The 461,373-nt window shown below is 45.6% G+C and carries 404 protein-coding genes and 3 tRNA genes (1 of these 407 only partly in view); 156 read left to right on the plus strand and 251 right to left on the minus strand.

Annotated elements, in window-relative coordinates; translation table 11 throughout:
- The 6 genes from SEDOR53_RS16620 to rpsL all read right to left on the minus strand — a co-directional run.
- Positions 1–1,103, minus strand: a 1,103-nt coding sequence (locus SEDOR53_RS16620; RefSeq protein ID WP_037360213.1) for a hypothetical protein, incomplete at its 3' end; no start/stop codon positions are given.
- Positions 1,104–1,162: 59 nt separating this feature from the next.
- Positions 1,163–2,002: a hypothetical protein gene (locus tag SEDOR53_RS0100010; RefSeq protein ID WP_026767862.1), complete on the minus strand. Its 840-nt coding sequence runs from the start codon at positions 2,000–2,002 to the stop codon at positions 1,163–1,165.
- A gap of 268 nt (positions 2,003–2,270) precedes the next feature.
- On the minus strand, positions 2,271–2,774 hold the full coding sequence (locus SEDOR53_RS0100015) for a T9SS type A sorting domain-containing protein (RefSeq protein ID WP_157576643.1): 504 nt from the start codon (positions 2,772–2,774) through the stop codon (positions 2,271–2,273).
- 19 nt (positions 2,775–2,793) lie between these two features.
- Positions 2,794–3,240, minus strand: coding sequence for a hypothetical protein (locus SEDOR53_RS0100020; RefSeq protein ID WP_026767864.1), 447 nt, complete (start codon positions 3,238–3,240; stop codon positions 2,794–2,796).
- Between the two features lie 421 nt (positions 3,241–3,661).
- Positions 3,662–4,129 carry a 30S ribosomal protein S7 gene (rpsG, locus tag SEDOR53_RS0100025; RefSeq protein ID WP_026767865.1) on the minus strand — a complete coding sequence of 156 codons (468 nt, stop codon included), beginning with the start codon at positions 4,127–4,129 and terminating at the stop codon, positions 3,662–3,664.
- 29 nt (positions 4,130–4,158) lie between these two features.
- Positions 4,159–4,539, minus strand: coding sequence for a 30S ribosomal protein S12 (gene rpsL, locus SEDOR53_RS0100030; protein ID WP_026767866.1), 381 nt, complete (start codon positions 4,537–4,539; stop codon positions 4,159–4,161).
- Positions 4,540–4,709: 170 nt separating this feature from the next.
- Between rpsL and SEDOR53_RS0100035 the strand changes: the two genes are divergently transcribed.
- Positions 4,710–7,553, plus strand: a complete 2,844-nt coding sequence (locus tag SEDOR53_RS0100035; RefSeq protein ID WP_026767867.1) for a T9SS type A sorting domain-containing protein — start codon at positions 4,710–4,712, stop codon at positions 7,551–7,553.
- 61 nt (positions 7,554–7,614) lie between these two features.
- Here SEDOR53_RS0100035 and SEDOR53_RS0100040 read toward each other — a convergent pair whose 3' ends face one another.
- Positions 7,615–8,679, minus strand: coding sequence for a branched-chain amino acid aminotransferase (locus SEDOR53_RS0100040; protein WP_026767868.1), 1,065 nt, complete (start codon positions 8,677–8,679; stop codon positions 7,615–7,617).
- A 53-nt stretch (positions 8,680–8,732) separates the two neighbouring features.
- Here SEDOR53_RS0100040 and SEDOR53_RS0100045 point away from each other — a divergent pair, with 53 nt between their 5' ends.
- Both SEDOR53_RS0100045 and rdgB read left to right on the plus strand, forming a co-directional pair.
- Positions 8,733–9,284 (plus strand): hypothetical protein, encoded by a 552-nt coding sequence (locus SEDOR53_RS0100045; protein ID WP_026767869.1) that lies wholly within the window; start codon positions 8,733–8,735, stop codon positions 9,282–9,284.
- The gene (gene rdgB / locus SEDOR53_RS0100050) at positions 9,281–9,868 is read left to right on the plus strand and encodes an RdgB/HAM1 family non-canonical purine NTP pyrophosphatase (protein ID WP_198018752.1); all 588 of its coding nucleotides are present in this window, start codon (positions 9,281–9,283) and stop codon (positions 9,866–9,868) included. The genes SEDOR53_RS0100045 and rdgB overlap by 4 nt, the downstream gene beginning before the upstream one ends.
- A gap of 6 nt (positions 9,869–9,874) precedes the next feature.
- Here rdgB and SEDOR53_RS0100055 read toward each other — a convergent pair whose 3' ends face one another.
- The 3 genes from SEDOR53_RS0100055 to SEDOR53_RS0100065 all read right to left on the minus strand — a co-directional run bounded on the left by SEDOR53_RS0100055 (position 9,875) and on the right by SEDOR53_RS0100065 (position 12,869).
- Positions 9,875–10,612 (minus strand): shikimate dehydrogenase, encoded by a 738-nt coding sequence (locus SEDOR53_RS0100055; protein WP_026767871.1) that lies wholly within the window; start codon positions 10,610–10,612, stop codon positions 9,875–9,877.
- A 5-nt stretch (positions 10,613–10,617) separates the two neighbouring features.
- Positions 10,618–11,382 (minus strand): phosphosulfolactate synthase, encoded by a 765-nt coding sequence (locus SEDOR53_RS0100060; protein ID WP_026767872.1) that lies wholly within the window; start codon positions 11,380–11,382, stop codon positions 10,618–10,620.
- Between the two features lie 65 nt (positions 11,383–11,447).
- A complete protein-coding gene (locus SEDOR53_RS0100065) occupies positions 11,448–12,869 on the minus strand; it encodes a tetratricopeptide repeat protein (RefSeq protein ID WP_026767873.1) in 1,422 nt (473 codons plus the stop codon).
- Between the two features lie 133 nt (positions 12,870–13,002).
- Here SEDOR53_RS0100065 and SEDOR53_RS0100070 point away from each other — a divergent pair, with 133 nt between their 5' ends.
- Positions 13,003–13,392: a hypothetical protein gene (locus SEDOR53_RS0100070; RefSeq protein ID WP_026767874.1), complete on the plus strand. Its 390-nt coding sequence runs from the start codon at positions 13,003–13,005 to the stop codon at positions 13,390–13,392.
- A gap of 1 nt (position 13,393) precedes the next feature.
- Here the strand turns inward: SEDOR53_RS0100070 and SEDOR53_RS16625 are convergent, their stop codons facing one another.
- Together SEDOR53_RS16625 and yidC are read right to left on the minus strand one after the other, a co-directional pair.
- The gene (locus SEDOR53_RS16625) at positions 13,394–14,029 is read right to left on the minus strand and encodes a hypothetical protein (protein ID WP_157576645.1); all 636 of its coding nucleotides are present in this window, start codon (positions 14,027–14,029) and stop codon (positions 13,394–13,396) included.
- A 46-nt stretch (positions 14,030–14,075) separates the two neighbouring features.
- Positions 14,076–15,923: a membrane protein insertase YidC gene (gene yidC, locus SEDOR53_RS0100080; RefSeq protein WP_026767875.1), complete on the minus strand. Its 1,848-nt coding sequence runs from the start codon at positions 15,921–15,923 to the stop codon at positions 14,076–14,078.
- A gap of 191 nt (positions 15,924–16,114) precedes the next feature.
- Between yidC and SEDOR53_RS0100085 the strand changes: the two genes are divergently transcribed.
- Positions 16,115–17,317, plus strand: a complete 1,203-nt coding sequence (locus SEDOR53_RS0100085) for a DUF4407 domain-containing protein (protein WP_026767876.1) — start codon at positions 16,115–16,117, stop codon at positions 17,315–17,317.
- Here SEDOR53_RS0100085 and SEDOR53_RS0100090 read toward each other — a convergent pair whose 3' ends face one another.
- The 6 genes from SEDOR53_RS0100090 to gap form a co-directional block, all read right to left on the minus strand.
- Positions 17,318–19,519, minus strand: a complete 2,202-nt coding sequence (locus SEDOR53_RS0100090; RefSeq protein ID WP_026767877.1) for a DPP IV N-terminal domain-containing protein — start codon at positions 19,517–19,519, stop codon at positions 17,318–17,320.
- 28 nt (positions 19,520–19,547) lie between these two features.
- The gene (locus tag SEDOR53_RS0100095) at positions 19,548–20,324 is read right to left on the minus strand and encodes a YgcG family protein (RefSeq protein WP_026767878.1); all 777 of its coding nucleotides are present in this window, start codon (positions 20,322–20,324) and stop codon (positions 19,548–19,550) included.
- Between the two features lie 48 nt (positions 20,325–20,372).
- A complete protein-coding gene (locus SEDOR53_RS0100100) occupies positions 20,373–20,834 on the minus strand; it encodes a TPM domain-containing protein (protein WP_037326796.1) in 462 nt (153 codons plus the stop codon).
- Positions 20,835–20,843: 9 nt separating this feature from the next.
- Positions 20,844–21,434 (minus strand): LemA family protein, encoded by a 591-nt coding sequence (locus SEDOR53_RS0100105; RefSeq protein ID WP_026767880.1) that lies wholly within the window; start codon positions 21,432–21,434, stop codon positions 20,844–20,846.
- A gap of 72 nt (positions 21,435–21,506) precedes the next feature.
- Positions 21,507–22,718 carry a phosphoglycerate kinase gene (gene pgk, locus SEDOR53_RS0100110; protein ID WP_026767881.1) on the minus strand — a complete coding sequence of 404 codons (1,212 nt, stop codon included), beginning with the start codon at positions 22,716–22,718 and terminating at the stop codon, positions 21,507–21,509.
- 73 nt (positions 22,719–22,791) lie between these two features.
- A complete protein-coding gene (gene gap, locus SEDOR53_RS0100115; RefSeq protein ID WP_026767882.1) occupies positions 22,792–23,805 on the minus strand; it encodes a type I glyceraldehyde-3-phosphate dehydrogenase in 1,014 nt (337 codons plus the stop codon).
- A 181-nt stretch (positions 23,806–23,986) separates the two neighbouring features.
- Here gap and SEDOR53_RS0100120 point away from each other — a divergent pair.
- Positions 23,987–24,058, plus strand: a tRNA-Glu gene (locus SEDOR53_RS0100120).
- A gap of 354 nt (positions 24,059–24,412) precedes the next feature.
- Complete coding sequence (locus SEDOR53_RS0100125; protein ID WP_026767883.1) at positions 24,413–25,549, plus strand: Fic family protein; 1,137 nt, start codon at positions 24,413–24,415, stop codon at positions 25,547–25,549.
- A 671-nt stretch (positions 25,550–26,220) separates the two neighbouring features.
- Here the strand turns inward: SEDOR53_RS0100125 and SEDOR53_RS19270 are convergent.
- Entirely contained in the window at positions 26,221–26,670 is a 450-nt protein-coding gene (locus SEDOR53_RS19270; RefSeq protein ID WP_070415545.1) for a Crp/Fnr family transcriptional regulator, read from the minus strand.
- Between the two features lie 189 nt (positions 26,671–26,859).
- Here SEDOR53_RS19270 and SEDOR53_RS0100135 point away from each other — a divergent pair, with 189 nt between their 5' ends.
- Positions 26,860–27,291, plus strand: a complete 432-nt coding sequence (locus SEDOR53_RS0100135; RefSeq protein ID WP_026767884.1) for a nuclear transport factor 2 family protein — start codon at positions 26,860–26,862, stop codon at positions 27,289–27,291.
- 25 nt (positions 27,292–27,316) lie between these two features.
- On the opposite strand, the gene SEDOR53_RS0100140 is transcribed toward SEDOR53_RS0100135, so the two are convergent.
- From SEDOR53_RS0100140 to secA, 23 genes are all read right to left on the minus strand, one after another.
- Complete coding sequence (locus SEDOR53_RS0100140) at positions 27,317–28,318, minus strand: sugar phosphate isomerase/epimerase (protein ID WP_026767885.1); 1,002 nt, start codon at positions 28,316–28,318, stop codon at positions 27,317–27,319.
- Between the two features lie 117 nt (positions 28,319–28,435).
- The gene (locus SEDOR53_RS0100145; RefSeq protein WP_026773499.1) at positions 28,436–30,574 is read right to left on the minus strand and encodes a beta-N-acetylhexosaminidase; all 2,139 of its coding nucleotides are present in this window, start codon (positions 30,572–30,574) and stop codon (positions 28,436–28,438) included.
- A 48-nt stretch (positions 30,575–30,622) separates the two neighbouring features.
- The gene (locus tag SEDOR53_RS16635; protein WP_198018753.1) at positions 30,623–31,762 is read right to left on the minus strand and encodes an SGNH/GDSL hydrolase family protein; all 1,140 of its coding nucleotides are present in this window, start codon (positions 31,760–31,762) and stop codon (positions 30,623–30,625) included.
- Between the two features lie 111 nt (positions 31,763–31,873).
- The gene (locus tag SEDOR53_RS0100155) at positions 31,874–32,131 is read right to left on the minus strand and encodes a hypothetical protein (protein ID WP_026767887.1); all 258 of its coding nucleotides are present in this window, start codon (positions 32,129–32,131) and stop codon (positions 31,874–31,876) included.
- Between the two features lie 96 nt (positions 32,132–32,227).
- Positions 32,228–32,698, minus strand: coding sequence for a hypothetical protein (locus tag SEDOR53_RS16640; protein WP_051347822.1), 471 nt, complete (start codon positions 32,696–32,698; stop codon positions 32,228–32,230).
- A 79-nt stretch (positions 32,699–32,777) separates the two neighbouring features.
- On the minus strand, positions 32,778–33,581 hold the full coding sequence (locus tag SEDOR53_RS0100165) for a S1/P1 nuclease (protein ID WP_026767888.1): 804 nt from the start codon (positions 33,579–33,581) through the stop codon (positions 32,778–32,780).
- Positions 33,582–33,638: 57 nt separating this feature from the next.
- Positions 33,639–34,658 carry a LacI family DNA-binding transcriptional regulator gene (locus SEDOR53_RS0100170; protein ID WP_026767889.1) on the minus strand — a complete coding sequence of 340 codons (1,020 nt, stop codon included), beginning with the start codon at positions 34,656–34,658 and terminating at the stop codon, positions 33,639–33,641.
- Between the two features lie 44 nt (positions 34,659–34,702).
- A complete protein-coding gene (locus SEDOR53_RS0100175; RefSeq protein WP_026767890.1) occupies positions 34,703–37,042 on the minus strand; it encodes a GH92 family glycosyl hydrolase in 2,340 nt (779 codons plus the stop codon).
- 136 nt (positions 37,043–37,178) lie between these two features.
- Positions 37,179–37,958: an SDR family oxidoreductase gene (locus SEDOR53_RS0100180; protein ID WP_026767891.1), complete on the minus strand. Its 780-nt coding sequence runs from the start codon at positions 37,956–37,958 to the stop codon at positions 37,179–37,181.
- A gap of 12 nt (positions 37,959–37,970) precedes the next feature.
- Positions 37,971–38,801: an amidohydrolase gene (locus tag SEDOR53_RS0100185; RefSeq protein WP_232214689.1), complete on the minus strand. Its 831-nt coding sequence runs from the start codon at positions 38,799–38,801 to the stop codon at positions 37,971–37,973.
- The gene (locus SEDOR53_RS0100190; protein ID WP_026767893.1) at positions 38,788–39,645 is read right to left on the minus strand and encodes a fumarylacetoacetate hydrolase family protein; all 858 of its coding nucleotides are present in this window, start codon (positions 39,643–39,645) and stop codon (positions 38,788–38,790) included. The genes SEDOR53_RS0100185 and SEDOR53_RS0100190 overlap by 14 nt, the downstream gene beginning before the upstream one ends.
- A gap of 43 nt (positions 39,646–39,688) precedes the next feature.
- The gene (locus tag SEDOR53_RS0100195) at positions 39,689–40,453 is read right to left on the minus strand and encodes an SDR family NAD(P)-dependent oxidoreductase (RefSeq protein ID WP_026767894.1); all 765 of its coding nucleotides are present in this window, start codon (positions 40,451–40,453) and stop codon (positions 39,689–39,691) included.
- 12 nt (positions 40,454–40,465) lie between these two features.
- Positions 40,466–40,795 carry an L-rhamnose mutarotase gene (locus SEDOR53_RS0100200; protein ID WP_026767895.1) on the minus strand — a complete coding sequence of 110 codons (330 nt, stop codon included), beginning with the start codon at positions 40,793–40,795 and terminating at the stop codon, positions 40,466–40,468.
- A 9-nt stretch (positions 40,796–40,804) separates the two neighbouring features.
- Entirely contained in the window at positions 40,805–42,076 is a 1,272-nt protein-coding gene (gene fucP, locus SEDOR53_RS16645; RefSeq protein WP_051347823.1) for an L-fucose:H+ symporter permease, read from the minus strand.
- Positions 42,077–42,181: 105 nt separating this feature from the next.
- A complete protein-coding gene (gene galK / locus SEDOR53_RS0100210; protein WP_026767896.1) occupies positions 42,182–43,336 on the minus strand; it encodes a galactokinase in 1,155 nt (384 codons plus the stop codon).
- Positions 43,336–44,190: a hypothetical protein gene (locus tag SEDOR53_RS16650; protein WP_051347824.1), complete on the minus strand. Its 855-nt coding sequence runs from the start codon at positions 44,188–44,190 to the stop codon at positions 43,336–43,338. The genes galK and SEDOR53_RS16650 overlap by 1 nt, the downstream gene beginning before the upstream one ends.
- A 13-nt stretch (positions 44,191–44,203) precedes the next feature.
- A complete protein-coding gene (locus SEDOR53_RS0100220) occupies positions 44,204–45,610 on the minus strand; it encodes an MBL fold metallo-hydrolase RNA specificity domain-containing protein (RefSeq protein WP_026767897.1) in 1,407 nt (468 codons plus the stop codon).
- Positions 45,611–45,662: 52 nt separating this feature from the next.
- Positions 45,663–46,400, minus strand: a complete 738-nt coding sequence (locus SEDOR53_RS0100225) for an ABC transporter permease (protein WP_026767898.1) — start codon at positions 46,398–46,400, stop codon at positions 45,663–45,665.
- Positions 46,401–46,406: 6 nt separating this feature from the next.
- On the minus strand, positions 46,407–48,749 hold the full coding sequence (locus SEDOR53_RS0100230; protein ID WP_037326926.1) for an NADP-dependent malic enzyme: 2,343 nt from the start codon (positions 48,747–48,749) through the stop codon (positions 46,407–46,409).
- A gap of 161 nt (positions 48,750–48,910) precedes the next feature.
- Complete coding sequence (locus SEDOR53_RS0100235) at positions 48,911–50,089, minus strand: M20 family metallopeptidase (protein WP_026767900.1); 1,179 nt, start codon at positions 50,087–50,089, stop codon at positions 48,911–48,913.
- A 9-nt stretch (positions 50,090–50,098) separates the two neighbouring features.
- Positions 50,099–50,551 carry an SPOR domain-containing protein gene (locus SEDOR53_RS0100240; protein WP_026767901.1) on the minus strand — a complete coding sequence of 151 codons (453 nt, stop codon included), beginning with the start codon at positions 50,549–50,551 and terminating at the stop codon, positions 50,099–50,101.
- Positions 50,552–50,591: 40 nt separating this feature from the next.
- Entirely contained in the window at positions 50,592–51,299 is a 708-nt protein-coding gene (gene deoC, locus SEDOR53_RS0100245) for a deoxyribose-phosphate aldolase (RefSeq protein ID WP_232214690.1), read from the minus strand.
- The gene (gene secA / locus SEDOR53_RS0100250; RefSeq protein ID WP_026767903.1) at positions 51,278–54,583 is read right to left on the minus strand and encodes a preprotein translocase subunit SecA; all 3,306 of its coding nucleotides are present in this window, start codon (positions 54,581–54,583) and stop codon (positions 51,278–51,280) included. Before secA ends, deoC begins: the two co-directional genes overlap by 22 nt.
- 167 nt (positions 54,584–54,750) lie before the next feature.
- On the opposite strand from secA, the gene atpG reads away from it, so the two are divergent.
- From atpG to SEDOR53_RS0100285, 7 genes are all read left to right on the plus strand, one after another.
- Complete coding sequence (gene atpG / locus SEDOR53_RS0100255) at positions 54,751–55,632, plus strand: ATP synthase F1 subunit gamma (protein WP_026767904.1); 882 nt, start codon at positions 54,751–54,753, stop codon at positions 55,630–55,632.
- Between the two features lie 36 nt (positions 55,633–55,668).
- Positions 55,669–56,397 (plus strand): SMC-Scp complex subunit ScpB, encoded by a 729-nt coding sequence (gene scpB / locus SEDOR53_RS16655; protein WP_037326807.1) that lies wholly within the window; start codon positions 55,669–55,671, stop codon positions 56,395–56,397.
- Positions 56,398–56,410: 13 nt separating this feature from the next.
- Positions 56,411–57,625, plus strand: a complete 1,215-nt coding sequence (lysA, locus tag SEDOR53_RS0100265) for a diaminopimelate decarboxylase (RefSeq protein WP_026767905.1) — start codon at positions 56,411–56,413, stop codon at positions 57,623–57,625.
- A 24-nt stretch (positions 57,626–57,649) separates the two neighbouring features.
- Positions 57,650–58,426 carry an ABC transporter ATP-binding protein gene (locus SEDOR53_RS0100270; protein ID WP_026767906.1) on the plus strand — a complete coding sequence of 259 codons (777 nt, stop codon included), beginning with the start codon at positions 57,650–57,652 and terminating at the stop codon, positions 58,424–58,426.
- On the plus strand, positions 58,423–58,938 hold the full coding sequence (locus SEDOR53_RS0100275) for a hypothetical protein (protein WP_037360230.1): 516 nt from the start codon (positions 58,423–58,425) through the stop codon (positions 58,936–58,938). Before SEDOR53_RS0100270 ends, SEDOR53_RS0100275 begins: the two co-directional genes overlap by 4 nt.
- A 70-nt stretch (positions 58,939–59,008) precedes the next feature.
- Positions 59,009–59,938, plus strand: a complete 930-nt coding sequence (gene mdh / locus SEDOR53_RS0100280) for a malate dehydrogenase (protein ID WP_026767908.1) — start codon at positions 59,009–59,011, stop codon at positions 59,936–59,938.
- A gap of 183 nt (positions 59,939–60,121) precedes the next feature.
- Positions 60,122–62,554, plus strand: coding sequence for a TonB-dependent receptor (locus tag SEDOR53_RS0100285; protein WP_026767909.1), 2,433 nt, complete (start codon positions 60,122–60,124; stop codon positions 62,552–62,554).
- A gap of 57 nt (positions 62,555–62,611) precedes the next feature.
- Here SEDOR53_RS0100285 and SEDOR53_RS0100290 read toward each other — a convergent pair whose 3' ends face one another.
- The 4 genes from SEDOR53_RS0100290 to SEDOR53_RS0100305 are packed head-to-tail and all read right to left on the minus strand — an operon-like array spanning position 62,612 to position 66,812.
- Positions 62,612–63,607 (minus strand): glycosyltransferase family 9 protein, encoded by a 996-nt coding sequence (locus SEDOR53_RS0100290; protein ID WP_026767910.1) that lies wholly within the window; start codon positions 63,605–63,607, stop codon positions 62,612–62,614.
- Between the two features lie 18 nt (positions 63,608–63,625).
- Positions 63,626–64,858, minus strand: a complete 1,233-nt coding sequence (locus SEDOR53_RS0100295) for an MFS transporter (protein ID WP_026767911.1) — start codon at positions 64,856–64,858, stop codon at positions 63,626–63,628.
- 13 nt (positions 64,859–64,871) lie between these two features.
- The gene (locus tag SEDOR53_RS0100300; protein WP_084220252.1) at positions 64,872–65,552 is read right to left on the minus strand and encodes a DedA family protein; all 681 of its coding nucleotides are present in this window, start codon (positions 65,550–65,552) and stop codon (positions 64,872–64,874) included.
- Positions 65,553–65,561: 9 nt separating this feature from the next.
- A complete protein-coding gene (locus SEDOR53_RS0100305) occupies positions 65,562–66,812 on the minus strand; it encodes a dicarboxylate/amino acid:cation symporter (protein ID WP_026767913.1) in 1,251 nt (416 codons plus the stop codon).
- A gap of 166 nt (positions 66,813–66,978) precedes the next feature.
- Here SEDOR53_RS0100305 and SEDOR53_RS0100310 point away from each other — a divergent pair, with 166 nt between their 5' ends.
- The 3 genes from SEDOR53_RS0100310 (at position 66,979) to SEDOR53_RS0100320 (ending at position 69,741) form a co-directional block, all read left to right on the plus strand.
- On the plus strand, positions 66,979–68,478 hold the full coding sequence (locus SEDOR53_RS0100310; RefSeq protein ID WP_026767914.1) for an amino acid permease: 1,500 nt from the start codon (positions 66,979–66,981) through the stop codon (positions 68,476–68,478).
- A gap of 141 nt (positions 68,479–68,619) precedes the next feature.
- Positions 68,620–69,342, plus strand: coding sequence for a YebC/PmpR family DNA-binding transcriptional regulator (locus tag SEDOR53_RS0100315; RefSeq protein WP_026767915.1), 723 nt, complete (start codon positions 68,620–68,622; stop codon positions 69,340–69,342).
- Between the two features lie 3 nt (positions 69,343–69,345).
- On the plus strand, positions 69,346–69,741 hold the full coding sequence (locus SEDOR53_RS0100320) for a thiol-disulfide oxidoreductase DCC family protein (protein WP_026767916.1): 396 nt from the start codon (positions 69,346–69,348) through the stop codon (positions 69,739–69,741).
- A 2-nt stretch (positions 69,742–69,743) separates the two neighbouring features.
- Here SEDOR53_RS0100320 and SEDOR53_RS0100325 read toward each other — a convergent pair whose 3' ends face one another.
- Positions 69,744–72,134: a thiamine pyrophosphate-dependent enzyme gene (locus SEDOR53_RS0100325; RefSeq protein ID WP_026767917.1), complete on the minus strand. Its 2,391-nt coding sequence runs from the start codon at positions 72,132–72,134 to the stop codon at positions 69,744–69,746.
- Between the two features lie 224 nt (positions 72,135–72,358).
- On the opposite strand from SEDOR53_RS0100325, the gene SEDOR53_RS0100330 reads away from it, so the two are divergent.
- The 5 genes from SEDOR53_RS0100330 to SEDOR53_RS0100350 all read left to right on the plus strand — a co-directional run bounded on the left by SEDOR53_RS0100330 (position 72,359) and on the right by SEDOR53_RS0100350 (position 78,265).
- Positions 72,359–72,754, plus strand: a complete 396-nt coding sequence (locus SEDOR53_RS0100330; protein WP_026767918.1) for a DUF1573 domain-containing protein — start codon at positions 72,359–72,361, stop codon at positions 72,752–72,754.
- Between the two features lie 81 nt (positions 72,755–72,835).
- Complete coding sequence (locus SEDOR53_RS0100335; protein ID WP_026767919.1) at positions 72,836–74,029, plus strand: pyridoxal phosphate-dependent aminotransferase; 1,194 nt, start codon at positions 72,836–72,838, stop codon at positions 74,027–74,029.
- Positions 74,030–74,443: 414 nt separating this feature from the next.
- The gene (locus tag SEDOR53_RS0100340; protein WP_026767920.1) at positions 74,444–75,865 is read left to right on the plus strand and encodes a hypothetical protein; all 1,422 of its coding nucleotides are present in this window, start codon (positions 74,444–74,446) and stop codon (positions 75,863–75,865) included.
- A gap of 147 nt (positions 75,866–76,012) precedes the next feature.
- Positions 76,013–76,912 carry a PfkB family carbohydrate kinase gene (locus tag SEDOR53_RS16660; RefSeq protein ID WP_051416412.1) on the plus strand — a complete coding sequence of 300 codons (900 nt, stop codon included), beginning with the start codon at positions 76,013–76,015 and terminating at the stop codon, positions 76,910–76,912.
- Between the two features lie 36 nt (positions 76,913–76,948).
- Positions 76,949–78,265 (plus strand): gluconate:H+ symporter, encoded by a 1,317-nt coding sequence (locus SEDOR53_RS0100350; protein ID WP_026767921.1) that lies wholly within the window; start codon positions 76,949–76,951, stop codon positions 78,263–78,265.
- On the opposite strand, the gene gndA is transcribed toward SEDOR53_RS0100350, so the two are convergent.
- From gndA to SEDOR53_RS16665, 7 genes are all read right to left on the minus strand, one after another.
- Positions 78,260–80,164: an NADP-dependent phosphogluconate dehydrogenase gene (gndA, locus tag SEDOR53_RS0100355; RefSeq protein WP_051416413.1), complete on the minus strand. Its 1,905-nt coding sequence runs from the start codon at positions 80,162–80,164 to the stop codon at positions 78,260–78,262. The two genes, SEDOR53_RS0100350 and gndA, sit on opposite strands and share 6 nt — an antisense overlap.
- 84 nt (positions 80,165–80,248) lie before the next feature.
- Positions 80,249–80,322: transfer RNA gene (locus SEDOR53_RS0100360), tRNA-Met, on the minus strand.
- A gap of 58 nt (positions 80,323–80,380) precedes the next feature.
- Positions 80,381–82,447, minus strand: a complete 2,067-nt coding sequence (locus tag SEDOR53_RS0100365) for a thiamine pyrophosphate-dependent enzyme (RefSeq protein ID WP_026767923.1) — start codon at positions 82,445–82,447, stop codon at positions 80,381–80,383.
- 33 nt (positions 82,448–82,480) lie between these two features.
- Positions 82,481–83,092: a fumarylacetoacetate hydrolase family protein gene (locus tag SEDOR53_RS0100370; RefSeq protein WP_026767924.1), complete on the minus strand. Its 612-nt coding sequence runs from the start codon at positions 83,090–83,092 to the stop codon at positions 82,481–82,483.
- A 112-nt stretch (positions 83,093–83,204) separates the two neighbouring features.
- Positions 83,205–83,780, minus strand: coding sequence for an aminoacyl-tRNA hydrolase (gene pth, locus SEDOR53_RS0100375; protein WP_026767925.1), 576 nt, complete (start codon positions 83,778–83,780; stop codon positions 83,205–83,207).
- Between the two features lie 98 nt (positions 83,781–83,878).
- Positions 83,879–84,469 (minus strand): 50S ribosomal protein L25, encoded by a 591-nt coding sequence (locus SEDOR53_RS0100380; protein ID WP_026767926.1) that lies wholly within the window; start codon positions 84,467–84,469, stop codon positions 83,879–83,881.
- Positions 84,470–84,507: 38 nt separating this feature from the next.
- The gene (locus tag SEDOR53_RS16665) at positions 84,508–85,464 is read right to left on the minus strand and encodes a ribose-phosphate pyrophosphokinase (protein ID WP_037360235.1); all 957 of its coding nucleotides are present in this window, start codon (positions 85,462–85,464) and stop codon (positions 84,508–84,510) included.
- 74 nt (positions 85,465–85,538) lie between these two features.
- Here SEDOR53_RS16665 and radC point away from each other — a divergent pair, with 74 nt between their 5' ends.
- Positions 85,539–86,231, plus strand: a complete 693-nt coding sequence (gene radC / locus SEDOR53_RS0100390; RefSeq protein WP_026767927.1) for a DNA repair protein RadC — start codon at positions 85,539–85,541, stop codon at positions 86,229–86,231.
- Here radC and SEDOR53_RS0100395 read toward each other — a convergent pair.
- The 4 genes from SEDOR53_RS0100395 to SEDOR53_RS0100415 form a co-directional block, all read right to left on the minus strand.
- On the minus strand, positions 86,228–86,536 hold the full coding sequence (locus tag SEDOR53_RS0100395; protein WP_026767928.1) for a DUF3467 domain-containing protein: 309 nt from the start codon (positions 86,534–86,536) through the stop codon (positions 86,228–86,230). The two genes, radC and SEDOR53_RS0100395, sit on opposite strands and share 4 nt — an antisense overlap.
- Positions 86,537–86,677: 141 nt before the next feature.
- Positions 86,678–88,138 carry a SusD/RagB family nutrient-binding outer membrane lipoprotein gene (locus tag SEDOR53_RS0100400; protein WP_026767929.1) on the minus strand — a complete coding sequence of 487 codons (1,461 nt, stop codon included), beginning with the start codon at positions 88,136–88,138 and terminating at the stop codon, positions 86,678–86,680.
- Positions 88,139–88,158: 20 nt separating this feature from the next.
- A complete protein-coding gene (locus tag SEDOR53_RS0100405; RefSeq protein ID WP_037360239.1) occupies positions 88,159–91,389 on the minus strand; it encodes a SusC/RagA family TonB-linked outer membrane protein in 3,231 nt (1,076 codons plus the stop codon).
- A 446-nt stretch (positions 91,390–91,835) separates the two neighbouring features.
- The gene (locus tag SEDOR53_RS0100415; protein ID WP_026767931.1) at positions 91,836–92,603 is read right to left on the minus strand and encodes a hypothetical protein; all 768 of its coding nucleotides are present in this window, start codon (positions 92,601–92,603) and stop codon (positions 91,836–91,838) included.
- A gap of 258 nt (positions 92,604–92,861) precedes the next feature.
- On the opposite strand from SEDOR53_RS0100415, the gene SEDOR53_RS0100420 reads away from it, so the two are divergent.
- Together SEDOR53_RS0100420 and SEDOR53_RS0100425 are read left to right on the plus strand one after the other, a co-directional pair.
- Positions 92,862–93,785, plus strand: coding sequence for a bifunctional 5,10-methylenetetrahydrofolate dehydrogenase/5,10-methenyltetrahydrofolate cyclohydrolase (locus SEDOR53_RS0100420; RefSeq protein WP_369751273.1), 924 nt, complete (start codon positions 92,862–92,864; stop codon positions 93,783–93,785).
- A 42-nt stretch (positions 93,786–93,827) separates the two neighbouring features.
- Complete coding sequence (locus tag SEDOR53_RS0100425) at positions 93,828–94,409, plus strand: 7-carboxy-7-deazaguanine synthase QueE (protein WP_026767933.1); 582 nt, start codon at positions 93,828–93,830, stop codon at positions 94,407–94,409.
- Positions 94,410–94,433: 24 nt separating this feature from the next.
- Here the strand turns inward: SEDOR53_RS0100425 and SEDOR53_RS0100430 are convergent, their stop codons facing one another.
- Positions 94,434–95,090 (minus strand): hypothetical protein, encoded by a 657-nt coding sequence (locus SEDOR53_RS0100430; protein ID WP_026767934.1) that lies wholly within the window; start codon positions 95,088–95,090, stop codon positions 94,434–94,436.
- Between the two features lie 61 nt (positions 95,091–95,151).
- On the opposite strand from SEDOR53_RS0100430, the gene SEDOR53_RS0100435 reads away from it, so the two are divergent.
- Together SEDOR53_RS0100435 and dprA are read left to right on the plus strand one after the other, a co-directional pair.
- Positions 95,152–97,062 carry an OmpA family protein gene (locus SEDOR53_RS0100435; RefSeq protein ID WP_026767935.1) on the plus strand — a complete coding sequence of 637 codons (1,911 nt, stop codon included), beginning with the start codon at positions 95,152–95,154 and terminating at the stop codon, positions 97,060–97,062.
- A gap of 92 nt (positions 97,063–97,154) precedes the next feature.
- Positions 97,155–98,267: a DNA-processing protein DprA gene (gene dprA / locus SEDOR53_RS0100440; RefSeq protein ID WP_026767936.1), complete on the plus strand. Its 1,113-nt coding sequence runs from the start codon at positions 97,155–97,157 to the stop codon at positions 98,265–98,267.
- A gap of 6 nt (positions 98,268–98,273) precedes the next feature.
- Here dprA and SEDOR53_RS0100445 read toward each other — a convergent pair whose 3' ends face one another.
- The gene (locus SEDOR53_RS0100445; protein WP_026767937.1) at positions 98,274–99,467 is read right to left on the minus strand and encodes an MFS transporter; all 1,194 of its coding nucleotides are present in this window, start codon (positions 99,465–99,467) and stop codon (positions 98,274–98,276) included.
- Between the two features lie 40 nt (positions 99,468–99,507).
- Between SEDOR53_RS0100445 and guaB the strand changes: the two genes are divergently transcribed.
- Entirely contained in the window at positions 99,508–101,007 is a 1,500-nt protein-coding gene (gene guaB, locus SEDOR53_RS0100450; protein ID WP_026767938.1) for an IMP dehydrogenase, read from the plus strand.
- A gap of 2 nt (positions 101,008–101,009) precedes the next feature.
- On the opposite strand, the gene SEDOR53_RS0100455 is transcribed toward guaB, so the two are convergent.
- A complete protein-coding gene (locus SEDOR53_RS0100455) occupies positions 101,010–102,329 on the minus strand; it encodes a deoxyribodipyrimidine photo-lyase (protein WP_232214691.1) in 1,320 nt (439 codons plus the stop codon).
- A complete protein-coding gene (locus SEDOR53_RS0100460) occupies positions 102,322–103,173 on the minus strand; it encodes an aminotransferase class IV (RefSeq protein WP_026767940.1) in 852 nt (283 codons plus the stop codon). Before SEDOR53_RS0100460 ends, SEDOR53_RS0100455 begins: the two co-directional genes overlap by 8 nt.
- Before the next feature lie 34 nt (positions 103,174–103,207).
- On the opposite strand from SEDOR53_RS0100460, the gene SEDOR53_RS0100465 reads away from it, so the two are divergent.
- From SEDOR53_RS0100465 to SEDOR53_RS0100485, 5 genes are all read left to right on the plus strand, one after another.
- Positions 103,208–104,302, plus strand: coding sequence for a Nif3-like dinuclear metal center hexameric protein (locus SEDOR53_RS0100465; protein ID WP_026767941.1), 1,095 nt, complete (start codon positions 103,208–103,210; stop codon positions 104,300–104,302).
- A 23-nt stretch (positions 104,303–104,325) separates the two neighbouring features.
- Entirely contained in the window at positions 104,326–105,081 is a 756-nt protein-coding gene (locus SEDOR53_RS0100470) for a zinc ribbon domain-containing protein (protein ID WP_026767942.1), read from the plus strand.
- Positions 105,082–105,084: 3 nt separating this feature from the next.
- Positions 105,085–106,572, plus strand: coding sequence for a lipopolysaccharide assembly protein LapB (locus SEDOR53_RS0100475; RefSeq protein ID WP_026767943.1), 1,488 nt, complete (start codon positions 105,085–105,087; stop codon positions 106,570–106,572).
- Between the two features lie 64 nt (positions 106,573–106,636).
- Positions 106,637–108,310 (plus strand): DNA repair protein RecN, encoded by a 1,674-nt coding sequence (gene recN / locus SEDOR53_RS0100480; protein ID WP_232214692.1) that lies wholly within the window; start codon positions 106,637–106,639, stop codon positions 108,308–108,310.
- A 46-nt stretch (positions 108,311–108,356) separates the two neighbouring features.
- The gene (locus tag SEDOR53_RS0100485; protein ID WP_026767945.1) at positions 108,357–109,175 is read left to right on the plus strand and encodes an enoyl-ACP reductase; all 819 of its coding nucleotides are present in this window, start codon (positions 108,357–108,359) and stop codon (positions 109,173–109,175) included.
- 54 nt (positions 109,176–109,229) lie between these two features.
- On the opposite strand, the gene SEDOR53_RS0100490 is transcribed toward SEDOR53_RS0100485, so the two are convergent.
- Complete coding sequence (locus tag SEDOR53_RS0100490; RefSeq protein WP_026767946.1) at positions 109,230–109,451, minus strand: DUF2795 domain-containing protein; 222 nt, start codon at positions 109,449–109,451, stop codon at positions 109,230–109,232.
- Positions 109,452–109,593: 142 nt separating this feature from the next.
- Here SEDOR53_RS0100490 and SEDOR53_RS0100495 point away from each other — a divergent pair, with 142 nt between their 5' ends.
- Positions 109,594–110,244 (plus strand): ABC transporter ATP-binding protein, encoded by a 651-nt coding sequence (locus SEDOR53_RS0100495; RefSeq protein WP_026767947.1) that lies wholly within the window; start codon positions 109,594–109,596, stop codon positions 110,242–110,244.
- Between the two features lie 117 nt (positions 110,245–110,361).
- Here the strand turns inward: SEDOR53_RS0100495 and SEDOR53_RS0100505 are convergent, their stop codons facing one another.
- The 3 genes from SEDOR53_RS0100505 to gatC are packed head-to-tail and all read right to left on the minus strand — an operon-like array spanning position 110,362 to position 111,940.
- Entirely contained in the window at positions 110,362–110,925 is a 564-nt protein-coding gene (locus SEDOR53_RS0100505) for a cob(I)yrinic acid a,c-diamide adenosyltransferase (protein WP_198018754.1), read from the minus strand.
- A gap of 12 nt (positions 110,926–110,937) precedes the next feature.
- On the minus strand, positions 110,938–111,645 hold the full coding sequence (locus SEDOR53_RS0100510) for an ABC transporter ATP-binding protein (RefSeq protein ID WP_026767949.1): 708 nt from the start codon (positions 111,643–111,645) through the stop codon (positions 110,938–110,940).
- Between the two features lie 4 nt (positions 111,646–111,649).
- Positions 111,650–111,940: an Asp-tRNA(Asn)/Glu-tRNA(Gln) amidotransferase subunit GatC gene (gene gatC / locus SEDOR53_RS0100515; protein WP_026767950.1), complete on the minus strand. Its 291-nt coding sequence runs from the start codon at positions 111,938–111,940 to the stop codon at positions 111,650–111,652.
- A 366-nt stretch (positions 111,941–112,306) separates the two neighbouring features.
- Here gatC and SEDOR53_RS0100520 point away from each other — a divergent pair, with 366 nt between their 5' ends.
- The 3 genes from SEDOR53_RS0100520 to SEDOR53_RS0100530 are packed head-to-tail and all read left to right on the plus strand — an operon-like array spanning position 112,307 to position 116,463.
- On the plus strand, positions 112,307–114,682 hold the full coding sequence (locus tag SEDOR53_RS0100520) for a 3-hydroxyacyl-CoA dehydrogenase/enoyl-CoA hydratase family protein (RefSeq protein WP_026767951.1): 2,376 nt from the start codon (positions 112,307–112,309) through the stop codon (positions 114,680–114,682).
- Between the two features lie 46 nt (positions 114,683–114,728).
- A complete protein-coding gene (locus SEDOR53_RS0100525) occupies positions 114,729–115,622 on the plus strand; it encodes an ABC transporter ATP-binding protein (RefSeq protein ID WP_026767952.1) in 894 nt (297 codons plus the stop codon).
- A gap of 10 nt (positions 115,623–115,632) precedes the next feature.
- The gene (locus tag SEDOR53_RS0100530) at positions 115,633–116,463 is read left to right on the plus strand and encodes an ABC transporter permease (RefSeq protein ID WP_026767953.1); all 831 of its coding nucleotides are present in this window, start codon (positions 115,633–115,635) and stop codon (positions 116,461–116,463) included.
- A gap of 79 nt (positions 116,464–116,542) precedes the next feature.
- Here the strand turns inward: SEDOR53_RS0100530 and ftsZ are convergent, their stop codons facing one another.
- The 13 genes from ftsZ to mraZ all read right to left on the minus strand — a co-directional run bounded on the left by ftsZ (position 116,543) and on the right by mraZ (position 132,714).
- Positions 116,543–118,420, minus strand: a complete 1,878-nt coding sequence (gene ftsZ, locus SEDOR53_RS0100535) for a cell division protein FtsZ (protein ID WP_026767954.1) — start codon at positions 118,418–118,420, stop codon at positions 116,543–116,545.
- A 54-nt stretch (positions 118,421–118,474) separates the two neighbouring features.
- Positions 118,475–119,842 carry a cell division protein FtsA gene (gene ftsA / locus SEDOR53_RS0100540; protein ID WP_026767955.1) on the minus strand — a complete coding sequence of 456 codons (1,368 nt, stop codon included), beginning with the start codon at positions 119,840–119,842 and terminating at the stop codon, positions 118,475–118,477.
- Positions 119,839–120,840 (minus strand): cell division protein FtsQ/DivIB, encoded by a 1,002-nt coding sequence (locus SEDOR53_RS16670; protein ID WP_051416415.1) that lies wholly within the window; start codon positions 120,838–120,840, stop codon positions 119,839–119,841. Before SEDOR53_RS16670 ends, ftsA begins: the two co-directional genes overlap by 4 nt.
- A complete protein-coding gene (gene murC / locus SEDOR53_RS0100550) occupies positions 120,837–122,198 on the minus strand; it encodes a UDP-N-acetylmuramate--L-alanine ligase (RefSeq protein ID WP_084220266.1) in 1,362 nt (453 codons plus the stop codon). The genes SEDOR53_RS16670 and murC overlap by 4 nt, the downstream gene beginning before the upstream one ends.
- Positions 122,195–123,283 (minus strand): undecaprenyldiphospho-muramoylpentapeptide beta-N-acetylglucosaminyltransferase, encoded by a 1,089-nt coding sequence (gene murG, locus SEDOR53_RS0100555; RefSeq protein WP_026767957.1) that lies wholly within the window; start codon positions 123,281–123,283, stop codon positions 122,195–122,197. Before murG ends, murC begins: the two co-directional genes overlap by 4 nt.
- On the minus strand, positions 123,280–124,599 hold the full coding sequence (locus tag SEDOR53_RS0100560) for an FtsW/RodA/SpoVE family cell cycle protein (protein WP_026767958.1): 1,320 nt from the start codon (positions 124,597–124,599) through the stop codon (positions 123,280–123,282). Before SEDOR53_RS0100560 ends, murG begins: the two co-directional genes overlap by 4 nt.
- Before the next feature lie 3 nt (positions 124,600–124,602).
- The gene (gene murD, locus SEDOR53_RS0100565; RefSeq protein WP_026767959.1) at positions 124,603–125,946 is read right to left on the minus strand and encodes a UDP-N-acetylmuramoyl-L-alanine--D-glutamate ligase; all 1,344 of its coding nucleotides are present in this window, start codon (positions 125,944–125,946) and stop codon (positions 124,603–124,605) included.
- Between the two features lie 99 nt (positions 125,947–126,045).
- Positions 126,046–127,365, minus strand: coding sequence for a phospho-N-acetylmuramoyl-pentapeptide-transferase (gene mraY / locus SEDOR53_RS0100570; protein WP_026767960.1), 1,320 nt, complete (start codon positions 127,363–127,365; stop codon positions 126,046–126,048).
- A 6-nt stretch (positions 127,366–127,371) separates the two neighbouring features.
- Positions 127,372–128,835, minus strand: a complete 1,464-nt coding sequence (locus tag SEDOR53_RS0100575; protein ID WP_026767961.1) for a UDP-N-acetylmuramoyl-L-alanyl-D-glutamate--2,6-diaminopimelate ligase — start codon at positions 128,833–128,835, stop codon at positions 127,372–127,374.
- Between the two features lie 3 nt (positions 128,836–128,838).
- Entirely contained in the window at positions 128,839–130,950 is a 2,112-nt protein-coding gene (locus SEDOR53_RS0100580) for a penicillin-binding protein (protein WP_026767962.1), read from the minus strand.
- Between the two features lie 2 nt (positions 130,951–130,952).
- Positions 130,953–131,273 carry an FtsL-like putative cell division protein gene (locus SEDOR53_RS16675; protein WP_051416416.1) on the minus strand — a complete coding sequence of 107 codons (321 nt, stop codon included), beginning with the start codon at positions 131,271–131,273 and terminating at the stop codon, positions 130,953–130,955.
- A gap of 81 nt (positions 131,274–131,354) precedes the next feature.
- Positions 131,355–132,266 (minus strand): 16S rRNA (cytosine(1402)-N(4))-methyltransferase RsmH, encoded by a 912-nt coding sequence (rsmH, locus tag SEDOR53_RS0100590; RefSeq protein WP_026767963.1) that lies wholly within the window; start codon positions 132,264–132,266, stop codon positions 131,355–131,357.
- Position 132,267: 1 nt separating this feature from the next.
- Positions 132,268–132,714 (minus strand): division/cell wall cluster transcriptional repressor MraZ, encoded by a 447-nt coding sequence (mraZ, locus tag SEDOR53_RS0100595; protein ID WP_026767964.1) that lies wholly within the window; start codon positions 132,712–132,714, stop codon positions 132,268–132,270.
- A 239-nt stretch (positions 132,715–132,953) separates the two neighbouring features.
- On the opposite strand from mraZ, the gene SEDOR53_RS0100600 reads away from it, so the two are divergent.
- Positions 132,954–134,180 (plus strand): S-adenosylmethionine:tRNA ribosyltransferase-isomerase, encoded by a 1,227-nt coding sequence (locus tag SEDOR53_RS0100600; RefSeq protein ID WP_026767965.1) that lies wholly within the window; start codon positions 132,954–132,956, stop codon positions 134,178–134,180.
- Here SEDOR53_RS0100600 and SEDOR53_RS0100605 read toward each other — a convergent pair.
- Entirely contained in the window at positions 134,166–135,494 is a 1,329-nt protein-coding gene (locus SEDOR53_RS0100605; protein WP_026767966.1) for a sensor histidine kinase KdpD, read from the minus strand. The genes SEDOR53_RS0100600 and SEDOR53_RS0100605 overlap by 15 nt on opposite strands.
- A gap of 53 nt (positions 135,495–135,547) precedes the next feature.
- On the opposite strand from SEDOR53_RS0100605, the gene SEDOR53_RS0100610 reads away from it, so the two are divergent.
- Positions 135,548–136,099: a YqgE/AlgH family protein gene (locus SEDOR53_RS0100610; protein WP_026767967.1), complete on the plus strand. Its 552-nt coding sequence runs from the start codon at positions 135,548–135,550 to the stop codon at positions 136,097–136,099.
- 36 nt (positions 136,100–136,135) lie between these two features.
- Here SEDOR53_RS0100610 and SEDOR53_RS0100615 read toward each other — a convergent pair whose 3' ends face one another.
- The 5 genes from SEDOR53_RS0100615 to SEDOR53_RS0100635 all read right to left on the minus strand — a co-directional run bounded on the left by SEDOR53_RS0100615 (position 136,136) and on the right by SEDOR53_RS0100635 (position 139,156).
- A complete protein-coding gene (locus SEDOR53_RS0100615) occupies positions 136,136–136,378 on the minus strand; it encodes a hypothetical protein (RefSeq protein ID WP_026767968.1) in 243 nt (80 codons plus the stop codon).
- Positions 136,379–136,622: 244 nt separating this feature from the next.
- Positions 136,623–136,868, minus strand: coding sequence for an ATP synthase F1 subunit epsilon (gene atpC / locus SEDOR53_RS0100620; RefSeq protein WP_026767969.1), 246 nt, complete (start codon positions 136,866–136,868; stop codon positions 136,623–136,625).
- A gap of 5 nt (positions 136,869–136,873) precedes the next feature.
- The gene (gene atpD, locus SEDOR53_RS0100625) at positions 136,874–138,379 is read right to left on the minus strand and encodes a F0F1 ATP synthase subunit beta (RefSeq protein ID WP_026767970.1); all 1,506 of its coding nucleotides are present in this window, start codon (positions 138,377–138,379) and stop codon (positions 136,874–136,876) included.
- A gap of 164 nt (positions 138,380–138,543) precedes the next feature.
- On the minus strand, positions 138,544–138,810 hold the full coding sequence (locus tag SEDOR53_RS0100630; protein WP_026767971.1) for a hypothetical protein: 267 nt from the start codon (positions 138,808–138,810) through the stop codon (positions 138,544–138,546).
- Positions 138,797–139,156 carry a hypothetical protein gene (locus SEDOR53_RS0100635; protein ID WP_026767972.1) on the minus strand — a complete coding sequence of 120 codons (360 nt, stop codon included), beginning with the start codon at positions 139,154–139,156 and terminating at the stop codon, positions 138,797–138,799. The genes SEDOR53_RS0100630 and SEDOR53_RS0100635 overlap by 14 nt, the downstream gene beginning before the upstream one ends.
- 53 nt (positions 139,157–139,209) lie before the next feature.
- On the opposite strand from SEDOR53_RS0100635, the gene SEDOR53_RS0100640 reads away from it, so the two are divergent.
- Positions 139,210–140,229 carry an AI-2E family transporter gene (locus SEDOR53_RS0100640; protein WP_051416417.1) on the plus strand — a complete coding sequence of 340 codons (1,020 nt, stop codon included), beginning with the start codon at positions 139,210–139,212 and terminating at the stop codon, positions 140,227–140,229.
- A gap of 134 nt (positions 140,230–140,363) precedes the next feature.
- Here the strand turns inward: SEDOR53_RS0100640 and SEDOR53_RS0100645 are convergent, their stop codons facing one another.
- The 3 genes from SEDOR53_RS0100645 to dut form a co-directional block, all read right to left on the minus strand.
- The gene (locus tag SEDOR53_RS0100645; RefSeq protein WP_026767974.1) at positions 140,364–141,719 is read right to left on the minus strand and encodes a murein hydrolase activator EnvC; all 1,356 of its coding nucleotides are present in this window, start codon (positions 141,717–141,719) and stop codon (positions 140,364–140,366) included.
- Positions 141,720–141,744: 25 nt separating this feature from the next.
- Positions 141,745–142,581, minus strand: coding sequence for a DUF4292 domain-containing protein (locus tag SEDOR53_RS0100650; RefSeq protein ID WP_026767975.1), 837 nt, complete (start codon positions 142,579–142,581; stop codon positions 141,745–141,747).
- Between the two features lie 126 nt (positions 142,582–142,707).
- Positions 142,708–143,157, minus strand: a complete 450-nt coding sequence (dut, locus tag SEDOR53_RS0100655; RefSeq protein WP_026767976.1) for a dUTP diphosphatase — start codon at positions 143,155–143,157, stop codon at positions 142,708–142,710.
- 39 nt (positions 143,158–143,196) lie between these two features.
- On the opposite strand from dut, the gene SEDOR53_RS0100660 reads away from it, so the two are divergent.
- From SEDOR53_RS0100660 to SEDOR53_RS0100725, 14 genes are all read left to right on the plus strand, one after another.
- Positions 143,197–143,871 (plus strand): hypothetical protein, encoded by a 675-nt coding sequence (locus SEDOR53_RS0100660; protein ID WP_026767977.1) that lies wholly within the window; start codon positions 143,197–143,199, stop codon positions 143,869–143,871.
- Positions 143,872–143,893: 22 nt separating this feature from the next.
- Entirely contained in the window at positions 143,894–144,844 is a 951-nt protein-coding gene (locus SEDOR53_RS0100665; protein WP_198018755.1) for a class I SAM-dependent methyltransferase, read from the plus strand.
- 20 nt (positions 144,845–144,864) lie between these two features.
- Entirely contained in the window at positions 144,865–146,088 is a 1,224-nt protein-coding gene (locus SEDOR53_RS0100670) for a lipopolysaccharide biosynthesis protein (protein ID WP_026767979.1), read from the plus strand.
- On the plus strand, positions 146,085–147,002 hold the full coding sequence (locus SEDOR53_RS0100675) for a glycosyltransferase family 2 protein (RefSeq protein ID WP_026767980.1): 918 nt from the start codon (positions 146,085–146,087) through the stop codon (positions 147,000–147,002). The genes SEDOR53_RS0100670 and SEDOR53_RS0100675 overlap by 4 nt, the downstream gene beginning before the upstream one ends.
- A gap of 14 nt (positions 147,003–147,016) precedes the next feature.
- Entirely contained in the window at positions 147,017–148,387 is a 1,371-nt protein-coding gene (locus SEDOR53_RS0100680) for an O-antigen ligase (RefSeq protein ID WP_026767981.1), read from the plus strand.
- Entirely contained in the window at positions 148,384–149,514 is a 1,131-nt protein-coding gene (locus SEDOR53_RS0100685; RefSeq protein ID WP_026767982.1) for a glycosyltransferase family 1 protein, read from the plus strand. Before SEDOR53_RS0100680 ends, SEDOR53_RS0100685 begins: the two co-directional genes overlap by 4 nt.
- Positions 149,515–149,548: 34 nt before the next feature.
- Positions 149,549–150,724, plus strand: coding sequence for a glycosyltransferase family 4 protein (locus SEDOR53_RS0100690; protein WP_026767983.1), 1,176 nt, complete (start codon positions 149,549–149,551; stop codon positions 150,722–150,724).
- Between the two features lie 141 nt (positions 150,725–150,865).
- Positions 150,866–151,471: a hypothetical protein gene (locus tag SEDOR53_RS0100695; RefSeq protein WP_026767984.1), complete on the plus strand. Its 606-nt coding sequence runs from the start codon at positions 150,866–150,868 to the stop codon at positions 151,469–151,471.
- Positions 151,472–151,473: 2 nt separating this feature from the next.
- Entirely contained in the window at positions 151,474–151,851 is a 378-nt protein-coding gene (locus SEDOR53_RS0100700) for a hypothetical protein (RefSeq protein ID WP_026767985.1), read from the plus strand.
- Between the two features lie 26 nt (positions 151,852–151,877).
- Complete coding sequence (locus SEDOR53_RS0100705) at positions 151,878–152,654, plus strand: WecB/TagA/CpsF family glycosyltransferase (protein ID WP_037360258.1); 777 nt, start codon at positions 151,878–151,880, stop codon at positions 152,652–152,654.
- Between the two features lie 100 nt (positions 152,655–152,754).
- Entirely contained in the window at positions 152,755–154,158 is a 1,404-nt protein-coding gene (locus SEDOR53_RS18420) for an undecaprenyl-phosphate glucose phosphotransferase (RefSeq protein WP_051416418.1), read from the plus strand.
- Between the two features lie 135 nt (positions 154,159–154,293).
- Entirely contained in the window at positions 154,294–155,937 is a 1,644-nt protein-coding gene (locus SEDOR53_RS0100715) for a capsule assembly Wzi family protein (RefSeq protein WP_026767987.1), read from the plus strand.
- Between the two features lie 45 nt (positions 155,938–155,982).
- The gene (locus SEDOR53_RS16685; RefSeq protein WP_051416419.1) at positions 155,983–158,280 is read left to right on the plus strand and encodes an SLBB domain-containing protein; all 2,298 of its coding nucleotides are present in this window, start codon (positions 155,983–155,985) and stop codon (positions 158,278–158,280) included.
- A 119-nt stretch (positions 158,281–158,399) separates the two neighbouring features.
- Positions 158,400–159,452: a hypothetical protein gene (locus tag SEDOR53_RS0100725; RefSeq protein ID WP_026767988.1), complete on the plus strand. Its 1,053-nt coding sequence runs from the start codon at positions 158,400–158,402 to the stop codon at positions 159,450–159,452.
- Here SEDOR53_RS0100725 and SEDOR53_RS16690 read toward each other — a convergent pair.
- From SEDOR53_RS16690 to SEDOR53_RS0100935, 42 genes are all read right to left on the minus strand, one after another.
- Complete coding sequence (locus tag SEDOR53_RS16690; protein ID WP_198018756.1) at positions 159,449–161,035, minus strand: capsule assembly Wzi family protein; 1,587 nt, start codon at positions 161,033–161,035, stop codon at positions 159,449–159,451. The genes SEDOR53_RS0100725 and SEDOR53_RS16690 overlap by 4 nt on opposite strands.
- 28 nt (positions 161,036–161,063) lie before the next feature.
- On the minus strand, positions 161,064–162,683 hold the full coding sequence (locus SEDOR53_RS0100735; RefSeq protein WP_198018757.1) for a capsule assembly Wzi family protein: 1,620 nt from the start codon (positions 162,681–162,683) through the stop codon (positions 161,064–161,066).
- Positions 162,684–162,737: 54 nt separating this feature from the next.
- Positions 162,738–164,678, minus strand: coding sequence for a nucleoside-diphosphate sugar epimerase/dehydratase (locus SEDOR53_RS0100740; RefSeq protein WP_026767990.1), 1,941 nt, complete (start codon positions 164,676–164,678; stop codon positions 162,738–162,740).
- Between the two features lie 9 nt (positions 164,679–164,687).
- On the minus strand, positions 164,688–165,659 hold the full coding sequence (locus SEDOR53_RS0100745) for a hypothetical protein (protein WP_051416421.1): 972 nt from the start codon (positions 165,657–165,659) through the stop codon (positions 164,688–164,690).
- Entirely contained in the window at positions 165,649–166,575 is a 927-nt protein-coding gene (locus tag SEDOR53_RS0100750; protein ID WP_026767992.1) for an NAD-dependent epimerase/dehydratase family protein, read from the minus strand. Before SEDOR53_RS0100750 ends, SEDOR53_RS0100745 begins: the two co-directional genes overlap by 11 nt.
- The gene (locus SEDOR53_RS0100755; protein WP_026767993.1) at positions 166,572–167,741 is read right to left on the minus strand and encodes a glycosyltransferase family 4 protein; all 1,170 of its coding nucleotides are present in this window, start codon (positions 167,739–167,741) and stop codon (positions 166,572–166,574) included. Before SEDOR53_RS0100755 ends, SEDOR53_RS0100750 begins: the two co-directional genes overlap by 4 nt.
- Complete coding sequence (locus SEDOR53_RS0100760; RefSeq protein ID WP_198018758.1) at positions 167,738–169,177, minus strand: heparinase II/III family protein; 1,440 nt, start codon at positions 169,175–169,177, stop codon at positions 167,738–167,740. Before SEDOR53_RS0100760 ends, SEDOR53_RS0100755 begins: the two co-directional genes overlap by 4 nt.
- Before the next feature lie 151 nt (positions 169,178–169,328).
- The gene (gene wecB, locus SEDOR53_RS0100765) at positions 169,329–170,420 is read right to left on the minus strand and encodes a non-hydrolyzing UDP-N-acetylglucosamine 2-epimerase (protein WP_026767995.1); all 1,092 of its coding nucleotides are present in this window, start codon (positions 170,418–170,420) and stop codon (positions 169,329–169,331) included.
- Positions 170,417–172,552 (minus strand): bi-domain-containing oxidoreductase, encoded by a 2,136-nt coding sequence (locus SEDOR53_RS0100770; protein WP_026767996.1) that lies wholly within the window; start codon positions 172,550–172,552, stop codon positions 170,417–170,419. The genes wecB and SEDOR53_RS0100770 overlap by 4 nt, the downstream gene beginning before the upstream one ends.
- Before the next feature lie 99 nt (positions 172,553–172,651).
- Positions 172,652–173,416: an AglZ/HisF2 family acetamidino modification protein gene (locus SEDOR53_RS0100775; protein ID WP_026767997.1), complete on the minus strand. Its 765-nt coding sequence runs from the start codon at positions 173,414–173,416 to the stop codon at positions 172,652–172,654.
- A 2-nt stretch (positions 173,417–173,418) separates the two neighbouring features.
- Positions 173,419–174,033, minus strand: a complete 615-nt coding sequence (hisH, locus tag SEDOR53_RS0100780; RefSeq protein WP_026767998.1) for an imidazole glycerol phosphate synthase subunit HisH — start codon at positions 174,031–174,033, stop codon at positions 173,419–173,421.
- Between the two features lie 25 nt (positions 174,034–174,058).
- Entirely contained in the window at positions 174,059–175,192 is a 1,134-nt protein-coding gene (locus SEDOR53_RS0100785; RefSeq protein WP_026767999.1) for an N-acetyl sugar amidotransferase, read from the minus strand.
- Positions 175,193–175,216: 24 nt separating this feature from the next.
- Positions 175,217–176,386 carry a glycosyltransferase family 1 protein gene (locus tag SEDOR53_RS16695; protein WP_051416422.1) on the minus strand — a complete coding sequence of 390 codons (1,170 nt, stop codon included), beginning with the start codon at positions 176,384–176,386 and terminating at the stop codon, positions 175,217–175,219.
- A 43-nt stretch (positions 176,387–176,429) separates the two neighbouring features.
- The gene (locus SEDOR53_RS0100795) at positions 176,430–177,416 is read right to left on the minus strand and encodes a methyltransferase domain-containing protein (RefSeq protein ID WP_026768000.1); all 987 of its coding nucleotides are present in this window, start codon (positions 177,414–177,416) and stop codon (positions 176,430–176,432) included.
- Positions 177,417–177,420: 4 nt separating this feature from the next.
- Positions 177,421–179,289: an asparagine synthase (glutamine-hydrolyzing) gene (gene asnB / locus SEDOR53_RS0100800; RefSeq protein ID WP_026768001.1), complete on the minus strand. Its 1,869-nt coding sequence runs from the start codon at positions 179,287–179,289 to the stop codon at positions 177,421–177,423.
- An 11-nt stretch (positions 179,290–179,300) separates the two neighbouring features.
- Positions 179,301–180,602 (minus strand): lipopolysaccharide biosynthesis protein, encoded by a 1,302-nt coding sequence (locus SEDOR53_RS0100805; RefSeq protein WP_037360267.1) that lies wholly within the window; start codon positions 180,600–180,602, stop codon positions 179,301–179,303.
- Between the two features lie 11 nt (positions 180,603–180,613).
- A complete protein-coding gene (locus tag SEDOR53_RS0100810; protein ID WP_026768003.1) occupies positions 180,614–181,504 on the minus strand; it encodes a hypothetical protein in 891 nt (296 codons plus the stop codon).
- Complete coding sequence (locus SEDOR53_RS0100815) at positions 181,504–182,955, minus strand: MBOAT family protein (RefSeq protein WP_026768004.1); 1,452 nt, start codon at positions 182,953–182,955, stop codon at positions 181,504–181,506. The genes SEDOR53_RS0100810 and SEDOR53_RS0100815 overlap by 1 nt, the downstream gene beginning before the upstream one ends.
- Complete coding sequence (locus SEDOR53_RS19190) at positions 182,936–183,115, minus strand: hypothetical protein (protein WP_026768005.1); 180 nt, start codon at positions 183,113–183,115, stop codon at positions 182,936–182,938. Before SEDOR53_RS19190 ends, SEDOR53_RS0100815 begins: the two co-directional genes overlap by 20 nt.
- A 121-nt stretch (positions 183,116–183,236) precedes the next feature.
- A complete protein-coding gene (locus tag SEDOR53_RS0100825) occupies positions 183,237–184,103 on the minus strand; it encodes a class I SAM-dependent methyltransferase (protein WP_026768006.1) in 867 nt (288 codons plus the stop codon).
- 50 nt (positions 184,104–184,153) lie between these two features.
- Positions 184,154–185,656, minus strand: coding sequence for an O-antigen ligase family protein (locus SEDOR53_RS0100830; RefSeq protein ID WP_026768007.1), 1,503 nt, complete (start codon positions 185,654–185,656; stop codon positions 184,154–184,156).
- On the minus strand, positions 185,637–187,205 hold the full coding sequence (locus SEDOR53_RS0100835) for a lipopolysaccharide biosynthesis protein (RefSeq protein ID WP_037360270.1): 1,569 nt from the start codon (positions 187,203–187,205) through the stop codon (positions 185,637–185,639). The genes SEDOR53_RS0100830 and SEDOR53_RS0100835 overlap by 20 nt, the downstream gene beginning before the upstream one ends.
- Positions 187,206–187,236: 31 nt before the next feature.
- Complete coding sequence (locus SEDOR53_RS18425; RefSeq protein ID WP_051416423.1) at positions 187,237–188,067, minus strand: glycosyltransferase family 2 protein; 831 nt, start codon at positions 188,065–188,067, stop codon at positions 187,237–187,239.
- Between the two features lie 114 nt (positions 188,068–188,181).
- Positions 188,182–189,438 carry a hypothetical protein gene (locus SEDOR53_RS0100845; RefSeq protein ID WP_026768009.1) on the minus strand — a complete coding sequence of 419 codons (1,257 nt, stop codon included), beginning with the start codon at positions 189,436–189,438 and terminating at the stop codon, positions 188,182–188,184.
- Between the two features lie 70 nt (positions 189,439–189,508).
- On the minus strand, positions 189,509–190,246 hold the full coding sequence (locus tag SEDOR53_RS0100850) for a cytidylyltransferase domain-containing protein (protein ID WP_026768010.1): 738 nt from the start codon (positions 190,244–190,246) through the stop codon (positions 189,509–189,511).
- A complete protein-coding gene (locus tag SEDOR53_RS0100855) occupies positions 190,243–191,274 on the minus strand; it encodes a Gfo/Idh/MocA family protein (RefSeq protein WP_026768011.1) in 1,032 nt (343 codons plus the stop codon). Before SEDOR53_RS0100855 ends, SEDOR53_RS0100850 begins: the two co-directional genes overlap by 4 nt.
- Before the next feature lie 18 nt (positions 191,275–191,292).
- Positions 191,293–192,120 carry a class I SAM-dependent methyltransferase gene (locus tag SEDOR53_RS0100860; RefSeq protein ID WP_037360273.1) on the minus strand — a complete coding sequence of 276 codons (828 nt, stop codon included), beginning with the start codon at positions 192,118–192,120 and terminating at the stop codon, positions 191,293–191,295.
- A gap of 94 nt (positions 192,121–192,214) precedes the next feature.
- Entirely contained in the window at positions 192,215–193,654 is a 1,440-nt protein-coding gene (locus tag SEDOR53_RS16705) for a glutamate-1-semialdehyde 2,1-aminomutase (RefSeq protein WP_051416424.1), read from the minus strand.
- Positions 193,655–193,667: 13 nt separating this feature from the next.
- Positions 193,668–194,561, minus strand: coding sequence for a Gfo/Idh/MocA family oxidoreductase (locus SEDOR53_RS16710; RefSeq protein WP_051416425.1), 894 nt, complete (start codon positions 194,559–194,561; stop codon positions 193,668–193,670).
- A 51-nt stretch (positions 194,562–194,612) separates the two neighbouring features.
- Positions 194,613–195,689, minus strand: coding sequence for a GNAT family N-acetyltransferase (locus SEDOR53_RS18430; RefSeq protein ID WP_026768013.1), 1,077 nt, complete (start codon positions 195,687–195,689; stop codon positions 194,613–194,615).
- Positions 195,690–195,700: 11 nt separating this feature from the next.
- Positions 195,701–196,537: an N-acetylneuraminate synthase family protein gene (locus tag SEDOR53_RS16720; RefSeq protein WP_051416426.1), complete on the minus strand. Its 837-nt coding sequence runs from the start codon at positions 196,535–196,537 to the stop codon at positions 195,701–195,703.
- Positions 196,538–196,571: 34 nt separating this feature from the next.
- Positions 196,572–197,345, minus strand: a complete 774-nt coding sequence (locus SEDOR53_RS0100885) for an SDR family oxidoreductase (protein ID WP_037360275.1) — start codon at positions 197,343–197,345, stop codon at positions 196,572–196,574.
- 1 nt (position 197,346) lies between these two features.
- Positions 197,347–198,117 carry a DUF692 family multinuclear iron-containing protein gene (locus SEDOR53_RS0100890; protein ID WP_026768015.1) on the minus strand — a complete coding sequence of 257 codons (771 nt, stop codon included), beginning with the start codon at positions 198,115–198,117 and terminating at the stop codon, positions 197,347–197,349.
- The gene (rffA, locus tag SEDOR53_RS0100895) at positions 198,110–199,240 is read right to left on the minus strand and encodes a dTDP-4-amino-4,6-dideoxygalactose transaminase (RefSeq protein WP_037360278.1); all 1,131 of its coding nucleotides are present in this window, start codon (positions 199,238–199,240) and stop codon (positions 198,110–198,112) included. Before rffA ends, SEDOR53_RS0100890 begins: the two co-directional genes overlap by 8 nt.
- A gap of 58 nt (positions 199,241–199,298) precedes the next feature.
- Entirely contained in the window at positions 199,299–200,285 is a 987-nt protein-coding gene (locus SEDOR53_RS0100900; protein WP_026768017.1) for an SDR family oxidoreductase, read from the minus strand.
- The gene (locus SEDOR53_RS0100905; protein ID WP_051416427.1) at positions 200,282–201,613 is read right to left on the minus strand and encodes a nucleotide sugar dehydrogenase; all 1,332 of its coding nucleotides are present in this window, start codon (positions 201,611–201,613) and stop codon (positions 200,282–200,284) included. Before SEDOR53_RS0100905 ends, SEDOR53_RS0100900 begins: the two co-directional genes overlap by 4 nt.
- Before the next feature lie 71 nt (positions 201,614–201,684).
- On the minus strand, positions 201,685–202,752 hold the full coding sequence (locus SEDOR53_RS0100910; RefSeq protein WP_026768019.1) for a Wzz/FepE/Etk N-terminal domain-containing protein: 1,068 nt from the start codon (positions 202,750–202,752) through the stop codon (positions 201,685–201,687).
- Positions 202,753–202,762: 10 nt separating this feature from the next.
- Entirely contained in the window at positions 202,763–205,222 is a 2,460-nt protein-coding gene (locus SEDOR53_RS0100915; RefSeq protein ID WP_026768020.1) for an SLBB domain-containing protein, read from the minus strand.
- A gap of 43 nt (positions 205,223–205,265) precedes the next feature.
- A complete protein-coding gene (locus SEDOR53_RS0100920) occupies positions 205,266–206,201 on the minus strand; it encodes a GDP-L-fucose synthase (protein WP_026768021.1) in 936 nt (311 codons plus the stop codon).
- 94 nt (positions 206,202–206,295) lie between these two features.
- Positions 206,296–207,405, minus strand: a complete 1,110-nt coding sequence (gmd, locus tag SEDOR53_RS0100925; RefSeq protein ID WP_026768022.1) for a GDP-mannose 4,6-dehydratase — start codon at positions 207,403–207,405, stop codon at positions 206,296–206,298.
- Positions 207,406–207,412: 7 nt separating this feature from the next.
- Positions 207,413–207,949, minus strand: a complete 537-nt coding sequence (locus tag SEDOR53_RS0100930; RefSeq protein WP_026768023.1) for a hypothetical protein — start codon at positions 207,947–207,949, stop codon at positions 207,413–207,415.
- A gap of 299 nt (positions 207,950–208,248) precedes the next feature.
- On the minus strand, positions 208,249–208,713 hold the full coding sequence (locus SEDOR53_RS0100935; protein WP_026768024.1) for a hypothetical protein: 465 nt from the start codon (positions 208,711–208,713) through the stop codon (positions 208,249–208,251).
- 69 nt (positions 208,714–208,782) lie between these two features.
- Here SEDOR53_RS0100935 and SEDOR53_RS0100940 point away from each other — a divergent pair, with 69 nt between their 5' ends.
- Positions 208,783–209,889, plus strand: a complete 1,107-nt coding sequence (locus SEDOR53_RS0100940) for a hypothetical protein (RefSeq protein WP_026768025.1) — start codon at positions 208,783–208,785, stop codon at positions 209,887–209,889.
- 199 nt (positions 209,890–210,088) lie between these two features.
- Positions 210,089–210,709, plus strand: a complete 621-nt coding sequence (locus SEDOR53_RS0100945; protein WP_026768026.1) for a hypothetical protein — start codon at positions 210,089–210,091, stop codon at positions 210,707–210,709.
- Positions 210,710–210,767: 58 nt separating this feature from the next.
- Here the strand turns inward: SEDOR53_RS0100945 and SEDOR53_RS18965 are convergent, their stop codons facing one another.
- A complete protein-coding gene (locus SEDOR53_RS18965) occupies positions 210,768–210,926 on the minus strand; it encodes a hypothetical protein (RefSeq protein ID WP_157576651.1) in 159 nt (52 codons plus the stop codon).
- A 42-nt stretch (positions 210,927–210,968) separates the two neighbouring features.
- Positions 210,969–211,094 (minus strand): hypothetical protein, encoded by a 126-nt coding sequence (locus tag SEDOR53_RS19360; RefSeq protein WP_255346336.1) that lies wholly within the window; start codon positions 211,092–211,094, stop codon positions 210,969–210,971.
- Positions 211,095–211,286: 192 nt separating this feature from the next.
- On the opposite strand from SEDOR53_RS19360, the gene SEDOR53_RS0100960 reads away from it, so the two are divergent.
- On the plus strand, positions 211,287–211,604 hold the full coding sequence (locus tag SEDOR53_RS0100960; RefSeq protein ID WP_026768027.1) for a nucleotidyltransferase domain-containing protein: 318 nt from the start codon (positions 211,287–211,289) through the stop codon (positions 211,602–211,604).
- Positions 211,601–212,011, plus strand: coding sequence for a HEPN domain-containing protein (locus SEDOR53_RS16725; protein WP_037360285.1), 411 nt, complete (start codon positions 211,601–211,603; stop codon positions 212,009–212,011). The genes SEDOR53_RS0100960 and SEDOR53_RS16725 overlap by 4 nt, the downstream gene beginning before the upstream one ends.
- A 186-nt stretch (positions 212,012–212,197) precedes the next feature.
- On the opposite strand, the gene SEDOR53_RS0100975 is transcribed toward SEDOR53_RS16725, so the two are convergent.
- A complete protein-coding gene (locus tag SEDOR53_RS0100975; RefSeq protein WP_232214694.1) occupies positions 212,198–213,463 on the minus strand; it encodes a nucleotide sugar dehydrogenase in 1,266 nt (421 codons plus the stop codon).
- 195 nt (positions 213,464–213,658) lie between these two features.
- On the opposite strand from SEDOR53_RS0100975, the gene SEDOR53_RS0100980 reads away from it, so the two are divergent.
- Both SEDOR53_RS0100980 and SEDOR53_RS0100985 read left to right on the plus strand, forming a co-directional pair.
- Positions 213,659–213,991, plus strand: coding sequence for a type II toxin-antitoxin system HigB family toxin (locus SEDOR53_RS0100980; protein ID WP_026768029.1), 333 nt, complete (start codon positions 213,659–213,661; stop codon positions 213,989–213,991).
- Between the two features lie 10 nt (positions 213,992–214,001).
- Positions 214,002–214,397 carry a type II toxin-antitoxin system HigA family antitoxin gene (locus SEDOR53_RS0100985; RefSeq protein WP_026768030.1) on the plus strand — a complete coding sequence of 132 codons (396 nt, stop codon included), beginning with the start codon at positions 214,002–214,004 and terminating at the stop codon, positions 214,395–214,397.
- 8 nt (positions 214,398–214,405) lie between these two features.
- Here the strand turns inward: SEDOR53_RS0100985 and ispF are convergent, their stop codons facing one another.
- The 5 genes from ispF to porU all read right to left on the minus strand — a co-directional run bounded on the left by ispF (position 214,406) and on the right by porU (position 220,276).
- Complete coding sequence (gene ispF / locus SEDOR53_RS0100990; protein ID WP_026768031.1) at positions 214,406–214,888, minus strand: 2-C-methyl-D-erythritol 2,4-cyclodiphosphate synthase; 483 nt, start codon at positions 214,886–214,888, stop codon at positions 214,406–214,408.
- Between the two features lie 33 nt (positions 214,889–214,921).
- Positions 214,922–215,089 (minus strand): hypothetical protein, encoded by a 168-nt coding sequence (locus tag SEDOR53_RS18970; protein ID WP_157576653.1) that lies wholly within the window; start codon positions 215,087–215,089, stop codon positions 214,922–214,924.
- Positions 215,090–215,093: 4 nt separating this feature from the next.
- Positions 215,094–215,546 carry a hypothetical protein gene (locus SEDOR53_RS0101000; RefSeq protein WP_026768032.1) on the minus strand — a complete coding sequence of 151 codons (453 nt, stop codon included), beginning with the start codon at positions 215,544–215,546 and terminating at the stop codon, positions 215,094–215,096.
- Between the two features lie 92 nt (positions 215,547–215,638).
- Positions 215,639–216,781 carry a type IX secretion system outer membrane channel protein PorV gene (gene porV, locus SEDOR53_RS0101005; RefSeq protein WP_026768033.1) on the minus strand — a complete coding sequence of 381 codons (1,143 nt, stop codon included), beginning with the start codon at positions 216,779–216,781 and terminating at the stop codon, positions 215,639–215,641.
- A gap of 132 nt (positions 216,782–216,913) precedes the next feature.
- Positions 216,914–220,276, minus strand: a complete 3,363-nt coding sequence (porU, locus tag SEDOR53_RS0101015) for a type IX secretion system sortase PorU (protein WP_026768034.1) — start codon at positions 220,274–220,276, stop codon at positions 216,914–216,916.
- Between the two features lie 224 nt (positions 220,277–220,500).
- Between porU and SEDOR53_RS0101020 the strand changes: the two genes are divergently transcribed.
- From SEDOR53_RS0101020 to SEDOR53_RS0101035, 4 genes are all read left to right on the plus strand, one after another.
- Entirely contained in the window at positions 220,501–222,066 is a 1,566-nt protein-coding gene (locus tag SEDOR53_RS0101020) for an SUMF1/EgtB/PvdO family nonheme iron enzyme (protein ID WP_026768035.1), read from the plus strand.
- Between the two features lie 215 nt (positions 222,067–222,281).
- Positions 222,282–222,872 carry an NYN domain-containing protein gene (locus SEDOR53_RS18435; RefSeq protein WP_051416429.1) on the plus strand — a complete coding sequence of 197 codons (591 nt, stop codon included), beginning with the start codon at positions 222,282–222,284 and terminating at the stop codon, positions 222,870–222,872.
- A 57-nt stretch (positions 222,873–222,929) separates the two neighbouring features.
- Positions 222,930–224,216: a UDP-N-acetylmuramoyl-tripeptide--D-alanyl-D-alanine ligase gene (murF, locus tag SEDOR53_RS0101030; protein WP_026768036.1), complete on the plus strand. Its 1,287-nt coding sequence runs from the start codon at positions 222,930–222,932 to the stop codon at positions 224,214–224,216.
- A gap of 30 nt (positions 224,217–224,246) precedes the next feature.
- Positions 224,247–224,708 (plus strand): hypothetical protein, encoded by a 462-nt coding sequence (locus SEDOR53_RS0101035; RefSeq protein WP_026768037.1) that lies wholly within the window; start codon positions 224,247–224,249, stop codon positions 224,706–224,708.
- 223 nt (positions 224,709–224,931) lie between these two features.
- On the opposite strand, the gene SEDOR53_RS0101040 is transcribed toward SEDOR53_RS0101035, so the two are convergent.
- The 8 genes from SEDOR53_RS0101040 to SEDOR53_RS0101075 all read right to left on the minus strand — a co-directional run bounded on the left by SEDOR53_RS0101040 (position 224,932) and on the right by SEDOR53_RS0101075 (position 237,712).
- Positions 224,932–228,231, minus strand: a complete 3,300-nt coding sequence (locus SEDOR53_RS0101040; RefSeq protein ID WP_026768038.1) for a TonB-dependent receptor — start codon at positions 228,229–228,231, stop codon at positions 224,932–224,934.
- A gap of 167 nt (positions 228,232–228,398) precedes the next feature.
- Complete coding sequence (locus SEDOR53_RS0101045) at positions 228,399–229,571, minus strand: ATP-binding protein (RefSeq protein ID WP_026768039.1); 1,173 nt, start codon at positions 229,569–229,571, stop codon at positions 228,399–228,401.
- Between the two features lie 41 nt (positions 229,572–229,612).
- Entirely contained in the window at positions 229,613–230,908 is a 1,296-nt protein-coding gene (locus SEDOR53_RS16735) for a voltage-gated chloride channel family protein (protein ID WP_037361551.1), read from the minus strand.
- Positions 230,909–230,910: 2 nt separating this feature from the next.
- Positions 230,911–233,511 carry a glucosidase gene (locus SEDOR53_RS0101055; protein ID WP_026768040.1) on the minus strand — a complete coding sequence of 867 codons (2,601 nt, stop codon included), beginning with the start codon at positions 233,509–233,511 and terminating at the stop codon, positions 230,911–230,913.
- A 14-nt stretch (positions 233,512–233,525) separates the two neighbouring features.
- A complete protein-coding gene (locus tag SEDOR53_RS0101060) occupies positions 233,526–234,335 on the minus strand; it encodes an SDR family oxidoreductase (protein ID WP_026768041.1) in 810 nt (269 codons plus the stop codon).
- Positions 234,336–234,371: 36 nt separating this feature from the next.
- Positions 234,372–234,626 (minus strand): SemiSWEET transporter, encoded by a 255-nt coding sequence (locus SEDOR53_RS18795; protein ID WP_026773633.1) that lies wholly within the window; start codon positions 234,624–234,626, stop codon positions 234,372–234,374.
- A gap of 78 nt (positions 234,627–234,704) precedes the next feature.
- The gene (mgtA, locus tag SEDOR53_RS0101070) at positions 234,705–237,227 is read right to left on the minus strand and encodes a magnesium-translocating P-type ATPase (RefSeq protein WP_026768043.1); all 2,523 of its coding nucleotides are present in this window, start codon (positions 237,225–237,227) and stop codon (positions 234,705–234,707) included.
- 35 nt (positions 237,228–237,262) lie between these two features.
- Entirely contained in the window at positions 237,263–237,712 is a 450-nt protein-coding gene (locus SEDOR53_RS0101075) for a pyridoxamine 5'-phosphate oxidase family protein (protein ID WP_026768044.1), read from the minus strand.
- 174 nt (positions 237,713–237,886) lie between these two features.
- Between SEDOR53_RS0101075 and SEDOR53_RS16740 the strand changes: the two genes are divergently transcribed.
- On the plus strand, positions 237,887–238,168 hold the full coding sequence (locus SEDOR53_RS16740; RefSeq protein ID WP_051416430.1) for a hypothetical protein: 282 nt from the start codon (positions 237,887–237,889) through the stop codon (positions 238,166–238,168).
- A gap of 151 nt (positions 238,169–238,319) precedes the next feature.
- Here SEDOR53_RS16740 and SEDOR53_RS0101085 read toward each other — a convergent pair whose 3' ends face one another.
- From SEDOR53_RS0101085 to SEDOR53_RS0101105, 5 genes are all read right to left on the minus strand, one after another.
- On the minus strand, positions 238,320–239,174 hold the full coding sequence (locus SEDOR53_RS0101085; RefSeq protein WP_026768045.1) for a nucleotidyl transferase AbiEii/AbiGii toxin family protein: 855 nt from the start codon (positions 239,172–239,174) through the stop codon (positions 238,320–238,322).
- Positions 239,155–240,171 carry a type IV toxin-antitoxin system AbiEi family antitoxin gene (locus tag SEDOR53_RS0101090; RefSeq protein ID WP_026768046.1) on the minus strand — a complete coding sequence of 339 codons (1,017 nt, stop codon included), beginning with the start codon at positions 240,169–240,171 and terminating at the stop codon, positions 239,155–239,157. The genes SEDOR53_RS0101085 and SEDOR53_RS0101090 overlap by 20 nt, the downstream gene beginning before the upstream one ends.
- Positions 240,172–240,653: 482 nt before the next feature.
- A tRNA-Ser gene (locus tag SEDOR53_RS0101095) sits at positions 240,654–240,743 on the minus strand.
- Between the two features lie 37 nt (positions 240,744–240,780).
- Positions 240,781–241,548 carry a TatD family hydrolase gene (locus SEDOR53_RS0101100; RefSeq protein WP_026768047.1) on the minus strand — a complete coding sequence of 256 codons (768 nt, stop codon included), beginning with the start codon at positions 241,546–241,548 and terminating at the stop codon, positions 240,781–240,783.
- Positions 241,549–241,605: 57 nt separating this feature from the next.
- Positions 241,606–242,223 carry a polysaccharide deacetylase family protein gene (locus SEDOR53_RS0101105; protein WP_026768048.1) on the minus strand — a complete coding sequence of 206 codons (618 nt, stop codon included), beginning with the start codon at positions 242,221–242,223 and terminating at the stop codon, positions 241,606–241,608.
- A 180-nt stretch (positions 242,224–242,403) separates the two neighbouring features.
- On the opposite strand from SEDOR53_RS0101105, the gene gltX reads away from it, so the two are divergent.
- Genes gltX through SEDOR53_RS0101125 form a run of 4 tightly spaced genes read left to right on the plus strand, consistent with a single transcriptional unit; the run spans position 242,404 to position 246,319 of the window.
- Positions 242,404–243,942: a glutamate--tRNA ligase gene (gene gltX, locus SEDOR53_RS0101110; protein ID WP_026768049.1), complete on the plus strand. Its 1,539-nt coding sequence runs from the start codon at positions 242,404–242,406 to the stop codon at positions 243,940–243,942.
- Between the two features lie 31 nt (positions 243,943–243,973).
- On the plus strand, positions 243,974–245,065 hold the full coding sequence (locus tag SEDOR53_RS0101115; protein ID WP_026768050.1) for a glycoside hydrolase family 18 protein: 1,092 nt from the start codon (positions 243,974–243,976) through the stop codon (positions 245,063–245,065).
- A gap of 28 nt (positions 245,066–245,093) precedes the next feature.
- Positions 245,094–245,510, plus strand: coding sequence for a cobalamin B12-binding domain-containing protein (locus SEDOR53_RS0101120; protein ID WP_026768051.1), 417 nt, complete (start codon positions 245,094–245,096; stop codon positions 245,508–245,510).
- Between the two features lie 32 nt (positions 245,511–245,542).
- Positions 245,543–246,319 carry an enoyl-CoA hydratase/isomerase family protein gene (locus tag SEDOR53_RS0101125; protein ID WP_026768052.1) on the plus strand — a complete coding sequence of 259 codons (777 nt, stop codon included), beginning with the start codon at positions 245,543–245,545 and terminating at the stop codon, positions 246,317–246,319.
- 44 nt (positions 246,320–246,363) lie between these two features.
- Here the strand turns inward: SEDOR53_RS0101125 and SEDOR53_RS0101130 are convergent, their stop codons facing one another.
- Positions 246,364–249,303: a pitrilysin family protein gene (locus SEDOR53_RS0101130; RefSeq protein ID WP_026768053.1), complete on the minus strand. Its 2,940-nt coding sequence runs from the start codon at positions 249,301–249,303 to the stop codon at positions 246,364–246,366.
- 125 nt (positions 249,304–249,428) lie between these two features.
- Between SEDOR53_RS0101130 and fumC the strand changes: the two genes are divergently transcribed.
- Positions 249,429–250,829, plus strand: coding sequence for a class II fumarate hydratase (gene fumC / locus SEDOR53_RS0101135; RefSeq protein WP_026768054.1), 1,401 nt, complete (start codon positions 249,429–249,431; stop codon positions 250,827–250,829).
- Here fumC and SEDOR53_RS0101140 read toward each other — a convergent pair.
- Entirely contained in the window at positions 250,822–252,444 is a 1,623-nt protein-coding gene (locus tag SEDOR53_RS0101140) for an amidohydrolase (RefSeq protein WP_026768055.1), read from the minus strand. The two genes, fumC and SEDOR53_RS0101140, sit on opposite strands and share 8 nt — an antisense overlap.
- A gap of 427 nt (positions 252,445–252,871) precedes the next feature.
- Here SEDOR53_RS0101140 and tnpA point away from each other — a divergent pair, with 427 nt between their 5' ends.
- The gene (gene tnpA / locus SEDOR53_RS0101145) at positions 252,872–253,306 is read left to right on the plus strand and encodes an IS200/IS605 family transposase (protein ID WP_026768056.1); all 435 of its coding nucleotides are present in this window, start codon (positions 252,872–252,874) and stop codon (positions 253,304–253,306) included.
- Positions 253,307–253,326: 20 nt separating this feature from the next.
- Here tnpA and SEDOR53_RS0101150 read toward each other — a convergent pair whose 3' ends face one another.
- Positions 253,327–254,250, minus strand: a complete 924-nt coding sequence (locus SEDOR53_RS0101150; protein WP_026768057.1) for an AraC family transcriptional regulator — start codon at positions 254,248–254,250, stop codon at positions 253,327–253,329.
- Positions 254,251–254,404: 154 nt separating this feature from the next.
- Between SEDOR53_RS0101150 and gyrB the strand changes: the two genes are divergently transcribed.
- Together gyrB and SEDOR53_RS0101160 are read left to right on the plus strand one after the other, a co-directional pair.
- Positions 254,405–256,387, plus strand: coding sequence for a DNA topoisomerase (ATP-hydrolyzing) subunit B (gene gyrB / locus SEDOR53_RS0101155; RefSeq protein ID WP_026768058.1), 1,983 nt, complete (start codon positions 254,405–254,407; stop codon positions 256,385–256,387).
- A gap of 96 nt (positions 256,388–256,483) precedes the next feature.
- Positions 256,484–256,690, plus strand: a complete 207-nt coding sequence (locus tag SEDOR53_RS0101160; protein ID WP_026768059.1) for a hypothetical protein — start codon at positions 256,484–256,486, stop codon at positions 256,688–256,690.
- 66 nt (positions 256,691–256,756) lie between these two features.
- Here SEDOR53_RS0101160 and mfd read toward each other — a convergent pair whose 3' ends face one another.
- Both mfd and SEDOR53_RS16745 read right to left on the minus strand, forming a co-directional pair.
- Positions 256,757–260,155 (minus strand): transcription-repair coupling factor, encoded by a 3,399-nt coding sequence (gene mfd / locus SEDOR53_RS0101165; RefSeq protein ID WP_026768060.1) that lies wholly within the window; start codon positions 260,153–260,155, stop codon positions 256,757–256,759.
- Between the two features lie 32 nt (positions 260,156–260,187).
- Positions 260,188–260,607 carry a hypothetical protein gene (locus SEDOR53_RS16745; protein ID WP_051416431.1) on the minus strand — a complete coding sequence of 140 codons (420 nt, stop codon included), beginning with the start codon at positions 260,605–260,607 and terminating at the stop codon, positions 260,188–260,190.
- Between the two features lie 144 nt (positions 260,608–260,751).
- Between SEDOR53_RS16745 and SEDOR53_RS18440 the strand changes: the two genes are divergently transcribed.
- Together SEDOR53_RS18440 and SEDOR53_RS0101180 are read left to right on the plus strand one after the other, a co-directional pair.
- Entirely contained in the window at positions 260,752–264,579 is a 3,828-nt protein-coding gene (locus SEDOR53_RS18440) for a S8 family serine peptidase (protein ID WP_051416432.1), read from the plus strand.
- Between the two features lie 15 nt (positions 264,580–264,594).
- Positions 264,595–265,305: a hypothetical protein gene (locus SEDOR53_RS0101180; protein ID WP_037360295.1), complete on the plus strand. Its 711-nt coding sequence runs from the start codon at positions 264,595–264,597 to the stop codon at positions 265,303–265,305.
- 4 nt (positions 265,306–265,309) lie between these two features.
- Here the strand turns inward: SEDOR53_RS0101180 and SEDOR53_RS0101185 are convergent, their stop codons facing one another.
- From SEDOR53_RS0101185 to SEDOR53_RS0101275, 19 genes are all read right to left on the minus strand, one after another.
- Positions 265,310–266,614: an ABC transporter permease gene (locus SEDOR53_RS0101185; RefSeq protein WP_232214695.1), complete on the minus strand. Its 1,305-nt coding sequence runs from the start codon at positions 266,612–266,614 to the stop codon at positions 265,310–265,312.
- A gap of 50 nt (positions 266,615–266,664) precedes the next feature.
- Positions 266,665–268,053, minus strand: coding sequence for an NADH-quinone oxidoreductase subunit N (locus SEDOR53_RS0101190; protein ID WP_026768063.1), 1,389 nt, complete (start codon positions 268,051–268,053; stop codon positions 266,665–266,667).
- Positions 268,054–268,059: 6 nt separating this feature from the next.
- Positions 268,060–269,487, minus strand: a complete 1,428-nt coding sequence (locus SEDOR53_RS0101195) for a NuoM family protein (protein WP_026768064.1) — start codon at positions 269,485–269,487, stop codon at positions 268,060–268,062.
- 3 nt (positions 269,488–269,490) lie between these two features.
- Complete coding sequence (gene nuoL, locus SEDOR53_RS0101200) at positions 269,491–271,407, minus strand: NADH-quinone oxidoreductase subunit L (protein ID WP_026768065.1); 1,917 nt, start codon at positions 271,405–271,407, stop codon at positions 269,491–269,493.
- A 7-nt stretch (positions 271,408–271,414) separates the two neighbouring features.
- Positions 271,415–271,750 carry an NADH-quinone oxidoreductase subunit NuoK gene (nuoK, locus tag SEDOR53_RS0101205; RefSeq protein WP_026768066.1) on the minus strand — a complete coding sequence of 112 codons (336 nt, stop codon included), beginning with the start codon at positions 271,748–271,750 and terminating at the stop codon, positions 271,415–271,417.
- Between the two features lie 10 nt (positions 271,751–271,760).
- The gene (locus SEDOR53_RS0101210) at positions 271,761–272,264 is read right to left on the minus strand and encodes an NADH-quinone oxidoreductase subunit J (protein ID WP_026768067.1); all 504 of its coding nucleotides are present in this window, start codon (positions 272,262–272,264) and stop codon (positions 271,761–271,763) included.
- Positions 272,265–272,276: 12 nt separating this feature from the next.
- The gene (gene nuoI, locus SEDOR53_RS0101215) at positions 272,277–272,813 is read right to left on the minus strand and encodes an NADH-quinone oxidoreductase subunit NuoI (RefSeq protein WP_026768068.1); all 537 of its coding nucleotides are present in this window, start codon (positions 272,811–272,813) and stop codon (positions 272,277–272,279) included.
- A 48-nt stretch (positions 272,814–272,861) separates the two neighbouring features.
- Entirely contained in the window at positions 272,862–273,914 is a 1,053-nt protein-coding gene (gene nuoH, locus SEDOR53_RS0101220) for an NADH-quinone oxidoreductase subunit NuoH (protein ID WP_198018759.1), read from the minus strand.
- Positions 273,915–273,927: 13 nt separating this feature from the next.
- Positions 273,928–275,022 (minus strand): 2Fe-2S iron-sulfur cluster-binding protein, encoded by a 1,095-nt coding sequence (locus SEDOR53_RS0101225; protein ID WP_026768070.1) that lies wholly within the window; start codon positions 275,020–275,022, stop codon positions 273,928–273,930.
- A 45-nt stretch (positions 275,023–275,067) separates the two neighbouring features.
- Positions 275,068–276,426: an NADH-quinone oxidoreductase subunit NuoF gene (gene nuoF, locus SEDOR53_RS0101230; protein ID WP_026768071.1), complete on the minus strand. Its 1,359-nt coding sequence runs from the start codon at positions 276,424–276,426 to the stop codon at positions 275,068–275,070.
- Between the two features lie 42 nt (positions 276,427–276,468).
- Entirely contained in the window at positions 276,469–276,906 is a 438-nt protein-coding gene (locus tag SEDOR53_RS16755; protein ID WP_037360300.1) for a nuclear transport factor 2 family protein, read from the minus strand.
- Complete coding sequence (gene nuoE / locus SEDOR53_RS0101240; protein WP_037326277.1) at positions 276,907–277,404, minus strand: NAD(P)H-dependent oxidoreductase subunit E; 498 nt, start codon at positions 277,402–277,404, stop codon at positions 276,907–276,909.
- A gap of 32 nt (positions 277,405–277,436) precedes the next feature.
- Positions 277,437–278,663 carry an NADH-quinone oxidoreductase subunit D gene (locus SEDOR53_RS0101245; protein ID WP_037360306.1) on the minus strand — a complete coding sequence of 409 codons (1,227 nt, stop codon included), beginning with the start codon at positions 278,661–278,663 and terminating at the stop codon, positions 277,437–277,439.
- Positions 278,664–278,729: 66 nt separating this feature from the next.
- On the minus strand, positions 278,730–279,236 hold the full coding sequence (locus SEDOR53_RS0101250; protein WP_026768074.1) for an NADH-quinone oxidoreductase subunit C: 507 nt from the start codon (positions 279,234–279,236) through the stop codon (positions 278,730–278,732).
- An 8-nt stretch (positions 279,237–279,244) separates the two neighbouring features.
- Positions 279,245–279,832 (minus strand): NADH-quinone oxidoreductase subunit B, encoded by a 588-nt coding sequence (locus SEDOR53_RS0101255; RefSeq protein ID WP_198018760.1) that lies wholly within the window; start codon positions 279,830–279,832, stop codon positions 279,245–279,247.
- Between the two features lie 93 nt (positions 279,833–279,925).
- The gene (locus SEDOR53_RS0101260) at positions 279,926–280,327 is read right to left on the minus strand and encodes an NADH-quinone oxidoreductase subunit A (RefSeq protein WP_051416433.1); all 402 of its coding nucleotides are present in this window, start codon (positions 280,325–280,327) and stop codon (positions 279,926–279,928) included.
- A 94-nt stretch (positions 280,328–280,421) separates the two neighbouring features.
- A complete protein-coding gene (locus tag SEDOR53_RS0101265; RefSeq protein WP_037360308.1) occupies positions 280,422–282,170 on the minus strand; it encodes a tetratricopeptide repeat protein in 1,749 nt (582 codons plus the stop codon).
- A 24-nt stretch (positions 282,171–282,194) separates the two neighbouring features.
- A complete protein-coding gene (locus tag SEDOR53_RS16760) occupies positions 282,195–283,115 on the minus strand; it encodes a PstS family phosphate ABC transporter substrate-binding protein (RefSeq protein WP_051416434.1) in 921 nt (306 codons plus the stop codon).
- A gap of 3 nt (positions 283,116–283,118) precedes the next feature.
- Entirely contained in the window at positions 283,119–283,352 is a 234-nt protein-coding gene (locus SEDOR53_RS0101275; RefSeq protein WP_026768078.1) for a hypothetical protein, read from the minus strand.
- A gap of 194 nt (positions 283,353–283,546) precedes the next feature.
- On the opposite strand from SEDOR53_RS0101275, the gene SEDOR53_RS0101280 reads away from it, so the two are divergent.
- Genes SEDOR53_RS0101280 through SEDOR53_RS0101290 form a run of 3 tightly spaced genes read left to right on the plus strand, consistent with a single transcriptional unit; the run spans position 283,547 to position 285,937 of the window.
- Positions 283,547–284,017 carry a low molecular weight protein-tyrosine-phosphatase gene (locus SEDOR53_RS0101280; protein ID WP_037361561.1) on the plus strand — a complete coding sequence of 157 codons (471 nt, stop codon included), beginning with the start codon at positions 283,547–283,549 and terminating at the stop codon, positions 284,015–284,017.
- A gap of 26 nt (positions 284,018–284,043) precedes the next feature.
- Complete coding sequence (gene hisS, locus SEDOR53_RS0101285) at positions 284,044–285,411, plus strand: histidine--tRNA ligase (protein WP_198018761.1); 1,368 nt, start codon at positions 284,044–284,046, stop codon at positions 285,409–285,411.
- Between the two features lie 46 nt (positions 285,412–285,457).
- Positions 285,458–285,937, plus strand: coding sequence for a hypothetical protein (locus tag SEDOR53_RS0101290; RefSeq protein ID WP_026768081.1), 480 nt, complete (start codon positions 285,458–285,460; stop codon positions 285,935–285,937).
- Between the two features lie 5 nt (positions 285,938–285,942).
- On the opposite strand, the gene SEDOR53_RS0101295 is transcribed toward SEDOR53_RS0101290, so the two are convergent.
- Complete coding sequence (locus tag SEDOR53_RS0101295) at positions 285,943–287,136, minus strand: acetyl-CoA C-acyltransferase (RefSeq protein WP_026768082.1); 1,194 nt, start codon at positions 287,134–287,136, stop codon at positions 285,943–285,945.
- Between the two features lie 61 nt (positions 287,137–287,197).
- Between SEDOR53_RS0101295 and rlmN the strand changes: the two genes are divergently transcribed.
- The 3 genes from rlmN (at position 287,198) to SEDOR53_RS0101310 (ending at position 290,110) form a co-directional block, all read left to right on the plus strand.
- The gene (gene rlmN, locus SEDOR53_RS0101300; protein WP_026768083.1) at positions 287,198–288,241 is read left to right on the plus strand and encodes a 23S rRNA (adenine(2503)-C(2))-methyltransferase RlmN; all 1,044 of its coding nucleotides are present in this window, start codon (positions 287,198–287,200) and stop codon (positions 288,239–288,241) included.
- 72 nt (positions 288,242–288,313) lie between these two features.
- Positions 288,314–289,351 carry a pseudouridine synthase gene (locus SEDOR53_RS16765; protein ID WP_070415546.1) on the plus strand — a complete coding sequence of 346 codons (1,038 nt, stop codon included), beginning with the start codon at positions 288,314–288,316 and terminating at the stop codon, positions 289,349–289,351.
- 48 nt (positions 289,352–289,399) lie between these two features.
- Positions 289,400–290,110 (plus strand): RluA family pseudouridine synthase, encoded by a 711-nt coding sequence (locus SEDOR53_RS0101310; RefSeq protein WP_026768085.1) that lies wholly within the window; start codon positions 289,400–289,402, stop codon positions 290,108–290,110.
- Here the strand turns inward: SEDOR53_RS0101310 and SEDOR53_RS0101315 are convergent, their stop codons facing one another.
- From SEDOR53_RS0101315 to SEDOR53_RS0101345, 7 genes are all read right to left on the minus strand, one after another.
- Positions 290,111–291,388: an amidohydrolase family protein gene (locus tag SEDOR53_RS0101315; protein ID WP_026768086.1), complete on the minus strand. Its 1,278-nt coding sequence runs from the start codon at positions 291,386–291,388 to the stop codon at positions 290,111–290,113.
- 99 nt (positions 291,389–291,487) lie between these two features.
- Positions 291,488–292,123: a peroxiredoxin gene (locus SEDOR53_RS0101320; protein WP_026768087.1), complete on the minus strand. Its 636-nt coding sequence runs from the start codon at positions 292,121–292,123 to the stop codon at positions 291,488–291,490.
- Positions 292,124–292,194: 71 nt separating this feature from the next.
- Positions 292,195–293,358 carry a DNA polymerase IV gene (gene dinB, locus SEDOR53_RS0101325; protein ID WP_026768088.1) on the minus strand — a complete coding sequence of 388 codons (1,164 nt, stop codon included), beginning with the start codon at positions 293,356–293,358 and terminating at the stop codon, positions 292,195–292,197.
- Between the two features lie 32 nt (positions 293,359–293,390).
- Positions 293,391–293,909 carry a ribosome maturation factor RimM gene (gene rimM / locus SEDOR53_RS0101330; protein WP_026768089.1) on the minus strand — a complete coding sequence of 173 codons (519 nt, stop codon included), beginning with the start codon at positions 293,907–293,909 and terminating at the stop codon, positions 293,391–293,393.
- A gap of 62 nt (positions 293,910–293,971) precedes the next feature.
- Positions 293,972–294,430, minus strand: coding sequence for a 30S ribosomal protein S16 (gene rpsP, locus SEDOR53_RS19405; protein ID WP_037360314.1), 459 nt, complete (start codon positions 294,428–294,430; stop codon positions 293,972–293,974).
- A gap of 118 nt (positions 294,431–294,548) precedes the next feature.
- Positions 294,549–295,871, minus strand: coding sequence for a signal recognition particle protein (ffh, locus tag SEDOR53_RS0101340; protein WP_026768090.1), 1,323 nt, complete (start codon positions 295,869–295,871; stop codon positions 294,549–294,551).
- A gap of 87 nt (positions 295,872–295,958) precedes the next feature.
- Entirely contained in the window at positions 295,959–296,825 is an 867-nt protein-coding gene (locus SEDOR53_RS0101345) for an RNA polymerase sigma factor RpoD/SigA (RefSeq protein ID WP_026768091.1), read from the minus strand.
- Between the two features lie 315 nt (positions 296,826–297,140).
- Between SEDOR53_RS0101345 and SEDOR53_RS0101350 the strand changes: the two genes are divergently transcribed.
- The 7 genes from SEDOR53_RS0101350 (at position 297,141) to SEDOR53_RS0101380 (ending at position 303,124) form a co-directional block, all read left to right on the plus strand.
- Complete coding sequence (locus SEDOR53_RS0101350; protein WP_026768092.1) at positions 297,141–297,524, plus strand: START-like domain-containing protein; 384 nt, start codon at positions 297,141–297,143, stop codon at positions 297,522–297,524.
- 153 nt (positions 297,525–297,677) lie between these two features.
- The gene (locus SEDOR53_RS0101355) at positions 297,678–299,126 is read left to right on the plus strand and encodes an LptF/LptG family permease (protein WP_026768093.1); all 1,449 of its coding nucleotides are present in this window, start codon (positions 297,678–297,680) and stop codon (positions 299,124–299,126) included.
- 10 nt (positions 299,127–299,136) lie between these two features.
- Entirely contained in the window at positions 299,137–299,868 is a 732-nt protein-coding gene (locus SEDOR53_RS0101360; RefSeq protein ID WP_026768094.1) for a superoxide dismutase, read from the plus strand.
- A 53-nt stretch (positions 299,869–299,921) separates the two neighbouring features.
- On the plus strand, positions 299,922–300,335 hold the full coding sequence (locus SEDOR53_RS16775) for an OsmC family protein (protein ID WP_037360317.1): 414 nt from the start codon (positions 299,922–299,924) through the stop codon (positions 300,333–300,335).
- Entirely contained in the window at positions 300,335–301,321 is a 987-nt protein-coding gene (locus tag SEDOR53_RS0101370) for a cation diffusion facilitator family transporter (RefSeq protein WP_026768095.1), read from the plus strand. Before SEDOR53_RS16775 ends, SEDOR53_RS0101370 begins: the two co-directional genes overlap by 1 nt.
- Before the next feature lie 39 nt (positions 301,322–301,360).
- Positions 301,361–302,728: a dipeptidase gene (locus SEDOR53_RS0101375; RefSeq protein ID WP_026768096.1), complete on the plus strand. Its 1,368-nt coding sequence runs from the start codon at positions 301,361–301,363 to the stop codon at positions 302,726–302,728.
- Between the two features lie 6 nt (positions 302,729–302,734).
- Entirely contained in the window at positions 302,735–303,124 is a 390-nt protein-coding gene (locus SEDOR53_RS0101380; RefSeq protein WP_232214696.1) for an RNA-binding S4 domain-containing protein, read from the plus strand.
- Positions 303,125–303,129: 5 nt separating this feature from the next.
- On the opposite strand, the gene SEDOR53_RS0101385 is transcribed toward SEDOR53_RS0101380, so the two are convergent.
- The 9 genes from SEDOR53_RS0101385 to SEDOR53_RS0101425 all read right to left on the minus strand — a co-directional run bounded on the left by SEDOR53_RS0101385 (position 303,130) and on the right by SEDOR53_RS0101425 (position 315,023).
- Entirely contained in the window at positions 303,130–304,257 is a 1,128-nt protein-coding gene (locus tag SEDOR53_RS0101385) for an aldose epimerase family protein (protein WP_037360321.1), read from the minus strand.
- A 39-nt stretch (positions 304,258–304,296) separates the two neighbouring features.
- Positions 304,297–305,838: an alpha-N-arabinofuranosidase gene (locus tag SEDOR53_RS0101390; RefSeq protein WP_026768099.1), complete on the minus strand. Its 1,542-nt coding sequence runs from the start codon at positions 305,836–305,838 to the stop codon at positions 304,297–304,299.
- Positions 305,839–305,856: 18 nt separating this feature from the next.
- A complete protein-coding gene (locus tag SEDOR53_RS0101395) occupies positions 305,857–306,546 on the minus strand; it encodes an NUDIX domain-containing protein (RefSeq protein WP_037360324.1) in 690 nt (229 codons plus the stop codon).
- Between the two features lie 64 nt (positions 306,547–306,610).
- Positions 306,611–308,302, minus strand: coding sequence for a sodium/solute symporter (locus SEDOR53_RS0101400; protein ID WP_026768101.1), 1,692 nt, complete (start codon positions 308,300–308,302; stop codon positions 306,611–306,613).
- 22 nt (positions 308,303–308,324) lie between these two features.
- Positions 308,325–309,827: an L-arabinose isomerase gene (araA, locus tag SEDOR53_RS0101405; protein ID WP_026768102.1), complete on the minus strand. Its 1,503-nt coding sequence runs from the start codon at positions 309,825–309,827 to the stop codon at positions 308,325–308,327.
- A gap of 22 nt (positions 309,828–309,849) precedes the next feature.
- On the minus strand, positions 309,850–311,850 hold the full coding sequence (locus SEDOR53_RS0101410; RefSeq protein WP_026768103.1) for a glycoside hydrolase family 127 protein: 2,001 nt from the start codon (positions 311,848–311,850) through the stop codon (positions 309,850–309,852).
- Positions 311,851–311,880: 30 nt separating this feature from the next.
- Positions 311,881–312,576: an L-ribulose-5-phosphate 4-epimerase gene (locus tag SEDOR53_RS0101415; protein ID WP_026768104.1), complete on the minus strand. Its 696-nt coding sequence runs from the start codon at positions 312,574–312,576 to the stop codon at positions 311,881–311,883.
- A gap of 11 nt (positions 312,577–312,587) precedes the next feature.
- Entirely contained in the window at positions 312,588–314,264 is a 1,677-nt protein-coding gene (locus SEDOR53_RS0101420; RefSeq protein WP_037361563.1) for a ribulokinase, read from the minus strand.
- 99 nt (positions 314,265–314,363) lie between these two features.
- Positions 314,364–315,023, minus strand: coding sequence for an HAD family phosphatase (locus tag SEDOR53_RS0101425; RefSeq protein WP_026768106.1), 660 nt, complete (start codon positions 315,021–315,023; stop codon positions 314,364–314,366).
- Positions 315,024–315,116: 93 nt separating this feature from the next.
- Here SEDOR53_RS0101425 and trmD point away from each other — a divergent pair, with 93 nt between their 5' ends.
- The 5 genes from trmD (at position 315,117) to SEDOR53_RS0101450 (ending at position 321,613) form a co-directional block, all read left to right on the plus strand.
- Positions 315,117–315,794, plus strand: a complete 678-nt coding sequence (gene trmD / locus SEDOR53_RS0101430) for a tRNA (guanosine(37)-N1)-methyltransferase TrmD (protein ID WP_026768107.1) — start codon at positions 315,117–315,119, stop codon at positions 315,792–315,794.
- A 129-nt stretch (positions 315,795–315,923) separates the two neighbouring features.
- On the plus strand, positions 315,924–318,146 hold the full coding sequence (locus tag SEDOR53_RS18445) for a carbohydrate binding family 9 domain-containing protein (protein ID WP_084220276.1): 2,223 nt from the start codon (positions 315,924–315,926) through the stop codon (positions 318,144–318,146).
- Positions 318,147–318,185: 39 nt separating this feature from the next.
- Positions 318,186–319,850 carry an adenine deaminase gene (gene ade / locus SEDOR53_RS0101440; RefSeq protein WP_026768108.1) on the plus strand — a complete coding sequence of 555 codons (1,665 nt, stop codon included), beginning with the start codon at positions 318,186–318,188 and terminating at the stop codon, positions 319,848–319,850.
- Positions 319,851–319,859: 9 nt separating this feature from the next.
- Complete coding sequence (upp, locus tag SEDOR53_RS0101445) at positions 319,860–320,513, plus strand: uracil phosphoribosyltransferase (protein ID WP_026768109.1); 654 nt, start codon at positions 319,860–319,862, stop codon at positions 320,511–320,513.
- Between the two features lie 83 nt (positions 320,514–320,596).
- Entirely contained in the window at positions 320,597–321,613 is a 1,017-nt protein-coding gene (locus SEDOR53_RS0101450; RefSeq protein WP_232214697.1) for a PorP/SprF family type IX secretion system membrane protein, read from the plus strand.
- Between the two features lie 4 nt (positions 321,614–321,617).
- Here SEDOR53_RS0101450 and SEDOR53_RS0101455 read toward each other — a convergent pair whose 3' ends face one another.
- The gene (locus SEDOR53_RS0101455) at positions 321,618–322,259 is read right to left on the minus strand and encodes a DNA-3-methyladenine glycosylase (RefSeq protein ID WP_232214698.1); all 642 of its coding nucleotides are present in this window, start codon (positions 322,257–322,259) and stop codon (positions 321,618–321,620) included.
- A 52-nt stretch (positions 322,260–322,311) separates the two neighbouring features.
- Here SEDOR53_RS0101455 and SEDOR53_RS0101460 point away from each other — a divergent pair, with 52 nt between their 5' ends.
- Positions 322,312–323,085 (plus strand): EI24 domain-containing protein, encoded by a 774-nt coding sequence (locus SEDOR53_RS0101460; protein WP_026768112.1) that lies wholly within the window; start codon positions 322,312–322,314, stop codon positions 323,083–323,085.
- Complete coding sequence (locus tag SEDOR53_RS0101465; protein ID WP_026768113.1) at positions 323,072–323,776, plus strand: SAM-dependent methyltransferase; 705 nt, start codon at positions 323,072–323,074, stop codon at positions 323,774–323,776. Before SEDOR53_RS0101460 ends, SEDOR53_RS0101465 begins: the two co-directional genes overlap by 14 nt.
- Before the next feature lie 14 nt (positions 323,777–323,790).
- On the opposite strand, the gene SEDOR53_RS0101470 is transcribed toward SEDOR53_RS0101465, so the two are convergent.
- Entirely contained in the window at positions 323,791–324,183 is a 393-nt protein-coding gene (locus SEDOR53_RS0101470; protein ID WP_026768114.1) for a hypothetical protein, read from the minus strand.
- 1 nt (position 324,184) lies between these two features.
- Positions 324,185–325,552, minus strand: coding sequence for a M20/M25/M40 family metallo-hydrolase (locus tag SEDOR53_RS0101475; protein ID WP_026768115.1), 1,368 nt, complete (start codon positions 325,550–325,552; stop codon positions 324,185–324,187).
- Between the two features lie 116 nt (positions 325,553–325,668).
- Between SEDOR53_RS0101475 and bshA the strand changes: the two genes are divergently transcribed.
- Positions 325,669–326,805 (plus strand): N-acetyl-alpha-D-glucosaminyl L-malate synthase BshA, encoded by a 1,137-nt coding sequence (gene bshA, locus SEDOR53_RS0101480; protein WP_026768116.1) that lies wholly within the window; start codon positions 325,669–325,671, stop codon positions 326,803–326,805.
- Here bshA and SEDOR53_RS0101485 read toward each other — a convergent pair whose 3' ends face one another.
- The gene (locus SEDOR53_RS0101485; protein ID WP_026768117.1) at positions 326,806–328,005 is read right to left on the minus strand and encodes an aspartate aminotransferase family protein; all 1,200 of its coding nucleotides are present in this window, start codon (positions 328,003–328,005) and stop codon (positions 326,806–326,808) included.
- A 56-nt stretch (positions 328,006–328,061) separates the two neighbouring features.
- Here SEDOR53_RS0101485 and SEDOR53_RS0101490 point away from each other — a divergent pair, with 56 nt between their 5' ends.
- Positions 328,062–328,592, plus strand: coding sequence for a gamma carbonic anhydrase family protein (locus SEDOR53_RS0101490; protein WP_026768118.1), 531 nt, complete (start codon positions 328,062–328,064; stop codon positions 328,590–328,592).
- Here the strand turns inward: SEDOR53_RS0101490 and rsgA are convergent.
- Positions 328,586–329,512 (minus strand): ribosome small subunit-dependent GTPase A, encoded by a 927-nt coding sequence (gene rsgA / locus SEDOR53_RS0101495; protein ID WP_026768119.1) that lies wholly within the window; start codon positions 329,510–329,512, stop codon positions 328,586–328,588. The two genes, SEDOR53_RS0101490 and rsgA, sit on opposite strands and share 7 nt — an antisense overlap.
- A 53-nt stretch (positions 329,513–329,565) precedes the next feature.
- On the opposite strand from rsgA, the gene ubiE reads away from it, so the two are divergent.
- The 5 genes from ubiE (at position 329,566) to SEDOR53_RS19195 (ending at position 334,668) form a co-directional block, all read left to right on the plus strand.
- Positions 329,566–330,306, plus strand: a complete 741-nt coding sequence (gene ubiE, locus SEDOR53_RS0101500; RefSeq protein WP_026768120.1) for a bifunctional demethylmenaquinone methyltransferase/2-methoxy-6-polyprenyl-1,4-benzoquinol methylase UbiE — start codon at positions 329,566–329,568, stop codon at positions 330,304–330,306.
- On the plus strand, positions 330,279–330,998 hold the full coding sequence (locus SEDOR53_RS0101505) for a porin family protein (protein WP_037360329.1): 720 nt from the start codon (positions 330,279–330,281) through the stop codon (positions 330,996–330,998). The genes ubiE and SEDOR53_RS0101505 overlap by 28 nt, the downstream gene beginning before the upstream one ends.
- Positions 330,999–331,081: 83 nt before the next feature.
- Positions 331,082–332,425 carry a dihydroorotase gene (locus SEDOR53_RS0101510; RefSeq protein ID WP_026768122.1) on the plus strand — a complete coding sequence of 448 codons (1,344 nt, stop codon included), beginning with the start codon at positions 331,082–331,084 and terminating at the stop codon, positions 332,423–332,425.
- Between the two features lie 5 nt (positions 332,426–332,430).
- Positions 332,431–333,744 carry a DNA mismatch repair protein MutS gene (locus tag SEDOR53_RS0101515; RefSeq protein ID WP_026768123.1) on the plus strand — a complete coding sequence of 438 codons (1,314 nt, stop codon included), beginning with the start codon at positions 332,431–332,433 and terminating at the stop codon, positions 333,742–333,744.
- Positions 333,745–333,819: 75 nt separating this feature from the next.
- On the plus strand, positions 333,820–334,668 hold the full coding sequence (locus tag SEDOR53_RS19195) for a YifB family Mg chelatase-like AAA ATPase (protein ID WP_084220277.1): 849 nt from the start codon (positions 333,820–333,822) through the stop codon (positions 334,666–334,668).
- On the opposite strand, the gene SEDOR53_RS19200 is transcribed toward SEDOR53_RS19195, so the two are convergent.
- Positions 334,652–334,870, minus strand: coding sequence for an ATP-binding protein (locus tag SEDOR53_RS19200; protein WP_369751274.1), 219 nt, complete (start codon positions 334,868–334,870; stop codon positions 334,652–334,654). The two genes, SEDOR53_RS19195 and SEDOR53_RS19200, sit on opposite strands and share 17 nt — an antisense overlap.
- Between SEDOR53_RS19200 and SEDOR53_RS19205 the strand changes: the two genes are divergently transcribed.
- Positions 334,864–335,361 carry an ATP-binding protein gene (locus SEDOR53_RS19205; protein ID WP_369751275.1) on the plus strand — a complete coding sequence of 166 codons (498 nt, stop codon included), beginning with the start codon at positions 334,864–334,866 and terminating at the stop codon, positions 335,359–335,361. The two genes, SEDOR53_RS19200 and SEDOR53_RS19205, sit on opposite strands and share 7 nt — an antisense overlap.
- A 412-nt stretch (positions 335,362–335,773) precedes the next feature.
- On the opposite strand, the gene SEDOR53_RS16790 is transcribed toward SEDOR53_RS19205, so the two are convergent.
- From SEDOR53_RS16790 to SEDOR53_RS19420, 4 genes are all read right to left on the minus strand, one after another.
- A complete protein-coding gene (locus SEDOR53_RS16790; protein WP_198018763.1) occupies positions 335,774–337,870 on the minus strand; it encodes a peptidase domain-containing ABC transporter in 2,097 nt (698 codons plus the stop codon).
- 10 nt (positions 337,871–337,880) lie between these two features.
- A complete protein-coding gene (locus SEDOR53_RS0101530; protein WP_026768124.1) occupies positions 337,881–338,390 on the minus strand; it encodes a thioredoxin family protein in 510 nt (169 codons plus the stop codon).
- On the minus strand, positions 338,387–339,034 hold the full coding sequence (locus SEDOR53_RS0101535) for a hypothetical protein (protein ID WP_026768125.1): 648 nt from the start codon (positions 339,032–339,034) through the stop codon (positions 338,387–338,389). Before SEDOR53_RS0101535 ends, SEDOR53_RS0101530 begins: the two co-directional genes overlap by 4 nt.
- A 1,428-nt stretch (positions 339,035–340,462) precedes the next feature.
- On the minus strand, positions 340,463–340,906 hold the full coding sequence (locus SEDOR53_RS19420; RefSeq protein WP_369751276.1) for a helix-turn-helix domain-containing protein: 444 nt from the start codon (positions 340,904–340,906) through the stop codon (positions 340,463–340,465).
- Here SEDOR53_RS19420 and SEDOR53_RS0101545 point away from each other — a divergent pair.
- Positions 340,840–341,397 carry an ATP-binding protein gene (locus SEDOR53_RS0101545; RefSeq protein WP_232214699.1) on the plus strand — a complete coding sequence of 186 codons (558 nt, stop codon included), beginning with the start codon at positions 340,840–340,842 and terminating at the stop codon, positions 341,395–341,397. The genes SEDOR53_RS19420 and SEDOR53_RS0101545 overlap by 67 nt on opposite strands.
- A gap of 133 nt (positions 341,398–341,530) precedes the next feature.
- On the plus strand, positions 341,531–343,219 hold the full coding sequence (locus tag SEDOR53_RS0101550) for a phospholipase D-like domain-containing protein (RefSeq protein ID WP_026768127.1): 1,689 nt from the start codon (positions 341,531–341,533) through the stop codon (positions 343,217–343,219).
- Between the two features lie 5 nt (positions 343,220–343,224).
- Here SEDOR53_RS0101550 and SEDOR53_RS0101555 read toward each other — a convergent pair whose 3' ends face one another.
- Complete coding sequence (locus tag SEDOR53_RS0101555) at positions 343,225–343,590, minus strand: CoA-binding protein (protein WP_026768128.1); 366 nt, start codon at positions 343,588–343,590, stop codon at positions 343,225–343,227.
- A gap of 12 nt (positions 343,591–343,602) precedes the next feature.
- Positions 343,603–344,553, minus strand: coding sequence for a TIGR01777 family oxidoreductase (locus tag SEDOR53_RS0101560; RefSeq protein ID WP_037360341.1), 951 nt, complete (start codon positions 344,551–344,553; stop codon positions 343,603–343,605).
- A gap of 42 nt (positions 344,554–344,595) precedes the next feature.
- Here SEDOR53_RS0101560 and SEDOR53_RS16810 point away from each other — a divergent pair, with 42 nt between their 5' ends.
- Positions 344,596–346,461: a PQQ-binding-like beta-propeller repeat protein gene (locus SEDOR53_RS16810; RefSeq protein WP_037360344.1), complete on the plus strand. Its 1,866-nt coding sequence runs from the start codon at positions 344,596–344,598 to the stop codon at positions 346,459–346,461.
- Between the two features lie 82 nt (positions 346,462–346,543).
- On the opposite strand, the gene SEDOR53_RS18980 is transcribed toward SEDOR53_RS16810, so the two are convergent.
- Positions 346,544–346,945, minus strand: a complete 402-nt coding sequence (locus tag SEDOR53_RS18980; protein WP_157576658.1) for a hypothetical protein — start codon at positions 346,943–346,945, stop codon at positions 346,544–346,546.
- Between the two features lie 109 nt (positions 346,946–347,054).
- Here SEDOR53_RS18980 and SEDOR53_RS0101575 point away from each other — a divergent pair, with 109 nt between their 5' ends.
- Positions 347,055–349,466, plus strand: coding sequence for a zinc-dependent metalloprotease (locus tag SEDOR53_RS0101575; RefSeq protein WP_026768130.1), 2,412 nt, complete (start codon positions 347,055–347,057; stop codon positions 349,464–349,466).
- Positions 349,467–349,602: 136 nt separating this feature from the next.
- Here the strand turns inward: SEDOR53_RS0101575 and SEDOR53_RS0101580 are convergent, their stop codons facing one another.
- The 3 genes from SEDOR53_RS0101580 to SEDOR53_RS0101590 form a co-directional block, all read right to left on the minus strand.
- Entirely contained in the window at positions 349,603–351,249 is a 1,647-nt protein-coding gene (locus tag SEDOR53_RS0101580; RefSeq protein ID WP_026768131.1) for a pyruvate dehydrogenase complex dihydrolipoamide acetyltransferase, read from the minus strand.
- 70 nt (positions 351,250–351,319) lie between these two features.
- Complete coding sequence (locus SEDOR53_RS0101585; protein WP_037360347.1) at positions 351,320–352,774, minus strand: NADP-dependent isocitrate dehydrogenase; 1,455 nt, start codon at positions 352,772–352,774, stop codon at positions 351,320–351,322.
- Positions 352,775–352,851: 77 nt separating this feature from the next.
- The gene (locus tag SEDOR53_RS0101590; protein ID WP_198018764.1) at positions 352,852–355,260 is read right to left on the minus strand and encodes an SLBB domain-containing protein; all 2,409 of its coding nucleotides are present in this window, start codon (positions 355,258–355,260) and stop codon (positions 352,852–352,854) included.
- Positions 355,261–355,581: 321 nt separating this feature from the next.
- On the opposite strand from SEDOR53_RS0101590, the gene apaG reads away from it, so the two are divergent.
- On the plus strand, positions 355,582–355,968 hold the full coding sequence (apaG, locus tag SEDOR53_RS0101595; protein WP_026768134.1) for a Co2+/Mg2+ efflux protein ApaG: 387 nt from the start codon (positions 355,582–355,584) through the stop codon (positions 355,966–355,968).
- A gap of 43 nt (positions 355,969–356,011) precedes the next feature.
- Here the strand turns inward: apaG and SEDOR53_RS0101600 are convergent, their stop codons facing one another.
- A complete protein-coding gene (locus tag SEDOR53_RS0101600) occupies positions 356,012–357,016 on the minus strand; it encodes a hypothetical protein (RefSeq protein ID WP_051416439.1) in 1,005 nt (334 codons plus the stop codon).
- A 70-nt stretch (positions 357,017–357,086) separates the two neighbouring features.
- Between SEDOR53_RS0101600 and SEDOR53_RS0101605 the strand changes: the two genes are divergently transcribed.
- Positions 357,087–358,769: an NAD+ synthase gene (locus SEDOR53_RS0101605; protein ID WP_026768136.1), complete on the plus strand. Its 1,683-nt coding sequence runs from the start codon at positions 357,087–357,089 to the stop codon at positions 358,767–358,769.
- Here SEDOR53_RS0101605 and SEDOR53_RS0101610 read toward each other — a convergent pair whose 3' ends face one another.
- Together SEDOR53_RS0101610 and SEDOR53_RS0101615 are read right to left on the minus strand one after the other, a co-directional pair.
- On the minus strand, positions 358,770–359,597 hold the full coding sequence (locus tag SEDOR53_RS0101610) for a universal stress protein (RefSeq protein WP_026768137.1): 828 nt from the start codon (positions 359,595–359,597) through the stop codon (positions 358,770–358,772).
- 1 nt (position 359,598) lies between these two features.
- Positions 359,599–360,774, minus strand: coding sequence for an acetyl-CoA C-acyltransferase (locus SEDOR53_RS0101615; RefSeq protein WP_026768138.1), 1,176 nt, complete (start codon positions 360,772–360,774; stop codon positions 359,599–359,601).
- Between the two features lie 89 nt (positions 360,775–360,863).
- Here SEDOR53_RS0101615 and SEDOR53_RS0101620 point away from each other — a divergent pair, with 89 nt between their 5' ends.
- From SEDOR53_RS0101620 to SEDOR53_RS18455, 3 genes are read left to right on the plus strand one after another with little or no spacing between them, the layout of a single operon-like run.
- A complete protein-coding gene (locus SEDOR53_RS0101620) occupies positions 360,864–361,913 on the plus strand; it encodes a quinone-dependent dihydroorotate dehydrogenase (protein WP_037360350.1) in 1,050 nt (349 codons plus the stop codon).
- 55 nt (positions 361,914–361,968) lie between these two features.
- Positions 361,969–362,331 (plus strand): diacylglycerol kinase family protein, encoded by a 363-nt coding sequence (locus tag SEDOR53_RS0101625; protein WP_051416440.1) that lies wholly within the window; start codon positions 361,969–361,971, stop codon positions 362,329–362,331.
- The gene (locus SEDOR53_RS18455; RefSeq protein WP_051416441.1) at positions 362,328–362,978 is read left to right on the plus strand and encodes a DUF1361 domain-containing protein; all 651 of its coding nucleotides are present in this window, start codon (positions 362,328–362,330) and stop codon (positions 362,976–362,978) included. Before SEDOR53_RS0101625 ends, SEDOR53_RS18455 begins: the two co-directional genes overlap by 4 nt.
- 22 nt (positions 362,979–363,000) lie before the next feature.
- On the opposite strand, the gene SEDOR53_RS16825 is transcribed toward SEDOR53_RS18455, so the two are convergent.
- The gene (locus tag SEDOR53_RS16825; protein WP_232214701.1) at positions 363,001–366,411 is read right to left on the minus strand and encodes a hypothetical protein; all 3,411 of its coding nucleotides are present in this window, start codon (positions 366,409–366,411) and stop codon (positions 363,001–363,003) included.
- A gap of 62 nt (positions 366,412–366,473) precedes the next feature.
- Between SEDOR53_RS16825 and SEDOR53_RS0101640 the strand changes: the two genes are divergently transcribed.
- Positions 366,474–367,118 carry an MBL fold metallo-hydrolase gene (locus SEDOR53_RS0101640; RefSeq protein ID WP_026768141.1) on the plus strand — a complete coding sequence of 215 codons (645 nt, stop codon included), beginning with the start codon at positions 366,474–366,476 and terminating at the stop codon, positions 367,116–367,118.
- Positions 367,119–367,142: 24 nt separating this feature from the next.
- On the opposite strand, the gene SEDOR53_RS16830 is transcribed toward SEDOR53_RS0101640, so the two are convergent.
- Positions 367,143–369,338: a hypothetical protein gene (locus tag SEDOR53_RS16830; protein WP_051416442.1), complete on the minus strand. Its 2,196-nt coding sequence runs from the start codon at positions 369,336–369,338 to the stop codon at positions 367,143–367,145.
- A 141-nt stretch (positions 369,339–369,479) separates the two neighbouring features.
- Here SEDOR53_RS16830 and SEDOR53_RS0101650 point away from each other — a divergent pair, with 141 nt between their 5' ends.
- The 5 genes from SEDOR53_RS0101650 (at position 369,480) to galE (ending at position 374,167) form a co-directional block, all read left to right on the plus strand.
- Complete coding sequence (locus SEDOR53_RS0101650; RefSeq protein WP_026768142.1) at positions 369,480–370,160, plus strand: response regulator; 681 nt, start codon at positions 369,480–369,482, stop codon at positions 370,158–370,160.
- Positions 370,161–370,208: 48 nt separating this feature from the next.
- On the plus strand, positions 370,209–371,258 hold the full coding sequence (locus SEDOR53_RS0101655; protein WP_026768143.1) for a cell wall metabolism sensor histidine kinase WalK: 1,050 nt from the start codon (positions 370,209–370,211) through the stop codon (positions 371,256–371,258).
- A gap of 106 nt (positions 371,259–371,364) precedes the next feature.
- The gene (locus SEDOR53_RS0101660) at positions 371,365–372,012 is read left to right on the plus strand and encodes a DUF47 domain-containing protein (RefSeq protein WP_026768144.1); all 648 of its coding nucleotides are present in this window, start codon (positions 371,365–371,367) and stop codon (positions 372,010–372,012) included.
- A 42-nt stretch (positions 372,013–372,054) separates the two neighbouring features.
- Positions 372,055–373,083: an inorganic phosphate transporter gene (locus tag SEDOR53_RS0101665; protein WP_232214702.1), complete on the plus strand. Its 1,029-nt coding sequence runs from the start codon at positions 372,055–372,057 to the stop codon at positions 373,081–373,083.
- 43 nt (positions 373,084–373,126) lie between these two features.
- Positions 373,127–374,167 (plus strand): UDP-glucose 4-epimerase GalE, encoded by a 1,041-nt coding sequence (gene galE / locus SEDOR53_RS0101670; RefSeq protein WP_026768146.1) that lies wholly within the window; start codon positions 373,127–373,129, stop codon positions 374,165–374,167.
- A 2-nt stretch (positions 374,168–374,169) separates the two neighbouring features.
- Here the strand turns inward: galE and prfA are convergent, their stop codons facing one another.
- Entirely contained in the window at positions 374,170–375,234 is a 1,065-nt protein-coding gene (gene prfA, locus SEDOR53_RS0101675) for a peptide chain release factor 1 (protein WP_026768147.1), read from the minus strand.
- Positions 375,235–375,449: 215 nt separating this feature from the next.
- Here prfA and SEDOR53_RS0101680 point away from each other — a divergent pair, with 215 nt between their 5' ends.
- From SEDOR53_RS0101680 to SEDOR53_RS0101695, 4 genes are all read left to right on the plus strand, one after another.
- Complete coding sequence (locus tag SEDOR53_RS0101680) at positions 375,450–376,400, plus strand: sensor histidine kinase KdpD (protein WP_198018765.1); 951 nt, start codon at positions 375,450–375,452, stop codon at positions 376,398–376,400.
- A 37-nt stretch (positions 376,401–376,437) separates the two neighbouring features.
- The gene (locus SEDOR53_RS0101685; RefSeq protein ID WP_026768149.1) at positions 376,438–377,076 is read left to right on the plus strand and encodes a response regulator transcription factor; all 639 of its coding nucleotides are present in this window, start codon (positions 376,438–376,440) and stop codon (positions 377,074–377,076) included.
- 72 nt (positions 377,077–377,148) lie between these two features.
- The gene (locus tag SEDOR53_RS0101690; protein WP_232214703.1) at positions 377,149–378,669 is read left to right on the plus strand and encodes an amidohydrolase family protein; all 1,521 of its coding nucleotides are present in this window, start codon (positions 377,149–377,151) and stop codon (positions 378,667–378,669) included.
- 1 nt (position 378,670) lies between these two features.
- Positions 378,671–379,849: a dipeptidase gene (locus tag SEDOR53_RS0101695; RefSeq protein ID WP_026768151.1), complete on the plus strand. Its 1,179-nt coding sequence runs from the start codon at positions 378,671–378,673 to the stop codon at positions 379,847–379,849.
- Between the two features lie 13 nt (positions 379,850–379,862).
- Here SEDOR53_RS0101695 and SEDOR53_RS0101700 read toward each other — a convergent pair whose 3' ends face one another.
- The 4 genes from SEDOR53_RS0101700 to SEDOR53_RS0101715 all read right to left on the minus strand — a co-directional run bounded on the left by SEDOR53_RS0101700 (position 379,863) and on the right by SEDOR53_RS0101715 (position 385,250).
- On the minus strand, positions 379,863–381,404 hold the full coding sequence (locus SEDOR53_RS0101700; protein WP_157576660.1) for a serine hydrolase: 1,542 nt from the start codon (positions 381,402–381,404) through the stop codon (positions 379,863–379,865).
- A 17-nt stretch (positions 381,405–381,421) separates the two neighbouring features.
- Entirely contained in the window at positions 381,422–383,431 is a 2,010-nt protein-coding gene (locus SEDOR53_RS0101705) for a thiamine pyrophosphate-dependent enzyme (protein WP_026768153.1), read from the minus strand.
- 87 nt (positions 383,432–383,518) lie between these two features.
- Positions 383,519–384,286, minus strand: coding sequence for a Bax inhibitor-1/YccA family protein (locus SEDOR53_RS0101710; RefSeq protein WP_037360357.1), 768 nt, complete (start codon positions 384,284–384,286; stop codon positions 383,519–383,521).
- An 88-nt stretch (positions 384,287–384,374) separates the two neighbouring features.
- Positions 384,375–385,250, minus strand: a complete 876-nt coding sequence (locus SEDOR53_RS0101715) for a polysaccharide deacetylase family protein (RefSeq protein WP_026768155.1) — start codon at positions 385,248–385,250, stop codon at positions 384,375–384,377.
- A 90-nt stretch (positions 385,251–385,340) separates the two neighbouring features.
- Here SEDOR53_RS0101715 and SEDOR53_RS0101720 point away from each other — a divergent pair, with 90 nt between their 5' ends.
- Positions 385,341–387,188, plus strand: a complete 1,848-nt coding sequence (locus SEDOR53_RS0101720) for a 2-oxoacid:acceptor oxidoreductase subunit alpha (protein ID WP_026768156.1) — start codon at positions 385,341–385,343, stop codon at positions 387,186–387,188.
- Between the two features lie 5 nt (positions 387,189–387,193).
- Here the strand turns inward: SEDOR53_RS0101720 and SEDOR53_RS16835 are convergent, their stop codons facing one another.
- Complete coding sequence (locus tag SEDOR53_RS16835) at positions 387,194–389,425, minus strand: FUSC family membrane protein (protein ID WP_051416443.1); 2,232 nt, start codon at positions 389,423–389,425, stop codon at positions 387,194–387,196.
- A gap of 51 nt (positions 389,426–389,476) precedes the next feature.
- Here SEDOR53_RS16835 and SEDOR53_RS0101730 point away from each other — a divergent pair, with 51 nt between their 5' ends.
- Positions 389,477–391,060, plus strand: a complete 1,584-nt coding sequence (locus tag SEDOR53_RS0101730; protein ID WP_026768157.1) for an FMN-binding glutamate synthase family protein — start codon at positions 389,477–389,479, stop codon at positions 391,058–391,060.
- A 121-nt stretch (positions 391,061–391,181) separates the two neighbouring features.
- Here SEDOR53_RS0101730 and SEDOR53_RS16840 read toward each other — a convergent pair whose 3' ends face one another.
- The gene (locus SEDOR53_RS16840; protein ID WP_037360361.1) at positions 391,182–391,514 is read right to left on the minus strand and encodes a hypothetical protein; all 333 of its coding nucleotides are present in this window, start codon (positions 391,512–391,514) and stop codon (positions 391,182–391,184) included.
- A gap of 227 nt (positions 391,515–391,741) precedes the next feature.
- On the opposite strand from SEDOR53_RS16840, the gene SEDOR53_RS16845 reads away from it, so the two are divergent.
- From SEDOR53_RS16845 to SEDOR53_RS0101760, 4 genes are all read left to right on the plus strand, one after another.
- Positions 391,742–392,332, plus strand: coding sequence for a glycoside hydrolase family 19 protein (locus tag SEDOR53_RS16845; RefSeq protein WP_051416444.1), 591 nt, complete (start codon positions 391,742–391,744; stop codon positions 392,330–392,332).
- Between the two features lie 19 nt (positions 392,333–392,351).
- Positions 392,352–392,741, plus strand: coding sequence for a hypothetical protein (locus SEDOR53_RS18985; RefSeq protein ID WP_157576662.1), 390 nt, complete (start codon positions 392,352–392,354; stop codon positions 392,739–392,741).
- Positions 392,668–393,788, plus strand: a protein-coding gene (locus tag SEDOR53_RS16850; protein ID WP_369751278.1) for an IS3 family transposase whose coding sequence is annotated in 2 segments (ribosomal slippage) — positions 392,668–392,929 and positions 392,929–393,788 — 1,122 coding nt in all. Because the reading frame shifts where the segments join, the coding sequence is not laid out codon by codon here. Before SEDOR53_RS18985 ends, SEDOR53_RS16850 begins: the two co-directional genes overlap by 74 nt.
- Before the next feature lie 302 nt (positions 393,789–394,090).
- Positions 394,091–394,525: a hypothetical protein gene (locus SEDOR53_RS0101760; protein ID WP_026768160.1), complete on the plus strand. Its 435-nt coding sequence runs from the start codon at positions 394,091–394,093 to the stop codon at positions 394,523–394,525.
- Between the two features lie 38 nt (positions 394,526–394,563).
- Here SEDOR53_RS0101760 and SEDOR53_RS0101765 read toward each other — a convergent pair whose 3' ends face one another.
- Complete coding sequence (locus SEDOR53_RS0101765; protein WP_026768161.1) at positions 394,564–395,076, minus strand: ATP-binding protein; 513 nt, start codon at positions 395,074–395,076, stop codon at positions 394,564–394,566.
- A gap of 146 nt (positions 395,077–395,222) precedes the next feature.
- Between SEDOR53_RS0101765 and SEDOR53_RS0101770 the strand changes: the two genes are divergently transcribed.
- Positions 395,223–395,555, plus strand: a complete 333-nt coding sequence (locus SEDOR53_RS0101770; RefSeq protein ID WP_026768162.1) for an MmcQ/YjbR family DNA-binding protein — start codon at positions 395,223–395,225, stop codon at positions 395,553–395,555.
- A 60-nt stretch (positions 395,556–395,615) separates the two neighbouring features.
- Here SEDOR53_RS0101770 and nth read toward each other — a convergent pair whose 3' ends face one another.
- From nth to SEDOR53_RS0101805, 7 genes are all read right to left on the minus strand, one after another.
- Positions 395,616–396,266 carry an endonuclease III gene (nth, locus tag SEDOR53_RS0101775; protein ID WP_026768163.1) on the minus strand — a complete coding sequence of 217 codons (651 nt, stop codon included), beginning with the start codon at positions 396,264–396,266 and terminating at the stop codon, positions 395,616–395,618.
- A 42-nt stretch (positions 396,267–396,308) separates the two neighbouring features.
- On the minus strand, positions 396,309–396,533 hold the full coding sequence (locus tag SEDOR53_RS0101780) for a hypothetical protein (protein WP_037326085.1): 225 nt from the start codon (positions 396,531–396,533) through the stop codon (positions 396,309–396,311).
- A 100-nt stretch (positions 396,534–396,633) separates the two neighbouring features.
- Positions 396,634–396,936 carry a septum formation initiator family protein gene (locus SEDOR53_RS0101785; protein WP_026768165.1) on the minus strand — a complete coding sequence of 101 codons (303 nt, stop codon included), beginning with the start codon at positions 396,934–396,936 and terminating at the stop codon, positions 396,634–396,636.
- A 165-nt stretch (positions 396,937–397,101) separates the two neighbouring features.
- Positions 397,102–398,394: a phosphopyruvate hydratase gene (gene eno / locus SEDOR53_RS0101790; RefSeq protein ID WP_026768166.1), complete on the minus strand. Its 1,293-nt coding sequence runs from the start codon at positions 398,392–398,394 to the stop codon at positions 397,102–397,104.
- A 77-nt stretch (positions 398,395–398,471) separates the two neighbouring features.
- Complete coding sequence (locus tag SEDOR53_RS0101795) at positions 398,472–399,170, minus strand: ATP-binding cassette domain-containing protein (protein ID WP_026768167.1); 699 nt, start codon at positions 399,168–399,170, stop codon at positions 398,472–398,474.
- A gap of 9 nt (positions 399,171–399,179) precedes the next feature.
- On the minus strand, positions 399,180–399,401 hold the full coding sequence (locus SEDOR53_RS0101800; protein WP_026768168.1) for a DUF6814 family protein: 222 nt from the start codon (positions 399,399–399,401) through the stop codon (positions 399,180–399,182).
- Between the two features lie 10 nt (positions 399,402–399,411).
- Positions 399,412–400,938 (minus strand): MFS transporter, encoded by a 1,527-nt coding sequence (locus SEDOR53_RS0101805; RefSeq protein WP_026768169.1) that lies wholly within the window; start codon positions 400,936–400,938, stop codon positions 399,412–399,414.
- A 198-nt stretch (positions 400,939–401,136) separates the two neighbouring features.
- Between SEDOR53_RS0101805 and SEDOR53_RS0101810 the strand changes: the two genes are divergently transcribed.
- The 12 genes from SEDOR53_RS0101810 (at position 401,137) to SEDOR53_RS0101865 (ending at position 417,197) form a co-directional block, all read left to right on the plus strand.
- Positions 401,137–401,523 carry a hypothetical protein gene (locus tag SEDOR53_RS0101810; RefSeq protein WP_026768170.1) on the plus strand — a complete coding sequence of 129 codons (387 nt, stop codon included), beginning with the start codon at positions 401,137–401,139 and terminating at the stop codon, positions 401,521–401,523.
- 8 nt (positions 401,524–401,531) lie between these two features.
- The gene (locus SEDOR53_RS16855) at positions 401,532–401,849 is read left to right on the plus strand and encodes a helix-turn-helix domain-containing protein (protein WP_051416445.1); all 318 of its coding nucleotides are present in this window, start codon (positions 401,532–401,534) and stop codon (positions 401,847–401,849) included.
- 141 nt (positions 401,850–401,990) lie between these two features.
- The gene (gene acs, locus SEDOR53_RS0101820) at positions 401,991–403,916 is read left to right on the plus strand and encodes an acetate--CoA ligase (RefSeq protein ID WP_026768171.1); all 1,926 of its coding nucleotides are present in this window, start codon (positions 401,991–401,993) and stop codon (positions 403,914–403,916) included.
- A gap of 247 nt (positions 403,917–404,163) precedes the next feature.
- Positions 404,164–404,763 (plus strand): RNA polymerase sigma-70 factor, encoded by a 600-nt coding sequence (locus tag SEDOR53_RS16860; protein ID WP_051416446.1) that lies wholly within the window; start codon positions 404,164–404,166, stop codon positions 404,761–404,763.
- A gap of 51 nt (positions 404,764–404,814) precedes the next feature.
- On the plus strand, positions 404,815–405,924 hold the full coding sequence (locus SEDOR53_RS18460; protein WP_051416447.1) for a FecR family protein: 1,110 nt from the start codon (positions 404,815–404,817) through the stop codon (positions 405,922–405,924).
- A gap of 140 nt (positions 405,925–406,064) precedes the next feature.
- Positions 406,065–409,382, plus strand: coding sequence for a TonB-dependent receptor (locus SEDOR53_RS0101835; RefSeq protein ID WP_198018767.1), 3,318 nt, complete (start codon positions 406,065–406,067; stop codon positions 409,380–409,382).
- 17 nt (positions 409,383–409,399) lie between these two features.
- Positions 409,400–410,881 carry a RagB/SusD family nutrient uptake outer membrane protein gene (locus SEDOR53_RS0101840; protein WP_051416448.1) on the plus strand — a complete coding sequence of 494 codons (1,482 nt, stop codon included), beginning with the start codon at positions 409,400–409,402 and terminating at the stop codon, positions 410,879–410,881.
- A gap of 27 nt (positions 410,882–410,908) precedes the next feature.
- On the plus strand, positions 410,909–411,745 hold the full coding sequence (locus SEDOR53_RS0101845; RefSeq protein ID WP_026768174.1) for a LamG-like jellyroll fold domain-containing protein: 837 nt from the start codon (positions 410,909–410,911) through the stop codon (positions 411,743–411,745).
- Between the two features lies 1 nt (position 411,746).
- Positions 411,747–413,414 (plus strand): glucoamylase family protein, encoded by a 1,668-nt coding sequence (locus SEDOR53_RS0101850; protein WP_026768175.1) that lies wholly within the window; start codon positions 411,747–411,749, stop codon positions 413,412–413,414.
- A 27-nt stretch (positions 413,415–413,441) separates the two neighbouring features.
- A complete protein-coding gene (locus SEDOR53_RS0101855; protein WP_026768176.1) occupies positions 413,442–414,761 on the plus strand; it encodes a glucoamylase family protein in 1,320 nt (439 codons plus the stop codon).
- A 3-nt stretch (positions 414,762–414,764) separates the two neighbouring features.
- Positions 414,765–416,510: a family 43 glycosylhydrolase gene (locus SEDOR53_RS0101860; RefSeq protein WP_037360370.1), complete on the plus strand. Its 1,746-nt coding sequence runs from the start codon at positions 414,765–414,767 to the stop codon at positions 416,508–416,510.
- Between the two features lie 27 nt (positions 416,511–416,537).
- Positions 416,538–417,197 (plus strand): Crp/Fnr family transcriptional regulator, encoded by a 660-nt coding sequence (locus SEDOR53_RS0101865; protein WP_070415548.1) that lies wholly within the window; start codon positions 416,538–416,540, stop codon positions 417,195–417,197.
- 33 nt (positions 417,198–417,230) lie between these two features.
- On the opposite strand, the gene SEDOR53_RS0101870 is transcribed toward SEDOR53_RS0101865, so the two are convergent.
- From SEDOR53_RS0101870 to SEDOR53_RS0101890, 5 genes are read right to left on the minus strand one after another with little or no spacing between them, the layout of a single operon-like run.
- The gene (locus SEDOR53_RS0101870; protein ID WP_026768179.1) at positions 417,231–417,413 is read right to left on the minus strand and encodes a DUF2892 domain-containing protein; all 183 of its coding nucleotides are present in this window, start codon (positions 417,411–417,413) and stop codon (positions 417,231–417,233) included.
- A gap of 17 nt (positions 417,414–417,430) precedes the next feature.
- Positions 417,431–417,742, minus strand: a complete 312-nt coding sequence (locus tag SEDOR53_RS0101875; RefSeq protein WP_026768180.1) for a hypothetical protein — start codon at positions 417,740–417,742, stop codon at positions 417,431–417,433.
- Between the two features lie 17 nt (positions 417,743–417,759).
- Positions 417,760–420,957: an efflux RND transporter permease subunit gene (locus SEDOR53_RS0101880; RefSeq protein ID WP_026768181.1), complete on the minus strand. Its 3,198-nt coding sequence runs from the start codon at positions 420,955–420,957 to the stop codon at positions 417,760–417,762.
- Positions 420,958–420,969: 12 nt separating this feature from the next.
- Positions 420,970–422,025: an efflux RND transporter periplasmic adaptor subunit gene (locus SEDOR53_RS0101885; protein ID WP_026768182.1), complete on the minus strand. Its 1,056-nt coding sequence runs from the start codon at positions 422,023–422,025 to the stop codon at positions 420,970–420,972.
- 53 nt (positions 422,026–422,078) lie between these two features.
- The gene (locus tag SEDOR53_RS0101890; RefSeq protein ID WP_026768183.1) at positions 422,079–423,374 is read right to left on the minus strand and encodes a TolC family protein; all 1,296 of its coding nucleotides are present in this window, start codon (positions 423,372–423,374) and stop codon (positions 422,079–422,081) included.
- 193 nt (positions 423,375–423,567) lie between these two features.
- On the opposite strand from SEDOR53_RS0101890, the gene bglX reads away from it, so the two are divergent.
- Positions 423,568–425,835, plus strand: a complete 2,268-nt coding sequence (gene bglX, locus SEDOR53_RS0101895; protein WP_026768184.1) for a beta-glucosidase BglX — start codon at positions 423,568–423,570, stop codon at positions 425,833–425,835.
- A 26-nt stretch (positions 425,836–425,861) separates the two neighbouring features.
- On the opposite strand, the gene SEDOR53_RS0101900 is transcribed toward bglX, so the two are convergent.
- From SEDOR53_RS0101900 to moaA, 8 genes are all read right to left on the minus strand, one after another.
- Positions 425,862–427,124 carry a DUF1501 domain-containing protein gene (locus SEDOR53_RS0101900; RefSeq protein WP_026768185.1) on the minus strand — a complete coding sequence of 421 codons (1,263 nt, stop codon included), beginning with the start codon at positions 427,122–427,124 and terminating at the stop codon, positions 425,862–425,864.
- Between the two features lie 26 nt (positions 427,125–427,150).
- Positions 427,151–429,037, minus strand: coding sequence for a DUF1800 domain-containing protein (locus tag SEDOR53_RS0101905; protein ID WP_026768186.1), 1,887 nt, complete (start codon positions 429,035–429,037; stop codon positions 427,151–427,153).
- A 115-nt stretch (positions 429,038–429,152) separates the two neighbouring features.
- Positions 429,153–430,064, minus strand: coding sequence for a bifunctional molybdenum cofactor biosynthesis protein MoaC/MoaB (gene moaCB / locus SEDOR53_RS0101910; RefSeq protein ID WP_026768187.1), 912 nt, complete (start codon positions 430,062–430,064; stop codon positions 429,153–429,155).
- Between the two features lie 2 nt (positions 430,065–430,066).
- Positions 430,067–430,513, minus strand: coding sequence for a molybdenum cofactor biosynthesis protein MoaE (locus SEDOR53_RS0101915; RefSeq protein WP_026768188.1), 447 nt, complete (start codon positions 430,511–430,513; stop codon positions 430,067–430,069).
- Between the two features lie 20 nt (positions 430,514–430,533).
- Positions 430,534–430,764, minus strand: coding sequence for a MoaD/ThiS family protein (locus SEDOR53_RS0101920; protein WP_026768189.1), 231 nt, complete (start codon positions 430,762–430,764; stop codon positions 430,534–430,536).
- Between the two features lie 4 nt (positions 430,765–430,768).
- Entirely contained in the window at positions 430,769–431,506 is a 738-nt protein-coding gene (locus tag SEDOR53_RS0101925) for a sulfite exporter TauE/SafE family protein (protein ID WP_026768190.1), read from the minus strand.
- 9 nt (positions 431,507–431,515) lie between these two features.
- Positions 431,516–432,700: a gephyrin-like molybdotransferase Glp gene (gene glp / locus SEDOR53_RS0101930; RefSeq protein WP_026768191.1), complete on the minus strand. Its 1,185-nt coding sequence runs from the start codon at positions 432,698–432,700 to the stop codon at positions 431,516–431,518.
- A gap of 12 nt (positions 432,701–432,712) precedes the next feature.
- Positions 432,713–433,693 carry a GTP 3',8-cyclase MoaA gene (gene moaA, locus SEDOR53_RS0101935; protein WP_026768192.1) on the minus strand — a complete coding sequence of 327 codons (981 nt, stop codon included), beginning with the start codon at positions 433,691–433,693 and terminating at the stop codon, positions 432,713–432,715.
- Between the two features lie 88 nt (positions 433,694–433,781).
- Between moaA and SEDOR53_RS0101940 the strand changes: the two genes are divergently transcribed.
- The gene (locus tag SEDOR53_RS0101940; RefSeq protein ID WP_026768193.1) at positions 433,782–434,081 is read left to right on the plus strand and encodes a SelT/SelW/SelH family protein; all 300 of its coding nucleotides are present in this window, start codon (positions 433,782–433,784) and stop codon (positions 434,079–434,081) included.
- 16 nt (positions 434,082–434,097) lie between these two features.
- On the plus strand, positions 434,098–434,682 hold the full coding sequence (locus SEDOR53_RS0101945) for a molybdenum cofactor guanylyltransferase (protein WP_037360378.1): 585 nt from the start codon (positions 434,098–434,100) through the stop codon (positions 434,680–434,682).
- Here the strand turns inward: SEDOR53_RS0101945 and SEDOR53_RS19425 are convergent.
- The 6 genes from SEDOR53_RS19425 to nirB form a co-directional block, all read right to left on the minus strand.
- On the minus strand, positions 434,668–436,167 hold the full coding sequence (locus SEDOR53_RS19425; protein ID WP_051416449.1) for a rubredoxin: 1,500 nt from the start codon (positions 436,165–436,167) through the stop codon (positions 434,668–434,670). The two genes, SEDOR53_RS0101945 and SEDOR53_RS19425, sit on opposite strands and share 15 nt — an antisense overlap.
- A 6-nt stretch (positions 436,168–436,173) precedes the next feature.
- Positions 436,174–439,719: a nitrate reductase gene (locus SEDOR53_RS16870; protein WP_037360382.1), complete on the minus strand. Its 3,546-nt coding sequence runs from the start codon at positions 439,717–439,719 to the stop codon at positions 436,174–436,176.
- 38 nt (positions 439,720–439,757) lie between these two features.
- Positions 439,758–441,056 carry a NarK family nitrate/nitrite MFS transporter gene (locus SEDOR53_RS16875; protein WP_051416450.1) on the minus strand — a complete coding sequence of 433 codons (1,299 nt, stop codon included), beginning with the start codon at positions 441,054–441,056 and terminating at the stop codon, positions 439,758–439,760.
- A gap of 38 nt (positions 441,057–441,094) precedes the next feature.
- Complete coding sequence (locus SEDOR53_RS0101965) at positions 441,095–441,502, minus strand: hypothetical protein (RefSeq protein ID WP_051416451.1); 408 nt, start codon at positions 441,500–441,502, stop codon at positions 441,095–441,097.
- A gap of 111 nt (positions 441,503–441,613) precedes the next feature.
- Positions 441,614–441,967, minus strand: a complete 354-nt coding sequence (gene nirD / locus SEDOR53_RS0101970; protein ID WP_026768197.1) for a nitrite reductase small subunit NirD — start codon at positions 441,965–441,967, stop codon at positions 441,614–441,616.
- A gap of 34 nt (positions 441,968–442,001) precedes the next feature.
- On the minus strand, positions 442,002–444,497 hold the full coding sequence (nirB, locus tag SEDOR53_RS0101975) for a nitrite reductase large subunit NirB (protein WP_026768198.1): 2,496 nt from the start codon (positions 444,495–444,497) through the stop codon (positions 442,002–442,004).
- 183 nt (positions 444,498–444,680) lie between these two features.
- Between nirB and cobA the strand changes: the two genes are divergently transcribed.
- Positions 444,681–445,457 carry a uroporphyrinogen-III C-methyltransferase gene (cobA, locus tag SEDOR53_RS16880; protein WP_037360385.1) on the plus strand — a complete coding sequence of 259 codons (777 nt, stop codon included), beginning with the start codon at positions 444,681–444,683 and terminating at the stop codon, positions 445,455–445,457.
- Between the two features lie 37 nt (positions 445,458–445,494).
- A complete protein-coding gene (locus tag SEDOR53_RS0101985) occupies positions 445,495–446,184 on the plus strand; it encodes a Crp/Fnr family transcriptional regulator (protein ID WP_026768199.1) in 690 nt (229 codons plus the stop codon).
- Positions 446,185–446,189: 5 nt separating this feature from the next.
- Here the strand turns inward: SEDOR53_RS0101985 and SEDOR53_RS0101990 are convergent, their stop codons facing one another.
- Positions 446,190–448,244, minus strand: a complete 2,055-nt coding sequence (locus tag SEDOR53_RS0101990) for an OPT family oligopeptide transporter (RefSeq protein ID WP_026768200.1) — start codon at positions 448,242–448,244, stop codon at positions 446,190–446,192.
- Between the two features lie 91 nt (positions 448,245–448,335).
- On the opposite strand from SEDOR53_RS0101990, the gene SEDOR53_RS0101995 reads away from it, so the two are divergent.
- The 8 genes from SEDOR53_RS0101995 to SEDOR53_RS0102030 all read left to right on the plus strand — a co-directional run bounded on the left by SEDOR53_RS0101995 (position 448,336) and on the right by SEDOR53_RS0102030 (position 457,837).
- Entirely contained in the window at positions 448,336–449,757 is a 1,422-nt protein-coding gene (locus tag SEDOR53_RS0101995; RefSeq protein WP_037360388.1) for an MFS transporter, read from the plus strand.
- A gap of 38 nt (positions 449,758–449,795) precedes the next feature.
- Positions 449,796–451,079 (plus strand): phosphoribosylamine--glycine ligase, encoded by a 1,284-nt coding sequence (purD, locus tag SEDOR53_RS0102000; RefSeq protein WP_026768202.1) that lies wholly within the window; start codon positions 449,796–449,798, stop codon positions 451,077–451,079.
- A gap of 87 nt (positions 451,080–451,166) precedes the next feature.
- On the plus strand, positions 451,167–452,192 hold the full coding sequence (locus SEDOR53_RS0102005; RefSeq protein WP_026768203.1) for a rod shape-determining protein: 1,026 nt from the start codon (positions 451,167–451,169) through the stop codon (positions 452,190–452,192).
- A 4-nt stretch (positions 452,193–452,196) separates the two neighbouring features.
- Positions 452,197–453,048, plus strand: coding sequence for a rod shape-determining protein MreC (gene mreC, locus SEDOR53_RS0102010; protein ID WP_026768204.1), 852 nt, complete (start codon positions 452,197–452,199; stop codon positions 453,046–453,048).
- On the plus strand, positions 453,045–453,578 hold the full coding sequence (locus tag SEDOR53_RS0102015; RefSeq protein WP_026768205.1) for a hypothetical protein: 534 nt from the start codon (positions 453,045–453,047) through the stop codon (positions 453,576–453,578). The genes mreC and SEDOR53_RS0102015 overlap by 4 nt, the downstream gene beginning before the upstream one ends.
- A gap of 34 nt (positions 453,579–453,612) precedes the next feature.
- Complete coding sequence (mrdA, locus tag SEDOR53_RS0102020) at positions 453,613–455,727, plus strand: penicillin-binding protein 2 (RefSeq protein WP_026768206.1); 2,115 nt, start codon at positions 453,613–453,615, stop codon at positions 455,725–455,727.
- A 5-nt stretch (positions 455,728–455,732) separates the two neighbouring features.
- Entirely contained in the window at positions 455,733–457,076 is a 1,344-nt protein-coding gene (gene rodA, locus SEDOR53_RS0102025; protein ID WP_026768207.1) for a rod shape-determining protein RodA, read from the plus strand.
- Positions 457,073–457,837, plus strand: a complete 765-nt coding sequence (locus SEDOR53_RS0102030; protein ID WP_232214704.1) for an MBL fold metallo-hydrolase — start codon at positions 457,073–457,075, stop codon at positions 457,835–457,837. The genes rodA and SEDOR53_RS0102030 overlap by 4 nt, the downstream gene beginning before the upstream one ends.
- On the opposite strand, the gene SEDOR53_RS16885 is transcribed toward SEDOR53_RS0102030, so the two are convergent.
- From SEDOR53_RS16885 to SEDOR53_RS0102045, 3 genes are read right to left on the minus strand one after another with little or no spacing between them, the layout of a single operon-like run.
- The gene (locus SEDOR53_RS16885; protein WP_037360392.1) at positions 457,834–458,304 is read right to left on the minus strand and encodes a hypothetical protein; all 471 of its coding nucleotides are present in this window, start codon (positions 458,302–458,304) and stop codon (positions 457,834–457,836) included. The two genes, SEDOR53_RS0102030 and SEDOR53_RS16885, sit on opposite strands and share 4 nt — an antisense overlap.
- 6 nt (positions 458,305–458,310) lie before the next feature.
- Entirely contained in the window at positions 458,311–458,940 is a 630-nt protein-coding gene (locus SEDOR53_RS0102040; RefSeq protein WP_026768210.1) for a hypothetical protein, read from the minus strand.
- Between the two features lie 36 nt (positions 458,941–458,976).
- Positions 458,977–459,522: an RNA polymerase sigma factor gene (locus SEDOR53_RS0102045; RefSeq protein WP_026768211.1), complete on the minus strand. Its 546-nt coding sequence runs from the start codon at positions 459,520–459,522 to the stop codon at positions 458,977–458,979.
- A 188-nt stretch (positions 459,523–459,710) separates the two neighbouring features.
- Here SEDOR53_RS0102045 and SEDOR53_RS0102050 point away from each other — a divergent pair, with 188 nt between their 5' ends.
- Positions 459,711–461,373: the 5' portion of a phosphoenolpyruvate carboxylase gene (locus tag SEDOR53_RS0102050; RefSeq protein WP_026768212.1), read on the plus strand. Its footprint extends 923 nt past the window's final position; only the first 1,663 of its 2,586 coding nucleotides appear in the window; it begins with the start codon at positions 459,711–459,713; its stop codon lies beyond the right edge, outside the window.

Here is a 461,373-nt window from a genome sequence, read left to right on the forward strand (position 1 = left end):
GCATAAGGACTCAACATGTTTGCAGTATCCGTCTTACGCAACAGGTTCAATACCATTGAAGCTGTATCGGAATACTTCACAAATTGGCCACTCTTTGCGTAACCACTCAACATATTCGATGTATCACTGATCTTCAATCGGTTCGTCAACATAGAAGAGGTGTCACTCTTACGTAAGAGATTCAATACCATAGAGGCTGTATCGGAGTACTTTACCAACTGACCGCTCTTCGCGTAACCACTCAGCATATTCGAAGTATCGCTGATTTTTAGCCGGTTTGATAGCATTGAAGCTGTGTCGCTGTACTTCACTCCAGACGAGCTGCGCAAATAAGGTGACAACATCGTTGTTGTATCGCTGTATTTGGCTAACCTGCTGAATAAAGAAGTACTGTCTGATAAAAACATGATGTCCGAAGACGCTATCTTCCTTAAAGCCCCGTTTAAGGTGGTTACAAATGAATCTGATTTAGCACCATTAGGAAGTGTAAGATTATTCAAGGTATTCATAGAAGTCGGCTGCCAACTCTGACTTGCATCGTTCCACATCAGTACCTGGCTGTTGGCAGGGATGCCGGCGGAGATATTTTTACCCATCAATTTATTGGCATTCCACAATGCAACCTTATTTGCAGCAGCAATGGTAATATTACTACCCGTTTGTGATAAAGTAATGGTATTAGTGGTATCTCCTGCAATGGTAATGCTTCCTATTTTCCCATTGATAGCAGTCACACCCCGATTAGTTAAACCAAACGCCTGCCAAATACCAGCCTGACAAGCATAGAATTGATGATCAGCATTACTATAGATCAACATACCATCTACACGATTGGCAATGGCCGAGGTATCCGATACCCTGGAGAGCAGCAACGCCTTGTCCGTGGCTTCTATTTGCAGTGCAACACTGTTATTCAGGAAAGCATAAGTGCCTATGGTAATGCCTCCAGCCTGGAGAATATTGAACCCTCGCATGCGCAAGGTATCCGTAGCAGTATGATTGCCCAGGTTATCACCAAAAGTTTGGGCCCGGGATGTTGTTGCTGTGAACGTAAAAGCCAGCAAGCATATGAAGCCGGCAATTTTGTGTAAATTTCTTCTCATAACATTATCTTTTAATCCAACCAATTCATCCTATTCTACACGATCTCTTATCTTATCTTTTATTTTATAACAACGATCTTATACTGACTACCCAATACCGATACCACATTATTCGTATAATTGGCCAATCGCACCGCTACTGTATCGGGATTACTTACCCATGAACTGTAAATCGACCAATTCGTGTAATCGTCATCTGGCGTTACAACAATGGGGTCTCCTTTTTTTACTCCCGGAACAAACACTTTTACCATTCCTGTAGTATTGGGTTGAATCATAACCGATTGACCAAATGTTGAAGTGACTGTAAGCCGGACGTCGGAGATATGGGTCACATTGACTTTTGCAGCCTGCGGTACAGCCCAATTTACCTGCCCTGTGCTATCCGTAACAAGGAATGAATTCGCGGGACCGGCCTTTATATTTGTATTGACATTAGTTACACTGGCATTGCCCGCATACAATGCATAAGGGGCACTCCACAATTGCATCGTTCCCATGTCTACATAGTTGTCTTTTGCAACCCACCACGATGCCGGTATAGAAGGGGCTACTGCAATTTTCAGGTTGAAGAAAAAAGGTCCGCTCGCCCAGGGAATGGTAGACAGGCTTTGGTTAAGGCTTGTGGGGGGTTTGGTTCCCTGGCCGATGATGATCTCGAATACACCATCGTTATTTGATTGTACCTGGTGTGTTTCTTCCAGCACCGTTGTACCGCCTACTGCTGCCGTTTGTATGATTGCACATTGCACATATACCGTCCGGTTGCGGGCCGGGTTGCCTATGTTGTCTTTGGCAACAAATTGATAAGGGATACCCGCAGGAGGCTGTGCTACAGCTATATCTTTTATACAAGCAAACGCAAGCACAACGAGTATTTTGATGAACTTTGTTTTCATATACAGTATTTTAGATAATTCGTTAGGTTAACTTTTTTTACATTTTTACAGGATATTAATTTAAAAAGGTTCTTCATGGGTTTAGTTTTTAATAGTCCTTCATAGGATAGGACTTCCGGTCTTTCATGGTTTAGTTTTTAATAGTTTTTCATAGGATAGGACTTTGGTCTTTCACAGGATATGGATTTTAATGGTCTTTCTCAGGACACTGCGCATTGATGCGCTTCAATAGACAATAGTATCTTCAACCAGTTGCCTGGTAATAATTTTATAACCTGATCAGTTTCAGATTATACTGCTGGCGTATCAATTCCACGTTAACCATATAAGTGCCGGAAGTATAATTACTGAGATCAAATGTCCATCCGGTAGCCATCGCCGTCATAGGCACCACCTGCGACAACATAACCCTTCCGTCAAATGCAATCACCCGCACCATGCACGACAACCCCGCATCAAAATTTCCTTTGCATTTCAAAGTGCTCATTCCCCTGGTAGGATTGGGATATACCGAGAGCGACAGCGAGAATTCCGGTATGCCGGGTCCTACTGGAGGTATTTCCCTGCAGCTTGCATCGAAATGTCCATTACCGTTATTGGCAATATCCAAAACACCCAGACCGTTGGAAACTGTTAAACATTTTGTTTTGCTGTACACAAGAAGGGGACTGGCAACTCCCACAGAACCATTATTACCTCCACCGATAGAAGAAAAAGAACAAGAAGTAGACAGCTGTGCCATGCCTGCGGAGCAGACAAGCAGCAAAGCCATCAACAATTGTATTTTTCTTTTAAAACCCATAATAGACGATCCGTGTTGTTGTTCCGTTATTCGTAGTTTCTACATCCATCGTATTGGCATCGAGCTTATTGATGATCCATTCTGTTTTGATATCACCTGCCGTGTTATTGGTGATCACTTCAACCAATTGCGATACAGAAGTCAGCATCCATTTACCTGAGAACCCGTCAGAATCTGTAAAAATGCCTGTGTAAGCTTGTCCTGCTGTTTGAGTATACGTCTTGGTATACCGAAGTTGATTAGCCGTTAACTGCTGCAGCACCCTGTTCTGATATACTTCTTTGATACGCCATACCCGATTACCAACTTCGCCAGTGAGATACTTCACCAGCTGGTCTTCAGGTTTGATGCTATTCCCATCGTCCTTTGTACAACTGCCCAGCAGGAGTACACAGAAGAAGAGGAAAGAAGCAATGATTTTGCAAGATGCCGTCATGTTAGTTGATATCCAGATTTCAATAGGTCCATTGCTCAGGATCCAGATACACGCGTTTTTGAAAGGGATTGGATAGACGAATAGGATGGCTTTTGCCGGAGGAATTGGAGATGGATTTGGTTAAACAGAGGACAAAAAAGTAGACATATCAGTATCGCAGCGGATAATGATCAGTCACAAGATTACAATTGGATGTAATGGTTTAAAAAAAGGATTTTGGAAACTGGATTAATAGTCAGAGGGTAACGACTAGCCACGAAAACTGGCTTCATACTGAAGATTTCAGCAGGAATTGGATTAGTGGGGTTTGGTGATCCAAAATTACAGTTTCGGTTCTGATAATGTGTCTTTTATGAAGGTTTTTTTGCAAAAAAAAGCCCCCCAAAATGGGGGGCTTTCTAAACGCTTGCGCTCACTTTTTTTATACTTTAAAATGCGAGAATGCTTTATTGGCTTCTGCCATACGGTGGGTATCTTCTTTCTTCTTGAAAGCAGCACCTTCACCCTTGCTGGCAGCTACGATCTCATTGGCTAATTTATCTGCCATGGTGCGGCCATTCCTTTCGCGACTGTAACGGATCAACCATTTCATGCTCAAAGAGATCTTACGATCGGGACGAACCTCTGCAGGGATCTGGAATGTTGCACCACCGATCCTGCGGCTGCGTACTTCTACAGCAGGCGTTACATTGGCGATGGCTTTTTTCCATATCTCATATCCGTCTTCACCAGTCTGCTTGCTCACTTTATCCACTGCATCGTAAAAAATGTTGATGGCAGTGCTTTTCTTACCCTGCCACATCAGGTTATTGATGAAACGGGTAACCAGTTTATCATTGAAACGTCCATCAGGAGCGAGGGGTAATTTTTTAGCTTGTGCTTTACGCATGACGTATAGTAATTAACGATTAATTGGAATTATTTTTTTGCCTTTTCTTTCTTCGTACCGTATTTAGAACGGCTCTTCTTACGATCTTTCACACCAGCAGTATCCAGGCTTCCGCGAACGATGTGGTAACGTACACCCGGTAAGTCTTTCACACGACCACCACGGATCAATACGATCGAGTGCTCCTGCAGGTTATGCCCTTCACCAGGGATATAAGCGATCACCTCCACCTTATTGGTCAAACGCACTTTCGCTACTTTACGCAAGGCTGAGTTCGGTTTTTTGGGGGTAGTGGTATATACCCTGGTACAAACCCCGCGACGCTGGGGGCATGCATCCAAAGCCCTTGATTTACTCTTAGCCCTGATAATTTCGCGGCCTTTTCTAACTAATTGCTGTATTGTAGGCATTCTGAACCATTTAAATTTTGGGACGGCAAAGGTAACAGTTGAAACCGAAAATCCAAAAAGTTTTCACAAGTTTCTGGTTTTTTGTCTACTCCGTTCCTGCCGGAGCATCCGCACCTATTTTAGCCTGTTGCCCACTTCCGGGCCGTTTTAAAGACCCAAAAATAAACACTATGAAGCGTTTTACCATGCATCAATTGCTTTATGGCCTGCTCCTACCCCTGGTTTCCGTCGCCCAGCCGCCGGTTCAGGCACCGCTTTCTTATACCCTTGCCGGCCAGGTATACCGCCAGGATTTTGATGGTCTGCCCCTCTCCGGTACGATACTATTTCCCGGCGGTAAAGGGCCTTTTGCCCTGGCTAATTCCCCGGTCAACGCAGCCGGGATGGAAGGCTGGTTCATGCTTCAAACAGGCAGCAGCAGCGCCAATGCCCAATTGCTAACCGGAACCGGATCGGGTACGGCAAGCGGAGCCTATAGTTTTGGAGCTTCCAAAAACACCAACCGGTCCCTGGGTTCCCTCGCATCTGGAAGCGGGGTATATGCATTCGGATTGCTCCTCAGCAACCAGACAGGCATTACGCTCGACAGCTGTACCCTTTCCTTTACCGTTGAACAGTGGCGCAAAGGCGGCTCCGGAAATCGTAATACCTACACTTTCAACTACGCTACAGGTAACCTGTCACCTCCTTTTTCATCGGCCCTTACAGCCGTTCCCGCATTGAACCTGCAATCTGTCGTGTATACCACAGGGGCTTCGGCTCTCAATGGGAAGTTACCTGCGAACCAATACCTCATCCGGCACACCATTCGCAATATCCACTGGAAACCCGGCGAACAACTGTTGCTCCGTTGGGATGATCATGACGAGCCGGGTAACGATGACGCCCTGGCCATTGATGATTTCTCTTTTGCTGCCTTCGTTACGGCGCCTGTATTTGTAGAAGATTGTACCGTCTCGCCCGTTCGTGAAAATACGATTGAAGCCAATCAACGGATCTGTGCAGGGAGCAAGCCTTCGGCGCTCGTTGGCTCGATTATCTCAAGTGAACAATCCCCCATCGCTTATGCATGGGAATACACTACGGTCTCTGCATCGAACGGCTTCCTGCCTGCACCCGGCATCAACAACCTGCCCCATTACGCACCACCCGTCATTGAAACCAATACCTGGTTCAGGCGAAAATTCACAATGGGCGCTTGTTCATCCTATTCTGCGCCTGTATCCGTCACGGCAATGAAAGAAGGCTTATGGCTGGGTAATATCAATCGCGACTGGAACAATGCCAACAACTGGTGCGGAGCAAATATCCCCGGTAGCAGCACTGATGTGTTCATTCCTGCTTCCTCACCATATTCCCCGCAGATCACCAGTTCAGCATCCTGCAATCACCTCACACTCTCAGATCAATCGGCTTTGCAGATCAGCGGCGTATTACAATGCAGTGGCTCCATTAACGCCCCTACTCAAAGCATCGATGCTACCAATGGCAGTATCGAACTGAACGGCCTCCAACCGCAGGCGCTCTCTTCAACTGCATTGTTGCAGCATACCATTCACCACCTCACCATCAACAATAACAAAGTGTATTTGAAAGATTCATTGAATGTTTCCGGTATGCTCAGTTGTCGCAAAGGAATGCTTGAAACCAATGGATGGCTTGTATTGAAGGAAGGTAGCAGGATCGGCCCTGTTGCCGCAGAGAGCGGCATCAACGGCATTGTTCATGTGGAATATCGTCTTCCCGATAGTGGTATACACCTGCTGGCACATCCTTTCTCAACGGCGCTGGATACAAAATTGTTAACAGAGCTTTCCAACATTGCATCTTTTTCTTTTTTCGATGAAAACGCCGGGTACTTATCATTTGACAAAGCAGCCGCCTGGACATCTTTTGACAGCAGCGCGAACATGCCGGAACCCAGATGGGAAAAGCACCAGGGGCTTCGCATGCAAATCAAAGGACCTCCAACCATCATTGTTCTATCTGGCCGCATAAACCAGGGCAGTCAGGAAATCTTTCTTCCACCAGATCAATACACAGGCTACCGGCTTGTTGTGAACCCCTATCCATGCCCGGTTGATATGCTGCATAGTTCCCCAAGCAACAACATCGCTCCTTATTTCTGGATATGGGATAGCCAGCAAGGTCTGCATGGCGGTTATACTTCAATTCCTTTTAAAAGTCATTTTATGATGCCCGCTTTCGCTTCTTTTTTTATCAAAACTTATGCGTTTACTGAAAACCATCTCCTGTTCACAGAGCAGGCAAAACTAACGGGTGAACCTTCCAATGGATTCATGGAGACCGCCGATGATCCTTATCATCTTGAATTGAGATTGGAAAGTGATGGTCGATTCTGGGATAGGATATTGCTCTTTCATATCGACAGTGCACGTGATGCAACCGATCCGCTGGATGCAGAAAAGATCATGAACCCCGACATCAGTTTTTATAGTTTCAGTACCGATAAAAATGCATTGTCTGCCGATGCGCGGCCTTTTCATAAAAAAACAGTGGTTCCATTGGGTATCCGTTCCAATGTATCCGGACTCTTCCGCATACGAACAGCCAGAAAATTTTTACCTGAAAAACTGGTTTTATACCTGCACGATAAATTGCTCGACCGGTGGATGCAACTGGAAAAAGACAGCAGTTATTATTTCAGGCTAAGCCATGATACATTGAATGGATCAACTGATCGCTTTGAGGTTACAGCTTTCAAAAAAGAGCTCGCAACCATTAGCATCCCTTCGAGGATCCGGTTGCTGGCCGGACCTGTTCCCGCCAATGACCGGCTTTTCGTTGATTTCAAAGCCATTCAACCTGGCAACTGTTCGCTGCATTTGTTTTCCCTGCAAGGGCAACAGGTAAGATCATTCATGTTAGGTTTTCGCCAGGAAGGTCGTTTTACCATTTCACTGGCAGGCATGCCCAAAGGGCTGTATATACTTGAATTAAAATGCGGTAGTGATACAGTCGTTAAAAAAGTTATGATCGGAGATGCATTATAAAAATTTGCACGTCATCCCTCGACTCGCTATGCTCGCTCGGGATGACGCACAACACAAGACATTAAATCTTAAACATCCAGTTGTGTGTATCAGCTATGCGGCAATCCCTGATGTCATTGAGCAGGTTCCTGATAGCAGGCGCCACTTTCCATTTGTCCAGATCGAACTGCATCACATGGTCTTTGTATTTCAATTCTTTGATGTAAGCAATAGTGGCTGCCGTTCCTGTTCCGAATACTTCCTGCAACTGGCCGGCTTTGTATGCCTCAATCAATTCATCGATGCTGATGCGGCGTTCTTCTACTTTGATACCTGATTCCTGTAACAATGTAGCAACGCTGTCTCTTGTAACACCTTTCAGGATCGTACCTTCTTCCAGTGAAGGTGTTACTGCTACCCCATTGATCAGGAAAAACACATTCATCATACCTACTTCCTGCAACCACTTGTGCTCGAAAGCATCGGTCCATAATACCTGGTCGTATCCTGATTTGTTGGCTTGCTTGGCTGCCATCATGCTACCGCCGTAGTTACCGGCATTTTTGGAGAAGCCCACACCACCGGGAGCAGCACGCGTGTACCTTTCTTCCACACTGATCTTCATGGGAGCGGCGAAATAAGGGCCGGTGGGACTGAGTATGATCAGGAACTTGTATGTTTCAGAAGGCCTCACTCCCAGCATAGAATCTGTTGCGATCATGAAAGGCCTGATGTATAAAGAGTGATCCTTTTTAGCGGGTATCCAGCTCTTATCCAGGTCTATCAACTGGCGCATGCCTTCTATGAAAATTTCTTCCGGCACAACCGGCATGCACATGCGTTCTGCTGAAAGATTGAATCGTTTAAAATTATCGTAAGGACGGAAGATGAAAGCTTCTCCTGCTTCGTTCCTGTATGCTTTAATGCCTTCGAAAATGGCTTGTCCGTAATGAAAAGCAGCCAGTGAAGGTTCGAACAGCAGCGGCTGATACGGTTTAATTTCTACATTCTTCCACTCTCCGTTTTCATAATCCGCCTCCAGCATGTGGTCGGTAAAGACACGACCAAACGGTAAATTTTCCAGGCTCATGCTTTTCAACCTGCTCGTTTCCACTTTCGTAACGTTTATCTCGGGTGCTGCTGTCATAGTTTCTATATTTGCTACAAAGAAACGAAAAAAATAAAAACTAACAATCGTTAATGGAGCAGCGGTTACCTGATTTTGTGCTGGCGGGACTGTATAAGAACAGCCTGGTGATTACTGAGGACGCTATTTCTCTTGCAAACACATTAACAAAAGATGGCACGTCTCCGGTAGAGAAACCCCTGCCTGCAGCACCCGCAGCTCTACCGAAACAATGGTACCTCGGCAATAATGGTAAACACATCGCCATCATTGTCAACGATGCCGGGGCCGTTTACCTGAACGATGAATCGCTGCAGTTCCTTTCCAGCATACTATCGGCCTGTAAATTGAACCTGGGCGACGTGGCCATCATCAACAGGCACCAGGAGCCCGTATTGTTTTCTTTCCTCAAAAGCCACCTGCAACCTGTGGTATTGCTGGCTTTTGATGTGAACCTGCAGCAGCTCCAATTACCTTTTACCATTCCGCATTACCAAGTGCAGCCATACGACCAGTGCCAGTTCCTGTCGGCCCCTTCCCTGCAAACCATGTTGGGCGAAAGCAAGGAAGCGAAGCTGGAAAAAACCAAACTCTGGCTCAGCCTGAAAAAGATATTCCAGCTATGATGCCTCCGATCATTTTTGCCACCAATAATCAAAACAAGGTGAATGAAGTCCGTTCTGTATTGGGAGAAGGTTTTGCTATCATCACATTGCAGGAAGCGGGTATCTACATCGATATCCCCGAACCGCACGATACCCTTGAAGCGAATGCAACGGAAAAATCGCAAACCATTCACCGGATGACAGGTAAAGATTGTTTCAGCGAAGACTCCGGATTGGAAGTATACGCACTGAACGGTGAACCGGGCGTGAAGAGCGCGCGTTATGCCGGTGAGAGCAGAAGCTTCCAGCAGAATATCGACAAGTTGTTATTGAATATGCAGGGCATCGATCAACGGAATGCCCGGTTTCGTACGGTGATCTCCCTCATTTTTCAAAGCAAGGAATACCAGTTTGAAGGTATCTGCGAAGGACGCATCATCGATGTGTGCAAGGGCGGGGAAGGTTTTGGGTATGATCCTATTTTCGTGCCGGATGGCGCCGAGAAAACCTTTGCAGAAATGAGCGTGGAAGAAAAGAATACATTCAGCCATCGCAAAAAAGCCGTCGCACAACTCATTGCATTTCTCAAAGAACACGCATCATGAACTGGATCAATCGGCACTGTTCCATATCCGCCAACTCTCTTCGGCTTGCAGCACCAGCATTTCCTCTCCGTTTTGAATGGTGGCGCCCATTGCTTTGCCCTTAGCAAGAAATTGGGTTTCTGCCGGGTTATAGACCAGGTCGTACAAGTGATGATCCGGTGTGAGGTATTGATAAGGGATAGCAGGATATTCTTCCGTTTTGGGGTACATACCCAGTGGCGTAGTGTTAATGACCAGGTGATGCGAAGAAAGCACCGATGCATCCAACTCATCATAACGCATGGTATCGTCTCCGGCCGTTCTCGATACAAACCGGTAATCGATATGCAGTTCCTTCAATACAAATTCTACTGCTGCCGAAGCGCCCCCCGTACCCAATATCAATGCATTGCGGTGATGAGGTTTCAGGAAAGGTTGCAATGATTGTTTGAAGCCCACCACATCGGTGTTATAACCGAACAATGATCCGTTGGTGATCTTAACGCAGTTACAAGCGCCCATTTGCTGTACGGCAGGTGTGTATCCTGATAGAAAAGCCAGTACCTGTTTTTTATACGGAATGGTAATATTGAATCCGCGCAGATCGCTGTGTTGTTTCAATACAGCATGCAGTTCTTCGATCCGGGGCAGGGAAAAATTTTCATAGACCGCATCGCGGATACCTTCCCGGCTGAACTTCCCGGTGAAATAATGCTGCGAGAAAGAATGTGACAGCGGGTATCCCAGCAAACCAAAGCGGCGCATAGTTATCAGGCTTTATCGAGGTAAAGTTCAAACGTATCTCCCCGCAATCCAACACGCATTGCTTCCAATGCGATCACTTCTTGCGGTGCGATATTTCCAAGGTTTACGTTGCAGCCGATGAGTTCCAGGAAGTATAATTGCTGCGCTTTCTGCGGCGCTTCCCAAAGGATCTTTTCTTCCGGTATCTGTGTGAGTATCTCCTGCACCAAACCTTCCCTTACTTCACCCGAGCCGCGGTAGATACCCACATTACCCGCTTCGCGTGCTTCTGCGATCACGTAAGAAGAGCCCGCTTCCAGTTCGGCGCGCATCAGTTCAATCCATTTATAAGGAGGAATGATATGCGCAGCGTCTTTACTTCCCACTTCACTCAATACAGTACCGTGCTGTGTGAGTTTCTCAATGTAGCCGCATTTCTCTGCATGCGGGATGGTGATGGAGCCATCACTCACTTCCATATAATCCACTCCATAGTCCTTACACACGGAGATATAATCATTGAACTGGTTCCGCACCAGGAAAGCTTCGAATAAAGTGCCGCCGAAATAAATAGGCACGTTGTATGATTTGTATGCTTCGATCTTCTCACGGAGTTTGGGCGTAACGAATGAAGTGCCGAAGCCCAGTTTGACAATATCCACATGCGGACCCGACACGCTCATAAAATTATGGACTTCCGTGATGCTGAGTCCTTTGTCCATTACCATTGTTATACCTGAATTCCGGGGTTGCTGCGTACGGGTAGGGATCTGCGTCAGATTAAAATTCATGCTCTTATTCGTTTTCTTGTCGGGTGCAAAAATAGGCTAATCGTACATGTGCAGCGGGAAGGAGTCTATATTTTTTTGCCCTTCTTGTAGCGGGCTACTATATCTACCACGTGGTTGTTTTGCAGTATGGACGGGTTGATCTCTACAAATTTTTTCAGGAGCCTGGGCGCTTTTTCCATCGCTGTTTCCAGTTTCACCAGGGCTTCTTTGCTCTTACCCATGATGAAAAGAACGGCGCTGTGATAGAACAGGAATACCGGTTTGCCTTCTGTGGCTTTCGATGCCGCCATGCATTGCTCTATCGCTTCATCGTAAAATTCCGCTTTGATCAGGCAGCGGATCAAAGCTTCCCATCCGGCCACATTCTTGGTTTTATAGCGCACTACTGCTCCGAAATATTGGATGGCATCCTTGAACTGGTTGAGGTTCATCTTGCATTCCCCCATGGCCAGGTTATATTCCGGCACCGAGCGGTGAATGCGCATGGCATTCTCCAGTTGCTTCACGGCGCTTTGCCACTGTTGTTCCAGCATATAGGTAACGGCTATCTTGTAGTGCAGCTTGCTGTCATCGGGGTTCAGGTGCACCGCTTTCTTGTAATGAAAGCGCGCCTGTGCATAATTGCCCATACGGTGATAGCAATGGCCGATGGCTTCATAGATCACATCTTCGGGGCGCGTTAGTTCCAGTACTTTTTCCAACACTTCAATGGCTTCCTTGTATTTTCTCAACCGCAGGTAAGCATCACCCATGTTGCGGTAAGCATAGTCGAACTTTTCATCGATGGCCACCGCATACTGGTATGCATCGATGGCTTTTTCATAGAGTTTCAATCCCTGGTAAGCCGCCGCCAGGTTGAACCAGGCCAGCTCGCTGAACGGATAATCTTCGATGATCTGCTGGTGCAGGCGTATGCTTTCTTCATTACGGCCGGTAAAATCTGTCCAGAAACAGATCTTGTACAGCGCCTCTTCATTATTGGGCTCTTCTTCCAGTATCAGTTTGAGGCAATCGAATACCTTATCGAACTCTTCATAATCGTCGTACACATCGGCCAGCTCAAAGAGCAGGTCAAGCCGCTCTTCCCCCTCAAAAAGGCGCAAGGCCGATTCGAGCAGTTCCACGGCTTTGGCTTGCTGGTCGAGCGCGAGGTAAGCATCTGTTTTGAGGATATAGAGGTTGATATCACTGCTGTCGTACAATTCCGCCATTTCCAGCACATCGAGCGCCTCCCGGTATTTACGGGTAGCCAGCAGCAAATCTGCCTTTTTGATCATCAACTGGGAAGAATAAGGGAATTGTTCCAGGCCGGTCTCGGCCGCTTCAAGTGCTTCAGGGAGATTATCTTTATCATCAAAATAATCTATAATACGTTCAAAAGCCTCTTCTTCAAGGAAACTATGGCTACGGCCCTGTTTCAGATTCTGGTATTGTCTCAATAGCTCCTTCAGTTCCTCTCGGTCTTCACGATACGGGTTTTCTCTCATCTGTCTATTGGTTTACCCAATTTAGAACAAAAATCAGCTTTTTCCAAGTTTCGGGTAACTTTTTTAATCCCTTAACGTTTAGCTAACAGAAGCTTAATTTGTAATTTTGTTAAAATTATTTACATTTGTGTTAATGAGAGGGCCAAAACATATTAAAACAGTTGCTATTGCATTCGTCCTTACCCTGGGCGTTAAGATAGCATTTGCTGCTTTTTCATTTACCGGCATTACCGACGAAAAAGGCGGTACCAAGAACAACAGCAAATATTCGTTGAAGAACGTAAATGCCGTATCATCTCACAAATCCCTTTCAGCGATTTCTTATTCTTCCCTCAAATCCAGCATGCAGTTCAAAGGAACGCAAGTCATGCATTCATCTTCCGTGAGTGAAGCCCTCAACGGAGGTGGAGAAGTGAGTTCCATGCTCAAATTTGACAATGGGAATACTACTTATATCTATCCTTATAAGTTCAAGGTAAGGGTTCCCAAATTCAAAACCCCTGCTCCTCCCGAGCACCACTAATTCAATTGATGATCCTGTAACCCGAAGTAGGTATCTCGAATTTTGATACCGGCACGGGACTTATGTTCACTTTCGTAGCTGTATACGTTATTTTCTTGTTCTCTCCTTCCATCGACTCATATTCCAGCACAAAACCCGGTATGTCTTTGAACTCGTATTGAAATTCCCTCACAGAAGGAATAATATTAGTGGCATAATACAGGCTGAATGTGGTGCCGTTTTTCAAACGCAACACAGCCTTTTTACACTCGTAGCCGAGTATATTCTTGGTCTCACCGGAATAGGCGATGGTCATGCTGTCGTACATTTTTTTATTGGCAGCGATCCATTGATCGTGATTCAGTTTGGTCATGAGTTTATGGTTGCCGAACTCACGCAATATCACTGCACTGGCAGCTGTTTTATCGTACAGCAGGGATTGTTTGAAAGCTGGACTTACCAGGTCTACCCGGCTGTTATTGCCGCGGATATACACTGTTTTTGTTGTAGCGCCGAATGATTCGGTAACATCTTTATCGCCACCCTTTTCTTCCAGGTTCACGCGGTAGGTAACGGTACAATCCGCCACCACCCGTTGTTGTGCATACAGCACTGCGGAGAACAACAATAAACCTATCAATGAAACATAAGCACGCATGGCCATTCTGTTTTGAATAGTACCATCAAATCTATGCCAAAAAAACTCAGTTATTGCGACGCTGGTTCTTCTCTTTCAGGTCCTGCAACTTTTTCTGGCTTTCCATCATCTGCTCATAGCGATCCTGCCATTTGCTTTTGGTCTTGGGCGCTTTACGCTTTTCTTCGATCTTGGCCAGTATCTTATCATGGTTGATGATATAATTCTGGATCACGAACTGCAGTCCGAGTGTGATGAGGTTCGATACCGTATAATACCAGGTCAGCGCCGAAGGCAACCTGTTAAAGATGAACAGCAGCATGAAAGGGAAAATATACGGCATGTACTTCATCATCGGATTATCCTGTGTTGGCGTCATGCTCATATTGTAAATAGAGATCAGGAAGCTCGTTATTACGGCTGTAATAGTGAACAAACTGATATGATCTCCGAATCCCAACGGTACATTGAAAGGCAGTTTGGCAATCACATCATAAGAAGAAAGGTCCTGGCTCCAGAGGAAGGATTGTCCGCGCAGCGCAATATTGGAATTGAAGAAACTATACAATGCAAAGAAGATGGGAATCTGCAATAAAGCCGGGATACAACCACCCAGTGGGTTCACACCCGCTTCGCGGAATAATTTCATTTGCTCCATGGCAAAGCCCTGCTGGTCGCTGCCGAATTTCTTTTTGATCACATCCAGCTCGGGGCGCAACACTTTCATCTTGGCGCCGCTCAGGTAACTGCTGTAAGTAAGCGGTGATGTTACCAGCCTGATGAACAAAGTCAGCAACAATACCACCCATCCGTAGTTCTTCACAAAACCCGCAAAGAAATCGAATACGGGCATGATGATGAATTTGTTGATAGGCCTTACAAAAGAATACATGTCACGGCCCAGGTTCACAATGCGGTCCATTTCAGGAGCCTGGTGCTTGAGGATCGAATAGTCGCTGGGACCAAAGTATAATTGAAGCGGTACAGATACCGATGCTGTCACCGGCAGTTTGGCCTGCAGGTTCATCTGCGCCGTAGCCAGTACATTGCTGGAATCGGTCTTGCGTTGCCATTGTACATCGCCACTGCCGAAGCCGTTCTTTGCCACGAGCGTGGTATTGAAGAACTGTTGCACCATACTCACCCATTGTACATTTTTTTCAAACTTGCGTTCCGTTTTGGCAGACATATAATCGAACTCGTTGCCTTCTGAAAAACAGATATTCGACATCTGCCTTTCATAAGTAGCTGTCCTTTCCTGCTGAAAAGTTTCGCCGTTCCATTGCAGGTTGAATTGCCCCTGGCTCAGCAATTTATCTGCACCGGTCAGGGATACATTCCAATCAACCATATAAGCGCCTTTCCTGATCACAAACTGGTGTATGATACTCTCTCCATTCGCGGCGTTGATGCTGAAGTTGATAGATTGGCTGCCATCGGCCTGGGTTACGGGAGCCGAAGGCGTGAAGAATAAACCGGTGGTGGAAGCCGATTGGTTGGCCGCCGTATTTACATTATATCCCAGTTGGTTCTGGTTAAAAAGCACCACGGGACTGCCCTGGGCTGAATGGTAGTTTTTCAGTTCTACCGATTTTACCTGCCCGCCTTTGGTGGTAAAAGTTACTTTGATCACGTCGTTTTCCACGCTCACCAGCTGTTCCTGTCCAATGGCAGCCGTGGTAAAATCACCTGCAGCCGCTACGCGGGAAGCAGAATCACGCTTCAGGGAATCGATGCGCGCAAGGGCTTTATCCTCCGGTTTAATGCGACTGGCGGCTATACGGGCAAGGGAATCTTCCTGTTTTTTCCTCGCTTCCAATAATGTGGCCTGTTGTTTGTTATTGTACCAGAAAAAAATAAAAAACAGGACTCCCAGCAAGATGAATCCAATGACCGTATTCTTATCCGTCTTCATAGAAACTTTTATTGAGCGGCAAAGGTAGGGCATGGATCGAAAACTGGAGGTTTTCCCTGTTATATTCCGTTAAAATAGCTTTAAAACGGCTTTTTCTACGGGCCGTACCGGTTTAAAATCGTTCCTTTACCATTCCGACTCCAACCAGGTATTCCCCTACTTCAACCGTTTTTCTGCTCCAAATTGTAATTATGAAGGAAAAGACCAGTCCTGCTGCCTATGTACATAGGGGTGCGGGTGCCCCCAGCAGATGGAACCGTTTTTTATGGTGGTTGGCAACAGCCGAAGAAGAATTGATCAGGGATTGCATGATCGATCGCAACCGTTACGCCATTATAGGTATGAGCGTGATGGGCACCTGGTTATTTGCCACTTTTGCCTGGACCTATTTTTTCAGTACCGTTACCTCTAACCTGCCAATCGCTTGTTTCCTGGGTTTTTTTATGGGTTGCATCATCCTTTCCATAGACAGGGCCCTGATCAAGGGTATCACCCGCAGCAACAAACGCAAGTTCATTCCCCTGGTTTTCCGTGGACTGCTGGCAGTGACCATTGGTGTTTTCATGGCACAACCTGCTTTGCTTTACTTGTTCGATAAAGAGATCCATGTACAGACTTCGCTGGATAATGAGCACCGGAAAAAAGAAAAGCGCATGCGCCAGGACTCGCTTTACCAGGCATCGCGTGCTGATCTGCTGCGTTCTAAAAATGAGCTGGAACAACAACTCTCCACAAAATATGGTGAAGTGAGCCAGGCCAGGCAGACATTCATTGCTGAAACCGATGGTACTGGTGGAAGTAAAAGACCCGGATTGAAAGATGTGGCGAAGGCCAAGCAGGATGAATACCAGAAACTGGGTATCGAATACCAGCAAATGGAAGGACAACTGCGGCCACGGCTCCGCATGGTTGATAGTTCATTGCACGCCATCGATCTCACTGTTCAAAAAGAGCAACAGGCTTTTGAAGCGTTGTTAAACGACGGTTTCATCACGCGCATTGAAGCGCTCAATCACCTGGTGAAAGACAATCCGGCCGTGGCTTTCCGTTATTACCTGCTCGTAGCATTGTTGATGCTGATCGAGCTCATGCCTGTGATCGCAAAAACATTGTTGCCTACCGGCTCTTACGATGAAAAAGTGCGGTTACGTGAAGAGCTGGAGAAAGAGACCATCCAGAAAGACCACGATCGCGAGCTCTCTGTGAGGCAGATATATGGTGAAGGGGCCCTTGAGCAGGACAGCCGTTTCATTAAAGACTTTTTTGCCACTGCATCACGCAACCAGTACGAGAACATGCGCCAGTACCTTTCTACCTGGGTGGATGACGGCCGGAGTCTCGACCAGGTATGGTATGATGTGAAGAAAAACATGTTCACCAAACAGCACAACTGATCAGCGGGCACCGGGCCCCGGCGGGCAATACATGCGCAGGTAATCGGTGTACAAATGCGAAAGATGTGCCGTAGTTCCTTTGCCTTCAAAAATGCCGTGTGACCGGTTGGGATAACTCATCAGTTGGAATTGTTTGCCATTTGCAATCAATTCATTGATCAGCATTTCTGCATTGTTGTAATGCACGTTGTCGTCGCCCGTACCATGGATATAGAGCAGATGTCCTTTCAGGTTTTTGGCGTGTGTGATGGGTGAACCATTCACAAAGTCTTCCCTGTTCTCCTGCGGCAACCCCATGTAACGTTCCTGGTAGATATTGTCGTAAGTCAATTGATTACCTACACCGGCTACCGCAATGCCTGTTTTATAAATTTCAGGATACTGGAACATCAGGTTGAGTGTGGCCGAACCGCCACCGCTCCAGCCCCATACGGCCACACGCGAAGTGTCTGTAAAAGGCCATTTGAGTATCTCTTTTGCTGCCAGTGCCTGGTCGCGGATATTGACCTGTCCTATTTTCCGGTACACAGATTTACGCCACTCTCTCCCTTTGGGTACAGGCGTTCCGCGGTTATCAATTGAAATATAGATATATCCTTCTTCGGACATGTTTCCATTGAACAGGAAATTATGGCCAACACCGTATTGGTCTTTTACGTTTTGTCCCCACGGCTCTGTATACACATAAAATACAACGGGGTATTTTTTTGTAGAATCAAAATGGTTTGGCTTTACCATCCAGGCATCCATCTCTACTCCTTCCGCAGTTTTCACTTTGAAAAAGTTGAGATTCGATTGAGCGGGGCTTGTCTTTGCCAGTGCATTGTTTACATTGTCGCCATTGAATGCTTTGTGATCGGGCAATGATACCCATTCTTCAACAGGCCTTGTATAATAATTGGAGAATGAATGTATGGCAAAATGCCCCGTTGGCGACACTTCATAATCGTGTGTACCCGGTTGGTTCATGGGCGTCAATCGCTCTGCTGTTCCGGTACCGTCGAGTTTGGTGCGATACAAATATTTCTGTGTGGCGTTATCGGGTGAAGCAAAAAAATAAACATACCCGCCTGGCTCATCGATGGAGCTGATGTCCATCACATCATAATTGCCTTTTGTAACCAGCGTTTCTTTTTGTCCATCGCGACTAACGCGATACAGGTGGCGCCACCCGTCTTTTTCACTTGCCCACAGGAACTCCTTGCCATTGTTGAGCCAGTCCCATCCACCGTAAGCATAATCATCATCCCACAAAGGCAGTATATCGATCCATGTTTTTTCTTTTTCACTGTAGATCGCATTGGATGCACCCGTAGCAATATTGCAAACCAAGAGGTTTGATTCGTTTTGTTTGCGGTTCAGGTGTTGCACAATCAGTTCATGGCTGTTGGCTGCCCATTCCATCCGCGGAACATAAGATTGCAATACCGGGTCTGTAGGAATGTTCATCCATTTTGTGTTGGCAGTGGTAATATCTGCTACGCCGATCCTGAAAGGAGAAGGCGCTTCACCTGCAACCGGATATTCTACAGGCTTTACAAAAGGATAGATAGAATCGGTATTGTTGATCATCAGGTAATCCTTTGTGCGGGAAGCATCTATCTGCCAGTAAGCGATCTTACGGCCATCGGGACTCCACCTGAATCCATCCCTGCAAAAGAATTCTTCTTCATAGGCCCAGTCGAATGTGCCGTTGATCTTTTTGCGGGTACCACCGCTGGTGAGTGCAGTGACTTTACCGGTAGCAATATCTTCTACATAAATATTATAATTACTTACATAGGCAAGTTTCCTGCCATCGGGAGAGAATTTGGCGAACATGAGGGAAGAAGCCGGGAATTGCTTGCCCATTTTTTTCAGGCTGCCGGTTGTAAGGTTGAGTATCCAGTAATCGCCGCGGGTATCGTAGCGCCATACTTTCTTGCTGTTGTTATAGATCAGTACCTGGGTATTGTCGTTGGAAAAGAAAAAATTGCGGATGCTGATGGGATTATTCTCACCGGCAGGCGTTAATTTTTCTTTCGAAGCGATGACTGTTTTGATGAAGGCAGGCAATTCATATCGAACGATCTCTCCATTTTCTGCCGCGAAATAACCGTTGCCATCTTTGGTCCATTTGTATCCATGAGGGGGTTGGGCATGGATGATGCGTACGCATGTTGCCAACAACAAAGTAAGCAACAACAATTTGTTCATTTTCATAGCAAGCAATCTTAGTTCATTGAAAAAATTACCAGCCACCGCTGGCGCCGCCGCCGCCGCTGCTTCCGCCGCCGAAACCGCCGAAGCCACCGCCGCCGCTGTCACCACCACCCCAGCCGCCGCCACCGCGACCGCCGCCGCTCAGGAGGGATGTCCAGAAAATAGTTTGTGCAATATCGCCATAACCGCGCCGGCTTACCATACCACCACCTCCTCCGCCACCGCGGCCTAGTATTACCAATACCACTACCAGTATGATAATGAAAGTAAAGATCGATTTAGCGCTGGTGCCACTGCTATTCTGCCGTTCGCGTTTTACTTTGTATTCTCCCACTGCTGCTTTGGCAATGGAGTTGGTGGCCTGGTCGATGCCGCGGTAATAATTACCATCGCGAAAATTGGGAGCGATATCATTGCGGATGATGCTGGCGCTAACAACATCGGGAATGGCGCCTTCCAGTCCGTACCCTACTTCAATGCGTACCTTCCGGTCGTTGATAGCTGCAATCAGCAATACGCCGTTATTGGTTTTCTTATTGCCGATGCCCCAATCGCGGAAAAGCTTTACGGCGTACTCTTCTATGGGGTAATCGTTCAGTGTTTTAACCAACACCACAGCGATCTGGTTGGAGCTGCTGTCGTCCAGCGCCACCAGTTTCTGCTCCAATATCTCGCGCTGTTCGGGCAATAATACACCGGCAGCATCGTTCACCAGCCTCGGCGGGTTGGGTTTGGGAAGTATGTTCTGCGCCATCAGGGTATGCATCCCCAATATCGCCAGGAGTAAAAATACGATCCGCTTCATGGTTGTTCGTTAAAGCGCCCCGCCTGCACAAGCCGGTGGGGCGCTTATTTATTTTCCGAATACAATATCGTCGGGCAACTCGTTCTTGTCTGTTTGTTCATCATAAGGGAAATGCTGCGCGAGCGCTTCTCCTATTTCCGTAACGATCTGAACGATGCCTTCTGTGTAGTTGTTCTTATTAAAATGCTGCAGCATTTGTTGTACTTCCTGGTTCCAGAAAGCAGACCCCACGCGCTGGTGAATGCCTTCATCGCCGAAAACAGCCAGTTGCCGGTCTTTCATGGCAATATAGACCAGCACAGCATTACGCGCCGCCGTCTCGTACATTTTCAGTCCGCCGAATATTTCATGCGCCCTCCGCAAAGGGTCAACGAAACGGCAACGACTTTCGATGAATACCCGCAGTTCGCCACTGGTCCTGCGTTCTGCATGCTGGATGGCTGCAACGATGCGCTTCTGTTCATCGGCAGAAAAATAACGGTCGGGTCTTTTACTGAATAATCGCAACATGTATCGCGGTTAGAATTTTACTTCAGGCGCTTTTTCGGCACCGGCTTCGGCCTTGAATCCTTCCTTGGTTTTAAAGCCGAACATACCGGCCAAAATATTCATCGGGAAAGAACGGGCTTTCACATTGTAATCGGCCACTGCCTGGTTGAAATCGTTGCGGGATACTTTGATCCTGTTCTCCGTTCCTTCCAGTTGCGCCTGTAATCCGCGGAATGCATCATTGGCGCGCAGGTTGGGATAATTCTCGCTCACCATCAGCAAACGGCCGAGGGCTTGTGAAAGTTGACCTTGTGCCTGCTGGAACTGTTGTAATTTCTCAGGAGTGAGGTCTTTAGGATCTACTTTTATCTGTGTAGCGCTGGCCCGGGCCTGTATCACGTTCTGTAAAGTGGTCTGTTCGAAATTGGCTTCTCCTTTTACGGTGTTCACCAGGTTAGGGATCAGATCGGCACGACGCTGATAATCGCTTTGTACGTTATTCCATGCTTTATTCACGGTTTCATCCTGAACTACCAGGCCATTGTAACCGCGACAGCCGCATCCGCCCAGTATCAATACCAATGCCGCTATAACAATCAGGGTAAGACTTTTTGTACTCATTTGACTTGATTTTGTTTTGAAATTACGTTTTTATATGTAATTGTCCGATGGGTTGTGGTAAACGGGAAAATATCAGGCCTGGATGGCTGCAATACCCGGTAATACTTTTCCCTCGAAATATTCCAGCAGGGCGCCGCCTCCTGTTGATACATAGCTTACTTTATCTGTAAAGCCAAACTGGTTCACGGCGGCTACGCTATCGCCTCCGCCTACCAGTGAGAAAGCGCCGTTCTGTGTTGCGTTTGCCACTGCAGTAGCAATGGTTTTGGTACCATGCTGGAACTTTTCCATTTCAAATACACCCATGGGGCCGTTCCACAAAATGGTCTTTGAACGTTTGATGCAGTTGCTGAATTGCTCACAGGCATTTTCTGCAATATCCAGTCCCATCCAGCCATCGGGAATCTGGTTGCTGGGAGCGGTGGAAGTATTGGCATCGGCTGCAAATTTATCGGCGATCACAGAATCGGATGGCAGGTGAATGCATACGCCTTTTTCTTCGGCTTTCTTCAGCAGGTCGAGCGCCGTTTGCAGGCGGTCTTCCTCGCAGAGTGAATTACCAATATTTCCTCCCTGCGCTTTCATGAAAGTATAGGCCATGCCACCTCCGATGATGATGTCTGTGGCGCGCTCCAGGAGGTTCTCCAGGATGAGTATCTTATCACTCACTTTCGCCCCACCGATGATGGCCGTAAAGGGTTTGGATGCCTGGTGCAATACTTTCTCCGCGCTGGACACTTCACCTTCCATCACCAGTCCGAACATTTTTTTATCGGCAGGAAAGAATTGCGCGATCACGGCTGTGGAAGCATGCGCCCTGTGTGCGGTACCGAATGCATCATTCACGTATACATCACCCAGCTTACTCAGTTTTTCGGCAAAAGCAGGATCGCCTTTTTCTTCCTCTTTGTAAAAGCGGAGGTTCTCGAGCAGCAACACTTCACCGGGCTTCAGGGCAGCAGCAGCCTGTATGGCGCTTTCGCCAATACAATCATCTGCAAAATGAACAGGTACCGCGTGGCCTGTGGCTTTGCTCAATAATCCTTGTAAATGAGCAACCAGGTGCTTCAGCGAATATTTTTCTGTAGGGCCGTCTTTCGGGCGTCCGAGGTGACTCATTAAGATCACGCTTCCGCCATCGTTCAATATTTTTTGGATGGTAGGAATGGTGGCCCTTATCCTCGTATCATCGGTGATCTCGAAATTGGCGTTCAGGGGTACATTGAAATCTACGCGGATCAACGCTTTTTGTCCGGCGAAAGAGTGATGGGTAAAACGGCTCATGGTAGTGTTTATTAATAGTGTATGCAAACTAAAAATGCCGGATCAGCGTCCGGCATTTTTTTTCTTGTCTTTTTTATTTGCTGATCAGACCGGCGAAATACTTAACAGTACGCACCAGCTGACTTACATAACTCATTTCGTTATCGTACCAGCTAACTGTCTTCACCAGTTGTGTATCGCCAACGGTGATCACTTTGGTTTGTGTACCATCGTACAAAGAACCGAAGTGCATACCGATCACATCCGAGCTAACGATCTCGTCTTCAGTATAACCGAAGCTTTCGTTGCTGGCGGCTTTCATAGCGGCATTTACTTCTTCGGCCGTTACTTTTTTGGTGAGGATGGTAGTCAGTTCTGTGAGTGAACCGGTAATGGTAGGCACACGCTGTGCAGCTCCGTCGAGTTTACCTTTCAGTTCGGGCAGTACCAGTCCGATGGCTTTGGCCGCCCCGGTACTGTTGGGAACGATATTGGCTGCTGCAGCCCTTGCGCGGCGCAGGTCGCCTTTGGCGTGGGGCGCATCGAGGGTATTCTGGTCGTTGGTATAAGCGTGGATGGTAGTCATGAAACCAGCTACGATGCCGTACTGGTCGTTCATTACTTTGGCCATCGGCGCCAGGCAGTTGGTAGTACAGGATGCGCAGGAAATGATGGTTTCGCTGCCGTCCAAGATATTATGGTTTACATTGAATACTACGGTTTTCAGGTCACCGGTAGCGGGGGCAGAGATCACTACGCGCTTGGCCCCGGCTGTGAGGTGCGCTTCCGCTTTGGCTTTATCGGTAAAAAATCCGGTTGACTCAATCACCACGTCTACACCATGTGAACCCCAGGGAATTTGTGCGGGATCTCTCTGTGCGTATATTTTTACGGTTTCTCCGTTCACTACGATGGCGTCTTCTGTAGAAGTAACGGTAGCATCAAAACGGCCTTGTGCACTGTCGTATTTCAATAAATGAGCTAATACTTTGGGACTTGTCAGATCGTTGATAGCAACCACTTCGATTCCTTTCATATTATAGATTTGGCGAAACACCAAACGGCCTATGCGTCCGAATCCGTTAATGGCAACTTTAACTGTACTCATGAATAATTGGTTTAATGATTGGTATAAATGCTAAAATGAGATGCGAATTTACGTGATTATCGGGATTGATGAAGTCTTTAAAATTAATTAATGCGACCGGGATCCAAATGTGGTAGGCAAAAAAAAATTTTGTTATACCCCCTTCCCATCCTATTTTTGCGTCCCGATTGAAAAAATAGACGGCCCGTTCGTCTATCGGCTAGGACATCTCCCTTTCACGGAGGAAAGACGGGTTCGATTCCCGTACGGGCTACAAACAAAAATCGAAAAGCCTTGATACTACTCAGTCTCAGGGCTTTTTTGTTTTTACGTAAGAATGTTTAGGGGAAGAATGTCAAATCTAAGCAGCCTCCAATAACAGATACTATTTTTTCTCATCATTACTAATATCACCTCTTTACAGGCACACTATAGTTCCAAGGAGTATTATAGAACAGGATGTGCAGGATATCATTCAATCTGAGATGGAAAGGCTGCTGAATGATCCGGGGTTGAGCCATTTAATAGCAAAAAAGGGATAAAATACATCTTTGACTATAGATCTTTATAGTCAAAGAAATCAAAATTTCATTGACTATGCGTTTTTATGGTAAATTTGAACCAGCGTATGAATATAAAAGAATATAAATCAGGGGCTTTTACGAAACAGCACGGTTACAAGAGTTTTAGTCCTAATCCTATAAACAAGGAATGGGGCATAAACAACCCTGAGATCAATACCCTTTTGGAGGAGGCAAATTTAAGGCTGGGGGAGCTTAATGCATTCTCGACTTTTGTGCCGGATGTGGACGTTTTTATCAGGATGCACATTGTGAAAGAAGCAACTCAATCCAGCCGTATTGAGGGAACACGTACCCGTATGGATGAGGCAGTATTGGAAGCAAAAGATATCAGCCCTGAATTAAAAGATGATTGGCAAGAAGTGCAGAATTATATCGAGGCCATGAATCATTCAATCAAGAGCCTTGAAAAGCTTCCCTTGTCTTCCCGACTAATCAAGCAAGCCCACAAAATCTTATTAAAAGGAGTAAGAGGCAAGAATAAATTGCCCGGAGAGTTTCGTACAAGTCAAAATTGGATTGGCGGAGCCACAATTATTGACGCTGCATTTGTTCCACCACATCACACACTTGTGCCGGATTGCATTAGCGACTTGGAGAAATTTCTAAACAATGAAGAAATACAAGTCCCACATCTAATCAGAATTGGCATGGCTCATTATCAATTCGAAGCAATTCATCCGTTTCTCGATGGCAATGGCAGAATTGGTCGGTTATTAATTACACTGTATTTGATAACACAAAAAGTGTTGAATAAACCAACGCTATATCTGTCTGACTTTATTGAGAAAAACAGGCAGCTCTACTACGATAATTTAATGGCTGTTTCAATTAACAGCAGGATGGAACAATGGCTAAAGTTTTTTTTGGTAGGCATTATTGAAACATCAAAAAATGCAATAGACACCTTTACTAAAATCATTGCACTAAGAGATAAACTTGAAAAGGATAGCATTGTGTCATTAGGGAAAAGACTCCCCAATGCAAAAGCATTGCTTACTTATCTGTATAGTAAACCAGTAGTGACTGTTTCGGATGTAATGACAAACCTGGATGTAACAAAACAGACTGCAAATACATTGATTAAAGATTTTCACAATCTCGGAATACTTAAAGAACAAACCGGATATAAACGTAACCGGGTTTTCATATTTGAAGAATACCTGAGATTATTTGAAAGATAAAAATTTACTATGGCAATCTTGTTGTAAATAAAGCGCATTTTAGGACAATTAACGAAACAAAAGCAAGCATTATGTTTCATCAATTCTATGAGCCGCATCCTGCTTTAAGAGGATTTGTAAATCACATAATGATACACCAGGTAAGATTGGATTCAACACGACCCCGGTTCAATTTCTCAATTCCTCCCAGTCCTGAACATGGCATATTCTTTTATGTGAGGGATAGTATAGTTGTCCAAAATATCGTTACAGACAAAAAAGAAACACATTCTTCCACCATCGTAGTTGGTCCGCATACTAACGGGCACATTCTTACACCTGGTTTTAATCATTTAATGATTAAAGTTGGCTTACAACCCGGTACTCTTTCGAGTCTAATTCCTTACTGTCCTAAAAACACGGAAGGCTACAAAAACACGGAAGGCTACATACCCAAAGGGCAACTTCCCCATGTGTCGTTTTGCCTTTGAATTTATCAACAATAAAGGAAGGGCTTTTTTGGTTGTTGATATATAGATAGGCTTTATCCGTTTCTCTCCTGAGTTTATCAAACTTGTAATCGGGATGTTACTGAGAAATTCAGGTGTGATGCCGATGTAAGAAGCGATTTGAGTGTTTGGCAAACGATTGGAGAGATGAGGGTAATGATGCAGGAAATATTCATACCGTTCCTAAGCTGAGGAGCTGATATTTTGAAGTACCCTCTCTTGCAATGCTATAAATTTTTGTTCGATGATGACCCGGAAGTTATGATCGAATTTGTGAAAATGGGTATATAAATAGAGCACATCATCATGTTTGATTTGCAATACGATACAAGGTTCTATAGCTTCTATATAAAGCTTACTTGATTTCTCTGAGTAAAAGCTGCTCAGATCCATTGCCCAATCATTTTCTGCAATGAATTGAATGTTGTGTTCTTTTCCATTATCATCGATGGCAAACATTCTCAAACAACCGGAAACCACGAACGTGAAGTGCTTACAAATAGCACCCTGCTGCAAGATAAACTGTCTGCGTTTGATTTTTCTTTCAACAAAGAGCGTGGGTAAGACATCTCGCTCGCTGGAATCAAGCGGAAAGTAATTATCAAAGTACAGGTTCAGTCTTTCTATAGACACGTGGTATACTATTGCTTTTCGTTAGATTCAAAATTAATCAATTTGAACTGCGTCGATATCTTTTAATGATTGTAATCCTGTGCTCTTCATTTGGCATCTTCTTCGATTCCGTTCCTCATTTTGGATCCATCGTAACGAATCCGAGCTGGACTTCATATTATTTTATATTTTCTATATATTTAGTAAAAAATGATGGGGCCAGAAGATTTGCTGGAAGCTTATGCTACAGCAGTTTTACATAAAGATGCAGCTGCTTACACTTCCATTTTCGACGAGAACATACGCGCCTTTGATATGTGGCAGGAATGGCGATACGACGGCATTACGGCCTGGCGTGAAGTGGCAAAGGGTTGGTTTGACGCGTTAGGTGCGGATAAAGATGTGGTAACTTTCAGCGATATTGAAATTACAGAAAAAGGGGAATGGGCGCTCATTACTGCGATAGCGAGATTTACTGCAACTTCGGAACAGGGGGAAGCGCTTCGCTACCTGGAGAACCGCCTTACATTGGTAGCTGTAAAGAAAGGGCTGGTTTGGAAAATCATTCACCAGCACACTTCTTCGCCAATCGATTTTAATACCATGCAGGTGGTGTTACAGAGAGATAAAAAGCCCCGCTAGTTCATTACTAACGAGGCTTTTAATGTTATGCGTCCAGTAACTGCTGTGCGTAGTCCCGGCACTTCTTTGTTTCTTTCACTGCATCGGAACCTGTCGGGATATCATATTCCAGTTCGATGGTAGCGGGCATTTTATATTTCTTTGTTTTGAGCAAAGTCAGTATGTCTTTCAAAGGCGTGTCACCTTCACCCCATGGCGTGTTCTTGCCGCCGTTGGCTTTGCTTTTACGGTCTTTGAGGTGCATACTGGTAATTTTTTTGTGTTTAGCCTCAATAAAAGACAGCAGGCTCTCTTTGGTATTACCCGCAGCTATATAATGCCCGCAATCGAGGTTGATGGTATTATTGGGCGATTGGGCCAAAGCTGTATCCCATGCAGTTTCTGTTGCCTGCAGGTGGGCATGGTAGCCAACATATACTTTATTTTTTTCGGCCAGTTCGCCCAGTCTTTTGGTTTGTGCAGGATCTGAGGGCAATTCAACGGATACCGAAGTGGCGCCCAGCGCTTTTGCAGCACGCATGGCATAAGTTACTTCGCCATCTGTATTGTCAGCCGCCAATGCGTTTGGCTTATACGCAAAAATGTAAACACCGGCTGCATTAAATTTTTTGCGGAGTTCAGTGAATCCATCCATTGATACAGATTCCCGCCAGGCAGCTACTTGTTCCTTATATTGTTTCAGTTGGGCTTTGACCTCTTCGCTCAATTCCTGCTTTGGTTGTCCGGGTACGCGTGGCTGCATTTTTACCGGGTTAACGGGCTTGCCTAAATAGTCTTCCACTTCATCACCCTTTAATTCAACTGCATTGATATTGCTATCGATGCAATATTGCAACAGTTTATCCGGATGTACCGGCATGCTTCTGAATGAATAAGTAGTTACTCCGATCTGAACTCCCCGGATCAATGAGTTGGGTTTGGACAGGAAGAAATTACGTGCCAAAGCAGATTTTCCGGCAACCAATATACCTAAAGATGCAAGCGAACTTTGGTAAAGGAATGCCCGGCGTGAAGAATTTGATGACATGATGAGTTGGTTTAATTGAATAGGTGCATTAAAAATAGATTATTCCCGTATTAAGGGAATATCAATTGTCAAGCCAAGTCTTAACTCATATATTCATCAACACACATTCGCTCCAATTTATTTTAATACAGAACCATCCTCTACCCATCTGCCGGCAGCATTCATTCGAACAGGTACGAATGCAAACATCCAGGCCTGGTCCGGATAGGTACGCGGTACCCGCACCAGGATGGTATTCGATCCTTTTTTTAATTTGATGGTAGCCGGCGGACGGCTCCAATAGAATTCTTCATCAGTAAACGGAATTTCATTGGCTGGTGTTTCCCAGGTGGGTTTCAGGTAACGGTATCCACCAGGATGTTGCCATTGCGGCCCAGGCAGTTCTTTACCATTCACAAAAATGGCTCCTCCATTGGCATCCCACCGGCCGTTGGCCGGTATACCTGCGCTGCGCCGGTTGGAACGAACAGCAGCTTCAAAACCCGTCATCACATGGATTGTCTTTGCCTCGCTGCTGTTGATATACATTTTAAGATAAACTGTTTCATTGGCATGCCCGCCTGTGATGATGCTTCGATCCAACCATCCTTCCATACGTACCACCCCCCCTGTTATCTTGCGGACTTTAACCGTATCAACACCTCCATCACTTTTTTCGGGTGCAAAAGCTGTTGATGGTTCTTGTTGACTGCTTCTGTAATAGGGGCCTGTCATCTCCCATTCAATATTGCCAAAACGCGCGTAAGGAAAAGGTTCTCCGGTAAAAAAACGATCGCGGTGACTGGCCAGCCGCATTTCAAATTCATGAAAATATTGGCCAGCTGTTGATGTTGCAGCCGGTAAAGCTGCCATATAATGCTCACCAGGTTGCGGTCTTCCACACCATACCGCTTCACTGTATGCAAGCGCTCCGGGCCATACAGGGTTATGGAGGAATATCTTTCTTTTATCATCTACCTTGGTATCGGGCCAGCAGCAAAGGATGCCTCCCAACGCAACAGCATCGCCCTGTTCCTTATTACAAACCTGCTGAAAAAAATAACGCTGCACCAGGCTCAGTGCATCATAGGAGTTCAGGTAACCTGCATAAGAATCTACATAAGGATTATCATCCCTGCGCAGACTGCCACTGGTGAGATCGTCCCGCCAGACTTGTTCAATAGTGCCTTTTTCAGGCGGCAGGCCTGGATTCCAAACCATTACTTTTCTTCCATTTGCTTTTACGCGGGCGGCCATGCGCGCGATGAATGCAGTGGGGTTGGGCACATGCACTTCATCCGAACCAATGTGGATCACAGGGCAATCAGCTACCGGCAATTCATTGCAGAATTCGTCAATCAGTTTTTCCAATACCTGCATGCCTTGTTCCGATTCCATTCTGAAACCGAATGTGCGCTGAAAATAAGCACTATGACCCGGCATATCGAGTTCTGGTATGATGGTAATGGCGCGCTTTTTTGCATAACGTACCAGTTCACGGATATCGTCGAAGCTGTAAGATTTTTCCGGATCCCTTCCTCCTTTACGATACCTGGCTTCGTTGAGCTGCGGATAAATTTTACTCTGTGGCCTCCAGGCTGGATTGTCTGTCAGATGCCAGTGAAAAGTATTGAATTTATAAGCAGAAAGACGGTCGAGTTGCTTTTTAAGCGAACTGATCTCTTGAAAATTACGCCCATTATCGTGCATGAATCCCCTCACCGCAAATGCCGGCCAGTCGGTAATCATACAGGCAGGCAGGTAATGGATATTACCGGTATGTTGCATCAACTGGTGAAAAGTCTGTACACCATAATATAATCCTGCAGCATCCTTACCGGTGATGGTTACCCATTGCTCATGCACCTGAAGCGTGTAGCCTTCGTGTTTCAAATGCATGTTGGAATCGATCAATAATACGATGCCATTTCTTTTCGTTGTCCGATTCATGTTATCCGATGGCAATGACCGAACAACAATATCACCGGCAGGCAATTGAGTACGCAATGAACGAAGCGCGCCAGAGACCGCTGCGCTGTCTTTTCTTATATAATAAACAATTGAGGCAGCATTGATCAGGTAACGGCCTTTTCTCCATGTTACCTGTTGCGGAAAAGGGATCAATGGTACCGGGGCTGAATGTAACGTCTCCAAAGATTGCGGTCCACGCCAGGATGCACGAGCATCCGCCGGTTGCGCAGGAAGTTTATCAAAACAAAAAAACGTTCCCGCCAGTATGGGTAATACCATCCACAACTTGCCTTTGTTTATCATCATACAATATTATGTATTACATATAAATTTGAGGCACGCAACCGTTTGTGTTCAATTTGCTTTATGATATTTGGCCGTAATGATTTCCCTGATGATTTTTTCGTAGGCAGCAGCATATTGTATCATACCCATATCATTGGGGTGCGTACCATCTACTGTGCTCTCCGGGCCAAAGCCAATTGCTGCATCTGTTAGCAGGTAAATGTGAGGCACACTTTCCTTCACCAGGTTATGAAATGTCTCACTAAGAATGAGACTGGCATTTTTGTATTCATTCGTCATAGTACTGTCCATATCGGCGCCAGGAAGTCCGCCACTGTGCGCTGCCAACAGAATAGGCGTTGACGCATGTTTCAATCGTATTCCTTTTACTGCCGCAACAATCCTTCGCTGCACTTCTTCTTTGGGGAAACGTGTCCGGCTGGCGAGATTGGGCATACAATCCAGCACAAAAACCTGTGCATCGATTTCATTGATGAGATCGATCAGCGGAGTTTCCAGCTGCCCGTTGCCGGAAAATCCGAGGTTGATAACCCGTTTGTTTATTTTCCTTCCCAGGATGCTGGGCCATGCTAGGCCTGGTCTGCTGGCACAAGCGCCTTGCATGATCGATGTACCGTATACTACAATAGGTTTTTCAGTACCCACCGGCATAGCAGCAAAGATTGCATCGGCCGGTACGCCGATATTCATCCAGGTGATTGTATTGTACAGCGGTAGATATAGTCTGAATATGGCTTCCTTACCAGGAGGTACCAGGTTTGTGAAGCGGTATTCAATCGTATCTCCAAAACGATAATTCCCTCTTGCCCATTGCCAGCTTCCATTGGTATTCTTCGCATACAGGTCTACTCCACTTACTCCGGTAGCAGGCATGTGTGGCATGGCATGAGTGCCGGTTACTTTATACTTTACGATAATAGTAGTAGCTGTGGTTTTAAAATTAATGTATTCTCCTGCCGTATTATGTGAAAGATTCCATAACGGGAGACGCACGAGTTTTTCCATTTTTTGGGGAAGGCGATCATAAGATGCTGCCAGTCCTTCTTGCCAGCCCCTGCCTTCAATTACAGGCGACGCTGCTGTGGCAGGATCAAACCACTTGTAGACTGTAACCTGTTGTGCCACCAGGTTTTGCGGAAAACTTATTACACAAAAAAATGCTGCAAAAAAAAGAAAGGTTTGCTTCATGTCACCAAGGTATTCATTTTTGATTTTCATTCCGGTGACCAGACAATAAAAAAGAAGGCGCATCCTGGATGTGCCTTCTTTTCGGGTATGCCAATGCTATTTTGCCGAGGGTTATTTGCCAGTCAGTTTATCCCAGAAACCTTTAGCCTTGTCTTTCAGTTCATTCATTTTCCCGCTTGCTTCGTCTTGCAAATGCGACAAGTCGTCTTTGATCTCTCCCGATTTGATATGATCCATTACCTCTCCTGCCTTTTGTTTTAGTTCCTCTCCTAATTCGCCCGATTTGTTTTTCAGTTCTTCCAGTTTTTCAGCCGCCTGGTTTTTGAACTCATTGGCCTTGCCGGCCAGTTGATCTTTCAAGTCTGACATGATGATTGGTTTTAGTAAAATAATAGTGTACCAATGTTATAACATGCACAGCAGTTTATTGGATGATGATCAGGTAGGAATAGTGCGTTGTTGCACTTATTGCTTTTTAACGTATTCTTTGTTTCCGTTCTTGTTGATGTAATAATGTCCGCCGCGGGGTCCTTCGTAAATGGTGCGTCCTTTTGCATCGGTTCCTACTACTTTATCGGCTGTTTTTGCAGCAGGGGCAGCAACTTTGGGTGCCGGGGCTGGAGCAGCTGGCTTGGCAGTAGCTGGAGCTGGGGCTATTGGCTTGGCTGCAACAGGTGCCATCTTTTTTACAGTAGCAGCTTTCGCTTCTTTGGCAGCGGCGGCTTTCTGGGCTTTTTCAGCGGCTTTTGCTTGTTTGGCAGCAGCAGCTTGCTGGGCTTTATCTGCCTCCGCTTTTGCTTTGTCGGCAGCTGCTTTTTTCTTATCAGCTGCTTCTTTTTTAGCCTTTTCTTTGGCTGTTTCTTTTGTTTGGGCAAATGCTTGTACGCTACCTAATAAAAGCGCGAAGGCAAGTGAGAGTGTGAATATCTTTTTCATGTTATGGAATTTGAATTTGAAAATAAATCTAATAAAAAAACATGCCAAATTCAGGCCTATTCCACTTTTTTTGCCGTTTTTAAGCTTTCTGCGAGAAAATCTCGTTCAAAACCCCGGCCAGTCTTACTCCTCCTTTCAGCAAACGTTCATTGAGGGTATTGATGTGATCGAAATTATAACGGTAACTTAATTTCAGTTCAGGTGAGCGGCCGGCTTCGTCGTACAGTTTCCGGCTGATCTCGTAAGATTCGAAAAGCCAGTTGGCAATGGGTGCCGACTGCCATAGTTTCCGCTCCTGCAGTGTGGTGAAATTAATGGCTTTCACATATTCGGTATAACTCAGTTGCTGGTAGTCGATCAACTTTTCATCCCATACCGCATGTAGGTTAGTGGGTTCACCGAACCATTGTAATCGAATGCGGTTGCCGCCCAGGTCTGACTGCCTGCCCGTGTGCATCGGTTGGTGCACGTCTCCCACAATGTGCACCAGTAAGCGCAGGTACAATTTTTTCTTTTCCTGGTCCAGTCCTTTTTTCTTCAGTTCCCTGATCAGGAAATTCAATTTGGTATAGGCGTCTACAGCTGTGTCTTTGGCAAGATATTCTTTCATCATGTCCAAGGTATACCCATCATCAAAATTGATATAATGCCAGGGGCCGAGGTAGTTGAAAGAAGGGTCTGACTTGATGAAATCGGGCCAGTTAGCAGTCATGGCCAGCGATTCGTTGCCTAAAATAGCCCTTACCTCTTTGCGTGCCTGGGCGGTGAGATATGTTTCAGCAATTTCCCCTACGATCCGGTGTCCGAGCATGCCCCAGGCATTCGATTCAAAAGGCAAGTAAAGCAATGCTGCAATGATGAATAGTTTTTTCGCAATTGTCATGGTTCAATATGTGTTTGGTTTCACAAAAATATCTTCTCCCATGCAAATACGAACAGGTCAGGTTGATTTGCGCACCACAAATTCCGGGTCGATCTCAACTTGTATACGTTGTACTTTATGCTTCCCCGCACCCAGTTGATCCATCAGTATGGCCACGGAAGATTTTGCAATTTTATCTATGGGCTGCCTGATCACTGTAATGGCAGGTGTATGCAGCCTGAAAATATCATTATCATCAAAACAAATCACGGCAATATCCCTGGGGATCTCAAGTCCCATCTGCTGTATGCTTTCCAGTCCCAGGATACCCAGGTAATTCGTAGCAAAAAACACAGCGTCCAGCTCAGTATCCCTGATAAAAGAAGTGATCGTCTGCATAGTTGCTTCTCTATCATCTGTGCAATTGATGGGTAACTTTAGCAGGAGTTTTTGTTTCGAAGCCGGTTGTTCTTTTTTCTGGGCATCTTTATAAGCCTGTTCCCGCATGTCCATCTGTATCATCTTCAAATCGACGGTTACGAAACCGATTCGCTTATATCCTTTCCTGATGAGGTGCGCCATTCCTTTCTCAATTCCCGAATAATTATTCACTAACACATACGGCGTATTGATCTCCGGGAAATAACGGTCCATCAAAACAAAAGGTTTCTTATACTGCACCAGTTGTTCGATGTCTTTATTCATCTTTACCGTAGGCGTGATGATAAATCCATCCACTTGCTGGTAATTGAGGATATTGAGCAGGGTCCTTGCGCGATGGGCATCATTTTCCGTACAACAAAAGATCACTTTGTATCCGTATTCATTAGCTTCATCCTCGATGAATTTGGCGCAGGATGCAAAAAACTGGTTGGAAATATCGTCTACCAATAATCCAATGATCTTTGACTTTCCTGTTCGCAAACTCACCGCTACCCGGTTGGGCTGATAACCTGATTTCTTAACAATCTGGTGGACTTTGTCTACTATCGGCTTGCTGATGCGCATCTGTTCAGCCTTTCCGTTGAGTACAAAAGAAACCGTAGAGGTAGATACCCCGGCCATTTTCGCTATATCCTTCAGGGATATTTTCTTCATGCAGGTTGAGCAGTTTTGTTTTTTACAAACATGAAGATAATTATTTACTTCTTCAGGAAAGGATTCTCTTTATCTGTTGAAAAAGAATAAGGGAAGGAAGTTTCCGATATCCCTCTTTGCTTATTCGGTTGGTCACCCATGGTGAATTTCAACACTGCACCCTGTTGCAGGGCGCTGTGGCCAAGCCAGTTTTTATTATAAGAGGTATTATTCCATTGCAGTTGCTGTACATAAAGATTCTCCTTGCTGTTCGCCGGCGCATCGATCACAACCTGTTTGCCATTTTCCAGTTTGATGGTCGCTTTCCTGAACAAAGGAGCACCCAATACATATTGGTCGGATGCAGGCGTAACAGGATAGAAGCCCAATGCCGAAAACAGGTACCAGGCAGATGTCTGGCCATTGTCTTCATCGCCACAATAACCATCGGGTGTGGCCAGGTACAAACGGTTCATGGCTTCCCGCACCCAGTATTGTGTTTTCCAGGGTTCGCCAGCATAGTTATACAAATAGAGCATGTGCTGTATAGGTTGGTTGCCATGTGCATACTGTCCCATGTTCACCAATTGCATTTCCCTGATCTCGTGTATCACGCCACCATAATAGCTTTCATCAAATACCGGTGGCATGATGAATACCGAATCCAGCATCTTCACAAATGTTTGCCTGCCTCCCATCAGGTTGATCAATCCCTGTATATCGTGAAAGACCGACCAGGAATAATGCCAGCTGTTTCCTTCTGTGAAAGCATCTCCCCATTTGAACGGGTTGAAAGGTTTTTGAAAGTTGCCGTCTTTGTTTTTACCCCGCATGAGTTTGGTTTCCGGATCAAAAAGGTTCCGGTAATTCAGGCTTCTTTTTGCATACAGGTCTGTTTCTTCTTTCGGCCTGCCCAATGCTTTTCCGAGTTTGTAAATGGCGTAGTCATCATACGCATATTCCAGCGTGCGTGCGGCATTTTCATTGAGCTTTACATCGTAAGGCACATAGCCCAGTTCATTGTAGTATTTTACCCCTGCGCGGCCCACTGCGGTGAGCGGTCCTTCGTTATTGGCTCCGTGCAGCAGTGCCTGGTAAAGTGTGTGGATGTCGTATCCCCTCAATCCTTTGAGCCATGCTTCCGATACCACTGAGGCGGAGTTGTTACCCACCATTACATTAGCATAACCCGGACTGGACCATTCCGGCAACCAGCCTCCTTCTTTGTAATCATTGAGGAGCCCCTCCTGCATTTCTTTGTTGATGGAAGGATATACCAGGTTCAGGAAAGGATACAGCGCGCGGAAAGTATCCCAAAAACCAGTGCCTGCATACAGGTAGCCAGGGTAGGTCTGTCCTGTATACGGACTGTAATGCACAACCTTATTCTCGCTGTTGATCTCATACATTCTTTGCGGAAAGCAAACAGCGCGGTAAAAGCAGGAATAAAAAGTACGTACCTGGTCAACGGTTCCGCCTTCAACAGCAACACGTCCTAATGTATTGTTCCAGGCTTGTTTTGCTTTTGCCAAAGTAGCATCAAAAGCATCATTCGCCAGTTCTCTTTTCAGGTTCAGTTCGGCCTGTTCAAAGCCGATGAAAGAAGATGCCACTTTCAGGTGCACTTTTTCGCCACGGGCGGTTTTAAAGCCCACTACTGCTCCTGCGTGATTGTCATTCATTTCAAGTGCATCTTTCACCAACTCATTGCCACGCCATACATACTGCACGTCGAAAGCTTTGTCGATATAGATGACAAAATAATTTTTGAAGTTTTTAGGTACGCTCCTGCTGGTGCGGGTAGTATAACCGATGATCTTATGTTCTGCGGGAATGATCTTGACATAGCTTCCTTTATCAAAAGCATCTATCACAATAAAGGAACTGTCTGCCGCCGGATACGTAATACGGAACTGCGCCGCACGTTCTGTGGGTGTGATCTCTGTTGTGATATCGGCATCGGCCAGGTAAACGCTGTAATAATAAGGCTTGGCCGTTTCTGCTTTGTGTGAGAACCAACTGGCCCTGTCATCCTGGTTGAATTTCAGTTTGCCCGTCACCGGCATGATGGAAAATTGCCCGTAATCATTCATCCAGGGTGATGGCTGGTGCGTTTGCTTGAAACCCCTGATCTTATAGCTGCCATTTGATTTAGGCGATGCTTCGGGATTATAAGTGTACTGCCATCCACTGCCCATAGGGCCTGTTTGCGGTGTCCAGAAATTCATTCCCCAGGGCACTGCAATGGCGGGATAGGTATTGCCGTTGGATAAGGCTGGTCTTGAATCCGTTCCCATGAGCGGGTTCACCCAGTCGGCAGGATCTGTTACTTTATGAACCATCTGTGCAAATGAAGCCAGGCTATTGATCAGCAGGGCCAGCAGGAAGAGCGTTTTTCTTTTCATACTTTCTTTATTGGTAGCGATCGCTTATAAAATTCCCTGCCAATTTACATAGCTAAATCGATTTTGTAAATTTTTTATAAAGAAACCCCGCACTGAAGGTGCGGGGCAAAGATTTGGTGCATGTTCCGGATGCAGGTTATAGGGCGCGGTCGAGGTGTACATAGCCGCCATCTACATGGATCAGTTGGCCGGTGGTATGGCTGGAGCGTGCCGACAAAAGAAAAGCCGTCATATTGGCGATCTCTTCGGTCGTGGTCATTCTTTTTTCCAGCGGGATTTTTGCTGTGATGGATGCCAGCTTTTCTTCCGGATTGGGCAGGCTGTTGATCCATTTTGCGTATAGCGGCGTCCAGCTTTCTGCTACAATGATGGCATTGACACGAATACTGTAGGGTAATAATTCAACGGCCCATTCCCTTGTCAGTGCATTACGGCCGCCATTCGAAGCAGCATAAGCAGAAGTGCCTCCCTGGCCTGTTTCCGCTGTTTTGGAACTGATATTCACAATAGACCCTTTCGATGATTTCAAGGCTGGTAAAGCATAATGCGCCAGCAGGTAATAATGTACCAGGTTTCTGTGGAGGGATTCTATGAAAGCCTCATAATTACCTTTCTCCAGTCCCACACCGTCGTTCACACCGGCATTGTTCACGAGTCCGTCGATCTTTCCATACTTGCTCAATACCTCTTTTACCGCATGTTCACAGGCTTCTGGCTGGGTAAGCTCGGCCACCACATGGGAAGCTTTTCCACCTTCGGCAGTGATGGCATTAACCGTTGCCGTGTTATCGGCTTCGCTCCGGCCAATGATCACGGGAATGGCGCCCTCTTTTGCCAGCACACGTGAAATCCCCTCGCCTATTCCTTTGGCTCCGCCGGATACAATGATGATTTTGTCTTTTAATTGAAGGTCCATATTCAATGCTGTTTAACTAAGCTGATAAAATTGAATCGCATTGCCTCCGAAAAAACGGTTTTGTTCTTCGGCGCTGAATGACGAAAAATAATGTTTTACGATGTTGATATTTGCCTCGTAATCGGCCGCCAGCAAACAAACCGGCCAGTCCGACCCGTACATCAACCGGTTCATACCGAAGGCACCCACTACCACATCGAGGTAAGGTTGGAAAGTTGCCTCGTTCCATTGTTGCCAATGGGCTTCGGTTACCATGCCCGACACCTTACAATATACATTGGGGAGCCCGGCTATCTTTCGAATATCCTTGGCCCATTCTGCTATTTCTCCCTGTTTGATCGCAGGCTTCGCAATATGATCTATCACAAAGGGCTGATCGGGAAAAGCTGCCGCCAACTGTGCAGCATGCTTTAATTGATGTGCATAGATCAGCACATCATAAGTAAAACCAAATTGCCGAAGGCGGTTGATGCCTTTCATGAAAGCATCTTCCAGCATGAACTGCGGGTCTTCTGCCTGCAGGATATGCCGGAAACCTTTGAGCAAATTGAACTGGCTATAATGTGCGAGTCTTTCTTCTAAAGCAGGTGAACGCAGGTCCACCCATCCTACCACTCCTTTGACAAAAGGATGTTGAGCAGCCTGTTGCAGCAAAAAATCCGTTTCTGTTTCCGACTGATCGGCCTGCACCGCTACGCAACCATCTACCTGGTTCTTATTCAATAAAGGCAGAAGGTCTTCCGGCAGAAAGTCTCTGCGGATCGCCGTCATGGTATCATCGATCCAGGTATCACGCACCGGATCGTATTGCCAGAAATGCTGGTGTGCATCAATGCGCAGCATACGCTACCACCTTTTGTGTTGAGGTTCCCAAGCTGTCGATGCCCAATTCCACCACATCGCCCGGTTGGAGATAAATGGCAGGATTGAATCCCAATCCCACACCTGCGGGTGTTCCGGTAGAAATAATATCACCGGGCAATAAGGTCATGAACTGGCTGATATAGGAAACCAGGAACGGCACATCGAAAATGAGGTTGGCAGTGGTACCATCCTGCATTTTTTTACCGTTCACAGATAACCACAAACGCAAATTATTTACATCGGCTATTTCATCCTGTGTTGCCAACCAGGGGCCGATCGGTGCAAAAGTGTCGCATCCCTTTCCTTTATCCCAGGTACCATTTCGCTCCAACTGGAAAGCGCGTTCCGATACATCGTTGTGCAATGCATAGCCCGCTACATAATCCAAAGCCGCTTCCTTTGAAACATAGCTTGCTTTCTTTCCTATTACTACTGCCAGCTCCACTTCCCAGTCTGTTTTTTCCGATCCTTTGGGGATCATGATCGCATCATTCGGACCAACGATGGCAGTAGTTGACTTCATGAAAATGATCGGTTCACTTGGTGTGGCTGCTCCGGTTTCTTTTGCATGATCGGCATAATTCAATCCGATACAAACAATCTTAGAAGGCTTTGCTACCGGGCATCCCAGGCGGGTACCGGCGGGCAATTCCGGCAAGGCTGTTATTCCTGCGTTCAGTTTCTTTTGTAAAGTGGCCAATTCTCCGTTGGCAAAAAAATCTTCGTCGTAATCGCGCACCCATCCTGATGCATCGTAATAACGTCCATCTACACAAACACCGGGTTTCTCTTTTCCTGCTTCACCAAAACGTATCAGTTTCATATACTATCTCACTTTATTTTTTACTTTAAAATTTTCGTTCACGTTACCCGTTGAGTTTGATAAACCCACCATCGATCGGGTAATCCGAACCCGTGATAAACGAAGCTTCATCTGAACACAGGTACAGGATCAGGTTGGCTATTTCTTCGGGCTTACCCATCCTGCCGATCGGTTGCGACTGTGAAAGTTTCTCAAACATTTCCGCTTCTTTGCCCGGGTAATTCTTTGCGAGGAACCCGTCTACAAAAGGAGTATGCACACGTGCCGGGGAAACGCAGTTGCACCGGATTCCGTGTTTTAAATAATCTTTCGCAACAGATAGCGTCATGGCATATACCGCTCCTTTCGTCATGGAATAAGCGAAACGGTCGTTCAGTCCCGTTACAGCAGCGATCGATGACATATTCAGGATAACTCCTCCGTCATGCTGTTTCATCAACGGAACTGCAGCATGCAGACAGTTATACACTCCTTTGACATTTACATTGAACAGCTTCTCAAAATCTGCTTCGGAAGTGGTCTCCACATTTCCGATATGCGATATCCCTGCATTGTTCACCAGTATATCGTGCCGGCCTATCTGGCCAAAAACTTCCTTAACCTGCTGCTGGTTACTTACATCACAGGCGTACACCGTTGCTTTCCCGCCTTGCGTTTTGATCTCTTCCACTACAGATGCTGCATGATCGGCATTCAGTTCCAGTATGCATACTTCTGCACCCTGTTTGGCGAATACCACCGACACGGCTTTGCCTATGCCGCTCCCACCGCCGGTTACCACGGCTTTTTTTCCTTTCAGACTTAACATATCAGTTACAAATTACAATTGGAATATTTTGTTCATCAGCAACCATTTCTCCCCGGGCTTTGCCTGTGGCAATGCCTGCTGGTATTTCCACATGAGTTGTTCCCACTCCTGTACTTTGGGGTTGTTCCTGTCCATCTCCGATTTGGCATCAAAGCTAAAAAGATCTGTGGTATCCATGATCATGAAAAGCCGGTTTCCCAGGCGGTATATCTCCATGTTGGTAATTCCCGAATCAAGGATGCTTGCTTTGATCTCAGGCCAAACTGCCTGGTGATAAGCTTCGTATTCGGCAATCAATGCCGGATCATCTACCAGGTCCAGCGCCAGACAATATCTCTTCATGCTTAATGATTAATGCGTATTCTTTACTTGAACATTGTTTCCTTTCGTATCCTGGCTCCTGGCAAAAAACAGGATCACCGCAAAGCATATTGCAGGTACCATGTATGCCAATTGGATATTACCGCCGGTAAGGTCTGAAATCTTGCCCATAACGAGCGGCACAAAAGCGCCTCCAACGATCGACATCACCAGGAAAGAAGATGCGATCTTGGTTTCTTCTCCCAGGTCTTTGATACCCAGTGCAAAGATGGTGGGGAACATGATGGACATAAAGAAAGGAACCGCCATCAGTGCATAAGCAGCCGTTGCCCCATGCGCAAAAATTGACACGAGCAACAAAATGATGTTAATGCAGGCATACAACGAAAGCAGCCTGGCCGGGCGGATGTATTTCATAAAGAAAGTTCCGGTAAACCGTCCTACCATGAATCCAACCATGGCAATAGAGCCCCAACGGAAAGCTGCGTCTTTTTCGGGCATGTTCATGACATATTTAGAGAAGCGGATGAAAAAACTTCCCACCCCTACCTGTGAGCCTACATAAAAAAACTCTGCTATCACAGCACCCCGCAGGTGTTTGTGCCGGAAGACTTTCCATGAAAAACTGCTTTCACTTTTTTCATCGGCTTCTTTGATCTCCGGTATATGTGTTACAAAGAACAAGGCCAATACCACAAATACAATTGCCGCTATAACGATATAGGGTATTTTCACCATCCCTGCTTCGAAACTGAGGTAATCGCTCAGGGCCTGCGGTGTCATGGCAGCCAGTTCCTGCGGTGTATGCTCTATACCCGACAAAATGAATTTACCTCCAATGATCGGTGCAAGGAATGCACCCACACCATTGAACGATTGCGCGAAGTTGAGTCGTTGTTCTGCGGTAGCTTTATCGCCCAACTTGGTAATATAAGGGTTGGCTACTGTTTCGAGGAATGTAGCGCCGCTTGCAATGATAAAAAGCGCTACGAGAAAGAATTCATAACTGCGGGCGCTGGCAGCCGGCACAAACAATATGGTGCCAATGCCATATAACAGTAATCCGAAAAGGATTCCCTTTTTGTATCCATAATGGTGCATGAACCATCCGGCAGGGAGAGCGATGGTAAAATAACCCAGGTAAACTGCCGAGTCGATCAGCGCCGATTCGGTATCTGTTAAACGGCATGCTTTTTTCAGGTGTGGAATCAATATGGGATTGATGTTGTGCAAAAAAGCCCATAAGAAAAAAAGGCTCGTAACAAGCACAAACGGAAGGAGGTAATTATTCGACTTTTTCATCGGCAGCTATTCATTTTAATAAGCGGGCACAATATTCGTCATTCATTCGTTTTCCTGAAAAAAATATGCGCTAACAACCGTTAGGAACAATCTTGTCCTGTCTGTTTACAGCAACGAGGTCCCATTGTCAATGGCTACAATATAGTGCTGTGGCCGTTTTTCAAATATTTTGGCATATTGTTCAGCTATAAATGCAATGGTTTCATCCACCTGATCTTCTTTTACCAGATTGATGGTACAACCGCCGAAACCGCCTCCCATCATACGGGCGCCGAGTACCCCTTTGCAGTCTCTCGCGAGTGAAGCCAGCACATCTAACTCCTTACAGCTCACTTCATACAATTTACTCAATCCCTCATGTGTTTCAAACATGTATTCGCCAAAACCCGCCATATCGCCCTGCTCCAGCCGGGTGCAGGCTTTTTGCAGCCGGTCTATTTCTTCCACCATGTACTTGCAGCGATGGTATACCGCCACCTCTTTACCGGCAAGACAGGTCTCCACCATTTCGATACTAGCATCGCGGAGACTTTTTACTTCAGGGAATTTTTGCTGTATCAATGCCACTCCCGCTTCGCATTCTTCCCTTCGTTTGTTATAAGCCGATGATGCCAGCGAATGCTTTACTCCTGTATCAAAAAGGATGATCCGGATTCCCTCCATGTTGAAAGGGATATAGGCATATTCAAGAGAACGGCAATCGAGTTGGATCACTTTACCGGTTTGTCCGAACATACTGGCAAACTGGTCCATGATACCGCATTTAACGCCTGCAAATTCATGCTCTGCTTTCTGTGCCATCTTAACCATGGAAAGACGGTCCAGTCCGAGCGACCACATTTCATTCATCGCAAAAATCGTAGCGCATTCCACTGCAGCAGAGGAAGACAGTCCGGCTCCCAGCGGCACATCACCTATCACTACTGCGTTGAATCCGGCCAATCTGTGTCCGTTCTTTTCCAATTGGTCTGCCACACCCAATAAATAATTGGGCCATTGCTTTGCAGTGGGCTTCAGGTCATGCAGGGATGAAGTGAACGATTCTTCCAAATCGCCGGCATATAAATGAATGGCTTCATCATTGCGTGGGCCGATGGCTATGTATATAGCTTTATCAACTGCGGCGGGTAATACGAATCCAAGGTTGTAATCGGTATGTTCTCCTATCAAATTGATCCTTCCGGGTGATCTTACAATAACAGCGGGTTCTCCGAACTGTGCGCGGAATAATTCCGCTACTCTTTCTTTCATAAGGCTCATCAACGCTTATTTTCTGCAATTTTAGTCATAGAAGCCCGGATAATAAAATCCGCAATGGCTTCGGGGTTTTCAATGGTTACGTGGTGTCCGTTGGCTTCCTGCTTGCCTTTGGTCATGGGGCGAAGCGTAACGGGACCGCCCAGTTTTACATAATTATTGGCTATCACCAATGCGTTCTGATCCATGGGTATCAGTTGGTCGTGCAGGCCGAAGCTGAAATAAAGCGGCACCTGGTGATCGGCAAGTTGTTCGAGGTTGTCTTTGGGATTGTCGTGATATTGCAGGGCCTCTTCCTCTGTAAACCCATAAGCGCTCTTGAGTTGGTTCCAGTTATCGGGCGCTCCGCTTCCCTTGAAGGCAGCGTCTTTTAATTTACCGCCCGGCCAGCTTTTGATCTCGCTCACGGGGTTCTCTGAATAAATGCAACTTACTTTATCGGGATGTTTTTTAGCCCAGGCGAATTCACACAAAGTGCCGCGTACGGCTCCCTCTAATGCCGGCGTAGCGGCAAAATGTTTTTCGTTAACGAGGTAGTCATAAAATTTTTCCCACTGTTGCATCAGTGCGGGTTGTCCGTATAACAGTTTGTTATTTACATCCAGGAAACCAATATGAAAGCCTTTGGCCACCAATATGCTGTCGATCTCTATGTGAAAGTCGGGTGAATAGGATCGCCAAAGCCAGGGATTGCCTGGCAATGCTTTTGCCGGTACTACCATATAAGCCGGCGTGCTATCGATCGTAAAATGGAGCCGTTTGAATCCATGCCATGTATTCGGATCGGTTTCTTTTTTCTGTGCCCATATTGCAGCGGGCAATAATAACACACAAATGATCAAAAAATAATTTCGCATATAATGGAGAGAATCAGGTTAAAGCTGTTTCATAATGCATTTCGGGGATCACCACTTCTTTGAAGCCTTTGCGCAAGAGGCGACTGGCAAAGTCTTGCTGCACATCATATTCTCCATGTACCAGGAATAATGTTTTAACAGCAGCGGGATCTTGTTTACTGATGAACTGGCTGAGATCATCATAATCGCCATGGGCGCTCATGCTGCGCATTTGTCCTACTTCAGCTACTACATTGTACATCTCACCGAATATTTTAACTTCTTTCGCGCCGCTGGCCAATCGTCCGCCCAACGAATGCGGCTCGCAGTAACCCACCATCAAAATGGTATTCTTTTGATCGCTGATATTGTTCATGATATGGTGCTTCACCCGTCCGGCATCGGCCATACCGCTGGCCGACATGATCACGCAGGGTTGCGGAAGATCGTTCAGGGCCTTGCTTTCATCCACTGTTTTAATGAATTTCAGTCCTTTGAAGTCGAAGGGATCATCGTCTTCCTGCATTACTTTTTTGATGCGTTTGTTGAAATATTCGGGGTATGACTTCAGCACTTCGGTGGCTTCGCGGCTCAGCGGACTATCCACATAATATGGAATGGCCGGCAAGCGGTGTTCCAGCTCCAATTGATTGAGTGCATACAGCAATTCCTGTGTGCGTCCCACACTGAAGGCAGGTATGATCAGTTTCCCTTTTTTCTGGATACAGGTTTTTTCGATCCATTGCAGCAAGGCATCTGAGGTGCCGGTCACATCATCGTGCAGCTTATTACCATAAGTGCTTTCCAATATGATATAATCTGCCTGGTGCGGGAAATCCTGCGGTGATCGCAGGATGGCATCGTTATAACGCCCTACATCACCGCTGAAAGTGAGGTGCGTTTCTTTTCCGTCTTCCTTTATGCGCAGGTGTACTGCAGCGCTTCCAATGATATGGCCTGCATCGGTAAACATTACTTCCACCTCTTCTGTGATGTTTTTCCAATTACCGTATTCAACTATTTCGAACAAGTCGGCGGCTTTGGCTGCATCGTCGAGATCGTATAATGGCTGATAGGGAGGCAATCCTTGTTTGGCCCTTCGCTTGTTGATGAACTTGGTATCATCTCTTTGTATCTGCGCCGAATCTTCCAGTAAGATGATGGCCAGTTCTTTGGTAGCAGGCGTGGAAAATATTTTTCCTGCAAACCCGTCTTTCACCAACTTGGGTATGAGCCCGGAATGGTCTATATGTGCGTGCGACAATACGAGATAATCGACAGAAGACGGATCGAAACCGAAACTTCCATTCAGTGTTTCGGTATCTTTTCCCATTCCCTGGAAAAGACCGCAATCAAGTAATATCTTCTTCCCGTTCTTAAGGGTAAGCAAATGTTTGGAGCCGGTAACGGTACGCGCAGCTCCGTGAAAAGCAATTTTCATGTGTAACAGATTCGTGCTTAAATGTAGCAAGTGTACCGCACATGAAAAAACATTATAACAATAGTGCCGCCAGTGCATAGTCTGCGAGCAGGATCAGGATACAGCTCACCACCACAGCACTGGTACTGGCCCTTCCTATTTCCAGTGCCCCTCCTTTCACATGGTAGCCGTAATAAGCAGAAATGCTGCTGATGATAAATGCAAAAGTGTAGGATTTATACAGGGCGAAAGTGATATTATATAAATTGAGGTTTTGGCGAAGACCAATGTCAAAGATATCTGTAGCCAGTATCCCAGCCATGCTGCCGGCTGTACGTCCGCCCCAGATACCAAGGACCGCCGAAATAACGATGAGGCAGGGGATTACAATAAGCGCACCCAATATTTTCGGCATCACAAGATAGCTCTTGGTATTGATGCCCATAATCTCCAGCGCATCAATCTGCTCGCTGATACGCATATTCCCCAACTCACTCGCAATTTTACTGCCGATAACACCCGCCAGCACAATACTCACAACGGTAGGCGCCAGTTCCAGTATCATACTGTCTCTCACAATCTGGGCAATGGTTGCCTGCGGCACCAATGGACTCACCAATTGGTATGCAGTCTGCACCGTAGTTACCGCTCCCAGGAACAACGAAATGATGATGACGATAGGCAAAGCTCCAACACCTATTTCCACGCATTGGGTCATGAATTCCTTCCAGTACATGCGCCAGTTCTCGGGCTTGGTAAACATGCCCTTCAACATTAAAAGATAAGAACCGAGATGAGTGAAAAAAGACATGTCTGATTATTTCTTTTTCTTTTTTAAACGTTTCCACCAGCTGCTTTGCTCCACAGGTGCTACTACATGATTGCGGCACCTGATCTGCGCGTCCACCACTGCTACCGTAGCCATATTCACAATGCTTCTCACGGCGCTGCCCAATTGCAATACGTGTACCGGCTTTTTAATACCCAGCAAAATCGGACCGATCGCATCGGCGCCACCTACTTCTTTCAGCAGGTTGTAAGTTACATTCCCTGCCGTTAAGTTAGGGAATATCAGCACATTAACATCTTCATCCACGAGTTCGCTGAACGGATAATTATCCCGCAGTATTTCTTTATTGAAAGCGAGGCTTGCCTGCATTTCTCCATCTACGATCAGGGAAGGATTGCGTTGCTTCAACAAACGCGTTGCCTCGGCTACCAGCCGCGCTTCGGGTGAATCGCTGCTACCGAAATTGCTATAGCTGAGCATGGCAATACGGGGTGTGATATTGAAGTTGCGTACTTCTTTGGCCACCATCAGGGTAATATCGGCCAACTCTTCTGCAGTTGGATTGAAGTTCACCGTAGTATCTGCGAGGAACAAAGGCCCTTTCTTGGTGAGCAGCAGGTACATGCCTGCGATTTTCTTCACCCCTTCTTCGGTGCCGATGATATGCAATGCTGGACGGATCGCTTCTGCATAATTTTTGGTCAGGCCCGACAACATCGCGTCTGCATCTCCTGTTTCCACCATCATACAACCGAAATGGTTGCGGTCTTTCATCACTTTCAGGCTCTCGTACTTATTATATCCTTTGCGTTGTCTTTTATTGAAGAATATCTCGCCGTATTCCTCTCTTTTCTTTTCCATCTCATCGCTCCGCGGATCGATGATGGGAATATCGGCCAGATCAATATCATGTGCTTCTGCAATCTTTTTGATCTTCTCCCCGTTACCCAACAGGATCGGGTATGCAATACCATCATCATACAATATGCTGGCCGCTTTGAGTATTTTATGGTTATCCGCTTCGGCAAATACCAGTCGCCGCGGATCTTTCTTGGCTTTATTGCCAATGGCCCTTACCAATTGGTTATCGAGGCCAAGCCTTTTGTTCAGTTCCAGTTCATACGCTTCCCAATTGGCGATCTTTTTCTGCGCCACACCACTCTCTACTGCCGCCTTCGCTACCGCAGGCGCTACGGTGGATAACAAGCGTGGGTCTACCGGTTTGGGAATGATGTATTCCGGTCCGAATGACATGTGTGTCTGGTTATAAGCCAGGTTCACCATATCGGGCACCGGCTTTCGCGCCAGTTCGGCCAATGCTTTTACTGCGGCCAGTTTCATGGCTTCATTGATCTGCGTAGCCCGCACGTCCAGTGCACCACGGAAAATATAGGGGAAGCCGAGTACATTGTTTACCTGGTTGGGATAATCGGTACGCCCAGTGGCCATGATGATGTCTTTGCGGGCTTCTGTAGCCGCTTCATAACCAATCTCAGGATCGGGATTGGCCATCGCAAACACGATAGGATTCTTGGCCATGGCTTTTATCATATCCTGTGTGATCACATTACCCACGCTCAATCCCACAAATACATCCGCATCTTTCATTGCAGTCTCCAGCGTCCAGTCGCTCTTCTTCACTGCATATTTTTTCTTTGTTTCACTCAGGTCATTTCTTCCCTGGTGAATGGCACCGCTTTTATCGAACAGGATGAAGTTTTCGTATTTGGCGCCGAGTGCTACATATAATTCAATACAGGCCATGGCTGCAGCTCCTGCACCATTCACCACAAACCGGGCTTTCTCAATTTTTTTCTTTTGCAGTTCCAGTGCATTCAGTAAGGCGGCGGCACTGATGATAGCTGTTCCGTGCTGGTCATCGTGCATCACCGGAATCTTCATTTGCTTTTTCAGCTCGCGCTCGATATAAAAGCATTCCGGCGCTTTGATGTCTTCCAGGTTGATGCCGCCAAATGTTGGTTCCAGCGCTTTCACGATCTGTACAAATTTCTCAGGATCCTTTTCATTGATCTCGATATCGAACACATCGATATCGGCGAATATTTTGAACAATACTCCTTTCCCTTCCATCACGGGTTTACCGGCTTCGGGACCAATATCGCCCAATCCGAGCACGGCTGTTCCATTACTGATGACTGCTACGAGGTTGCCTTTGGCAGTGTATTTATAAACATCTTCGGGATTGTTGGCGATCTCTTTGCAGGGTTCTGCTACGCCTGGACTATAAGCAAGTGAAAGGTCTCTTTGTGTTTTTGATTCTTTGGTAGGAATTACTTCAATTTTCCCGGGGCGGCCGCTGGAATGATATTCCAATGCCTGCTCCCTCCTGAGGTCGTTCTGTTTGGCCATATTTGCTTTTTTGGTTATCAGCAACACCACCACGGTCGACTGCAGTGGTGCAACTGCCCATCAGCGTTTTATCCGCTGCGGAACTATCCTGATATGCTGGCAGCTATAGAGATGCTCCGGGGCTGCAAAAATACAATTTAATGCGTATTGGCGGCTGTCAATTACTGTACGCTGGATCCCAGCCAGGCCATCATTCCCATACCTGTTTCAATGGCGCGCTCATCGATATCGAACTTGGGTGTATGTACGTTGTGAATAATGCCTTTGGCTTCATTGCGTACACCCAGGCGATAAAAACATCCCGGTATCTTCTGCGTATAATACCCAAAATCCTCGGCGCCCATACGCATTTCGGTTTCTTCTACCTTTTCTTTTCCCATATAAGCTTCCGCCAGGCGCCAGGCTTTTTCTGTGAATACAGGATCATTATCTACGGTAGGATAGCCCACATCGATATGCAGGTCTATTTCTCCACCCATCGATTCTACCAGCCCTACGGCCTGCTTGCGTATGAGCTCATGCGCTTTGAATCGCCACTGTTCATCCATGGCGCGGAAAGTACCCATCAGTTTTACTTCGCTGGGAATAACATTGGTGGTATGTCCGCCTTGTATGGAACAGATAGATAATACAGAAGGTGTGAGGGGGTTCCTGTTCCTCGAAATGATCTGTTGCAGGCTCACGATCAGGTGGGAGGCAATTAAAATAGTATCTGCTGTGAGGTTCGGAGCCGCCGCATGTCCGCCCTTACCCCTGATGGTAATATAAATTTCATCTGCGCTGGCCATTACCCTGCCTTTGCGAAAGCTCAGTTTACCCTCATCCAGGCCCGGATGCACATGCAATCCTATGATACCGGCAGGCTGCGGATTTTCCAGCACGCCTTCCTTAATCATATAGCTGGCGCCTCCCGGGTTTCTCTCTTCGCCGGGCTGAAAAATCAGTTTGATGGTTCCTTCCCATTCCGATTTCAACTCATTCAATATTTTAGCAGCGCCTAATAATATGGTCGTATGTACATCGTGACCGCAAGCGTGCATAACGCCCGGGTTCTGTGATCTGTACGATGTTTCATTTTCTTCCTGGATGGGAAGCGCATCCATATCGGCACGCAAAGCGATTACCCTGCTGCCGGGATTTTTTCCTTCAATGATACCCAACACCCCTGTTGTAGCTTTTACCGTAAAGGGTATTCCGAAATCTTTCAATTTTGATTGCACGAATTGACTGGTCTCAAATTCGTGGTAACTCAGCTCAGGGTGAGCATGTAAATGTTTTCGAACCGAAATAAACTCTTCTGCATATTTGCCTGCCAGGTCTTTGATCTTTTGCTGTAACATGCGCTTGCTTTATTGTGGAATGATCTCTTCTTCATCTTTAGGCGTATACTCTATGGCATCTTCCACCACATATACTCCTTGTGGGTAAAACTTCATCAATTGTTTTCTCAATCGCTCTGCCTCTTCTTTCCTGATGAAATTTCCAATGCGTACTTTAAAATAGGGCGATTGGAACATGGTATAACTCTTCTGATCGGGAAATCTTGCCAGTAACTCTGCCTTGGTCTTGAATGCGAGGTCGCGCTTATTGGTGCTGACCACTTGTATCCGGTAACCCTTGTATAAACCGGAACTGGTCATCATGGCCGTCCGCTTATTGATCTGTACCTGTTTGGTTGTGAGGATATCCAACCGGTGATCCTTACTCAGGATAACGGAGTCGGCAGACAGGTCGTTTGCCAATGCCTGTACACAGTATGCAGCCAGGAGTAGCAATATGATTGTGTGTTTTATCCTGCCCATACACCAAAAATACCAATTCTGCACCGTAGATATCAGTCATTTATTTTCCGTAGCCGTCTGTTGCAGGTGCTCCCCGTACAATGGCTACGCTGGCGCTGCAACCCAGGCGGGTGGCACCGGCTTCTATCAACTGTTTGGCAAAGGCATAATCGCGTATCCCGCCCGATGCCTTGATCTGTACCTGCCCGGGCAAATACTGCCTGAAAAGTTGTACAGCTTCTACCGTAGCGCCTTTTTCTGCATAACCGGTAGAAGTTTTCAGGTAGTCGATACCAGCTGCACCATAAATATCGCAGCATTTGATGATCTCATCATTGGTAAGCACACCACTTTCAATGATCACTTTGATGATCTTGTGTTTGCTTTTGATCACCGGCATGAGGTGATTGATCTCATTGGCTATATATAACCAGTCGCCGTTTTTAATGGCCGAAATATTGGCCACCACATCCAGCTCATCCGCCCCGTCTACCATGGCCAGCACCGTTTCTGCGATCTTGGCTTCTACTGCGGAATAACCAAATGGGAAACCAATCACTGTGGCTGTTTTCACTGTGCTTTCCTGCAACAAAGATTTGGCAGTCTTTACAAAATTCGGTGGAATACATACTGCGGCAAAAGCATATTGCCTGGCTTCCGCACAGAGCTTCTCTACATCGGTTATCAATGTAGTGGGCTTGAGTATGGTGTGATCGATATACCGGTTGATATGCATATCCTTATCTGTTATGCCTCTCTGCCATGGCATGCTTTGTACTTCTTACCGCTTCCGCAAGGACATGGATCGTTCCTTCCGATCTTCGGCGCTACATGAACAGGCTGTTGTTTAACAGGTGTAGGATCGTAGTAATCATTCTCTGAAGGAGCGCCATCTGCATTGTCTTTATTGGCATTCATGCGGCTCATATCGGTCTTTTGCTGACGGCCTTCTTTCAACTCATCGCCTTCATTCAAAGGAATGCCCGCGTGACAAAGGAACTGAACGATATCGCGGTTCACTTCGCTGTCCATTTTCTTGAACAGTCCGAATGCTTCCATTTTATAGATCACCAGCGGATCTTTTTGTTCGTAAGTCGCTGTCTGCACACTCTGCTTCAGGTCGTCCATCGCCCGCAGGTGCTCTTTCCATGCATCGTCGATAAGGCCCAATGTAACAGACCTTTCCAATGCATTGAGCAGTTCGGCGCCTTGCGTGTGCAGGGTCTTTTCCATATTGGCCAATACCTGCATGCCTTTTCTTCCATCAGTGAAGGGCACGATGACATTCTCGATATGCGTTCCCTGCTGCTGGCGTATATTCTTGAATACCGGTAAAGCCTGTACCATCAGTTCGCGTTTTTTGCGCTCATAGTTGGCAATCACTTCGCCGTATAATTTTTCGGTCAGTTGCTGATCGGTAGACTTGTTCAATTCTTCCGCGGTAATGGTTGTATCGATACCGAAATCCACGATGGCTGCCAGGCGGAATCCTTCGTGATCATTCTGTTCTTTGAACGATATCACCAGGTCTTCTGCTACGGTATAAAATGCATTGTCCAAATCAAGCGCCAGCCTTTCTCCGAACAACGCGTGGTTGCGTTTGGTATAGATCACGGTACGCTGCTTGTTCATCACATCATCATATTCCAGCAGGCGCTTACGGATACCAAAATTGTTCTCTTCTACTTTCTTCTGTGCACGTTCGATAGATTTGGTGATCATGCTGTGCTGTATCACTTCACCTTCTTTGTATCCTGCAAAATCCATCACTTTGGCAATACGTTCACTGCCGAACATACGCATGAGGTCGTCTTCCAGTGATACAAAGAATTGAGAAGAACCGGGGTCTCCCTGGCGACCGGCACGTCCGCGCAACTGCCTGTCTACCCTGCGCGACTCGTGTCTTTCCGTACCCAGGATGGCCAATCCACCTGCTTCTTTCACACCGGGCCCGAGTTTGATATCGGTACCACGGCCGGCCATGTTGGTTGCAATCGTAACAGCGCCGGCCAATCCAGCTTCCGCAACGATCTGTGCTTCGCGAGCGTGCTGTTTGGCGTTGAGTACATTGTGCGGGATCTGTTTCTGCCGTAGCATACGGCTGAGCAATTCACTCACTTCCACCGAAGTTGTACCCACGAGCACGGGGCGGCCCCCATCGCGCAGCTTTGCGATCTCATCGATCACAGCGCCGAATTTCTCGCGCTTGGTCTTGTATACCAGGTCGTGCTCATCTTTACGAATGATCGAAATATTGGTGGGGATAGAAACCACATCCAGTTTATAAATATCCCACAACTCTGCCGCTTCTGTTTCTGCTGTACCCGTCATACCCGCGAGTTTGTGGTACATACGGAAATAATTTTGCAGGGTAACAGTAGCATAGGTTTGCGTAGCCGCTTCGATCTTCACATTTTCTTTCGCTTCAATGGCCTGGTGCAAACCGTCTGAATAACGGCGGCCATCGAGGATACGTCCGGTCTGCTCATCCACGATCTTTACCGCACCATCCATTACTACGTACTCTACATCTTTATCGAACAGCGTATACGCTTTCAATAATTGTTGTACGGTATGGATGCGGTCGGCTTTCACTGCATATTCGCTGATGATCTGCTCTTTCTGATGCAGCTTTTCTTCTGTAGTAGCTTGCGCATTGTTATCAATTGCCGCGAGCGATAAGCTGATATCGGGCAGGATAAAGAAGTTGGGATCTTCTCCTGAACGGGTGATCAGTTGAATGCCCTTATCGGTTAATTCAACCGAATTATTTTTTTCGTCGATGTAGAAGAAGAGTTCTTCATCGGCCTTGTGCATTTCGCGTTGCTGATCGGCGAGATAATGGTTCTCTGCTTTCTGCAATTTCACACGCATGCCGGGCTCGCTGAGGAATTTGATCAGCGCATTATTCTTGGGCAGACCACGATGGGCACGGAAAAGGGCCAATCCGCCGTCTTTCGGGTCGTCGTTGCCTTCTCCAATTTTTTTCTTGGCTTCATTCAGAAACTGGTTGGTGGCTCTTTTCTGTGCTTCCACCAGCTTCTCGATCCGGGGTTTCAGTTCAAAGAACTGTTGTTCACCTGTATTGTGACCGATAGGGCCCGATATGATCAACGGCGTTCTGGCATCATCGATCAATACTGAGTCCACCTCATCCACCATAGCAAAATGGTGTTTGCGTTGCACCATTTCTTCCGGTGTGTGCACCATGTTATCGCGCAGGTAGTCGAAACCAAATTCGTTGTTGGTACCATAAGTGATATCTGCGAGGTAAGCATTGCGCCGCGCTTCGCTGTTGGGTTCATGTTTATCGATGCAATCTACGCGCAGGCCCAGCCATTCGAAGATGGGGCCATTCCACTCACTATCCCTCCGGGCCAGGTAATCGTTCACGGTAACAATATGAACCCCCTCTGCTGCAAGCGCATTCAGATAGGCAGGCAGGGTAGACACCAATGTTTTACCCTCACCGGTGGCCATCTCGGCAATTTTACCCTGGTGCAGCACGCTACCACCGATCAGCTGCACGTCGTAGTGCACCATGTTCCAGGTAACTTTACCACCGGCTGCTAACCAGGTATTATTAAATACCGACTGGTCGCCCCTGATCTGCACATAATCTTTCTTCACACTCAGTTCCCGGTCGAAATCGTTGGCCGTAGCGGCTATTTCGGTATTATGGGTGAACCGGCGGGCTGTTTCCTTTACTACGGCAAAGGCTTCGGGCTGGATTTCCACCAGTATTTCTTCCAGTTTTTTATCGCGGTCTTTTTTCAGTTTGTCCACCTCCTGGTAAATGGCGTCGCGGCCATGGATATCTCCCTCAGGAAGGGCTTCGGCAGATTGCCTTTTGGCTTCGATCTCGGTATCGATCTCGCTGAGGTATTCGCGGATACGCTGCCTGAATTCAACTGTTTTATGGCGCAGTTCGTCGTTCGTGAGCGACTGGTACTGTTCGTAAAACTGGTTCACCTTCTCAACGATGGGCAATATCTGCTGTACATCTTTTTCGCTCTTACTGCCGCCGAATAATTTAGCAATGAATTTCAACATATTATGGTTGGATCTGGTCTATTATAAAACAATGATACAGTCAAAAAGGGTGCTCAAAAAATTACAGGTCATTTTGACACCCCAACTGAAAGCGGCCAAAGGTAAAGAATTTGGGGAGACGCGCCATTTCTGCTACTTTTGCAGCCAAATTCGAAATCAACCTAACAATGGCAGGTCAGTTAAAAGAAGTCCGTAACCGTATCAAAAGTGTACAGAGCACCCAGCAAATCACCAAAGCAATGAAAATGGTGAGTGCCGCCAAGTTGCGCCGCGCACAGGAAGCCATTATACAAATGAGGCCTTACGCCCAGAAGTTACAGGAAGTGCTGAGCAATATTGTAAGCAGTACGGAAGGTGATATGAGCATCAAACTGGCCGAAGAAAGAACGGTTGAAAAAGTATTGTTAATTGTGATCACCAGCGACCGCGGACTTTGTGGCGGATACAATGCCAACCTGATCAAACTGGCCAAGACAACCATTGCCGATAAATACAGCGCGCAATACCAAAAGGGTAATGTTACGATCTGGAATATTGGTAAGAAAGGTTTTGAAAGTCTTTCCAAAGCTGGTTATAAGACCGACGCTACCTATAAAGATATTTTCCTGAACCTGAAATTCGAACAGGTGCAGGCTGCTGCCCAGGCTGCCATGAAGGCATTTGAAAACAGGGAGTTTGATGCCGTGGAGATCATCTACAGCGAATTTAAAAACGCCGCTTCACAGGTTTACCAGGCAGAGCAGTTCCTACCCATTCCCAAAGTAACTGCTACCGGCAGTGCGCGCAAATCGGATTTCATCTTTGAACCCGCGAAGGAAGAACTGGTTGCCGAGCTGATGCCTAAAATATTGAATACCCAATTATACAAAGCCGTGCTGGATTGCAATGCCAGCGAACATGGCGCACGCATGACTGCCATGGACAAGGCCAGTGAAAACGCCAACGAGTTGCTGAAATCGCTTAAGATCAGCTACAACCGTGCAAGGCAGGCGGCTATTACCACTGAGTTGACTGAGATTGTGAGCGGAGCAGCTGCATTGCAAGGATAAGTTTATTATCTTTCAACTTTAACATTGAACGCTCTTATGGATCTCAGCGAAATCATCCCTCATATAGAAGTACTCATTTTTGCAAGTGAGAAACCCCTTACAGCCCTGGATATTGTGGAACTCATCAATAATGCATTCGGGTTCCTGGAAGAAAGGGTTACCCTCGACCAGATAGAAGCAGCGCTTGATGGTATCCGGGAGAAATACAATTCCGAATTTTATCCTTTTGAAGTGAAAGAGAGCGGCGGCGGATGGCAGTTCCTCACTAAAAAAGATTACCACAAGACCATCGCACAACTGAATGGCGATAAGTTCCTCAAGCGTTTATCCAATGCAGCTTTGGAAACCCTGGCCATCATTGCCTATAAACAACCCATCACCAAAGGAGAGATCGAATCGATCAGGGGTGTTAACAGCGATTACAGCATACAGAAGCTGCTCGAAAAAGAACTCATTGTGATCAGTGGCCGGAATGAAAACCTTCCCGGCAAACCACTGGTATATGCCACTTCGCGGAATTTCATGGATTATTTCGGCATCAATTCTGCCGATGACCTTCCCCGCATCAAGGAAGTACTGGCAGAACAGGCGGTAGAAGGCACCGTTATCAACCCCGAAGATTTTACCGACCACCATGCCGCAGCCATCGTTGCCGATGAGCACGCACTGACCGTAAACGAAAACGGGGAACTGGTGGAGAAGGAAGAGCAGGAAGATAATCCTTCCACCGAATCTGCAGAACCGGGAGAAGAAACGCCGCAATGATTATCTTCGCAGCATGTCACAAACATTATCGACCGAGCAATTAAACCGTATTGCAGATCATTACGGCACACCTGTTTATGTGTATCATGCCGAAAAAATAACCCAGCAATTTTCCAGGCTTACCAGGGCTTTCGCATCATCCGACAGTCGCTTTTTTTACGCCTGCAAGGCGCTGACCAATATCAATATCTTAAAACATATCCGCACCCTGGGCTGCAATGTGGATTGCAGTTCTGTGAACGAAGTGCACCTGGCCGTTAAGGCAGGCTTTGATCCGAAGAACATCCTGTACACCAGTAATGGCATTGCTTTTTCAGAAATAGAAGAAGCAGCCGGGCAAGGTGTGAACATCAATATCGACAGTCTCTCCAACCTGGAGAAATTCGGTCGCCGTTATGGTGGCACTTACCCGGTAGGTATTCGCCTGCGGCCTAATATCATGGCCGGCGGCAACCTCAAGATCTCTACCGGTCACGAAAAAAGTAAATTCGGTATCCCGGTTGAACAACTCAATGCCATATTAGCGCTGGTAGAAAAGTATGATCTGCGCATTGCCGGTCTGCACATCCATACCGGCAGTGAGATCAGAGATGTGGAAGTATTCATGAAAGTGGCTGATATTTTCTTTGAGCTGGCGCCGCATTTCAAAGACCTGGTTTACCTCGATCTGGGCGGTGGGTTTAAAGTGCCATATAAAGAAAATGAGACCGGCACGGATATTGAACTACTCGGACAAAAAGTAGCAGAAGTGTTGAACAAACTTCAGCAGGTATATGGCCGCCGCTTACAGGCCTGGTTTGAACCCGGTAAATTCCTGGTGAGCGAAGCGGGTTATTTCATCACGCAGGTGAATGTGCTCAAAGAGAGCGCCGCCGCTACTTTCGCTGGTGTCAACAGCGGGTTCAACCATCTTATCCGCCCCATGTTCTATGAGTCGTATCATCGCATCACCAATATCAGTAACCCTGAAGGAGATAAAAAACATTATGCGGTAGTAGGAAATATTTGTGAGACCGATACGTTTGCGTGGGACAGGGAGCTGAATGAAGTGCGGGAAGGCGATTTTCTGGTCTTTCACAACGCCGGTGCTTATGGGTTTGAAATGGGGAGCAATTACAATTCGCGCTACCTGCCTGCACAGGTACTGGTTAAAGACGGCGCCCATCACCTGATCAGGAAGCGGGATGTTTTTGAGGATTTATTAAGAAACCAGGTAGAGGTCTTATAGAACAAAACAGTAGTTTGCATTGGCATGATCGAAATAAGGAACATACAAAAATCATTTGGCGACAGGGTGATCCTGAGTGATATCTCTGCAGTGATGGAGGCTGGTAAATGTAACCTGATCATTGGCATCAGTGGCAGTGGCAAAACGGTACTGACCAAATGCATAGTAGGTCTTTTTGAACCCGACCAGGGAGATATTCTCTATAATGGTGAGAATATGTTACAAATGCAAACCGAAGAGTTGGCATTGCTGCGCCAGAAAATAGGTATGCTTTTCCAGGGAAATGCCCTTTTCGATTCCATGACTGTTGAGCAGAATGTACTCTTCCCGCTCGATATGTTTACCAGCCTCTCCTATTCCGACAAAAAGAAAAGAGTGGATGAAGTACTGAACCGCGTGAACCTGGAAGGCGTCAATAAAAAATATCCTTCCGAGATCAGCGGTGGTATGAAAAAAAGAGTGGGTCTCGCACGCTCTATCGTACTGAACCCCCGCTTTCTCTTTTGCGACGAACCGAATTCAGGCCTCGATCCCCAGACTTCTCTCGTGATCGATAAACTCATCAAGGAGATCACCACCGAATATAATATTACTACCATTGTTGTAACGCACGACATGAATAGTGTAATGGAAATCGGCGACCACATCGTCTACCTGCATCAAGGGCACAAACAATGGGAAGGATCTAATAAGGATATCATATTCAGCAAGGATGAATTACTGAACAAATTCATTTTCGCATCTGAGTTCCTGCAAGATGCCAAACAAATGCGAATGATGGAGTTAAATAAAAAAATATGAAGCAGTTTTCGTTATTACTGGCATGCCTGTTCTGCGCGGCTTTTGCTATGGCGCAAACAAATAACCCCGGAGACGATGCCCCTTATAAAAAGGATCCTGTATTGCCTGCCTTCCGCATTCTTCAAACCGACAGCGCTACCTGGTTCACTAAAAACGAGCTTCCCAAACGCGATTTCACCATCATCATTTATTTCAGTCCGGATTGCGGCCACTGCCAATACGAGGCCAAAGAAGTGATCAAAAATATAGACAGCCTCGGCAATACCTTCATGGTATGGGTGAGCTATAAAAGTATTACAGAGATCCGCGAGTTTGCCCAGCACTACGGGCTCGATCAACACAAAAATATACGCATTGGCCGGGACCCTCTCTATGCCCTGCCCAGCTTTTACCAGGTACGTTTCACGCCTTTTGTGGCCGTATATGATAAGAAGGGCATGTTCGTTAAAGCCTATGAAACAGGGGTTGAAATGGCTGAACTGAATGCCCTTTTAAGGGAATCGAAAAAATAAAGGCCCAGCATTATTTATAACTACCTTTGCCCCGTTAAAAATCTTCATTTCCAATAAATCATTTAGACACATGAAAGTTACCGTAGTAGGTGCCGGAGCCGTAGGCGCTACCTGTGCCGATAACATCGCCCGGAAAGAGCTGGCCCAGGAGCTGGTATTACTGGATATCAAAGAAGGCGTTGCCGAAGGCAAGGCCCAGGACATGATGCAGACTGCCGCCCTGCTGGGTTTCGATACCCGTATCAGCGGAAGCACCAATGATTATGCTAAAACTGCCGGTTCTGATGTAGTGGTGATCACATCGGGCTTACCCCGTAAACCGGGCATGACCAGGGAAGAACTGATAGGCACCAACGCCGGTATTGTGAAAAGTGTTTGTGAGAACATCCTCAAATATTCTCCCAATGCCATCATCATTGTGATCAGCAACCCGATGGATACGATGACTTACCTGGCGTTGCAATCTACAGGATTACCCAAGAACCGCATCATTGGTATGGGCGGTACACTCGACAGCGCCCGTTTCAAATATCAACTGAGCCAGCACCTGGGTTGCAGTCCCGCTGATCTCAATGCAGTAGTGGTAGGCGGTCACGGTGATACTACCATGATCCCCCTCATTCGCTTGGCAACATGGAACAGCGTACCTGTTACCAAGTTTCTGAGTGAAGAGCAACAAAAACAAATTGTAGCAGATACCATGGTAGGCGGCGCAACACTGACCAAGCTGATCGGCACCTCTGCATGGTATGCACCTGGCGCTGCCGGAGCCGCACTCGTGGAAAGCATTCTCCGCGATGAAAAGAAATTGTTCACTTGTTGTGTAAGTCTCGATGGCGAATACGGGCAAAAAGATATTTGTCTCGGCGTTCCTGTAGTGATTGGAAAGAACGGATGGGAGAAAATCGTTGATTTCAACCTCAACGCAGAAGAGCAGGCTGCTTTCAACAAAAGCGCCGATGCCGTTCGCAGCATGAATGATGTGCTGAAAACCCTGTAAACACAAGCATTCAGCAGTTTTGCTGTAAAAATAAATCCCCGGCGTTTTTTGATAACGCCGGGGATTTTTATATCCGTAGCAGTTACCGCTCGTCCTGTGATTCCAGCATTTCGTCCTGATTTGCCGTTCTGGTTTGTAACAATTGTAAGTGCTTTGCGTCTGATAGAACATAAAACTACTACCATGAGACGGCTTATTAGTATGACAGTATGGGGATTGTTGATGACTACTACCCAAATTTCTGCACAGAACAAATCTACAGTAGACGGAAACGTAAAAGACAATAATGGCAAGGCATTAGAATCAGTAACCGTATCCCTCTTAAAAGCAAAAGACAGCACCCTTGTAAAGACAGATATCACCGATGGCAACGGCCAATTTGAATTGTCTGCATCCGCCGGCGGAAAATTTTTACTCAGTTACACCATCGTTGGATACGATAAAAAATTTTCAGATCGTTTTGAATTGCAGGCTGGACAAAGCTTTCATGCCGGTGCAGTAAGCCTCAACGCTGCTCCTAAAAAATTACAGGACGTAACGGTCACTTCACGCAAGCCTATGATTGAAGTGAAGGCAGATAAAACCATTTTCAATGTTGAGAACAGTATCAATGCTACCGGCAGCAACGCACTCGAACTGTTGCAGAAGAGTCCGGGTATGCAGGTCGACAACAACGACAACATCAGCATGAAAGGAAAAACCGGTGTTAAAGTGTATGTTGATAGCAAGATGATGCAATTGAATTCGAAAGACCTGGCTGCTTATCTCCGCAGCATCAACAGCAACGACATTGAAGCCATTGAAATGATCAGTAACCCCAGCGCCAAGTACGATGCCAGTGGTAACGCAGGTATCATCAACATCCGCCTGAAGAAAAATAAAAAGTTCGGCACCAACGGAAGCATGACCGCTGGTTTCGTGCAGGGCGTTACGCCCAAAGGCAATGGATCTGTGAACCTCAACTACCGCGATAAAAAAGTGAACCTGTTCAGCAATGTCAGCGGTAATATCGGCCGTTATGAGAACGATATGAACCTCTATCGTATCCAGCGAGATACGTTATATGATCAGCACGCCGTTAACTACAACAACAATAAGAGCATCAACATCAAGACCGGCGCCGATTTTTTCCTGGATAGCCGGAACACTATCGGCGGCTTGATCACTACCAATTTCAGTACCAACGATTGGACCAGTACCAGTAATACGGATATTTCCTACTATCCTACCAACACTTACCAGAAAACATTGAAAGCTTTCAATAGCGTTCCCGGTAACAGGAACAATATAGATGCCAACCTGAACTATCGTTATGCCGATACCAGTGGCAAAGAGATCAACTTCGATGGAGATTACGGTCAGTTCCGCGGCAGGGGCAACAGTTACCAACCCAACTATTACCAGGATGTGAATGGCAATATCCTTTCACAGGTGATCAACCGGAATTACACACCTACCAACATTGATATTTATACAGCTAAAGTGGATGTAGAGATGCCTAAGTGGAAGGGTAAGCTCGGATTTGGTGCCAAGTTCTCTTATGTAAAGACTGACAACACTTTTGATTTCTTTACAGATGCAAATGGTTCGCCTGTTAAAGTGCTAAGCCGCAGCAACAGCTTCTCTTATAAGGAAAATGTAAATGCCGCTTATGTGAATTACCAAAGACAGTTCAATCCGAAATGGAGCTTACAGGCAGGTCTTCGCGCAGAACAAACCAACAGTGAGGGCATACTCACCAGGGCAGATGGCTTTGTGCAAGATGATAACAATGTAAAGCGTAATTATTTCGATCTGTTCCCCAGCGCTGCATTGACCTGGACAGTAAATAAAAAGAACACCCTCAACCTTACCTATAGCCGCAGGATCGACAGGCCTACTTACCAGGACCTGAATCCGTTTGAGAATAAACTCGACGAACTGACCTATGAAAAAGGTAATGCTTTCCTGAGGCCACAGTATACTGATAATGTGGAATTATCGCACACGTTCATGTACATGATCAATACTTCGATTGGTTACAGCCATGTGAAAGATTATTCTACCATGACTACTGATACCATCAAGAACGCCACGTTTGTACAACAAAAAAACCTGGCTACCCAACAGATACTGACTTTCAGCATCGGATCTCCGCTGCCTATTAAAAAATGGTGGAATGGTTATGCCAATTTCTGGTACAACTATCAGATGTTCAAAGGCATGATCGGAAACAATGAACTGAAAACAACCATTCCATTGTTCGGAGCCTATATGCAGCACAGCTTTACACTGGGTAATGATTATACGGCCGAAGCAAGTGGTTGGTTCAATGGACCTTCTATCTGGGGTGCTACCTGGAAAACCAAATCACAAGGTGCGCTTGACCTGGGCATACAGAAAATGTTCCTGCAGAAGAAAGCCACTCTTAAACTCAGCGCTACCGATATCTTCCATACGGCCAGTCCCTGGAGGGCACACAGTGTTTTCGGTGGCCTGAACATCAGCGGCAACGGCAGTTGGGAAAGCCAGACATTCCGTGTGAATTTCACTTACCGTTTTGGCAGCAACCAGGTGAAAGCTGCAAGGCAGCGCCAGACCGGTCTCGAAACCGAATCGAAACGCATCAAAGGATAACAGTTGATTGTGTGATTGAAACTTTGCCTTTGCCTTGGGCTTAAGCCCAGGGCAAAGTTATTTTAGCAGGTATTGATGCGCTTTTTTTACGATAGCGCTGATGTCTTGCTGCTGCATACATTTAAAATGACCCTTCGGGCAGGTATTGATTCCGAAATTGGAACAGGGCTGGCAGCGCAACCCAGGTACGATGAAATTGGTATAACCAGGTTGTAATTGGTTCGCACCATAATATGGTTCCACATCGAGCAAGGGAGAGGTGCCACCCCAGATGGCCAGTACCGGTTTGCTCAACGCGCAGGCAATGTATTGCAGGCCGGTATCGTGCGAGATCACCAACTTCGCTTTGTCTACCAGGTCGGCCGATTCGTGCAGGCTGAACTTACCACAAGCATTGTAAATACTTACCGGATCTACACTCGCGATCTGCTCTCCTTCCAGCACATCTTCTTTTCCACCGACCAGTATAACAGGATATTTCAATTCCAGGCAGAGCTGCTGCAGTTTGGCAACAGGTAATTTCTTTGTATAGTAAGAAGCACCGATCACAATAGCTACAAACCCTGCGGAATGTGCGGTTGGTATATCTTTCGCAGAAGTACGCTGTTCTTCCGGGATGAAATAGTCCATCCCCTTTCCATCGTCCCTTACCCCCAGCGATTGCAATGCATCCAGGCAGCGGTCAACAATATGCCTGCCTGTCATCCAATTGATATGAAGCCTGGTGAGTAAGAATTTCCGGATGCTTTCTTTGTGATAAGCCAGTGTTTTTGTTCTTAGCGACCAACGAATACGATAGGTTCTGAAATTCTTGTGCAGGTCAATGATATAATCATATCGTTCCTGTTTAAGCTGATGGATCAATTCACCCAGGTTGTCCTGGTAATAAAAAAACCGATCAATATAAGGATTGGCTTCTGTTACGGCTTTGAATGATCGTTTGGTAAGAAAATGCACTTCCGCATCCGGCACCTGTTGTTTGAGACAGCGGATGGCGGGGGTGGTGAGCACGATATCACCAATAGATGAAAAGCGGATAACTAGAAACTTCATAACATTCAACAACTGCGGTTAGCTTTCCACATAATTGAGGTCTTTATGATAAGTATCCTCTGTAAAATAATAAGCGACCAATGCAATACCCATCACCACCACACCCGTTACAATACCACTTTTCACCAGCGGCCAGCCCCAGCTTTTCTGAAAAACATCGAGAAACAGGATGTTGATCAATGGCAATGCACCGCGCACCATATTCGGAATGGTGGTGGCAGCAGTAGCGCGCAGGTTAGTGCCGAACTGTTCAGCGCCCATGGTAATGAAGATGGCCCAGAAGCCGGTGCTGAATCCCAGCAGTGCTGAAATGGTATACATGGAAGCATCGGAACGGTTATACCCGCTGAAAAACAAGATCAGCGATACAATGCACAGCAAATAATATAGCAACAACGCTTTCTTCCGGCTTTTAAAATACTGACTTACGAAGCCCACAAACATATCGCCCACTGCAATCGCTGCATAAGCAAACATGATGGCGCGGCCCGAGTCGATGGTGGTGCTGCCAAACATGGCTTTACCAAATCGATCGCTCTGGTTCACTAGTATGCCAATCACATACCAGGTGGGTAAGCCTATCAATATGGCACATACATATTTTTTCAATCTTGGTCCGTTGTTGAAGAGCATAAAGAAATTACCACGTGTTACTTCCTGCGCTTTTACTTCTTTGAACATACCCGACTCGGCAACGCTTACACGCAACAGCAGCAGCGCAATGCCCAGGCCGCCTCCTATCTTATAACAAAGCCGCCAGTCGTTGGTATATTGGAAAGTCAGGTAGGCAAATATGGCTCCACTCAATCCAATACCCGCTACCATTGAAGTGCCGAGGCCCCTTTTATTTTTAGGCAGCAATTCACTTACCAAAGTAATACCCGCACCTAATTCACCTGCCAGGCCCAATCCACCAATAAAACGGCAGATCGCATATTGGTTCACCGTTTGCACAAACCCTGTTGCGAAATTGGCCATTGAATAAAGTATGATTGAACCGAACAATACTTTCAAACGTCCTTTTTTATCGCCCAATACACCCCACAAGATACCGCCCAGCAACAGTCCCACCATTTGCCAGTTGATCACCCTGGTACTGTCAGACAGCATGGTAGCATCAGTGGCGCCTACTGCCAGCATACTGGGTTTCTTGACAATCGTAAACAACAGCAGGTCGTAGATATCTACAAAATAACCCAGTGCAGCAACGATCACCGGGAGTGAAAAAACGCCGTATTTTTTTTCTGTCATATTGTGATTGGTATTAAACTTTTGTTTTCCTGACTGAGAACAACTTGATCAATACCGGCGCTGTGGTCACCAGTACAATACCCAATACAATCACTTCCAGGTGTTGTTTCAAATCGAAACCGAATTGTGTCAGTATCCATTTCTGCAGGAAATGGCCGGCGAACAGCATGCTGAACACCCATGACACGCATCCTATGATATTAAAAAAAGTGAATTTTTTCCCATCCATTTCAACGATCCCTGCAATGATGGGTGCGAAAGTGCGGATGATAGGAATGAATCGTGCGATGATGATAGCCCTTCCGCCATATTTTTCATAAAAATCATGCGCCTGCGTGAGGTAGTGTCGTTTGAACAACAGGTTTTCCTTCCATCCGTACATAGCGGGACCTACTTTTTTACCGAACCAATATCCCGTAGCATTACCAATGATACCGGCTGCAGCAATCAATACCAATAATACCACCAGGTCGAGGTATTCGTTTCCGGTTGGAAATATTTCATTGGCAAGATTGGAACTGTAGATACCTGCTACAAAAAGCAGGCTGTCGCCCGGCAGGAAAAAACCTGCGAACAGTCCGGTTTCCGCAAACACCACAAACAACAGGAGCCATAGTCCGCCATGTTCTATATAGAATTGTGGTTGCAATAACTGGCTCCAGTGAAATCCCGCCGCTAACATCGTATCTAACATAAAATGGTATTATTGGTTGGTAACAGAATGTTCAAGCGCTCCTTCCCATTTGCTTACAACGGTAGTAGCCAGTGCGTTCCCCAGCACGTTGGTGGCTGTACGGAACATATCGCAAAAATGATCGATCGGAAGTATGAGTGCAATTCCTTCCGGCGGGATATTGAACATGGCACAGGTAGCTGTTACCACTACCAGTGAAGCGCGGGGAACACCTGCAATTCCTTTGCTGGTCAGCATCAGCACAATCAGCATGGTCAGCTGCGTGCCCAGGTCAATGTGTACGCCATAAGCCTGTGCAATGGCCAGGCTGGCAAAAGTCATGTACATCATGCTGCCGTCGAGGTTAAAAGAATAACCCAACGGCAATATGAAGGAAACGATCTTGTCTTTACAACCAAAGCCCTCCAGTTCTTCCGTGAGTTTGGGGAATACCGCTTCGCTGCTGGTGGTACTGAACGCCACGATCAATGGCGATACAATTCTTTTAAGCAGCGCAGGTAGCCTGTTCTTAAGAATGAGAAAACCGGCGAGCAATAACACCAGCCATAGCGATGCGATACCTATTATAAAGAATAAAAGATATTTCCCATAGAACCAGAACACTTCGAGTCCTTTGGTAGCAATGACTGCAGCGATAGCTCCGAAAACGCCAATGGGTGCGAAGTTCATCACATAGCCTACCATTTTCAATATCACATGGGCCACGGCATCCAAACCCTTCACCACTATTTTGGCTTTTTCTCCCAAAGCCGCCGTTGCAATACCAAAGAAAATACTGAAGATCACCAGTTGCAGTATTTCATTGGTGGCCATGGCTTCTATCACACTCTTGGGAAAAACATGCTCCACAAATTTGGCCAGGCTGAATTCCTGTGTCTTGCCCACCAGGTCTTTTGCGCCACTCACGTCTGCATTACTCAGATCGATACCTGCGCCCGGTTTAAACAGGTTCACCAACAGCATCCCCAGTAAAAGACTGACCAACGATGCCGATACGAACCACAGCAATGCCTTACCCCCTACCCGGCCTACGGTTTTAAGGTCGCCCAGTTTGGCAATCCCCACTACCAGGGTGGAAAATACCAGGGGCGCAATGATCATCTGCACCAGCCGCAGGAAAATGGTGGTGAGTAATTTGATATTTTTTGAAAAGACCTGGATAGTATCTGTGGAAGCGTTGAGGTGAACAAGGTACCCGAGTGCGATACCGGCTAACATGGAAATAATAATATATATGGTAAGCTTGTTAGATTGCTTCATAGGGGGGACCCTTGATTAGGGTCGCAATATAAGACTTATGTTGAAACAGCCTCATTTATGTAGCTGCCGGCAGTATTTGCAAAAGTTTTCCATAGTGAAATGGAGGTGAAATAAAGAAATCATTACTTTTCCGAAACTTTTTATTAAAAAACAACTAACTATTACTATGAGTTTATTCAGAAAGAAGTCTTTGGACGCTTTAATAGCCCAGGCTGCTGACTCGGAAAAAGGACTGAAGCGAACGCTGGGTCCCGGTAGCCTGGTAGCGCTGGGTATTGGGGCCATCATTGGCGCTGGTCTCTTCGTGAGGACCGCTGCTGCTGCGGGTGAGCATGCCGGCCCGGCCGTTACTTTCTCCTTCCTCGTTGCAGCCATCGGATGTGCTTTTGCAGGGCTATGTTATGCAGAATTTGCATCCATGATCCCTATTGCCGGTAGTGCTTATACCTATGCATACACTACCATGGGCGAACTGGTTGCCTGGGTCATCGGCTGGGCGCTCATATTGGAATATGCCCTGGGCGCTGCCACCGTTTCCATTGCCTGGAGTGAATTCCTGAATAAGTTATTGGAGCAGTTCAACATCGGTTCGATACCATACGAGTGGTGCCATTCTCCTTTTGAAAAGGCGCTGGATGCCGCTAACGTCATGCACCAAGGCATTATGAACATACCTGCTCTGTTTATTCTCTTGTTGTTGTCTCTCCTGCTTATTAAGGGTACCCAGGAATCGGCTATCGTTAACGGCATCATTGTATTCATCAAGGTTACGATCGTACTGGTATTCATTTTTGTAGGATGGCATTTTGTAAAAAGCGCCAACCATACGCCTTACCTGATCCCTGCCGATGCACCACCTGCTATGAAACCTGATGGTACCATGTACTCCTATTCCGGCTTCTTCAAACACGGATGGGGTGGTGTACTCACCGGTGCAGCAATCGTATTCTTCGCATTCATTGGATTCGACGCGGTATCTACTGCCGCCCAGGAAGCCAAGAACCCCAAGAAAGACATGCCTGTTGGTATATTGGGTTCGCTGGTGATCTGTACTTTATTATATGTATTGTTCTCCTGGGTACTCACCGGCGTGGCCCCTTATACCGATTTCGTAAAATCTGGCAAGGAAGCATCTGTTGCTTATGCTATCGAGACCTATATGCACAATTACGGCTGGCTGGCCAAGGCAGTAACCATTGCAATCCTGGCTGGTTTTTCTTCGGTGATATTGGTGATGCTGATGGGACAAAGCCGCGTATTCTATACCATGTCTACCGATGGATTGCTCCCCAAAGTATTCTCAGACCTGCATCCGAAATTCAGAACGCCTTATAAATCCAATCTCATTCTTTTTGTTTTTGTTGGCGCTTTCTCTGCATTTGTTCCGGGTAGTGTGGCGGGCGACCTGACCAGCATCGGTACACTCTTTGCATTTGTGTTGGTGTGTGCAGGTGTATGGATCATGCGTAAAAATGATCCTGACAGGGTACGGCCTTTCACAACCCCGTTGGTGCCGCTGGTACCCATCCTGGGTATGCTGGTGTGTACAGCGATGATCATTTCTTTGCCCAACCAGACTTTGCTCAGTGCATTCCTGTGGATGATCATTGGCCTGGTGGTTTATTTTGGATACAGTAAGAAAAACAGTAAACTGCTGGGACAGTAACCATTCTTTCCCATCAATCTTATTCAGACAGTCCGCCATAGCTTTAGTGAAGGCGGGCTGTTTTTTGTTGGATGGGCCCGTAAGCGTTAATTTTGCACGTTTCCAGACATTATCACCAGATAACAAGATCATCATTTAATTATGGGAAGGATTTTTGAAGTTCGTAAAGCCACCATGTTTGCCCGTTGGGACCGGATGGCCAAGCAGTTTACACGTGTTGGCAAAGAGATCGTGATAGCCGTTAAAGCCGGCGGCCCCGACCCTGCCACCAACCCCGCCCTTCGCCGTTGTTTCCAGAATGCCAGAAGCGTGGGTATGCCCAAAGACCGCGTGGAAGCGGCCATCAAAAGAGCGCAGGGAAAAGATACCAGCAACTACGAAGAAATTTTATACGAGGGTTATGCCCCTCATGGGGTGGCTTTATTGGTGGAGACCGCTACCGATAACCATGTACGCACAGTAGCCAATGTGAAGAGCCATTTTAACAAAGGGAACGGAGCCATGGGCAATACCGGCAGCGTAAGTTTTCAGTTTAAAAAGATGGGCGTATTCAAATTGAAGCCCGAAGGATTGGATTCCGACGAGCTCGAACTGGAACTGATCGATCATGGCCTGGAAGAGCTCGGTGAAAGTACCGACGATAATGGCAATGCAATATTGGTACTCCGTTGTGCTTTTGTTGACTTCGGCAAATTGCAGAAAGCGCTGGAAGATAAAGGCATTACGCCTATCAGTGCTGAGTTGGAATGGATACCTACTACTACCGTACCCGTAAGTGATGCGCAGGCAGAAGATGTGAGCAAACTGATTGAACGCCTGGAACAAGATGAAGACGTGAACAAAGTGTTCCACAATATGGCATAAGCCATGAACGATGTGATTCTCTTTGACGGACTATGTAACCTGTGTAATAACAGTGTGCAGTTCGTGATCCGCAGGGACCCCGGGAGGCGGTTTCGTTTTGCCTCTCTGCAAAGTGAATTCGGCAAAAAATTTCTGTTGGCACATCATTTACCGGAAAACGATTACAACAGTTTTATTTTATTTGAAAATGGCAGCGTATTTACCCGTTCTACCGCAGCGCTGCGCGTTATAAAAAAACTAAACGGGGGGTGGCCGGTCTTGTATGCATTGATCGTCACCCCCCGTTTTTTACGTGATGGGATATATAATGTTGTTGCACGCAACCGCTACCGATGGTTTGGAAAAAGGAACGCCTGCTGGGTTCCTACATCGGAATTAAATGATCTTTTTTTCGATTGAGGTTATTCCGCCATCACTGCACGGATAACATTGATGATCTCTTCGGCATTGGGTTTACCAAAATAATCACCATCGCTTCCATAACCCGTCCTGTGTGCTTTGGCGGTGATGGTACGCGGCGCTGCATCGAGCCACTGGTATCCTTTCTGTTCCTCCATCACTTTGTTGTACATATAGGCTGAAGCGCCGCCCGGTACGTCCTCATCAATGAAAACAATGCGACTTGTTTTTTTCAAAGATTCAACGATCTGGTGATGGATATCGAAAGGCAGCAAGGTTTGCACGTCGATCACTTCGCAACTGATACCTTCTTTAGCAAGCCTGTCTGTCGCATCCTGTATGATGCGCAGCGTAGAACCATAAGATACTATTGTGATGTCTGTTCCTTCCCTGATCACTTCGGGTATTCCCAGCGGAACAGTGAACTCAAGCAGATTGGAAGGTAATTTTTCTTTCAAACGATACCCGTTCAGGCATTCCACCACAATGGCCGGATCGTTCGATTGCAATAAAGTATTATAGAAACCGGCGGCCTGCACCATGTTCCGGGGAACACAGATATAGAGACCACGCAGTGCATTGATCATCATGCCCAACGGCGAACCACTGTGCCAGATGCCTTCGAGCCTGTGACCGCGGGTACGTATGATGAGCGGACAGCTATGCTGTCCTTTAGTACGGAAATGCATGGTAGCTACATCATCGCTCAACGGCTGCAATCCGTACAGGAGATAGTCGAGGTACTGTATTTCTGCAATCGGTCTCAAACCGCGCAAAGCCATACCAATACCCTGTCCAACAATGGTCAGTTCGCGGATACCGGTATCCAGTATCCTGTCTTTCCCGTGTTTATCCTGCAATCCCGCAAAACCCTGGTTCACATCACCGATATGTCCAACGTCTTCACCAAAAGCATAGACTTTGGGATTGGATGTAAACAAAGCATCGAAATATTTATTGAGCACTTCGTAGCCGTTCACCAACGGAGCGTCGGACGGAATAAGTGGTTTTACTTCCTGCACGTTCATGGCGCTCTTGGGCCCTTCGTTGTACAGGTGGCTGTTGTACAATTCTTTGCTTTCTTCCCATAACGACTGGCTATATGCTTTCAACTCAGCAACAGAAGGCGATTGCGGCGCCAGTTCCATGGCCAGTGCGAGTGTGCGAAGCACATCCCTGCGCAACGGCTCTTTATTGTTCTGCAAATCTTTTGCCTGTTGCTGCAACTTGCCATAGAGATCGATATCATTGACCATAGTGCCCCTGATGAGCTCAGCAGCTTGGGCTGCCTGTGCTTTGATGGGCGCTACGTATTTTTCCCAGGCCAGGTTCCTGCTTTCGCGCACATGGGTTTTGGCTTCGGCTTCCAGTTCGGCCAATTCATCTGCCGTTGCCAGTTCGTTTTCAATCATCCACTCTTTCATCTTCTTCAAACAATCCCATTCCTTTTCCCATTCCAACCGCTCAGGCGATTTGTATCTTTCGTGACTTCCGCTGGTTGAATGCCCTTGCGGTTGTGTTACTTCTTCTACGTGAAATAAAACTGGTACATGAGTATCTCTCAACTGATGCAATGCTTCTTCAAACACTTCACACATACCGGCATAATCCCAGGCCTTCACTTTGTATATGTTGATACCGTTGGTATCTTCTCCTTTCTGAAATCCTCTCAACGCAGTGGAAATGGAGCCTTTAGTAGTTTGTATATTCTTGGGAACGGAAATACCATAACCATCATCCCACACAAAAACAGCGAGTGGTACTTGTAGTACGCCGGCAGCATTCATGGTTTCCCAGAAATGACCTTCAGTAGTACTGGCATCGCCAATGGTACAGAAACAAATTTCATTCCCATTGTTACTCAGGTGCTCCAGTTCTTTTTTGTGTGTAGAACTGCGGAAACATTTGGAAGCGAATGCCAATCCCAATGAGCGCGGCATTTGTCCGGCTGTTGGTGCAATATCTGATGAAATATTTTTTCGATTGGCCAGGTCTAACCAATTGCCCGCTTCATCCACAAAAGGCGTTGCAAAATGCGCATTCATCTGCCTGCCTGCACTGAACGGATCGTGTTCGAGATCCGGATCGGCATAGAGTTGTGCAAAATATTGTTCAACCGTTGCCAGTCCTGTTGCGAACATAAAAGTCTGGTCGCGGTAATACCCGCTTCTGAAATCGCCCTTCTGAAAAAACTTGGCCATGGCTACCTGCGCCACTTCTTTGCCATCACCAAAAATGCCGAACTTGGCTTTGCCGGTAAGCACTTCCCTTCTTCCTAAAAGGCTCACTTCCCTGCTTACCACAGCAATGCGGTAATCCTGCATTACTGCATTTCTGAAGCCATCGAAAGAAAGCATATCGGTTCTTTGTTCAACTGTGGTCGTCGATTCCATAAAACAAAAATAATACTACAAGATGAAAGGCTAACAGAAATTAGTTTTGGCCTGTCCCGCCCGGCATTAAAATGGCTTTAAAATACAAAATGACTTGGAAATAGCACTAATTGTATGCCATAAATAAGGGCTTCTGCAGCCATCCAACATTATTTTTCCGGTAGTTGGATGAAAGGGGTTAGTTTTACGGAAGATTCATTCTTCAACACAAATAAAATCATACTATGAAAAAAGTGCTCACATTTGTTCTTATGCTGACTACTATTGCTGTCTTTGCACAGAATGAAGTGAAAGACGCTAAGTTCAGCGAATCTGTTTACAAGTTCGGTAAGATCAAGCACAATGTTCCTGCCACACATATTTTCACTGTTACCAATACGGGCGACAAACCCCTGATCATTGAATTCGCAAGTGCTTCCTGCGGATGCACCACGCCTGAGTATTCAAAAGATCCGATTCTCAAGGGCAAAACTGCGACCATCAAAGTAACTTACAATGCTGCCAACATGGGGGCTTTCAAAAAAGATGTAACCGTTAAGTTTGCCAGCGCGCAACAGCCGGTGGTATTAAGTATTGAAGGAGAAGTAGTAGACGCCGCTACTACCAAATCATCTAAATAATTGCGTCATTCATTTACGCTGAAAAGCAGCCTCCGGGCTGCTTTTTTGTTGGTGTAGCTTCGGGCATGTTATCTTTGCGCCATGCTTAAAGTCAGTCAACGCGGACAGGCCATGCCGGCCTCTCCCATACGAAAATTGGTGCCCTTCGCAGAAGCTGCCAAGAAAAAAGGCACTACTGTTTACCACCTCAACATAGGTCAACCCGATATTGAAACCCCTCCTTTGATGCTGGAAGCGGTGAGGGAAAGTCATTTGAAAGTACTCGAATACAGCCACAGTGCGGGCAATGAAAGTTATCGGCGCAAGCTCACAGGTTATTACAAAAGCGTGGGTATTGATGTGGATTACAACCAGATCATTGTAACCACCGGCGGCAGCGAAGCCATCCTCTTCGGCTTTATGGCCTGCCTGGATGCTGGCGATGAAGTGATCATCCCCGAGCCCTTCTATGCCAACTATAACGGTTTTGCAGTAGCGGCGGGCGTTAAAGTGGTTCCCGTGACATCCAGCATCGACACTGGTTTTGCGCTTCCGCCGATTTCAGCTTTTGCCGAAAAGATCACCCCGCGTACCAGGGCCATTGTTATTTGCAGTCCCAATAACCCTACCGGTTATTTGTACAGCGAAGCGGAAATGCAGCAGTTGAAAGAGATCATCCTGCAATACAATCTCTACCTGTTCTCCGATGAAGCCTACCGGGAATTCTGTTATGAAGGACACCAGGTAAGTGCCATGCATTTAAAAGGTGTGGAAAATCATGTGGTGCTGATGGATACCATCAGTAAAAGATACAGCGCCTGCGGCGCGCGGCTCGGTGCATTGGTTACAAAAAATACGGCTGTACTGGAAGCTGTAATGAAATTCGCCCAGGCCAGGCTCAGTCCCCCCAGTTTTGCCCAGATCGCCGCTGAAGCTGCGCTTGATCTACCTGCCGATTATTTTAATGTTACCCGTTCAGCATATAAAGAAAGGCGTGACCTGCTGGTGCGGCGCCTCAATGCCATGGAAGGCGTTGTTTGTCCCACCCCTGGAGGCGCATTCTATGCCATGGCCCAATTACCGGTTGACGATACGGATGTCTTTTGCCAGTGGTTACTGGAAAAATTCAGCCATAACAACCAAACGGTGATGCTGGCACCGGCCAGCGGATTTTATGGAACACCCGGTTTGGGCAAGCGTGAAGTGCGTCTGGCGTACGTATTAAATATAAATGATATTAATTTGGCAATGGATTGCCTGGAGGAGGCGTTAAAGGTATATAATCAATCTAAATAATTGATTATAAATAATTTAATTGCTTGTTTGCAGGTCCGGACAGGGATAAAAAAACTAAAAAGCGTGGAAAATAGTTAAATTATACTTTTTAACATATTTTGTTTTATATCTTAAACTTTAGCTTTTCATTAATTTTTTGGAAACATTAAATTAATTACACAAAAAAATACTTTGTTTCAATTTTTCCTTTATCTTCGTTTTGGCTTCAAACATAAGCGCATACTTTATGCCAGATTTGAAGTGGCTGTTAAGTGATTTTTATCTTTTTTCATATGGCAAGCAATCGAAGACGCCCTCTGTTTCTACAGGGGGCTTTTTTTATGTAGCCTTTTGAGTTTTCCCCTATCTTTCCATTGGATAACCAAAACCGTATCTCCAGGCAACTAATACCAAACCAACCGACTCTTTGCTTCAATGAAACCATTACGCGGTATTATTTTATGGGTCCTGTTCATCCTGTTTTCCTATAGCGCAAAGGCACAGAGCTATCATGCCATCAATGGGTCTCCTTTTGCAGGCAGCGCCGGCATCCGTAATAATCCTGCGTCGCCGGTCAATTCGGCTTACCGGTGGGATCTTAACCTGTTCTCTTTACAGGTTACCCAAAGTACCAACACCCTGGCATTGGGTAATTTTTCGCTCTCTTCGCAAGACAGTACTTTTCTGCAATTCGGGAATAAATATTCAAGCAGGTTTATCCATACCAACGCCGATGTTGACCTGCTTCAATTCCATTATAAATTGTCCGACACAAAAGCCATAGCGGTTGGACTGCGTGCCCGAACCTACAACCACATCAAAACACAACCACTCTGGTCGTCCGACAATGTGTATAGTTTCAATGAGTTTTTTAAAATGAACCGCACCACCCCTTACCTGGAAGGTTTCGCTATCCATACCGGCTGGCTGGAAGGCAATCTCAATTACTCGCAGGTACTGAGCGAAACACCCAGTGGAAAATTAAGCGGGGGCATTACATTACAGATCATGCGCGGGTTATCGGGGGGATTCGGAAAAGTAAGGCGTTTTACTTACCAGGAGCTGACCAATGGTACAGATACCGCCTACAAGCTTACCAATGCTTATGCCATTTACGGCTATTCGGCCAATTACGATAATACTACTTCCAATAATCCTACAATAAAAGATTTTCTGCGGAATACATCTACCCATTTAGGACTCAGCTTTGGTGTGGAATACTTGGTTTACGATATAGAAAACGATGATCCCGACATCAATAAAAACCTGAATTATACCTGGAAGATCGGCGCTTCCATCATGGACCTCGGATCCAATGCATATAAGGCCAGTACTTATTCCGGTGAGTTCAGCAATGTCAATCCCAATATCACCGACACCATGATTGCCGTTAAGATGCGCGGTGTTCAATCTATCAACGGATTGCACGACACACTGGCTACCATCTTCAGTTCCGCATCATCAATTGGTGAAAACTTTATCATCAGTAATCCAACCAGGCTCGTGATCAATGTTGACAGGAAGCTGGCTAACAATTTTTATGTCAATGCCGACCTTAGCCTGAATTTCTATTCTACTTCCAGCTACAACAAACTGCGCACAAGGGAATTGAACCTGCTTACGATCACACCACGATGGGAAACATTGGCCTGGGGCGCATACCTGCCCATTCAATACAACACTCAAGGACAACTTTGGATAGGAGCGGCAGTCAAGCTGGGTCCGCTTTTATTGGGTATCCACAACTTTGGGTTATTGAAAAAAGACCCTTCCCTGAATGGAGGCGGATACCTGATGCTCAGCATCCACCCTTTCAGCAAAAAGAAAGTAGTATCCCGGCTTGACTGCCCCCAATAATCCGTATTCATTCTGCCGCTCTTGGAGCATTCGTACAGATACATTATAATGAGTGGTTGCATCACACACAAATCCTGCCAAATTGATGCCGAAAACGATATAACTCGTTAACTTACCAGTTCAAAGTAAAACACTTGTTTATTCATCATGTACGATATCTGCTGCATTGGACATATTACACTCGATAAAATCGTAACACCACACCAGGTAACCCATTTGCCTGGCGGCACTGCTTTTTATTTCTCCCACGCCATTGGAAACCTGCCTGTCCGTTATCACCTGGTTACCGCGCTGGCGGAAAAAGAATCGGCCCTTCTTTCTTCGCTGCATGAACGAGGGATCGCCATTACGGCTTGTCCCAGCAGGCATACCGTTTATTTCGAGAATATTTATACAAGTAACCAGAACCACCGGGAACAGAAAGTAGCCCAGCAGGCCGATGCTTTTTCTGTTGAACAAATAACAGGTCTCAACGCCCGCATATACCATCTTGGCCCATTATTATCCGGCGATATACCCACTTCAGTGATCGAAACTTTGTCCCAAAAAGGAATCGTTTCTCTTGACGCACAAGGTTACCTGCGAAATGTAAAAGATGGAAAAGTGTACCCTGTCGATTGGAGCGATAAGAAAACTGTTCTTCCGTATATAAGTATTTTGAAACTGAATGAAACCGAAATGGAAGCCATCACCGGTCACACCCATATAGCATCTGCGGCACAGGCATTATGGAATTGGGGTGCTAATGAAATAGTGATCACGCTTGGAAGTAACGGATCGGTTATTTGTAAAGATGGAGCATTCATTGCTATTCCGGCATACAAACCAAGTGCTGTTGTAGATGCCACCGGGTGCGGAGACACTTACATGGCAGGCTATCTGTACATGCGTACAAAAGGAGCAGCCCTGGAAGACGCTGGTAAGTTTGCCGCTGCAATGGCCACTTTGAACATTGAAACATCCGGCCCTTTTACCGGCAGTGAATCGGATGTATTGAAAACACTATCAGCAGGCGTTTCTTTCAATACTGCAACACACTATTTATAAAATTCAATTTTACCAAAAGCCTGAATAACATTCATTATGTCTTTGCTTGCCACCCTCCTTGCTACAATTTTACTATTGGTATTGCTGATTAGTTTTTGTAAGATCAATCCTTTCATTTCTTTTTTGATCGTTGCTTTTATAGCCGGCCGCTTGTTGGGAATACCTTTCCAACAACTCGCCTCCTCTGTTCAGAAAGGGATCGGCGACATGGCCGGCTCTACATTGATCGTATTGTGTTCGGGTGCCATGATTGGCAAACTGGTGGCTGTCAGCGGTGCCGCAGAAGTCATCGCAAGCAGGATGATGCGTATTTTTGGAGAACGCTACATCCAGTGGGGCATGCTGTTTACCGGTTTCATCATCGGCATTCCCATCTTTTACAATGTAGGATTTGTTTTAGTGGTGCCCATCATATTTACATTGGCACATCAATATAAATTACCCATTGTTTTTGTTGGCTTACCCATGCTTGCTTCCTTATCTGTAGCACATGGTTTTTTACCACCACACCCCTCGCCCTCTGCCCTGGTTTCTATATTTCATGCAGACCTGGGCAAGACCTTGCTATGGGGACTGATCGTTGCTTTCCCCACGTTGGTTCTGGCCGGACCTGTTTTTTCTTCTATCATCAAAAATATTCGACCGGTTGGTGAACCGCCACTGATAGCCCATTTAAAAAAACCAGATCAGCTTCCTTCGGTATTCAACAGTTTTTTTTCTGCCTTGTTGCCTGTTTTTTTATTGATACTCACTTCTTTTATCAAATACCTGGTGCCAGATCAGTCATTAGCCGGACAGGCCGCTTCATTTATCAGTGAGCCTTCTGTTTTAATGATATTGTCGGTTTTGTTTTGCAGTCTCTCTTTAGGTGTTTTTTTGGGTAAAACCATGAAGCAGGTAATGAGTTTATTTGAAGAAGCCATTAAAGAAATAGCGGTACTTATTTTAATCATCGCTTGTTCGGGTGCTTTAAAACAAGTAATCACCGATAGTGGAGCCGGCAACCAGATCGCTGAGTTCTTTAAGCAATCACAGGTGAATCCACTTTTATTGGGCTGGATCATTGCTGCAACATTACGGGTATGCATCGGTTCGGCTACTGCTGCCGGTTTAACTGCTGCGGGGATTATTTTACCATTGATGAGCCACTCGTCTATCAACCCCAGTCTCATGGTATTATCCATCGGCTCGGGGAGCCTGATGTTTTCTCATGTCAACGACCCTGGATTCTGGATGTTCAAAGAATACTTCAATCTCTCTCTGAAAGATACCTTCCGCTCCTGGTCTTTAATGGAAACCATTGTATCGGTAGTTGGTTTAGCGGGCGTGATGTTATTGAATACCTTCTTATGATTTTTTCCATTGGTAATGAAAAAAATTGCCGCCGGGAGCATCGTAACGCTGAAATGTATGTGCCCCGAAATAATCCCGCTGTGCCTGTAATAAATTGGCCGGTGATTGGGCCGTTGTAATTGCATTGAATGCATTGATGGCTTCGCTGAGACAGGGAACAGCTATTTCATTTTCTATTGCATAGCTCACCGCTTTACTTAAGGAAGGTTTTAACCGCCCGATCCTTTGATGCAACAGGTCTGATAACAGCATATTATCTGTAGTGTTGAAGACTGTTATCAATTCCTGCATCAAACCCGAGCGGATAATGCACCCATTTGTCCATATCCGGGCGATCTCACTCATATTGGTTTGCCAGCCGTGGTTTTTGAAGGCTTCGGTAATGACCCAGAAACCCTGGAAATGATTAATGATCCTTGCCAGTTCGTATGCTTCCCTCAACAGATCAACAGCAATGGGACTTTTAATATTGTGAGGAACCGGGTACAATGCATTCAATGCTACCCTGAGGTCTTTGTATGCCGATTCATACCTCGCATAAAGTGATGTGGCAATTAATGTAGCAGGAACATGTTGTTTGGTTATTTCAATAGCAGCCCAATTACCGGTTCCCTTACTTTGGGCTTCGTCGACGATCTGATCGAGCAGCCATTTATCCCCTTCCTTTTCTTTTAAAATATCAATGGTGATGTCCAATAAATAACTGTCCACCCCCTCTTTTTTCCATGCTTCAAAAACAGCAGCAATGGCATCGGGGTTCTTTCCGTCCTGTCTCAATACCTGGTACACTTCAGCCAGCAATTGCATTTCCACGTACTCGATCCCATTATGGATCATTTTTACAAAATGACCGCTGCCTCCTTCACCAATATAAGCGCAACAGGGGTTCTGTTGGTGATCCTTTGCAGCAATGGCTTCCAAATAAGGTTGTACCATTTCATATCCTGCTTTATTACCGCCGGGCATCAGGGATGGTCCCTTTAAAGCGCCTTCTTCTCCGCCCGATATACCACAGCCGATGAAGAAAACATCTTGCCGGCTGAAAGAGGTCTGTCGCCTTTCCGTGTCTTCAAAATAAGTATTCCCCCCATCCACCACCACATCGCCCGCGGAAAGATAGGGTGTAATTTTTTGGATCACATCATCTGTTGCAGCGCCTGCATTCACCATGATGATGATTTTCCTTGGTGTCTGCAGCGAGTTGATGAATGGTTCGATACTATCGAAAGGCAAAGCCTTATTTAATTCGGGGTATTGCTGTTGAAAACGAACCGCCACATTTTCTTCAACACCTTGCAGGTGGCGGTTGTACATGGAAATATTGAATCCATGTCCGGCAAAATTCCGGCACAAACTTTTACCCATCACCCCCAAACCAATGATCCCTATTTCAGATTTGCTGAACAATTGCTGATGAATTTCTTCTACCATAACCGATGGATTTTGATCAATTGAAATATGAATAGCGTTAACCGGGTTCTCTAACGCATCAAACTGCGACTGAAGTAAAGAAGGAGAAATAAAATGATCTTTCCTTGACTTCATTTGTGCAGAAATCTTTTCAAATGAACCAAATAAATGAATGAATTTTATTTGGCTTGTACAATTAGCAGATAAAGTATCCCTGTATGTCTGTTTTAATGAAGAACAGGCCAATATGCAGGAGTCTTGTTGCAATTGTTTCAGCAGCATAGCATTCAACTTATGCAACCAGTCGCTGCGATCCTCATCGGTAAGCGCTTCCCCTGATCTCATTTTTGCAATATTTTCCTCGCTGTGAAAATCATCTGCATCAAAAAAAGGGATATGCGTTTTTTGAGATAACAGCTTACCAATGGTTGTTTTGCCTACGCCTGAAACACCCATGATAATGAATGCAACATTTCTTGAATAACTCATAGATTGTAAATATATCATGGAAACTGACGTCCGAATATAAACTAAAAAAGACCCACGATTCAACGTGCGTCTTTTTTAGTTATGTAGCGGGATCGGGAGTTGAACCCGAGACCTTTGGGTTATGAATCCAACGCTCTAACCACCTGAGCTACCCCGCCTTGTTCCGCGTTCTTTAACGGGGTGCAAATATAGGGGTGTTTGGGGGCTAAAAAAAGCCTAAGACTGCAAAAGTTTGGCAATTCTTTCCGCCACTTTGGCCGGGCTGGGCAACATTTCGGCTTCCATTGCAAGGTTGATGGGTACTGCCGGCAAATCCAGCGCCCCCAGTACTTCAATCCTGGCATCCAGGAAATGGTAGCAATGGTTATAGATACGCAGGGCCAGTGATTCGGCAAATGAATGAGACTGTTGTTCTTCGGTTAATACCAATACTTTACCATGCTTTTGTACCAGTTCATACACTGCTTTTTCATCCAGTGGATACAGTGTACGCAGGTCCATCACTTCTACCTGTCCGGGGTATTTTTCTGCGGCTGCCTTTGCCCAGTAAACACCCATGCCATAAGTGATGATACAAACCGTTTCTCCTTGTTGTATCTTATCTGTGTTGGCTTGTAACACCAGGCTGGCCTGGCCCAATGGTAAAATATAATCCTTATCCGGCTCAATGGTACGGGCTTCTTCTGTTCCGGGCACTTTACTCCAGTACAAGCCTTTGTGCTCGAGCATAATAACGGGGTTGGGATCAAGAAAGGCAGCTTTCATCAATCCTTTCATATCGGCGGCGTTCGACGGATAAGCTACTTTGATACCCTTGATGCTAAGCAGGGTACTCTCAATGCTGCCACTATGATATGGTCCGCCACCTCCATAAGCTCCAATGGGTACGCGCAAAACCATTTGTACGGGGAACTTGCCATTGGTGAGGTAACAGGATTTCGACAATTCAGTCACCAGTTGGTTCAAAGCAGGATAGATATAATCGGCGAACTGTACTTCCACTATAGGTTTCAGGCCAAGGGCCGATAGTCCGGCAGTAGAGCCTGCGATATACGCTTCCTGTATAGCTGTATTGAATACCCTGTGCGCGCCGAATTTTTCTCCCAGTGTAGCCGCCTCTCTGAAAACGCCTCCAAGGCGGGCGCCTACATCCTGACCATACAAAATCGCTTCGGGGTATTTTTCCATGATCTCTTCCACCGCATGCAGTGCCGCATCAACCATCATCACTTTTTCTCCGCCTGCGGGTGTTCTCTCACCAGTTTCTTTTGTTACCATCGTTGGTGCGAATACATGATCCGTAACAGTGCCGGGTAAAGGCTCTTCTGCCTGCATCGCTTTTTCAAAATCCTGTGCCACTTTGCAAATGGCTTCTGTTTCTATCAGCTCCAGTTCCCACTCCGTAAAACCGATGGCCAATAATATATGTCTGAGTTTGGCAAAGGGATCATTCAATGTATGTGCAGCAAGGTCTTCCTTGCTGCGATAAAATTCTTTTCTTACGCCGCTGGTATGATGTCCCAGTAAAGGCACCGTTGCATGAACCAATACCGGCTTCCGTTCTGTACGGGCATAGACAACCGCTTCCTGCATGGTTGCATAAGCCTGTTCAAAATCGCTGCCATCGCATTGCAGGCGCTTCAGTCCTTTGAAGCCGGCCACATAATCAAATACATTCATAGCCCTCACTTCATCCACCGAAGCGCTGATGCTCCATTGATTGTCCTGCACCAGGTATACAATGGGCAGTTGTTTCAAAGCGGCGAATTGAAGGGCTTCGCTCACCTCTCCTTCTGTTGCGCTGCCATCTCCAAAAGAACAAAGTGCAATAGGTAAATATCCTTCGGTAGTTCTGCCCAATTTTTCAGGAAAGGTTTTTTCCAGGAACTGTATGCCTTGCGCCAGTCCGGTTGTAGGGATGGTTTGCATGCCCGTAGCGCTGCTCTGGTGTATGATCGATGGTTTATCCGGAGCTTTGCTGCTGGGATGGCAATAATAGGACCGGCCGCCAGAGAATGGGTCGTCCTTTTTAGCCAATAGCTGCAGCATCAATTCATAAGACGTGAAGCCTGTTGCCAGTAAGAGGCTGTCATCGCGGTAATACGGGCTCATCCAGTCACAAGCCTGCAATTGCATGCCTGTTGCCAGTTGAATGGCTTCATGCCCGCGTGAAGTGGAGTGAACGTATTTGCAAACAGTGCGGTTGGTATCGTATAGATCACTCATAGCCCTTGCGGTAGCCATGAGTTCATAGGCCTGCAATAGTATCGCGGGTTTCAGCATGTTGAAGTGTGTATCTTGGCAGGCAATATTAAGTTATTTTACCTCGAGCGTGAACATTTGCTGTTCGCCCAGGTATCCTTCCAGCAGGTCTCCTACCACGCATTCGCCTACTCCTGCGGGGGTGCCTGTAAAAACCAGATCGCCTATGTTGAGTGAGAAATAATGAGAGATATTGGCTACGATCTGTTCGAATGAAAACAACATATCGACCGAGGAGCCGGACTGTACAATTTCTTTGTTCTTTTTAAGCGAGAAGAGCAAGGGGTTTTTGAGCATTTCGGGTTGCAGCGGTACCCAGGTTCCGATCACGGCAGAATAGTCCCAGGACTTGGCTTTTTCCCAGGGCAGGCCTTTTTTCTTCAGTTCATTTTGTATATCGCGGGCAGTAAAATCAATACCTACGGTTACGGCATCATAATAACGCGCCGCATGTTTCTCAGATACATACCTGCCATTCTTCGAGATGCGCAATACCAGCTCTGCTTCGTAGTGAAGCTCATTTGAAAACTCAGGGTAATAAAAAGGGATATTAGGTTGTAGGAGTGCTGTTTTGGGTTTCATAAAAAGAACCGGTTCATCCGGAATGGAATTGTTCAGTTCTTTTGCATGCTCGGCATAATTTCTGCCTACGCAAAAAATCTTCATAAGTCGTTTCGTTTAGAATACTATCAAGTGATACAGGGTAAAGCATCCTCGATCGAGTTTCCATCGATTGTATTATACTTCCTTCCAATATAATTGTGAAATACGTGCTTTTTTACTTGAATGCCAAATTATTTAACAGATTCATCGTCTTTTCCAAACCCACTGTTGCGAACTGTTCGATGGCTTCTACACACTTGGCAATTTTCTGTTCTACGATGGGTATTTCCACTGAATCCCACCTGCCCAAAACGAACTCCACCTGCCTGCCCCTGGGAAAGTCATTCCCTATTCCAAACCGTAATTTAGGGTATTGGTCGGTACCGAGTGTGAGCTGTATATCCCTGAGCCCGTTATGCCCGGCATCTGAGCCGCTGCCCCTCAGGCGCAGCCTGCTCAATGGCAGGGCCAGGTCGTCTACAATGGTCAGGGTAGCGTCCAGTGTTATCTTTTCTTTATCGAGCCAATATTTAAATGCCTTGCCACTCAGGTTCATGTAAGTGGTGGGTTTGATGCAGGTGAACTGTCGTCCCTTCCATTTGACTTCAGCTACTTCTGCCAACCGGCCGGTCTGAAAAAGGCCGCCATGCTTCAGCACGAAGGCCGAGACCACATCGAATCCTATATTATGCCGGGTATGATGATACTCCGCACCAATATTTCCCAGTCCAACAATCAGAAATTGATTCATACTACGGGTAAAAATACAATATATCGCTCAATACAAAAGCCCGGCAAATCAGTGTTGCCGGGCTTTTTCAAGTATAACCGCTACTTAAAAAATTTAGACTATTTCTTCTTTTCTTCTTTTACTGCTGTAGCTTCTTCCTGTTTCAGTTGACGGGTCATTACTACAGAAGCGATGGGAATACGGGGTGAGTTCAATATTTCCATATTCTCTGCTTTTACATCTTCAACGCGGATGTTACCATTCAATTCGAGGCTGGTAATGTCTACATTGATGGTTTCTTTCAGGTCTTTGGGTAAAGCTTTTACTTTCAAAGACTTCATTTTGGTTACCAGTTTACCACCGGCTTTCACGCCTGCAGAAGTACCTACAAATTTCAGCGGCAGTGTGGCAACCACTTTCTTGTTATCTACCAGTTCCAGCAGGTCAACATGTGTCAGGGAATCATCTACTTTGTCGAACTGCAGGTCTTTCAGGATACATTTGTACGCTTTGCCGTCTACTTTTACTTCGGCCAATTGGAATTCACCGGTGTATACCAAAGGCTTGAAAGCCTTAGCAGAAGCATAAAAATTGATCTCCTGCGCACCCCCGTAAATTACACCTGGCACGTTTTCCTGAGAGCGAATCTGACGGGCGGCTTTTTTGCCATAATCGGTCCTCAGTTGTCCTTCGATTGTAATCGTTTTCATTAAAATAAAATTTTGGACGGCGAAGGTAAGAAAATTTTCTATTTATCCCTTCCTTTGAGCTGGGAATGTATAAAAAGGCTCGTAATACTCTTATTTTCATAGGCATTACGTATAGCGATCGCAAATAAATCCGCTACCGAAACCACCTTGATCTTCCTGGATTCCTGTTTCAGCGGAATGGTGTCGCATACCACCAGTTCTTCGAGTACACTGTTTTCGATGTTCTCATAGGCTTTTCCGCTGAGTACCGGGTGGGTAATCAGCGCCCTTACGCTGCGGGCTCCTTTTTCTTTCAGCAATCCGGCGGCTTTGGCCAGTGTACCACCTGTGTCGCAGATATCGTCAATGAGTACAATGTCTCTGTCCGCCACATCACCGATAACCACCATGCTGGCGATCTCGTTGGCTCTTTTGCGGTGTTTATCGCAAATGACCATTTCCGAATTGAAATAGCTGGCCACTTCACGTACCCGGTTGGTACTGCCTACGTCCGGCGCTGCGAATGTGAGGTTGGCAAGTTTCAGTTGTTCAATATACGGGATGAAGATAGCAGAACTGTCGAGGTGGTCAACCGGCACATCAAAGAAAGCCTGTATCTGTGGAGCGTGCAGGTCCATTGTAATGATCCTATTGGCCCCGGCCGCCTCTAGAAGTGTGGCAATTAATTTCGATCCGATTGCCACACGTGGCTTATCTTTCCGGTCCTGCCGCGCGAAACCGTAATAAGGAATAACTGCTATGATCTTGTAAGCGCTGGCTCTTTTAGCCGCATCGATCATCAGCAGCAGTTCCATGAGGTTATCGGTGGGCGCAAAAGTACTCTGCACAAGGAACACATAATCGCCTCGGATGCTTTCGAGGAAAATGGGTTGAAACTCACCGTCGCTGAATTTCTGGATATTGATTTTGCCAATGGGGGCACCAAAGCGCTGGGCAATTTTTTCTGCCAGTTGCTGCGACCCGGTGCCGGAAAAAATCTTAACGGAAGGGTTCATATATAGCGGGAATATGCGGCGAAGATATAGATTAGGTTAAGAAATTATGATTTGATTTTTTAGTAATTTTTATTATGGTGAAATTAAAAATCAAGGACTGGGCGCCTGCCGAACAACCGCGCCAGAAGCTGCTCCTGAAGGGTGCCGAAGCCCTTACAGACACGGAATTACTGGCCATCCTGATCAACAATGGTACTCCTGGAAAAAATGTGATGGAGCTTTGCCGGGAATTATTGTCCCATGTGCACCATGATCTCTCTTTACTGGCCAGCCTGTCTGTAAAGGATCTCCAAAAACTGCAGATTAAGGGCTTGGGGGAAGCCAAAGCCATTGCACTGGCTGCGGCTTTGGAATTGGGTATCCGGCGCAATATGGCCGCCAGCTTCAGGCCCCGGGTGAAACAGAGCGCAGATATAGCCCATTACCTGCGGGCCAGGCTGGAACACCGTAAAAAAGAAGCCTTTGCTGTAGTGTGCCTCAACAACAGCAATAAAATATTGCGTTTTGAGATTGTTAGTGAGGGCGGCGTCACCGGCACCGTTGCCGATCCACGGGTTGTTTTAAAAAAAGCCCTGGAATACGACGCTACCAGTATCATTCTTTGCCACAATCATCCCAGTGGCAACCTTCGTCCCAGTACGGCCGACGAAACGCTGACGCAGAAAATAAAAGCTGCGGCCGCTTGTCTCGACATACGGTTGCTGGATCACATCATTGTAAGCAATGAGGGGTATTTCAGTTTTGCCGATGAGGGGTTGCTGCGTTAAGCCTGGGCGTTGGGGCCACCGAAGTTCATGGGAATCTCAATATGTTCCAGGTCTTTAATGGGGCCGTTGGCCGCTTCGAACCTTTCGATATTTTCCTCCAGCGCTTTCATAAAGCGTTTGGCATGCATGGGCGTAAAAATGATCCTGGATTTCACCCGGCTTTTGGGAGTACCCGGCATTACGTTCACAAAATCGATCACGAATTCGGCATTGCTGTGGGTGATGATGGCCAGGTTGGCATAAGAACCTTCTGCCGTTTCTTCACTGATCTCGATATTCAATTGGTTGGGTGGTTGTTGGTCCATGCTTGATGATTGAAGCCACAAAAGTATTTCAAATATCCAATACCTCAATTCGCCGATGTTGTAGCATCAATAAAAGAGGCTACTCTTTCGAGTAGCCTCTTTTATTGATGGATGGGATGTAGTTATCCCCATAGAACATGTTTATTTATCCCACCAAACCTTACCGTACTGAGAATCGGGGCCCGATGCATCAGTATACTTAGCAGCTGCTGCTGCATAATTCACAGGGTTTAGTTGTGGTTCATTCGGACCATAAGGTGTCCTTCTGGGAATGCTTGTCAGTCCGGGTGCAGGTACTAAAGCCGGCACACCATTCCTGCGCCATTCTGCAAAGCCTTGTGTTCCATCAGGATAATAGGCCAGCCATTTTTGCAGAGCAATTTTCTGTATGTTGTTTACACCCAGTAAAATATTGGGTTGCGCTATGTATGCAGCAAATTTAGTAGCATCATACACACCCCATCTTGTCCAGCTATCCTGAATACCGCCATTGTATAATGTAATCATGTTCTCTGCTGTCCATCCCAGAGCAGCAGCTTCTGCCCTCGCCAGTTTCACCTGTTCAGATGCAACCAGTACGATGGGAGTAGTTTCTTTCCTGCGTGTAGGCTCAAGAATCCTTGCATAGTTCACATTGGCATTAGCAAAACTAACCGCATCAGCTCTTGTCAGTCCATAAGGGAACCCAACAGTGGATGAAGCAAAAGCATTAATGCGCTCATCGTTGTTAGATGAAAGAATATCCATTATGGTTTTGCTCACGGCATAGTCTTTCCGCTGTACCACTACATAATAGTCATAAAATGGGTTCGTGTAAGTACCACCGGGGGCAGTCAGCTTGGCGTTATCAGATGCTGCATCTATTACACCAGCAGGATCTGCCAGGGCAGCTGCAAACTCCGTTTTACCTGTTGTCGGATCGGCTTTTGACATACGCAACGCAATGAATAAACGAAGTGAGTTGGCAAATTTTTTCCAGCCGGCAGTGTTGCCACCATAAAGGATATCACCTTTAAAAGGTATAGCAGAATTTTCAAACTGGGCTACTGCTTCCTTCAACTCCTTCAACAGGTCCTTATAGATCGCATCTTGCCCATCATAAGGGATTGCGCCTACTCCTTTCAATGCCTGGCTGTAAGGAATATCACCCCAGGTATCTGTAATAGTCCAGAAATAGTAAGCTTTCAGGATGCGCGCAATAGCAATCTGATTCTTGTTGGAACCGTTTGCTGCCGCTATTGCTGCTGTTGCAGGGTCTGAATTATAATTGATGATATTTTGCAGGTCGTAAATAGGACCGGAATAAAAACCATCAAAATTAGTCGTAGGTCTTGCATAACGCGACGCATCGGTGTACTGTGTTTCTGAAAAGTACTGTGCATACAATCCATTCACTGTTCTAAAACCACCCTCGTCCCAAACACCACCGTTCAAGGTAACCAATACATTGGTTAGCAGGGCGGAAGTAACAGGCGAGGTAGTCGCATTGGGGTTACTATTCATTTTTCCATAATCTCCCAACTGCTTGAAACAACCGGTTGAGCCAATGAGTGTTGAACCCAGTCCCAACATCAATATAATTTTATTTATTTTCTTAGTCATGATCATTGAGTTTATAAGGGTTAGAAATTGAGTCTCAGGTTAACGCCCAGTGAACGAGTACCCGGATACTGTCCATCTTCACCCTGTATAGCAGAAATTTCGGAGGGGTCAAAGCTCTTGGTCTTCGTGTAAATGAGCCAGGGGTTACGAGCTATAACTGAGAAATTCGCAGATTTCACGTATTTAGCTAATCCCCACTTTTCTACAGGCAGGTTTACGCCCAGATTTACTTCCCTCAGTTTGATAAAGGTCAAGTCATGTACATAAGGTTCCGCAATCCTGTTGAAATAGAACTGCTGGAAATAAGCATCGGCAGGTACGTATGTATCTACCACCGTTTTCAGGTCAACGGAACTTACGCCTTTAACATGTACACCACCGCCGGCAGATACAGCATCACGTACATTCTTTCCTTTATCATTGGTAGCGGCAGTAGCCTCCGTAATGCCGGAGAAACCACCCCACATTTCAGATAAAGAGAAGAACTTGCCGCCTGACTGGAAATCAAGGTTGAATCCTAAAGTAAACCGCTTGTAGGTGAATGTGTTCACGATACCACCGTTGGTTTTAGGTACAACCGAACCCCAATGTTTACTCACATCTGCCACATAGTTACCGTTATTCGGGTTGATTACCAGGTCACCGGCATCATTACGTTTGATACCGCCACCAATCAACTGACCCCAATCTGAACCCAACTCCTGGAAGGCACGTGCAAAACGGGTACCGAATGCACCGCCAGCAAGTAATTGCCTGGTTCCCGCAGCCGCACCGGGTTGCAAAGCAACCACAGGGTTATTTATCAGGTAGCTGTAGTTCAGGTTGACCTGCCAACTGAAATTCTGCTTGTTGATCGGCGTTGCACTCAGGATAACCTCTATCCCTTGTTTCTTAATACGCGCTGCATTGATCAGTTTAGAAGTAAATCCACTCACACCGCTTTGAGCTACACTTACTGGTTCTCCGTTGTTGTCTTCATTATAGTAAACCAAATTCAAACCCAGTTTATTCTTGAAAAACCGGAGATCTATACCAGCTTCATAGGTAGTGATCAAAGAACCTTTCAATGCGGGATCCAATAATTGGTCAGGAGTTGTCATCAAGAAGTTGCCATTCCAAGGATTGGGGTTTACAGCATACAGGAAGTTATTCTTGTACACATCCAAATCCCTGGGTTTCTTACCCCAGCTGCCAAACACTTTACCAAAGCTCAGCCATGGTAAAGAATTTTTGGTAAACTCGCTGAATACCAATCCAGCACCCAGTGAAGGAGATATGAGCCTATTGTTACCCTGGGGTACTTGTGGCAAAGTTGAGTACCAGTCGCTCCTGATAGCCCAGGTAATACTGGCAAATTTGCGATATTCAAAGTCACCGGTAGCAAACAGTGATTTGGTTTCCCAATTTTTACGGGTACTGCCAATGTTGGGTTGCGCCACAGAGTTAGAGATGGAGTAAAGATCCGGTACGTTCAATCCTTTCGAAGTGGAAGCCGAAAGCTCATAATCGCGGATGGATAACTTATTGCCACCAATGGTAGCGCTTACGTCCAGATCGCCAAACCTTTGAGTATACCCTGTCAGCAATTCGAAGTTGTCTTCCTGGTAGTTCGAATAAGTGTTGCCAAACGAGGCAAGGTCTCCTGTTTGCGTGGCACTGGCAGCCAGTTTAGAACTAAAGATGGTTTCCACAAGTTTTGTCAACTGGTTTTTACGAACAGTTCCTTTCACATAGAAGTGATTGTTGAACTTGTATTTCAATGAAACATCTCCAAACAAACGTTGTCTGTTTTGAGTGGTAGTATTGTTTTGGAGACGGGTATAGTGGTTGTACCAATAGTTTCCACCATAAAAATTCAACGGGTTAGAAGGATCATAACCATCGGGGTTGGAAGAGAAGTTCCAGCTTGCATAAGTGCCGATGGGAGTAGTAAGGTCCTTTAACTCCTTCATGATCTTGAAATCCAGATCGCGGTGAAACCACTGGTTAAAGTTACCAGAAGAAGCGTTAGCGTACCCGTCGTTGAAGATACCATCGATCTGCTGCTGTGAATAAGTGATATTAGTAGAAGCAGTCAGGTGCTGGTCTAAATCAAATGACGCAGACAGGTTAATGTTGTTTCTGTCGGATTTAGAGTAAGGCAATATACCTTTCACGTATTGCTTGGTATAAGACAAACGTACATTGTATCCTTGCCCGCTCTTGGTAAAGTTGATGTTATTATTGGTAGTAACACCAGTTTCCCAGAAATCCCGGACGTTATTCGGCTGAGGTACCAGTGAAGCAGTTTTGAATGAACGGCTGTGACCGCCAATCCACGCATACCAGGGTACGTATTCAGAGCCATCCATAGCAGGCCCCCAGCTGGAGTCATCTGTATAATCGGGGAATTTCTTACCGTCCAATGCCTTCCATTCTACCGGATCGCCGGCTTTCCAGGTATAAGTCATCAGGGTTGGACTTGCACCGCCAGCATATTTATTCTGGTACCTGGGAAGTACATACACCCTGTCAAAAGTAACACCAGTGTTCACTTCAACACCAATACCATTGCCGCTTCCTTTTTTTCGGGTAGTAATTACTATGGCACCATTAGCAGCACGACCACCAAACAGCGCAGTCGCATTGGCCCCTTTCAGCACAGTCAGCGATTCAACATCGTCAGGGTTAATATCTATAGAGTTCACAATCGTTCCGTCCATTACATAGATCGGACCCGCATCGCCACTCAGTGTAGAACCACCACGAATACGCAGCAATGCATCCCTGTCGAGCGCAATGGGCGATTGACCTCTGAACTGCACACCGGCTACTTTACCAGCCAAAGCATTGTTCAGGTTAGGCTGACGAATCAGGTTCAAATTATCGGAACTGATGGTTTGCGCACTGTAAGGAGTAGTTCTTGCACTTTTCTTGATTTCAAAAGCAGTCGTTACTACAACTTCTGCCAGCGTTTCTTTCTCATTTCTATCCATCACTATTGTTACAGAATTGTCGCTGGTAACGGATATTTCTTTTTTGATCAGCCCTTGGGACTCTATCTCTAAAACGTCCCCTGCTTTGGCTTTGATGATAAACCTTCCTTCCGCATCAGCAGTAACACCTGTTCTGGTGCCCTTCACAATGATCGATGCAAACGGAATAGCTTGTCCTTTCTTGTCGGTCACGGTTCCTGTAACCGGTCTTGTCTGAGCGCTAGCCATGATGCAAATACATAGCAGCAGCACAAACAATGATGACATTTTCTTCATGTGCTTTAGTTTTTATTAATTAGTTACTGTAACGTGTAACGAAAAATACGCTAAAACGACTTAGTAAACAAACGTTCGTATAGGCCGAGTTAACAAAACCTTAATTTTCGTACTTCAAAAAGACTGATTTTATTTCAAAAAGGCTGCGTATTTCATCAAATAGTTTTGTTTTTAATCAAATTTTAATCTTTTAGGCTCTAACTAAATATTAATGAGCGACTTAAGAAAATGATTCTGCAGATATAAAAACAAATTTTACTGCGAATATGCGCAATTCAACAATCGTAAATGGGTATAAATATGGTCACAAATTTCTGTGCGGCCAGCAAAGTGAAAAACTGTGCTATCTGTTGGCTATCACTAACAAAAAAGCCTATACCATTTTGTTTGTATGGTGATGTGTTTTGATTCCGTCGTTATCTATGATTAAAAACTTCATTCCATAACTACGGACAATGGATATCATCAGGATGAGCTAGACAATAAGGGCATGTGGTACAATATTGGGGTGGAGGCGGAGGTGCCGGTATAGGGTAGTCTTCTCGGGCTATAGCAAATGTGGATCCCGTCGAAATTCTAATGAGTTTTCCTGTTATTGTACGAAAGCCAGCTCCACCAGATGTTGGTGCTGTCTTCAAATAATCAATTACCCAGGGTGGATTGAATTGAGGGGGCGGTGGATTATTACTCGCACTCGAATTATATTGGAGCTGCCAAGCTGAGTAGGCTAAAGTAAAATTATTATATGCGTCATTAAACGCTGCATTGTATTTATCAAAATCGGGACCACCGTCACTCCAATTCACATATCCTTGCTGTATTGAGAAGTGATTTTGAAGAGGATTCGAAGGTTGCAACTGCACAAATTCAGTTGGGGGGTTACTGGTGCTGATTGTTCCATAGAAAGGGTCTCCATTCCTTGGAGCCAATGGCATGCCATAGTCATCCTTCGTTTTATAAGTAATATTAGTAACTTGAATTTGTATGGCATACGTATAGCTATAAACACATTGATATACGCCGCCACCCATATCAGTCAATTCATATACACCATTAGTTGTTGTTGTAGAAGTTGAAGTACCTCCTACCGCACTATCCACTTTTTGAGTTAACGGCGGATCGGTTAAAGCACGAGGAGGGGTGCTTTCATGCGACGTAGGGCTTTTTTTACAAGCAGAAAAAATAAGAATGAATGCAAAAAATGAAAGAACCATTCTTTTTGGGTAATAAAAACCCAACTGAAAGAATCTCTTGGGTGATAGACAAGGTTTAAGTATAATAAATAATTTATTCTTTAAATATAAACTATTTTTACTGCTTATTTACCATACAAAACACCAAATCTACAGGGAAAAACACTGGTTTTTTTATGCTGAAAACACCGGTAACGTGATCAAAACACCCGATTTGCATAAGAAGTCCTCTCTATCTGACGATATGTTTATTGTTTCGCACTCTTGCATAAAACATTTATGCACCTGACAGTGTTACAACGAATTAAGATTAGTTTTGCGCCCATGTTGATACTCGACGGAAAAATCGCCTCTGCGGCAGTAAAAGCAGCATTGACCCAGCAAACTTCAGCCTTGGTACAAGCAGGTAAACGCGCCCCGCATTTAGCCGCCATACTGGTGGGAACCAATGGCGCCAGTGAAACCTATGTGGCCAGCAAAGTGAAAAACTGTGAAGAAACCGGCTTCAGGTCTACCCTGGTCCGTTTCGATGAAAACATTGAAGAGCCGGTACTGCTGCAAAAAATTGCCGAACTCAATGCCGATCCTTCGGTAGACGGTATTCTCGTACAACTGCCCCTGCCCAAACAGATCCGCGAACAGAAAGTCATCGAAGCCATAAACCCTTCCAAAGATGTGGATGGCTTTCATCCCATCAGCGTAGGTAAACTAGTACAAGGACTGCCCACATTCATACCGGCTACTCCTTATGGCATCATGCTGTTGCTGGAACATTTTCGTATTGAAACAAAAGGCAAGCACGCTGTGGTGATCGGCAGAAGCAATATTGTTGGCCGCCCCATGAGTATCCTGCTCAGCAGCAATCTTCCGCAAGGCAATTGCACCGTTACTATCTGTCATTCACACACACCCGATATTAAAGCCGTTTGCGCCAGTGCAGATATACTGGTAGCCGCATTGGGCAAACCCGGTTTTGTAACAGCCGATATGATCAAGCCCGGCGCTGTAGTGATCGATGTAGGCATTACCCGCGTAGCCGACCCTACCGCTAAAAAAGGATTCCGTATCAAAGGCGATGTGGCTTATGAACAAGCCGCCGAAAAAACCAGTGCCATTACACCTGTACCCGGTGGTGTAGGCCTGATGACCATCGCCGGCCTGTTGAAAAACACTATGCAGGCTTATCTCTCATCCAACAACTAACAACTGATAACTCACAACTCCCATACCACCCTCCTCCCCGTTATGGAGTCCTTCTACACTTTACAAGGTGAAGGCTTCCACCAGGGCCGTGCCGCTTATTTCATCAGACTTGGCGGATGCGATGTGGGCTGTTTTTGGTGTGATGTGAAAGAAAGCTGGGATGCATCCAAACATCCATTGTTATCGGTAGAAGCCATCGTTGCCGAAGCAAAAAAATATCCCGGCCGGCTCGCCGTTATAACAGGCGGAGAGCCTTTGATGCATCCGCTGGATGAACTTACGCATACATTACAGGCAGCCGGCTTCGAGACCAATATCGAAACATCCGGCTCTTCTCCGCTCAGTGGTAACTGGAACTGGATCTGTCTCTCTCCGAAAAAATTCAAAGCACCATTGCCCGAGATCGTACCCCTGGCCCATGAACTCAAAGTGATCATATACAACAAACACGATTTCACATGGGCGGAGACTTATGCTGCGCAAGTAAATCCCACTTGCAAGCTTTACCTGCAACCTGAATGGGATCAGTCCGACAAAGTAACGCCGCTCATCATCGATTACATCAAGTCAAACCCTCAATGGGAATTGAGTTTGCAGGTACACAAATACATACATGTTCCCTGATGCAGCAGGTCTTCACTGTTGCTGTTATTTCAATTCGAAAAAAACCATAGGCACAAGCCCGGCTCCCTTGTAGTTAAGATCAATGGATTGGCCTGCATCGATAAAACTGAAGTCGCCTCTCTTTTTACACTGTTTGCCGTTCACATTCACCTCGCTTCCTTCATCTGTTAATCTGATGATCAGAACAGGTGTTCCCCGCTTCGTCAGGTGCAGGTTGGTATGCGCGTCCGCTATTATCCGGTAAGCCCTTACAGGTGCTTCATCAAACAACAAATGGAAAGAAGCCATCTCCGGGAGCGAACTTGCATCGCCATGTGTTTTACGCAACAATTCAATGTCCATCGCATGAAACTCGGAAGTATCATTGTTCCATACACGATGCACTCGTGGTTTCTCTTCAAAACTTTCATACCAGATATTGCCCGAAGAAAGGTTTGGCCTGGCCGGCTCCACAATTGCCTGGGAACCCGTTTTGGTTTTGGTCAGCACCAGGAATACTGAAGGTATTTCATGCCTGTGATAAAGTGAAGTATCGCCGGGAGGAATGCGCACATCCAGTACCCGTATCCAGGCGTTCTCAAATACATTGTGATGCCGGGGTTCTTTACTTACCGGCAGTTGCGCATGGCAGCAATATATTGTTGCAAGCAGGCAATAAACAATTGTATAAAATTGTTTCATCTTTTTTTATAAAGTTAAAATATTTTGACTTCTTGGTTTAAATCTCTACTTTCAAATCCCTATGAAACCAATTCTCTTTTATATTACCCTCTTTATTGGCATTGGCAGTTTTGCGCAATCATACCAGCCTCAAAAAATCAATCCAAAAGCAATTCCCTTATACGAAAAAGCGCTCGACCTGCTACAGGCAGGTGATGCACGCGATGCCATACCCATGCTTACCGACTGCATCAAGATCGACAGTAATTATATGGAAGCTTATCTCTCATTAGCGGGCGCATGCGGCGAATTAAAAAAATACCAAAAGGCTGTTACACTATATGAGAAAGCAAGAAGCATCGACAGCAATTATTTCAAAGTATTCAACCTGCCTTATTCCATCAACCTGGCCGGGTTGGGCCGCTTTGAAGAAGCCTTGAAAGCCGTAACGGTCTTTGCCAATATTCCACGCATCAGTGAACGCGGACAAAAAAGCGCCGCTTACCGTAAACGTTGCTACGAGTTCGCTATTGATTATGCCAAAAAACATCCCAACAACAATTACAACTTTATACCCATTAATCTGGGCGATAGTGTTAACACGCCCTTGAACGAATATTATCCATCGGTTACAGTTACCGACAGCCTGTTGGTATTTACCAGGCGAACAGGAGCGCAACGCGAAGATTTTATTGAAAGCCGCATTACCAAACAGGGATTTGCTGCATCCCAGCTGATTAAAGGCGACATCAACATCGAGCCTGCCAAAGGAGCCATCACCGTATCGCAAGATGGTGAATGGATGCTGTTTGCCGCTGATATCTCTGGCAAGGGATATGGAGGCTTCGATATTTATATTTCGTATTACACACCGCAGGGATGGAGCGAGCCACAAAATATGGGAGAAAGCATCAACACCGAATTCTGGGAAAGTTCGCCATCATTGAGTCCGGATAAGCGCGCACTGTATTTCAGCAGCAACCGTCCCGGTGGTTATGGAGGCCGCGACCTGTATGTAAGCTACCGGCAAGCCAATGGCAAATGGACACCCGCTGTGAACATGGGACCGGCGATCAATACAGCCGGCGATGAGTTCGCACCATTCATCCATGCCGATAACCAAACCCTTTACTTTCATTCTGATGGATTACCCGGTTATGGTGGTTCGGATCTGTTTGTATTGCGCAAAGGTTCCAATGGAGAATGGGGAACACCTGAGAACCTGGGCTACCCCATCAACACTATTGAGAACGAAGGAAGTCTGGCTGTATCGGCAGACGGCCTCACCGCTTATTATGCCAGTGACAGAAGCGATAGCAGGGGTGGATTGGATCTCTACAAATTTGAATTGAGACCCGATATCCGTCCTTATCGTACCATCTATGTAAAAGGAAAAGTGACAGATGCACAAACTAAAAAACCACTTCCCTCTAATATCGAGCTCATCGATAACAGCAGCAACCAGTCGTTCATGAAAGTGCAGACCGATGAAGTGGGCGATTATTTCATCACCTTACCCATTGGCAAGGACTATACTTTTACCGTTAACCGCAAAGGATACCTCTTTTACAGTGAAGTCTACGGCCTGAGTAAAAAAGAGGCCGACAGTACTTATAGAAAAGACATTTTCTTACAGCCTGTTGCACTCAATGCCTCTTTCACTTTCCACAATATCCTGTTCGCCAACAACGAATACCGCTTGCCTGAAACGGGACTCGCCGAGCTCGATCAACTGGTGCAGGTGTTGAAAGACAACACAAGCTTGCAGGTGCAGATCAGTGGACATACAGACAATGTGGGCAAAGCTGAAGACAATCTTGTGCTGTCTACCAATCGAGCCAAAGCCATCGTAGATTACCTGGCAAGCAAAGGCATCGATGCCAAACGCCTCAGTTATAAAGGATATGGCGCCGGCAAACCTGTTGCCGACAACAGTACCGAAGCGGGAAGAGCCCTCAACAGGCGTACTTCCTTCACTATTACCGGCATGTAAAGTTCCAACGCTTGAAGAATGAAGTTGTCATACAAATATTCAGGTATTAATACCTGATCTGAACAACTATGCCATAACAGATCTTCGCTGGCATGAGCCAGGAACTATTATACCAGGTAGCACTTACGCAAGTACCCGAACTGGGGCCTGTTCAAGCCAGGCTGCTGATTGAACACCTGGGATATGCATCGCAGATATTCAAAGCACGTAAAAAAGAACTGAGCCTTGTACCAGGCATCGGTGAAATAAGAGCTGCGCAGATCAAAAGATACCAGCAATTCGAAGCAGCGGAAAAAGAAATCAAATTCTGTCAAAAACATGGAATCCATCCTTTGTTCTTGTTGAATCCGGATTATCCGCAACTGTTGCTTCATTGCTACGATTCACCTGTTTTGTTATACTATCGCGGCACAGCGCCGCTTAATCAACAACGGATCGTGAGCATTGTTGGAACAAGGAGCAATACTGCTTATGGTAAACAGGTAACAGAAAAACTCATTGAAGAATTAAAACCCTGGCAGCCTTTGGTCATAAGCGGGCTGGCCTTCGGCATTGATGCCATTGCACACAAGGCTGCACTCAAACAGCAACTAGAAACGGTAGGCGTTCTGGCACATGGCTTCAATACAATCTATCCATCACAGCATCATGCGTTGGCCAGAGAGCTAATCGAAAAAGGAGGTCTCTTAACAGAGTTTGGAAAAGATACAGCACCCGACAAACACAATTTCCCCCGACGGAACCGTATAGTAGCAGGCATCTCCCATGCGACCATTGTTATAGAAACAGCCATCAAAGGAGGCAGTATGATTACCGCAAATCTCGCCTGTAATTATCATCGCGATGTGTTTGCGCTTCCTGGCAAGATATCCGATGCGAAAAGCACCGGCTGCCTGCAGCTCATCCAGCAAAACAAAGCCATATTATTAACAGATGCCGCTCAACTCGCAGCCTCTATGGGATGGGAAGAAATTAAAAAGCCAACAATAAAAATGCAAAATGAATTGTTCCCTTCTCTCTCTAACGAAGAACAAAAAGTGTTGTCGGTTTTGCAGGACAAGAAAGCGCCTGTATCACTGGATGAAATATGCAAACAAACAGCGCTCACTTACAATACCGTCATCGCTATTTTGTTGACGCTTGAACTATATCGACTGATCATCTCCTTACCAGGCAAACTCTATCAACTGACATCTACCAACTAACAACTATCATCTTACAACCAACAACGCTTGTTTCTTTCTCCATACCATCAACAATCCAAACGATACCAACGCCAATACAGATGGCATCATGAAAGCATACACAAAATGAGAGGACAGGTTTTGGTAAATCAAGGCCGACAAATAAGCGCCTACACCAATACCTGCTTCAAGCGCTATGTACATGGAGGCAACCGCCTTCCCCCGGTTCTCCGATGCGCAGCGGTCTACCGTCCAGGCTGCAATGGTAGGGCCGTTCATACCCCAGCTCAAACCAAATATGGTAGCGCTCAATAACAACATGAATGGCGAATGCGCCAATGCCAGTATGGCCATCGCAGCAGCCAACACAAGGGAGGAAACAATCAGCACAGGTACTCTTCCATATTTATCGGAAGACTTACTGGCAAACAACCTGATAAGTAAAGAAGAAACCGTATACCATGCAAAGAACAATCCTTTGTTCTGCACGCCCAGCCATTCACTCATATCCGGCGCCAGCGTTAAAGTGCTGCCGGTAGAAAAAGCCAGCAGGAACATGATGATAGCCGGCTTCAACGCCGTTCTTTCGAACACTTCATGTTTTTGTACACGTATTACCTGTAATGAAAATTTTTGCGGTTCGGGAAGCGTTTCACGGATATTATACAGGATGATCACAGAACCCAGTGCCAGTCCGGCCGATGCATAGAACATAATGTTATAAGAAAATGCATTCACCAGGTAACTTCCCAGCAATGGTCCGAGCGACATACCCACCGTATAACCAATGGATAACGCACCCAGCGCTTCACCCCTTCTCGACTCATGCACTACATCTGCCCCATAAGCCGAAGTGGCGGTAGGCTTGAATCCTGTAGAAAAGCCATGAAAAAAACGCAGCAATAAAAACCCGGAAACGGAAGTCAGCACGGGGTACAACAAACTGCATATTACACATACCAGTGACCCAAAGATCATGACCGGTACACGCCCTACCGTATCGGTTAATTTACCGCTGAAAGGCCTGGATATACCCGCCATCAATGTAAAGAGCGCGATGATGAGTCCTTTGTATTCGGCTCCTCCCAGTTTGGTGAGGTATCCCGGCAATTCAGGAATCATCATGGTAAAGCTGGCCGCGAATAAAAAGTTACTGGTACACAGCAACGCAAACTGCAAATTGAAATAGGGCTGATCGGGCGCTGCAAGGGTTTTTTCCATGGTGCAAAGCTAAGTTTAAAAATTTGGCCTATCTTTGCACATGGCAACAAGAAATATTTCCCCTACTAACAAGACGGCAGCATACAGGTTATTCGGCGAAGGGCTCACCTTCGATGATGTATTATTAATGCCCGCTTACAGTGAAGTACTTCCCCGTGAAGTGGACATCCGCTCACAGCTTACCAAAAACATTACCCTCAACGTTCCCATGCTCTCGGCAGCAATGGATACCGTTACCGAAGCCAGCCTGGCTATTGCGCTGGCGCGCGAAGGCGGCCTGGGTATCCTCCACAAGAACATGAGCATAGAACGGCAGGCAGATGAGGTTCGCAAGGTAAAGCGCAGTGAAAGCGGCATGATCATCGACCCGCTCACCCTCCTGGTAGAAGCTACCATCGGCGATGCACTGAAGCTGATGAAAGAATACAGGATCGGTGGTATCCCCATTGTGGATGCCAAAGACAAGCTGGTAGGTATCCTTACCAACCGCGATCTGCGTTTTGAAACAGATAAAAGCAGGCAGGTGAAAGAAGTGATGACCAAAGACAACCTCATCACTGCACCTGAAGGCACCGATCTGAAAAAAGCCGAGAAGATCCTGCGCCAGTATAAGATAGAAAAACTGCCCGTCGTAAACAGGCAGGGTAAACTGATCGGACTCATCACCTACCGCGACATTCTCCAGGTACGCAACAACCCCAATGCCGTTAAAGATTCATTGGGCAGATTGCTGGTAGGCGCTGCACTGGGTATTACCCGCGATCTCATGGATCGCGCCGCAGCATTGCAACAGGTGGGTGTTGATGTAGTTACACTCGATAGCGCCCACGGTCATAGTAAAGGAGTGATCAATGCGCTGAAATCGTTGAGAAAAAATTTCAAGCACCTTCAAATTATCGCCGGTAATGTAGGCACTGCTGCGGGTGCCAAAGCACTCGCCGATGCAGGTGCCGACTGCGTAAAAGTGGGCATCGGCCCCGGTTCTATCTGTACTACCCGCATTGTTGCAGGTGCAGGTGTACCACAGCTCACAGCCATTATGGAAGCCAGTCACGCACTGAAAGCCAAAGGCATTCCGCTGATAGCCGATGGTGGTATCCGTTATACCGGCGATATGGTAAAAGCACTCGCGGCCGGCGCCAATGTGGTGATGATGGGCAGCGTGTTTGCAGGAGTGGAAGAGAGTCCCGGTGAAACCATCATCTACGAAGGCCGTAAATTCAAAGAGTACCGCGGCATGGGCAGCCTCGGCGCGATGAGCCAGGGCAGTGGCGACAGGTATTTCCAGGATGTGGAAGACGATGTAAAAAAATTCGTTCCCGAAGGCATAGAAGGACGGGTAGCTTATAAAGGCAATCTCAGCGAGATCGTTTACCAGTATGTAGGCGGACTCCGCGCCGGCATGGGTTATTGCGGCGCCAAGAACATACAGGAATTGCAAAAAGCCACTTTTGTAAAAATATCCAATGCAGGCATGAAAGAAAGCCATGCACACGACATAGATATTACCAAAGAGGCGCCGAACTACAGCAGAAAATAAATTCATTTCAACGCGAGCGCATAAGCAGCCAACGCACGTTGCCTCGCCAGTTCATGCGGCACAATGGGTGGCGGATAATGGAACCCGTTCCTTTCCGGCACCCATTTTTCAATATACTGCTGCGCTTTGTCGAACTTCTCCGCTTGCAGGGCCGGATTGAATATCCTGAAATAAGGCGCGGCATCACAGCCGCTGCTGCTCGCCCACTGCCAGCCGCCATTGTTCGCAGCCAGGTCAAAATCGAGCAACTGTGTTGCGAAATACGCTTCACCCCATCGCCAGTCGGTGAGCAAATGCTTGCACAGAAATGAAGCCGTGACCATGCGCAGCCGGTTGTGCATATAGCCCGTAGCATTGAGCTCACGCATACCGGCGTCTACCAGCGGGTAGCCCGTTAATCCCTGGCACCATCGCGTAAATTCTCCTTCGTTATTCCGCCAAACAATGCGATCGTATTCCGGTTTGAAAGCGGCGCCTTTACCCACCTGTGGAAAATGCCAGAGGATGGCATGATAAAAATCACGCCAGATCAGCTCATTGAGGTACACTTCACTCGTAGCTTTCGCCGCCCTGGCCAGTTCCCGTATGCTGATGGTGCCAAAACGCAAATGCACGCCCAAACGCGAAGTGCCCTTGTCCATCGCCGGAAAATCGCGGGTAGCCCCATATTGTTGCATCCTCGCCAGGTCCCACGCTTTCAACGGAAAATCATTTCCACTCCATTCAAAGCCTATCTGTGCCAGGCGGGGCAACGCCATGGCCTCCTGCCGGTAAAACCGGTCATACAAAACCGAATCGGGATAAGAGCGCAGGTAAAAATCATTCAGCAGTGTTTTCCATTTGCGGCTGTAAGGTGTAAACACCGTGTAAGGCTTTCCATCGTCTTTCAGCACTTCATTCTTTTCAAAAATCACCTGGTCTTTATACGTATACATCAAAACACCGGCACCCGATAACTGCCGCCCTACCAACGCATCCCTTTCTATGGCATACGGTTCATAATCGTGGTTGGTGAATACAGCGCCTATATCAAATTGCTGCAACAGCTTATCGAATACGTCTACAGGATACCCATGGTATACGGCGAGGCTGCTGCCCATCGTCACCAGCTCTTGCTGCATGGCTTCCAAAGCCTGGTATATAAAAGACAGCCGCCGGTCCTGCCTGTTCTCCAGCTTGTCCAGGATATGCCGGTCGAAGATAAAAATGGGTAGCACGGGCCGGTCGCTTTTCAAGGCATGGTACAACGCTGCATGATCGCGCAGCCGCAGGTCTCTTCTCAACCACAGGATATTGACAAGCGGTTTCTTCATCTCATTCATGAATGTTGGTAATGAATTGATCATATAATGCTGGCGCCAGCTGGCAACCGTATTCGCTTGCGCCCACACGCTTCACCCATTTAATACCCGCGATGGCATTCGTGAGAAAAACTTCCGATGCTTCCAAAAGTTCCTGCACCGTGATCTGTTTTTCTTCAACAGGCATATCCGCCTGGTGTAAACAATGCAGCAGGTGCCTGCGCATCACGCCGTTGACCGCCCCTTCTGCAAGGGAAGGCGTTGCAATAACCCCATCCTTCACTATGAATATATTGGCGATGGTCGCATCCGCAATACGGTCATACGGATTGAGTAAAACAGCATCGTTCAAGCGGTGTTCCTTCGCCCATAAAGCTGCCATCACATTGGGCAGGTAATTGTTGCTCTTGAGCATCGAATAACGGTCGCACACTTTCCTGGCATCTGGAAAAATATCCATTTCCACGCCGTTCTCATTCAAACCCGTTGCCAGTTTTTCCAATGCCCATGTCTGTATAAGATGGTTGGGAAAATGATTTGCCGCATCGTACAAACCCCCATTCCCCCTGGCAATCGTAAGCCGCACACGGCCACATGCAGTGTGTTTGTTTTTTTCCGCTACCGTCAAAATGCGCTGCTCCAGGTAGGCCGGTGTAAAATGTGCAGGACATTCAAACCGTAACAGGTCCAGCGCGCTGAACAGCCGTTCAAAATGATAGGATGCGAGACATAATTTTCCGTTCACCATTTTCATCGTTTCAAAACAGCCATCTCCATACCGGAATGAACGGTTGGAGGCGTCGATCAACGGCCCGTTGTCGCGCATCAGTTTGCCATTGTAAAAAAGAAAATCTCCGGTTCCCATGCAATAAAGATAGAATGAAGGTAAATTAGCAACCATGAAAATAATGGAAGCGATACAGGTGTTGGAGCAGACCGCTCCCCTTTCTTACCAGGAGGGATATGATAATGCGGGATTACTCACCGGTAACAGCAACTGGAACTGCACCGGCATACTCTGTACCCTCGATGCCACTGAGCAGGTGATCATGGAAGCCAAAGAAAGAGGATGCAACCTGGTCATAGCCCACCACCCTATTATTTTCGGCGGACTGAAAAAAATAACCGGAAGAAATTATGTGGAGAAAACCATCATCAGCGCCATCAAGCACGATATCGCCATCTATGCCATCCATACCAACCTCGATAATGTATTGCACGGGGTGAATGACCGGATGGCCGATCGACTTGGACTGGTTTCCAGGCAAATCCTCGCCCCTAAAAGCGGACAACTGATGAAACTCTGCAGTTTTGTGCCCCTGGCGCAGGCCGATGAAGTACGCACCACCCTGTTCGAAGCAGGCGCCGGGCATATTGGCCGGTACAGCGATTGCAGTTTTAATGTGGAAGGCACCGGTACTTTCAAAGGCGGAGCCGGTACCAACCCTTTTGCAGGTAAACCGGGTGAGCTGCACAGGGAAAAAGAGGTCAAACTGGAAGTAATTTTCCCGGCCCATCTCCAGTCAAGGCTGGTGGCAGCCCTGCTGAAGGCCCACCCTTATGAAGAAGTGGCCTATGACATCATCCCCCTGGCTAATGAGCACCCCGAAGTGGGGAGCGGCCTTATAGGAGAACTGCCCGAACCGGTAACCGAAGAAGGCTTTCTACATATACTAAAAAATGCTTTTGAATTAAGCGTTGTCCGTCATACACCCTTGCTGGGGAAAAGGGTGCAAAAAGTGGCCCTTTGCGGGGGCGCCGGCAGCTTTTTAACCGGCCGGGCCCTGGCGGCAGGAGCCGATGTGTATGTTACGGCCGACGTTAAATACCACGAGTTTTTCGATGCCAACGGCCGGCTGGTCATTGCCGATATCGGCCACTGGGAAAGTGAACAATATACCAGCGAGCTCCTGGTTGAACTTTTACAGGCTAAATTCCCTACCTTTGCCGTCCTCAAATCAGCAATCAATACCAACCCTGTTCGGTATTTTTAAAGCTACAAACGACAAAACACTATATGGCTTCAGTTAAAGATTTCTCTGTTGAAGAAAAATTGGTAGCCCTCTTAAGGTTACAAAAGATTGACAGCAAACTGGATGAGATCCAGATCCTGAAAGGCGAACTGCCCATGGAAGTGAGCGACCTCGAAGATGAAGTGCATGGTTTACAGAGCCGCCAGACCCGTGTTGAAGAAGAACTCAACGGTATCACCGAGTTCATTGAAAGCAAAAAAACTGCTATCAAAGAAAGCGAAGCCCTCATCAGCAAATACGAAAAGCAAAGCGAGAACGTAAAGAATAACCGCGAATTCGAAGCCATCAACAAAGAGATCGAAATGCAACAGCTCGAGATCAAATTGGCCGAGAAACATATCCGCGACGCCAATGAAGAACTAGCCGATAAAGTAAAGGCGCTGGAATCTGCCAAAAAACAACTGGGCGTTAAAGAAGGCGTTCTCAATCATAAAAAAGGGGAACTGCAGAAGATCATCGCAGATACCGAAAAAGAAGAATCTCATTTTGCCAAAGACAGCGACCAGGCACGCAGCCATATCGATGAAAGGTTACTGTACAGCTATGACCGCATCCGCAAAAGCTACCGCAATGGCCTGGCCGTTGTACCGGTAGAAAGAGATGCCTGCGGTGGTTGCTTCAATGCCATCCCTCCTCAACGCCAGAGCGAGATTCGTTTACATAAAAAGATCATCGTGTGCGAGAACTGCGGCCGCATTCTCGTTGATGCCGACCTGAACGACAGCGTTGAAGTAAAATAGGAAATGAAACACTACCTGTTTCTCCTGTTACTGTGCTGCGGCTGCCTGCAAGGGCAAACACAGCAAGTGTATGAATTCAATACCACCTGTCAACAGGCTTACCAGGAAATCACCAGGTTAAAGATCAACAGCGGACTGGCACTGATAGAAAAAGCCAGGCAACAGAATCCACATAACCTCATACCGGTTATGTTGGAAAGCTATGCCGATTTCTATCTTCTCTTTTTCAACGAAGACCCCGCTGAATATGCCACCCGCTATCCGCGGTTTGCGCAACGCATCAGCCAATTGGAGAAAGGTCCGCAAAGCTCCCCCTTTTATTATTTCTGCCTCAGCACCGTACGTACCCATAAAGCAGCCGTATCCATCAAGTTCGGTCATTTCTGGGATGCAGGCTGGGAATTCAGAAGAGCCTATCAGGCCATTAAAGAAAACAGGAAAGCGTTTCCCACTTTCATGCCCAACGACCTCATGTATGGCGCATTGCAAGCCGTGGTGGGCACTATTCCAAAGGGATATAAGTGGCTGGCTTCCCTGTTTGGCATGAAAGGCTCGCTTACAGAAGGCATGCGCATCGTGCACGGCTTCGTTTACAGCAACGATCCCTGGGGAAGATTGATGTCAGCCGATGCCAACTTCATATATCCCTACCTCCTCTTCTATCTCGAAAACAAAAAAGAAGAAGCTTTACAATTTATCAACCAACGTAAGCTCGACCTGGTGAACAACCACCTGCACGCTTATATGGCTGCCAACCTGGCCCTGAATAATAAGCAGGCCGATTTGACCAGGAACATCATTCTCAACAGGAATAAGTCCGACGAATACCTGCATACCCCTGTATGGGATTTTGAAATGGGCTTTGCCCGGCTTTATCACCTTGAATTACCCGAAGCCACTTCCTGTATGGAAAGGTTTGTATCCGGCTTCAAAGGAAAATTCTATCTGAAAGACGCTTACCAGAAACTGAGCTGGTGTTATTACCTGCAAGGCAATATGCAGGCGGCAGAAGCTGCGCGGAAAAATGTACTGTCACGCGGCGCTACCGATTCCGATGCCGATAAGCAGGCGTTGAAAGATGCCCAATCGGGCAGATGGCCCAATGTATTATTATTGAAGACCCGCTTGCTGAATGATGGCGGTTACCATCACGATGCGTTGGCACTGTTGCATGGAAAAACAGAACGCGACTTTACGCGCGAAGAAGAGAAACTGGAATTCGTTTACCGCATGGGCCGCATTTATGACGACCTGGGCAGGGATGCAGAAGCCATTACATTTTACCAGCAAGCCATACACATCGGTGCAAACAGGACCGAATATTTTGCGGCCAGGGCTGCGCTGCAGGCCGGTCAGCTCTATGAATCCAAAGGCAATAAAGCCACTGCCATCTCCTATTACCAGCAATGCCTCGATATGGGTGACCATGAATACAAAAATTCGCTCGACCAAAGAGCGAAATCAGGCATCGCCCGGTGTAAAGGAGAGTAAGAGAAATTGCTGATACCGTACTTTTACTTTTGACTTTTGACTTTTTGCTTTTTAATTTTGATTTTTGTTTTTCATCATTGCTGTGTTAAAGAAACTCATCATACAGAATTACGCGATCATCGACGAGATTGAAATTGATTTCTCGTCGCAGTTGAATATGATCACCGGTGAAACCGGTGCAGGGAAAAGTATATTGATGGGAGCGCTCAGCCTGATACTGGGCGAACGGGCAGATAGCAATGTGCTGGTGAACAAAGAAAAAAAATGTTTCATTGAAGGATATTTTGCAGTGGAAGACCGCAAACAGGTACTGACTTTTTTACAGGAGCAGGAACTCGATGCAACGGAAGAACTGATCCTGCGCCGGGAAATCGCTGCCAATGGCAAGTCCCGCGCTTTCATCAACGACACACCGGCTACCCTGCAACAGTTGAAAACATTGGCTTCCCTGCTGGTTGACCTCCACCAGCAATTCGATACACTCGAGCTGGGCGACACCGATTTTCAACGCGAAGTACTGGATGCGCTTGCCGGCAATAACCACTCGCTCGACCATTACCAATCGCTCTTCCGGCAATGGCATGCAGTGAGTAAAGAACTCACCGCATTGCAGGATCAAAAAAAGGCCTTCACCAAAGAAGCCGATTACCACCAGTTTCTTTTCGATGAACTGAATGAAGTTGGTCTACGCGAAAATGAATTGGAAGAGCTGGACCAGGAGTTGAAATTATTAAGCCATTCAGAAGGCATTAAAATGGTGCTGGACAAGGTTTGTTATGAATTGAAAGAAAGCGAGCAGCCGGTGACCACTGTTTTAAAACAACTCATCCAGCAACTGCAGTCCTACACATCGTATCACGCTGATATTGCGGTGCTCATTGCGCGTTTGCAGAGCAGCCAGGTAGAGTTACAGGATATTGCGGCAGAAACCGTTCACCTGAATAATGGCGTTCATTTCGATGAAAAAAGAATTGAGTGGATCAACAACCGCTTAGCCGAAGGATATAAATTATTGAAAAAACACGGGGTGCAAACCACAGCCGAATTGCTCGAATTGCAAACATCGCTCGAAAATAAATTACAGGCTGTGCTGGACATCGATGATGCCATCGCCGCCAAAGAAACAGCACAATCCCGTTTATATGAGTCGGCCAGCCAGTTGGCTGCCGCCATTTCCAAAGCAAGACACCAGCAGGTAAAACCTCTCGAGGAAAAAGTAAACCATTTGCTGAAACAGGTAGGCATGCCCAACGCGCGTCTCAAAGTACAGATCAGTGATACGGCATTACAATCTTCCGGTAAAGACCAGGTTGAATTTTTATTCGATGCCAATAAAAGCAACCGTTTCGAGCCTGTTCGCAAAGTGGCCAGTGGCGGCGAATTGAGCAGGCTCATGCTCTGCATCAAATCATTGGTTGCCCAATCGATCAACCTGCCTACCCTGATCTTCGATGAAATAGATACGGGCATTTCAGGTGAAGCTGCCAAACAGGTAGGACTTATCATGAAGGAATTGGCAGCGAGCCGGCAGATCATCTGTATCACGCACCAGCCACAGATCGCAGGCAAGGCCCATGCGCATTTCTTTGTGTACAAAGAAGTGGTCAACAACCAGGTCAAGACCAATATCAGGCTGCTCAGCCAGGATGAACGCATTACCACCATTGCCCAGATGCTCAGCGGCGAAAAGCCTACGGCGGCTGCATTGGAGAACGCAAAGGAATTGATTGCCGATTAATAAAACATATATTTCCTATTTTTACACCCAACCTATAATAACAGCTATGGCATACAACCTATTAAAAGGAAAACGAGGAATCATTACCGGTGCATTGGATGAAAATTCCATTGCCTGGAAAGTAGCAGAGAAAGCACACGAAGAAGGCGCCAGTTTTGTATTGACCAATGCACCCATCGCCATGCGCATGGGCGAGATCAAGAAGCTGGCGGAGAAAACCGGTTCCGAGATCATCCCGGCCGATGCAACCAGCGTTGAAGATCTTACCAACCTGTTTACCAAATCGCAGGAAATATTGGGCGGCAAAATAGATTTTGTATTGCACTCCATTGGTATGAGTGTCAACGTGCGCAAGAATGTTCCTTATGTTGAATCCAATTACGAGTATTTCCAGAAAGGGATCGATGTATCGGCCATGTCTTTACACAAGATGCTGTCCGTTGCCTGGAAGCTCGATGCCATCAACGAATGGGGCAGCGTGGTAGCGCTTACTTATATGGCCGCACAGCGTGTATTCCCTTTTTATACCGATATGGCCGATATCAAAGCCATGCTGGAATCCATTGCACGCAGCTTTGGTTATCAGTATGGCCTGTCAAAAAAAGTACGCATCAATACGGTTTCTCAATCACCCACCAAAACTACCGCTGGTACCGGTATCAAAGGCTTTGGTGATTTTTACGATTATGCGAATGCCATTGCTCCGTTGGGCAATGCCACCGCCGAAGATTGCGCCAATTATTGCATCACCCTTTTCTCTGATCTCACGCGCATGGTAACCATGCAGAACCTGTTCCACGATGGCGGGTACTCAAACACGGGCGTAAGTATGGAAGTGATGCAGAAATTAGGTATCACAGGATAACAACAAAAAAGCCATTCACATAAATGAATGGCTCACTAACTATTTTAAGGGATCTTAGTACTCGTCTTCGTTGAACATAAAATCTTCCTGGCTGGGATAATCGGGCCAGATATCTTCAATGCTCTCGTACACTTCTCCCTCGTCTTCGAGTTCCTGAAGATTCTCTACCACTTCAATAGGCGCCCCGCTCCGGATGGAATAATCGATCAACTCATCCTTGGTGGCGGGCCAGGGAGCTTCTTCCAGGTAACTTGCTAATTCTAATGTCCAGAACATATTTACCTCTAATTTTTTGCAAATGTAGCCGTATAAATGATATCACCAAACCCCAGTTTTTGACCTGTGCAAAGAAATGTTTAAAAATTAACCAATATACTCCCCCTGTTGTACGTTTGCAGGGCTAATACATACCATCCAGATGCTGAAAGCAGAACAGATCACTAAACGATACGACAGCCTGCAAGTATTGAAAGGCGTAGATCTCACCGTTTCCAAAGGTGAGATCGTAAGCATTGTAGGCTCTTCAGGGGCCGGAAAAAGCACTTTGCTCCATATCCTGGGTACGCTTGATAATGCCGATAGCGGCACCATCACGCTGAACAACCAGCAGATCGGCCTCCTCAAAGGCAAAAAACTGGCCGCTTTTCGCAACCAGCACATCGGGTTCGTGTTCCAGTTCCATCACCTATTGCCCGAATTCACCGCCCTTGAAAATGTTTCTATCCCGGGCTGGGTAGCCGGAACCCGTAAAAAAGAAGTAGCTGAAAGGGCTACGGCCCTTTTAACCCGGTTGGGTCTTGAGGACCGGCTCCACAATAAACCCCAGCAATTATCGGGCGGCGAACAGCAACGCGTTGCCGTAGCCAGGGCGCTCATCAATCAACCCGATATCGTATTTGCCGATGAGCCCACCGGTAATCTCGATAGTACCAATGCCGCAGCACTACACGAGCTATTCGTTCAACTGCAAAAGGAATTCCAGCAAACATTCCTGATCGTTACCCATAATGAAGAACTCGCTGCGATGAGCGATCGGGTATTGCATATGAAGGATGGGAGAATGTTATGAACGTCATCCTGAGGTCGTCATCCTGAGCGAGCGAAGCGAGTCGAAGGACCTGCTGAACATTCGTGCAGATCCCTCGGCTACGCTCGGGATGACGATCGAGAGTAATCGGGATGACGGTTAAATGGTTCTCGGTTTCCAGGGTATTTCAGCCACTCCTAGCAAATGCCCCAGGTAGCGGGCAAGCATGAAAAGATAATCACTCAACCGGTTCAGGTATTTGATCACCAGAGCTTCTATGAACATTGCCTGCTCCTGCATGTGCACACAACAACGCTCTGCGCGGCGACAAATACAACGTGCCACATGTGTATGAGAAATGGCCGGATGGCCGCCCGGCAGTATAAAAGATTTCATAACCGGTAATACATCGTTCATCCTGTCGATCTCCCGTTCAAGGAAACTGATGTCGGCCTCTTTCAGATCAGGTACTTTCATCAACGGCTCCTTATCGGGATCACAGGCCAGCGAGGCGCCGATGGTAAACAATCGGTCCTGCACTTCTTTCAACACTGTTTTGGAATGCGCATCTGCAACCAGGTCGTTCACCACCCCAATATAAGAATTCAATTCATCTACCGTACCATAAGCTTCTATGCGTATATGACTTTTGGGAACCTTGGTTCCACCAATAAGCGAGGTCTTGCCAAGATCACCCGTCTTCGTATATATTTTGATAGCCATAGATGACGTACATTAATGATGGATCATCATTGCTTCCTTCAACTTATCACTTTCAATGACGCCGTCTCGCATACGTACGATCCTGTGCGCATAAGCTGCGATGTCTTCTTCGTGTGTTACCAGCACCACCGTGTTTCCTGCTTCCTGTATTTTGGAAAATATTTCCATTACTTCAGCAGAGGTCCTGGTATCGAGGTTTCCGGTTGGCTCATCGGCCAGTAACAGTGAAGGGTTATTTACGAGGGCACGGGCAATGGCCACACGCTGTATCTGTCCGCCGCTCAACTCATTCGACTTGTGATGGCTTCTCGTTTCCAATCCCACTTTCTGCAGCGCTTCCATGGCTCTTTCCGTTCTTTCCTTACGGCCTATCCCCGCATAGATCAACGGCAGCGCCACATTTTCAGCCGCCGTGAGCCTGGGCAGGAGATTGAACTGCTGGAACACAAACCCTATTTCCGTATTGCGCACACTGGCCAGGCTGTCGTCCGGCATCTTGCTCACGTCGAGCCCATTCAAAATATACCTGCCGCCGGTTGGAGAATCGAGGCAGCCTAAAATATTCATCAATGTACTCTTGCCGCTGCCCGACGGACCCATCAGGGCCACGTATTCATTTTTGGATATCTCCAGCGATACGCCTTTCAATGCCTGTATCGCCTGGTTGCCCATGAAATAGCTTTTTTCAATCGATTCCAACTGGATGATCGGGTTGCTCATACGATTATTTTTTGATGACCTTCGGCACTTTAAAGAATGCTTCGTCTTTCACAGGCGCATTCATCAGCGCTTCGCCGCGTGTTACCGATCCGCCCAGTTCATCATTACGTAACACATTGGCCGCATCGCTGATGTGCAGCAATGGCATTACACCTCGTGTATCCGGTTCCTGCAGCTTTTCCACAAACGCTACTATCTTCTGTAAATCGGCGCCAATAGATCGCTTTTCCGCTTCGCTGAATTCCAGCCTTGATAAATGGGCCAGGTTATTGATCATTTCAGGGGTGATGTCCATGTGAACAAAAATAATTGAAAGCCAGCCATTTCTCCCCGGTTTCTTGTTAAACGGCAAGGCGATATTAACATTGGGTTAATAAATGCTTGCCCAGCATGGCGACAAATCGTGCTTTTAAGTGTATATTAGTAGTAACTAATCCCCCCCCTGATTATGTTAGTTTACGTATTGCTGGTTGTTTATCTCGTGTGCCTATACATGGCATACAAAGGTGCCGCCACCTCGGAAAGATAGCTCATCAGTACCCTGTATCGCCCCGAATGGCTAATATCCAACATCAGTCCCCTGCAATCGGTGTTGGATATTTTTTTGCTACCTTCGATTGAAATAGTTGCATAACTAACTAATTTTATACAAAGTTTAGCTATGATCCGATCCATTAAAAAAGTGGCCGTCCTGGGCAGTGGTGTGATGGGTTCACGCATTGCCTGTCATTTTGCAGGTATTGGCGTTCAGGTATTGCTGCTCGATATGCTGGCCAAAGGCGCTGAAACAAGTACCAAACCTGCCGAACGCAACAAACTGGTGAACGATGCTTTGCAGGCCGCCATTAAAAGCAACCCCTCTCCCGTTTTCACCAAAGAAGTGGTGAAGCGTATTACCACGGGTAATTTCGAAGATAACCTGAAAGAAATTGCCCATTGCGATTGGATCATTGAAGTGGTGGTGGAAAGGCTCGACATCAAGCAGCAACTCTATGAAAAAGTAGAGCTGTTCCGCAAACCCGGTACCCTCATCACTTCCAATACTTCCGGTATTCCTATCCATCTCATGGCCGAAGGCCGGAGTGAGGACTTTAAAAAACATTTCTGCGGCAGCCATTTTTTCAACCCACCCCGCTACCTGCGGCTGCTGGAGATCATACCTACGCCACATACCAGCCGGGAAGTGGTGGATTTCCTGCTTCACTATGGCGATCTGTTCCTGGGGAAAACAACCGTATTGTGTAAAGACACCCCTGCCTTCATTGCCAACCGCATTGGCGTGTTCGGCATCATGAGCATTTTTCATATCATGGACCAGATGCAACTCGGCATTGATGAGATCGATGCGCTTACCGGGCCACTCATCGGCCGTCCCAAGTCGGCTACTTTCCGCACGGCCGACGTGGTAGGCATCGATACCCTGGTAAAAGTGGCCAGGGGTGTTGCAGAGAACTGTCCGGCTGATGAGACGCGCGCCGTTTTCAATATTCCCGCCTGGCTCGATACCATGGTAACCAATAACTGGCTGGGCGATAAAACCGGACAAGGCTTCTTTAAAAAACTGCAGTCTGCCGGGAGCAAAGAGATCCTTACGCTGAACCTCCAAACCATGGAATACGGCCCCAGGACCAAGCCCAGGTTTGCAAGTCTCGATGCAGCCAAGCCCATAGATGATCTCAAGCAACGGCTGGTTATGCTCGTAGCGGCGCCGGATAAAGCCGGTGAATTCTATCGTGCCTTTCATTATTCCCTCTTCTCTTATATTTCTTTCCGCATCCCTGAGATCAGCGATGAACTCTATCGTCTCGACGATGCAATGAAAGCCGGCTTCGGTTGGGAGATCGGCGCATTTGAAAGTTGGGATGTTTTGGGAGTAGCCAAAACAGTGGCGGCCATGAAAGCGGCTGGTCATCAACCGGCCCCATGGATAGAAGAGATGCTGGCAGGCGGCGCCGCCAGTTTTTATAAAGTGGAGAATGGCAAACGTTTGTATTATGATGTGAGCAGTAAAACTTACCAACCCTTACCCGGCGGTGAGTCATTCCTCGTATTGAATAACCATCGCGATCAACTGGTATGGAAGAACAGCGCCTGCCGCTTGTACGATATCGGCGATGGCGTTGCCGGTTTTGAATGGAGCAGTAAGATGAACAGCATCGGCGGTGAAGTGCTCGAAGGACTCAACAAAGCGATTGGTATTGCAGAAGAAAAATTCAAAGGTCTCGTCATTGCCAATGAGAGCGCCAATTTCAGCGCTGGCGCCAACGTAGGCATGATCTTCATGCTGGCCATTGAACAGGAATACGATGAACTGGATATGGCCATACGCTTGTTCCAGAACAGCATGATGCGGGTACGATACTCCGCTGTGCCGGTGGTTACCGCTCCGCATGGACTGACGCTGGGCGGCGGTTGTGAAATGAACCTGCATGCCGATAAAGTATGTGCGGCAGCAGAAACCTATATCGGACTGGTGGAACTGGGCGTAGGCCTGATCCCCGGCGGTGGCGGCACCAAAGAGTTTGCACTGCGTGCCGCTGATGAGATGCATGAAGATGAGCCCGAAACCATCACGCTCAAGAACCGCTTTTTCAATGTAGCCACTGCCAAAGTAGCTACTTCGGCATTCGAAGCTTTCGAGATGGGTATTTTGCGAAAGGGACACGATGAGGTAGTGATGAATGTCAGCCGCCGTATCAACGAAGCCAAAAAATCAGTGATCGAAGCATACGAACAAGGTTATATTACACCGGTACAACGAAAAGACATCAAGGTATTGGGCCGTTCGGTATTAGGCGCTTTGTATGCAGGCATCAATGGCATGTGGCGCGGCAATTATGCTACCGATCACGATGTGGTGGTAGCTAAAAAACTCGCTTATGTGATGTGTGGCGGAGACCTCAGTGAACAATCACTGGTGAGCGAACAATACCTGCTAGACCTGGAACGCGAAGCATTCCTGAGCCTTTGCGGAGAAAAGAAAACATTGGAGCGAATACAGAGTGTACTGAAAACCGGCAAGCCCATCAGGAATTGACGTCGTCATATTAGTCATTTCCCTATCTTTAAACAAATAACTGCTCATGTCAGTGCTCTCGCTACAGGCCATCAGTAAATCTTATGGCCCCATCAAAGCGCTTAACGAGGTATCATTCGATGTGCCGCAAGGATCGGTGTTTGGTATCCTTGGCCCCAATGGCAGCGGCAAAACCACATTGCTCAGCATCATACTCGATATTCTCCGGCAGGATGCCGGCAGTTTCAGTTGGTTCGGACAACCAGGCTCAGCCGAAACACGGAAACAGATTGGTGCACTGCTCGAAACACCCAATCTCTATCATTATTTATCGGCCGTAGACAACCTGCAGATCACCCAAGCCATCAGTGGCAGGGGCGTGCCTGAAGACATCGATAAAGTAATCGACATCGTTGGACTCACAGCTAGAAAAAAAAGCAAGTTCAGCACGTATAGCCTGGGTATGAAACAACGGCTCGCCATCGGCGCCGCTTTATTGGGTAGTCCGCAGGTGCTGGTCTTCGATGAACCTACGAACGGACTGGACCCTGTAGGCATTGCCGAGATACGCGAACTCATCAAAAACCTGGCAAAACAGGGCAAGACCATTATCATGGCCAGCCACCTGCTCGATGAAGTAGAGAAAGTATGTACCCATGTGGCCATCCTCAAAAAAGGAACCCTCCTCACAGCCGGGCAGGTAGATGAAGTACTCGCGAATGAAGACATTGCCGAAGTATCTTCCTCGCAACCCGACCAGCTGCGCGCAGCGCTGGAATATTTTCCGGGCTACACTTCTATTAAACAGGATGGAAAGAATATACAATTGTATTTCCCCGTAGGAACGGCAAGGCTTGAAGACATCAACCGCTTCTGTTTTGAAAAAGGTGTTGCCCTCAACCTGCTGGTGATGAAGAAGAAAAGCCTGGAAGCTAAATTCTTTGAATTAACAAACGAATAAGACCAACACTATGTTCGCTTTACTGAAAATTGAATGGCTGAAGCTGAAAAAATACCGCGCATTCTGGTGGATGCTGGCGATCGTGATGCTCACGTATCCCGGCATCAACCTGATGATGTATAACCTGTATGACACCATCACTTCCGGCAAAGACATGACCAATATGCTTGCCAAAATGCTGTTGGGTAACCCGTATGCATTCCCTGAAACCTGGCATACGGTGGCTTATTTTTCTTCTTTTTTTCTCATGTTGCCCTCTATATTGGTTATCATGCTTATTGCCAACGAATACCAGTTCCGCACACATCGCCAGAATATTATTGACGGATGGAGCCGCCGGCAATTCATCACAGCCAAAATGATGGGGGTGCTTACTGTGTCGGTGATCATAACAATCGTATATACACTGGTAGCCTGTGCTTTCGGCTTCGCATCGGATAAAATGTACTACTACCGGTGGAGCGAGCAACTGCAATATATACCACTGTTCCTGCTACAGTCTTTCGCCCAATTGTCCATCGCTTTCCTGCTGGGTTTCCTCATCAAAAGAGCCTTTATCGCATTGGGAATTTTTGTTTTCTATTACCTGATCATCGAGAACATCGCGGCCAGTTATTTCAAATACAAACTGCACCTCGATATCGTAGCGAGATTGCTTCCTTTCAAAATATCTGACCGCATGATCATCCCACCTGCATTTGTAGGGCATTGGGGTAAAGATGCCAAACAGGGTTACGATAATGCGCTGAGCAATGTTCCCACACAGATCCTACTCACCATCGCGCTAACGGCCATCATCTGGTACGTCTGCTACGCCGTGCAGAAAAAGCGCGACCTGTAAATAAAAAAACCCCCGACTTTCAGCAATCGGGGGCAAACAACTAAAATCACCAGGCTAAACAAAAATTCTTACACCATCTTTAGTCAGGCTTCTTTCCATCCAAAAAAGTATTGATGGTTGATATCTGTGCTTGGTTGTTCTCGTCCTTACTTACCGTGTACTTGCTGTAAAAGTTTTCTACCGAAGTAAGTGTATTACCAAACAGTTCCATATTACGGCGTACGTAAGCCGGAACTGTATCAAATTCATTGTTGGCATCTGCTGCACTGTTCATGTTGTAAGAAAGATTGCGCAGCTTATGTATCCTTTCTGCTGCCCTTCTTTTCTGCTCTTCCACATCATCCAACACATCGTCAATCACTGGCTGGGGCTGGGCTTGCGGCGCTTTTTTCTCCTCACGCTCTACCAACTGCATTTCCATCGGCAGCTCTTCCTGTACAGGTTGAGGCTGCTGTTGCACCTGCGGCTGTGGTTGAGGTTGAGGCTGCGGCTTTGGCGCAGGCGCCTGGGCTACCGGCTCTTCCGATGCATAAATATTAGATGGCTTGCTGAGGTATGACACAGCAGCCGGTTCAGTAGCAGCAGCGGCAGGCTGGGCCGGATGTTCCGTTACTTTGAATTGCAGCATCTCATCTGCGATCACTTTCCGCGGAACATGTACTTCTTCCTGCACAGTGTCGGGTACTTTTACCTCGTCGGTTATTTCAGGATTCAGTTCGAACTGCAATACCATCGTTTCCTTTTCTTCTTCCCGAACAGGTGTAACCGGCTGTACGGTTTCAACAACTGTTGGGAAAATATTCAGCACAGGTTCCTGTACCGGCACTTCCTGCATCTGCGGAGCGAAAGGATCTACTTCTTCCAACGGTAACACCTGTTGTACAGGCTGTGGCGCTGCTTTGGGCGCTTCTGCATCTTCGCCCAATGTCATCATGATCTTTTCAGGTTGCGGCTCTGCTTTTTTAACGGCTACGGGTTTGGCAAAAGGATCTTTGTGTTCAAAACCGGTAGCGATCAAAGTGATGCCTATTTTCCTGTCGAGCGATTGATCGTATCCCATACCTACAATCACATCGGTATCGGGTCCTGCCTGCAAACGCAGGTAATTATTGATGGTTTCCAGTTCATCCATCGTACATTCATGATCACCTTCGGCGCTATTGATATTGATGAGGATCCATTTGGCTCCCCTGATATCGTTATCATTCAATAAAGGAGAAGCCAGCGCTTCTTCGATGGCGCGCTCGGCCCTGTCCTCACCTTCTACTTCGGCTTTACCCAATATGGCTACGCCTCCGCTCTTCATCACGGTGCATACATCGGCAAAGTCAACAATGATATGGCCTTTACTGTTGATGATATCGGTGATACACTTAGCTGCAGTGGCCAATACATTATCGGCTTTGCAGAAAGCTTCTTTCATTTTCAGGTTGCCGTATTGCATGCGCAGCTTGTCGTTGCTGATCACCAGCAAAGTATCTACATAAGGTTTCAGCTGGCGGATGCCTTCTTCGGCCTGCAGTTGCCTGCGCGGACCTTCAAAGCCAAATGGCGTGGTAACAATACCCACGGTAAGGATGCCCAGGTCTTTACAGATCTGTGCAACGATGGGAGCGCCGCCGGTACCGGTACCGCCGCCCATGCCTACTGTAATGAATGCCATTTTGGTATTCACTTCCAGTATGCGTTTGATTTCTTCGAGCGACTCTTCCGTAGCTCTCTTACCAATCTCGGGATTGGCGCCTGCACCTAAACCCTGTGTAAGATGTGGCCCCAGTTGGATCTTGTTCGGCACTTCACTCTGTTCAATGGCTTTCGCATCGGTATTGCATATAATAAAATCAACGCCTTCTATGTGCTGCTCGAACATGAAGTTAACCGCGTTGCTTCCCCCACCCCCTACACCGAGGACCTTGATGATGGAGGATTTTTGTTTGGGAAGATCAAAATGAATCATAGCGTATTATTTGGGTTAGGTAGATGTTAGTGGTACATAGGATATGGATTGAAGTTATCGGATGACTTGATCTTCTTCTTCTTTGAAAAGTTCTATCAGGTTGTTCTTGAACTTGTCCCAGAACTTCGGCTTTCTTTCGCCGGCTTCCGCGCGTACATTCATCAACGGCACTTCCGGTTGTTCTGCCGCTATTACCGTCAGCGATCTGGGCACTTCCACTTTCTTGAATTTCTCTGCAAACTCTTTGTATTGATGATCGTAATCGCTGTAACCTTTCAATATCAGTCCCAGGCAGGTAGCATACATCGGCTTCTTCAGTTCCTCTATATGATTAGGCGCCAGGTGCTCATTGGGCAACCCGATGCGTGCATTCAGGCCTGTTGTATATTCTGTTAATTGTATCAGGTGCTTCAGCTGCGAACCACCACCGGTTAAAATGATACCGCCGTTCAGGGCGCGGCTGTCGAGACCCACTTGTTTGATATGATAGGTAACAAAATCCAGTATCTCGCTCATGCGCGCCTGTATGATGGCCGCCAGGTTCTTCACACTGATCTCTTTGGCAGGCATGCCTTTCAACCCAGGTATGGTGATGAAGGCGTTGCTCTTGGCTTCATCGGCCAAGGCACTGCCGAACTGCACTTTCATGGCTTCGGCCTGGCTCTTGAGTACACCCAGTCCCATCCGGATATCGTTGGTGATGTTCTCTCCACCGAACGGTATCACTGCTGTGTGTTTCAATATGCCTTCATAGAAAACTGCCAGGTCGCTCGTGCCACCACCGATATCCAGTATGGCCACACCGGCTTCCATATCTATATCACTCATCACCGCACTTGCCGATGCCAGCGGTTGCAATACCAGGTCTTTGGTTACCAGGCTGCTTCTTTCAACAGCACGGTTGATGTTGCGGATGGCATTTCGGTCGCCCGTGATGATGTGGAAATTCGCTCCCACTTTCACACCATTATATCCAACAGGGTCTTTGATGTTCTGGATATTGTCTACATGGAAATCCTGCGGTATCACGTCGATGATCTGGTCACCTGCGGGAATAAAGGTCTTGCGCTGGTTGTTGAGCAGTTGATCGATTTCCCAGCGTTGTATCTCGGTTTCAGGATCCTGACGAACAATGTCGCCGCGGGTTTGCAGGCTCTTGATATGATGTCCGGCAATACCCACGTACACTTCATTGATCTCCAATTCCGGGTTGCTCTCGTAACAGTTCAACAAAGCCTGCTGAATGGCTTTGATGGTCTGGTCGATGTTCAATACCTGCCCGTGCTGCACACCATTGCTGTTGGCGCGGCCGAAACCCAATATCTCCAGTTTGCCGTGTTCGTTCTTGCGGCCGGCAATAGCTGCGATCTTGGTAGTTCCGATGTCGAGACCAACAATGATGGGTGGTTCATTGTGATTCATAGCGTATGTGTTTTAGTTGTTGTTTGCTTTTTCATAACGGCCTTTGCCTTTCGCTCCTTCGTTAACGAATTATTACTTCTTTTATTGCTTGCAGTCCCAACAGATTTTGTTGTACTGTTCTTTTTTGCTGCGGGTTTAACATTTACTGGCGCCGCCGCAGGAGTCGTATGTGTTACAGGAGCAGTTGTCACAGCCAGCGAATCCTTCACAACCGGCTTCGTATAATTTCTCTTGGTGGCCACTACCTCATTGTGAAATTGCACATCGAGGTGGGAATAGGTTTGCATACCATTCTGCAACCAGGCTTGCCGGTAAAACGTATACAACCTGTTGAATTTGCTGTCCAGCTCCGAAGCATTGCCCAGCGCCACTGTATGGTTACCGATCACGGGCACCAGCTCAAAATTTGCTTCGGGCGTGATGTCTATCTGTGCTGTTTGTGCCATCCAGAAAGAATCTGCCAGCACATAACGGCCCAGGCTCACTACGTTTTTCAGGAGGGCGCTATCGGGTTTTGATAGGTTCACTTTCTCCGAAGGGAAATTGGTGAATACCGGTACGCGGGCCGATAACTTTTCGCTGAGCGGCAATCGAAGTCCTTCCCTGTCTACATAGAACGAGCCGCCCTGCTTCGTAAAAACACGCGCCACAGGTTCTCTTTCTTCTATGCGAACATCCAGCACCTGTTGGTTATCAAAGAACATTTCTGCATTCTTTACCCAGGGATCTTTTTCAATCAGTGTTTCCATATTACGCAGGTTCAGCATGGCCACCGGTTCTCCTATCACTTCGCCGTTCTTTTTCAACAGATCGGCAATGTCTTTTTCATCAATGAACATCTGCTGTTCTGTTCCCACGATCTCGATCCTGATATCCGTACAAAGCTTCTGGTCTTTTTTCCGCATAGCGGCGCCCATCAGCACGATGGCGCCGATGCCGGCGAGCAGCCACAAAACCTGCTCCAATCGTTTTTTCCAGTTCGCTTTGTTTTCCATCATGCTTGCAACAGCAATTCTTTTACTTGCAGCACCTGTGCATCAATATCTCCTGCACCCGCCATCACTACCAGTCCGGGCCTGTGCTCCTTCATCCATCCTTTCATCATTTCTTTATCGAGCACCTGTTTATGTTTCAATTTCATTTTGTTCAATATCAATTCACTGCTCACTCCCTCCATCGGCAATTCCCTTGCAGGGTAAATGGGCAGGAGGATCACTTCATCGGCCACATCAAGGCTCTCTGCAAATGCATCGGCCAGGTCTTTTGTTCTGCTGAACAGGTGAGGTTGAAATACCAGTACCAGCCGCTCTTTTCCAAACAAACTCCGTACACCGCTGATCAGCGCTCGCAGTTCTTCCGGGTGGTGCGCGTAGTCATCTATTAATATATGGTTCCCACTTTTCAGTGCATACTCAAAGCGCCGGTGTACACCTTTGAAGTCGGCCACTGCCGCTTTGATCTGCTCATCGCTTATCTGTAAGTATTTCGCTACGGTAATCGCCGCCAGCACGTTTTCAATATTGTGCAATCCGCCTACATGCAATACCACATCGTTCAGTTTCCAGTTTTCTGCTACCACATCAAAGCGGTAACTGCCTTGTTCTACTTTGATATCTGCCGCATGCACGCCGGCAGCCGTATTATCCACACTGTATTCAAAATGGTGCGCCGCTTTCAGGTCGGCGCCCCGCTTCAATCCGTATTTGGTTACCAGGCATCCGCCCGGTTTTACTTTCTGTGAGAACTGGATGAAGGCTTTCTCCACTTCTTCCGCCGTACCATAGATATCGAGATGGTCGGGATCCATCGCTGTGATCACCGCTACATCAGGTACCAGTTTCAGAAAGCTGCGGTCGTATTCATCGGCCTCTACCACCACTACATTTCTTTCGCTGCTCCAGAAATTGGTTTGGTAATTAGCCGATATACCTCCCAGGAAGGCATTACATCCATAACCCGAGTGGCGCAGCAAGTGTGCGATCATGGTGGTAACGGTTGTTTTACCGTGCGTGCCCCCCACACAGATATTGAAAGAACTTTCGGTAATCCATTGCAATACATCGCTTCGCTTCACCACTGTGTAACCATGTTCTTTGTAATACACCAGCTCTGCATGCTGCGCAGGAATGGCAGGCGTGTACACTACTACATCGACGTCTTTGGGCGCCAGGTCTACCCGCTCTTCGTAATGAATCTTTATCCCGCTGTCTTCCAGGGCTCGTGTCAGTGGCGTGGATGTTTTGTCGTACCCGCTCACATCCACTCCTTTTGCATGGAAATAACGGGCCAGCGCACTCATGCCAATACCGCCGATGCCTATGAAATATATCTTTTGTATGGTTGCCAGTGGGTTCACTTCAAATGTTTTAATATTTCGGTTGCGATCACTTCATCTGCATTGGTAACAGCGAACTGACTAATGCGCTCGTGCAGTTCATGTTGTTTTTGTTTGTCTTTCGCCAGTTGAACGATGGTAGAGAACAGTTTCACCCGCACTTGTTCATCTTTCACCAGCAAAGCAGCCTCTTTATTCACCAGGTATTTTGCATTCACAGTCTGGTGATCTTCCGCGGCGTGCGGATAAGGCACGAATATCACCGGCTTGCCTGCCACACACAATTCGGCTACCGACATAGCCCCGGCCCTCGATACCACCAGGTCGGCCGCAGCATAGGCTTTGTCCATCTCCGTAATGAATGCATCTACCCATACATTGGGAAATGGTTTGCCTCTCTCTTTGTATCCTTCGGCACCGTTCTTACCGGTTTGCCAGATCATTTGTAAATCCAATGACAACAGATCGGTAACATGCGAAGCCACTACTTCGTTTATGCTGCGGGCACCCAGGCTACCGCCCACCACCAGCACGGTGGTCTTGTTCGGATCGAGTCCGAAAAAACGGATGGCTTCCTCGCGCGCCATAGCAGATTGAATAATGGCTTTTCTAACCGGGTTACCTGTTACCAATAACTTAGCTGCCGGAAAAAACTTTTCCATTCCCGCCGATGCCACAAATATTTCCGTAGCGTTCTTTCCTAACAGGATATTGCTCTTGCCTGCAAAGGAATTGCTCTCATGGATGAACGTGGGTATTCCTTTCGACTGCGCATAACGCAATACCGGGAAACTGGAATAACCACCTACACCTACTGCTGCATCTGGTTGAAAAGCGTTTACGATCTTCCGTACCTGGTAAAAACTCTTTACCAGTTTATAAGGAAGACTGATATTTTTGATCAAAGAACTTCTGTTGAATCCTGCTATATCCAGTCCCTGTATAGCATATCCCGCCTGCGGCACTTTCTCCATCTCCATCTTACCCTGCGCACCTATGAACAATATTTCCGTGTCGGGCGCTTGCTGCTTCAACGCATTGGCAATGGCAATGGCTGGGAAAATATGTCCGCCGGTGCCGCCACCGGCTATGATGATTCGTTTCATTTTTTTACTCCTTGTTGGTCAACGATTCCTTCTTCCACCGGCGCCAAATGATCCACCACCGGCTCCTGCACTTTTCCTTCCTGTTGTTCCACATTTCTCGCCACACTTAAAATAATACCAATAGCCGCGCAGGTGAACAGGAACGAACTACCTCCCATACTCACCAGCGGAAGTGTTACACCGGTTACCGGTACAATGTTCACGTTCACAGCCATATTGGCCACCGCTTGTATCACAAGGGTAAAGCTCAGTCCCAGTGCCAGGAAAGCGCCAAACGCATACGGACATCGCCTGAATATCCTGATACACCTGAACAGGAATACCAGGTATATGAATATCATGAACGCCCCGCCCAATAAACCATATTCTTCTATGATGATGGAATAGATGAAGTCGTTATAAGCCTGTGGCAAGAAATTCCGTTGGCGACTATTACCAGGGCCCAATCCTACCAGCACACTGCCATTGGCAATAGCGATCTTGGCTTGCTGTACCTGGTATGGGGTTTCGGTGTCTTTGGCATACACAAAGTCCTGCACACGTTTTACCCAGGTACCAAATCGTCCGAATGATTTTACTTTCTCTGCCGCCGTTGTTTTTTTATTGTCTTCTTTTTGTTTTCCATCGTAGGTAACAACCGCTACCAATACAATCAATGCCACAGGAATCAACGCTACGCCGATGGTCAGCAGGATATGCCGGATGCTTACCCTGCCAATGAACATGAGCAGTAAAGAAGTAGCGCCGGTGAGCAAGGCATTGGAAAGATTCGCCGGCATGATCAGCGCGCAGATGATGAGCACGGGTGTTACCACCGGAAGGAATCCTTTTTTGAAGTCCTTGATCATTTCCTGCTTTTTACTCAGCATCCTGGATATATACATAAACAATGCCAGCTTGGCCAGGTCACTGGTCTGTATGGTAAGGTTGATGATGGGCAGTTTGATCCAGCGGCTGCCATCGTTGATCTTCGCTCCGAAAAACAATGTATAGATCAGCAGGGGGATGGAAAGCAGGAACAGGATCGTAGCCACACGCGAGAACAACGTATAGTTGATGCGATGCAGGAAATAGATCAGCAACACACCTATCATGGTAAATGAAACCTGCTTGAACAGGTAAATGCTGGTATTCCCTTTATACATCTTATAGGCCAACGATCCCGTAGCGCTGTATACCACCAGTATGGAAACCAGTGATAACAGCACTACGATGCCCCAGATAAACTTATCTCCCCTCGTGCGGTACACGAGCTGGTTGCGCATGCCTTCCACCGAAGGCATTTGAGAGAACAGTTTATCTTTTGTTTCAATCATGTTTTATAGTTCTTTTACAGCATCTTTAAACTGCTTACCTCTGTCTTCATAATTTTTGAACAGGTCGAAGCTGGCGCAGGCCGGACTCAACAATACCACATCACCTTTTGCAGCCAGTTTGAAAGAAGCGTTCACCGCTTTCTTGGCACTATCGGTTTCAATGATCACCGGAACAATATCTTTAAAAGCGGCTATGATCTTTTTGTTATCAACCCCCATACATACGATCGCTTTTACGTGATCCTTTACCAGGTCGTTCAGTAAAGCGTAATCGTTTCCCTTGTCCGTACCGCCCAATATCAGTACGGTGGGTTTGTTCATACTTTCCAGCGCATACCAGGTGCTGTTCACATTGGTTGCTTTGCTGTCGTTGATGAATTCAACGCCCCTTACCATGGCCACGAATTCCATCCGGTGTTCCAGGCTATGGAAATCCTTCACGGCTTCGCGTATCTTTTCCTTTCGGATACCAATGGTGGTTGCGGCAATACCTGCTGCCATAGTATTGTAGTTATTGTGTTTACCTTTTAACGCAAAGTCATAAATGCTCATGCTTACGCGTTCGTCCTGTATTCTTAGCATCATCTGGTCGCCTTTGATGTAGCCGCCTTTTTTTACTTCGTGTTTCATAGAGAATGGTAATGGGTTAGTATGGATGGTTAGTAAAGTCAAATGGTTCATGATCACTTCATCGTCTGCACAGTAAATGAAATAATCGTTCATGGTCTGGTTCTGGATGATCCGAAACTTACTGTTGATGTAATTCTCGAACTGGTATTCATACCTGTCGAGATGGTCTTCCGTGATATTCAACAACACACTTACATCGGGCCGGAAATCTTTGATATCATCCAGTTGAAAAGAGCTGATCTCAGCTACATACCATTGTTTAGGATCTTCTGCCACTTGTTTGGCAAAAGAGTAGCCGATATTGCCTACCATGGCGCAATCGAGACCCGCTGTTTTGCAGATATGATAAGTAAGCGCCGTAGTGGTACTCTTTCCATTGCTGCCCGTGATGGCAATGATCTTGCTATCGCCTTTGAAACGGTACGCCAGTTCTATCTCGCTGATCACCGGTATTCCTTTGGCCCTGATCTGTTTTACCAGTTCGTTTTTTTCAGGAATACCCGGACTCTTCATCACTTCACTGGCGTTCAGTACCAGTTCCACAGTATGCTGCCCTTCTTCAAATGCTATATTGTTTTCAATGAGCTCTTGTTTGTATTTGTCTTTGATGGCTCCTCCATCGCTCACAAACACGTCGTATCCTTTTTGTTTACCTAGTAAAGCAGCACCTACACCGCTCTCTCCTCCACCTAATATGATTAGTCTGTGTTTGTTCATTTTTTCTTTTTTTCTCCCGTCATCCTGAGCGAGCGAAGCGAGTCGAAGGACCTGCTGAGCATTCGGTCAGATCCCTCGGCTGCGCTCGGGATGACGATCCTATCTAATTTTCAACGTCACAATCGAGGCAATCATCAGCAATACCGTTACAATCCAAAACCGCAGCACGATCTTATTTTCATGAAACCCTTTTTTCTGGTAATGGTGATGGAGCGGACTCATCAGGAACACCCGCCTGCCTTCCCCGTATTTCTTCTTCGTGTATTTGAAATAAGAAACCTGTATGATCACGCTCAGGTTCTCTACCAGGAACACACCGCAGAAAATGGGTATCAGCCATTCTTTCCGCACGATCACCGCCAGTGATGCGATGATACCTCCCAATGCCAGGCTGCCCGTATCACCCATGAACACCTGCGCGGGATAGGCGTTGTACCAGAGAAACCCGATGCACGCACCTACAAAAGCGCCCACGAATATGGACAGCTCACCCAGGTTAGGTATGTACATGATGTTGAGGTAATCGGCGAACTTATAGTTACCACTCAAATACACGAACAAACCGATGCCCGCACCAATGATGGCGCTGGTGCCCGCGGCGAGTCCATCAAGTCCATCCGTAAGGTTAGCGCCGTTACTCACTGCCGTAATGATCAGCGTGATGATGATGGTATAAATGATCCATGTGTATTTCTCCGCGCCTTCACCTATCCAGGTGAGCAGCCTGCTGTAGTTGAACTCGTGGTTCTTTACAAAAGGAATGGTAGTGATGGGCGTTTTCACTCGAACGAATTTTCTTTCCACCCCATCTATCTTCTTCACTACAATGTTGGAGTCTTTGGCAAAATGTTCCCCCCTGTGCAGCACGCTGTCTTTCACAAAGACATTCCCAATCACTTCCCGCTCTACCGTAACCGCATTACTGAAGTAAAGGGTAGTGCTGATGATGATACCCAGACCGATCTGCCCGATGATCTTGGAAACACCGGCCAGTCCGTCGCTGTCTTTCTTTTTATAGGTTTCGCCCTTGGCCTGTGCCGCTTTGCGTGCGCGTATTTTGAAGTGGTCATCCAGGAAACCGATCACACCCAGCCATACCGTACACAATACCATCAGGCGTATGTACACTTTATCGAGGTTGGCGAACAAAAGTGTAGGCACCAGGATGCTCAGCAATATGATGATGCCCCCCATGGTGGGTGTTCCTTTTTTCTGTGTCTGTCCTTCCAGTCCCAGGTCACGCACACTCTCGCCAATCTGTTTTCGTTGCAGGAATAGAATAACTCGTTTACCATATACCGTAGCAATCAACAGCGACAACAAAATGGCCATCGCAATCCTGAACGTAAGGAACTGGAACATCCCCGCTCCGGGAACGTTGAATGTTTGTTTCAGCCAGGTGAATAATTGGTACAGCATAAGGTTTTATTTATTCAACAGTTCGAACATTTCTTGTAACACTTGTTTATCATCAAACGGATGTTTCACGCCGCCGATGTCCTGGTACTTCTCATGTCCTTTTCCTGCCACCAGTATGATATCATCTTCATTCGCAAAACTCACCGCCGTTTTGATCGCTTCTTTTCTATCCACTATGGAGATGTATTTTCTTTTCGCTGCACTCGACAACCCCTCTTCCATATCCCTCAATATCTGTGAAGCGTCTTCTGTGCGGGGGTTGTCGCTGGTGAAGATCACTTTGTCGCTCAGGTCACAGGCAGACTGCGCCATCACCGGCCGCTTGGTCTTATCCCTGTCGCCACCACAACCTACTACCGTAATGATCTGTTCGTGTCCTTTGCGCAGTTTGCGTATGGTGGTCAATACATTTTCCAATGCATCGGGCGTATGTGCATAGTCAACAATACCAATGATCAGCCCGCCGCTGATGATATAATCGAACCGGCCTTCCGCCCCGGTGAGCATACTCAGCTTCACCAGCACTTTCTCCTTGTCTTCTCCCAAACACATCGCCGCGCCGTATACTGCCAGCAGGTTGTATGCGTTGAACTCACCAATCAGCCTGAAATGCACTTCCTGGTCATTCACCAGCATCACCAGTCCGGTCAGCGCATTCTCCAGTATTTTTCCTTTGAAGGCAGAAAGCGTTTTCAGGCTGTAGAAATATTTTTTAGCGTGTGTGTTCTGCAGCATCACTTCCCCCCGCTTATCATCGGCGTTTGAAACGGCGAAAGCGGTAGCCGGTAAATGATCGAAGAAACTTTTCTTCACACGTATGTATTCATCGAATGTTTTATGGTAATCGAGGTGGTCGTGTGTGATATTGCTGAACAAGGCCCCGGTAAACTGCAGCCCGGTAATGCGATGCTGGTGGATGGCGTGGCTGCTGCACTCCATAAATACATGCGTACATCCTTCGTCGTGCATCTGTTTGAGCAAAGCATTCAGGCTCACCGCATCGGGTGTGGTATGTGTTGCGGGGATGATCTTGTCGCCGATCTGGTTTTGCACCGTGCTTACCAACCCGCAAGTGTATCCCAGCTGTGTAAACAATTTGAACAACAGGGTGGCGATGGTTGTTTTGCCATTCGTACCGGTAACCCCCACCAGCTTCATTTTCAGCGATGGCTCCCCATAGAACTGGTGCGCCATATAAGCCACCGATTCATGCGTGTTGCTGGTTTGCAGGTACGTCACGCCGTCTGACATCACTTCCGGCATCTCTTCGCATACAATAGCAACAGCTCCTGCTTCCACCGCGTTGTAAATAAAGCGGTGTCCGTCAGACGCGGCGCCGCGGATGGCTACGAACACAGAGCCTGCACTTACATGGCGCGAGTCGATCTGTATGTCTTTCACTTCAACTGCCGTGCTACCATGCACCTGGGTCAGGTGCACTTTATACAATATGTCTTGCAGTTTTGCCATTGTTTAATTCAGTTCTATTGTTACCAGTTGCCCTTTTGCGATCATTTGTCCGGCTGCAATGGATTGGGTAGTTACTTTCCCTCTTCCATTCGCTTTTATTTTCAAACCCATGTTCTCGCAGAGGTATACCACATCTTTCAGTCCCATCCCTTTCAACTGCGGCATCAATTTTTCGTCAACGGTTTTGGGTTGCATCACCGCCCCCATAGGCTTGCCACCGAAATCAACCCACTCGTTCACGCTCTCGGGAGTATCTTTATATGGTATCTTCAAGGTTCTCGCCACACAGGCCATCTCTTGTTTCAAACCAGTATAATTAAAGCTGCTGCTGTCATTTTTCTTCCATTCACTTTCTTTCTTCACAGGCTGCCGCACATAACTGCTGTACAACCTGTCCGCTATCTCTTTGAACACCGGCGCCGCTACAGAAGCGCCATGGTGAAACAATGCATGCGGCTTGTTCTTGATCACTACTACGCAGGTAAACTGCGGGTCATCGGCAGGGAAATAACCTGCAAAGGATGACTGGTATATCTGATCTGCATACCCCCTGTTGTTATCCGCCATCAGCGCTGTACCTGTTTTACCGGCCACTGCATAAGGTGTGTTCTTGAAAACGCCCGCCGCCGTTCCCGCTGTGCAAACGCCTTCGAGACAGGATTTCAGTTCCTGCAGGGTTTGATCGCTGCATATCTTTTCTTCCACTACCACCGGTTCAACACTGCGCAGCAATAAGCCTTCTTCTTTGATGGCGCTTACGAGATAAGGCTTCATCATTTTACCACCGTTGGCGACTGCGTTGTACAACACCAGGGTTTGGAGCGGACTTACCGACAGGTTATAACCGAAAGCCATCCAGGGTAATGTAGTAGGCCCCCAGTACCTGCTGCCGGGTTTGTAGATCACCGGTCTTTTTTCACCCGCCAAGTCAATACCTGTAATGGTATCAACACGCATTCTTTTCAGGTGGCGGATGAACTGACCGGGCGCAGATCCAAAACCTGCAAGGGTAAGTTTTGCCATACCTACATTCGAACTGAGTTCAAAGGCGCGCTTCACCGTTACTTCTCCCGGCGGATGCTCTTCGCTGTCGAACACTGTTTGACCTGCTACTTTCCAGCTCCCCTGCTCGAGGTTCACCATTTGATTCAAAGAAACTTTTCTGTCTTCCAGTAAAGCCATCAGCGTGGCCAGCTTAAAAGTTGATCCGGGCTCCGAAGGCGTGATGGCATAATTGAAATCTTCCCAATAACTACCATCACTGCGCTTGCCCAGATTGGCAATGGCTTTGATCTTGCCTGTTTTCGTTTCCATCACAATAGCGCAACCATGTTCCGCTTCATTCTTTATCAACATCCGCATCAATGCATTCTCCGCCACTTCCTGTATGAAAACATCTATCGTGCTTACAATGTCCTTGCCGGTTTCAGGCTCTACTTCATAGTTATCATTCACCGGCACATTCACGCCTCCTGCTATGGAGCGCACCAGCTGCTTGCCATTCCTTCCTTTGAGCACGCTGTCGTAAGTCATTTCCAATCCTACCTTATTCGAGTCACGCGCCAGGCCGATCGTTCTGAACGCCAGCATCTGGTATGGGTTGAGTCGTATGGTGCGTTCACTGGCAATCATCCCGCTCTTGTATTTGCCCTGTCTGAACAGCGGAAAACTGCGCAGGGTCTGGTATTGCCTGAAGGATATTTTTTTCTTCAGGGGGAAATAAGCGCTGCTCTCGCGATAACCTTGCTTAAGCAATTGCTTGTATTCACCGGCCGACATATCTCCGAAGAGATTGGATAAACAATAACTCAAAGAGTCTATATTCTCGCGAAAACGCTGACCGTTCTTTTCGCGAAGGGCCGCCACCCTGAAATCCATGTAGATGTCGAATTGCGGAATGCTGGTGCTCAGCATCTGACCGTCTTCACTATAAATGGTTCCGCGCTCCGCATCTATCTCCACTATTTTCTGGTGCAGACTGTCGCTCATGCTGCGCCAGTATTTTCCCTGCACCTGTTGGATGTACACCGCTTTGGCAAACACTGCAACACATACCACTACCACCAGTATATAACTGAGGTAGACTCTCCATAGTATGTCGCGTTTTACTTCCATGTTTACTTTTCCGCCTTAAGACGTTGCGGCATTTCCCTCACTACTTTCAACCCCAACGGCTCGGCCGCTTTCACTACTTGTTCTTCCTCACTTCTGTACATCACTTCACTCTTGATCGTTTTGTATTCGTATTGCAATTCTTTCAGTTCACTCGTGGTGCTGGTGATCTTGCGCATGGTTCTGTCTGCCAGGTGACCGTTTGCGATGTATGCTACAGCCAATACCGACAAGAACAGGAAGAAGGGAATATTCTTCGTGATCCACTGGTAATTCAATAACCCTTTCAGCGGGTTCTTGTTGGTGGTATTGTTCGTTTTTTCCATGTTTCATTCTTATCGTCACCCCGAGCGCAGCCGAGGGGCCTCATGAAGCATTCAGCAGCTCCTTCGACTCGCTTCGCTCGCTCAGGATGACGTTCTTTCAGCCACTCTTAACTTCGCACTCCTGCTCCTGCTGTTCCTCTTCAACTCTTCATCATTTGCAGTGATTGGTTTTTTGGTAATCACTTTCAACACTTCTTCTTTCACCACAGGCAACAAGGGGTTATCGGGTGTTTCATCGAAACTTCCCTGGCGGAAAAAATTTTTCACCATCCTGTCTTCTATGGAATGAAAAGTGATGATGGCTACACGGCCACCCGGTTTCAACACAGCAGGGACCTGCTGTAACATTTCCTGTAATGCACCCATTTCGTCGTTCACTTCCATCCGGAGAGCCTGGAATACCTGTGCCAGGTACTTATTGGGATTTCCCTTTACTACCGGAGCGATCAGTGATTTGAATTGTTCAATAGTGGCCACCTGCAAATGACTTCTTTGTTGTACGATCTGGCGCGCCAGCGTTTTGGCGTTCGACACTTCACCATATTGCTCAAACAACTTGTGCAGCCGCTGCTCAGTGTAGGTACGAATAATATCAGCAGCAGATACGGGCTGCCGCCTGTCCATACGCATATCGAGCGGACCGGCAAAGCGCGTTGAAAAGCCGCGGTCGCCTTCATCGAACTGGTGACTGCTCACACCCAGGTCGGCCAGAATACCATCTACTGCAGTCACTTTGTGCAATCGCAAAAAGCGTTGCAGGTGACGGAAATTCTGCGGCACAAAAACCACGCGTTCATCGTTCGGAATATTTCGCTGCGCATCTGCATCCTGGTCAAACGCAAACAATTTCCCGTTTTCGTTCAACTGTTCCAGGATACCCCTGCTATGCCCACCGCCGCCAAACGTGCAATCCACATACACGCCATCGGCTTTAATGGCCAAACCGTTCAACGTTTCATGATAGAGGACGGGTATGTGATAATCGTTGTTCATATCACAGGTCCTTCATCACTTCGTGTGCCAGATCACTGAATCCTTCCGGAGAAAAATCCTCAAAGAGCTGTTTGTACTTACCGGCATCCCAGATCTCAAACCGGTCAAGGGCCGCGGCCAGGACTATATCCTTGCTCAGGCTGGCGAATTCCTTCAGCGAAGCGGGCAGCAACATACGGCCGGCGCTATCGAGCTCCACCTCTGTTGCCCCGCCCAGGAACTGACGACGGAATTGGCGTACCTTGGGGTCGAAATCATTCAACTGGCTGATCTTGGCAATAATCAATTCCCAACTTTTGAGCGGGTACAGCGTGAGGCATTTTTCGAAACCACGGCTGATGATGAAACGCCCTTCTCCTTCCGGTAACTGTTTTTTCAGTCCGCCGGGAAGCAGGAAGCGACCTTTCGCATCTACCGTAGCCTCATATTCGCCGTGAAAACCGTTCATTTGTTGATAAATATTACCAAGATTACCACTTGTTGACACAAAATAACACTTTTTCCCACTTTTAGCGAAGAAATGGGACATTTGTATTTATCCACAAAAAGGATAAGCCTCAAAGGCTTACAGGTATTGAATTTGCTCGATTTTTGGGCGTTTCACCCCTGCGCAAATTGTGAATTAGTGTGAATAACCGGTGAATTACCACCATTTTTATGTGATTAACCTCATCAGGTCCGCGTTTTATGCATCCAAAAACATTGTCCATACTGGATTTTACCTATGAATTGCCGGAAGACCGTATTGCCCGCTTCCCCCTGGAAACCCGCGACCAGAGCCGTCTCCTGGTATACCGGGGCGGCCAGATCAGTGAAACGGTCTATGCTTCATTGGCCGGGGAATTGCCCGAGGGCAGTCTGCTGGTCTTCAACAACACCAAAGTGGTGGAGGCCCGCTTACTGTTTCAGAAGAATACCGGTAGCACCATTGAGATATTCTGCCTGGAGCCACACGAGCAGTATCCCGATATTACTTCAGCCATGCTGGAGAAAGGAAAAGTGTGGTGGAAATGCCTGGTAGGTGGCGCAAAAAAATGGAAAGAACCGTTGCTGCACAAAGCACTCAGCGACTCCGGTATTGTTTTATCGGCAAAAAAAATTGAACAGAGAGCCGATCATTACATCGTTGAATTAAGCTGGAGCGATGCAACGCTTTCATTTGCCGAACTGTTGCATCTGGCGGGCGCATTGCCTTTGCCTCCCTATCTGAACCGTGCTGCAGAAGAAAGTGATAAAGAACGTTACCAAACCATCTATGCCAGGCACGATGGTTCTGTAGCAGCACCCACTGCCGGCCTGCATTTTACAGAGGCAGTGTTTGCATCGCTTGCGCAAAAAAATATCCGTCACGAATTTGTTACGTTGCACGTAGGAGCGGGTACTTTCAAGCCAGTGAAATCGGCTACCATGGAAGAACACGATATGCACGCTGAGTTTATTGATGTGCCTTTATCAGTGATCGAAAAATTATTGCAGCAATGGCCGAGCACCATTGTTCCTGTGGGCACCACTTCGTTGCGAACCATTGAAAGTCTTTATTGGTTAGGGGTGAAAACGATATTGCATCCGGATATACAACCGGCCGCATTGCATCTTACCCAATGGGAGCCTTACCAGTTGAAACATGAAGCCATCAGTGCATCAGTTGCTTTACAATCTCTGATCCATTGGATGCAAGAACATCAACTGCAAAAGTTGCTGACCAAAACACAGATCATCATGGCACCGGGTTATCAACTAAAAATAGCCAGGGGGCTTATCACTAATTTCCATCAGCCGCAGTCTACGCTGTTATTACTTGTTGCAGCCATTGTAGGAGATGACTGGAAGCGCATATACAACTATGCATTGGAGCATGACTTCAGGTTCTTAAGCTATGGCGATGGATGTTTGTTGATGTCAGACATTGCTTAACGGCATCTCTACTGTGAAGCTGCTCCCTTGTCCTACTACACTTTCTACTTTGATCTTTCCTTTGTGTCCGTCGATCACGGTTTTTACGTAGTTCATGCCCAGGCCAAAGCCTTTTACGTTGTGCAGGTTGCCGGTATGCGCGCGATAGAATTTTTCGAAAATGCGTTTGAGGGTTTCTTTACTCATGCCTATGCCATTGTCTTCAATCCTGATCACCAGGTAATTGGTTGTACTATGGGTAGATATTTTGATTTGCAGTTTTTCTTTTGAATACTTGATGGCATTGTCTACCAGGTTGGAGATCATATTGGTGAAATGCACTTCATCGGCCAATACCAGGTCGTTCTTTGCATTGAGCAATAAACTGGATGTTCCATGCTTCTCTTCCAGTTGCAATTGGTAGTTGTCCATCGTACGCCGGATGATCTCATGCACATGCAGTTCACTCAGGTGGAGGTTCAGTTCCTGCCTTTCTGAAATAGCCGCCTGCAGTATGGTTTCAACGTGTTTGTTCATCCGCCTGTTCTCTTCTTTGATGATACCACTGAAATACTGCATCTTATCGGGATCGCGCTGCACTTTTTCATTCCGCAATGCGTCTACCGCCAGTGAAATAGTAGCCAGCGGCGTTTTGAATTCATGCGTCATGTTGTTGATGAAATCACTCTTGATCTCACTCAGCTTTTTCTGATTGATCAGGGTCTTCACCGTTACATAAAAAGCTGCGATGATCACGATCATGAACAATGCAGCGCCAAACACTACCCATCGCTGCGATTTCCATACCTGGTATTTAAAGCCCGGAAATACAACCACCAGGTGTTCAAAGGAGGCCAGTCCCTCCATGTCCGATCCACTGTCGGGAATGATAGCAATAATGAGTTGCCGGTTATTGATCGTATCGGCGCTTTCTTTTTCAAAGCCGGTGGTACCCATTTCAAAATCAGCATTACTGTTCAGTACTGCAAATTCAAATTTGGTATTCCTGATCTCTTCAATATCAAAAGCATGCTTCAGCCGCGTTGTCACATCCTGCATTGAAAACTTTTCCTTGACCGTGAGAGGTCTTAAATCGTACAGCGGGAATTCAGCGCCCAGGCGCATAGCGCTTCTTCTGCGGGGCCTGATGCTCTGGCTGCCATACACCACTTTACTCAGGTCATTGGCCACCATGGTACCGGCTTCATTCAATTTAGTGATCAGTTGTGCTTCCCGAAGTTCCAGCAGGTTACGCAGCCAGGATACCTGCAGCCAGATCAATCCGAAGAGCGACAGGGTAATGAGTATGATGATGACCGGGAAAGTTTTTTTCATTGCAGCAAATATAACAGGATCGGGGATTATGTAAAATGTTGTAACTTTTCCTTATGACTCCTCCCACACCCGGTATATTGTTGATCTCAGACCCTTTTTTGAAGGACCCTAATTTTACCCGAACGGTGATATTGCTTTGCGAGCACCAGGATGAAGGCAGTTTCGGGTTCGTGCTCAATAAAACCGTTCATGCCAAACTGGAGGATGTGGTCAAAGAAGCGGAGGGACTCGATCTTCCACTTTACGAAGGTGGCCCTGTTCAGAAAAACACCCTGCATTTCCTGCACCGCCAGCCGGTTCTTATACCGGGCGGAACAGAAGTGATCAAAGGCGTGTATTGGGGCGGGGATTTTGAAGAAGTGCTGGGGCAGTTAAGGGATGGTACTTTAAATCCGGACGATATCCGTTTTTTCGTTGGCTACAGCGGCTGGAGCGCCGGGCAACTGAATGATGAACTGGAACAGAAAACATGGATTACGCGGCAGGCTAATCTGCAGCTGGTGTTCCACCATGATAAAGACCTGGTATGGCAGGAAGCGCTGAAAGAGCTGGGTGGCGAATACCGGCAAATGATCAATTACCCCATCGACCCCCAATTAAATTAAAAAACCCCGGGCTTAAGCCCAGGGCAAAGATTTTTATTATTTATTCTCTTTTTTCTCGCTCTTTGCATCTTTATCGTGCTTGTGATGCTTCTTCATATCTTCTTTCATGTCTTCTTTTTTATCCTCTTTCATATCTTTCTTCCACTCTTTTTTGTCATTCATTTTGTCTTTTTTCCATTCTTTCTTCTCTTGTTTAGGCATTTCTTTTTTGCCATCCTGTGCCATTACCGGAACGACAAAAAAAGCGGACAGAACAGCCAATGCAAAAATTTTTTTCATGGTACAATCGTTTTAAGGGTTTAATTAAGACGATTAAATTACCCTTTTAAAAATGCCTTTCAAACTGAGCCCGTTTGAATTAATTTTTTTTTAACAAAAAGCCCCATGACTAATGCCTGGGGCTTACTATCGTCATCCCGAGCGAGCGAAGCGAGTCGAGGGACCTGCTTGAAGGTTCGGGCAGGTCCCTCGGCTGCGCTCGGGATGACGAGCGAAAAATGTTCGGGATGACCAGTAATTAAAATTATTCGCAGCCTTCTACTAATACGGTCACTTTATTGTTCAGCACTTCTACAAAGCCGCTCTGGATTTTATAACTCTCGGTGCTGTTCTTGTCTTTTAATATTTTCAACTGTCCTTTTCCCAATGCACTTACCAACGGTGCATGCTTATCCAATACTTCGAACAACCCTGTGATACCGGGCAGTTGAACGCCCAGCACATCGCCGCTGTATACTTTTTTATCGGGAGTCAGTATTTCTAAAATCATGTGTTTTATCCTTTCGCTGCAGCCAATAATTTTTTACCCTTTTCAATAGCATCTTCCAAAGTACCTACCAGGTTGAAGGCCGCTTCGGGATACTCATCTACTTCACCATCCATGATGGAGTTGAAACCGCGGATGGTATCTTCGATGCTCACGAATACACCTTTCAGACCGGTAAACTGCTCAGCCACGTGGAAGGGCTGTGACAGGAAACGCTGCACTTTACGTGCACGCTGAACGGTCATCTTATCTTCTTCACTCAATTCATCCATACCGAGGATGGCGATGATGTCCTGCAATTCTTTATAACGCTGTAAGATCAGTTTTACACGGTTCGCAGTTTCATAGTGCGCTTCTCCTACTACGGCTGGCGTAAGGATCCTTGAAGTAGAATCCAGCGGATCCACCGCAGGATAGATACCCAGGTCGGCAATCTTACGGCTCAATACCGTAGTAGCGTCGAGGTGGGCGAAGGTAGTTGCCGGAGCGGGGTCGGTCAGGTCATCCGCAGGTACATATACTGCCTGTACGGAAGTGATTGAACCATTTTTGGTTGAAGTGATACGCTCCTGCATCAGTCCCATTTCAGTAGCCAGTGTAGGCTGGTAACCTACGGCTGAAGGCATACGTCCCAGCAGGGCCGATACCTCAGAACCCGCCTGGGTGAAACGGAAGATATTGTCTACGAAGAACAGGATGTCTTTACCCTTACCGGTACCATCGCCGTCGCGGAAATATTCCGCAATGGTCAAACCAGAGAGCGCCACACGTGCACGGGCTCCGGGGGGTTCGTTCATCTGTCCGAATACGAATGTTGCTTTTGACTCTTTCAACCCTTCCAGGTCCACCGAGCTCAGGTCCCAGCCGCCTTCTTCCATGCTGTGCTTGAACTTGTCGCCATATTTCATGATACCCGCTTCGATCATTTCACGCAGCAGGTCATTTCCTTCACGGGTACGCTCGCCCACACCTGCAAATACCGACAAACCACCGTGTCCTTTCGCGATGTTGTTGATCAGTTCCTGGATCAATACGGTTTTACCTACGCCGGCGCCACCGAACAGACCGATCTTACCGCCTTTTGCATAAGGCTCGATCAGGTCGATCACTTTGATACCGGTGAAGAGTACTTCTGTAGAAGTGCTCAGGTTCTCAAATAATGGGGGTTTATTGTGGATAGGACGTCCGTTCGCTTTGCTCACTTGTGGCAGACCATCGATCGCATCGCCGGTAACGTTGAAGAGACGGCCGTTGATGCCCTCTCCGGTAGGCATGGCAATGGGTTTTCCGGTATCAGTTACATCCATACCGCGCACCAGGCCTTCGGTACCGTCCATCGCAATGGTACGTACACTGTCTTCACCCAGGTGTTGCTGTACTTCCAGCACCAGTTTTTCACCGTTTTCTTTGGTCAGTTCCAACGCATTGTAGATCTCGGGTAATGCATTATCATTGGGGAAATGCACGTCTACCACGGCACCAATGATCTGTTTGATCTTACCTTTTGTAGCCATATTTGGAGAGATAAATGAGGTTTAAATTTCGAATTGGCCGCAAAAGTAAGGGAAATGTGCGAAGTGTGTATGCAGAGAAGGGGGATTTTTTCGATCGTCATCCCGAGCGCAGCCGAGGGATCTGCCCGAACCCGCCAGCAGGTCCTTCGACTCGCTTCGCTCGCTCAGGATGACGGGCCTAAAAACTTGTCCAGCAGCTTGTAAACCACTTTTTTCCCCATCCGCAGCGCTACCGATGCCAGGCGGTTTCCCAGGAACATGGGCACTGCTGCTTCTATCATGGTTTGGGCGGCGGCTTCGGGGAGCTGTTCCCAGCGTTCTTCCAGGTCTTCTTCCCGCTTCCTGATGCGCTGTTTTACCAGCGATACAGCCCTTTGCAGGTCTTCCTGGTTGCGGATGGGCATTTGTTGTATGGGATCAGTCACGGTCATCGTCTTTGGGGTTATCCAGCACTATCGCAATGATCAGGTTAATGATCTTTTTCTCGTATTTCCGGCGTACTATCACCAATACTACCAGCGCCAGCACATAAAAGCCCGCCACCAGGCCAAAGCCTTTGTACAGGCTGCCGGTGAGGTCGGCAAAATAATAGCCTGCCATGATGCTCAGGAACAGGATGATCAAAGCAGCCAGTATGGCCATCACCAATACCGAAAACAGCACCGCCACCAGCCTGGCCAGCCGGCCGGTACCCTGCAGCTTCATGAGTAAGAGGCGGTCGAGCAGGTATTGTTCCAGCTCTTTGCGCGACTCGGTAAAGAAACGGTTCTTTTCCATCGGTGCGGGGTTTGAATTATATTCGTGAGGGGCTTTACGAAAATACGATAAGCATGCTACAACGACAAGATTATAAGATCAACCGGTATTTTTTGCTGGCCATCATCATCCTGTTTGCCATTTTCCTGCTGTACAGCCTGGTGCAGTTCCTGACGGCATTCCTGGCGGCGATCATGTTCTACGTACTGAGTAAATCGCCGGTGGAATGGCTCATCAAAAAGAAGCGCTGGTCCAAGCCCATGGCCGCCCTGCTGGTCATTGTGGTGTCGTTCTTCATCATCCTCCTGCCCATTTCATTACTGGCAACGATGTTGTATTCCAAGATCATTTCCGTAACCAGCAACACGCAAATGATCATCGGCCCGCTGAAGAGCCTCGATGCTTACCTGCAGGTGCATTTTCATTTCACCCTGTTATCGTCTAAAAATATCGACCAGCTCACTGCCTGGCTCACCAATTTCATTTCTTCGGCCCTTAACCAGGGCCTCAACCTGGTGAGCGATATCTCCATGATGTATTTCTTCCTGTACTTCCTTATCGTGAACATCAACCGGATGGAGGCGGCCGTTATTTTTTACCTGCCTTTCAAACGATCCAAGATCAAGATGTTCGGGCATGAGCTGAAAGCCCAGACCCTCAGCAATGCCGTAGGTATACCGTTGATTGCTGTGGTACAGGGACTGGTCATTTATATTTCTTTCCTGATTGCGGGGATGAACGAGGCGGGTTTCTGGGCGGTGATCACCGGGTTCTCTTCTATCGTGCCGGTGGTGGGCACTGCGCTGGTATGGGTGCCGGTGGCTGTTTATTTAATAGCAACGGGTCATACCTGGCAGGGTATTTTTATTCTGGCCTGGGGATCTGTAGTGCTCAGTATAGTGGACAATTTCGTTCGTTTTGCGCTGGCCAAGCGGATGGCCGATGTGCATCCTATTGTAACGGTATTGGGAGTGATCATCGGGCTGCATTATTTCGGCATCACGGGGCTCATATTCGGGCCTTTGCTCATCTCCTACTTCATCATCTTGTTGAAGATCTATTATTTGGAATTTCAATCGTCATCCCGAGCGTAGCCGAGGGATCTGCCCGAACCCGCCGGCAGGTCCTTCGACTCGCCCTTCGACTCGCTTCGCTCGCTCAGGGTGACGTTCTGCGCTCGCTCAGGATGACGAACGGAGGGGTGCTCAAGATGACGTGCGAGGGAGGGTTACCTTCTCCGCTTTAACCACTGCTCCGGATCGAGGGGGGTGTTTTTTTCGTTGTTGATCATCAGCAGCAATGCGCCTTCTCCGTCGATGTTGGTGCCTGAGTGGCCCAGCACGGAGCCGGCTTTTACCTGCTGGCCGCGTGAAACGGAAATAGTGGAAAGATGGCTGTAGATGCTGAAGTACTTACCATGCCGCAGGAACACGGTAGGCTCTCCCTGTACTTCTCCTGCATACGATACTTCTCCATCTGCAATACTTCTCACTGTTGATCCTTGCGGAAGGGATATTTCAATTCCATCGGTCTTACGTGTGAGTTTGGTACCCGGGATCGTCTCCACACCAAAATGCGCTTCGATATTACCCACATCTACCGGCCAGGGCAGGTGGCCTTTGTTGTTCTCGAATTTGATAGAGGTTTCGCGGCCCTCCGGAGTGGACTCCAAAGGTGTGTATACCCGGTCACGGGCTGGCGCATCGGCCACTTTGGGTTCTATTGCCTTGGGTTTAGCCGTAGCCGTAGCAGTGTTACTCTTAGGCTCCGCTTCTTTGGGTGCAGCAGCAGCCGCTGCCGCTTTTTTGGCGTCTTCAGCCGCTTTCAGCCTGGCCAGTCTTTCCCTTCTGGCCGCCTCTTCTGTTTCGCGGCGTATCACCGCCAGGATGGCTTCCCGCATTTTCTGCCGCTGCCTTTCTTTGTCGTGTATCTGTTTGGCAATCTCTTTTTCCTTTCCTTTTAGCTGCGCTACTACTTCATTCTGATCCCGGCGGTCATCCTGCAAGGCTTTTAATTGCTCGCTCTGTTTTTGCAGGGTCACCACCTGTTCTTTTTTGTTGCTGTTCAACTGTCCGATCTTTTCGTGCAGCAACTGGTCAGACTTTACGATGGCATCAGCCTGCGCTTCCCTGTTCTGGCGATAACTTTTCAGGTAAGTAATGCGCTTAACGGCGTCGTTGAAGCTGTTGGCCGAGAAAAGGAAGTTGAGGTATTCATAACCGCCCCGGCTCTTGTAGGCAAACACAACGCTCTTGGCGTATTTCAGTTTGAGGGTATCGAGTTCTTTGCCCAGCCGGTAAATATCGCGTTCGTTGGTGAAGATGGTCTCGTCGAGTGCACGTATCTGTTTGCTGATGCTGTTCACCAGCTCTTCGCGGGCCCTTACTTTTCTTTTGATGATGGCGAGCTGACTGAGCGATAGCTTCTTGTTTTTCTGTATTTCCAATTGCTGGCGGTTCAGGTCGGCCAATTCTTTTTTCAGGTCCTGTTCTTTTTTCTGCAATTCTTCCCTGGTCGTTTGCGCGTAGGCGCAACCCGTTGCAAGGCCAAGCAAAAGAAATACAGTCAACAGTCTTTTCATCATGTCCGGCTCGGTTTAAGAAGGAAATTTACTTACGCTTTATTCTTTTAGGGATCTCGAAAGAATATTTTAACGGTTCGTTTAGGGAAAATTCCTTGAAATCGAGGTAAATATCCAGTTTAGATTTTTCTGCCACCGAAATTTTCCTGTAAGCAGCAAACTGGTAATTACCCAATGGCTGGTAATTATTGAATGTGATATCGCAGGTCCTGTTGCGTTGCAGGTCGGCATCATCCAGCTTGCTGTGCAGTATCCTGCCGCTGTTATTGTCTATGCTCAGCAGGTGTTTGAACAGGTCGCCCACCATGAGTACCAGCAATTGCGAAGGCGTATTCTTATAGGATACGATGTTGCCGTCGATGAATACGGGGTTACCGATGATGAGGTCTTGCAGGGTATTGAAATCGAACGGTATCTGTGTTACATCCTGCAGGTAGCTGATGGAGCGATAGCTTACCGATGCACCCTGCACCAGTTTCACCAGCACCACGCTGTCTTTCGTGATCTTGGTTTCCAGTCCCACTTTGCTGATGCCTAAAAATTTGCCCGCTATCTTAATCAGTATTATGCTGTCTTTCTGCATGCTGAGGTACGCGGTGTAGTTATCGCTGTTCTCGGAGCTCTCGTAGGTTACTTTTACTTTGGCGTTGAAAGTGGAAAAATCAATTTTGTTTTTCGCCACTCTGCTCACCAGGTCTTTTACGATGGCGGCTGAGTCTACTTTAGGCGCTTCGCTGATCACTACGGTCTGTGCGGTATCCTTCCTGGTAATAGCAGATTGGATGGTCTGCACTTTTTTAGCGGTCTTGCAACCAAAAGCTACCAACAAAAGAAACCCTACAACAAGAACACTATTTTTAGTCATTGTCATCATTTATTTTCCGTACGTCACCCTCAATTTGCAACGTCATCCCGAGCGCAGCCGAGGGATCTGCCCGAACTCGCCAGCAGCTCCTTCGACTCGCTCCGCTCGCTCAGGATGACGTGATAATTATTGTTTTCCACTATGGCCGAAGCCTCCACTGCCTCTTTCTGTTTCGTTCAGTTCCTGCACCTCTATCCACTCCACTTTCTCCACTTTCTGAAACACCAACTGCGCAATACGATCTCCGGGATGAATCACCTGCGACTCACCAGACAAGTTGATCAATATCACTTTCAGCTCACCCCTGTAATCTGCATCGATGGTACCGGGCGTATTCAGGCAGGTAATACCCTGCTTGATAGCCAGCCCGCTGCGGGGCCTCACCTGGGCTTCATGATTCTCTGGTATTTCCAGGAAAAGACCTGTAGGCACCAACACCCTTTCCAAAGGCGCCAGCGTTAGTGGCGCTTCCAGCCAGGCCCTGATGTCCATACCCGATGAACCACTGGTGGCATAGGCAGGCAAAGCATTATTCGAGTGGTTGATGATCCTGATGGTTAAACGATTTTCCGGCATGGTGGCAAATGTAGGAAATGATGCCTTATTTTTGGCCCCATGAAGAACAGCAGGAGCACATTACTTCCCCTTTCGTTGATATCTTTTGTAATAACCTGCCTTTTTTCTGCCTGTTTCAAAGACCTGCCCGTTAAAAGACAAGTATACTTTAACGATTTCGAAACATTGTCGAAATCCAATCTTAAAGTGTACAATTTTAACGGGCTCGATACTTCCCTAAAGATCTTCTTCTTTAACAACAGCCATGTGTTCGGCAACTTCAACAACAACCGTTTTGAGCTGCACCTCGATACCCTGCCCGAGCACAATGCCATCAAAATAGAGTTCGACCTGTTCATTCACGATAAGTGGGACGGCGATTTTATCCTGGGCAGCAATAATATTCCCGATGTATGGCAAATGACGCTGGACGACTACCCCTTTTATCAAACTACTTTTTCCAACGGGATACATGGCCAGTCTTTCCCTAATAATTACAAGGCAGGTAATGCTTCCAGCCCTGCGCACAGCGATGCCTGGAATATCAGCCTGCCGGGCGTGTGCGTGCTGAAAGACTCAGCCAATGGAAGCAGTTTGTATAAAATAGAGATCACCACTTCACATAATGCCAATGCGATGACGCTTGCCTGCAGCGATGCATTGCAGCCTTTTAACAGTTTATGCCAGAAAAGCTGGTCTGTCGATAATATCCGCATCACGGCCATCAAATATTAATCCGCACATGAAAATGAAGAGTATGTTTAAAAAGGCGGCCTTGCGTATCTATGACGTAATCACCAGTCCTCTTACATTCCTGTACCTGCCTTTGTTGCGTGTGATCAAACTGCATGGTATTCATAAGTTCCCGCTCAACAGGGCGGTATTCCTTCGCCAGGGCATCTACCCGGTGAGGGATCATTATTACGAGCCGCAGATCAAATATTCCGCTCAATTCGATGCGAAAAAAATCCGCAACCTGCATTTAGATCTCCGGGAGCAGGTGCAATTATCTCAACTGAAACAACTGCAGCATACAGAAGAATTGCGTTCATTGTCTCAACACAAAAGTGAAGCGCAACGGCCGGCTTATTACCTGCAAAACGGCTCTTTTGCAGCAGGCGATGCCGATCTGTATTACCTGATGATCCGTAACCTCAAACCTAAAAAGATCATCGAGATCGGTTCCGGGTTCACCACCCTGCTGAGTCTCGAAGCCATCCGCAGGAACAAAGCGGAAGGTCACGATACCAGGCTCATCTGCATCGAGCCTTATGAATTCCAATGGCTGGAGCAATTCGAAGCAATTGAATTCAGGAAAGAAAAGGTAGAGAACATTGACCCTTCTTTTTTCGCCCAACTCGAAGCAGGTGATTTTCTTTTCATCGATTCATCGCACGTGATCCGTCCCGAAAACGATGTCTTGTTTGAGTACCTGGAGATCCTTCCAACACTTGCCAAAGATGTGATCATTCACATCCATGATATCTTTACACCACGCCATTACCGCAAGGAATGGCTGGTAGATGAAATCAGGCTTTGGAACGAACAATACCTGCTCGAAGCATTCCTGTATTTCAATGAAAGTTTTGAAATCCTTTTTACATTGAACCACCTTAAAAACAGTTATTTTCCTCAAACGCAAGCGGTACTAACCAACCTTACAGCAGATGCCGAGCCGGGTTCTTTCTGGCTGAAGAAAACGAAATAACTTATCTATATCATTGCACCATGATCAAAAGCAAGCCTTTCCTGGCCAATTTTTTCAACCTCGGTTTTATCCAGGTGTCCAATGCAGTGATCCAGATCCTCCTGTTTCCCATCATCATCCGTATCATCGGACTGCATGAATTCGGTTATGCCATGGTGGCCAATGCCTATGCGGCGCTTGCCGGTTTATTCATTAATTATGGCACCAACCAATCGGGTATCAAAGACGTAGCGATCAATAAAAACAATGGCAAGGCGCTGAATGAGATCTTTTATACGGTTTACTATACGCGTTTCCTGCTTTTCTTATTATCGATGATGGTGCTCGCAGGTCTTTATGGTTTTTCTGTTCCGCATGCCCGTTATTTTCTCTTTGCCAGTACCATCGTATTTGCAGAAATGCTTAATCCGCTGTTCTTTTTCATCGGTATCGAAAAATTATTTTTTTACAATGTAGCCAACCTGTTGGCCAAATTGCTTTCTGCGCTGCTCATCATTGTACTGATACATGCCAACACGCCCGGCTGGTGGGTTAATTTCTACCTGGGTCTCAGCAGTACTATTTTCTTTATTCCCCTGCTGGTATACCTGGTGCGTCAATATCAATTGACCCGGTACCGTATTTCCATTGAAGCGATGCGGCAATTCCTGAAGCATAATTTTTTCCTCACGGGCAACAACCTGTTTGTGCAATTGCAACAGTCTTTTTTTCTGTTTACCCTTTCAGGTGTGGTTTCCCCGCTCGTTCTCGGCGCTTACTCCTTATGCGATAAGATCGTATGGTCGTTCCGCCTGCTCATCGTTTCTTTTTCCAGTGCCGTATATCCGCGTGCAGCGGTCCTGTTCCGCGAGCAAAAAGAATTATGGCACTCGTACAAAACCACCATCAATGGCTGGCTGGCTGTTTGCTTCCTGCTGGCTGCCGGCGGTCTCCTGTGGCTTGCTCCCTGGATCGTTACCCTGCTTACAAGTAAACCAGATGCACTCACTACCCTGTATATCCGCTCCGTTGCATTCGTGCCTTTTGTAGCCGCACTCAATGCCATGAATGTGATCGACCTGCTGGTTAAAAACAGGTACAGCTACCTGTTTACCATCGGGGTGATCCTTTGCTCTATTGCCATCATCACTTCCTTCCTGTTCGTAAAGCTGGGTCATGAAAACTGGTATGGGTATTTCCCCATTATCATCGAAGTTTGCAGTTTGCCTTTGTATTTTCTGTTCATCCGCAAAACACATGCATGAATTCTTCTGTTGCCATCATAGTGCTCAACTGGAACAGTTTCGATGTAACGAACGATTGCCTGCATTCGCTGGCCGGTCTTAATCATCCGTCTTACAAAGTGATCCTGGTAGATAATGCTTCTGCCGATGGTTCAGCCGATCAGCTTGCTGCGGCGCATCCTCAAGTTATCTGCTTACGTTCTTCTGCTAACCTGGGCTTTACCGGCGGTAATAATATCGGTTTACGGTATGCATTGCAAAACGGGTTCACGTATTCACTCATACTCAACAATGATACCCTGGCAGAACCTGATTTTCTTGCAAAGCTCACCGCCTATATGGACGCCCACCAGGAAGCCGGCGCTGTGCAACCGCGCATTTTTTACCAGCACAACCGGCAACTACTTTGGAACGGTGGCTCTTATTACAACCGGTTCCTCGGTTGGAGTTATACCCTGGGAGAAGCCAGGCATACCCATCCCAAATACGCTATTCGTAAAGAGGTAGACTGGATCACAGGATGTGCCTTCCTGGTTCGTAACAGCGTATTACAACAGAGCGGGTTGTTTGCCGACAAGTTTTTTTTATACAATGAAGATGTAGACCTTTCGTTCCGCATTCGTAAGCTGGGTTACCCGCTGGTATACGAACCCGAAGCGGTGATCTATCATATCGCCGGTATGTCAACCAAAAGCAAGACCAAGTCTAAAGAAGGCTATGTTCACCCGCTTGCTCATTATTATAACCAGCGCAACCGGCTGTGGATCATTAAGCAATATACGCCCTGGTATTGTGTTCCCAGCGTAGTGCTGTTTAATTTTGGTTATCTTGTTATGGTATTGGGGTATTTCACCGTGAGGGGCCGTTTTCAAAAACTAAAAGCCGTAACACGCGCCATTAAAGACGGCATTTTTGATTCCATTCAATACCCATAAAGCAAAGACTGCCCATGTTCCTGTTTCCTGTCATATACCTGGTTTTCTTTTTCTTATCGGTTTATTATGTATTACAGGGTAAAACAGACCGCTTCCTGATCTTCGTCATTTTTTCACTGCCCATTTATATTACATCGTTATCTGTCAGTTTCATGTATGGTTTCGGCAGCCTGATACCTCTTTTGCAGGCTTGCAAAGAATTCCTCGTACTGCTTACATTAGGTTGTTTGATCTACCGGCTCAAAGAGCGCATTCAATTCCATACGGTTGACTGGCTCATCATCGCTTATCTTTCTTATAACCTGTTATATGTAATCTTACCCATTGGCAGTTACAGTGTAATGGAGAAACTGCTCTCTTACAAGAGCAGCTGTTTTTTTGCATTGGTCTATTTTATCGGCCGCTTATCCTCAGGCGCCAGCGTTGACCTTAACAAGTATTTCAGCTATATCTGTATGGTGGCCATAGCAGCAGCCGTGGTGTTGCTGTTCGAACTGATCAACGGCCAGCACCTGCAAACCCATACCGGTTATGCCGATTATAATTTTTACTATTTCAACGTAGATCCTTCAGGTAATTATGGCCTTACCTGGACATTCGAAACCTCCAATGGCATCAAACGCTTCGCCAGTTTTTTCTCTATGCCCCTGGAGCATGCGGCAGCTACCCTCGTTACCCTTTCTGTATTAATAGCCCTCATAACAGAAAGGAACAACAATAAGTTCAGGGTGAACAACTTCATCATCATTGCCTTTTGCTGCACCTTATTCTCCGTGCTCTTTGCTTTTTCAAGGGCCTCTTTTGTGAGCTATTTCATCATGTTGTATGCCTATGCCATTCTCACCAAAAAGAAACTGTTGCTGAATATATTTCATTGGGGACTGGTGGCGCTTGCATTGATCACCCTGGTGTGGACAAAAGGCGATGTGTATGATTTCATTGCGTCTACCATCGACTTTACCGACAGCTCCAGTGTAAGTCACTTGTTAGAGTGGCTCGACGGGGTGCAGGCCATTGCCAGCCACCCGCTAGGACTTGGCCTTGGCGCATCGGGCCGTGTAGCAGGTGAGCTTAAAGCCAATATCGGCGGAGAAAACCAGCTCATCATCATCGGTGTGCAAACCGGACTGGTATCTGTACTGCTTTATTTATGGATATATGTACTGGTCATTGGTAACGCAGCAAAACTATTCACGCAGCAATCACATCTCAAATACCGCAAGCTGGGCATTGCCCTGGTATTACTGAAAGTGGGACTTATTATCCCGTTGCTCACTTCGGAAGTAGAATCGTATATATACATCAGTTATTTCACCTGGTTCTTGTCCGGACTGATGATTAGCATGGTTTCACAAAATAATTTATCATTGCGGCACCAACTATGACAAGACCCATCAATATCGGCATTGATATACGCAACTTAAAGGCCGCTGCTACCGGCCAAAAGACTTACCTCGAAGAGTTGTGCAGGGAGTTGAAACTATTAGATGACAACCATTGCCGTTTTTTCTTTTTCGATACCTGGATACCTGTCTATTCCGGCAAGAATAAATTACTGAAGTTGCTCGAACACTTCAACCTGCAATGCTGGAAACAGGTATCGCTGCCTTTTAAAGCCTGGTCGAAGAAAACGGATATTATTTTTTGTATCGATTATTTTGCCCCTTATCTGCATTTGGGTTATCAAACCGTAGAGGTTTTTCACGATGCATTTTTTTACGAATATCCCCAACACTATAACCGCATCTGGCTTAAACTATTTAAACTTACCGCCATTCCTGCGGCCAGGCGTTCTGCATGCATTGTAGCGCCCAGTCATTATGCCCGGCAAAGGATCCATCATTATACAAAGATCCCGCTCGAAAAGATCGTTACGATCTATGAAGGTCCGAAGACACTGCATAACCGGCAAACTACGGCAGCGCTTCCTTCCTGGCTTCCGGTTAACGAGAGCTTCCGGTACATCCTGCATGTAGGTGTGATGGAAAAAAGGAAAAACCTTCCCGCGCTGATACGCGCATTCAAACAATTACGCGATCATGGATACGAGCAATACAAATTAGTACTGGTAGGAAAGGGTGATGGAAAAATGCACTCCGATGATACGGCACAGATCATGGCTGCCATCAGGGAGCACCAGCTCGAAAATGAAGTGATCACACCCGGTTACCTGCCAGATGACCAGCTGGGCATGATTTACCAGCACGCGGCCCTTTACATGTTCCCTTCTGTCAACGAAGGCTTTGGCATTCCCATACTGGAAGCATTCAGTTACCAGGTACCGGTACTGGTGGCCAATAATACCTGCTTACCGGAAATAGGCGGACCCGCGGTGTTAACGTTCGACCCTTATGATACGGCTGATATGGTTTCGAAAATGCGTATGGTGATCGACAACGAAGCCCTGCGGACCAGCCTGGTACAAAAAGGAACAGAACGCCTACAGCAATTCTCCTGGAAGATCACGGCACAGGAATTGGTGGCGCTATTTAAAAAGCTCCAGCGTTCCTGATTTAGCTATCTTTGTGCCTTTCCAAACTACACCAATGGGTCCTTTGAAGCCTTCTGTATTGTTTGTTCACAATAAGTACCTGCACAAAGGCGGGGAAGACAGTGTGGTACACAACGAAATGGAAGTGCTAACCAGGAATGACTATACCATCCACTACCTTGAATTTCAGAACCAACAACTGAGCAAAGCAGGCTTCGGCGCTTTTTCAATGCCTTTGAAGCTTTTTTATAACCTGAATGCTTTTTTGAAAGTATACCGGCTGGTGAGGAAACACAGGATACAGGTGGTACACGTGCACAACTTCTTTTATACGGCATCGCCTTCTGTGTTCTGGGCGGCAAAAGCTGCCGGCGCCAGCACGGTAATGACCCTGCACAATTACCGCTTGTTTTGTCTCAATGGCGTTTTCTTCCTCAATGGCAAAACCTGCTTCGATTGTCATACAGAGAAAAGCTTCAATAAGGGAATTGCCGGTAAATGCTTCAAATCTTCCGGCGTGTTTTCGGCTGCCCTGGCCCTGTCAACCCGTTTTCACCGTTTGCTGGGCACCTGGGTTAAAAAAGTAGACCGTTTCATCGCCGTCAATCCGTTCATGCCTCACTTACTGGAAGAAATAGGCGTGCCTGCCGGTCGTATTGTAGTGAGACCGAATTTTTTGCCCATGGCCGGCAATGGCAACTACCAGCATTACGATCAACGGAGCGACTATTACCTCTATGCAGGCAGGCTCAGTGAAGAAAAAGGCATCCAGCACCTGGTAGCAGCTTTCACAAAAGCGAAGAAAAAGCTGGTGATCTTTGGTGAAGGGGAACTGGCTGATTTTGTGCAACAACATACTTCTGAATACATCCGCTATGAAGGCGCCCAGCCTCCCGAAGTACTGTTCAAATACTATGCGCAATGCCGCGCCCTTGTTTTCCCTTCTCTCTGGATCGAAGGAATGCCCATGACCCTGATCGAAGCGCGGAGCACCGGCGCCATTCCTATTGTAGCCACCACCATCAACAGCCGTGGGTTCGTAAACAATGAAACAGATGGTTTCCTCTACGAAGCCGGCAACGCGAACGACCTCATCAGGGTGATCAATTTATTTGAAGGACTCTCCAGGGAAACGCTCAACAAGCTTTCCGCCGATTCATACAACCGCTTTCAGCAGCACTATTCTGAAATGCGTTACCTGCAAACCCTCGAGCAGGTTTATCATTTTTGATACCGGCGCTTTAGGCACTATCCACTTGAAATGGAAGCGCATCTGTATTATTCTGCATCTAAACAAGAGTAGAAAAACTCTTTTTGGGATTTAGTTTCCCCTCTACATTTGATTCAATCATTACAAATATTCTGGATACATATGAATGCCATCAGAAAGGTGTTATTGTTGTTTCTCTCCATTCTGTTTGTATCAGTCTTACTTTCGTATCTCTGCTGGCACTGGTTTGGCTATGAATATCATCTATGGGAAAGTGGAGTTCTTGAAATAAATTTCTTTGCTACAGTCTGTAATTTCTTTACCATTATTGGGTTGGTTATGACTGTATTCCAGGTGTCTAAATTAGAAAGCGATCAGATAATCAGAGATAAGGCGCTGGAGGATATTCGAGAGCAGGATTACAAAACTAATTCGCTGGTTAAATGTGGATACATTAAGAGAGTACTTGAATCTCTGAACGACCGGATGGAAACGGACATCAATATTTCCAGAAGCACTGTTACTGATTACGGATATGAAATAAACCGTGCCTATACCTATCTGCAGTCCATGTTACAAGGGCAGGGAGGTTTAAAGGGAGTATTGATAGATGGCAAAAAGGCATTAGTTTTGTTAGAGCAAATGGAGCAAGAATTGATAGCAATGGATGAAACAACGATTAAAAATTTTCCACGTAGCCGTCATCAACTCCATATCCAAAAAGTACTCCTCGAATTCGAATCCTGTGAAAACACGTTAAAGTCGTAGTTATGTTCAATGAACAATTTATATTACTAGCCAATACAGTGAAAGATGCTACCACTCATGGATTACTTCAGTGGCAGAAGGGAAAGGGGCTATTTTCTTATGAATCTGCCTTTAATAACCAAGTCCTAAGGGTGGACAAATATTTTTATGGTGATGAAAAATTGCCATGCGTCAACTTTTCCATTTTTAATGCAGGTAAAAGTGAGCTGATCTCAGAAACTGTTCGATGCAAGGATGCAGTTGTAGTGCAGGAATTTGATTTTTTGGAAGGATTATACCATACCATTGAATTAAAGTACACACAGCTACAAAGTGAACAATTCTCCCCAGCCTTAACAGCACTTACTGCCTCTTTGCAAAACAAGTTGCAGGAACAATAGGAGTAAAACCAACCCTACACCAGGTTATGAACGAGCAAACTGCCGCTAAAGTGAATATTGCCGGAACGGGCATCAGCAATGTTAGTTTGCGGGAAACGATGGATATCTTCAACCGGTGGGTGGAGGCCGGTGAGAAAAAAAGGGTTTGCGTTACGCCTGTCAACTGCGTGGTGTGGGCACACCGCAACGAGCCGCTCAAAGCATTGTACAACAGCGCCGATCTCACTTTGTGCGACGGCGTTCCCCTGATCTGGGCCTCCAAACTGCTGGGCAGCCCCCTGAAAGGCCGCGTAACGGGCCTCGACCTGCTTCCCCAATACATGGAAGAGTGTTCGCATAGAAATTATAGCATGTTCCTACTGGGCGCTAAAGAAGGGGTGGCCGAACAGCTCAAAACAGCCTATGAACAGCGCTTCCCCGGCATCCGCATCACCGGCCTGTACTCCCCTCCCTTTGCCGAACAGTTCAGCGAGGCCGAAAACCAAAAAATGATCCGGCTCATCAATGAGGCCAAACCCGATATCCTCTGGGTGAGCCTTACGGCCCCCAAGCAGGATTTCTGGATATATGATCACCTGGACCAACTGGAGGTGAAAGTAGCCATTGGCGTGGGCGGCGCTTTTGAAGTAGCGGCCGGACTGATTCCTCGGGCGCCCCGTTTCATGCAACAGAACGGACTGGAATGGCTGTACCGCTTTTACAAAGAACCCCGGCGCCTGTTCAACCGTTATTTTGTGGAGGCGCCCCGCTTCATCCCCCTGGTAGTGAGGCAGAAAATCAGCAAGCAGCGTTTTATCCCCTAAACCGGGTCTTTCTTAGGTGGCTATTAAATATTCAACTATTTTAGCATGAAAATTGTTGGTATCCCCCCTATCAACGCGCTAATATCCTTTTGAACGCATTATGACCAAGTCGTATAACCGGTACACGCTCATTAAATACATCATCGACGGTCCTGTGATCGGGATCTCTTTTATAGTGGCAAGACGCCTGGTTCTCAAACAAAGTATTTTCGCCAACGATGCCAGCAATTATCTTTTTTTATTGATCGCCCTCACCACCTGGTATGTTGCCACCGCTTTTTCCAAACTATACAAAGACCGGCGGTCTAACAAGTATTCTGAAGAGATCGTCTTTATTGCTTACACACTGGTCATCTACAGCATCCTGCTCAGTTCCATTTCTTTTTTCCTCCAGGATTATTTTCAATTCAGCAGCTTGTTCTTCGTCACTTTCATCGCCCTGCTCTTTGGGTTCTTCACCATTACCAAATACATCATCCGTAAATACCTGCACTCGGCCCTTTTCCAGGGCAAGCTGCTCGACAACCTCTTGCTGGTAGGCGCCACCAACAGCGCCCTCGATTTTTACGAGACCATCAATAAATATTATTACTACGGCTATAAATGCATTGGGTTCATCGACGACCATACGCCTAAAATGAACGGCTGTACTTATCACGGGGGGCTTTCTCAACTGCCTGCCCTTTTACAAGGTAAGATGGTAGATGAAGTGGTCATCGCCCTGCCCAACGCCCAAAGCAAAATGATCCAGGAATGTATCCAGATCTGTGACTATTACGGTACCAAAGCAAGGATCATTCCCGATGCGCAACAGTTCGCTACCTCTTCCATACAGGTCAATAATATCGGTCAGTTATCGGTGATCAATATCCGCGAACTGCCGCTCGACAAAGAAGAGAACAAGCTTCTCAAACGCAGTTTCGACGTGTTGTTTTCCCTTCTTTTCTTCCTGTTGATCGGTAGCTGGCTGCTCCCCCTGATTGCGATAGCCATTAAACTTACCTCCAGGGGGTCTGTTATTTTCAAGCAGGAAAGATGGGGTCTCAACAACGAAAAGATCACCTGTTATAAGTTCCGTACCATGGTAAATGAAAGCCGCGATACGGATAGTAATGGGCGTTATAACCAGGCCTTAAAAAATGATCCGCGCGTTACCCCGCTGGGAGCTGTGTTACGCCGCACCAACCTCGATGAACTGCCACAGTTCTGGAATGTGTTGCTGGGTAATATGTCGGTGGTGGGTCCGCGCCCGCACCCCACACCCCTGAACCTGGAATCTATGCAAACGGTAGACAATTACATGTTACGCCATGTGGTGAAGCCGGGTATTTCAGGATGGGCACAGGTGAATGGTTGCCGTGGTGAAACACGCAGCCCCGGTTCCATGCAGCGGCGTGTGAATTTCGATCTCTATTATATCCATCGCTGGACGTTCTGGCTCGATTGCCAGATCATCCTGCAAACGGTGATCAATATCTGCCGGGGGGATCAGAATGCGTATTAGTCAATAGTGCGTCATCCCGAGCGCAGCCGAGGGATCTGCCCGAACCTCCAGCAGGTCCTTCGACTCGCTTCGCTCGCTCAGGATGACGAACGGAGGGGCACTCAAGATGACGGGTAATTGTAAAATTTTTTTTGAATGAGAAAGGCGTTTCTTACAGTAGCATTGGTGTTGTTTTATATGGCAGTTCAGTCGCAGTCGGTTTGGGAAGACCACCGCAGTGAAGTGTACAATTACCTTTCCCGTATGGCGCAGAAGGGATTGATCGTTTTCAACGATAATATCCGGCCGCTCAGCCGTATTTATATTGAACAATGTCTCGACAGCCTGACGGCCCACAAAACACAGCTCAGCCGCGTAGAACAAAAAGAACTCGATTTCTACCTGCAAGAGTATACCGATGAAAGAGAACTGTATCGCGACTCATCGGCCATCGATAGCAAACCTACCGTTTTCAAAAAAGACGGCTACTCCCGCTGGCGCCTTTTTTCTTATACCGGTAAACAGTTCCTGCTCAGGGTCGATCCGGTGATCACCGCCGCTTATATACGCGGCAGCGGCAAGGATGTGAAGCAATACAGCTCCGGGTTCAATATTTACGGGTATGGCGGTAAGCATTGGTCGTGGTACATTACCCTGAACGATATCAACGAAAAAGGCCCGGGTATGGATACTACCAGGCAAAACACGCCCGAAACCGGTATCGTGGGCCGCATCGCCGACAATAAAAAAAGCCAGAACTACACCGCCATACGCGCCGGGCTGGCCTATACCTGGAAGAATGGTTCCGTGAGCATCGGGCAAGACCACCTGCTATGGGGCTATGGCGAGAACGGGCGCATGGTGCTGTCTGATAAAGCCCCTACCTATCCCTATATACGCCTCGATTACCGGCCCCTGCCCTGGCTCAGCTTCAACTATACGCATGCCTGGCTGCATTCAGATATTATAGACTCTACCCGCTCCTACCGTACCGGCAACACCGTTTATGGTGGCATTCGCGAGTTCACCATCGCCAAATACATGGCCACGCATAGCGTACAGATCACACCCACAAAAGGATTGGATATCAGCTTAGGCGAATCGATGATCTACAGCGACCGGCTGGAGCTGGGCTACCTGATCCCTATCATGTTCTTCAAAGCTTATGACAACCTGGTCAATGACAACAACAATAACAACGGCTCAAACGGTCAGTTCTTTTTCCAGGTGAGCTCGCGCAACCAGTTGCCCAAAACCCATTTGTATTCGACCCTGTTCATCGACGAGATACTCCTGTCAAAGGTGTTCGATAAGGTAAAAAACCGCAATCAGGTAGGTATGAATATCGGCGCTTCCGTTACTGATGCGTTCATCCCTTATCTCACCATCGGCGCCGAATATACCAAGATCAGGCCCTTTGTGTACAGCAACCTGATACCCGCCCAACTGTATACGCACGACAGTTACCTGCTGGGCGACTGGATGGGCAATAATGCCGACCGGTGGATCGCTTTCCTCAAATACACCCCTGCTCCCCGCCTCCAGTGCATGGTGCGCTACCAGTACATCCGCAAGGGCGGACCCGGCACTGTAGACCAGCAATATTTTGCACAGCCGCAACCGCCCTTCCTGTTCGACCTGCAAAACCATCGGCAGGAATGGTATGGCAGCCTCTCTTATCAATGGGTGCACAAACTGTACCTGCGCGGCTCTATCAGCAACCTGCATGTAACCGATTATAAAACAGGACAGTCATACAACGACCATACCCTGAACCTCGGCGTCAGTTACGGGCTCTAAGCCTCTCCCTCAAAACCTATATATTTGTCGCACTTATTCCATACTATGAAGCATTTTCTCCGTGGCCTGGGCTGGCTGTTGTTTACTTTAATAGGTACCGCCGCCCTGGCGCAGAACGGCAGTTTCTCGGGCAAAGTATCGCAACTGTCCGACCAGCAGATCATTCAACTGTGGCAGCAGGCGCAGAAGTCGGGCATGTCTGAAAGCGATGCCGTTCGTTTACTGGTGCAGAAAGGGATGAGTCCTACTGAAGTGAATGCTTTCAAAAAAAGACTCATTCAGTTACAGTCCGGCTCCAAATCGCCGCGGTTCAACACCAACAACATCATCAAGGATACTAGTAATTTCATGCGCGACTCTACCTGGATCTTTGAAATGCCGCAGCTGAAAAAAAATTCTCCTTACTATGGGTTTGATTTTTTCAATAGTCCGGAAATGTCTTTTGAGCCCAATTTCAATGTGGCCACCCCGGCCAGCTATGTGCTGGGCGCCAATGATGAATTAACGCTTTCTCTTTCGGGCCTCAATGAACTCACCAATACGGCTGTGATCAGCCGCGAAGGCAATTATGAATTGCCCCATGCCGGTTTTGTGAACCTGAACGGCCTCACCATCGACCAGGCCATGCAGCAAATCAAAAACCGGCTGCGCGTTCCTTACCCCGGGCTGGCATCGGGCCGCACCCGCTTGTACCTTTCTCTGGGCAATGTGCGGAGCATCCGGATCAGTGTGATCGGCGAAGCCGAGAAGCCGGGTAATTATACGGTAACAGCCCTGGCCAGTTTTTTCAATGTATTGTATCTCTCCGGCGGTCCTTCACAGAACGGCTCTTTGCGAAAAATTGAGCTGATCCGCGACAATAAAGTATTGCAGACGGTTGACTTTTATGAATTCTTACAAAAGGGCACATTACCCAATATCCGTTTGCAGGACCAGGATGTGATCCGTTTTCCTGTGTACGAGAAAAGGGTGATGCTGGCGGGTGAAGTAAAGCGCCCGGCGATCTATGAGCTGCTGGGCAAAGAAACCCTGGCCGATCTCGTTAGCTATGGCGGCGGCCTGGGCGATCATGCTTTCAAAGACGCGGTGAAGCTGGTACAGTTGGGCGATAAAGAAAGGAAAGTGCGTGATGTGGCTGCCGCTGATTTTGCTTATTTCCTTCCCCGCAACGGCGATTCGGTGCAGGTAGAAAAAATACTCAGCCGTTTCAGTAACCGGGTCGTTATCAGCGGTGCGGTGTACCATCCCGGCAATTATGAATTGAGCCAGGACCTCACCCTTACCCAACTGATCCGTAAGGCCGATGGCCTGCGCGAAGACGCGTTCCGCAACCGGGGATATATTGTGCGCTTCCGCGACAATGGCGCTGTGCGCGAGCTGGTCTCTTTCGACCTCAACCAAATACAATCGGGCAAAACCAATGATATTGCACTGATCCGTGAAGACTCTGTTTACATACCTGCGCGCGACAGCATACGGGATGTACTGAGCGTTACCGTTGGCGGTAATGTGCGCAACCCGGGCTCATTCGAGTTCCGGCAGGGCATTTCAGTAGAAGACGCTATTGTGATGGCGGGCGGCTTTACGGCCGATGCCGCTACCCACAAAGTGGAGATATCACGATTAGAGAAAAATAAATCCGATACACTGGCCAACCAACTGCTCAGCCTGTTAAAGGTAGATGTAGATTCTACCCTACAGCAAAGCAGTCATACCCTGTTGCAGCCGCTCGATTATGTATTCGTTCCCAAACTGCTCAACTACCATACCCTGGGCAATGTGAAGCTCCGGGGTGAAGTGTTGTACTCAGGCGATTATGCGCTGGAGCGGAGAGATGAAACCGTGCAGGAGCTGCTGGTACGCGCCGGAGGTATTACACCTTATGCATCGATGGCCAATGTGCAGGTGTACCGCAACCATTTGCGGGTAGGCACCAATTTGTTTGAAGCGGGCAACCGCAGCAATGAAAAATTCCTGCTGCTGCCCGATGATAGTATCTATGTGCCACGCAACGTGCCTTTTGTAGAAGTACAGGGAGCTGTGTTCACGCCGCAAATCCTGAGCTATGGCTCCGGCCGCATGTTGTCTTATATTTCCGATGCGGGTGGTGTTACCGATAAGGGGAACCTGCGCAAAGCGTATGTGGCGTACAGCAACGGCATCAACAAAAAGATCCGTCATTTTCTTTTCTTCCGCCATTACCCGCGTGTAATGCCCGGCAGCAAGATCATTGTGCCTGAGCGGATCGAAGGAGAAAAGCACGGCTTATCGGTGATAGAAATTTCAGCGCTCACCGGCTCTTTCACTGCGCTGATTAGTTTGATAGCAGTACTCAGAAAATAACCGAAAAAAAAACGTCATCCTGAGCGAGCGAAGCGAGTCGAAGGACCTGCTGAACATTCGGGCAGCCCCTTCGACTCGCTTCGCTCGCTCAGGGTGACGAGTAAAAAATAAAATAAATCATGCTACCCGAAGACGAACCCTATTCATTCCAACCCCAATGGCAACAAGCCCTGCAACGCATAAGGGCAGCCTTAGGCCAGGTACGCACCTGGATGCTGGTAACCATAGCAGGTATTGTAGTGGGATTGGTATTAGCCTGGTTAAGACCGGTCACCTACACAGCCCGCCTCAGCTTTGTGGTAGAAGACTCCAAAACAGGCGGCGGCTCCATCATGAGCGCCCTGGCGGGACAATTCGGCTTCGATATCGGCAGCCTCTCTGGCGGCGCCAGCGGTGTGCTGGCCGGCGATAACGTGCTGGAGCTGGTACGCAGCCAGCACCTGATCAAAAAAACCCTGCTCACGCCTATCGACAGCAACAAACAATATTCCCTGGCCGACCTCTACGCCGATACTTACGGATGGAAAGAAAAATGGAAGAACAGCAGCAAGGTAGGCAAACAGGTAGATTTCACACCCGGCCACAGCACGTTCGGCCGGCTGGGAGACAGTCTGCTGCAACGCATCATCAAGCAGATAGGAGAAAAAGAGCTGAGCATTGCCAAGCCCGACCGAAAGCTGGGCTTTTTTGAAATGCAAACCACCATGCGCAATGAGCAACTGAGCCAGTTGTTCTGTAAAAGACTGTTACAGGAGTCGGCCGATTTTTATATTGAAACCAAAACGCGCAGGTTGTCTACCAATGTAAAGCGTTTACAGGCCAAGGCCGACAGTTTACAATATGCCCTGAACCGCAAAACCTATTCGGCAGCCGATGCCAGCCGCATGTTGCTCGATGTAAACCCGGCTTATACGGCGCCGGAGGTAACAGCGGAAATTTCTTCGAGGGATAAAGTGGTGCAGGGAACGATCTATGCAGAAATAGTGAAGAACCTGGAGATCAGCAGAACGGCGCTGATACAGGAAACGCCCACCGTGCAGGTGGTAGACACGCCGGAGTTACCATTGAAGAAAAATGAATGGCATTGGTGGATGGCGGCCGCGGCGGGAGGAACCATTGGGTTTGTGGGAAGCGTGCTGTTGCTGGCCTGGTTTTACCGGAAGCCCGTTTAAAACCGGTAGCCAACACCTATTTTAGCGGCGATATTCAAATACTCGTTACCCGGTGCAAAATAGTTGCGGGGGTCTATCTGTATTACCAGCCATTGGTAGTTGAGGGAGCGGATGATGCCGAGCTGGCCGGAGAAGAAGAAACGCTGGTAGTTCCAATCGGCTTTGAAGGTGGTAGAGAGGTCTACCCAGTTGCGGCGGAAGTCGCCGATCGATTCAAAAGCATAATAGTAAAAATCGCCGTTGTGGCGGAGGCGTTCAAACTGGATGCCTATTTTTTTCAGTCCTTTTACCCAGGCTATTTCCAGTGTCTCGCTGTTGCTGCCAGGGCCTATGCCGGCGCCCAGCGGACGTCCCAGTTGCGTATAGCCCTGCCGCACGTAGGCATGGGTGTACCAGCTATCGGGGTTGCGTATGAGGGTGGCATCGGAGGCCTGTAATTGCGTTAGTTCTACTGCCAGCAGAATGTGGCTTTGGTTTTTCCAATTGAAGAGTTTGCGGAAGCCGCCGGTGAAGGCCCTGCGGTAGGGAGCGTTCTGCAGCACGTTCCATGGCATCATGGAAATGTCTTTGCGGCCGTATTCCAGGTACATTTCAGCCTGTTCTTTGGGCATGATATAGCGCATGAACAAAGAGCCCAGGGAAGCTTTTTTACCGGTGCGTTCGGCCTGGGTACGGCTGTGTCCCAGGAAGCCTTCAAAAGGCAATACATCTAACGGGTTGGTGATGTCGCTGTGGTAGAGGTAAGAGGCTTTGGCGAAGCCCAGGAAGAGGTTGGGCGTCCACTTGGGTCGCCAGGTGAGCGCCATCCCGGCCAGGTAGCGCCATTCATCGTTTTTGGGCTGGTACAGGAACTGGCCGTTGTACACACTGTAGATGCGGGGTGGCAATACATCACTGCCATCCAGTTTGCCGGCAATAATCTGCCCTTCAAAATCGCCTATGCCGGTGTGCAGCGGGCGGATGGTATTGATGGTAGCGTGCAGGAAGCCGGGGGCGTTGCTGCTCATGATGAGCGCATTGCGGTAACCGGGACCCCACCATAGGCTTTGCGTAGAAATACCGAAGGAAAGGGAGCGGGTATTGTAGCGGATGAATGACTGGCCGGGGAACAGTTTCTGGTAATGGCCGTTGCCGAAACGGTCGGGCATGTCGATGGTGTTCCAGAAACGGTATCGCGCCGCCCAGGATTTATCGCTCAATTGAGAAGAGAACTGTTCAAAGGATTTGTTTTCGGCGAGTACCGCTTCGGGGGCCAGTTGTATTTCGAGGTGGCGGCCCAGTTGTGCGTGCACACCTACAGAAGCTTGTAACTGGTAACCGCGGGCGGGTATCATGGTGCCATTGTTCCAGTCGTAAGGTAATTGGCTGTTGTATTGCTGTACCAGTTGGGCCGGGAGGAACTCTATAAGAGGTTGCTGTGCTTTTATGTCCAGCGCCGAATCCAGGTCGGTCAATGGCACCTGGTTGGCATTCACCAAGAGTGAATGGTTGGGTTGATAAGTACCCAATAATTGCTGGTTGCGGAACAGCTCTTTAATCCGGTCACTAGTGAAAGACTGCCCCCAACCTTCATTAATTGTCAAAAAGGATAAAGCAAAAAATAAAAATAGCTTAGAATACATAAGTGAGGTTCAGGGTTCCATAAAAGTTGAAGCGGTCTTTTCCGGCTTCCCAGGTATAGTTTTTCGACTGGATGAATTGCAGGAGTGAACTCGCTATCCATTTACCGAAACGTTGCTGGCCGGTAAAGCCTACAGAATAATCTGACCAGTACACGGGGTAACTGTTAGGATCGTGCTGGAGCCGTTCCAATTTTATACCCAACCGTTTCCAACCGTGTACCCAGGTGGTGGCGAAGGTTTGTACATTGTTGCCAGGGCCAATACCGGCGCCGATTATGCGGCTTTGCTGAGTATAGCCACCTTGGTATCCATACCAATTACCAGCAGTTCGCGGAATATAGTCCGAAGGCTGTGAAAGCCTGGTCAATTCTGCTTGTACGTCCAGCCATTGATTCTTCGCGTTTAGAGGAACCATTTTTCGGGCACCCAGAATATATGCAGTTGAATGGGGTACATTAAGCACAAAGTCGCGGATATTGAGCAGATTATCTCCCCAGCCATATTCAGCATAAATTTCGGTATGAGCTTGGGGGAATAGATAACGTGCGTGCAAGCTTAGCATTTGTTTGTACCTTTTTTTTACCCCTTGTCGTGTTCCGTAAGCATAGCTCTCTCTAAATACACCAAAGATCACAGGCATATAGCTGTGGAAGAAATTGCTATTCCCACTTTGCAAACTATCATTGTATGCATAGGCTATTCTATTAATGCCCAGGAAGAGCCCTTTGATCCATTTGGGTTGGTAAGTGATAGTAACACCATTGAAATATCGCCATTTTTGATGCGGGTCATAGGGACCACTATAACCACTACCATCATAATTTTTGGGATTATAATACGTAGTAGTCAGGTTCTTATCTTCCCTTAATAGCATAGTATCCTCATAAAGTTTCCCACTCACCAATTGCCATTCAAAACTACCGATGGGAGTTTTTACAGGCCTTGTAGAATTGAAAGTAAGGTGCAGGAATCCGGGTGCGTTATTGCTCATCAGCAAGGAATTAAAACTACCCGGCCCCCACCAAAGATTTTCCGTAGAAATACCTAATGAAACAGCTCCGGCATTCAGCCGGATACTGGATTGGCCGGGTAAGACACGCGAGTAACTACCTCTTGTTACCGCACCATAGGTGTTAGTATGTTCAAACCCGGTGTTAGCAGCGTATACTACTACAGGCTTTACCTGTATGCTCAATGGCCCAATAGCAGTATAAGCGCCGGCAGTAATAAGCCCCTGCCATCCATTCGCCTGTACAAACCCAGGTTGATTCCATCCATAAGGGTGATGTGTATTCAACTGACTGTTGATGGTAAGAGGGAAAATTTCTAATACCCCTTTGTCTCCTATTCGTTTCCTGGTCACATTTATACTGGCACTATCATCAATCAGTTTATAAATGCTGTCAGTTGTAATGGCCCCTTCCGCAAAAAAAGGTCGTGCCATTAGAGAATACTTTGCATTCAATTTCCCTTGCAATTGCAACATCCGCAGTGCCTGATCATTTACCGATCCTATCTCCACTCCCTGGGCAGCTGCCTGCAATCCACCCATTAAAAAAACAAAAAGCTTACCTAATTTCAGTAAGCTAACTCTATACTTGTTCTTCATATCCTTATTAATCGTCATCCCGAGCAAGCGAAGCACGCCGAGGGACCTGCCCGATTACGAAACAGCTCTATTCATCTCAATAACCGCCGCCTTATCCCCATCCAACTGCTCAAACACCGAATTATTACTAACAAACTCCGGAACCAGTTCTTTCATTTTCGCTACCATCTGCATCATGCCGTCCTTTTGTTTGGCTAATGCAAATAAGTCCTCAAAATGATGCAGCATATCATCCAGATGATTTTGCCTTACTTTCGCTATCATGATCTTTTCATGATAGGTCGGCAAAGTATTTTCAGAGTCTGTCAGTAATTCTTCATATAATTTTTCACCTGGTCTTAAGCCAGTATATTTTATATCAACATCAATGCCAGGTACCAATCCGTATAATCTAATCATTTTTTTAGCCAAATCCACAATAGGAACAGGTTTCCCCATGTCAAACACAAAGATTTCTCCCCCCTTCCCCATAGACCCAGCTTCTAACACAAGCTGACAAGCTTCAGGGATGGTCATGAAGAAACGAGTAATATTAGGATGTGTCACTGTTACTGGCCCTCCCTTCTGAATCTGCTCCTTAAATCTAATAATTACTGAGCCATTAGACCCTAATACGTTTCCGAAACGAGTAGTAATGAATTTTGTGGTAGTGTGATGGTTATTGTTAATCAGATTCGCGATCTGGTGATAATGCAATGATTGTACATAAGTTTCAGCTAGTCGTTTAGAAGCTCCCATTACATTGGTAGGATTGACTGCTTTATCAGTAGACACCATTACGAATCGCTGTGCTTTATACTTTACAGCAAGATCAGCTATAATTCTTGTCCCCAATACGTTAGTTAAAATTGCTTCAGAAGGGCAAAGTTCCATCATAGGAACATGCTTGTAAGCTGCCGCATGATACACATAATGTGGTTCAAATAGGTTAAAAAGTTCTTCCATTCGATCCCTATTCGTTACATCTCCCAGGTAAGAAACATAGTTAGTAGAGGTCTTTATATCTTGTAATTCTAGTTCTAATTGATGTAAAGGCGTTTCTGCCTGATCACAAAGTACAATTGTCTGAGGATCAAATTTTAGGAGTTGTCGAACGATCTCACTACCAATTGACCCGGCAGCACCTGTAACCAATATCCGCTTATTCTTTATCTGATTACCAATCTCTTCATTATTAATGCGGATAGGTTCTCTTTCTAAAAGGTTTTCAATCTTAATAGTTTGAAGTTGACGAGCCGAGAACTGACCATTAATCCATTTATCTAAAGGAGGAACATTTAACACGGTAATATCATGGTCTAAACAAAAGTCAACCAGTTCATTCTTTTTTGCCGGAGGGAGGTTAAAGGCAGCTATAATAATTTCATCAATTTTCTGCGTCAATGAAAGAGTTTGAAGATCCAACGTATGGCTAATTTTAATGCCATCAACTACTTTACCCACTTTACGTAAGTCATCATCTACAAAAGCCACAATATTAACATTTGAAGTAGTATCATGTTCTAATACTCTTTTAGTTGCAAATCCTGCTTCTCCTGCACCGTATATAATTACATTCTTCCGGTCCATTTTATAGTTTCGGAAGTACGCAAAAGTATATTTTACCAATACTCTGTAAGAAATCAAAAATAAAAAACTAAAGAATGCATAAATGATCAGAGTTACATTAGAAAAGAAAAGTGCGCTGCCCGAATTGGAAGACACGAGACTAATAAAAAACAATACACTGGTCGACATAGCTATTGCATAGCAAATTCTTAAAGCATCTTGTACTCCTGTATAGCGGATAATGCCTGCATAAGTCCGGAAATTGATAAATACAATAGAATTAATGAGTATAATGATGAGTAAATTGCCACTCAAGTCATGTAAATTGAGTCCACCAAGAGTTAGGTTGTATTTAATCAGTGAAGAAAAAATGAACGAAAAGCAGCAAATAACAAGATCAATCAGAAAGATGATCCAACGTGGAACAATGTTTATGTGTTTAAACATGTTTATAGTTTAGCAGTTGTAAGTAGCAAATAAGCGATGTTTACCTTCAAATCGGAGTCTAAATATAACATATATTATAAGAATTACAAATAGTGCTACGATCGGAAGTAAATATAGCTGGCTTAGGTATGCATAGATCAATAAAATATCAACTATCGCCTGAACGCCTGCGTACAATAAACTAACGATCCAATGATCCCATCCAGCTTCATTAGTTAAGTATTGATAAAAATGAGAGCGATGAGCTTTCATTAACGGTTCCTTTCGTAAAATACGACAAAAGATTGTAAACACGGTATCAATACCATAAACACTTAATAACAATATCCAATATGGAAACGAGGTAGAGATAATCAATGATAATACTAAAAAACAGATAATAAAAGCAAGAGAAACACTACCTACATCCCCTGCGAAGCATTTAGCACGCTTACGCAGGTTAAAAAAAGAGAATATTGTCAATGCTGCTAAAATTGAAAGAAAAAACAAGCTGTTTTGTAAAAACTGAACCTGTTCACTAATCCAAAATAAGCTGGCAATAGTTACTATAGAGTATAGTGCAGTAACGCCATTGATACCATCCATAAAATTATATGCATTGATCACTCCTGTAATGATAACAAAAAATACCAATAGCCATCCTACCGATAATACGCCAATAAATGAGTACAATAAACCGATCACTGCTATACTTTGTATAACAAGTCGAATCTTGCTATCAACACTTTTTATATCATCTACAAAACTTAACACCGAGATTAATAATAAAGATCCTATCAATAGCAGCTCATTTAAACTACTAAATGGCAGAAAAATAACAGAAGCTATTGGGAAAATAATACCTCCACCCCTAATAGTAATATACTGATGGGAGCTTCTATTATTTGGCTTGTCAACAATATTTCGCTTTGTTGCAATGACAAAATATAATAATTCGAGTAACAGGAATACAATACTCAATCCTATATAATCAATCCACATAAGTAAAAGAAGAAATAGTTTTTTTTAATCCAGTTCCCGCATCCACTGGTAACTTTTTTTGCAATGCTTCAATTAACTTCCGGTTGTCTACTACATAGTCTTCTGTAAGCTTTTGTAGTCTTTCTGTATTCAACGGCAAAGGAAGATAATTGCCTGCTCTTGCTATAGCGCGAATCCATGAAGCAGGAATTGCGATCAATCGCTTTCTCTTGCCCAAAACATCCGCAATGATCTCGACTACCTCATTCGTACTTAAACATTGATCATCCGCAATATGGTAAACTCCTGGTGCAATATCCTTCCTTTGCAGCAACTCCTGAATCACAAAACAAAGATTCTCCACAGATAAGAAAGATCGCTGGTTGTCAAATGCTGCTAATGGATACGGAATACCTCTTTTTACTACTTGGTATAAAAGATTCAGATTACCCTTATTTCCTGGCCCATGTATCATACAAGGCCTTAGAATATAAACTCTTTTGCGAGGGGGTAATATAGCTTGTTGCAAATATGTCTCTGCAGCCAGTTTCGATTTTCCATAATCTGTTAATGGTTTTGGTATATGAGTTTCTGTCAATGCCCCTTCCACTCTGTCTGCTATTGCTTTCACTGAACTCAGATAAACGAAAACTTCCGAATCTGATTCTAGGAATGCATCAAACAAACGCTTCGTCAGCTCCGTATTGACTTCATAATACTCTGCCGAATTAACCTCTTTACGCAAATCATGCGCCTTTCCTGCAAGATGAACAATTCCATAAACGGACTGCTGGTTCAAGAATACAGCATCAACAGCATCATATCCAGGACCAAATGTCCGAGACAAGGGTATAGTATCCACTCCCCTTTCTTTCAAATACGGCAGCAAATTTGCGCCTACAAATCCGCTGACACCAGTAATAGCAATACGCTTCATAGGTAACTGGCAATGGATTGTGCCATCTCTTTATTTATCTGCTTTCTATTGAACTGATTTATGAATTCATTACGATGTGGCAATTCATAGCTATAGCTTTCTAACTTTTTAACTAATTCCTTAGCATCAGTTGGATTAAACACAATACTGTTTGGTACATGCTGTTTTATAAAGCTTCTTGCATATCCGTTTACTCCTGCTATTACTGGTCTGGGGAAAGCTCCTAGTTCAAATAACTTTGATGGAAGTACTTTCTCAAATGCTGCATAATCGTTTAAATGCATAAATAGAAAATGAGAGCGTTTGTATATTTCAATCAAAGCATCTCTTTTAACCGGTTTTTCCAAAACAACATTTGATAGTTGTTGCTCATGGATCGCAGTCTCTAATAAAACCTTAGCGCCCCCATCTCCGATTATCCGAAACAAATACCCTTTACCCAATTGCTTTGCAACTTCAGGAATAATCTTATGTAACCCCTGCCCTTCTCCAATATTACCTGCATAGGTAATCGTAATAGGGTCGGGAGACAATAAGGTACTATAATCCTCATCATGTACAAATTCCTCATCAATGCCATTGGTATAATGGCTATAAACCGCCGTTTCATATTTCTTAAAATAAGGCTCAAATCCACCAGATATAAGATTTATATGCGTTGCATAACGAAATACTTTTCGTTCGATCATTCTCAAAATAGGCAGGAGCAAAGCCTTCACCCCTTTATTCGAGATAACATCGTTTAATGTGTCTGTAAAAATATCCCTGATATCGAGGTATAAGGGGGCTCTCATATTTTTAGCAATCCGATATCCCAGATAGGCAGTAAACAATCGTGACGAAGAAGCAAAAACCAAATCATATCGCTTAGTGGCAACAAGTTTTTTTACAGTGAAGAAATAATGTGTGAAAGCACTTACCTGGTCCATAAAGCCACTTTTATGTGGAGGTAATAATATTCTATGAACCGATAAATTTCCCAATTGCTCCTTTTCTGGCGTTTCAACAGAAAAACTGCTATACCTATTTGGCATCGTGGTAATTACTTCTACGGTTGCATTGCCTTTAATTTGTGTTGCAAGCTCTCGGGCTAAGGGTGAATTTCGAAAGGAACCTGCACAAAGATCAGGTTCAAAATAAAAACTCAAATAAAGTATATGTTTCATAAAAATTCAAACCTAAGCTTCGCTTCCCCTAAAGCACTGTAAGTAACCCTTTTTGTGGGAGTCACCTGATTAAATGTTTCCGCTGTTATCGTCGCAACTATCTCTTTTGGTGCATTACAATATATACAAACAGAATCAAGCAAGATATTCACATCTTGCTCAACCACATTAATCCCTGGTTTCAATAATAGAGACCCTTCGAACTTTATAGGTCCTTCATGTAGCTTAGAAGCAGTATCTTTTAATTCTAAACTATTTTCATTCGCCTTAAATTCTCTAATATGTTGAATAGGTAATCCTGCATAATTGTTTACACAAGCGATAATCAATCCATCTTCTTCTTTTATCAGTTGACATTTTGCTCTCTTTCCAATTCTGAATCCTCCCCATACATCGCTTTGATTTTTTTTATTAATAGTTATCGTATTATGGGCTGTCGTTCCTCTTTCCCATAAACGTTGCTGAGTAATGGCATAAGTAGATGTTCCAGGGTCTACTACAACCTGTTGATCTTTATGCCATATGCAAAAACTAAGCATATCGGCATGTGTATGTCCCGGCTGATAGCTTGGTAGTATATTACCCACATTTAGTAACATTTCCCAACTCTTACCTTTCAACTTTCTGAAACCGGATTCCCTTAACTCTATTTGCTTCCACTCCAGTTGCAAATAATCTGAAGCTCGATTCAATTGATTTGTTTCTGGGGCTACCCCTTTTGCTGCATCATTCATTAACGCCCAGCTACCATCCGGGAAACTAAAAGCATTTATCCAACCCAACATCTTTGATGCTGTTGTTTCTAAAATTGGAAGTATCGAGGATTCAAATAAGTTATGATTTCGCTCAATCTCAATGCATAGCAACAGTCTCGACAATAAAATACTATGATACATTGGCGTTCGTTCATAATGTCCTCCATCCGAAAGCACTTGTTCCTTCAGCTGTTTCGTTAACAAGCGAGAACTCCTGTGGTATAGTTGCTGATTGTTCAATGCATGGGCCGCAATAAACAGTGCGTAACAATTTTCCAATAAATGATTGCCCAATAAATGGTATTCTAAATTATGATTGAGGTAATCAACCTGAAACTTCAATGCCTTGAGTGTATTGACGTCTAAAATGCCATGTCTACTGTGAAATAAAAGGCTATTTATGATCCGAAGAGAAACGGGATAGGGTTCCGGTTTTATCACCCCATTCAGTAATGCAATAGATAAATCATCGAGTAATCCTCTTCTTGTGTTTACAGGGATATCTTCATCCAGTAAATAGTTTAAATATTGAAGATTGTAATTCCATAGTTTTCCATGGCCATTAAAGTTCCAGTCTATCCCATTTACAAAGCAGTGATCTAGCCCTATGAAACAAAACTGTCCTTCTTTTTTGTATTCACCTTGCCCAGTTAATAGCATTTCATGAACTGAGCAGTTCAATGGAGAGATATCCGTTCTATAATAAGTTTTATACCAATGTATCGATAAGAACCTGTTTTTGATCCTATACCATATTTGAAAAAAAAACTGGTTTGCCTGCAAGTGTCGGACGGTGTGAATTAATCGAATTAATTTTTTCAATACTAACATTTCAATTATATAATCGGTTCAATACCGATACTATGCGTTCACTTGTTTTACCATCCCATAATGGAGGAATAGTTCCTTTTTTCCATTTGCCATTGAAAAGCTTTTCAAACGCAGGAGGCAAGTTGCCAGGGTCTGTGCCAATTAATTCATTAGTGCCAATGTCAACTGTTTCCGGACGCTCAGTATTATTCCTCAATGTAATACAAGGAACCCGCATTACTGTTGTTTCTTCTGTAATACCCCCACTATCGGTAATAACTGCTTTGGCATATTTTACCAAATAGTTAAATTCCAAATACGACATTGGATTTATCATCAGCAATTGATCTGTTTGGATACCTATTTTTTGTAAATTTTTACCTGTACGTGGGTGAACAGGGAAAATAATGGGCAGGCCTCTTGAGCTATCTATAATTGTTTGTATAAGCTTTTTTAATTTTTCCTCCACATCTACATTAGCCGGTCGATGCAGGGTCAGTACAAAATAGTTACCAGCTACCAACCCAGATGCTTCCCATATTGGTGGTTTTATAAAACGCTTTTCATTTTTTAACAGGGTATCAATCATAGTATTACCTACAAAGTGAATTCTATTTTCTCTAATCCCTGCTTTTTGGAGATTCATATTAGCAACATCAGAGGTAGTAAAATAATGATCGGTGATGGCATCAGTTACCAGTCTATTAATTTCTTCTGGCATAGACAGATCAAAAGACCTAATACCTGCTTCAACATGTACGACATCTATATGCATTTTTTTAGCAACAATGGAACAGGCAAGGGTTGAAGTCACATCACCAACAACTACAACAACATCACTTGGATGATCTGCCAATTCCTTTTCAAAACGGACCATAATAGCAGCAGTCTGTTCGGCTTGTGTTCCGCCACCACTTTCAAGATTTACATGTGGCTGTGGTATACCCAGCTGTTCAAAAAAACTGTCGCTCATATTCTTATCATAATGCTGCCCTGTATGCACCAGTCTGTATTTAATATTAGCTGCTTTTTCATTATGTTTTTCAATTGCTTCGATAATAGGCGCAATCTTCATGAAATTCGGTCGTGCGCCAGCTATAATTGTAATTCTCATAAAATTTTTTGGTCAACTTTTACCCAACCTCCTTGCATCATGCTTTTTAGTGCAGCGAATGAAGTTCTCGTTGTGTTTATTAATTCTTCAAACGGGACCAGCGAAGGGCCCCCTTCCTTTACCAATTTTACAAGCTGGTTAAATTGTTCTTTATGCCCTTTATTCAAAGTGCCCCTGTAAGAGTTGAACCCTTTAAATCCATAACCAGTCATTTTTCTAAAATTATCTATTATTAGTGTTTTCCCTTGGCTGAAAATTTCTATCCTTTCTTTGGCATATGCCTTACTTCCATTTGAGAAATAATTGATAGTTCCTTGTGAACCATTATTGAATTTGAGAACAATGATGGCGTTATCGGTATTATTTGCGGGATTATTCCCCAACCCACTCATCATTACTTCACTTATTTTACTTCCTGCCAGGTAAATCATCAGATCAATAAAGTGACATGCTTCACCAATGATCCTGCCTCCGCCAATATTCATGTCATGCACCCAAACCTCCGGTGGGATAAAGCCCGCATTCATGGTTGCAATCATATTCAGCGGAACAGGATCTTCGCCTATTAGTTTTTTAGCTTTCTGTATAAAAGGAGAAAAACGGCGGTTGAAGCCAACATTGATTGTTAGAGTCGATTGTTGTTGCCGGTACGCTTTTATGATAGCGTCCAATTCTTTCTCATTTATTGCTAGAGGTTTCTCCACAAAAACATGCTTCCTGGCATTCAACACCTCGATTGCCATTTGAGCATGCATGTTATGCCTGGTTGTTATCATTACCAGGTCAACTGAACTATCATTGAGTATTTGTTTGTAATCGGTAGTACTAAATTCGAACCCGTATTTATTTGCCAGTGATTTTGCAGTTAATCCTCCGGCACTGGAAATATATTTATAATGTGCCCCTGCATTCTTCAGTGCTGGCATTACAGTCATTTTGGTAAAATTTCCTGCTCCAATAACGCCAAGGATGCCTTTTGAAGGCCGTTCATTATAGCTTTTAACAGATACAACTGTTTTTTCGTAATCAACACTATTAGTATACTCCAGGATGGAGGCAATGGAGCCATGCCCGATATTATCATAAATACTTAAATAGTCCTTTAAAGCCACTCTTTCGGTGATGAGCGGTTGCACTTTCAGCTGACCTCTTGAAATAGCGTTTAATATTGTTTCAAAATTTCGCTTTTCGGTCCAGCGTACATACCCCAAAGGATAATCAATTCCCTTTTGTTCGTATTCTTCATCATACCTTCCAGGGCCATAAGAACATGACACCTGGAATGTCAACTCCTTTTTGAAGAAGTCTGCTCGCTGAATATCAAGTCCAACAACACCAACTAGCACGATACGTCCACGTTTCCGGCTCATTTGTGCCGCCTGGCTTATCACGTCATTGCTTTTGGTTGACGCCGTGATAATCACAGCATCAGCCCCAGTGCCTTCAGTAATTGCTTCAACCGTTTTAATCACGTCAGCTGCAGAAGCAATGAATGCTTTCACGCCTTTTTGGTTGGCTAATGATACTTTTTGCTGATCAAAGTCAAATCCAATTACATTACAGCCATTAGCCAGCAATAGCTCTGCTGTAATTAACCCGATCAATCCCAGTCCAATCACTACTACAGTTTCTCCCATGGTTGGGTTAACGAGGCGTAGCCCCTGAAGTCCTATAGCTCCGATCACTGTAAAAGAAGCTTCTTCATACGATACATTATCGGGAATTTTTGCAACAAGATTTTTGGGCACACATACAATTTCTGCGTGGTTGCCATTGCTCGCAACACGGTCGCCAATAGCAAATTCAGAAACACCTTCACCAACAGCAATTACCTCCCCGGCATTGCAATAACCTAAAGGAAGTGGTTCGTCGAGCTTATTAAAAACTGCTTCCAAGGTTGGCATCAGTCCTTCAGTTTTAATTTTGTCGAGTACTTGTTTTACTTTGTCCGGTTGTTGCCTTGCCTTTGAAAGCAGATTGCCTTTTCCAAATTCTACAAGCATTTTTTCTGTTCCAAGGCTCACAAGGCTTCTATGTGTTTTTATAAGCACCTGTCCTCTTCTTACCAAGGGTACCGGGATTTCTTCAAGCAAAGTATTTCCTTTTTTCAGGTCCTGTATAATTTGTAGCATAAAGCGATTCCTATTTATATTACTTATGGTAACGGTTGAACAAGCATCTATTATAAAGTATAAATAGTTGGAGTATAATATGGCCTTTAAGTGTATGACTTAGCTCAGTAATTGTTTTTTTTCGACACTGTTAGGGTAATTGATCAATACAGCTTTGTACTTTCCTTTAAATACAAAAATACTCCCTGCGGCAACTCCTATTACTTTAAATTCGTCGATCACTTTTTTTACATCATCCAATGATGCAGCACCACCCAGAATAGTTAGCGGAATAGTCGTTTTCGCTCTCACCTCACGCAATAGTTTAATGTCATATCCATTCATCATACCATCTCTGTCAACAGCATTAATAACTATCTCCCCCGCGCCGGCCGTTTCACACTGTACTGCAAAGTCAACAGGGCTCAACCCAGCTGATTTAATGCCGTTATAGATTACAACCTCAGCTTTATTGAACAGGCCTCTGTATTTTACGTCTATCACAACGATCACACTTTGTGATCCTATCGCTCGTGCCATTTCACTTACAATGGCAGGGTTTTCTACCGCAATCGAACTGATGGCTACTTTTTCTGCGCCCAGTGATATGATCCGTTTTGCATCTTCTACAGTTTTTACACCTCCACCATAACATAAAGGCATACGGCTTTCGATTGCAATATTACGGATCATTTCAAAATTCGGACCTCTGCCATCTTTAGTAGCATCAATGTCCAATAGCATTAATTCATCGACTGCTTTTTCATTAAATATTTTGACAGCATTTATAGGATCTCCAACATATTTTCCGTCTTTAAACTGAACTGTTTTCACTAATCCTTTATTTCTTACTAACAAGCAGGGAATCACACGTGGACGGAGCATAATTATAACTTTACAAAATTCTCAAATACACTAATCCCGTTTTGATGGCTTTTTTCTGGATGAAACTGCATCCCAAATATATTATCATGATGAACTGCTGAGGCGAAATTAATACCGTAGTCAGTAGTGCCTATAATGTCTTCTTCATTCGTTGCATCAAAATAATAACTGTGTAAAAAATAGAAACCTAGTTCAGGATCAACATTATTGAATATGAGATGGTTTTTCTTAGTGGTAACAGTATTCCATCCCAAATGAGGCAAATGAGGCTTTTGCCTGAGTTTTGTGCTGTCAAATTTCCTTACCCTTCCTTTGATCCACCCAAATCCTTCCAGGTCGCCTTCTTCACTGCTTTCTGCCAGCAATTGCATACCAACACAGATTCCCATAACAGGTATTTTTTTATCCAGGACCATTTCGTCGAGAAAGTTCTTCAACCCTGAATCTATCAGGATATTCATTGTCTCGTCAAAAGCGCCGACGCCCGGCAGAAGCAGGTGCGTTGCTGTTTGTAGCTCGCGATGGTTATTTGATATAATATGCGGAATATTTGCTCTCTTATAGATATTAGAGATAGCATAAATATTACCAGACCCGTAATTCACAATTCCGACCATTATTTGTATATTTTTATATCAACACTTAGCGCTTCCCGGCTCGCTCAATGCCTAGCCATTTAAGCATTTTGGCACCCACCTTATAAATGCTTTCCTGAGAAGCGTAATCCTTATATGTTTTGTTCGGGGCATTGAAATAAGATGCCAGCTCTTCGTTAGTAATTCCAAGCTTATTTGCTATAAATTCAAAATCCTGGTGTATGGTCTCGTCATCATAAGGTGGGTGCTTTAACTTTTCGATCGCTTCTTCTCGTGTCATTTGGTTGGTAAGAATCAGACTTGAATACTGCACTCTTCTGACATCATATCCAAATTTTTTAGGCAGCCAATAACTTTCATAAAATTTAGTGAACCGCGATTCAAAATGTTTCTGTGGATACGGTTGCCAACCAAATTTTTCTTTCAGGAGTTTCATTGCTTCCTGCTTGATATAAGGCACATTGTTAAGGGGCCTTATCACTTTTATTCCTTTGATATAAGGCAAATATATTTTATGCCACAATATTTTTGTTATCGGGTATTGTTTAAGAGGCTTTGTGCCGAATTTTTTATGTATGTCTTTCAGCTGGATGCTATCAGACTGATAATACATCCATTCAACAGGGTTACGTACGCATTCAGTTGAATAATTCGCACCGGTAAGAATGTATTTCACATTATACTTGGAAGCGAAATTATACATAGTAGCAAAAAAAGCATGATCCTGTGGTGTATCGATATGAGGTACTCCCGATTTGAAAAAAGAGAGCTGAAGGTCTTTCATTTCTTCCCAGTCTATTACATGCGTATAAAGATCAAGACCAAGCTTGTCTACAATTCTCTCAATGTTATTTACAGCAATCTGAGAATTCCATCCTGCGTCTACGTGAAATACAAGCGGACGTAGTCCCAACTGTTCTTTTGCAATATAAACCAGGAATGAGCTGTCTATTCCGCCACTCATTCCAATAATGCAATCAAAATCCTTCCCCTCGCCTTCCTTTTTAATCTTGTCCACCATGATTGTCAATTCATGCATTCCGCGCTCATCCGTATGCCATGATGGCAATGTGTTATCGTAATAATTTTTGCAATGGTCGCAAATTCCTTTTTCGTCAAATACGATTGCAGAGTCGGAAGTGTCCATCACGCAATTCGTGCATATCTGGTAGTTTCTCATATTTTGTAATTGGCCTGATTATTCTCAGGAAAATTGTTTTTTGTTATTTTTGTTTCGGGCTGTTAAAAAAGCCATTTCTGTGACATATTCCAGTGTTTCATTGGCGCATCTTTTCCATGAATATTGTTCAGATAATACCTTAGCCTTATTAGCAATCGACATCCTTAATTCTTTATCCGAAATAATTCTCTCTATGGCATCTGCAATTTGTATAGGATTTTCAGGATCAAAATAAACTCCGCCATCCTTAAGTACTTCAGGCATTGGTCCCCTGTTTGAGCAGGCGACCGGCAGTCCACCGGCCATTGCCTCTACCAGTGTATTCGGCATATTCTCACAGCTTGAGGCAAATACAAATATATCCGCAGTAGCCAGTATTCCCGGTAACTCATGATGCTTCATAAAAGCGGTCTGTTCCACAAATTTTCGTTGTGGATCCACTTCTTGGATGGTGTGCTCCAGTAATTTTTGCGCAAGCCCTTTTCCGCCGCCAACCAATAAGATCGACACATTATACCCTTTATCCCTGAGTTTCCTAATGGCTTTTACAACATGCCATTGATGTTTATACATCGATGCATTCGAAACATATACGCAACGGATTTCCTCACCAGCGGTTTTAGTCCAGTTGCCACCTGTGGTCGTTTGTTTGAATGCAGCACCAACACCGTGAGGTATTATTTTTAATTGCTTGATCTTTCCTGTAGTTTTTTGTATTACTTCTGCAGCGTATTTGGTAAGAAAAATAACTCCATCCGCTCTCTTCATGGAAAAAGCCTGAACGTATTTCAAGGCGATCAGTCTAAGTCGCGCGAAGGAGAGACCAAATCGTTTCATTTCTCCTTTCTCATAAGACAGCATATCACGACTCATTACAACAGACGGATGATATCCACAAACCGTACCAGCATCCGTATTTAACAAAACATCACATTTATTGTTGCGAACTTCTTTTGGCAGATGTCGGTTTTCCCATAGCATCTGTTTTAGAAGCGACTCTTCCAATTCAGGAGGATTATGCTTAATCAGCCAAGGGCGATCTGGCAATGCATCAAGCAATGATTTATATGACCAGACATGTATCCTGTCAATTCCCTGTAACAATGGATCACATTCGGTTAATATTCCGCAAAGATGCGCTTTGGCCCCACCGGACCTGTTTCTTGAGGCATTAATGCCGAGCACTATTCCCATCTTTTAAAATTTATCGTCGAGCGCATGTCTAAAATTTTCTATGCTATTTTTTAATCCCTCTTCCTACAAGATGGCCTGCTTTTAATACTTCAATATCTGAGATTTGAGCTGTTTCCAGCCACCCCCTGACTGTAGGGGCGTTTTGGGGGTTGTCGAATTCTGGAGAAAGCCAATCGAATGTATCAAGCAGTGCCCATTCTTTTTGTTGTTGCCAGTTCAGTGGTAACTCTCCAACATAATTTGCTACAGGAATAATTCTTTTAATTGTTTTGCCAACAAAGGGGATTTTACCAAGGCCAATACTGACAGGAAGCATTACAGGCACCATGAATTCCAGCATGGAAAATAATCTCATTTTGGGAATATGTCTTGTGAGAGGACGTAACCAATATTTGGGGAGCATGGCGCTCTTCCATGACTTTTCATAAAAATCCACGCAGAGCTTTCCATTTTTCGCCAGCATTTTTACAAGAGAAAAAAACGACTTTTCTACATCCGGTGTATGTTGTAAAACACCTAATGAATAGATATAAGGAAATGATTCTTTTACAAAAGGCAACTGATACACATTTCCCTGTAAGACATGAAGGTTGGGGTAATGGCCGAGATTGGCATAACAGGCATCCACCGCTGTAGAATAATCAAGCGCAACCACATTCGCACCTGCTTGTAAAGCTACTTCTGCAAATCTTCCTGCACCACAGCCAATATCCAATACCCATTTACCTTTGAGCTCTTCAGTTGTCCATTTTGTTGCATTGTAAAAACGTTTTGTTGATATGGCACATCCTGTATGACTGTCGAGTTGTGTTTTGCTAAATTTATTCCATTGCATTCCAAAACTATCGGCATAATTCACTTCAGGCACAAAACGTGGAATAAAGTTTTTGATCGGGTACCGTTGCGTACCGTCTTCAGAAACAAGCCAGCCACTTTCGATTGTTCCTTTTTGATCGTAAACAGGATCCTTGGTTTGCAGCTTTTGTCCCGTTACTGGACAGCAAAGCAGCTGAAGTAATTCAGTTTGCATGAAATTAATTTTTTATATTATATTCTTTTCGCCATAATTCAAACATAACAAGTCCAAACAGTCGTTCTCCATTATTACGGCCTTTTGCCTGCCCTTCGAATAAACGCTGAATATATTGATGATTGAATATTTTCTGATTCCGGTCCAATAAAATCTCACGGAAATATCCTGCCCATGTTTCAGAACTCAACCATGAGGAAAGCGGTATTGAGAAGCCTTGTTTTCTTTGGTAATCAAATTCCGGAGGTAATATCTTCTCAGCCAGTCTCTTTAATAAAATCTTCCGCTCTTCGGGTAAGGTTTTCAAAGAAGAAGGGACTTTACCATAAGCAAATTCAATTACCCTGTAATCCAGCATGGGGGCTCGTACTTCCAATGAATTAAGCATGCTTGCCCGATCTACCTTTACCAATATATCTTCTGGAAGATAATTTTCAAAATCCGTTCTTGTGGCACGCTGTAAAAGATCCTCACCCGGGCTTATTCTTTCTTTCCAGGAACGTTCAGCTGTACTTAATGCCGTTTGGGAGTTCAGTAGTTTTGAGCGGCTAGGCAAATCATAATAACTCGCTATCAGTGGCAATCCATTTTTGAAATCCCATCCTATCGCTTGCAACCAATTCCTGCCTTTATATCCGATCGGTAATAAGTTCTCTGCATAACCAGCTATTGCCCTTCGCAGCCATAAAGAGATATTTTTTGCTTTCGCTTGCAGGCTCAGCAGCCTGTTATAGTGAGAATAACCACCAAATAATTCATCACCGCCATCGCCTCCAAGTGCAACAGTGCAATGCTTTCGTATCATCTGTGAAACCAAGTAAGTGGGTATCATCGATGAATCGATTATTGGCTCATCGAACTGTCGCGCCAGTACAGGCAGAAGATCTATTGTGCCCGGTTCTGCTTCGAGTTCCATATGGGTTGTTCCAAAATGATGCGCTATCAAACGGGCATGCGCAGTCTCATCAAATTTGGCATGTCCGGGAAATCTGATCGTGAACGTTTTAAGATTGCTATTCGAACGGGCAGCCAATGCTGTAACCAGGCTGGAGTCGACACCGCCACTTAATAATACACCAACAGGTACATCTGCAATCAATTGTCGTCTCACAGCATCGCTTAGTAAGAATTCCAATTCTTCAAGCAATGTCTGCTCATCTGGAACTGCTTTTCCATTATCTTCATTGAATGCAGGAATTTGCCAGTAACGCCATACCCTAGCCGTTCCACTGTTCATATTAAAAGTCATGGCATGAGCGGCTGGAAGTTTTTTAGTACCTTTTAAAATACAGCGTTCTCCAGGCACATAACCTTCTGCTAGGTAACAATCCAGAGCCTCTTGGTCTATTTCTTTCTCAAATAAAGGGTCGGCCATCAACGCCTTTAATTCAGAAGCAAATTTCAGCTGTTTATCTTGTATTGTATAAAAGAGTGGTTTTTCTCCCGCCCTGTCCCGCGCAAGAAATATCAGCCGAGAACGCATATCGTAGATCGCAAACGAGAATATCCCATTTAAATGTGATAGACAGCCAGTTCCCCATTCCTTATATGCAGCTAAAATCACTTCTGTATCGCTCTGTGAATTAAATGTCACTCCTTTTGCCTTCAGCTCATTTTTTAGATCCAGGTAATTATAAATCTCCCCATTAAATACAATACATAAATCGTTTGCAATATTCCGCATGGGCTGATTCCCGTCGGAAGAAAGATCTATGATAGCAAGTCTTCTATGTCCTAAGCCAATATTTTCTTCAGGCGACCACCAAATTCCTTTACCATCTGGTCCACGGTGGGCTAATGTATCACAACCTATTGCTAGCCAATCTTTATTTTCAATTCTTTTTTCGGAGGCAATTCCTATAATTCCACACATAACGCTTTGATTTAAAGAAAGGAAACTAATAAGCCAAGCAGAACAATTAAAATGCTCCAAATCAGCTTAAAAAAACTGTATTTTAACGCCCATATTTTCCGGGCAACAACAAATATTCCCACTGAACGTATTAACATCTGTACCAAAAACCCCATATATATTCCAATAGAGCCAAAGTTCCATATCAACATTAACCATATTAAAATACCTACGATACCTGTAAAGACTACAATTTTCATTATCATATGCCCTTTGTCATATACTAGAAAATAATTATAGCAATACCACCATGGAATTAATAATAAGTAAGATATAGTCAGAAGAAAAATCTCGACCCGCATATTCTGATAGTTAATGAGATTTCCGCCTAACAATCTCATTACATAAGGGAATGTGGCAACCAATATAGCTCCTACCAACCCAAGTCCCAGATTTAAGAATCCGAATATCCGCTTATTATTTTTCTCCACTTCATCAAAAGACTGCTCATGTGCGATACGATAAAAACGGGGTGCCCACACTTGGTTCAAAGCAGACGCTACCAATTGCATCACAGAAGCCAAGGAAAGAGCAAATGTAAATCTGGCAACTTGAGATGGGTCAAAAAAAATTTTAACCACATAGTTGTTACCAAATCCACTCAACCAACCGAAAAAAGCGATTGCAATGAATGGAACAATTCTGATTAAAATCAACTTGGTTTCATCTACCGATTCTTTGTTTGAATAAAATCCTATTTGACATATTTTGAATATCAAAAGTATGATCGCGATCCCTATAAGAGAGCCAATATAAAAAGATGCTACCGTTCTTCGAATAAAGAAAGCCACCAGTGCACCAACAAATCCAGCAAGTGGTGGAAAAAAATTAAACAATAACGAGTGTACATGCCTTTCTTCTATCCTTACCAGTTGAGCCTGCAAAGAAGCAAATGCTAACAGAGCACCGGAAACCAATACGCAGGTTAGCGTAAAAAAAGAATTAACGGTATTTTTTTCAGAAACAAATAAAATTATTGCTGCTATTGCTATTACAATACCCGTTATTATAAAAAAAGAAATATTAGCAGCAGAAAAAAGTAATTTCCTTTTTTCCTCCATCTGGTACTTTTTTAAAAGCCCTACTACTGCTTCAATGATGCCTGCAAGTGCAAATGTCGTAATCCCTGTCTGTAGTGCATAAAGAAGACCAAATTGTGCATAATCATCTACAGTTAGCACTCGAGCGAGCCACATTATTAAAAAAAACCCAACTAATTTCAGAAAAGCAGTGGAGCCAACATAAAAGCTGGAAAATATTATTAATTTTTTCAAATAAATATTTCTTAGTTTAATTGATTAGCAATTGCTTTAGCTACATCCCATCTTGCTTCGTTGTTCCAATGAGGGTCAAAACCAAAATCGATTAGCTTACTACTATGTTTAATTTCTACGCCTCTTGTACCTAAATAATTACTATAAAATGTCAGCAATCTATCCTTTTCATATAGAAAAAAAACATTTTTTGGAAAGTCCTCAAAATACGATCTTCTATCTAATTTAATATCCACTAGGTGATTACCTTCATAATATTTGTCATGAGAACTACTGGGTTCACCTTTTTTTTCACAAAAAATATCCTGTAAACTCTTAAGGAACCCAAGCTGAATATTTATAAAACGTAAAAAAGATGACATGTAATATAATTTTCGTATAAAACTATTAGTCACATTATTACCTCTACTTGTAATGACAGAATGGGAAGTATCAAATAGATCCTCATCTTTCATTATGATAAATATTTTATCATATCTTCCTGCACAATATTTCCAATATAAGTCTTTATAATCTTCCGATCCAGCACCCGACCTCCCATATTCATGGACCGTAACATCATGACGAAGTACCTCTATCTTTCTGCCGATTGAACTATCAGGAGGTACATGCAACCCTTCAATATAAGAGTCTCCGATTAATGCAATATATTTTTTATTTTCTCCAAAAAAATATTCTTTACTGCTATTCCATCCTGCAGAGTTAATATTGAATTCACTTTTGATTTCTGCATCACTTCCCCTTATCCATTTTCCTTTTTGTCCTGGCTTGTATAAAAAGCTCCCGCTAATTACTTGTTCTATCAAAGGATCCGTTGCCTTATTACTAATACGCAATAGAATCTCCATTGCAATTAACAAATAGATGATCATTAACGTAGCCAATATTAAAAATCTCTTCATCAGAACTGAAAATATATAAACGCTTGTTTCACATCCAGGTGAATTGTAGTTAGAATAAAAAAAATAATTGTTGTCGTAGCTGCTATTGAGACTAATTTATACTTCCACAAATTGCAGGCAAATTCTTTGTTTGAGATAATGTATTCGGCCAAGTAGAATAGAATGATAAGTATATTTTCCCTGGTCATGGGCAAATTGTTATATGGATTCAGATAACCCGTACTATACGACTTATGAAATAACCCTTTGATAAAACCGAAGGCATTACCCGTCGTATCAGCGCGGAAAAAAATCCACGTTAAAGTAATTAAACTAAAAGTTATTGCTACTTTAAAGAATGAAATAACAGTAGCAAAAACAGGGTGGCTATTAGTAACATCGATTTTTATACTCGAAGCGCCTTTTTTTAGAAAGGAAGGAAGGAATAAAATTGCATGCATCATGCCCCATATTATAAAAGTGAGGTTCGCGCCATGCCAAAACCCACTCAAAATAAAAACAATAAGAACATTCCTAATTGTTTTAGCTCTGGTTGTTCGTGAGCCTCCTAAAGGAATATATAAATAATCACGAAACCAACTTGACAAGCTAACATGCCACCGCTTCCAGAAATCAGAAATTGATCTACTAAAGTAGGGAAAGTTAAAATTCAGGAATAAGTCAATACCTAATAATTTAGAAGTTCCACGAGCTATATCGGAGTAGCCGCTAAAATCACAATATATTTGAAATGAAAAATATATTGCTCCTAAGGCTAGCACACCACCTGGATATTGGTTGTAATTGTGGAATATGTCATTCACTGCAGGCGCAAGTGAATCTGCAATCACTATCTTCTTAAATAATCCCCACAAAATGAGTCTGCAACCCTCAAGGGCTTTGTCATATCGAAATAACCTTGGTTTCTCAATTTGTGGTAATAAATGTGTTGCCCGTTCAATGGGACCTGATACTAAGAGTGGAAAATAACAAACGAACACACAATAATTAATTAAACTTTTTGTGGGCTTGCATGTTCCACGATAAATGTCAATCACATAAGAAAGCCCATGAAAAGTATAAAAACTGATACCTACTGGTAGCACTATTTGCAATATCCATGGATTAATATGAATATTAATTGAGTCGAGTGCGTTAGTAAAACTTGTTATAAAAAAATTGCAATATTTAAAAAAACATAACAAGCTGAGATTTATAATAATACTAATCCAAAGTAAGTATTTTTTGGAAGCGGTTTTTGGAGTTTTATCAATCTTGAGTCCTATTAAAAAATCTAACCCCGTTGAAAACATTAACAAAAACAGAAAGCGCCAATCCCACCAACCGTAAAATAGGTAACTTCCCAGAAGTAGAAGCAAATTCTGGCAACGAAGATCATTATTAAAAACAAACCAGTATAGAAAAAAAAAGAGGAAAAAGAAAAGGAAAAACTCAATCGAATTGAAGAGCATTTTTAACGTTTTTCATTATAACAAAGGCCTTTTCTTCATGTGAAAGATAATTAATTAATGCTGCCTTATATTTCCCTTTGAAAACAAACATACCTCCTGCGGCTGCATCTAAGATTCCATACTTGTTTATGGCATTTTCTATATCCACTAAAGAACTCATACTGTCGGCTCCCCTATAACAGTTATTGGCACTTTATCTTATTGCTTCACTTGCAAAACAACTTTATTTTCAACATAACCAATGCAGTGTTTATAATTTTGAATAATTTATTCTTGCATTGTTAGGCTCTCCGTTTTTTGAAAACAAAAAAATAAGAACTTGGTCCTAATTTTTTATACCACCTGTTACGCCAATAATGATCATTAATGGAAAGCAATTTTGATAAAAGCCTGTCTATCACAAAGAGAAACTTCAGCGAAACAAATTGATATCCAATCGTCTTACGTAGAATCTTGTTAATTGGCTCAAAAAGAATAGGAACAGGTCTTTTTATTAATTCTAATCCTACTCTTTCTCCCATTTCTATCATTAATCTACGACTTATTCCTCTTTCGTTTGGTGTTGCTGATCTAATGTATCTCCAATCGCCACACGAAGAACATGGCTCCCTGACCAAGAGGATTCCACCAGGAATCAAGACACGTGATATTTCAGAGAGAACTTTGCTTACATTGGGAATATGATGAAGGACGGAAAATGAGCAAACCGCATTTAAGCTATTACTTTCTAATAAAATATCCCCATCTATTGAAGGGTCAATTAAAAAAGCATCTGGGAAATTAATTTTAAGCTGTTTCTTAAAATTATTTGACGCTTCTATAAAATATAGCAACCAATGAGGATTGTCTCGATAAAACCTGTCGATTTCTGTTGCAGGGCCAGGTCCGATTAATAAAATTTTTCCCTTTTGATTTTCCGCTGTATTAATAAATGGGAATCCAAGCTTTTCATTTACCACTCTCATATATGCATACCAAGGATCTGTTTCGCCATTTCCTGCATCATCTTCATAATATGCTTCTTTTTCTTGTTCAAACCATATTTTTCTCTGTTCGTGATTATAATCATCGCCAGCCAGTGAGCTTCCATTCTTAATTTTATCAGAAATAACATCGGGTAAGCTTGTAATATTTTTTGCTCGTCTCATAATAAATTCATCTCTTTTTCATAATTAAATTGTCACTATGCTCCCGTGATTTATGCTTCATTTAGTAAGACATTCGTCATACCAGAATAATCATTAGCTTTATAACTAAGTCCAAATATAATCAGTTGAAAAGGCAACCAGCAAGTTTTTGTATACCCAAGCATTTGAGTTGACATAGCTATTAGTGTAAATAGAAGACTCAAAAAAACACAAAATGGGATAAAACCTGCACTAGATCTTCGGCGATTGATGAAATTCTTATATGCAGTAATCATGCTTTTAAAATAGACAACTATCAAAATTGTAAAGGCCAAAACTCCAAGTTCTATTAAATAAGATATCCATCCTGAGTCTACAGTCCCTTCAATATGCCCTGTTTCGGCAGATTTTTTAAACTCAACAGCCAGGTCAATAACACCTGAATTATCCAAAAAATCTGGGCCCATTCCCATAAATATCTGAAAGGGGTATAGAATCCATTGGCTTAAAGCGGTTCTATACACTTCCGTTCTGGCAAAAAAAGAACTCGGTTCAGTAAATCTGTTGATCATTAAACTGAGTTGATCCGAGTCAAAAAAATTCATCACTAAAGGAAACATTCCAAAACATAAAAGGCATACAACTACAAGAGAATTGATAAGAAATTTTCTTTTATTAATAATTCCATTTTTGATAAGCAAAAAAATGGAATAACATATAATTATCAAAAGTGAAAAAATGACAGTTTTATTGTTCATTAGTATCAGTGCAAGTAAAAGCACGAATAATACGAATAGATATAGAATAGTTTTTTTCTTATACCCTGTAAAAAAAATTTTCACACTCATTATGATCACCGAAATTCCAACAAGGAAAATAAATCCAGAATAATAATAAGTCGCCCTAAATAAGTATTCGAGGCCATGCTCTTCGTAATACTCTCTTATATCTATAACAGAATCGGTTACTGCAAAATCTTGAAGCACCTTACCAGTCAAAAAAGAATAAATAAGAATTATTCCTCCCAGAAAAGTCGCAAAAATCCATTCTTTGATAATGCTTGACTGCTCTTTTTCTGTTTGAGCATATGTTTTAGTATAGAAGTAGATTATTTGAAGTTGAAATAAAAACAATAGAGGCTTTAGTGACTCCAATGTATTAAATATTAAGCCGGTGACAAAACTTGCAATAAAAAATAAAAATAGCAATGTCAATAACTTATTGAATATAATTAATTTATTTTTTACCCTCTGAACAACTAGGAAAAGAAATTGAATAAATAACAAAATAAATAAGAAATCTGACAATAGAAATTTGCCGCCCAAAGCATTAAAGAATCCGGCTATTGGCGAGAGGATAACAAAATATGGCAATGCCAACAATGCATTCTCAGGCTTTTTAATAATTTTAAAACTACAAATTAAAAAAACAAACAACGAAAGAATAGCAATCTTGGAATCTTCTAGTACAAGTTTAAGAATTGCTGGAATTGTCCATATTATTTTAAAAAAATAATCTTTTTTTTGATCCGACAGTAACCTCTCCTCTATTGTATTAATAGTTATGCTTTTCACTTACTATCTTTTCTTTATGTTCAATTTGAAATTCAAAAAAATTCCTTGTTATGTAAAAATATCTTAATTTTTTTCTATACAATATAGCAATACAAATAAGTATTAAAAAAAAGATAATTGAAAACAATGAGATGGTCAAGTGATGATTATGCTCGAAAAAAAACCTTGTTAAAATTCCTTTTTGAAAGAGAAAAGACATAGCTATTCCAGCAAAAGCAATGTTAATAAAATGCACAAACTCTTTTCGTATATAAAAGTTTTTTTTGTCGAAAAAGGCATTTAAGCACACAATTATATATCCACAACAAAGAATTATTAAAACAAGCACATAAGAAATCATTCCCCCAATTTCTCCTCCAAGCAAAATTCCAATCCATATAAATGGGATCTGAATCAAAGTCAAAATGCTTAGTAATAAATTTCTCTTGTTTAGTGCCCCTACATAATCTGTAAGTGGGTTAATCAATACGGAGACAGACGTTGTTAAAATAGTGCAGGTTAGGATAGCTATGAGTACAATATTAATATTATGATTTCCAAATAATAATTTGGCAAATATATCCGTACCGATTAAAGTAGTTGCCCATAGAATAATCGCTACTGAAATTAATCTAAACAAAGTATCCCATAATACCATTACAGATCCATTTCCCTTCTTAATTACTTCTCTTGCCCTTACAGAAAGAGCATTACCAACAACTGCAAACGGGAATGTAATTAGATCAACTATTCGTGAAATTGTACCTACTATGCCCACAATTTCAGAATTGAAAAAACGACCAAATAAAAAAGGGGGAATTGCTTGAAAACACCTAGTTGCAAATCGCAGCCATAAAAAGCTCAAGCTTTCTATGAACATATTTTTTCGGCTCGACTTTTCTTTAACAACTGCATTCTCATAATTAGTTTCCTTTCCCAGTTTTCTTAGTTGTTTTATTAAAATTAATACAGCAACCAAGGCTACTAAAGCTGCCGTTGAAAATAATGCAACCGCTAGGCCTACGACCGTTGGCATAATAAATGCAACCAACAAAAAAGAGGAAGATCTAGAAATCGATTCAATGCTGTCAACTAAAGCAAGAGATTTGAATGAAAGGGTAGCAGTCAAAATCGATCTTACAAAATTAGTCATAATTGTAATCCAAGATGTAGCAATAGAAATCATCAAGATATCAAAGCCAACAGGAATACTTTGATTATTTTTAATAATCAAATAAGAGATAATAAACATCGGGATAATCCCAAACGTTGCAACCCCAAACTGAAATCTCCACCATGAAGAAATTTCCTGTCTAAGTAATTTTTCAGAGCTTACTCTAATAGCAGCGATACATTTACCAGCAGCAGAAGAAACTCCAAAATCAGCCAGAGATTCTACAACAGCAATAATAGATGTTAAATAAACGATTACTCCATATTGGCTAGCTCCCACTTTTCTAAGCATAAGTGGAAAGCTAATCAACGTAAATAAAAAAGAAACGATCCTAGGTATTCCACTTAATCCTAATACTTTTAATAAAAAGTTTTTTTCGTTGTTTGTGTTTTTCATAAACGGATTTACGGCAGACTATGACTTAAATCTATTCCGTCATAGAATCAAAATATTGTTTTAAAGTTCTTCTTTTTGCTATTCGGTAAGAAAATGTAATAAAATAGTATCCGTTAAAAATTCTCAGCCAAACCTGTAGCATTCTAGCAACAATTTTGTTAAAAAGAGCGCTACCTTTAAATCCATATTTTGTTTGGGTTAATTCTGTTTCTTTTAAAGAGATCTCGAGGAAATGTTTTGAATGCCCTTTTTGAGCTGAATACCTCCTAAACTTAGCATGATATCCATTTGTGCTATAAAAAGAGATACCTGAAAATAAAAAATTGCAAAAGAGGTCATAATCCATTCCATATTTTAATTTAACATTGATCCCCCCAATTGAATTATAAACATTTTTCCCAAAAAAAGTACCAGGTTGGCATATTGTTGGCCCAATTGTTTTAGAAATAAAATAATTAAACTTACCATATTTATAACGTTCTTGGGGTTGTCCTTTGTCATTGATAATATAAACTCCGCCATAAAATACTCCGTCTACACTTTTAACTTGAATTGATTTGCGATAAATCAATTCAAGCGTATTAGGCATAAGCAAATCATCAGAGTTGATCCAAGTAATAATTTCTCCGGTACATATTTTAAACCCTTTCACAATGGCATCTGATTGCCCATTATCTGGTTGGCTTACCCAATAATGAAAATATTCTTTATATTTTTTGATTATTTCTAGACTATCATCTGTTGATCCTCCATCTATAAGAATAATTTCTTTATCTATATAATCCTGGTTAATCACCGATAAAATAGTTTCTTCTAAAAATTTGCCTTGATTATACGAAACTATAACAACAGATATTTTCATACTTTATAAATTCTTTCACCTTTATTAAAATGAGATGAGCAATAAGTCGCCACTTTAAAGATTCAGAAGCCTCTTGAAATTGAAAGAATTGTTAACCAACTTAAGGTCAAAAAACTATCTTCTTCTTATCATTTCGCATACAGTTTCTGTAACTCTATCAGGCATTTCTTGTGCGGGAAGTGGTCCAGAGTTTTGTTCTATCCAATATCGGACTTTATCGATATTCAAATTTTTCTTTTCGTTCTCCAGTAATGTCATTATTTCAGTGAGATTGTAAATAGGAATAGCTCTGGGATATGTTGCTAAAATTTCTCCGAATGGGCTTCCAGTTACTTTGCCATATTGTGCAAGCATAACCGGCATTCCAGTTAAATTTGGCAACAGGGCTATAGTAGAAGGTTCAACAATACATGTTAGACACTTTTGAAGTCTATCAATGAAATCATTATCGGTACAAAGATCACATCCTGCTTGGATTAACCTTGAAGCTATTCCAGACTCTAAATGAAGCGGATGTGGTTTCAAAACGAAATGTTTCCCGTTCTGTTCAATTATTTCTTTTGTTGAAATTATATGTTGAATAAATTCGTCTGGAGAAGAAAAGGCCCACCCTGTATATATGAGCCCAGTATCAATATACATTATATCATTATGTGAAACACCTCCATTCCTTATATATGAACCGATTGCAGTTTCAGGCATCTTAAATCTTATCAAATCCGGGTTACCCACGACAATGATTTCCTCCTTAGTATAGCCATATTTATTAATGGCATGTTCTACATCTGCTTTAATAAATACGCAACATTTATCTGTTTTAGCGTCAGGAGCTGATCTAAAAGAAGGAAAACCTAATGCTCCGCTAAAATTGTCCCGAATAAACCTGATCCAATCATTTAATGGAGCTTTGGTAACAATTAAAGATTTAACATATGTTGGATACACTTTTTTTAGGGCTCTCCCAAAACTTGATAAAACATAAGCAATATGTGTCGTCAGTTTTAACTTATAGCGAGAGCCTTTTCCAATAGCTTGAACACGTCCTAATCCATTAGACAAATGAAGTGTTGGAATGTGCCTTTTTTTGCAATATCTATTGAATGCCCTATGCGCGAATGCATCTGTAGAAAGAAAAATTACTGCCGCCGGTTTTTCGAGGTCAAGTATTTCCAAAAATGTTTTTCCTTTGTAAAACCTGATGTCTTTTACAGATAATTTGTCAATAACCTCTTCAGTAGGTCTTCCTGGCTCAGTACCCCAAGATCCTAAATGAATAAGATCAAAATCTATTCCTTTTTCTTTAAAAGAATCTACTAACCTATTATAATTTCGCCAACCTTGTGTCCAACTATCAAATCCTATGACCTTCAAAACGAGAAATTAAAATGTTAAACAGTATTTACAAAAATGGGGTGTTATATAAACAATTCCCGACTTTGAGTTATTCATCAAAACCTGAGTGCAAGTGTTTATTCCCTATAATAATTTCCCCACTGTCATACAGATCTATTAGTTCTGATTGGGAAAATGTAAAGAGTTTCTCTTTTTTAGAAAAAAAATGACAGATATCTTCAATAAGTTTGATATCCTCATTATAATCTACAGAAACATAGATATCGGGCCTTATTAAGGAGTCTTCGTTTGGAGAAATTTTATATTGACTGAATTTATTGTTTCCCTTAATATAAGGAACGGTGTGCTCCTTTTGCACATCATCCAAAGAATCTTTAATCGCTTCTTCTAAAACTTTTATAGAAATAAGTTCAGCAGCAGTTCCATATATCCAACCGGTTCTATGACTTGCATAAATAAAATCTGCAGGTTTTGTAGCATGAGCAGATATTAAAGCAGATATACAACCGGGATCAATCAAAGGATCATCCCCTCCAACACGTACCATATTTTGAATATTGTAAGATTGGCACGTGTCATAAAATCGCCTGATTAGATTAGTTTCACTACCACGAAAACACTTAATTTCACTTTTTTCTGCCAGCGCTTGCGTAATATCATCTTCTTTTTTATCGCTAGTCGCAACGAAAATATTGTTTATCCCATTACTTTTTAATCTCTCTAATTGAAGCCGTAGCATTTCAAACCCTTCAATTAAATGTGAAATTTTCCCAGGCCTCCTACTAGACCCCATTCGTGCTTGTATTACTACACCGTATTTAATCATAATTTTATTTCTTGTCTTTCCTCAAAACTCTTTTCTGCCGCATACAAAATATTAAGAACCTCATGATCATCTTCAATCGAGTATGTAGGCTTAACGACTTCAAAGCTTATTTCGATAAAATTTGTAATTTCCAAAACATACATTTCTTCCGTACTTGTTGTTTTAGATAATCGTGCTTTTGTAAAATATTCCCAAGAATTGGAGTCAGAAGAATAAACAGATAGTTGGCCTTTATTAAAGTCTATCTCCATGTTACCATTTTGAAAAATCACCTTAGTTTCCCTATATGGTACTTTAGAAACTACATCAATAACAACGTTCAAGCAGGTTCCAGTGTCTGTTTCGCAAATCAGCGAATAAATATCATCAATTTCAACACCTAAGGTTTGAGTGTTTTTCAGAAATGCTTTTACATTTTTAACTTTCCCAAACATCCATGTCAAATACACTAAATCAAAAGGTACAATTTCTCTTGCTCCTCCTGTCTCTTTTTTTGAAACGTAAAAATCGTTTATCCTTTCATATGGATGCCAATTAGGCAAATACTGTCCAAAATGATGATTTGCCAATAAAACTCTCCCTAACTTACCGGAATCAATTATTTGTTTCGCCTTATTGATTATCGGGTCAAATCTCATGGTGCATGATGGAACGAGCGCAACCTGGTTTTTAATTTTTACTTCATTCAGCAGATCTTGTAACTCTAATAATCCGTCGCTTAAAACACTTGCCTCAATAAAAACATGAAGTCCTCTTTTCACTCCTTCCATTGCATAAAAAACATGTTCATCAGGTGGAGTAGAAACAATAAGATGTGAAAAGTCTTCCTTATTAACATCAGCAAATTCTTTTAAAATGTTGATCCCGTATTTTGACACCGCTTCGTTCTTCCTGTCCTCTCTTATATCATATCCAGTGATTTTCGTTACTCCTATGTGTTGTAAATTCCTAATTCTCCTTTTACCCATTGAACCAAGTCCAATAATTAAAACACTTATATTTTCGAGATTGTTATTTGTATGTCCCATATGATTTATATAAACTGATTAAAATTGAAATACTGCCGTCATCATATTATCAAAAAAAGGAGGGCATTTCACCTTAGTCGCAGGATTAATCAGTTTTTGTAATACTAAATTTAAATCACTTTCGAAATTTGCATAAGGTGTTTCGAGGTACAGGTTTTTTTCCGCGAAAAACTTTAATCCAAATTTACGAAAGTAGTTAACAAAATCTTTTACAGAGAAATGATATAAGTGTTCTTTAGGTAAGTGCATATTCCAATCACTTTTAAATAGCTCACATAAAACTGAATCTCTATTTTGTGTTGCACTAATAAAAATAATACCCCCTTCGTTCAAAAGTGACATTGCCTTTTTCAGGTAGGCTCTCGGATTATCGACATGTTCAATGCAACCTCTAAAAACAATTATATCAAACTTGTGGGGAATTGTAATTTCCGGGAATTCGCCTATGTATACTTTAAAATTTTTCATTGCTTCTTCAGCAGCCTCTTTTCCGAATTCAACCCCTTCGCATTCAAATCCTCTAGCATGGAAATGGTTTAGAAATTGTCCACCACTACATCCTACATCCAATACTTTCCCAGACATTTTATATTGAGAAAGATAAGTGAGTTCTAGCTCATACATTATTTCTCTTTGCATGTTTAAAACTTGGTTTTCTTGATGCATCGAAGAATAATAGTTCTTGTAGAATAATTGCAACGACTCTTTGTCGTAAGGGTTCCGTACAAAAATCAAACTGCAATCATTACATTTAACAGTTTCAAAGCCATCTGAATCAATTTCGCACCATTTCTCAAAATTTTTTGAATCACACATTGGGCATGCAAGCAAATTTTTATGTGTCATATTTATCATTTTAATAAAATCTTTTAAGGACTACAATACAGAAATTAATTTTTTACGGCAACCACTAGGTAACCTTTTTATTCTCTCACTCTAATTATTTACAACAAGAAAGTTTTTCGACATCAGTATAAATTCGCCCACACCGACCTTGTTTGCATTTGTTAAATGGCCGGAAGACTGGCTTCACAGCTTCTCCTACAAAGGAATCTTCTATGTTTTCCATTTCAACCGATTTTTTAATTTTTCTTAATCCTTCTCGCAATGCTTGCAATGTAATATCCAATTCTAAGTTGGTATGAGCATAGGTAATGGATATCCAAGGAATTAAAATACCTTGATCAATTACTTCTTCATGAAATGAAGTATGAAGTTCCGGCCAATAAGTTCCATTCTCTTTTGTGCAAAGTATATGTGGGTTACAATCAAAGCCAATTAATTTTATATACTTTCCAACACCTTCTTCTTTTATTAATTGTTCGAATCCTTTCCGTAGTTGACCTCCTAAATTCCAGATATGTTCATTTACATTGACGCGTTCACATTCTTTCAATGTTGCTAAAGCTGCCGCCAAGCCAACTGTTTCGGATCCGTGCGTTTGTGAAAGAAGAAACACCCTCTCCCTGTCATGCATGATCCCTCCTAAATTTAATATATCTCTTTTGCCAGCTAACATAGAAAATGAAAAACCATTGCTTATACATTTTCCATAAGTTGCCAAATCCGGATAAACTCCCCATAAATGATGAGCACCTCTAATATCAAATCTGATTCCGCTAATCATTTCATCAAAAATCAGGATAGTTCCATTTTTTGTACATATATCTCGCAATTCAGTTAGAAAGTTCTTCTTTCCTTTTGCACAAATTCCTTTTTCGCATTGTTCTTTACAGGTTTCATCCTTATCGTAATTACAAGGATGATCATTCTTAACCGGTTCTAAAATTAAACAAGCTATTTTATTGTGGTATTGATCAAACATTTTTTTTACACCCTCAATATCATTATAATCAAAACCAATTGTATACTGTCTTTCAGATTCTATAACGCCAGCATTCATATTTGTTGATCCAATAAACCAGTCATGAATACTAAAAAAAGGATGTTGCTTGCAAACAGCAACATGTGTTCTATTAGTATATGCTCTTGACAATTTAACTGCAGCAGTGGTCACGTCTGAACCATTTTTTCCAAATTTCACCATTTCAGCTACTGGAAAAAAATCAACCGCAAACTGCGCCACTTCATATTCCAATATACCTGGTCGAGTATAATTTGTACTATTATCAATTGCTTTTTTTACAGCATCATTGACAACTTTATTATTATGCCCTAAAATAAAGACTCGATTCCCCATAGCCCAATCTATGTATTGATTGCCATCAACATCCCAGCAATATGCCCCATCAGCATGCGTAATAATTTGTGGAGACATTTGAGGAAACTGGTCATTTCCTTTTGAGTATGTGTGGCTTCCTCCTGGAACCAGTTCGTGAAAATGTTTAGAGATTTGCATCCCTTTTGTGTATTTTCTCATAAAAAATATTTAACTAAACAAGTATATTTCCTTTTTGAATTATATCTACTACTTTCAACGTCTCTTTTATCGGTATATTTTCTTCGGCTTTTTTTATAACATTTATAAATTTTTTTAGCGACGTTTTAAATGCTTCAAAACTATTCTCAAAAACCATTTCATGGAAACCATTATTCCCACTTAACAAGATAGAGATAGGGCTCTTGGACTCAGTAATTGCTTTGATAACACAAGTAATATTTTTAGAAAAAACAATCGTTACAATCTTCCCTTCATTTGTGTCAATAACATTGTATTTAAGTACATCAACATCAAATCCAATAATTTGCAAAATAGGTTCTATCACATGAATGGCATATTTATTCCAACTTTTAGGTACTTCTGCATCAATAAACTTTATTACCCCTACTTTTTTTGATATTTGCTCATCAATCATAAACTCTTTTGCATACCTTAAGGAAGTACAGGAAAAAATTTGATGATCATATCGCTTCAAGTGCAAAATGCGCTCTGCTGTAGGCACATCATATGCGATTGGCTTATCAATATATATTGGCAGGCCAGCTTCAATGAAAGGTTTACTCATTTCATAATGATTTTCCGCATCATCACGCGCCAGAAGCACTCCATCAACATGACCAATCATATCCTCATATTTATCACTAATGTGAGTAATTTCAGATGCATTTGCAATATGCTCTGAGAGCAATCTATCGGCGGTCCAAATATGAGTTACAGTAGCTTCATTAATAGTATCATCAGGGAAATGCTGTTTTTTTAAATAATTATAGATCGCTGGAAAAGGGCAATCTTTCATATATTGATCTTTATATCCATTAAAAATGGCAGACCATGAATATGGATGCCCATTTCCTTCACTCATTCCCAAGATACCTAGCTTAATCATTCAACAATTACAATTATAAACTACTCCTAAATATATAAATTCCGCTGATACTTATATCCATTTATGATACCATAGTTGTGTAGATAGCGTTTTAAAACCTACACTTTGATACAGCCTTTGGGCAACATAATTCCTACCTTGTGTAACAACATTAACGTTTTTAATTCCTTTTTTTATCAATTCATTAAAAACATTTAATATCAATAATTTCCCCAGCCCTTTTCCAGCATATCGTTGATCCATTCCAAAAAGGCCAATATTTGCAGAGGCTGCTTTTGAATATTTGACCGTACAAAAACCTATAGGAAGGCCGTTTTCGTACAAACAAAAACAACAATCATCAAAAGTTCCTAAAATTGCTTTCTCTATCCAACTTGCATAAAACTCATTTATTTTATTAAGCTCGAAATTTCCATCATAGAAATATCTGCTATCTTTATACAAAAAATTAGTCAACTCTTTTAAATATTCAATATTCTCTGGAGAGGCGACGCCTAGTTGATAAGGTAAATCATCAATTTGATATGGTTCTTTCAAACTTATGTTGAAAGTCAATCTAATATCAGTAAAATGAAAATTGTTTCTTTCAGCTACTTTCACACTTCTGTCGTCATGGCAATTACATAAGTACTGCAATAACCTAATATTATTCTCTTTTATGAAATACTCAATATGATGTTGAATATTGTCAGTAAGATACCGAGAACCGATTAAAGCTATTGGAAAGCCAAAAAAATCAGAATCCCACTTTAGAATACATACAAGATTTGAAACCTCTTCAAAATCAAAATCAGGGTTAGATAAGGAATAAGAATGTCCAGAAAAATATTTAACAGAGTCTGTCCCTTTAAAATCAATTACAATATCGGCTTTATGATGATATTCTTGAGCATCCCCAAAAACGAGGCTAACTATCCTCATCCCTCGCAGTATATATATCCATTGTTCTGAAAGGTTTCCGGTTATTACCAGAGAAATATGATGTTTTTTTAAATACTCAATGGTCAATTCATGGGAAAATATTTGATGAAGTAAATTTTTCTTTTTCCCTTGTAATTTTTGATATGCTATGTTAAGTTCATTTTGATATTCATCGTTTACATTGCTAAATACAAAAAGAATATTCATTTTTTGTTTGCTTATGATTTAAACCTTCTATACTGTTCTGTACCTTTTTGCGCATTTGTTAATCCTGGAATCCCATTCCCTAAAATTTTTTCTAACGTTCTTGTTTCCAAAACGAGGTTATGCATTTGATTTTCAGAAATTGACACTGGTGCATCGACACATTCCATATCGTCGGTTATTTTATAATGCTTTTCCAATATCTTAGCTCCAGCTGCTACTGCAAATAAAGGCACTTTAATATCATTAGTGTGGTCAGATTGTCCAATCACGCAAGATTCAAAATGATCTTTCAGAGAAAATATAGCGGCTAAATTGGCATCTTTCTCATTAGTTGGATACGCAGATATACAATGCAGTAATGCAACTTTGCTTGTATGCTCATTAAGTATTTTTAATGCACTTCTGATTTCATCTATGTTTGACATCCCAACAGATAAAATAACAGGTTTCCCTGTTTTCGCTATTTTTTTAAGCAAAAAATTATTCACAACATCAAAAGATGCTATTTTATATAATTCAACACCGATAGATTCTAAGTAATCGACGCTTTCAGCATCAAATGGGGTCGAAAAAAATATAAGGCCCTTGTTCTCTGAATATGTTTTTAACTCTTGAAAGGCATCAAAAGGAAGTTCACATTTTTTTAAAATGTCGAATATTGGGGAACTTTTCTCAACTCTATTTTCAGTTATATAGGTCTGAAATTTTACTGCATCAACTCCCGCCTTATATGCAGAATCAATCATTTCTTTTGCTAAGTCAAGACTACCGTTATGATTAATTCCAATTTCTGCTATTATAAAAGTCTTATTTTGACAGTTAATACCAAAATCTTTAATTGTTTTCATGTTATTTTATTTAAAATTTATTAAAGAAATTTGCTTACCACGAACTCATTCCGCCGTCAATAATTAAATTTTGACCAGTTGTATAAGATGATGCATCGCTAGACAAATATAAAATCCCCCCAATCATCTCTTCAACATTAGCCATCCGTTTCATTGGGCAACGAAATGCGTAATTGTTTAAAAAACCTGTTCCCTGAGGTGCCGCGGGATTGAAAATCCCTCCAGGAGAAAGCGTATTAACACGAATATTTCGATCAGCTAAGTGTACTGCAAAATATTTTGACATTTGGATAACCCCTGCTTTTGTAGCTCCATATATTTCGGAGTTTTTTCGATCACAATCAGTATAAATTCGAAAATCAGGGCTGATAACTCCATAAAAAGACCCAATATTCACAATTACAGCCGCCTTTTGAAAAATCTTATCAAACTTATTTACGAATGATTGGATACACCAAAAGGTTCCTTTTAAATTAACGTTCATTACCCAATCGATTTTTGCCTCTGTTCGTTCCTCAAAGGGCTCAAAAGTGCTTACTCCAGCGTTGTTAATAAGTATATCAATCTTTCCATACTTTTCATAAATATCTGAAAATATTTGATCAACCTGTTCCTGGTTGCTTATATCTGCTTCATAGTACTTGACAGTGGGTAAATTATTTTGAGTGGTTTTAACATCTACTCCAAATACCATACACCCTACATTGACAAAAGCTAAACATATTTCTTTCCCAAGTTGCCCGCAAGCTCCTGTTACTAAAACAGATTTACCAGAAAAATTAAAAAGTTTATTCAAATAGTTATCCATATTATAAAATTGCTTTTTTTAACTCACTAATTGCACTTACAAGTTCTTCAGTATTCTTATAATATTCAATAGTTAAGAATTCAATTCGAGGATATTTCTTTACTAGAAAATCAGTTTCATTCCATTCTTCATGATCGGGTAAATTATGTGCATCAAATGCCATTTTCTCATTTTTCCCCCATTTACAAATATGTAATTGAATGCATTCATTTAGCGGCAATTCATCTCGATATTTCTCATACGGTATTTTCATATTATGCGCAGATACATGAGCATGAGCAATATCAAATAAAAAATTAATGTTATTTTCTTTAACAATAGAAGTAATAAAATATGGCTCAGCAATATAATCATATGCAATAGAGGGGTAATAATTATTATTCTCTATAGCTATTGAAACATGCTCTCCCATTATTTCTCTTATTTTCTGAAAATTTGTTTTGGCATTCTCTTTTAGCTCATCGATAGAATACTTGTAACTTCCTGATACAAATATTCCGTTCTCAATGATAGGATCATGAAAACAAGAAGCCAGATGAAATGAAATAAGCTTAAGATTTGGCTTGTTTTTTTTAAGCTCTCCCACATATTCTAGCTCACTTTCTGTCCATCGATGTATTGGCTGCAAATCACAATGAAATAAGGCTTGTAGCGTAACATCCGTTTTTGGGGAATGATCTCTACATTCTAAAAAATCAGAATTTTCTGTTATTATAGAAGCAAATAATTCATTTTTAAATAAATGGGATATTGGAGTCGCAATACTAGGCATTATAGAAATTAAGTATATTTTCGCTTATATAATCTACTTCATCATAAGTAAGATCCGTAAACATTGGAAGACGAACTAAGCAGTCAGCCCATTTGTCAGCCTGTGATAATTCCCTTCCATCATGTTTATCCTTGTAATAGTTAGATTTATGTAATGACAAATAATGAAAAGTAGATTTAATTCCTTTACTTGATAAAGTCTTCATCAACTTTGTTCGTTCCTCAATATCTTCACATGTCAAGTAAAACATATGAGCATTATTAGTAGCATACTCAGGAATAATAGGTAATAAGTTTTCATTGCTTGCCCCGAGGTTGCTTAAATTGTTATAATATCTATTCCAGAGTGACCGCCTTTTCTGTTGAATATCTTCTTTTTTGTTTAACTGTGCCATTAGAAATGCCGCAATCAATTCCGACGCAAGAAAAGAGGACCCAATATCTACCCACCCATATTTATCAATTTCGCCTCTAAAAAACTGAGATCTGTTGGTTCCTTTCTCACGTATAATCTCAGCCCTCATTATATACTCGGGTCTATTAATTGCAAGCAATCCCCCTTCTCCTGAGGTTAAATTCTTTGTTTCATGAAATGAGAAAGTGGACAAGGCTCCTATAGTACCAAGGGGCTGATTCTTGTAATAAGAATCTATGGCCTGCGCTGCGTCTTCGATAACGATAAGATTATATTTTTCTGAAAGAGAATTGATTTTATCCATGTCGCACGACGCTCCTGCATAATGCATTGCCACAATTACTCTTGTTTTTTCAGTAATTAGTTCTTCAATTTTATTTACATCTATATTCGGTGTTATCCTTTCGCTATCTGCAAAAACTATTTTTGCCCCCCGAAGTGCAAATGCATTTGCTGTTGAAACAAATGTGTATGAAGGCATAATAATTTCGGATTGAGAATCAATATTCGCTAATAAAGCACACATTTCCAGGGCATCTGTACAAGATGTAGTTAACAAAGTTTTTTTAAATCCGTATTTATCCTCCATATATTTTTGGACACTTGCAGTATATTCGCCATCGCCGGCTAACTTCTTTAGTTCGATTACTCTTGCGATATTCTCAATTTCCTGTCCCGTAATATAGGGTTTATTAAAAGGGATTTCCATTAATGATATTTTCTTTGAACAGTATTAGTTAGAAATAACCAGATTCTATTTAACAATTCTATTTTGATAGTTGAGTGTGAGTATTATCCTTTATATACCACTCAAAAACTTTTTCTAGCCCCTCATAAAAATTTGTTTCAGGTTTATACCCAAGTAATTCGATTATTTTATTAATATCAGCTTTTGAATGTCGTACATCTCCATCCCTTTCTGCCTGATAAGTCAGTTGCACGTTCAGTTTTGATATATTTTTTAAACATTTAATAACCTGATTTAAAGAAATTTGCTCTCCGCACGCAACATTATATACCTGATTCATTGCTAATGGATTTTTTGAAAACAGTGCCAAGTCATTTGCTAGTATAACATTACTCACATATGTAAAATCTCTAGTAGTCTCCCCATCACCATTTATTACAACTGGCTTGCTTTCAAGAAATGCCTTACAAAATGTCGGAATAACAGCTGCATATGCCCCATTGGGGTCTTGACGGGGACCAAATACATTGAAGTATCTTAGTCCTATATAATTGAGTCCATAATTTCTATTAAAGGTATCGGCAAAAACTTCAGTAACATATTTAGTCACTGCATAGGGACTTAATGGCTTTCCTATTTGGCTTTCCACTTTAGGCAATTCCTTACTATCTCCATATGTAGATGAAGAACACGCTAATATAATTCTATCAACTTTATTTATATGACACGCATGCATTAGATTAACAGTTCCTAAAATATTAACCTCCGTCGTTTTCATAGGATTTTTTATCGAACGAGGAACGGAACCAAGAGCTGCCTGATGTGTTACTTTATCGATATCTTTTGTAATAGAAAGACACGTTTCATAATTACAAATATCCCCTTCTATAAATTCAAATTTTGGGTTTGAAAAAAAACTCTTTATGTTGTTAAAGTATCCAGTTGAAAAATTATCAATCACTCGAATCAATTCGATTCGTTCATCATTTATATATTTTTCAACTAAATTGGAGCCGATAAATCCAGCCCCGCCGGTAATTAATAATTTAACTTTATCTGTTATCATAACCCTCCATCTACTATATCAAGTGATAAAATACCTTTAACATCATAAACAACCGATTCCGTCTTTAAAAGATCTCGTATGTTTATTGATATAAAAGAGCTATGGCTAACTGCTAAAATTATTGCATCAAACTTTTTGTTATTAGGAATATCAATTTTAGTCATTATATCATATTCTCTCTTAACATCTTCTGGTTTTGCCCAAGGGTCAACTATTGTCAAGCTGACATTGTATGTTTTAAGCTCATTGATGATATCGATGACCCTTGTATTTCTAACGTCTGGACAATCTTCTTTAAAAGTAAACCCAAGTATCAGAATCTCTGCATCCTTTACTTTTATATTTTTTTTTATCATTAATTTAATAGTCTCATTAGCTACATATTTCCCCATCTCATCGTTTAGCCTCCTTCCAGCTAAAATTATTTCAGGATGATAACCTAATTCTTGTGCTTTTTGCGCTAAATAATAAGGATCCACTCCGATGCAATGTCCGCCAACCAACCCTGGTTTGAATTTTAGAAAGTTCCATTTTGTACCTGCTGCTTCTAAAACAGACTTAGTATCAATCTTTAATAAATTAAATATTTTAGAAAGTTCATTAACAAAAGCAATATTAATATCTCTTTGCGCATTCTCAATTACCTTAGCGGCCTCTGCGACTTTGATACTTTTGGCTTTATATGTTCCTGCAGTAATTATTGACTTGTATAACTGATCAACTATTTCTGCAGTTTCTGGTGTAGAACCAGAAGTCACTTTTAAAATTTTGGTTACTGTATGTTGTTTGTCGCCTGGATTAATTCGTTCGGGACTATAGCCAACAAAAATATCTTTATTTAATTTTAACCCACTGTTTTCTTCGAGCACAGGAACGCATTCTTCTTCAGTTACTCCAGGATAAACAGTAGATTCGTAAATTACAATATCTCCACTTTTCAAACATTTGCCTACTGTTTCGCTCGCCCTATATAGAGGAGTCAAATCAGGGTTGTTCCTTTTATCTATCGGGGTTGGCACAGTAATAATATAAATGTTACAAGATTTAATACTTTCAATCTCTGAAGAAAGTTCTAATCCTTTATTATTGACATTTTTCTGTTTTTCTTGTTGCTCAAATCCCAATAAAACATTTTGAAGGACATCATTTTCAACTTCTAAAGTATCATCAATACCAAGTTTCAAAGTATTGATTCTTTTTCTATTAATATCAAACCCAACGACTAAATATTTTTTTGCAAATTCAACTGCTAAAGGAAGTCCCACATATCCAAGGCCGATTACTGCTATTTTCTTTTCTGTCAAATTTATCTGCTCATTATTTCGCATAAATTACTTCATTATTATGATGTCTAAACAATTTTAATATCATAGAGAGCTATCCACTAACAATCAATTATTTAATTCCACCAACGTTTTAATATCAGTATCAGCATTGCTATTGAACTAAATATTAAAGTTCCGCTTATTGCAAATAAGATTTTGCTGGTCTTTTCTTTAAATAAAGGTAAGATAGGTGTGTCGATAACTTGTATTAATGGCGTGTCTTTACGTAATGTTACTTTTGCTAATTCTAAATTTTTTACTAACTCTGTCAATATGGCCACATTTGTCTGAACATCAATTTGTCTTTTTGTTGACGGTGTTTTGCGAACATTAAGCGCAGGATTAAGATTATATGTATTATCATTAGCTGCAGCTACACCAGTTATGGCATCATTTAATTCCCTACGTACTGAATCTGCTTGCCTTTCTAAGATTAAGACATTCATTTTAGATTTTCTACTTTTCGTATCAACATAAAAATCTGAAACCTCTTTTGCGAGAGCTTCAGCAAAAAGTTTAGAAAACAATTCATTTTCTGTTCGCACATCAATACTAATAATCGAGACCTTTTTATCTTTTTGTGCTACGCTAAGATTTTTTTTAATCAAGTTCGAATATATTATCCCTAATATACTGTCTTGTTGTAATGAAAATCTGTTCCTGTCTGAATTAGAAACGAACTTAATTTTTTCAGAAAACTCCGGTTTGCTTGATTCCCATCGCTTTCTCCATCCTTTCATCCGTATATACATTTCGGCTAAAGTGATCTCTTCGTCATTTATTCTTTCCTTAGTCAATAATGTTCTCTCAACTAATAATCTACTTTTCATTAGCTCACTCAAGTTTGAGCCACTGAAAGCTCCGCTTGTACCTGTTCCTAAATCAATGCCAAAAGTGCTTGCTAAGCTCAATGCCCCACTTAGACCTCCTCCGCTCTTTTCATCTTCTAATGCAAAACTCAAAGTAGCTGTATAATATGTTTTTTGAAGATATGCATACGTAAATCCTATAATAGCGCCAATAAAACTGCATAGTAAAATGATTTTCCACTTACTAATCAAAAAACGGAAATAGTCTTTAATGTTAGCAATTAATTCTTTAAACCCTACTTCATTTGAGAAACTATTTTGTGGCATATCCATTATCAATTTTTTATAACCTTAAAACTGCTATGACTACTCCTGCTAAACTTGCTAGAGCACTGGAAATACCAATAATCTCTCCAGTAGTTAGCGACTTCTTTTCAGCTTTTTTGGGAACTATTAATTCGCTACCAGGCAATACCTTGGGGTAAAATTTGACAAATAAAAAATGATTAGTTGTTGCTGCTTTACCGTTAGCATATACAATATATGTTCTCTTCCGCCAGGCATCCGCCGCATACCCTCCCGCATCACTAATATAATCCCTGACTGTGCTTTTTTTCTTAAAAGGCACTTGTGTTGCCATTAATACAGCACCAGTGATCTTCACTTGGCCATCGAATTTGGGTATATATAGCTCATCTTTAGATCGTAAAACTAAATCCTCCACTGAACCGGGGTTTTTCATAATTGATGCCATATCTAAAGGTATCTGATCATAATCACGTCTAATGTCCTGTAGCACTTGCTGTGCTTTAAGGCTATCTTTATCCTTTATATTTTTTTGCAACTTACGAGCAGTTTCTTCAGATTGTTGTCTTTCTATATCTGTTTTATATCGTTTAACATAAGCACCAGCGGGATTGGCATCCGGCGTATAACCGCCTGCTCTGCGCAAGACATCACTCACCCGTTCTATCCTGCTTATCAATGCATAAGGACCGGGGTATTGTATCTGACCACTTACTATTACTGATTCAGGTAAGGTATAACCCGCTTTGCGACGAATAGTAACTACATCAAAGGGTTGAATTGGAATATTGGCAGAAACACTACTCAAATCACCATTTATCTCGGTATTGATCACTACACTGGCACGATTATCCGTCGGGGCAACACTGTCCCTGCGTATCAATCGGGCAATTTCTATGTTCTTATACGCAGCATCAGTAAAACCACCAGCCTGCAGGATTAGATCTTTCAGAGTCAGTTGGTTGACATAATCATATTGCCCTGGAATGCGTATTTCGCCTTGTATAGTTACTTTAAAAGAGTCCCGCAGATCCTGCAAAGAACTAATCAGTACTTCATCTTCTCGCTTCAATATGGGATTATTCTCTCCATTTAATACTTTTCTTACGTCAAAAGAAACAATCGATCTAGTAAGATCATCTTCCAAACGTAGGATCTGCCCTCTGCCTGTATAAGCATCCTCTTTTAATCCGTCGGCTTTCTTGATTAAATCGGCCACATTCAAACCTGGTGTTAATTCATAAGCGTCTGGCCTGAAAACAGCACCAGATATTTTCACCCTGTTCTGAAAACGGTTGAGTATTTTAGACGCCACAAATACATCGCCCGTATGGGGTATATAATCATTGTACGCAATTGATTGTAAATCATGCACCTGCCTTTCAGTTTCGTTGCGTTGAAAAACTTTCACGGAAGCTTCGTAAGCCGAATCGGTAAAGCCGGACGCAAAAGCAACAATATCTGAAAACTTTTCAGATGGTAATACCTCAAAAATGCCAGGTCGTTTAAACTGCCCCTGCAACTGGATCCTGGTTTTATAAGGAGGTATACGGATGACATCATTGTCTTTTAATCCCACATTATCTGACTGATCTCCATGCAGCAAAAAACGATAAAGGTCTATCTTACGCTCTACTCGGTTATTTCGAACTAATTCTATTTCTCGGAAGCTACCAAAAGCGTTAGGACCACCACTGACAAACAGAGCATTGAATACAGTAGACAAGGAAGAAAGAGTAAAAATACCCGGTCTGTTGGCACCAATAATGATGACTTTGATACTGCGTATTTTACTGAGTGTAACTGATAATCTTGACCCACCTGATTTAAGATAAGGGTACACTGAATTACCCATAATAGTTTTGAGCTTTTGTGTAGCTACTTCAATAGTAAGTCCCGCTACCTTTACCTGTCCAACGTTGGGTATGGAAACAAATCCTTCAGTAGACACCAACAAATCTCCACTATACTCCTGTACTCCATACACAGATACCAATATTTGATCATCAGGACCTAACACATAATTCAATGGGGTAGCCAGCCTCAAATTGGGTTCAAAGCTGGGGGCAATGGAAGTATACAACTCAGAACCAAAGATCAAAGAATCGATCAGCGGTTTGGCGTGTTCATGGTATTTTTCGGTACTGAGCGAATCGGAACTGTTGTTAACTTTTTCGGCCGACACCAAATTTTGTGCTTTCAATCTGCCTGTTACTGGTGAAGCATTGCTTGTTCCTGAAATACGCGCTTTAAGCTTAGCAAATTCTGCAGGTGACATTCCCTTCGAAAGCGCCATTTGCTCTGCCTGGTCAATAGTCATACCCGAACTGCTTAACTGAGTTTTGAGCCTGACTATATCGGCATCACTCATTTGGTCTACCCGAATCTGACTGAGGTCCTTTCCTTTTAATAAGTCCTGGGCCTGAACTACTCCAACCGATAGTAACACAACAAGGGTCATTAAGAACCTGAAAAAACACTTGATATTTCTCTTCATTTACTTAACTGTAATTAACAATAACTGAAATTCCTATTCTCACTTATGATTTCCAATCGAAATCTTTTACCTGTTCATATACTTTCGTAATACCATTTGCTAATGTGATTTTTGCTTCCCAACCCAATTGTTTTAACTTACTCACATCCATCAATTTCCGCGGTGTACCGTCGGGTTTAGCAGTATCCCAAACAATGCTTCCCTGGTATCCTGTGTTTTTTTTAACCAGTTCTGCCAGGTCCTTAATGGTTAGATCGTCTCCAATACCAATATTCACCAACCCTGCTTCGTTGTACTGTTCCATTAAAAAAAGACAGGCATCGGCCAGGTCATCTACATATAAAAACTCGCGCCTGGGGCTGCCGGTGCCCCATAAAACCACCTGGGGATCATTATTTTTTTTTGCGGTGATGAATTTACGCAATAAGGCAGGTAACACATGAGATTTTTCCAGATCGTAATTGTCGTTCGGGCCGTATAGGTTGGTGGGCATGGCTGAAATGAAATTACACCCGTATTGAGCTCTGTACGCATCGCATAATTCAATACCCGCTATTTTGGCAATGGCATAGGGTTGGTTGGTAGGCTCTAAATACCCCGACAATATGGAATCTTCTTTTAAAGGTTGAGGGGCAAGCTTTGGATAGATACAAGAAGAACCCAGGAAGAGTAGCTTCGTAACTTTGTTCACATATGCAGCATGGATCACATTGCTTTCGATCATCAGGTTTTCATAAATGAATTCGGCGCGGTAGGTATTATTAGCTACAATGCCTCCTACTTTGGCTGCTGCCAGGAAAACATAATCAGGTTTTTCTTTGGCGAAAAAATCGTTTACTGCCTGCTGGTTGCGTAGGTCAAGTTCCTGGGAGGTACGTAATAAAAGATTATTGTAGCCCTCGGCTTCTAGTTTTCGTACGATGGCGCTGCCTACCATTCCGCGGTGGCCGGCTACGTATATTTTGGCGTTTTTTTGCACTTGGTTGAAGGCTTTGTGAGGCCCCTCGGCTACGCTCGGGGTGACGGGTTAAATTAACTTGCTCGCTACGCTCGCTCGAGATGACGGTCAAATATTATTCAAATTCGTTTTTGATGTCAAAGCCGCTATTTTTTAGTAGCTGGTCTTTTTCGAAAAGTTTGATATCGCTGGCTACCATTTCTTTAACCATTTCTTCCAGTGTGTATTGAGGTTGCCAGCCTAGCTTTTCTTTTGCTTTGGAAGCATCTCCTATTAAAAGATCTACTTCTGTAGGGCGATAATAACGGGGGTCTACTTTTACTACGATTTGTCCCATCGGTATTTTGTATTTGCCTTTACAGGCCACCACTTTGGCTATCTCATGTTTTGCTTTTCCTTCGAATGACAGCTCCACACCTGCTTCAGCAAATGCCATGCTTACGAAATCGCGGATTCGGGTGGTAATCCCTGTTGCCAACACAAAATCTTCTGGTTGATCATGTTGCAATATGCGCCACATACCCTCTACATAGTCTTTGGCATGCCCCCAATCACGCTGGGCATCGAGGTTACCCAGATATAAGGTATCCTGCAAACCCAGTATTATTTTGGCAACGGCGCGAGTAATTTTACGGGTTACAAAAGTTTCGCCGCGTAACGGAGACTCGTGATTGAATAAAATTCCATTGCAAGCAAACATGCCATAAGCTTCCCGGTAATTCACCGTGATCCAATACGCGTATAATTTGGCCACCGCATACGGAGAACGCGGATAAAAAGGAGTTGTTTCACTTTGCGGAACAGCTTGCACCAAGCCATATAGTTCAGAAGTTGACGCCTGGTACACCTTTGTTTTCTTAATCAATCCTAATAACCGAACAGCTTCCAATATGCGCAAAGTGCCTATACCATCGGCATTGGCGGTGTATTCAGGTGTTTCAAAACTCACATGCACATGGCTCATGGCTGCCAGGTTATAAATCTCATCTGGTTGAACTTCCTGAATAATACGGATCAGGTTCGTTGAATCTGTAAGATCGCCATAATGCAGGATCAAGTGTTTATGCGGTACATGCGGATCCTCATAGAACGGGTCAATTCTTGCTGTATTGAAAAGTGAACTTCTCCGCTTGATACCATGCACTTCATATCCTTTTTTCAATAAAAGCTCAGTCAAATAAGCTCCATCTTGCCCTGTAATACCTGTAATTAAAGCTTTTTTCATCAAACTGCTATGTTTCAATTAAATTGATTACTACACCCAGGTCTTTTAACTGCTCTTCGCCAAACTCATTCTCTGCAAAAACGGCCACCCGAATTTTTTTACCGATCATGGGTTCTACCCGGTCTATCAATTGGTGTAAATAGGTTTTATCTACATCGCCCACCAGCACCAGGTCTATTACATTGGAATTCTTACCCTCAGCCAGGCCACCAGTAAGATACACTTTCCGGAGATTACCAAGCTTCTTCACTACTTTCTCGAGTATCTGGTCGAGCCCCACGTGCTGCAAAATGATGGAACGCAGCGAAGTATACAATGGGTGATCAGTATTTACCGAATAATGCTTCACCTTGGTTTGTGCATCATTATTATCTGCTTCAATCAGGTGCATCTCCGATAACTTGGCCAGCTCCAGCCGAACGGTATTGCTGCTCACATCGAGCTCGCGCTCCAGTCCACGCAAATACACTTTGGCCGCCGGGTTGAGCAGCAGCTTGGTGAGTAAACGGATACGGATTTTACCGGTGAAAAGCTGGTCTAACAAGGTGAAACGTAGGTGATAAAACGGCTTCGCCACCCTCACCCCCAAAGATTAGGGAGCCAGGTGATACAAAATTGAGTAGCTAAAGTAAAGCATTTCCGGAAAACTAATATTAAGGAATCCTGAATATTTTATTATTTGTTCTATATAGTTTAATCATTCTTCTATCCATTCAACATTATTTGAGAACGAAAAACATTTTTATTGATCTCAACGGATTAATTGATGACTGAAAAAACATACCGGACCCCGCCAGATAACTATCCGGTGGAAAAAAATAGTGCACGGACGCCGCCAAATAACTATTTCTTCCGGAAAATATAATCCCAATACCGGAGATTACAGAAAGGCAGCACAATCCCCATCATAATCCCCATGCCCGTGGTGATCATGAGCAGATGCGCGATCGCATCCCACCGGAAAACGCCGTATTCCCCCCAAAGCGTGCCGGAAAGATGGCCCATCGCGAGCAACCAAATGGCGGTAGCATACACCGCCAGCCAGTGCACCCTATTGCGCAAGGGCAGGGGCAGGCCGGTAAAAGCGCTCGTGATGATGAAACGCCTCATCCTGTTAAGCAAAACCAGTATAAACCATTCAATCAATAACAGGTACACCTGCATAACACCCCGCTCATCGAGGTAAGCCGGCAGGGCCTCGGGCACCAGCTTGTGCATACCATAGCGCATTACCCGGTACATGATCCTGGCCGCTATGGTCATAATAGCCAGGATACCGGTGAATAGCAACCAATACCTGAAAAGCATAAAAAAGCGTTTGATTTTTGTAAATATAAATTAATATCATTATATTCATGTCACCTAAATTACTGCCTTATGGAAAAAAACCACACCCTCTCTACTGTTAATCGTATGCTCATCAGGTTCGTGACAGACGAAAACGCCCACCAACACTTAAGCAACGAAGCGCAGGAAGAAATGCTGAAAGAAACGGAAAAGCTGTCTGCACACTGGCTGCTGCATGCCTACAGGAAAACAAAGAAAGCTTCACTGGATACACTAGTGCAGCTAACGCAGAAAGTGGCCGTATACCTGATGGACCAACTGTTTGACAAAGACAGCCAGCTGCTTTCGGGCTTCAGCGTGATCATGCAGCGCAACCTGCTTCGCTTCCTTGACTTCTTACAGACGCAGTTTAAAAACCATTTTGATTTCGATGCCCCCCTGCCTAAACTGACCTGGGAACAAATGCGGGAAAAGATAGTATCGGGGCTGGAGCCCTGCAAAAAGTACGGCCTGCGGGATACAGATGCGGCCCTGGTAGAGATATTGTACAAACACTGTTCAGCCCTGTCAGGCGGCAAGAGCCAGCCCAGCTTTAAGCAGGGATTTTACTGGATGAAACTAACGGAAATCATTGGCTTCCAGGTAGTCCCTACTAACCAGGCTACCTTGCGCACCATCTATACATTGATCTCCTGTAATTTCAACAGCGCCGACTTTGTACAATATGTGATACAAACCTACGGCCAAGCCCTGCCTGCCGAAACAGACGCCACAGATTACTGGGCAGAACACATACGGCTCATCAACGGGATAGCAGAAGAGCCGGGTATGATCATGGATCCGCTGATGCCCGGCTGCAAAACCATGCTGTTCACCGCTATGGACAAACTGATACAGTCTTACCGGTACTCGCAGCATACAGAGCGCCTGAACCTGGCCGTGCTGAACCTGCCTACCGCCCTGAATGGGGCGGAACTGGCTTTGTGGCAGCGCCTGGAGATAGAAGCCAAAATGAAGCCTGTTGACATTATACGCGACCATTTGCGCAAAATAGCCCAGGTATACGGCACAGACAGTAAGCCCCTCAACGATGGATACCTGTATGAGAAATACTATAAGATCGATGCCTCTACGAAAAGACACCTGATGGACTACCTGTCGGAGATGCGCGCCATCCTGGCCCGCTTAACAAACTGATCTTCCCGGCCCGGCATAAAGATAATTATTTGTTCTATGAGCTGCTAACCAGTTGGTTAGCAGCTGCCATATGGTAGGTATGGTATAAAACCGGCGGCCAGCCGCTATAGCTTTGTTTTTGTTGATGAACCACCGGTGGGCCCGACTGCAGCGGGCAGGTCAACACAAACCAATTTAATCATTTCTAAAAACAAAGAACATGAAAGTATTTGCACCATACCTGCCTGTACCGGACGGAAACCTGGCCATCTGGGCAAGCACGTATAAAGAAAAACTGGGACAGCTGGGCGGCAGCCTCGGACTTACCGAACCCGAAATAGCCGAACAGCAAACATCGGCCCAGGCAGTGATCGACAGCATCAACAGAGCCGACCTGAGAAAGGTGGAGCTGAAAGAAGCGATCGCAGCCAAGGAAGAGGTCAGGATGCGCCAGCTGGTCAGCATCCGGAATATGGTCGTCCGCATCAAGCGCTCACCGCTTTACACCGTGAGCATGGGTAAAGAGCTGAACATCATCAGCTCCGGGCAACTGGTAGATGCCAGCAACCTCAAGCCTGTGATCAACGCAATAGCCTTCCCAGGCTATGTAAGCATCTCGGTTAGAAAACAGCGCAGTTTCGGCATCAGTATCTATACCCGGTTAAAAGGCCAGCAAGAATGGCAACACCTGGGTTTGGCCAAATCCGGACCCGTACTGGACGACAACCCGCTGATGGAAACGGATGTACCCGAGATGCGGGAATACATGGCCCGTTGCTACGACGGACTCGAAGAAGTAGGGCATGCCAGTAATATTGCCGTTGCTGTCTTTGGAGGGTAATGTAACGGATGGTAATGAAAAGGGCTGCCCACCAGGGCGGCCTTTTTTTGTGGCGTCATCACACCTCACCCGGTTTTACATCATGGTTTTTGTCTTTGTATGCTACCGGCGGCTCATTCAGGATCATTCCCAAATTACTATACAGCACTTCATGCTGGGCTTCAATGTTATGGTGAAAACTTTCGGGCAGGCGTGCCCAGTCAAACAGCTCTACCACAATGGGTATATGGCAAAAATTGCCAACAAACTTTCTTTGTCTTTATTCCTTAGAATCATTGTTTTGCTGATTAATGGCTTCCGTCAACAGTTTGGCTTTTAACAATAACCCATATGCCTTTTCCAGTGTGCCGATGCAACGTTCATAATAGGTAGTATCTATTTTCATACTGATTTTAATCGCAATGTCCGATTCTAATTTCGATCATTCAAATTTAAAACTTGAAACGACTATTTACCTCTTGTATTAAACTTTTTTCACCTTTTCCAATATGAATGGCTCAATGCCCATTTAAGGCTTACCACCATAGCTTCAGCGAAGGTGGCGAGCTTTTTACTTTTGAAAACAGTATATTTGTATATGTCAACGCGGCAAACCTACGATATCATCAAATCGACCGTCCATTCCTTTTTGCCGGATGCGCGAATTTTATTGTTTGGCTCCAGAGCAAGGAATACGTTCAATGATCAAAGCGATTACGATCTCCTGATTGTCACCAACGACACCCTTGCCCCACGCGTAAAAATGAATTGGGAGAGTAAGATCCGAAAAGCATTGATTCAAACCCTCAATGCCCCTTTTGATGTAATTCTGCAAAGCAATCGTGAGGTTCAGGAAAAAAAGAACCTCATTGGACATATTGTCTATTATGCCTATAAAGATGCCCGGGAAATATGAGCTCCGCATCTGAAAAATACCTTTCCCAATGGCTTGAAAAAGCCGGGCATGATTTACTGGCAGCCAGGTTGATACTGGATCATAATCCTATCATATTGGACATTGCTTGCTTTCATTGCCAACAGGCAGTGGAAAAATATCTAAAAGCATTTCTTGTATTTAAAAATGAAGCGTTTCCCCAAACGCATAACCTTGATCTTCTTTTACAATTATGCCGTAAACACGATAACAATTTTGATGATATCGATCTGAAAAACCTGGAAGATTTCGCTGTAAGGGGAAGATATCCCCACGATTTCATTTCCCCGGAACCCGAGGAAAGCGAGTTATTCTATCAAGATGCTGTTATTGTTAAAACAATTGTCTCAAAGAAAATCCAGGAAAAATATCCGGCCATCCAGGGTTGACATTCCAGTTGTCAAAGGGTCGAGAACCGGCAGATGAAAACTACATTAAATACAACAACCACATCTCAAAACAACAAAGGAAAGATGTTAGCTACAAAATCAATCAGTGGTATGCTAAAGGGTAAAGTCTCTGCAAAATTGGATTGGAGAAAAATGAAGTTAAGCTGCCTGATCAAAAAGCATAGCTTATAATCTCTCGTCTACCAGGTCTCTTTCAATAAATCCCTGCGCATCGAAGATCAGCGCGCCCTGCTGTTTGAAGCGCGAAAAATCTATCTCCCTGAACTGTTGATGAGCCACCGCGAGTATTACTGCATCGTAATTGTAAGTTAGCTCACCCACCATGTGTATTCCTTCCATCTGACCAACCCAGGGATCGTACACTGCAACTATAAGCCCGGCCGTTACAAGCGTTTGATAAATATCCACCACTTTGGTATTACGCGTATCGGAACAATTTTCCTTGAAAGTGATACCCAATATCAATACCCGGCAGCCTTGCAAACGGCCTTGTTTTTTGGCTGCGAGTAAAGCAATCAGTTTTTCTGCCACAAACACACCCATCTGGTCATTCACCTCCCGGCCCGATAAGATCACTTTGGGCTGATAACCCAGCACCTGCGCTTTATGCGCCAGGTAATGCGGGTCTACGCCAATGCAATGACCGCCTACCAGGCCCGGACGGAAAGGCAAAAAATTCCACTTGGTCTTTGCCGCTGCCAGCACATCATAAGTATCAATGTCCATGCGGTCGAAAATAAAAGCCAGCTCATTCATGAAAGAAATGTTCACATCGCGCTGGGCATTCTCAATGGCTTTGGAAGCCTCCGCCACTTTGATGCTGGGCGCCAGGTGGGTGCCCGCCGTAATAATGCTGGCATACAAAACATCTATCTCGGCGGCAACAGCCGGCGTGGAGCCCGACGTAACTTTTTTAATCGTAGTAACGGTGTGTACCCGGTCGCCAGGATTGATGCGCTCGGGCGAATAACCGCAAAAGAAGTCTGTATTGTATCGAAGTCCGCTGGCCCGCTCCAGCACCGGCACACAGTCTTCCTCGGTGCAGCCAGCATATACAGTAGATTCATAAATTACGATATCGCCTTTCTTCAGCACACTGCCCACCATTTTGGAAGCTTTCAGCAGGTAGCTGAGATTGGGGCGTTTATGCGCATCGAGCGGCGTAGGCACAGTAATGATGAACACATTGCAATCTGCAATTGCCTGCAGTTGGCTGGAAAAACCAATATGCACGGCTGCCTGTATATCTTCGGGTGTAAGCTCCTTCGTTTTATCTATACCCTTACTCAATTCCTTTACCCGCTCCTCATTGGTATCGAACCCCAGTACCCGGTAATGCCTGCCAAAAGCTACCGCCAGCGGCAATCCTACATAACCCAATCCTACAACAGCAATCTGGTAACGGGAAATCATCGATTCGGGAACGGACATATCAACAATTATTACTTAGGCGTCGAAATTACGGAAATAGCCGAAGATCACTCAACCTAGTCACCCTGCAATACCTGTTCAACAAAATGCGAATAAACACCTAATCGCATCACACGCTGCACGATTTACCTTTCAAAAATCAGGATAACAAATATTCACTTTTTGTGAAGATTTCATAACTTTACATTGCAGGTCATGAGGGTAAGGCTGATTAAGTGTAAGTCCATAGAAGATTTTGCAGCAAACAATGCAAGGAGTAGAAGCTCTTTCAAAATATGGTTAGCTCTTCTGCAGCGTGCAGACTGGTTAACACCTAACGATATCTGCACCACTTACGGATCTGCTGATTTGTTAGGTGATGGTACAAAAAGAGTTGTATTTGACATAGCTGGCAATAACTATAGAATGATCTGCACTTATCATTTTGGAATCTCAAGAGTGCATTTGTATGTAAAATGGATAGGCACGCACGCGCAGTACACAGCATTATTCAGAAACAACGAGCATTATACAGTGAACGATTATTAAAACTTCAATAATGGAAACTTTATCACATACAGTTATTAAAACAACTGCCCAGTACTACAGGTATTGCAACCGGTTAGAGGAACTGGTGGACCTGAACAAAAAAACCAGGCCTATCAAAGACGAAATAGAATTGTTGACCCTACTCATTGAAAAGTACGATGAAGAACACAATACTTTTAGTGATGTCGATCCGGTTGAATTACTGAAATCACTGATGAAAGATCATAAAATGAAGGCTGTTGAACTTGCCAGACTCTTGCATGTTAGCGAAGGCCTGGTTTCTGACATGCTGAACTATAAAAAAGGCATGTCAAAAGAAACGATTCGCATTCTTGCTGAAAAATTCAAATTAAACCAGGAGGCATTCAACCGGCCTTATGAATTACGTATACCTGTGTACGTTTGACGGCCTATTTATTGCGCCTTATACAGCAAGCACACCGCATGCGCCACCAACCCCTCTTTCCGGCCCACAAACCCCATCTTCTCTGTAGTAGTAGCTTTAACCGAAACATCCTTAATAGTGATCTCTAAAATAGAAGCAATCACTTCCTGCATTTGCGGCACATAAGGTTTGATCTTTGGCGCCTCCAGGCAAAGCGAAGCATCGATATTCACTACTTTATAACCCTCAGCACGAATAAGCGCATAAGTTTTAGCCAGTAATATTTTACTGTCGATATTCTTGAACTCAGCAGCAGTATCAGGAAAGTGCACACCAATATCACCCAAACACAAAGCCCCCAGCATCGCATCGCAGATCGCATGCAATAATACATCGGCATCGCTATGCCCCAACGCCCCCTTATCGTGCGGGATCTTTACTCCGCCGATGAATAAATCACGCCCTTCTACTAATTGATGAAAATCGATACCGTAACCTATTCTAATATTCATAGCAGCCTGATTGCTTAGACGACAAAATTGAGTTTAATTTCTACTTGGTTTTACAAATTTGTCAGGCAGGCCCACTTCCCTCAAAATAGCATTGGCTTTCTCAAGTTTATCCTTGAAATACTTATTTCCCAAGTAATTATCAAGCGTTTCATCTACTTTTTTAATTCGGGGCTTCAATATTGTTTTTTTAACTGGTTTCATGGTGTTATAAAGGTACTTTTTTTCTTTTTACAATAAATGCTTCATAATCTGTATTCTTCTCAAAAAGAGTCCATCTCCCATGATATGAACCATACACTTCAAAATCTGCTGATATCAATCGAAAATGATTACTGATAGCTATTCTATAAAGCCTTGTCCTGCTTTTACTACTACCAGCCAGGAAAACCAACACATCTTTAAATCTTTCTGTAAAGAAATACAACGTAGAAGCCACCGTCAATAACACCTTATGTGCATCTCCGTTGTTTGTGATAACAGTATCGCTGATCTTATTCGTACGAGGGTCTTTATCACCAAATCCTAGATTATAAACTTTTTCGAATGCTGTTTCACTATAAATAACCAGCTTATCTATACTACCTTTTGTTCCAATACTCACAAATTTGTAAGCCATTGCTGTTTTACTAATCGTGAGGGGATAAATGTCTTCCTGCATTATTGCTCTACTGATTGACTTATAAAACTAATAGTCAACAGTCGCTATTAAATGCGTATTCATACCTGTTTTGCCAGCAATGAAAAAGCGTACTATTCTTTACCAATATTAAACACCAACCCCAACCTCAATGTGTTGGAAAGCGGGTTGCGGGTAATGCCACTACCCTGGGGCGCAAGATAAGAGAAATTAATCTGCACAAAATCGTAGTGGAAACCGGCGCCCATGGTAAGGTACTTGCGGTTGCCGCGCGATTTGTCTTCATAGAAATAACCTGCCCGCAGGAAGAACTGGTTGTTATAACTGTATTCAGCGCCCAAAGAAAATTGCAGCGAACTGAGCTGGTTGGTGCCATCATGGAATGATTTCAGCCAGCTCGACACCACTCCCGAACTACGAAAATCCGCCAGGCTCGCCGAATCTGCAGAAGCATTACCCGTAGCCTGTGGCGCCGCAGGTACCAGCAACTTATTCATATCAAGCGCAATATTGAGCTTGTTGCTTTCATCAAAAACCTTGGTATACGATCCGCCAATTCCCAAATTGGCCGGGATATAATCCTTATTGCGCGCATCATTGGTATAAGAGATCTTGCTGCCCAGGTTGGAGAGCGTAACACCCCAGTTCCATCCTTCACCCGAACCGTTCAGTCCGTTATAAAACAAAGAAACATCACCCGCCAGGGCATTACCGGCCTTGTACGAAACGCCGTTGTAATCGCCTACCACCAGTCGCGAATTGATGTAACGCAAAGCCACACCGATGTTCAGCTTGCTGGTGAGCTTGCGCGAATAACCCGCATCGATGGAAAACTCCGTTGGCTTGGTATTGAACAAAGGGTTACCGGAATAATCGGTGAGCTGTATATTACCCAGGCTGAAGAAACGCATGGAAGTTGAAATGGCCTGCTCATCGTCCAGTTTATGGTAAGCAGCCATGCTGGCGAGGTACACATCATTCAACCCCAGGTCTTTGAGCCAGGGCGTGTAGTTAAACGCAACAGCCGACCGTTTGGGCGCCGCCAGCACTTTGGCCAGGTTCCAGAAAGGCGCATTGGCATCGGGTGTTGTTGCAATACCCGCATCGCCCATACCTCCGGCGCGTGCATCGGGGGAAATACGAAGAAAGGGAACGGCGGTGGAAACAATGTTCACGGACTCTGTTGTTTGAGCCATGCCTGAAAAAGCGAACGATGCCAACAATGCAGTTAGTGCAAGTTTTGTGAAATACTTCATGCGGTTTTTTTATTACGTCATCCTGAGTGAGCGAAGCGAATCGAAGGACCTGCTGGAGTTTCGGGCAGATCCCTCGGCTGCGCTCGGGATGACGGATAGTTTAAGTAGATTTCACTTCATCAAGCAAATTGTTTAAAGTAAGATCATCTGCCCCGCACCTGCATAACGTTCGTCCCCTAAGGCAATGATAACCCGGTAAATATAAATACCTTTTTCTAATTTCCTGCCATGGGCATCGGTGCCATCCCACCCCACCTGGCAGTTGCGCGATCCGGCCGACTCGACCACCGATTCCAGGCGCCGCACCAACTGTCCGTTCGAAGCGTAGATACCGATCTGCACCTTGAATGCTGCCCCGGGTTGGTTGTGTTCGAAAGAAAAATTGGTATGATTCGAAAACGGGTTCGGATAATTCATCAAACGGGTAATGCTGAGCCGCTCGCGCTTGACCACCGTAAAGTCCAGGCTGGCAGTAGCCGATTGGTTGGCCACATTCCAGGCCCGCAGGCGGATCGTATGACGGCCCGGTGTAAGTCCGGATAGCTGGTAGCGCAAGGCTCCGCGCTGATAACTGTCTTTATCGGCCGTATAAAAATTGTTCAGCACCAGGGTATTGTTTTCGTTGCCATCGATCACCGCAATGATATCATGCCCGATACCATTACCCGATGTGTTGATGCCCGATGTATCGAACAGCCGCGCAATAAGCAAAGGATTTTCATTGGTCAATCCGCCGTTGAGAAACAACGTATCGTTGAGATATAACCGGATCGCTGGCCCTGCAACATTCCCCAAAACACCGTCATCCCGAACGAAGTGAGGGATCTCACAAACCCCCGCACCATCTCTCACCCCATCCTCTGCATACAAACTGATGCGACCATTGCCTTGCTGATTAACGCTGATATCTTTCGGCATCACAAAAGAAAACTGGAATTGTCCGTTCGTAACCGTAGCGCTGCCCTTATACAATACCTGTGTCTGTTGCTGAAAAGGGGTAACCGGACTGGCCGGATCGTTACCCAGTGTTTTCACGGTCTGCGGTTTATCGTACACAGTAGGGTAGACCGTTCCGTTGAAATCATTCACCGGCGCTCCATTGGCATCGGTAACCACGCCACCGAACTGGTAGGTATGCAGTGTTTTCAGGGTATCGTTACCCGTGAGCGGCTTGCCATTGAGTGTTGTGAGTTTCAGTTGCAATGTGGGAATGGCCAGGTACATGGCCGGATCGCCCAGCAAAGCGAACTTGCGGGTATTCACCACATCGCCAAAGCCTTGCACGGTAAGGTTCTTCGCCCGGCGCACCGATTCGCCCAGGCTGAGCCGGTTGCCATTCATTGCAGGCTGCAATGCCGTTTTCAAATAATTATCGTTGATGAGCCGGTTGCTGTAGGCAAAGACCAGCCGCGTGGTGGTTAACAAAGCAATGGCGCCGTTAGCGCTACCCGTTAACACCGCAGCGCCCAATGAATTTTTCTGCGGATCATCGTGCGGCGCAAAATCGCAGCTCGCTGTAATGAACAGCGGCAGCTTATTGGCATTGTTGAAACGGTTCACTTCATCCATGCCCAGCACCGCCGCTTCTGACAGTCGCTCGAAACTGCCATGGCCACTGTAATTGAACAGCAAAGTACCATTGCCCATACGGTTCACGATGGCATCGTTCACAGCGGGATAACGCGCGCCACCGCTGCTGCTCACTAACGGATAAGCATCGAGATAGATCTTCTGCTGGTTGAACAAAGTATTGGCCGCAGCCGCATCGGCTGTTAAGGTTTCGGCGTCGTTGAGGTGCAGGTCATTGTCTTTATCGTCGGCAACGTAGGTTGTTTGTGTGCGCCAGTTACCCAGACTTTCTTTGGCATGATAACGGATGATCTTATCCACCATGGTAGTGGCTTCGTCAACCGTGCGCGCAGGGATCCTGCCTACGGCTACATTCAATGAAATACTATCTGTCAATAATCCAAAAAAATCATCCGAAGTATAGGTAAGCAAAGGGTCGAGTGAGTTGGCGCTTTCGTAACAAGGCACCAGGTTGATGTTATGGGGGATGCGGTTGCGGTAATCGAAAGAACCCGCGCCCATCAGCAAAAGATAGCGAGGGTTTACATACATTTTTACAAAATCGCGGATGGCGGTAGGGTCGGCCATGCCGCCGCTGAACTCGTGGAATAACTGATCTGTTTGCACTACTACCGTACGCAGTCCTTCGTGTTGCTGATGAAACTGCGCCAGCCGCTGCGCCTGTTGTAAAAAAGCGGGATGGGTGATGATGATATAATCGGCTGTGGATGATTGATGCAGGTCCTGGTTGGCCAGCTTACCCAGGGGAATAGGCGTGAGCCAGCCCGCGCTGCCAAATGCCACGTATTCACGCAGTCGCGATGCATCGTTATTGAAAGCCACCTGTGAACCAACGGCGCTGGTATTCATTTGAACAGGGTTACGCGCATTGGTGATATCCCAAACTGTTAATGCGCCGGAGCCATTATTGGTAATAGTAAAAGCTGCTACCGACTGGCTGCTTACCGACGACCAATCGCGGAAGAACAAGGGTGTATTGCCGGAAATGGTCAGCGATTTTCTTCCGTGCAATTCAAACCAGTCGAGCCAGCCTTGCGCATTGCTGTTGAAGGGCTGAAAGCTACACCCAATAGTAAGGTTCCCCGAATTAGCCGTAAAACTATTTTGCTGCGAAACAGCCGTAGCATAATGATCGAGGAAATAACCCGATACCGGGGCGATGGTAGCGCTTTGCGCGGGCTGACCGTTTACACTCAATTGAAAACTGCTGCTGCCGTTGACCGTTCTGCCTGCAAAACGGCTGATCAGCGTAACAGGTGTTCCCGTAAGCACACCGGAAAAATCTACCGGGAAACTGCGCGAGAGCGGCACACCCGGGTTGCTGCCGAACTCCTCGCCATACCATTCTTTGCCGCTGCTGAGCAGGTTCACCAGGTCGTTCTCATAAAAATAATGTTCGTTGTAGCTGTTCACCTGTACGGTAGGTGCAGCAACGGCAGCAGCCGTTTGTATCCGCTTACCTGTTCCGCCCACGGTCAGGTAATAATACGCAGTATCGCCATACAGGTTTTTATGGTGATGGAATAATTGCTGCAGGCTGTCTTTCTCCCATCGCACCGTTCCCGGTGCGTAAAAAAGAAAATAGTCGTTGTTATCGAAGACCCCATCGCCGCCATCGAACATGGCAATGGCGTTCTCTTTTAAATCGTCGTCGTTCTGCGCGTTCACCGATTCATCCAGCATCACTCCCCCATTACCATAGAGCCGTATGGAAGCCGATGCCAGGCTGGCCGTATTTACCCCCAGGGCGTTCAGCATCGCCACATCTACTTTGTACACACCTTCCTGCTTCACCCCGATCCTTACCCAGCTGCCTGTTGCCAGTACTGAATGCGGTACATAGCTGCGTTGAGCCCAGGAAGGAAGGGATAAGAAAAAAATAAATAATACAAGAAGTTTGCGCATACATCAAAAATAACCCTCAATCTTAAACTTTGCCCTGGGCTTAAGCCCAGGGCAAAGAGTAGTGATATCCCTACATTTAAATGTGCATTCCCTCAATCCTTCTTAAAAAAAATCTCCCTTATTTTGCTGCACTTTAACAATTTGCCGAATCTAAAATTAGGCTTTTGATAACATTAACAACTTATATTCGCATACACATTCATTCTATATTCAATCCTTCGCAAATGCAGTTACTGAAAACAACCAGGAATTTAGTTTGGCTGTTGGCTATTACAGGCGCTATGGCTTCCTGTAATGTCTTTAAGAAAAAACACGATCAGTCCACCGCTACCGGATGGAACTACAACGATAAAGAGCAGGGCAATTTTCATGTGGCCAAGCCGAAAGACATCAAGACCGCACCCGGACTGGTATTCATCCAGGGCGGTACTTTTTCCATGGGCGCTACCCAGGAAGATGTGATGGGCGACTGGAACAATATCCCCCGCCGTATTACCGTGAACTCATTTTTTATTGACAAGACCGAAGTGGCCAACGTGCACTACCGCGAATACCTGTACTGGCTGCAGAATGTGTTTGGAACCGCCGGTCAGGACTCCATCGTAGACCAGGCCAAACCCGATACCCTTGTATGGCGCAGTGAGCTGGCTTACAATGAGCCTTATGTGGAATATTATTTCCGACACCCTTCTTATAACTACTACCCTGTAGTAGGCGTGAGCTGGAAACAGGCCACCGAGTATTGCATGTGGCGTACAGACCGAGTGAATGAGTTAGCATTGATCAACAAAGGGTTCCTCGACAAGAAAAGTCAGATCAAAAAAGAACTGAACGGCGCTGGTCAGGATAACTTCAATACCAAGGCCTACCTGATGGATGAATACCAGGCCGTGCCCGGTAAGCAGGCCGCTTCTAAAAGCAATCCTTTGAGAGACGCCCAGGGCCGCCCCAGGACCAAAGTGGTTTTCGAAGATGGAATTCTCTATGGCGATTATCGCCTGCCCACAGAAGCAGAGTGGGAATACGCTGCTTACGGATACATTGCGGAGAACCCGCAGAAAAAACTGCGGAAGTCGAAGCGAGGCGAAGAGCTGATTGCCAACAAACAGATCTTCTCCTGGAAAAACAATGGATACGATAACGCGCGTTATGTACAGAAGAGCGCTTACCAGGGCGCTTTCCTGGCCAACTTCAAACGCGGCTATGGTGATAACATGGGTGTGGCCGGCGGATTGAACGATAATGCGGCCATCCCTGCCGAAGTAACTTCATTCATTCCCAACGGATACGGACTCTATAATATGAGTGGCAACGTGAGCGAATGGGTAGCCGATGTATACAGGCCGCTGACAGAAATGGACGGTAGCGATTTCAACATGTACCGCGGTAACGTGTTCAAGAAAGTAGATATGAGTGGTGGCGCCGGTAACCTGCGTGATGACAAAGGACGCATCAAGATGGTTCCAGAGTCGGATTCAGCTTTGAGGAACCGCCGCAACTACCAGCATTCTTACGCATTGAACTTCCTCGATGGCGATTCAACCAGTAACGTTTCTTATGGATACGGCGTAACTACGCTGATCTCCGATAAATCAAGGGTATACAAAGGTGGTAGCTGGAACGACAGGGCTTATTGGTTGAGTCCGGGTGCACGCCGCTTCCTCGAAGAAGACCTGAGCAGCAACTCCATCGGATTCCGTTGCGCCATGAGCCATTACGGCGCTTCAGAAGGAACCTCCACTAAATCCCAGACCGGCCAGTTCTTCCCCACCCGCCGGAACAAACGATAGTAAAAAGGAAAAGGGTTAATACACAGTAAAGCCATACTTCACAAGAGTGTGGCTTTTTTGTTGTGAAAATATTTGCTTATATCCATAAAAAAAGCCACCTTGCTATCAAATTAAATCCGTTACGCCAGTAGGCTGGTAAATATTTCCCGATGTGGGTCTGTGTAGAACGGGCAGCACATCGGGGTTTTTATTTTCTCAAAACTAATTAAGAAATTATGGGAAATCGTGTGGCGATTCTGATAGATGGAGCTTTTTTCTTAAAACGTTTTAATACAAATAACCAGCGAATGCCTCGCATTGCTGATATGCAACCATTTATCAATGATATAATGCAAATGGTGAATAACAACCCCACCAAAGCTAATGATACATTATTAAGAACATATTATTATGATTGTCGTCCATTTGGAGAAACCAAAACAGACCCTAAAGGGAACGTGGTTAACTTTTCCCAAAAACCAGCATTCGCTGCAGCTAATTTATTTCACAACGATCTAAAGGCATTTCCCCAATTGGCTTTAAGATTGGGTGAATTATCATTTGACGGATGGAAAGTTGATCCAGAGAATAGTGCGAGTTTTAAACCTGATTTCAAACAAAAAGCAGTGGACATGAAAATAGGCCTTGATATAGCATGGATGGCAGGTAAGAGAACTATTGATAAGCTAGTATTGGTAGCTGGTGATAGTGATTTTGTTTCACCAATGGAATTTGCCAGAAAGGAAGGTATCCTGGTTTATCTATACCCGATGAAACAACTTCAAATAAAATCTGTTCTAAAAGAACATGCGGATTTTGTATTATAAAATGATTTCTGAAAACAATTTGGCAATTCATTAATCAACTCGGAACATATTAATATCATGACTATTCAAGAGCTTTATCGAATATACCTGCAACATCCATCTGTACAAACCGATACGCGCAAGATCAAAAAGGGCGATATTTTCTTTGCGCTCAAAGGCCCCAACTTCAATGGCAATGCATTTGCAGCCAAAGCTTTCGAACTTGGAGCTTCATACGCTGTAATAGATGAGCCCGTACAAGATATACCTTCAAACAACGCTCAGTTCATTCGTGTTGATGACGTTCTTGAGACCCTTCAATCCCTCGCCCAATATCACCGCGAACAATTCAAGATCCCTTTCATAGCCATTACCGGCAGCAACGGCAAAACCACTACAAAAGAACTGGTCTACGCCGTATTATCATCGCATTTCATTACTTATACCACCCAGGGCAACCTGAACAACCACATCGGTGTGCCACTTACTTTATTGAGCATCCGCAACGATGCACAAATGGCCGTGATTGAAATGGGCGCCAACCACCAAAAAGAAATTGAAGGATACTGTAAATATGCAGAACCCACACACGGCATCATTACCAACGCCGGCAAAGCACACCTGGAAGGTTTCGGCGGAATAGAAGGTGTTAAAAAAGGCAAAGGAGAACTGTTCGATTACCTGCGCGCGCATAAAGGCACGGCATTCATCTATGCCGATTACGATTACCTGCACGATATGAGCAAAGGCATTGAACTCCTTGAAGCATACGGCACGCAAGCCGGCGCCATACAAGGCCATGTACAATCGAGCGAACCCTTCCTGGAAGTGGCTATTACTGCCGGTTTAAACATACGATTGGTTCGCACGCAACTGGTGGGCGAATACAATTTACCCAATGTACTCTGCGCCCTCGCAGTAGGCCGCTACTTTGGTGTACCCGAAGCAAAAATGGTAGCCGCCATAGAAAATTACTGCCCTTCGAACAGCCGCTCACAGATGGTGGAGAAAGATTCCAACCACATCATACTCGACGCCTACAACGCCAACCCCAGCAGCATGAAAGCAGCCATAGAAAATTTTGCACGGCTGCATGCCCCAAAAAAAGTATTGATGCTGGGTGGTATGATGGAATTGGGACAAGAAAGCCTGGAAGAACATAAAAATATGGTCGCCCTCATTCAATCACATTCCTGGGAGCAAGTGGTGCTGGTGGGTGGCGACTTTGGTAAGATTGACCAGCCCTTCACCTACCTGCCAGATTCAATCGCTGCAAAAGAATGGTATCAAAGCCAGGGATTTAAAGACACCCATATACTTATTAAGGGATCAAGGAGCATGCAAATGGAAAAAATCCTGGAATAAACGTAATTTTGCAGCCAGAAAACAAGCTCTATGACAGATGAATCCCTGAGCAAACGCTGGTACCTCACCAGTGTGCTCACCAACCGCTGCCCGCGTTGCAGGGAAGGCAAAATCTTTAAGACCGATAATGCGTACAAGCTGAAGGAAAACACCAAAATGCATGAGCGCTGCCCTGTATGCGGACAACCCACCGAAATTGAAGTAGGCTTCTACTATGGTACAGGTTATGTAAGCTATGCCCTTTCCATTGCATTTCTTGTGGCAACATTTGTTGCCTGGAAAGTATTGATCGGCGTGACGTTTCACATTGACGACAACCGGATTTTCTATTGGATGTTCACATCCATCATACTGCTTTTCCTGGCCCAACCCCTCATCATGCGCCTCTCCCGAACCCTGTGGCTAAGCTGGTTCGTCAAATACGACCCCCACTGGCGCAACCACCCGCTTAAAACACCGGAGAGAGTTGTTTCTGAACATATGAATTGGTAACCCCCCTTTAACCGTCATCCTGAGCGCACTTCGATCGTCATCCCGAGCAACGTCACCCTGAGCGAGCGAAGCGAGTCGAAGGGGCTGCCGAGGGATCTGCCCGAACTTTCGGCAGGTCCTTCGACTCGCTTCGCTCGCTCAGGATGACGATAATAGATGAAATAAAAAAAACTTTGCCCTGGGCTTAAGCCCAGGGCAAAGTTTTTTATTCCTAAAGTATCAATTAGAAGTTATACTTGATTCCAAACTGTCCCTGCCAACGAGAGTTGATAGGATCTACAGTGTAGTAGTGACCATCCAAACCAGCAGGCTTGTTGAAATAGAAAGCCGGGTTATAACCACTTGAAGGCTTACCAACAGGTACAACACCTGTAGGGTTCTTCGCAGTGATGAAAGCAGGATTGGTATTAGACGGATCTGTTGTAAAAGTCAACAGGTTCACCGTATAGTTGTTTACGTTGGTAACGAAAGTGACATGTCCCCAGTCGTTGTTGATCAGGTTCAGCACGTTGAAGATATCCAGGCTGAGCTGCAGTGTCTGCTTGGGATTTTTCTTGCTCAGTCTGAATTCGTGCATCAGTTTCAGATCCAACTCGTGGTTCCAGGGTGTGCGCAACGCATTCCTTTCTGCATACTGACCTCTCCTGGTGCTCAGGTATTTATCGCCTGAGATCAGCGCATTCAGATCAGCCCACTGCTGTGCGGCAGTATAAGAACCATTATCGATCAACTTAATATCGTTCTGGTCTTTGGGGATATAAGGCAGGTTGGCATTGGCCGCATTGCCGAATGGGTTACCACCCGAAGCATATACTACTGTGTAAGGGCTGCCTGACTGACCGGCATAGAAGAAGTTCAGTGAAGTAGCATTCATCTGGTTCCATACCAGGGTACCACCCAGTGTAGCTACGATACGATCGCGCAGATCGAAGTTAGAGTAAGCCAGTTGAGGACTATTGGGTACAATGGCAGGGTTCACTTCAAAGTTAGACTGGAATGAGTTACGGATACCGTTGCTCAGGTCTTTACTTACACCATAAGTATAAGCAGCGCTCCAGTTCAGGTTCAGGAAGTGGGTACCTACCCTGATGTTGTTGGTAGTCTTGCTTAACTGTGCAGTGAGGTTATAACGGTAACCTTCAGTGGTATTGCTTAAGAAATAAGCGTTGGAATAGCCACCATACAGTTTACCACCGGTATAAACGGGGGACTTTGTAGGTCCGGTGCTATAATATTCTGCCTGGTCTTTGATGTTGATCTGCTGGAACTTCACATCATAGAGGGTCTTGGTGTACATACCTTCCAGTGTTAATTTATAGCCATTGCCGAATTTGAAATCAGCAGCCAGGCTTGAACGCCAGATAGTAGGCAGTTTGAAGTTATTGTCGATGATGTCCACCTCGCGGGTAGCGCTGGCGCTGGGTCCACCGTATTTATTTACAGTGTCTTTCAGGTACAGCGGGTTCACAGCCAGGGGAACAGTAGTACCGGAAGCTGGCTTGTAATCGATGTTGCCGTATACAGTACCATTCAAGGTATAAGCATATCCGAGCCATGCAAAAGGCATACGGCCTACGAAGATACCAGTACCGCCACGCAATACTACAGACTGGTTACCATTGATATCCCAGTTGAAACCAATGCGGGGAGAGATGGTAGCCTGGCCCAGCCATTTGTTGTTCAGCTGAGAGAAAGCTGTATTGGTATAAGTAGGGTTCGCTGAATTATTAGCAGGAACCGTATTCAAAGCCGGATCGGTTGTAGGTTGATTACCCACGGCTGAATAATCTACGCGGATACCCGGAGTGATCTTGAATTTGGTACTGGCAGTGATCTCATCCTGTACATACGCGCTCAGCAATGCCACTTTGAAAGGATTGGGCGGGTTGTTGTACAGGGAGTTCCTGTCGTTCGGGTACTTAGGATCGGTTGTGAAGGCGCCGCGGATACGGGTAGGCTGATCGTTCTGGAAACCTTTCACATCTTTATATTCCCAACGGCCATTCCATGAGTTAATGAAACCATAAGTGAGGTTATAGAACTCATTGTGTGTACCGAAAGTGAACTTATTGATACCGGTAGTATAAGTAACGTTATCGCTCAGTTCAACAGTTTGTTGCTTCATATTATAGATAGAAGCTTCCCTCCAGGTACCAGCCCAGATACGGCCGCTACCAATATCCATGAAGGGCGATAATACGCCGGGGAAATCGCGGTACTCGTGTACGTTGATATAGCTGGCATTGAACTGGTTGCTCAGGTTGTTGCTGAGTTTGCTCTTCAGTTCGGCTACCAGGTTTATATTTTTAGTATGCTGTGTAAAGTCGGTAGAAGAGAACTGGAAGTTGGTAGTGCTGCGCTCCAGGTTATTACCCCATCCATTGGTATAGATGGCACGCAGGGTAAGGCTGTTCCTGTTGTTCAGGTTGAAGTCCAAACGCGCGAACAGCTTATCACTGTTGGTGAAGATTTTATACTTATCATAAGAACCCACATCATAACCTTTGCCCTGCAGCTGTGCCTGGATGGCCTGTGCATCGGCAATGGTGATGGCAGCTCCGGGATCGCCTGCATTGTAGAAAGTAGGCTCCTGGCGGCGGGTCTGTTCGAAGTTGACGATGAAGAACGCTTTGTTTTTAGCGATCGGTCCGCTTACGGTAGCGCCGTACTGGTAATCGTAGAAATCAGAACCGATCTTGGTTTTGAGACCGTCTACACTTTTACCGGTAAGGGTTTGGTTACGGCCATAACCGTATACAGATCCATGGAAATCGTTGGTACCGCTCTTGGTAACAGCGTTTACGCTACCACCGGTAAAGTTACCCAGCTTCACATCGTAAGGAGCCAGTTGAACCTGTACTTCCTGGATCACATCGAGACTGTAAGGGTTGGTACGGGTACCGGCGCCGGCAGAACCAGCCTGGCCGCCACCGCTTACGCCACCGAAAGAGTTACTGAAGCCGATGGCATCATTGTTGATGGCGCCATCTACAGTAAGGTTGTTGTAGCGGAAGTTGGTTCCTGCAAAAGAGTTATTGTTAGATGCGGGGGTCAGACGGGTAAAGTCAGACAAGCTCCTGCCCAATGTAGGCAGGGTATTCAGTTGCCTGCTTCCAACGGTTACACCGCCCTGTACTTGTTTCCTTCCGGCTGCAGTAACGGTTACTTCTGTAAGCGCGTTGGTAGAGCTGATGAGGTTAACGTTCAGGTCGGGGTTGCTGCCGAGGGTCAGGTTTACATCGTTCATCACTTCTTCTTTGAAGCCGATGAAAGAGATTTTGATGGTGTACGGACCGCCCGCTTTAAGGTTGGGAACGGTGAAAATGCCTTTACTGTTAGTTTGGGTGGTGGTTACGAAACCGGTGGGCTCGTGTTTAACGGTTACCACAGCTCCGGCAACGAATGCGCCTTTGGCTTCTTTAACATGGCCACTGATGGTAGCCGATGTTTCCTGGGCCTGCAGCGTGACTGAAAAAAGCAGGACTGCCAATACAGACAATACTACTTGCAGCTTTTTAAACATACTAAGTTGTTTTTAATTTTCGCTGCAAAATTGTTAACACAATGTTACCCCAATGTTAACTAAACACCCTGGTAACCTATTGGTAACATTAACTTAACACAGAAGAGCCGAGGTCCGTCATCCTGAGGTCGTCATCCTGAGCGAGCGAAGCGAGTCGAAGGACCTGCTCAAACCTGAAGCAACTCCCGCATCAATTCAGCCAGGGAGATAGCCGTAACATTGTCTGTTAAAGTAAACCGGTCTGTACCTGCATATACTACATAGCGCTTTTGGGGATTTACATCCTGGCAGGCAATATGGAATCCCTTGCTGAGTGAAGGCGATGAGCTGCGTTTGATTTCGATAGCCCATTTTTCATCTGCTGAAAACTCAAGGATCAGGTCGATCTCTGCTCCCCCGGGTGTACCATAATAAAAAGCCTGCATACCGGCCGGAGCGACTGATAAAATGTTTTCAATCACAAAGCCTTCCCAACTGCCTCCTACCACCGGATGTCCCAGCAATTGATTGTAGCTGCCGATATTCAGTAAAGCATGGACTATCCCGCTATCACGCACATATATCTTGGGAGAACGCACCAGGCGTTTACCAATATTAAAGGTCCAGGGTTTCAGGCGCCTGATCAATAATAGATCCACCATCAGGTCGAGATACCGTCCAATGGTTACACCTGAAATTTCCAGGTTACGCCCCAGGTGCGATGCATTCAATACAGCCCCCTGGTTGTGGGCTAACATCGTCCAGAATCTTTCCAGGGTTTCAGCGGGTATGCGCGGACCAAATTGTGGGATATCGCGTTCGAGATAGGTTTTAATAAAATCACGCCGCCACTGAAGACTGTTGCTTTCAGTATCGGCCAGCAGGCTTTCAGGAAAACCGCCACGCAACCAAAGCTCGTTGAGCCTGTCGTACTTATCACCGCCATATTCCAATGCATCTACCGGATATAATTCGATATAGGTAATTCTGCCGGCCAGGGATTCGCCGGATTGTTGCAACAAATCAAGTGAAGCTGAGCCAAGGAAGAGGAACTGCCCGGTTTTGTGGCCTTTTCGCCTTTCCTGGTCAATGATGCCACGTAGCTCCTGGAACAATTCAGGCAGCCGCTGCACTTCATCCATCACAATCAGCTTATCACTGTTCTGTGAATGAAACAAATGGATGTCCCGTACTTTCTCAAGATCCAGGCGGCTTTCGAGATCGAGATAAACAGAAGGAGCACCTTCGGCTATGTTCAAGGCAATCGTTGTTTTACCCACCTGGCGAGGGCCAATCAACGCTACTGAGGGACTGCGCTGCAATGCTGCTCTTATGGAAGTTTCCAGTCTTCGGGGTATCATCTCTGCAAATTTAACACAAAATGTTAGATTTGCAGAGATGATTATTGTTGCTGCATATCGGCTTTAGCCGCCGTCACACGCTGGGCGCGGTAAATACCGGAGTGGCCACTGAAATAATAAGCGGTGAAACAGGCTATTGCATAATAGATGGTGTACTCGCCGCCGAACAGTTCAATACCCATCAAGGTACAGGCGATGGGTGTATTGGTGGCCCCGGCGAAAACGGCGATAAAGCCCAGTCCGGCCATAAGATCGGCCGGTGAACCGGTAAGTGCGGCAATGGCATTGCCCAGGGCGGCGCCGATGAAAAACAGGGGCGTCACCTCTCCTCCTTTAAAACCCATGCCAATGGTAATGGCGGTGAAGAGGAGTTTCCAAAACCAACTGGTATAGCCGGCGCCACCGGGTTGGAAAGAAGACACAATACTCACACCATTCGTATGTGCATTGGTAACGCCCAATCCCAGGTAATCGGAAGTACCCAGTATCAATGTCAGCACTATAATGATGCATCCGCCGGCAAAAGGAACCAGCCAGGGCGTTTTGATGTATTGCGTGCTGTACTTTTTGATGTTGCGCGACAGTTCGGCAAAAAAGAACCCGGCCAGCCCGAAACATATACCGGCGAGGATCACTTTCATGAGCAGTATCCCGTTGAAATGCAGGTATGGCAACAGATGTGCCGCTGCTGCCTGCAAAGGGGCGATGGCATAATGCGTGTGCCGGATGCCCCATGCGCTGCAGGTGATATCGGCCAGGAAAGCGGCTATGAAGCAGGGCAACAGGGCCGTATGGTTGATGCGGCCAACTGCCAGTACTTCCAACGCAAAGATGGCGCCTGTTAGAGGGGTACCGAAAACAGCCCCAAAGCCGGCAGCCATTCCTGCCATCAGTAATATGCGCAGGTCGTTCCCGTTGAGCCGCATCCATTTACCGAGGAGTCCTGCCATACTGCCGCCCATTTGAACAGCCGTTCCTTCCCTGCCCGCCGAGCCTCCGAATAAATGAGTGATGAGTGTAGTGATCAATACCAGTGGCGTCATGCGCGCAGGCACGCCTCCGCCCGGCTCATGAATTTCCTCCATGATGAGGTTATTGCCCGCTTCGGCATTCTTGCCGGCGTATTTATACAGGAAGAAAATCAGCACACCTGCTACCGGCAATAAGAAAAGCAGCCATTCATGCTGTTCCCTCAGAACGGTTACCTCATTGAGAAGCCACAAAAACAAAGCCACCAGGGAACCTACTACCGCAGCTAGCGGTAACACATACACCGACCATTTCAGCAAATGCAAAAAGATCGATAACTGTTCAAAAGAAGATTTGATTTTTTTCATACTTAAAAAAGCATATCCGCGATCAGCGCCGTCCATCCGGTTTGGTGACTGGCGCCTACTCCATGGGAATCATCGCCATGAAAATACTCATAAAACAATACCAGCTCTTCGTTGCCTGGCCGCTCGTAAAACCAGCTGTGCCTGCCATGCACCGGTCTTTTGCCATTGGCGTCTTTGGTAAAGATACGGATCAACCTTTGGCGCAACTGTGCCGCCACTGCTTCGAGGTTCATAAAATTGCCCGAATGCTGCGGGAATTCAACACGCAGGTCGTTGCCATAGAAGGCGCCGTATTTTTCTATGGATTTGACCAGTAAATAATTGACGGGCATCCATACCGGACCCCGCCAGTTGGAATTGCCGCCGAACAATCCGGAAGTGGAATCGCCCGGATCGTAGCTCACTTCATAATCGTTGCCTTCGATGCTTATCCGGTAAGGATGGTCTCTATAATATTGGGAAAGCGCACGCACCCCGCCGGGTGAGAGGAATTCCGATTCATCCAGCAGTTTAGTTAACAACGCCGTTAACTTATCTGTATCGACCAGGGAGAAGAGCAGCGTATCCGGATCTTTTCTTTCTGCATAGGCTTTATAATGATGGATGGTTTCTTCATAATGATTGAACCAGTTCCTTCTTTTTTCAAAACCCGGCAAACGGCTGCACTGCTCTTTGGTCAGTATCGACACTGCAAACAGAGGCACCAACCCTACCGCCGACCTGATCTTCAGCGGCACGGGCGCTTTTCCGTATAAGCTCAGCACATCGTAAAAAAAACGATCTCCTTCGTCCCACAGGCCCAGGTGATTGGCGGCATCGGCAATCAATATAAAATGCTCATAAAACTTGGTGACCATGTCTTCAAAAGCCGGATCTTCTGTGGCAATCTCAACGGCCATATCAAACAAATGCAGTGCATACATGGCCATCCATGCAGTGGCATCCGTTTGTTCCAGCTCCACTTCATCGGGCAACTGGCTGCTGCGGTTGAAGACGCCGATATTATCTAACCCTAAAAAACCTCCGCTGAAAATATTATTCCCGCTCAGGTCTTTACGGTTCACCCACCAGGTAAAATTCACTACCAGCTTCTGGAAGATCTTTTTAAGGAATAGGGTATCGCCCTTTCCTGTTCTTCGCTTTTCTATCTCATATACCTGCAACGCCGCAAAAGCCTGTACCGGCGGATTCACATCGCTGAAATTCCATTCATAAGCCGGCATTTGTCCGTTCGGGTTCATATACCATTCCCTCGTAAGCAATATCAATTGATGCTTGGCAAACTGCGGATCAATGATGGCCATGGGTATGCAATGAAAAGCCAGGTCCCAGGCCGCATACCAGGGATATTCCCATTTATCTGGCATGAGGATCACATCGGCGTTCTTGATGTTCTTCCAGCCGGCATTCCGGCCTTGCTGTCTGGCTGCGGCAGCCGGACTGACGCCGTCCGACGACGCCAGCCAGTCTTCTACATCGTAATGATAATATTGTTTGCTCCAAAGCAGACTGGCGAAGGCTTTGCGCTGCAGGGCGGCAAGAGAAGGATCTGTTTGCGCGGGGAAGACTGACCGGTAGAAATCATCCGCCTCCTGTTGGCGCGCTGCAAACAATTGCGGCAGCCGCTCATCAAAAGGCGTTTCGGTTTGATGGCTTGTAATGCGCGCATAGATCAACTGGCTGGCGCCGGGTGCAATGGTTAGTTCATATACAGCCGCACATTTGGTACCCGTTGCTTGTTGCGCCAGCAGTTCCCTGTTCTTGCCATGTATCACCGCATCATGAAAAGCATCTTTGACAAAAGGCGATGGGTTGGGCCGGCCGAACAAGCGTTCCGTATTGGTCTCATTTTCTGTAAAGAAGATGGCTTGTGGTTGTTGCACATAATAGTAATAGGTACCAAGGTCTTCGTGAGTCGCCTTTACCGTTTGTTCGTTGATCCGTTGCAGTTGCGGTTTTTGTTGCATCTGGCCATACTGCCATTTGTTGAAGAACCATAGTGTGGGCAACACAGTTATAGTAGCGGCATCCTTGCCTTTGTTGGCAACCTCTATGCAGACGGAAATATCTTCGCTGTTTTGTTTGGCATACGTAACCGATACATCGAAATAAGCATCCTGGTCGAAAATGCCTGTATCGAGCAATTCATACTCTTCTTCGAATTTATTTCTGTGCTTATTGGTGCTAACAAGCTCTTCATAAGGAAATGCCTGTTGCGGATACTTGTACAGGTATTTCATATAATAATGCGAAGGCAGGTTATCGAGGTAATAATACAGTTCCTTAACGTCTTCGCCGTGATTGCCTTCGTTATTGGTGAGTCCGAACAGGCGCTCTTTCAGTATGGGGTCTTTGCCGTTCCACAACGCCACCGCAAAGCACAATTGCTGCCGGTAATCCGATATACCGGCGAGCCCGTCTTCTCCCCACCTGTACACGCGGCTGCGGGCATGGTCGTGCGGGAAATAATTCCACGCATCGCCGTTTTCGCTATAGTCTTCCCGAACAGTGCCCCATTGTCTTTCGCTGAGGTAAGGGCCCCATTCTTCCAACGGCACTTCCTTACCGGCATTCTTTTCTAACCGTTCCTGTTCTGCTGTCATACAACTTATTTGAGTTATCCATTGGTGGAGAAGCCGGGATAGAGGGTCATGCCGCCATCACAGAAAACAGTGGTGCCGGTAATATAATCCGATTCGTCGCTTGCCAGCCAGGCCGCCAGTTTACCAATGTCTTCCGGTTGGCCGATGCGGTTATAGGGTATCAGTGTGAGTAGTTTGTTCAGCGCTTCGGGTGTTTCCCAGGCGGCGCGGTTGATGGGTGTTTGAATGGCGCCGGGGCCGATGCTGTTGACACGGATCTTTTTAGGCGCCAGCTCCTGCGCCATGCTTTTCATCAATAACATGATACCGCCCTTGGAGCTGGCATAGTTCACATGACCGCCCCAGGGGATGACTTCGTGTACGCTGCTCATGCAAATGATCTTGCCGGCGGCAACACTTCTCTCAGGTACAATGCCCCTGCGTAAAAACTCGCGCACCGCCTCTCTTGCACAAAGGAACTGCCCGGTAAGGTTGATATCGATGACCAGTTGCCAATCGGCGAGCGACATATTTTCAAAAGGGGAATCTTTTTGCAAGCCGGCATTGTTCACCAGTATATCGATGGTACCGAATTGCTTGTACATAGTTTGGAACATGGCCTGTACCTGGTCTTCCTTGCTCACATCTGCCTGCAAAGCAATAGCCGTACCACCATTGTTTTTGATTTCTGTTACAACGGCTTCTGCTGCTTCGGGATGGGTTACATAATTGACCACCACATTGGCGCCATCATTTGCCAGCGCAATAGCTACGGCTTTACCGATACCGCTGTTGGCGCCTGTAACCAGGGCGGACTGACCTTTTAGTTTGGGATTGGGATTCATGCGGAAGAATTAAGGTTCGATGATGCTGATGCTTGTTTAATGGTATTTGATCTTATATACAAGAATGATCAACGCAAAAATCAATGTGACTCCATTGGCTGCAGTAACCGGAATATTGGAAGTAAAAAGACCGAAGAGCAACCACAACAAAGTGCCGAAAGTGAACAAGCCATACATGGAAAGCGAGATACCCGAAGTATCGCGGGTTCTGATTGTTTTAATGGCCTGGGGAAGAAAAGAGACCGTGGTGCAAAAAGCCGCTGCAAGTCCCAATAGGGTTATCGGATTCATCGCTGGTTTTCAGGGAAGATAAGGCATTGTTACGCATTGCACAACAAAGGATATGAAAAAATAACTTTGATCCGGCTGTTATAATCGCTGCATCAGGTACCTTTTGCTGGTTTCAGCTAAGAGAATATAGATGGCAACAATGACCAGGTCTGCAATAATGATATGCACCGGTAACGGGTACAGGCTGAAAAACTTCCCTACCGGTAAATAGGGAATGAGAAAAGTGATGATGCAACAGCAGACAGCGGTAAGCAGCAGGTATTTGGAAGGTTTGCTTTTTATGAACGGACGTCTTGTTCTGATGATCAATACAATCAATGCTTGCGTAAGCAGGCTTTCCAGGAACCAGGCAGACCTGAACTGTGCAGGTGATGAATGGAACACGAACAATAAAACAAAAAAAGTCAGGAAGTCGAACATCGAGCTCAGCGTACCGAATACCATCATAAAACGTTTGATATACCTGATATCCCAGGTGCGCGGTTTCGCAACCAGTTCATCGTCTACATTATCGGAAGAGATACTGATAAACGGAAAATCAGATAAAAAATTATTCAGCAGTACCTGCACGGGCAATAAAGGCAGGAATGGCAGCAGGAGCGATGCAATGGCCATGCTGAGCATGCAACCAAAATTGGTACTGGTGGCCACGAATAAATATTTGAGGGTATTCATGAATGTTTTGCGGCCCTCCAGTACGCCTTCGCGCAAAACATCGATGTCCTTATCCAACAAAACCAGGTCAGCCGCTTCTTTGGCTACTTCAACCGCAGTATCGACAGATATGCCTACATCAGCGGCTTTCAGGGCGTTGGCGTCGTTGATGCCATCTCCCAGGTAGCCTACGGCATGTCCGGCTCTTTGCAGGGCTTTTACAATCCGTTCTTTTTCTGCGGGGATGATCTCCGCAAAAATATCCGTATCCAGCGCTTTCTGTTGCAAGGCTTCATCGGTGAGATTGGCCAGGTCTGACGAGGTTACGATTTTATCCGGTGAAAGTTGCATAGCCGAGGCAATATGCTTCGCAGCCAGGCGGTTATCGCCTGTAATAACTTTCAATGCAATACCTGTATTGCGCAAAGCAGTGATGGATTCAACGATACCCTTCTTAGGCGGGTCGTACAATACAATGAACCCGAGGAATACCATGTCTTTTTCATCGTCTTTACCGATACGGGTAGTACCTGTAATATTTTTATAGCAAACCCCAATCACCCGGAAGCCATTGCCGCTTAATGCAGCAAAGCGCTGTTTCAACTCATCCTTTACTTCTTCGATCGTACACCGGCTGACCCCTGCCCTTTCACAAAAGCTGCAAACCTGCAGGATATTGTCCACCGCTCCTTTGGTGATCAGGAGCTGCTCATCCCCGAAACTTACCGCCACACTCAGGCGCTTCCGTATGAAATCGTACGGCAATTCATCACACTTGGTGTAACCGGTAATATCCACTTCTTTTACCTGTCTTATGGCATCGTCCATAGGATTGGAAAAACCGGTTTCAAAATAAGCATTGAGGTAAGCATACAGCCACGCTTTATCGCTTCTGTTGCCGTTGAGATCGATGACCGATTCTATTTGTACCGCTCCTTCGGTGATGGTGCCCGTTTTATCGCTGCAAAGGATATCGATTTCTCCCAGGTTCTGAATGGCGCTTAATTTTTTTACGATCACTTTTTTAGCGGCCATTCGTTTGGCTCCTGCAGACAGGGTGATGGTAGTAATAACGGGTAACAATTCCGGTGTTAACCCTATGGCCAACGCAAGTGCAAAAAGAATGGAATCGATAAAGGGTTTGTGGAGAATGATATTGAAGATCAAAATGGCGCCCGTTGCTATGATGGTTAGGCGCATCAACAGGTACCCGAATTTCATGATGCCTATTTCAAAAGCATTGACAGACATCTCGCTTTCGAGTGAGGAAGCTATTTTTCCCAACTCGGTATATTTGCCTGCATTGGCGGTTAACACAACAGCGCTGCCGCTGACCACACTGCTGCCTTTGAATACCGAATTGCCGACAGCACTTAGTGGAGCATCGGGTTTACAGGTGCCGCTGTTTTTTTCTACCGGAAAAGCTTCTCCCGTTAAGATGGATTCATTTACATGCAGGTTGTTCGACTCAAGTATCAATGCATCGGAAGGGATCATACAGCCGGCGCTCAATAACACAATATCTCCTGTTACCACTTCGTCTGCCGGGATCTCTTCTTCTTTGCCCTCTCTCCGTACCCACACTTTGCTGTGTACCAGTGCGCGCAGTTTTTCAACGGCCCTGCCGGCATTCCGTTCCTGGAAAAAGCCGAATATACCGGTTGACAATAATACGATCAGTACAATGATCCCGTCTGAATATTCCTTCAGGATCAGCGAAAGAAAGACGGCAAAGATCAATAACAGGACCAGCGGGTTTTTGTATTGCGCCAGCAGCAGTTTGGCATCCCGGCGCCAGGGTTGCACAACTTTGTTCGCTTTTCTTTGCCGGCTCAGGCGGGCATTCGCTTCATTTTCACTTAAACCAGGTAAACCGGATCCGGTTCTTTTGAAAAGTGTTTCCTGGTCAATACTCCAGAAATGTGCTATCAGGTCTTCGTTCAGCATAGGCTTCTGTTACGATAACGGAACAGAGGTCGCTTTTATTGTTTTTCAAATCTCCCTGTTGCTTCCTGGATCCTGATACGGTACAAGACAGTTTTGACCCTTGTACTGTCATCCACTTTCGTTTTTGTTTCGTGTTCGTGCGGGTGGATGGTGCTGCTGGTGGACAAAGGAAATACGCGGTCAAAAAGAATTTCCCTTGCCTTTTTTGCTTCCGCCCCTTCCAGTTCTTCAAACTTTCCGTAAATGACCACGCTTTGCCAATTGCGCATATCGGTTATCATGTCGACCTCGAAACAAACTTTCGGATTCTTGCGAAGGATGTCCAGCTTTTTCCCTTCGTTTGTTTGTCCGTAAATAAAATCACCGTCGTACGCATAGGTTACAGGGGTGATATAGGGCTCTTTCCCGTTACTGCAGGCGAGCCTGCCGATTACCTGGCTATGCAGGATGTTTGTTATAGCCGCTTCTTTCAGTTCACCTAACATGGGTTGCTGTTTTAAGATTGTGGTTCAAATGTACCCGCAGTCCGGCGCCCTTTTCATGACAACAATCAAATCAACTGGTGATGATTGTCACTGACTGTTGGATTTCTGGCCAGGCTTCTGTAATTTGGCTTTAGCGGTAAGTCCATTACATATAGTTATGCTTATTTAAATATCATGACAGATAAATCAATTGTGAAAGAACGACAGCAACCGTTAATGAGCACTTATCTTGAAAACCCCGGTGCTGCCTGGATTACAGATGTAGCTATTATAGAGGGAAAAGACCTTAACGATCCGCTTCATACTTCCGTCTCGATTAACGAGGAACTTACATTAGATTTTCCAATAGGAGTACATAGGGCTGTTGGCGGCTATCACGATTTCCCCAATCCGGGCGACTTACTTTGCGCTGCAACTACTTCTTTGAAAAGGCTCAGTTTTTTTATTCGAAAATGATAAGGCTTCATTCATACATTACTTCATATTGAGTTATTCGATTGCTTACATCTTCTGTAACAATTCTTTTAATATCTGCAAGCATTTGACTCATATACGGGAGTTTGTATTGTTTTACTAAGTCAATGTGTTCTGAATATGTCTTTGGTAATTATTGTATCTCTTGGGAAATCCCCTTTGCTAAATTTGTAAGCCATTTCATTACCTGTATTACATTCATATTTGTTTCCTGGCTCATATTCCTGACAAAAGCACTATCTCCTTGTAGTTGTATTTGTTTTTCCAGGATCAGGTTTACCCTTTCAAGTAACGGGTTATTAAGTCTGATAATTTTTCTTATTTCTCGACCAATTACTATAGCTGCAATTTCCTGTAAGCTTTGTTCATTGAAAGTTGCCTCATCTGTCATAAACAGATCTAGGTTTTCATCGCTGTAAATCAAGTCTGAATGAAGATCAAAGAAATGGTTGATGATGTTGGCAATATCCCTTGAATCCTTAAGCCTTTGATCCGGTCTGTCGTCAAATGCAATGAGTTTCAATAATACAATGGAAGGGAGCGTAGCCACCTGGAATGTATGTCCTGTTTCCATGATTACTTCCTGTGTACCGGTATCATATACTTCTTTAAACCCGTTAACTTTTATACTTGTCAACCCTGCACCCTCCAGTTGTATGCTGTCATCTATTTCAATTTCACCAAAAGGAAGAATATCGACCTGCACACCACCCAGTGTAATCATAACAAAGGAATTCGCTTTTGTTTCTTGAAAATGTTTATGATCTTTGAGGTATTGTCTTACTGTTTCATACTCGGCCTTACTTCCCACCATTGCCGCGAAATCAACATCTTTTGTTTTCCTGAACTCTTTGTTTCCCCGTGCATACCAGATATCCCGTGCAATCGCACCTATCAGATAATAATCAATGTTTAAATGTTTGAATACTTCTTCCAACGCATCAAAAACTTCTTTTAATTCCCCTTCCTTAACGTCGTTCAAATTCATCTCTTAAATATTTATCGTAAATGATTTGTGCAGTTTCTATACATCTTGGATCATCTGTTATTACCAGGTCAGCATATACCAGTATCAGTGGGGCGGTATTCAAATTATCTTCAGCAATAAATTTTTCGTTCCAGAACTTTCTATATATCTCTATATTTCCTTTCGCATCAGGAATAAACTTGAATCTGCGTAACATATCAGTTTTGACGAGTGTAGTGTACAGCGTATAAATTTCCGGGTGTAGGTATTTCGTTATTCTTTCTGCTGCTGGTTCTCCACCTACAGTTATTTCATCATTAATAAATGCAGGGCCGAAAAGGTTATGTGCAGTGTCATTATTAGTAAACCTGAAATTACCTATGAGCAGCGCCGGTTTAAGTATTTCCCGGTATCCCGCTATCCATCTTTCCAGCAATGCCTTTTTATTTTGAAGTAGGCATTTTCTATCATCCATCCGCAATATGTAACCTGCTTCTTTTAATCCATCAATGATATATTTGATATTACCTAAAGCTATGCCTGTGATTTCTGCGGTCTGGCGGTAAGGTTGATTGAGTGCATGTTCGTTTAGCATCAGGTAAAAAACCGCTTTCAAACCTGTTTTGGTAAATGCCCGGTTGGTCACCGCCTTTTTCTTGTCCTCTTTCTGTTTATTCCCTTCCTGCCATATCATAATATTATCGTGATCAAGGTATATATTGCCTGCTGTATCAAGGTAACCGATGCCTTTTTTTCGTAACTGTTCTTTCGTAGCCGGGTATATCCGGTCTGCTACAATCATGTAGGGTTCATATTTTTTAGCCCTGGCTTCTATATCGGGTAACTGGTAGGGTTTTATTTCTTTTTTGATCTCGGCAAAAACACGCATATGCTTATTGCGAAAATCAAAATCTATTTCCCCATCCTCCCGGTAAATTGTAGGTTTGAACTTCCCTTGAAACCCGGTTTGAGTAAACAGATTATCTAAAGCCTCTATTACAATGTCTTCTGTGTTCATTTTTTATTAATGTTCATTTTCAGTGAACAAGCAAATATAATGAACAAAATGTAAGATAACAATTAAATTATGCGACATGTTCATTTATTTACAATGTTCATTATCAGTGAACAAGTGGTATAAGTGAACAGTACGAATGGGCCTGATGGTGTCGCAAATTGCGATGCCCCGATTTCAGCCTCATTTACAATGAGTTGCATTTGAGGTAAAAAAGCAGGTTGAAATTCTTGCCTAACATAACACATGATTTCAGGTTAAAATTAGAACCGGAATTACCCTTAGAAAATGCATGTTCAAAAACAGAACATGTTAATTTACAGTGCGTTGGAGTATGTTTAGTGAGTCACATTATAAAAAAATTACTACTCATGAATTACTCACTGGAAATATGGGCTTCTATGTACATTTTGAGCGATAGTCAAAAATGAAAAAGCCCGTAAACATTGAATTTGCGGGCTTTTGCTTCATTTTAAATTGTAACCTGGCAGAGAGGAAGGGATTCGAACCCTCGATACGGTTTCCCGTATACACACTTTCCAGGCGTGCTCCTTCAACCACTCGGACACCTCTCTGTGCTTTTTTAGGACGGCAAAAATAAAGCTTCGTGACTCAGTTTCCGAATATTTTTTGAGCATTGGCCGTGGTAATGGTCGCTATTTCTTCTACGGTTACCCCTTTTACTTCTGCCAACTTCTCCACCACATATTGCAAATAACTGCTTTCATTGCGTTTGCCCCTGAAGGGAACAGGGGTAAGATAAGGTGCATCTGTTTCGAGCACCAGGTATTCCATACGAACCTTTTCCAGCGCTGCCGGCAGGCCCGCATTCTTATAAGTGAGTACCCCACCGATACCCAGCATAAAACCCATATCCGTGATCTGCTTCGCCGATTCGGTACTGCCGCTGAAACAATGAAAAATACCCCTGAGTCCCTTTACAGCAAAGGGTTTTACCATTTCAATGGTCTCCTGCATAGCATTGCGGGTGTGGATCACAATGGGCAGGTTACGCTTCAAAGCCCATTGCATTTGCAGCGTAAATGCTTCCTGCTGTTCTTTGGTATAAGTCTTATCCCAATAATAATCAAGGCCAATCTCCCCAACAGCAACAAAGGGCCTTTTCTCCAGCCATTCTTCCACTACCGCCAGTTCGTTGCGGTATCCTGCATTCACCGAACAGGGATGCAGCCCCATCATCGCCACACAAACGCCCGGATACCTTGCTTCAAGGTCCAGCATGGCTTTGTGGGTGCTATCATCGATCGCAGGTAAATAAAACCGGGAAACACCGTATTGCACGGCGCGTTCTATCACAACATCTATATCTGCCGCAAACTCGGCTGAATACAAATGGCAATGGGTATCTATCAGGTTCATGATGCAAAAATCAAAACTCACAACTGAAATGTCAAAAATGGTTTTGTATGCTGGCTTTTAGATGCTTTCAAACCGGTATCCTTCCTGTTTAAAATGAGCCAAAACGCGCGGTAATGCATATTGCAGGCGATCCCATGCTTTGGCGCTGTCATGAAATACAATGATGGAGCCGGGTTTGGCATATTGTAATACATACGACAAACTCGTTTCGGGTGAAAGGCCGGTATCAAAATCACCGCTCAGCACAGACCACATGATCACACGCATGTTTGGATGTGCCGCTTTCAATTGCCGGTACTGCGAACGGCGGATCCTTCCATACGGGGGTCTGAAAAGCGTTGAATGGATATGTTCAGCAGCGAGGTTGATATCCTTGATATACGCTTGGTCAGGGGTTTTCCATCCATTCAAGTGATGCTGGGTATGGTTGCCAACAGCATGTCCTTCGCGGATGATCCGCTCGTAAATAGCGGGGTGAGCCATCACGTTCTTGCCAATGCAAAAAAAACTCGCTTTGGCGCCATATTGTTGCAGTTGGTCGAGTACAAAAGGCGTGGCCGTTTCATGCGGACCATCATCGAAACTCAAATACAGTACTTTCTCTTTTACAGGTATCTGCCAAACCAGCTTTGGATACAAAGCACGTAACCACCATGGGGTATGAACGAGGTACATAGTATAAAGATAACGCGTCTCTTCTAATCGTCATCCTGAGCGAGCGAAGCGAGTCGAAGGACCTGCTGAACATTCGGGCAGATCCCTCGGCTGCCCCTTCGACTCGCTTCGCTCGCTCAGGGTGACGTTGCTCGGGATGACGATCAAAGGAAATCGCCATTAGTCTTTTATCTTTGCGGCATGAACAGCAGAAAAGTGCGCGTACGTTTCGCCCCCTCGCCTACGGGCGGTCTCCACCTGGGTGGCGTGAGAACCGTTTTATTCAATTATCTCTTTGCCAAACAACACGGCGGTGATTTTATCCTTAGGATAGAAGACACCGACCAGACCCGCTTTGTTCCCGGTGCCGAAGCTTATATTTTCAATACCCTCAACTGGTGCGGACTCACACCTGATGAGAGCCCTGTTCATGGTGGCCCCTTTGCACCTTATCGCCAGAGCGAAAGAAAAGCCAGTTACCGTGCGTATGCCGAAGAACTGGTAAAGAACGGATACGCATACTATGCTTTCGATACACCCGAAGAGCTGGAACAGATGCGTGCCCAGTTTAAAACAGCAGAGAACCCATCGCCGCAATACAACCAGCACATACGTACCAAAATGCGTAACTCACTCACACTCGATGCAGCTGCTGTTGCTCAATTGCTGAAAGAGGGTATTCCGCATGTGATACGCATCAAAATGCCCGAACAGGAAACCGTTCACTTCACCGATATGATTCGTGGTGAAGTATCGTTCCATACTTCTCAGGTAGATGATAAAGTACTACTGAAAGCAGACGGCATGCCCACTTATCATCTCGCCGTAGTGGTGGATGATTACCTGATGCAGATCAGTCACGCTTTCCGCGGGGAAGAATGGCTTCCCTCTGCACCGGTGCATTTGTTGTTATGGAAATACCTGGGATGGGAAGCGCAGATGCCGCAATGGGCGCACCTGCCCCTGATCCTCAAACCCGAAGGCAATGGCAAACTGAGCAAACGCGATGGCGACCGTCTCGGGTTCCCGGTATTTGCGATGGACTGGACAGATCCCAAATCGAACGAGCTCACCATTGGCTTCAAAGAGCGGGGATTCCTGCCCGAAGCTTTTGTGAACCTGCTGGCCATGTTAGGCTGGAACGATGGTACCGACCAGGAAATTTTTTCGCTCGATGAATTGGTGGAGAAATTTTCTATCGAACGCGTGCACAAAGCCGGTGCGAAATTCGATTATGAGAAAGCCAAATGGTTCAACCACGAGTGGATCAAACGCACCGAAGCGCGGCATCTCCTCCCTGCTGTAAAAGAAATATTGGCCGCCGACCGCATGATGGTTACCGATGACGCCCTGTTAGCAAAAATCATCGACCTCGTTAAAGAACGTTGCACCCTGTTAACCGATTTTACACAACAAGCTTCTTTCTTTTTTGCACTGCCCGCAGAGATGGATATTGCTGCTGTAAAACCCAAATGGGACGACAAGAAAAATCTTTTCTTCACAGAACTGATACGCAGTTTCCAACTCAGCACACTATGGGAAGCGGGCGGTCTCGAAGCCACTTTCAAAGAACTGGCTGCCGCCAACCAACTCAAACCCGGAGAACTGATGCTACCCCTGCGTATTATGCTGGTAGGGGGCAAATACGGTCCGGGCGTATTCGACATTGCGGCTATACTGGGCAAAGAAGAGACCATCAGGCGCATCACACACACGCTCTCTTTATTGGAACATGCCTGAGCAACGGTACATTTTCGTACTTTGGGCGCTTATGAAATCTAAAACACTTGCATGGCTGCTGGCGCTTTGTTGCGCAACCGTATCACTCTCTGCCCAACACAACAAACTCACGGTGTTCGGTTATTTTGCAGGAAGAGCTACCATGATCGATAGCTTCCCGGTAGAAAAACTCACCCATCTCTGCTTCAGCTTCACCCATCTCAAAGGGAATCATATGGCGCTGATGAACGCGCGCGACAGCGCTTCACTGATCCGCTGTGTTGCACAGAAAAAAAGAAACCCGAACCTGAAAGTGATTGTATCGTTAGGTGGATGGACGGGTTGCTTCACCTGTTCTGAAGTGTTTTCAACCGACAGCACGCGGAAACAATTTGCTTCATCGGCCAAACAACTGTTGCAGGATTTCGGTGCAGATGGCATTGACCTCGACTGGGAATATCCTACTATCAAAGGCGCACCCGGCCATCCTTATTCACCCGATGATAAAGAACATTTTACACAACTCATCAAAACCTTGCGCGACAGCCTGGGCAAACAAAAAGAGATCAGTTTTGCCGCCGGAGGTTTTAGCAAATACATCAATGAATCGGTTGACTGGAAGGCCGTGGCGCCGCTGGTTAACAGGATCAACCTCATGACCTACGACCTCATCACCGGTTATGATACGGTTACCGGTCATCATACTGCACTGTATTCCACTCCACAACAGCTCGAGTCATGCGATAACGCCGTGAAAATGCTGCTTGCTAAAAAAGTACCTGCCCGCAAACTATTGATCGGCGCGGCATTCTATGCGCGCATCTGGGAAAATGTAGCGCCCGATAACGACGGACTGCGTGGCCACGGTAAATTTTTTCGTGGTATTTCTTACAGTGGTTTCAACCGTTTCTTATCAACCGACAGCGGCTTCGTGCGCCATTGGGATACCGCAACAGCTGCGCCGTATATGTACAATGCCGGCAAAAAATGGTTTGTTACTTTCGACGACAGCACTTCTATTACCATGAAGACGAACTACGTCATCCAGCACAAACTCAATGGCATCATGTTCTGGCAACTGGCCGATGACCGGTTCACCAATGGCCTGCTCGATGTGATAGATGAAGTAAAGCGGAAGCGATGAACCCGATATTGCTTATTTTTGTTGCACCATGCAAAAGAACGATCGCCCCATACGAGTACTTGTTGCCAAGGTAGGTCTCGATGGCCACGACCGCGGCGCCAAAGTAATTGCCACCGCCCTGCGCGATGCCGGTATGGAAGTTATTTATACCGGTTTGAGGCAAACACCTGAAATGGTGGTGAACGCAGCCTTACAGGAAGACGTAGACGCCATCGGCATCAGCATCCTCAGCGGCGCGCACATGACGGTTTTCTCCAAGATCATTCAACTGCTCAAAGAAAAAAATATGCATGATGTACTGCTCACCGGCGGCGGCATCATACCGGAAGACGACATCAAACAATTGAATGAAATGGGTGTGGGTATGCTTTTTGCCCCGGGCACTCCTACAACAGCTATTGCCGATTATATCCGGCAATGGGTAGCTGCACACAGACCATTTTAACGATCAAACCATCTTTGTTTAAAACCAGCAACATGTACCATACATTGCTCACTTCCCTCGACAATGGCATCCTTACCATTACCATCAACCGTCCCGATAAACTCAACGCATTGAACAGCCAGGTGATGCAGGAACTGGACGAGGCACTGACTGAATTGCTCAATCAAAGCGAGGTGAGATCTGTGATTATTACCGGATCGGGCAGCAAATCTTTTGTTGCCGGGGCGGATATCGCGGAATTCGTTGGACTGGATACTGCACAAGGCATGCAGCTGGCGCAAAAAGGACAAGCCATTTTTGCACGGATCGAACAATCTCCTAAACCCATTGTTGCCTGCGTGAATGGGTTTGCATTAGGCGGTGGTTGCGAGCTGGCCATGAGTTGTCATTTCAGGATTGCATCGGACAACGCCAAATTCGGCCAGCCTGAAGTGAACCTCGGACTCATTCCAGGTTATGGCGGTACACAACGCCTGGTGCAATTGATTGGAAAAGGAAGAGCACTGGAACTGCTCATGAGCGGTGAAATGATCGATGCACAAAAGGCATGGCAATACGGACTGGTGAATGCGGTAGTGCCGCAGGAAGAACTGCTGGCCAAAGCCACGGCTATTCTTCAAACCATCAACAGCAAAGCGCCATTGGCAGTAGCCAAATGCATTGAAGCGGCCAATGCCGTGTTCGATGAAACGAAGAATGGTTACGCGGTAGAGGTAGCTGCTTTTGGAGAATGTTTCGATACAGCCGATATGAAAGAAGGCACCAGCGCTTTTCTTGAAAAAAGAAAACCCCGCTTTACCGGAAATTAAAAAAAATCTTAGCCCTGGGCTTAAAGCCCAGGGCTAAGAAATAATCAATATCCAAACAATTCGGCGAGTGATAGTTTTTTCACATCGCCTATCTTTTTCATATCCTCCTCTTTCAATTTCTTCTCAGACGCCACAATGCAATAAGTATAAGGTTGCCGCGAGAGATCGGTATCATGCAGGCCCTTGATATCACTGAACTGGATCGAAGCGGCCTGTTCATACACATCTTTTCTCAGATCGTGATCCACACCTTTTTTCAGGTTGGCAAGATAGCTGGATACAATGTTCTCTTTGGTAATGCGTTCTGTTTCATAATCTTTCAACAGGCTCTTCTTTGCATTATCGAAATTCTGCGCTGCTTCGGGAAGATTATTCAACAGGTCGTTCATGCCGGCAACAGCTTCATTGAACTTATCTGCCTGGCAACCTACATAAGACATGAATGCGAACCGGTCTTCTTTTTTAGCAGGTGTTTGGAGTACTGCAAAAGTTGAATAAGCCAGCGCTTTCGATTCCCGTATGGTTTGGAATACAATGGCACCCATTCCAAATCCGAAATAGTTATTGAAAATACCGGTTACCGCTTCTTTCTTAGGATCATACGCATCCAGGTTCCTTACCCAGAAAATCTCCGACTGCACCATATCATAATCGGCAAACAGGACTTCATTTTTGGCCTGCGTTCTGCGGATAAATTTAGCCGGCGCTGAGGCAGCCATCCATGCAGCCGGAAGCTGGTGTATTTTAGCAATATCGGTTGCAAACGCAGCCAATGGTTTAGGGCCGTAATAAATAACCCTGTGCTGGTAATTGAACAGGTTATGCAGGATGTTTACCAGGTCTGCCGCTTTGATATCTTTGATCTCTGCGTCTGTTAAAGTATAATTGAAAGGATTTTTTTCTCCATACACACCGTAGTTGCGGAGCGCCGTCATGATCATACTTTTGTTGAGCTTATTATTGGCCCTTGCGCGCATGAGACGGTTCTTCATTCCTTCCAGCGCTGCTTCATCGGCTTTGCAATTGCGCACCAGGTCTTCAAGCAAAGTAGATGCTTTATCAAAATTCTCCTGCAAGCCATTCAGGGAAACCGTTGTTTCTTCATTGCCCGCATTCGCATTGAAACTGCAAGCCAGGTTGTAAAACGCTTTGCTGATATCTTCGGAAGATTTTTTCTCCGTACCAATGAATTGCAGGTACTGCAATGCCAAAGGCAACAGCTTATCATTCCATCCACCCATATCAAACCTGTACTGCAGGTTGAAAAGGCCATTGTCTTTGTTGGGCACATACAATACTTCCGCCTTTCCTGCTTTAGCACGCTGCATATCTGTTGCAAAATTCAGCCATACAGGTTTTACAGGCGCCATAGACATACCGTTGATGGCTTTTACAAAAGGCGATTGTTTATCTGCATTGGTCTCTACCGGTGTAATCGGTGGCTTCTCTACTTTTACCACATCTTTGGCCTCACCTTTTCGTTTGTACAACAAAACATAGTTATTGGGATGAAAGAATTGATTGGCAAATGCCACCAGTTCTTCCTTGGTTACTTTACCCATCTTATCCAGCACAGCCACATCATCATTCCACAACAGCCCTTTGTTTTTGATGAATCCATCGGTGATCTCTTCCACACGGTTGGCATTGTTTTCCAGTCCCTGTAACTGTTGCAGTTTATAATTGGCTACAATGGCCTTGATCAGTGAAGCATCGAAATTTCCTTTCTTCAGGATATCCAATTGCCCCATCACCAGGTCTTTGGCTTCTTCGAGTGTCTGTCCCTGTTTGGGCGAAGCGTTGATGATGAACACGCCATAATCTTTGTACTGTCTCACACCCGCATTGGAACGAAGTACTTTCTGTTGTTTGTTGAGGTTGAGGTCTAACAGGCCGGCTTTGCCGTTCGACAATACAGAAGAGGTGAGATCGGCCAGCAATGCCTCTTTTGAATTGGCAGGTCCCACCCTGAAATCGAGTTGCAGGCTTTCAGCGCTGGGTCCGAAAATATCTTTTACCGTTGACTCGGTGATGGGTTTTTCCGGTGAAGGCTTATATTCCTGGATCGGCTTGGCGTTCATGTAAGAGAATTTAGCATCGATGAGCCGAATGGTTTTATCGGGATCCAGGTCGCCCGACATTACGATGGCCATATTGTTGGGCACATAGTATTTATGGTAATAATCACGGATAGCATTGATGGAAGGATTTTTCAAATGCTCGATGGTACCGATGGTAGTTTGCTGTCCGTAATTGTGTGTGGGGAACAGGTAGAAATGAGAAGCTTCCTGTATTTTCCAGGCATCTTCATCGAGCGAGCGGTTCTTCTCTTCATATACTGCTTCCAGCTCTGTATGAAAGATGCGCAGTATCGGGTTACGGAATCGCTCGGCCTGCAGGCCTACGAATTTTTCCAGCGCATTGGAAGGAATATCTTCTTCGTATACGGTCTCTTCCACCCAGGTATGTGCATTGGAACCCTGGCCGCCCATGGCTGCCATCATTTTATCATACTCATTGGCAATGGCATATTTCGCTGCTTCGCCGGATGTTTTGTCGATCTCTTTGTATATCTCTTTCCTGGCAGCTTCATCTTTGGTGGAATTGTACTGTTCGTATAACGCATCTATCTTATCGAGATAAGGCTTTTCTTTGGCCCAGTCGAGCGTACCGTATTTATCAGTTCCTTTGAACAGCAGGTGCTCAAGGTAGTGAGCCAGTCCGGTATGATCTCTGGGGTCGGTATTACTGCCCGCTCTTACCGGGATGCGCACGGCAATACGGGGTTCTTTTTTGTTGACCGATAATACAACAGTGAGCCCGTTCCTGAGGGTATAGAACCGGGCATGCATGGGGTCGTTGGTCACATATTTGTACGTGTAGCCCCCGGATGTGGCCTGTTTCCATTCATATTGGGGTTGCGCAAAATTCACCTGGACAATCATGACCAGTGCAACAAACCCAATCGATTTGATCCATTTCATAAGTACAGTTTTAGTCGGGTAAGGTAAAAAATTATGATATGTTTTTCAGGATAATTTGTTGAGTGGTTTTTCCAAAGCGTCTGCCCTTCTTGCGTTAACTTTGCAGCGTCAAAAATGATAAAATCATGAGTTACCGTATCGAAAAAGACACCATGGGTGAGGTGCAGGTGCCATCCCATGTTTATTGGGGAGCCCAAACGCAGCGCAGCATTGAGAATTTCAAGATTGCACAGGATATCAATAAAATGCCCAAAGAGATCATCAAAGCTTTTGCTTATCTCAAAAAAGCAGCAGCGCTTACCAATCTCGATGCAGGGGTATTACCGGAAGAGAAAGCCCGGTTGATTGGCCAGGTGGCCGATGAGATACTGGAAGGTAACCTCGATGATCAGTTTCCCCTGGTGATATGGCAAACAGGCTCCGGCACCCAGAGCAATATGAACGTGAATGAAGTGATCGCCTACCGTGCGCACGTGATCAAGGGAGGCGCACTGACCGATAAGGACAAATTCCTTCACCCGAACGACGATGTAAATAAATCGCAATCATCCAACGATACTTTCCCTACTGCTATGCACATAGCAGCGTATAAAATATTATTGGAAGTAACCATCCCCGGCATCAAAAAATTGCGCGATACGCTGGCTGCCAAGAGCAAGGCTTTTATGCATGTAGTAAAGATCGGCCGTACGCATTTCATGGATGCTACGCCGCTTACCGTGGGGCAGGAGATCAGTGGTTATGTAAGCCAGCTGGATCATGGCTTGCGTACCATCAACAACAGCCTCGCGCATCTCAGTGAGCTGGCATTGGGTGGTACGGCTGTAGGCACCGGCATCAACACACCTAAAAATTATGCGGTGAATGTTGCCAAACATATTGCAGCGCTTACCGGTTTACCTTTTGTTACGGCTGAAAATAAATTTGAAGCGCTGGCGGCACACGATGCCATCGTGGAAGCGCATGGTGCTTTGAAAACAGTAGCGGTAAGCCTGATGAAGATAGCCAATGACATCCGCATGCTGAGCTCTGGTCCACGCAGTGGTATTGGCGAATTATTCATTCCCGATAATGAGCCCGGCTCTTCCATCATGCCTGGCAAAGTAAACCCCACACAATGTGAGGCCCTGACGATGATTGCTGCCCAGGTAATGGGGAATGATGTGGCCATTAACATAGGCGGCGCTACCGGTCATTTTGAACTGAATGTGTTCAAACCGGTGATGATCGCCAACTTCCTGCACAGCGCCCGCCTGATTGGCGAAGGTTGTGTAAGCTTCAACGACAAGTGTGCCACGGGTATTGAACCTATCGAGGCCAATATTAAAAAACATGTAGACAACAGCCTGATGCTCGTAACGGCGCTCAACACAAAGATCGGTTACTATAAAGCTGCCGAGATTGCGCAAAAAGCACACAAAGAAGGTACTACATTGAAAGAGATGGCCGTGAAACTGGGCTATCTCACTTCAGAAGAATTCGATCAGTGGGTAATACCAGCAGATATGGTGGGAGAGATCAAATAACTTTCTTCCCTCCCAGGTAAGTGGCTTTCACTTTTACCTTTAAAATATCGGTCTCCGGAACCTTCATCAGGTCCTGGTCCAGTATAATGAAATCGGCTTTCTTGCCTTGTTCAAGACTGCCGATTTCTTTTTCCATGAAATTGGCTTTCGCAGCCCAGATGGTCATTCCCCTGATGGTTTCCTCGCGCGTTAACGCATTCTCTGTTTGAAAACCATTGGCAGGATATCCTTTCGCATCTTTTCGCACCACTGCGGCCAGGAATGTTTTGAAAGGAGAAATATCTTCTACCGGGAAATCAGTGCCCAAAGGAATCCATCCGTTCTGTTGCAGCAGTTGTTTATACGCATACGCACCTTTCAGTCTTTCTGCGCCCAGCCTGTCTCCCGCCCAGTACATATCGCTGGTGCCATGTGTAGGCTGAACAGATGGAACAATGCTGGCATCGCCGAACAAATGAAAATCCTGCTGGTTGATCACCTGCGCATGTTCTATGCGCCAGCGTTTGTCGTTTTTGCCATGCAGGTACTTATTGTAGATATGCAATATTTCGCGGTTGGCGCTATCGCCAATCGCGTGTGTACACATTTGAAAATCGGTGTTTGCCAATACCTGTGCCAGGGAATCGTAGTGACTGGGATTGCGCAACAGGAAGCCCGTCCATCCGGGTTTATCGTTGTAAGGTTGTAAAAGGCAGGCGCCCCTGCTTCCCAAAGCGCCATCGGCATAAACCTTCACGCCTTTCACCAATAATTTATCTGTCCGGTAGGGGCCTTTCTTCAAGTATCTTTCAAGATTGGCGGGCTCATCGCTCAACATGACATACAACCGCATGTTCAGCTTACCTTCTTTCTGTAATGTGTCAATAGCTTCTATATCTCTGTAACCCAACCCGCAATCGGTGATGGTGGTCAGTCCCTGTGCAAAACAGTTTTTCTCTGCCTGCTGCAACCATTGCGTGTATATTTCTTTCGAAGGTTCGGGTATCTGTGCATATACTTTATCATCTGCATTATCGATCAAAACACCGGTCAGCTTCCCGTTCTTCACTTCTATGAAACCGCCTGTGATGGTTTGTCCCGCTTTGATGCCGGCCAGGTCCAGTGCTTTCTGGTTGGCAATAGAAGCGTGTCCGTCTACCCTGGTGAGCACCACCGGCTTATTGGGAAAGAGTTGGTTCAACGCCTCATTGGTGGGGAAAGATTTACCGGGCCACCGGTTCTGGTCCCACCCCCTTCCCTGTATCCAATCGAGGTTAGGGTGTTCTGCAGCGAATGCTTTCACCCTGGTTACTGCTTCTTCCCAGTTATTGCATCCAAAAAGGTCCACCTGAAAGAGCGCACGCCCGTAACCTACAAAATGCGCATGCGCATCAATGAATCCCGGGTAAACCGCTTTGCCTTGTGCATCGATATTTTCCAAAGCGGTGAAATGCTTTAGAATATCTTCATTCTTTCCTGTGGCGAGGATTTTGCCATCTTTCACAGCCATGGCTTCAACAACAGAAAAAGCTGAGTCCACTGTGTAGATCTTTGCATGATGAATGATCAGATCGGCTTGGGGAGCCTTACAGGCGCAAAACATCGCGATTGCTGCAATAGAAATGATTCTTCTCATAAAGCTATTTTAATCATCCTAAAATTAATAAAGAGGAGCTAATTTCTCATGTTCCTCAGGCTGAAGCCTGAGGCAAAGATTATGAATGATTTGTTTTGCAGAGCTTTTGAATATTTTATTCCAGGCTTCAGCTATCAAAATGCAACTGATGCAAAAGGCTCTGATTTCTCTTGTTCCTCAGGCTAAAGCCTGAGGCAAAGATTGTGAAACATTTGAATGCTTTGCTCCAAGCTGAAGCCTGAGGCAAAGATTATGAATGAGCTGCAAAACAAATAAATTGAAACTTTGCTCCAGGCTTCAGCCTGGAGAACATGAAGATGTTTTTGTTGATGGGGCTTTAGCCCCTGTACAGGATATTTTGAAAGGAAAATCAGGTGTTTATTCTTATTGCGTCATTCATTTTAAATCTCTTGTTTTACAAATAAAAATGCCTTACACAAGAGTATGTATCCATTATGTCTGGGCTACAAAATACAGAAAGCCCATCCTGATAAAACCTTTCAGAGAAATGTTATTCAATCATATAAAACAAAATGCTTTCGCTAAAGGAATCCATATTGACAGGATCAATGGATACGTTGATCATGCTCATTGTCTTGTATTCTTAAAGCCTACCCAAACTATTAATGACATTGTACAATTGATCAAAGGAGAATCTGCACATTGGTTCAATCAACAGGCCAATGCACCTCCTTCAAAATTGCAGTGGCAAAGTGATTATTTTGCTGTTTCTGTAAGTGAATCGGACATTCCGAACGTACAGCGATATATTGACAATCAGGAAGCACACCACCAACGAAAAACATTCCTGCAGGAATACAATGCATTCCTGAAATATCATGGTTTCAACAAGACAAACTGATCTGTTAATGACAAAAATGATTACTGTAACAATTCGCAGGGCTTGATACCCGTATGCTTCTTGAAGGCAGCAGAAAAATGCGAGATGGAAGAATAGCCCAGCAAAGCGGAAACATCGGTCACGCTTAAGCTTTTCTCATACAAAAGGTACTTGGCGTGCTCCATGCGCTGTTGCTGGTAAAAATCGAATATGGTAGTGCCGAAGACTTCTTTAAAGCCTTTTTTGAGGTAGCACTCGTTCATTGCCACCTTGCGGCTCAGTTCTTTGATAGTGATGGGATCACCTATGTGCTGCAATAAAATTTCGCGTGCCTGGTAAATGCGTTCGCGGCCGCTTTCATCGGCCAGGAACTTGCAGACAAAACCTTCTTCTTTTTCATCAACCAGGCATTCGAGGCTGTACAAAAGGAGTTCATGCACTTTAGCATTCACGAATATGTTTTCCAAAGCACCGGAATAGCTGTGATTGAGTAACGCGTCCAATGCATTCCGTTTGCGGTTACACAAAGGGAATATTTTGGTAAAAGCGTGCGGATGCCTGAAAGCCAGCACCTCGTCTTTTCGGTTGCTCAACTTCACATTATGTACAAACTGGGCCAGGAAACTGGCTGTGAAATGAAAAGTGAATACATCTACCGTTTTGTGTTTTCCGCTGCAGTTTTCGGTGGGCAGTTCACTGCAATTGGCACAGCTTTTTTCGCTGCAATAACGGTTACCGGTGGTGCAATAGCGTAATTCCAGGTAGTTTTCAGCAGATTTGTCGGGGTTGTAATGGTAAACCATCATGCCGGTATCTTCCGCCACCCAGGGGTGTTGTGCGTAATATCGCTTGATCTGGTATTGGATGGAACCGGGAACATGTTGCTCTTTCTGGTACAAAATATCCAAATCCGGCTCTATGCCGCTTTTGTTAGCCACTCTTAGTATATCCATTACCTGCAACATGCGGCACAAAATTAATGTACAAACATCTATCTGCAAAAACAGGCCCTTCCAGAACCGTCACAAGCCTGTCATTTTTATAGCGCCAAAACCCCTTATTTTCATTAACTTTGTCAACTTTGCAAAATCAGTTAAAATACAGGATTATCAAGCATTTATGAGTGAGGAACAAATGACCAAAGAAGAGGCACAAAATAAAAATTATGGTGCCGACAGCATACAGGTACTGGAAGGTTTGGAGGCGGTGCGTAAAAGGCCCGCGATGTATATCGGCGATGTAGGAGTAAAAGGTCTGCACCACTTGGTGTACGAGGTGGTAGACAACTCCATTGATGAAGCATTGGCCGGCTATTGTAAGAACATCAGCGTTACCATTCATGAAGACAATTCCATCAGCGTGCAGGACGACGGGCGTGGTATTCCTACCGCCATGCACAGCAAGGAAAAAAGAAGCGCATTGGAAGTGGTGATGACGGTATTACATGCCGGTGGTAAATTCGATAAGAACACTTACAAAGTATCGGGTGGTTTGCACGGTGTAGGTGTGAGTTGCGTGAATGCCCTCAGCACCACTTTGCACGTGACTGTTCACCGTGAAGGAAAAATATTTGAGCAAGAGTACCATATTGGTGTGCCCCAGTATCCTGTAAGGGAGATTGGCACCAGCAATATCACCGGTACTATTGTACATTTCTGGCCGGATACCACCATCTTCCAGGAAACAGTGTATAAAAAAGATATCCTGGAAGGTCGTTTGCGCGAGCTCGCTTACCTGAACAAACGCATCAGCATTACCCTCACCGACCTGCGTGAGAAAGACGAAGAGGGCAATGTCTATATCCGTAATTTTTATAGCGAAGGTGGCATCGTTGAGTTTGTTACCATGCTCGATAAGAACGGCAACCGCACGCCCCTCATTGCGAATCCTTTGTATGTGGAGGGACACGATGAATCAACCAATGTAACGGTGGAAGTAGCGCTTTCCTATAACGATGATTTCAAAGAGCACATCTTCTCTTATGTCAATAACATCAATACCATCGAAGGTGGTACACACGTAACAGGCTTCAGGCAGGCGCTGACAAGGGTATTTAAAAACTATGGCGATAAGGAAGGTCTTTTTGAAAAAGCCAAGGTAACCGTTGAAGGAGATGATTTCAGGGAAGGGCTGAGCGCTATCATTTCAGTGAAAGTACCCGAGCCGCAGTTCGAAGGACAGACCAAGACCAAACTGGGTAACAGTGAAGTGAGCGGTGTGGTGCAAACCACCGTGTCGAGGGTATTGGAAGCCTACCTGGAAGAAAATCCGAAGGAAGCCAAATATGTGATCTCCAAAATTATCCTTGCTGCACAGGCAAGGGTAGCCGCCAAAAAAGCACGCGACATGGTACAACGCAAGACCGTGCTGAGCGGCGGCGGACTGCCGGGTAAGCTGGCCGATTGCAGTGAACGCGATGCGGAGAAATGCGAACTCTACCTGGTAGAGGGAGACTCGGCAGGCGGTACAGCCAAACAGGGGCGCGACAGGAGTTACCAGGCTATTCTGCCGTTAAGGGGTAAGATCCTGAACGTGGAGAAAGCCATGGAACATAAGATATACGAGAATGAAGAGATACGCAACATGTACACGGCATTGGGAGTAACAGTAGGCACAGCCGAAGATCCCAAGGCGTTGAATATAACCAAGCTGCGCTATCATAAGATCATCATCATGACCGATGCCGATGTGGATGGATCGCATATCGCTACCCTCATCCTCACTTTTATTTTCCGTTATATGAAGGAACTGGTGGAGCAGGGTTATGTATACATTGCCCAGCCGCCATTGTACCTCGTGAAAAAAGGAAAAGAACAGGAATATGCTTACAATGAAGAGCAACGCAAATTGCTGGTGGAAAAACTGGCCGGAGGGGGCCGCGAAGACAGCGTTACCATCCAGCGATACAAAGGTTTGGGTGAGATGAATGCCGACCAGCTCTGGGAAACCACGATGGACCCCGCCCGCCGTACCCTTAAACAGGTGACCATCGAGAGCGCTTACGAGGCCGACCGTATCTTCAGTATGCTCATGGGCGATGAAGTGGCTCCGCGCCGCGAATTCATTGAAAGTCATGCCAAATACGCCAAGATCGACGTTTAATGGCGCAACACCGGTTAGTAAATAAATGGCGGTATTAAGGAAAAAACCTTATTTTAGAATAGTTGAACTTTCATTAACCCTAAAATTCGTATTACTATGGACACATCAAAAATGATCAAAGCATACTGTCTCAAGACCAAAGAGAAGAATGTTCCCATGCAAGACGCAGTGATTACCAAAACTGCACGCGGCGGGTACATGGCTGCCGGTCATGATGGAAAAGGCAATAAAATGGCTGCCATCCTTGGCGAAGCAAAAGCACTGCAGGCAATAGCCGATGGTGTGGCGAAGAAAGGATTCTAAGTCCTGCGGCAGTTTTTCATAACTCATTAATACCGAAGGATCCGGTTCTGCAAAGGACCGGATTTTTTATTGCGCGAGGGCAGGTGCAGCCAGTACTGCGCTGTGCATTTGCTGAAGGAAACGATACATGGCATCCATGTCTTTCACCTGGTCAACCACCAGCAGGAAATTCTTGCCTGCTTGTTTGAGCCTGGCTTTATTGGTACCGGTTTGGAGATAAGCCAGTACATTTTTAAACAATTCCGATTCAAAATAAGGCGAGTCCGGCCTGTTGATGAAATAACAGCGCAGGGTATCTTCTTTCAAAGTCATTTTTTCAAAGCCCAGGTCTACCGCCAGCCAGCGGCAACGCACTGTTGTGTACAGGTCTTCTACCTGCGGCGGCATAGGGCCGAAACGGTCTACCATTTCCTGGTGGAAGCCGGTCAGTTCTGTTTCCTGTTCGCAATTATCCAGCCGCGTATAAAGCGATAACCTTTCGGTGATGCTTTCCACATAATCGTCAGGGATTAGCACTTCCAGATCAGTATCAATCGTACAATCGCTCACATAATCATCTTGTTTGCTGATCTCTTCCTTGAACAAATCCTTGAAAGCACTGCGCTTGAGTTCACGGATGGCTTCTTCCAGTATCTTTTGGTACATCTCAAAACCGATATCCGCCATAAAACCGCTTTGTTCACCACCCAGCAGGTTTCCTGCACCCCTGATATCCAGGTCGCGCATTGCAATTTGGAAGCCACTGCCCAGGTCACTGAACTGCTCCAGTGTTTGCAAACGTTTTCTCGAGTCGGAAGGCAATGTACTCAACGGAGCCAGCAGATAACAGAAAGCTTTTTTGTTGCTGCGCCCTACCCTTCCGCGCAGCTGGTGCAGATCGCTTAGTCCGAACTGGTGTGCATTGTTTACAATGATGGTATTCACATTCGGAATATCTACGCCACTCTCCACAATATTGGTGCATACCAGCACGTCGTATTTCATGTCTATGAAATCCATGATGCGCTCTTCCAGTTCATGGCCTTCCAATTGCCCATGCGCGTGTCCCACGCTCAGATCAGGACATAGCCCCTGTATCAAGGCACTCATTTCTGCCAGTCCCTGTACTCGATTGTGAATGAAGAAGACCTGTCCGCCCCGTTCTGTTTCATAATAAATGGCATCGCGTATAAAATCTTCATTGAACACATGCAACTCCGTTTGAATGGGCTGCCGGTTAGGTGGCGGTGTATTGATGATACTCAAGTCCCGTGCGCCCATGAGACTGAACTGCAGTGTCCGCGGAATAGGCGTGGCCGTGAGGGTTAGACAATCCACATTCGTTTTCAGGGTCTTCAATTTCTCTTTGTGCCCCACGCCGAATTTTTGTTCCTCGTCTACGATCATCACACCGAGGTCTTTGAACTTCACTTCTTTCCCCAATAAGCCATGTGTACCTACGATGATATCTACTTTGCCTTCTTCCAGTTTTTTCAGGGTTTCTTTTTTCTCTTTGGCCGACTTGAACCGGTTGATATAATCAACGGTTACCGGAAAGTCTTTCAATCGTTCACTGAAAGTCTTGTAATGCTGAAAAGCCAGAATGGTAGTGGGTACCAGTATAGCAGCCTGCTTGCCATCCACCACCGATTTGAAAGCGGCACGTATGGCTACTTCTGTTTTACCGAATCCTACATCGCCACATACCAGCCTGTCCATCGGCGAAGCACTTTCCATATCTTTCTTCACATCAGCCGTAGCTTTGCTCTGGTCGGGCGTATCTTCATAAATAAAGGATGCTTCCAGCTCTGTTTGCATGTAGTTGTCCGGCGTATGTGAAAAGCCTTGCTGCGACTTACGCTGCGCATATAGTTTGATGAGGTCGAAAGCCACTTCTTTGACCTTCGCCTTTGTTTTATCTTTCAGTTTTGCCCAAACATCACTGCCCAATTTGTTCACTTTGGGAATCGTACCTTCTTTGCCTGTGTACTTTGAAATTTTATGCAGTGAATTGATGTTCACATACAGGATATCACTGTCTCTATAAATGATGCGCACAGCCTCCTGCAGTTTTCCGTTCACTTCCAGTTTCTGTAGTCCGCTGTACCGGCCCACTCCATGATCGATATGTGTAACAAAATCGCCCGGCTGCAGGTCGCGCAAGGTTTTAAGCGTAAGCGCTTTATTTTTATTATAGGCCTGCTTGACCTTGTATTTATGGTAACGCTGGAACAACTGGTGATCGGTATAGCAAACTGTTTTAAGGTCTTCATCGATGAAGCCTTCATGAATGCCCGACACCACCGGTACAAATTGTATTTCGGTATTGAGGTCGTTGAAAATACTGTGCAATCTTTCCAGTTGCCTGGCCTGTTCGGCAAAAATGTATATGCCGAAACCGGCAGATTCATGCGCTTTGAGATCCCGGATGAGCAGGTCGAACTGCCTGTTAAAAGAAGGCTGGGGCCTGGTTTTGAATTCAATTTCGAAATTGGCGAGATAAGGTTTCAGTCCAAATTCAACAACATGCCGCTGTTTCAACGCGTCTTGTAACGACGCCGCTTTGATAAAATCTTCGCTATTGATCTCTTTCAGCACTTTGGTCTGGTCGTCGTCATCGAAAGATTGCATGGAATATCCTCCTTTGAGCATATCTATGAATCCTTCCAGGTCTTCTTCCTGCTGCTGCAGTTTCTCCTGCACTACATCCAGGTCTTTCAGCCACACTACCGTATTATCGGAAAGGAATTGCAGCAGCGGTATCTTTTCTTCCGAACTGAATTGTGTTTCCACATTCGGAATGATATTCACTTGCAGCAGCTTGCGCTCACTCAATTGTGTTTCGGGATCGAAAATGCGGATACTGTCTACCTCGTTGCCAAACAATTCAACCCGGTAAGGTTTCTCATTACCGAAAGAATAAATATCCAGGATACCCCCACGAACCGCAAACTGTCCGGGTTCATACACAAAATCGGTTCGTTCAAACCCATACATCACAAACAATTCCATCAGGCTTTCAGGGTTGATGGTATCATTGGTTTTGATGCTGATGATATTGCTGTTGAGTGTTTTCGGCAGCACCACTTTTTCAAAAAGCGCTTCGGGATAGGTAACAATGATCTTTTTATTACCTCCTGCGGCGAGTCTTGTCAGGGCTTCTGTACGCAACATCACATGCGAACTGTTGAGCACTTTAAAGTTTCTCCTGTTTTTAAAAGAAGCCGGGAAATAAAAAATATCCAGTGCTTGTGTGAGGCTCTCCAGGGTATTCAGGAAATAAGCGGCTTCTTCCGGGTCGTTCAGTACTACGAGATGGTTCAGCTGCTGGTCGCGTTGAAAAACAGCGCTTACGATAAATTCCGTGCTGCTGCCCTGTAAATTTTTAAGAAAGATTCGCTGGGGATCGGCAAAAGAAAGCCTGTCCGCCAACTGAAAAAGGCGGGGGTCATTTTGATACTGCGCTAACAACGTCCCCAGGTTCATACCGAGGTGCAAAGATAACAAAAAGCATCCGATCAATAAACGGCTACAGTGCTCACCGTGATCTTAACCGTGGTAAGCTTTCCTTCTTCCACCGTATACAATGCAATATTGTTGTTGTTGTCGAACAGGTTGGCGTAATAATGGTCATTTCTTTTTACGAAGAGTGAATAAGCCCCGGGAGGGAGTGCAATGGAAAAAGTGCCGGAACTATCGGTTTCCACCGAGGCAATCTGCCTGGTATGAATGGCCGTATATTCAGGTGCGTCTCCCATCCTGGTTACCTGCGACAAATTGGTGGGCTCATACACCAGTATGGTTCCTTTGAGAGGTTGCGGGTCATTGGGTGGGGCGCCCACCATGGGCATGTGATTTCCCGAAGCAAACAGCAATTTTCCGGTAATACCCTGTTTGGGAACGGATGAATGCAGCTTTTTTCCCGATGAACATGCCATAAATGTTAAACAGAGCCCAAAAACGAAAAAAAGAATATGCTTCATGCTTCACTTTGAATGATGAAAGTATCTAAATTTAACGATGATTCTGCTCTTTAGATGGGATTTATGGCAAATCTTGCGGTACGCTAAACTAAACCGGTTATGTTGAAAAAATCAATGCTCTGCCTGGCGCTTATGATAGGAATTGTGACAATAGGTCTGGCACAGGTTTCTACGAACAACAAAATATTGGAACAGGCTGCACGTGGGTACAGGATTTTGGAAGAGGATGGTTATACACGTGCCATGTCAATGGCCAAACAAAAAGGATGGCCATTGGTCATTACCGGTAAAAATGGGGCGAGAGCTGTGCTGGTGGGTGTTGATGCTTTCAATTATCCTAAATACTACCTCACCAACAACAATACCATTGCCGCTGCCACCACCAGGGCCAACCAGTTATGGCCGGGGGGTGCAAGCGGACTCAACCTCAGCGGCAGTTCAGATTACCTGGCCAACAAGATGGGTATATGGGATGGTGGAAGGCCCCTGGATACGCATGTTGAATTGACAGGGCGCATTGTTCAAAAAGAAGCGGCTACTGTGGCCTATGACGACCATGCTACCCATACCACTGGTACCCTGATGGCTTCGGGTGTAAACCCTTATGCAAAGGGAATGTCATTCGGACTGAAAAGCATCATTGCTTATGATTTCAAAAATGATATTTCTGAAATGGCCCTGGAAGCGCCGGGGCTGTTGATATCCAATCATTCCTATTCTATTATTGCAGGATGGAATTACAACGATTCCAAGACCCGCTGGGAATTCTATGGGCGTCCCAATGAGAACAGGGACTATAAATTCGGGTATTACAGCAGCGATGCGCAGGCATTGGATTCCATCACCTATTATGCTCCTAATTACCTGATCGTAAAATCTGCCGGTAACAACCGTACGTCAAACGGTCCGCCCGTTGATTCCCCTTATTACCGTTATGATGCCAATAACCAGATGGTTTTAGCAGGAAAGCGTCCTGCCGGCATCAGCAACAATGATAGTTATGGCAGCATCCCCTGGGATTGTAATGCCAAGAATATCCTCACAATCGGTGCCGTGCAGGGATTACCCAATGGTTACAGCCGTCCTTCCGATGTGGTGATGGCTAGCTTCAGCAGTTGGGGCCCCAGCGATGATGGCCGTATCAAACCAGACCTGGTTGCAGACGGCATCAATGTGTTATCGAGTATCGCCACTTCGAACAATAGCTATGCCAGTTACAGTGGTACATCCATGGCATCGCCCAATGCAGCGGGGTCTTTGTTCCTCCTGCAGGAATATTATTCCAAATTGAAAAGCAGTTCCACAGCTTTTATGCGTTCCGCTACGTTGAAAGGCCTGGCCATTCATACTGCAGAAGCAGCAGGCACTAATCCGGGACCCAATTATATGTTCGGATGGGGTTTGTTGAACGTTGAGAAAGCGGCGGCAGTAATGACCGCTGCTATTGGCAGCAACAATGCAACTACCAGTAAGCACCTGTTATATGAAAATTCACTCGACAACAACAGCTCCAGCAGCTTTACGATTCCTGTGGTAAGCTCGGGTAATGGTCCTTTAAAAGCTACCATCAGTTGGACCGATGTGGCAGGACCTGTAGAGACCGTTATGAGTGATACCACCAAAAGGCTGGTCAACGACCTTGATCTCCGTATTACCCAGGGCAGCCGTACTTATAAGCCCTGGACACTCGACCCTACCAATCCTGGTGCTGCAGCGGTGCCGGGAGATAACAGGACAGATAATATGGAGCGCATTGATATAGACAGCACAGTTCCCGGACGAACTTATACCATCACAGTTACCCATAAAGGTTCTCTCGTAAACAACGCGCAAGCTTATACCTTATTGGTAAGCGGCGCAGGCGGAACCGCTTATTGCCCTTCTGCTCCCGCATCAAGTGCCGGATCGAGGATCGACAGTGTGAGCTTCTCCTCTATTCATTACGCCAATCCCGGTACTGCTACTACGTATACCGATAATACCAAACTCACTGCCAACATCGAACCCCTGCAAAACATTCCCATCTATGTGAAAGTGGGCAGTGCTGATGCTTCGGCTGCCAGCAAAATTGTAAAGGTCTTTATCGACTACAACAACAACGGCAGCTTTGCCGATTCGGGCGAATTGGTGGCAGTAAGCAGTGTTCTGTCTAATGGAAGTGTTTTTCAGGCAACTGTCAGTACCCCCAATACCCTGGTAGTGGGTAATTTTTATATGATGCGCATTGTGGAGGAAGAAACGACAGATACCAGTGTGGTGACACCTTGCAGCAATCCAGGTTATGTAAGAGGCGAAACCCAGGATTACCGTCTCCGGGCGGTGCCGCCTTCAATAGATATAGCAGCAGCGGGTATCGCTACGCCGGCCGCGCTTGAGTGTCCAGATAACCCTAAGTATTTTACCGTAACACTGAAGAATAACGGAACGGCCGCCCAAACCAATATACCGGTGCAGGTAGTGGTGAAAAACAGCGGCGGCACAACAGTGGCTACACTTACGGATACTTTGAAAAGAAACCTGGCTTCCCTCAGTTCTGATAATTTCACTTTGCAAACGCCTGTAAGCAGCATGGCGCCGGGGACGTATTCGATCACCGCTACCGCTTCATTACCAGGTGACCAGCTTCCTGCCAACAATACGATCACTACTAGCATTACCATCAGTTCTTCACCGGCAGGTCCTGCTGCTACGGCCGAACTTTGTGGCAACACCGTATTCCTCAAAGCAACCAATCCGCAGCAGGGTGGCAATTATCTCTGGTACACATCTGCAACAACTGCTTCTCCTTTTGCAACAGGAGCGAGTACCAATACAGCCAACATTACCAGCGACAAAACTTATTATGCGGGCACAGACGCAGATGTGTTCATTGGGCCTCCTACTAAAATGTTCTATACCAGCGGAGGCTATAATAACTTCTCAGGAAACCTCATCAAGTTCAACAACAGTGTACCGGTTACGTTGAAAAGTGTCAGGTTGTACACCAGCAATCCCGGCACCATCAAATTTACTGTAGCCAACCTGGGTTCTGCCGATCTTACCAACCGCACGTATACCTACACAATCCTGGCCTCCACCACATTGAATGTTTCTTCTTCCAACCCTGTTATACAGCCGGCTACTTCAGGTGAGGTTACAGGCAATGATCCGAAAGATACCGGTGCGGTTTATTTCCTCAACCTGCCCGTAACGCAGACAGGAGATCATATCCTCATCACCGAATGCGATGCAGGTGGCGCCACCATTTTCAGGAACAACAATATCTCCGGAAGTAACACGTATCCTATGGGCATACCCGGTATCATGACCATCACCGGCAATACCCTTGATGTATTCCCGCAAAGCGGTCAGCCTTCATCGGCCTATTATTATTTCCTGTATAATTTGAATGTTACCACGAGCGCCTGTATGAGCACGAGAACAGCGGTAGTGGCTACATCACCCATAACACCTGTTATCACACAGGTGGGCGATTCGCTTGTTAGCAGCGTAAGCGGTAACCTGCAGTGGTATGTAGACGGACAAGCCATCCCCGGAGCAAACGGGCAGAAATACAAACCGATGAATTCAGGAGCTTATACTGTTTCTGTAACGGATGGTATTGGATGTATGAAAACTTCCAACCCTTTCCAGGTAGCTGTTACAGCTATTCCACCGGAAGTGCTTGCCAGGGAGATCAAGCTCAGTGTATCACCCAACCCCAACGACGGACGTTTCAATCTTTCGTTTGAAGTGAATACCAAAGCAGATCTCGGCATTGCCGTTTTCAATGCAGCCGGACAGCAGGTGTACCTGCGTTCGTATCCAGGCTTCTCTGGCAAGTTCTCTTCGCAGATTGACCTGGGTCAACTCAGTGCTGAATTCTACATATTGAAAATTCAGCACGATAAAAAAACCTATTCGCAAAAAATACTCATCGAACGATGAGCCAATATCTTATCTATGCGTTTGTTGATGATCTCTTTGTTATGCGGATTGGGTATCGCCGTTTCTGCACAGAAAACCAACCTGGTATATGGCTACCTGAAAGACAGCATCAGTGCTGAACCGGTGGTGCTGGCCAGTGTAACCAATATGAACACAGGCACTACTGTGATGACCAATTACCGTGGACTTTTTAAACTGCCTGTGACCGAAAACCAGGTATTGTCTTTTGGTGCCATCGGATACAAGTTTGATACTTTGCGATACAATGACCGTTATATATCACGCGATACACTGGTAATTTTACTTCCTGCATTGCGAAGAAACCTGGGTATGGTTACGGTAAGAGCTACCATGAGCCGGTACCAGGTTGATAGCATGCAGAGAAGAAAAGATTTCCTGCAGGATATTGTGAACTATACCATACCTACGATAGCGGAAGCCAATTCCGGTGCGGGCATTGCGCTCAACATCAGCCGTTTTTCGCGTCATGAAAGAAGCAAACGGAAGGCATTTGCTTTTTATGAATCAACCGAAAAAGAAGCGTATATCAATTATCGTTTCAACGAAAAGCTGGTTACAGCATACAGTGGTTTAAAAGGCGATCAGTTATACGAGTTCATGCAGGCCCATCGTCCTTCTTATCAATGGCTGCGCGCGCATCTTACCGAGGAAGACCTCAAGTATTATATCAACGAACAGTTGAAACTCTTTTTCAAGCGGCAATAAATCATTATTCGTAGCGAAGTGCAACGATGGGGTTGAGTCTTGCGGCTTTCATGGCCGGATAGATGCCGGCTACCAATCCTACGATCGAACAGATCACGATCCCCAGGATCACCCATGCCCAGGGCACTACGAATCCTGTTTTGAGCAACATGCTGAAAAGGTTACCGATCAGTACACCGAGGATAATACCGAACAAAGCGCCGAGCAGGCTGATGATCATACTTTCAAACAGGAACTGCTGACGCACATTGCGGCTTTTACCACCGATGGCTTTGATCAACCCTACTTCTTTGGTACGCTCATTAACTGCCACCAGCATAATATTCATGAGTCCGATTGCAGCGCCTATGAGTGTAATAAGACCTATCGCACCGGCCGATCCTGTGATACTGCTCAGAAAACCCATGAGCATTTCTGCCACACGATCGCTTTTTTCGATAACGAAATTCTCTTCATCGCGCGGTTCCAGTTTACGGATGCCACGAAAAACGGCGGTCGCTTCACCTGTTGCAGCATCCATGGCATTTACATTACCTACCATCACACCCAGGAAATAGGAAGGTTGTGTGTTCTGGAAGTGCCTAACATTGGTATAGGAAGTGATCAGCACATCGTCCTGGCGCATCATGGCGCTGGAGCCTTTGCTTTTCAGTACACCAATCACACGGTAAGGGATACTGCCTACCCGCACGATTTTATCAATGCTGCTTTCGGGATGTTCACCGAATAATTTTGAGGCTGGATTACTTCCCAACAAACATACGTTTCTGCCACTCTCAATATCGAGGTGGTTGATGTTGCGCCCTGCGCTAATGGAATAACCATTTACCAGCAGGTAATTTTCATCGCCTCCCCAAATATTGATCTGCGGATTGGTTTTCTTTTCTTCATAATGTAATTCCTGCGCGCCGGGTCCGCGGCGATAGATACTGGTCTGTGCGGTGAGGAAATGAAAGCTGGCTTTGAATGCTTCTGCTTCTTCTTTCAGGATGGGTTTTCCCAGGTTCGATTTCTTCTCTTTGAGTCCGCGGGTTGTTTTTTTGAAATCGCTGTTTCTGCCGCCACCGCCAACACGTACTTTGGTTTCTTTAAACCGGATGCTGAATGCATTGGCCCCCATGGTAGCAAAACTCTCCCTGGCGCTCTGGTTCATAGCCTCGATGGCAGTGATGATACCAATCAGCGCCATGATGCCGAATGCAATGATGGCAACAGTAATACCGGTACGCAGTTTATTGCTTCGCACGGTACGCCAGGCCAGGGAAAAAGAGTCGAGCGTGGTCATCTTCGCAAAGGGGTTCTTATCCACTAAAGATAGCTGAGAATCCCCCGAATACGGCAGAAAAAAGTGAAGAACGGTTAAAAATACAACCAGTTCAGTACTACAGACGGCATGATGCCGATCAATACAATGAGTGCTGACAGCAACAGCAGGGTATATTTAAACCCGTTGCTGATGGGCTCATGGGTTTCGGCTTCGCCATCTTTGAAATACATGGCCTGTATAACCCTGAAATAATAATAGGCGCTGACAGCTGCAAATAGTACAGCCACAATAACCAGCCAGAAAGCACCTCCTTCTTTAATAGTGGCGGCCAGCATATAATATTTTGCGAAGAACCCTGCGGTTGACGGTATACCAGCCAGTGACAGCAGGCAAACAGTAGCGCCAAACGCCAGTACAGGCTGCTTTTTAGCCAACCCGTTGAACCCATCATAGGTATAATCTTTCATTTTGATGAGTACGGCAAAAATGCCGATGGTAGCAAGACTGTAAGCAACTGTATACAGCAGAATACCTTCCTGTGTGAGGTCGTTGTTGCTGTATAAAGCAAACAACATAAAACCCGCCTGCGCGATACTGGAATAAGCCAGCATGCGCTTAACACTTTGCTGGAATACTGCGGTGATATTGCCTACCAGTAAAGTGGCGATGATCACAAAAGAAAGTATGATCTTCCAGGTAGGACCCAATATGGTTGTATGTCCTGCAAAAAGGCGGATGAATGCAATGAATCCCGCTGCTTTTACAATGGTGGCCATGAAAGAAGTGAAGACCGAAGGCGCGCCATCGTATACATCGGGTGTCCAGAAATGAAAAGGCGCAGCCGATACTTTGAAAGCCATTGAAACAAAGAGCAGTAACAATCCTGCCACTTCCAGGAATGAGCCCTGGAACAGTCCCGTTACCGGGTTTACAGGCGGGGGTGTCATGCCGAAAGACCCGGTAGCGCCATATACCAGCGCAATACCCATGAGCATGATGCCGGTAGAAAAAGAGCCCATGAGAAAATACTTCAAGGCAGCTTCGTTGCTCTTCATGTTACGCTTATCGGCACCGGTAAGTATATACAAGGGTATAGATAATATCTCTATTCCCAGGAAGAGCATGAGCAATCCGTTATAAGCCGAAAGAATGCTCACACCACACAACACAAAAAAGATCAACGCAAAATATTCGGCAACATTTAAGCCGGTGTTTTCAATATCCTTTCCACTCAGTAATACATATACCAGTGTGGCAGCGAATACAATTGAATTAAAGAAGAGACCGAATTTCTGAAAATTCAGCAGGCCACGGGTGTCTACGCGCACCTGGTAGATGCCGTAAGTATGCATCAGGTTGGCGATCAGCAACAACAAGAGTCCGGCGGCCGCTATGTATTTCAATGCCGATTTCTCCTTGATGACGATGCCGCTGAACATCATCACTACACCTAATAATGCCGAAAGTATGATTGCGTTCATAATATTTTATTTCAAGATGGCGTGTACTGTATCTGTTGTAAGGCTGATGATGGGCTGGGGATAAACACCCAGTACAATCACCAGCAATGCCAGTACCACGAGCATAAATTGTACGTTCTGATTGATATCGGTTGCATTTGCTGTGGCCGGAACCGTGTTGCCGTAAAATATCTTCTGCACCATGTTCAGGGTATACACAGCCGCCAGTATGATGCTGATGCAGGCTACTGCCGCGATCCATACATTGTACTGGAACAGTCCGTTGAACATCAGGAATTCCCCAATGAAAGCATTGGTGAGGGGCAATGCAATATTGGCCAGCGCCATCACCATCAGCAGAATAGCTAATGCCGGTGCTTTTTGTGCCAGTCCGCCGAGCTCGCTGAATTTACGTGTTCCGAGTTGCTGTTCAATCACATCAGCCACAATCCAGAGTCCGATCACGTTCACACCATGGTTGAACATTTGTATCATCACACCTTCCATACCTGTTTTGTTATTGGCAAATACAGCGGCACACATCAGACCGATGTGCGCAATGGATGAATAAGCGATCAGTCGCTTCAGATCATCCTGCCTGATGGCAATCAATGAAGCGTATAACATGCCAATCACAGAAAGGATAATGATCACATGGGCCGAGTCGGAAGCCGCCTGCGGGAATACCGGTAAAAGCCAGCGTACCAATGCGAAGACACCCATCTTCACCATCACGCCGCTCAATATCATAGTGACTGCAGTAGGTGATTGCTCATACGCATCGGGCTGCCAGGTATGGAAAGGGAATACCGGCATCTTGATGGCGAATGCCAAAAAGAAAAGCCAGAATGCCAATCCCTGTTGTGCGCCCGAGAGCTTTACCTGGTAAAAAGATTTGATAGCGAAAGATTGATCGGCCGTATGAAAATAGACGAACAGGATACCTGCCAACATCAGCAGTGATCCAAGGAAAGTGTACACGAAGAATTTGAAAGTAACGGCAATCCTTTTTTCTCCTCCCCAGATAGAGCAGAGAAAATAAACAGGTATCAGCGCCAGCTCCCAGAAAAAATAAAACAACAGCGCATCCTGTGCCAGGAAAACACCGGTGAGTCCGGCTTGTGTCAGCAACATCAATCCGTAAAAACGGCCGGCATTTTTATAGGTATTTTTTTGTGTAGCCACAAATACCACAGGAAAAGAAATGGCAGTAAGCAGGCAGAGCATCTTACCCATTCCATCCATGCCAACGGCAAAATCGGCGCCCAGACCAGGCAACCAGCTTGTTGTATAAGTCAGCTGCGCAGCCGGGTAAAACCAACAGCCGGTTACAGCTACCACCAACGTAACCAACGAGGTGAGCAATGCCCAGCCTTTAACTGCTTTCTCTTCTTTGATGAGAAAACTGAGCAGACCGGTCAATAGCGGAATTAGTATCAGTAGAACAGGAATCATCTTTTAAAATATTTTACTAAAGAAACGCATGATGGTAGCGTCGTTGAACCAAATCAATACAAATACAACCATGGCCATTACCATGACCAGTATATAACTTCCTACCTGTCCGCTTTGCAATAAGCGCAACTGGCGGGATCCATAACCAACCAAGCGGCCTACCCCATTCACCACACCATCGATACCGCTTTTCTCTACTACATTTTTCAGGAAGCCGGCAAAAGCATTCAGCGGGTTCACGATAAGGGCATCGTAGAGTTCATCGATATACCATTTGTTCTCGAGCACTTTGGCAATGCCGGTATTTTCTGCTGTTGTACGCTGGTATTTTTTATAACTTCTTACAGCCAGTACGATGACCAGTATAATGGCTGCTGTGGAAACAGCCATGAACAGGTATTCCTGCGATGCTTCCATGTGATGCGCTTCTTTCAGTTGTGTGGAAGCGGCAAAAACCGGTGCAAGGAAATGTTCCAGGCTGTGCGCATTGGAAGCGAACACTTCGGGTATGCCTACAAAACCTCCGATCACCGATAAAACAGCAAGTATGATCAGGGGGATGGTCATAGCTGAAGGACTCTCATGCAGGTGATGTTCCTGTTCATGCGTGCCCCGGAAATTGCCGAGGAAAGTCATGCTGTACAACCTGAACATATAGAAGGCCGTCATCAAAGCGCCGGCCAATCCTATAAAATAATACAAAGGATTCCTGGCGTAAGCCGCCATCAGTATTTCATCTTTTGAGAAGAATCCTGAGAAAGGCGGTATTCCTGCAATGGCCAAACAACCCAGCAGGAAAGTGATATGCGTAACGGGTAAATATTTTTTCAGTCCGCCCATATTCCTGATATCCTGTTCGTGGTGCATGGCATGGATCACAGAGCCGGCGCCAAGGAACAATAAGGCTTTGAAGAATGCATGCGTCATCACATGGAACACAGCGCCGGTATAAGCGCCTACGCCCAATCCGAGGAACATATAACCTAACTGGCTCACGGTGGAATAAGCCAGTACTTTTTTGATATCGTTCTGCTTCAGTGCAATAGTAGCCGCGAATACAGCGGTAACCAATCCCACAATAGCTACCAGGGATTGAGTGGCCGGCGCCATCGTATATAATATGTTGCTGCGGGCGATCATGTAAATACCGGCTGTAACCATGGTAGCGGCATGGATCAATGCTGATACAGGCGTAGGACCTGCCATGGCATCGGGTAGCCAGGTGTACAGGGGTATCTGTGCGCTTTTTCCCATGGCACCTACAAACAAGAGAACAGTAATAGCCGTAATATCAAAACTGCTTAGTTGGTTCACCTGCGCAAATACATCACTGTAATTAACCGTACCCAGTTTGGATATGAGCCAGAACAAAGCCAGCAGGAAGCCCAGGTCACCAATGCGGTTCATCACAAATGCTTTCCTGGCTGCATAATTGTATTGATCGTTTTTGAACCAGTACCCGATGAGCAGGTAAGAACACAGTCCTACTCCTTCCCATCCGATGAACATGATCACATAGTTGGCACCCAACACCAGCAACAGCATGGAGAAAACGAAGAGGTTGAGGTATGCGAAGTAGCGCGCGAAATGCGGACCTTCTTCTTCATGCATGTATGCAGTAGAGTACAAATGAATGAGAAAACCCACTCCCGTAATGATGAGCAGGAATAAAGCCGATAACTGATCGGCCTGGAAAGCAAAAGGAATGGTCAGCCGATCGGCCTGGATAAAATTGAACAGGGTTACTACGGTGGCTCCATTCGCTTTTACATCGAAGAAAACCAGCAGGCTCACTACGAATGACGCCAATATAGTACAACTGCCGATGATGCCCACCATAGATTTGGAAAGCGATTTGCGCCCCAATCCGTTGATAAGGAAGCCCAGCAGGGGAAAGAGGGGAATCAGATACAAAAGCATGCTGCAATTAGTTTTTCAAACGATTCAAAAAATTAATGTCCACGGAATGCGTATTCCTGAACAGCATCACAATAATGGCCAGTCCCACGCTCACTTCCGCTGCTGCCACCACCATAATGAAAAATACGAATAACTGTCCTTCTACTCCTGTTTGCGATGCGGGATTCACTGCTATCGCAGCACCATGGTGCATTTTTGAAAAAGCCACCAGCAGCAGGTTTACAGCATTCAGCATCAGTTCAATGCACATGAAAACAATGATGGCATTGCGGCGGGTAAGCACCCCAATGATGCCGATGCTGAACAAGGCCAAACAGAGATAGATATAATATTGTATTGGCATATCGATTGAATTAGTCTTTCTTTCCTATTACTACAGCCCCTACCATCGCGCTCAAAAACAGTACGCTGCTGATTTCAAAGGGCACTACAAAATCACTGAATAATGCTTTACCCAGGTTGCGGATGAGTCCGATATCGCCTGTTCCCATCAAAACATTTTTATGCTGGAGGTCTACCGCCTGTCTCACCAATGATACCAGCACCATCAAAAAGCAGCCGCCCGCGATGGCTCCTGCGAGTTTTATCCAGATATGTTTCTGTGGCTCCGATTGGTTATTGAGGTTCATGAGCATGATCACAAACAGGAACAGCACCATGATGGCTCCGGCATACACGATGAGGTTTACAATGGCCAGGAACTGTGCGTTCAATAAAATATAATGACCGGAGATGGCGAAAAAAACACCAATCAGCCAAAGCACGCTGTGCACCGGGTTTTTACTCACCAACACCATGATGGCACTGAAGAGCGCAACAACCGTTAATGCATAAAAGAGTATTTGTATTGTGTCCATGTTCGGTGCTATTTAATTCCTTTCTCCTTTTGCTTTTGCGTAAGCTTCCGGTTCTGTTTTAGGATCGGGTATCAGCAGGTCATCTTTACCATAGATGAATCCTTTACGGGCATAATTGGCAGGAGCGAATGTTTCGCTGAGGTAGATCGCGTCTTTCGGACAGGCTTCTTCACACAAACCACAGAAAATGCAACGCAGCATATTGATCTCATAGCGGGCTGCATATTTCTCTTCGCGATACAGGTTCTCTTCACCTGGTAAGCGTTCGGCTGCTTCCATGGTGATGGCTTCGGCAGGACAGGCAACAGCGCAGAGTCCGCATGCCGTACAACGCTCCCTTCCCTCCTCATCGCGGTTCAGCACATGCAGTCCGCGGAAAACGGGACTGAACGGCCTTTTCTCTTCGGGATAGCGTACGGTTGGTTTTTTCTTGAAAATATGACCGAACGTAATGGCCATGCCCTTCACAATCGCAGGCAGGTAAAGGCGCTCCATGAGGGTCATGGGTTTCCTGTCTACTGCCTGTGCTTTCTTTGTTAGTGCCTGCATAAGTTGCAAAAATATTTTTATCGACTGTTAATCCAAATTTTTTCAGCGTTATACGCCTGCTCTCCACAATATCACTGCCGCTGTAACCAGCATATTCACCAATGCCAGCGGTACCATGGTTTTCCAGCCCAGGTTCATCAACTGGTCGTAACGGAACCGTGGGATCGTCCAGCGTATCCACATAAAAATGAAAATGAAAATCATGATCTTCACCAGTAAAGCCGCCACCCCTATGATGGCTGCGATATTGGGCGCCAGCGTGCTTTCATCGAGGAAAGGCACATCATAACCGCCGAAGAACAGGCAGGCCATCACAGCGCTGCTCATGATCATGTTCACATATTCAGCAAAAAGGTAAAAACCGAGTTTCATGGAAGAGTACTCCTGGTGATAACCGAAGTTCAGTTCGTTCTCTGCTTCGGGCAGGTCGAAAGGCGTACGGTTACACTCTGCCAATGCACACACAAAGAACAGGAGAAAACCCAGCGGCTGGTAAACGATGTTCCAAAAATGTCCCGGGGCCATCTGCTCTTCCACAATCGTTTTCAAACTCAAAGAGCCTGAAAGCATCAACACGGCTATAAGCGACAATCCCATAGCCAGTTCATAACTGATGGCCTGTGAAGCGCCGCGCAATGCTGCCATGAGTGAGAACTTGTTGTTCGATGCCCATCCCCCGATCATGATACCATACACACCAATACTCACCACGCCGAATATGTACAGTATGCCAATATTGATATCAGCTACCTGTAAATCGATTTTGCGTCCGAACAATTCAACGTGACTGCTCCAGGGAATCACCGCGCAGGTCATCAACGCGGCGGTCATGGCCAGTGCTGGTCCGAGTATGAATAATATTTTGTTTGATGTATTGGGAATGATCTCTTCTTTCATGATGAGTTTGAGACCATCGGCAAAAGGTTGCAGGAGGCCGAACGGACCGGCCCTGTTGGGTCCGGGCCTGTCTTGCAATATGGCCGCCACTTTCCTTTCAGCAAACGTGGTATACAGTGCAATACCCAGGCTTGCGAATACGATCACTGCAATCAGCACTAGTTTCTCTATCAGTAATGCCCAATCAATAGCCAGTAGTGTCATGAGTATATTGCGGTTATGCTTTCTTAGAATTAAAATCGGTTGAATGTGCCGGCCGTTCAATTTCACTCAGGAATGTGCCGGGCTGGTTCACTTCGCTGATATCATGTATATCCATCAGCAAGCGGGGCTGCCTTCCATCATTCACTGCTTTGAAGGTTTCCGTTGGTTTCACGGTTCCTACCGAACCTGCATAATGTCCTTGTGAAATAACGGAATGCCTGTTGATGAGCCTGGGCCCTTCTATTACCCAATCGCTTGTTTTTTTCTTTTCAAAGCGGCAGGTATTACAAATCCAGTCTTCCACTTCTCCCCATTGATCTTTACGCGCTGTAACACGATATACTTCATCGCCGCGGTTCCATAGAGTTACTTTACCGCTACAGGTGGGACAGTCGCGATGCGCATCCATTGCCTTGAGAAACCATACGCGGTTTTTGAAGCGGAAGGTTTTGTCTGTGAGCGCTCCCACCGGACATACATCGATCACGTTGCCGATGAAATCATTGTCGAGGCTTTTTTCAATAAGCGTAGCGATCTCTGAATGGTCGCCCCTGTCGAGCACACCATGTTCGCGTTTTTTGGTAAGCTGATCGGCCGTAAACACACAACGGTAGCAGAGTATGCAACGCGTCATGTGCAATTGTATATACGGACCGAGATCGTGTTTCGTAAAAGTTCTGCGCTGGAACTCGTAACGGGTAGCTTCCTTGCCATGTTCATAGCTGAGGTCCTGCAGGTGACATTCACCGGCCTGGTCGCAGATAGGACAATCGAGCGGATGATTGAGCAACAAGAACTCTACTACACCAGCCCTTGCATCAACAACACGTTCGCTGGTGATGTTCTTCACTTCCATGCCATCCATCACAGTAGTGCGACAGGAAGCAACCAGCTTGGGCATAGGCCTGGGATCTTTTTCAGAACCCTTGCTCACTTCCACCAGGCAGGTGCGGCATTTGCCACCACTTCCTTCCAGCTTGCTGTAATAACACATAGCCGGCGGTGCCACATCACCTCCGATCTTGCGCGCAGCATTAAGGATAGTAGTTCCCGGAGGGACTTCTATGGTGATGTTGTCTATCGTTACTTTAAACAGTTGTTCAGACATATTCTTTTATTTCAAACACAGTTGCCTGTGTGATCTTTTCAATGTTTACGCCGTTACGGGCACATGAATGGGATCGGCATAATGTGCTAACCCGTAATTTCTTTTCTGTGCTTCTTCAGGATGCAATACATGCCACTCAAATTCATCCCTGAAATGCCTGATGGCAGCAGCTACCGGCCATGCAGCAGCGTCTCCAAGCGGGCAGATGGTATTGCCTTCTATCTTGCGTTGTATATCCCACAAGAGGTCTATATCGCTCAGCTTGCCATGGCCGTATTCAATGTTCTTCAATATCTTCTCCATCCATCCTGTTCCTTCGCGGCAGGGTGAACACTGACCACAGCTTTCATGACGATAGAATCTTGCGAGCGACAAAGTATGACGAACCACACACTGGTCTTCATCCAGCACAATAAACCCACCGGATCCCATCATGGTACCGGTTGCAAAACCACCATCACCCAAACTTTCATAGTTCATGTAACGGGTTTCGCCTTTGGCTGTTTTCAACAACAGGTTAGCGGGCAAAATGGGAACGGAAGAACCGCCTGGTATACAGGCTTTGAGTTTTTTCCCGTTCGGAATACCACCGCAATATTCATCTGAATAAATGAACTCTTCTACAGAGATCGTCATGTCTATTTCATACACACCGGGTTTATTGATGTTTCCACAGGCGCTGATGAGTTTAGTGCCGGTAGAACGTCCCACACCGATCTTCGCATATTCTTCTCCGCCTATATTGATGATGGGTACTACTGCTGCCAGTGTTTCCACATTGTTCACTACAGTAGGGCGCATCCACAGGCCTTGTACGGCAGGGAACGGAGGCTTGATGCGGGGATTACCGCGTTTACCTTCCAGTGATTCGATCAATGCGGTTTCTTCTCCGCAGATATAAGCGCCGGCTCCGCGTTGTACGTGTATGTTGCAATCGAAACCGGTGCCCAAAATATTTTTTCCCAGGAAGCCATTCTGTTTTGCTTCTTCAATGGCCTGTTCCAGTATGTCTACAATCCAGGCGTATTCTCCGCGGATATAGATGTATGTATCATTAGAGCCCAGTGCAAAAGAAGAAACGATCAATCCTTCTATGAGCAGGTGCGGAATGAATTCCATCAGGTACCTGTCTTTGAAAGTACCCGGCTCGCTTTCATCGGCATTGCAAACCAGGTGGCGGGGAACGCCTTCGGGTTTGGCAATGAAACTCCATTTCATGCCCGCTGGAAATCCGGCGCCTCCGCGTCCGCGCAAACCGCTCTTCTTCACCTCTTCCACAATGGCTTCGGGGCCCATTGTTTTAAGCGCTTTCTCTACACTGCGGTAGCCGCCTTCACGGCGGTACACATCGTAGTAGCGGATGCCTTCTACATGGGCTTTTTCTAATAATAATTTCTTACTCATTTCCGTTTATTTCTTCAACTCGCAATTAAACATAACATCCCATTAGGGTAACTTAACAGCCTGGCGGGCCACCAATCGCCATGATTTTCCAATCCTCATCCAGGTTTGCAACACACCCAGGTGCAACACACTTTCTTTACCGTTCTCGAATGTTTTTGCCTTCAGTTCATGTCTCGAAACGGCAGTATTGCCTTCGAAAAAAACAGTGGCATTTTCCATCCTGAAATCACCGTAAGTAGTTGGACTGGACACGGCATGACGGATCATTTGCTGCTTGTTCTCTATGAGTCCGCTTGAGTGGCCATAGGTTACTTTTTCCGACAACAACCTGTCTAACGTTGCACTGTCTCTTTTATCGAGGTCTGTAAAAACAGCTTTGTTCAGTGCAGCGATATTGTTCAACACTTGTTTTTCCTGTGCTGTTTGCGCAGCAACGGCAAGCGTCATGAACAAGGCGCATATCGTGATCAGCTTTTTCATTTAATTATGTATGGTTGCGTTTTTACGACAGTCTTCGATAATGGCATCCACCTTTGCTTTGGTAAGATGCTCGCGATAAGTTTTACCCATTTGCATCATCGGTGCGTAGCCGCAGGCGCCCAGGCATTCCACCGTTTTCAGGGTGAACAAGCCATCGCTGGTTGTTTCACCGGGTTTGATGCCCAGTTTTTCACCGATATACGCAATGATATCATCGCTGCCATTCAACATACAGGGACCGGTCTGGCATACTTCAAACATATACTTACCTACGGGTTTAAGGTTGTACATGCTGTAGAAAGTAGCCACTTCATACACTTCAATGGGATTGAGTTGCAGCAGTTCCGCCACATAATCCATGGCTTCAGCGCTCAACCATCCGCCAAAGCTATCCTGCGCCAGGTGAAGCACAGGCAGGAGGGCGCTCTTCTGCTTTCCTTCCGGATAGCGGGCCACCAGTCGGTTGAATTCGGTTAATTGTTCTTCGTTAAACTTCATATTCAACATTCAAAAGTCAGCATCAAAAAATATTATGCATCCAGTTCTCCTGCGATCAAATTCAGACTACTCATCGTAACGATCGCATCGCTGAGCATACTGTCTTTGATCAGTTCAGGATAAGCCTGGTAATAAATGAAACAAGGTCTCCTGAAATGCAGGCGGAATGGTGTACGGCCGCCATCGCTGATCAGGTAATAACCCAATTCTCCGTTCCCTCCCTCCACAGAACAGTACACTTCACCTTTCGGCATATCCACTTCTCCCATGATGATCTTGAAATGCCAGATCAGCGCTTCCATTTTGGTGTACACATCTTCTTTTTTAGGAAGATAGTATTCGGGTACATTGGCATGGTATACTTCCGCTTCTGCACCTTTGAATTCCTGTATCTTCCGGTATGCCTGTTCAATGATGCTGAGGCTCTGCCACATTTCGGCATTGCGCACCAGGAAGCGGTCGTAGTTATCGCCGGTATTTCCTACCGGAACGGTGAAATCAAAATCTTCGTAACTGCTGTAAGGTGTGTGTACGCGTACATCGTAATCAACACCCGCAGCGCGCAGGTTAGGGCCAGTGAACCCATAGTTCAACGCTCTTTCAGCGCTGATGGCGCCACCACCCTGGGTACGTTCCATGAATATGCGGTTGCGTGCAAAAAGGTTTTCAAACTCTTTCAGCACTTTGGGATATTCTTTCAGGAATTTCTCGAGTTTCGTAAACGCTGTATTTGTGAAATTCCTTTCAAAACCGCCAATACGCCCAATATTAGTAGTAAGGCGGGACCCACATACTTCTTCATATATCTCATAAATTAATTCGCGGTATTGCATCACATAGAGGAAGCCGGTATAGGCGCCCGTATCTACCCCTACGATTGAATTACAGATGAGGTGGTCGGAAATGCGCGCCAGTTCCATGATGATCACGCGCAGGTAGTCTACACGCTTGGGTGTTTGTACGCCCAGTAATTTTTCACAGGTAAGGTGCCAGCCCATGTTGTTGATGGGACTGCTGCAATAATTCAACCTGTCTGTAATAGGTGTGATCTGGTACAACGGCCTGCGTTCGGCCAGTTTTTCAAATGCACGGTGGATATAACCTACCGTTTGCTCTGTAGAAACGATCCGCTCGCCATCGAGCTCCATGATATTCTGGAACACACCATGCGTAGCCGGGTGAGTAGGCCCAACGTTGAGCGTGGTGGTCTGTTTTTCAATAGAGCCTTCCGGTAATTTGATATGTTGATTGGACAGCATTTCTTAGTTGATAGTTGTTAGTTGTCAGTTGTTAGAAGATTTTCATTGAGCAATTGCATCATTTATTTACCCTCTCCCAAACATCTCATCATCTTTATCGATCCTCGTCTGGTCTTCCAGCGGATATTCTTTTCTCATCGGGAAATAATCCATCTCATCTACATTCAATATCCTTTTCAGGTTGGGATGCCCAAGGAAGTTCACGCCAAAAAAATCATAGGTTTCCCTTTCCATCCAGTTGGCAGAAGCAAAGAGCTGGGTAGCAGTGAACACATCGGGTGTGGTTACAGATGTAAACACTTTGAAACGTATGCGCACATTGGCTTCCAGGTTATGCAGGTGGTATACAACAGCCAGTTCCTTTCCTTTTGCTTCAGGATAGTTCACCGCGCAGAGATCTGTCAGGAAGCGGAACTGTAATTCCGGTTCATCGTACAGGAACTGCAATACTTTCAGGTTTTGTTCTTTCGGGGCTTCGAAGCTGAGCATGCCGTAATTTTCTTCGAACGTCAGTGTTTCTGTGCCGAACTTTTCCGTCAGTCGTTGTTGAATGTATTCGTTGCTTAATCCCATAATTTCTATTACTGTATTCCGTATTCGTTCATCAATGCTTTGTATTGCTCGCTGTTCCTTCTGCGAATACTTTCCTGTCCTACCAGGTCCTGTATTTTCATGAATCCGTCGAGGATCGCTTCGGGGCGGGGCGGGCATCCGGGCACATACACATCTACAGGAATCACCTGGTCGATGCCCTGTAATACACTGTATGTATCGAATATACCGCCACTGGAAGCGCAGGCACCCACGGCCATCACCCAACGGGGTTCAGCCATTTGCAGGTATACCTGGCGCAATACCGGGCCCATTTTTTTAGCAATGGTTCCCATCACCATTAACAGGTCGCACTGGCGGGGAGAAAAACCCACGCGCTCTGCACCAAAACGGGCAAAGTCGTAATGTGAACCCATGGTAGCCATGAATTCAATACCACAACAGGAGGTAGCGAACGGCAGGGGCCACAATGAATTTTTGCGGGCCAATCCAACCACACTGCTCAGGTTGGTGGTAAAAAATCCTTCTCCTGAATAACCTTCAGGTGCTTCTGCCACGGCAACTGCATCGCCCAGTATGGCTTCTTTCGGATGAATATTAAATCGTACGGGACGCATAATTAAATTTGACAATTTGGCAATTCAACAATTTGACAATTCATTAATGTTAGCCATCATTCTAACAACTGACAACTAACATCCAACAACCCCTTAATCTTCCCATTTCAATGCTCCTCTCTTGATGATATAGATGAATCCTACTATAAAAAAAGCAACGAACATCAACACTGCACTGAAACCAGCCCAGCCTAATTCCTTAAAAATAACAGCGTAAGGGTAGAAAAAGATCACTTCCACATCAAATAAAACAAACAGGATGGCTACCAGGAAGTATTTGATGGCCATAGGCTGACGGGCATCTCCGTGGCTCTCGATACCACTGGCGAAAGTTTCCAGTTTATCTGCTGTTTTACGTTTAGGTCCCACCCACTGAGAAACACCGATCATGGTGGCCACAAAACCGGCAGCGAAAATCAACTGTATCCCGATAGGTAAATAATTGGCGGCGGAATTGGAATGGCCGGCATCTGACAGCAAAAAAAGCCAGTTCATGTTAAAACATTGATTGAAAAGCAAAAATAAGCTTGTGAGGCATATAAACGAAAAACTCCCCGCTTCAGGGGAGTTTTTTCTTTATTATTTCTGGTTATTTGGGCGAACCGGCACTGTTTCTGTGGCCGGTAGCCGCTGTACCCGTGCTGCTGGTTGGTTTATTACCAGGCTTGGTGGGTGCGGGCTTACTCATATTGCCTTTGATATAATCTTTGATCTTCATCATTTCCGGGTCATTGGGAATCAGGGTCAGGATCGTATCGCATACATCCAGGGCTTTCTGATAATCTTTCAGTTTATCATTATAATAACCCATGATATAATAGTAGTTTGAAACGATACGCTTTTTATTGGCCACAGAATCTTTGTAAAGGAAGGTATTCTGCTGTTGCAAAGCTGTGAGCGCAACTCCCGGATTAGTGGTGCTATCCAGCGCTTTGGCAGCATTTACATTGAACAAATAAGGTTGCGGTTTATCGGGGAATGCAGCAATGTATTTCTGCGCGAAGGCCATGGTTTGCTCGTATTCTTTAGCCATATAAGCAGTACTGGTGAGTTTATAATAATCAAACTCACTGGGTGTTCCGCCTTTCAGCTCCATTTTTTTCTGTAACCAGCCCAGCTCTTCTTTGTACATTTTGGCTTTGCTGAAAAGTTCTGCCGCCTGGGTCATGTAGCTGATCTTATTTTCTTTGGAAGTATCATTTGCGAGCGCTTTTTCCAGGTATGATACTGCTGTTGCTTCACTACCAGGAAACTTAGAGAATACTTTCACAGCCAGCTCATAGTCTGTAGGTTGGATCTCGGACTGCGGTGCATTGGCAAAGAACTGCTCCAGGCGGGATTTAGCCTGCAATGAATCGCCTAACCTGTCGTAGTTATACGCATATTGCACATTCAGGCGGGGAATAGCTTTCAGGCCGGCAGAAGCTTCCAATTCTTTTTCTTTTGCAAGGCTTTCATTGTATCTGCCTGCACGGAAAAGGTATTCAGCAAGAAAGAATTCATTCTTTGGATCCTTATCAGCAGTGTTCACGAACTTATCGAGATAATCTTTTGCTTTGTTCACATCCTTATCGGAATAATAATTGTACAAAGCCAGGTATACCGGCGGGAAAGAAGGATCGATGGCGATGGCTTCGCTATAATATTGTTCCAGCAGGTCTTTATTATTCTGACTCTGGTAAATCTTTCCTATTCTGAATTTGGCCAACGGACTCTTGGGGTCGCGGCTAGCGGCTTCTGTATAAGCTTTCACAGCTTCTCCGCCATTCTCACCACCCATTTTCTGGTAGTTGACACCTATATTAATGTAGATATCTGCATTGTTAGGATCAATGGCAGCAGCCTGCTTCAGTTTGTCTATAGCATAAGCAGGATCGCCTATTTTACTGTCTCCATCGGCATTTGCACGGCCAATCGCATCCAGGATGGCGGCATTCGGCTTGCCTTTGTTCTTACCCCTTGTTTCGGTTGAAGCAGTAATTGCCTGCTCGAATTTTTGTTTGGCAGCATTAATATCTCCACCAGACAGCAGGTCGAGGTGGGCAACGCCTACTACCAGCCAGGGATCACTTCCAACATCCTGCAGTCCTTTCTGGTAAACAGCCCTTGCCTCTGCAATATCTTCTTTGGTAAGGTCTCTGTTACGGGAGACCAGGGATTGTCCATACCAGTAAATCGCTTGCGGATCTTTTGGATTGGCGTCATACAGCTTCTTGAGGATGTCCCTGGCTGTGTTGTTCTTTTGGTAGTTGAGGTCCTTGATACCCTCAGCCAACTGCGCTATCACACACTGCCCAATAAGCAATGCAGTAAACAACAGTGATACGGTCTTCTTCATTTGGTTTGCTTTTATATTGATTGGTTAATCACTTTCTTTGATCATTCCGCGCCGTTGATCAAAACCCATTTTAGCCGGCGCCAGGAACGCTCTTCTGAAAATCAGTTGTCCTCTTTCCATGCTCATGAAATTCATGAATCCTGTTCCGAGTCCAGCTGCATTCTCTTTCAGTATATAATACAAGGGGCGTGCCAACGGATATTCGCCATGCGTAATGCTGGCCTGTGAAGGTTTTGTGAAAAGATCTCTTTCTTTACACAACACACATTCTACCAAACCCAGCCTGATCGTTTTCAGGTATTCCACCTGTTTAGGATCATATCCATCCCCCACCCAACTCTGTCCAACAAAACCTACCACATCACTTCTTTTAGATACGAGATCTATTACAGCCTGGCTGCCTTGTGCAGCTACTACATTCGCACCAAAAGAGGCGCCCTTCAAAATACTGTCCTGTAAAAAACGCACGGTACTGGTAGCATTCTCTCCATCCATCACCGCCGTTAATTTTTCTTTTCCGCTCAATATATCTTTCAGTCTCGCCATCGTAAACACACTGTCTTCCGATGCACGGTTAATGATCACAGCTACTGCATCATAAGCCAGTGGTGCGAACTGTGGCTTGAATGACAATTTATCTCCATAATAAGCCTGCTCCTTTTCTGTCAATCCCCTTGCTACAATGATCATCCGCGTACTATCTGACTGCAAATCCCTGAAACAAGCTGCTTCTGGCTTGTACGATACATTGATCTTTGTGTTAGGGAATGATGCGTGATACACCCTTAACTGCTCTTCAATGACCGGTTTAAAACTTTCATCCACGCTGATATTGATCGTTCCCTGTTCGGGGGTATCTCTTGTATCTGCTCCCGGCCTGGATTTACAACCTGCCCCTGTCAGCATCAACAACAAACAACCAGCGTATATCAATCCTTTCTTCATCTACTAATAATCATTCTTGAATCCCCTGTACAACCGGAACCCCCCATACAGCAGGCAGAGCCCGCCGAAGAGATACCGGAACGTGTTATCAATTCCCAAAAATTGCTCAATGTTGAATTTAGCCGCCCCCAGCATCACTACAGCCATTCCAAGAATCAATAGGGCCATTGTAAAGTCATAAATACGACGCATCAAAGTATAACTTTTACGTCGTTTATCTCTCAGCTCGTTCTCCATTTAACAAAAAGTTGAACCCAGGGGCGGGCAATTTAGTTAATAATTGTATTCGCTACACATTAAAAAATCATGCATTTTTCGAAAACCCGCATTTCATTATTAAGATGCAGGGGGCCAGCATTTTCCATAATGCATATAATCTCATGTCTGTCTGCCACAGAGCCAGATTGGCCGCAGCCTATTATCTTTGTGCTATGAAGATACTGATGATATGCCTGGGTAATATTTGCCGTAGTCCGCTCGCAGAAGGTATTTTGCAGCAGAAGGCCGATTCACGGAGTTTGCACTGGCAGATAGACAGCGCCGGCACCGCCGGGTACCATGTAGGCGAACCGCCTCATCATCTCTCGCAGAAAGTAGCGAAGCTGAACGGAGTAGACATCAGTTCCCAGCAATGCCGGCAGTTTGCTGCCGAAGACATGAATGATTTTGATCGCATCTATGTGATGGATGCCGATAATTATGCCGAAGTAAAACGTATGAGTGGTCGCTATTGGCAGCCAGGTAAAGTATCGCTGTTACTGGATGAATTGTATCCCGGCGAAAAGAAGAATGTACCCGACCCCTGGTATGGTACCGAAAAAGATTACCACGAAGTATTCGGGATGATAGATAAGGCCTGTGAGCAGATCATTTATAAATACGAGCCAGCATCCGTTCATTAATTCAACAATATTCAGATACTATTTTCATGAGCAAACCGGGATTACCTCAAGGCACCAGGGATTTCAGCGCAGCCGTTGTTCGCAAGCGCCAGTATATTTTCAATACCATCCGCACCGTATTCGAGCGTTATGGCTTCCAGCCACTGGAAACGCCTGCTATGGAAAACCTCGACACACTCATGGGCAAGTATGGCGAAGAAGGGGATAAACTCATTTTCAAAATACTCAACAACGGACTGGATAATCCCGCCAAGCACGATGCAGCCAGAGCAGACTTCGAAAAAGTATTGCAGGGAAAAAACACAAAGGGCATTACTGAAAGAGCGCTTCGTTATGACCTTACTATTCCTTTTGCGCGTTATGTGGCCATGAACCATGGTCAGCTGACCATGCCTTTCAAACGATACCAGGTACAGCCGGTATGGCGTGCCGACAGGCCGCAAAAGGGCCGGTACCGCGAGTTCTACCAGTGCGATGCGGATGTGGTAGGCAGTTACAGCCTGTTGAATGAAGTAGAATTGGCCAATATCTACGCTACTGTTTTTGCGCAATTGGGCGTACGTGTTGAGATACGCATCAACAGCCGCAAAATACTGGCCGCATTAGCCGAAATATGCGGCGGGGCCGATAAAATGACCGATATCACCATTGCGATTGACAAGCTGGATAAAATTGGTATTGAAAAAGTGAAGGAAGAATTGATCCAGCGCGGATTGAATACCCAACAGGTAGCAACCATCGAAACCTACCTGAACATAGAAGGCGACAATGCCGGTAAAATAAATCAACTGCGTTCGCTGCTGGGCAACAACACAACGGGACAAAAAGGAATTGAAGAAATCGAATACCTGCTCTCCTTTTCACAACTAACAAACAATAATTCACCACTCACAACAGATTTCACCCTGGCCCGCGGCCTCAACTACTATACGGGTATCATTTTCGAAGTGAAGGCACTGGATGTGCAAATGGGCAGTATTGGTGGCGGTGGCCGCTACGATGATCTCACCGGCTTGTTCGGTGTACCCAATGTTCCAGGGGTGGGCATCAGTTTCGGGGTTGACCGGATTTATGATGTGATAGAAGAATTGCAACTGTTTCCCGATGCAGTTCAGGCAGGTACCCGTGTGTTATTTTTTAATTTGGGCGATGCAGAGAGCAAAGCGGCGTTTGTATTGATGCAGCAATTGAGGGAAAAAGGTATTGCGGCTGAGTTGTATCATGAAAACAGCAAATTCGATAAGCAATTTAAATATGCTGAGAAAAAGCATATCCCTTTTGCAGTGATCATTGGCAGCAAAGAACTGGAAACAGGTACTTGCGTGGTTCGTCAATTGAGCGACGGGCAACAGCAAACCATCCCCCAATCAGCGTTGGCCGGCCGTTCCTTCTAAACTTTGGCACAATATTCGGTGGATTGGGTAGTCAATTCCTGATACCATGAGAATTCCGGTCATTACTTTATGTTTCGTTGTGCTGGTTGCTGCGTGTAACCGGAAAACCGTTCCTTCCAAAAACAAAGTGCCGCCACCCACAACTACATTGCCTGGCAAACCAGCTCCACCCAATGCAACAGTGCCTCCTGCTTCAGCAGATTCCCCTGCAGTCATCAACCCGGCGATCATGGGCAGTCCCATGATCGTGATAGACGGATCGGGCAATATTGTTACCGCGAAAGACAAACTTCCTTCTGATATCGCAGCCAAAGTGCATCTCTCCGGCTTGGCAAGGTCTTTTACGCCTGCACAAAAAAAGAACCTGGTGTACCGGTACAAGATGATCCCACCGAAAGTGCTGTATGTGCCCGAAGGGTATGTTTCGAAAAGCGCCCGCGGGAAATACATCGTTTACCGCAAAAAATTCTGGTACTGGCAAAAAGCCGACGGGCTTTTTCATTTAGACCCTACTTATTATCAATAATCTAATTACAAGCCTTCATATACAACAGCGGCCCCCTGCCCTACACCTACGCACATGGTAGCGAGCCCGTATTTCAATTCTCTCCGGTGCATCTCGTGTAATAAAGTAGCGGAAATACGTGCCCCGCTGCATCCCAGCGGGTGACCAAGCGCAATAGCACCACCATTTACATTCACTTTGGTATGATCGAATTCCAGTTCACGCATACAGGCAATACTTTGTGAAGCGAAGGCTTCATTGAGTTCTATAAGATCGAGGTCCTTCACAGTAAGTCCCGCCCGCTGTAACGCTTTCTCCGACGCCGGTACGGGCCCAATACCCATGATGCCGGGATGCACGCCTGCAACACCCATGCTTACCACACGCGCCAGCGGTGTGAGGTTGAATACTTTCACTGCTTCTTCGCTGGCCAGTAACACCGCAGCGGCGCCATCGTTGATGCCCGATGAATTGCCTGCCGTAACGGTTCCGTCCTTCGCGAAAGCCGGACGCAATCCCGCCAGTTTCTCCAATGAGGTTTGCCTGGGATGCTCATCCTGCACGAACCAGTTCACCATATTATCGTTCACCATTTCTACCGCCACGATCTCATCATCCCATTTACCTGCGGCCAGTGCCGCCGCATATTTTTCCTGCGAAGCCAGCGCAAAAAGGTCCTGCTCTTCCCTGCTGATCTCCCATTCGCGGGCCACATTCTCTGCGGTCTCGCCCATACTGTAAGGATGATACATTTCGGTTAGCTTCTTATTGGTAAAGCGCCAGCCGATGGTAGTATCATAAGTTTCTGTTTTACGGCTCCAGGCCCCATCGCTCTTAGCGGTTACAAAAGGCGCGCGCGTCATACTTTCCGCGCCTCCTGCGATATACAACATCCCTTCATTGCACATGATGGCCCTGGATGCATCCATGATGGCCTGCAACCCGCTGGCACAAAGCCTGTTAACAGTATTGCCAGCTACGCTGATGGGCAAGCCCGCCAGCAACGCAGCCATACGCGCCACATCGCGGTTGTCTTCACCCGCCTGGTTGGCAGCGCCGGCAATCACATCTTCTATCCTGGAAACATCTATACCGGGATTACGGTTGATCAGGGCGGTGATCACCAGTGCCAGGAGGTCATCGGGCCTGGTGGCACTCAATCTTCCGCCATAACGGCCAATGGGTGTTCTTACCGCATCTATTACATAACAGGTTTGCATATCAAAGGGTCTTATGTTTCATTGATGCGCAAGATAGAATATGTAGCGGTATCTTTGCAGGATGGATACACAGCGGGAGAATATCAGGCACCTGGGTTTGGATGGACTGACAGCTTATTTTGAACAGATAGGCGAAAAGAAATTCCGTGTCAAACAAGTGCACGAATGGCTCTGGCAGAAGCACGCGCATAGCTTTGAGGAAATGACCAACCTGAGTAAGGACCTGCGCGCAAAGCTGGCACAGGATTTCTCATTGCCTGCCCTGCAGGTGGATGCCACCCAGTTCAGTAACGACGGTACTGTTAAAAGTCGCTTCAAAACCGTAGAAGGGCATTTGATAGAAGGTGTGCTGATACCTACCGAAGACCGTAAAACAGCCTGCGTATCGTCGCAGATCGGTTGCAGTCTCAGTTGTAAGTTCTGTGCCACCGGATATATCGAACGTAAGCGCAATCTGCACTTCGACGAGATATACGACCAGGTGGTGCTCATCAACCAGCAAAGTCTGCAAGCTTATAACCAGAAGCTGAGCAATATTGTTTTCATGGGTATGGGCGAGCCTTTGCTCAACTATTCCAATGTAATGAAAGCCATAGAGCGCATTTCAGCGGAAGATGGATTGTTCATGAGTCCGCGGCGCATTACGGTTTCCACTGCCGGTGTTGCCAAGCAGATCAAAAAATTGGGTGATGACCAGGTGCGTTTCAAACTGGCTTTATCGCTCCATGCAGCCAATGATGCCAAGCGGAACGAGATCATGCCCATCAACGAATCGAACAATATCAAAGCGTTGATCGAAGCCCTGAATTATTTCTACAAACAAACGGGAAATGAGATCACGCTGGAATATATTCTTTTCAAAGACCTGAACGACAGCAAGCAGGATGCAGAAGAACTGGTGAAAGTATTCAGGCAGATTCCTGCCGACCTGGTCAATATCATCGAATACAATACCATCGATGCTTTTAAATTCACGAAGCCCGATGAAGACGATATCCAGCGTTTTATGAACATACTGGAAGCCAATCATGTGAATGCCCGGTTGAGAAGGAGTCGTGGCAGGGACATAGACGCGGCTTGCGGACAATTGGCCAATAAAGGATAAATAAACATACCCGTCATCCCAAGCGAGCAAAGCGAGCCGAGGGACCTGTTGTAAAACAGCAAATCAATACAAATGCAAAAAAAACGTACCGACAACTTCAGCAAATTTGCCAATAAAAAGAAAGGCAGTGCTATCAAGGAATCCATCCGCCAGGAAAAGAAAAAGATCAAAGCTGAAGCCAGGGTTGCAGGCGAAGAGTTCCGTAAAAAGAAGCTGGATAAGATGCGTGGAGTGAGTGAAGAAAAGGGAATTAAAAGCCAAAAGTCAGCAATTAAAAGTCAAAAAAAAGAGCCCAAATCAACTGCCAGCCGTCAGCATGCTGACAATCAGCAATCAGCAATCAGCAATCAGAAACTTCCCAGTCAATCATCAGACATCATGCCGCTGAATAAATTCATCGCACACGCAGGCGTTTGCGGAAGAAGAGAAGCAGCAGAACTGGTGAAAGAAGGGAAAGTAGTGGTGAATGGGGATAAAATATTTGAACCGGGATATAAGGTTTCTGCAAAAGATAAAGTGGTGGTAAAAGGCAAGCAGGTTTTCCTGCAAAAAAATGCCGTTTATGTTTTGCTCAACAAACCAAAAGACTATATCACTACCTCGAACGATCCGCAAGGCAGGAAAACGGTGCTGGAGCTTGTTAAAAGCGCTACCACAGAACGCATATATCCGGTGGGTCGTCTCGACAGAAACACAACAGGCGTACTGCTGCTTACCAACGACGGCGAGTTAGCGCAAAAACTCACCCACCCTTCTTTTGAAGTTAAAAAAATATACGAAGTAACGCTCGATAAACCTGTTACCAAAAAAGACCTGGACACCATTTTATCGGGCGTGACGCTGGAAGACGGTTTTGTATCGGCCGATGCAGTTGGTTATGCCGATACAAAAAGCAAAAATATTGTAGGTATTGAAATACACAGCGGCCGCAACCGTATCGTGCGCCGCATTTTTGAGCACCTGGGGTACGATGTAAAAGGATTGGATCGCGTGATGTTCGCTAATCTCACCAAGAAAAATGTAGATCGCGGCAAATGGCGCTATCTCAACGAAAAAGAAGTGAGACTGTTGAAATTCCTCAACAACTCTTTCATTAAAAAAACTGTCTAGAAAAGATCGTTATCCTCTAACAACTGCCAACTAACAACTATCATCTCCATGAGGCCGGAAATTATTTTCGAGAACGAATATTTTGTTGCAGTAAACAAACCTGCGGGGCTGCTGAGTATCCCCGATCGTTTGGGACAGGAACTCTCTTTGAAGCAATTACTGAAAGACAGGTACGGCGAAATTTACACTGTTCACCGCCTCGATAAAGACACGAGCGGCATCATTGTATTTGCAAAAGATGAAGCCACGCACAAACAATTATCGCAGTCGTTCGAAGGACGTGAAGTAGAAAAATATTACCTGGGCCTCGTGCAGGGCATTCCCTTTAACAAACAAGACAGTGTTGACGCTTCCATCATGGAACATCCCGGCAAGACCGGCAAAATGATCACGCATGTAAAAGGCAAAGCCTCCCTGACCGATTATGAAGTGCTGGAATCGTTTCGCTTATACAGTTGGATGCAGTTCCGTATCCATACCGGGCGTACGCACCAGATCAGGCTGCACATGCAGCACATAGGGCACCCCATTGTGTGCGACGATCTCTATGGCGACGCGCAGCCTGTTCTGCTATCAGCCCTTAAAAAGAAATTCAAACTTTCTAAAGCCGCGGAAGAAGAAAGGCCTTTGTTGTCACGACTGGCATTGCATTCCCACCGGTTGAGCTTTGATCTCAACGGAGAACGTTTTGAACTGGAAGCCGAATTGCCCAAAGAACTCCGCGCATTGCTGCAGCAATTACGCAAGTGGAGTTCCTGATCAATCCTGCTTGTATACAACACCATTCTTCATTACAAATTTCACTTTCTCCATAGACCGGATGTCTTTTACCGGATCACCATCGATGGCAACAATATCGGCCAGCTTTCCTTTCTCAATCACGCCCAGGCGATCATCGCCCAGGAGGTCGGCAGCAGAAAGCGTTGCAGCGCGGATGGTTTCCAACGCAGGCATGCCTGCTTCATTCATGTACACAAATTCCATCCAGTTCTTGCCGTGGGCATAAACACCGGCATCTGTACCAAACGCGATCTTTACGCCTGTCTTGTATGCTTTGGCAAATGTGTTCTGCACTTTAGGTCCGATGGCCAATGCCTTGGGGGCAACCAACTCCGGAAAATAGCCGGGCTTTTTAGCCGAATCGGCAACAGATTTTCCTGCAATGATGGTGGGTACATAATAGGTACCCATTTTCTTCATCAGTTCCATCGCTTCATCATCCATATAAGTGCCATGTTCAATAGAGTTCACGCCTGCACGTATGGCGCGTTTCATGGCTTCTGCACCGTGACAATGCGCCGCCACTTTAAAACCATAGTCTTTTGCCGTTTCTACAATGGCTTTCAGTTCTGCATCTGTGAACTGTGGGTTCTCACCACTTTTGGCCACACTCAGCACGCCGCCCGATGCAGTGATCTTGATCACATCGCTTCCTTCTTTGTACCGCTGGCGAACAGCTTTCATAGCATCATCGGCGCCGTTGATTACGCCGGCAGCCGGACCGGGATCACCCATCAGGTCTCTGCGGTAACCGTTGGTAGGATCTGCATGTCCGCCTGTAGTGGCAATAGCTTTGCCCGCAGTATATACACGTGGGCCCACGATCAATCCTTTATTGATGGCATTGCGCAATGAAATATTCACGCCCGATCCACCCAGGTCGCGAACGGTGGTAAACCCGGCCATCAGGGTTTTGCCTGCAAACACCACCGACTGGAATGCATAGTCTGCCGGGTTGTAAGTGAAGGTTTCCATGTACCTATTGGGACTCGTTTCCGATTCCAGGTGCACATGCATATCAATCAATCCGGGCATCACCGTTCTGTTCTTCAGATCGATCAGTTTATCGGCAGGGCCGGCATTTGCATAACCTTTCTGCACTTCAGCAATTTTATTGCCTTCTGTAATGATGGTCATTTCTTTCAGCAATTGCAGGTGCTGAACATCTACCAGTTGTCCGCAATGGATGATGGTGCGTTGCGCCAGCAGGTTACCGGCCATGCAACTCATAAAAAAGAAAAGTAGCAGCTTTCTCATGGATGATATAGTTTGGTGAAAGTTAATCAAAAAAAAGCCCCGGTAATCAAATTACCAGGGCCTCAGGCTGAGAACAAAATATCGATTGCTTGCTTATACTTATTTATTAGGCTGTGGCGTATAACGCAGGTAAGGCTTCACCTCTTTCACGCCTTTGGGAAATTTCTGGATCGCATCTGCTGTGCTGATAGAGGTAACCACGATCACATCTTCCCCTTCTTTCCAGTCGGCAGGCGTAGCCACACTGTAATTGGCTGTCAGTTGCAAAGAGTCGATCACACGCAATACTTCGTGGAAATTCCTTCCGGTTGATGCGGGATAAGTAAGGGTAAGTTTGATTTTTTTATCCGGACCGATCACAAACAGGGAGCGAACGGTAAATGTTTCTGATGCATTGGGATGGATCATGCCATAAGCATTGGCAATGGATTTATCTTCATCGGCAATGATGGGGAAACCAACAGTAACGTGCTGCGTTTCGTTGATATCATTCACCCATCCATTGTGTTTATCGAGCGGGTCAACACTCAGCGCCAGCACTTTCACATTGCGTTTGGCAAACTCTTCCTGTAAAAGAGCCGTTTTGCCCAATTCAGTGGTGCAAACCGGTGTATAATCGGCAGGGTGGGAAAAAAGAATACCCCATCCATTGCCTAAATACTCGTGAAAATCGATATTGCCAGCCGTGGTTACGGCTTTGAAGTTGGGCGCCAGGTCCCCTAAACGTAAACTCATGGTGATTATTTTTTGGATCACGAAAATACTTATTTCCTACAAAACTGGTAGACTTATTTTAAAAAATATTCTTACTCCTTTGCTTTTTTAAGGGTTCTGGCCTTTTTCAGGGCGGTTTTCCCGAATTTATTCTTTACCTCGTCGATGGCTTTATACAGCTTGTTTTTTCTTTCAGCATCATCAAAAAGGCTGCCCTGGACAGCATGGTTGGTGAGCTCACTCAACCGCACGCCCAGCAAGCGAACGGACTGTCCTTTGCGGTATAATTGATGGAAGAGTTCAATGGCCTGTGGTATCAGTTCATCATCACGCAGCGTACGGGAAATGGTTGTTTGTTTTGATGTGGTCTCAAAATCGGGATAACGGATCTTGACGGCGATGCATCCAGCCAGCTTTTCATCTCTTCGTAATTCAAAGGCCACTCTTTCTGTGAGCCTCACCAATTCACTCAATAAGAAATCCGTGTCGGCTGTATTTTCATGGAACGTGTTTTCACTCGATATCGATTTTGCTTCATGATAAGCATGTACCTGGCTGTTATGGATGCCCTGCGATTTTTTCCAGAGGTCGGAACCGGTCTTACCTAGTTTTTTCTCGAGTACTGCAACAGGTGTCTCACTCAGGTCACGTATGGTATGTATGCCCATTGCCTTGAGCAGCAGGAAAGTTTGTTCTCCCACTCCGGGGAATTTGTTCACCGGCAACGGAGCCAGGAAGTCTTTTTCTTTACCGGGTTGTACAAAAAGATACCCATTGGGCTTGGCTTCATCGGTAGCAATCTTGGCTACCATTTTATTCGCAGCCAAACCAAATGAAATGGGTAATTGGGTTTTATCGATGATCTCCTGCCGCAGGTCAATGGTCCATTGATACGGATCGAAGAAGCGGTCCATACCTGTGAGATCGATATAAAATTCATCGATGGACGCTTTTTCAAACAAAGGGGCTTTGGCGGCAATGATATCGGTCACCCATTGGGAATAGCGGCGGTATTCTGCATGTGTGCCGCGGAGTACAACAGCATGCGGACAAAGCTTCATAGCCCTGCTCATAGACATAGCGCTGCGTACGCCGAATTTCCGTGCTTCGTAACTGCAGGAAGTCACAACTCCTCTTTCAGGTGTACCACCCACGATCACTGCTTTGCCTTTCAGGGCGGGCTGCTGCAGCAATTCAACACTCACAAAAAAGGAATCGAGATCGAAATGGGCAATATAACGCTGCTGTTCTGCCATACGCCTACTAAGTTAGAGAGATTTCAAAAGGGTCAGCGGTAAATATCCAGCAGTCCGTCCGGCAGTGTAACATGCACTTCTTTTCGTGCATGATCAATGCTGTCCAATGTTTCAGCATGTAAGGGTATCAATGCTTCATTGCCGTTGAGGCTGATGCGCAACAACACCTGGTGCGGCTGCTCTATCACTTCTTCAATGGGACCCAGGTGCTCGGCTTCGTCGGTAATGAGTTCAAAGCCCAGCAATGAAATGGGGGCAGATTTGCCGGCCAGCTTGCGGAAATCGGCTTCGGGCAGCCATACATTGCGTGTAGCAAGCCGGTTGGCGGCTTCTTTGGTATGAACGCCCTCCAGTTTGATATAGGTTTCGGAATGATCTTTCGCTTTTGAAGATTCGATGAAATAGGGCAGGTAAGCGCCTTTCACCTCTTCAACGAAGATGGCTTCCAGTCCTGCGAAAGTGGTCTTCTTACCCAATGCATGCTTGAGTATCACTTCTCCTTTCAAACCAAAACTGGCTACGATCTTACCAATATGGATATAATCATTCATACAGTAAAAATAAAAACAAAGCCCCAACAATGTCGGGGCTTTGCAACTATGGTTTCATCCCATTAAGCTTCAGCAGTTCCTTCAGAAGCTTCTTCCTGTTTGCTTTCCACCTTCCTTACTACGGGTGTGTAAGCTTTACGGGCTCTCTGGGCTTTTCTGTGCTCTTCGTTACGACGGGTGATGTTTGCTTCGTGCTCACTATGCCATGCCTGGAATTTGGTCATTGCAGTAGCATCATCAAACAGTCCCAGTTTCACACCTCTCAGCAGGTGTTTCAGGTACAATACTCCCTTGAAAGAGAGGATACGGCGAACTGTATCGGTGGGCTGAGCTCCCTTGTGCAGCCATTCCAGTGCTTTCTGACGATCGAGCTGGATGGTAGCGGGTACAGTAAGCGGGTTGTAAGTTCCGATCTTTTGGATGAACTTACCGTCTCTTGGCGCACGTGCATCGGCAACTACAATGAAGTAGAAGGGCCGTTTTTTGCTGCCGTGGCGTTGTAGTCTCATTTTGACTGCCATGTTAAATAGAAATTTAAAGGCGTTAAGAAATTAGTTAACAAATCAGACCGCGAAATTAGCCCAAAATCTTAAAAAATCAAAGTACTAGTCTACCAAACTTGTTATGATTCTGTAAAAACTACCGCTTCATGCCAGGGAACCTGCCTCCCATGGGCATGTTATTCATCATTTTCATCATCTGTTTCATCTGCTCAAACTGCTTCATAAAAGCATTTAGTTCCTGGATACTCTTGCCACTGCCTTTGGCGATCCTTTCCCTGCGGGATGGGGTCATTGCATCGGGATTGGACCTTTCGAATGGGGTCATGGACTGTATCATGGCTTCGATGCCTTTGAAAGCATCGTCGTTGATATCTACATCTTTGATGGCCTTGCCCACACCGGGAATCATACCCATCAGGTCTTTCAGATTACCCATTTTTTTGATCTGTGCAAGCTGGTCGAGAAAATCCTGAAAATCGAACTGGTTCTTGCGGATCTTTTTCTCCAGTTTTTTAGCCTCCGCTTCATCGTACTGCGCCTGGGCTTTTTCTACCAGCGTAGTAATATCACCCATGCCCAGGATACGTTGTGCCATCCTTTCAGGATAGAACACATCCAGTGTATCCATCTTCTCACCACTGCTCACAAACTTGATGGGCTTGTTCACCGTGTACTTGATAGATAAAGCCGCACCACCGCGTGTATCACCATCGAGCTTGGTAAGCACCACACCGCTGAAATCGAGCCGGTCATTGAAAGCTTTGGCTGTGTTTACCGCGTCTTGTCCGGTCATGGAATCCACTACAAACAATATCTCGGCAGGATTCACCGCCTGTTTGATATTGGCCACTTCGGTCATCATCGCTTCATCGATGGCCAGTCGCCCCGCCGTATCGATGATGATCACATTCTTATTTTTAGCTTTCGCTTCTTTGATGGCATTTTGGGCAATCGCTACGGCATCTTTGTTTTCCCGTTCGCTGTAAATATCCACACCCACTTGTTCTGCCAGCACGGTCAACTGGTCTATCGCCGCGGGACGATAGATATCGGCCGCTACCAGCAAGGGTGATTTACCTTTTTTTGTTTTGAGGTAATTGGCCAGTTTACCGGCGAAAGTGGTTTTACCACTACCCTGTAGCCCGGCGATGAGTATGATGGCAGGATTGCCTGTGATGTTGAACTGCGCTTCGGTGCCGCCCATGAGCTCGGCGAGTTCGTCTTTCACGATCTTCACCATCAACTGCCCGGGGCTGATGGCATTGATCACTTTTTCTCCTACCGCTTTTTCCTTCACCCTATCGGTGAATTCCTTGGCTATCTTGAAATTCACATCGGCATCGATGAGTGCCCTGCGGATGTCTTTGACAGTATTGGCAACATTCAGGTCGTTGATGCGCGCTTCGCCGCGGAGGTTCTTAAACGCCGATTCGAGTTTTTCACTGAGTGAATTGAACATGGTACGCTGGTTTCAATCTTTCACAAATAAAAAATGAACCAATCAGGTTCATCTTGAAAAGAGGTGCAAATATAGTACGAATCGGGTTTATCCCAGGTATACCTTTAAATGCTTGCAGCGGCTGGTACTGCGCAGCTTGGTAATGGCTTTGTCCTTGATCTGCCGAACCCTTTCCCGGGTAAGGTTGAACCGCTCGCCAATATCTTCCAGGCTCAACGGGTGGTCTACCCCAATGCCAAAGAAAAAGCAGACCACATCTTTCTGCCTTTCGGTAAGGGTTTTCAGGCTCCTTTCAATCTCCATCCGCAGGGATTCGTGGTGCACCAGTTTTTCATCTGTTTTCTCTGCATTGGGATTTTCCATCACGTCTATCAGCGTGCCATCTTCCCCTTCGGAAAGCGGGGTATCCATGCTCACATGCCGGAAGCCCACACTCATGGTGGCGGCCACTTCTTCCTGGCTGATCTCCAGCATGTCGGCCAGTTCCTGCGGCGTGGGCTCGCGTTCGTATTCCTGTTCCAACTGCTGATATGCTTTGCTGATACGGTTGGTGAGCCCTACTTTGTTCAAAGGCAACCGCACGATACGGCTCTGCTCGGCCAATGCCTGCAATATGCTTTGCCTGATCCACCATACCGCATAAGAAATGAATTTGAAACCCCTTGTCTCATCAAAACGAAGCGCCGCTTTGATAAGTCCCAGGTTGCCTTCGTTGATGAGATCAGGTAAAGTGAGCCCCTGGTTCTGGTATTGCTTGGCAACCGATACCACAAAACGCAGATTCGATTTTACCAGGCGGTCCAGCGCCCGCTGATCTCCATGGCGGATACGCATAGCCAGTTGCACTTCTTCTTCAGGACTGATCAGATCAACCTTCCCTATCTCCTGTAAATATTTCTCCAGGCTCTGGGACTCACGATTGGTGATGGATTTCGTGATTTTTAGCTGACGCATGCTCATAAAAAAGCAAGTTTAGGGTTGTATGGTAGAAGGTTGATTTTGTATAGCGGAAAATGTCCATTATAAACCGCAGACACGCTGCGGGACTCCTTGCGTCACCTATCTAAAGCAATTTAAGTATTTTTTCGATGCGGTCAAAAAAAATATTCATTGCAATAACCTGAAGCACAATGATTTATACTTCATTTGTCAAATAGGGTATTTTTTTGACCCATTGCGGGTCACCGTCGGCCAAAAAAACATTTGGACGGTGTTGATTATTTAATATTATTGCAGACCTGCGATCAAGCTAGGTATAAAGCGAATGTAATGAGCAAGAAGCAACTATTTACTTTGGAATTCCCCGTCAGGTGTTCACCAACAATATTGTATGAGTTTTTAGCTACGCCTGCCGGTTTGCAGGAGTGGTTTGCAGATAAAGTAGATGAATGGGAAAATGTATACAGTTTTTCATGGAATGGCGGCACGCCCGATAAGGCAGATGTGCTGGACCTGGAGCAAGACAAATTTATCCGTTTCCACTGGCAGCATACTGATAAAACCGAATATTTCGAATTCAGGATCGAGAAGACCGAGATTTCAAACCAGACCATACTCCTGATCAAGGATTTTGCTGAAAAAGCAGAGATCAAAGACCAGAGCCAGTTATGGGGCTACCAGGTGAAAGAACTGTTTCACCGCCTGGGTGCCTAAGGAGTACCCACCCGTTATCATACCATCCATCCCACAACGGTACATGAGCTGGATTTTTATTTCGTTAAATTGACGTGTCATTGCGTTGATCATCTCTTTCCTTTGGTGAATGCACTATTTTTGTAATCCTTAACGAATAAACTCCGGCTGGATTTGTTTAAAAAGCTCGACATACTCATCATCCGTTCTTTTGTTGGTCCTTTTATTGCCGCTTTCACTATCTCGCTTTTTGTGCTGACCATGCAGTTTTTCTGGCTGTATATCGACGACCTCGTAGGAAAAGGACTCGATTTATTTACAGTGATGAAACTGATCGGCCTGGTGGCGCTTTTCTGGGTTCCGCTGGCTTTGCCGCTGGCCCTGCTTTTTTCTTCCATCATGACATTCGGCAACCTGGGCGAATCATTCGAATTGGTGGCCATCAAAGCATCCGGTATCCCGCTCCTGCGCTTCATGCGCCCGCTGATCATCATCACCATTTTCATCAGCGGCATTGCTTTTTTATTCGCCAATAATATCATCCCGGTAACACAACTGAAACTATCAGCGCTCAAATACGATATCATCGTTTCCAAACCGGCCATCGATATCAAAGAAGGGATTTTTTATGATAAGATCGATGGATACGTGATCAAACTGGGTAAGAAAGAAAAGAACGACAGCATCATCCATGATGTGGTGATATTTGAAAGAAGTCTCGGTGGCCTGCAGGATCATATGCTGATCGCCGAAAGCGGCGTCATGCGCGTAACGAAAGACAAGCGCTTCCTGGAATTCATTTTGCGCAATGGCTGGCGTTACCAGGAAAAGGGACAACGCGGCACTACCAACACCGAATTCATCAGAATGGGGTTCAAAGAATATAAAAAGATGTTCGACCTCAAAAGCTTCCAGATGAACAAGAGTGGCGACAGCGCTTTTTATGACCCAAAAATGCTCAGTATCCGGCAATTGAATGGCGTGATCGATTCCCTGCATAACATCGATACTTTTTACAGAAGAAGGACCCTCTACGAGGTCTCGCCCTATCTGCGCTTCACCAAATACGAAGACACCGGCTGGGCAAGGATAGACAGTTCGAGGATCGACCGAAAAGCGAAAACATTCAACAGCCTGCTGCCCGATTCGCTGGCATTTTCTGTGTTGCAAAATGCCGGTAGCCAGATCGGCACGCTCAAAGGCAATGTCAATGTATTGGCGAACGATTATACCCAGCGTTACCTTTCACTTCAATTCCATAAAATAGAATGGCACCGGAAATTCACACTGTCCGTTGCCTGCCTGGTATTGTTCCTGATTGGTGCGCCGTTGGGTTCCATCATACGAAAGGGGGGGCTGGGCACGCCGCTGGTATTTGCGGTGATCTTCTTTGTAAGTTTTCACCTGCTCAACCAGTTTGGTGAAAAATTTGCGCGGGCCGGCGAAATGAGTCCCCTGATGGGCATGTGGCTTTCTACCATGGTACTGATACCGGTGGGTATTTTCCTTACGTACAAAGCCATGCGGGATTCACAACTGTTTAATCAGGAGTTTTATTATCGTTTGTTTAAGCAGTTGAGGCGTTTTTGGACTAACTTTAGAAATAGAAAAAGTTCAACCTAATATCATCGTTATGAAAAAAAATACATCGAGCCGTCGCGACTTTATTAAAGTCACCGGCCAAGCTGGCGTTGCCGCAGGTTTATCCATGACCATTCTTCCTTCACTGGTAAAAGCAGAAAACGAATTTCTGGCAGACAGTGCTTTCACTCAACATGCGCTCCCATATGCCTATAATGCACTGGAGCCTGTTATCGATGCCATGACCATGGAAATACATTACAGCAAGCATGCCGCCGGTTATGCCAAGAACCTGGCAGAAGCCTGTGCAGCAGAGAAAGTAAATACCAACACCGAGAAACTGGAAGATCTCTTGCGACATATTTCTAAATATTCCACCAAGATGCGTAACAACGGCGGCGGACATTATAACCATGAATTGTTCTGGCAATGCATGAGACCGGGAACCGCTGCTAAGCCCGAAGGAAAACTGGCAGCAGCCATCGATCGCTCATTCGGTTCTTTCGAAACATTTAAAACACAGTTCTCCGATGCAGGTAAAAACCGTTTTGGAAGCGGCTGGGCCTGGCTGGTGCAAACACCCGATCATCACCTCGTGGTTACTTCTACTCCCAACCAGGATAACCCCCTGATGGACATCAGCGAAGTAAAAGGAACACCGCTGCTGGGATTAGATGTGTGGGAGCACGCTTATTACCTCAAATACCAGAACAAAAGGCCGGACTATATTAACAACTGGTGGAACCTCGTGAATTGGGATTTTGTTGCGAAAAGAATGATGTAATCGATGGTTCGATGGCTCAATGAAATTTAATAAAAACAGAAAGTGTAATACTTATGAGAACGATCACCAAATGGGTGTCGGCACTTGCTTTTGATGCAACGGCAGATACGGGGCATACGGTAAGGATAGACACAGCAGTGGAAAGCGGTGGATTGGGAAGCGGCATGAACCCCAAAAGAATGTTACTGGGATCGCTGGCAGGTTGCAGCGGCATGGATGTGGTAGATATCCTGCGTAAAATGAAAGTGAACTTCACCAAACTGGAAATAGATACTTCGGCTGAACAAACAGAAGAGCATCCCAAAGTATTCAAGTTTATTAATATGATCTATCGTTGTGATGCACCCGCCGAAGACATCGATAAAGTGAACCGTGCGGTAGCGCTCTCACACGAAAAATACTGTGGTATATCGGCTATGCTCTCCAAACATTGCAAGATCGATTACAAAGTAGAACTGATCGGTTAATGCAAACCGCCAAGCAAAACTATCGCGTACAATTATCGATCACCATACTCAGTGTGGTATTGTTTGCTGCCAAGATTATCGCGTATCAGTTCACTCAATCCCTGTCAATACTAACCGACGCGCTGGAAAGTATTGTAAACGTGATAGCCGGATTCATTGGCCTTTACAGCTTATATGTGGCTGCCAAGCCGCGTGATATGGATCATCCTTATGGACATGGCAAAGCAGAATTCGTTTCAGCTGCTGCAGAAGGAGCGTTGATCATAGCAGCGGGTATCATGATCGTTTATGAAACTGTGCTCAACATTATCCGGCATAGTCCTTTACAGGAGCTGAGCATCGGTTTATGGCTGGTAGGTGGCACTGCAGTAATCAATTTCATAGCAGGCGGCATTTGCATCAAAATAGGAAAGCAAAACAATTCCCCTGCCCTGCTGGCAAGCGGCAAGCATTTACAGATAGATACTTATTCCACACTGGCTGTCATTGCCGGGCTGTTCGTGATCCTGTTCACCGGGTTTGCCTGGCTCGATAAGCTCATTGCTTTCTTTTTAAGCGTCCTTGTTATTTACAATGGTTACAAAATACTCCGGCGTTCTTTGGCGGGGATCATGGATGAAGCGGATATAGAATTGCTGAACCGTTTCATACGTGTACTGAACGAACACAGGCGGGAAAATTGGATCGACCTGCACAACCTGCGCGTAATCAAATACGGCAGTCTTTTGCATGTGGATTGTCATCTTACCGTTCCCTGGTACCTCAACGTACACGAAGCGCACCGCGAAATAGATGCACTCTCGGCCCTCATCAAACAACAATTCGGTGATGCACTCGAATTAATGGTGCATACCGATGGGTGCCTGCCCTTCAGTTGCAGTATCTGTACCAAGCAAGACTGTACTGTGCGTCAGCATCCCTTCGAACAAAAAGTAGAATGGACCATGAAGAACCTTATTTCCGATCAGAAACACCGATTGGCGTAAATTGCGCTCCATTATTCCATCATCTTAAAACCCAATTGTATGCAGGTTTGGAAAGCGTACCAGGAAAAACACAAAGACCGTTTTCTTGAAGAACTACTCGATCTATTGCGCATACCCAGTGTAAGTGCACGCAGCGAGCACAAAGGCGATATGATCGCTTGCGCCGAAGCAGTGAAGCGGCGCTTACAGGAAGCCGGTGCCGATAAAGTTGATATATATACTACTGCAGGACACCCTATCGTGTATGCCGAAAAGAACATCGATCCTGCCAAACCCACTGTGCTGGTATACGGGCACTACGATGTGCAGCCGCCCGATCCGCTGGAACTATGGCACAGCGGGCCTTTCGAGCCGCTGATCAAAGATGGTAAGATCTATGCACGCGGCTCCTGCGACGACAAAGGCCAGTTTTACATGCACGTGAAAGCACTGGAAACCATGGTGCAAACCAATAGCCTGCCATGCAATGTCAAGTTCCTCATTGAAGGCGAAGAAGAAGTAGGTAGTCCCAACCTGGCCACTTTTGTAAAAGCCAACAAAGCATTGCTTAAAGCCGATGTGATACTGATCAGCGATACTTCCATGCTGAGCATGGAAACGCCTTCCATCGACATAGGCGTGCGTGGTCTCAGTTATATTGAAGTGGAAGTAACAGGGCCCAACCGTGACCTGCACAGCGGTGTATATGGCGGCGCTGTAGCCAACCCCATTACCATGCTGGCCAGGATGATCGCTTCCTGCCACGATGAAAACAACCACATTACCATACCTGGTTTTTACGACGATGTGATAGAGGCTACTCCCGAAGAGCGTGCTAAAATGGCGCAAGCGCCTTTCAGCGAAGAAGCGTATAAAAAAGACCTGGGCATCAACAGTCTGTGGGGTGAAAAAGGATATACGACGAATGAAAGAACGGGTATCCGTCCTACACTGGAACTGAATGGCATCTGGGGCGGTTATACCGGCGAAGGAGCCAAAACGGTGCTACCTTCAAAAGCTTATGCCAAAATATCTTGCCGCCTCGTTCCCAACCAGTCGTCTGAGAAAATCACAGAGAAATTATTGAATTATTTCAAGCGCATCGCTCCTGCAGGCGTTACGGTGAAAGCCGAAGAACATCATGGCGGCGAACCTTATATGACGCCCATCGATTCCAATGCATACAAAGCGGCGGCAAAAGCCATTCAAACCACTTTTGGTAAAGAGCCCATACCGGTTCGCGGCGGCGGCAGCATTCCCATTTGTGCGCTCTTTGAAAAAGAACTGGGCATCAAGATCGTATTCATGGGATTTGGTCTCGACAGCGATAACCTGCACAGTCCGAATGAGAAATTCGATGTGTTCAATTTCTATAAAGGCATTGAAACCATCCCTTATTTTCACCAGTACTACGGAGAGATGCAATAAATCGTAATGATGGCAACCGCTAAAGAAAAGTTAAGGGTAGATAAATATCTCTGGGCCATCCGTTTGTTCAAAACGCGCAGCCAGGCGGCCGATGCCTGCGATAAAGGGAAAGTAAAATGCCAGGGAACTGCTATCAAAGCATCTAAAACCGTGAACCTGGGGGAAGAATATGAAGTCAAGGCCGAGTCGCGCAAATGGGTGATCAAAGTTACCGGCCTGCTCGACCACAGGGTTCAATACAGCGAAGCCATTCAATATTATATCGACCTCACGCCTGCCGAAGAGATCGACCGTATAAAATATGAAGCGGCCACCTATCAAACGGGTAAACGTTTGAGTAAGATTGGCCGCCCCACCAAGAAACAACGCAGAGACCTCGGCGACTTCCTGGATTGATCTGTTTATTGAAGACTCAGTTTATATCGTGTCAATGAATGATATTGCTTGCCAGGCATCAGAATGGTGCTGGAGAAAGCAGGTTCATTGGGTGAATCGGGGAAGTGTTGTGTTTCCAAACAAAGTCCTGTATGCTGGTTGATGGCTTTTCCTGCTGAAGTTTTCAATGTACCATCAAGGAAGTTACCGGAATAAAATTGCAATCCCGGTTCGGTGGTAAAGACTTCCAGCTTCCTGCCGCTGGTTGAATCGGATAAAACTGCCGCCAATGATATAGCCGTATCTTTCTTATTCAGCACAAAATTATGGTCATAGCCACCAGGTACCGAAGCAATACGGGCGCCTATCTTTTCTGCCTGTGTAAAATCGAATGGCGTTCCTTTCACTGCTTTGATCTCGCCTGTAGGTATCAACGTGGTATCTACCGGCGTATAATGATCGGCATCAACCCATAAACGATGGTCCAGTATGGTATTGCTCACATCTCCTGTTAAATTAAAATAAGAATGGTTGGTAAGATTCACCGGAGTGGCTTTATCGGTCTCAGCCCAATATTCGATTTCCAACGCATCATCGTTCGTATAATGATAGCGCACTTTTACACGCAATGTACCGGGATATCCTTCTTCGCCGTCCTTGCTTACATAACTCAACACCAACGCAGGTGTTGAATCATTTTCGGTAACAGCATCCCATACTACTTTATCAAATCCTTTGTTACCGCCATGCAGGTGATTTTTACCGTTGTTGGTAGCCAAAGTATAAGTAGTGCCATCCAATGTGAACTTGCCATTGGCAATGCGATTTCCATAACGGCCGATCAGCGCCCCAAAATATGGCGGATGAGCAAGATAACCGCTTAAGCTATCGTAGCCCAGCACGATATCGGATCTTTTACCCTGCTTATCGGCACTGGTCCAGGATGTAACGGTGCCACCATAATTGGTAATCTTTACCTGGTTTCCTTTACTATTGGTAAGCGTAAACAGGAATACTTTTTTCCCATCTACTTCTCCAAAATCTGCTTTTGTAATGCCCATACCGGCTGATGCTTTTTGTTCGTGATTTTTGCAGGCTGTAACCGTTGCAGCCAGCAATCCAATGAAGAGATAAAATGACAATCGTAGTTTCATTCGTATAAGTTTTAAATGGCTATTGAAAATAAAGATCAGTTATTTCAATGTCAGTACCACAACCGATAAAGGCGGCAGGTTGGCCACCAATTGATCTCCTTCTTTTCTAGCATGACTGAATGGTACCGGCCGGATATTACCCGGTTGATCAAAAGTATTGATATCTGTGAACTTCGCAGCAGTCAGCACCTGCCCTTCAACCGTATGCCAGTCCGATCCGCTGATGGTTGTCTTAACAGGAATAGTATGCGCAGCATCGAGGTTCACCAAAGATATATGGATAGCACCGGTTGAATCAACCGATGCAGATGCATTGACTGCCGGTATTTTCTGATCTCCATATTGGTAGTCGGGCACACTCAATTGTAACGGCAACAATTTGGCATCCTGATGCACTTTGTAAAGATCGAATACATGGTAAGTAGGCGTAAGCAACATTTTATTACCCTGTGTCAATACCAGCGATTGTAATACGTTCACCGTTTGCGCCAGGTTCGCCATCCTTACCCTATCGGCATGGTTATTGAAAATATTGAGCGTGGTACCCGCCACCAATGCATCGCGCAGGCTGTTTTGCTGGTAAAGGAATGCAGGATTGCTGCCGGGCTCTACGTTCGTCCAGATACCCCATTCATCTACCACCAGGGCTACCCGTTTATCGGGATCGTATTTATCCATGATGGTACCGTGGCGTGTTACCAGCTCATCCATGAAAAGGCATTTTTTCATGGTAGTGAAATATTCTTTTTCATCAAAGGAAGTGGCAGACCCCTTATCGCCCCATGATTTGGGAACGGTGTAATAATGCAACGATAGTCCCCACATACGCGTACCAACATTTTGCATGAGTACATCGGTCCAGTTGTAATTTCCATCACTCGCTCCGCAGGCAATTTTTTTCAACCTCGCGTTGGGGTAATTCTTCGCGAATGTTGCATAACGCTTGTATTCATTCGCATAATATTCAGGCGTCATATTCCCGCCGCAGCCCCAGCTCTCATTGCCCACACCCCAGAAAGACACATTCCATGGCTTGTCTCGGCCATTTTCTTTTCTCAGTGTTGTGAGCGGACTTTGTCCGTCGAAATTCAGGTATTCCACCCAGTTGTTCATTTCGCTTACCGTACCGCTTCCTACATTGCCTGTGATATAAGGTTCACAGCCCAGCATGTTGCAAAGCTCCAGGAATTCGTGTGTACCAAAGCTGTTGTCTTCCGTTACATTGCCCCAGTTGGTATTGATCATTGTGGGGCGTTGTTTGCGCGAACCGATCCCGTCGCGCCAATGGTATTCATCGGCGAAACAGCCGCCGGGCCATCGCAGGTTGGGTATCTTTATTTTTTTCAGCGCTTCTACAATATCCAGGCGGATACGTCCTTTGTTAGGGATGGTGCTGTTCTCGCCCACCCAGAAGCCGTCATAAATACAACGACCCAGGTGTTCGGAGAAATGGCCGTAGATATGCCGGCTGATGGTTACCCTGGGGTCACTGGCATTGATATAGAGTTTTGCCGTTGACTGGGAAAATGAAAAAGACACCGATAACAGCAGCAGTACTAGTGCTGAAAAAAATGATCTCATACAGTACGGAGGTTTTATTTATAAAAATTTCAGTCCTTCTTTGTCCATCCTTTCGTATTTCTTCTTGTCAAACACATAATAGAATGCCCCTTTCTTCGACGATTCTTTCTCTTTTTCATTCAGTTTATTGAGGATGTTGAACGAAAGTATTTTACGGGTAAAATTCCTTTTATCCATTTGCCGCTCATAGATCGCTTCATACAGTCCCTGCAATTGTTGCAGTGTGAACTTATCCGGCAACAGCGCAAACCCGATGGGATGCTGCGCTACTTTTTGCTGCAGCCTTTCCTGCGCCAGCTTGATCATTTGTTTATGATCAAATACCATGGCAGGGATTTTTTTCAGCGGGAACCATTTTGCATTGTGTTCCTGCATCAGCGCTTCACTGTAATCATCGATCTTTATCAATGCGAAATAAGCCACAGAGACCACCCTTCCTCCGGGATCGCGTTTCACATCGCCGAAGCAATGCAATTGCTCCATATAGATTGAACTGAGACCGGTTAGCTGGTTCAGTATCCTGCTGGCTGCATCATCTACGCTTTCCATTTGGTTTACAAAGCCGCCCATGAGTGACCATTTGCCCATTTCCGGATCAAATCCTCTCTTGATCATCAATGCTTTCAGTTCTGTTCCATCAAAACCGAAAATGATACAGTCTACCGCCACGAGCAACCTGTCGTAGCTTTTGTATTGAATAATACTCATTTGTTTTCCTTTTAAATCCACAATGGTTTTAGCAAGTGAACATACAGGTTATTATTCAAATTCGTTACCAGAATCGAACATATAATGCCGACAGCAGCAGCAACGTAATCACGATCATTACAACGGTTGCCGGTTTTACCCGGAACATTCCTTTCTCGAACACAAAGGCTTTCGGGTTTACTGCAGGTCCGGCCAGGCTTACCAATACCATGGCAATTACAGTGAACAGGAAAGAGAGTCCCATACAAACGAGGAAAGGAATTTCATATCCACCTTTTCCGTTGGGGAAAGCTGTATAAAACCATGTTTCGGTGCCGAACATCGAAATGGCCATGTGGTTGTTGAAGAACACCGATGCCAAAAAGCCTACCAGGATACCAACGATGGCCGCAGCGCCGCTGGTTCTTTTCCAGAACATACCCAGGATAAACATGGCGAAGATACCCGGACTAATGAAGCCGGTATATTTCTGAATAAAAGTAAAGCCTCCTTCACCGCCAATCCCTAACAGATCGCTCCAGGTAAAGAGAATACCCACCACCATTGCGATGATGATGGTAGCCCTTCCCACCCATACCAATTTGGCTTCACCGGCGTCCTTATTGAGGTATTTTTTATAAACGTCGAGCGTGAAGATGGTGGAAATGCTATTGGCTTTGCCTGCCAGCGATGCTACGATGGCCGCAGTGAGTGCAGCGATCGAAAGTCCCTTCAATCCATTCGGCAGAAAACCCAGTACGGCTGAATAAGCGCCGTCTTTACTGCCGTTGGCCAATTGCGGAAGGTGTCCGTTCTTATACAGCACATACGCCGCGATACCGGGCAGCATCACGATCACTGGCATCATCAGTTTCAGTAATCCGGCAAACAGGATACCTGTCCTGGCCGTCTGTAAATTCGCTCCCAGCGCCCTCTGGGTAATGTACTGGTTACAACCCCAATAGTTCAGGTTAACGATCCATTGTCCGGCAAAATACATGGTAACACCCGGCAATATGAGGTATTTGCTCACATCCAATTGCGGCGCGCCGGGCACAGGTTTTTTAAATATCATGTGGAAATGATCCGGTGCATCTTTCATCAGCATCTTGAATCCGGCGAGGGCATCTTTGCCCAGGCCGAATTTCTCACTTACCAATGTCAATGCCATATAGGTTGTTGCCAATCCTCCAATGATCAAAACGGCTACCTGTATCACATCGGTATAACCGATCACTTTCATACCACCCAGTGTAATGATCACGGCAAACAAAGCCAGTGCAATCATCACCACGTGTAAATATTCTCCGCCCAGCAAACCGTTGATGGCCAAAGCGCCGAGGTAGAGTATGGAAGTGAGGTTTACGAACACATACAAAAAGAGCCAGAATACCGCCATGATCAGCGCCACCGTTCCATTATAGCGGGTAGTAAGGAACTGGGGCATGGTGTATATTTTATTCTTGAGGTATATGGGCATGAACCATACGGCAATAATGATCAGCGCCAGCGCGGCGATCCATTCGTAAGCCGCTACGGCGATACCGGCAAAAAAACCATCACCGCTCATGCCAATAAACTGTTCGGCAGAAATATTGGAAGCGATGAGTGAAGCGCCGATAGCCCACCAGGTTAATGATCCTTCGGCCAGGAAGAAATCTTTGGTATCGGTAGTGGCTTTCTTTTTGCGGCGATACACCCAATAGCCATAAGAGGCTACGACAATAAAATAGATCACGAAGATCAGTCCGTCTCTAAATTCCAGTTGATGATTCATAAGGAGGCAATCGTTGATGGTGTTATTGATGATTGAGTTGATAATACAGGTCGTTCCATCGCAGTTCATTCTTGAACTGGTGCAATTGGGTCTGCTTGCCGATCAGCGAAAATTCAATGCCCGCCATATCGGCAAAGTCTTCCAGGTGCTCTGCCGTGAGGTTCTGGCTATAGCAGGTATGGTGAGCGCCTCCCGCGAGTATCCAGGCGGCACAACCGGTGTACATATCAGGATAAGGTTTCCACAACACCCTTGCTACAGGCAGTTTGGGAAGGGCATGCACCGGCGCTTGCGCTTCCACTTCATTCACCAGCAAGCGGAACCGGTTACCCATATCAATGATCGATGCGTTGAGGGCGTTGCCATCTGCTACATTGAACACAAGCCTTACCGGATCTGCTTTACCGCCAATGCCCAGCGGATGGATTTCACAGGAAGGTTTACCATGCGCAATAGAAGAACAGATCTCCAGCATATGCGACCCCAATACCATAGGATTTTGTTTATCGAGATGATAAGTATAATCTTCCATAAAAGAGTTACCACCAGGTAAGCCGCTTGCCATTACTTTCATGGCGCGCACCAATGCTGCCGTTTTCCAATCGCCTTCGCCACCAAAGCCATAGCCTGCGGCCATCATTCGCTGTGATGCGATGCCTGGCAATTGCACCATGCCATGCAGGTCTTCAAAAGTATCTGTGAAGCCTTTGTAGTTGCCTGCTGTTAAGAAACGACGCAGGCCCAGTTCAATTTTTGCTGCTTCACGGAGAGACGCATATGCTGCCGCTCCTTTTTGCAAAGCAGACGCCAGAGTATATGTATCAGCATATTCTTCTAACAGCACATCAATCTCTTTTTCGCTTACTGCGTTGATAACGGCCACCAGGTCGCCGATCCCATGCGTGTTGACGGAATAGCCGAATTTTAATTCCGCTTCTACCTTGTCTCCATCGGTAACAGCAACGAAACGCATATTGTCTCCAAAACGTACAAACCGTGCACCCTGCCAATCGTGCCAGCCTGCTGCGGCCCTGGCCCATACGTTGATCCTTTCTAACACCTGCTCATCCTTCCAATGACCTACCACTACTTTCCTGCGCAGCCGCATGCGGCTCATGATGAATCCGAATTCGCGGTCGCCGTGTGCCGACTGGTTCAGGTTCATAAAATCCATATCGATCTCATTCCAGGGAATGTCCCTGTTGAATTGAGTATGCAGGTGCAGCACCGGTTTGTGCAATATTTTCAAGCCATTGATCCACATTTTAGCAGGTGAGAAAGTATGCATCCATGCAATGATGCCAATGCATTTTTCAGATTGATTGGCTTCTGCGCAAAGTGCATAAATTTCTTCTGTTGTTTTTACTACAGGTTTGAAAACAACAGATACAGGTATAGATGCAGATGCATGTAATGATTGAGCGATCTCTTTTGAATGATCCGCTACTTGTTGCAAAGTAACTTCCCCATATAAATGTTGGCTTCCTGTTACAAACCAAACTTCCAGTCCTTTCAGATTTGTCATTGGTATTCTTTCTTTTGTTGAATTAGTTGATCGTTAAATAGTTTAGTTTTTCAGGGAACCAGAGCGTCATCTCGCCCTTTCCTCTATTGGCCCAGGCGTAATAAGGAATGGCTACAAAGGGGTTGCTTATTGTTGTAGCTTTTTGGGCATTTTCAATAACTACTTTGGATACGGTTCCTTTTAACACCATAATGCCGTTCAGCAAACCAGGCATAAAAACAGGCGAGAATGCAGTACCGGGTGCAAGCAGAATATTATCTGTTTTCCCTGCATTATCCGCCCATTCAGCGCAATAGATCAGCGGGCCGCGTTGCAAAGCCACTTTGTCTATATCATCTTTGATCCGTTGGTCTGCTGTTACCCTTCTTACTTCCATAGGAAGATTCACTGTGATCACATCCCCTTTTTTCCATTTATGATTGATGGAAGCATATCCATTTTCTAACGTGTAGGTAATGGGCAGTCCATTTACTTTGATGGTAACCTGGTTAGTATCGGCACTTTGGAAATGATACAATTCAGAAGGCATGGCCTGGTTCCTGGCCCATCCCGGTATTCGTATCAGGATATCACCATCCACTGTTTTTTGTGGTTGTATGGTGAATGACAGTGCGCCCTCCCATGGATAATTATTTTGCTGTATGATTTGTACAGGTGTATGCCCGATGTTCACCCGGGCATCGCCGCTGATAAACAGGTTGATGAATAATTTATTGTCTCGCTGCGCATAGATATAGCCCGGAATGGATGGGATCAGTCTCGCCAGGTTGGTAGGGCAACAAGAGCATTCAAACCAGCCTGATCGTTCCTCTTCAAGTCCCCCGGGATTGTTATGCCCTTTTACCTGCATGGCATTGGTATAAAAGAAAGATTTTCCATCGAGACCAATGCCTGATATCAGCCCGTTGTACAATGTTTTTTCTAGTATGTCTATATACTTCGAATCGCCATGCAGCAGGAACATACGCTGGTTCCAATATACATTGGCAATAGCAGCGCAGGTTTCATTGTATGCGGTGGCATTGGGCAGTTCGTAATTATTGCCGAACCTTTCTCCATCGCCGCGCGCACCGATGCTTCCCTGCACATACATTTTTTTACTTACGGTATTCTCCCATATCCTGTCAATCGCATGCAGTAACGCCGTGTCATTAGTAAGTGCGGCCACATCAGCCACTGCCGAATAAAGGTATCCTGCCCTCACAGCATGGCCTTCCGCTTCCTGCTGTTGTACAAGCGGCTTATCATCCTGCCAGTAAGCCCCATTCTTCCAGGGGTCTGTGCTTTTCGTATCGTATCCGGCATAATGACCTCTTTCCTCTATGAAAAATTTAGCAGTATTCAAATAAGCCTGCTTGCCTGTGAGGCGGTATAATTTTACCAATCCCATTTCCACGATCTCATGACCGGGTGCAACATGTTTTTTATCCGGACCAAAAACAGAACAAACCAGGTCGGCATTCTTCAAAGCGATGTCGAGCAAGTTTCTTTTTTTAGTGGCCATATAATGCGCCGCCGCCGCTTCGTATAAATGGCCGGCATTGTACAATTCATGACTCAACTCTCTTTCTTTTTCCCACCGCTCCTTGCCGGCCCAACTGTGTGCTGCCGCCGGATTGATGGTACGGGCTGTATACAAATAACCGTCGGGCTCCTGCGCTTCTTTGATGATGTGGATGAGCGAATCAACATAAGCATCCAGCTTAGGATCAGGATGCACAGCCAGCGAAAATGAGGCGCCTTCTATCGTTTTATAAATATCCGTATCGTCGAACGGATAAGTCGTGCAGAACTTGCCATTTTTCTGTGCTGCCATCACAAAATTCTTCACACGCCCGGTGCTCTCACAACGCGCAAAAGAAGCCGGGATGGTAACCGTTCTGTTGGTTTCGATACGGGGTAACCAAAACCTGTCAGTTAGTTTTACTTGTGTAAAATCGACCGCCTGGATGGGGTAATCTTTTTGCTGCGCCATAACGGCAACAGATGAAAGCATGCAACATGATACAATGAACTGTTTCATAGTTGGTATTTTTTATTTGTACAACCGGTTTTATTGTCCGTAATAACTATCCGGTCCGTGTTTCCGCTCAAAATGTTTTTTGATCAATGCGTCTTTCAGCCTGGGTGCATCCTGCCTGATCTGTTCTGTCAGGTATGCCATTTGCGCAACGCTTTCCAGCACCGCACTATTATAAACGGCTTTCTCTGCCGTCTTTCCCCAGGTAAAAGGTGCATGGTTGCCTACCAATATCATTTCCATTTCCTGGTAACTCAGTTTTTTTTCCTGCAAACAATTCATGATCTGGAAGCCGGTCTGGTATTCATAATCGCCTTTGATCATCTCATCGCTCATAGGCGGTGCGCAAGGAATATCTGCAACGTTGTGATCGGCGTGCGTGGTACCATAAATGGGTATATCGCGCAGGCTCTGTGCCCATGCAGTAGCATAAGTAGAATGCGTATGCACAATACCGCCAATGGCATCCCAGTGTTTATACAACACCGCATGTGTTTTGGTGTCTGATGAAGGCCTGAGTTTGCCAGCTACTATATTCGCATCAAAGTCCACGATAACCATTTTTTCGGGCGACAATTCTTCATAAGGCACACCGCTTGGTTTGATGGCGAAAACACCCAGGCTCCTGTCTGCAGCACTCACGTTGCCGAATGTAAACAGCACCAGTCCTAACTTAGGCAGTTGCATGTTAGCTTCATATGCCGCTTGCTGTATGTGTTCGTATTTCATGGTTGTATTGTTCAGTTATTGCGCGCTTCTAAAAAAGTACCCAATTGTTTGTATTGAAGATAGCGTTTGGCATATACACTGCTCCTCGATGGATCGGGGTGATAGGTAGTATCAAATCCTTGCCCCATTGCATACATCGCTTCTTCTACTGTTGGATACAATCCTGCCACAGTTGCCGCAAACATCGCAGCGCCAATGGCGCAGGTCTGTTCTGTTTTATGAATACGGATGGGCATGTTCATCACGTCCGCCATTACCTGCATAATATACGGCGATTTTTTAGCAACACCTCCCAGGCCGATCAGTCCTTTTACCGGGATACCTTCTTCCACAAACCGGTCAGTAATGGCCTTGGCGCCGAAACAGGTTCCTTCTACCAGTGCCTTGAATAAGTGAGGTGCTCCCGTACCCAGGTTCATACCACTGACAGCAGCAGTCAACAGTTGGTTGGCATCGGGTGTTCTTCTTCCATTGAGCCAATCCACCGCCAGCTCATCCGATGCATCTAACGGCAGCCTGGCGGCTTCATTCGATAATTGAGCGATCATGCGATCGCTTATCTCATTACGCAAAGCTGCGGCCGTTGCCACATCGATCAGTGAAGAAGTATGCAGTTGCTGCAATGGCCAGGAGAGTAATGTTTTATACCAGGCATAAGCATCACCGAATGCCGACTGGCCCGCTTCCATACCCATCATACCCGGAATAATGGAACCGGGTACCTGGCCACAAATACCACGCACCAATTTACCTTTCATTTCATCTACCGGCGCTACCAGCATATCGCAGGTGGAAGTTCCCATCACTTTGCTCAGGTAATAGGGTTCAATCTGTCCGCCTACTGCTCCCATGTGACAATCGAATGCACCGATGCCCACTACTACGTCGGTAGAGAGGCCCCATTTTTCTGCCCAGCGCTTGCCCAGGTAACCAGCCGGCTCCGCAGAAGTATAGGTACGATCGAACAAACGAGCAGTAAATCCATCGAGTCTTGTATCTAAAGAAGAAAAGAAATCATTGGGGGGCAGTCCGCCAAATTCAGTTGCCCATAAAGATTTATGTCCTGCTGCGCACACACCACGCTTGAGTGCATGTACATCGTTGCCACCGGTCAACACAAAAGGAATCCAGTCGCAATGCTCTACCCAGGAGTAACAGGATTTCGCCACTGCTTCATCTGCACGCAATACATGCAGCAGTTTCGCCCAGAACCATTCGCTGCTGTAAATACCTCCTACAAACTGTAGATAGTTGGGTGTGTGTGTGGCTGCATGCGCATTGATTTGCGATGCTTCAAGTGTAGCGGTATGATCTTTCCACAATACAAACATGGCATTCGGGTTCTCTTCGAAGCCTGGCAAAAGCGCCAGGGGAACACCCTGCCGGTCTACCGCTACAGGCGTAGACCCGGTAGTATCTACAGCAATGCCTTTAACGCTTTTCGCCACGGCGGGTCCGGCCTGTTTCAGGCAGTCGCCGATGGTGTATTCCAATCCTTCCAAATAATCCAATGGATGTTGACGAAACCTGTTCTCTTCCGGGTTACAATAAAGTCCGTCTTTCCAGCGCGGGTAATAAAACAAAGCAGCAGCCACTTCCTTTCCGTCTCCTGCATCGATGATCACGGAACGTACAGAGTCTGTTCCGAAATCAACACCTATCACATACGATTGATCTGTTCTTTTCAATGTCAAGCAATTAAATGAGCCACAATGTACACTCTTTTTCGAATAAGTGTATTTTATACCTTTATTTATTTGACATTAAAAAAAACATCAGCGATGCTTTCAATTCCGGTGATGGAAAAGGCCTTCCAGCTGCCCGTCGTTATAGTCCCGCACGAAAAACAGTATCTCCGGCAGGTGGCTGAAGGCCTCCGGTTCATGGAAGCTGGTGATCACCACCGATTGCATGCCGGCCCTTTCAGCGGCCTCCACACCTTTGGTAGCGTCTTCGAACACCAGGCAGTCGCCATGGGCCACCCCCAACTGATCGGCGCATTTGGTAAAAGTTTCCGGGTCGGGCTTACTGATCTGCACATCATCGGCGCTCACGATGGCATCGAAATAATGGCGAATGCCCAGTCCGTCGAGCACAAAATCAATATTGAAAGTAATCGCTGCAGAACCGATACCCATCTTGATCCCTTCCTGCTTCGCCTTTTCCATAAAGGCTGCCAGTCCGGGCAACAATTTCAAATGAGGCTTATATGCCTGCTGGTAAGCTATTTCTTTGTCGCGGCTCATCTTTTGTTTTTCTTCATCGGAAAACCTCCCCGGAAATATCCTTTCGAGCAGTTCTTCATTCTTCCCATAACATTGCTCCTTTACTTCTTCCAGGCTTAGGTTGGCGCCCATTTCATTTACAATTTTATGCCAGGCGATCACGTGGTACTGCATATCGTCTACCATGGTTCCGTTCATATCAAACAAAAAAGCCTTTTTCATTAAATGCATATTATTTTACAAGTGATAAAATCAACACAGGCGGGCAATCGGGTAGCAAAGGTAGTATTACCAGGTAATTAATATGTTTGCAGTATGAAAATCGACGTCCTTACCGTTTTGCCCGAATTGTTGGAAAGTCCCTTTTCGCACAGCATCATGAAGCGCGCACAGGAAAAAGGCTTATTGGAAGTGCAGGTTCATCCGCTACGCAAATGGGCGGTGAACAAATACGGTATGGTAGATGATTACCAGTATGGCGGAGGTGCCGGTATGGTGATGATGTGTGAGCCGCTGGCCAATGCCATCGATGAATTACAGTCAGCCCGCCCATACGACGAGATCATTTATATGACACCCGATGGCGAACGCTTCAACCAGAAAACAGCCAACCAGTTATCGCTGAAAGAAAACCTGCTCATCATCTGTGGTCATTACAAGGGCATCGATGAACGCATCCGTGAGCACTATGTAACCAAAGAAATATCCATTGGCGATTATGTACTCAGTGGCGGTGAACTGGCTGCTGCTGTGGTAGTGGACGCTGTAGGGCGTTTGCTGCCCGGTGTATTGAATGATGAGACTTCGGCGCTTACCGATTCCTTCCAGGATAACCTGCTGGCGCCACCCGTATATACCCGGCCCGCCGATTTCCGCGGATGGAAAGTGCCGGACATCCTGTTACAGGGCGATCCTAAGAAAGTGGAAGAATGGAGGTATGAACAATCACTGCAACGCACAAAAGAAAAAAGGCCCGACTTACTGGACGAATAATATCCTTCCAAATCATGTTGCTGCCGTTCATCACCGCTTAGGATCGATCAGATGGCTTTAGCAGCACTTATACGGATATTGTATTACTATTACGGCTAATTATTATCTAAATTCTGCATAATCGCCCGCATGAGACTATCAACTGTCTGTTGGCTTTTGCCTATCCTGTTATCCCTGAACACATACGGACAACAAAGAGACGGCGAAACTTTCCAGAAAGAATACCAGGTGCATATCGCCCGCACGCAGGAACTCGTTAAGGTAGACGGAGAACTTGATGAAGCGGTATGGAAGAACACGGCTCCCCTCGGTTCTTTCTGGAAAAAATTTCCTACTGACGAAGGAAAAGCCATCACAAAAACAGAAGCGAGGGTTACCTACGATGATAAATTCCTCTACGTGGCGTTTACAGCTTACGACAGTGGTAAAGTATTCATACAAAGCCTGAAAAGAGATATCGGTCACGATGGCAACGATTGTGTAGCGCTTATCCTCGACCCGGTGAACAAACGGTCCAATGGTTTCTTTTTTGTTGTCAATGCTTTCAATGCGCAATCGGAAGACCAACTCTCCGGCAACGGGGAGCGCGTAAGTTTCAGTTGGGACAATAAATGGTATTCCGCTACCAAACGCTATGCCGACAGGTGGACCGTGGAAATGGCCATTCCCTTTAAAACACTGCGTTACACAGCGGATAAACTGGTATGGGGAATTAATTTTTTACGGGTGGATACTAAAACCAACGAATACAGTATGTGGACGCATGTACCGGTTAATTTCAAAACTTACGACCTGGGTTATACCGGCGCCCTGGTATGGCCTGAGGCGCCACCCAAACCAGGCAGCAACAGTGTGCTGATCCCTTACCTGACAGGCGGTCTCGAAGAAGACAAGGACAACGGCAAACCCTGGAAAGCTACCGGTAATGCGGGCTTTGATGCAAAGATGGCTTTGTCGTCTTCGTTGAATCTCGACATGACCGTGAACCCGGATTTTTCGCAAATTGAAGTGGATAAGCAGGTAACCAACCTCACGCGTTTCAATATTTTCCTTCCAGAGAAGCGCACGTTTTTTCTTGAGAATTCCAGTCTTTTCTCATCTTATGGTGTACCTTCCGTTCGACCGTTCTATTCGCGCAGGATCGGTCTCGATAAAAACGGTAATAAGATACCCATACTGTTTGGAATGCGTCTCACCGGTAATGCATCAAAATCTACGCGCATCGGATTACTCAGCATGCAAACAGGAAGCCAGGGCGATTATTCACCGGAAAACTATACGGCTGCTACCATCAACCAGGCTGTGCTGAAGCGTTCTACCCTTAACCTGTATTTTATGAACCGGCAGGGTTTTCTTTCCGATTCAGCTAAAAAGGCCGACCCACTTTCGGCTTATGGAAGAAACATGGGCGGGGAATTCAATTACACCAACCTGAAAGGCACCTGGAATGGCTGGGCAGGTTATCATCAATCTTATAAACCAGGCATCAGCAAGGACGATAAATTCATGGATATCGGCGGTAGTTATAATGGCCGTTATTTCAGCGCCATGCTCGATATGAATACGGTGGGAACGAATTTTTATACTGATATGGGGTATACGCAAAGGATCGAAAACTTCGATGCGGCGAGGGATACTACCATTCGCCTCGGATATAAACAAGTGTACAATGAATTCGATTATCGCATCCTGCCAAAAAAATCCAAAGTAAGCAGTTATCAATTCCAACTCACCAATTCATTTGTGTTCAATCCGGATAATACATTGAATGAACGCAGCCAATCGCTGGGATTAAATATCATGTATTGGAACACGGCGCAATTGCTTGTTTCACTCAACAATTATGAAGTGAATTTATTGTTCCCCACTGCTTTTACCGACAAAACGCCTTTACCGAAAGACAATTACCAATACAGCCAGGCCACATTGGGCTACCAGTCTGATTTCAGGAAAACGTTGAGTTATTATGCTACAGTTGGTGGCGGCGGGTTTTACAATGGCTCTTATCAAAGCTTTATTGGTGGCGTCACCTGGCGTAGTCAGCCACACCTGAACATAGATCTCCGTGCGGAATACGACAAGCTTGCTTTTCCTGATATTTATGGTGCAACTGAATTGTTCCTGATCGCTCCCAAAATAGAGATCAATTTTTCCACCGCTGTTTTCTGGACCACTTTTATCCAATACAATACACAGCGCAATAATTTCAACATCAACAGCCGTTTTCAATACCGCTTCAAGCCGATGAGTGATTTCTTTCTCGTGTATACCGACAACTACTATACAGATCCTCTGCTGAAGAACAGGAACCGGGCCCTGGTATTCAAGCTCAATTATTGGTTCAGTCTCTGATAATAGTTTTACTTTACATTTCACTAATACGCTGTTCGCATGTCAGGCATTGCTTCTTTCCGGTTAACCGGTAACCTGGTAGATGTTTGGAAGAAAAGCATCTACCCAGCAGAAATTTTTGTTGAGAACGGAATCATCAGCGCTATCAGGCCTGCAGAACAAATGAGTAACCATTACATCCTTCCCGGTTTTATAGACAGTCACGTGCATATAGAAAGCAGTATGCTGATTCCTTCTGAATTTGCGCGGCTGGCTGTGGTGCATGGAACAGTGGCTACTGTCAGCGATCCGCATGAAATCGCCAACGTGTGCGGAATGAAAGGGGTGGAATACATGATTGAAAACGGAAGAAAGGTTCCCTTCAAATTCAATTTCGGCGCTCCCAGTTGTGTTCCTGCTACCGTTTTTGAAACAGCCGGAGCATCTATCAACAGTGATGAAATAGAACAACTGATGCATCGGGATGAGATATTGTACCTGAGCGAGATGATGAACTTCCCAGGCGTGCTGCACAAAGATCCGGAAGTGATGAAAAAGATCGCTGCGGCACATGCATCGGGGAAACCGGTTGACGGCCATGCGCCCGGCCTGCGTGGCGAAGAAGCACGGCAATACATAGAAGCGGGCATTTCTACCGACCACGAATGTTTCACATTGGATGAGGCAGTGGATAAACTGGTACATGGTATGAAGATCATCATCCGGGAAGGCAGCGCTGCCAAAAATTTTGAAGCGCTGATCGATTTACTGGAAGACCATCCTGCGATGGTGATGTTTTGCAGTGATGACAAACATCCCGACAGTCTCGTAGAAGGACATATCAACCAGCTTTGTGCCAGGGCTGTTGCCAAAGGCATTGATGTATTCAAAGTACTTCGCGCCGCTTGTGTGAATCCTGTATTGCATTATCATCTGCCGGTAGGATTATTGCGTGAAGGAGATGCAGCCGATTTTATCCTGGTGAATGACCTGGAACATTTTACTGTTCATCAAACTTATATTGATGGCCGGCTGGTAGCGGAAAGCGGCCAATCATTTATCCCATCTGTTCCTTCGGATACGCTCTATCATTTCAACTGTGAGCCCATAACCCCGGAAGACGTGAAGATCCGCAAGCATGAATACCCCGACGAAAACGGGCTCATTCCAGTGATAGAAGCGCTGGACGGACAACTCATCACCAATAAACTTCAGCTGAAAGGAAAACTGCAAAACGATGAATGGGTAAGTGATACGGCCGGAGACCTGTTGAAAATGGTGGTGGTGAACCGTTATCACCGTGCACCTGTTGCCAAATGTTTCATCAAAAATTTCAACTTCAAAACGGGCGCCATTGCGTCTACTGTTGCACACGATAGCCACAATATAGTGGCTGTGGGCGCCAACGACGAAAGCCTGGTTAAAGCCATCAACCTGGTTATATCGGAAAAAGGGGGCGTTAGCTGTGTGAATGGCCATGAGGCAAAAGTGCTGGGACTGCCTGTAGCGGGACTGATGAGCGCGGCCGACGGTCATCTCGTTGCCCGCGAATACACTGCTATCGATCGCATGGCCAAAGACCTGGGCTCCACGCTGGGGGCGCCTTTCATGACGCTCAGTTTTATGGCTTTGCTGGTCATACCTCATTTAAAACTGAGCGATAAAGGGCTTTTCGACGGCGATACATTCCAACTTAAATTTCCATTTACAGCCGATAGATTTTAGTTTTGACCCATGATTATTAACCTGAGTCAGCATCACAGCCTGCTCAGCAACTGGGTTGCCGAGCTGAGAGACATCAACATACAGGGCGACCGTATGCGTTTCCGGCGCAACCTGGAACGCATCGGCGAGATAGCTGCTTATGAGATCAGCAAAGAGCTGCCCTGGAAAACGGTGGAAGTGCCTACTCCCCTCGGCTCTCACGAAAGCAAGGTGCTGGAACAGCAGCCTGTATTGGCTACCATCCTGCGCGCCGGGTTGCCTTTACACAACGGCATGTTGAATTATTTCGATAAGGCCGACAATGCTTTTATCTCTGCCTATCGCAAACACCACCGCGATGGTTCATTTGATATCAGTTTGGAATACATGAGCAGTCCTTCACTCGATGGCCGTATCCTGATCATCAGCGATCCTATGCTCGCTACCGGTGCATCGCTCGTGAAAACAGTGGAATACCTGAAAAACGAAGGCTCACCCAAAGCCATTCATATTGTAGTGGCCATTGCCTGTACGGTGGGCATTGAATACGTGCACCGCGAATGCGGCGAAGACGTTAAAATCTGGTGTGGAGATGTTGACGATGAATTGACTGCCAAAGGATACATCGTTCCCGGCTTGGGTGATGCGGGAGATCTCGCGTTTGGAAACAAAACACAAGCATAAGCACTCAGGTTTGATTGTTAAGCCCATCACAATTCTTGTAACACGGAAGCAACCTATATCCTTTTATCGGCGTAAATTCGTATGTGATCAAATCTTTATCCAAAATAATCTGCTTTCTTTCTGCGTTGCTGCTATTGCAAAGGGCATCGGCGCAGGATCCGCATTTTTCGCAATTCTTTTCTTCACCGCTCACACTGAATCCCGCTTTCACAGGAAAATTCGCAGGTACCTTACGGGTAGCCGGTAATTACCGCAACCAATGGCCCACCATCAACAACGCTTATACAACCGCCGCTTTATCGGTAGACTTTCCCATTTTGCAAAACAGCATTGCCAATAATGATACCTGGGGCCTGGGGCTTTCCGGATACAACGACAACAGCGCCAACGGCGCAGTGAAATTCAACTATGCTTCTTTTTCTACGGCCTATCATAAAGGATTGGATGAAGATGGTTTTCATCAACTGGGGGCAGGGTTCCAGGTAACTTATGCCAACATGCTCATCAACACCAACAGCCTCAAATTCGAAGACCAGTTAACGAATGCTGGTTTTACCGGTGTTACTTCCGAAGTATTCAATAATGGTACGTTGAAGTCGAGCTATCTCGATGTCAATGCAGGTATATTGTACAATGGCAGTACCAACGAAAGGAATAATTTTTATTTCGGCGTCAGCATGTACCACCTCAACAGGCCCAGGGAAGATTTTACCGGCGCCAATTATGTGCTCTATCCCCGCACTACCATTCATGCGGGCGGTTTCTTCCCTGTAAGTGCTACCACTACCCTGCACCTGAGCGCGCTGCAAATGTTCCAGGCCGGCGCTTCCGAAACCATGTTAGGTGGTGCACTCCAGTTCAATGCCAATCCGGATGATCCCAGTCCCACCAGCCTTTACGTAGGCAGTTGGATGCGGTTCAACGACGCCATCATTCCATACCTTGGTTTGGAATTCAGTCAATTCAGGTTGGGACTCACATACGATTACAACGTTTCTTCTCTCAAAACAGCCTCTCAAAACAGGGGAGGTATCGAATTATCGCTTATCTATATTCTCAAGCCTTCAACCGATAAACCCATTAATTGTCCGAAGTTTTAAGCGATCATTTCTTTTTCGGCATCTTACTCACATAAGGATTATCCTTCAGTATGAAGCGGTAAGGCAATAATGCATCTTCTCCTGCATAATCAACCCCGATCCTGGGCGTGGCGATAATTTCAGAAAGTTTGATCGTGGTATTGTCCGATGCCAAGTGCAGTTCTTTGCTCAATAAACTGGTTCCTGTATGAAGGGTATTCAGTCCGAATGCTTTGGCCACATTGCCAGGGCCCCTTGTCAATGAGTGATCTGCTTTTTGTTTACCTGTACGCAGCAGCATGGTCTCAATTCCCGCAATGGGTTCTACTGCACGGATGAGCACTGCATGCGGCACTTCCTGTACGTTCGTTACAATATTGAAAAGATGGTGTATACCGTAACAGAGGTATACATAGGCCAGCCCCCCGGCCGCATACATCACTTCTGTTCTGTTGGTCCTGCGGCCATTCCAAGCATGAGAAGCCCTATCGGTCTCACCCCTGTATGCTTCCGTTTCCACGATCCTGCCTGTTGTCAACTTCCCATCGATGCGGGTGATCAATATTTTGCCGATCAGCGCTTTGGCAATAACCAGTACATTGGGTTGCCTGTAAAAATCAACGGGCAATTTTGTAACGGTGCCCATCGTTATAGCCTTAGTTTTCATCGAGCATAAACTTACGAATACCTTATCTTTAGACCTGCTAAAATACCCCCCGTTGCTTAAAGAAATGATCATTGCCATACAGGCTTATGCACAGGCACACGAGTTCATCAAAAAACACAAGCTGTGGAAGTGGATACTGATCCCAGGTATTCTTTATACTTTATTGTTCCTCCTGGGTATGTATTTTTTCAGTCATACTTCCGGCAATTTCATTGAATGGATGGCTTTGAAAACCGGTTTGAAGAACTGGCTTGACAGGCTCAACAACGGATTCCTGGGCTTTCTTTTTGCGATGGGCACGTTCCTGCTCTGGCTTTTGCTGCTGCTGCTTTATTTTTCCCTTTTCAAATATTTTTTCCTCATCGTGGGTTCACCCCTTTTCGCTTATCTCAGCGAAAAGACCGAAGCCATCATAGAGGGAAAAGATTTTCCTTTCAGCCTAATGCAGATGGCAAAAGACATTGCACGGGGTATACGCATTGCCGCACGGAACAGTCTCTGGCAAACGGTATACATGCTGTCGATCCTTTTCCTCAGCCTGCTTCCTTTGATCGGATGGCTTACACCCATACTGGCGGTGCTCATTGAATGTTACTATTACGGTTTTTCCATGCTCGACTACAGCATGGAGCGGCACAAAAAAACAGCTACCGAAAGCATTTATTATATCGGCCGCCACAGAGGCCTCGCTATTGGTAACGGCATTGTATTTTATATGATGCACTTGCTGCCCTTTGTTGGATGGGTGCTGGCGCCCGCTTATGCCGTAGTGGCAGCTACCCTCAGCATTTACCCCTTAAAGGAACAAGCGAATGCATACAGGTAAAGTCTTTCTTATTCCCACCGTACTATACGAAGATGCTGTTGAGACCCTTCCCGCCTACCTGTTGGATGCGGTAAAACAGTGCCAGGTATTTTTTGTGGAGAATGAAAAAACAGCGCGCCGCTTCCTGAAAAAAATATGGCGCGAGATGGTGATCGACGATTACCAGTGGTTTGCCATTCACAAAGCGGAAGAAGAAGTGAAACGCCAGTTCCTGCACCTGTTGCAGGCAGGAAAAAACATCGGTATCATCAGCGAAGCAGGATGCCCCGGTATTGCCGATCCCGGGCAGTTGCTGGTGGAAGCCGCCCAGCAGGCCAACAGCATTATAAAGCCGCTGGTGGGACCCAGTTCTATTTTGCTGGCGCTGATGGCCAGCGGCATGAATGGACAATGCTTTCAGTTCCATGGATACCTGCCCATCGATACCGCCGAAAGAAAGAAAAAGATCCGCGAACTCGAAGCAGACTCCCATCGCCGGAACTGTACCCAACTGTTCATTGAAACGCCTTATCGCAACAATGCCATGATCAAGGACCTGTTACAGAGTTGCCACGATGAAACCAGGATCTGCATTGCAGTAGATATCACCGCACCTTCGGAGAGTATCCGTACCCAGACCGTTAAAAAATGGAAACAGGAACAGCCAGACATCCACAAACGTCTTGCCCTATTCCTGTTGCATGCTTTCTGAAAAAACGGAAGTACTTATTTAGGTTTGATGATGGTTTCCCCGCTTACCCCCCGCACTTCGTACACGCTGTCTACAATATATTTTTGCATACCGCGCCAGGGCAGGCTGCCGAAATACCGTTTGTAATGCAGCTCCACATCCCTGCCTGAGCTCCGCAACAATATATCTGCTACGTGTTGATTGGTAACACTGAAATCAAATTCATTGCTCTGTACATTGGCCCTGAAACCGCTTTGGATGATGTTTCCTTCATAGGTTTTGAACAGGATCCCTTTGTACTGGAAAGTGTTCAGCTGCCCCGCTTTGGTTCCTGTGGCAAATACATAATAATACCGGAAATAACCAAAGCATATCAACACCAATATAAGGATGATGATGAAGTTTCGCAGTATTTTTCTCTTGTTCATATCAGAGTCCGTATTTGTCTACAAGATAAATCAATGCAGTCATATTTACTGCACCCAGCAACAGTTCTCTTTTGTTCACATTTTCAAATACATCGCTGCGTGCATGGTGGTAATCGAAATAACGTTGTGAGTCGGGCAACAGCTCACCATAGGCTGTGCCAAAGTTTTTGTTGAGCGGACCGATATCGGCGCCACCACCTTCACCCACGATAAAGCTTGTTCCATAAGGAGCCAGCAAAGGAATCCAGCTTTGCAGTTTAGCCAGTTGCTCTTTACTGCCGGCAATACTGAATCCGCGGGGTGTGAATCCACCGGCATCGCTCTCCAGTGCAAACACATGTTTTTCTCCTTTGTCTTTGGCTGCTGCTGCATATTTAATACCGCCGCGCAAACCATTTTCTTCATTGGCAAACAACACAAAACGAATGCTGTGTTTGGGGTGGTAGCCCAATGCTTTCAGTGCACGCATAACTTCTATGGTATGCACCACTCCGGCCCCATCGTCGTGTGCACCTTCGTTCACATCCCAGCTATCGAGGTGCCCGCCAATAGTAATGTATTGATCGGGAAATTCCGAACCCTTCCATTCTGCGATCACATTATGACCAATGGTGTCTGGCAGAAAATGTCCGCTGGTAGTCATGCTCACTTTTACATTCGATTTTTTGCCTAAATCCCACAGGTAGTCAGCATCCCTGGGTCCTATTGCGATGGCAGGTATTTGGGGAAAAGAATCGTTGTACTTCATTGCACCCGTATGCGGGTCATTGGCAGTTGAAGAAGTCAGGGAGCGTATCATTACACCTGCTGCACCATATTTGGCGGCACGGCTCGCACCTGCGTAACGGTAAATACCAGCATCACCATAGGAAACAAAAGTCTGCACATTGGTAGGGTTAAACGCATAATTATAATAGACGATCTTTCCTTTCACTTCATCCTTTCTTCGTTCCAACTCGGCAAAATCCGCTACCAATACCAGATCGGCTGTAAGGGCTTTCCCACTGCCTAATGAGTTGCCCAGTGCCGTTGCATCCAATTTGCGGTTGGCCGTTTTTTGATCAATCGATACAATGGATACCTTGTCTTTTCCCCCCCTCACCCAATGCGGCACCATGCATTCCTGCAGGTACACTTTATCGCCGCCATTTTGTTCCATGGTGGTTTTGCCCCATTGAACCGCTTTGGCAAACTGTGGTGAGCCGGCCAGCCGGCCGCCAATCTGTTTGGTTAACTGGTGCAGCATATCATACGCTTTACCATTGGTTAATATTTCATCGGAGATGCGTTTGATCATCACTGCATCTTCATTGGTCTGCGCCATGGTCAATACGGGACAAAGGCAGAGGAGAGATAGTATTTTCTTCATGCTATAAAGATAGATGTTAGCCGATAGAAAAAGAGATTTCTTACCCCCATCTACCAGCCATCAACTAGCACCTGACAACTCAAAAAATAATCGTTACTTGCATACAAAATATCTCTATGCGCATAGGCATCGTTTGCTATCCTACTTTTGGCGGAAGTGGTGTGTTGGCCACCGAGTTGGGAAAAGCCCTGGCCGATGAAGGTCACCAGGTGCATTTCATCACTTACCAGCAACCCGTTCGCCTGAACGTATTCAATGCCAATATTTTTTATCATGAAGTAAGAGTACCTACTTACCCGCTGTTCAACTACCCGCCTTATGAAGTGGCATTGGCCAGCACCATGGTAGACGTGATACTGAATCACGACCTGGATCTCTTGCATGTGCACTATGCTATCCCGCACGCTTCGGCTGCCTATATGGCCAAGCAGATCGTGCGACAAAAAGGACATCGCAATGTGCCGGTGATCACCACATTGCATGGCACTGATATTACGTTGGTGGGGAAGGACAAGACCTATGAGCCGGTGGTTACTTTTTCGATTAATGAAAGTGATGCCATCACGGCCGTATCACATAACCTGCGGGATGAAACGTATAGCTTCTTCAACATCCAGAAAGAAATAGAAGTGATCCACAATTTTGTGGATGTGAAACGTTTCAATAAAAAGCCCATCGATGCATTCCGGGCAGTGATAGCGCCCAATGGAGAAAAAATATTGGTGCATGCTTCCAACTTCAGGAGAGTAAAACGTGTAGATGATGTGGTGAAAATATTTGCTGCGGTGCGCAAAGAAATGCCTGCTAAATTATTGATGGTGGGCGATGGGCCTGAGCGGCCGATGGCCGAAAAACTCACCCGTGAGTTGGGCATCGAAGAAGATGTTCGCTTTTTGGGCAAGCAAGAGCAGATGGAGGATATATTGGCGGTAAGCGATGTGTTCATACTCCCCTCAGAATACGAAAGCTTCGGTCTCGCTGCTCTGGAAGCCATGGCGGCCCATGTAGTGGTCATCAGTACCAATGCCGGTGGTCTTACCGAGATCAACACGCAGGGCGAAACAGGGTTTATGGCGAATGTGGGCGATGTGGAAAGTATGAGCCGCTTTGCCATTGACCTCTTGCGCGACGATGCAAAATTGAATGCCATGAAAGATGCGGCTTACAAGCAAGCCCGCCGTTTCGATATCAAGAACATCATTCCGCGTTACGAAAAACTCTACAGCAGGTTCTGCCGCATGGGCAATTGCTGATCATTTCACTACTGAGTGGATGCTGTATACGATCCTGTCGCATACTTCTTTCAGTTCTTCTTCTGTAATGATGAGTGGTGGTGCGATGCGCAGCCTGTCGGGCGCGAATACAAACCAGTCGGTGATCAGTCCGTTCTTTACGCAGGCATGTACGATGGCCTGGTTCAGTTCTGCTGTTTTAAATTGAAGCGACATCCACAATCCTGCAGTGCGTGCGTCGATGATGGTGGGATGTTGTAACGTGCTTTTGAGTATTGCCTCTTTTTGCTTAACCTGTTCAATATACTTTCCCGCCAACAATACTTCCATAGCTGCCTTTCCGGCTGCACAGGAAACAGGATGACCTCCGAATGTGGTGATATGGCCCAGTACCGGGTCGTGCGTCAGTTGCTGCATCAGGGATTGATCCGCAATGAAAGCTCCCAGCGGCATCCCGCCTCCCAACGCTTTTCCTAATAGTAAGATATCGGGTAACAGATCCAACTGTTCAAAAGCCCATAAGCTGCCTGTTCTGCCAAAGCCTGCCTGTATTTCATCCAATACCAGGAGCGCTCCCTGTTCGGTGCATTTCTTCCTGACGGCTTGTATCCAGGCTATATCCGGTTTTACAATACCACTCTCTGCCTGTATTGTTTCCAGGAATACACATGCCGTATTGCGATCGATCGCATCGATCAGCGCCTGGCTGTTATAATCTATATGATCAATATCCGGGAGCAAAGGTCTGAACGCATTGCGCCAATATTCATCTCCCATCATACTCAAAGCGCCTTGTGTGCTGCCATGATAAGCTTTGTTGGCAGCAATGATCCGCGTTCGGCCCGTAACCCGCTTGGCCAGTTTCATGGCGCCCTCTGTGGCTTCAGCGCCGCTGTTGGTAAAGTACACACAGTTGAGAGAAGCCGGCAAATGATCCGTAAGCATTTTGGCATATCCCACCTGCGGCGCTTCTATGAATTCGCCATATACAATGAGGTGCATGTATTCCGCAGCTTGTTCCTGCACGGCTTTCACTACGGTCGGATGACTGTGCCCGATATTACACACGCTGAACCCGGAGATCAGGTCAACATATTCTTTTCCTTCCACATCCCACAAATGAATACCCGTCGCTTTTTTCATCTCAATGCCAATCGGCGCAGGAGAAGTTTGTGCAATGTGCCGGAGAAATAACTGTCTGTTCGGTGTAACACTCATCATTTATTAGTTTTCCTGGGTTTAAAATTAGAAATTTGAACATTGAAATCTCAAACTTTATGGCAACCATACTACCTGTTCTCGGCAAACATCCCCAATTCGGCGAAAATTGTTTTGTAGCACCCAATGCCACCATTGTGGGCGATGTGGTGATGGGCGATGAGTGCAGTATATGGTTCAATGCCGTTATCAGGGGCGATGTGCACTATATTAAAATGGGGAATAAAGTCAACGTGCAGGATGGAGCGATCATTCATTGTACTTACCAGAAAAACCCCACCGTTATCGGCAACAATGTTTCTATCGGCCATAATGCGCTGGTGCATGGTTGTACGGTGCACGACAATGTACTCATTGGCATGGGTGCTATTGTAATGGATCGATGCGAAGTGCATAGTAATGCCATCATTGCGGCAGGTGCGGTAGTATTGGAAGGAACGGTAGTAGAAGCAGGCGCTATTTATGCAGGTGTACCTGCCAAAAAAGTAAAAGATGTTTCACAGGATCTCATTCATGGCGAGATAGACCGCATATCGAATAACTATGTGAAGTATGCCTCCTGGTTCAGCAAATACAATGACCGTCAGTAGTTTTTGTCATCCATGGTATCCAATATATTGAGGTAACTGATATAGCGATCTTCCGATACGGCTCCGCTCAAAACTCCTTGTTTTACGGCACATCCTGGTTCTTCCATATGCATGCAGTTGTTGAACTGGCACTCGGGCAGCAATGCCCGCATCTCGGGGAAATAATGCGAGAGCTCCTGTTTGGTAATGTCTACCAATCCGAATTCACGCACACCCGGCGTATCAATGATATGTCCCCCGTTATCGAGGTCGAACATCTCGGCAAAAGTGGTGGTATGCATGCCTTTGCCACTCCAACTGCTCACTTCCTGCGTGCGCAGGTTGAACTGGGGGAATACGGCATTAATGAAAGTGGATTTACCTACACCGCTGTGGCCGCTCAACAAGGTGGTTTTATCTTTCAGCAATGCTTTCGCTTCTTCAATCCCTTCTTTCTTCAACACACTGGCCAACACTACCTGGTAACCGATCGCCTCGTACATCTGTTTGTATTCCTGGAACCGTTCCAACTCTTTTTTGCGGTAGATATCTGACTTGTTGAATACAATGATGGCCGGAATATGATAGGCTTCACAGGAAACCAGGAAACGATCCATGAAACCCTGCGAAGTGCGTGGCTCTTTCAATGTAGCGAACAAAATGCTTTGGTCGAGATTGGAAGCAACGATATGATGCTGCCGTTTGTTGTGAGGTGATACCCTGGCTACATAATTACGCCTGTCGGCAATAGCAGTAATCACAGCCGACTCCTCCTGCACCGCTTCAATGTCTATGTCTACCTCATCGCCCACCGCAATGGGGTTGGTGGAGCTGATGGCATCTATCTTAAAAATGCCCTTGATCCGGGCATTGTAGAAGTTTCCGTCCTCACCTTTTACGGTATACCAACTGCCCGTAGACTTGTAAACACGTGCTTTCATGCCCAACGAAGATAGTAAGCCCGGGGTGATGAAATTCAATATCTTTGCAGCCTATGGCAAAATTTGCGCACGATGAAATAGTGCCTTACCAGGAAAGCGGGATGGAGAAGAAAGAGCAGGTAGCGGAGATGTTCAACAAGATCGCTTTCCGGTATGATTTTCTCAATCGTTTTCTCAGCGCAGGTATCGATGTACGATGGAGAAAAAAAGCCATCCGGCAGTTGGCATCACTGCATCCGCAGCAGATACTGGATGTGGCCACCGGCACCGGTGATGTAGCCATCATGACTTACCAACTGCTGCATCCGAAAAAGATCACCGGTATCGATATTTCGGAAGGAATGCTGGAACTGGGTCGAAAGAAGCTGCAAAAGCTGCATTTAACAGATCATATTGAATTATGCAGCGGCGATAGCGAGGTTATTCCGTTTGAAGACGATAGCTTTGACGCCATCACCGTGGCTTTTGGCGTGCGTAATTTTCAGCACCTGGAAAAAGGATTGCGTGAAATGTATCGCGTATTGCGGCCGGGTGGTAAATTAGTAGTGCTGGAATTTTCGAAACCGGCGGGACTGTTCAGGGGGTTGTTCAACCTTTATATGAATGTGATCACTCCGGCATTTGGTAAATTATTCGCAAAAAACAAAGACGCTTATACTTACCTGAACCACAGTGTACAGGCATTCCCCGAGGGGCAAACCTTTTTAAACATAATGCATGAAGCAAGATTTACTCAAACTTATTTGAAAAAGCTTACTTTAGGCGTATGCACCATCTATTGCGGAAGCAAATAGTTCTGCTGATCCTTTTATCCGTTGGTGTCCTGCACGCGCAGGCGCAAAGAGAAATCTATCGTATCAACCACGATAATCTTCCCTATTATTTCGGCCTTACACTGGGCTACAACAGTTCATACCTGCAGGTGAGTAAATCACCCAAATTCCTGCAAAGCGATAGTATACGCAGTGTAATTCCCGGATCCAGCGGAGGCATTGCCATGGGCCTGCTGGCCACTCTCAGACTGGCCGATCATTTCGAAGCGAGGGCCAACCCGCAGTTGGTCATCGGTGGTTCCAAATTCCTGTCTTATACACTGGGCATTACCAAACCGGGAGAAGCCGCTTTTCAGAAACAGATACTTCCGGCTACCCTGGTGAGTTTTCCCTTTCATATCAAGTTCAATTCCGACAGGATCGGGAACTTCAAGACCTACCTGCTGGGCGGGTTTAAATTCGATATGGACCTCTCGAGCAATTCGGCCGTACGGAATGCCGATGACATCATCAAATTGAAAAAATACGATTTCGGATTGGAAGCGGGTATGGGCTTCAATTTCTACCTGCCTTTTGTAACCGTTTCGCCCGAGATCAAGATCAGCTATGGCTTGTCGAATATCCACCAGCTCGATCCTGCCCTCAAATATTCCAATGTGCTCGACAAAATACAGTCGCGCATGATCGTCTTCTCCATCCACCTGGAAGACTAATCATACAATTTGGTAATGAGCCAACTGCCGAATTGTCGAATTGCCGAATTGTCTCATTAAATTGCATTTGCAATTGAACGGTTATGGCAAACAAAGACTACCTCATCAAGGATTGTTGTATGATGAATGAAGGTCAACGGACCTTTGGCGACCTGTGGATCAAAAACGGGCGGATTGAAAAGATGGGCGGCGTAATTACACTGCCCGGTGACGCTACCGAAATTGATGGCAGTGGCCAGTTCCTCCTGCCCGGCGCTATTGACGACCAAGTGCATTTCCGCGAGCCGGGTCTTACACACAAAGCCAATATCTATTCCGAAGCCAGGGCAGCCGTGGCGGGGGGAGTAACCAGTTTCATGGAAATGCCCAACACCAAACCGCCTGCCCTCACCCACGAACTGCTAGAGCAGAAGTATACTATTGCTGCACAGACTTCCCTGGCAAATTATTCTTTCTATATAGGCACTTCCAACGACAACCTGGATGAAGTACTGAAGGCCAACGATAAAAAACAGGATATCTGCGGTGTGAAAATATTCATGGGTTCCTCTACCGGCAACCTGCTGGTAGATAATCCGCTGCAACTGGATAAAGTCTTTGCCGGCAGTGAATTGTTGATCACTACCCACTGCGAAGAAGAAAGCATGATCAGGGCCAACCTGCAGGCATTAAAGCAGCAAAAAGGCAAGCTGGAACCTTCCGATCATCCCATCATCCGCAATGAAGAAGAGTGCTTTGCATCCTCTTTCAAAGCCATTCAATATGCCAAAAAACATGGGAGCCGGTTGCACATATTACATATCAGCACAGAAAAAGAACTGCAACTGTTCACTAATATGATCCCCCTCGAGGAGAAGCGGATCACAGCCGAAGTATGTGTACACCACCTGCATTTTACCAGCGACGATTATGCGAGATTGGGCAACCAGATCAAATGCAATCCCGCCATCAAGGCGCCGCATAATAAAACTGCATTGTGGCAGGCGCTGCTCGACGACCGGCTCGATGTGATCGCCACTGATCATGCGCCGCATACCTGGGCCGAAAAACAGGAAGACTATGAACACGCACATGCAGGCCTGCCATTGGTGCAACATTCCCTGGCATTGATGCTGCATTATGTGAACGAAGGAAAGATCAGCCTGGAGAAAGTGGTGGAGAAAATGAGCCATGCCGTTGCCCGGTGTTTCCAGGTAAAAGAAAGGGGCTTCCTGCGTGAAGGTTACCATGCCGACCTGGTACTGGCCAATCTCGAAACCCGCGCTACTATTGCCAAAGAAAACATACTGTACCGTTGTGGTTGGAGTCCGCTGGAAGGTTTTAGTACCCCGGTGATCACAAATAGTTTCGTAAATGGTCACCTCGTTTATGGAAATGGGGTCTTCGATGAGTCTCAAATGGGAATGCGGTTAAGATTCAACAGATAATTCTTATGCAAGTAGACAAGACCACCCTTTCCGACCTGAACATATTCCATCGCGAAGAGGAACTATCCTTATTCCACCACCTCAACCACACGCAGACCAATGACGGGCGCGAATACCTACGATTACTGCTGGGTAAGCCGCTGGATAATATTGAAGACATGCTGGACACCCAGCAAACGATCCGGCAGCTCATGGCGGTTGCCGATCACTGGCCTACTACCATCACCAACGGCACCATGATGGTGGTAGAGAAGTTTTACGACTCACAGATCAACAGTTACCCGCACAGGCCCGATCATGTGGGCAGTTTTCTTTATAAACTTTTCAACAAAGCCGACTACTCCCTTACCCGTTACACAGTGGGTCATTGCATCGATTTTGTGAAAGGGTTGAATAATGTAGTGAGCCTGCTCAGACAAGCCCCTATGAGTGATCTTTTACAACTGTATGTAACGCGCATAGAAATATTGCTGAACAAAGGGGCCGTTCCGTATATGATGGAAAGCGATGCAAAAAAGCTGAATGCCAGAACAGTACTGGTTTTCGGCGCTTTCCTGAAATACCATTTCAAAGCTGCCGCATTTGAACTCTTTGATATTTACAGCCGTCTTGATGCTTATCTGAGCCTGGCTGTTGCCTGTAAGAAATATAATTATTGTTTCCCTGTTATAGAAGCATCTGCCGAACCTTTCATAGAAGCGAAGGGCCTGTATCATCCTTTGTTGCAAACACCGGTGAGCTACGATACAGGAATGGATGTTGACAGGAATTTCCTTTTTCTCACCGGGGCCAATATGGGTGGAAAAAGTACTTTCATCAAAGCAGTAGGTGTAAGTGTATACCTCGCACACCTGGGCATGGGCGTACCGGCCAAAACCATGCGGCTGAGCCAGTTCTACGGACTGTTGAGTAATATTCAGGTAGAAGACAATATCATCAGGGGCGAAAGTTTTTTCTTCAATGAAGTGCAACGTGTACGCAATACCATTGAAAAGATCAGCGATGGCAAGCAATGGCTCATACTCATCGATGAACTTTTCAAAGGCACCAATGTACAGGATGCCATGAAATGCAGTACTACTGTAATTCAGGGTCTATTGAAATTGAAAACCGCCTTATTCATCTTATCCACTCACTTGTATGAGATCGGTGATGAGCTAAGGCGGTATCCCAATATTCAATTCCGTTATTTTGAAACCAATGTCGAGAACGATCAGTTGGTATTCAGTTATCATCTCAAGGAAGGCATCAGCAACGACCGCTTGGGTTATTTCATCCTTCGCAAAGAAGGCGTTGTGCAGATGTTGGAAAACTTGTAAAATCAGGTGTAAATACCGGTTTTCGATGGCACAGCTTTCTTAATTTCCACCTTTCCTTTTTACGAAATTATTATTATGCTGGTAAAGACCTTTGGCAGCGCCGTTCAGGGAGTGGAAGCCATTACCATTACAGTGGAAGTGAATGTGAGCATGGGACAGAGTTATAGTATTGTTGGCCTGCCCGATAATGCTGTGCGTGAAAGCCTCAAGCGTACTGAAAGCGCCATCAAGAGCAACGATTATCACATGCCGCGCACCAAAGTAATTGTGAACCTGGCGCCGGCTGATATTAAGAAAACAGGCTCTGCTTTTGACCTGCCCATTGCTGTGGGAATACTGGGAGCCAGTGAACAATTGCACCACATAGAGCGACTACAAGAATTTGTGATCATGGGAGAATTAGGGCTCGATGGTAGTGTGCAACCCATTAAAGGTATATTACCCATTGCTATACAAGCGCGCAAAGAAGGCTTTAAAGGATTGATCGTTCCCAAAGCCAATGCGCGAGAGGCGGGGATGGTCAACAACCTGCGCGTGTATGGCGTTGCTCATTTGAATGAGATCATTGCATTCTTTAAAGATGAACAATCATTGCAACCCGTTGTAGTCAATACGCGGGATGAATTTTTTGATGACCAGTATGCGTTCGGTATGGACTTCAGTGATGTAAAAGGACAGGAACACATCAAACGCGCGCTGGAGATTGCCGCCGCCGGAGCGCACAATGCGTTGCTGATTGGTCCGCCCGGCGCCGGAAAAACCATGTTGGCCAAGCGATTACCTACCATCATGCCGCCATTGAGTTTGCATGAAGCATTGGAAACTACCAAGATCCATAGTGTGGCGGGCAAATTACCAGAGAACAGCTCACTCATCAGCAGGCGGCCTTTCCGTTCACCGCATCATACTACCAGGGGTTCATAGAAGCCAGGAGCATGAAGCTGGCGGGGAAATCGAGTATCATCTTGGTTCTTGAAATACTCACTTTCCTTTCTTCCATGGGTTGTCGCATTACTTCCAATACTGTTCTTTTGAATTCGGGTAACTCATCCAGGAATAAAACGCCATTGTGTGCCAATGAAATTTCTCCGGGCTGCGGAATACTTCCTCCACCTACCAATGCCACATCACTGCATGTGTGGCTTCTATAATCATCCAACACGCAATTGTACCTGTCCGCCCGGTGCTGTACAAAAATATTTAAACAAAGTTTCCGGCCCTCTACTTGATCGTATCGACCTGCATATAGAAGTTACTCCTGTTGCATTCACCGAATTGAATAATGACAGGCCGGGCGAATCTTCTGCAATTATTCGTGAGCGGGTAGTACGCGCAAGGGACTTGCAGGCTGAACGTTACAAAGATCATCCTGGCATTTATGCCAATGCGCAGATCAATACTCAACTGATGCATGAACATTGCCGGCTGAACCCTGGCAGCAACAACCTGCTCAGGAAAGCCATGGAACGCCTCAACCTCAGTGCACGTGCGCATGACCGCATCCTAAAAGTAAGTCGCTCTATCGCAGACCTTGCAGACAGCAAGAATATCTGCCCCGAGCATCTGGCCGAAGCCATTCAATATAGGAGCCTCGATCGGGAAGGTTGGGCGGGATAGAGGGGATGGACGGGATAGTATCTGAAATAATTGGTATTCTTCTTATATACGCTCACAAAATTATGAGTCTCAACCGAAGACAAATCTTTTCAATCTCCATTTTGAACCAATTCTTTCCAAAAGATAAACACTACAACCTCCAACAGTTCTAACCTCAACAAGACACTGTTTTTTATTTTTTGAAAATACTGGAGAAGATAAAGACACGATATGAAAAATGCCGTCAATGTACGTTAAAGAACGAGGGTTAGAAAAGAGTGAGCTATTAATAAACAGGTTAGAATTGCCACGTATATTACAATCACCCCGATAAAGAATGTATCTACCCAGTGTTGTGCAGAAATACAATTATCTACGACCGCTATTTTTATCACTAAGCATTTTGCCCTGCTTTTCCCAAACCGCTCTCCTTCTAGACAATAACTCCGTCTTCTAAGAGATAAACCCTGTCACAAATATTTTTCAACACATGTAAGCGATGAGTGATAAAAATAATTGCCATTTTGCGCTTTAAGCGTTCTATTAAATCAAGTACAAATTGCTCCGAGTTCTTATCCATAGCCGAGGTAGCTTCATCTAATATCAATAATTGAGGTTGGTGGTACAAGGCCCTTGCCCATGCTATTATTTGCTTTTGCCCCCCTGACAAATTAATGCCTTCTTCTCCAACTAATGTCATTACAGATTGCGGAAGACTATCCATTAAAGCACGAAACCCGTAATCATTTAAAAAATTGAGAACTTCTTTTGGCTTTGTTATTGCATCATCAAATGCAATGTTCTCTAGAACGGTTGCATTGAAAATATGTATCTGCTGCGGAATAACGCTAACAATCTTTCTCCAACTAGTGACGGATATATCTTTTAATGAATGTCGCTGGTTAATTATAATGTTCCCATTTTCATAATCGTAATGCTTCTGAATTATTTGCGAAATGGTACTTTTGCCACTGCCATTTTCACCCATAATAGCTACTATTTCGTTTTTATGAATTTTAAGAGAAACATTATTAAAAAGTGGACGTCTTCCCGGAAAACGAAATAAGATACCATCAACTTTCAAAGAATCAAACTCCGTTATTTCAATAGGACTATTATTTTCCTCGAGTTCAATTCCAGTAAATTCAAACATTCTATCGAAAGCGATTTTCGCTTCATTTATTGGTATTGATATTAACGCTAAATTTGCAATACTCGGCAATAATGTTGAACATATTCCTACTATTGCCATTAACTCTCCTATTTTTAAATTACCATTAAAGACTTGATAACTACAATAGAGTAGAATGCTCAATAAAAAAATAATTCCAAAAATGTTGGCAACAAAGCCAAGTCTAATCTGCACTTTCCCGAGAGAAAGAATACTCTCTTGGAACTTGCTATAAATACTATTATTAGTATCTATAAATAATTCTTGTTTACGGTAATTTTTTATTGGTTCAATTCCTTGTAGGGTTGAAATATAGTTAGCTTCACTCATTGCATAACTACTCATAATATTTCGTTGCCCATCAATAATGTCTTTGTTATGCTTGTAAATAAGGAGAAAATAGATAGGTAATACAAGGAATGATGCAATGGCAATTTTCCACGAATATGAAAATAAAAAAACAAGCACAACTAATGTAACCAATATATCGATTACTACATTGCCTGCTAATTGACTAATTACTCTTTGAATCCTTGAAGTATCTGTTAGCCTTGCAGTTAATTCACCAATTTTTCGAGTATCGAAAAATGGTTTAGGTAATTGCAATAGTTTCGAATAGAAGCTTGATATAATTCTTATATTAAAATCTTTCGATTGTTTAAATAAGAAGTATTGCCTTAAAGCAGATAATCCTTCCTTAGATAGTAACAATAGAAATACTAATACAATACCTATATTTAATTTTGCAAAATTTCTCTTCGGTAATATATCATCAATTAAGTGCTGTGAAAATAATGACATCACGACACCTAATACGGCAATAGCAATCCCAACTACAGCCGCGATAGATAATAATGGAATATCTTCTTTGAGCAAATGCTTTATCCATAGCTTTTTTTGATGCGCAATATCTTCAGCTTTTTTAAATTGTTTATTTGGTTCTAATGTTAAACAAGTCTTTGATTGCCAGATTTCGTTTAATTCATTACGCGATAAATAGATAATCCCTTTAGCTGGATCACCAATAATAAATTTAGCCTCATTGTATTCCCCGGTGATTCCAAAGCAAACAACATAATGCTGTAACTGCTTATTAATAATTACATGTAATATTATAGGGCTCCGATGTTTAATTAATGCTGCCATATCAGCCTCGCAGCCTTCCGCAGTAAATCCACTTTGGGTTGCGGCTTGGTATAGTCCTAGCAATGTAGAACCAGTAATATTTGTGCCACTTATCTTGCGAAGATTTTCTACGGTACTGCTGCCTCCATAATATTTGATGACTGAGAGTAGACAGGCAACGCCGCAATCAGATTCATCCTGTTGTTTTATTATACGGTATTTATCAGTTAACAAGATATCAGTTTTATTCTGTGAGAAGATTTCCCAGGCTTGTTTCTCCTACAATTTTTTTTGTCAACGCATTTTCTTTGTAGATTAAAAATGTTGGTGTAGTACTTATTTTTAGAAAACTTGACGTACTTCTATCAATAATGCCAACACTTATATAATTCGAAGAATTAAGATCATTCTTTTTGACAAGCTGTTCTATGATATCTCTTTGATCGAAGATTGAAATCATTATTACATAGCTCTTTGCAAAAAAAGATTTGTGAGTAATTATTTTTTGTAACATATTTTGACAATGCTCACAATCTGCGCTAAAAAAAATTAAGAGTACAGATTTTTTCTCTTTGAGAATTGAAGTGTCAATTGGCTTTATATAGTCGATTCTAATTGATTTTATTAAGCTTTCGAGTGAAGCAATTTTAGAAATATCGCTTTTCTTTAAATCTTCACTTTTATATAGTGTATACCCTAAATAAACTAATGTAATAAAAACAACAACTCTTATAATGTATTTTGTTATTCTCATGAAAATCGTAATTGCAAGAAAATGATTAAAATATTCCACATAACTAATAAAAGGCCGTATGTTGACAACACTAATTTTGCGCTTTGATAAAAACTACTTTTAAGCTTTATCGTAATAAGATTTATCAATAAAAATATATAGAGCAGTTGGAAAAAGTTTAGAAATTTAAAAGAGTATCTAAACTCCTTTGAGAACTGATTTAAATTAACAAAATTGCCAATGCTTAATGGGTAAAATTCTTTTAGTTGATCAAAGCCTTGGAATCCATTATGTAGAAAATAAAGTACTCTAATTACTTCCCCTGTAAATAGGACAAACTCCGCTAATATTATAATTTTAAGGACCTCATTAAAGCTAATTGAAAAATTAGATAATTGAATCCCGATGTATACCGCGAGTCCTACTGACAATAATTTAATACAAACAGCTAAAGGGACAAACAAATATTCTAATCTTTGAAATACTAAAAGCCTATTGGTTATTGCTTCGGCAACTTCTGAATTAATCTGATCTGAAATAGTATTTATATAGGAGGTATAATTTAAGACAAAAAAATTCATAATAAAATCAAGTGCGGTATACAACAATGGCACTAGTATTAAAAAATAGCGAAGATTAAAATCAAATATTTTTTTTTCGTTCATTTTCAAAATGAAAAACAGCTTCTAAGAAATCATCAGAAGATAAATCTTTGACCACTTCTTAAAAGCCGTTTGAGATTAGTAAATGTCTTTAAACTATCAGGCACATTATACCCATTGGATGTAAACTGACAGCAGATTAGGTTCTCCCGTGGTTAATTAATTACCAGTCACCTAAAATTCAGAAGCTAGACAAATGTTCTTTTTATAATCTTACCTTTCGTCTGTATTGCCTCTTTAATTGCTATATCTGCTTGTGTGAGACACAGTAGCCACATACATTGGTTATTCAGCGACTGACTTTTATTATTTATTCTATACCACGTTCCCTCTAATTACCTCAAGCAACTTCTAAATGCAATGTCTATCTCGTGAAATATAATTGCTTAAAATATTTAGCTCTAAAAAAAGGAAGTAATAACTTCCATCTATTAGATCTATCTATTAACTTAAAATGAGAAAGTCTAAGTCCATCAATTATGGGTCTGTATACAATTAAATAAGCAAATAATCCAACAATGAAATTCTTCTGAGAAGAATTATACATAACATATATGAGAAGTGCCCAGGGTAAAATAATTAGCAATAGGTACACGAATAAATTTTTCATTGCATCAAATTTTAAATGAAGTTAAACTAAATTGAGTATTATGTCAAACATACTCCGGCTGCGCAACCTGCCGCTGCTGCGACACCTACTCCCGGATCGACAAGGGTGCCAACCCATAAAACAACTGAGAACCACCCCTGTTGGGTGTATGCGCTACTAATACAATCTATGGTTCTTTGCCCGTTGCAAGATCCTCCATGGATTTGCTCCATTTGATTTAATTCTAAAGCTTTCATTTTAATTAATTTTTAGTATGACAATCCTGTCTATCGCCATGGATTGAATGTTCAGCGGATTTTTTACTTGCTTTACTGCAAGGTTTCCAGTTTCTGATCCGGCTGTTTATAGCTAACCCCGTAGTAGTATCGTTGCTACCAACGCTCTTTTTTTGTTCTTTTGAGGATAATAAAGAGTAAATGCCTCTCAATTCTTGCGCAAAGAATATTTTAACTAACAGTAAAATTTAGTCCTACAAATCTACACGTACATCATAACTTAATTTGTATGATGCACATCTATCTAATTGTTCAATTTCAATACAATTGAGATATATGTAACAATTATTAGTAAACGCATTCAAGTTTATCGGGGGGAGAGGTCAACTTGAACACCATATTAATTAGATATTCAAAGTCAAATACCTAATATAAATATGTAGCTGCTCTTAGCAACTTAATTCTGCTACTAAAGTTAAATAATTAAATTAATAATAAAATTGTTTTTTTCACTGAATTTATACCAGTGTTTTCACCCTTTCGTGCCGTGTTTTCACCATCTTAATACCTCATACTCATTGTAACCCAACAATTAAGAAAAGCCGCTCAAATATGAGTGGCTTTTGTGTGCAATATGGATATAATCCTACTCATGCTCCGTGCGAGCGGCTTTGTCTCATTCCGCTCCCATTGTGCCACCGTCCCTTCATCCACCCCGAGCAGCTTCGCAAGCTTCTTCGTGCTCATCCCGTGCAGATTCTTGTACCGGGTAATCTTGCCGCCCAAGGTATCCGTTTCGTGATCGAAGGGATAGTAACCGAGGAAGGCTATGAGGGCCGGATAGTGGTGGAGCTGGGGAGTATTGCGTTCCGCTTCCCAAAGCCAGACACAGTCTTTGGTAACTCCCAAGAGTTTTGCAAGGCTCGCTTGGCTCATACCTTTGGACAATCTCCGCTTCTTGAGGTGTTCTCCCAAGGTCTTTGGTGTCTCGGTACATCCCTTCAGGTCTTTTCGGGGTACCCTTGTTTGGTATCGGGAAAAGATCGACACAGGAATGCCCCTGCGGTTATTACAATCATCCCGACAAGGCCTGTACCTGTCCGCCCGGCGCCGTGCAGAAATACCTCAACAAAGTATCCGGTCCACTCTTAGATCGCATAGACCTGCACGTTGAAGTAACACCGGTAGCGTTCACAGAGTTGAATGATGACAGGCAAGCAGAAAGTTCCGCCTCCATCCGCGAACGTGTAGTAGCCGCGCGCGATCTGCAAGCTGAACGTTATAAAGAGTATCCGGGCATTTATGCCAATGCACAGATCAATACCCAGTTGATGCAGGAGCACTGCCAACTGAATAATATTTGCAACAACCTGTTACGCAAAGCCATGGAACGCCTCAACTTGAGTGCGCGTGCATACGATCGCATTCTCAAAGTAAGCCGCACCATTGCCGATCTGGATGCCAGCCAGGAAATCCGCCCTGAACACCTGGCCGAAGCCATCCAGTACAGAAGCCTGGATAGGGAAGATTGGGCGGGATAATCATGTAATTGGAGGTCGCAAATTGCGGCCTCTTGATAATAAAAATGGGTGTTTTAACCATTGCAATAGTGAAACCAACCTGTTACTTTCACATCACGTTTCACTGCTCCAAATCCTTTAAAAACAAACACCCATGGCCAGTCCAATTCCTTCCGGCATCAAAGCATTCGCCAATTGCGACCATGTGATCATCGCATGGAAATACGACCAACCCATACCCAACTGTATTGGTTTCGCACTATATAAAAAAATGAAAGGGCAGCCGCCATCCAGCGCACAACCCCTGAACAACCGCATTGGCTTTGCCGGTCAGCAGGCCCAGCCCGGCGAGCAAAGACCCAGCACAGCCTGGCCCATCCAGCGTTTATTGTGGACGGATTTCAGCGTTAAGCCGGGAGACAGCATGAGTTATCTTGTAGTGCCCCTCTACATCCAAAACAATACCCTGGTAAAAGACATGACCAACGCCACCGCATGGAGTAATGAGGTTACCGTTGGTACCGGCACCGATATAGAAGCTTATTTCAACCGGGGTATCATTTCTTCCCAATTCATGTCGCGCCAGCTATCCGGCGCCGATGTGAAAGCAAAGGGAACAACCCTCAAATCCACGCTGGCTAATGAAGATTCCCCCGTTACGCAATTCCTGGGTGGCGTGCTGGCACAAAAACTATTCGCAGAGCTCGACGCTGTGATTGCCGACAGCACCCTGAGTATTTATGCCTCACTTTATGAACTGAATGATGAAAGTGTGATTGACCGTTTTAAAAAGATCGGTAACAGACTGAACCTGGTGCTGGCCAACGGCGCTTTTAAAAGCAATGCAGCCGGCGAGAACGACGAAAATGCCGACCTGCGCAAAGAATTGAAAACGACTACCAGCATTCACCTGTACGATCGCATCGTTCCCATGGGCCATTTTGCACACAACAAGTTCATGGTGTTTTGTAAAAACGGACAACCTTATAAAGTCTGGACAGGCAGTACCAATCTCACACAGAACGGACTTTATACGCAGGTGAACAATGCCATCCTCATCAACGATCCGCAGGTGGCTAACTGGTATCTCAACGAATGGAACCAGATAAAAGGCGCCGGCAATGCATACCCCGCACCTTTTATCCAGTACAATACAAAGGGCAACGCGAAGCCGAACCTGTCTACCTGGTTTGCGCCCGTTTCCAACCAGGTAGACCTGGCCGCAGCCAAAGCCCTGATCGATAATGCACAACAAGGCATCCTCTTCCTATTCTTCAACCCCGGCACACACGACACACTCTTTAATGAAGTGGTGGCACAGATCGACAAACCCGGCAAAGAAGATATCTTCGTACACGGCATCATGAACCAGGACCCTGGTGGAAAACAAACCCCGTTGGTATTCATCCACAAGAACAATGTACCGAAGGGATCAACCGATTTCGATACCATCATACCCAAAGCCATCGGAGGAGAGTTTTCATATTGGCAGAATGAGATCACACCTAAAATGGTTACCATCCACAGTAAAGTGGTCATCATTGATCCCTTTGGCAGTCACCCTGTGGTGATGACCGGTTCACACAATTTAGGCCCTAAAGCCAGCCAGAAAAACGACGATAACCTGAACATCATTGAGAACAACCCGGCACTGGCTATGCAATATGCGGTGAACATCCTTTCGGTGTACGATCATTATCACTGGCGCTATGCATTGGCCAATCAAAATGCCGGCTCCATCGCTTATACGGGCTTATCAACCGATCCCAACTGGATGACAAGTTACCTGGTTGACCGGAATGTAAGAGAGATCGATTTCCTTTTCGGCACCATTGGTAAATAGAATGATCAATATTGGCCGGTACTCAGCAGTACCAGTGTACAGGCTTCTACGGCTTTTATGCCGTTGGCCTGTACCAGTTTTTCCAGTTCTTCATTTTCGGTACCAGGATTGAAAATAACGCGCCTGGGGCGCAACTGCAGGATATAATCGTAGTATGCTTTCTGCCGCTCCGGATTGAGATAAAGGGTTACCGTATCTACGCCGGCCTCCTCCGGATGTTCAGTGATGATGGGGATATCGCCTATCTTTCCTTCCCTGTTACCAATGGCTACTACGGGATGCTGATGTGTATGCAACCTGTCCACCGCCAGGTAGCTATAGCGTTGCGGGTGATCAGATGCTCCCAGCACCACTGTCTTTTTTGGATTCATAAGGCAAGTTACTCAGAATAACCGATACCTGTTCCGAGGCAACCCCTGTATCACATCGGTCAACGCTCCTGTTATTTCCGGGAAACGGAATACAAATCCATTTTCGATCAACCTGGCAGGCAGTGCATGATTGCTCTCTAATATCATCGATGGTTCTTTGCCCATCATCCACGCACCGGTCCTTACCATCCACTCGTATGAAGGCAATCCTATTGGAATACCACAGGCTTTCCGAATGGTCTGCATGAATTGGGTATTGGTCACCGGATTTGGGGCACAGGCATTGAAAGCGCCACTTAATTGTGTGTGTTGATACAAAAAAGCAATGATGCGGCATACATCGGCTACATGCACCCAACTGATCATTTGTTTCCCTGTTCCCTGTCGTCCACCCAAACCGAATTTTACCAGGTTGAGATATGGTTCCAGAATACCTCCATCACCTAATACCACGGCCAGTCGTAATGCAATCTTCCTGGTATGTCCGTTGTCGCCTGCTTCAAAAAATGCCGCTTCCCACTGCTTCACCACCGATGCCATAAAACCGGAGGTGAATGTCCGGGTATACTCATCGCTTGGTACTCCATCTGCATACAGGGAAATGCCGGAAGCATTGATCCAGCAGGAAGGAGGAATGGCGAGTTCCCTGATGGCGTTGCCAATGGCTTTGGTAGCATCGACGCGGCTGTCCAGGATTTTTTTACGGTTGGCCGGAGTATGCCTGCTCTGTATACTTTCACCTGTGAGGTTGATGACAAGATCGGCGCCATCCAGTTCCTGCATCCAGTCCGACAATGTTCGTGCATCCCATTGCACCATCCTGTATTGCTTAGCTATTTTTTTGTTGCTATTACGGGTCAGCAGTACAACTTCATTGTCTTTTTCAAAATAACTGGCAATAGCGCTGCCAATGAAACCGGTTCCACCTGCAATAACGATCTTTATGTTTTTAATAGCTTCCATAAACGGCGATTTCACGCAAAGCTATTTCGTTATCTTCCCCGAATGAAATCATATTTGCCGGTACTGGTATTCATCCTTGCTTGTTGCATTTCCGCAAAAGCACAAATAAAACCTTTCCGTTTTGCGTTCATCTCCGACACCCACATTGGTTCGCCCAATGGCAGCGCCGAAGAAGACCTGCGCAGGACCGTTGCCGATATCAACAATATGAATGATATCGCTTTTGTAGTGATCACCGGGGATATTACCGAATTGGGCACTGATGAAGAACTCAAACATGCTAAACAAATCCTGGATCAGTTGAAAGTACCCTGGTACATTATTCCTGGCAATCACGACACCGGTTGGAGTGAAAGCGGCGGTCTTAGTTTCGGACAAGTATTCGGATATGACAAGTTCCGTTTTGAATACGAGGGTATCCTCTTCCTGGGTTGCGCTTCGGGTCCTTATGTACGCATGAGTGATGGCCATATTCCGCGTGATGCCGTGAACTGGCTCGACAAAGAACTAAAGAAAACAAGTCCCCGGCAGCCCGTTATTTTCCTGAATCATTACCCGCTCGATAAAGACCTGGATAACTGGTATGAAGCCATTGACCGCCTCAAACAACACAATACCTGGGCGGTGCTATGCGGACATGGACACAACAACCACGCCCTTGATTTTGAAGGTATACCAGGTGTAATGGGACGTTCCAATCTCAGGGCCAAAGCAGCGATAGGTGGATACAACCTGGTAGATGTGCGCAGCGATTCCATTATTTTTTCTGAAAGAACACCGGCAACGGTTACACATGTTCCCTGGACAGGTATCAGGATCGGCCAACATACTGCTCCAAAGCAAGTGTACCGTCCGTCTTATGCAATAAACGACAGCTTTCCCTACGTCAAAAGCCGCTGGACCTATGCATCCGATGCCAATGTGATTTCTACACCGGCTGTTGCAGGGGGATTGGTTGTTTTTGGTAATAGTCTTGGTAAGATCGATGCCTTGTCATTAACCAACGGTAAAAAGCGGTGGTCTTTCCAGACCCAAGGTCCTGTTTACTCTTCTCCCGCAGCGAAGGATAATAAAGTTGTGCTGGGATCCTGCGATGGCCATGTCTATTGCCTCTCTTTATCAAGCGGTCGTTTGCAGTGGTCATTGAAAACAGCTGCTGCTGTATTGGGTAATCCCCTGATCAGCGGCGATACGGTATATATCGGCGGAAGTGATCACCAATTCAGGGCCATTGATTTGAAAACCGGCAGCGTGTTCTGGCAATATACCGGCGTGGAAGGTCCCGTAGTAAGCACCCCGGTATTGTACAAAGGCATGGTTATTTTCGGAGCCTGGGACCGCCACCTGCGTGCGCTGGATGCCTCCACCGGAAAGCTGATCTGGCAGTGGAATAACGGCTCTGCTGTTCGAAACTATTCACCCGCATCCTGCATCCCTGTTATCTGGGATGATGTGGTGTATATCGTAGCGCCCGACCGTTTTATCACTGCAATAGACGTTCACTCAGGAAGCACTTTATGGCGTAATAACGACGCTACCGTGCGCGAATCGATCGGCATTTCAGCAGATGGCCAATATGTCTACGGCAAGACCATGACCGATACCATCGTCGCTTACCACACTTCCCGCTCCAAACAGCCGGCTGCCTGGAAACTCAACTGTGGCTTCGGTTATGAGCATGTCCCTTCTATGCTCATAGAACGCGATGGACTCGTTTTTTTCGGTACCAAAAACGGAACGGTCTATGCCATCGATCCGCAAAAGCAGGAAAGGCGATGGGCGCACAAGATCGACAACTCAATGGTGAATACGGTAAGGGCCCTCGGAGCCGGGCAAATCATTGCTTCTACGATGGATGGGAAAATAACATTGCTTGACATGCAACCAGCCATTATGCACACCAACTAATATCTTTTAGCGGTGGAAAAATGTATTATTTAAAATAATTTTCTAACTTTCCTTTCTCATCTAATAAACAAAATCAACTAACTCACATCATCATGGCAAAAGCAAAAAAGAAAGCTGCGAAAAAAGCAGTAAAAAAAGCCGCTCCTAAAAAGGCCGCTAAAAAAACTGTAAAGAAAGCTGCGAAAAAAGCTGCTCCTAAGAAGGCTGCGAAAAAAGCAGTAAAAAAAGCCGCAAAGAAAGCCGCTCCCAAAAAAGTAGCCAAGAAGAAACCAGCGCCCAAGAAAAAAGCAGCAGCCAAAAAACCTGTAAAGAAAGCAGCTGCTAAAAAACCCGCCGCCAAAAAAGCAGCACCTAAGAAAAAAGTAGCGGCAAAGAAACCCGCAGCTAAAAAACCTGTTGTTAAGAAAGCTGCGAAACCCGCACCAGTAACGGCTCCTGCGCCAGCAGCGGCTCCTACTTCGCTGTTTGAAATGCCTGCATCCAACGAGACACCTGCAGGATCTTAATAAAGAAATTGACCAACAGTTCAACTCCTGTTATTGTTTGAAAAAAATAATACCAGGAGTTTTTTATTACTACTCAAATCCAAAACGATGCGCACTTTATTTGCATGGCTGCTTTGTTTTTGTTTCGTTGGTGCTGTTGCACAACCGGCATCAAAAATTGCCGATAAAACAAAAAACATGAAACGGTACGATGGCTATTTCACTTTCTGGTGGGATGCCGCGAACGGAAAAATCTGGATGCTGGTTGATAAATTTGACAAGGAATTCCTGTATGTCAATTCACTTCCGGCCGGACTCGGTTCGAACGATATCGGGCTCGACAGGGGGCAGATCGGCGCCAGTCGCATCGTTTATTTTTCCCGTATAGGTAAAAAATTACTCCTGGTTGAGCCCAACTACAATTATCGGGCCTCCTCATCCGACCCCCGCGAACAGCGCGCTGTTCGCGAATCCTTTGCCCAGTCGGCCATCGGCGGCTTCACCATCGATGAAGACGAAGGCGATAAAGTACTGGTAGACGCCACTTCTTTTTTTGTACGTGACTCCCATGGCATCGCCGATCGCATCCGCAGCATGCGGCAGGGCTCCTATGTTTTCAACGAATCCCGTTCGGCCATTTACCTGCCCAATACCCGCAACTTTCCCCTGAACAGTGAATTCGAAGCCACCATCACTTTTACCGGCGGCAGCGATGCGGGGCGCTTTGTCAGTACCGTTACCCCTTCAAACGAAGCCATCACCCTGCGTGTACACCACTCTTTTGTACAACTGCCCGATAATCATTATAAGCCTCGTCGCTATGATATACGCAGCGGTTATTTCGGCATTTCTTATTTTGATTACAGCACTCCTTTCTCTGAACCCATTGAGCAACTCTTCATCGCCCGCCACCGGCTCGAGAAAAAAGATCCCGCCGCCGCGGTAAGTGACCCGGTAAAACCTATTGTGTATTACCTCGACAACGGAACACCCGAACCCATACGCTCTGCACTGCTCGACGGCGCCCGCTGGTGGAACCAGGCTTTTGAAGCGGCAGGATACCGGAACGCATTCATCGTAAAAGTACTGCCCGATACCGCCGACGCCATGGACGTACGTTATAACATGATCAACTGGGTACACCGTTCTACCAGGGGATGGAGTTACGGCGCGTCGATCACCGATCCACGCACCGGTGAGATCATCAAAGGGCAGGTGACGTTGGGGTCTTTACGTGTGCGGCAGGATTATCTCATTTTCACTGGGCTGCTTTCTCCGTACGAGACCGGCAAACCGGCACCCGAAACCATGCAGCAGGCTGCCTTACAGCGTTTACGGCAACTGGCGGCTCATGAAGTGGGACATACACTCGGACTCCAGCACAACTATGCATCGAGTTATAATGACCGGGCTTCTGTAATGGACTATCCGCATCCCAATATATTGCTCAACAGCAAAGGGAATATTGATTTTTCGCAGGTATATACCAATGTCATTGGTGAATGGGATAAAAGGGCCATCCTCTATGGTTACCAGGACTTCGGTGCAGGCGTGAATGAAAATGAAGCATTGAATGCGATACTGGATGAAAACACAAAAAACGGACTCTTATTCATTGCCGATGCCGATGCGCGTGCCGCCAGCGGTATGCATCCTTATGCGCATCTATGGGATAATGGAAAAGACGTCACCGAGGAACTTAAGAACGTATTACAGGTACGTTCCAAAGCGCTGGATCAATTCTCTGAACAAGCCATCCGTGAAAGAACGCCGTTGTCAAGACTGGAAGATGCATTGGTTCCTGTATACAACTATCACCGTTACCAGCTGGAAGCAGTATGTAAGCTGATCGGTGGTATGAATTACAGTTACAGCGTGCGAGGCGGACAGCAACAGGTTCCCCAGGTTTTACCCAATGCCGTTCAGCAGAAAGCATTACAAACAGCGCTGGACTGTTTATCGCCTGAAACACTCACGCTTCCCGAAAGGATCATTGCCATGATCCCTCCCCGCCCGCCGCTTTATTATAATGTAGGCGAACTCTTTGCCAAACGCACCGGCATGGGTTTCGATCCTGTAGCAGCGGCCGAAGCCCTGGCCAATTTTGAGTTGGAATTTTTGTTCAATGCAGAAAGAGCCAACCGGTTGGAGCAGTTCAAAGCGCAAGCCGGTACACTGGGTTGGGACAATGTATTGGATGCCACCATTGAAAAAACATGGAAAGCCCCTTTACAGAAAGGATTGAAAGGTGAAATTCAATTACAAACACAGCAAATGGTACTCAGTTGGATGCTGGGCCTCAGCCAGAACGACAATGCCAACTATCTCGTAAAATCGATCTGCTTCGACAGGCTGCAGTCACTGAAACAATATGCAACAACACAGGCGCAAGCGCATCCTGCTTTAAAAGCACATTATTCCTACGCAGTAGAACGGATCAACAAACCAAAAGATATTGCGGTACCCCAACATAAAGAGATAGCTCCGGGAGCACCCATCGGTTGCGATTTAGATTTCTGACGGACTACTACCCGCCGTCATCCTGAGCGAGCGAAGAACGTCATCCTGAGCGAGCGAAGCGAGTCGAAGGACCTGCTCAATATTCGGGCAGGTCCCTCGGCTGCGCTCGGGATGACGAAAATAAAATAAGGTAAGCTTATACCAGCATCCTCAAAGGCTCTTCCAGTAAGGATTTCAGCGTTTGCAGGAAAGCCGATCCTGTTGCACCGTCTACTACACGGTGGTCGCAACTTAGGGTAACTTTCATAACGTTACCGGGTACGATCTGTCCGTTTTTAACAACGGGCACTTGTGAAATGCCACCTACTGCCAGGATACAGGCATCGGGCGGGTTGATGATGGCAGTGAATTGTTCTATACCAAACATACCCAGGTTGGAGATAGTAAAAGTACTTCCTTCCCAATCGGCGGGTTGTAATTTTTTATTTTTTGCTTTCTGTGCGTAGTCTTTTACTTCAACTGCAATCTGGCTCAGTGATTTGCCATCGGCAAAACGAACTACAGGAACCAGCAAGCCTTCATCCACCGCTACAGCCACACCAATATTGATGTGATGATTGTGACGGATGGTATCGCCCAACCAACTGCTGTTCACCTGCGGGTGTTGTTTCAATGCCAGGGCTGTTGCTTTCAGTACCATATCGTTGAAGCTGATCTTCACAGGCGCCGCTTCATTGATCTTGCCACGGGCTGCAACAGCAGCATCCATATCAATGGCCATGGTAAGATAAAAATGCGGTGCGGTAAACAGACTGTCACTCAGGCGGCGGGCAATGGTTTTGCGCATTTGTGAAACAGGTACATCTTCAAAACTTATCGTACCCGCCGGAGCCATGGCAATGGCGGAGGCGGGCCTGGTCTGTTGAGCAGCAGGTGCAGAAACAGCAGCAGGCTTGAAATTATCGATATCGCTTTTCACAATACGGCCATTATCACCCGTACCTTTTACATATTTAAGATCAATGCCTTTATCGGATGCAATCTTTTTAGCCAACGGCGATGCCAGTATCCTGCCTTCGTTTACAACAGCCTCCGCGGGTGCAGCAACAGGTGCAGTGGCAGCAGCAGCGGGGGCAGGTGCTGCCGGTGCTGACTGAGCAGCAGCAGGCTGTGATCCACCAGCTTTTACAGCGGCTACAATGGCATTCACATCGAGTCCGGGTTTACCGATGATGCAAAGCAGGTCGTTCACCTGTATTTTTTCACCGGGTTGGGCTCCCTGGTACAAAAGCGTACCATCTTTATAGCTTTCCAGTTCCATGGTGGCTTTATCGGTTTCGATATCGGCCAGCACTTCACCTTTTTTAACAGCATCGCCCACTTTTTTATGCCATCCGGCAATCACACCTTCGGTCATGGTATCGCTCAAACGGGGCATCAGTACTACTTCTTCCATAGAAGCAACATCTAGTGCAGGAGCAGCAGCGGGGGCTGGAGTTGGAGCCGGTGCTGCCTGTGGAGCAGGCGCCGGAGCAGGCTCGGGAGCTTTCGTGGCTGAAGATGCACCACCCGTATACTTTGCTACCAGTGCCGAAACATCTTCACCAGCCTTACCAAAAATGGCCAACAGGTCGTTCACCTGTAATTTGCCACCGTTAGGAGTTCCTATATACAACAAAACACCATCCTGATAACTTTCCAGTTCCATGGTGGCTTTATCGGTTTCTATTTCAGCTAACAGGTCGCCTTTTTTAACGGTATCGCCCACTTTTTTATGCCAGGCGGCAATGACACCCTCCGTCATGGTATCGCTCAGCCGGGGCATTAATATCTCTTCAGCCATATTGATTCGATTGCTCTTTTAAATTGAGCCGTGAAATTAAGGAAAAAAGCGATTGGCATTGAAGCTTCTCTTACTGACCTTGTGCCAGACTATAAGCTTTTTTGTCTCCCCAGGCGTTCAATAACTCGGTAGAGCATATCTTGAAATCATTTGCCAGGCGCTTGTACAGTTCCAGGATATCGGTCTGGGTAACGGGTTCATCGCCCACACTTTCAAAGCGACAGGTATATTGATTCACCAGGTTGGTAAAAGAAGAGCCTTTGGGCCATACCTGTGTGCCCCGGTTGCTGATGGTAACCAGTTTGAACAGGTCTGACGTGTGTTGCAGGCATTTTTCCGCTACAATGCCCGGCTGTTCATTGCTTTCAATAAACATATCTACGCCTACAATATGTGCATGCTCCGTTTCCTTGCTCTCCAGCATGGGATTGCGGCTGAGCTTGAATATGGTAGGGGTTACCTCCTGGTTGGCAATGACCGGCTTGGGGTTATGAACGGGCTGTTTACCAAAATTACTGATGATCACCCGGGCAAAATCGGTGGTATTGAGTGATGGGGTCGATTTGTCGCCAAAATCTCCGGTGTGCTGACCGGATTCCAGCGTGTACAACAGCGCATTTTCCATCATAGCCGCCTCTTCCCGCAACCCAAGATGCCGGAGCAACGCGAAGCCGCTCAACAACAGAGCTGTGGGGTTGGCAATGTTCTTACCGGCAATATCAGGCGCCGTGCCGTGTACCGCTTCGAAAATGGAAATATGGTCGCCAATATTGGCCGAGGGGGCAAAGCCCAGTCCGCCTACCAGTCCCGCACAGAGATCGCTTACAATATCGCCCTGGAGGTTGGTAAGCACCACCACATCGAAAAGATCGGGGCGGCTCACTAGTTTCATGCAAAGATCATCCACGATCACATCATCGGCTTTCAGGTCGGGATACTCTTTGGCCACTTCATAAAACACTTCCAGAAAGAGGCCATCTGTAATTTTCATGATATTGGCCTTGTGTCCGCAGGTAATGCGCCTTGCGCCTTTTTTCCTGGCCATTTCAAAAGCATATCGGATCACCTGCATACTACCCGGACGGGTGATGAAACGCCGGCTCAATGCCACATCTTGTGTAAGCATGTGCTCCACGCCGCCATAAGTATCTTCTATATTCTCACGTACAATGGTAATATCAATGGGTATGCCTGCCTTACTGAATACGGTATCTACCCCATGCAGGGTTTGAAAAGTACGGTTATTGGCATAAGTGTTCCAGGTCTTCCGGGCGGTCACATTCACACTTTTCACCCCTTTTCCTTTCGGTGTTTCCATGGGGCCTTTAAAAAGAATGCCCAACGACTCAATGGTTTGCTGGGCTTCCGGGGTCATACCGTTACTGTAACCTTTATCAAATACCCATTTTCCCATATCTACAAACTCATAACCCAGGGGCACTTTGGCTGCGTTGAAAATGGTCAATACGGCGTCCATTATCTCGGGACCAATTCCATCACCTTTTGCTACAGCGATCTTTGTCATATCCTCACTTTTAAAGTGGTGCAAAATTACGCGATCAGGCCCAATAACCGGCAAACAAACAGGCTATATCTGCTCTTTTACTTGTTAAGAGAATTGATGAGCGTTACGGCCACACCGGCCATAGATACTATAACACTGGTAAGACCAACTATCTCACCGGTACTCAACCGTTTGTGTTCTGTTTTGACTATTTTCGGCACGAATATCTCAGTACCCGTTCTGATTTTCGGATAGCTGCGGATCAATCCCCACAAAGCCATTTTGGTTTTCGCTACCTGTCCGTTTGCATATACCACATAAGTCTTGGTACGCCTCGCAAAATCATTATACCCGCCAGCCCTGTCGATGTAATACCGGAGCGATTGCCCCTCCTGGTATTTTACTTCCGTGGGCGAATAAACTTCTCCGGTAATTTTCACCAGTTCATTGATCTTAGGCACTACAATTTCATCGCCCTCGGTCAGAATGAGGTTATCAGGTGAATAGGGGTTTGCGATGATCGCGCGCATATTGACCGGAATTTTAGAAACCGGGTTGGCAATTTTCTCTGCCAGAATACTATCGCTCCCTTTGGTATTGATGGCTGCCGCTTTATCAATTTTTTCCTTCTTTTCCAGGGGGCTATTACTGCTTTGTCTCATAAGATATATACCATCTATATAAGCCGCATTGGTGAAACCGCCGGAACGCAAAAGTAGTTGCCCGATTTTTTCCGTTTTGAGCCTGATGGTATACTCTCCGGGATAGAGTACTTCCCCTTTGATGGTGATCTTTTTCTGTTCAGCATATCCCGGAGTCCTTCTTACCGTTACAATATCGTATGGCTGTAAAAGATATTTGAACCGGCGCATCACAAGGTCTTTTTCTGCACCGGTATTCAATATTTCCGCAAGGGAATCTGACACGGTTTTACCGTTCTCATTCCTGATCCGTCTGGCTATCTCAATACGGTAATTAGCAGCCGCATTGGTGAATCCCCCGGCTTCAAAGATCAGGTCTTTCAGTCCAAGGTTCTCCCGATACATGAACTGACCGGGTTTCCGCACTTCGCCATTGATGGTGACCACAGACTCGTCTTTCAGGTCAAAAACAGATGCGATTTGAACAATATCTTCCCTCTTCAATACAATATCTGTATCGCCATTCACAACATCCTTCACGCTGAAAGAAATGTTCTGTATGCTCATATCATCTTTTGTTCTGGTCAGTAACCCTCTTTCCAGGAATGCATCCTGTTTTAGCCCGTCTGATTTTGTGATCAATCCGCTGATCGTAAGACCACTGGTCAATTCATATTGACCTTCGCGATAAACAGCCCCCTTGATTTGCACCCTGTTTTCATATCTGTCCAGTATCCCATTAACCAGAAACTCATCGCCTTTTTGTGGTATATAGCCGGCGAATGCAGCATTTGCCAGGTCTTTTACCTTCCGTTGTGTGGCAGTTAATGATGTCACCTTGATGCTTGCCGTATAAGCCTGTTCAGTAAATCCGCCCGCGCATTCAATCAAGCGCATTGTATTTTCATTCTCCAGCATTTCATAGGTTCCAGGACGCTTGATCTGTCCCGTTATGGTAACCCTCTTTTTATATACAGGGATATTGATCACATCTCCTTCTTTCAATAATACATTGTCTTTCACATAGCCCATCATAAGAAACTCATACAAATCGATTGTACGATAAACCTTACCTCCCCTGATCAAAGTGATTTCGCGATAAGAACCAATATTATTGTCGGGACCGCCTGCCAGGTACAAGGCGTTAAAAAGCGTGGTGAGAGAAGATATGGTATACAGGCCCGGCTTTGCTGCTCCCAGGATCGTTACACGGATACTTTTAATTTTGCCCAGTGTTACACTCAAATGGGTTGACCCGCTTTTGATAGAATGATACACTGTGCCCGACAATTTGGACTTAATCTGTGTGATGGCATCTTCGAGTGACAAGCCTGCAACATGCACTTGTCCAACCTGCGGTATGGTAATCATCCCTTCCGGCTGTACCAATAAATGAAAACTGGCTTCCTGTACACCATAGATATTCAACAGCAGTTCGTCATCCGGACCCAACACATAATTCATTGGCGTCGCAATACGCAGGTTAGGTTCAAAAGAAAGGGAAGCGGTAGTGAAAAGTTGCGAACCGAATACCGAGACCTTGGCCTGTGCGGTTTTTTCAACGGTTTTATATTCATTGAGCTCAGACGTCGTCCTCACATTATTAGTAACTCCAACCGTCGGATCTGCACGATTGGCTGCTTCGGTATGGGTCAGGCGCTCCCGCAATTTGATGATCTCTGTTTGCGGCATCCTTTTAGCAGCCGCCATCTGTTCTGCCTGTGAAATGGTGAGCCCGGAAGATTTCAATTGTTGTTGCAGTTTGGCAATATCGGCATCTGAAAGCTGGTCTACTTTAACAGCGCTCAGATCTCCCGATTTCAACAGGTCCTGCCCATTAACGGTAAAGAACAACGCACAGACCATAACACAGGAAATAACCAACCTTCTCAAAAAGCACATAAATAAGATTTTGCAGGGTTTAGGACTGAATCAATAAATGAAAAACTCAGTATAGGTTTTCAGAGGGCAAGGAAGTTCGGCGCAAATTCTGACAAATTCTTTCAATGAGAAAATTATAGGCATTAAGAAGTGATTAAGTCTGCCTTATCCAATAAATAAGCATATAAAATCGTCTAAATGCAAATAACAGATCAGTAGATAAGCTGCTGCCATCCCCGTTCTTACAAATTGACAATATTCTTAACAGCTAATTCGTTATTTTTATGACAAGCAATCGTTCCAAACATGGTATCAAAAATTTCAGAAGGGGTAGAGATTAGTGTAGAGACCTTTTACCAGGCCGATTACAGCAATCCATTGAACAGCGAATACATGTTTGCTTACCGGATCACCATTGAGAACCACAACAACTTTACCGTTAAACTTTTGCGCCGCCACTGGTTCATATTCGACAGCAATGGCGAGCACCGCGAGGTGGAAGGGGAAGGCGTGGTGGGTGTTCAGCCTGTGCTAAAACCCGGAGAGAATTACCAATATGTTAGCGGCTGCAATCTCAGAACCGAAATGGGTAAGATGCATGGCACTTATCAAATGCAGAATGAACACAGCAAGGAGCTCTTCTCTGTAAATATTCCTTCTTTTGATATGATTGTGCCCGCTAAAATGAACTAATCCTCGTCATCACTTCGTTCGCTCAGGGTGACGATCATAATTATTATCTCGGCTTGTACTTCGCTTCTTCAAATAATTTTGCTGCCGGCATTTTCATCAAGGTGTCCAGTGAAGTTCTTTCATGCGCATCCATCCATTTGTCTACGATCTGCCTGCCCACAAACTGACCGATATTCCCTGGTGATGACTCACCCAGTGCTGCCGTATTGGGCGCATCTGTGAGGTAATCGCGTGCCGTATTCGGATCATTGCTGAATAGCAAATCGTTTTGTACAAAAAAGCTCCATACCTGCTGCTCATTATGCCGGCAAAAAGTAAGCTGTTGCGCTGTATAACCGGTTCTGATGCTATCGGGCAGTTCAGGTAGCAGCTTTTCCAGCAGGTACTGTCTTTTGCCGGATTCTATCATCTGCTCTATCAAAGGTTTTCCACTGCTTTGATCCGGATACATATCGTCTACGATATTCCTGATGCAGTTCACCGTAATATATTGTGGCTCGAAGCGCCGCGAAACAAAGGCAGGGTAAAGCGCCTGGCCCTGTTCATCCTGGTACAAAGGATAATCTTTACCCATATACAACTGCAGCCCTACGGCCAACGCATCTTTTGTAATGATATTGCCGTAACTGTTGATAGGCCCGATGAAAGTAATCAACCGGGTGGGTAGTTTATAAGAAGGAAAATAATAATGCAGGAATTGCAGCCCCCTTTTCAGGGAGTTTTCAACCGGACTGAAATCGGCATATTTTTTTGCCGATGCCTGGGCCAGGCTCTGGTAAGTACGGATGAAGCGTGGCACATCTTTGAATGCACTGTCGGGCGTTGTTCCCAGTATATTGAACAGGAAGTCCTGCGTAAAGCCGGGGTATCTTTCGGCCAGTTGTTGCAGTGACCGGTTGAGGTGACTGGTATCCAGCGTGAAGAAAGGGATTTCAAATCGTTGTACCTCCAGGTTGATCCTGATTCCAGAAACATCGGGTGTTGACCTGTGGCTCCTGCAGGCCACAGCCACCAATAATATCCATCCAATCCATACTGATTTCCGCATGCCGAAAACTTTGAGCAAAGATGCACGAACGGGAGAAAAAAATATGCTAAAAGTTCAGGAACTTTGCACCATGAAAATTTGCCTGGCACAACAGAATTACCATATCGGGAATTTCGAATACAATATTGCTAAGATCATAGAAGCCATTGAGGCCGCCAAGAAACAGGGAGCCGATCTCATCCTCTTCACCGAAATGTGCGTTTGCGGTTATCCGGCCAGGGACTTTGTAGAATTCAACGATTTCATCAACAAATCGTATGCAGCCATCGATGTCATCAAACAACACGCCGATACCATTGGCGTATTGGTGGGCGGTCCGGCCAGGAATACCACACACAAAGGCAAGAGCCTCTTCAACGCTGCTTTTTTCCTGTATGAACAGGAAGTAAAAGCCGAGATACACAAGACATTGCTGCCTACTTATGATGTGTTCGATGAGTACCGTTATTTTGAACCCTCGTACGAATGGAAGGTGATCCCTTTCAAAGGAAAAAAACTGGCCGTAACCATTTGTGAAGATATCTGGAACCTCGGCGATAACCCCTTGTACCGCATCTGTCCGATGGACGAGCTGGTCAAACAGGGGCCTGATCTCATGCTCAACCTCAGCGCTTCGCCCTTTGATTATACACACGATGAAGACCGCAAGGCGGTGATCAAATCGAATGTGCTCAAGTACAAGCTACCCATGTTTTACTGCAATGCAGTGGGCAGTCAGACCGAAGTAGTATTCGATGGCGCTTCTCTTATTTTCGATAAACAGGGTAACCTGTGCAAAGCATTGCCGATGTTTGAGGAAGCTATTGAAACCGTTGTACTGAATGATGATGGCAGCCTCGATGCCCCCATCCTGGAACCTGCCAGCCGCGTTCCCGACAAAGAACTCAACCCCGCTACGCTGGAACCTGAACTGAATATTGCACAGGTATATGATGCGCTCATACTGGGTATACGCGATTATTTTGGCAAGATGGGTTTCTCCAAGGCTATCCTGGGATCTTCGGGTGGTATTGACTCTGCCGTTACGCTCGCACTGGCCTGCGATGCCCTCGGAGCAGAAAACGTACGCGCCATTCTCATGCCATCACCCTATTCTACTGAACATTCCGTGGATGATGCTGTGCAATTGAGTAAAAACCTGCGCAATCCTTACGATATCATACGCATTGATGAAGTGTTCCAGGCGTTTACCCATACACTGAAACCCATTTTCAAAGACCTGCCGTTCTCATTGGCTGAAGAAAACATGCAGAGCCGCAGCCGTGGTAACCTGCTCATGGCCATTGCCAACAAGTTCGGTTATATCTTATTGAACACATCCAACAAAAGTGAACTGGCAACAGGTTATGGTACATTGTATGGCGATATGGCCGGCGGGTTGGGTGTACTGGGCGACTGCTACAAACTACAAGTCTATGCCCTGGCACATTACATCAACCGGAACAAGGAAATCATTCCGCAAAACATCATTACAAAAGCGCCCAGCGCCGAACTGAGACCCAACCAGAAAGACAGCGATAGCTTGCCCGATTATGCAGTGCTCGACCAGGTATTGTATCAATACATAGAAAGAAGAATGGGCCCTTCCGAGATCAAAGACATGGGATTCGACCAGGTATTGGTTGACCGTACACTGAAAATGGTCAATTCAAACGAATACAAGCGCAATCAGTTTTGTCCTATCATTCGTGTATCGCCCAAGGCCTTTGGTGTAGGCAGAAGAGTGCCCATCGTAGGTAAATACCTGAACTGATCATTCGTGTATCACCATCAATGGTATGATGCTGTGGAATGCCAGCATGCGTGTATGACTTTTATGGAACAGTCCTTCAAACCAGCCATGTTTTTTAGGAATGGTAATCACAATCTGTGAATGCTTTTCCTTTACAAATGCGTTGATGGCATCGGTAAAATCGGGATTGTCTACGAAGAAATAATGCGGGCGGCATCCTTCCAGCAGGGTATCCAGCATGAGGCTCTCATAAGTAAATGTATCGTCGTATTCTTTGTTGTGGTATACATTGAGTACAGACAAGCGGGCGCCTGTAGCGCTCAACAGGCTTTTGATGGATCCTACCGGTGTGGTCTCCACCACTTTTTTATAATCACAGGCAAAAAGCACTTCCTGAATGGGAACAAATGAAGCCTGTGCAGGAACTATGATCACGGGATAGGTACTGTGTCTGGCAACACTTACCGCATTGCTGCCAATCAGGGTCTCTTCCACTCCTCCCGCCCCGCTGATACCCATTACAATGAGATCGGCACCGGTTTCCTGGCAAACACTATCGAGCCCTTCGGAAAGCACATTGAAAGCACTGAAAGTTTCGAGGCTGATGGTACCCGCCGCTTCTTTTAACTGTGACCTGAAACGATCCAACGCTTCTTCACTGTTCTTTTTCAGTTCATCGATATCGAACAATTGAACCGTAGGCATCATGGGATCGATCGTAACGGGCGACTGGTAAGCATTGTACAATACCACGCTTTTAACGCCTACTTGTTTGGCTAAACCCAACGCATACAGCGCGGCATTGGTTGCCGTTGCTGAAAAGTCAGTGGGGATGAGAATCTTATTCATACTACAGGTTTTCAATAATACCCGCAATACCCTGGCCTCCTCCTACACAAGCCGTTACCATGCCGTATTTCTTTTTGAGGCGCTTCATATCATTCAAAAGTTGCACAGTGAGTTTGCAACCGGTACAGCCTAAAGGATGTCCCAATGCAATAGCTCCCCCGTTGATGTTTACGATATCGGGGTTCAGTCCCAGTTCCCGGATCACCGCCAACGATTGTGAAGCAAATGCTTCATTCAACTCTATCAACTCAATATCGTTCAGGCTCATGCCTGCCTGTTTCAACACTTTGGGTACTGCCGCTACAGGACCAATGCCCATGATGCGCGGGTGCACGCCGGCCGATGCACAATTCACCAGGCGGCCCAATGGTTTCAGTCCCAGTTCCATCATCATCTTCTCACCCATGACAATAGCAAAAGCCGCACCATCGCTGGTCTGGGAAGAATTACCGGCCGTTACACTGCCTCCCAATGCAAAAGCAGGCTTGAGTTTGGCCAGCACCTCCATATTGGTATCTGCACGAACCCCTTCATCGGTATCCACTGTATAAGAACGAACTGCTTTTTTACCTTTCTCATTCAGGTAAGTTTCTTCAACCGTAATGGGTAATATCCCTGTTTTAAAATAGCCTTCCTGTATGGCATGCATGGCTTTCTGGTGAGACCTGAAAGCAAAGGCATCCTGATCTTCCCGGCTTACTTTAAATTCTTTCGCTACAGCTTCTGCCGTCAATCCCATACTAAGATAATAATCGGGTTCCTCTTTCGCAATGGAATAGGCCGGTACTGTTTTCCAGCCGGCTGTTGGAACGAGGCTCATACTTTCCGTACCGCCCGCCACAATGCAATCTGCCATACCTATTCTGATCTTGGCAGTAGCAATGGCAATGCTTTCCAGTCCACTGGCGCAATACCGGTTGATGGTAAAGCCGGCTGTATCGATACCCAGCGCCCGCGCTGCAATGATCCTGCCAACCTGCAATCCCTGCTCGGCTTCCGGCACTGCATTACCTACGATCACATCATCTACCCTTTTGGCTTCCAACTGCGGTACAGATGCCATCAATCCTTTGATCACATCCACGGCCAGGTCATCCGGACGGTAGAAACGAAATCCTCCTTTCTTACTCTTGGTAACCGCTGTACGGTATCCGGCAACTATATATGCTTCCTGCATGATCGATTTTTTTCTCTACCAAATATACGCTTTTCTGCATAAAGTTGTTTATGCAACTAAATCCTTGTTTTCTGTCTTATCTTCGCCGCATGAGTCTTTATCCTCTTATCCGTGAACTGTTGTTCCGCTTTCCACCTGAAAATGTGCACTATTTCTCCATGAACCTGTTGCAGGGCGCCTGCCGGGTGAACTTACTTAAAGAGATGATAGAGAAGCAGTTCAGTGTATCTGATGCACGGCTAAAACGGGAGTTATTCGGACTTACATTTCCGAACCCGGTGGGATTGGGCGCAGGCTTTGATAAAAATGCCTTGTACCTCGATGAGCTGGAAGCATTAGGATTCGGGTTCGCTGAAATTGGTACGGTAACGCCCTTGGGCCAGCCGGGTAATGACAAGCCCAGGTTATTCAGGTTGCCGGCCGACCAGGCATTGATCAACAGGATGGGATTCAACAATGACGGGGTGGCTGCTGTAGCAGCAAGATTGAAAAAAAGAAAAGAACGTTCGGCTGCATCAGCGTTGATCGTTGGCGGCAATATTGGCAAGAACAAGATCACCAGCAATGAAGATGCCTGGAAAGATTACCACACTTGTTTCGATGTGCTGTTCGACTGCGTGGATTATTTTGTGGTGAACGTGAGCTCGCCCAATACACCCGGACTGCGCGAATTGCAGGAAAAAGATTCCTTGAAAAAAATATTGGGCAACCTGCAAAACAATAACCAGGGCCGTCAACATCCCAAGCCTTTGTTACTGAAGATCGCTCCCGATCTCACGAAAGAACAATTGGATGATATTGTTTCCCTTGCATTTGAAGTGCGGCTGAGCGGACTGGTAGCTACCAACACTACCATCAGCAGGGAAGGTCTTCGCACCAGCGATACGCGCATTACAGCAATCGGTGCAGGTGGATTAAGTGGCCGCCCCGTAAGAGAAAGAGCGACCGAAATAGTACAATACCTTTCAAAACAAACCAACGGCAATATTCCTATCATCGCCAGCGGCGGGATTTTTACCGGCGCCGATGCAGCAGAGAAATTATCGGCCGGCGCTTCACTGGTACAGGTATGGACCGGTTTTATTTATGAAGGCCCCTCTATTGTGAAACGTATCTGTACCCATCTGCTGGACTCCTGATGCATCTGTAATAACAGTCTTATTGGCTTTATCTTTGTAGGGAACAGAGATGCTTATGCCACAACAAAAACTTTATAAAGCATTTGTCCATGCCTTTCATGGGTTGGGCAGTTTTTTCCGGAACGACAGGAATGGGAGGATACACTTCCTGGCAGCAATAGCAGTTATTATTGCCGGCATCATTTTTGGCTTATCGGCAGTTGAATGGTGCCTGGTTATGTTGTGTATTGCAGGCGTAACGGGATTTGAGATGCTGAACCATGCACTCGAAAAATTTTGTGATGCCGTTCATCTGCAAACGCATCCGCTCATTAAAATAGTGAAAGATGTAGCAGCCGCTGCCGTACTTTGGTGGGCCATCATCAGTGTGGTCATCGCGCTGTTTATTTTCTTACCTAAAATAATTGCCATCATATGAGTCTCAGGCTTTCCAGTCTCAGCCGAATGCTGTTGCTGTCGGTTTCATTTACGATGGCTTTGCTGGCATTCCGTATGTTCCGCACACACACGCTGGAATATGGCTTCTATGTATGGAATACCTTTTTGGCCGCCATACCTTATTTCTGCAGCAATCAACTGGTTCATTGCAAAAAAATGAATGGAGTAGCCATTTTGCTCCTGGCAGGATGGCTATTGTTCTTTCCCAATGCGCCTTATATCATTACCGACCTGTTTCACTATGAAGAAAAACCAAATTTTCCGGTGTGGTACGATCTTATACTGGTAACATCTGCCACCTGGAACGGCCTCATACTGGGCATCGTATCCCTGATGCGGGTAGAAGCATTTCTAAGCGATCACATGAAACAGGTATGGGTAAAACTCTGTGTATTTGCAAGCCTGTTCCTTTGTGGTTATGGCATTTTTATGGGCCGGTACCTTCGTTTCAACAGTTGGGATATTGTAAACAAACCAAAGGAATTGGCTTATTCATCTGCCGATCATATTCTGGCGCCACAGCATCACCTTAAATTATGGGTATTCACTTTTCTATTTGCCGTTTTATTGAGCCTGGTGTACTTCACATTAAAAAAACTACCCCGCCTATTACAGCAGGGCAGCTAAATATCCATCAATCTTATATCGATCAGAAATCAAATCCCAGTGAGAAATACCACATGGGTTTGCCTCTGAATACACCTTTCATCGGCCAGCCAGCATCGAGCTTCATGAAGTATCCCAGCAGGGTACTGCGTACACCAAAACCATAGCCGCCTGCAAAGGGACCCAGTCCGCCTGCATCGATGTGCACAACAGGTGAAGGGATCGGAAGGCCATTGGCATCGTAATTATAATACACTTCCGAAGGACGCTTGATGCCATTGTAATTTCCATTCCAGGCAGTTCCCAGATCAATAAACTGTGTAACCTGGAAATTACGCAGGAAAGCATTATTGATAGGCCTATTGATGAGTGTAGCAAATACCGGAAACCGCAATTCGCTGTTGATCACCACTGCATTGTTACCATTAGCCACGTTTTGCTGGTAGCCTCGCATATTCACGGCAAGTGATTGGTAAGCATAGGAAACATCGGGCGCCGGCTTGTTCTGGTCATTGAACTTGGGTCCTACCCATCCGTCTACACCACCCAGATAATAAATGATCTTCTGTCCACCCCATGAGAAATCTCCGGCTGCACGTGCAGCCCAGATAAAGTTCCGGTAGATCTTCAGGTAATGTCTCCCATCAAATCCGAAATTATAAGTAGGCTTACCATTGTTGTTCGCTACCGATTTTGCAAACGGCACATTGATATCGAGGTATACTTTATACCGCAACCCGTTCCAGATATTTTGTGTTGGGTTGATGGTATTGTCGTGTACATATTCCAACCGGCCCACTGCAAATTTTGTCAGCGAATCGGGCAAAGGCAGGAAGAGCGGATTGGTGGCTTTGAGTATAAAACGGTCTGTCCGCAAACCGATGGTTGCCCGCAAGCTTTTCACTTCATTGAACGGATAAGTGAAGTTGGCCTGGTACAGATTGGTAACCAGTTTTTGCGCAACGGTTGTATAGAATTGTCCGCCTCCCGGTGTAGTAAGAATGGCATCGGCAGAGTTGGAAATATTACTCCTGTAATAAGTAAGTCCCCAATCGAGCCGCTTACGCAGGTTCTGGAAGCTGAAGAAGATATCCTTGTCCTTCAGATCGGTACCCATCCGAACACCACCCAGGAATTTGATGTCTTCCATCACATCACTCACACCTAATTGCAGGTTAAAGTTCAGGTCGTTGCCATTGTTCAGTTGTATGGGCCCTGATCCTCCGCCATAGGGTTGGTAACGGTTGATGAGTATTTTATTAGTGAATCCGGTGATCACATAATCGCTCGAGAACTTGAGACGGTAATCGAATAGTTTAGACCTGCCAAGTGCCGATGACTGTGCAGCAGTGAGATCGCGTTGATTGGCGTGTACTGTAGTGGTATCGGGCTTTTCATTTGCAAACTCATTCTGGAAAAAGTCTTTTGCTTTCGGCCTGCTGGTATCGGCGGCCGCTTTTTTATCATAGATGATGGCTTTGCCTTCGGCCGCTTTTTGCGACTCGATCACTTTTTTCATGTATTCGGTGGGCCTTGCATTCACATTCCGTTTGTTCAGCGCCTGCTCATCTACTTTTAGTTTATACAGGAATTTATAATCGCCTTCCCTGCGTACTTCACTTACCTGCCCGTTGTTACCGGCGATCCTTGTTTCCAGCAGCGAGCTCTGGTAATTGGTAATGGGGAAGGTATAAGTAGAATCTTTGTACACCTGGAAATAACTTACGCTATCAGGTTCCTGTTTCTGCCATGCCAGCAGGGTAGAATCGAAATCTTTGGGTGTAGGATTGCGCAGCAATTCATCACCTATATAATATAAAGTATCCAGCCCGGTTCTTTTTGTAGCGAAGAAGCCAGCCCAGCGGTTATCGATACCATTCTCATCAGACACATAAGTGAAGTGATTGTTATTATACTGCATAGGGAATTTGGCATTACCCTGTTTGAGGTTGGTCAGTTGTGTGATCTGCTTCTCTTTGCTGTTGTTGAGAATATCGATCATGAAAATATTATAGCGGTAATTGCTGGGCAATACGGTATCTCCGCTGGGTGCATGCGGAGAAGGTCTGTTCGATGCGAAAATGATACCCGACTTATTGGGAAAAGTAACATAAGTAGGGTTCAGGTCGTCGTACACATCATTGGTGATCTGCTCTGTTTTCTGCTGCTCTATTTTATACGTGAAGATATCGGTATGTCCATTCTTCACAGCGCTCAATATAAGTGTATTGGCATCGAGCATGAACGAAGCATCCAGTATCTGCTCGAACCCGGTGATCTCCTGTTTGAAACGCTTGAAGCGCGCTACCACATCATACACAAACATTTTAGTTTTACCTGCTTCCCAGTACACGACCAATAACCTCGATCCTTTGCCATCCCAGGCCAGTATCGGATAACGCGGATTTACATCGGCCTGGTTGGTTCGTACACCACTCTTCAGCAACACCTGGGCATTGTAATAGTTTTCCATGAGCTTCACACTGTAAATGCCTTTCTTGAATTCAACCACGGCATACGTAGCGCTCTTCGGATTGGGGTTGGCCTGGAAACGGAAATAATCGTTCTTGGAAACGTCTTCAGAAATATTCAATTGCCCTTTGGGCGCATTTCTTCTTTGCCGGATGTCCTTGATATAACGGTCCTGCTCGAAATTCATGAAATCGCTGAGCACTTCTTTGAATTTCTTTTTACAAACCCGCAGGCAGGCATTGTTGAGGTTCTTGTAGATGCGGGCCAGGTATAAGAGATATGAAATATTTTCTTTCCGGTATTTCTCGCCTATATAATTCCAGAAAGCTTGTCCGGCCAGCAAAGGCTTTTCAAAAGCAAACTGGTAAAACGAATTATACCTGCCGCTGAGTATGGCGCTTTTGAGCTCGTCGTCTTTTTCGGTACTCCAGGGTTCTGCTGCATAAGCTACATAACCGTCTACCATCCATTTGGGCAGGTCCAGCAAAGCCTGGTTACTGGCGAATTCGCCAATATCATCTCCAAACAATAAATTATCGGTAAGGGTTCTGGCAATGCCTTCACGTATCTGGCGCTTCAGGTGCTGGTGGTCGCCATCGAAATACACCACTATCTTATTGTTCACCAGTTTGGTTAGTCCGCCTGCACTCTGCCAGTCACTGCCCAATCCTATATTGCTGCTCTTATAATCGTTGTAGTTGTTATACACTACAATATTGGCCCGGCGTTGTAAAGAATATTCAATAAAATTTTCAACGGATTTCAATTCTTCTTCTGCCACCTGGGCTACGAACTTCCCCAGCTCTACCCCACCCTGCGATACATAGGTGTTGAAGTTGGGCGACTGGTAGAACTTCCAGACGAATTTCTTATGCTGTACACGGTTCTTGCCGAATTCTACGGTATTCACCTGCGCAGTCAATAATAAAGGAGACAAAAAAAATGCAAAACCCATCCATTTAGCAATACAATTCCGTTGCATATCCGAACTTTAGTGTTTTAAAATTAGTCATTTACCATTAAACCCCTCACAAAAATACAGGTATGCTCCAGGTAAAGTCTTTCACCTTCAGCCCCATTCAGGAAAACACCTATCTCCTCTATAACGACCAGGGCAAAGCTATCATAATTGATCCCGGTTGTTACTTTACCGCTGAACAGGAAACGTTAAAAAATTTCATAAAAGATACGAAACTCGAGCCGGTGCAGTTGCTCAATACCCACTGCCATCTCGATCATGTATTCGGCAACAAATGGGTGCATGAAACGTACGGACTTGAATTGTACCTCCACGCGAATGAAGAAGCCGTGCTGCAGCGGGCTCCGGCATCGGGAGAAAGATGGGGTATGCCTTTCAGTAATTATGTGGGGCCGTTGCATTTTCTTGCGCATGGCGACAAGGTACAACTGGGCACAGACCAATTACAGGTGATCCTCGCTCCGGGTCATTCACCCGGCAGCATTTGTTTTTACCATGCGGCGCAAGAATTTCTGGTGGGTGGCGATGTGTTGTTTCATGAAAGTATCGGCAGAACCGATCTGCCAGGCGGTGATCATGCAACCCTGCTCAACAGCATCCGGGAACAATTATATGTTCTTCCCGAATCGGTTACTGTTTACCCTGGTCATGGTCCTTCCACCACTATCGGTCATGAAAAAAGGCACAACCCTTTTGTAAGAGTTGCTTAATGCTTAAAAATTTTGATTGTACCGTTATCTCGCTTCCTGCATCATGGCTTTCGTATACGCCATGATGAACATAGCGCCCAGGTTTTTCTGCGGCGGGATATAATCGTCGAACTTTTCTTTGTATCCACCGGTGAACCTGCCCTGGAGCGTTTTCCAAAGATCGTCCCAAACCAGGTCTTTACCCTGCCTTAACCGTTCACTGATCGCATCGATCAGCCCCTGGTTCAGTACGCCGGCTGCTACCTGTTTGGAAGCGATGATCTGTGCAGACGGACATATTTTCAATATATCGTTCAGTTTCTGGTATCCGCCACAACTACCCAACAACACGATCCTGGCGCTGGGTGGCAGCCGGTTGATTGTTTCCTGCAGGTAATAACTGTGTCCGCGGTGGATCACGATCGTTGGTTCAAGGTTCTGCACGTCGAGATAGCTGATGAGACTATCCTGCGCTTTGGTATCGAGTTCTTTGGTTTCATCGAGCGGCAGGTTGGCATAGATGGTAATAGGTGTACCCTTGGCAGAGTTGATCTCTACCCAGTAAGGTTTACGGATGATCTTCCAGTTATTATTACTGAACCTGCTGAGAAAGGCGCTGAAATAAACCGCCGCATCTTTATCGCCATAAGAAAACTGTTGCATGATGATGCGGCCGGTGCCATTTTCCAATCCTTTCAGCGGCATATAATATACCGGGTCGATACCCAGCAATGCAGTAACATCTACTTTATGCACGGAATCCATCGACTCGAAGATGGTGTTGAGTAACCGGTAGATCACTTTGCCTTTGGGAGTGCCGTGCTTTTCGGCTGTTTTCAGGTTTTGCTTCACTTCATCGAGGATCAGGTTCCTCAGCTCATCATTGTATATGCTGGCATAAGAATCGGCTACATCCACCGCATCCTCCAGTGTAGGTGTTTTTTCCAGTCCGTCTACGAAGTGCCGCATCAGCTTCACGGAACTTGGTTTGCTCATGCGCTTCAGGAAATCGTCCAGCGTATTGTACGAGGCCGACATTTTAATGAACTTCTTATAAAAATCATGGTGTACCAGGTCCAGCAATGAATCTGACGAGGGGTGTTTCATCCGCTGGAATATGCGCGGATATACGCCTACCACAAAACTCGAAGTGTAAATATCTTCTTCTGCCAGCACCGCCAGGTAATACAACTCTTGTGCATTCAGCGGTTCCAGTACTTTAAAACGCACTTTCTCATTCGACACATCGTGCAAAGCATTGATCTCATTGATGTATCGCTCTATTGCTTTGAAACGCAACCGCTCTGTTAATACGTTTTCCGCCATGGGTATATCGCCACGTTCTATACGTTCTGCATAACCAATACGGGTCCTCACCAATAGCTTATAATACCCATCGGTAGAATCATTTTCAACATAAGGACGGATAGATTCCAGGGTCAATTTGCCATGATAGAGATCATCGAGGAAAGGGAAATACATCCTTCCGGTATTCATGGTAGACAGCTTACTGATCAGCTTTACCAATGGATCTTTATTGCTGCGTATCCGCCTGGCAAGCGCGTCGGAAGCTTTTGCGTAATCGTATAATTTATCCTGGTTATGAAACGCGGCCCGCGTGATGAGGCTGTCGGCATAAGAATTATCGGGATACCTGCGCAGGATCGGGAGAATATTTTCGGGATCGCGCTGGCAGGCTTTGAGCACCAGCACATTCTTCGCTTTATCGAAATCGGGATTGTCTTTAAAAGCAAAGTTGTCGAGCAGGATATTGCCTACTTCTATTTCGTTATCGGTGATCACGGGAAGAATAGAAGCGCCTTGCTGTTCCAGCTTCATCGCATCTTTAAATGCTTTCACCAGGGCCGGCAGCATTACACTGGGTATGGCTTTGAGCTGGTATTGCGAAATGAAACCGGTGAGCATTTCATTGATGCCCCGCAGCCATCTGAATTTAGCGTTGTTATCGAGCGATTTATCCAGTTCAATCTCGGCCCGCATATTGTTGACGGTGATCCGTACAGAACGGTTGATGGCTACGTTGAGCCTGGGGTCGCTGGTAATAGGAAAAATGGTATCCTTTTTATTGTGCAGCTTACTGATGACCTGTAATGAGTTGAGGATTTTGTCGTGATGTAACTGACGGATCGCCGGAACGGGTGGCACCGGCAGCTCTTTCTGAGCCCATGAGCTGGCCGCCGTTATCAAAAATATCCCCGCGGCTAAGTAAAATTGCTTCATTTTCATAGGGTATTACAAAAATACTGCCAAAAAAGGAGAAAAGACGCATGCCGGGGTGGTCATGGTGTTAACAATTAGATAATGGGTAGTAGCTGCCGGGTCGGGGGTTTAAAATTAATTTTGCGTAAACATTACGTTAACATGGAAGTGAAGCCCAAGCAAATTCTGATTGCAGACGACGAACAGGACATATTGGAGATCATCAGCTACAATCTTATCAAGGAAGGATATGAAGTATATACGGCCAAGGACGGAAACGAAGCGATTGAAAGGGCTCGCCAGTTACATCCCGATCTCATTATCCTGGATATCATGATGCCCAAGAAGACCGGCGTAGAAGTATGCGCCATTCTCCGGAGCCAGCCACTTTTCCAGGACACCCTCATCATTTTCCTCACAGCATTGAGTGATGAAACCTCCCATATCAAGGGCCTTGAAACAGGCGCTGATGACTACGTGAGCAAACCCATCAGTCCGAAAGTATTGGTAAGCCGTGTAAACGCCCTGTTCAGACGCCTCAACAACAAAGACTCGGGCAAGGCCATCAGCCTGGGCAATGTGATCATCGACCCGGTTAAGTTCCTGGTTACCGTAGACGATAAAGAAGTGGTGCTGGCCAAAAAAGAATTTGAATTGCTGCACCTCCTGGCTTCCCGCCCCGGCCGCGTTTTTCTCCGCAATGAAATACTTTCCCAGATATGGGGTAACGATGTGATCGTGGGCGACCGTACCATCGATGTGCACGTAAGGAAAGTGCGCCAGAAACTCGGCATCGACTGTATCACTACCGTTAAGGGTGTGGGATATAAGTTTGATGTGTAGGGGAGTTGTTAGTTGATAGTTGTCAGATGTTAGCTAACTTAGATTTCGATGTTCAAGACCAAGAACCTTTCCCCACAGCAACTCTCCGCCTTTACGGCGCTGATCCTTTCTATTCCCATTGCATTGGGCATCTGGGTCATACGGCCCGACTGGGAGATCGCACTTTCTTCACTGGTGATTACTTTCTTTGGCAGCTACCTGTTGATCCGTTTTGTGCTGGAATCATTTATCTATCGCAAGATCAAACTCATTTATAAGTTCATCTACCAAACCAAGGCCACCAAGAGAGAAGAAACTTATTATAAATATATCCTGCCGCAGAAAGGTATCGATGAAGTGAGGGAAGATGTGGAAAAATGGGCCGAACAACGCAGCGCCGAGATCGAGCAGTTGAAAACCAACGAAGCTTTCCGCAAGGAATTCCTGCAAAACCTTTCACACGAATTCAAAACGCCCATTTTTGCGATACAGGGCTATGTAGATACCCTGCTGGGTGGCGCCATGGAGAACCCCGGGGTCAGCAAACGTTTCCTGGAGAATGCCGCCCGCAATGTAGAACGTATGGTGAACCTGGTGCAGGACCTTGACGAGATTGCCCGTCTCGAAAGCGGTGAACAGCCTTTGTACAAAGAAACCTTCATTATCCAGGACCTGATCAGGGAGGTGTACGAGACCCTTTCCATCAAGACTGCTGCGCGCAATATCAGGTGTTCGATTAAAAAAGGATGCGAATCGCCCATTTCTGTTTTTGCCGATAAGGAAAAAATCAGGCAGGTGATCAATAACCTGCTGGAAAATGCCACCAAATACGGGAAACAGGATGGCAGTATCGTGGCCAGCGTATACAAAACCGACGGGCGGCATGTGCTGATTGAGTTTAGTGATGATGGTATTGGTATAGCGGAAGAGCATCTTTCCCGCATTTTTGAACGTTTTTACAGAACCGACCGCGGCAGGAGCCGCGACGGGGGTGGTACCGGGTTGGGATTGGCCATTTGCAAGCACATCATTGAAGCCCATGGGCAAACCATGCATGTGCGCAGCAAGCTGGATGTAGGAACCACGATCGGATTTACGCTGGACGCCAAACGGGAATAACGGCACAGATTTAGTATCTTGATGCTATATTATCTTATTATTAAGTTTACATCTCCACCTGAGCATCAATGGCATAACGCTATTTTTGCGCTAAATTTCAATTTGTATGGGTATTAATACCTTCGGCCGTTTCTTCATGCCTAAAAACAAAGTGTTCTATGAGTTGTTCGAAGATGTGGCGGAAAAAGGCTACGAGATGGGCATCAAGCTCAAGGAAATGGTAAGTGAGCCTGAAAAAAACAAAAGAGCTGCCATCCTCTCCCAGATTGAAGACCTCGAACACAAGAACGACGATAATACCCACCGCATTTTCACTGAACTGGGCAGGAATTTCATCACACCCTTCGACCGTGAAGACATCCACTACCTGGCTACTGCACTCGACGATATCGCCGACTACATATTCGCTTCCGCTAAAAAGATCAATTTTTACAGTGTAAACCCCAATGATACCGGCATCCAGAAGATGGCCGAACTGATCCTGCAGGGAACCATCGAGATCAGGAAAGCCGTATTGGGTCTGCGCGATATGAAACATCTCCGTGAAATGACCGAAGCGCTGGTAAAAGTGAACAGCATCGAGAACCAGGCCGACGATGTATTTGACATGAGCATTGAAATGTTGTTCCAGCAGGAGAACGATTTCAAGGAAGTGATCAAGAAACGTGAGATCTACCAGGTAATGGAAATTGCCACCGACAAATGTGAGGATGCAGCCAATGTGATCGAATCCATTATCATTAAATATGCATAATAGTGCGCAGCCCGTTTTCGCTATCGGCGAAACATACTGCGCATGAAAAAGAAACTTATGGCAACCTTACTGATCGTTATCATTGTACTGGCTTTTATTTTCGATTATATTAATGGATTCCACGACGCAGCTAATTCTATAGCCACCATTGTTTCTACCAAAGTATTGACTCCTTTCCAGGCCGTACTTTGGGCTGCCCTTTTCAACTTCGGCGCTTTTTTCATCTCCAAATACCTGATCGGCGGGTTTGGTATCGCTGATACGATTGCCAAAAGTGTTACTATACAGAAAGGTGATCACCTGGCGCTTTATGTAACATTGGCCGCTTTGCTTTCATCCATCGCATGGAACCTGATCACCTGGTGGTTTGGTATTCCGTCCAGCTCTTCCCATGCCCTGATCGGCGGACTGATCGGCGCAGCCGTAGCCCACTATCAAAGCTTTGGTGTGATTGTAATGAGTAAGGTAATTCCTATTGTAGCTTTTATTGTGCTTGCACCGTTCATAGGCATGGTCATTGCCTTTATTATTACCATCATCATTGTACACCTATGTAAACGGGCCAATCCATACCGGGCAGAAAAATGGTTCAAAAGATTACAGTTGTTGTCTTCCGCAGCCTTCAGCCTGGGTCATGGTGGTAATGATTCGCAGAAAGTGATGGGATTGATCGGTGCTGCCATGGTTGCATCGAATTTTATTCCCGACCTGAAATCCATACCAGACTGGGTGCCGCTTTCCTGCTTCCTGGCAATGGGATTGGGTACTATGAGTGGCGGCTGGAAAATTGTGAAAACCATGGGTACACGTATCACCAAAGTAACACCACTCGAAGGCGTTGCAGCGGAAACTGCAGGTGCCATTACCTTATTCCTTACCGAACATTTCAAGATACCTGTTAGTACCACGCATACCATCACCGGATCCATCATTGGTGTGGGCGCTACCAAACGACTCAGTGCAGTTCGCTGGGGTGTTACCGTTAACCTGCTTTGGGCATGGGTATTGACCATTCCGGTTTCGGCGGTAATGGCTGCTGCCTTCTTCTATATCATGAAATTATTTCTCTAGGATTCCCTGCCTTGCATTTACTTTGCGCCACTAACTTTGTAGTATGGCTAAAATACTGGTAACCGGCGGATGCGGGTATATAGGTTCTCACACCATCGTTGATCTGATCGAAAACGGGTTCGATGTTATTTCCATCGATGACAATTCAAGGTCTACTTCTTATGCTGTCAAAGGTATTGAACAGATCACCGGTAAAAAGATCAAGAACTACCTGGTGGATCTGAAAAATTTCGACGATACACTCGCCGTTTTCCAGGAAAACCCCGACATCACCGGCGTGATCCATTTTGCCGCTTACAAAGCAGTGGGTGAGTCAGTAGAACAACCGCTGATGTATTATGAGAACAATATGTTCTCACTCATCAACCTGCTCAAATGTGTAAAAGAGTTCAGGGTTCCGCATTTTGTATTTTCTTCTTCCTGCACGGTATATGGAAGTCCGGATAAAATGCCGGTTACAGAAGACTCTCCCATCAAAAAAGCCGAATCGCCCTACGGCGCCACCAAGCAAATGGGTGAAGAGATCCTGCGCGATTTCGCAAGGAACGGTCATACCAAAGCCATCCTGCTGCGTTATTTCAATCCTACCGGCGCACATCCCACTACCATACTGGGTGAATTACCCATTGGCAAACCGCAGAACCTGGTTCCCGCCATCACCCAGACCGCGATTGGCAAATTACCCAAGATGATGGTATTCGGCGCCGATTATCCTACACGCGATGGCAGCTGTATCCGCGATTTCATCCACGTGTGTGATATTGCACATGCACATACACTGGCTGTTGAATACCTTGCTGCCGGAAAAAACAAAACCTCCTGCGATATATTCAACCTGGGTACCGGCAACGGTGTTACCGTGCTGGAAGCCATTCATACTTTCGAAGAAGTCAGCGGTGTTAAACTGAATTATGAAATAGGTCCACGCCGTCCCGGCGATATCATGGCCATTTATGCCAACAACAACCATGCAGTAACCGAGCTGGGCTGGCAAATCAAATATGACATCAAAGACATGATGAAGACTGCCTGGGAATGGGAACTGAAGATCAAAGAGGCGGAGAATAAAGTCAAGAATAATTGACGTTATTTTTCTAACATTTTTTCAGCATTCTCCGCTACCTGTAACGCTTCGATGAATTCATCGATCTCTCCGCCGCCTACTACCGCATCGAGGTTATAAGAAGTAAGACCAATGCGATGGTCTGTTACACGGCCCTGCGGCCAGTTATAGGTTCTGATCTTGGCACTTCTGTCTCCCGTACTCACCAGCGTTTTACGGCGACGGGCAATTTCTTCTTCCTGCTTACGCACCTGATCTTCATACAATTTGGTACGCAACATGGCCATCGCTTTTTCGCGGTTACCCAACTGTGAACGTTCTGTTTGACAAACCACCACTACACCGGTTGGTATATGTGTTAAGAATACTTTGGTCTCTACTTTGTTCACGTTTTGTCCGCCTGCACCACCACTTCGCGCTGTTTCCATTTTCACATCACTCTCTTTCAATTCAAAATCCACTTCTTCCGCTTCGGGCATCACTGCTACCGTTGCAGCCGACGTATGTACGCGCCCCTGTGTTTCGGTATCGGGCACCCGCTGTACACGGTGTACACCGCTTTCAAATTTGAGGGTTCCATATACATCTTCACCGGTTACTTCTACCACCACTTCTTTATAACCACCTACTGTTCCTTCGCTTTCACTTACAACAGCAGTTTTCCATCCTTTGCGTGAACAGTAACGCAGGTACATACCCAACAGGTCTCCTGCAAACAAACTGGCTTCGTCGCCCCCTGTTCCTGCACGAATCTCCAGGATGGCATTCTTATCGTCCTGCGGATCTTTGGGAATGAGTAAACGGGTTAACTCTTTTTCCAGTGTGGCCTTTTTTTCTTCAAGGGCAGGTAACTCCATCTTGGCCAGTTCCCGCATATCTTCATCGTTTCCGGAAAGACTTTCTTTCGCAAAATCATAATCACTTACCACCCTTCTGTAATCGTCATAAGGCTTCACTATCTTCTCTAAAGTGCGGTACTCTTTACTGTATGCTCCAAACTCTTTCTGGTTATTGATGATCTCCGGGTTCGTCAGCGCAATACCTACCTGCTCAAAACGCGCCTTGATGGCTTCCAGCTTATCCAACATATCCTTGATTTTAAGAGTGCAAAATTACGAGAATAGTTGGTAGTATGGCGTTTGCTCATAAAGCTGTAATTTCATCGCGTATGAAGAAGTTTCTGTCAGAGCAAGAATTATCCTTGAGTTCCCTGATTAAGCTCTCGGATTGTTTACCCTACCCCTTCATCATTGCTGAGAAGTCTGACAACAGAAACAAACATATATATTTTAACAATGTATTTGTGACTGAAATCGGGTATAGCTGTGAAGAGGTTCCGGATGAAGCTGCCTGGTTTGAAAAAGCATACCCCGATCCTGCTTACCGCGAAGAAGTAATAACCAAATGGGTTCAATTGGAAAAAGAAGCCGTATTGAAGGGGGAGAGCTTTGTGATGTCCAGAGCAAGGGTTACCTGCAAATCGAACGCAGAGCGGTGGTACCTGATCAAGTCTTCCATAATTGACAACATCCGCATCGTGGCTTTTGTAGACCTTAACAATGAACTCAGTTTGCAGGAATCATTGATTCAGACGGGCCACAACAAGGACCGGCTGTTATCCATTCTCAGTCATGACCTGAGAGGGCCTATCACCAACCTCTTCACCATCTCTGCATTGGCCACTACCGGCGATCTCACCAGTGATGAGTTCACCTGCATGACCCAACTCATTCAAAAGCAATCTTTCCAGGTACTGGAGTTGCTCGACACAACACTCAACTGGGCCAGGTCTAATTACAGTGGTTTCAGGATGGAAAAAACGACCATTGATCTGGAGCAGTTGGTCAACAGGATATTTGCTATATACCGCAACATCTGTGAAAGCAAGCAACTCAAAACTTCCGTCAAATTCGGAGCGTTCCGGAACATTGAAGCAGATGCCGAAATAATGACGGTGGTACTACGTAACCTTATTTCCAATGCCATCAAATTCACGCCTCCCAAAGGATCAGTGGAGATCGTCACTGCGAAAAATGAAATCATTATCCGCGACAGTGGCATAGGGATGAGCAAGAATACGATCAGTGACATCTTCAATAAAACATCTGCATCCAGGAAAGGAACCAACGACGAGTTGGGGTTGGGCATGGGGCTCAACCTCGTGCTGGACCTGGTAAAACTGGTACCTTGCGATCTGGAGATAGAAAGCAAGCCTTCCGAAGGAACTGTGATGAAACTGAAATTTAATGGATAATCATTACCTTTAATCTGATACCAATCCGTCTTACTGAATGACAATTGCACTGATCGATGATCATGAATTAATAGCGAAAGCCATTACTTACATGTTGCAGAAAGACCCCGGTATTACCGAGGTAAAAACATTTACCGCCGTTCCTCTTTTTCTGGAATCACTCGATGGCTCCTGGAAGCCCGATATCATCATCACCGATCTCGTATTGCCTGTTATGGGAGGTATGGAATTGATAGAAAAGATCAGGAAGATGCCCGAGTTCAACAGTACCAGGATCATTGTACTTTCTTCCATCACAGATGCACATACCATCAGGCATACATTCAAGATTGGCGCCAATGGATATTTATCGAAAGATTCCTCCCTCGAAGAATTGACCGATGCGATACAGGCAGTGACAGAAGGCAAGCAATACATCGCAAAAAAATGGGGGGCCAGCCTCACGGACCTCGTCCTCTCCGACAAGCCCATCCGTATCCACCTCACGCCTCGCGAAAAAGATGTGCTGGAGCTGGTCTGTTCCGGGTTCACGTCAAAAGAAATTGCGGCGCAACTCGGACTCAGTGTTTATACCGTACAGGGATACCATAAAAACATCATGAAAAGATTCAGGGTAAACAGAACAGCAGACCTCATTGTATTTGCCATACAGAAGGGTTTATATGTTTCACCTTAGAGAATTCTCTTCCAATAACTTTTAACCATTCCTATGCGAATACCAGTACTTCTCCTTCTTTGCTGCCCAATCTTGGTTCACGCACAACAAGCTGATATCCTCATTAAAAATGGCAGGGTCATCGATGGTACAGGTAATTCCTGGGTTTATGGAGACATTGCCATCCGAAATGGCAAGATCGTTCAGACTGGTCGCCTCTCCCATTGGCAAGCGAACAGGATCATTGATGCATCCGGACTGGTAGTAGCGCCCGGATTCATTGATGTGCATACGCACCTCGAGGGTGAGGAGAAAAAAGTACCCGAAGCGACCAACTTCATTTATGATGGTGTTACCACTGCTGTTACCGGTAATTGCGGATCATCGAATACCAACCTGGGGCGCTATTTTGCAATGCTCGACAGCCTGAAACTTTCCATCAATGTTGCATCGCTCATTGGCCATAACGATGTGCGCAAAGCTGTGCTGGGCAACGCCAACAGGGACCCCAATGAAGCTGAAATGCATCAGATGGAAGAGATCGTGGAACAGGCCATGAAAGATGGGGCGGTTGGGTTTTCAACAGGATTGATTTATATACCCGGCACTTATTCCAAAACCGAAGAAGTGGTACGGCTCGCCAAAGTAGCGGCGAAATACAATGGCGTCTATGCCAGTCATATACGTGATGAAGGCGATAGTGTGGTGCAGGCCATTGAAGAAGCGCTGCACATAGGGCGTGAAGCAAAGATGCCCGTAGAAATATCGCATTTCAAACTGAGCGGCCAGCAGAACTGGGGCAGAAGCCGCGAAACCATTCCACTGATCATCCGCGCGCGGAAGGAAGGATTGGACGTTACCATTGACCAGTATCCTTATACGGCCAGCAGCACTTCGCTGAGCACTTTGTTACCCGACTGGGTGTTGGCAGATGGTCATGATTCGATTCGTGCCCGCCTTGCAAGACCTGCAGTAAGAAAAGAAGTGATCGATTACATGCTCGCGCGCCTGAAAAAAAGAAAGCTGAGCCATTTCAGTTACCCGGTAGTAGCCACCTTCAAACCCGATACCAGCTACAATGGCAAAAGCATTGAAGCCGTGAACCTGATGAAAGGCAAAAAACACAAAGCTTCAGAAGAAGCCGAAACTGTTGTGGAAATGATGGAACAAGGCGATGCATCGATGGTATTTCATGGCATGAGTGAAGGAGATGTGAAAGCCATCATGCAATACCCTTACGACATGTTCGCCTCCGATGCCAGCATCCGCGTTTTCAACCAGGGCAATCCGCATCCGCGCGGATACGGCACCAATGCCAGGGTGCTGAGCAAATATGTGCGGGAAGAAAAAGTACTCTCACTGGAAGAAGCCATTCGCAGAATGACTTCCCTACCTGCTCAAAAATTCCAGTTGAAAGACCGCGGTTTATTGAGGGAAGGATTTGCCGCCGATATCGTAATATTCGATGAAAAAGAAGTGCAGGATCATGCTACGTATGACAAGCCGCATCAGTATGCTACCGGGTTCAGATACGTGATCGTAAACGGACAGTTAACTGTTGATGATGGCAAGCATAACGGCACAAGAGCTGGCATCGTCTTAAAAAAACAATAGTATGAAGTATTTCTCTCCCTGGTTGTTCGCATTGTTGCTACCGGCAGGTATGCAGGCGCAGGCTTACCAGAAATTGCATGCCAAAGCCACTGTGGTGGATACGCACAACGATGTGCTTACCCAATCGCTCGAAAAAAATGTGGTCTTCGATGAAGACATGAAAGCCTTCGCCCATTCAGACCTGCGCCGCATGAAACAGGGGGGGATTGATGTGCAGGTATTCTCGGTATGGTGTGATGGCTCTTATGGAAAAGGAAGGGCTTTTGCAAGGGCCAACAGGGAAATCGATACACTATACGAATGGGTGAAACGGAATCCTGCCGACATGATGATCGTTAAAACACCTCATGACCTACAGCAAGCTGTGAAAACAAAAAAGCTGGCTTGTATGATGGGTGTGGAAGGAGGCCACATGATAGAGAACAACCTGCAATACCTCGATAGTTTGTATAAAAGAGGCGTGCGGTATATGACACTTACCTGGAACAACTCTACACCCTGGGCCACTTCGGCTATGGATGAAAGTTCCGGCAAAGTTACCAACGCCAAAAAAGGACTGAACGATTTTGGTATACAGGTGGTGAAACGCATGAATCAACTGGGTATGATGGTAGACCTTTCGCATGTAGGTGAACAGACTTTCTGGGATGCCATTCACACTACCACCAAACCTGTTATTGTATCGCATAGTTGCGCCTACACGCTGTGCCCGGTGTTCCGCAACCTGAAAGACGACCAGATAGATGCTGTTGGAAAAAATGGCGGTGTGATACACCTGAATTTCTTTTCCGGTTTTCTCGACAGCAGTTTCCAGCGCAAGCTCGACGGCTTCAATGCACGGCATAAAGAAGAAAGGGATACGATACTTAAAATGAATCCCGAGCCTTTTTTTGCCGACAGTTACCTGGCAGAGAAATACGCCGACGAAGTAAAAGAACTGCGGCCACCCCTTTCACTCCTGATCGACCACATCGATTATATTGTAAAAAGGATTGGGATAGACCATGTAGGATTGGGATCTGATTTTGATGGCATTACTTCCGCGCCTATCGGGCTCGACGATGTAAGCTGTTATCCATTGATTACCAAAGCACTGAAAGAACGCGGCTATAGTAACGGCGCTGTTAGAAAAATACTGGGCGAGAATTTCCTAAGGGTATTCGCAGCCAACAGCAGGTAAGATACGCTGGTGTTTACCGGGCAATATTCCGGAGATGGTATTCCTGTATCAACGCAGGGTGTTCCGGCGTAAGTGTAAAACTCACAAGGATATTCGTGCTTGTACCATATAACGTAAATGAGCCGCGCAACTGGTTTTCCGGCATCACTTCGCCAACCCTGATAATGGTTCCGGCTTTTTCAAATACTTCTTTCGCTTCCTTCTTTAACGCATCAATCAGGTAATCGGCAAAAAAATTCTCCGCAAAAATACCGCTGGATGCGGCACCATCCCAACTGGGCAATAATTTCAACAACACTGCTTGTCTTTCTTTCAGAATATCAGATGGGGGCAAGGATGCAGGTTTCAATTTTGCAGCCCTGATCAGCGTATCCAACACTTGCAGGTTGATGGCGCTGGTGCTGGCATAAGTCACGTTGGCAAACAATATCACGCCTAAACCATATTCGGGTAGTATCTTCCAGTTACTGCCAAAGCCTGGCAATCCGCCGCTGTGTTCAATGATGGTTCTCCCTTCGCAGTCCCTCGACCATCTTAAACCATATCCATAAGCGCTAACAACAGGACATTTTTTTCCATCGGGATAAGTGAATTGTGCATTGAGGCCGCTGAAACGCCAGGGCTGGTGCATTTCGCGTATGGAACTTCTTTTCAAAGGGCCCTGTTCTGCATCATTGCGCGGTGGCCATGCCTGCTGGTGCAATGCCACATATTTACTGAACGATTCTATCGAAGTGATCATGCCGCCCATGGCACCATAGATGCCATCATGCAAAAGAGCTTCTGTTTTCCAATGACCATCAATCCAACGATAACCATGTGCCAGTTGCGCCGCCGGAACACGGCTGTATTCATACGTAGCCTGGCTCATGTTCAATGGTTTCCAGATATGTTCGGCAATGTATTCGCTGTAAGGTTTGCCTGTTACTTTTTCTATGATGTATCCCAGGCTGGCAAAGCCCAGGTTGCTGTATTCATAGGCAACACCCGGTACATTTGAAAATGAAATTCCTTTTTTGATCAATTGCAGTAATGCTTCGCGGGTGTCTGCCAATTGGCGATCGCCCCAGGGATTGTCTTCCGGAAAACCGGCACTATGAGTAAGTAGATGGCGTATAGTAATGACAGGTGCATCGCTGGTGAGTTGCTGGTCATGGATTCCGGGTATGTATTTCGATACCGGATCATCCAGTTGCAGTTTACCCTGATCGCGCAATTGCAGGATGGCCATGGCTGTAAAGCTTTTAGACATGGATGCAATGCGGAACATAGCCGTAGTAGTAGCCGGTATTTTATTTTCCAGGTCAATATAGCCGCCACTCCCCTTGTACACCAGCTTGCCATCGAGCATGATGCCAAAAGCATATCCCGGAAAATGATTCTTCTCTGCATAGGAAGCATACAGTTGCGCTACAACAGGGAACAAAGCTTCCATGCGTTGCAGCCGGTCTTTGTCTTCAAATACAGGTGCATGATACTGTTCTTTTTGTTGTGCCGCCGATAGCAGCGGACAAAAACAACAGAGCAAAACCATTCTTTTAAAAAGACTATGCATAGTTATAAATTGAAGCATTAATAAGCCTGCAGTTTCTTTATGCACGCATCCAAACGGCTTTCCGCCATGAAATTCTTTTCCAGCTCCGTGTTGAACGGAACAGGCGTGTCCAGCGAAGCGCAGCGCATTACGGGAGCATCCAGCAATTCATAACAATGCTCTCCTACCCAGGCCGCCACTTCTGCGCCAATGCCTCCGGTCAGTGTATCTTCATGCAGGATCAATACTTTGCCTGTTTGCTTTACCGCTTTGCGTATCGCTTCGTAATCGAGTGGTAATAAGGTTCTGAGGTCCAGGAGGTGCAGGGAAATATCCGGGTGCTCTTGCTGGTAATGTAATGCCCAGTGTACGCCCATTCCGTAACTGATCACGGTAATATCTTCTCCCTGCTGCACTACCCGCGCCTTGCCGATCTCCACTTCATAAGGCTGACCGGGAAAATGGCCGCTTATACTCCTGTACAACGCTTTGTGTTCGAAATATAAAACCGGATTCGGATCATTGATGGCTGCAATGAGTAGTCCTTTTGCATCGTGCGGCGAAGAAGGATACACCACTTTCAAACCGGGCACATGCGTGAACCAGGCTTCATTGCTTTGTGAATGGAAAGGACCGGCTCCCACACCGCCGCCTGTTGGCATGCGGATGACCACGTCTGCCGGTTGCCCCCAACGGTAATATATTTTTGCCAGGTTGTTGACGATCTGGTTGAAACCCATGGTAACAAAATCGGCAAACTGCATTTCTACTACCGATTTGAATGTTTCCAGGCTCAACCCTAACGCTGTTCCTATCACTGCACTTTCACAAAGCGGTGTGTTGCGCACCCGCTCCTTACCAAACTGTTCTACAAATCCTTCCGTGATCTTGAATGCGCCGCCATATTCGGCTATGTCTTGCCCCATGAGCACCAGTTGTGTGTGCTTTTCCATACTCTGCTTCAACGCTTCCGTAATTGCATCGATAAAACGTTTGGCGGGCTCATCCGTTACAGGTTCGGGTTCATCAACCCTGTTAGCCAACGACCATTGGCTGTGGATCACCGATTGTTTCGCATATACGTCCTGCAATTCTTCGGCAGTATCGGGTATTATGGGTTGTGCATCGAAAGCATGCTGCAGTTCTTCTTCCATATAATCCTTAAACCCATTGCGGATATTGGTTACTTCCGTTTGAGTGAGCACTTTTTCTGCGAGCAGGTATTGTTCAAAACTTCTCACCGGATCCTGCTGTACCCATTTTTTGAACAGTTCCTGCGGCACATATTTGGTGCCGCTGGCTTCTTCATGTCCGCGCATGCGGAAGGTCATGCACTCTACCAGGTAAGGTTTCCGGTTATTGATACAATATTCACGTACGCCTTTGATCGTATCATACACTTCCAGCACATTGTTCCCATTGATGCGAACGCCTTCCATGCCATATCCTCTGGCTTTGTCAACCAGGTTTTGGCAGCGGTATTGTTCGCTCACGGGTGTGCTCAACCCGTAGCCGTTGTTTTCAATAAGAAATATCACCGGCAGATCCCACACAGCCGCTATGTTCAGGGCTTCGTGAAAATCTCCTTCGCTCGTACCGCCATCGCCCGAATAGGCTAACGATACTTTTTGTTCTTTGCGAAGCTGGTGCGCCAGGGCTACTCCATCGGCCAATGTCAGTTGCGGTCCCAGGTGAGAGATCATGCCACATATATGATGCGCTTTGCTGCCAAAATGAAAGCTGCGTTCCCTGCCCTTGCTGTATCCGTCTTTGTTTCCCTGCCACTGCATGAACAATTTTTGCAGCGACATCTGACGGGAAGTGAACACACCCAGGTTGCGATGCAATGGCATGATCCATTCATTTTTCTGAAGGGCCAGCGTACTGCCTACGGCAATGGCTTCCTGTCCGATGCCGCTGAACCATTTGCTGATCCTGCCCTGCCGTAACAACACCAGCATTTTTTCCTCAATCATCCTGGGCAGTAAAAGATTGCGGTAGATATAGATCAGTTCATCGTTGCTCAATTCCTTTCTGAAGAAATTCATGTGTATCAGATTTCTTGCTCCAAGATAGAAAGAAATGCAATTAAAAAAGCCGCCCGAAGGCGGCTTCAACATTATCTGATAATGATTTTAGTTTCTGTTCGAAAGTTTACTCAACAATTTAAGTATTTCAATGTACAGCCAGATGATGGTAACCATCAGTCCGAATGCACCATACCATTCCATGAACTTGGGAGCGCCTCTTTCTGCACCCTGTTCGATCATATCGAAATCAAGGATCAGGTTCAACGCTGCGATAGCGACTACAAACAGGCTGATGCCAATGCTCAGCGGGCTGCTGTCGTACATGAAGCTGATGTTCACACCAAACCAGCGCAGCACCATCGTAATCAAATAAAAGATGAAGATGCCCAGGGTTGCCGAGAATATGATGGATTTGAATTTCTCCGTAGCCTTGATCACGCGGAAATTATAGAGCAGGAACATGGCAATGGCCACACCAAAAGTGAGCCCTACCGCCTGCATGATCAACCCGGGATAGCTTTTGGCGAAAGCCGCATTCAGTATCGCGGAAATACCGCCGATGAAAAGACCTTCCAATATGCCATAAGCGGGTGCCAGGTAAGGCGCCCAGTTGGGTTTGAATGAAATTGCGAATGCGCTGATCATACCACCGATCGCTCCTACGATCATCAGCGTGGTCATGGTATCTTGTTTGAACTGGTCATACAAGTGCCAGCTGTAACCGGCCCCTGCTATTACCATCAGCATCAAAAAGCCGAACTTGTTAATCGCCCCACGCACACTCATGGTACCTTGTGCTGCCGATTCCAGCTGCAAACTCCTGTCAAACATCTTTTCCGAAAGAGTAGGGTTACCCGATTTAAAAATTGCCATAGTTTTTATGTTTTGTCTGTTTCAAAAGTACAAATTCCCTGCCTGATTCATAACCGGAAAAAATGACAGGTTTTCAATTTTAACGTTCTCAAAAAGGCTGATACACAGGCGGTTTGATGCCGGGATAATGATCCACGGTTTCGAAAACATAGGCCGGATTCTGTTTGAGCAACCGGATAAAAGCAGACAGGGCCGCCGCATCTTCCGGCCGCTGGAACATCCGGTCATGCGAAAGGATCACCAGGTGGTTCTTCACATGGGTCCTGTTCCTGGCGAAAGCGCTGTCGACCTCCGCAAGCAGCTTCTCCGGACTTTGAACGGGTCTTGCATTCTTGTGGTTGAAACTCCACTCTACATCCCATCCGAACACATTGTACCCGGCACTGTCGAGCAAAGCGGTAACCGGCCGCACCAGCGGCGAAGCCTTCAGTTCCCCCTGCCTTACCCAGGCGCTGTTGCCCGGCAGCCTGGCCATTTTATATGGCACATGCAATTGCTCCTGGGCGTTGGTAAAATCTTCGCCTGTCTGGCTCACCTGTTTGTAAAACCGGTGATAGCCAATAGCCGCATGCGTGGTGCTGTGGTTGGCCAACAGGAAGGAAGGGTAACTATCACGGATCATCTTAACGATCTGCATACCATCGGATTTGGCTTTGGCATGCATGGCCACCATAAAAAAGCTGGCTTTCACGCCCAGCTTGCGGCAGGTATCTACACAGGTTACCGTACCGTGCTGGGGTCCATCATCGAAAGTGAGGTAAATGTATTTTTTGGTGCTGTCGTATGCCAATGGCTGCCAATGGGCAAGCGGGTCAACGGCCGCAGGCTTGGCGGGTGCAACAGCGGACTTCACAATGGAGGCGGTGTCCGAAGCTTCCTTCCCGGTTGAGACATTATTACAACTCGCAATACTATTGACTGTTAGTATCAGGATGAATCCCAGCATATTATTTCTGATCGGCATCAACCGTTTTTTTGCCGTCAAATATAGTCGATCTGTTTCCATTACTGTGCTTTATAGTAACTTCGCGTACTATTACTAACAGTTTTTGGCATGACAAGAAAAGAAGAGCTCCTCCAGGATGTAGTGATCAAATTTGCAGGCGATAGTGGTGATGGAATGCAACTGACGGGGCAACAGTTTACCAACAATACCGCTTTATTAGGTATAGACCTCGCAACATTTCCCGACTTCCCCGCAGAGATTCGCGCCCCGATCGGCACATTGCCCGGCGTGAGTGGATTTCAGCTGCGCTTCTCCAGCGACATGGTGTATACGCCCGGCGATTATTGCGATGTGCTGGTGGCCATGAACGCCGCTGCGTTGAAAGTGAACCTCAAGAGTATCAAACCCGGTGGCAAGATCATTGCCAATGTTGATGGGTTCGACAATAAGAACCTGCGCCTGGCCAATTATCCCGATGGCGTGAATCCGTTGGAAGATGGCAGCCTGGATGCTTATGACCTCACCACAGTGGATGTAACCAAGCTTACGCGTGAAGCGTTGAAAGACTTCACCGAGCTGGGTACTAAGGAAAGGGACCGTGCAAAGAACATGTTTGTGCTGGGTCTTATTTATTGGATGTACAACCGTACGCTGGACAGTACCATCGACTTCCTCAAAGAAAAATTCGGCAAGAAGCCCGTCATCCTGGAAAGCAATATCAAAGTATTGCAGGCAGGTTATAATTACGGTGATACTACGGAAGCTTTTACTACCCGCTACAAGGTAGAGAAAGCCAAAATGAAATCGGGCCTCTATCGCAGCATCATGGGTAACCAGGCGCTGTCAATGGGATTGGTGGCTGCCAGTGAGAAAAGCGGACTGCCCATTTTCCTGGGCACTTATCCCATCACACCGGCATCGGATATTTTACATGAACTGAGCAAGCATAAAGCGTTTGGTGTGCGCACTTTCCAGGCAGAAGACGAGATCGCCGGTATCACATCGGCCATCGGCGCCAGTTATGGCGGTTCTTTGGGTGTGACTACCACATCCGGACCTGGTATGGCACTCAAATCCGAAGCCATGGGACTGGCCGTGATGCTGGAAATCCCATTGCTCATTGTAAACATACAGCGAGGCGGACCTTCTACCGGTTTGCCCACCAAAACAGAACAGAGCGATCTCATGCAGGCTTATTATGGCCGGAATGGCGAATGTCCCATGCCCATAATAGCTGCTGCTACACCGAGTGATTGTTTCGATGTTGCTTACGAAGCGGTGCGCATTGCGGTGCAGCACATGACGCCCGTGATCCTGCTCAGCGATGGTTATATTGCCAATGGCGCCGAACCCTGGAAATTCCCGGTATCGGCAGAATTGCAACCTATTGAAGTGAAATTCAAAAAGCAATTGGATGAAGGAGAAGAAAAATTCCTTCCTTATAAACGCGATGAGAAACTGGTAAGGCCCTGGGCTGTTCCCGGAACGGCTGGGTTGGAGCACCGTATCGGCGGACTGGAAAAACAAGATGTGACAGGTAATGTGAGTTACGACCAGGACAACCACCAGCACATGGTAAAAACACGCCAGGCCAAAGTAGACAAGATTGCCGATTATATTCCTTTGCAAACACTCGACAGCGGCCCTCAAAAAGGAAAAGTATTGGTACTAGGATGGGGCTCTACTTATGGCGCCATTAAAAGCGCGGTAGCCGAATTGCAGGCAGAAGGCAAAGCCGTTAGCCATGCACACCTTCGTTACGTAAGGCCTTTCCCGAGGAACCTGGGCGAGATCATCAAGAACTTCGATAAAGTGTTGATTCCCGAGATCAACAACGGGCAATTGGTGCGCATCATCCGCGATGAATTCCTGGTAGACGCCAAAGGCTATAACAAAATCATGGGTGTTCCTATTACCAAAAGCGAACTGGTAGATGCCATTGAAGCGATGCTCTAAGCGCTTCAATCATTTTCTGGTTTCAGGTGCAGGCTTATTTTCTGTATATCAGTAGCTATTTTATAAACGAAATAGAACTGATCGGTAATGGATTTGAAATCCGACAACTTTTTGCGCAGTGAAGATTCAATGATGCCTTTCTTCAGTTCTTCCTGTCTCTGCCGCATTAGTTCATTGATGTGCTGGTCCATCAATCGCACACCGGTGGTATCGTACTGCAGGTTATCATCTCCTTTACCAGTTTCTACCAATTGCAAAGACTGTTCAAGATAACGTGTGCTGGCATTGATCAATGGTTGATAATCTTCCGTAACATATTCACCCGAAAGTGAATCGGCATAATAAGTAAGGGTGGCAATGTGGGAAACCAGCATGTGATTGGCCACTACAAACTGGTGAATATGCGGTATGTTGATCTGTTTGCTCTTCGGCTCCGATAACATGCGCGTAAATGCATCCGACAGGTTGGCCAATGCCACCCAACTGTTTTTGCGGGCTACATTGGCAACCGCTTTGTCAAAAGGCTTACCGGTAAACGGTGCAGCCGTGAGCCGGTAATACGATATACCATCTTTGAGCACTGTAGCCATGGTTTCATTGATCTGTTCATGCTCCCATACCGGTTGCAACAGGTAACCAAAAATAAAAGCGATCGCTGAGCCGATCAATGTATCGATGATACGGTCGCTGAAAATGACAGCGAAGTCTTTCGGGTCTAGCAGGTGAAACATCAGCAGCAGGTAGAAAGTCATCATCGTTACACTCACCATATACTTCCTCCGCATAAAACTGTAAGTGCCGATCATGGCGAAAGCCAGCACAATCACAATGGCGGTCTTATCCTTCACCAAATACAAAAAAGCCAATCCTATGAGTGCACCGAAAATAGTGCCTGTAAGTCTTTCTACGTTGCGTTTTTTAGTAAGACTGTACGCAGGCTTCAGTATTACAACTACTGTCAGTAATATCCAGTAACTATGTCCCACCGGCAGGAACTGCGCCACCAGGTAAGCGAAGACTGCCGAAGTAGTAATGCGCAGCGAATGCCGGAAAATATTCGACCGGAAACTCAGGTTATCCCGCAACATTTTAGGATCGATATCCTGGTGCGAAATAAAATCATCGGGGTTGGGCGTGTTGATCTTTTTCTTACGTAATTTTTTATCGTAGGAAGTATAATGATGCAGGGTCCTGATCCGTGCAGCGATATCGTCGATGCTGTCCAGTATATGGCGAAGGCTGATGAACCCCTCGATATTCGAAGGGCTGAGCATGGTGGTACGCAACTTCTGCAGGCGCTCTCTTTCTTCCAGCAACTCATCATCGATTCGTTGGTCGTATCCCGATGTGGTGCCGCTCTTGAGTGCAATGCCTATTTCATCGAGTTCATTGGAAAGCGAAACGATGAGTAAACGATACTCATCCAGTATGCCCGTTTCATCAAAATACTTATGTAGTTTTTCATAGTTCTGGTGAGAAGTCATGGCCCGCTCGAACAGGTCCGCCACATCCATGAATACCATCATCAATACCCGTCCGGTATGCGTGGATTCTTTAACGATGCTCCTGGTTTTGAAGATCAGTTCCGCCACCAGGTTTTGCTTTTCCTGCACAGCAATCTGCCGGGCCAGCAATACCTGGTAATTCTTATCATAATCCAATTCCTTATCGTAAAAAGTGGCTTTCGCCCGCAGGTAATCGGCAGCCATCATCACATATTCACCCAATGCCTGTTGCATCAATTTATACGGCCGCATGCCGTACAATACCAGGCTCAGTAAAATATACCAGCCGCTGCCGGCTACCAATATGAGACTGTTGAATAAGATATCCCAACCTTTTGCCGGATGTTCTGTTTGAACCACCATTACCAACAGCGCAGCGACACCAATAGAGCCGGCCCTTGCACCGTACACACCGATCATGGAAAAAACGAAACAGAAACCGGTGAGCACAAAAAAGAACAATACATGTATGGGCGCCGTTAAAGAAGTGATGATGGATACAAAGAAGATCACGATGGTGCAAACGATCAGTCCGTTCTTGCGATGATGGATAGGACCCGGGTTATCGGGAATGCTCGCCGATAAAGCGCCCAGGGCCATCGTCATGCCCACAGGCAGGTTGCCCAGGTAACTCCAGATCAATACAGGCAGGAGTATCGCTGCGGTGATTCTTACCCCTTCGCTCAGGTAATGGCTGCTGATGAAACTGCGGTATTCTTTCAGGTAATCCATCTCCTGTTAAAGATATTTACTTTTGTAGTAGTTTCATCTTAACTATACGACATGCGAAAGATCTTTATCCTTGGTTCAATCCTGGCATTATTGCTGATCACTGTATTGGCATATTTTCTCGGAATAGGCTGGCTCTGGCTGCTGCTCCTGGTATTACCCCTGGTGTTGATGGGCATTTATGATATGATCCAGGTCAAACATTCCATCATGCGTACTTATCCTGTAGTAGGCAGGATGCGTTTCTGGATGGAAGATCTCCGTCCGAAGCTGTACCAGTATTTTGTAGAGTCGGATATCGACGGACGTCCCATCAACCGCATTGATCGTTCTACCATTTACCAGCGTGCCAAGCAGCAAACAGACACCATGCCCTTCGGTACGCAACTGGATGTTTATGCAGAAGGATACGAATGGATGAGTCATTCCATCGCACCCAAAGATTTTCATAAACTCGATCACCAGCCGCGCATGCTCGTAGGCAATAAAGGATGTAAACAACCTTATTCCTGCAGTATCCTCAATGTGTCGGCCATGAGTTTTGGTTCGTTGAGTCCGAATGCCATTGAAGCGCTCAATGCCGGTGCGTTAATCGGCGGTTTTGCACACAATACAGGAGAGGGTGGTATCAGTCCTTATCACCTGAAACATGGCGGCGATATTATTTGGCAAATAGGTACCGGTTATTTCGGTTGTCGCGACAAAGATGGGTTGTTCTCTAATGAAGGTTTCCGCGAGAATGCCTTGTTGCCGCAAGTAAAGATGATTGAGCTGAAGATTTCACAGGGCGCCAAGCCTGGTCACGGTGGCATACTTCCCGGCAAGAAGAATACACCGGAGATCGCCGCCATCCGTCATGTAGAACCATATACCACTGTGTACTCTCCTACTTATCACAGTGCTTTCAGCACGCCACGCGAGTTGGTATTGTTCATCCAACGACTCCGCGATCTATCTGATGGCAAGCCGACAGGTTTCAAATTATGTATTGGCCGCAAAAGTGAATTCATTGGCATCTGCAAAGCCATGATCGAGCTCGATATCTATCCCGATTTTATTACGGTAGACGGCGCAGAAGGCGGTACCGGCGCAGCGCCGCAGGAGTTTTCCAATTATGTGGGCGCTCCCATGCTCGACGGGCTTGCGTTCGTGCACAACATGCTTACCGGTTTCGGTATCCGGGAGCATATCAAGATCATTGCATCGGGCAAGATATTATCGGGCTTCCACCTGGTTCGGGCTTTTGCATTGGGCGCCGATGCCTGCAACAGTGCACGCGCCATGATGATGGCGCTGGGATGTATACAGGCGCTGCAATGTAATACCAATAAATGTCCTACGGGCGTTGCTACACAGGATCCTTCCCTATCGGTTGGACTGGTAGTAGCCGATAAAAAACAACGCGTGGCCAATTATCATGCAGCCACTGTGAGCAGTTTTGTTGAACTGTTAGGCGCCGCTGGTATCGATGATTATAAAAAGCTCACGCGCTCGCATATATACCGCAGGGTGTTTATGAATGAAGTAAGAACTCTTGAAGATATCTTCCCGTCATTGCAAGCCGGGTGCATGCGGAATGGCCATATACCTGACCGGTATCAACACGATTATGCAATGGCGGAAATAGACCGGTGGTAATGTTACTCCTAATGTGTAAATGTGCATGAGCTATTAGTAAGTACAAAATAGTATCCTGTTTGCTTCTTTTTACAACATTTTCGTATATTTGTATTGCTAAAGAGTTTTGAGCCTGCATATCTCATCCCATGATGGGTGTTGCCAAGAGTGGCACGGGGGCAAAAAGATTTTTTAGCTTTTTTATTGCTCTTCCTCTTCGTACAAGTTTAGCAGGGTTGGCGTATTTGTCTTTCAGCGCATCAAAATACCGGCTTTCCCCTTTTAGTAATTTCCGCTGTACTGCCCACATCAGGTAATCGATAATACTTAACTCCGGCATTTCTGTGCTTGATACAATTTCAAGATTGTATTTTATCGATGCATCAGTTTCAAATTCCTTTGCAGCTAAAGCCTTATCCACTGCACTTTGAAACCTATGCAAGGAATTATTACCTCTTTGAGAAAGGTAAAGCATATATCGGCAGTTTGAGTTGCGCAGCCTGCCATTGAGTAAATGATGCAGTACATCAAAATAAAACGCTGTTGGGTTATTATTGCACCTATGGTTAAAAATGTTTAGATCTTTTTTAGCGATCGCAATATGCGCCTTGTACCCTTTAAGGTTACGAAGCAATTCAAAGAACTTGGCTACAAAAATGATAAGGCTTCAAAAACACGGAAGGCTACACATTAGCTGGTATCGTGAATAAGTATGGAGGTACTTTTGGTTTTGATACGAAAGAAAAAATCCAATTCTTCTTATCACAAGCATATGTCGAATCAGGAGGTTTTTCAAGCCTGTTCAGGCAAGAAAAAACAAATTATACAGCACAGAATCTTGCAACTATTTGGCCAAATAGGTTTTCGTTTACTGACCCTGCGAAAGAGAACCCCAATAATTGGGTTGGCGACCCTCAAAGAATTCTTAACTTCGTATACGGAAGACGAAATGGTAATGGGGACGCTACTACGGGAGATGGCTACAAGTATCGAGGAAGAGGTATTATCATGTTAACTGGAAGATATAATTATCAGAAATTCAAGGATTTTTACAATGCAAACTTCCAACCATCTATTGATCCTGTTTCGAACCCTGATCTGCTTTTAACAGATCCCAATGTAGCTGTAATAAGTGCAATGTGGTTCTTTAAAACAAATGTGTTGGACAGGATTGATGTAACTGCGGCAACACCCGTGGATAAGGTTTCAAGGCGAGTAAATGGTGGAACTCATGGACTTGCACAACGCAGGACACAATTTTTGGCTGCTAAAGCAAATATTAACTGTTATTAATAATATTAAAATAAATATTATGAAAAAGATATCATTCAAAAAGACTGTGTTTATTTTAACAGTAACTACGATAGTTATTGTCTGTGTAATATGGTTACCAGGATATTCTCGTTACTTTTCTCCGAAAACTCCGGCTCCACCACCGGTGTCACAATATTTGATTGATGATCAAAATAATATTGTCGGCACATTTATTTCTGATGATGACAATTTGTCTAAATGGGTTTTTGATGCCAGTGGCAATTGCTATAGCTATTGTAAGCTTCCCCTGAATGTTACCCATGTGAGGTTAGAGTTAACGACCAAAAGCTTGTTAACTTTAAACTTTGAAACACATGAAAAAAGGAAGATTTACCGAAGCGCAGATTGTATCTGCAATGAAGAAACAGGAATCAGGAATTGCTGTTAAAGAGATTGCCCGAGAGATGGGTATCAGCGAAGCAACGTTTTACAATTGGAAGGCTAAGTATGGAGGCATGGAAGTGAGTGATGTTGTAAAAATGAAGCAGATGGAAGCTGAGATCAGTGAGTACAAGAAGATCGTGGCGGAGTTAAGCCTGGAGAACCGGGCAATGAAGAACCTGATCGCAAAAAAGTTTTAACGCCTGAAGCGAAACGGGAAACTGTTCATCATCTGATGGAAGAAGAGCAGTTAAGTAACCGTAAGGCGTGCGAACTGGCAGGTATATCCCGCAACACCTACCGGTATCAACCAAAACCTAAGGATGACAGTGAAGTTCAGGATGCACTGACGGTTTTAACAACCAAACATGTTGCCATTGGATTTTGGCAGTGTTGCTATCGTCTTTGGAATAAAGGGCATGAATGGAATCATAAACGGATCTATCGGGTATACACAGATATGAAGCTGAATATCCGTCGCAGAGGCAAGAAACGGCTCCCAGAGCGGATAAAGCAACCCTTAAACGTTCCAACAGCACCTAACCAGGTATGGAGCATTGATTTTATGACCGACACGCTCGTAGATGGCAGAAGGTTCCGATTGTTCAATGTGATGGATGATTTTAACCGTGAATCGCTGGCGATAGAGGTTGACACCTCACTTCCGGCACTCAGGGTGATCAGGGTACTGGAAAGACTGATTGTTCAGCGAGGCAAGCCTGCCAATATCCGTTGCGACAATGGCCCAGAGTTTATCAGCCACAAACTGGAAGAGTGGTGCAATGATGAGCAAAGACAGATTACGATACAATTTATTCAACCGGGGAAACCCACACAAAATGCATACATAGAAAGGAAGAATGGAAGCATCAGAAGAGAAGTATTGAATGCTTACCTGTTTTATCGTTTGTCAGAAGTGAGAGAACAGACCGAAGAGTGGAGGATCGACTATAACACTGAACGACCACACAAATCGTTAGGTTATCTCTCACCGATCAGGTATGCGCAAATGATGGAAGAACGAAAAAACCTTATCTTAGAAAACTCTAACTAAGCGTGGGTAAAAATAAAGGGGAGCCGACACTATTACAATAATGAACTTTTAGCTACCTATAATTATTCAATTTCGAATTCGTCTCCACAATGTGGCGTTGATGTTTTAATTGATGAAAACGAACAAACCGCATATCTTCAATTGTATGATGCTTCAGATGGATCATACCAATGTTATGAAATACATGGTATAACTGATCATTTATCACTTAAAACAGTGGACGGCGGGCCAATGTTGTTATTTACAAAACAATAATATCCATTAAACGCCCCTAAACAAGTCTAACTCTAAAATTTTTATAAATGATTTTTTTTAAAAGAATCTTATTATTAGCTGTGATTATTATGTCGTTTAGTGTTTCAGGACTTTGTCAGAAAAATGAAGGAATCATTAATACACAAATTACTGGAACATGGGTAGGTATGGGTATTAAGAGATGGAAGCTTGTATTTAAAGCAAACATGGAATGTTATGAATACGGCCTTGATGTGCATCCGACGATTTATCAGTACAAGGTTACAACTGGACATGTGGAATGTGAAGAGAAGATCGACTCCGCTGATACTGAGAAAATAAGTTACCTTAATCTTAAAAATACAGTTAATGGAAAGACAGACTGCTATGAAATTGAGGAGTTAAATTCAAAAATACTTTCTATACGTATGCTGTATTTACCTCAAGCTTCTACATTTAAAAGAGTTAAGGATTCGAAAGTCCAAAAGAAGAGCGGGTATTAAAGAGAAAATAAAAATTTCCCTTCAATTCAAATCCACAACTACCCTGCACATCCTTCTCTATCCAGACTCCTGTATTGAATGGCATCGGCAAGGTGTTCTGGCCGGATTTCCTGGCTGGTATTCAGATTTGCGATGGTGCAGCTTACTTTCAGGATGCGGTCGTATGCACGGGCACTTAGATTGAGGCATTCCATGGCTTTTGTCAACAGGTTATTACAGCTATTGTTCAACCGACAATATTCACGCATTAGTTGGGTATTGATCTGTGCATTGGCATAAATGCCCGGGTGCTCTTTATACCGTTCAGCTTGCAGATTGCGTGCAGCCATTACGTGTTCGCGGATGGAGATGGGACTTTCCGCTTGCCTGTCATTATTCAACTCAGTGAATACTACAGGTGTTACTTCAACATACAGGTCGATGCGATCTAACAGTGGACCGGATACACTTTGTTGAGGTATTTCTGCACAGCGCAGGGCGGACAGGTACAGTTTTTCCGGATGATTGTAATAACCACAGGGACAGTGTGGTGGAGTTCGCCATTTGAACATAGCAGAACAACTAAAACATTGATTTACAATTCAATTGGGCCGGATAGAAGTCCGCATTGCTGACGAGCGATCCTTTTAACGATCTTTACAGGCGAGGGATTGTCTTCAAATTTTAAAAGTCTAAATAACTTCATTGATAAAAAATCATGGATATTGAACAACTGAGAACCTATGCTTTAAGCAAGCCGGATGTGGAAGAAACCCTTCCATTCGGCCCAGACACATTGGTCTTTAAAGTGAAGGGAAAAATGTTCTTATTATGCGGTATGGATGAACAGCCTTTGCAGTTCAATGTCAAATGCGATCCGGATACAGCCATAGAATTGCGGGAACAATATCCCGATACGGTATTGCCCGGTTATCACATGAATAAAAAGCACTGGAATACGGTGATCGTAAATGGGGTACTATCATCCAAGCAACTGCAGCAGTTCATTGATGATTCTTATGCACTGGTGGCGGGTACGAAGAAAAAATAATATTTAATCCGATACGTCATCACGAGTGTTCAAGCAGGTCCTTCGACTCGCTTCGCTCGCTCAGGATGACGTTCTTTCCTTTTGGTAGTATTTGCATATCTCCTTCAATCCACACTCTCCGCATTTAGGGTTACGTGCGAGGCATGTATAGCGGCCATGTAGAATGAGCCAGTGGTGCGCTTTGTGTATGAGCTCCTTCGGTATGTATTTGATGAGTTCTTTTTCTACTGCCAACGGAGTAGATGCTTTTTCACTCACCAGCGCCAGGCGTTTGCTTACACGGAATACATGCGTGTCAACGGCCATATTAGGCTGGGCATCGATAACACTGGTAATCACATTCGCCGTCTTTCTTCCCACACCGGGTAGCTTTATCAATTCTTCTACTGTCATGGGCACTTCGCCGTTGAATTGCTCCATCAGCATCTGGGACATTCCTATCAGGTGTTTGGTCTTGTTGTTGGGATAGGAAATGCTTTTGATCAGCGGGAACAAATCATCGAATGTTGCTTTGGACATTTTTTGCACTGTGGGATATCGTTTGAAAATATCCGGGGTGGTCATGTTCACGCGCTTATCTGTGCATTGGGCCGAAAGGATCACCGCTACCAGTAATTCAAAGGGATTGTCGTAGGTGAGCTCGGTTTCTGCAACCGGCATGTGCTTTTCAAAATAATCAATTACAAACTGGTATCGCTCTTTTTTGGTCATGCGCAGTAAAGTTAAGCCTTAGCAATTGATTTAAAACAGCGCCTAATGCTTACTCTTCGCGTACTTGAGTATGGTCTTGACCGATAACCGGGAGGGGGATTTGAGCTTTAGTTTATTCAACTGCCGGATACTGCGTTGCAGCATGGCCAGTTTTTCCTCCACTTCTAAATTGTGCATTTCCAAAGCCTGATCAATTGCTGCTTTCAGCGACGGAGAACATTCTTTATAGAGGTACAATATCAGGTCCTCTTCCTTGATTTTTTTCATATTTAATAACAGCGATTGATACCGGTAGATACCACCCGTTATTAAAACGGCTCGGGGAAAACAATATTGTAAGGAAAAGCGCAACGAAATTATATCCGGATTATTTTCCGGCGGTCAGGGAATCTTCAATAATATAAATATCCTCCCCGTCTTTTTTCATCAGGTAACGTTCCCGGGCCAGTTTTTCCAGGGCGGCCGGGTTATGCTGGATATCGGTGAGTTCTTTACGGGCCTTTTCTATTTCCTGCTGGTAATATTTTTTCTGGGTCTCCAGTTTTTTTAACTCACCCAGCTTTTCGCGCTGTTGGAAAAAATCGCGCTGGTCGAAAAAAAGCATCCACACCACAAAGAAGGCTGATACCAGGAGGTATTTGTTGGTGAGGAAAGAAGCGGCTTTTTTCATACCCTAAAATTATAAGAAATTTTTTATTAAAATCGTCATCCTGAGCGACATTGATCGTCATCCCGAGCGCAGCCGAGGGATCTGCCCGAATACCCGGCAGGTCCTTCGACTCGCTTCGCTCGCTCAGGATGACGTTCTTTGCTCGCCCAGGATGATGATCAAAAATTATTTCTTTCCGAACTTGATCTTGCCTTTGGGGTAGATCGCAGTTTCTCCCAGCATTTCTTCGATCCTGATCAATTGGTTGTACTTAGCCATACGATCGGTACGGGAAGCGGAGCCGGTCTTGATCTGTCCGCAGTTCAGGGCTACCGCCAGGTCGGCAATAGTGGTATCTTCTGTTTCACCGCTCCTGTGGCTCATGATGGTATTGTAGCCATTGTGTTGCGCCAGGGTTACGGCGTTGATGGTTTCGGTTACGGTTCCGATCTGGTTTACTTTCACCAGCAGACCATTGCCGATCTTTTTATCGATACCGGTCTGCAAACGCTCTACATTGGTTACAAACAGGTCATCTCCTACCAACTGGCATTTGCTGCCAACGGTGTCGGTAAGGGCTTTCCAGCCATTCCAGTCGTCTTCGGCCATACCGTCTTCAATAGATACGATAGGATATTGTTTCACCCATTTCTCCCAGAATTTCACCAGTTCATCGCTGCTGAGGGCTTTGCCGCTGCTCTTATGGAAAACGTATTTTTTCTTTTTGGCATCCCAGAGTTCGCTGTTGGCGGCATCCATGGCAATCACGATCTGTGAACCGGTTTTGTATCCGGCAGCGGTGATGGATTCCAGCACGGTTTCAATCGCTTCTTCATTGCTCTGGATATTGGGAGCGAAACCACCTTCGTCGCCCACGTTGGTGCTGTATCCTTTTTTCTTCAATACACCTTTGAGGGTATGGAAGATCTCTACGCCCCAACGCAAACCTTCACTGAAAGAAGGAGCGCCTACGGGCATAATCATGAATTCCTGGAAATCAATTTTGTTATCGGCATGCGCACCACCGTTGAGGATATTCATCATGGGGATGGGCAGTGTTTTGGCATTGGTACCACCGATATAACGATACAAAGGCAGGGCTGCTTCTTCGGCTGCCGCTTTGGCTACCGCCATGCTCACAGCGAGCAAGGCGTTCGCGCCCAGCTTGCCTTTATTGGGAGTACCATCGAGTGCGATCATCGCAGCATCAATAGCAGCTTGTTCGGTAACATCAAAACCAACAATGGCTTCTGCAATGACATCGTTCACGTTGTTCACCGCTTTCAGTACGCCTTTGCCGCCATATTTCTTTTTATCGTTATCGCGCAGTTCCACCGCTTCGTGAATACCGGTGCTGGCGCCGCTCGGAACGGCTGCACGGCCCAGGGCACCGTCGTCGGTCACCACATCCACTTCCACCGTAGGATTACCGCGGCTGTCCAATATTTGTCTTGCATGTACTTCAATAATGTAACTCATGTTCGATTGCTTGTTAGGTTTATGATTTTTGAGGTTTTACGTTGCTTGAGGCCGCAATTTACGGATTTGCCTGTGTTTTAGCGGGTCAAACTGCGGAATACGTCTTCCAGTTTTCCACCTTCCAGCAGGCTTTCCAGCCGGTCGTCGGCCACAATACGGCCTTTGTTGATGATGATCACCCGGTCGCAGATGGCTTCCACCTCCTGCAGGATATGAGAAGAAAACAACACCGTTTTATCGCGCCCCTGCTCTTTGATCACCTGCCTGATCTCAACGATCTGGTTGGGGTCCAGTCCGCTGGTGGGCTCATCCAGTATCAGCACTTCGGGATTGTGTACCAGGGCCGCGGCCAGTCCCACCCGCTGTTTGTATCCTTTAGACAACTGCCCGATCTTCTTATGGCTTTCTGCCTGCAGGCCCGTAAGGTCGATCACCCTTTCCGTTTCCTTCTTCACATCACCCACTTTATGCACACCGGCAATAAATGCCAGGTACTCCTTCACATACATATCATAATAGAGCGGATTGGCTTCCGGCAGGTAACCGGTTTTGCGCTTTACTTCCAGCGGATTTGTGCGTACATCAAACCCTTCAACGGCAGCGGTACCGCCATCGGGTTGCAGGTAGCCGGTGATCATTTTCATGGTAGTACTCTTGCCTGCGCCGTTGGGACCCAGGAAGCCTACAATCTCTCCTTTTTTTGCGCTGAAAGAAATACCGTCTACCGCTTTCTGTTCGCCATACTGTTTACTCAGTTCTTTTACTTCAATCGACATGCGCCAAAATTAGTCGTTTGCATCGTATTCGCCCCTGAAAGCATAATAACCAAATATGACCAATCCTACCGCAATGGGAACAAAGACCAGCACAAACACGCTCCATTGAATAATAGTGCTGGTATCGGGCTTTTGCGCAATTTCTGCTGCAGCTGTTTTAATGAGAAAATAAATGGCGGCAGGTCCTAATAAGATCCAGAGGATGCCGGCTATTCGTCTAAGCTGATTCATATATAAAGATTTAAAGATCAACATCCTTCTTTTTACCGGTGAGATACAACGCACCCACTACCAGACTGATGGCTGCTACGATAATGGGATACATCAACCCCGCCAGTTTATCTGATGTATAAACGGTGGCCAGTAAGGTGGCGATGAAAGGTGTGAGTCCACCGAATACGCCATTACCAATATGATAAGGCAGCGACATGGACGTATAACGAATGCGCGTAGGGAACAGTTCCACCAGGAAAGCCGCAATAGGACCATACACCATGGTTACATACAATATCATAATAAATACCACGAATACCATTTTCCAGTAACTGCTGCTGTCCATCAGTTTGGCTGTTTTGATTTCAGGCTTCCGTGTTGTTTTGGCGGGGTCGCTGTACAATGTGTCTTTTGTGGTAGTGTTCAATACCGAGCCATCGTCGTAATGTGTTTTGTTCACCACTGTGCGCAGGTAGTTGCCCGTATTGCCAATGGGCAGCAGGGTGGACTTTTTTTCGCCCATATCCACTACTTCTTTTCTGCTGCTGAGATCGGTGATGGTGAGCAGTTGCCTGAACAATGGTTTATATGTACACACAGCCAGCAGCATACCTATCAGCATGATCCATTTACGCCCGACCTTATCACTCCAGCTTCCGAAGACCACAAAGAAAGGTGTGGCAAACAAGATGGACCAGATGAGCAGGGTGCGCGACTGATCGAACTCTACCTTGCACACATTCTCGATGAACGATTGTGCATAGAATTGTCCTGTGTACCATACAACGCCTTGTCCCATTGTAGCTCCGAATAAAGCCAGCAACACCATTTTGAGATTGGTCTTGTGACCAAAACTTTCTTTCAATGGATTCACCGCTGTTTTTCCTTCTTGCTTGAGTTGTGCGAACAACGGCGATTCTTTCATCTTCAACCGTATATAAACGGATACGATTACCAGCAGGATGGAAACCAGGAAAGGAATGCGCCATCCCCAACTGTTGAACTTGGCAATGGATCGTGCCTGGTCGTTATCGAGTGCATGACGTGTGAGCAGGATCACGCCCAGCGAAACGAACAAACCCAATGTAGCCGTGGTTTGTATCCAGGAAGTAAAATATCCTCTTCTGTGCGCGGGTGCATGCTCTGCTACATAAGTGGCAGCACCGCCGTATTCGCCACCGAGTGCGAGACCTTGTAGCAGTCGCAACAACAACACAATTACCGGCGCTGCAAAACCAATGGTTTCATAACCTGGTACCAGTCCAATAGCAAATGTGGAACCACCCATTAAAATCAGGGTGAGCAAAAAAGTGTATTTCCTTCCAATCAGATCGCCCAGGCGGCCAAATACCAGCGCACCAAAAGGACGCACAATAAAACCGGCGGCAAAGGTGGCCAATGTTGACAGCAATGCAGCGGTAGGATTGGTTTTGGGAAAGAACTGATCGGCGATCACAGTAGCCAGGCTGCCGAAAATATAAAAGTCGTACCATTCTATCAGCGTGCCTACGGATGACGCGGTGATCACGTGCCAGATACCTTTCGTTTGGTTCATAAATTTTGCAATCTGCGTTCAACTTACTGCAAAGCGTTCATATGTCAAAACCCCTGTCAAAGATATTTATCTGCCGGAGGTCGAAACAACTGTTCATGGATGCTGTTTTCAAGGAAATTTTATACTCCGGTCTGCCCGGAGCGAGTCTTTTTAGTTTTGTTAGGAGAAAATAAAAAGTTTAGTTATAAATAAACATTTATGCCTACATTTGTATTGCACAGGATTGGGGAATTGGAAGGAACCCACCCTATTTTCAAGCTTGAAAAGGACGGGCACATTTATTTCGATGTATTCGAGAAAAAGATAAAAAAAGACAGGTCAGTGTCAGGGCAACTGAATTCCATCCAGGCAATATTATATCGTATCATTAATGATCTTCCTGTTCCTGAAACAAAGTTCAAACGCCTGAAGGGAAGTGTGGGCTTATCAGATGAATATGAGATCAAGACAAAAGATTTGCGGGTTTATATTTTTAGGGAAAAACAAACCGGCAACATCATCGTTTGGGGTGGAAGGAAATCTACGCAAGTGGATGATATTCGTCAATTCAGAAGGATTAAACAATTATATCTTAACACCAAATAATTATCGTTATGCTTCCAATGCAAAAATTGGTATGTACCCAGGAATTTTGGATGGAGACCATTCAAAACGATCTTGCCTACGCCGTTAAAAAATATATGGACGATCACCAGATCAATCAAACGGCATTGGCCAATGAATTAGGGGTATCCAAAGGGTATATCAGCCAGGTACTTAACGGGCATTTTAATTTTACCTTGCAGAAATTGATCGAGATATCCTTGCATATTGGTGCGGCACCCTGTCTTTCTTTTGTGCCTATGCCAGATTACATTAACGGCAAGGTTAAATCTAAAACGAAACGAAAACGGCTTACAGTCATGGGCTAGATGATGGTATTGCTTCTCAATACAGTAACAGGTTGAATTTTGTTCAATTACGCAAACGATTGTTAGTTATTTCTTCATGGTTATATTTTTTAGAAGCGCTGCACACAGCGTATATTTATGGCCCTAAAAGCGTCGATTGTCATGTCATATCCCTACCAGATCAAGTCCTTCCATGAATACAAAAGTGAGTATGAAAAAAGCATAGAAGACCCCGCCGGTTTCTGGGGCTCCATTGCAGAGCATTTTACCTGGCGCCGGAAATGGGATGAAGTGGTGAACTGGAATTTCAAAGAACCCAAAGTGGAGTGGTTCAAAGGCGCGAAACTGAATATCACGGAAAACTGCCTCGACCGTTATCTTGAAACTCGTGGCAACCAGCCCGCCATCATCTGGGAACCCAATGATCCCGAAGAACATCATCGCATACTTACTTATAGAAAACTGCACGAAAAAGTTTGCCAGTTTGCACATGTACTGAAGAACAACGGCGTTAAAAAAGGCGACCGTGTTTGTATTTACATGGGTATGATCCCCGAACTGGCCATCGCTGTGCTGGCCACTGCCCGCATCGGCGCGATCCACTCGGTGATATTCGGTGGCTTTTCTGCACAAAGTATTGCCGACAGGCTCGAAGACGCGCAGGCCGAATACATTGTTACCTGTGATGGCGCTTACCGCGGCGCAAAAGATATTCCATTGAAGAGTGTGATCGACGATGCATTGATCGGTAACAAGACCGTTAAGAAAGTGATCGTATGCACCCGTACCCGCACGCCTGTTTCCATGCTCAAGGGGCGCGATCTCTGGTGGGAAGAAGAAATGAAGCAGGTGGAAGAAAAAGGACTCAATTATATTGAAGCGGAAGAGATGGATGCTGAAGACCCGCTCTTCATATTATATACTTCCGGTTCTACCGGTAAGCCCAAAGGCGTAGTACACAGTTGTGCAGGCTATATGCTCTTCACCAATTACACGTTTGTGAACGTGTTCCAATACCAGACCGGACAGATCCATTTCTGTACGGCTGATATCGGCTGGATCACCGGGCACAGTTATATTGTATACGGTCCGTTGAGTGCCGGCGCCACTTCACTACTGTTTGAAGGCGTGCCCACCTGGCCCGACGCCGGCAGGTTCTGGGATATTGTAGACAAATACAAAGTGAACATTCTCTATACTGCACCCACCGCCATCCGCAGTCTTATGGGTTTTGGTTTAGGCCCTTTGCAGGGTAAGGACCTTTCTTCCCTGAAAGTACTGGGCACCGTAGGCGAACCCATCAACGAAGAAGCCTGGAATTGGTACGATGAACATGTGGGCAAAAAGAAATGTCCCATTGTAGATACCTGGTGGCAGACCGAAACAGGAGGCATATTGATCTCCAATTTAGCAGGCATCACACCCGCGAAACCCAGTTGGGCCACGCTTCCATTGCCTGGCGTACAACCCATACTGGTAGATGAAAAAGGAAATGAAATAACCGAAGCCGTGGATGGCATTACCAGTGGCAATCTTTGTATCAAAGCCCCCTGGCCATCCATCATACGCACTACTTACGGCGACCATGAACGTTGCCGCGTGAATTATTTCGCTACTTATGAGAACCTGTACTTTACGGGTGATGGTGCATTGAAAGACTCCGAAGGTTTTTACCGCATCACTGGTCGTGTAGACGATGTATTGAATGTGAGCGGCCACCGCATTGGTACGGCTGAAGTGGAGAATGCCATCAACATGCACGCGGGCGTGGTGGAAAGTGCAGTAGTAGGTTATCCGCACGATATCAAGGGACAGGGCATTTATGCTTATGTGATCTACAATGGCACACACATGGACGATCCATCGCTCACCCGCAAGGATATTTTACAAACCGTTACACGCGTGATCGGCCCCATTGCCAAGCCCGATAAAATTCAGTTTGTAAGCGGCCTGCCAAAAACCCGCAGCGGTAAGATCATGCGCCGCATCCTGCGCAAGATCGCCGAAGGAGAAGTACAACAATTGGGCGATACCAGCACATTGCTTGACCCAGGAGTGGTGGATGAGATTAAAGATGGCAGGTTATAATCATTATTGTTCCAGATGCTTTCTTATCAAATCCATACCTGATTCGGTATTTGTTCGCTGTTTGTTCGCTGTTTATATACCCCCGCTTCGCTATTTGTTCGCTGTTAAGCGAACAAATAGCGAACAAATGCAGTAAAAAAGGCATCCAAACAACGAGGCAATCCAATATCAAATAAGTCGTTGATTACAGAAAACCCGAATGTTTTCAGTAATTTTATACTCGCTTCTTTGAAGCAGGTTCTTGCCAATGTCATATCGTATCACACATGATGATGTTTTGCACGAGGTTGCTCGTGGCAACCAGGTCGCATTCCGCGAGCTGTACAATCTGTATTTTCAAAAACTCTTTCTTTTTGCCAAAGCCATCGTAAAAACCAAAGACGGCGCCACAGAAGTGGTAGACGAAGTATTGGTGAACATCTGGAAACAGCGGGAACAGCTTCCCGGCATACAAAACCTGCGCGTTTACCTTTATACAGCTGTAAAAAACAAGGCATTCAGCTATCTTTCGGCAAAAGCCAACCAGCAGATCGGCGGCGCTTTTGACGATATCGATATTGAAATAGCCGAGGAGTATAATGCCGAAAAGCAAATGATCACAGGCGAGATGCTGCGCAAAATCCATGACGCCGTTGAAGCGCTCCCGCCCCGTTGCAAAATGATCTTCAAACTGGTACGGGAAGACAACCTTCGCTATAAAGAAGTATCGGAGATACTCCATATTTCTGAAAAAACGGTAGATGCCCAAATGGTTATCGCTATTAAAAAACTCAGCCAGGTGCTCCGTCCCCATTTCGATACTTTCCCGGATTTCAAAAAAATCAAAAAAAATCAGGGCGCGCTTTAGGGAGATTCTCTTTTCTCCCGGTCTTTATAGTAAGACATTGATTGCGCAGCCATGCAGAACGACAAATTGACCGAACTAATCAGTCGCCATCTTTCCGGCGAAGCCAGTGAAGAAGAACTGGCACAGTTGCATGCGCATTTGGCCAACCATCCGCAGGACCAGTATTTTTTCGATATCCTTTCCAATTACTGGCAATCACACAACAACGATAGTAACCCCGACGATACAACCGCATCGGGCAATCATTTTAACCAGTTGATGGAAAAAGCGCTGCGGGAAGAAGAGGAAGCGCATACCATCACCCACCAGCCGCTCGTTCATCTGATGAGAAGACGTTGGTGGCAATATGCAGCCGCGGCAGTCCTGGTTATCGGACCCGCCTACTGGCTTTGGTCTGGCAGCAGTAAAACAGCCACAGCCACAGCCTCACCAAAAAAGAATGAAATCACAGCCCATAAAGGCGCCCGCTCCAAATTGCGGCTGCCCGACGGCACTACTGTTTGGCTCAACTCTGATAGCAAGCTGACGTACAACGATCATTTCAACGGCCCTGTACGCGAAGTGGAACTAACCGGTGAAGGCTTTTTCGACGTGGTGAAAGACCCGCGTCATCCATTCATCGTGCACACTTCCGGAATCGACATCCGCGTACTGGGTACTGCATTTAATGTTAAGTCCTACCCCCAATCCAATACCATTGAAGCCACCCTTATCAGGGGTTTGATTGAAGTAGCCAGGAAGGATAGTCCCGATGGCCCCAAAGTTTACCTCCACCCTCACGAAAAACTGGTGTACCACAAAGAAGATTCTACGTTCGCTGCTTCTACAGACAAATCACATACAGTCGCCAGCGCTACTGAAACCAACATGGCTATCTCCAGTGTACCGCGCGACCTGCCCGACAGTACCCTGCCCGAGACCGCATGGGTATATAATAAACTGATGTTCAACGGTGAGTCGTTCCGGGAAATGGCCGATAAAATGGAGCGATGGTTCAATGTGAAAATGGTGCTGGAAGATGAGAAAGTAGCCAATTACCGGTTCAGGGTAATTTTCGAGAATGAGACCATTGAACAAGCGCTGCAAGCCCTCCAATTAACTGCTTCCTTTAACTATAAAATCAACCAAGACCATGAAGTGCACATCTACAAGACCCGATAATTCAGGGTAAGCCTCCCACCACCATAGAAAGAATCGGAGAATGCAGCAACATTCCCCGACCTAAGGCTAAGACTGAGACAAGAAACCCAGATCTCGCAAAAATCAATGGGTTTCAATTGATTAACCTACAATCCAAATGTATGAAAAAAAGCGTGCAAGAAACGAAACGCTTCCTGCCATCACCCATCCTAAAAACAATTGTGCTTATGAAGCTGGCGATTGTTCTCACCCTTTTCACTGCTTTACAGGCGCATGCCGGCGCCTTTGGCCAGAACGTCAGGATGCAGGTACAGCAAACCGAGGTAAGGAAGATCCTTACTTCCATTGAGAAATCTGCCAATGTCAGGTTCCTGTATAATTATGACCTGGCACCTGTTATCAAAACGAAAGTGGACTTTACCGCCAATAACATTCCATTGCGCTCGGCATTGGATAACCTGTTGCAGAAAGTAAACCTTTCTTACAAAGTGTTGGAGAATAACCTGGTGGTATTGCTCAAAGAAGCCGATGAAAAAAATGCGTATGACCAACGCGTCAGCGGAAAGGTTACCAATGAAAGCGGGCAACCTTTTGCCAATGTATCGGTGAAAGTAAAAGGCACCAATAGCGGCACTATTACCAACAGTGAAGGCGCGTATAACATACCCGTTAGCGGAAAGAATGCCGTATTGGTATTCTCTTTTGTTGGCTATGAAGACAAAGAAATCACCATGGGCGAACAAACCACCATCAACACCTCCCTGGTGCCCAGTCAAAAAGAACTGGACCAGGTAATTGTGGTGGGATATGGCACACAGAAAAAGATCGACGTTACCGGTTCTGTGGCTGCTGTGAAAGGCGAAGACATCGCTAAACAAGCGTCTACCAACCCCATCAGCGCTTTGCAGGGCAAGGTAGCGGGCGTTCAGATCACCAACAGTGGTGCACCCGGCTCATCGCCCCAGGTGCGCATCCGTGGCCTCGGTACGGTGTATGGCAATGCCAATCCATTGTATGTAGTGGATGGGGTATGGTATGATGATATCAGTTTCCTGAACCCCGCCGATATTGACAATATCAGCGTACTGAAAGATGCCTCCAGCGAATCTATTTATGGTGTGAGGGCAGCTAATGGCGTGATACTGGTTACAACTAAAAAAGGTAAATCAGGACAAGCTATTGTCAATTACACCGGTTCTGTAGGATTCCAGCACGTGACCAATAGCATTAAAATGGCCAACGCCAATGAATTTGCTACCATGGTCAATGAACTGGCGGCTGCCAACGGCAGCGCTGCCCTCCTCGATCCTACGCAGTTTGGTGTGGGAACCGATTGGTACCACCAGGTGTTGAGGAATGCATTAATAACTAATCACCAGGTATCTGTAAGCGGCGGTTCTGAAAAATCAACTTATAATTTCTCTCTAGGCTACCTGAAACAGGAAGGCCTTGTAAAAGGCAATGATTATACCAGGGTTACTGCGAGATTGCAAAATGATTTCCAGGTATTCAGGAATTTGAAATTAGGATATACGGCTACTGCGGCTTCTAATAATTTCGTTGATTTCCCCGGCGACATTTTCCACCAACTTTTTGCAGCTGCACCCGTAGTACCTGTTTATTACAAAGATGGCAGTTATGGAGATCCCAGTGATTATAGCCTGGGAGACGGTGCTAATTTCAACCCGCAGGCTACACTCGATTTCTATAACCAGAAAACAAAGAATTACCGTGTTTCAGGAAGCGCTTACGGCGATCTGAAACTGATGCCTCATCTGACATTTCATAGCAGTATAGGTGGCGACTTTGGTCAGATTGAAAGAAGAAACTATCAACCGGTATACACTGCTACTTTGAAGCAGCGCAACACCGCCAGTCAGTTGACAATGATACGCACAGAAAGCAGGAACTGGATATTGGAGAACACCCTTACTTACGAGAATAAATTCAACAACCATAATTTGAAAGTGTTGTTGGGACAATCTGCACAACGTTATCAGTCTTACGGATGGACTGCCACTGCACCCAATGTGCCCAATACCAGTGAAGGCGACTATTACCTTCGCCTGGGAAGTACTGCCGGAAGGAACGTAGATGATAACGGTTCCGTTGCCACTATTGCTTCTTATTTCGGTCGTGTTACCTATGATTATCAGGGTAAATACTTGTTGAACTTCTCCATGCGTGCCGACGGATCTTCTAAATTCTTCGGTGATAACCGCTGGGGTTATTTCCCTTCTGTTGGTGCAGGCTGGGTGATCACACGTGAAAGTTTCATGCAGAACCAAAAATTGTTCAACAACCTGAAACTCCGGGCCAGTTGGGGTAAGATCGGTAACGTATCCGTTCCATCGAACATCTCTGTGCTCACAGTAACACAGGCTCCTTATCTCACAGCCATCTTCGGCAACCAGCCTTATACCGGCGCCAGTATCAATTCAGTAGTACCTCCTACTACTTATTGGGAAAGAGGTGTGGGAACAGATATCGGTTTGGATGCATCATTGCTGAGCAACAAGCTGACTGTTGAGTTAGATTACTACAATAAAAAAACTGAGAAAGCCATCTTCGATATTCCCATTCTTTCATCTGTAGGAACATCGTCTGGTACCATCCTCGGCAACCAGGCCGATTTCCAGAACAGGGGTGTTGAATTGGCCATTACCTGGAAAAATGAAATAGGCAAAGACATCACTTATTCTGTAAGCGCCAACCTGGGTATAAACGATAACAAAGTATTGTCTGTTACCACCGGCAGCAACCCCATCTATGGCGGTGGTGGTGCCGCTACAGGTGGTCAGTTGTCAACCCGTACCATGGTGGGACAACCCATCGGCCAGTTCTACGGATTAGTCGTAGCTGGTGTATTCCAGAACCAGTCGCAGATCACCGGATCAGCGCAGCCCAATGCCAAGCCCGGCGATTTCATTTATGTAGACCAGGATAAAAATGGTGTGATCGATGCCCGCGACAGGGTACCCTTGGGTAATCCCAATCCCAGGTACAGTTATGGTGTAAACACCAACTGGACATATAAGCAGTTCGACCTCACACTGGATTTCCAGGGAGTGGCTGGTGTACAGGTGTACAACGCCAACCTGGGACTGCGTTATGGTAACGAGAATTTCACCAAAGATTTTTATGATAAACGCTGGCATGGAGAAGGCACTTCCAACAGCTATCCTTCCGCTAATATTGGTGGTGGCGATAACTATCGTCCCAATTCCTTCTTCGTGGAAAATGGCAGTTATTTCAGGGTAAGGAATATGCAATTAGGCTATACCCTGCCTGCTTCACTGACAGACAGGTGGAAGGTTAAAAAACTCCGTGTGTACCTGAATGCACAAAACGCATTCAACTTCTTCAAGTACAGGGGCTTCACACCTGAGATAGGCGGATCGGCCATTAACCAGGGCATTGATACCAATGTTTATCCGTTGTATGCCACTTACAATTTTGGTGTGAACCTCACCTTCTAACAAAAAATTTTACAATCATGAATCTTCATAATAAAATATATCACCGTTATTTCATCTCCGGCGCTTTGTTGGCACTGGTGGTGTTTACCGGATGCAACAAAACATTCCTGGATGTGCCGCCGCAGGGACAGCAGCCCAGTCAGCAATTCTGGAAATCAGATGCTGATGCTGCCAAGGCCGTGAATGCGATGTACGCCAATTTACATGAATGGAAGAATATTGCTTTCGCACCCATTGCCGTAGAAAGTATGGGCTCGGATGATGCAGAGAAAGGAAGCAGTCCGAGTGATGCTACCTTCATGAACAAGTTCCACAACTTTACTGCTACTTCCACAGAAGGACAGATTGCCGACTTCTGGGCAGGCCAGTACCAGAACATCAATTTCGCCAACCAGGTATTAGACAATGTTCCCGGTATTACTATGGATGATAACCTTAAAAACCGTTACCTGGCAGAAGCTAAATTCATCAGGGCTTATTCTTATTTCAGGCTGGTACGTGCCTTCGGCGATGTGCCATTACGCTTAACAGTACCCAAAAGTGCTGCCGAATACAATGTCCCGCGCACACCAAAAGCGCAGGTATGGGCGGCTATTGAAAAAGACCTCACAGATGCGGCGGCTGTTTTACCGCAGTCTTATGGTGCAGCCGATGTAGGACGCGCTACAAAAGGGGCAGCCCTGGGTATGCTGGCCAAAGTATCGATGTACCAGAAGAAATGGCAGGCAGTATTCGATCTTACAACACAGGTAATGGGCATGGGATATAGCTTGTTCCCCGACTTCGAAAAACTCTTCCGCACCCAGAATAAGAACAGTTCAGAATCTGTATTTGAGATACAGTGCAAACTGATACTGGGTAACAAAGCTGCTTCCAATTCGCAGTATTCCCAGGTACAGGGTGTTCGCGGATCGGTAGGTGGTGGATGGGGTTTCAATGTGCCCACACCTGATCTCGTAGCTGAATTCGAACCGGGAGATACACGCAAAGCAGGTACTATTATATTCAGAGGAGAAACCACTGCCGAAGGAGATGTGATACCGCCTACAGGTGACAATCCCATGTACAACAAAAAATCTTATGTTCCCTTCAGCCAGTATGTATCCGGTTACAATGAAGGAGCTGACCAGGATTTCATGGTATTGCGTTTTGCAGACATCCTGCTTATGAATGCAGAGGCCAGCAATGAATTGGGCAAACCCGCACAAGCCCTGATATCACTCAATAAAGTGCGTGCCAGGGCCCGCGGCAGCAATCCCGCTGTATTACCTGATGTTACCACAACCGATCAGGGCGCACTCCGCAATGCCATCTGGCATGAGCGCCGTGTAGAACTGGCCATGGAATTCGACAGGTTCTTCGATGTGATCCGCCAGGGTCGTGCGGCCACTGTGTTCGGACCAAGGGGATTTGTAGCGGGCAAGAATGAAGTGCTGCCTATCCCTCAGAATGAAATAGACCTGAGTGCAGGTGTGTTGACACAAAATCCCGGGTATTAATTCTTTGACAATTAAAGACATTTTGTTATGAAATATATTAACAGACAACTATTGTTCTCACTCATCGCAGGTAGCAGTATGTTGCTCAGTTCCTGTTATAAAAAATTCGATCCTTCGAGCTATGCACCTGCCTTATCTATTGGCGGATATACCAGCGCTAAAAGCATTGCTCCCGGCAACCTGGTAGGCTACTGGTCGTTCGACAACAATGTAACAGACAGCGTTACGAATACGGCAGGCACGAATGTTGGGGTTGGTTTTGTGAACGGCATCAAAGGAGCAGCTATGCAAGGTGGCGTCAATAAATATGTTTTGTTCAATCCGGGTTCGGGTATACAGAACCTGCAGAGTTTTACTGTTACTTCGTGGGTCAACAGTCCGCAAAACACCAACGGTATTGCCGGCATTCTCGATATAGCCAATACCAATTCATTCTGGGGCAACCTCACCATCTTCTTCGAGAATGGAGGTACTGCCACCAATGCCAACCTGAAAGTACACGTGAATAACAATGGCAAAGACGCCTGGCTGGGCAATTACAACATCACCAATGCCTGGAATGTGTGGATGAATATTGCCGTAAGCTATGATGCTGCCAGCTCTACTTTCAAAGTATTCGTGAATGGTTCTAAAATTGCCACCCAGGTAGTGGCTAATTTCGGACCACTGCAATTTCAGAATGCCACTAAAATGGTATTCGGAACCGTGCAGTTTCAAACAACTCCCAGTCTTACTTCTGCAACCAGCTCTCAACCCTGGGCCAGTTTCATGACCGGTCAATTGGATGAAGTGCGCATTTACAATAAAGCGCTGGCAGAAAGCGATATCAATGCATTGGTAAAACTGGAGGGAAGAGGTAAGTAACATGAAACCTCATTATCTGGTGGCGATGGGTTTACTGATGCTGGGTGCAGGCTGTGGTAAAACGGGTAATGATACCCGGCCTGCACCCACGCCACCGGCTTCATATAGTTTCAATACTTTAACGGTGAACGGTGTTTTCAATGGGTTCAATTATACAAGTGTGAACTACACACCTGTGATCAGGCTAAACTTCACTGCGAAATTGAGCCGTACCAGTGTTGCAGCAAATATCATTTTCAAAGACAACAATGGAGGTGTGGTTGCTTACACAACCGGGTTTGAGAATAACGATAGCACCGTTATCATTCAGCCTTCCCAGGCATTGCAGCCGTTGAACAAATACAACATCACCGTATCGCAACAACTGCAGTCTTCTCCGGGTGGCTACCTGCAATCCGGTATTACCGTGAACCTGCAAACAAAGATCGATTCTACCAGGAAGTTCCCGTTGATCTCAGATGATTCATTGCTTACGCTGGTACAGCGACAGACTTTTACTTATTTCTGGGATTTCGCACACCCCCTAAGCGGACTGGCCAGGGAAAGAAATACCAGTGGCGATGTGGTAACCAGCGGTGGTTCAGGCTTCGGCATCATGACCATTCCTGTTGCCGTCAACCGGCAATTCATCACCCGTGCACAGGGACTGGCAAGGATGCAACAGATCGTGGGATTCCTGAAAAATACGGCGCAGAAATTCCATGGCGCTTTTCCGCACTGGTTGAATGGAGCCACCGGTGTTGTTGTTCCTTTCAGCGCAAAAGACAACGGGGCCGATCTGGTGGAAACGTCTTACCTGATGCAGGGATTATTATGTGCCAGGCAATATTTCAACGGCAGCGATGCCGCAGAAACAGCATTGCGTACAGATATCAATACATTGTGGAATAACGTTGAATGGAATTGGTTTCAACAAAACAACCAGAACCTGCTGTACTGGCATTGGAGTCCCACCGATGCATGGATCATGAATATGCCCATCAGGGGATGGAATGAAGCATTGATCACTTACGTGCTGGCAGCTTCATCCAACACTTATGCCATTCCTAAAACAGTGTACGATGCCGGATGGGCTGGTGCTGCGAATTTTAAAAACGGCAATACTTATTATAATTACAACCTGCCATTGGGTCCATCGATGGGCGGTCCTTTGTTCTTTGAGCACTATTCTTTTCTTGGCATTAATCCCAATGGGTTAACGGATGCTTATGCAGATTATACCTTACAGACCAGGAATCATGCACTGATCAATTATAATTATTGCAAAGCCAATCCTAAAAACCAGGTGGGATACAGCGATAGTTGCTGGGGGCTCACTGCCAGCGATATCCCGAATGGATATACGGCCAGTTCTCCTACCAATGATGCAGGTGTAATTGCACCTACGGCAGCGCTTTCTTCCTTCCCTTATACGCCCAAAGAATCGATGCAGGCGCTGAAATTCTTTTACTATGTATTGGGTGATAAAATATGGGGAAACTATGGCTTCGCTGATGCTTTCTCATTGAACGATGGCTGGTTTGCCAATTCATACCTGGCTATTGACCAGGGCCCCATTGTAGTAATGATTGAAAATTACAGAACCGGGTTGCTTTGGAATTTATTTACCAGCTGCCCCGAAATTAAAACAGGTATGAAAGCCCTGGGATTTCAGGCTTCTTATTTATAATATTACTCGCGATTTAAAATAAAAGACATGAAAAAATCATTGAGCGTATGGCTCTGCATTTTATTGAGTACTTCTCTTTTTGCACAACAGATACCGGTTGCCAGAACAAAAAACCTCAGCGATACGGCTTTACTGGAATTGGTGCAAAAGCAAACCTTTAAATATTTCTGGGATTTCGGACATCCTGTAAGCGGTATGGCCCGTGAAAGGAGCAATACCTCTTTCAACTATGGTCATGAAGTGGTAACTACCGGTGGTACCGGCTTTGGCGTGATGGCCATGGTGGTGGCAGCAGAAAGGAAATGGGTGCCGCGCGATTCCGTAGTAGCAAGATTATTGAAGATGGTTAAATTCCTCTCCAAAGCCAATTCTTATCATGGTGTTTTCCCGCATTGGTTCAACGGGGCAACCGGACAAACCATTCCCTTCAGCCGGAAAGACGACGGGGCAGACTTAGTAGAAACCTCATTCTTATTCGAAGGGCTTCTCACTGCGCGTCAATATTTCAATGCGGGCAATAAAACAGAAACCGAATTGCGCAACCGCATCAACAGCTTGTGGAATGAAGTGGAATGGGATTGGTTTACCAGGGGCGGACAGGATGTACTCTACTGGCATTGGAGTCCCAACAATGACTGGAACATGAACCATTCGCTCCGCGGATTCAACGAATGCCTGATCACCTATGTACTGGCAGCCAGCAGCGAACGGTATCCTGTTCAAAGTAATGTGTACCACCGCGGATGGGCCATCAACAATTATTTCAAAAACGGAAAAGAGTTCTATGGTATCAAACTGCCGCTTGGCTTTGATTATGGCGGACCGCTGTTCTTCACCCATTATTCTTTCCTGGGTCTAGACCCGAGAGGATTGAAAGACCGTTATGCTGATTACTGGCAGCAAAACCAGAACCACACGCTCATCAACCATGCCTATTGTTTAGATAACCCCAAAAAGTTCAAAGGTTACGGAGCAAATTGCTGGGGCCTCACTGCAAGCGACAACCATCAAGGTTATAGCGCCCATTCACCCACCAATGACCTGGGTGTGATCACGCCTACTGCCGCGCTCTCGGCATTTCCTTATACGCCTGAATTTTCAATGAAAGCATTGCGTCATTTTTACGACGACCTGGGCGATAAGATATGGGGTGAATATGGTTTTACAGATGCTTTCAGTGAAGAGCATAACTGGTATGCACAATCCTACCTGGCTATTGACCAGGGGCCGATTGTTGTGATGATCGAAAACTATCGCTCTGGCTTGCTGTGGAAACTGTTTATGAGCTGCCCCGAAGTTCAAAAAGGATTACAGAAACTCGATTTCAAATCAGCGTCTATCAATTGATCTATGAAAACGGCAAAGATTTATTGTTCCATTGCACTGGCATTGTTGCTGGGTACAAAAAGTTTCTCGCAACAACGCACTTATTGCAACCCCATTAACATCGATTACGGTTATACGCCTATTCCCAATTTTGCTACCGAAGGGAAACATCGTGCTACAGCCGATCCGGTGATCGTAACTTACAAAGGCGACTATTACCTCTTCTCCACCAACCAATGGGGCTATTGGTGGAGCAGCGACATGAGTCATTGGAATTTTGTTTCAAGGTCTTTCTTACGACCCGAACACAAAGTGTATGATGACCTGTGTGCGCCGGCTGTATGGGTACAAGGCGATACTTTGCTGGTTTTCGGCTCTACCTATACATCCAAATTTCCCATCTGGATGAGTACCAACCCCAAAGCCAATGAATGGAAAGAAGCCATTCATGACTTCACGCCGGGAGGCTGGGATCCTGATTTTTTCAGGGACGACGATGGCAGGTTATACATGTACAATGGCAGCAGCAATCGCTATCCCATCTATGGTGTAGAAGTGGATCCCAAAACATTTCAATTGATTGGTGCCAGGAAAGAAATGTATTTATTGGAACCTTATAAATATGGATGGCAGCGCTTTGGAGAAAACCTCGACGATATTTTTCTCGATCCGTTTATTGAAGGCGCATGGATGACCAAACACAATGGCAAGTACTACCTGCAATATGGCGCTCCGGGAACAGAATTCAGTGGTTATGCAGATGGCGTGATTGTAGGCAATGCCCCGCTTGGGCCATTCAAGCCGCAGCCAATGCCTTTCAGTTATAAGCCTGGTGGCTTTGCGCGTGGAGCGGGGCATGGCGCTACTTATCAGGACAAATGGAATAACTATTGGCATATATCCACCATTGGCATATCGGTAAAAAACAATTTCGAGCGGCGGGTAGGCATCTGGCCCACTGGTTTCGATAAAGATGGGGTGATGTATTGTAATACCGCATTGGGTGATTATCCGACTTACCTGCCTGATGGCCCTGCTGATCATCTGAAAGGAAAATTCACCGGATGGATGTTGCTGAATTATAACAAGCCAGTAACCGTATCTTCTACTCTCGGCAGTTACAGCGCCAACAACGCTGTTGATGAAGACATCAAAACTTATTGGAGTGCCGCTACCGGCAACGCAGGCGAATGGATCGTGACCGATCTAGGAAATATCAGTACGGTTAATGCTGTACAGATCAATTACGCAGATCAGGATGCAGAGTTCCTGGGTAAATCGCACGATGTGTATCATCAGTATCAATTATGGTATTCTACAGACAACAAGCGTTGGCAGTTATTGGCAGACAAGAGCAAGAATAAAACCGATGTGCCGCACGATTATGTAGAGCTGGACAACCCCGTTAAAGCCAGATACATCAAGCTGGTTAACCTGCACATGCCTACCGGCAAGTTTGCCCTCAGCGGTCTGCGGGTATTTGGCAATGGCGGCGGCGCCAAACCCGATACGGTGCAGCACTTTATTGTATTACGTACAGAAAAAGACAAGCGCAGCGCCTGGATCAAATGGCGTTTATCCGGCGATGCCTATGCATACAATATCTATACTGGTACGGAGCCGGACAAATTATACAATTGCATCATGGTGCACAATACCAACCAGTATTTTTTCAAAGCAATGGACAAAGACTTGCCCTTTTATTTCCAGATTGAAGCCATCAATGAAAATGGCGTATCTGAACGCACTAAAGTGATCAGGTCTGAATAACGCCTGAATTTTTATTATCATTGCGATATGAATAATGATAGCTTAACCATAAAGGAATTGTTGGATAAACGCTTCCCTATGCTGAGCGAAGATGTAAAAACCATCATCAGTGAGGAGGCTTCACTGGCCAAAGTGGATAAAGGACAGTTGATGACCCGTATGGGCAACAACCTTAGAAATATTGTGCTGATTGCAGACGGTTCCGTGAAGGTGTACCGTGAGGGGGAAGATGGTGAAATATTCCTGTACTACCTCGAAGCTGGCGACGCCTGTGCTATGTCGCTCATTTGTGCCACTAAACATGAGACAAGCGAAGTGATGATCGTCGCTTCTGAAGACAGCCAGGTGATCTTATTGCCCGCTGCGATCATGGAAAAGCTCATGAAGAACCATAAAAACTGGTACCAGTTTGTGGTGGAAACTTATCGCACCCGTTTTGAAGAGTTGCTGAATACGTTTGACAGCGTGGTATTCAAAAAGCTCGATGAGCGTCTCATAGCATACCTGCAGGGCCAGGCAGAAAAAACAGGCAGCCCTGTTTTGCAGATCACGCACCAACAAATAGCGGACGACCTGCATTCTACCCGTGAAGTAATCTCACGATTACTGAAAAGCATGGAGCAAAAGAATATCCTGGCCATCAACCGCAATAGCTTAGTGCTGAAAACAGATATTGGCCTGAAATGATCTCCTGGTAATAACGGCTTATGAAATCGACGACTACATTCTTTTCTTCTCCAGTATCTTCTCCAGTAAGCACCATTTAGTAAATGCAGATTGTAAAAGATTGACGCCAGCAAAAACAGATACCCATATCCAGTTCCTGTTAACGAAATAAGATAATGTAATCCCAATGAGTACCAAAGAGCCTGCTACGGCGCGGATGATCTGTTCGTTTTTCATTTTGACATACTTTATGGTTAAATAAATTCTTCCACAGGCAGGATCGCTGCCCTGACGGGAAAATCGGGTTGTTTTTGCTCATTGTATTGTTTCAGTTGCGCAAGTGTTTTTTGGGCTGCTCCATCTTCTGTAAGGCAAAACATCATTATAGATTCATTGATGCCTTCTTTGGTGGGGCTTCCAAACCAATTATCGAACGAGCCGGCAGCCTCATTACTGTTTACACCATGAATATTGGCAACGCTGTATTTGTATAGACCGTTTTGATGAAAAATATTTGCAACAGCTTCATCACATTCCTGAACAGCCGCAACGATTAATAATTTCATGATTGGATATTTATTGGTTATTTATATTTTTTCTTCAGCATTTTAAAGTATAACAGGGGTACTACGATCAGCGTCAGGAATGTGGAAGTCAATGTGCCTCCCATTAATGAAATGGCAAGTCCCTGAAATACCGGATCGGTCAGAATAATGACGGCTCCCAATACAACCGCGCCAGCCGTGAGTAAAATCGGTGTGGTACGAACGGCGCCTGCTTCAATAATCGCTTGTTGTAAGCTTTCCCCTTCTTTCAGCCTGATGTCGATAAAATCAATGAGTAAAATTGAGTTGCGCACCATTACTCCTGCCAGCGCTATAAAGCCTATCATGGAAGTTGCCGTAAAATAAGCATGCAATGCCCAATGGCCGAGTATGATACCGATCAACGATAATGGAATGGCAGAAAGCATGACCAATGGCACTTTAAAATCCTGGAACCAACCTACAATCAATATATAAATAATGATCAGCACGGCGCCGAAAGCGGCACCCAGGTCGCGGAATACCTCATAGGTAATCTGCCATTCTCCGTCCCATTTAACGGTATAATTGTCTTCTGTCTGGGGCGCTTGCGTATATTCTTCTTTCAGGCTGTAGCCTTTGGGCAATTTGATCTCTTTCAGTTTTTTCGACATAGCTGTAATAGCATAGACCGGGCTTTCCAATTTTCCCGCCATGTCTGCGGTAATGTAAACAACACGCTTCTGGTCTTTACGGTTGATACTTTGTGCCGCTACCATCCTTTCCCAATGCCCCAACTCTCCCAATGACAGCATATTACCCATCTGTCCCTTTACCGGCAGGTTATTGAGTGCCTGTAAATTATTCTTATCCTGGTCAGCTACCTGCAAGCGGATATGTTCAGGCTCGTATGCATTGGGTTGATGTAACAATCCTGCCGAAGTACCAGAGATCAAAGCATAAGCACTCATTGTTATTTGCGCCTGTGATATGCCGTTACGCATGGCCTTTTCTTTATCTACCACAAAACGGTACTCCGGCTGGTCAGCTTCCCTGCTCCAATCCAGGTCTACCACATCGGGTGTTTGCGCCAACAACGATTTAACCTGTTCGGCCACTTTAACCTGTTCTTTTTCATCAGGGCCATAGATTTCAGCAACCAGAGTAGACCGTACAGGAGGTCCGGGAGAAACTTCTACCAATGCAATATTGGCACCGTATTTTTTTGCAATCGCATCAATAGGGTCTCGCATCTCTTTGGTAATCTCATGGCTTTGAACCGAACGGTCTTTTTTATCAACCAGGTTCACCTGGATATCTGCTACATGATCGCCGCGGCGAAGATCGTAATGCCTTACCAGTCCGCTGAAAGTAATGGGCGACGCTGTTCCCGTATAGGTTTGAAAATTGCGTACCATGGGTTGTTGCGACAAGTAGTTGGCTATTTCGGCAGTGACAGCCTGTGTGCGCTCCAGGCTTGTACCTTCGGGCATATCTATCACTACCTGGAATTCATTTTTATTATCGAAGGGCAGCATCTTCACACCCACGGATTTTGTATAAAACATGAGAGAAGTAGCCAGCAATACCACACTGGTGCCTATCATAAAGCCCCAGCGGTATAAACGTTTTTCGAGCATCGGCAGCATAAGCTTTTGATAGATCCTGTAAATTTTCGTTTGCCCTGCTTCCACCTCTGCCACATGGCGCTTCGCTGTTTTTTCTTTTTCACGAAGGAAAATAAGACCGAGATAAGGGGTTAGCGTTAAAGCAACCAATAACGACAGGAACATGGCAACGGCAGCGCCTACCGGCATCGGGCTCATGTAAGGACCCATCATACCACTCACGAAGGCCATGGGAAATACTGCTGCCATCACAGTGAATGTTGCAAGTATGGTGGGGTTACCTACTTCGTTGATAGAGTAGATGGCGGCTTGCAGGAATGGCAGCCGCTTCATCTTGAAATGGCGGTGCATATTTTCTGCTATGATGATGGAATCGTCCACCACGATGCCGACTATAAAGACCAGGGCAAAAAGTGTGATCCTGTTCAATGTGTAATTCAGAAAATAATACGCCACCAGTGTAAGTGCAAACGTAACAGGTACGGACAAAAACACCACCATACCACCACGCCAGCCCATGGCAAGCATTACAAAAACCGTTACGGCAACAATCGCAATGGCCAAATGCATCAGCAATTCTGATACTTTTTCGGAAGCCGATTCGCCATTGTTGCGTGTAATGGTTGTATGCACCTCGGAGGGGATAAGGGTTTTATTTAGTCCACCTAAACGTGTTTCCATCTTCTCAGCCAGTTGCATGGCATCAGATCCTGATTTTTTGCAAACAGACAATGTAACAGCCGGGTAAGTGGATGGGAAAAGTTGCTGGTCTTTCACAGCTGCCTTTCCATAACCGAAGCTTACATAGTTACTGGGCATTTCATACCCTTCCAGCACTTTGGCAAACTGTTTCAAGAATACAGGTTGTTGTCCGGTCGTACCCACAATCAGGTTTTCCACATCTTCCTTTGAGGCAAGGAAATTTCCCGTCTGTACGGCAAAGGCTGTGTCTTGTATCCGCAATGTACCCGAATGCATTTGCGCATTCTGCGCCGAGATCATTTGCTGCACAGTTTGGATATCTACATGCAGGGCCGTCATTTTTTCTTTATCTAAAATGACCTGTAGTTCTTTACTCCTGCCACCGGTTACGTTCACAGTAGATACATCGGGTATTTTTTTCAGCGCTGCACCTACCTGGTTAGCTATCTGCCTCAGTTGTGCGCTGTTGTATTTTTCACTCCAGAACGTCAGCGAAAAAATAGGGACATCATCAATACCGCGGCTTTTCAGCATGGGCGTGGTAACACCTGGCGGCATTTTATCCATGTTCTTCATGAGTTCGCTGTACAGTTTTACCTGCGAGCGCTCTATATCTTCGCCTACAATAAACTGAACAATGATCGCAGCCTGTCCGTTCATAGAAGTGGAATACACATGCTCCACACCTTTGATATTGGAAATGATTTTCTCCATCGGCGCCGTCACCCTGTTTTCCACCTCCTTAGGCGTAGCCCCGGGATAACCGACGAATATATCCAGCATCGGCACTTTAATTTGAGGCTCTTCCTCACGCGGTATCATCATCACTGCGTAAGCACCCAGTAACAATCCGGCAACCATCAGCAATATTGTGAGCTTTGATCGGATAAAGGCGTTAGCTATTCTTCCGGCAATTCCATTTTCCATATAAAAAAGTTGTTAGAATTTAATATTTGCTCCGTTCCAAAGCCGGCTATCGGCATAACTGATGTACCGTTCTCCTGCAGCAAGACCCGAGAGAACTTCGACCTGCCCATTGCTGGTATTGCCTGTGCGCAGCCATCTCAACAAAGCCTTATTATCGCCCGACACGGTATAAACACCCACCAGGTCGCCCTGTGTTACAAGGCTTGATGCGGGAACACTTATCATATTTGTTGTTGTCGCTACCGGAATACGTATATGGACATACATTCCTGAAAGAAGTCCTTCACTGTTGTCGGGATTGATCTTTATCAGGTACTGGCCTCCGGTTGTAACAGAAGAGCGGCTGATCTCCGTAACAGTACCGCCGGTATTTTTCCCATCTGCATCGGCGGTAATGTTTACATGCATGCCCTGGTGAATATATTTGATCTTGTCTTCCGTAACCATGGCGGTAGCCTGTAAAGCTCCTGAACTTTCCAGCATCAATACGGGTGCTCCCGGTCCTGCAAGACTGCCTGCCTCCATCATTTTTTGCGTAACAGTGCCGCTGAAAGGAGCAGTAACATCGGCATAGGCCATATTGGCATTCACTTCATTGCGCATTTGACGGGCAGCCTGCGACTGTGCTTCTGCCGCCTTGTATTGCAACGTGATATTTTCAAGCTCCTTGTCAGTAGCGCTGTTTTGCGAATGCAATATTTTGAAACGTTCATAATCCTTCTTGGCATTGGCAAGGGCTGCTTCCGCCGCCGCGATATTGGCGGTAACCTGCCCGTCTTTGGCGCGGATATCGGTAGACTTGATGGAGAAAAGCAATTGACCGGCGCGGACATTATCGCCAATATTGACATTCATTCTGGTGATATAGCCCATTATCCTTGTACTGATGGCGGCGGAATGTGCCGACATCAACTGGCCGCTTATTGCTGCGAATGCGCCGTTTCCTTCGGTGCCTGCCAGCGCCAACCTTACATGAACAGGTGCGGCGGCATTGTTTCCCGGCGCTGTATTTTCCGGATTAGTTTTGCAGGCAGTGAGCAGCATTGCAAAGGGAAAAAAGTACAGCATATTTTTTAGTTGCATATGGTATGAATTACGAATGATGAATTTGTATTTGTTGTTTAACGGGCTGTTAAGAAACGGATATAGGCCAATGTGCTGTTATGCATTGTTACGGCCTGTTTGTAATAAAGTTTTTGCATGGCTTGCTGGGTTTGCGCCTGTAATAGGTCGGTGGTGCTGACCAGGCCTTGCTTATAGCGATTTTCCAATATCTGCAAAGCTTCCTGTGCCTGCTGAACAGACAAATGATACTGCGCCAGGCGGTAATTTGCTTCTGTTAACTGACTGTTGGCTTTGGCCAATGCTTTTGCATCCTGCTCTTTGCTATCCTGCAATTGCAGCGCTATTTGCTTTTGCTCCAGCCGCTGTGTAGCCAGCTTGTTATGTACTTCATTTCCTTTAAACACATGCCAGGTCATCTGCACACCAACCAGGTAAGCACCGTTGCCGAAACCCAAAGCCCTACTGTCGTTCAACTGGTAAGACGCAAATCCGTTGACTTTTGGCACCAGGCTGCGCCTGGTGCTTTTTATCATATCGTCATAAGAAGAGATCGCCATTTCCATGGCTTTAAAATCTGAACGGTCGGCAGGAAGATGATTGTAGTTCGATAAATTGCCATCGGGTATAAGACTATCTACCTGGTAAATAGCTCCTACCGGTTTCCTCATCAGTACGCTCAGGTTATCGGAATGCTCTTGTATGGCAGACTGAGCAGCAGCGATCTGTGTTTCGATGGATTTCACATTTACATCCACATTCAGCAAATCTGATCTTTGGATATATCCCTGATCGTAGCGGTCCTTCGTCCATTTGTAAATGGCTTGCAGCGTTGCCAGTGCCTCTTTGGAAACTTTCAGCATTTCATACGAAAGCTGTAATTGATTATATTCTGTTTCTGCAGAAAATTTCAGGTAATCCTGCACACGTTGCTTTTGATAACCTGCAATAGCTACCTGTTTACGTGCGGCCTCACGCATGGATAACATATCTGCATTAAAAATGGGTTGCACAACAGTGGCCTCTGTGGTAAAATTACCTGTAGCATTGGGATGGTTAAGAAGATCAGGCGCAAAGTCGTTCTGCGCAATGCCCCGCTGTAGCAACTTAAAACCAAATGCATGTAAAGGATTATTGGTCATCAGGCCGCTGTAGTCCAACGTCACCTGTGGCAGAAAGACGGCATCGGTCTGTTTGAACTTTGCTTCGGCTGTTTTTATAACATTATCTGCCATTGCTACCGTACAGCTGCTGTCCGTAGCAAGTCGTATGGCCTCTGCTTTGGTAAGAGCCGGTTGTGCCGGTATCCGTACCAGGGAAATGCTTAAAAGGAAAAACAAGAATAGTTTTTTCATCTTTAGATCGTTTTCAGATGCAAAACTATTTTAGCGCAGTATGAATGTTTGTGACAGTAGTTACACAGCAAAAAATCATTGGCCATGCACTGTTCCCTGGCTGAACTCATCATTAAAAATGGCAGGCCTGAACACGCCAAAGTGATCAGATTAGAATACCTTTAACCACCATTTAATCATTCATTTTCTTGTCATGAAAACAAAATATTTAATACTTCTCCTGGCCCTGCTGTGCTGCAGTTACAGCAGCATGGCACAGCAGCCAAAAATGGATAAATTCATTACTGCATTGATGAGCAGAATGACCCTTGACGAAAAGATTGGCCAATTGAATCTCCCATCGGTGGGTTTCGATGTAACGGGGCCAATATTGAGCCAGGGAGTGGAAGAAAAACTGGAGAAAGGCCTGGTAGGTGGTGTTTTCAACACTTATACCCCTTCGGCTGTGCGCAAGTTGCAGAACCTGGCCGTTAACAAAACAAGATTAAAAATCCCATTGTTGTTCGGTTATGATGTGATCCATGGGCATAAAACCATCTTCCCTATTCCGCTCGGATTGGCCGCCAGTTGGGATCTTCCGTTGATAGAAAAAACCGCTCGCGCGGCGGCCGATGAAGCCAGTGCCGATGGTTTGAACTGGGTATTCTCCCCCATGGTAGACATAGCACGCGATCCACGCTGGGGCCGGGTTGCAGAAGGCAGTGGTGAAGACACCTGGCTCGGAGCGCAGATTGCCAAAGCCATGGTGATGGGATACCAGGGGCATGATCTTACAAAGCAAGATGCCGTAATGGCCTGCGTAAAACATTTCGCACTCTATGGTGCTGCAGAGGCTGGAAGAGATTATAATACGGTGGACATGAGTGAACGCAAAATGTTTGAAATGTATCTACCTCCTTACAAAGCCGCTATCGATGCCGGCGCCGGATCGGTGATGAGTTCTTTTAACGATATCAACGGAATTCCTGCCACTGCCAATCAATGGTTACTCACGGATGTATTGCGCAAACAGTGGGGCTTCAAGGGTTTGGTGGCCACCGATTATACAGCTATCCTGGAATTGATGAACCATGGATTGGGTGATGAAGCACAGGTGGGTAAGCTGGCGCTGATGGCAGGCTCCGATATGGATATGGTAAGTGAAATATTTCTCAACCGGTTGAAAAAACTGGTGACAGACAAAAAACTGGATGTGCATTATGTAGACCAGGCTTGCAGGCGCGTGTTGGAAGCGAAATACAAACTCGGTTTGTTCGATGATCCTTATCGGGGAGTAAGTGAAGAACGTGCAGCAAAAGAGATCATGTCTGCAGAAAAAGTGGAGCTGGCCAGAACAGCCGCTGCAAAAAGTATTGTGTTGTTGAAGAATCTGAACAATATCCTTCCTTTGAACAACCAACAGCGTATTGCATTTATTGGTCCGCTTGTAAAAGATCAGCGTAACCTCATCGGTTGCTGGAGTGGCGCCGGTGACTGGAAAAAAGCCACCAGCTTTTGGGAAGCGCTTACAGCACAATACCCGCAAAACAATTTCAGTTATGCCAAAGGCGCAAACCTCATCGATGACCCTTTACTGGTGAAAAAATTAAACCCGCATGGGGCTGCAATTACAGCAGATAGCCGCAGTCCTAAGGAACTGATCGAAGAAGCCGTTGAGCATACCAATAAGGCAGACGTAGCAGTTGTATTCCTGGGTGAATCTGCGCTGATGAGCGGTGAAGCTGCCAGCAGAAGCGATATCAGCTTACCCGAAAACCAGCAGGCATTGTTACAAGCGTTAAAAGCAACCGGCAAACCCATCGTATTGGTGCTCATGAACGGCCGTCCGCTGACATTACAGTGGGAAGATGCCCACCTGAACGCTATAGTAGAGACCTGGTTTGCAGGCATGAAAGCCGGCAATGCGATTGCAGATGTTCTTTTTGGCAAATACAACCCTTCTGGGAAATTGACCATGACTTTCCCAAGAAGTGTTGGGCAGATACCCATTTATTACAACGCTAAAAGCACCGGCAGACCCTTCAGCGAGGGACAAAAATATACCACACAATACCTCGACGTACCCAACACGCCATTGTATCCTTTCGGGTATGGATTGAGTTATACCCATTTTAATTACAGTGCCATCAGTTTGAATAAAGCAAGCATCAGACCTTTAGAAAAGCTTACTGCTACTGTAACCATCAGCAACACTGGCAAATACGATGGAGAAGAAACCGCGCAGTTATACCTCCACGATGTAGTAGCTTCGGTAACAAGGCCCGTAAAAGAATTGAAAGGTTTTCAAAAAGTATTCCTGAATGCGGGTGAATCAAAAACCATTTCATTCACCATCGATGCAGAAGATTTGAAATTTTACAATGCCAACATGAAATACACTTCAGAGCCAGGAAAATTCAAACTCTTTATCGGCACCAATTCACAAGATGTGAAAGAAGCTGAATTTGAATTGCTGCCTTAACTCATTGTCGAATTGTCAAATTATGCTTACGCTTTCATTAATGCCAGTTCTTTCCCTCCCCATTCCGGGAATAAAGTTTTATCATCGTTGATCTTAAGATGACCGTTGGCCACCGCGCTGAACACCGACCTGAAATCGGTACTCACCGGCAGGTCGCGGCCATCTTCGAGGTCGGCCTTGGCCAATGATTTGATATTGTTGTACACTTTTCCACCTGCTACATCATTACCCAATACAAACAAGCAACTTGCCCTGCCATGGTCTGTGCCTCCGGTGCCGTTCTGGTATGCTGTTCTTCCGAACTCGGTCATGGTCATCAGTGTTACTTCATCCTGATAAGCAGCCAGGTCTTGCCAAAAAGCAGCAATACTGTTACTGAAATCTTTCAGGTTATTCGCCAATGCTCCATTGGCCGTACCCTGGTTATAATGCGTATCCCATCCGCCACTTTCGGCAAAAGCCACTTCCATGCCCACATCCATCTTGATCAATATGGCAATCTGTTTCAATGCATTTCCTAATGGCGATGCAGGATACATCACACCTTGTGCGGGTTGGTAATTCCTGATATTGTTCACGTTCAGCATCTTCATGGCATCGAAACTTTCTTTGCCTGCCTTGTTCAATATATCGTTGGAAGTCTGGTCGTACAATTGCTCAAAAGATTGAGCTGCTGTATGTGTAGCTGCCGGGTTGCCTCTCATCTGTATGGCAAAATCCTGTAGGTTGCTGATGGCCAGCGCTTCATTATCTCCATAAAAACTCCTGGGCAAAGCGCTCGTAAGACTCACGGCGCGGAAAGGAGTTGTTGCATCATGTCCCGTTAAACCCACCGCCCTATTCAGCCAGCCACTCGCTGTTCCTTTGTTGAAAGGTGTTCCGCTTTCCATATAATCCTGCGCATCGAAATGGCTGCGGGTATTATTCGGACTGCCCACCCCATGCACAATAGCCATACGCCCTTCAGCAAAAAAAGGATGCAAGCTGTTCAATGAAGGATGGAGTGCAAAGCGCCCGTCGATATCTGTCATGCCGCCTTCTGTTTTAGCAGGGCTCATAAAGAGAGAGGGACGCAAGAGTTTGAGGTTAGTATCTGCATACGGACTCACTGCCATCAGTCCGTCCATCGCTCCACGCTGGAAAATACAGACCAGTACTTTATTTTTTTTATAAGGCGTCCATATCTTCCTGTTATCAGCGGCGCGCACCACAAAGCCAGGCACACCGCCGAAACCTGCTGCGAAAAGCGCCAGAGCGCCCGATTTCATAAACCCTCTCCTGTTAATCATAGAATATGTTTTAGCATGTGATGGTGTTATTTCCGCTGGAATTCCGGCGACCCGATGAGGATACCTGTCACCTGCGATATCATGGCATTATTACCCGGAGCATAAGCCAGTGTGAAATTGTCGTTCTTGTTTGCAGCAATACTGATCTTTTTTCCTGCATCCATATCACGTACCATAGCCGACAGCCGTTTGATATTTTCTGCCTCATCTCTCTCTGGCAATAAAATATTACTGTAAGCAACAAGCGCTGCTTCTGTACTTTCAGGTTCGTGGTTATTATTCAACGCGGCCAGGTTCAGTTTAACACCAGGAATTTTTTCTGTGGCGAAAGCAAGACCGAAATTCATCCGGTTCAATAAAGAACCTGTATTGATCCAATATCCTGCTTTATCGGGAAAACCTGTGGGCGCCTGATAGAAATAGAAACGCTGTCCCATTTTCATACACCATGTATAAATTTGAAAAGGCTGTTGTATATCTGCTTTGGTAGCACGCACAGCACTGATAGCCAATTCAAAAGGTGATTTTACTTTTTCACGTAATGCTTTCTGGTCCCAGAACTCAGGACTGTTCACCATCGTAATCAACACTGCTTTGATATTGCCATTCGTTTGCAGAAAAGCATCTGCCATCCTGTTCACCAATGCAGTAGCAGGCGTATCACATACAAAACGGGTAGCCAGTTTGGTAGCAATGAATTTAGCGGTGGAAGGATGTGTAGCCAGCATGTGCAATACTTCCATACCTTCCTGGTAACCACCGTTGGCCGGGAACCTGCGGCCGAGTATTGTTTTTTCTCCCTGGTCGTGCCGGTTGGCGCGAAATAAGAAATCACCTTCATGCACAAAGCCCTGCTTCATCATACGTTCTTCTCCCGCTATGTCCATTATTTTTTTGGCAATACCATTATTGAATAATGGTGCGGGAGCCCATCCTGTAAGAGCTCGTGCTACTTCTGTCACATCTTTTTGTGTATATCCACCATCTACACCCAGGGTGTGTAATTCCATGATCTCCCTTGCATAGTTTTCATTCAACCCCTGCTTCTTTTGTGCATTCATCACTTGCTCCATCAGGCGCATACCGGCTTCACCGGTGGTATCATTATTACTTTTCTTACGCAACTGCAGCTTGTTCCTGAGTTGCTCTACATTATTCTCCTGCTTATGAACCAGCTCATTGTTATTACTTACACTCGATGCATTATCGAGGTATTCCAGCATAGCGGGATGTTTGGCCGTAGACACCAGCATGGTTTCAAAATTCCCCAATACATTCGGGCGGATTGCATCCCGCTCGTAGGTTTGTATATACTGTTCGCACTGGTTCTTAGTGAGTGATACATTGAAATGATTGAACCAGAAATCTGTCAGCACTTCTTTGAGCTGGTTCTGACCATATGCCGCACGGATGACTTTTTGGTTGATGAGCTCCCGTTGCAGATCCTGCATAGGCTTATACCCGGCCTGCTCCATAAGAGCATGTAGCTTGTCCTGGTATTCCTTTCTCCCTGCCGATTGCAAAGAGTCTTTATCAATCAGGTGCTGCATGATCAGCACTCGTATCAGTTGACCTTGGTTGAGATAAGTATTGGCAATAGTACTGTTGCCAAAGCTCAATGTATTGTACCCTTCCAGTCGTTTGTTCACTTCATCATCAGGCAGATCGGCATTCAATTGTTGTTTGAGCCATTTATCCAAACCCATGGATACCACTTCATCTACCTGCCCGGGCGTTGCCCCAAAACTGAAGCGGCTCAACAAGTGTGCTGCTGCCTGCCTGGAATTGAGTCCCATTTTTTTGTAAGGCATCTTGATCCTCGGTTCGGAAGAATGATTCAACTGAACAAAAGCAGACGATACAGTCATCACCGCTCCCACTGTAAATGTTTTCAGCATCCGGCTCAGATTCATACAAACAATTTGTCGTTGGATGCAAAGGGTGAGGGAAAGTTTAATAGGGTTATAAACAGGCAGGCAAAATTCGCCCTGTTAAATTCGCTTTTTACCGACAAATACTATTAAACTGTTAAGAATGGCGCATTCCTTTTGCCACCCGGAACAGGTGCAAAACATAAGGGAACAATGCATCCATTGTTTCTGCCGCACCTTTGGTGGAACCAGGCAATGTAATAACAAGCGTGTTTTGAATAAATCCTGCTACCCCCCTGGAAAGCATGGCATAAGGTGTTCTTTGCTGGCCATAATTACGCGCTGCTTCCATGATGCCGGGAATCTCCCTGCTGAGTAGCGGACGTATGGCATCGGGTGTAACATCGCGGGGAGACAATCCCGTGCCGCCTGTAAACAGCACCAGGTGATATCCTTCTGATGCTAACTGTTGCGCTTTCTCTTGTATGAGCGCAAACTCATCGGGAATTACTTCATATATGGAAGCCTGCAAATGATATTGTTGTAATTTTTCTACTACCGTTCTTCCGCTGCTGTCTTCTTTCGAACCAGCAGATACTGCATCTGAACAAACGATCACTGCGCAGCGCAGGCTATCGGTGAGTGTTTCATTAAAAGTGGTTTTGCCGCCTTTTTTAGACTCCAGGTGAATGTTGGTTATTTCAATGCCTTTGTCGATAGGTTTCAGCATATCGTACATGGTCAATGCTGTAATCGCAGCGCCATGCATCGCCTCTACTTCAACACCTGTTTTATAAATGGTGCGTACTTCAACCCTGATTATAATAGACAGTTCTTCTACCTGGTATTGTATAGATGCGTGTTCTACCGGCAGCGGATGACAGTCGGGAATCACATCACTGGTTCGTTTGATGGCCAGCAATCCGGCTGCCCTGGAAAATTCGAATACATCGCCCTTGGGAACTGTTTTGTTTTGTACGGCATGGATCGTTAACAGATCAGATACTTTCAATACTGCTACTGCCACTGCTTCTCTCAGGCTGTTCGATTTGGAAGTTATATCTACCATGGTCATTGATTCGTTTTCCATTGATGGGTCTCATCTTCAAACAATTCTTTTCCCCACACAGGTAATTCTGCTTTGATCCGCTCCACCAGTTCGCTGCACGCGTCTGTTGCTACTTTTCTATGCGGCGCAGAAGTAAACACAAACAAACAAATTTCACCGGCCTGCACATTGCCTAAGCTATGCCATACATGCATGCAGGTCAGCGCATATTTTGCAAATGTTTCTTCCCGTATTGCATGCATTTTTTCAATAGCCATTTCTTCGTAAGCGCTGTATTCAATAGCTGTCACTTTCTTTCCGTTGATCACATCAGCCCTTACCTGGCCCAGGAAAATGCTGTGTGCGCCAATATCTGTTTTGGTTTGATGGCTTTGTATTTTCTCTGCTATGAATGAAGCAGCGATCGCTCCGCGCACAAAGGGGTTCTTATATTTCTTTACCTCGTTCATATTTTTATTGCAACCGTTACTCACCCACCGGAAAAAGCAGGGAGCAATGCTACTGTTGCCGTATTGGTAAGGGTTGTATTTTCTGTAATAAGATTTTTGTTCACCGCTATCCTGTAATGCATACCGCTTAATACCGGGAATCGTTTGTTGATTTCCTGCACCAGTTGGTCCGTATCCTTCACATCGGAAATTTCCATTTCCGATGCTGCCGCTTCTGCCAACTGTCCAAATAAAAGCACTTTTGTTTTCATAACATCAACGATGTTCAACCAGTAATTTATAGGATGCGATACATAATACCATGGCCAATGTATATTTTAATACCGTTTGTGTCATGCGCATCGCTCCAATATATGCACCGCATAAACCGCCGGCAAATGCAATGGCCACATACAAATACATATCTCCGTTGAAATGTATTCCATTGGTCATCTGACCCACCAGTCCTGCTATTGAATTAACAAAAATAAACAAAGCGCTGATAGCGGCTGTCTGCTTCATATCGGTCCATCGCAGGAGCAATAAAATGGGGGATAAAATAATGCCGCCGCCAATACCTATCAAACCTGAAAAAAAGCCAAGCAATGCGCCGATCAATAATGACAAACCAATGCTGGATTTTTTGCATTCTACCTTTCCGCTATATTGGAAAAACAAGAAACGGGCAACCGATATCAACAATAAAACACCCAGTATTTTTTTATAGGTAACGGCATTGATGGTGATCAGTCCGCCTATAAATGCCGCCGGCATAGACGCTACCGCCAAAGGCAGAAAGATATTCCATTTGAAATGGCCTCCCCTGTAAAACTGTATAAAAGAAGTAAGGGATACAAAAAGATTCAGCATCAGCGCTGTTGGCTTCATTACATCGGGGGCGATGCCGTACAGCGCCATCAATGCCAGGTAACCACTGGCGCCGCCATGCCCAACCGAAGCATACAGAAAGGCAATTACAAACAAGAGTACATAAAACAAGATCATCGGGTCCATCGTAAAAAATCAGCAGGTTAATAAATGTATTTCAACAAGGCTGCCTTCTTCGCAGCGCTCTGTTTCTTCATCTACTTTAATCAAACAATTGGCTGTTGCAAATGAACGCATCCGGTATGACTCCTGTGCATCCAGCAGCGTCACCTTACTTCCATCATAATATCCTTTCAGGAAATGAGTCAATGCATTTGTTTTAGTATAAACACCCGCAAGAGGTGTGCGAACAACCGGCAACGACAGGTTGCGCTTATTGAGCAAACTGATCGCATCGAGTACATACTCATAAAAACACGTAAGCACCGAAGATGGGTTGCCGGGCAAACCAAATACAGGCTTATTCATTTTGATTCCCGAGTACAAAGGCTTTCCTGGTTTTTGTTTCACTTTATGAAAAAGAGATTCCACTTTGCATGCAGCCGCAGCTTCTGTAACAAAATCATATTTGCCTACGCTTACACCACCCGTGAGTAAAACCATATCGCTCTCATCCAACGCCTGCTGCAACATATTCTTCAAGGTTCTCAGATCATCTTTTGCCCTGTATACTTTTATACTTTCGATACCGAAAAACTGTAATACAGCAACCAATGCATGAGAATTGGATTCATATACCTGTCCGTATTGCAGGGGTTTGCCCGGATCCTGCAACTCATTACCCGTAACGATCAGGCTGATTTCCGGGTTGGGATAAACAGTTGCTTTTTCTATTCCTATTCCTGCCAGAAAACCGATGGATGCAGGCGTAAGCAGGTGACTTTTTTGTATAGCAATTTCACCTGCTTTTATTTCAGAGCCTTTTGGTCTTACATTGGCGCCGGAGCGGATATGTTCGTCCTGCAACGTGAGCGCATCTTGTGTGGCATTGGTTTTTTCCTGCATGATCACCGTATCTGTTCCAGCCGGAACAGGCGCCCCGGTAAAAATGCGGAAAGCTTTACCCGGCATTTTCTTTTTAACGATCCCGCTGCCTGCCGGCACTTCACCTGCAATCCCGAGAGGCTTTCCTGGTTGCCAGTCCTGGAATGCAAAAGCATATCCATCCATGGCCGATTGTGCAAAAGCTGGGATATCGAATGGCGCCTGCAGGTCTTCTGCTAATACTTTTCCGGCAGCATCTGCCAGGTGCATGGTTACCGGCTCCAATGCATGAAAAGCTTGGGCTATTCTTTTTTTGGCTTCTGTTACTGAGATCATCGCAATTTTTTATCAGCCACCAATGGTGATCATGCTTCTGTTCTGGATTGTATTGGCATACAGGTGTTCAAAATCTGTATTGAATTGTCCGCCTAATTCTTTTGCTTTCCCCCATATCGACTGTTGCACCAGCGGCACCACAGGTTCTCCGTTTCTCAAAGCAGTAAGCAGATCGGTTTCTTCTTTCGAGAAAAGACAGTTCTTCATTTTTCCATCAGCGGTGAGTCGCATCCGGTTGCAACCACCACAGAAAGGTGCGCTCATGGTACTGATCACTGCAAAGCTGCCTGCATGCCCCGTAACCTGGTAGGCTTTCGCTGTATCGTTTGGCTTGCCGGGTAAAGCAGTGAATGCATAAGTCTTTTCAATCGTGCGCATCATTTCCTGCCAGGTAACCACTTTATTATTGGTCCACCTGTTACCGGTAAAAGGCATGAATTCAATGAACCGGATATGAACAGGTTCCTGTTTTGTCCATTCAACAAAATCGGTCAGTTCGTCTTCATTCAATCCTTTCATCACTACCACATTGATCTTAACATGGAAGCCCCTGTTCAGCAGCAGAGCAATATTTTGCTTTACCGTATTGAAATGATTTTGCCGGGTGATGAAAAGGAACTTGTCTGCCGACAATGTATCCAGGCTTATATTGATGGAACGGACACCCGCATCTTCCAATACCTGCACAAACTTATGCAGCCTGGTACCATTGGTGGTAAGCGTGAGCGTTACCGGCAATTTCGCGAGTGACTGCAGGATGGCAGTGGCGTCTTTGCGCACCAACGGCTCACCGCCTGTGAGCCTGATTTTTTTCACACCCAGGCTCACAAAAATTTTTGCCAGCTCCTCGATTTCAGCTGCCTGCATCAGTTGTTTGGCTGGAGTAAATACATAATCTTCTTCCGGCATACAATAAAAACAACGCAGGTTGCAATTATCGGTCAGCGAGATACGCAAATAGTCGTGAGCCCTGTTATATTGATCTACCAGCATATATATTCTTTTTCGTCAGCCAGCTCGAATAATCAGTAAATTTATGTAGCCTAAAGGCCCCAACCCAACTTTAATTTATACATTCTATATGAAGCCTACCATTACCATCACTTATTGTCCCAAATGTCACTGGCTTTTGCGTGCCGCTTATATCGCACAGGAGCTGCTCACCACTTTCGAGGCAGAGCTTAAAGCCGTTGCCCTCGAACCCAGCGAAACCAGCGGCGAATTCCATATCAGTCTCAATGACGAAAAAATTTTCGACCGGAAAGAATACGGCGGCTTTCCCGAAATAAAAGAACTGAAGCAAGTTGTAAGGGACCGGGTTAGTCCGGGTAAAAGCCTCGGGCATGCCGATACCAAGCCCCACCATACCGATATCCTTTAACAAAATAGTTCAAATTATGTTGGGTATTATCCTTTGCGGCGGCAATAGTTCCAGGATGGGAAGCGACAAAGGGCTGCTCAAACTGGAAGCCAAAACCTGGGCGCAAACGGCTATCGATAAAATAACACCGCTGGGGATACCCGTTAAACTTTCTGTGAACCAGCAACAATACAAAGATTACACAGCGGTTTTCGATGCTGCCGATCTGGTAGTGGATGCACCTTCACTGGATTTACACGGCCCTTTACTGGGTGTACTCAGCTGCCATCTGCAATATCCGCAAAGGGATTTTTTTGCACTTGCCTGTGATATGCCGCTGATGGAACCTGCTTTGCTCAAAGAACTTCATGAACGATACCAACAGGCGCCTGAAGCAGAAGCCTGTGTTTTTACGAATGACGGAGAGCCGGAACCCCTTTGCGCTATCTACAGTGCAAGAGGATTGGCCAAGATATTGGCGCTGCTACAGAATGGGCATTTGGTCAAACACAGTATGAAGTACATGCTCGATCATCTTAATATTGTTAGCATTCCCATACAACAACACCAGAAAACCTCGTTCCGCAATTTCAATGCACATGCAGAACTAAACGGTTTGTAGTTCAAGCCTGGCTTTTTCAACGCGTGTATAGCTCAATTTATCCGCATCGCATAAAGGGCAATGATAATCTTCATTCAATGATTCGAATGCAGTACCGGGGGCTGCTCCGTTCTCCGGGTCGCCAAACGATTCATCGTATATAGTAAAGCAATGCCGGCATTGGTGTACATAAGATGGCTGGGGTTTTGTGTCCAGTTCCTTTTCTGTCGCCGCCTGTTTTTCCATGATTGCATTTTTATCCGCACGATTATTGTAAAATGCAATCACCAACCTTCTCAACTGTTCGCCTAACAAGAATTTCGGATTGGCCCTACTGAATACAAAGCCGGTGCGTGCATTCGGATTGAAATCGTGCGCACAAAGGATATCATATACATACAGGCATTCCAGCCCCCATAAATTGATCAGTGGCCTGCGGCGTACCAGGACACTGGAGAACACTTCGCTTTTTTTCCTGGTTTTGATACCGATGCATACGCCGAATGTGCGGGTATCTTCATCATTCAATTTTCTAACCAGGTAATTTTTCAATTCCAACCCTTCACGGCAATGGTCTTCCACCTGGAAATTCAATTCATTGGCAGCATGCCGCATGTTCACCTGGTACTTGTTCAGCAATTGATTCCATTTGGGCCGGTCTTTTTCCTCCACTCCTTTAATGATGATCGACTTCCAGGGCGTGGAACAAAGCTGGCCGATCTTGGTATCGAGACAAAGCTTGCAAAGCGCTTTCAAAAAATCAACGGCAAACAATTCGTCACGCCTGTAAATACCCACCCAATATTTATCATTGACCCTATTCACCCCCTCATAGTAAGGCAGGTTGAAAGCAGGCAATGCAGCAGGTTTTTCAGCAGGCTTGGTAATGTATTGCTGTTTCTGAAGCAGTTGCATCAATGCTTCGCCCTTCGCCTGCTTGTTGTCGTAAAATGCTTCTCTGTGCTGAAAGATCAGTTCTTCAATTTCTTTTGATACGCCTGGGATATCATTCGTGTACACCATTTCATTCCATTCATAAATACTGTTGGTCTTGGGGAAGCGGATGAATAAATGCCAGAAATGAAGAGACGTAGTCGAAGCCACCCAATTGATATTGCCCGTAAGCATGGGTGTAAAACTCTGGTGACTGTCTGAGACATTGATCTTGAGCTCGGGCTCATAATCGAGTCCGTCAAATATATCTTTATATACACCCTCACTCAGCCAGGTATTGGTAATGAATATTTCCTCGGCCGGGTAAGAGCTTACGATATTGGGATGTTGTTCATTATCCATGTCATAAGGAATACCCAATTGGCCCAATCCTTCACGAAGTATATGAATGCTATCAGCTGCTGTATTCAACAGCAATTGCTGGCGCAATCCGAAGCTTACATGCAGCACACCAGCCCTCCTAGCTACGACAAGGATATTATAAAGATCGCCCGGTGAGATGATCCCTCCTCTGAAGTTGATCTTGATGGTATGATTGCTTCGTATTCCCATACATGTTTATTTTTCAACCAGCACATTATGTTTTGCCGATGCACCCAAACAATTTTCCAGGATAGCCTTCACTTCCGGCCGGCAACTGCCGCAGCCCATGCCGGCACCGGTAAGCTGGCACAATTGCAAATGGTCTTTGCAACCCTCTTTGATCTTATTGAGCAGGTTACCTTCACCTACGTTGTTGCAACTACATACCAGTTTTCCGATAACAGGCTCTGCGGCTTTGCCGGAACGCAGCAATTGCAGGCGCTTTTCGCTCAGTTCAATTTTTTGTTCGATGAGGTTCCTGAATTCCAGGAACTCAGATTTATCTCCAATGAGGATGGCGCCGATGAGCCGGTCGTTATGAATGATACATTTTTTATAATACCGCTTGGCTTTGTCAATGAATACCACTTCTTCGTAAGCAGGATCATCAGGACATTCCACTTCTCCCAGTGAACAAAGATCGGTTCCGTGCATTTTTAAAATATTCATCAGCAGAGAACCTGTATAGTATTTTGAAATATCACCTGTCAGGTACCGCGCAACAATTTCTGCCTGTTGTTCTGCAGCGGCTGTAATGCCATACAGGAACCCTTTGAATTCCGCTATCTCGCCAATAGCAAAAATGTTGGGATCACTGGTTTGCAGGTATTCATTGACCAACACCCCTCTTTTGCAATGCACACCGCCTGCTTTCGCAATTTCAATATTGGGAACAGTTCCGATGGCTATTACAATAGCCTGGCAGTTCACGATCAATCCGCTTTTCAAACGGATACCCGATACTGTGTTATTACCCAGGAAGCGTTCTATCTCATCATTGTAATAAATCTCTACCCCTTTATCAACCAGCTCTTCATGCAATAATTGACTGCCAAGCGGGTCGAGCTGGCGGTCCATCAGCCTGGATATCCTTTGTACAATAGTCACTTCCACATTCACTTCGCGCAGCGATGCCGCCAGTTCGATACCGAGCAATCCTCCGCCTATAATAACCACCCTGCCATTGGCCCCATCAATATGATCTTTAAAATGATCGGCATCGGTTCTGCTGCGCATGGTAAAGATCCCCTGCATCGCAGGAACATCCCTGAGCATCGCAGCCCTGCTGCCTGTTGCCATGAGCAGCACATCATACGAATGCACACCACCTTTATCGTCGGTAACCAACTTTTTTTCTTTGTCGATATGTGTGATGCTTACCCCACGATGAAGCTTGATATTGTAATGGTATTCTTCTTCATCGGACATTTTCACCAGGTTATCCCAGGGAAGCGTGCCGGTAATATAATCGGGCAACAATACACGGTTGTAAAAAGGAAAGTTCTCCTTGCTGAATATTTCAATCTCGTCTTCTGTATTCAGCATCCGGTAACTTTTCACAAAGCCGCAAGCACCTGCACCCGCTCCAATTACAATGATCTTTTGTTTGGGCTTGGCGTACAATTTTACTTCTACTGCAGAGAATTTAAAATCGGGCTCTTTGCTCTGCGGGTCTACCAGGTTATTCGTGAGGTTATTGGCGCGATTGAGATCATTATTCAACACCTTGCCCCAGTGCATGGGCAGAAACACAACGCCCTGCTTAATATTATCAGACAACCTGGCTTTCACCCGCACATTACCTCTTTCATTGGCGATCTCTACCAGGTCGTTCTCCCTGATCCTTCTTTGTGCAGCATCTTCAGGATGTATTTCGAGAAAAGATTCGGATATGTGTTGCTTCAGCTTGTTCACTTTACCCGTTTTGCTCATCGTATGCCACTGGTCGCGGATACGGCCGGTAGTAAGTATGAGCGGGAAATCGGGACTTATTTTTTCCGACAGGTTTTCATCGGGGAAAGAACGGATGACCGCACGTTGAGAAGCTGTATAAAATTTTTTATCAGTAAAAAGCCTGGCGGTGCCTTGTCCATTAATAGCTTTTGTATAGGGCCATTGCACTGAGCGTTTTTCTTTCAGTATAGCGTGACTGAGGTCGCTGATATCAACATGGGTTCCCTTGGTCAATGCAGCATGTTCGGCAAAGATGGCGGCTGCATTGGGATAATCAAATCCTTTGTATCCCATCTTCTGTGCAAAACGGCAAATGATCTCGGCATCGGGCAGCGCTTCACCGGGAGCTTCTTTTATTTTATGCAGGTAACCAATGCGTCGTTCTGCATTGGTCATGGTTCCTTCTTTCTCTGTCCAGGCAGCAGCAGGCAACACCACATCGGCGTATTTGATCATCTCCGATTGGTGGCTGATTTCCTGTACTACCACAAATTTTGCTTTTTGCAAAGCGGCTTCTGCCTTGCGCACATCAGGTAGACTGATCAAAGGATTGGTGCACAAAACCCATATCGCTTTAAGCTTGCCTTCATTCAGTGCATCGAACATTTCGGTAGCGGTCAATCCGGGTTGAGCCGCGATCTTCCCGGGCATAATATTCCAGAAACGTTCAACCTCGGCACGATGCTGTGCGTTTTGCAAATCGCGATGCGCAGGTAATAAGTTAGACAATCCGCCTACTTCCCTTCCGCCCATGGCATTGGGTTGGCCTGTCAGTGAAAGCGGACCGGAGCCTGGTTTACCAATATGCCCGGTGATAAGGTTGAGGTTGATGAGCGACAGGTTTTTATTCACTCCTACTACGCTCTGGTTAAGTCCCATCGTCCACATGGTAATGAAACCATTCGCGTCAGCGATCATCCTGGCAGCCATCCTGATATCGCTTTCATCTATGCCGCAGATAATCGCGGCTTCTGCAATTGTTCTTTCAAAAACGAACGCCCGGTATGTTTCGAATCCTTCGGTATGGTTTTCAATGAATGCAGGATCGATGTCGTCATTTTCTATGAGCACCCTGCCAATGGCATGATGCAGTGTGATATCCGTTCCGGGATTCAGTTGCAAATGAAGATCGGCGAGTGAACAGGTTTGAGTTTTACGCGGATCGCTTACAATGATCTTGAGGGCAGGATTTTTTTCTTTGGCTTTTTCCACACGCTGCCATAAGATCGGGTGACACCATGCGGGGTTGGCGCCTGCTACAAAGATCAGATCGGCCAGTTCAATATCATCATAACACACAGGCACGCAATCTTCGCCGAGACTCATTTTATAACCGGCCACTGCACTGCTCATGCACAATCGGGAATTGGTATCGATATTATTAGTGCCAATAAATCCTTTCACCAATTTGTTGATCACATAATACTCTTCCGTGAGACACTGGCCTGAAGCATAAAAAGCAACTGCATCGGGCCCGTATTTATCGATCAGTGTTTTGAATACAGCTGCCGTTCTTTCCAATGCATTGTCCCATGAAACCCTTTGTCTTGGCTGGTTTCGGGCATAACGCATTTCAGGATAGAAAATACGGTCGCCGGTATCATTTACCGTATAGTGCAGGTTCCTTCCTTTGCTGCAAAGCTGTCCCCTGTTTACCGGGTGATCGACGTCTCCTTCAACCGTAACCCTTCCAAGCTTATCGGTATCTACTACGATACCGCAACCCACCCCGCAATAACAGCAGGTGGTTGTTTTCTTTCCGGCGCTATTTGTCTTTGTCTCACTCACGGTAATAATTTAAAAAGCAAGCAATCGTTAACAGGCCATCATCTGTATTCCATAGCCATTTTTACCCGAACCCGTTTTTCTTCTTTGGAGAACCTGGTTATCAGCACTATCAGTGATACACCAATAACGATCATTCCAATATAACTGAATGCATCCAGGTAAGTAATGCCTTTGGCTTTGAACAGGAATCCGAACAACATACCACCTACATTGCCTCCGGCACCTACGATACCGCTCACCAGTCCTATATTCTTTTCGTTGATGAAAGGTGTAATGGCATAAGTTGTACCGTTGGCCATTTTAAGGAAGAGTGCAAAAAAGATCATGAAGAAAATGGCCATACCAAAAGAACCCGATTTGGCAAACAGGATCAGGCCGAATCCTTCCAGCAGCAGTACCAGCGACAAAAGAATACCCTTTCCCCACAAACCATAGGCTTTGCCTACTTTGTCGGCAAATAGTCCGCCAAGCGCTCTTGCAAAGAGGTTCATGAATCCGAATAAGCCCGCACATAAACCGGCGGTTCCCTGGCTGAGTTTGTATTCCTGCACAAAATGGAGCGCCGCTACATTGTCGAATGTGATCTCCATGCCAAAACACACCGCATAAGCGAGTGCGAGCGACCATACACGCCAGTCTTTCAGCACGCTGTAATTTTTTGCTCCCTTAACTTTCGGCGCTCTTTCTATTTCATCAAAATTTCCGGCAGGTGTGTCTTTAGTAAAAAAATAATAGAGGAATGCGGCGATGAGCATCAATGAACCCGGAATGATCATCGCATAACGCCAGGCTTCCTGTTTGGTATAGCCCATTCCAACAATAACGGCGAATATTACCGGCATGATCATATTGGTAACACCTCCGCCCAGGTTACCCCATCCACCGGCCACAGCATTGGCCGTTCCTTTGATCTGCGGGGCAAACATCATGGAAGTATGAAATTGGGTGATTACAAAAGAGGCGCCCACAACGCTGATGGCCAGGCGGAACAACAGGAATGAAGTATAGTCGTGCGCAAAACCCACGCACATCACAGGAATAGCGCCCAGCAACAACAAAGCAGTATAGGTTTTTCTTGGGCCCCATATATCGCACAATTTACCGATCAGCAAACGGGCAATAATAGTACCCGATACCGATGCAATGACCACATTGCCTATTTGAGATTTATCGAGGTGAAGGTCTTCCTTGATGGTGGGCATCAAAGGCGCAAGGCCAAACCATCCGAAGAAGCAAACGAAAAAAGTGAACCACGTAATATGAAAACTACGCATCTGGATTCCTTTAAAGGAAAAGATATTGAGTTTGGTGAGTGGTTGATTATTGTTGAGTGACATATAGCTCGGTTATGAAAGGTGAATAAATAAGGACGGCATTAAAACTTAAAACCAACGCCTATTCCCGGATTCCATTTACCATCGCTTGTTGCGGTTTTGTTATTATAATAAAACGGCACTTGCACCACCAGGTGTTTGTAAAAAAAACTGAAGCCAAATCCCGCCGTAGGCATGATCGCCGAATTTTTGGGTGCCCCCGGCGCTGCATTGTCCGCTTTTATACGCATCGTAGGCAGGATTCCAAATCCGAAAGCCCATGGTTTGCTGATGAGCTTGATACAGGGGCCTCCGAAATTGACATAAGCCCCATTGTCTACATATCCGGCTACCGCCATGCCATCCCATACCGTCAGTGCCGGCTTAACGGGTGCCGACTGGGCCCATACGATTTTTGCTGAAAAACACATGAATAATGCACATAAGGTTGTTGCCAATCTTTTTTTCATAATTTTGTCTTGGTTTAAATTGTTACGCAATTTGAATCTTCAACCCCGGCGCGAGCTTCCAATTCGACCGGGGCTTTTATTTTACGGCCTCCCTTTCAAAGAGGCTGTTTGTTACACGATCCCCTCCACCCCAATGAACACATGGCCTCCTTCTATTTTCACGGGATAGGTACGGATGGAGCATTCGTCGTCGCTAAGGCATTCACCCGTTACCAGTGAAAATGTTTTCTTATGAAAGGGGCAAGCCACTTTGGGTACATCGTTTTGCGAACCGATCATACCCCTGCTCAATACCATCTGGCGGCGGTGCGGACATTCATTCTGTGTAGCATACCATTCATTGCGACGGGTAAAATGATAGAGCGCTATTTGCTCTTCGCCGTACTTCACGCATACGCCCCCGTTGGTGGGAACATCTTCTACGCTGCAGGCATGGAACCATGCCATTGTTTCCATTTCTGTCATAGTTGTATTGTTTAAATGATGAATTGAATCATTGTTATTTCCATTCTCTGGCCCTTTTCTGATCCCTCATTTTTTCAAAAGTGATACTGGGATCTTTTTCTTCCGGGGCGTTTATAAAATGGTTGAATCGTTTTCTTATTTCCGGATTTTCGATCGCTTCTTTCCATTCGCACTTATAGCTGTCTACCAATAACTGCATTTCTTCTTCCAGCTTTGCTGCAATGCCCAGGCTGTCATTAACCACTACATTTCTGAGATAGTCGATACCGCCTTCCATTTTATTCAGCCAGGTAGCGGTTCTTGTTAAGGGATCGGCAGTTTTGATATAGAACATCAGGAAACGGTCGATGAAACGGATACAGGTTGCTTCATCAAGATCAGTTGCCAGCAATAAAGCATGTTGCGGTTTGGAGCCACCGTTACCACATACATAGAGATTCCATCCTTTTTCTGTGGCAATGATGCCAAAGTCTTTACTCTGCGCTTCGGCACATTCACGTATACATCCCGAAACTGCAGATTTGATCTTATGCGGAGCCCGGAGTCCCCGGTATCTTTCTTCAACACGAATAGCAAAACTTACGCTGTCGTGCAAACCGAACCGGCACCAGGTGCTGCCCACACAACTCTTAACGGTACGCAGCGCTTTTCCATAAGCATGTCCGCTTTCAAAACCGGCGTCGATCAGTTCTTCCCATATCAGCGGCAGGTCTGATAAATGCGCTCCGAAAAGGTCAATGCGCTGACCGCCTGTTATTTTGGTATAGAGATGATATTTCTTAGCTACCTGGCCTATCACGATCAACTTATCGGGCGTGATCTCACCGCCGGGTATACGTGGTACTACAGAATAAGTACCCCCTTTCTGTATATTGGCCAGGAAACGGTCGTTGCTGTCCTGCGCGGTATCGTTTCCTTTTTTCAGGATCATTTCATTCCACAGGCTGGCCAGGATGGAAGCCACCGAAGGTTTACATAATTCGCAGCCATCGCCTGTTCCCAGTTTATTCAACACATCTTCATAGCTTTTCAATTCGTGCAATTTCACCAGGTCGTACAATTCCTGGCGGCTGTAATGGAAATGCTCGCAGATAACATTGCGGATATATTTACCCTGTGCTTTTAATGTATGATTCACCAGGTCTTTGACCATGGGCAAACAACCACCACAGCCCGTTCCGGCTTTCGTGCATTTTTTGATAGCATCCACTGTTTCCTCGCCATTTTCTACTGCTTTGCAGATAGCTCCTTTGGTCACACTCTCGCAACTGCATATATAAGCGTCATCGGGTAGACTCAATACACCAGCTTCCTGCGATTCTCCGCCTCTTGCACCCAGGATGATGTCTTCGGGATTGGGAGGCAATACGATTTTATTCTTGCAGGTCTGCAGCAACATATTGTATTGTTCAGCATCGCCTACAAGAATACCACCCAGGAGTTGTTTGCCATCTGCACTAATGTTCACTCTCTTGTAAACACCATTGATGCCATCATTAAACACAATGGTTCTTGTTGCACCATCATTGATAAAAGGATTTCCAAAGCTGGCCACATCAACGCCGATTAGCTTGAGTTTGGTGCTCATGTCAAAACCGGCAAAAGTTTTTTCACTATCGGTCAGTTGCCCCACCACCACTTCGGCCATTTCATAACCAGGTGCAACAAGTCCGTAGATCATTTCATTATGCAGCGCGCATTCACCGATGGCATAGATAGCAGGATCGGATGTTTGCAATAAATCATTCACTACAATACCACCACGCGAACCGGTGAGCAATCCGGCAGCTTTGGCCAGCTCGTCCCTGGGTTTGATTCCCGCCGAAATAACCAGCATATCGGATTCAAGGATGGACCCGTCTGCGAATGAGAGACCGGTTATTGCTTCTTCACCCAGGATAGCCGATGTGTTTTTAGCAGTATAGATGGTAAGCCCCAGGGCTTCCAGTTTTGATTGCAACAATTGCGACCCCAGTTCATCCACCTGGCGGGGCATCAGGCGGGGTGCAAATTCTATCACGCTGGTATCAGCGATGCCCAGGTCGAGCAAGGCTTTGGCCGCTTCCAATCCCAGAAGGCCACCACCGATCACAGCACCTTTCCTGGCCCTGCCTGCCCATGCTTTCATTAACTCCAGGTCTTCGATCGTCCTATATATGAATACACCGTTTTTTTCCACTCCCGGTATGGGGGGTACAAAGGCCGATGAGCCGGTAGCCAAAACCAGGTAATCATAATGAATTTCCAGGCCTTTGTGGGAATACACCGTTTTATGATCACGGTCGATCTTCTGTACAGGATCTCCCAAATGAAGCTGGATGTTGTTGGAAAAGTACCAATCGGCGGATGCCATGGAAAGGTCTTCGGCAGATTTGCCGGAAAAAAACTCGCTGAGGTGCACCCTATCATAAGCGGGGCGGCTTTCTTCCCCGAATACGGTCAATTCGAACTGACCATGGGTGTTTTTAGCTACCAGTTTTTCGCAAAACTTATAGCCTACCATACCGTTGCCTACTACCACTACTCTCATAATGCTTAGGGTTAAGAGTGAAATAGTGGCAAACAATCAAATTATAAATAATTCTATGTAATATTGTTTACAGTAAAGAATTATTATTTTGAATCAAAAAGCAATTTCTGTCATAAATTTAGAAACAATTATCTAATTTTATAGTAAACGCTGAAATATTTTTTACATAATTTTTGTAATAATATGAAAATATCAATACCTTCACTTTATCTGGTAGGGGCAGGGCCGGGAGATCCGGAACTAATTACCTTAAAGGCTGTCAAAGTCCTCCGGAAAGCAGAAGTCGTCTTATATGATGCCCTGGCCAATGAAAGCCTGCTCGATTATACCCCTGCGGGCTGTATCCGACAGTTCGTTGGCAAAAGATATGGTTGTCACGCATTGTCGCAGGAGGAAATCAACCAGTTGATCCTGGAATATGGCGGCATTTATCAGCACATTGTAAGGCTGAAAGGCGGCGACCCCTTTGTATTCGGAAGGGCTACGGAAGAGATCAGCATAGCAAAAGCCGCCGGCATGAACATAGAACTCATCCCGGGAATATCCAGCGCACTGGCAGTACCAGCAACACAATTGATTCCCCTTACCTGCCGGGGTATCAATGAAAGTTTCTGGGTTACCACCGGAACCACCCGCACAGGAGAAGTATCGGCCGATATACAATGGGCTGCACAATCCTCTGCAACGGTTGTAATACTGATGGCCATGAGTAAACTCGAAATCATCATGGAAGCATTCAGTTATTATGGTAAAAGGGACACCCCTGTTGCGATCATACAGAATGGTACCACGGCAACCGAAAAAATCGTGATCGGTACAGTAAAAGATATTTTTTTCAAAGCCCAGTATGCCGGCATAAGCAATCCGGCAATAATAGTGGTAGGGGAAGTGGTGAAGCTGCACCCCTCTTTATTGAAAGAAGAACTGATACACCAGCTCACAGCGGCACCTACGGAATAAATGCATTGGTAAATGGTTACGAAAGAAGCAAACCATCATGAAAAAAAACAAGCAGCATTGCGATCTGAAAAGTTGTGTACTCTGTAAACACTGCCTGGGCGACTGGTTACCCGCGATAGATACGAACCGCAAAAGTTTTCACGTAAAAAAAGGAGAGCTCCTGTTCAAAGAAGGAGAAGAAGTTACCGGTATGTATTTTATTCATACAGGCCTCGTGAAAGTGCATAAAAAATGGGGCTCGGAAAAAGAACTGATCCTGCGCATCGCCCGCGACGGCGCCATTGTGGGCCACAGAGGATTGGGCACCGATACCGTATATCCGGTATCCGCTACCGCATTACAACCTACCGATGTCTGTTTCATTGACCTGAATTTCTTCCACACTACTTTAAAAGTAAACCACGATTTTCTTTACCACCTGATGATGTTCTTCGCTGCGGAATTGAAAGAATCGGAAAAGCGCATGCGAAACCTCGCACACATGACCGTAAAAGGAAGGATCGCCCAGGCCCTGCTCACTTTCAAAGAAAAATTCGGCACGAACAGCGAGGGATGTATTGACCTTTACCTCAGTAAACAGGACCTGGCGTCTTACACCGGCACTACCTACGAGACATTGTTCCGTATCATGAATGAAATGACGGAGGAGGCAGCTATTTCAGTGGATGGGAAAAAGATCACCATCCACAACATAGATCTGCTGCACCGTTTCATCAAAGACGAATAAAGCAACTATACCGCCTTTTTCATTGCCACCCGGTACAGTATGATGCCCATCAATGCGAAGAACAAAGCGCCCACCAGGAAATAACCATCCTGTGATAACGCATGACTGATACTGTCTTCCATGCTCACTGCATTCAGGAATCGTTCTCCTTTATCACTTCCGGCAATAAAAGCAATCAACACACCGGCAACAGCGCCACCCGCTACCAATCCCGTTGCAAACAGACTTCCTTTACTCAACTCCTCTTCTTCAGCGCTCAACTGCTTGTTTGCTTTCTTCTGTTTTGCTTCTATAATTCCCCTGATAGCGCCTCCCACGAAAATGGGCAGCGTGGTAGAAAGCGGCAGGTAAACACCAATAGCAAAACTCAATGCTTTCAAACCGCAGAGTTCTACTGTAACAGCCAGGAATATACCCACCATTACATATTGCCAGTCGAGGTTCTGCGACAATATCCCTTTGATCAATGTAGCCATCAATGTAGCTTGCGGCGCCGGGAACTTCTCTGAACCGATCGCATGATGCACCCCTTGCTGTAACATTTCTGTTGAAGGTTTATCCAGGAACTTAACCGTTATACCAATAATAACAGAAGATACAATAGCGCCAATGAACAAAGCGATCTGTTGGTTACGCGGTGTGGCGCCTACCAGGTAACCGCTCTTGAGGTCTTGCGAAGTACCTCCGGCATTGGCTGCGGCAATACAGATCATCCCTCCAACTACCAGCACCAATGGCTCAAACGCTTTACCAGTCCAACCCACACTGAGAAAGATAAGACTGGTGCCCATCACTGTGGCGATGGTCATGCCACTGATGGGGCTGTTCGATGTACCGATCAATCCTACAATGCGTGAAGCTACCGTTACAAACAAAGCGCCGAACAACAATACCAGTATACCAATGAATAATTTCTGGAGCAGGTTATCGCCGGGCACTTGTGGTAATAAAGTAATAACAGCGATCAGGCCAAGACTGCCCAATCCTACTACCTTCAGGCTCAAATCTCTTTCTGTGCGTAACACAGCAGTTGCAGCACCTTCTTCATTGCCAGCCTTCAAAGAAGACAGGCTTCCTTTCACCGATTTTACAATCGTAGGAATGGTTTTGATAAGGGTGATGATACCCCCTGCTGCTACTGCGCCCGCACCGATCTGCCTTACATAAGCATAATAAATGGCAGATGCATAATCACTGAAATGATGCGTAACCGGATCCCACCCGCCTTTACCACCCGGCTTGGTGATATCTGCCAGGTAACCCAGCTTGGCCAGTTGCAATGCAATCACATCCCCCGGAACCAATGTAGACAACAAAGGAATGAACACCATCCAGCTCAACACACTGCCCGCCACCAACACACCGGCAATACGCGGCCCAATGATGTAACCAATGCCAATATATTCAGGTGTGATCTCGCCGCTTACCCTTGCCGAAGGGAAGAATTTATTGATCTGTTTGGTTGCATAATAAGGCGTCTCTGCAATCACGTGCAGTATTTTTTGTAAGAACGCATACAGCAATGCCACCCCCAACCCCCAGAAAGCCGTCTTGGCAAAATCACCGCCTTTCTCACCGGCCTTCAACACATCACCACAAGCAGTTCCTTCGGGATAAGGAAGGGTATCATGCTCATTAACGATCAGGGCCCTTCGCAAGGGTATCATTAACAAAGTGCCTAACAGTCCGCCTACAATAGCCAATACCAATATGGTTAAATAATTGAAGTACTCAGCGCTGGTAGGCGATGAAAGAAAAAGAAAGCCCGGCAGTGTAAAAGCCACCCCGCCTGCAATACTTTCACCCGCAGAACCGGTAGTCTGGATGATATTGTTTTCCAGGATGGTGGTCTTGAGGAATCTTCGCCCCAATGTAATGGCAATAACAGCAATGGGGATGGATGCAGTTACGGTGAGGCCCGCTTTCAAAGCCAGGTACACGGTGGCGGCGCCAAAAATAACGCCGAACAAACTACCCACCAGTATGGACTTAACGGTCAATTCTTTCATATTCGTTTCGGGAGAAACGAAGGGCTTAAAGGTCTTGGAAGATTGAGACATCAATGTATAGTTTAGTTGTTAGCTGCCAATTGTTAGTTTCCACTCATAAATCCTTACTTTCGGCACGATTTAAAATTTCAAAATACGATTTATGCCCGAGATACCAAACGAGCAAAAAAAAGCTAAAATGCCCAAATCGGTGCCATTTATTATCGGAAATGAAGCCGCCGAACGTTTCAGCTTTTATGCCATACGAGCCATCATGCCCACTTTCCTGGTAGCGCAATTCTTCAACCCGGCCCATAACCCGGCCATGCAGAGCATAGCCGAAGCCCGTTCCAACGAGCTATCACACCTCTTTGTCTTCTTTGCTTATTTTATGCCGCTGGTGGGTGGTATTGCTGCCGACTGGTTCTTCGGCAAATACAAGGTTATCCTCTATGTCTCTATATTATATGCCATTGGTAACCTGTTACTGTCGCTGTCTACACACGATCTCAGCCTGTTCAGCACCGGCCTCATCGTGATAGCCATTGCGGCGGGAGGTATCAAGTCCTGCGTATCGGCCAATGTGGGCGACCAGTTCGACAAATCGAACCAGGAACTGATGTCGAAAGTCTATGGCTGGTTCTATTTCAGCATTAATTCGGGTTCTGTACTGTCGACCCTGCTGATACCCATCATCTATAAGAAATACGGACCGGAACTCGCTTTCGGCATACCGGGCATACTCATGTGTCTGGCTACACTGATCTTTTGGTTGGGCCGGCATAGATATATAAAAGTGCCGCCAACAGGTGTAAAAAAAGAAAATTTCATGGGAATATCCCTCTATGCCCTGAAAAAGGCTTTTTCCAACCGCCAGGGGAAAACAGTTTGGGAATTGGTAGCCCAAAAATATTCTCCAGAGGCCATCGATGGCGTGCAGGCTGTGTACCGCATCCTGGCTGTATTTGCATTTACTCCCATTTTCTGGGCCCTGTGGGACCAAAACCTTTCCGAATGGGTATTGCAGGCTACCAAACTGGACCTGCATATTTTCGGTTATGAGTTCCTGCCGGAGCAGATTCAAACATTCAATCCCCTGTTTCTGATCAGCCTGATACCGGTGTTCACTTATGGATTGTTCCCACTCATTGAAAAAACAGGCATCAAGGTTACGCCGCTGCGTAAGATCGGTGCGGGGTTGTTCCTAACCATCCTGTCCTTTATCATCATTGCTTTTTTACAGGAAAAGATCGATCAGGGTAGCAGGCCCACTGTGTGGTGGCAGATACTGGCTTATTTCATCCTGGCCGGCGCCGAAGTACTGGTATCTATCACCTGCCTGGAATATGCCTATACCCAATCACCCAAATCCATGAAGAGCACCATGACGGCCCTTTACCTGCTGGGGATTTCGCTGGGCAATATTTTCACCAGTCTTGTCAACAACAGCATTGCCAATAACGGGTTCTTTGCACGCTATACAGGTGCCAGTTATTTTTGGCTGTTCATCAGCATATTGTCGGGCTTTTTTGTGCTTTACCTGCTGGTGGCCAAACGCCTGCCGGAAAAAAGTTATGTGGAATGAATTAAGTTCTACTTTCGCCCCACAATCAGTATTTTACCATGAATATACTCTTACTTGGCTCGGGCGGAAGAGAACATGCGCTGGCCTGGAAAATGAGCCAGAGTCATCATTGCGACCAATTATTCATTGCTCCCGGCAACGCAGGAACAACTCAATACGGTACCAATCTACCCATCGGTGTAACAGATTTTGCAGCTATTAAAGAAGCCTGTATTACACATCACATCAATATGTTGGTAGTAGGACCTGAAGAGCCGCTGGTAAAAGGTATTTACGATTTTTTTCAGGCCGATGAGCAGTTGCAGAAGATTACCGTCGTAGCCCCTTCGGCGGCGGCGGCCCAGTTGGAAGGCAGCAAGGCTTTCAGCAAAAAATTCATGCAGCGCCATCAGATTCCCACTGCGGCTTATGCCGAGTTCACTGCCGATAATTTTGAAGAAGGAAAAAAATACATCGCCGCGCACAGTCTGCCCGTGGTATTGAAAGCAGACGGACTCGCCGCAGGCAAAGGGGTAGTCATTGCCGAAACCCTTGAGCAGGCACAGGAAGTATTTGCCTCCATGATCCTGGACAAACAATTTGGCGAAGCCAGCAGCAAAGTGGTGATCGAATCATTCCTGCAGGGTATTGAAGTGAGTGTATTTGTACTCACAGATGGTATCGACTATCAACTCATCGGCCATGCCAAAGATTACAAGCGCATCGGTGAAGGGGATACCGGGCTCAACACAGGTGGCATGGGCTGTGTAAGCCCCGTACCTTTTATGGATGAGGTCTTTATGCAAAAAGTAGCGTCACGCATCATACGTCCAACAGTAGCCGGATTGAAAAAAGAAGGGTTGATTTATCATGGTTTCATTTTCTTCGGACTGATGAACTGCAATGGCGAACCCTATGTGATCGAATACAATTGCCGCATGGGCGACCCCGAAACAGAAGTAGTGATGCCGAGGTTACAGACAGACCTGGTGGCACTTTTTGCAGCGATGGATAATGGCACGTTAATTGATGCTAATATCGCTTTCGACGAGAGGAGCTGCTGCACAGTAATGGCAGTCAGCGGAGGGTACCCTGGCGATTATCAAAAGAATATCAGGATCGAGGGACTGGCCCATGCCGGCGACAACAAAACCACCATCGTATTTCACGCAGGAACCCGACAATTGGGTGCCGATGTGGTGACAAATGGCGGACGAGTATTAGCGGTTTCGGCATTCGGCAACAACATTACCGAGGCAGTGAACCTGTCGAAAAAAACACTGGCTGGAATCAGTTTTGACGGCATGTACTACCGGAAGGATATCGGATACGAATTTGCCTGAAAAATCGGTATTTTAGACTTTGTTAATTCAACCAATTTCATCCACCTTTGCAAGCATTAGCTGACTAATTAGAATTTAAGATTTACAATGGGATTGTTCAATTTTTTCACACAGGAAATTGCGATGGACCTGGGTACTGCGAATACCCTCATCATACATAACGACGAAGTAGTAGTCAATGAGCCTTCTATAGTGGCGCTGAACCGTAACAACATGAAAGAAGTGTTGGCGGTAGGAAAGAAAGCGCTCATGATGCACGAAAAAACACACGAAAGCATCCGCACGGTTCGTCCGTTGAAAGACGGCGTGATCGCCGACTTCAACGCCGCCGAGTTGATGATCAGGGAACTGATCAAAATGATCTATCCAAAGAAACCCTTGTTCCCGCCCAGCTGGCGTATGGTCATCTGTATTCCTTCTTCCATTACCGAAGTTGAAAAACGTGCGGTGCGCGACAGTGCCGAGCAGGCAGGCGCCAAAGAAGTGTATATGATCCATGAGCCCATGGCCGCAGCACTGGGTATCGGCATCGACGTAGAAGAACCGGTTGGTAATATGATCATTGATATTGGTGGTGGTACAACAGGTATTACCGTGATCGCTCTTGCCGGCATTGTATGCGACCAGAGTATCCGTATCGCGGGTGATGAATTCACTGCCGATATCATGGAAGCCCTGCGTCGTTACCACAGCTTACTGATTGGTGAGCGTACCGCAGAACAGATCAAGATACAGGTGGGCGCTGCGATGAAAGACCTCGACAATCCGCCGGATGATCTTCCCGTAAACGGCCGTGACCTGGTAACAGGTATTCCTAAACAGATCATGGTAAGCTACCAGGAAATTGCAGAAGCACTGGATAAAAGCATTTTCAAAATAGAAGAAGCCATCCTGAAAGCGCTGGAGACCACGCCGCCCGAGCTGGCTTCTGATATCTACCGCAGAGGATTATACCTGACGGGGGGTGGCGCGCTGTTGCGTGGTCTGGACAAACGCCTCAGCGCCAAAATCAAATTGCCTGTGCACGTAGCCGATGATCCGCTCAAGAGCGTAGTACGCGGTACAGGATTGGCTTTAAAAAACTATCAGCGGTTTCCTTTTATTATGAGATAGTCCCTTGAAAAACATATTTTTCTTCATACGGCGGTACTTTGGTTTTCTCAGCTTCCTGCTGTTACAGATTGCTGCCATTATCTTATTAAGCAACGCAAGCAAAACCCACGAGGCTTTTTTCTCTGCTGCTCTCAATGAAGCAACCGGTAACCTCAACCATCGATACAGCAACCTGCGCAGTTATTTCAGCCTGAAAGAGACCAACCGGCAGCTGGCCGAAGAAAATGCGCGCCTGCGCAATATGCTGGCAGCCAATTTCCAGGCACCCGACAGCAGTCGCAAAGCTGTTACCGATACTACTTTGCGCGATACACTGGGACATTACCGTAAATACATTTATCTGCCGGCCAGGGTCATTGGTAATACCGTAACCTTGCAAACCAATTTCATTACATTGGAAAGAGGTACCCAACAAGGCGTTAAAAAAGGAATGGCTGTCATCGGTCCGGAAGGCATTGTAGGTGTTGTAGTGGAAGCCACTAACAACATCAGCCGCGTGATGAGCCTGTTGCACCGCAACAGCAAAGTGAGCGCCATGCTCAAGAAAGATAATTATGCAGGAAGCATCGAATGGGATGGCGTCAATCCCTCCTATCTGCAACTGAAAAATGTGAGCAAGAGTGCGAAAGTGAATAAAGGCGATACTGTACTCACCAGTAATTATTCCGCCAATTTTCCTTCACACCTGATGGTGGGCACTGTTGCCGCTATCAGCGCCGACCCCTCAAGTAATTTTTATCTCATCAAAGTAAAAATAGCCACTAATTTTTTCAACCTGCAATATGTTAACGTGATAGCCAATGCGCGCTATGCCGAGCAGACGGCGTTGGAAAATACCCCATCGAAAAATCCATGAGCAGCCTTGTAAGAAATAGCATCCGTTATGTACTGTTCATCCTGCTGCAGGTGTTCATTCTGAATGAAGTGCCCCCGCTGCACCAGTTCATCGTGCCCTATATTTATTTCTTATTCATCATCTGGCTGCCCTTCAATATCAACCGCCTGTTCCTGATGGTACTGGCATTTGCATTCGGACTCACCCTGGACGCTTTCACTGGAACGCCCGGTCTGCACGCAGCCCCCTGTGTGCTTATCGCTTTTATAAGACCCGTTCTCCTTGGTCTCCTCATTCCACAGGAAACCACCGAACAGAGCTATTCCGAGCCGAGTGTGAAAAGTATGGGACTGGCACCTTACAGCCTCTACGTGGTTATACTGACTTTCGTACACCATTTTTACCTTGTATTGATCGAATGGCTGCAATTCGGTAACTTCATATACTTCCTGGGGAAAGTAGCGGGCACCACTGCGGTGAGTCTGTTGCTGATTGCCCTTGCCGAAATGTTGTTCCCTCGCAAGAGAAGGTATAAAACCAATGCAGCGTAGATTTGCAATATTCTTTACAATAGTTTATTGAATTATGCCGGTATTTAATCAGAACAGGAGCCGCGTAGTGCAAATTGTTTTTGCCTGCGTTATCCTGGTCATCATTGGCCAGCTGGTCAACCTACAACTGTTCTCTGCCAAATACAAATTGGCGGCCGATAATAATGCTTTCTACCGGAAAGTGGTGTATCCCGACCGCGGTATCATCTTCGATCGTAAAAAAAAGGCTATCCTTGAAAACGCTGTCAGCTACGACCTGATAGTCATTCCCGCCGACGCGAAGGGAACCGATACATTAGCGCTTTGCAACCTGCTGGACATCGATACCGCCACTTACCGCAAAAGAATGCGGGAGATCATTTTCAAGAACACCAGTGTAAAACCCAGCGTTTTCGAAGCATTGCTTACGCCTGAAATGTATGCAAAGCTGAATGAGAACATGTATAAGTTTCCCGGTTTTGCGCTGAACGAACGGTCAGTGAGGAGTTATCCTTATAACGCTGGCGCCGCTGTTCTCGGATACATCGCAGAAGTAGATACCGGTTTTCTCAGAAGACATAAAGAGGAAGGTTATGAGATGGGCGATTATGTGGGAAGAACAGGCCTGGAAAATACATACGAGAAAGTGCTGATGGGACAAAGGGGCATCAAACGCTACATCAGGGATAACAGGGGCCGTATACAGGGGTCATGGGAAAATGGCGCTTATGATACAACCGCTATTGCCGGAAAAAACTTGTATTCCAGCATCGACGTTGAATTACAAAAACTCGGCGAAACATTAATGACCAATAAGGTAGGAAGCATTGTGGCCATTGATCCCAAAACAGGTGGCATCCTTTGCATGGTAAGTGCCCCGACTTACAACCCGAACTACCTCACGGGAAATCAGCGCAGGAAACATTTCTCTGAACTCTTTCTCGATCCCAGGCTGCCCTTGCTCAACAGAACCATTGCTACTACTTACTCGCCGGGGTCTACCTTTAAAACAGTAGTAGGTATTGCCGGTTTAACTGAAGGCGTAATCAACGAAAGAGAAATGATCAGCTGTCCCGGTTATTTTACCGGTTGCGGTACGGGCAAGCCTAAATGTCTCGATAAAGGTGTATTCAATTTTAAAGAAGCGGTTGCGCATAGTGACAATACCTACTTCTCCACAGTATATAAGCGAATACTGGATCAACGAAGATATGGCAGTATAGACAGCTCCCTGACCGTATTCAACAAATATGCCTATTCGTTTGGCCTGGGCCGTAGATTGGGCATAGACCTGCCCTCTGAGAAAAAAGGAAACATCCCTACACCTCAATTCTACCGTAATCCCAAAATGTATGGCGCTTATTTTCAATCCTGTAATATTATTTCCAACGCTATAGGGCAAGGCGAGGTAAGCACTACATTAGCACAGCTAGCCAATGTAATGGCCATCATTGCCAACAGGGGCTGGTATTATGTACCCCATCTTATCGACTCAATTGAAGGAGGAGATGAGTTCAACATGCTGCAAGCATACAAGACAAAACACCATACTGCCAATCATATCTCCGACTCTGTTTTTGAAGCAGTGCAGGATGGCATGCAGGCCGTGGTAGAATATGGAACAGCTGTCAGGTCGAGAATACCGGGTATCAACATGTGCGGCAAAACGGGTACGGTAGAGAACTATGCCAAAGTCAATGGCAAAGTAGAAAAACAGATCGATCACTCTTTCTTTGGTGCTTTTGCTCCAAGAGAAAATCCTAAAATAGCTATTGCGGTCATTTGCGAAAATGCAGGTCAGGGTGCCTGGGCCGCCGCTCCTATTGCCAGCCTGCTGGTAGAGAAATATTTAAGGGATTCTATCTCGGGAACAGAACGGAAAGCGATGCTGGAAGAGTTCACTAAAAAGAACCTGATCCCCGCATTGATGCGAAAAGCAATAGCCGCAAGGGATTCCAGCAGACAGGCAAAAGAATCGGAAGCCGCGAAGAAAGCCATGCGTGATACTTCGAATATTGAGGAGGAACCTGATATAGACACTCCTCCTCCCGCACCTGTAAACAATCCACCTAAACCCAACAAAGACAAACAACAGCATAGGATAACAACACAGGCTATTCTGCCCGATGACCCACGTAAATTTTTATCAAAGAGAACAGCAAGCGCTTAAACCTTATGAATAACAGGAGTAACAAAGTGGCACAGGGTGTAGATTTTACCATGATATGGCTCTATGCTATCATGGTAAGCATAGGTATTCTTTGCATATTCATGGTAGAATATCGCACCGGCACCAACTGGGCGCAGTCTTTTCTCAGCGGTAAAACCAACTACAGCAAACAGCTCATCTTCAGTGGCATCTGTGCCATCGTTGCCATTTTCATCCTGCTAACAGACAGTAAATTGTTTACCGCTTTTGCCAACCTGCTCTATGCTTTCGGGATTGTGCTGATGCTGGCCACTTTTGTATTGGGGAAAAATATCAACGGCTCTAAAAGCTGGATACCACTGGGCGGAGGCTTCAACCTGCAGCCGGCAGAAGTTTGCAAGATCTTTACTGCGCTGGCATTGGCCAAGTTCATATCGCGACAAGAAGTGGATTTCAGCAAGCTGCGCTCACAGATCATTGCAAGCATTATTGCTGCGGCTCCTGCTATGTTGTCGATCTTACAGCATGAGATGGGATTGGCCCTCGTATATTCTTCTTTCCTAGTTGCCATGTACCGTGAGGGGCTGCCAGGCCAGATACTGGTTGTGGGCTCTTCTTTTGCCGTACTGGTAATTGCCACACTGGTAGTGGAACCCAACTTGCTGGCCATCATTCTTACTGTTATTGCCGCTGTGCTGATCTTTATGTTACGTAAACAATTCCGGAGGAACAAAGGATTGCTTACCATTATTATAGGAACCTGGTTACTCTGTGTGGGCGTACAGCGTTTTGTAGTGCCCTATATATTCAACAACGTATTCGAATGCTATCAAAGTACCCGCATTTACAGCATGGTGGGTAAAGAATACGATTGCAGCCTGAACAAAAAATCGGCGCGGAAAAACCCCAATGAAAAAGCGGCGCATAAACCAGACGACTATAACGTAAGACAAAGCAAGATAGCCATTGGCTCGGGAGGGTTATTGGGGCGGGGCTTCCTCAAAGGAACCCAAACAAGGGGTAAATACGTACCTGAACAACATACCGATTTCATCTTTACATCATTGGGCGAAGCCTTTGGTTTTTCGGGCTGCCTGGTATTCCTGTTGCTTTATCTTTTCATGCTCTTCCGCATCATCAAAATTGCCGAAAGACAGCGAAGTACTTTCAGCCGGGTATACGCTTACAGTGTGGCCAGTATCATCTTCTTCCATATTGCCGTGAACGTTAGTATGACCATTGGGTTGTTTCCCATTGTGGGCATACCTTTGCCGCTGATCAGTTACGGAGGATCTTCATTACTGACTTTTACCGTGCTGATCTTCGTCCTGCTGAGGCTGGATGCTGACAGACAAATGGTTTTAAGATGAGCAACCCTATTCAAATCGTTCCGCTTTCAGAAGGCGCATTCACAGTAGATAAGACAAAAGTTTTCAATCCCTTCGATCCGGAAACACAAGTGCTGAACAGCAGGCCCGTTGGAAGCATGCTGGTTGAGATACAGCCTTTTGTTGTGATAACGGATAACGATATCATCCTGCTGGATACAGGGCTGGGATATAACGATGCCGATGGCAAACCCCAACTGCACAACAACCTGCTGAAAGCGGGCATCAATCCTTCCCAGGTTACCAAAGTGCTGATGAGCCACTTACACAAAGACCACGCAGGCGGCATCACGCTTACAGATGACAGAACAGGAGAACGTTTCATCAGCTTCCCGTATGCTACTTATTACGTGCAAAAAAGAGAGTTCGATTTTGCGATGGAAGCAGGCAATGCTTCTTATATTTCTGAAGACTTCAGTTTGTTAGAAGATTTTAGCAGGGTAGAATGGTTGACAAATGATGATGGATGGATCGGCGATCAAATCCATTACCGGTTAACTGGTGCGCACAGTAAATTTCACCAGGTATTCAGCATTGTTTCCAATGGGAAGACCGTTTTTTTCGGAGGTGACGATGCACCGCAATTACAACAAATGAAAAACCGCTTCGTGGCCAAATACGATTACGACGGAAAAAAATGCATGGAATTAAGACAGCAATGGTGGCAGGAAGGACAGGAAAAAAGCTGGACCTTTTTATTCTACCACGATATCAAAACACCTGTTTGGGGAGAAAATAATTAATTACCCTGTTTATTACTATTGCGCTGTTTCCTTAACTCGGCTCTTTGCTGCAATTCTTTTTTTACCACCTGGTTGAAATCGCGATCGATCGTGAGTGCTTTATTGGCGCGTTCGTCGGTACCGAGTATCTTTTTGTATTCAACCTTGTATCTTTTGCGGATGTTAAGCAACCTTTCTTCGAAAGCCAGCACATCCATTTTTTTCTCTTCTTCCCTCGCATCTTTCATATCATCCACATAATCGTAATACACAGGCCAGAATTTCTGGGCTTCTTCTGAACTCAGGTTTAATTGTTTGGTTACAAATGCAATCTTCAAACCCATCACATTGATAGTGGGTTGTGGCGGAGTTGTTTGTTGGGCTGGTGTTGCCGGCTGCTGTTGTGGTTGTTGCTGTTGGAATGGGCAAGCGACAGTGGTATAATAGAGACCGGCTATTAATAATAGTAAAACTGGTATCCGCTTCATCATAAATTATTCGCCTCCGGGGGTTTCTTTAACAAGCTCCAAATCCTTATTTTCATCCAGGAACTTCTTCAGTTCCTCATCGGAATATTGGCTGATGTGTTTGCTCAGGTCTGGTAATTCTTCGCTGGCGGTAACCATGGTCTGGTCAGTACTTCCGGTCAGTCGCTCATTTTTGTCCAGGTAATTAACCAGCTCCGTATCGCTCACTTTATCGATGGCTGAAGATACATCCACCTTCGTATATTTTTCATAATCACTCACCTGTTCTTTCCGGGAGGCAAAGAAAATACCTGTACCAATAGCTCCTGTAAGGACAGCCGCGGCGGCATAACGCATCCATTTACCCGAACGGTGTATAGACACTAGCCTCACAGGGGGGTGCACAATGGTCTGTTCAAAATACCCTTCAGGAACAGTGTACACATTTTTCCTGGCCATGGCATGAAGCAAGGGGGCAATATCTGCCAGTTCATCGGCATCTTTCTCCTTTTCCAACAGCTTGATTTTCTGTATGATACGATCAGCCAACCCGTCAAAATAGCCGGCAGGCACACTAAATACCGTGTGCCGTTGCAGACCTGCCAGAAGGGGGCTGATGCTGTTCAATTCATTTTCTATGGGCTGATGCTGATCCATGTACAACTATAATAGACCCCGGCGCTAACCGAAAGTTTAATAATTTTTAATGAACTCCTCGATTTTCCTTGCGGCATGATGGTAACTGGCTTTCAATGCCCCTTCACTGGTATCTAATACCCTGCTCATTTCCTCATAAGGCATTTCTTCATAATACCGCAGGTTAAACACAATCCGCTGTTTTTCAGGAAGTTGCTGTATTGCCAACTGAAGCCTCCATTCCAACTGGTTGGCATCGAACCCCTGATCGGCCTTTATTTTGTCGCTGGCAGCAGCATCCAGGTCTTCCATGCTCAGCACGCTTCTCTTCTTTTGCTGTTCCAGGAAACTCAAACATTCATTGGTAGCGATCCGATACAACCAGGTATACAATTGGCTGTCTTCCCTGAACTGCTCAAGGGCATTCCATACTTTGATGAATACATTTTGAAGCACGTCGTTGGCATCCTCATGGTTTATCACCATTCTTCGGATATGCCAATACAACTTCTCCTGATACTTTTTTACAATAGCATTGAAGGCCCGTTCTTTGGTGGCCGGTACACGAAACTGAAACAATAGTTCCTTATCGTCTGGATGCATTCAGGGCAATTTTTAGATATAGGCAACTTACAAAGGTATTGGATTCTATTCCCTGCAAAAGAATACCAAATAAATGTAAGTAACAAACTCCATAACAAACATTCATTAGTGACAGCTGAATAGTCTACAATTTTTGTTAAGATCATTAACAGCAAATAGACTAACTTCGGAGCCGTTTAGAACAGGATATGTCTTCATCATTATACACCAATAACTTCAAACGCAACGTAGCAGATAAATATACCATTTACAATAGTCTGTTTGCAGCGCTTCCCTTTTCCGGAGTAGCCAATGTTGGCGCTTTTCTCCCCATTCTTTTACAAGCTTGTGTTGACGGATACGCCAATGGGAAAAGCCCCATAGAGATCATCAACGAGTTCTTTCAGCAGCATACCAGCGTACGCGAGGAGACCGACAAGATCGACCGGCTCTTCAAATCCGTTCAGTACATTGAAAGACAGGTGGTATTATTCGATGCCATCGAAGATGCCGCTTTTGATTCTGTCAATGATATCAACGGCGCCGGCAGCCTGAAAGGCCTCTATAATGAAGCTGTTTTCACCGGAAAAACGCAGGCTCTGAAAAACAAATTGCGCAAATTCAAGGTGCGGGTTGTACTCACAGCGCATCCCACCCAGTTTTATCCAGGTAATGTACTGGGCATCATTCACGACATGAGCGATGCCATCAATAAAAACGATTTCCATACCATCAACCAATACATCCAGCAGTTGGGCATCACGCCTTTCTTTAACAAGAAGCAACCCACGCCTTACGATGAAGCGGTCAATCTCATGTGGTACCTGGAAAACATCCTTTACCAATCCATCGGTAATATCTACAATTTTATTGCCCGCGAAATATTCGACAACGATTACGATGGAGACAATCCTTTCATTGAACTGGGCTTCTGGCCTGGTGGCGACAGGGATGGGAATCCCTTTGTCAATGCTGCTACTACTATCAAAGTAGCTGAGGCACTAAGAAGCGCTATCATTGTATGCTATTACCGGGATATCCGCAAACTCAAGCGCCGCCTCACTTTCTCGGGCGTAGACCAGATGGTGCACGAACTGGAGGAACAACTATATGCAAACGTTTTCCGTCCAACCGATTGCCGTCATATCGGTAAAGATGAGCTCCTTCATAAGCTGTACGATATACGCAACCTGATGGTATCGCAGCACCATTCCCTGTTCCTGCAAAGGGTCGATAGCCTGATACACAAAGTGAAGATATTCGGTATGCATTTCGCTTCACTGGACGTGAGGCAGGACAGTCGTATACACAGGCATGTGTTGCTGCAGATCAACAAAGAATTAAAAGAAAAATCTTTACACCCCATACTGCCCGACAATTACGAAACGCTCAGCCCCACTGCACAAATTGCGGTGCTGGCCGATCTGCACGGCAACATCGATCCTGCGCTCTTCAGGGATACCATTACCAGGGATACCCTTGAAAGCATGTATGCCATCAACCAGATACAACAGTTAAACGGAGAAGCCGGCTGTCATCGTTACATCATCAGCAATTGCCAGAGCGCGGTGAATGTGATGGAAGTATATGCCCTGCTCCGTTTATGCGGATGGAGCAAGGAATTGCTCAGCATCGACATTGTTCCTTTGTTTGAGACCATCGACGACCTGCAGCAAGCAGAGTCGATCATGGAGTTGCTCTATACGCTTCCCATTTACAAGCAACACCTGCACCTGCGTAAGCAACAGCAAACCATAATGCTCGGCTTCAGCGATGGCACCAAAGACGGTGGCTACCTGCAGGCCAACTGGAGCATTTATACGGCCAAAGAAAACCTTACTGCCATTTCGCGCAAATACAATATCAAAGCCC

It is taken from the genome of Asinibacterium sp. OR53 (genome assembly GCF_000515315.1).
GTDB lineage: Bacteria > Bacteroidota > Bacteroidia > Chitinophagales > Chitinophagaceae > Sediminibacterium.

Coding starts and splice junctions, on each gene's coding strand:
- SEDOR53_RS0100010 (WP_026767862.1), bottom strand. CDS start 2,002: ATGAAAACAAAGTTCATCAAAATACTCGTTGTGCTTGCGTTTGCTTGT.
- SEDOR53_RS0100015 (WP_157576643.1), bottom strand. CDS start 2,774: ATGGCTTTGCTGCTTGTCTGCTCCGCAGGCATGGCACAGCTGTCTACT.
- SEDOR53_RS0100020 (WP_026767864.1), bottom strand. CDS start 3,240: ATGACGGCATCTTGCAAAATCATTGCTTCTTTCCTCTTCTTCTGTGTA.
- rpsG (WP_026767865.1), bottom strand. CDS start 4,129: ATGCGTAAAGCACAAGCTAAAAAATTACCCCTCGCTCCTGATGGACGT.
- rpsL (WP_026767866.1), bottom strand. CDS start 4,539: ATGCCTACAATACAGCAATTAGTTAGAAAAGGCCGCGAAATTATCAGG.
- SEDOR53_RS0100035 (WP_026767867.1), top strand. CDS start 4,710: ATGAAGCGTTTTACCATGCATCAATTGCTTTATGGCCTGCTCCTACCC.
- SEDOR53_RS0100040 (WP_026767868.1), bottom strand. CDS start 8,679: ATGACAGCAGCACCCGAGATAAACGTTACGAAAGTGGAAACGAGCAGG.
- SEDOR53_RS0100045 (WP_026767869.1), top strand. CDS start 8,733: ATGGAGCAGCGGTTACCTGATTTTGTGCTGGCGGGACTGTATAAGAAC.
- rdgB (WP_198018752.1), top strand. CDS start 9,281: ATGATGCCTCCGATCATTTTTGCCACCAATAATCAAAACAAGGTGAAT.
- SEDOR53_RS0100055 (WP_026767871.1), bottom strand. CDS start 10,612: ATGCGCCGCTTTGGTTTGCTGGGATACCCGCTGTCACATTCTTTCTCG.
- SEDOR53_RS0100060 (WP_026767872.1), bottom strand. CDS start 11,382: ATGAATTTTAATCTGACGCAGATCCCTACCCGTACGCAGCAACCCCGG.
- SEDOR53_RS0100065 (WP_026767873.1), bottom strand. CDS start 12,869: ATGAGAGAAAACCCGTATCGTGAAGACCGAGAGGAACTGAAGGAGCTA.
- SEDOR53_RS0100070 (WP_026767874.1), top strand. CDS start 13,003: ATGAGAGGGCCAAAACATATTAAAACAGTTGCTATTGCATTCGTCCTT.
- SEDOR53_RS16625 (WP_157576645.1), bottom strand. CDS start 14,029: ATGCGTGCTTATGTTTCATTGATAGGTTTATTGTTGTTCTCCGCAGTG.
- yidC (WP_026767875.1), bottom strand. CDS start 15,923: ATGAAGACGGATAAGAATACGGTCATTGGATTCATCTTGCTGGGAGTC.
- SEDOR53_RS0100085 (WP_026767876.1), top strand. CDS start 16,115: ATGAAGGAAAAGACCAGTCCTGCTGCCTATGTACATAGGGGTGCGGGT.
- SEDOR53_RS0100090 (WP_026767877.1), bottom strand. CDS start 19,519: ATGAAAATGAACAAATTGTTGTTGCTTACTTTGTTGTTGGCAACATGC.
- SEDOR53_RS0100095 (WP_026767878.1), bottom strand. CDS start 20,324: ATGAAGCGGATCGTATTTTTACTCCTGGCGATATTGGGGATGCATACC.
- SEDOR53_RS0100100 (WP_037326796.1), bottom strand. CDS start 20,834: ATGTTGCGATTATTCAGTAAAAGACCCGACCGTTATTTTTCTGCCGAT.
- SEDOR53_RS0100105 (WP_026767880.1), bottom strand. CDS start 21,434: ATGAGTACAAAAAGTCTTACCCTGATTGTTATAGCGGCATTGGTATTG.
- pgk (WP_026767881.1), bottom strand. CDS start 22,718: ATGAGCCGTTTTACCCATCACTCTTTCGCCGGACAAAAAGCGTTGATC.
- gap (WP_026767882.1), bottom strand. CDS start 23,805: ATGAGTACAGTTAAAGTTGCCATTAACGGATTCGGACGCATAGGCCGT.
- SEDOR53_RS0100125 (WP_026767883.1), top strand. CDS start 24,413: ATGAATATAAAAGAATATAAATCAGGGGCTTTTACGAAACAGCACGGT.
- SEDOR53_RS0100135 (WP_026767884.1), top strand. CDS start 26,860: ATGATGGGGCCAGAAGATTTGCTGGAAGCTTATGCTACAGCAGTTTTA.
- SEDOR53_RS0100140 (WP_026767885.1), bottom strand. CDS start 28,318: ATGTCATCAAATTCTTCACGCCGGGCATTCCTTTACCAAAGTTCGCTT.
- SEDOR53_RS0100145 (WP_026773499.1), bottom strand. CDS start 30,574: ATGATGATAAACAAAGGCAAGTTGTGGATGGTATTACCCATACTGGCG.
- SEDOR53_RS16635 (WP_198018753.1), bottom strand. CDS start 31,762: ATGAAGCAAACCTTTCTTTTTTTTGCAGCATTTTTTTGTGTAATAAGT.
- SEDOR53_RS0100155 (WP_026767887.1), bottom strand. CDS start 32,131: ATGTCAGACTTGAAAGATCAACTGGCCGGCAAGGCCAATGAGTTCAAA.
- SEDOR53_RS16640 (WP_051347822.1), bottom strand. CDS start 32,698: ATGAAAAAGATATTCACACTCTCACTTGCCTTCGCGCTTTTATTAGGT.
- SEDOR53_RS0100165 (WP_026767888.1), bottom strand. CDS start 33,581: ATGACAATTGCGAAAAAACTATTCATCATTGCAGCATTGCTTTACTTG.
- SEDOR53_RS0100170 (WP_026767889.1), bottom strand. CDS start 34,658: ATGAAGAAAATATCCCTGAAGGATATAGCGAAAATGGCCGGGGTATCT.
- SEDOR53_RS0100175 (WP_026767890.1), bottom strand. CDS start 37,042: ATGAAAAGAAAAACGCTCTTCCTGCTGGCCCTGCTGATCAATAGCCTG.
- SEDOR53_RS0100180 (WP_026767891.1), bottom strand. CDS start 37,958: ATGGACCTTCAATTAAAAGACAAAATCATCATTGTATCCGGCGGAGCC.
- SEDOR53_RS0100185 (WP_232214689.1), bottom strand. CDS start 38,801: ATGCTGCGCATTGATGCACACCAGCATTTCTGGCAATACGATCCGGTG.
- SEDOR53_RS0100190 (WP_026767893.1), bottom strand. CDS start 39,645: ATGAAACTGATACGTTTTGGTGAAGCAGGAAAAGAGAAACCCGGTGTT.
- SEDOR53_RS0100195 (WP_026767894.1), bottom strand. CDS start 40,453: ATGTTAAGTCTGAAAGGAAAAAAAGCCGTGGTAACCGGCGGTGGGAGC.
- SEDOR53_RS0100200 (WP_026767895.1), bottom strand. CDS start 40,795: ATGAAGAGATATTGTCTGGCGCTGGACCTGGTAGATGATCCGGCATTG.
- fucP (WP_051347823.1), bottom strand. CDS start 42,076: ATGAAAAAGTCGAATAATTACCTCCTTCCGTTTGTGCTTGTTACGAGC.
- galK (WP_026767896.1), bottom strand. CDS start 43,336: ATGAGCCTTATGAAAGAAAGAGTAGCGGAATTATTCCGCGCACAGTTC.
- SEDOR53_RS16650 (WP_051347824.1), bottom strand. CDS start 44,190: ATGCGAAATTATTTTTTGATCATTTGTGTGTTATTATTGCCCGCTGCA.
- SEDOR53_RS0100220 (WP_026767897.1), bottom strand. CDS start 45,610: ATGAAAATTGCTTTTCACGGAGCTGCGCGTACCGTTACCGGCTCCAAA.
- SEDOR53_RS0100225 (WP_026767898.1), bottom strand. CDS start 46,400: ATGTCTTTTTTCACTCATCTCGGTTCTTATCTTTTAATGTTGAAGGGC.
- SEDOR53_RS0100230 (WP_037326926.1), bottom strand. CDS start 48,749: ATGGCCAAACAGAACGACCTCAGGAGGGAGCAGGCATTGGAATATCAT.
- SEDOR53_RS0100235 (WP_026767900.1), bottom strand. CDS start 50,089: ATGTTACAGCAAAAGATCAAAGACCTGGCAGGCAAATATGCAGAAGAG.
- SEDOR53_RS0100240 (WP_026767901.1), bottom strand. CDS start 50,551: ATGGGCAGGATAAAACACACAATCATATTGCTACTCCTGGCTGCATAC.
- deoC (WP_232214690.1), bottom strand. CDS start 51,299: ATGCCATGGCAGAGAGGCATAACAGATAAGGATATGCATATCAACCGG.
- secA (WP_026767903.1), bottom strand. CDS start 54,583: ATGTTGAAATTCATTGCTAAATTATTCGGCGGCAGTAAGAGCGAAAAA.
- atpG (WP_026767904.1), top strand. CDS start 54,751: ATGGCAGGTCAGTTAAAAGAAGTCCGTAACCGTATCAAAAGTGTACAG.
- scpB (WP_037326807.1), top strand. CDS start 55,669: ATGGATCTCAGCGAAATCATCCCTCATATAGAAGTACTCATTTTTGCA.
- lysA (WP_026767905.1), top strand. CDS start 56,411: ATGTCACAAACATTATCGACCGAGCAATTAAACCGTATTGCAGATCAT.
- SEDOR53_RS0100270 (WP_026767906.1), top strand. CDS start 57,650: ATGATCGAAATAAGGAACATACAAAAATCATTTGGCGACAGGGTGATC.
- SEDOR53_RS0100275 (WP_037360230.1), top strand. CDS start 58,423: ATGAAGCAGTTTTCGTTATTACTGGCATGCCTGTTCTGCGCGGCTTTT.
- mdh (WP_026767908.1), top strand. CDS start 59,009: ATGAAAGTTACCGTAGTAGGTGCCGGAGCCGTAGGCGCTACCTGTGCC.
- SEDOR53_RS0100285 (WP_026767909.1), top strand. CDS start 60,122: ATGAGACGGCTTATTAGTATGACAGTATGGGGATTGTTGATGACTACT.
- SEDOR53_RS0100290 (WP_026767910.1), bottom strand. CDS start 63,607: ATGAAGTTTCTAGTTATCCGCTTTTCATCTATTGGTGATATCGTGCTC.
- SEDOR53_RS0100295 (WP_026767911.1), bottom strand. CDS start 64,858: ATGACAGAAAAAAAATACGGCGTTTTTTCACTCCCGGTGATCGTTGCT.
- SEDOR53_RS0100300 (WP_084220252.1), bottom strand. CDS start 65,552: ATGTTAGATACGATGTTAGCGGCGGGATTTCACTGGAGCCAGTTATTG.
- SEDOR53_RS0100305 (WP_026767913.1), bottom strand. CDS start 66,812: ATGAAGCAATCTAACAAGCTTACCATATATATTATTATTTCCATGTTA.
- SEDOR53_RS0100310 (WP_026767914.1), top strand. CDS start 66,979: ATGAGTTTATTCAGAAAGAAGTCTTTGGACGCTTTAATAGCCCAGGCT.
- SEDOR53_RS0100315 (WP_026767915.1), top strand. CDS start 68,620: ATGGGAAGGATTTTTGAAGTTCGTAAAGCCACCATGTTTGCCCGTTGG.
- SEDOR53_RS0100320 (WP_026767916.1), top strand. CDS start 69,346: ATGAACGATGTGATTCTCTTTGACGGACTATGTAACCTGTGTAATAAC.
- SEDOR53_RS0100325 (WP_026767917.1), bottom strand. CDS start 72,134: ATGGAATCGACGACCACAGTTGAACAAAGAACCGATATGCTTTCTTTC.
- SEDOR53_RS0100330 (WP_026767918.1), top strand. CDS start 72,359: ATGAAAAAAGTGCTCACATTTGTTCTTATGCTGACTACTATTGCTGTC.
- SEDOR53_RS0100335 (WP_026767919.1), top strand. CDS start 72,836: ATGCTTAAAGTCAGTCAACGCGGACAGGCCATGCCGGCCTCTCCCATA.
- SEDOR53_RS0100340 (WP_026767920.1), top strand. CDS start 74,444: ATGAAACCATTACGCGGTATTATTTTATGGGTCCTGTTCATCCTGTTT.
- SEDOR53_RS16660 (WP_051416412.1), top strand. CDS start 76,013: ATGTACGATATCTGCTGCATTGGACATATTACACTCGATAAAATCGTA.
- SEDOR53_RS0100350 (WP_026767921.1), top strand. CDS start 76,949: ATGTCTTTGCTTGCCACCCTCCTTGCTACAATTTTACTATTGGTATTG.
- gndA (WP_051416413.1), bottom strand. CDS start 80,164: ATGAGTTATTCAAGAAATGTTGCATTCATTATCATGGGTGTTTCAGGC.
- SEDOR53_RS0100365 (WP_026767923.1), bottom strand. CDS start 82,447: ATGCTGAAACCCGCGATACTATTGCAGGCCTATGAACTCATGGCTACC.
- SEDOR53_RS0100370 (WP_026767924.1), bottom strand. CDS start 83,092: ATGAAGATTTTTTGCGTAGGCAGAAATTATGCCGAGCATGCAAAAGAA.
- pth (WP_026767925.1), bottom strand. CDS start 83,780: ATGAATCAATTTCTGATTGTTGGACTGGGAAATATTGGTGCGGAGTAT.
- SEDOR53_RS0100380 (WP_026767926.1), bottom strand. CDS start 84,469: ATGAAAACGATTACAATCGAAGGACAACTGAGGACCGATTATGGCAAA.
- SEDOR53_RS16665 (WP_037360235.1), bottom strand. CDS start 85,464: ATGAACCCTTCCGTTAAGATTTTTTCCGGCACCGGGTCGCAGCAACTG.
- radC (WP_026767927.1), top strand. CDS start 85,539: ATGGTGAAATTAAAAATCAAGGACTGGGCGCCTGCCGAACAACCGCGC.
- SEDOR53_RS0100395 (WP_026767928.1), bottom strand. CDS start 86,536: ATGGACCAACAACCACCCAACCAATTGAATATCGAGATCAGTGAAGAA.
- SEDOR53_RS0100400 (WP_026767929.1), bottom strand. CDS start 88,138: ATGACTAAGAAAATAAATAAAATTATATTGATGTTGGGACTGGGTTCA.
- SEDOR53_RS0100405 (WP_037360239.1), bottom strand. CDS start 91,389: ATGAAGAAAATGTCATCATTGTTTGTGCTGCTGCTATGTATTTGCATC.
- SEDOR53_RS0100415 (WP_026767931.1), bottom strand. CDS start 92,603: ATGGTTCTTTCATTTTTTGCATTCATTCTTATTTTTTCTGCTTGTAAA.
- SEDOR53_RS0100420 (WP_369751273.1), top strand. CDS start 92,862: ATGCACCTGACAGTGTTACAACGAATTAAGATTAGTTTTGCGCCCATG.
- SEDOR53_RS0100425 (WP_026767933.1), top strand. CDS start 93,828: ATGGAGTCCTTCTACACTTTACAAGGTGAAGGCTTCCACCAGGGCCGT.
- SEDOR53_RS0100430 (WP_026767934.1), bottom strand. CDS start 95,090: ATGAAACAATTTTATACAATTGTTTATTGCCTGCTTGCAACAATATAT.
- SEDOR53_RS0100435 (WP_026767935.1), top strand. CDS start 95,152: ATGAAACCAATTCTCTTTTATATTACCCTCTTTATTGGCATTGGCAGT.
- dprA (WP_026767936.1), top strand. CDS start 97,155: ATGAGCCAGGAACTATTATACCAGGTAGCACTTACGCAAGTACCCGAA.
- SEDOR53_RS0100445 (WP_026767937.1), bottom strand. CDS start 99,467: ATGGAAAAAACCCTTGCAGCGCCCGATCAGCCCTATTTCAATTTGCAG.
- guaB (WP_026767938.1), top strand. CDS start 99,508: ATGGCAACAAGAAATATTTCCCCTACTAACAAGACGGCAGCATACAGG.
- SEDOR53_RS0100455 (WP_232214691.1), bottom strand. CDS start 102,329: ATGAATGAGATGAAGAAACCGCTTGTCAATATCCTGTGGTTGAGAAGA.
- SEDOR53_RS0100460 (WP_026767940.1), bottom strand. CDS start 103,173: ATGGGAACCGGAGATTTTCTTTTTTACAATGGCAAACTGATGCGCGAC.
- SEDOR53_RS0100465 (WP_026767941.1), top strand. CDS start 103,208: ATGAAAATAATGGAAGCGATACAGGTGTTGGAGCAGACCGCTCCCCTT.
- SEDOR53_RS0100470 (WP_026767942.1), top strand. CDS start 104,326: ATGGCTTCAGTTAAAGATTTCTCTGTTGAAGAAAAATTGGTAGCCCTC.
- SEDOR53_RS0100475 (WP_026767943.1), top strand. CDS start 105,085: ATGAAACACTACCTGTTTCTCCTGTTACTGTGCTGCGGCTGCCTGCAA.
- SEDOR53_RS0100485 (WP_026767945.1), top strand. CDS start 108,357: ATGGCATACAACCTATTAAAAGGAAAACGAGGAATCATTACCGGTGCA.
- SEDOR53_RS0100490 (WP_026767946.1), bottom strand. CDS start 109,451: ATGTTCTGGACATTAGAATTAGCAAGTTACCTGGAAGAAGCTCCCTGG.
- SEDOR53_RS0100495 (WP_026767947.1), top strand. CDS start 109,594: ATGCTGAAAGCAGAACAGATCACTAAACGATACGACAGCCTGCAAGTA.
- SEDOR53_RS0100505 (WP_198018754.1), bottom strand. CDS start 110,925: ATGGCTATCAAAATATATACGAAGACGGGTGATCTTGGCAAGACCTCG.
- SEDOR53_RS0100510 (WP_026767949.1), bottom strand. CDS start 111,645: ATGAGCAACCCGATCATCCAGTTGGAATCGATTGAAAAAAGCTATTTC.
- gatC (WP_026767950.1), bottom strand. CDS start 111,940: ATGGACATCACCCCTGAAATGATCAATAACCTGGCCCATTTATCAAGG.
- SEDOR53_RS0100520 (WP_026767951.1), top strand. CDS start 112,307: ATGATCCGATCCATTAAAAAAGTGGCCGTCCTGGGCAGTGGTGTGATG.
- SEDOR53_RS0100525 (WP_026767952.1), top strand. CDS start 114,729: ATGTCAGTGCTCTCGCTACAGGCCATCAGTAAATCTTATGGCCCCATC.
- SEDOR53_RS0100530 (WP_026767953.1), top strand. CDS start 115,633: ATGTTCGCTTTACTGAAAATTGAATGGCTGAAGCTGAAAAAATACCGC.
- ftsZ (WP_026767954.1), bottom strand. CDS start 118,420: ATGATTCATTTTGATCTTCCCAAACAAAAATCCTCCATCATCAAGGTC.
- ftsA (WP_026767955.1), bottom strand. CDS start 119,842: ATGAATCACAATGAACCACCCATCATTGTTGGTCTCGACATCGGAACT.
- SEDOR53_RS16670 (WP_051416415.1), bottom strand. CDS start 120,840: ATGATGGAAAACAAAGCGAACTGGAAAAAACGATTGGAGCAGGTTTTG.
- murG (WP_026767957.1), bottom strand. CDS start 123,283: ATGAAACGAATCATCATAGCCGGTGGCGGCACCGGCGGACATATTTTC.
- SEDOR53_RS0100560 (WP_026767958.1), bottom strand. CDS start 124,599: ATGATTGAAACAAAAGATAAACTGTTCTCTCAAATGCCTTCGGTGGAA.
- murD (WP_026767959.1), bottom strand. CDS start 125,946: ATGAACAAACACAGACTAATCATATTAGGTGGAGGAGAGAGCGGTGTA.
- mraY (WP_026767960.1), bottom strand. CDS start 127,365: ATGCTGTACCAATTATTCACCTGGCTGAAACAAACATTCAACGTTCCC.
- SEDOR53_RS0100575 (WP_026767961.1), bottom strand. CDS start 128,835: ATGGCAAAACTGCAAGACATATTGTATAAAGTGCACCTGACCCAGGTG.
- SEDOR53_RS0100580 (WP_026767962.1), bottom strand. CDS start 130,950: ATGGAAGTAAAACGCGACATACTATGGAGAGTCTACCTCAGTTATATA.
- SEDOR53_RS16675 (WP_051416416.1), bottom strand. CDS start 131,273: ATGGAAAAAACGAACAATACCACCAACAAGAACCCGCTGAAAGGGTTA.
- rsmH (WP_026767963.1), bottom strand. CDS start 132,266: ATGAACAACGATTATCACATACCCGTCCTCTATCATGAAACGTTGAAC.
- mraZ (WP_026767964.1), bottom strand. CDS start 132,714: ATGAACGGTTTTCACGGCGAATATGAGGCTACGGTAGATGCGAAAGGT.
- SEDOR53_RS0100600 (WP_026767965.1), top strand. CDS start 132,954: ATGCATCCAAAAACATTGTCCATACTGGATTTTACCTATGAATTGCCG.
- SEDOR53_RS0100605 (WP_026767966.1), bottom strand. CDS start 135,494: ATGAAAAAAACTTTCCCGGTCATCATCATACTCATTACCCTGTCGCTC.
- SEDOR53_RS0100610 (WP_026767967.1), top strand. CDS start 135,548: ATGACTCCTCCCACACCCGGTATATTGTTGATCTCAGACCCTTTTTTG.
- SEDOR53_RS0100615 (WP_026767968.1), bottom strand. CDS start 136,378: ATGAAAAAAATTTTTGCATTGGCTGTTCTGTCCGCTTTTTTTGTCGTT.
- atpC (WP_026767969.1), bottom strand. CDS start 136,868: ATGATTTTAGAAATACTGACTCCCGATAAAAAAGTATACAGCGGCGAT.
- atpD (WP_026767970.1), bottom strand. CDS start 138,379: ATGGCTACAAAAGGTAAGATCAAACAGATCATTGGTGCCGTGGTAGAC.
- SEDOR53_RS0100630 (WP_026767971.1), bottom strand. CDS start 138,810: ATGACCGTGACTGATCCCATACAACAAATGCCCATCCGCAACCAGGAA.
- SEDOR53_RS0100635 (WP_026767972.1), bottom strand. CDS start 139,156: ATGGAAAAGAACCGTTTCTTTACCGAGTCGCGCAAAGAGCTGGAACAA.
- SEDOR53_RS0100640 (WP_051416417.1), top strand. CDS start 139,210: ATGCTACAACGACAAGATTATAAGATCAACCGGTATTTTTTGCTGGCC.
- SEDOR53_RS0100645 (WP_026767974.1), bottom strand. CDS start 141,719: ATGATGAAAAGACTGTTGACTGTATTTCTTTTGCTTGGCCTTGCAACG.
- SEDOR53_RS0100650 (WP_026767975.1), bottom strand. CDS start 142,581: ATGACTAAAAATAGTGTTCTTGTTGTAGGGTTTCTTTTGTTGGTAGCT.
- dut (WP_026767976.1), bottom strand. CDS start 143,157: ATGCCGGAAAATCGTTTAACCATCAGGATCATCAACCACTCGAATAAT.
- SEDOR53_RS0100660 (WP_026767977.1), top strand. CDS start 143,197: ATGAAGAACAGCAGGAGCACATTACTTCCCCTTTCGTTGATATCTTTT.
- SEDOR53_RS0100665 (WP_198018755.1), top strand. CDS start 143,894: ATGTTTAAAAAGGCGGCCTTGCGTATCTATGACGTAATCACCAGTCCT.
- SEDOR53_RS0100670 (WP_026767979.1), top strand. CDS start 144,865: ATGATCAAAAGCAAGCCTTTCCTGGCCAATTTTTTCAACCTCGGTTTT.
- SEDOR53_RS0100675 (WP_026767980.1), top strand. CDS start 146,085: ATGAATTCTTCTGTTGCCATCATAGTGCTCAACTGGAACAGTTTCGAT.
- SEDOR53_RS0100680 (WP_026767981.1), top strand. CDS start 147,017: ATGTTCCTGTTTCCTGTCATATACCTGGTTTTCTTTTTCTTATCGGTT.
- SEDOR53_RS0100685 (WP_026767982.1), top strand. CDS start 148,384: ATGACAAGACCCATCAATATCGGCATTGATATACGCAACTTAAAGGCC.
- SEDOR53_RS0100690 (WP_026767983.1), top strand. CDS start 149,549: ATGGGTCCTTTGAAGCCTTCTGTATTGTTTGTTCACAATAAGTACCTG.
- SEDOR53_RS0100695 (WP_026767984.1), top strand. CDS start 150,866: ATGAATGCCATCAGAAAGGTGTTATTGTTGTTTCTCTCCATTCTGTTT.
- SEDOR53_RS0100700 (WP_026767985.1), top strand. CDS start 151,474: ATGTTCAATGAACAATTTATATTACTAGCCAATACAGTGAAAGATGCT.
- SEDOR53_RS0100705 (WP_037360258.1), top strand. CDS start 151,878: ATGAACGAGCAAACTGCCGCTAAAGTGAATATTGCCGGAACGGGCATC.
- SEDOR53_RS18420 (WP_051416418.1), top strand. CDS start 152,755: ATGACCAAGTCGTATAACCGGTACACGCTCATTAAATACATCATCGAC.
- SEDOR53_RS0100715 (WP_026767987.1), top strand. CDS start 154,294: ATGAGAAAGGCGTTTCTTACAGTAGCATTGGTGTTGTTTTATATGGCA.
- SEDOR53_RS16685 (WP_051416419.1), top strand. CDS start 155,983: ATGAAGCATTTTCTCCGTGGCCTGGGCTGGCTGTTGTTTACTTTAATA.
- SEDOR53_RS0100725 (WP_026767988.1), top strand. CDS start 158,400: ATGCTACCCGAAGACGAACCCTATTCATTCCAACCCCAATGGCAACAA.
- SEDOR53_RS0100735 (WP_198018757.1), bottom strand. CDS start 162,683: ATGAAGAACAAGTATAGAGTTAGCTTACTGAAATTAGGTAAGCTTTTT.
- SEDOR53_RS0100740 (WP_026767990.1), bottom strand. CDS start 164,678: ATGTTTAAACACATAAACATTGTTCCACGTTGGATCATCTTTCTGATT.
- SEDOR53_RS0100745 (WP_051416421.1), bottom strand. CDS start 165,659: ATGTGGATTGATTATATAGGATTGAGTATTGTATTCCTGTTACTCGAA.
- SEDOR53_RS0100750 (WP_026767992.1), bottom strand. CDS start 166,575: ATGAAGCGTATTGCTATTACTGGTGTCAGCGGATTTGTAGGCGCAAAT.
- SEDOR53_RS0100755 (WP_026767993.1), bottom strand. CDS start 167,741: ATGAAACATATACTTTATTTGAGTTTTTATTTTGAACCTGATCTTTGT.
- wecB (WP_026767995.1), bottom strand. CDS start 170,420: ATGAGAATTACAATTATAGCTGGCGCACGACCGAATTTCATGAAGATT.
- SEDOR53_RS0100770 (WP_026767996.1), bottom strand. CDS start 172,552: ATGCTACAAATTATACAGGACCTGAAAAAAGGAAATACTTTGCTTGAA.
- SEDOR53_RS0100775 (WP_026767997.1), bottom strand. CDS start 173,416: ATGCTCCGTCCACGTGTGATTCCCTGCTTGTTAGTAAGAAATAAAGGA.
- hisH (WP_026767998.1), bottom strand. CDS start 174,033: ATGGTCGGAATTGTGAATTACGGGTCTGGTAATATTTATGCTATCTCT.
- SEDOR53_RS0100785 (WP_026767999.1), bottom strand. CDS start 175,192: ATGAGAAACTACCAGATATGCACGAATTGCGTGATGGACACTTCCGAC.
- SEDOR53_RS16695 (WP_051416422.1), bottom strand. CDS start 176,386: ATGGGAATAGTGCTCGGCATTAATGCCTCAAGAAACAGGTCCGGTGGG.
- SEDOR53_RS0100795 (WP_026768000.1), bottom strand. CDS start 177,416: ATGCAAACTGAATTACTTCAGCTGCTTTGCTGTCCAGTAACGGGACAA.
- asnB (WP_026768001.1), bottom strand. CDS start 179,289: ATGTGTGGAATTATAGGAATTGCCTCCGAAAAAAGAATTGAAAATAAA.
- SEDOR53_RS0100810 (WP_026768003.1), bottom strand. CDS start 181,504: ATGAAGAGATTTTTAATATTGGCTACGTTAATGATCATCTATTTGTTA.
- SEDOR53_RS0100815 (WP_026768004.1), bottom strand. CDS start 182,955: ATGCTCTTCAATTCGATTGAGTTTTTCCTTTTCTTTTTCCTCTTTTTT.
- SEDOR53_RS19190 (WP_026768005.1), bottom strand. CDS start 183,115: ATGAGTTCTTTAGTGGATATAGAAAATGCCATAAACAAGTATGGAATC.
- SEDOR53_RS0100825 (WP_026768006.1), bottom strand. CDS start 184,103: ATGAGACGAGCAAAAAATATTACAAGCTTACCCGATGTTATTTCTGAT.
- SEDOR53_RS0100835 (WP_037360270.1), bottom strand. CDS start 187,205: ATGAAAAACACAAACAACGAAAAAAACTTTTTATTAAAAGTATTAGGA.
- SEDOR53_RS18425 (WP_051416423.1), bottom strand. CDS start 188,067: ATGAAAATATCTGTTGTTATAGTTTCGTATAATCAAGGCAAATTTTTA.
- SEDOR53_RS0100850 (WP_026768010.1), bottom strand. CDS start 190,246: ATGATTAAATACGGTGTAGTAATACAAGCACGAATGGGGTCTAGTAGG.
- SEDOR53_RS0100855 (WP_026768011.1), bottom strand. CDS start 191,274: ATGGGACATACAAATAACAATCTCGAAAATATAAGTGTTTTAATTATT.
- SEDOR53_RS0100860 (WP_037360273.1), bottom strand. CDS start 192,120: ATGACACATAAAAATTTGCTTGCATGCCCAATGTGTGATTCAAAAAAT.
- SEDOR53_RS16705 (WP_051416424.1), bottom strand. CDS start 193,654: ATGAGAAAATACACAAAAGGGATGCAAATCTCTAAACATTTTCACGAA.
- SEDOR53_RS16710 (WP_051416425.1), bottom strand. CDS start 194,561: ATGATTAAGCTAGGTATCTTGGGAATGAGTGAAGGAAATGGGCATCCA.
- SEDOR53_RS18430 (WP_026768013.1), bottom strand. CDS start 195,689: ATGAATATTCTTTTTGTATTTAGCAATGTAAACGATGAATATCAAAAT.
- SEDOR53_RS16720 (WP_051416426.1), bottom strand. CDS start 196,537: ATGAAAACAATTAAAGATTTTGGTATTAACTGTCAAAATAAGACTTTT.
- SEDOR53_RS0100885 (WP_037360275.1), bottom strand. CDS start 197,345: ATGGATAACTATTTGAATAAACTTTTTAATTTTTCTGGTAAATCTGTT.
- SEDOR53_RS0100890 (WP_026768015.1), bottom strand. CDS start 198,117: ATGCCTAGTATTGCGACTCCAATATCCCATTTATTTAAAAATGAATTA.
- rffA (WP_037360278.1), bottom strand. CDS start 199,240: ATGGAAATCCCTTTTAATAAACCCTATATTACGGGACAGGAAATTGAG.
- SEDOR53_RS0100900 (WP_026768017.1), bottom strand. CDS start 200,285: ATGATAACAGATAAAGTTAAATTATTAATTACCGGCGGGGCTGGATTT.
- SEDOR53_RS0100905 (WP_051416427.1), bottom strand. CDS start 201,613: ATGCGAAATAATGAGCAGATAAATTTGACAGAAAAGAAAATAGCAGTA.
- SEDOR53_RS0100910 (WP_026768019.1), bottom strand. CDS start 202,752: ATGGATATGCCACAAAATAGTTTCTCAAATGAAGTAGGGTTTAAAGAA.
- SEDOR53_RS0100915 (WP_026768020.1), bottom strand. CDS start 205,222: ATGAAGAGAAATATCAAGTGTTTTTTCAGGTTCTTAATGACCCTTGTT.
- gmd (WP_026768022.1), bottom strand. CDS start 207,405: ATGAAAAAAGCTTTAATTACAGGTATTACAGGGCAAGATGGAGCTTAT.
- SEDOR53_RS0100935 (WP_026768024.1), bottom strand. CDS start 208,713: ATGCTTTTCAGGTATTGGTTGCTATTCACCGGTATCCTGGCTATTATG.
- SEDOR53_RS0100940 (WP_026768025.1), top strand. CDS start 208,783: ATGGAAAAAAACCACACCCTCTCTACTGTTAATCGTATGCTCATCAGG.
- SEDOR53_RS0100945 (WP_026768026.1), top strand. CDS start 210,089: ATGAAAGTATTTGCACCATACCTGCCTGTACCGGACGGAAACCTGGCC.
- SEDOR53_RS19360 (WP_255346336.1), bottom strand. CDS start 211,094: ATGAAAATAGATACTACCTATTATGAACGTTGCATCGGCACACTGGAA.
- SEDOR53_RS0100960 (WP_026768027.1), top strand. CDS start 211,287: ATGTCAACGCGGCAAACCTACGATATCATCAAATCGACCGTCCATTCC.
- SEDOR53_RS16725 (WP_037360285.1), top strand. CDS start 211,601: ATGAGCTCCGCATCTGAAAAATACCTTTCCCAATGGCTTGAAAAAGCC.
- SEDOR53_RS0100975 (WP_232214694.1), bottom strand. CDS start 213,463: ATGTCCGTTCCCGAATCGATGATTTCCCGTTACCAGATTGCTGTTGTA.
- SEDOR53_RS0100980 (WP_026768029.1), top strand. CDS start 213,659: ATGAGGGTAAGGCTGATTAAGTGTAAGTCCATAGAAGATTTTGCAGCA.
- SEDOR53_RS0100985 (WP_026768030.1), top strand. CDS start 214,002: ATGGAAACTTTATCACATACAGTTATTAAAACAACTGCCCAGTACTAC.
- ispF (WP_026768031.1), bottom strand. CDS start 214,888: ATGAATATTAGAATAGGTTACGGTATCGATTTTCATCAATTAGTAGAA.
- SEDOR53_RS18970 (WP_157576653.1), bottom strand. CDS start 215,089: ATGAAACCAGTTAAAAAAACAATATTGAAGCCCCGAATTAAAAAAGTA.
- SEDOR53_RS0101000 (WP_026768032.1), bottom strand. CDS start 215,546: ATGCAGGAAGACATTTATCCCCTCACGATTAGTAAAACAGCAATGGCT.
- porV (WP_026768033.1), bottom strand. CDS start 216,781: ATGAAGTATTTCACAAAACTTGCACTAACTGCATTGTTGGCATCGTTC.
- porU (WP_026768034.1), bottom strand. CDS start 220,276: ATGCGCAAACTTCTTGTATTATTTATTTTTTTCTTATCCCTTCCTTCC.
- SEDOR53_RS0101020 (WP_026768035.1), top strand. CDS start 220,501: ATGCAGTTACTGAAAACAACCAGGAATTTAGTTTGGCTGTTGGCTATT.
- SEDOR53_RS18435 (WP_051416429.1), top strand. CDS start 222,282: ATGGGAAATCGTGTGGCGATTCTGATAGATGGAGCTTTTTTCTTAAAA.
- murF (WP_026768036.1), top strand. CDS start 222,930: ATGACTATTCAAGAGCTTTATCGAATATACCTGCAACATCCATCTGTA.
- SEDOR53_RS0101035 (WP_026768037.1), top strand. CDS start 224,247: ATGACAGATGAATCCCTGAGCAAACGCTGGTACCTCACCAGTGTGCTC.
- SEDOR53_RS0101040 (WP_026768038.1), bottom strand. CDS start 228,231: ATGTTTAAAAAGCTGCAAGTAGTATTGTCTGTATTGGCAGTCCTGCTT.
- SEDOR53_RS0101045 (WP_026768039.1), bottom strand. CDS start 229,571: ATGATACCCCGAAGACTGGAAACTTCCATAAGAGCAGCATTGCAGCGC.
- SEDOR53_RS16735 (WP_037361551.1), bottom strand. CDS start 230,908: ATGAAAAAAATCAAATCTTCTTTTGAACAGTTATCGATCTTTTTGCAT.
- SEDOR53_RS0101055 (WP_026768040.1), bottom strand. CDS start 233,511: ATGACAGCAGAACAGGAACGGTTAGAAAAGAATGCCGGTAAGGAAGTG.
- SEDOR53_RS0101060 (WP_026768041.1), bottom strand. CDS start 234,335: ATGAATCCCAATCCCAAACTAAAAGGTCAGTCCGCCCTGGTTACAGGC.
- SEDOR53_RS18795 (WP_026773633.1), bottom strand. CDS start 234,626: ATGAATCCGATAACCCTATTGGGACTTGCAGCGGCTTTTTGCACCACG.
- mgtA (WP_026768043.1), bottom strand. CDS start 237,227: ATGCTGAACGAAGACCTGATAGCACATTTCTGGAGTATTGACCAGGAA.
- SEDOR53_RS0101075 (WP_026768044.1), bottom strand. CDS start 237,712: ATGTTAGGTGAACTGAAAGAAGCGGCTATAACAAACATCCTGCATAGC.
- SEDOR53_RS16740 (WP_051416430.1), top strand. CDS start 237,887: ATGACAGATAAATCAATTGTGAAAGAACGACAGCAACCGTTAATGAGC.
- SEDOR53_RS0101085 (WP_026768045.1), bottom strand. CDS start 239,174: ATGAATTTGAACGACGTTAAGGAAGGGGAATTAAAAGAAGTTTTTGAT.
- SEDOR53_RS0101090 (WP_026768046.1), bottom strand. CDS start 240,171: ATGAACACAGAAGACATTGTAATAGAGGCTTTAGATAATCTGTTTACT.
- SEDOR53_RS0101100 (WP_026768047.1), bottom strand. CDS start 241,548: ATGAACCTGATAGATACCCATTGCCATTTGTATTCAGCCGAGTTTGCG.
- SEDOR53_RS0101105 (WP_026768048.1), bottom strand. CDS start 242,223: ATGTACCTCGTTCATACCCCATGGTGGTTACGTGCTTTGTATCCAAAG.
- gltX (WP_026768049.1), top strand. CDS start 242,404: ATGAACAGCAGAAAAGTGCGCGTACGTTTCGCCCCCTCGCCTACGGGC.
- SEDOR53_RS0101115 (WP_026768050.1), top strand. CDS start 243,974: ATGAAATCTAAAACACTTGCATGGCTGCTGGCGCTTTGTTGCGCAACC.
- SEDOR53_RS0101120 (WP_026768051.1), top strand. CDS start 245,094: ATGCAAAAGAACGATCGCCCCATACGAGTACTTGTTGCCAAGGTAGGT.
- SEDOR53_RS0101125 (WP_026768052.1), top strand. CDS start 245,543: ATGTACCATACATTGCTCACTTCCCTCGACAATGGCATCCTTACCATT.
- SEDOR53_RS0101130 (WP_026768053.1), bottom strand. CDS start 249,303: ATGAAATGGATCAAATCGATTGGGTTTGTTGCACTGGTCATGATTGTC.
- fumC (WP_026768054.1), top strand. CDS start 249,429: ATGAGTTACCGTATCGAAAAAGACACCATGGGTGAGGTGCAGGTGCCA.
- SEDOR53_RS0101140 (WP_026768055.1), bottom strand. CDS start 252,444: ATGAGAAGAATCATTTCTATTGCAGCAATCGCGATGTTTTGCGCCTGT.
- tnpA (WP_026768056.1), top strand. CDS start 252,872: ATGCCTTACACAAGAGTATGTATCCATTATGTCTGGGCTACAAAATAC.
- SEDOR53_RS0101150 (WP_026768057.1), bottom strand. CDS start 254,250: ATGTTGCAGGTAATGGATATACTAAGAGTGGCTAACAAAAGCGGCATA.
- gyrB (WP_026768058.1), top strand. CDS start 254,405: ATGAGTGAGGAACAAATGACCAAAGAAGAGGCACAAAATAAAAATTAT.
- SEDOR53_RS0101160 (WP_026768059.1), top strand. CDS start 256,484: ATGGACACATCAAAAATGATCAAAGCATACTGTCTCAAGACCAAAGAG.
- mfd (WP_026768060.1), bottom strand. CDS start 260,155: ATGAACCTGGGGACGTTGTTAGCGCAGTATCAAAATGACCCCCGCCTT.
- SEDOR53_RS16745 (WP_051416431.1), bottom strand. CDS start 260,607: ATGGCATGTTCATCGGGAAAAAAGCTGCATTCATCCGTTCCCAAACAG.
- SEDOR53_RS18440 (WP_051416432.1), top strand. CDS start 260,752: ATGTTGAAAAAATCAATGCTCTGCCTGGCGCTTATGATAGGAATTGTG.
- SEDOR53_RS0101180 (WP_037360295.1), top strand. CDS start 264,595: ATGCGTTTGTTGATGATCTCTTTGTTATGCGGATTGGGTATCGCCGTT.
- SEDOR53_RS0101190 (WP_026768063.1), bottom strand. CDS start 268,053: ATGAACGCAATCATACTTTCGGCATTATTAGGTGTAGTGATGATGTTC.
- SEDOR53_RS0101195 (WP_026768064.1), bottom strand. CDS start 269,487: ATGATTCCTGTTCTACTGATACTAATTCCGCTATTGACCGGTCTGCTC.
- nuoL (WP_026768065.1), bottom strand. CDS start 271,407: ATGCTTTTGTATCTGATTCCCCTCTTTCCCCTGCTGGGCTTCCTTATC.
- nuoK (WP_026768066.1), bottom strand. CDS start 271,750: ATGCCAATACAATATTATATCTATCTCTGTTTGGCCTTGTTCAGCATC.
- SEDOR53_RS0101210 (WP_026768067.1), bottom strand. CDS start 272,264: ATGGACACAATACAAATACTCTTTTATGCATTAACGGTTGTTGCGCTC.
- nuoI (WP_026768068.1), bottom strand. CDS start 272,813: ATGCAGGCACTAACAAAGAAAGCACAGGCAGTAGACAGGAAACCCATG.
- nuoH (WP_198018759.1), bottom strand. CDS start 273,914: ATGACACTACTGGCTATTGATTGGGCATTACTGATAGAGAAACTAGTG.
- SEDOR53_RS0101225 (WP_026768070.1), bottom strand. CDS start 275,022: ATGTCTGAACAACTGTTTAAAGTAACGATAGACAACATCACCATAGAA.
- nuoF (WP_026768071.1), bottom strand. CDS start 276,426: ATGAGTAAGAAATTATTATTAGAAAAAGCCCATGTAGAAGGCATCCGC.
- SEDOR53_RS16755 (WP_037360300.1), bottom strand. CDS start 276,906: ATGAAAAAGCTGATCACGATATGCGCCTTGTTCATGACGCTTGCCGTT.
- nuoE (WP_037326277.1), bottom strand. CDS start 277,404: ATGAAGTTTAACGAAGAACAATTAACCGAATTCAACCGACTGGTGGCC.
- SEDOR53_RS0101245 (WP_037360306.1), bottom strand. CDS start 278,663: ATGCTGTCCAATCAACATATCAAATTACCGGAAGGCTCTATTGAAAAA.
- SEDOR53_RS0101250 (WP_026768074.1), bottom strand. CDS start 279,236: ATGGGATTAAGCAACGAATACATTCAACAACGACTGACGGAAAAGTTC.
- SEDOR53_RS0101255 (WP_198018760.1), bottom strand. CDS start 279,832: ATGCGTCCCGTACGATTTAATATTCATCCGAAAGAAGCCATACTGGGC.
- SEDOR53_RS0101260 (WP_051416433.1), bottom strand. CDS start 280,327: ATGAACTGGCTTTTTTTGCTGTCAGATGCCGGCCATTCCAATTCCGCC.
- SEDOR53_RS0101265 (WP_037360308.1), bottom strand. CDS start 282,170: ATGAAGAAGACCGTATCACTGTTGTTTACTGCATTGCTTATTGGGCAG.
- SEDOR53_RS16760 (WP_051416434.1), bottom strand. CDS start 283,115: ATGAAGAAAGGATTGATATACGCTGGTTGTTTGTTGTTGATGCTGACA.
- SEDOR53_RS0101275 (WP_026768078.1), bottom strand. CDS start 283,352: ATGGAGAACGAGCTGAGAGATAAACGACGTAAAAGTTATACTTTGATG.
- SEDOR53_RS0101280 (WP_037361561.1), top strand. CDS start 283,547: ATGAAGATACTGATGATATGCCTGGGTAATATTTGCCGTAGTCCGCTC.
- hisS (WP_198018761.1), top strand. CDS start 284,044: ATGAGCAAACCGGGATTACCTCAAGGCACCAGGGATTTCAGCGCAGCC.
- SEDOR53_RS0101290 (WP_026768081.1), top strand. CDS start 285,458: ATGAGAATTCCGGTCATTACTTTATGTTTCGTTGTGCTGGTTGCTGCG.
- SEDOR53_RS0101295 (WP_026768082.1), bottom strand. CDS start 287,136: ATGCAAACCTGTTATGTAATAGATGCGGTAAGAACACCCATTGGCCGT.
- rlmN (WP_026768083.1), top strand. CDS start 287,198: ATGGATACACAGCGGGAGAATATCAGGCACCTGGGTTTGGATGGACTG.
- SEDOR53_RS16765 (WP_070415546.1), top strand. CDS start 288,314: ATGCAAAAAAAACGTACCGACAACTTCAGCAAATTTGCCAATAAAAAG.
- SEDOR53_RS0101310 (WP_026768085.1), top strand. CDS start 289,400: ATGAGGCCGGAAATTATTTTCGAGAACGAATATTTTGTTGCAGTAAAC.
- SEDOR53_RS0101315 (WP_026768086.1), bottom strand. CDS start 291,388: ATGAGAAAGCTGCTACTTTTCTTTTTTATGAGTTGCATGGCCGGTAAC.
- SEDOR53_RS0101320 (WP_026768087.1), bottom strand. CDS start 292,123: ATGAGTTTACGTTTAGGGGACCTGGCGCCCAACTTCAAAGCCGTAACC.
- dinB (WP_026768088.1), bottom strand. CDS start 293,358: ATGGCAGAACAGCAGCGTTATATTGCCCATTTCGATCTCGATTCCTTT.
- rimM (WP_026768089.1), bottom strand. CDS start 293,909: ATGAATGATTATATCCATATTGGTAAGATCGTAGCCAGTTTTGGTTTG.
- rpsP (WP_037360314.1), bottom strand. CDS start 294,430: ATGGCAGTCAAAATGAGACTACAACGCCACGGCAGCAAAAAACGGCCC.
- ffh (WP_026768090.1), bottom strand. CDS start 295,871: ATGTTCAATTCACTCAGTGAAAAACTCGAATCGGCGTTTAAGAACCTC.
- SEDOR53_RS0101345 (WP_026768091.1), bottom strand. CDS start 296,825: ATGCGTCAGCTAAAAATCACGAAATCCATCACCAATCGTGAGTCCCAG.
- SEDOR53_RS0101350 (WP_026768092.1), top strand. CDS start 297,141: ATGAGCAAGAAGCAACTATTTACTTTGGAATTCCCCGTCAGGTGTTCA.
- SEDOR53_RS0101360 (WP_026768094.1), top strand. CDS start 299,137: ATGAAAAAAAATACATCGAGCCGTCGCGACTTTATTAAAGTCACCGGC.
- SEDOR53_RS16775 (WP_037360317.1), top strand. CDS start 299,922: ATGAGAACGATCACCAAATGGGTGTCGGCACTTGCTTTTGATGCAACG.
- SEDOR53_RS0101370 (WP_026768095.1), top strand. CDS start 300,335: ATGCAAACCGCCAAGCAAAACTATCGCGTACAATTATCGATCACCATA.
- SEDOR53_RS0101375 (WP_026768096.1), top strand. CDS start 301,361: ATGCAGGTTTGGAAAGCGTACCAGGAAAAACACAAAGACCGTTTTCTT.
- SEDOR53_RS0101380 (WP_232214696.1), top strand. CDS start 302,735: ATGATGGCAACCGCTAAAGAAAAGTTAAGGGTAGATAAATATCTCTGG.
- SEDOR53_RS0101385 (WP_037360321.1), bottom strand. CDS start 304,257: ATGAAACTACGATTGTCATTTTATCTCTTCATTGGATTGCTGGCTGCA.
- SEDOR53_RS0101390 (WP_026768099.1), bottom strand. CDS start 305,838: ATGAGATCATTTTTTTCAGCACTAGTACTGCTGCTGTTATCGGTGTCT.
- SEDOR53_RS0101395 (WP_037360324.1), bottom strand. CDS start 306,546: ATGAGTATTATTCAATACAAAAGCTACGACAGGTTGCTCGTGGCGGTA.
- SEDOR53_RS0101400 (WP_026768101.1), bottom strand. CDS start 308,302: ATGAATCATCAACTGGAATTTAGAGACGGACTGATCTTCGTGATCTAT.
- araA (WP_026768102.1), bottom strand. CDS start 309,827: ATGACAAATCTGAAAGGACTGGAAGTTTGGTTTGTAACAGGAAGCCAA.
- SEDOR53_RS0101410 (WP_026768103.1), bottom strand. CDS start 311,850: ATGAAACAGTTCATTGTATCATGTTGCATGCTTTCATCTGTTGCCGTT.
- SEDOR53_RS0101415 (WP_026768104.1), bottom strand. CDS start 312,576: ATGAAATACGAACACATACAGCAAGCGGCATATGAAGCTAACATGCAA.
- SEDOR53_RS0101425 (WP_026768106.1), bottom strand. CDS start 315,023: ATGAAAAAGGCTTTTTTGTTTGATATGAACGGAACCATGGTAGACGAT.
- trmD (WP_026768107.1), top strand. CDS start 315,117: ATGAAAATCGACGTCCTTACCGTTTTGCCCGAATTGTTGGAAAGTCCC.
- SEDOR53_RS18445 (WP_084220276.1), top strand. CDS start 315,924: ATGAGACTATCAACTGTCTGTTGGCTTTTGCCTATCCTGTTATCCCTG.
- ade (WP_026768108.1), top strand. CDS start 318,186: ATGTCAGGCATTGCTTCTTTCCGGTTAACCGGTAACCTGGTAGATGTT.
- upp (WP_026768109.1), top strand. CDS start 319,860: ATGATTATTAACCTGAGTCAGCATCACAGCCTGCTCAGCAACTGGGTT.
- SEDOR53_RS0101455 (WP_232214698.1), bottom strand. CDS start 322,259: ATGAAAACTAAGGCTATAACGATGGGCACCGTTACAAAATTGCCCGTT.
- SEDOR53_RS0101465 (WP_026768113.1), top strand. CDS start 323,072: ATGCATACAGGTAAAGTCTTTCTTATTCCCACCGTACTATACGAAGAT.
- SEDOR53_RS0101470 (WP_026768114.1), bottom strand. CDS start 324,183: ATGAACAAGAGAAAAATACTGCGAAACTTCATCATCATCCTTATATTG.
- SEDOR53_RS0101475 (WP_026768115.1), bottom strand. CDS start 325,552: ATGAAGAAAATACTATCTCTCCTCTGCCTTTGTCCCGTATTGACCATG.
- bshA (WP_026768116.1), top strand. CDS start 325,669: ATGCGCATAGGCATCGTTTGCTATCCTACTTTTGGCGGAAGTGGTGTG.
- SEDOR53_RS0101485 (WP_026768117.1), bottom strand. CDS start 328,005: ATGATGAGTGTTACACCGAACAGACAGTTATTTCTCCGGCACATTGCA.
- SEDOR53_RS0101490 (WP_026768118.1), top strand. CDS start 328,062: ATGGCAACCATACTACCTGTTCTCGGCAAACATCCCCAATTCGGCGAA.
- rsgA (WP_026768119.1), bottom strand. CDS start 329,512: ATGAAAGCACGTGTTTACAAGTCTACGGGCAGTTGGTATACCGTAAAA.
- ubiE (WP_026768120.1), top strand. CDS start 329,566: ATGGCAAAATTTGCGCACGATGAAATAGTGCCTTACCAGGAAAGCGGG.
- SEDOR53_RS0101505 (WP_037360329.1), top strand. CDS start 330,279: ATGCACCATCTATTGCGGAAGCAAATAGTTCTGCTGATCCTTTTATCC.
- SEDOR53_RS0101510 (WP_026768122.1), top strand. CDS start 331,082: ATGGCAAACAAAGACTACCTCATCAAGGATTGTTGTATGATGAATGAA.
- SEDOR53_RS0101515 (WP_026768123.1), top strand. CDS start 332,431: ATGCAAGTAGACAAGACCACCCTTTCCGACCTGAACATATTCCATCGC.
- SEDOR53_RS19195 (WP_084220277.1), top strand. CDS start 333,820: ATGCTGGTAAAGACCTTTGGCAGCGCCGTTCAGGGAGTGGAAGCCATT.
- SEDOR53_RS19205 (WP_369751275.1), top strand. CDS start 334,864: ATGCCACATCACTGCATGTGTGGCTTCTATAATCATCCAACACGCAAT.
- SEDOR53_RS0101530 (WP_026768124.1), bottom strand. CDS start 338,390: ATGAGAATAACAAAATACATTATAAGAGTTGTTGTTTTTATTACATTA.
- SEDOR53_RS0101535 (WP_026768125.1), bottom strand. CDS start 339,034: ATGAACGAAAAAAAAATATTTGATTTTAATCTTCGCTATTTTTTAATA.
- SEDOR53_RS0101550 (WP_026768127.1), top strand. CDS start 341,531: ATGGCCAGTCCAATTCCTTCCGGCATCAAAGCATTCGCCAATTGCGAC.
- SEDOR53_RS0101555 (WP_026768128.1), bottom strand. CDS start 343,590: ATGAATCCAAAAAAGACAGTGGTGCTGGGAGCATCTGATCACCCGCAA.
- SEDOR53_RS0101560 (WP_037360341.1), bottom strand. CDS start 344,553: ATGGAAGCTATTAAAAACATAAAGATCGTTATTGCAGGTGGAACCGGT.
- SEDOR53_RS16810 (WP_037360344.1), top strand. CDS start 344,596: ATGAAATCATATTTGCCGGTACTGGTATTCATCCTTGCTTGTTGCATT.
- SEDOR53_RS0101575 (WP_026768130.1), top strand. CDS start 347,055: ATGCGCACTTTATTTGCATGGCTGCTTTGTTTTTGTTTCGTTGGTGCT.
- SEDOR53_RS0101580 (WP_026768131.1), bottom strand. CDS start 351,249: ATGGCTGAAGAGATATTAATGCCCCGGCTGAGCGATACCATGACGGAG.
- SEDOR53_RS0101585 (WP_037360347.1), bottom strand. CDS start 352,774: ATGACAAAGATCGCTGTAGCAAAAGGTGATGGAATTGGTCCCGAGATA.
- SEDOR53_RS0101590 (WP_198018764.1), bottom strand. CDS start 355,260: ATGGTCTGTGCGTTGTTCTTTACCGTTAATGGGCAGGACCTGTTGAAA.
- apaG (WP_026768134.1), top strand. CDS start 355,582: ATGGTATCAAAAATTTCAGAAGGGGTAGAGATTAGTGTAGAGACCTTT.
- SEDOR53_RS0101600 (WP_051416439.1), bottom strand. CDS start 357,016: ATGCGGAAATCAGTATGGATTGGATGGATATTATTGGTGGCTGTGGCC.
- SEDOR53_RS0101605 (WP_026768136.1), top strand. CDS start 357,087: ATGAAAATTTGCCTGGCACAACAGAATTACCATATCGGGAATTTCGAA.
- SEDOR53_RS0101610 (WP_026768137.1), bottom strand. CDS start 359,597: ATGAATAAGATTCTCATCCCCACTGACTTTTCAGCAACGGCAACCAAT.
- SEDOR53_RS0101615 (WP_026768138.1), bottom strand. CDS start 360,774: ATGCAGGAAGCATATATAGTTGCCGGATACCGTACAGCGGTTACCAAG.
- SEDOR53_RS0101620 (WP_037360350.1), top strand. CDS start 360,864: ATGAGTCTTTATCCTCTTATCCGTGAACTGTTGTTCCGCTTTCCACCT.
- SEDOR53_RS0101625 (WP_051416440.1), top strand. CDS start 361,969: ATGCCACAACAAAAACTTTATAAAGCATTTGTCCATGCCTTTCATGGG.
- SEDOR53_RS18455 (WP_051416441.1), top strand. CDS start 362,328: ATGAGTCTCAGGCTTTCCAGTCTCAGCCGAATGCTGTTGCTGTCGGTT.
- SEDOR53_RS16825 (WP_232214701.1), bottom strand. CDS start 366,411: ATGCAACGGAATTGTATTGCTAAATGGATGGGTTTTGCATTTTTTTTG.
- SEDOR53_RS0101640 (WP_026768141.1), top strand. CDS start 366,474: ATGCTCCAGGTAAAGTCTTTCACCTTCAGCCCCATTCAGGAAAACACC.
- SEDOR53_RS16830 (WP_051416442.1), bottom strand. CDS start 369,338: ATGAAGCAATTTTACTTAGCCGCGGGGATATTTTTGATAACGGCGGCC.
- SEDOR53_RS0101650 (WP_026768142.1), top strand. CDS start 369,480: ATGGAAGTGAAGCCCAAGCAAATTCTGATTGCAGACGACGAACAGGAC.
- SEDOR53_RS0101655 (WP_026768143.1), top strand. CDS start 370,209: ATGTTCAAGACCAAGAACCTTTCCCCACAGCAACTCTCCGCCTTTACG.
- SEDOR53_RS0101660 (WP_026768144.1), top strand. CDS start 371,365: ATGGGTATTAATACCTTCGGCCGTTTCTTCATGCCTAAAAACAAAGTG.
- SEDOR53_RS0101665 (WP_232214702.1), top strand. CDS start 372,055: ATGAAAAAGAAACTTATGGCAACCTTACTGATCGTTATCATTGTACTG.
- galE (WP_026768146.1), top strand. CDS start 373,127: ATGGCTAAAATACTGGTAACCGGCGGATGCGGGTATATAGGTTCTCAC.
- prfA (WP_026768147.1), bottom strand. CDS start 375,234: ATGTTGGATAAGCTGGAAGCCATCAAGGCGCGTTTTGAGCAGGTAGGT.
- SEDOR53_RS0101685 (WP_026768149.1), top strand. CDS start 376,438: ATGACAATTGCACTGATCGATGATCATGAATTAATAGCGAAAGCCATT.
- SEDOR53_RS0101695 (WP_026768151.1), top strand. CDS start 378,671: ATGAAGTATTTCTCTCCCTGGTTGTTCGCATTGTTGCTACCGGCAGGT.
- SEDOR53_RS0101700 (WP_157576660.1), bottom strand. CDS start 381,404: ATGCATAGTCTTTTTAAAAGAATGGTTTTGCTCTGTTGTTTTTGTCCG.
- SEDOR53_RS0101705 (WP_026768153.1), bottom strand. CDS start 383,431: ATGAATTTCTTCAGAAAGGAATTGAGCAACGATGAACTGATCTATATC.
- SEDOR53_RS0101710 (WP_037360357.1), bottom strand. CDS start 384,286: ATGGCAATTTTTAAATCGGGTAACCCTACTCTTTCGGAAAAGATGTTT.
- SEDOR53_RS0101715 (WP_026768155.1), bottom strand. CDS start 385,250: ATGCCGATCAGAAATAATATGCTGGGATTCATCCTGATACTAACAGTC.
- SEDOR53_RS0101720 (WP_026768156.1), top strand. CDS start 385,341: ATGACAAGAAAAGAAGAGCTCCTCCAGGATGTAGTGATCAAATTTGCA.
- SEDOR53_RS16835 (WP_051416443.1), bottom strand. CDS start 389,425: ATGGATTACCTGAAAGAATACCGCAGTTTCATCAGCAGCCATTACCTG.
- SEDOR53_RS0101730 (WP_026768157.1), top strand. CDS start 389,477: ATGCGAAAGATCTTTATCCTTGGTTCAATCCTGGCATTATTGCTGATC.
- SEDOR53_RS16840 (WP_037360361.1), bottom strand. CDS start 391,514: ATGCTTTACCTTTCTCAAAGAGGTAATAATTCCTTGCATAGGTTTCAA.
- SEDOR53_RS18985 (WP_157576662.1), top strand. CDS start 392,352: ATGAAAAAGATATCATTCAAAAAGACTGTGTTTATTTTAACAGTAACT.
- SEDOR53_RS0101760 (WP_026768160.1), top strand. CDS start 394,091: ATGATTTTTTTTAAAAGAATCTTATTATTAGCTGTGATTATTATGTCG.
- SEDOR53_RS0101765 (WP_026768161.1), bottom strand. CDS start 395,076: ATGTTCAAATGGCGAACTCCACCACACTGTCCCTGTGGTTATTACAAT.
- SEDOR53_RS0101770 (WP_026768162.1), top strand. CDS start 395,223: ATGGATATTGAACAACTGAGAACCTATGCTTTAAGCAAGCCGGATGTG.
- nth (WP_026768163.1), bottom strand. CDS start 396,266: ATGACCAAAAAAGAGCGATACCAGTTTGTAATTGATTATTTTGAAAAG.
- SEDOR53_RS0101780 (WP_037326085.1), bottom strand. CDS start 396,533: ATGAAAAAAATCAAGGAAGAGGACCTGATATTGTACCTCTATAAAGAA.
- SEDOR53_RS0101785 (WP_026768165.1), bottom strand. CDS start 396,936: ATGAAAAAAGCCGCTTCTTTCCTCACCAACAAATACCTCCTGGTATCA.
- eno (WP_026768166.1), bottom strand. CDS start 398,394: ATGAGTTACATTATTGAAGTACATGCAAGACAAATATTGGACAGCCGC.
- SEDOR53_RS0101795 (WP_026768167.1), bottom strand. CDS start 399,170: ATGTCGATTGAAGTAAAAGAACTGAGTAAACAGTATGGCGAACAGAAA.
- SEDOR53_RS0101800 (WP_026768168.1), bottom strand. CDS start 399,401: ATGAATCAGCTTAGACGAATAGCCGGCATCCTCTGGATCTTATTAGGA.
- SEDOR53_RS0101805 (WP_026768169.1), bottom strand. CDS start 400,938: ATGAACCAAACGAAAGGTATCTGGCACGTGATCACCGCGTCATCCGTA.
- SEDOR53_RS0101810 (WP_026768170.1), top strand. CDS start 401,137: ATGCCTACATTTGTATTGCACAGGATTGGGGAATTGGAAGGAACCCAC.
- SEDOR53_RS16855 (WP_051416445.1), top strand. CDS start 401,532: ATGCTTCCAATGCAAAAATTGGTATGTACCCAGGAATTTTGGATGGAG.
- acs (WP_026768171.1), top strand. CDS start 401,991: ATGTCATATCCCTACCAGATCAAGTCCTTCCATGAATACAAAAGTGAG.
- SEDOR53_RS16860 (WP_051416446.1), top strand. CDS start 404,164: ATGTCATATCGTATCACACATGATGATGTTTTGCACGAGGTTGCTCGT.
- SEDOR53_RS18460 (WP_051416447.1), top strand. CDS start 404,815: ATGCAGAACGACAAATTGACCGAACTAATCAGTCGCCATCTTTCCGGC.
- SEDOR53_RS0101835 (WP_198018767.1), top strand. CDS start 406,065: ATGAAAAAAAGCGTGCAAGAAACGAAACGCTTCCTGCCATCACCCATC.
- SEDOR53_RS0101840 (WP_051416448.1), top strand. CDS start 409,400: ATGAATCTTCATAATAAAATATATCACCGTTATTTCATCTCCGGCGCT.
- SEDOR53_RS0101845 (WP_026768174.1), top strand. CDS start 410,909: ATGAAATATATTAACAGACAACTATTGTTCTCACTCATCGCAGGTAGC.
- SEDOR53_RS0101850 (WP_026768175.1), top strand. CDS start 411,747: ATGAAACCTCATTATCTGGTGGCGATGGGTTTACTGATGCTGGGTGCA.
- SEDOR53_RS0101855 (WP_026768176.1), top strand. CDS start 413,442: ATGAAAAAATCATTGAGCGTATGGCTCTGCATTTTATTGAGTACTTCT.
- SEDOR53_RS0101860 (WP_037360370.1), top strand. CDS start 414,765: ATGAAAACGGCAAAGATTTATTGTTCCATTGCACTGGCATTGTTGCTG.
- SEDOR53_RS0101865 (WP_070415548.1), top strand. CDS start 416,538: ATGAATAATGATAGCTTAACCATAAAGGAATTGTTGGATAAACGCTTC.
- SEDOR53_RS0101870 (WP_026768179.1), bottom strand. CDS start 417,413: ATGAAAAACGAACAGATCATCCGCGCCGTAGCAGGCTCTTTGGTACTC.
- SEDOR53_RS0101875 (WP_026768180.1), bottom strand. CDS start 417,742: ATGAAATTATTAATCGTTGCGGCTGTTCAGGAATGTGATGAAGCTGTT.
- SEDOR53_RS0101880 (WP_026768181.1), bottom strand. CDS start 420,957: ATGGAAAATGGAATTGCCGGAAGAATAGCTAACGCCTTTATCCGATCA.
- SEDOR53_RS0101885 (WP_026768182.1), bottom strand. CDS start 422,025: ATGCTGTACTTTTTTCCCTTTGCAATGCTGCTCACTGCCTGCAAAACT.
- SEDOR53_RS0101890 (WP_026768183.1), bottom strand. CDS start 423,374: ATGAAAAAACTATTCTTGTTTTTCCTTTTAAGCATTTCCCTGGTACGG.
- bglX (WP_026768184.1), top strand. CDS start 423,568: ATGAAAACAAAATATTTAATACTTCTCCTGGCCCTGCTGTGCTGCAGT.
- SEDOR53_RS0101900 (WP_026768185.1), bottom strand. CDS start 427,124: ATGATTAACAGGAGAGGGTTTATGAAATCGGGCGCTCTGGCGCTTTTC.
- SEDOR53_RS0101905 (WP_026768186.1), bottom strand. CDS start 429,037: ATGAATCTGAGCCGGATGCTGAAAACATTTACAGTGGGAGCGGTGATG.
- moaCB (WP_026768187.1), bottom strand. CDS start 430,064: ATGGTAGATATAACTTCCAAATCGAACAGCCTGAGAGAAGCAGTGGCA.
- SEDOR53_RS0101915 (WP_026768188.1), bottom strand. CDS start 430,513: ATGAACGAGGTAAAGAAATATAAGAACCCCTTTGTGCGCGGAGCGATC.
- SEDOR53_RS0101920 (WP_026768189.1), bottom strand. CDS start 430,764: ATGAAAACAAAAGTGCTTTTATTTGGACAGTTGGCAGAAGCGGCAGCA.
- SEDOR53_RS0101925 (WP_026768190.1), bottom strand. CDS start 431,506: ATGGACCCGATGATCTTGTTTTATGTACTCTTGTTTGTAATTGCCTTT.
- glp (WP_026768191.1), bottom strand. CDS start 432,700: ATGATCTCAGTAACAGAAGCCAAAAAAAGAATAGCCCAAGCTTTTCAT.
- moaA (WP_026768192.1), bottom strand. CDS start 433,693: ATGCTGGTAGATCAATATAACAGGGCTCACGACTATTTGCGTATCTCG.
- SEDOR53_RS0101940 (WP_026768193.1), top strand. CDS start 433,782: ATGAAGCCTACCATTACCATCACTTATTGTCCCAAATGTCACTGGCTT.
- SEDOR53_RS0101945 (WP_037360378.1), top strand. CDS start 434,098: ATGTTGGGTATTATCCTTTGCGGCGGCAATAGTTCCAGGATGGGAAGC.
- SEDOR53_RS19425 (WP_051416449.1), bottom strand. CDS start 436,167: ATGGGAATACGAAGCAATCATACCATCAAGATCAACTTCAGAGGAGGG.
- SEDOR53_RS16875 (WP_051416450.1), bottom strand. CDS start 441,056: ATGTCACTCAACAATAATCAACCACTCACCAAACTCAATATCTTTTCC.
- SEDOR53_RS0101965 (WP_051416451.1), bottom strand. CDS start 441,502: ATGAAAAAAAGATTGGCAACAACCTTATGTGCATTATTCATGTGTTTT.
- nirD (WP_026768197.1), bottom strand. CDS start 441,967: ATGACAGAAATGGAAACAATGGCATGGTTCCATGCCTGCAGCGTAGAA.
- nirB (WP_026768198.1), bottom strand. CDS start 444,497: ATGAGAGTAGTGGTAGTAGGCAACGGTATGGTAGGCTATAAGTTTTGC.
- cobA (WP_037360385.1), top strand. CDS start 444,681: ATGAAAATATCAATACCTTCACTTTATCTGGTAGGGGCAGGGCCGGGA.
- SEDOR53_RS0101985 (WP_026768199.1), top strand. CDS start 445,495: ATGAAAAAAAACAAGCAGCATTGCGATCTGAAAAGTTGTGTACTCTGT.
- SEDOR53_RS0101990 (WP_026768200.1), bottom strand. CDS start 448,244: ATGTCTCAATCTTCCAAGACCTTTAAGCCCTTCGTTTCTCCCGAAACG.
- SEDOR53_RS0101995 (WP_037360388.1), top strand. CDS start 448,336: ATGCCCGAGATACCAAACGAGCAAAAAAAAGCTAAAATGCCCAAATCG.
- purD (WP_026768202.1), top strand. CDS start 449,796: ATGAATATACTCTTACTTGGCTCGGGCGGAAGAGAACATGCGCTGGCC.
- SEDOR53_RS0102005 (WP_026768203.1), top strand. CDS start 451,167: ATGGGATTGTTCAATTTTTTCACACAGGAAATTGCGATGGACCTGGGT.
- SEDOR53_RS0102015 (WP_026768205.1), top strand. CDS start 453,045: ATGAGCAGCCTTGTAAGAAATAGCATCCGTTATGTACTGTTCATCCTG.
- mrdA (WP_026768206.1), top strand. CDS start 453,613: ATGCCGGTATTTAATCAGAACAGGAGCCGCGTAGTGCAAATTGTTTTT.
- rodA (WP_026768207.1), top strand. CDS start 455,733: ATGAATAACAGGAGTAACAAAGTGGCACAGGGTGTAGATTTTACCATG.
- SEDOR53_RS0102030 (WP_232214704.1), top strand. CDS start 457,073: ATGAGCAACCCTATTCAAATCGTTCCGCTTTCAGAAGGCGCATTCACA.
- SEDOR53_RS16885 (WP_037360392.1), bottom strand. CDS start 458,304: ATGAAGCGGATACCAGTTTTACTATTATTAATAGCCGGTCTCTATTAT.
- SEDOR53_RS0102040 (WP_026768210.1), bottom strand. CDS start 458,940: ATGGATCAGCATCAGCCCATAGAAAATGAATTGAACAGCATCAGCCCC.
- SEDOR53_RS0102045 (WP_026768211.1), bottom strand. CDS start 459,522: ATGCATCCAGACGATAAGGAACTATTGTTTCAGTTTCGTGTACCGGCC.